We start from the raw sequence: 461,373 nt of genomic DNA, 5'->3' as shown, positions 1-461,373 counted from the left end.
TTAAGATATTTAATAATGGTAACATAGAAAGAACAAAAGACAATAATCCTTATGACACCATAACAAATGAAGATGAGTCTAAGTCTATCCAAATTGCCCGTACAAATGTGACAGAATCAAATCCAACAGGAGATTCGCAAATAGGAAATATAAATACAATTCCATTAGAAGTACCTGGAATGGATGGTGAACTGGGAGGAACACAGTTTACATCTTTTCAAATTCAAAATTATGCTGTAGCAACTCAAGTGTTTGAATTTGCATCACTTAATACAAATGTTGAATTTAGGCAAGAACAATTTTCTTTTTCCGATGGAGGCTCTACTAATATGATTACTACAAATGGTATGAAAAATTTAGTTTTGGGAGTTGGTGATATTTTTGGAAAAGATTATACTTTTTCAGCGGGTCATAATATAGGAAATTCTACTAAAATAGAGATGTCGCATTCTCACCCTGATGCAAATCCATTTTGGCCTTCAGGATTTAATAATCAAGGAAAAGATAGTAATCCTACTTTTACCCCTGGTCTACCTTGGTATGACAGAAAATCAGCAACCGCTACAAATAATTATGTTTTTAGTAAATATTTGCATAATTTAAATGGTGGTGGTTATATCAAGTATAATACACAAGGAGCAACATATACAAAAACAAAGAAATGAGATTTTTAAACCTTATATTAATATTTTTATTGATATCCTGCAAGGGACAGAACATAGAAAAGAAACAGGATAATTTAAAAAGAATTACCCAATCCTACATCGATTTTAAAAAAAGTATTGGAAAATTTGATACAGAAAATGATGTTATTTTGATAGGAGCAAATTCTATTGATAAGAATACTTATTGGCTAGATATTGTATTTGATAACAGCCATACTTTATATGGTATGGATTATAAAGATCTATATCAAATAGATGGACTAAAGGTTATAATATTTAAAGATTTGGATAAGAGTCAATTGTTGGAAAATCTTTTCGAAAAAATTCCTTATGAGAACCTTAATAAAGCAAAATATAGTATGACTTATGATGTAGTTCCTTTTCATACAGAACTTAATAATAAAAATGAAGTTTTATCAATAAAATCAAAGTACCCAATAAAAGATATACTCCCATTTTTAAGAAAAAATAAAGTGAAATTTTCAAAGGATTATATAGATTAATCCTCCTGCTGGCGCGAGCGTCTCGCTCGTGTCCATTAATAAAAAAAAACACCACTACAACGGCAGTGGTGTTTGCTCTTTCATCATCAAAAACCATTATATTTACCAGCATAAGGATCATTTGGGAAATGCAAGGATCAGTTTCGGAAGAAACAGCACAGGCGCTCTTGAAATCACAGATGCTAATGATTATTACCCATTTGGGATGAATCACTTGAGAACCGGAAATTCTTTCTTTGGAAAGGGTGTTTATCAAAACTACAAGTACAACGGCAAAGAACTTCAAGAGACCGGAATGTATGATTACGGAGCGAGATTTTATATGCCGGATATTGGAAGATGGGGCGTCGTAGATCCTTTGGCGGAAAAACACAGAAGGCACAGTCCCTATAATTATGCAGTTAACAATCCTATAATGTTTATTGACCCTGATGGTAGAGATATTAGATTTGGTGATAATATTTATTCGTATGAAAAAAATCGAGATTACAGTAAAATTAAAAACGAATTTGATAGAAACACTTACGAAGCATTAGATTATTTATATTCTACCGGTGCACTTAATGTTACTATTGGTGAAGGTAAAGGAGCTAAAACTGTTAATATTATGGATGAAATGATTAATGATAAGAAGAATACTTTTACAATTTCAGAACAAGCAAAAAGCGGTGAAAAAAATGAATATGATCCAAATACAAAGTCAGTCAAGTTCAATCCAAAAGAAGCTGTAAGGTTTAGAAAAGATGGTACAAAATCAACATTAGAAACAGGAAATGTCGGATATAACAGTCCGTCTTCTAGACTTGGTCATGAAATTATTCATGGATATAATCATCTTTTTGATTCAAAATATGGTGAAAGAAGAAGAAATGATTATTCTACAAAATCTGAAAAATCAATATTTACACCAGATGGAGCAAACCTTAGGTTTAAAAATGAAGAAGAAGAATTCACAACTACAAACTTAGGCAATCAAATGAACCAAAAATTAAATGAAGATAAAAGAACTAATTATGGCATAATACCTTATCCTGTAGGGAGTGTGACATCTGTAAAAGAAATTAAACCACCAACAACACCAACACCATGATAAAAATAAGATATTTTTTACTAATACTTTTAATTGTTACATCATGTGCAAATCAAAAAGTTGTTATGTATTATTATAATGGATTGAATATAAATAATAATAGTACTTGGGGATCTTCTCTGCAAATTTTCTTTATGGAGAATCGCGATATGATGAGAATGCCAGTAAGAGATAAAAATTTGAAAAATGAAATTTCAATAATTAAAGGAAAAATCATCTCCAAAAATAGTATTATTGTTCCTGATGATGGTAATTATACATTTGCATTTATAAGTAAAAAAGACACATTATTTGCAGATGATCAACTTGAATTTTGGAGGTATAAAGATAAAGGGATTTCATATAAGTTGAATGATTCTTCAAAAAACATCATACTGAAGCATTATAAGCTGAATCCTAACCAACAATAATATATCTTAGCAATCAATACAAGTACAATGGAAAGGAATTACAGGAGACAGAGATGTATGATTATGGAGCGAGATTTTACATGCCGGATATTGGAAGATGGGGTGTTGTTGATCCATTGGCGGAGAAGATGAGTCGTCATAGTCCATATAATTATGCTTTTAATAATCCAATAAGGTTTATTGATCCTGATGGACGGCAGGCGGAAGATAAGATTAAGATATTTAATAATGGTAACATAGAAAGAACAAAAGACAATAATCCTTATGACACCATAACAAATGAAGATGAGTCTAAGTCTATCCAAATTGCCCGTACAAATGTGACAGAAAAGAATCCTACAGGAGATTCACAGATAGGAGAAGCTAATAATATTAATATGAACACTCCAGGACAAATAGGTGAAACAGGAAGTGATAAATATACTTATTTACAAAATACAAAATGATAATGCAGCTAAACAATTTTTTGAATTTGCGGCTGAAAATACTGGAGTAGAATTTACAAGAGATACTTTTTCTTTTTCAGATGGTTTCTCTTCTAATATTATAGGTACAAGTTACTTGGCTAATGTTAGTGTTAGTGCTTACAAAATGATTGGAGATAGAAACTTAACTGGAGGAAGTGGATTTCATATAATTGGAAATGCAGAGTCTGTTGTTAATGATCACTCTCATCCAATGGGACAAAATCTAGCACCAGGAGGATTTGAATCTAGGTTTGATAAGAAAACTGGAGCAATTTCTTTTAGGAGGATTGTAACAGGTAGTGATGTCGAAGATGCCACTTTCTCAGCCAGAAATCCTATATATAAATCTACAAATGTCTATAGTACCTGGAAATGGCCAACACCAGGGAAGGGGTATATAAACTACAATGAAAAAACAGCGACATACACTGGTAATATTAGAAAATAAGAAAATGGAAAACAAAATAAAATTAATTTTTACAAGTATCTGTATGATGATATTATTTTCTTGTAAAAGTCAAAATAATACATCTGTAATGCAATTTATTAAAACCTATATTGATGATAGCAAAAATAATCCTGCCATTAATGATAGAGAAAATATTTTAATAGTAGGATCAAAAAAAGAAGAGAAAGATTATTGGGTTTATGTTTATTTGATAAATCCAAAGTATATGTCAGGCTTTAAATACACAAATGTTTATTTACTAGATAAATATAAGACAATAGTTGATGAATCCTTAGATAAATCCTTTTTGGAATCTATATTTAAAAAATTAAAAAAACTACCATTTCAAGACTTTAACCTGGCTAAGTATCCATATAATTATAATCCCAATATGTGGAGAATTGTTTTTAATAACGAAAATGAAGTTATACTCATATCACCTCAAGAAAAAGCAGAAACTATAAAAAATATTTTAGAAAAGAAAGGTGTTAAATTTTCAAAAGACTACGAAGAGTAAAACTATAAAACATAATATTAGAGACTACCTCAAAGGTAGTCTCTAATTATAATAAGCTATAAGAAATATAAATACCAAGGACAAAAGCTACAAGAGACGGGTTTTTATTCATTTAAGTGGAGAAATTACATACCGGATGTGGGAAGGTTCTTTAATATAGATCCACTTTCTGAAAAATATGCTTATCAATCTCATCATAATTTTGCTGAAAATAGAGTTATTGATGGTCGAGAATTAGAGGGACTGGAATGGGTTAAGAGTACCACACTAAATTATAATGGAACAAAAACATACACATTAAGTGCTACTATTAACCTTGTGAATAGATCGCAAAATTTAACTCCAGAAGGTGTAGAGGCATTTAAAACGAATTTTGTTTCTCATATGAAAGAATCATTTGGTGGGACTATGAATAATGGAGATAAAATAGAGGTAGGGAATATAATTTTACAGATAAAGGACCTTATACAATTGCATTAACAGATCGAATTTCGACTGAACAGTCAAGCACTGAACTCGATAATGGTTCCGAAATTAAAGGTTACACTTTCGGAGAAAATGGAAATAGTCAAGCTAATTATTATGGAAACTGTTGTATCTGGAAAAATGACACCTGCATATGCTACTCATGAAGTTGGGCATTCTTTGGGATTAAAACATAAAGACGACGAAAATAATACTATTAATAGATCTGAAATAAAGACATCTAATTTAATGTCAAGACCACAATGGGAAATATCCAAGCAGACAATATCAGAACAAAAACAAATAATAATTCAAAATATTCCAGATGAAAAAAATAAGAATTAGCATTTTTATTACGCTTTTACTATTGTTATTTAACTGTAGTACTAATAACGTAAGATATACATATATTCCCGAAAATAAAAAGTCTTCTACATTTTTGGGAGAAAAAATATTATTATATCTATGTAATGAAAAAGGAATAAAAAAAGATATTACCCTAATTACAAATGATGGAATTTTAATTTATTCAAATCATGGTGAATTGAAAAAAAAATCTCAATATATAGAATTAAATTTTCCTCAAAATACAGAATATATTATTATCAAATATAATGGAAAAAGAAATCGTTTAAAAGTTAATACAAGTTACAAATATTTATATTTTGAGTTTGTTGGGGAAAATCTTATAGAGATTGTTTATTCAGATGAAAAACCAGCCTTCACTTAAAGCATAAAAAAACAAGCTGGTGCGAGCTAGAAGCTCGCACCATATAAACAATCAGCCCTTATAATAAGTAAGGGCTGATTAATGTAGATGTATTACTGACACAAGCGAAACGTATGTGGCAGCAACAAGTTAGAGTGTAAGGGTATCGTTTTATAAAGGGGCTGGTGGAACTGCTGTAATTGACCGTACAACGAATTATTATCCTTTTGGACTGGAGTTTAATGAGAGTATAGTCCCGGTAAATTCAATTAGCCAAAATTATAGACTTTCCACACAGGGACAGGAAAAACAGGAAGATACCAAGTGGAGCTCTTTTAAATGGCGAAATTATGACCCAACCTTTGCAAGGTTCTTTAATGTAGATCCATTGGCAGAGAGTTACCCCACATGGTCAAACTATGCTTTTAGTGGAAACAGAGTTGTAGATGCAAGAGAACTTGAAGGATTAGAGCCATATGTGCTTTTTAAAACCAGAGAGAGCAGCTGCAAATTTTGGACAACAATATAATGGAAAATCTATAATTAATAAACGAGAATATGCAGCATTGATTTATTCATTTAAAGTTGATGGAAAAGGGTATTATGCATATAATAAACCTGTACAAGGAGAGAGTCACGGTGTACCAGAGGGAGTTAGTTACAAAGCTCCAAGAGGATCCAAAGCAGTAGGTTGGATCCATAGTCATGGAAATGATGATTATGGTAGCACAGGAAATTATAATGATCAGCATTTTTCTAGTGATGATAAAGGATATTCAAAAGCTCTAAAATTGGATGGTTTTCTTGTTACACCTGAGGGTTCCCTAAAGCAATATAATTTAAACTCTGATACAGAAAAAACATTAAGAACAGATATGCCAAGTGATCTGAATAATGAAACTCCGCGAAAAAATACTATAGACCCAATATTAGATCCGACTCCTTCTTTGGGAGACTATAGACCAAAACCTAAACCGTTTTCTAATTTTGTGCCTATTCCAAATAATCCCACTAAACCTACTTTAGATGGGGGATTAAAATCTATAGAAGATAAAAAGAGAAGAGAAGAATTCAAGCCTAGTATTAACGACTATAAAGATTATTGATTATGAAAGATTATATGTTTTTAGCCTTTGCTGTTCTTATTTCTTGTAATAAGAATGATAATAGAGGTGGTAATACAAAAAGTAAAGAAACTGATATTAAAAAGGAAGTGATCTCCATTGCAGAAAAAAAAATGGATAGAAGTCTACGGAAAATCAGTTGAAAAACAAAAACCTTTTGCTGTCGAAAAAAAAAAATGACAGTATTTGGATAGTTCACGGAACATTTCCTAAGCCAACAATAGGAGGAGTTGCTTATGCAGAAGTCAATATAAAAACAAAAAAAGTGGTTAAATACACTCATGGGGAATAACTCTATTATCAACCTGTACCTTGGGCTATTATACCCCCGTAAGTTGGCGCGAACTTTTAGCTCATACAATATAAACAATCAGCCCTTATAATAAGTAAGGGCTGGATTAAATGTAGATGTATTATTGACACGAGCGAAAAGCCTGCGGTAACAACGAGTTAGGAAATGCAAGGCTGTTTTTTTACAAAGGAGCTAATGGAGTTGCTGAAATTGATCGCGTAACCCATTATTACCCTTTCGGCCTAGAGTTTAATGAAAATATAGTTTCTGTAAATTCAATAACAAAGAACTACAGGTATTCTACTCAAGGACAGGAAAAGCAGGAGGTTACCAAGTGGAGTTCTTTTAAATGGCGAAATTATGACCCTTCGTTTGCAAGGTTCTTTAATGTTGATCCTCTGGCTGAGAAATATCCAACATGGTCTACTTACGTTTTTAGTGGGAACAGGGTGGTTGATGCAAGAGAGTTAGAAGGATTAGAACCTGTGGATTTTAGAAAAAATGATGGATTTAAAAATTTGGTTGTTGTAGCACAGGGATGGTCGGGAGATACTAAAAAAGGATATACACAGGCTCAAAATCGTGGAGATGGCTCTGTTGATAAAAATGGTTTGGGAGCATTAAACCAATTGAATAGTAAAAATACACGAGTAGTAATTTTTGACTCGTCACGAAATGAAAATACAAAGAATGACATAAATGCAACTATTTCAAGTTTTAATAAAAATCATCCTGATGGTACAGTTGCAGCAGTTGGACATAGTTTAGGGGGTGATAATCTTGTAGAAAAAGTTAATGAAAATAAAGATTTAAAGGTTGATTTACTTGTTACATTAGATATAATGGATGTCTATTCCGATACAAAAATCCCCTCTAATGTATCAAAGGCAGTGAATTACTATCAGACAAAAGATATGTATGGAGGTGAAGAAGTAAAGAGAACAAGCGATAATAAGACTACTAAAGTGGTGAATGTTCTTGCTCCAAACTCTGATCATAAAAGTATTGACAATGATTTACATAAAAAAGTTACTGAGGTTGTAAAAAGAGAATTAATACCTGAAAAAAAATGAAACGAATCCCACAAATAATTTTTATTATCTCTACTCTGTTTATAGTAGATTTTCTATTTTTCCCTTATTTTGATGTTTTAGAATTAATTCCTTTGGTAATAATCTTACTGGCAATTAATTTTTATTTGATTTACAGATACAATAATAATAAAGTTATAAGTTATATTCTGAATGGATTACTACTTATTCTTCTAATAATTTGCTTTGCATTTGGAGCAATATTAAGGCAGGATTGGAACTTTATAGGATAAAAACAATGAAATTACCTCGCTCCCCCCGCTCCCGCACGATTGTATCGTGTGGTGGATAACATAAAAACCCTTGCGAAATGCAGGGGTTTTGTATTAACAATAATTTTTCAATAAATTTTTTTGAAGAATATAAAATGAATAACTGATTAAGCAGTATTCTTTCCCACAGCTGGTGTAATCGTCTTGTTCGTACCATGTAACAACCAGCCCTTACAAAAAGTAAGGGCTGGTTAAATTTTAAAATCGAAATATTTATAAGGAGTTCTGTATCTATAGTTTTTTAACATGAAAAATAAGCGTAGATTTATGATTGGCACAAGCGTGACGCTTGCGCCAGCGAGGGGGGAAAAGAAGTTTTTGCAATTTCTACGGAATATAAAAAATCTCAAGAAGGTGTTGGAGGGTATATGGCTTGGAAAATATTAAATAATAAAAGTATGAAGATGACTGAGTTTACACATTTACATCCAGGGAGGAACACTTGTTCCATCAGGTTTTAATGGCCATTGATCACCAACAGAAGGAGATAGAGGAAATAAAATACTTTTTGAAAATGACTTTTATAAGAATAGAACTCCTGATAATTTTAATATAGTTGTACCAAATTCATAAAAAACAATAATTTATGATTCTTCCAAATTTGAAGTTAAATAGATTTATTATAGTATTTTCATTAATATTTTTTTCTTGTAATAAAGATAATACTGTTAATAATACAATAATAAATGAGGCAACACAAGTTATTAAAAATACTTCGCATTTAAAAAGTAGCAATGTAGCATATTTATATAATGATATTAGAGATAATGATTCCATAATAGGAATTACTTATGGATTACCTGTCTATGAAAAAGACAGGTATTATATGAAAAAAATTAATAATAAAGTTTTATTAATTGAAAAAAATATTTACAATCGTTTTTTCAAGAATGAAGATTTAAAATTTTGTAACGATCCTAGTTATTTTAGAAGTAAAGATTACTTTCCTAATATTGGAGAACCATATTTTGTTAATATTTTTATAAAAAATGGTAAAGTACGAAAAATTGAAAGGCAAAATATTCCTGAAAAGTAACAATGAATTTGATTATTAAAGCCACTAATCATGATGGCTTTAATAATTACAAGTACAATGGGAAGGAATTACAGACAGAATCTGGAATGTATGATTATGGTGCGAGGATGTATATGCCGGATATTGGTAGATGGGGAGTTGTGGTTCCGTTGGTTGAGAAGATGAGAATATACAGTCCGTATAATTATGCATTTAATAATCCAATTAGGTTTATTGATCCGGATGGAATGCAAGCAGAAGATAAGATTAAGATATTTAATAATGGTACTATAGAAAGAACAAAAGACAATAATACTGTGATACTATTACAAACGAAGATGAGTCTAAGTCTATCCAGATTGCCCGTACAAATGTGACAGAAAAGAATCCTACAGGAGATTCCCCGCTCCCGCACGATTGTATCGTGTGGTGGATAACATAAAACCCCTTGCAAGTGCAGGGGCTTTGTATTAAGGATATATTTTCAATAAATATTTTGAAAAATATAAAATGAATAACTGATTAAGCAGTATTCTTTCCCACAGCTGGTGTAATCGTCTTGTTCGTACCATATAAACAACAAACCCTTACAAAAAAGTAAGGGCTTGTTAAATTTTAAAATCGAAATATTTATAGAGAGTTCTGTATCTATAGTTTTTTAACATGAAAAATAGATGTAGATTTATGATTGGCACAAGCGTGACGCTTGCGCCAGCGAGGCGGAACGCTTGGTGTTGGATTAGGAATAGCAGCTGCACCTAAAACGATATTTAAACTTGCAACAGATAATAATGCATTTTATAACATTTATCAAGACTATAAAACATCTAATAAAGGAGTGACTAATAACCAAAAAAAATAATGAGATACAAAATTATAAGTTTTACTTTTCTTACGTTTTTAATTTCTTGTAAAGACGTAAATAATTTTTCATCTGGCAGTTATCCCTATGCAGAGACTTTTGAAATAAAATTACCAAAGGATAGAGTAATATATAAAATAGATAGTATCAAAATAAATAAAGGATTAATAGTTCCTTCATTCAAATGGGCAGGAAAGGAAACTTTATTAAGAGATAAGAACCTAAAAAATGGATACTTTGTTTTTTATATTTTCCTTAAAGAAAGAAATCAAATCATGTATTGTTATGCAAAAGATGATGGTACTGATAAAACAGTAATAGGTCTTATTAGTATTCAAAATGGATTGTCTTTAGGTAATTGGCAAGATGTTAATCGTGATTTATCGGAAGATGAAAATGAAGACATAAAAATAATTTTTAGAGAAAAAATAGTATCTAAAATTAGATAAATCCTAGATTATCATTCCTCGCTGGCGCAAGCGTCACGCTTGTGTCCAAATAAGAAATATAGATGTATGACCCCCGCTCCCGCACGATTGTATCGTGTGGTGGATAACATATAAACCCTTGCAAATGCAGGGGTTTTGTATTAACAATATATTTTCAATAAATTTTTTTGAAAAATATAAAATGAATAACTGATTAAGCAGTATTCTTTCCCACAGCTGGTGTAATCGTCTCGTTCGTACCATATAACAACAAACCCTTACAAAAAAGTAAGGGCTTGTTAAATTTTAAAATCGAAATATTTATAGAGAGTTCTGTATCTATAGTTTTTTAAGATGAAAAATAAATGTAGATTTATGATTGGCACAAGCGTGACGCTTGCGCCAGCGAGGGGAAATGCTCATCTCCTACACGGTAAAGGGTGTGGTACATAAAAGTAATCTTATATCCCACTATCTGAATAAACGCAAAAGAACACCGTATCAATTCAAAAACTCCGGCCCTTTCAGCTTCACACAATACTCACTTCCCAGATACTGAGGGTTGCCATGCTTTTCAGACCAGAATCCGTCCAGTATATCTTTGCTCAGGCAGCGGTATACGGCTACTCCTTTGTATATCTGGTGTTCATCATCTTCATAATTGAAGTTAAGCACTAGGATCTGATCTTTATAGAATCCGGTTCCGTTTTGAATGTGGTCGCCAATGATCCATTGAGCAACGATACGGTTATTTTCATCAACAGATAAGATTAATATACCGTCATAGGTAGGCTGGTCAGATTCTACCTGATTACTACCTTTAATGGAATACGTTCCCGCCAGATCATGTACCGTCATTGATTTATTTTTATGCGCTGCAAATTTAGAAAATCTTATTCTCATAACCTAGATGTATCACAACAGGCATGCTCTTGGACTTACCTCACTCATTGCATCATCAATCACTTCCAGCTCTTTCTTCCGGCTTGTCACTTTATTCATGCTTTCTTTTTCCGGAATCTAAATTAAACTCTATTTTTGTCACAAATTAATTATAGATGATTCCTTTTCTTTTGATCGCTAACCTTATTACCTTTGGAGTCTTCGGGTTTGATAAGTGGCAGGCCAAAAAACAGCAATGGCGGATTTCTGAAAATACCCTTCTGGGACTTTCACTCATAGGAGCATTGGGTGCTGCTTCCGGAATGATCCTCTTCAACCATAAAGTTTCCAAAAAATCTTTTCTTGTCAAATTTATAATCGTGGTCTTAATTGATCTTGTCCTGCTTTACAGGCTCATAAGACATTAATGCTCTCCGTTTTTTAATATCTTAACCTTTTTTTAGCAATCTGTAACAGGTGGCCGGCATTATATTTTCATTCTGTCAGGCAACACCAAAAATATAATATTATGTCAAAAAAGATTGCAATTCTGGCCACTAACGGCTTTGAGGAAAGTGAGCTTCAGTCGCCCAAAGAATACCTGGAACAACAGGGGTGGACGGCCCACATAGTAAGTCCGGAATCCGGAACCATAAAGTCCTGGGCAGAAAAAGACTGGGGAAAAGAATATCCTGTAGACAGGCCCCTGGATCAGGCTTCAGCTTCTGATTATGATGCACTCGTACTTCCGGGAGGCGTTATCAACCCGGATCAGTTAAGGACCAATGATCAGGCTTTATCATTTGTGAAAGATTTCTTTATACAGAACAAACCTGTGGCAGCGATCTGTCACGGACCTCAGCTTTTGATCAATGCAGAGGTTGTCAATGGAAGAAATATGACTTCAGTGAATTCCATCAGTAAAGACCTCATCAATGCCGGAGCCCATTGGGTAGACCGGGAAGTGGTTGTGGATAACGGATTGGTAACAAGCAGGACCCCAAAAGACCTTCCGGCTTTTAATGCCAAAATGGTAGAAGAATTCAAAGAAGGAGAACACAGCGGGCAGGGAGTATAAATAATAATAGGAAGCCTGGATGTAACCGTCCGGGCTTCTGCTTTTAAAAAATTGATAATGAATACTCTGTATTTCTGCAGGAATTTTACCGGCATAATGGTGGAAAAGGGGAGTAAAGGTGCTTTCTGTTCTACATTTAGAATGGTCTTTTAAACCGGATTGATATAAAATTCTCATTATGAAATTGTTAAATATTGCATAAACTTTTTAATTAATTCATTTAAAATCACTATTTTTGCACCCGTAAAAATCCTATATGCAAAACATTAGAAATATTGCGATTATCGCACACGTTGACCACGGTAAGACCACATTGGTTGACAAGATCATCCACGCAACCAACATTTTCAGAGAAAATCAGGAGAGTGGAGAATTAATTATGGATAACAATGATCTTGAAAGAGAAAGAGGGATCACCATCTTATCCAAGAATATTTCTGTTACTTATAAAGACACAAAAATTAACGTAATTGATACCCCTGGTCACGCCGATTTCGGAGGAGAAGTAGAAAGAGTATTGAAAATGGCTGACGGGGTGATCTTGTTGGTGGATGCGTTCGAAGGACCAATGCCACAGACAAGGTTCGTACTTCAGAAAGCTTTGGAATTAGGCCTTAGACCATTAGTGGTAATCAACAAAGTAGATAAACCAAACTGCCGTCCGGACGAAGTTCACGATCAGGTATTTGATTTATTCTTCAACCTTGAAGCTACTGAAGAACAATTGGATTTCCCAACATTCTACGGTTCTTCTAAACAAGGGTGGTTCAACACTTCATTAGAGCAGACTGAAGATATCTTACCATTATTAGATGGTATTTTGCAGTACGTTCCTGCGCCTACCGTTACGGAAGGAAACCTTCAGATGCAGATCACTTCCCTTGATTACTCTTCTTTCTTAGGAAGAATTGCGATCGGGAAAGTAACAAGAGGAGAGCTTAAAGAATCCCAGTGGATCGGTCTTGCTCAGGCAGACGGTAAAATAGTAAAAGGAAAAGTAAAGGAACTTTACGTTTTCGAAGGATTAGGAAAGAAAAAAGTAACTGAAGTACAGGCAGGAGATATCTGTGCCGTAGTAGGTTTCGATGCATTCCAGATCGGTGATTCATTCGTAGATCTTGAAAATCCTGAGCCATTGGAGAGAACGGCTATTGATGAGCCTACCCTGAACATGACTTTCTCTATCAACAACTCACCTTTCTTCGGTAAAGACGGTAAATATGTTACTTCTAACCACCTGAAGGAAAGATTGACAAAAGAATTGGAGAAAAACCTGGCATTAAGAGTTCAGCAGACTGATGATGCAAACACTTTCCTTGTATTCGGTAGAGGTATTCTTCACTTATCTGTTTTGATCGAAACCATGAGAAGAGAAGGATATGAAATGACCATCGGCCAGCCACAGGTAATCCTGAGAGAAATTGACGGAGTAAGCTGTGAGCCTTACGAATCTTTGGTAGTAGATGTACCTGAAGAATATGCTTCAAGAGTAATCGATTTGGCTACCCAGAGAAAAGGTGACCTTCACATCATGGAAACTAAAGGGGAAATGCAGCACATGGAATTCGAAATTCCTTCAAGAGGTCTGATCGGATTACGTTCCCAGATGCTGACGGCTACTGCCGGGGAAGCTATCATGGCACACCGTTTCACAGAATATAAGCCTTTCAAAGGAGCTATTCCGGGAAGAAACAACGGGGTACTGATCAGCAAAACTCAGGGACCTGCTACAGAATATTCAATCAACAAACTTCAGGACAGAGGTAAGTTCTTCGTGGATCCGGGTGAGGAGATCTATGCAGGGATGATCATCGGTGAGCAGAACAAACCGGGTGACCTTGTTGTCAACATCGTTGAAGCAAAACAGCTGAACAACATGCGTGCGGCAGGAAAAGACAAAGATACCGGTGTAGCACCGAAAATCTTATTCTCTCTTGAAGAATGTATGGAATACATCCAGGCTGATGAAGCGATTGAGGTAACTCCAAACTTCATCCGTATGAGAAAGAAAATTCTTTCAGAAGAAGACAGAAAAAGATTGGAAAGAGCAGCGAAAGCATAATCATTTACCATTACAATATAGAAAAGCCTCGAATTTTTCGGGGCTTTTTTTCTAGAGATCAGGAAAAAATGTTTATTTTTTCAAAAGATTATCCCAAATATTAAAAATATAAATTAAAGTAGTTTTGCGGCTATGAGAATGAATAAATTAAAACTTATCGTTTTACTGGGAGTTTTTGCATCGTACAGTACCTCATGTTCAGTTCAGAACAGTGCAACGAAAACCCCGCCAGCTAAGAATACAACAAAACCTAATACCAACCCTCCCAAACCGAAAGAACCGAAAGCAGTACCTAAGCCTGCTGCAGGGAATACGGCAGATGAAACCTTCAGAACCACACTTCCGGAAATCAAAAGAGAATTCCGGGGTGCCTGGATCGCCAGCGTAGCGAATATCAACTGGCCTTCAAGAAACAACCTTACCGTGGAAGAGCAGAAAGCAGAAGCCATCAGCATGCTCGATATGCTGAAAGACAATAACTTCAACGCTGCCATTTTCCAGATCAGGCCTTCAGCAGATGCGCTCTATACAAGTGATATTGAGCCATGGTCTTATTTCCTGACCGGGGAAACGGGAACAGCGCCTTATCCGAATTATGATCCCCTTCAGTTCTGGATTGCGGAAGCGCACAAAAGAGGGCTTGAACTTCATGTATGGCTCAACCCTTACCGTGCCCACCATACCAATGGAGGTGCTGTAAACAAGCTGTCTATGGCCAATAAACTTTCCGATATTGTTGTAAGGTTAAAAAACGGAATGTACTGGTTTGATCCTGCCAACCCAAAAACACAGGGGCATGTGTCTAACGTGGTAAAGGATATTGTAAAAAGGTACGATATAGATGCCATTCACTTCGATGATTATTTCTATCCTTATGCCACCTATAACAAAGGTGCCGATTTCCCGGATAACGCAACCTGGAATGCCTATGTAAGCAGTGGAGGAACCTTGTCAAGAGCAGACTGGAGAAGAGATAACGTTAATAAATTCGTAGAACGTATCTATAAGGAAATTCATGCAGAAAAAAATAATGTAAGATTCGGGATCAGCCCGTTCGGAATCTGGAAACCGGGTTATCCGGCAGGAGTTACAGGATCTTCACAATATGACGAACTGTATGCTGATGCCAAATTATGGCTGAATAAAGGATGGGTAGATTATTTCTCACCACAGCTATACTGGCCGATCGACTCTAAAGGGCAGGGCTTTGAAGCGCTGCTGAACTGGTGGCAGTCTGAAAATACAATGAACCGCCACCTATGGCCGGGACTTAATACCGTTGAAATCAGAGTATCAGACCGCCCGACGGAAATTAAAAATCAGATCGACATTTCAAGAAGGGTGCTGAAGAATGATGCCGGAGAAATTCACTGGAGTATTGCAGGGCTTACAAAAAATCCGGGAATGCTTCCTACGCTGAAAAATGGACCGTACAATGAAAAAGCATTAGTTCCTAAATCTCCATGGATCAAAGCCGTTCCGTTACAGACCCCAACTTTGTTTATTGCAGATAACGGCAGCTTTGCACAGACGAGCTGGAGTACAAAAAATGCAGCAGACGTTTTCCAGTGGGTGCTTTTCACTCAGTACAACGGAGTATGGCAGACAGAAATTCTGACACTGGATACGCTTTCAAAAGACATTCCTAAATTCAAGGACGGCAAAAAGCTGAATGCCATAGCGATCAAAGCCATCGACAGATTAGGAAATGAAAGTGATTACATAGCCAAGAAAATAAAATAAAAAGAGACTGAATATCATGAGTCTTTACAATTACAGAAGGGTTTAGCATTATGCTGAACCCTTTTTCTTTGATATCATCCATAGGAAACAACCGGCTGTTCTTTACGGAAAAGAGTAGTTTTTGAATGGAATTTATTTTAGAATAACTATAAATTATGAATTTAAAATTATGAAAATCAATACTATGTAAGGTGAACATATGAAGTTCTGTTTAAAATAATAACTTTATCGGAACCATTTTTGCATGATGAATTTCATAATCACCAAAATATAACATTATGAATACTAACAGACTTTCCGCCAATGTGGAAAAAGCACTTAGTGATCAGATGAATAAAGAAATTCATGCATCACACGTTTTTCTGTCCTATGGAATTTGGGCCGATGATAAAGGCTATCAGGGAATTGCCAACTTTCTTTACCGTCATGCCCAGGAAGAAAGAAACCATTCGATCAAATTCATGGAATACATTTTAAACAGAGGCGGAAAACCTAAAGTAGAAGCCATTCCGGCCCCTCCGGCTGATCCCGAAAACCTTACCGCCTGTTTTGATGGGGTCTTCAAACATGAGGTAGACAATACCACAGCCATTTATAAAATCGTAGACCTTGCCATGGAAGAGAAAGACTGGGCAACATGGAATTTCATGCAGTGGTTTGTACAGGAACAGATTGAAGAAGAAACACTGGCCCAGAACCTCATTGATAAATTAAAAATTGCAGGCGGTGACCGTGCTACAGATGAATCTTTATTCACCCTGGATATGGCCATGCAACAGGCTCCGAATGACGTCCCATTGGCTCAGGAAGCTACCGGGGACAACCCATAAAACCGGACGGGTAAGATCAAACCGTTTGAAAATCTGTCAGATTACTGGCAGATTTTTTTATTATGAAAATCGCCTAAAAATCACTATCTTTGCACGCTGAAAGTTCAAGGTTTTACCATCAGGATAAGAAGCTGTAAAAAACTTCAACCTCTTAAACCCTGAACTTCAACTCTAAACCTTAAACTTTGAATTTTACAATATGAAATGTGGAATCGTAGGCCTGCCGAATGTAGGTAAATCAACACTTTTTAACTGTCTGAGTAATGCAAAAGCTCAGTCGGCAAACTATCCTTTCTGTACTATTGAACCCAACCTTGGAACAGTTTCAGTACCGGATCAGAGATTGTTTGAACTGGAGAAAATCGTAAAGCCTGAGAGAGTTTTACCGGCAGTCGTTGAAATCGTTGATATTGCAGGTCTTGTAAAAGGAGCCAGCAAAGGAGAAGGATTGGGGAACCAGTTCCTGGCCAATATCCGTGAGTGTGAGGCCATCATCCACGTATTAAGATGTTTTGATAACGGAAATATCGTTCACGTAGAAGGTTCGGTAGACCCGTTAAGAGATAAAGAAATCATTGATATTGAGCTTCAGCTGAAAGACCTTGAAACTGTAGGAAAAGCAGTTGAGAAAGCTAAAAAGTTCATCAAATCCGGTAAGAAAGAAGATATCCTTACCTATGAGACCCTTCAGAATTTACAGAAATTCCTTGAAGACGGGAAAAATGCCAGAGAATTTGCCGTAGATGATTTTACAAAATCAATCATCAGCGAAGTTCAGCTATTAACGAATAAGCCGGTACTTTACGTTTGTAATGTAGATGAAAATTCTATCAAAAACGGTAACGACTGGATTGGAAAGATCGAAGAAATGGCTAAGAACGAAGGTGCTGAGATCGTTGTTCTTGCCGCTCAGATTGAAGCTGACATCAACGAACTTGAAACCTTTGAAGAAAGAGAGATCTTCCTTGAAGAACTGGGGCTTACAGAACCTGGAGTAAACCGTCTGATCAGAAAAGCCTATGACCTTCTGAAACTTCAGACCTACTTTACTGCCGGTGTGAAGGAAGTAAGAGCATGGACGATCGGGCAGGGGTGGACTGCTCCACAGGCGGCCGGTGTGATTCACACAGACTTCGAAAAGGGATTCATCCGTGCAGAAGTAATCAAGTATAACGATTATGTGACTTACGGTTCGGAAGTAAAGGTAAAAGAAGCCGGAAAACTTTCTGTAGAAGGTAAAGAATATGTAGTTCAGGATGGTGACATCATGCACTTCAGATTCAATGTATAGAAAAATATTAAAGTTAGTTTATAAAAAAGCGCTTCCATGAATTTGGGAGCGTTTTTTGCATTGATGTGCTAAACTTTAATCATGAGAATTTTATATTTCGTACTTCCGGTCTTATTCTTTTCCTGCTCGCTTTCTACAGAACAGAAATGTTTTATGAACAAAGGTGATCAGATATTTAAGGGGTATGAAGAGCAAAAGCCTTATTCCGTAAAACAGATATTGAACGAAAAACCCGATTATCTGGAAATAGTAAACCTGAAGCAGTACCGTACGTTTAAAAAAGACAGTATGCAGGCTGGTATTCACAGTTATTCTTCAGAATCTGAAAGCATATGGGCAAGGCAGGACCGGGAGTTTAAAGTACTGAAAGATGCATTTTCAGATCAGTTTATGTTCTGCTCCCAACAGCAGGTTGGCAATATTCTCTACGGATTGGGTAAGAACAGGTTAGGATTCTGGCTGCTCAAGATTGAAAATAATAAACCCGCTGCTTATTTTCTGGGCTTAAGCTTTAGCCATTATTATATGAACAGTATCCAGCAAGGCCCCATTATAAAGGATGGATTTCTTCAGTTTGAAGGAAGTCTCGTAAAAATTATAAAGGTGGCAGGGCTTCCCGGTTATGATGATTATTCGGCAATGGAAGACGGGAAACTGTTTAAAATCAATCTGAAGGATTTGATGAAAGATTCTGATAACGATGGGTATAACGATATTTTTGAGAAAAGTTTTGGCTTGAATCCCGATGATAAAGATACGGATGGCGATGGAATGAACGACTTTGAAGATTTGAACCCTATGTTTGCTTCTGAAAAGAATAAGTTTTCTCAGCTTTATGAACTGCTGCTGCCAAACTATGGCACGTCCAACCTGAAGAAATTGAACTATACCTTTGAGGTTTATGAGACGGATTGTGATTATTTTCACCAGATCAACCCAGAGCTCCGGGTTTTATTTATGCCTGAAAGCAAAAGCAAACAAACATACTATACCAGGGTCACCGATGTTACGGACGGAACCATTTCCAAAATCCGGAAAGACGATAAAGATCCGGATACAGTCTATATCTATGAATCAGGAAGCAGCTTTACCAATGATTATAAAGCAAAGTATGTAAAAGGGAAATGGATCTTGGAAAATACTGGCGGAACTGTTGTTTAGGCTTTGGCGTATACAATAACTGCTCTCTGAAATCAGAGAGCAGTTATTGTATTCCTACATGGATATCTCAAACCTGCATTTTGGCTCTATACATTCTATAGAGTACATCACACAATTATTAACAATATCTGCACATTTTATTGATCCTCCCTGATCAGTTCTGCAATCCGGTTCATAGCATGTAGGACCATGTTGAACGCATACACCGCCACTCTTGCAAAGTTTTACACCTCCTGCGATTGTTCTCAGTTGTTTTTTATTTAGTTTTTTTCCGTTCTCTGAAATTTGTTTTTTCATGTTTACTGAATTTTTAATGGTTTTAGTTTTAGGATAAATAATAACAGATAAAAAGCACCTCCTGAAGATAAGGAGGCGCTTCATCAGTTGAATTATTCAATTTCAATGCTCGGTTGGCATTGTGGTTCTGCACAGCTGAAGGAAATTTTGCTGCATACCTGTTCAGCCAGCCAGCACATTTCTTTTCCTCCGGTGATTACTCTCAGCTCTTTTTTGTTAAGCTTTTTTCCGTTGTTTACGTTTTGATTTTTCATTTTAATATAGTTTTATTGCATGTGTTAAGGTTCTATAGGCCAGTTGGGTCTGCATTCCAACTGCGCGCATGAAGGCGAGGTGATTTTACAACGGCTACTGGCCTGGCATGGCGGGTCCGGGCAAAAAGTGGGAGTGGGTTCAATGCAGTTGAGGAGTCCTCCGGTAATGAATTTTAATTCTTTTTTGTTCAGCTTTTTGCCGATTTTAGCAAGTGAATTTTTCATATTTTTGATTTTTAATGAGTTAGCTATTACGAATGTAATAAAAATAAATGAACATATATCACTTTATATAGATAAAGTAATGAATTATATTAATGAAATGCCGGCAAATTAATAGCGCAGAATAGTATAATAGATATTCTTTGTGAAAATATTGAACTACTGAATTTTCATAACTTTGTATATTTGAATTTTACAAATTATCTGTCATGGAGAAAATAGCTTATACTTCACTGGAAGATTTTTACAGAGAGATGGCGGCCAAATTGGGTAAGGATCTCGAAAGTATTTTCCCGAAAGGCCTTCATAAAGACATTGGACATTTTAATGTATTTGACATTGCCCAGACTATAGAAAAAGTAAAAACCACTGCTGAAATGCCTTATAACAGGCGGAAATATTATAAAATCAGCTTTATAAGAGGGAAAAACAGGGCTGAATATGCCGATAAAGTGATTTCTATAAAGCAGAATGCTTTATTGTTTGCAACTCCTAAAGTTCCGTATCACTGGATACCGGAAGATTCCGAACAGTCGGGAAGCTTCTGTGTGTTTACAGAAGACTTCTTTATTAAGGACAAATCCTATTACCATCTGGAAGATCTGCCGATATTCCAGCCGGGAGGGGTTCCTGTTTTTGAAATAGATGACGATCTTGCAGAAGAGATTGAAATCCTTTTCAAGAAAATAAAAAAAGAAATAGATTCAGATTATGTCTTTAAATATGACCTGATCAGGAATTATGTGCTGGAGCTGATTCATTATGGGCAAAAACTACAGCCGGCAACCAGAATATCAGCATCCAACGATGCATCCATGAGGGTTGTTTCCTTATTCATCGAACTGTTGGAAAGACAGTTTCCCATAGAATCCTGGGAACAGAAGCTGCAGCTCAGAACAGCCAAAGACTATGCAGAGCGGCTGGCAGTTCATGTGAATTACTTAAATAAAAGATTAAAAGAAAGTACCGGAAAAACAACTACAGAGCTTATCTCAGACCGCATCATCCAGGAAGCAAAAATACTTTTAAAACAGACGAAATGGAATGTATCCGAAATCTCTCATGCCTTAGGATTTGAAGAAATAGCCCACTTCTCCAACTTCTTTAAAAGAAAAACCTCCTTCACCCCTTTGGAATTCCGTTCATAATTTGAATTTTGCAAATTTTAGATTGATTCAGGCAAACAGGCCTTCACAGAAATATCCCAACTTTGTACCATCACAATAATCAAAATAAAAATGAACACAAAAACGAATATTGCCCTGGTAACAGGAGGAAGCCGCGGATTGGGTAAAAATGCTGCCCTTAAAATTGCTCAGAAAGGATTGGACGTTATCATTACCTACAGAAGTAACAGAGAAGAAGCGGACGCTGTAGTAAGTGAAATTAAAGCAATGGGACAGAATGCGGTGGCTTTTCAGCTGGATACGAAAAACAGTAAAAGCTTTGATGCCTTTGTAAAAGAAGTGACAGACCATGTGAAGGAAAATACCGGCAGTCCCAATATTGATTTTCTTATCAACAATGCCGGAACCGCTTTATATTCACCCATTACCGATGTCACCGAAGAACAGCTTGATGACATAGTAGACATCCATTTCAAAGGAGTATTTTTCCTCACCCAGAAACTGCTGCCTTACATCAATGACGGAGGTGGAATTGTAAATGTTTCTTCGGGGTTGGCAAGGTTTGCAACTCCTGGTTCATCAGTATACGGCTCTGTAAAAGCAGGGGTGGAAATGCTTACAAAATATATGGCCAAAGAATTGGGACCAAGAAAGATCAAAGCCAATGTCATTGCTCCCGGTGCGGTAGAAACGGATTTCGGAGGCGGAAGAGTGAGAGATAATGAAGAAATCAATGCAATGGTGGCCGGGGCTACAGCTTTGGGAAGAGTAGGGCTGCCGGATGATATTGGCGGGGTAGTGGCCTTCCTGTGTACAGACGATGCAGGCTGGATCAATGGTCAGAGAATTGAAGTTTCAGGAGGAATGTTTCTGTAAAGGCTGTTACCGTACATCATTCATAAAAGATAAAGAACCAACCTGTAGAAAGGTTGGTTCTTTTTATGATCATCATTCAATAATAATGGTTCCGATAGGCTCCAGAGGCTCAATGGGCTCCAGTGGCTGGCACTTCTTTTCACGGCATTCATAGCCGTAGATCCTGCACTTTCCCGAAGAATCGGTACATGTTCTGATAACCGATCCGCCACTGATGGCTTTCAGCTCCTTCTTATTCAGTTTTTTTCCTTTATTCATACGATTGATTTTGATTTATACAAGAATAGGGGGTACCTGGCATTCAGGTTCGCCACAGTATTTTCCAAACTCGGCACATTCTGTATATCCTGGTGGAATACATATTTTACGGCCTCCCTAGATGGTATTCAATTGTTTTTTGTTCAGTTTTTTCCCTTGGGGCAACATGTGATTTTTCATAATAATTATGGTTTTGGTTTTAAGTTTTTTGCTTTATGGAAAAGGGGTTTTGCATTGAGGTTCCTCACAAAATCTGCCCCGGTCCATACATTCTCCGTACCCTGCATCATAGCATATTTTAAAACCGGATCCTTTCACTAAGCTTAAGGCTGATCTGCCCAGCAGTTTCCCTTTCAAGAAAGATTTGTTTTTCATGGTTTTGATTTTTAATTAGTTAGTAAGACGAATATAAGAAAAATATAACAATAAATCACCGGTTTAAGAAAAAATAGCCAATAGTGATTCTGTATGAAGCATGCGATTTAACCACATAGCGACATAGTTTGATCAGCAACTAAGTTGCTGATCAATGGTTTTTTCGATAAAGCATTGAAGTTTATACTTTGGAGAGATTCTCAATTGCCCTTTCCAGGGTTTCCTGTTTTTTAGCAAAACATAGTCTGATCACATGTTCATTCAGTTTGTTTTTATAAAATGAAGAGAAAGGAACACTGGCTACTTTATGCTGAATGGTAAACTCTCTGGCGAAATCAAAATCATCTTTATCAGAGATCTTGGTGTATTTCACAGCCTGAAAATAAGTGCCTTCACAGTCCAGCAGCTCAAATGAAGTTCCGGAAAGCCCGTTTCTCAGAAAATCCCTTTTCTCCTGGAAGAATTGGTTCAGGTGGGTATAATGTTCTTCATTTTTCATATATTCTGCCAAAGCAAGCTGAATAGGAGTGTTGACGCAGAAAACATTGAACTGATGTACCTTCCTGAATTCATCTGTTAAATTCTTCGGAGCTGCACAATAACCGACCTTCCAGCCCGTCACGTGAAACAGTTTTCCGAAAGAGGCTACCAGAAGGCTTCTTTCTTTAAGCTCAGGATATTGGCAGATGCTGATATGTTTTTTCCCGTCAAAAACAATATTTTCATACACTTCATCACTTAGAATAAGGATGGAAGTTCCTTTAACCAGCTGAATGAGTTCCTGAATATCTTCTTCTTTAAGGATTCTTCCTGACGGGTTATTCGGATTATTAAGGATGATCATTTTGGTGTTTTCGGTGATAAGGTTTTTAACCGCCTTCCAATCGATTGTATAATCCGGGGCTTTCATCTCAAAACGTTTAACAATTCCTCCGAAAAGCTCTACAGTAGGCTCATAACAATCATAAGCAGGCTCAAAAATGATCACTTCATCCTCTTTTTTCACGAAAGCGGCAATTGCTGTAAATAAAGCCTGGGTACCTCCTGCAGTTACAGTGATTTCGGTATCGGGATGATAAACCGCCTGATGGCTGTTCTCAATTTTCCTTGCGATTTCTTCTTTTAAACCGATTATTCCTCCCAGTGGAGCATATTGATTGAACCCTTTTTTAATGAAATGATCCACATGGTTCAGCAGCTCTTCATCAGGCATGAAATCTGGGAATCCCTGAGAAAGATTAATCGCTTCATTCTCATTGGCGAGTTGGGTCATCTGGCTGAAAATAGTAGTTCCTACATTAGAAAGTTTAGATAAAGGAAGTTGTATCATAGGGAAATTTTTTGTGGTCCCAATTTAATGAATATTTAAAATAAAGTAAGGGTATTGATTAATAATTAACTTGTATTAAGGAGGATAGTTCATGATAAGTGAATACAATTGACTTAAAATTACCATATAACATAAAATTTAATCGTATTCTTTTAAATAAAAAAATACCTTTAAAAGATGTTTTTAGTATATACTTAATTCAATAGGATTATAATTTTTCTCAGCCTTAGCAGCATTCCGCCTTAGCATTTCAATATCATCTTTGTTTTCAATATACTGTTCATGCAATCTCATTTTACCAGCCAGTCTGTTTTTTAAAACTTCTGCAAATTTTTCTTTTGTCAGACTTTTAACGTTCGTAGCAATATTGGCTGATCTGCAGGTATATTTTCTTTTTCTAAAGGAATATAAAGTATAATGATAATCATCTTTAAGATCGTATACTTCAGTGATTAAGCCAGGGAGTCCGTTAAATTTATAGGGACCATATTGAAAAGGAATGTCGGAGGCAAACCAGGCTATCCATGTCCTGCCGTATTTGGTGGTTTCTGCTTTTTGACATTTGTACCCGGCCACTGTTTTGAATTCATTTTTAATTTTCCAGTTAATATTATTGGGCTCCTCATATCCGAAATAGGTGTAATTGATTTCATCCGTTACATATAACTTGGCAGATGTTGTTCCGATATATCCCCGGAAATCTGTATTGTATTTCATAGCTTCTTCAATTGTATTGAGTTTTTTTTCCACCATTAAAGAATCAGAAATATACCTGTGTAAATCCTTAAAAAAGGATGCGTTTTCATTAATAAGAAGGGCAAATGTTGTTTCTTTCCTGTAATTGCTCCCGTTAGAAAGCTTATAATCCAGTTTATAACCGGCCTCATAAACCACATCAAATTTTTTCTGAGAAAAAATGGTTGTAATCATTAACAGATAGAATAGTAATATAACCTTTTTCATTTTTTAATCCTTTTATTAAATAAAGAAACCGCCAGGCTGATGGCGGTAATCAATGGACTTTTTGTTTATTAATGGTAATAAATTTTAACAATAACCGGTCCTGAACCCGGACATGTTTCACCATTTACATCACCAAGGTAGTTTGCCAACTGGTCTAAAGACATGTTATTAGCAATTGTCTGGCTGACTTGAACAACCGTACCACATGAAGTTCTAAAAGGAAATGCACTTACGATACCGGCGATTAAGAAAGTGCCTAGTAAAATTGTTTTTTTCATATTTGTTTTTTTATAAATAGTTATTAAACCAAAAATATAAAATAATTCATCATGAGTGAGAATTATTTATTTATGTTAAATAGTTGAAATACTTTATTTTACATTAATAAATAAAATTGAGTTTAAAAAGAATATGATCTTTTATAATGTACATTAAATATAATTTTCACCATAGTTATTTAAGAGAATAAATTATATTTTATTTGAATTGTTTATCATGAAAATTGGAATCAGAATTTAATTAAACATTTGTTTGGTTTTTTCTTTTGGATCTGCTTTCAAATCCCTACATTTGTTAGGCAAACAAGCCAATTAATACCAATGATAACGAAAATTAAGAAGACTGAGTTTCCTGAAAAGTCTGTTCTGTTCACAGGAAAAAAGGATTTTGATTACATAGATAGTTTTGAAGGTGAGCTTACGGACAGCCGGAATATTGATATTACGGAAGTCGGAAAAGCATTCTTTACCAGCGGACCCCGGTGGGGAAAGAAAATGTTTGCCCTCAGAAATAAAACAGTTAAACTGTTCGGGCTGAAAACAGGTGATGACATCGGAAGTCAAAAGGATCCACAAAACTTTAAGTGCGAGGTGGGGGATCAGTTCGGGCTTTTCAAAGTGTTTAGCAAAACGGATAACGAAATCGTTATCGGGGAAGATGATAAGCACCTTGATTTCAGGGTTTCCCTTTTATTTGACAGGCAAAAGGCAGGGAAGAATGAAAATTCACTGACCATTTCCACAACGGTAAAATTTCATAACTGGCTGGGCATCCTGTACTTCCTTCCGGTACGCCCCTTTCATAAGCTGATTGTGCCTTCTATGCTGAAGAGGATAATAGGCCGGTTAGAAAGCAGTCCGGCATAAAGTCCGGGCTTTCCCTCTGACAGCAGCTGCTAAACCCAAAGGTTTTGGAAACAATTATATATATCACAACTGAATATTGATATTATTCTATAGTTCCTATTTTATGCAGGAAATCATTTTTTCTGCGGAAAGATACATCCAGAACAGAGCCGTCACTCATTACCACCTGGCCGCCTCTGCCTTTGATATACTCCTGGAGATGATCCACATTGATAAGGTGTTTATGATGGATTCTGAAAAAATTAAGGCAGGGAAGAATCCGTTCAAAATCGTGCAGGGTTTTGGATACCATTATTTTTGTTTTATTGACAAGATAAAACGTAGTATAGCTTGAATCTGCCTCGCAATGAATAATATCGGCAATATTGATTACCTTGAACCCCTGAAGGGTAGAAAGTATGATTTTGCTATCCTGCAGCGGGTTATGGACGGGCTGTACCTTCTTTATATTTTCCAGGGCTTTATTGACCGCAAAAATAAAATCGATTTTTTTGATCGGCTTTAAAAGATAATCGGTTGCCCCGTTCCTGATCGCCTGGATGGCATAGTTTTCATAAGCGGTAATAAAAATAATCTGGGAAGGAATCTCTTTAAACTTCAGCAGGAGATCGAAAGCAGTCCCTTCCTTAAGCTGTATATCTAAAAAAATGATATCCGGAGTATTTTTTAAAAGACTTTTGTAGGAATCCTCAATACCGGATGCCTGAAAGACAATTTCAAATTCAGGGAATTCCTTTTGGATCAGTAATGCAATATAATCTCTGCCATGCTTTTCATCATCAATGATGCAGGCCTGTATTTTTGTTTTCATAAGGGCTTATGTATATTTTAATCCGGGTTCCGGGATAGGTTTGTTTTTCGTTGATATTATTGATTGTCAATACTATGTTTGTTTCAAAAAGCTGTTGGAAGGTTTTGATCCTTTTATGGGATAATTTTAATCCGAAAGAGTCGGTATCCGCAACAGAGCGGTTTTTAGCCCTGATTCCCGGGCCGTTATCTTCAATCGTTATACAAAGCGTGGAATCCCTGTGATCAAAAGATACTTTGACGAATCCTTTTACAACATTCAGGTCCGGCATACCGTGTTTAATGGCGTTCTCCACGAAGGGCTGGATTAATAAGGAGGGAATAACCCACTTTTTGTCAACACTTTCAGAAATATGGATTTCATAATCAAAAAGGTCGTCCTGGCGTAGTTTTTCCATATTCATATACAGGGAAAGGTATTCTGCTTCCTCCTCTACAGGAATAAAGGTTTTTTCTGAATAATGCAGGGTCTTCCGGATCAATTGGGAAAAGCTGTCCAGATAATTTTCCGTTTCCTGATAGTCTTCTTTGAACAGCAGGTATTTGATAGAATTCAGACAATTGTAAATGAAATGCGGATTGATCTGTGCTTTGATAGCTTGCAGCTCCAGTTCTGCGATCTTCTTTTCATGATAGATTTTTTCCAGTTTTTTATTCCGCTTTTTCTGCAGCTGGTAACTGATGACAGTAATAATAGCCATGACAGTACAGATTCCCAAAGTAAGCCTGAACCACCATGTCTGCCAGAACCTGGGCCTGATTTCGAAGGCCAGTGCTGAAGAGGTATAAGATGGTTTTCCGTTGTATCCTAACCCATAGACCCTGAATACATACTTTCCGGGAGGGATAGAATTGAATATGATTTTCGGAGAACTGCTTACCTGCCAGGTATCATCAAGACCTTCCACTTTATATTGATAGCTTATCTTCCCCTGTGAAGCATAATCAGGAAAACTGAGGTTGAAAATGACATGGTGGTTGGAATGCCCGGAAAGAGGCCTGTTTGGCTGATAGTATTCATTATTTTCAATCGTTACGGAATTGATGATCACTTTTTCCGGAATGGATTTTTCCTGCGCCAGCAATTTTTTTATGGCAAAGATTCCCAGTCCTTTAGAGGTACCTATGAAAATAGTATCATTTCTGATGACACAGCCTGAAACAGCATTGGAAGGCAGCCCGTCTGTCTGTGTAAGATGGGTGATGAGGGGTTTATTGGCAGTAAGTTCAATTCTGGATATTCCGGAATTGGTGCTTGCCCAGAGGGTATTACTGTTTTCTACTTCTATTTTTTTTATCTGTTCGTTGATCAGTCCGTCTTTTTTATCAATCTTCTTTACAATACCCTTATCATTGAAAATAATGATACCATTGAGGTTGGTAGCCCCCACGTAAAGGTTGTTCCGTAATTTTTTAAGATCTGTAAAATAATATCCTTTGAGGAATAAGGTCTTTTTTCCGGTTTTGATGTTGAACTTATAGAGGTCACTGAAAGAACCTACCAACAGATCATCCTTTGTATAGGGCAGAACATTGTATACTCTTTCGTTCAGAAGGGAACTGGTTTTCCGGGTACGTAAATCATATACCAGCAAGCTGTGGGCTGTGCAGAAGAATACAGAATCACTGGTGTACGGAACGATGTTCTTTAAGCTGTAGTCCAGGGTTGTATTTTTGTTTTGGGCTATATCATGAATGATAATTTTGCTGGCCAGTCCGAAAATTGAAACATTACCATGAATATACACCGATTTGTTTTCATCTTTATCGTTCTTATCCAGGATGATAGGTTGTATTTTACTGTTTTTCCCGATAATGGCTCCTGACGATCTGTTATGGCCCAGAATAATGTTTTCGCTGTCCTTTGCAATTGCTTTGATGTATTCCGTATTGCTTTTTATCGATAAATTGATATGGTTACTGAAAAGTGCTTTGCTGATAAAAAAGATACCGCTGTTCCGGGAATTAAACCAGACATTATCAGCCTTATCCACCAGGACATTATTAATGACATGGTCACTTAGTATTTTTACAGGAGGCTCCGGATCTTTTTTCTGTTCAGAAAGAGCCTGGTTAAAGTACAGCACCCCTCCGTTCTGTATATTAAGCCATAGCTTGTTATTTTTGTCTATAACCCCATAGAAGATATACTCTTTTGTATCATAGGAATATAGTTTTTTCATCTGATATAGACCGGAACGATAATAAACCGTAATTTTCAACTTATCCTGAAATACAAAAAAATCGCCCTTTTCACAGATCATGTTGCCCTTATCTATTCTGATCTCTTTCTCCTGCCCGCTGATAAGGTTGTAGATGATGACCTTACCTGTTGCAGATTCATTTAAATATAAATTCTGAGTGCTGAAGTCGTATTGCAACGTTGAAAGCTTCCTGTTTTTGTACTCTAAAAGAACCGGGGTTTTCTTTACTTTTCCGTTTTCGTAGATAAAAATATTGCGGGGATTCTGTGTACCATACAGATAGAGCCTGTTCCCGTTGCGGGTGATTTTGGGAATAGAGCCGGAGAATTGGTTTTTCAGATGATCATTAAGATCTAAATTGATCACCCGCCCGTTTTTAAGATAAGCAAAATCATTTAAGAACGGGAGAATAAAAATTTCATTATTGGGTAACGGTTCACAGGATATAATATCAATATTTTTCAATCCCTCTGCTTTACCATACTGCTTAAAATCTTTGCCGTCAAACCTGAACAGTCCATTGTCGCTGCCTATCCAGATAAAACCGTTCTGATCCTGTCTCAAATGGTAGGTATAAGAACTGTTGAGACCATCCGCTTCACTATAATGTACCATTCCGGGGATCTGGGCTGTGCATAATGAAACTGAAAGTGACAGGGAATAAAATAAACAGAAGAATATTATTTTTTTCACGTTCAATGGAATAATCGCTTAAATTATAGAATTTGTTTGATAATACTGCAATATTGAGTGCGAAATGTTAAAAAAAACAAAGTGAAAAAATTCGCATAATTTTAGACAATTTCGTATTTTTGTATGTTTGCTGAAATCATATATGTCACAAGAAATAAATCCAACCTATTCAGAAGATAATATCAGAACCCTCGATTGGCAGGAACATATCCGTCTGCGTCCCGGCATGTACATCGGGAAGCTTGGTGACGGGTCATCTGCTGATGACGGTATTTATATTCTGCTTAAAGAAATCCTGGATAACTCCATTGATGAGTTCAGGATGAGAGCAGGTAAAAGAATCGAAATAAAACTTGACGATGGTAAAGTTACCATCCGTGATTTTGGACGTGGCATACCGCTGGGGAAAGTGGTAGATGCCGTATCCAAAATGAATACCGGAGGTAAGTACGACAGTAAAGCGTTCAAAAAATCTGTAGGATTGAATGGGGTCGGTACCAAAGCAGTGAATGCACTTTCTGATTATTTCAGGGTGCGCTCTTTCCGTGACGGGAAGATGAAAGCTGCGGAATTCTCCCGTGGCCTTATCAAAGAAAACTTTGAAGAGAAAGATACTTCTGACAGAAACGGTACGGAAATCTCCTTCATTCCGGATGGGGAAATTTTCCTGCATTTCAAATACAGAAAAGAGTATATCGAGAGAATGCTCCGCAATTACGCCTACCTGAATCCGGGACTGAAAATTCTTTTCAACGGAGAAACCTATTTTTCTGAAAACGGTCTGAAGGATCTTTTGGAAGAAGAACTGGAGAGCGATATTCTGTACCCGATCATTCACCTGAAAGATGATGATATTGAAGTAGCCATTACCCATTCTGACAAATCCCAGACGGAAACTTATTTTTCATTCGTAAACGGACAGAATACCACACAGGGAGGAACTCACCTGAATGCATTCCGTGAAGCATATGTGAAAACAGTTCGTGAATTTTTTAATAAAAGTTTCGATGCTTCCGATATCAGAAAATCGATCATCGCCGCTATTTCCATCAATGTTGAGGAACCTGTTTTTGAATCTCAGACCAAAACAAAACTGGGATCTAACGATATGGGACCTAACGGACCTACGGTAAGAACCTTTATCATCGATTTCCTGAAAAGCAAACTCGACAATTTCCTGCATAAGAATCCGGAAATTGCAGAAGCCATCCAGAGAAAGATTTTAATTTCCGAAAGAGAAAGAAAAGAACTTTCAGGAATCCAGAAACTGGCAAGGGAAAGAGCCAAGAAGGTCTCTCTTCACAACAAAAAGCTTCGTGACTGCAGACAGCATTACAATGATCAGAAAGCAGAAAGAAAGGGTGATACCCAAATCTTCATTACTGAGGGAGATTCAGCATCCGGATCCATTACAAAATCCAGGGATGTGGAAACACAGGCTGTATTTTCACTGAAAGGTAAACCGCTGAACTGCTACGGACTTACCAAGAAGGTAGTGTATGAGAATGAAGAATTCAACCTGCTTCAGGCAGCCCTGAATATTGAGGAAAGTCTGGAAGACCTGAGATACAACCAGGTGATCATTGCTACCGATGCCGATGTAGATGGGATGCACATCCGCCTGCTGATGATTACATTCTTCCTGCAGTTCTTCCCGGATCTGATCAAAAACGGACACCTTTACATCCTGCAGACTCCATTATTCAGAGTCCGAAACAAAAAGGAAACAAGATACTGCTATTCAGAAACGGAAAGAGTAAAGGCACTGAATGAGCTTGGGAAAAACCCTGAAATTACCCGATTCAAAGGACTTGGGGAGATTTCTCCGGATGAATTCAAGCATTTTATCGGTAAAGATATCCGTCTGGAGCCTGTAGTGGTTGGAAAAGATCAGACCATAGATCAGCTCCTGGAATTCTATATGGGGAAAAATACTCCGGACAGGCAGACCTTTATTCTTGAAAACCTTGTGGTGGAAGATGATAGCGATATCGATAAAAAACAAATACTGGATGAAGTAGCAACCGGATAGAAACAGAGTCGTGAAAACGACACAGATTATCAATAAAAACACATTTTGGATGAAGTAAGAAAATTTTAAAAGACTTACAACCCAAAAATCAAAAATGAGATTAAGTAACCGTAATAAAGCATCAGTCTATAACTCTTTGAGCACTTTGCTTTTGATGATGGTGGTATTTGGAATATTGGTATTTATGGCCAATAAATACAGATTCAATGCGCTAGGAAATGAAAGTTATTTATTGATTATTGTTCCCGTTTTTCTGCTGGTGATTTTTCATCTTAGCGGACGGCAGATATTCGAATATGACAGTGACGGAGAAGCTCTTAACTTTAAAAACAGGAATGTTATTCCCTTTTTAAGCAAGCCCCTTCACGATGAATTTCCGAAATATAAGCTGATAAAATATGATGTAATCAGTATGTTCTTTATCAAAAGACTGTACATTACCGTTTCAAGTAAGAATAGTGGCTCTACCATGCTGAAATATCAGATTTCTTATTTGACCAGAAAAGAAGTAAACGATTTAAAAATCTCTCTGAACAAAGTAGTAAAAGCTAATAAAGAGAAAAACGATTAAAGAAACAGATGACGACAGAAGAATATTCGCATGAGGGAGAAAGCCTGAAGAAAGTTTCCGGTCTCTATAAAGACTGGTTTCTGGATTATGCTTCCTATGTAATTTTGGATAGGGCTATCCCTTCGGTGTATGACGGATTAAAGCCCGTTCAGCGAAGAATTATGCACTCTATGCGGGAACTGGAAGACGGCCGTTATAATAAGGTGGCCAATATCGTAGGAAATACGATGAAATATCACCCGCACGGGGATGCTTCCATTACAGATGCCATGGTGCAGATCGGGCAGAAAGAACTCCTCATAGATACCCAGGGAAACTGGGGAAATATCTACACGGGAGACTCTGCTGCTGCGGCAAGATATATTGAAGCCAGGCTCACACCGTTTGCCCTGGAAGTGGTCTTCAACCCAAAAACCACGGAATGGACAAAATCCTATGACGGGAGAAATAATGAGCCGATCGACTTACCCGTAAAATTTCCTTTGCTCCTTGCACAGGGAGTGGAAGGGATTGGAGTAGGACTTTCTACCAAGATAATGCCTCACAATTTCAATGAACTGATCAATGCCTCCGTAGCTTATTTAAAGGGTAAGAAGTTTGAGCTGTTCCCGGATTTTCTGACGGCCGGTTATCTGGATGTTTCAGAATATAATGACGGGCACAGAGGCGGAAAGATAAGGGCAAGGGCCAAAATTACCCAGACTGACAAGCATACGCTGGTGATTTCAGAGCTTCCGTATTCAAAAACGACCACGGATCTTATTGATTCGATCTTAAAGGCTAATGAAAAAGGAAAGATCAAGATCAAAAAGATTGAAGATAATACCTCAGATAAGGTTGAGATCCTGATCCACATTCATAATGATGTTTCCCCGGATAAGACCATTGATGCATTGTATGCATTCACAGACTGCCAGGTGACGATTTCCCCGAACGCCTGTGTGATCGTGGGAGATAAGCCGATGTTTATGAATGTTTCCGAGATTCTGAAAATGAATACGGATCACACTGTTTCATTGCTGAAAAAAGAACTTGAGATCGAGCTTCATGAGCTTCAGGAAAGCTGGCATTTTTCCTCACTGGAAAGAATCTTCATTGAAAACAGGATCTACCATGACATTGAAGAGGTAAAAACCTGGGAAGAGGTACTGAAAACAATTGATGCAGGATTGAAACCTCATACGGGCCACCTTTTAAGAGCGGTAACGGAGGAAGATATCCTGAGGCTTACAGAGATCAGAATCAAAAGAATTTCAAGATTCGATTTAGATAAATTTAAAGAAAATATTGCTGCTCTGGAAGGCAAAATAGAACAGGTGAAACATCACCTTGCCAACCTGATTGCCTATGCGATCGATTATTATCTGAATATCCAGAAGAAATACGGAAAAGACAGACAGAGAAGAACAGAGCTGAGAATATTTGATACCATTGATGCTACAAAAGTAGCTGTAGCCAATGAAAAATTCTATGCCAATTTTGAAGAAGGTTTCATCGGAACTTCACTGAAGAAAGACCAGTATCTGTTTGACTGTTCTGATATTGACGATATCATTACGTTCAGAAAAGACGGAAGCATGAAGGTGGTAAAAGTGGAGGCCAAAACATTTATCGGAAAAGATATTCTGCACGTTGCCGTATGGAAGAAAAATGATAAAAGAACCGTGTACAATATGATCTACCGTGAGGGTAGAGAAGGACCTTATTATATGAAGCGTTTCTCTGTAACAGGAGTAACAAGAAATACAGACTATCCGCTGGCTTCAGACAAAAAAGGTTCTGAAACATTATATTTTTCGGCAAACCCTAACGGAGAAGCGGAAACCGTAACAGTGCTTTTAAAACCGAATCCGAGAATCCGGAAAAACAAAATGGAAGTGAATTTCTCTGACCTTGCCATCAAGGGAAGAGATTCCAAAGGTAACCTGGTGACCAAATATGCTGTGAAAAAAGTAGATCTGAAAGAAGAAGGTGTTTCTACACTGGCCCCGAGAAAGATCTGGTTTGATGATACGGTGAGAAGACTGAATGCCGATGCAAGAGGTACCCTGCTGGGAAGCTTCAAAGGAGATGACAGGATACTGACCATTAATACCAATGGTGAAGTAAAACTGGTGTCTTTTGATCTTGGAAACCGATTTGATGACGAATACCTGGTACTGGAAAAATGGAAACCTTCACAACCCATTACCTGTATCTACTATGACGGGGAGAAAGATATTTACTTTATCAAGAGATTCCTGCTGGAAAATACCACGAATGTACAGACCTTCATGCCGTCTGAACATCCGAAATCATTCATTGAAAATGTAATTGTTGCCAATGATGCTACAGCAGAAATCATCTTTGCAAAAGATAAAGGCAAAGAACGTGAGCCTGAAACCATCAATATCGATGAATTTATTGCAGTAAAAGGGATCAAGGCAATCGGAAACCAGTTTACGAAATTCAAAGTGAAAGCGATAAACATTACCGTTCCTGAACCTGTGGAAGAAGAACCTGAGGTATATGAAGATCCTGAACCCACCGGTGACGGGGACGAAGACGGAGGAATCATCGGAGATCTGTTCCAGGGAGACGAGTCTGAAAATTAAGAATAAAAAATTATGAGTATACCCGTTTTAGTCATTATTGCCGCAACCTGTATCTTCAGTTACAGGGGCTTCAATGATATGGCTTTATTTGAAAAATATAAATTCAATGTAGGGGCTATTGAAAACAGGAAAGAGTATATAAGGCTGATCAGTTCAGGATTCCTGCATGCCGATTTTATGCACTTGTTCTTCAATATGCTTTCCTTATATTTCTTTCAGGCTGCCGTAACGGTCTTTTTTGGTAATATAGGTTTTCTGATCATTTATTTTGGTTCTATGATCCTTGGAAATCTTTTCAGCCTGATGATCTATAAAAAGCAGCCGTGGTATTCGGCCATCGGAGCGTCAGGAGCTGTGTCGGGAATCATATTTGCTTCCATAGCCATGGCACCCAATGAGATCAGTGTCAACTTTCTGCCGGGATGGCTTTTCGGAACTTTGTATTTCGGATATTCCGTTTATATGATGCTGAATCCGAAGCAATGGGACAATCTGGGGCATGCAGCACACCTGGGAGGAGCCTTTTTCGGGCTTGTTTATTCTATTGCACTGCATCCGCAACAGGCGATGAGCAATATCCTGTTTTTAGGAGCCATGTCACTTCCGCTGATTTATCTGGCGTATCAGATTTTTGTCAGGAAAAAAATAAGATAAAAAGTTAATTTTAATTGTACAATATCAACACCAATGAACACATCAGAATTCAACAGTTTCATCGTGATACTTATCTATGGTTCATTGGTTTTGCTGTCTTTACTGAAGCTGGCAAATCCCTTAAAGGTAAACAGGAAAGCCAATTTCTGGTTCGGGATATTCCTTTTTCTGTGGTCCACTTTCTGGATGGATGAGATTCTGCTTTTAGTTACAGGATCCCCCATAGAGTTCCATTCCTTACTTCCGGTCCGGTTTATACAGTTTCTTACGCCGGTCTTCTTTTACTTCAGTGTATTGTTTTACACCAATCCTTCTTTCAGATTCAAAATAACAGACCTTAAATTTCTGCTGTTTCCTGCTGCCTTTCTGATCTGTCTTATATGTATTGCTTTAAACATCGGGACTGTTTTCGGATCATTGAGCGTTATCCTTATCCTGATCCAGGCATTGTTTTATACAGGACTGTCTTATGTTACCATCAGAAAGCACCAGCGGAAGATCCAGCAGTTTTCTTCCAATACAGAAGGGATTGACCTGAACTGGCTGGAATATATTATCCTCATCCTTCTCACCGTGAATATCATCTATGTGATCTATAATCTGTTTTATGATCCGAGATCTTTGAACTTTTTTATCAATACGGTTTTTTTGCTGGTTATCTATTGTGTAGGATATTATTCACTGAAGCAGAAAGAAATCTATCCTCTGGAAGAAAAGCAAAGGGAAGAGCTGATCTCTATCAATGAAGATTCCGATCCTGAAGAAGTGAAAAAAAAGCTTATTTCAGATGAAGAACTGGCCAAAATTAAAGCAGCACTCGAAAACCTTATGGAAACCCGGAAGCCTTATCTTGACAGCGAACTGAACCTGATCAGACTGGCCGAAATGTTATCCGTTTCCACCCATCATCTCTCATACGTCATCAATACCGGTTTTGAAAAGAACTTTTTTCAATACGTTAATGAGTTCAGAGTTGAACAGGCCAAGAAACTCCTGAAAGAAACCAACAGTAAATTATCCATTTTAGGAATTGCCTATGAATCCGGATTCAATTCCAAGACCTCATTCAATACAACCTTTAAAAAACTGACCGGGCAGACCCCTTCCGAGTTCAGGAAATAAGTCCGGGTTTATAAAGTTTTACTTTTTTACGTTTTTAAACGATTGATTTTCAGTAATATATTTTTTATTTGTTTTTAAGTTGAAAATCGGTTCGTTCAGATAATCCGGAACATTAAAACCTCTTTTCCTCAATAGCTTTGTACCGTAAAATTTAAATTTATGGATACCAAAGAATCATACGCTGTGGTCACGGGAGCAAGCCAGGGTTTGGGAAAAGCATTTGCAGAAAACCTGGCAAAGAAAAATATCAATGTGATCCTGGTAAGTCTTCCGGATCAGAATCTGAAGGAACTTTCCCGGGAACTTGAAGACCATTACCATATCAAAGCTCATTACTATGAAGTGGATCTTTCTGTGAATGAAAATGTGATGAAGCTTACGGAATGGCTAAACCGGTCTTTTGAAATTCATATCCTGATCAATAATGCAGGATTGGGAGGAACCAAGAAATTTACTGAAGCAACTTCAGATTATATCAATACCATCTTACAGGTAAATGTGACGGCTACATCACTTATTACCCATCAGCTTTTGCCCAACCTTTTAAGACAGCCCAAAGCCTTTATTTTAAATGTTTCGAGTATGGCTGCTTTTTCCCCGATAGGTTTTAAAACAGTATATCCTGCTTCCAAAACGTTTATCCATTCGTTTTCCAGAGGTCTGCACGAAGAACTGAAAGATACCAATGTCTTTGTAAGCGTTGTGAATCCCGGAGCCATGAAAACCAATACGGATGTCTGCAAAAGAATTGAAAAACAGGGATTTTGGGGAAGACTGACCCTTTTAAATCCTGATAAAGTGGCATCTTACAGCATTCATCAGCTGTTCAAAAAAGATTCCGTGATCATGGTAAACCCGGTCAGCTGGCTGGTGATGAAGATCTTACCGATATGGATCAAGCTTCCGCTGATGACACAGGCCATCAAAAGAGAAATTGAAGCATAAACAGGTATTGTTGAGGAGGATGGTTGTATATTGCTTTGGGCAAAAATGAATACTGAACTTATGAAAAAAGTGTGTGTAACCGGTGCTACCGGACTTTTGGGAACTCATGTTATCATAAAATTATTACAAGATGGTTATTCTGTTATTGCTCTGGTGCGCAAGAAAAGCGGCTGGATGGGCGAAGAAAGCGAGAATCTGAAACTGGTTGAAACTGATTTTTCATCCGATCTTTCATCATTTCTCATAGAGGTTGATCATTTCATTCATATTGCTGCGGAAACCCGTCAGGATCTGCTCAGCTATGAAGCGTATAAAAAGGTCAACTATGACCTGACAGTGCACCTGTTTAAGCAGGCAGAGGCAGCAGGCATCAGGAAGTTTCTGTTTGTAAGCACAGCCAATACCTTAGGATACGGGAATACGGCTTTCTGGGGAACTGAAGACGCGCCACAGCTTTATCCTTTCACCCATTCATTCTATGCCCAGACTAAACTGGAGACCGAAGACTATCTTCTGGAACAGGGTAAAAACATGGAGATAATTATTTTGAATCCCACTTTTATGATCGGAGCCTATGATCATAAACCCAGTTCAGGAAAAATTATATTCTGGGCCTGGAAAAAGAAGGTGATTTTCTATCCGAAAGGGGGTAAAAACTTTGTTCATGCAGAAGATGTCGCCCAGGGAATTTTACAAGCTGTATTACACGGAAAAACCGGGGAAAAATACCTTCTGGCAAATGAAAACTTAACCTATAGAGAATTTTTTAAAAAGATAAACAAAATTACAGGTCAGACTCCGGTAATGATCCCGATTCCGGATAGGGTGCTGAGCTTTTTGGGATTGTTGGGCGACGGGCTGAGAAAACTGAAGATCAGAACCAGCCTCAGCACATCAAATATGAAAGCGCTTCAGATCAATAATTATTATTCTAACCGTAAGTCTTCACAAGAACTTGGACTTCAGTATCAGCCTGTTGATAAGGCCATAGAAGACGCCATTGAATATTTTAACCAAAAAAATACGAATCCTCAAAATTAAAACATATGAAGTAAGGGTTCCTCAGGAATGACAAGAGCAGAAATTCTCAGTGCTGGGTTTTCAATAAAGATCTATTGTGCCTTGTCATTCCCTGGAATCTTAATGATGTATATGATTGATTTTTTATCTGTTGTCAGTGCTTGAAAGTTGTCAGGGCTTCTTCTAAAGTTCCCACAAAATTCACATGTTTTGTTGTATTACTTTCGAAAATAAAATCCTTTATACTCTTGCTTTCATATTTGCTGAAGTCGCCAACGATGGCCAGCCCTATACGGTAATTTGAAAATTTCTGAAGAATTTCCCCGGCAATTCCGGTTTTCAGATCAAAGAATTCAGGGGTAATGTTTTTTTCATGAAGGATAACTTTGTCAAATCCCTGATAATACACATTTCCCATAAGATCCAGCCCGTCCTGTGCAGATTGAATGATGATTTCACCGGAAACAATTTCCGCTATTTTTATAGAGTTGACCTCGTGTGATTTGATTTTCATGGTGTTTAGTGATTATTTATTTTTTTCCATAAATAAACCTGTCATTTTCAGATAGGTCTTTCAGTAATTGAGCATCAGAGAAATCCTGATAAAGCTTCAGGGTTTCCGGGCCTAATTTCTGGTTGATCTCTAAAAAGAGAAGTCCGCTGTCATTCAGGTGCTCTCTGGCATCTTCTGCAATTTTTCTGTAAAAGATCAGGGAATCGGCGGTAGGGGAGAAAAGGGCCATTTTAGGTTCAAATTCTTTCACAGAGTCCGCAATTTCAATTTCTTCTTCAATTCCTATATAGGGCGGATTTGAAATAATGATATCATATTTTTCCTGAAGTTCAAAGTGAAGATAATCTGCATGGATGAAATTAACCGACAGCTGATGATAATCTGCATTTTTTTTCGCAGTTTTCAGCGCTTTTTCAGAAAAATCTATGGATGAAACTTCGGCTTCCGGAAAATATTTTTTCAGTACCAATGGTATGACCCCGCTTCCGGTTCCGATATCAAGAATCTTTAAAACTTGAGAGCTCTGTACTTTTTTTATTTCACGGATGGCTATCTCAAGCAATTCCTCTGTTTCCGGGCGGGGGATCAGTACATTTTCATCCACAAAGAATTTCATTCCGTAAAATTCAGTTTCACCCAGAATCTGAAGGTAAGGTCTTCCTGTTTTTAATTCCGAAATGATATGGGAAAATTTCTCTTCATTCTCTGAGGAAATTTCCTGATCTGCCAGTTGGCGTTGCTGGACCGTATTTAATTCCAGGATATTTTGAGCAAACATCTGAAAGATAAACGCATTTTCTGATGCGGTATAAAGGTCTGAAAGCTGTGATGAGAAATTTGCTTTAAGTTCTGATACTGTCATTGTATTTAATAAAACATTTCTGTTTTCTTACTTTTTAATTCAATTTTATTTTCGCCGACCTGAAATTCATCCATTAAAGGAGAAGGTATTTTTTTGTTGATTTTTTCCTTCCAGCTTTTCGTTTTTACCGTATTGTTTTTATTGCAGTCTTCAGATGAATAGTCAAATACTGCATCTCCGGTAGAAAGATTATAATCCAATGACTGGAAATAATCACATGGTGCCCCAACATTTACGGAAGCACCAATCAGGTACCAATTGTTGTTCTGGAATCTGTATCTGTGGGTGTAATGCCACTTCTGCCGGCTTCCTCCGAAATGACTGACGATAATGGTTTTGTTTTTAATACTGATTCCTTCATAAGGATTTCCCATCATTCCTCCATGTTGGGTAGACAGGATAGGATTTGTTGACTGGTGCCACAGGACCCAGTTTTCACCTTCCTTTTTATAAACAGCCAGGCTCTGAGCGAATCCCAGATCCCCTTCAATAGGAGTTTCGTAGACGCAGACAGCTTCATCTTCAGGAGTATTGTCCAGATTTCCAAACTGTTTGTCTTTTAAAGTCCAGAATTCTGGAGTAAATTCCTCGAGACTTTTTGCTTTCTTCAGGGTAATTTCAGTATCAAAATTTCCACTTTTTACCGCATCCTGAAAGGCGTCTATTGTACTCTGCTTTTCTCCGGATACCTTTGGAATGTCTGTTCTGATATTCTCAGCCTCTTTTGGAAAATCAGGGAGCGTAAAGCTTTTTGGTTTGGAATCCGGGGTATAATATTTTATCTCACGATATTCGTAGTCAATCAGCTTCTTTTTGCTGCTGGCTCCTTCATCGGGGTCTTGTCTGTAATGTTTTTTTGAGATCCAGTTTCCCTGTTGATCATAAACGTATTCAAAAGTTTCAGCATATAAAGGATGGCCTGTATACTCTATGCTTTGCTCAAAAATAAGGTTGTTGTGCTCATCATACTTCCGGAGGGTTTTGGTAGATTTTTCTGTTCCAAGCATGTGATATTGCTGTTCGGTACGCTCCCGGTAATCTTCAGAATAATAGTACTCGGTTTTATTTTCCAGGGAATTATGATTGGCCAGCCAGATCTCTGAAAGCAGATAGCCGTTTTTATCATAGCTGAAGGTTACATCCCGGTTTTCAATGATGTAATCTTTACTGTCAATAGGCTTATATGTTCCATTCATCCATTGATAGCGATGAACTTTTGTCTGATATAACGGTGTTTTTTTGGTGAGAAAAGGAAACTCGAAAATATATTCTTCTTCAGGATTTGCTAACGAATCATAGCTGTAATCAATGATTTTAACCGTAGTTTTTTTACTGTCCGAAGAATGGCTGTATTTTGTATACCCCTCATAAATAAATGCTTTCCTGTCATCGATCTTATAATCTATTTCTTCCTGAAGAATATGCTCCTTATCATAGAAAAGCCAGTTGTAGCTGTATATATTTTTCTCAACGGATTCTCTCAGAACGGGAAGACCATTTCTGTAATGAAACTTTTCGATTACCGGATCTGTATTGCCATTATAATACTGCTGATACAGTTTTCGGCCATCCGGAAGGTATTCCGTATAGGATTCACGGGTATAATAAAGTCCGTCACGGTTTACAGAATTACGGTTCTTTTGCGCTGCTTTTTTAAATTTTGTAACAGAGAAAATGTTTCCCGATTCAAAGTTTACTGTATCTTCATAACAGCTGTTAAAAGTATGATTGTCCAGAAACCCATTGACCGATGTTTCTTTTTTCTGAGCACAGCCGATGATAAAACTCATCGAAAAGATAAGTTGTAAGGTTTTGGGAAATACAATATTTCGGATTTCTGGAATATTCATTTACCTCGTGAAAACAAGTTTTATATCTGTTGATCTTTCTTCATCAATTCTGTAGCCTTCATAGTTAAAGGCTTTTACATCATCCAGGGTTTTAGCATTGGTTTCTGCACAGAACCTTACAACAAGACCTCTGGCGTGCTTGGTATACACTACGATCGTTTTCAGTTTGCCTTCTTTCAGCTCATAGAAATCAAAATCAATCACCTGATGATTCAGTTTTTTACGGTCAATTACTTTTCCGTACTCATTGCTGGCAAGGTGAAGAAGAATTTCTCCTTTTTTCATCTCAGAATTCAGCTGATCCGTAATCTTTTCTCTCCAGAATTCGTAAAGGTTTTTGTACTGATCAAATTCAAAATGACGTCCCATTTCAAGCCTGTAAAGCATAACCTTGTCAGAAGGTTTCAGCAATCCGTACAATCCGGAAAGCATTCTGTAGTTTTTCTGCAGGTAATCTACTGCATCTTTATCAAGCGTTTTGGCATCCAGGCCTCTGTATACTTCACCTGCAAAGGCAAACAGCGCCGGGGCAGATTCTTTGGCCGTAGGTTTTGATTTCCATCTTTGGTTTCTTTCCCAGTTTTCATCAGCCAGTTTGGGTGATATTTCCATCAGCTCAGAAAGATATTTCGGAGATTTTTCCTTTAAATAAGATTGTATAAATGCAGCGTCTTCAATGAATTTCGGGGTGGTAGATCTCAACAGGTCTGTTGTAGTTTCTACGTTCATTAATTTCGCAGGAGATGTTATAATTTTCATACTATTAAAATACAGATTACTATTTAATTCCGATAAAATTCATAGCCATCAGAGATACAAAATCAATCATAAAATGGCAGATAATCAGAATTTTGATATTTGAATAAAGTTTATAAAATGCAGCAAAAACGGCTCCAATAAAGAAAGGAATAACTACCTGGCCTATTGTTCCGTAAGTACTGTGAAGAATTCCGAATAAAATTGCAGAGACGATGATTCCTATAATCGGACTGCTGTATATTTTTTCAATTCTCGGCTGTATATATCCCCGCATCAGAAGTTCTTCCACAGCACCTGCTGTAAAACATGTAAAAATAATTAAAAAATAGTCATTTTTAAAAACCGATGTGAGCTGAACAAGTTTATGGCTCGTCTGTTCATCTGTTAAAAGCTTGATCAGGATATTCAGAAAAGTACCTCCAGCTATGCAAATAAGGTATAAACCTATAACCGCTTTGAGATAAAACGCTATTGAATATTGTTTTTCCCTCTTTAGTAAAAAAGGTTCTTTTTCAATGAACAGATTGTACAGAAATATGACACCCAAAACCATCCAGATGATCACTCTTGTAAGCAGAAAATTGTTGGATGTAATTCCTTTTATCCCTGTAAAAGCACTGACAGCAGAGAAACCGTAAAGCATCACTGCGGCCAAAAGCGTAAACGTAAGTAAAATTCCTGTGGAATATTTCCCATTAAGCCCCATCATTCACTCGTCAACTTTGGATGATGAATTATATAATTCCTTTTCCCTGACGGATAACTTCCGGTTCTCCTGAAGTAAGATCCACAATAGTGGAAGCTACGTTATCACCATATCCTGAATCAATGACAATGTCTACCAGATGATCATATTTTTCTGCAATCAGCTCAGGGTCTGTAGAATATTCAATGATCTCATCATCATCCCTGATGGAGGTAGAAGCGATAGGGTGGCCCAGCTTTTCAACGATAAGCTGTGGAATCGGGTGATCAGGAACACGGATACCAATTGTTTTATGACCTTTGTAAGCCAGCGGCAGGCTTTTATTGGCTTCAAGGATAAAGGTAAACGGACCCGGAAGGTGGCTTTTCAGAAATCTGAAAACTGAAGTTTCAATAGGTCTTGTAAAGTCTGAAAGATGGCTCAGATCGTTACAGATGATTGAGAATTTGGCCTTTTCCAGCTTCGTTTTTTTCAGCTGGGCCAGTTTTTCCATGGCTTTTATATCAAAAATATTACAGCCCAGGGCATAGATCGTATCTGAAGGATAGATAATCAGTCCGCCGTTGTTTAATGTTTTAATGACTTCATTCACAAGATTTTCCTGTGGGTTGTCCGGATAAATTTTTAATATTTTTGCCATAAAACAAAGATACAAATAATAAAATAGTTTTCATAAAAGTCCCTTATTTAAAAGAAAAATTAGGATTTGTAAAAAATATTCGTACCTTTGCAATCCAATATCGCGGGATGGAGCAGTAGGTAGCTCGTCGGGCTCATAACCCGAAGGTCATCGGTTCGAGTCCGGTTCCCGCTACTAAGTAAGTGCTGTCGGTAAGCACTCTAAAAATACACCGCGGGATGGAGCAGTAGGTAGCTCGTCGGGCTCATAACCCGAAGGTCATCGGTTCGAGTCCGGTTCCCGCTACTAAGCAAGTGCTGTCGGTAAAGCACTCTAAAAATACACCGCGGGATGGAGCAGTAGGTAGCTCGTCGGGCTCATAACCCGAAGGTCATCGGTTCGAGTCCGGTTCCCGCTACTAAGCAAGTGCTGTCGGTAAGCACTCTAAAGATACACCGCGGGATGGAGCAGTAGGTAGCTCGTCGGGCTCATAACCCGAAGGTCATCGGTTCGAGTCCGGTTCCCGCTACTAAGCAAGTGCTGTCGGTAAAGCACTCTAAAAAATACACCGCGGGATGGAGCAGTAGGTAGCTCGTCGGGCTCATAACCCGAAGGTCATCGGTTCGAGTCCGGTTCCCGCTACTCAACGAGAGAAGTAATGTCATATTACTTCTCTTTTTTTATTTGATCAGGCACAAAAGTTGTGGATTATGCAAAAAGTTTGGTTAATCTAAAGAGAAAAAATGGATCAGGTTCAAAAACTGGGGAGTAGTACAAAACGTACACTATTTTTAGTTGAATACAATAAACTATTATAAAAAACGCAAAGAAAGATCATTTGAATGTTTGATTTTTAAGGGAGCAAAGAATGAAAAGCTTCGCCGTTGAAGGAAATGGCTCCATAAGAACCAATTTCATTGATTCCATTCTTTGCCTCCTCAGGAATACCAGATGAGGTGATAAAACTTTGCGTTAATTCAATTCATCAATACAAACAAAAGTATCTCCCCAACTTTTGTACCTGACCCTAAAAAGTCATTTTTTAATTTCCGGTACTGGTTTTCCACTGTTTATAAGCTTCTCTCATACAGTGTCCACAGGGGCGGTAATTATTTTGGAGCGCTTCTGCTTCATCCGTAAAGAAAACCCTGTTTTCCTTTTTCATTCTTTTTCCGGATTTACAATTGAGTAATCCATAGATCTTCAGTTTTTTATTTCCGCCAAAGAGAATTTCACGGTTGTGGATTTTACTTCTCAATGTAATGCCGGATATTTGTAAATGGTGTATCATATTTTAAAAATACATGAGCAGAGTATTATAATCTGACATACATCTCCCTTTTTCTTTCTGCTATTAGCTGACTGCATCGTGAAAAATAATTCCCAGGGCATAGCGGTTTCCCTTCCGTACTTCGCTTACTCCATGTTTCATGTTGACTCTGTAATAGCCTTTTGTACCTTTTTCAGGTTTAAAATTTGTAGTGAAAATAAGGGCATCCCCTTTTTTAGGTTTTAAAACAACAGCTTTTGACTGTGCTCTGGGAATCTGTTGGGTAAGTACAAATTCCCCACCTGTGAAATCCTGATCAGGCTCACTGAGCATTAAGACAATCTGAATAGGAAAATACAGATCGCCATACAGATCCTGATGTAAAGTATTGAAGCCTCCCTCGCCATATTTTAAAATAAGAACGGTTGCTTTTTGCTGACCATGGGCATTGCATTGCTGTAAAAAATCAGTGTGATCTGATGGAAAGGAAGTGTTGATATGTAAGGCCTTAAACCATGAATTGGCAATAGGAGCCAGATGCGGATAAACAGATGTTCTGATATCCCGGATCAGGTCAGGTAAAGGATAATCAAAATATTTATATTCACCTAAACCAAATCTGTGACGGGCCATGACAACAGTTTTGCGGTACCGGGAATTATCGTCATAACCGGATTTTAGTATTTCACATTCATTGTCTGACAGGATGCCGGGCAGAACAGCGTACCCGTTCTGATGCATTTCTTCTGTGATATTGTGCCAGTCTATACTTCCAATTTTTTTGATAATATCTGCCATTGTTTGTTTTTATACAGCAAAGATCTGGAGCAATTGAAAGGTATACAATCCGAAACGTGCGGTATTTCAGTATTCAGAAGGGAAAGTCAGAATATCCTGGCACTTATTATTTGGATAATGTTTCCTTTATCAAATCTGATATAATTGATAGGTGAGTCCTCTGATGGTAACGGTTTCTGCATTATTCTGGACCATTGATATAACTAAAATCTGGATGACAAGACTATACCAGTTTAAAAATACTTTTGCAGTGTTAATTAAAATAAAGATAACGATGAATTACACAATTAAAAAAGCAAGCCTTGAGGATCTTAATGAAACAGCGGAATTGTTTGATCTTTACCGTGTTTTTTACAGGCAGGAATCAGACATTGAAAAAGGAAAGGCTTTTCTGAAGGAAAGATTTCTAAACAGTGAATCTGATATTTTTCTTGCCATGGCAGATGGAAAGGCTGTTGGGTTTGTACAGCTTTACAAACTGTTTCACTATACTAAATTACAGAAGCAATGGCTGCTGAGCGACCTGTTTGTACACCCTGACTATAGGGGGAAAGGCCTTTCTGTAGCTTTGATTGACCGCAGTAAGCAGTGGTGTGAAGAAACAGGAGCCTGTGGCCTGATGCTTGAAACAGAAAAGACCAATGATATCGGAAATACATTATATCCCCGATGTGGATTTGAGTATGACGGACTGCACAATTACTACCACTGGTGGAAATAGTAAAAGAAGGTTGAAAACAGAATGTTGAGTCGAATTATTTCTACAGGCGTCACCATTTAATTCTACAGTGATTCTTTTACCGGACAAAAGCATAATTTTATTTTTGTACAGCTCTAGGGGTCATGGGTAGGACAGTTGACCCCTTAGAGTGTTGCAAAAAAATCTCCGTCTAATTTTCTACTTTTTCCCCAAGTTTTATGATTAGTACCACAAAACTGCTTTTTCTGACGGAGATTTTTTGCTTTAGATTTACCTTGTTTTACAAAATGATTGCTCACTTTTATCTTTCAATAAAAATGCTGTTTTATGGAATACTGAATCAGTTGATGATGATCTTTTTGGTAACAGGTTCAGGGTTGTGATCATTTTTAACAGACAACAGGTAGGTGCCCTTTGACAGCCCGGCAGATTTTAAATCTATACTGTAATCAGCATTATTTTTCAACTGTATTCTTTCAGATAACACCAGTTTGCCAGTAAGATCATAGATGGCCAGGTCGATGGAAGAATAATTTTTTGGAAAACTTAAAGTAATGAAATCTTTAGCAGGAACAGGATATACCGAAAACCCTTTGTCTTTAACCAATACATCCGAAACAGACAGATTACTGCTGTTCTGGGTAAAGAATTCCCATATTTTCTGGGTGTATGAAATATCATTTTGTGAAGTCAGCCATACGTGATTAGCATTATTCACTTTATAAAGTTCAATAACAGAATTGTTGCTGGGGCTGGTATATCTGTAATGGTCTACAGTAAACCCGTCATTGGCGGTATCAGGAAGAAGTGTATGTACAGGTGTGCTGTTTGATGAATTGTTGTTTTTCCAGTAGCTGATCATTTGATCTACAGAATTTCCGAAGTTATTGTTGCTGTAGCCGATCGTGGAGTCAGATGTACCATGGAAATGGGCAATAGATACGGGACGTCCGGGAGTTCCTGCGGCTACAGGCAGAATTGCGTTTCCGAAAGTTCCTGCTACGGAAGCAAAAACCTTTATTTTATTATTTAAGACCAGTGCAAGCCTTTCCGTCATAAATCCTCCCATGGAAAAACCACAGGCGAAAACTTTATCAGGATTAATGCTGTAGGTTTGCTTTACCGTATCAATCAGACTGCTGATGAACCCAACATCATCTACGTTGGCATTGGGGGTGTAAAAAGAATAGCCTGCCCCTGAATTCCAGGCTGTGCCGGATAAAGGGTCATTTAATGCCTGCGGGCAGATCACAATGATATTATTTGTTTCGGCGAGTGCTGCAAAACCGATATTTCTAAAATTATTCATGGTATCTCCCAGGCCGTGCAGTGTGATTACCAGCGAAGCCGGATTTTGAGAGTTATAATTGGAAGGAACATAAATAGAATATTCCCTGAGCCCCGAACTATGCTGCAGGGTTGCAGTCTGCCATTGTTGACTGTAAAAAATACCGGTGATCAAAAGGAATAAAAATAGAATCGATTTTTTTGTCATATCTTTTTTTTCCAAAGATATTGAGGCCGTTTGTATAGTCAATTTGACAAAAATCAAATAAAAAAATAAATGTTTTGACAAATATCAAAACATTTATTTTTTAGATCGTATCCTGCTTAACGTCTCCTGGGTAATTCCTAAAAATGAGGCAATCATACCCAATGTAAGAAGTTCTGCAGCTCTGGGATGTGATTTTATGAAGTCATCATACCGTTCTTCAGCAGATTGGAACAGCATTCTGTCAATTCTGTTCTGGGTCATAATCAAAACACTGCTCATGATCATCCTATACAGATATTGAATATCCGGGAATTGTTCAGAAAGTTCCTCAAGGTCATCATAGCTTAGTTTCCATAGAACGCAGTCATCCAGAAGTTCTATTCCGCGCTTATCCGGTTTTTGGCGGATAAAGCTGATAATGGATAACAGTAAAGTTTCTTCTCCTCTGAAGCCGTCTGTGATATCTTTTTCCTCTTTATAATAAAAGATACGGGCGGCACCTTTCTCTATAAAATAGATATGTTGGCAGGTATGGCCGGGCTTTACTAAAATAGTGTTTTTGGGAAGTTCTTCTTTCTGCAGTTTTGTAAAAATAGCCATCATCCCCTCAAGTGATAAAGAAACAGGTGGAATGTCTTTATTGTCAAGCATCGAACTGACGTAGGAATTGATTGCGGTAAAAATATGAAGCATGTTGGGATAGGATAAAAATAGCATTAAAAAAATCCCACTCTGGAAAAAGCGGGATTTATTATTTTAAAATTAAATATTATTGAGCCAGTTGAGCATAAGGAGTAAGCTTGTTGTCATCAGACATTGTCTGTCCCAAAAACTCTCTTTTCTGATCTGCCTTCATTCTTCCGGCAGCATCATTAGCGTTAAGATAAGCTTCGCCCAGTTTTGTAGCAATATCAGTCGGCTTAAAGTCAAACTTTGTATCGCCTTCTACGCCCAGATATCCGTTCTTTCTTGTAAGGTTGGTAATATAATTGTTGTAATTGATCATGGTTCCTCTCAGCATATTGTTATGATATTCCATACACTTTTTAGCTTTTTTGGAAGAATTGTTCAGGATACAGTTTTTCATATTGTTTCTGTACAGGAACCATTCAGATTCTAAGATACCATATTCTTTACCCAAAGCAATCTTTCCGTTGGTTACAATATTGTTATCACCTTCCTTTGTAGAAATTGTCTGAAGGTGCTGAATAACCAATGGAACTGTAGCTTCGATTTTTGATTTAGTATCTTTCAGTATGCTAAGGTCAGCAGCCGGAGAATTTTTTTTCTGTGCTGTAGTAACGTTAAAAATAAGCAGCAATAGTACAATCAGTAAATTATATCTTTTCATGAGAAATTTTTAAGGCACTAAAATAAATATAATTTCCCGGTTAAAACAAATTTCATTTTGATTTTATTTAATAAAATTTAACAAGTTTTAAGAATTTTTAGTTGAAATACTCTTTTTTCTATGGATAAAGCAGGATATGTTTTCAGTCTATTATATATTTAATGATATTTTAATTAATTTTATTCAATTGAATTTCAATATGTTACCTTTTTAAACTGTTTTATCACTAAAAAAATAGTTGTTTGATTCATTTTTATTTCTACATTTGTATAACTAATTTCTTAGTGATATAGGGTTTCATGGTTTTATATTACTGTAATGATAAAAGAGACGGAATATGAAAATTCAGACGTTAACGAAAGCAGAAGAGCAGGTAATGCAGTATGTATGGAAAATAGAAAAAGGATTCCTGAAGGATGTTCTTGATCTTTTCCCGGAACCTAAACCGCACACCAATACGGTTTCTACCATCCTGAAAGTATTGAAGGATAAAGAATTTGTAGACTACCGTGTGCATGGAAGACAGCATGAGTATTTTCCGTTGGTATCCAAGGAACAGTATTCTGGAAAGACGATGAAAAGTCTTGTGAAAAACTATTTTAAAGGATCTTATAAAAGTGCTGTTTCATTTCTGGTAGAAAAAAATGAAATGACAGTGGAAGACCTTGAAATGCTGTTGGACGAACTCAAAAACAAAGACTAAAGACCTATGGAAGCAATACTTTTATACTTTGGAAAAACAATTGTATGTTCAGGTGTAATGTTTCTGTACTATCAGTTGTCTTTAAAAGACAGGACATTTCATCATTACAACAGATTTTATCTGCTGGCCGCCATCGTGATATCATTACTGCTGCCTCTGATCAGAATAGATGATTTCACAATTGAAGTGAACAGTGATGTGTATATGCTTCTTGACAGGATTCAGAATTTTAATACAGACAAAAAATTAGACAATGGTAACCTTTATTTTAACATTATTTTTTCAGCTCTGGGACTGGTTTCTTTCTATTTTTTAGGAAGACTGACCTACGGGATTTTTAAAATCCGGCAATTCAAAAAACAGTTTCAGAAAGAGAGTTTTGACGGGATCAATTTTTACCGTACAGACCTGACCGAAGCCCCGTTCTCTTACTTTAAAAATCTTTTCTGGAAGAATACAATCACATTGAATTCTGAAGTAGGGAAACAGATTTTAAAGCACGAAATGGTTCATATTGAACAGAAACATTCATTTGATAAGATCTTTATCGAAATCATTACCGCTGTTTTCTGGTTCAACCCGTTTTTTCATATCATTAAAAAAGAAATTAATCTAATCCATGAATATCTGGCTGATAAAAAAGCCGTAAAACATTCGGACACCAAAGCATTTGCGCAGATGCTTTTAGCAAGCCACTTTTCCGGAACACAGTTGCCTGCTGCCAGTCCGTTTCTAAGTTCAAACCTTAAAAAAAGACTTAAGATGTTACAAAAACCAAAAACCAAGTTCGGATATGCGCGAAGAATTTTTGCATTACCGGTTTTATTCTCAGTAGCCTTTGCTTATCTGGTAAATGCTAAAAACAGGGAAATTGAAGAGACCAACCTTTCTATTGAGAAAGCCGTTTTAAAAATCAAAAAAGATACTGTAAGACCAGAACAAAACGCTCAAAGAGAAAAGATAGAAGCCGGAGAACCTTCATCTCCGGAGACAGAAGCAAAATTAGCTGCACTTGAGAAAAATATAAAAGAAAAAGAGACCGAGCTGAAGGAATTGAATCCTGAAAGCGATGCTTTTAATAAGAAAATTGATGAGATCAGCAGCTTGGCAGCAGAAATAGGATCAACTGTTGCCAACATAGAAGTTGATAAACATTTCAACTCTCCTGAATGGAAAAACCAGATGAAGGAACTTGAAAATCTGAATCCTCTTGATAAAAAACAGCTTCGCAGAATAGAAAAAGAAGCGGCAAGGGCAGGACGAGAGGCTGCAAAAATAGTGAGTAAACTGCAGGTTCCTCCTACACCTCCTGTTGCCCCTGAGGCACCCGAAGCTCCTAAAGTATTGTATTTTAACGATAATGTTGTGAATTACAAAGACCTGGGACCTAAAGAAAAAGAAGCCGTACGTAAAGCAATGAAGGAGGCTAAAAAAGCAATGCAGGAGAGCATGAAAGCGATGAAAGAAAGCCAGAAAGCCAGGATAGAAAGCGGGAAAATAAAAATTGACGTAGAAAAGATACGGAAAGATGCAGAAAAGGCAAGAATTGATGCACAGAAAATCGCTGCAGAAAGTATGAAGGGCCTTAAGGAAATTAATTTTTCCCAATTGGGAAATTCATCTAAGGTCATTGTAATGAATGCCGATTTCATTAAAAAAGACGGCAATGGAAACATTTCTATGGATGGAGTGAAAAAGTTCAATATAAGCAGCGGAGATGATTTTATGTACAAATATTACATTGACGGAAGAGAGGTTTCCAAAGATGATGTTAATCGCTTAAATCCTTCTGAAATTGCCAGGGTAATGGTCAATAATCAGAAAACAGGAGATCTGAAAAAAGGCGAAGTAAAAGTTGAAACAAAAAAATAAAGTTCCATCAGGCTTTGTCAGTATTCTATTGGCAAAGCCTTTTTTATAATAGTACCTATGAAAAGCAAAGTCCTATTTTTTATGCTTCTGGGAATACTCACCAGTGCTCAGATCAACAGGTTTTTTTATGAATACACATTTATTCCGGATTCCGGCAATAAAGAAGATGTAAAGAAAGAAATGATGCTGCTGGATATTAATAAAAACGGGTCAGATTATTACAGTCATGATAAATTTGTAGCAGATTCCATTGCAAAAGTTGAACTTGAAAAACAGCTGAAAGCAGGCGGAGGAAGTATAAGCATCAACAGAAAAGAAAAACCCGGCCAGGTTTCATATAAAGTGACCAAACAATACCCGGATTTTAAAACCTATCTTTTCAGAAGCATCTCTATGGATAAATACAAGATCAGAGAAGATAAGAAACCGGAGTGGAAAATTCTCCCGGATAAGCAGAAAATAGGAGAGTATAATGCCCAGAAAGCAGTAGCCAGTGTGGGAGGTAGAGAATGGACAGCCTGGTTTACTACCGATATTCCTCTGCAGGATGGTCCTTATATTTTCTATGGCCTTCCTGGGTTGATCGTGCAAATTGAAGATGCCACCGGATCTCACAAGATGACTTTGGCAGGCAATAAAAAAGTACAAGCTCCCGATGCCAGTGAAGACCTTCAGCTTCCCGATCATGTAAAAGTACTTGGATTAGGCGGAAAAGAGATTGAAGTGACGAAAGATCAGTTTAAAAAAGCATGGAAAGCCTACGTAAATGATCCTACCAAGAATATGAGGGAAATGATGATGAAAAACGGAGGAGACAACAATACCAAAGTCGCCTTCAAAGTGAAAACCGCAGACGGAAAGGAAATTTCTGACCCAAGCCAGGTATTCCGTGAAATGGAAAAAAGAACGAAAGAGGCCCTTCAAAAAGATAATAATCCGATAGAACCGGATCTCGTGAACTAACATTATATATTTTCTAATACCGGCAGGGTGGCATAAGTGTCATCCTGTTTTCTATTCAGGATTGGGGCCATTAAACTGATCAAGGTTTTTTTTCCTCTTTGAATCAACAATAAGTCAACAATAATCAGCGTTATATCTCATGACAGAAAAAGAAAAATGTGCAGCAGGCCTTTTATACAATGCCAACTATGATCAGGAACTTATTCAGGAGCGGATACGGTGTAAAGATCTGTGCCAGGAATATAATGGGTTGAAAAATTCTGATATAGAAAACAGATACAGACTCCTTAAAAGCATTCTGGGAAGCCTAAAAGAAAATATCTGTATAGAACCCAGTTTCTGGTGTGATTACGGATACAATATTGAAGTAGGAGAGAATTTCTATGCCAATCACAACCTGGTTATTTTGGATTGTGCCAAAGTAAAGTTCGGTGATAATGTATTTATCGGTCCAAACTGCAGTTTTTATACCGCAGGACATCCGCTGGATGCCCGCCGGAGAAATGAAGGTCTTGAGTATGCACATCCCATTACAATAGGTGATAATGTATGGTTGGGAGGCAATGTTGTAGTTCTTCCGGGTGTTTCTGTCGGGAATAACTCGGTGATAGGAGCGGGAAGTGTGGTGACGAAAGATATTCCGGAAAATGTAGTTGCAGTAGGAAATCCTTGTAAAGTAGTAAAAAATATTATAGAAAATAATTAAAAACTAAATCAGACTAACCATGAGAAAAATGATCATCCTCTTCAGCCTTATCCTGGCTGCAATGACCAATGCCCAGAATCAGAGATTCATTTACGAGTACAAATTTGTCATAGACTCTACTGCTAAAGATAAGCAGGAAAGTGAAACCATGTATCTGGATATTGTATCAAAAGGATCCAAATTTTACAGTAGAGACTATTTCGAATCCGACTCCACGATGCAGGCCATTGTAGAAAAAGATACTCAAAGCCTGAATATTAACCTTGGAAACTTTAAGTTTAAAGGTAAAATACGGTACAATATTGAAAAAATGTACCCGCAGTATGCTGTGAATTTCTTTACAGTCCTCGGTTCTGATGAATACCATATTCAGGAAGACAGAAAACAGGTCTGGAAAATTCTTCCGGAAAAAGAAAAAATAGGGGAGTTCAATACGCAGAAAGCTGTTTGTGATTTTGCCGGTAGAAAATGGACGGCATGGTTCACAGCAGATCTTCCTATTCAGGATGGGCCGTATAAATTTTACGGACTTCCGGGACTGATTGTAAAAATTGAAGACAATACCCGGTCTCACTCATTCGAATTAAAAGGGAGTAAAAAACTTCCGGCTGCGTTTGAATGGAAAAGTACGAAAGATAAAGAACGCTATAATCCTCTTATTGCCATCAACGAAGCAAAATTTAGAAAAACATTCAAAGACTACCGTCTTGATCCTATGAAAACCCAGAAACAAATGCTGGCACAGGGAGTCATTGTTGAAATGAGAGACAGCTCCGGAAATCGGGTGGATCCGGTACAGTCGCAAAGAAATCAGGAAACTCTTGCCAAGGCTAATATTAAAAGACAGAACAACATCCTTGAATTAGACCTTTTAAAATAAATACCTTATCATAATTACAAAATAAAATCCCGAAACATCATTCCGGGATTTTTTATATCTGAAGAGTCAGCTATTATGCTAATTTCTGGGAATCTGCAATAAACTGAGCCAATCCGCTGTCTGTTAATGGGTGCTTCAATAAGCTCAGGATCGGAGGAAGTGGAGACGTAATAACGTCAGCTCCGATTTTAGCACAGTCGATGATGTGCATTGAGTGACGGATAGAAGCAGCTAAAATTTCAGTTTCAAACATATAGTTATCGAAAATTAATCTGATCTCCTGGATAAGGTTTAATCCGTCAGTAGAAATATCATCCAATCTTCCTAGGAACGGAGACACATAAGTAGCTCCTGCTTTAGCGGCTAAAAGAGCCTGCCCCGGAGAGAAAATAAGAGTACAGTTGGTTTTGATCCCTTTGTCTGAAAAATATTTTAAAGCTTTGATCCCGTCTTTGATCATTGGGATCTTTACAACGATATTCGGGTGAATAGCAGCCAATTCGTCTCCTTCTTTAATCATTTCCTCATACGTGGTAGAAAGAACTTCCGCAGAAATATCCCCGTCTACAAGTTCGCAGATCGTTTTATAATGGTTCTTGATGGCTTCAGCTCCCTGAATACCTTCCTTAGCCATTAACGATGGGTTAGTAGTTACCCCGTCTAAGATTCCAAGGTCTCTTGCTTCCTTGATTTGCTCTAAATTAGCTGTGTCAATAAAAAATTTCATTTTGATAAATAGATTTATTTCCGCAAAGATAAGCGAATTAATTGAGTTCTGGAATATGAACAGGAGAGTTTTCAGAGTTTGAGCGTATAGAATATGGACACAGGTTTTAAGGCTTGTGATGGAAACTCTGAAGATTAAAAAGGGTTAAAAAATTTCGGAATCAAAAGAAACTGTAGTTTATCCGGAGTATACTCATTAGTTTTGCAAATGACAAACTGACAACCGGCATCATGAAAAATAAAAACTTCACAGCAACCCTTGAAATTATCGGAATCAATCCTTTTGTCTTTGTTCCGGAAAAAGTTTTGGATCAGATTTTTAAAGATTCAGGAAGGGACAAAAGCCCGGTTCCGGTAAGAGGTACGGTAAACGGAAAAGAATTTCAACAGAATCTGATGAAATATTTAGGGGAATGGAGACTGTATATTAATACGGTGATGTTGAAAAATTCGCCTAAAAGAATAGGGGAAGTGATTGAAGTGATGCTGGAATATGATGATTCGGACAGAAGTATTACGATCCATCCGCAGCTCGAAAAGGCTATAAGAGAAAGCAGTCTCGCTGCTGCCAGTTTCGAAAAGCTGACTCCTTCAAGAAAGCATGAGCTGATCCGCTATATCAATAATCTCAAAACAGAAGCTGCTATTGAACGGAATATTGAAAAAATAATCCGGCATCTGCACGGGGAAACAGATTTTTTTGGAAAGAAAATAGAATAAAAGTCAATAAAAAAAACCGGAAATTTTCCGGTTTTTGTTGTTATGAATTTAAAGCTTTGCTTAGTTTTACAGCATCCTCATTGGTCGGATCATACTGTATAGACTTGGCAATATGCTCTTTTGCTTTCGCAGGGTTACTTTGCTGTTCTGCAAAGGCAATATAAAAATAGGCATAAGCCAGATTCTTTTTATTTTGTTCCACTTCTTCCGGTTTTACCGTCGCAATGTATTTTTCATAAGCGATTTTTGCATTGGCATCATCTTTAGCAGACTGATAGGCATAAGCCTGGCTGTAATATGACGGAGCCCAATCCGGCAATAGTGCTGATATTTTTTTCCAGGTTTCTATGGCATTGGTCCAATCTGAAGCTTCCTGATAAGCAGCAGCGAGTTTTGCCAGTGATTCTGTGTCTTTCGGGTTAGCCTCAATTTGTTTCTTAAGACCTTCAATTGTCGGATTACCTGTTTGGGTTACAGCAGCTGTAGTAGCTGTCTTATTCACAGTGTCTGTCTGAGTTGTTTGTGCATTTACAAAACTTGCAGCTCCTACAAGTGTCAAACCTAAAAATAGATTTTTAATATTAACGTTAGCCATTTTCATATTCTTATATTTAAAAATTCTGAATTCTAAAATTCAATTATAATTCCAGAAAAACTCAAATTTTAGAGGATTTAAGTTTTTTTAGAAAATATTAACGGGATCCGTACTTTTTTTAATGTAATTTTTGATTCGTTGAAGTTTGGGGTCTATCTTTGTACTTCAACTTTTTGATCAACCCTATAATTTTATTGTATGAACATTATACTGGCCTCTACATCTACACTTTTCGGTGGAGAATATTTAGAATACCTAAGAGAAGAACTTATCCGTTTATATGCAGGAATTGACGAAATCGTTTTTATTCCTTTTGCAAGACCCGGTGGGATTTCCCACGATGATTACACGGCGAAAGCACGTTCTTTTTTTGAAACCATCAATATCAAAGTGAAAGGACTTCATGAATTTGAAAATAAAAAAGAGGCTTTAGATCAGGCAAAAGGATATTTTACCGGTGGCGGAAATACATTTTTGCTGGTTAAAACATTACACGAAGAAGGGCTGATGTCTGTTGTAAAGGAAAACGTAGAAAAAGGGAAACCTTACCTGGGATGCAGTGCAGGAAGTAATATCGGAGGACAGAACATGAAAACCACGAATGATATGCCTATCGTTTATCCTCCAAGCTTCGACTGTATGGGATTGGTTCCGTTCAATCTCAATCCGCATTATCTGGATCCTAATCCGGATCTGAAACACAATGGAGAAACCAGAGAAACCCGTATCATGGAATTCCTTACCCAGAATGACATCAAGGTTGTAGGCCTTAGAGAAGGAAACTGGATCAGGAGAATAGGGGACACCATTACCGTGGAAGGAAGTGAACTGACCAGAATCTTTGAGAAAGATAAAGAACCTTACGAAATAGAAAGCGGAAGCCCACTATCATGAGGAAAGAAGATATAGACCGTTTTATAGAGCGTAATCTTAAGAATTTCTCCGTCAACAGTACGGGTTGGGAGGGAATTATCAGACAAATGCTGTTTGAATTTGCCATAGGAGGCTGGAATCTTGAAAAAGATGTTTTTGGGAAAGAAGATTTCGGGGAGCTGTGCTGCAATATATATTCTGAAGATAAAAATCTGAATACCACGCTTCAGAAGATTACAGACAAATACTCGGAATTATCTCAGAAGACCTGTGAGATATGCGGTAGTGAAGGTAAAATGAGAACCGTAGATTCCTGGCAGACCACTTTATGCCTGAACCATTTTCTTGACCAGAAACCTGTGATGGAAATTGATGAGGAATTGAATGTAAAATATAAGAAGAAAGCCATCCTCAATATTAAAGATCTCGTTAAAGCAGAAGCAGAATGCGATCTTCAGGAGTTAAAGCTTTACACAAAGGAATCTGTAAGTGCCGGTGAGCCCTTCAGTTTTTCATGGCATGAACCGAACTATTATCTGCTTTTGAAAACTGTTCCTTTGGATTTGTTTCAGCAGGATATCCAACATGAAATTTCAGATCTTTTCCGGAACCTGAGAGACTGTGAAATATGCGGTTACAAAGCACTTCATCATAAATACTGTTTACGGTGCGGCAACGAGCCATGGGGTGCAAGCCAGTTCCATAGGGATGATTATGAAGGAGAGATAGATTACATAAAGACCTGCCAGATGGATGCTTTTATAGACGAAAGCGATTATGAAAAGTATTTTAAATACGACTGTTCATTTGAGAAAGTTCCGGATCACAGGATCCTTTTTACTTCAGATGATCTGGAAGAATATGAATAGCTTTTATTTTAACTATATTTGATCAGATTTTGAATATAATACTACGAAGAAATCGGTCACAGATTGGCTAAAGAAATCAAGACCATTAATAAAGTCAAGAACCAAACGACAAAGTAATGAAGAAAACACTTGCAGGACTCATCCTTTCCGTACAGGTTGTTTCTGCCCAGAATATCGCTCAGAAATTAGATAAGGTAACCAAAGACCTGATGGATTCTTCGGGAGCAGTTTCCTCCAGTCTGTCATTTTATGTTTCAGATGAAAATGGAAACTTTATCTATGAATACCAGGGAAGCAAAGGGCTTTCCACAGCCTCTACCCAGAAAATCTTTACCGCCGGAGCTGCCCTTGAAACTCTGGGTAAAGAGTATACCTATACCACCACATCAAGCTATTCGGGAAATATATCCGGTGGAACCTTGAACGGTAACCTTTTCATCAGTTCCAATGGAGATCCTACCCTGGGAAGCTGGCGTTACGATGCCTATAAGCCCGAAAATTTTAAAAACAAGCTGATAGAAGCAGTAAAAAAATCAGGAATTACAAAAATATCGGGAGACCTGGTGATTGATGATTCTTATTTTGACCATCAGACCATTCCCGGAGGATGGCCGTGGGACGATCTTGGTAATTATTATGGTGCAGGAGTCTGGGGAATCAACTGGAGGGAGAATCAGTTTGATATCAACATCAATGGAACTGATTTTAAAAGTTTCTCCTATCCTTTAGAAGGAGTACAATGGTTAAATGACCTGAAGACCGGTGGAAGCTCAGATCAGAGTTTGATTTTTACCGCCCCGCATTCTGAAGTTGCACTGATCAACGGAATGCTGCCGGGAGGGAAAACGGTGACGGTATCAGGTTCTACCCCCAATCCGCCATTGCAGCTGGCTGCAGAAGTAAAACAATGGCTGAAAGAATCCGGAATTGAACTTTCAGGAAAAGCAGTCACGAATTCTCAATTGGAAATAGAAGGGAAAAAAGCACTGGAAGCTCCGAAAAATAATATCATTCTGACCTATCAGTCTCCTACGCTGGATAAAATTGTCTACTGGTTTCTGAGAAAAAGTATCAACCTTTATGGGGAAACGTTAATCAAAACCTTAGGAAAAGAGAAAAAAGGAAACCCCGGCTTCAAAAGCGGCGTCTCTTATCTGAAAGAGTTCTGGAAATCAAAAGGAATCAACCCGAATATGATCAACTTTGCAGACGGAAGCGGACTTTCCCCACAGAATTATGTGTCGGCAAAAGCTGAAGTACAGGCCCTTTTATATGCTAAAAAACAGTCATGGTTTGAAGCGTACTATAATGGTTTTCCGGTGCAGGATAACGGAATGAAAATGAAGAGCGGTACCATGAGGGATACCAAATCTTTCGCAGGCTACCATACGGCAAAGGACGGTAAAAAATATGTGTTTTCGATTATTATCAACAACTATCAGGGAAGCGGCAATACAGAGCTGCAAAAGATCCTGAATGTTTTAAAATAAAATAACTTGAGGAAATCCATACTCACCAGGCTGAATAACTGGATCATTTTTGTTGTCATGACTACTTTGGTGATTGCCATCGTAGTGGCCTCCACATCGCTGATCAATTTTCTCAGAAAAGAAGAGATCAAAAGGATCAGCCTCCTTTCGAAAGCGATCAGGATACAGCAGGAAGTCAAAACCCCGGATACCGATGTCCTGGATCTGCTTCCGGATATCCTTAATATTAATAATACCATTCCGTTTATTGTAACCGATAAATACAAAAACCCGATCCTTGACCTGGGCTATTACCGTAATATTCCTGAAAGTACAATAAATAACCCTGAAAAACTTCAGGACCTTATGCGGAATATGGAAAAAAACTATGATCCCATTGAAATCAAGGTTCCCGATGGTAATAACCAGTTCGTATATTATGACAACTCACGACTGCTGAATAACCTTCGGTATTCACCTTATATTTTAGGACTTTTTATCCTGCTGTATTTTGGCTTTTCTTTCTGGTTTTTCAGAACTATAAAAAAGACGGATGAAGGATATCTCTGGGCAGGTCTGGCTAAAGAAACAGCCCACCAGATCGGTACCCCTCTTTCTTCCATGATAGGCTGGATGGAAATCATGAAACTGGATAATCCGGAATCTGAAGGAATACACGAAATTGAAAAAGACATTGAAAGGCTGCGGACTATTTCTGAAAGATTTTCAAAAATAGGTTCTGTTCCTGAGCTCAATGATATGAACTTCAATGAAACAATTCAGGAAAATTTTGACTATTTAAAGACAAGAATATCAAGGAAGATCAATTTTACCTTACATCTCCCAACCTATACGCTTCTGGTTCCGCACAATAAAATCCTGATGAGCTGGGTGATCGAAAACCTTGTTAAAAATGCTGTGGATGCCATGAAAGGTGAGGGCACCATCGTGCTGTCTGTCTTTGAAAGAAACAAGAATATTCTGGTTGAGGTAAAAGATACCGGAAGCGGAATGACAAAACAACAGGCAAGCAATGCTTTTAAACCCGGATATTCTACCAAAAAAAGAGGCTGGGGACTGGGATTGTCTTTAGCAAGAAGGGTTATTCATGAATACCATAACGGGGATATTAAGATTTCCCAGACAGAGGTAGGAAAAGGAAGTACATTCAGAATCACTATCAGAAAGGCTTAATCAGATTTGCAATTTATAAATTTGTTTATCCATAAAGGATAATAAAAAAGCGGGGAAATTGTTTCCCCGCTTTTCCGTTTATTTTATTTTTTACCGGTCAGCCACTGAGTCTGTAGCTTCAGTTCTGCCGGAGTAGGATTGGCCTTGAATACAGGCGTTTCCATTGTCATTTTATCAAGAATTGCTTTTCCTTTAAGGTTCATCTTCTCTTTTTTGCCGGCATTATCTCTTAAGATGGTTACCGTAACTTCCTGCCCGTCTTTGATGGTATGGGTATAGCTGATGAAATCCTGTATCTTTTTGATATCTACATTCTTTCCGTCCAGAGCAAGAACCTGGTCTGTGATCTTAAAGCCTATGCTTTTTGCAAAAGGAGAAAGTGCTGAATTCTCGTCAAATGCAAATGCGTTGTTCTTTTCATCAAACCCGGTTTGGTTAGGATCCTTAATAAACCAGAAGATAGGATTACTTTCCTGCTTCTGAATATCAACTCCTACCATATTCAGATATTGTGCATAAGGCGTAGGCTGGTTGCCTGCAATATATTTACTGTAGAAATCTTTTACCTGTGGATATCCGGTTACCGCTACCAGCTCGTCAATCAGTTTATCATCTTTGAAAGGCTTGTTTTCACCAAATCTTTGAGAAAGCTTTCTGATCATATCACGATAGCCCATTTCTCCGTTGGAAAGTTTTCTCAATTCGATATCAAGACACATGGCCAGAAGAGCACCCTTCTCGTAAACATTTCTGTACTGATCTTTATACGGTTCTTTCAATACATTTTTACTCATCACCGTGAACGGCATGGTATCGTCATAATTCTTTGAATTGGCAATTTTCTCACCAATTCTCTGAAGGAAATGTTCTTTATCTATAAGACCTTCCTGGATCTGGAACAGGTTGGCAAAATATTCCGTTCCGCCTTCGTACATCCACAGGTGCTGAGACATCTTTGGATTTGCATAATCAAAGTAGTGAATCTCTTCAGAATGCGTTTTCAGAGGATTTACAGTATGGAAGAACTCATGGGAAACCACATCCGTGATCGTGTTGTCAATAGCCTCCTTCGGCATACCTTCAGGAAGGACCACGCTGGTAGATTCATGGTGCTCCAATGCTCCGAATCCTTTGATTCTAGGCCCGTCACCCCCTGCCAGATAAAGCATGATGGCATACTTCTTATTGGTATTCATATCCCCCAGGAATTTCTTCTGGGCGATGACCATTTTTTCAAGATTATCTTTAAAATCTGCAGCTTTATATTTTCCTGTCGGGGAATATACGCCAAGTACAAGTTCCATTCCTCCTGCATTGAAGGTGATATAATCCGGTTTCGTGTACATCAGCGGAGAATCGGTTACTTTCGCGTAGTTAGCTAATGTAAAGGTATCTGTAGACTCAGACTTATCCTGGTCTACCAAAGCGGTTGTACCATAGAAATCAGCAGGCTTCTGGATGACCAGCTGGTAAGGAACATCCTGCATATTATCAATATAACCGATAAAACCATGGGTATTGATCATATAGACTTTTCCCTGCTCAATATCTGTTCCTGACGGAGAAAATACTGCTTTATGCTTTGACGTATCCATTTCTTCATCAAAACTGTCATTGACCAGGTAAGAAACCTTAGTCAGATTCTGGGCGTTTTTCAATGAATAGGTATTGTCATTCACTTTGGTGTAAGTAAGTTCTTTGCCTTTGTTATCATAGAATTTGATTCCTTCTATAAATCTTCCGTAGTCATCTTCGGAATAGGTACCAGGAACCGTTTTGGGAAAGTGGAATTTAATATCACCGGATTTCATTTTCGGAAACTCCATGGTAACGGCAACCTTGTCGTCTTTTACATTGACAAGATCAATCGTTGTTTTGATAGACTGTGCATTCGCCAGAAAAGCAGCGAAAAGTCCCAAGCTCATTGCAATTTTTCTCATTAGGTTTAAATCTTATAGTTAAATAGTTGCTTTTTTTTCCATTTTGTTACGAACCTGAGTATTAAACTTTTCTTAAAATTTTTGTAAAAAAAGCAAAAAGACAAATCTGTACAGAGCAGATTTGTCTTTTTTTATTTATTGAACATTCTTATAATGAATATAATAATTTGGATTCCATTCAACCGGAGTACTTTTTTTCAGTTTCACGGTCTGCCAGCTTTCAGTGGGAGTTATGGTTTGGTCTCCATTGATGATGACCGGCAGTTTCAGATTTTTTACAATATCTGTATAACGGAATTTCAGACTGTCTCCATTTTGAGTGTATTCAAGAGTCGGGATCTTTACTGTTCTCAGGTACTGGTCAAAAACACCTGAAAAGTCAATTCCCGATTTTGAAGAAATATAATTTTCAACCTGCCGGGTAGTTACGGTCTGATGGTAGAAATCTTTATTCAGCCCTCTTAAGATCTGTCTGAATTTTTCATCATTGTTGATGACCTGTCTTATGGTGTGGATCATATTGGCGCCTTTAGGATACATATCGCCGCTGCCTTCATTTCTTACCCCGTATTTTCCGATAATAGGAACGTCATTGCTTATGATATTACGGATTCCGATGGCGTAGATGTCTGCCGATTTTTTATCCAGGTACTTTTCTGTAAAAAGTACTTCGGAATAATTGGTAAAGCTTTCATGAATCCACATATCCGCCTGGTCTTTGGCGGTGATATTATTGGCAAACCACTCATGTCCGCTTTCATGAATAATGATAAAATCCCATTTCAGTCCCACTCCTGTTCCTGAGAGATCTCTTCCAAGGTAGCCGTTCATGTATTGGTTACCATATGCTACATTGCTCTGGTGTTCCATGCCCAGGTAAGGGGAGTCTACCAGTTTGTAAGAGTCTTCGTAGAATGGATAAGGGCCAAACCAGTATTCAAAAGCAGAAAGCATAGGTTTTACCTGTTCAAAATGTTTCTTTGCCTTATCTAAATTATAATCAAGCACCCAGTAATCCAGGTCCAGTTTCCCTTTTTCTCCATCGAAGGTATCTTTAAAATTCACATACTTTCCGATATTCGGGATAATGGAGTAAGCATTGATCGGATTTTTAACCTGCCACGTATAAGCCGTTTTACCTCCATCCGTTTTTTTATCAATCAGTCTTCCGTTCCCAACACCTACAAGATCATTGGGCGTGATAATTTTCATAATAATACCATTGTCCGGCTCATCGCTCCAGATGTCTTTGGTGGGAAGCCAGATCGACGCCCCAATGCCTTCATCGGCAACACTCATCCAAGGATTTCCTTTTTCATCTTCTGTGAATACCCAGCCGCCATCCCATGGTGCTTTTTTAGCAATCGTAGGATTTCCGGAATAGGTAACATCAATGGTGTACTTTTCTCCCTTTTTAAACTTTTTATGGGTAGTAATGAAAATAAAATCTCCATCCTGCTTATAATGGGCTATAGGAAAGCTTGCGGTTACCTTATCCGCTTTCATAGGCTGCTGTAAGTCAATCTGGAAAGTAGGATTGGTAACGTCCTTAATGATGTCAAAGCTTATTGTATTGATCCCTTTAATGCTTTTCTGCTTGAAATCAGGTTCCACGGAAAGGTCATATTTTTTAACATCCCAGAAATCACGGTATGCGGTATTGGAACCCTTCAGCGTGTCCTGTTTGGTAAAAACCTTGTCTTTTTCAAAAAACTGCCCGAAAACAAGTCCTGATGCAAATAAAAGTGTATATGATAGCTTTTTCATTTTTAAACTTTATTGAATAATCTTTTCAAAAATAGAAAATAAATTAATAGGCTGACGGCTGAAAAGTAAAAATTGATCCTGATTTTTTAACATCCATAAAAAAAGCGGCTATTCTGCCAGACCCGGAGAAATACAAAAATGTGAATGTTTTTTGATAAACGGCAGAGGCGCTGTCGTTGCTGCCTGCAAAAAAAATGCTAACCTCTTATGAGATCAGCATCTGTATTTAGCATTGTATTGATTCAATATTTTAAGTCTTATGATTCCTTCACAGCAGGAAGATTACCGTTGCTTTTCTGTACCCTTTTATAAGTGAAAGTACACATCATGATACTGAACTCATATAAGATAAGGAGCGGAAATGCTGCCATCAGCATACTTAAAACATCTGCCGGGGTAATAATTGCGGCTACCACCATGATCAGAACGATAGCGTGGCGGCGGTATGTTTTCATAAAGGTAGGCGTCAGAATTCCGATGCTGGTGAGGAAATAAATCAGAATAGGGAAGAGGAAGATTACTCCCATACCCAAAACTACCTGTAAAAATAATGTGGTATAGTCACTCAAATCATAAAGCGGAACAATAATGTCTGAAATCTTAAAGATCACCCCGAAGTTAACGGCAAACGGAAGAATTAAAAAATACCCGCAAAGTACTCCTGTCATAAAGAGCATCCAGACTGCATTGATGATATAGATTGAATTCTTTTTTTCTCTCGGGTGTAATGCAGGACTGATAAAACGCCATAATTCCCATACAATATAAGGAAATGCAGCGACCATCCCCCCGAAAATAGAAACAGCCATCATTACATTGAACTGCTGATATAATCTCTGTACACGGACAGGAAAGTCCTTTGGAAGGTGAATGCTGTCTTCTCCCAGGATCATTCTCGAAAAATGATTGACCAGCCTGAACGTAGGGAAATCATTTCTTGTAGGACCGAAAAAGATATGGTCCATGATCCAGTTGATATTGAAACCAACGGCAAAAGCAGCAATGATGATTGCAATAATAGAACGGATCAGGTGTCCTCTTAATTCTCCTATATGCCCAAGAAAGGACATGTCTTTACCATCACTCACGGAATAAAATTTTTAAAGCGCAAATTTATGAAATATTTAGTTAAATGACCGATGTTTGAAATTTAAAATTATTGAAGGGCATATAATGCAAAGCCAGGAGAATAAGAATATCAGCAAATGCTATAAAAATGTTTAAACAGATCACTCAAAAAATTATAAAATATAATTGACCTCTTACATCATAAAATGCTGTCTCCTGTATTGTCATGCAGACATAAGAGACAGCTTCGTTTTTTAAGGGGTAAAGTCCTTTATTTTTCCAGGATTTCCAATACTTTTTCAGCCACAGCAGCCCCGGATTGAGGGTTTTGTCCTGTGACCAGGTTTCCGTCAGCCACTGCAAAAGGAATAAAATCCTGATCAGCTTTTACATAATGAGCACCTTTGCTTTTCAGCACATCTTCAGTAAGGAAAGGAACGTGATCTGCCAGCTCTGCCGCAATTTCCTCTGAATTTGAAAAGCCTGTTAATGTTTTTCCCTTAATCAGACTTTCTCCGTTGGAAAGCTTGATGTTAAACAGACCTACAGCTCCGTGGCAGACGGATGATACAATTCCGCCGTCTTCATAAATGTCACGGGCGATTTCCTGCAGCTCTTTATTGTCCGGGAAATCCCAGATCACACCATGGCCGCCTGTATAATACATCACACCATAATCTTTAGCATTGATATCTTTGGGCTGTAAAGTATTACCCAGCTTATTCCTGAACGTTTTATCAGCATAATATTTCCAGTCTGCAGGCTGCACAAACATCTGCAGAGAAACAGGATCGAGTGGAGTATAACCTCCTTTAGGACTTACAAAATCAATTTCATACCCTTTTTCCTCCAGTTTTTCATAAAAATGAACCGCTTCACCCAGCCACAAACCTGTTGCTCTTTCCATCTCAGGATATTTCTCTACACTTGTCACTACAATTAATGCTTTCTTTTTCATTGGTATTGTTGTTTAAATTTATAGTACAAAGATTGGATTTTTAATGGAACTTCTATAAGGACATACCTCAAAAAAAAGATGTGACACAGGTCACATCTTTATGAGTACAGTCTGCTTAATGTTTCTCTTGAAACGCCCAGATAGCTTGCAATAAGCTGCTTGGGAATATGATCTGTAAAACCGGGATATTGTTTTATGAAATCCTCATAACGTTCCTTAGCCGTTTTACTCATCAAAGACAGGATTCTCTGCTGAAGGGCAACATACCCGAAGTTAGATTTTACCCTGAAAAAATGTTCCATGACCGGAACTTTCCGGCAAAGGAGGTTCAGATCCTCATATGACAGTGCATACACTTCAGAATCTTCAATACAGTCTACGGCTAATGATGAGGTTTCCTGCTTAAAAAAGCCCGCAAAATCTGAAATCCACCAGTTGGAAGCTGCAAACTGAAGAATATGCTCTTTCCCGGAACTGTCTATAATACTGCTTTTCAGAATGCCTTTTTCTATCAGAAAAATCTCATGTACAGGCTGATGCTCCTGGATCAGAAACTGTCTTTTCCTGAATTTCTTTTTCACAAAAAAGCTTTGAATGATTTCAAATTCATCATCCGTGGGATTAATAATCTCCTGAATATGTTTTTGTAAAAAATGGAACATCTAAATATTAATTAATCCCTTCATCCAGCAGTTTGTGCAGATCTATAATCCCGAAATACTTCCCGTTTTCCGTCACTACAAGCTGTCCGATATTATTTTCTTTTAAGATTTTCATAGCCTCTTTGGCCAATGCTTCCTTTTCAATAGTTCTTGGATGTGCAGACATGATGTCCTTAGCCAGTACTTTACTGATGTCTTCTCCTTTCATGAGCATTCTTCTCAGGTCTCCGTCTGTGATGACTCCGATGATCTGACTTTCATTGGTTACTACGGTAATCCCATGGCTTGATGCACTGATGGAGATAATAACGTCTCTTATGGATGAATCTTCCGCTACCTGTGGCTTCTGGGAAGAAAGGAACTGTTCTACTTTGGAAGTCAGGTTTTTTCCCAGGCTTCCTCCAGGATGGAATTTAGCAAAATCATTAGCTTTAAAATCATTAAGCTCCATCAGTGCTACTGCCAACGCATCACCCAATGCCATTTGAATAGTTGTTGAGCTGGTAGGGGCAAGTTTATTAGGACATGCTTCCACATCAACGTGAGTATCCAGGATCACTTCAGAGAATTCTGCAAGCTTGCTGGTTTTATTACCCGTCATTCCGATCAAGGCAGAAGAATAATCTTTTAAATAAGGAACCAGGTTGGCAATTTCAGGGGAATTTCCGGAATTGGAGATGCACAGCACCACATCCTGCTTCTGAATCACGCCCAGATCACCATGAATAGCTTCCGAAGCATGAAGAAACTGAGAAGGTGTACCTGTTGAATTTAATGTAGCTACAATTTTATTTCCCACATGGGCAGATTTGCCAATTCCTACGACGATAAGTTTCCCTTCTGCTGAATGAATGATCTCTACAGCGCGGGCAAAGTGATCATCAATCCTGTTTTTTAATTTTTCTAATTCTGAAATTTCAATTTCTAATGTGCTTTTAGCAATTGATATAATGTTGGTTCTATCCATTTTATGACAATAAGGTATACAAAAAAGTTTTCAAAAAACGTTATATTTTAAAAACAATATTTAATATAAATTTTATTTTTTATAAATTCGTTCGCTTTTATTTTAAGCAGAAATTTTATAACTTTGGGTTAGATGCAAATTTAGCAATAGAAAATTAGATGAGCGCAAAAAAAGCCAATTTATCAGGCGAATTGAAAAAGTATTTTGGGTTTTCTACATTTAAGGGCCAGCAGGAACAGATCATAGACAACCTATTGAATGGGAAGGATATTTTTGTTCTGATGCCTACAGGAGGTGGGAAATCACTATGTTATCAGCTTCCGGCACTTATTTCGGAAGGTACGGCAATTGTCGTTTCGCCTTTAATAGCGTTGATGAAGAACCAGGTAGATGCAGTGAACGGCCTTTCATCTGACGATGGGGTAGCGCATGTATTGAATTCATCATTGAATAAGACACAGACCAAGCAGGTATTTGACGATATCAAAAGCGGCAAGACAAAGCTTCTGTATGTAGCTCCCGAATCATTGATCAAAGATGATTACCTGGACTTTTTGAAGGAAGTAAAGATATCTTTCTTTGCTATCGATGAAGCACATTGTATTTCAGAATGGGGACATGATTTCAGACCGGAATACAGAAATCTGAAACAGATCATAGATAAGATTGCCGATGTACCGGTAATTGCATTAACGGCCACAGCAACTCCTAAAGTACAGGATGATATCCAGAAAACTTTAGGAATGACAAATGCGCTGGTCTTTAAAGAAAGTTTCAACCGTCCCAATCTATATTATGAAGTATGTCCTAAGATTAATGTAGATAAGGAAATCGTTAAGTTTATCAATCAGCATAAAGGAAAATCTGGAATTGTATACTGCCTGAGCAGAAGAAAGGTGGAAGAATTTGCACAGCTTTTGCAGGTAAACGGCATCAATGCACTTCCTTACCATGCCGGCCTTGACCAGAAAATAAGGGTAGCCAATCAGGATAAGTTTCTGATGGAAGAAGTGGATGTGATTGTTGCTACGATCGCTTTCGGGATGGGAATTGACAAACCGGATGTCCGTTTTGTGATCCATTACGATTTTCCAAAATCCCTGGAAAGCTATTACCAGGAAACGGGAAGAGCGGGAAGAGATGGTGGTGAAGGCCATTGTCTGGCTTTCTATGACCCGAAAGATATTGAAAAACTGGAAAAATTCCTGGCACAGAAACCTGTTTCCGAAAGAGAAATCGGATTGCAGCTTCTGAATGAAGTGGTAGGCTATGCTGAAACTTCAATGAGCCGCAGACAATACATTTTATATTATTTCGGAGAAAGTTTCGATCCGGTAAACGGAGACGGAGCAAAGATGTGTGACAACTCATCCAATCCGCCCAAATTGAAAGATGCAACGGCCGATCTTAAAAAAGCTTTGGAGCTGATCCGGGATACCGGGGAAAAGTTTAAATCCAAAGACCTGATTTCTGTGATTGTGGGAAAAGAAACTGCGGTTACAAAGTCTTATAAGCTTGAGCAAAGTTCACATTTCGGATTCGGGAAAGAAGAAAAAGACAATTACTGGAAAACGATTCTGAGACAGGCAACCGTTCAGAATTTTTTACAGAAAGATATTGAGACATACGGTGTTCTGAAGATTACAGAGAAAGGGAAAAATGTATTGAGCGGTAAATCCAAAGATACTTTCCTGATTGCTGAAGACAGGGAATTTGATCTTACCCAGGCGAAAGCAGACAGTGATCAGCTGCAGCAACAGGCCGGAGGAGGTCTAGACCAAAAGCTGTTTACCCTGCTAAAGGAATTAAGGAAAAAAGTAGCCAAAAAACACGGAATCCCGCCTTACACGGTGTTTATGGATCCGAGTCTTGAGGATATGACAGTGCAGTACCCGATTACAGTAGATGAAATCAACAAAATTTATGGAGTAGGAGAAGGAAAAGCCAAAAAATACGGTAAAGAATTCGCTGATTACATTAAAACCTATGTTGAGGACAATAACATAGAACGTACCCAGGACATGGTCCTGAAACAGGTGGCCAACAAATCCAGCCACAAGGTTTTCATTATCCAGAGTACCGATAAAAAAATTGATCTTGAAGATATTGCAAGAGCCAAAAATCTCTCTATGGATGAGCTTCTGAAAGAGATGGAAAGAATCGTATACCAGGGAACAAAACTGAATATCGATTATTATATTGAAGACAATTTTGATGAAGATATTGTAGACGGCTTCATGGAATTCATGAATGAATCTGAAAGTGACAGTATGAAGATTTTACTGGATGAATTTGGAGATGAACTGTCTGATGAAGAAGTAAGAATGCTGAGAATTAAATTTATCAGCGACGTAGCAAACTAGTTTATAGAGAAGAATAAAAAAATTAAAAAGAAGCTTTTTCCCTGGAAGAGCTTCTTTTTTATGAAATACATTCTTAGCAACTATATTTTCACAAAGATAAAGCTTGGCAAATCGGTTTTTCCACAAACATGTGCGTCATATGCAAAATCAGCGGGCGATAAAAGTAGGGTCTCAGCATTTTTCCAGGCTGTAAGATTACTGTTCAATTTTGAGATTGCTTCGTTCTGCTCGTAATGGCAAAAGGAATATTTGACTTATAACTAAACTTTTTAGTAACTTTAACTGATGAAAAAAATATCTGTCATATTTATTCTGCCGGACCTGGAAACCGGAGGCGCAGAAAGAATTGTTACCACTATAGCGAATCATCTTTCAAGGGATCGGTTTGAGCCCAAGATTTTGCTGTTGCGTAAACAAGGCGGATATCTTAATTTCCTGAAAAAAGATGTCGAAATCATTGATATCAATACAGACCGGATCAGACACTCTTTAAAGCCTATTTTAGGAGAAATCTACAGAAGAAAACCTGATATTGTATTTTCCGGTTTTGGGGAGGTAAATGCTTACTTGTCATTGTTTATAAAGCTTTTTCCAAGGACTAAATTCATTGCAAGGGAAACCAATGTGGTTACCCAGCACGTGACCAGAAAAGAAATCAAGTTCTTCTATAATTTCTATAATAACTACCAGAAGATCATTGCACAAAGTGACGATATGATGAAGGATCTGGTCGACAATTTCAACATTAAGAAGAAAAAAATTGTCAAGATCAATAATCCTGTAGATTTTGATTTCATTGATGATAAACTGGCCATTTCCGTTAAACCGGAATGCTACAGGTATAATTATAAAAATGTAGTGGCTATCGGTAATCTCTCAGCCAGAAAAGGCTTTGATAATCTGTTGAAGGTGTTTTCAAGGCTTAAAAATGAAAATATCCTGCTTCATATTTTAGGGGACGGAAAAGACCGGGATGTTTTATTTCAGACAAAGGAGCTTCTGGGGCTTAAAAATGTGATTTTTCACGGAAGACAGGAAAATCCTTATCAGTTTCTGAAATATGCGGATCTGTTTATACTTTCTTCACGGTATGAAGGTTTCCCGAATGTGCTTTTAGAGGCTGGAGCCTGCGGAACTTATTCGCTGGCCAATAACTGTCCGGGGGGAATCAACGAGATCATTCAGCACAATATAAATGGAGAGATCGCCAATATTGAAAACTATGAGGATTTTGCCCGTAAAATAATAGATGCCATGCACCAGAATTATAACCGGGAAGCAATAAAAAATTCCATTAAATCACGATTTTCGAAGAATATTATCCTTGATAAATATGAAAAAGTCCTATTGGATCTGATCAAATAAGATGAATAAATTTTGACGAATTAAAACGGAACAGATATATAAAGAAAATGCATTCCAATGCTATTGCGATGGTGACCGGTCAGGTTCCCCTTCGTGAAGGATGTCTGAAAATGGAATATCTGTATGATCACGCTCACTATATTCAGCCTTTTGAAGATTTTGAAATCAGAATAATAGAAGACTTTTCCTCAGCAACCCGTTTTTTTCCTTTAAATAAACAGAGAAATCTTTATAACCAGGATTATTTATCCGGACTGGACGATAGCCTGGCTGTGCTTGAAGAAAAGTACAGAGATCCGGTATTACAAAAATGTAAGGATATTATAGAGCAGTTTCAGTATATCAGGTCGGTCATTTTATAAGTCTGTTATGGTATGCTATTAGAACATATTTCTTTTTCAGGGATCATTATTGCAGGATTATGTATAGCTTTGCTGCTATCCAAAAAAAGAAATGTTTCTTCCGACCATTATCTTATCGTCTGGTTGATTGTGGCTGTTGCTAATTTACTGTACTACTTATTCCCGTTTTTATTTTCCGGAAAACTTCAGCCATTTGGGTTTGCACTTCCCGTTCTCAGCGTCGGAATGCTGTATCTTTATGTGCTTTCCCTGACATTTAATATAGAATTCCGGCTTAGTTATATTGTCAGGCATTCTCTTTTTTTTATTATGTATAGCTTGAGTTTTATTTTATTCTCAGCTTTTTACGAGAATATAGTATTTAAGGATTGTATTCCCTATTTTACTCATAAACAACCAAGAGGAGTACTGGATCTTCTTACACTTCCTATGGCAATTGTTCCGGTAGTTTATATTGTTTTTTGTTTTCTGGCTTTGAGAAAATACCAAAAAAAACTCCCACAGTATTATTCCGCTCTTGAAAAAATAAGCCTCAACTGGCTGAAATATATTCTGATCTCCCTCATTGTTTTATTCATAGGAGTTTCTTTAATCATAACACTAAGTTCAAAAATGGGAACAATTCCTTCGGATAAAATCTTTAAGATTGTGGCTGCTGTACAGAGTATCTACTTATGCTGTATTGTATTTTTCAGTTTGAGACAAAGTATTGTTTTTAATCAGCAGGCTTTTATAGAAAATCCTGCTGCAGATAAAGAGGGTGTGAAAATAAGTTCTGAGAATAGGAATCGTTCAACTGATATTTCTCAAAAATTACTGATGTTTATGGAAGCAGAACGTCCTTTTCTTGATGAAGAATTAAGCCTTCAAAAGCTGTCTCTTTTAATGAAGGTTTCCACTCATCGCCTTTCCGAAGTTATTAATCAGGATCTTGGTACCAATTTCTATAAATTTGTCAACTCATACAGAGTGGAAGAAGTAAAGAAAAAGCTTAGAACTCCTGAATTTGATAAATACTCCATTTTGGGAATAGCCTTTGAATCCGGGTTTAATTCCAAATCAACTTTCAATAAGATCTTTAAAGAAGAAACGGGCATGACGCCGTCTGAATTTAAGAAGTCCGGATCCTCAGTAAAAGAGTCCTAAACTATCGGTTAGGACGATTTAAAGCCATTTTTAAAGGAGTTTTGCCATCAAAAAAGTATGGATACAACTCTTCATTTAATGAACATTATTATTCATGTTATTACCGGAAGTATAGCGCTTATTGCAGGATTTGTGATCCTGTTCAAAACAAAGGGAACACCTTTACACAGAAAGCTCGGATATCTTTTTATGGGGTGTATGGTCATTGTCGTAACGACAGGAGCATTCGGTGTTATTGTGTTTAAAAGAAACCTGTTTCTATTGCTGATCACTATCCTGGCTGGCTATAATACCTATTCGGGTTTCAGAATTATAAAAGAAAAAACCAACCGTTTTTATGTAAAAGATTTTTTCGCAATGCTGGCTGCATTCACAATGGCTGTAGTCTTTATATACTATCTCAGGTTTATAGGCTTTTATTGGGATCCTGTAATCATTTTTTCAGGAGTCGGATATTTACTGCTGGTCATTTCATACGATATTCTCCGGTACTTTATTCCGTCGTCCCGTTATGGAAATGTCTGGAGGTATGAGCATTCGAGTAAAATGATCAGTGCGTTGGGTGCCCTTTTTTCGGCATTTACAGGAACCCTTTTACCGGATTATAAACCGTACAGCCAAATCCTACCGTCTTTATTGATGACGTTGATTATGATTCTTTTTAATATTAAAATATATAGACGTCTGAAAAAGAAAAGCCTCCAAACCCAACTTGAATAAAACCTTTTGCATATAAAAGATTTCTTATTTTAGCTATACCGTTCATGGCACCTTCGGGTTGACGTATTTTTAGTATTTTTGTGTTTCAAACGAGGATACAATGAAAACGATTCCTAAAATAGGATGCGCTTGTGAAAAGCCGGACCACAATTATACTGAATACAGGAGTTCAGAATTAGGTATAGATCATACCAACGGAAGATATGGAGAAGTAACGATTCAACAGTGCAAACTCTGCCAGAGAATATGGATTCATTATTTTGTGGAATATGAGCATTATTCCAAATCAGGAAGATGGTACAAAGGAATTGTTTCAAAAAAAGACCGTTCACAGATCACTCCGGAAAATGCAGTGGAATATCTGGAAAGCCTTGACTGGTATGTATATGGAGGATCTTTTTTTGACAGCACAGGTACATTTGGGCAGGGAAAACTGAATGTGCAATAGGGTATGCTGATGTAATAAAAAGAAATAAAATTAAATATTTGATCAATGAAGCCATTTATAATTGTTGCTGTGATGCTGAATTCCGTGGTGCTCATGGCGCAGCAGAAGACAATCTCCAGAAAGGAATTGCTGAAAACTGCACTTGATCAGAAAGTTAAATCCACAGAAATTCAGGAAATAACGATGGCTGCCGGGCAAAGGGCTCCGGAACACCTGCATCCCTGTCCCGTTTTGGGAATCATCAATTCCGGCGAAGCTGTTTTTCAGATAGAAGGGCAGCAGAAAGTGGTGCTGCATGAAGGAGAAGCCTTTTATGAACCCAAAAATGTGAAAATCCTTCATTTTGATAATGCATCAGCTGAAAAGCCACTGGTGTTTACAGCAATTTACCTGAAGGAAGGGAATGAAGAAAATATCAGGTTCATAAAATAATACTTTTCACAAAACTAAAGCATATAATTATCATTTTTAAAATTGATAAAACTCACTTTGGTGCTTGGTAATTTATATGTAAATTTGTGAGAATTAAGATAGATAATAATAAACAAATTCATACAATAACATGAGTCAATTCGATGTTACCGTAATAGGTTCCGGTCCTGGTGGTTATGTAGCTGCGATCCGTGCAGCACAGTTAGGTTTCAAAACAGCAATTATTGAAAAATATTCAACTTTAGGCGGAACTTGTCTTAACGTTGGATGTATTCCGTCAAAAGCACTTCTTGACAGCTCAGAACATTTCGAAAATGCAAAACACAATTTTGCAGGTCACGGAATCATCATCAATGAGCCGCAGGCAGATATCGCAAGAATGATCGAACGTAAAAACGAAGTGATCAAACAGAATACAGATGGAATCAGCTACCTGATGAACAAAAACCAGATCACGGTTTTTGAAGGAGTGGGAAGCTTTGAGTCTGCTACTCAGATCAAAATCACTAAAAATGACGGTTCTTCCGAAACGGTAGAATCCAAATATACAATCATTGCTACAGGTTCTAAGCCTTCTACATTACCTTTCATTACTTTGGATAAAGAAAGAGTGATTACTTCTACAGAAGCTCTGAACCTTAAAGAAATTCCTAAGCACTTAGTAGTGATCGGAGGTGGGGTAATTGGTCTGGAACTGGGGTCTGTATACTTAAGATTAGGTGCTCAGGTGACTGTAGTTGAATTTATGGATAAAATCATCCCTGGAATGGATGGAGCTTTAAGCAAAGAATTGACTAAAGTTCTTAAAAAGCAAGGAATGAAGTTCATGCTTTCTACAGCAGTTTCAGCTGTTGAGAGAAACGGAGATACTGTAAAGATCACGGCTAAAGATAAAAAAGGAGAAGAAGTAACAGTAGAAGGAGATTACTGTTTGGTTTCTGTAGGTAGAAAACCGTATACAGACGGTCTTGGCCTTGAAAAAGCAGGAGTAGAACTTGACGAAAGAGGAAGAGTGAAAGTAAACGATCACCTGCAGACTAATGTTGCCAACATCTATGCAATCGGTGACGTGATCAAAGGAGCGATGCTTGCTCATAAAGCTGAAGAAGAAGGAGTTTTTGTTGCTGAAACATTAGCAGGACAAAAACCTCACATCAATTATAACCTGATCCCTGGTGTTGTATACACCTGGCCTGAAGTTGCAGGAGTAGGTAAAACCGAAGAGCAGCTTAAAGAAGAAGGAGTAGCTTACAAAGTAGGTTCTTTCCCTATGAGAGCTTTAGGGAGAAGCCGTGCAAGTGGTGATATCGACGGTCTTGTTAAGATTATTGCAGACGAAAAAACAGATGAAGTGTTAGGAATGCACATCGTAGGAGCAAGAGCTGCCGACCTTATCGCAGAAGGAGTAATTGCTATGGAATTCCGTGCAAGTGCTGAAGATATTGCAAGAAGCTCTCACGCCCACCCAACGTATGCAGAAGCCATCAAAGAAGCTGCATTGGATGCTACGGCAAAGAGACCGATTCATATGTAATATTTGATTAAAAGATTTAATCATTTAAATAGTAAAAAATTAAAGGCTGTTTCTTATTGAAGCAGCCTTTTTTGTACTGCTTTTGGCATGAAAATGGAGATGGATTCCTCAAAAATTAAGCATGAAGAAAATTTTTATGAGTTGGATGCTTTTGGCTGGTATCAGTTCATTCGCCCAGGAAGCCGGAAAAGTAGGAGAATTGTTGAAAAATGAAGCTTCAGTCTCAGAAATGAAGACTCCAAAAGGCAATGATAAAAATAAAGCTTTTGATTCATCAGGATCGGACAGCAGACCTTTTCAGAATAACAGGGCTAAAAGTCCGGCCTACCAGTGGAACAGAAACTATGGGTACGCTGAAGTATTTCTGAGAATTCCCGAGCAGGGATTCTTTACCGTGGAAGTTGGAGATCAGACGATGGCAAACGGTGCCGGAAAATACCGTTTTTTTGACTTACCGTCAGGGAGAATGCCTGTCTCAATCTATGAAAACGGCTTTTTAATTTACAGAACAACTTTGATGCTTCGTAATAACAGCAGAATGGTGCTGGATTTCTTTACCAATGAAGGGTTATATTTACTTGATTCCTATCCTGTAAAAGGTCAATATGGCTTTAATGACTGGAATGATATCTGGAATAATCCATATGGGAATCATCCCGGAGATTGGTCCGGTTCAGGAAATGTTATGGATAACAGTTCTTTCCGCGAGTTCTTTGATATGCTTCAGAGAAATCAAAAGTTTGATGATGGTAAAATGTCCATGATCAGGCAGCAAATGCGAAGTTCTATGTTTACATCAATACAGATAAGAGATTTGGTGAAGTCGCTTAGTTTTGATAATAATAAAATAGCGATGGCCAAGTCAATGTATCGTAATTGTGCTGATAAATACAGGTATTTCGTAGTGTATGATGCTTTTGATTTTGAAAGCAGTAAAAGAGAAGTGATGGAGTATATTTCTCAGTCGGAATAGAATATCTGAGTTACAGATTCTATGTATAACACAAAAATCTGTGGAATAAGCCTGATCTGCGGGAGATTTTTTTGCACATTACATGATTTTCATATGGTCATAAAACTTAGACCGTTTCGGAGCAATATTGAACTGTATTCCAAAAGTTACTCCTTTAAAATATTTATCTCTGTGAATGGGAAAGGCATATCCGGTATTGAGAAATATTGCATTGAATAATGAGAAGCCTAATCTTGGCTCTAACGAATATGGATTGGCTGATAAACCCAACAGCAACCCGGCACGGACAAGGTTGATATTGATCTCCGGAATCAATTTATCCGTGTCATTCACATGGGTGTAAAGCAGGGAAGGTCCCAGGATAACAGAGCCATCATAGCTGTCTCCCAATCTGTATTCTAATCCTGCCTGCAGAACATTTCTTCCGGTATAGCGGTAGCCAATGTTAAGAGCTGTTTTGTCCAGAAGTTGTGCATAGGAAAGCATATGGAAAAGAAAGAATGACAGCACAAAATATTTTTTCATGGTACGGTATTTTTATTCAAATGTACAGGTTTTAAGGACTTTTTGAAAGATAAAATAATTCTTAAAAATATTAAATAGGTTAAAATCTTCAAATTTCCGTACCTTTGTAAGCTAATTTTATCATCAATGCAACTCGGAAAAACTCAGACTTTACAAATTTCAGAAAAAATTAATTCAGGATGGATCTTAACAGATGAAGAATCCGGTGAAAAAGCTTTTCTTCCAAAAATCTTCATTCGTGAAGAGCAGGAAGTGGGTGAGTACGTTGAAGTTTTTGTATATCAGGACGATGATAAGCTGAAGGCTACTACAGAAATTCCATTAGCTGAAGTAGGTGAATTCGCTGTCATGAGTTGTGTGCAGAGTCTTCCGAGCGGAGCATTTATGGACTGGGGAATCATTAAAGATCTTTTTATCCCTTACAAACAGCAGAAAGCCAAGATTATTGAAGGCAAAAGATACCTTGTTTACATTTATGTAGATGAAGATATGGGTCTGATTACAGGAACAACCAAGTTCAAGAGAAATCCTCAGTATCAGGATCTCCCTTTCAGAAAAGGGGATAAAGTAGATCTGATCATGATGAACGAAGGTGAGCTGGGCTGGAATGTGGTGATCAATAAGCAATACATCGGTTTGATTTATGCTTCTGATGTTTTCAAAAAACTGTATCCTTTATCAGAAGAAAAGGGGTATATCAAGGCAATCCGTGAAGACGGGAAAATAGATGTTTCATTACAGCCTGACGGCTTTGAAAATATTGATGAGTTTAAACAGAAGATTCTGGATAAACTGGAAGAAAACTACGGATTGCTGTATGTGTCTGATAAGTCTTCACCTGAAGAGATCAAAGATGAGCTTCAGATGAGTAAGAAAAACTTTAAAAAAGCGATTGGCGGACTGTATAAAGATAAGATCATCGATATTCTTGAAGATAAGATCAAATTACTATAACAATAAAACGGGCAGAAATTTCTGCCCGTTTTTATTATCCCTGAAGCCGGTACCTGTTGCCTTATTCATGTAAAACTTCTCATTTCAATCATTTCCCAGGATGTCTTTTCATTATGGGACAGGGTTTACTGTGCCTCCGGTAATCAGGAAATGTAATTCAAAAACATGATGCATATCATAATATTTCTGTTTAATTTTTTTGTTTAACAATTTTGTCAAAAATATTTTTTAGTATAAATTTGCACAAATTTGTTTAACAAAAATGTCAAATCAAGCAAAAAAAGACCAAACACAGGAATTGATCAAGGAGACAGCGAAGAATTTATTCTTTGTGAAAGGAAAATTTGATGCTACTACGCAGGAGATTGCAGATGAAGCAGGAGTGAACAGGACCCTTATTAATTATTATTTCCGTTCCAGAGACAAGCTGATCCAGATCATCTTTGATGAAGCGCAGAGAGTAGAACAGGAAAAATCGAAGATCATTCAGAATGCTGATCTCCCATTTAAAGAAAAGATCAGCAAGTTTATAGAAGGAAGCCTTGCCACAAGTCTTCAGTATCCGTATCTGGAGACCTATATCGTTTCACAGATCAATAAGGGAACCTGCCATCAGAGAGAAATTGAAGAAGATATCCTCAATCAGATGTATAGCGATATTGAAAAAGAAATGGAACTGGGAAATATTGAAAAAATGGCTCCCGTACAGTTTATCCTGAACATGGTTTCATTATTGGTTTTTCCGAGTGCTATAAGACCGCTGTTTATGGAGAATCTGATGATCAGTGATGAAGATTATGATAAGATTATTTCAGAAAGGAAAGAAATCATTATCAACATATTGTTTAAAAATTAAAAAAGATTAAAGTATTTCTTACAATGGTTCGTCAGTTAGAAATAAAATAATGACTGAAAATTAAATAAAAAATAAACGAAGTATAAAATTATGAAAAGAAAACGTATAACTGCTAAAAAGCTAAAAATCGGGATAGCTGCAGCATTTATGATTTTCGGTTTTTCATCGGTGTCTGCCCAGCAGCAGGTTTCCCTTCAGGAAGCAATCAAACAGGCACTTCAGAATAAAGCAGAAGCTAAAAAGGCAGCTTTACAGATAAAAAAAGCCGAATATAAGATTGATGAGGCCAGAGCAGGAGCTCTTCCACAGATCAGTGCAACAGCCGGACTTACATACAACCCTGTTATTCAGGAGTCTTTGCTTGAATTTGGCGGTGAGAGAATCAGAGCACAGCTGGGGCAGCCATGGAGCTCAAGTGCTGTTGTTCAGCTTCAGCAGGCATTATTCGATCAAAGAGTATTTACAGGACTGAAAGCTGCAAAAACTACAAGAGAATTTTATGTACTGAATGCAGACCTTACCAACGAACAGATTATTGAAAATGTGGCAACAGCCTATTATCAGGTTTTTGTACAGGAAGAGAATCTTAAAACGGTAGAAGCGAGCTATGCCAATACCGAAAAAGTAAGAAATGTTATTAAAAGTCTTGTAGATAACGGATTGGCGAAATCAATCGATTTGGACCGTACCAATGTACAGCTTACTAATATCGGGTCAAACAAGCAGCAATTGATCAATTCAGTGGAACTTTCAAAAAATGCTTTGAAATTCTATATGGGAGTTCCTATCGGGACCGATATCGAACTTGAAGAAAAGACAATTGAGCCGAAACCTGAATTGATTGCGAGCAATGTAAACCTTGAAAACCGTACGGAACTTAAGGTTTTAAACAAGAACAGAGAACTTCTTCAGTTCAATAAAAAAGCTACAGAAGCTTATCTGTATCCTACCGTTAATCTTACCGCAAGCTATGGCTGGGCCGGTATGGGGAAAAAATTTCCTTTGACGAATGGACTGAATAACGGAGTACTTTGGAGTGATTATTCAGCAATAGGTCTGAATGTGAATATTCCAATTTTTACAGGTGGTGCTACAAAAGCAAGAATTCAGCAGGCTGAAATTGATATCCAGGATATTGATCAGGATATTCAGAAAACACAGCTGAGTCTTGATCTGGACTATAAAAATGCCATTACCAATATGGAAAATGCCATTATCAATATCCAAAGCACAAAAGATAATGTAGAACTGGCTGAAAGAGTACAGAAAAATACCCAATCCAATTATCAATATGGTCTGGCAACCCTTACAGAAGTACTGGATTCTGAAAATGCTTTAACACAGGCAAAACAGAACTATTCCAATGCATTACTGGATTACAAACAGGCTGAGATCAAGCTGATAAAAGCTAAAGGTGAACTAAACACACTACAAAACTTATAATAAACGAAAATGAAAAAAACTTTAATATATATCATCGTAGCTGCTGTACTTGTAGGTTTAGCTGCTTACAAGATTGCCGGTAACAAAGAAAAGCAGACCCAGGAAGTAAAAGAAGTTGCCAAGCAGGTAGATAAGATCAACGTAAACATTGTAACGGTTACAAGAGAAAATATCGATACGGATTACTCTGCAAACGGAACTTTCCTTCCCAAGCAGGAAATGAACCAGGCTTCAGAAATCTCAGGACGTATTGTGAGCGTTTTGGTAAAAGAAGGATCCAGAGTAGGGGCAGGCCAGGTTTTGGCGACGATCAAAAGAGATGCGATCGAAGTTGACGTTACACAGGCTCAGAATAACCTTCAGAATGCGATCATTGATAACCAGCGTTATGAAAATGCATATAAAACCGGAGGTGTAACAAAACAACAGCTTGACAATTCAAGATTACAGCTTAAAAATATGCAGGCCGCCGTTAAAGCTCAGGGAGTAAAAGTAAATGATACAAGCATCCGTGCAGGAATCAGCGGTACAATCAACAAAAAGATGGTTGAGCCGGGAACTGTAGTTTCTCCCGGAACAGCGATGTTTGAGATCGTTAATATCAACAGCCTGAAACTTTCGGTATTAGTGGATGAAAGTCAGATCGGGAAAATTCAGCTGGGTCAGGAAGTTCCTATTAAAGTGAACGTTTTGCCGGAAGATTCTTTCGTAGGTAGAATTACATTCATTGCTCCTAAAAGTGATGCATCTTTGAATTTCCCTGTTGAAATCGAAGTTCAGAACAGAGGAAACTTAAAAGCGGGGATGTATGCAACGGCTAAATTCAGCACAAACCACGGTGCAGAAACACAGAATATGCTGACAGTTCCTGCTGAAGCGTTTGTAAACGGGGTAAGTTCAGGACAGTTATTCGTTGTTGAGAATGGAGTTGCAAAGCTGATCAAAGTAACTATTGGAAAAGTTTACGGAGACAAAGTACAGGTATTGAGCGGACTGAACGGTGGTGAGAAAGTAGTAACCAGCGGACAGATCAACCTGGATAACGGATCTAAAGTGAACATTATAAAGTAGAAGATTTATGAAGTTAGCAGAAATATCGATCAAAAGACCCTCGCTGGTAATCGTATTATTTACGATTCTGACGTTGGGAGGTATCCTGAGTTATACGCTCATGGGGTACGAATTGATTCCGAAGTTTGAAACCAATATGGTAACCATTTCTACGGTATATCCGGGAGCTTCACCTGCAGAGGTGGAAACCTCCGTAACCCGGAAGATTGAGGATGCCGTAGGGTCTTTGGAAAACGTAAAAAAAGTAGAATCTTCTTCCTACGAGAGTTTATCGGTTATCATGGTTCAGCTGAACGACGGAGCCGATGTAGACTATGCTTTGAATGATGCCCAGAGAAAGGTAAATGCTATTCTGGCAGACCTTCCGGATGATGTAAAAGCACCGTCACTTAACAAATTCTCCCTGGATGACCTTCCGATTATCACGATGAGTATTTCATCTGATAAACTGAACAGTAAGGATCTTTATGACCTGCTGGATAAAAAGATCGAACCCATTTTCTCCCGTGTAAACGGTGTGGCACAGGTAGATCTTGTAGGTGGACAGGAAAGAGAGATTCAGGTGAACCTGGACGAGAAAAAATTACAGGGATACGGGCTTTCAATAGGAGATGTACAACAGGCAATCCTTTCATCAAACCTTGATTTCCCAACAGGAAGTTTGAAAACCAGAACAACAAAATCTACGATCAGATTATCAGGGAAGTATAAGTCGATTGAAGAAATGAATAACCTTGTGGTTTCCAATAAAAACGGAGCACAGGTACGTTTATCTGATATTGCAACTGTTTTCGACTCTCAGAAAGATGTTGAAAAAGTAGCGAGATTCAACCAGTTTCCTACCATCCTGATGCAGGTGAAAAAGCAGTCTGATGCCAATGCGGTGGCTGTATCTGAAAGCGTTCAGAAAACCATTAAGACCGTAGAGGAAGCTTACAAAGTGCAGGGGGTAAAAGTAAAGATCGTGAACGATACAACGGAATTTACTCTTGAATCAGCCAACCACGTTATTTTCGACTTATTCCTGGCGATTATCCTCGTGGCAATTGTAATGCTGCTATTCCTTCACAGTATCAGAAACGCATTTATCGTAATGGTTTCTATCCCGGCTTCATTGGTAGCGGCATTCATTGGAATGAACCTGATGGGCTATACTCTGAACCTGATGAGTTTACTGGGACTGTCCCTTGTGGTAGGGATCCTGGTGGATGATGCGATCGTTGTACTGGAAAATATTTACCGTCACATGGAGATGGGTAAAAGCAAGATCAGAGCAGCTTATGACGGTGCCTCTGAGATCGGATTTACCGTTGCTGCGATTACCTTGGTAATTGTGGTGGTATTCTTACCGATTGCGATGAGCTCAGGGCTTGTAGCAAACATCCTGGCACAGTTCTGCGTCACGGTGGTTATTGCAACCTTATTATCGTTACTGGCTTCATTTACCATCATTCCTTGGTTATCATCAAGATTTGGGAAGCTTGAGCACCTGACCGGTAAAAACTGGTTCGAGAAATTTATCCTTTGGTTTGAAGGTTTAATTGACAGGTTTACACACTGGATTACAGATATCCTTGAATGGTGTCTTAAAACAACTTTAAGAAGAATTTCCACAGTTGTGATCACCTTTATTATCCTGATCAGTTCATTCTCTTTGGTGATCTTCGGATTCATCGGGGGTGAATTCTTCCCACCAATCGACCGTGGTCAGTTCCTTGTACAAATGGAGCTTTCAAAAGACGCAACCGTTGAAAAAACCAATCAGCTGACATTGGAAGTTGAGAAGTTTTTAAGAAATGATAAAGATGTTGTAGACCTTATTACAACAGTAGGACAGCAGTCTACAGGTTTTGGTGGAGCACAGGCAACAACCTACCAGTCTGAGGTTCAGGTAAACCTAACGGACAAATCTGAACGTTCTGAAAGTACCAACATCAAAGCGGCAAAAGTAAAAAGAGCTTTAGAAGAGAAATTTACGGGAGTAGAGTTCAAAACAGCTCCAATCGGGATCATGGGTGCTGAGAATGCACCGATCGAAATGGTAGTGACGGCTCCTGATAATGCAATTGCTGTAAAAGAAGCAACAAGAATTTTAGAATTATTGAAAAAAGTTCCTGGAGCAGTAGATGCAGAATTGTCAACAGACTCTGGTAACCCGGAAGTGCAGGTGACGATAGACAGGGATAAAATGGCTTCTTTAGGCTTAAATCTTTCAAGTGTGGGACAAACGATGCAGACTGCATTCAACGGAAACACAGACGGGAAATTCAGAGCCGGAGAATATGAATATGATATTAACATCCGTTTTGGAGATGTCAACAGACAATCTATTGATGATGTTAAAAACCTGATCTTTACAAACCCTCAGGGTCAGCAGGTTCGTCTGAGCCAGTTTGCCGAGGTGAAAATGGGTTCAGGACCAAGTTTGCTTGAGCGTAGAGATAAATCTCCTTCTGTAAAAGTAAGAGCTAAAGCGGTAGGTAGACCGGTAGGGGACGTAGCAAACGAATGGGCAGCTAAATTTATGAATGATAAAAAACCTGTGGGGGTTGACTACATCTGGAGTGGTGATATGGAAAACCAGCAGGAAGGTTTCGGTACTTTAGGGATTGCTTTATTAGCGGCTATCGTATTGGTATACCTGGTGATGGTATCGTTATATGACAGTTTCGTATATCCATTCGTAGTATTGTTCTCTATTCCGCTGGCAATGATCGGGGTAATGGTAATTCTTGCCTTAACTGCGAACTCATTGAATATCTTTACGATGCTGGGGATGATCATGTTGATTGGTCTTGTTGCGAAGAATGCGATTATGATCGTTGACTTTACCAATGCAAGAAAAGAAGCGGGAGCAAATACTCATGATGCACTGATCCAGGCCAACCACGCCCGTCTTCGTCCGATCCTGATGACAACCATTGCGATGATCTTCGGTATGTTACCGATCGCATTGGCAACAGGAGCAGGGGCAGAAATGAACAAAGGTCTTGCATGGGTAGTAATCGGTGGTTTGACATCGTCTCTATTCCTTACATTGATCATTGTACCGGTAGTATATTCATTATTTGACTCCCTTCTACGCAGAATGGGTAAAGATACCAAAGTAGACTACGAAGCTGAAATGAAGGCAGATTATGTACACAGAGAATTGAATGAAGACGGATTTACGCCTAAGCATTTAGATAAATAAAATATCATATACCTTTAATTAATCGAAAGCGCCTCAGAATTTCTGAGGCGCTTTTTATTTTCCCGCAGCTTTATTTTATGTTTGTAATCATAAACAGATTCAGAAATAACAGATATTTTTGAACCTGATAATTGTGTACTGCAATCTTCTTATCTGAGCCGTTCCATAGTACTTGGATGCGGCTTTTTCAGTGGCATATACCTGTGTTCCGGACTGGATTAAATTATGTAAGTTTGTAGATTTAAAAAAAATAAAATATGGAATTTTCACCATTCAATAACGTTGTTAAGCTTTGTCTTCAGGGGATGAGTATGGAAGAACAGGGGCATCCTGAGAAAGCATTAGAGCTGTTTCAGCAAGGTTGGCAGGAAGCGGCTGATGATCTTGAAAAATTTCTTACGGCTCATTACCTGTCCAGGCATCAGAAAACAGTTTCAGACAGATTAAAATGGCTTGAAACTACCTTAGAATTGGGACAAAAAATAAATGATGATACGGTGAAGAGTGCTTTTCCTGCTATTTATCTCAATATCGCCAAATGCTATGAAGAAATGGGTGAAAAAGAGAAGGCAAAAGAAAACTTTGAATTGGCCATGCAGTGGAAGAATCACCCCTCAGACAAAGGTCCCTTTTATCATGGTACAAAAGCAGATCTGAAAATTGGAGATTTACTGACGGCAGGAAGTAATTCCAACTATAAATCTGAATTCAGAATGAATCATATTTATTTTACAGCGTCAGTGAATGGAGCTGGTCTTGCTGCTGCATTGGCAAAAGGAACCGGACGTGAACGGGTGTACATCATTGAGCCTACAGGTACCTATGAAAATGACCCCAATCTTACAGATAAAAAATTTCCGGGAAACCCAACCCGTTCCTATCGTTCCGAATCCCCACTGAAGATCATAGGGGAAGCAACAGATTGGGTGAGGCCCAGTGCTGAAGAGCTTGAAAAGTTTCAGGAAAAATTAAAAGACAATAAAGGTGAAATCATCAATTAAGATGCATGAAACAAAACAAAAACTTCCGGTATATTTCCGGAAGTCTTTATTTTTGTGAAAAAATGAATTGCTGTACCTTTTAAAAACAATCAGTCAATATCTATTCTTTGATGATTTTAGACTGATATAGGCTGGTATCTCCATCGTATATTGAGATGATATAAATTCCTGTTTTCAGGTTTTGTATGCTGTCATTCACCTTTTTATTGATTTCTTCTACAGATCCTTTTGCAGCCGTCAGCAGCTGACCTGTCATATCATATATTTCAGCCTTTAGATTTCCTTTTGCATTTTTAATGGCAATGTTCAGTTTCTGTCCGCTTTTTAATGGATTAGGGAATACCGAAATATTATTTTTATTGGCAATGCTATTGTCTGCTGCTAAAGTACCTGCAGGATAAACCAGAATTTTTTGTCCGTTATATCCTATAGCATATACCTTCTGTGCACTGGAAGGGAAATCCACATACGTATTTGCCAGCGTTGTATCTCCTGTCCCAACAATAGAGACGCTTATCAGAGCATTAGCTATGTCATAGGTTTCAAAGGCAACAGCATTAGTCCACTGCGCATTATCTATGAGAAGGAACCGTCCATTTGTATTGCTGATGATCTGTGCCCCAACGCCTGTAATACCGGAAACCGGCAGAAGATTTTTAAAAGTACTGACGCTGTTTGCAGAGATATAATTGATCACCGGAGAAACAGGTTTGGCATATCCTTTTGAGAGAACATAACTTTTTACGTCATCTATCATACTTTGTGTAATGGTCAGCTGTTGTGAAACATAATCATCCATCGTTCCGTCCACTGGTCTCAGGAAACCTGTATTGGTAAAGAAATCGGTAAGATCTTCCTGAACGGCATCACAGGTGTTTTTCACGAAATTCATCACCAATTGCCCTTGGGAAAGCTGGGATTCATCCGTTTCAGTAACTTTTTTAACAACATAAGCAAGCCAGTGAGCATAATCTACCCCTGTCACCGGAGCCGGTGGAGTCTGGGTGTCTTCATTGGACATATCCCCATCAAAATTTAATGTTGCTGCTCCTTTCGAAGCTCCGGCCAGCTGATAATACAATTCCAGCTGCCAGAATGGAATAAGGCTTCTGAAGTTTTTATCCTTTGGATTCACAAAATTCGTTCTGAATTGATCCATCACATTTTTTCCATTGATCTGGGTCTGGATAATAAATTCCCCATATCGGTTCCCTTCAACCTGAGGGAATACTGTTTTATCTGCAATTTCACCTTCCAGCCTTGTAAAGCGGTTACTTCCATTAGGAGTATGCATATTATAATAAGCCCATAATGAATAAATATTGTTGGTAATTTCTCCTGTACCGGACCATCTTACCCCTGGTCTTACCTGGTTGATATGCCCGAATTCGTGCGCCACTCCCCAGATATCAAGACCAGTAGCGGAAGCTGTATTCTGCATTCCCCACGTCAGATCCAGATGCACTCCTAAGGTTCCGCCAAACCAGCCTCCTACAGATTCGGTGTACATAAGCTGTCTGTTTTTTACATTCTTATTGTACTTGAAGAAGCCCATAAGCTCTCTTTCAGACTTTACAATCATATCATATTTGTCAACCAGAGGCTGTGGAGAATCATAATGAAAATTGGTTACTGCAGATTTATCCATGACCAATCCCGTGTAGTATCCCTGCATATCTACTTTGGGATACACATCATTGGTAAGCATTTCAGTCCATTCGGGAGCTGCAGTTCCTTTTTTATAAATACCATTTACAATACCTGCCGTAATATTGAGAGAAATTGGAGCGGCAGCGGTATCATCAGTATAGTAGGAGATATATCCGAGTCCTCCGTTGGTAATTTTCAATAGGTTGAACCCGTTTTTCAGCTCATATGAATTTTCAGGAGATATCTGTGATGTGCCGCCTTCTGTTGCAAAATCCCTGATCTTCAGGTAAACTTTATTGCTGGCAGAACTGATATCCTTTGCAAAAATAACTACTGTGGTATTGGGTTGAAATACAATCCCTGCAGGATTTTCATAAGCATTATAATTGCCTATTTTGTATTGAGTATTGATTGATTCATTCTTTTTGTAAGCGGTAAAGTTCTGTACCCTGTACTTTTTAGTATAGGTATTGTTGAAAAGGCATTGTGCCAGCCCTTTCATAAATGGAGAGGTAATGGCATTGATATCCTGCTGGGTAACAGAAGGCTTCAGTGTACTGAACAGCGGATCACTGAAAATAGCAGAATAAGCCGAAAGGTCAGGTGTGTTAGGATCCGTCTGGAAAAACTGAAGTTCGGCACAGCTCGCAAAATTGTTCTTTCCATCCAGTACTTCAATTTTGATATGCAATGGGGTAATGGCAGAAGGGAAGTAGGCCGTTTTTGATACTCCCGTCTGTTCGAAATTGAGAGTTGAGATTTCAGTATAATTGGAATTGGATACTGTATTATAACTGATTTTTATATTTCCGAAATTTCCGTTTACATTGCCGTCCTGTCTTGGTATATATTTCAGATAGTTGATCGGCGTTTGCCCGTTGAATTCATAAATAAGGGAAACAGGAAAGGATGTCGTGCTCCAATTCGAGTGATATAAGGTATTGAGATCTCCGTCGAAAGATTTATCGATATCATATCCCGGTTGAAAACTGGAGGCTGTAGAACCTGCTGCCTGTGGTATTACAGGAATATCTCCGAAATTTGCAAATTCTCCGGTGGGAAGAGCACATTCTGCGGTAACGGGATCCATCTGTTCCGTAGAATAAAATTCCATTTCAGCACAGCTTGAAAAACTGTTTTCTGCATTCAAAACCTCTATTCTGATAACAGCAGGCTTTATAATAGCATTGGGCAGATCTATTGTCTTTGATGTGTTGTCTGCCGCCCAGTTTATTACACCTGTAGCATCTGTGAAAACACCGGGACTGGCTTGTGTGGAATATTTAATCTTTACACTTGTCCAGATTCCATTCAGGCCGGATTGTCTCGGTTTATAGACCACCTTTGATACGCTTTTTACCCGTTGAGAAAAATTAAAATTCAATTGGTCAGGTAGGGCCGTACTCAGGCTGTACTTGGAATGGTAAAGAGTATTCATGTTATTGTCTGTACACATACCTGCTTCATTTCCGGGCTGTGCAGGCTGTTGCGAGCTTACATAGGCTACGGGCATTTTGTATTGTGCGGAAAGCGTTTGCAGCACAAATAAAAATAAGATGGCACATCCTCTCTGGACGGCTGTTTTTTTAAAATTCATATAGGTGTGGTATTGATTTTTTTCAATTTAATCTATCAGCTACAGGGTTGCTTGAAATATATTTTTGCAGATATCCGGGGAAGGATTTTATACCTGATCACGGCAGTTTTCCTTTAGGAAAAACGCATGGTTTTTTGCTGCAATGTTACAGGAGAACAGTTGTAAATGCAAGGATAGTATAGAATGATTATTGAAATTTACCTATATTTTTAAATAAGAATTAATAAAAGATGATGTTTTTAATGTGTTGTAAATGATTAGGTTGTGTTTTTTTTAGTGTGGAGGAATATTGAAAATGTTTCTTTAGATGAATTATTACTGTATGGCCTTCATTTATATAGAAGATTAAATCAGGCAATGGAAGTAGGATAATAAAAAAGACTTTCAGAATACACTGAAAGTCCTCTTATTTTATAGTAAGAAAAAATTAATCTGCCATCGCTTCCCCAGACTTTCTATAGACAAAGTTTCCATAGATATGCCTTCTTGCAAAACGGCTTGGGGAATCAGCATTGATCATTTTGATATAGGTGTTTTTGGGAACACCGATGTATTCATACATCATTCCATTCAAATGCTGAACGGTCAAAATTGATTTTTCAAGATAAAAATCCTGAATATTAGACTTTGTGATGGTTTCCGTATATTCTTCTTTGTATTTTTCCTGTGTTTCAGGATTAATGCTTACCAGAAAATGATAGGCTTCAATCACAGATTTACTTTTTTCTTCCGCTTCCAGTTTTCCGGCTTCATCATTGATGAATTTATCAGGATGCGTGTCTTTCATCGCATTTCTGTAAATTGTTTTCAATTCTTTTAAAGTAACATTTTTGTCTACCCCAAGAAGCGTTCTGTGCTCACCAATTTTTTTCATATCTCTAATCCTTATTTTCGGGGTGCAAAATTAAGGAATTTAATTTGAATAATTGTAACGTATTCATTTTTAATTTGTTTGAATTAAAATTATGAGTATCTTATTTTAACAAAATAGGGAGTTTAGCTAAGTATATCTGGTAATCTGTCTTTTAATCAAATCCCGAGTACAGGTTTTGATTCAGCTTAAAATAAATCGTTTGGTTCTTAAAATCAATAACAGCATTAAACCTTTTTAAAAATTTATTCCCGAAAAATCCTGCCATTTTCTCTGTAGCGTCAATGCCTTCCGTAGAACCGGAAAGGGTAACAGGCACATTATAAAGATATTTCCCGGCAAAAGTAATGGACGGACAATTGACTACCGGCATTTCATACACAGAACCATCCGAACCCTGGGCCCTGGCTTTCCCTATTGTTTTCATGACACGGGCAAATGCGTTATTTGTGGCATATGGAGCCGCAATGGTAAGAGCGTCATCAGCACCAGTATCAAGACCGAATAACCCGGAATATTCTTTGCCGTTTACTGTGATGGAACTTTCTACAGCCGGATAATTATCAACCAGATGCAGCTTCATTTTTTCATAACCGGAAAGATCGATTGATCTGTCGTTTTCATCATAGAACCGGATTTCTTTTTTGTGATAATCAATCTCAATTACTTTTCCCTGCATCATATCAGCTCCGAAAACACCGTCAAAATTAGTTGTTTCATAAGGGATCAGAGTCAGCAGGACATCATCTTTACGGATATCACCGAACTGTATTGTATTATGGCTGCTGTATTCAACCGTATTTATCCCGTTTGACCCTTTATTGGCAGACGTACCGTCAATTTTCAGGTTGATATCTTTCTTTGAACCCGTATTAATAACTGAGCCGTCTGCGCCGGTATCAAATAAAAATTTCAGTTGATCTGAATTATTGACCTTACAGTGAATGTATACCGAATTATTTTCCAGAGAAAAAGGTATAACTGCCGGTTTGTTTTGTGCGGGTATAAAAATCATGATGAATGTCGTCAGAAAAAGATACAGGAAGTCCATAGAAGAATATTTACTCCAGCGAAAATAAATGGATTTACAGTCCCGGCAAAGAAACACTCTGCCATTAACCCATCGTTAACTTTTTCTTAACCGTTCTCACGGATCGATTTCCCCGCCACTATAATTTCTGTAATTTCAAAAAAAAAGCCCCAAACCGGGGCGGTATATAATTTTTTATTTTAATTCCTTACTGGACATCACAATTCTTCTTCAGTTTCATGAAAATTCTGTCAAAATCCTTATAAGCCGTTTCTTCCTCTTCACGTCTTTGTCTGAAGCTGCTGTTGGCACAGTTGTGGAAGCTCAGCCCGATCATATCGATCAGTGCATAATCTTCCCTTTGCGGATCATTCATTTTGGCATTGAAACGGTTCATTACGCCTTGCGGATCAGCATTGTTTTTACTTTTAAGTTCTGTAAACGCTTTCCATGAAGCAACCATTTTCTCTTTGTCGGGAGATGATATGGCATCAATAGATTCTCTGCAGGTTTCGTAAAATTTACTGTTCTTAAGGGAGGAAGGATCAGAAAAAGCAAGAATTTCCTCTTTGTTCAGTTCATATTCATTTTCGAAAGTCCGGATGGCATTTTCATGCAGCTTTTTCCAGATTGGAAGATCAATCACTTTAAGGCTGTAAAGCTCTTCTTTCTTTTCCTGGTATTGCTTTTCCAGGTTTTCCAGATGAGCGTCTTTATTTTTGCGGATATCTTCAAGGCTGGAAAGTTTAAAAATAGGATTGGTGTCAAAATGAACCCCGTTGAATTTATATAAAAGTTTATTAACGCCGTCTATTTCCTCTTTTTCATATTTGGTGGCGTCAAAATATCCTTTGTTGTCACAATTGAATGTCTGATAGCTGTACGGTGTCAGATTGGTGGTTTTTGTGGGAACCTTTTGTCCCGAAATACTAATAGATAAAGCCAGAGAGAGCCCGACCATCATTTTGTCCATGCACATAGTTGTAGAAAGAATCCGAATTTTCTAAAATTTCAGTGCAAAATTAAGGCTTTTAATTTGAAAATTAAAGAAATGTGTCAATTTTATGCAGTTATTTTTATCAATTAATGAGAATTTTGATTTTTTGCTTTAAACAGGAGGTTTATGATCAGTTTATGGCCGGTCACAATCCCTTTTCAGTTTGATAAAAACCGCATCGAAAGCCTTCAGCAGAGTGCCGTTTTCATCAGCCTTTGGTCTGAAGCTGTTACTGGCACAATTACGGAAAGCATTCATAAGATCCATAAGGGCATAATCATCTTTTCGCTGATCATTCCATTGAGCAGTAAAAACTTCCTTTGTTCCGGAATAATTCCGTTCAGATAAACCCTTCCATACTGAATACATTTTCTGCGGGTCTTTGGTAGTCATGGCATCAATATACTCTTTACAGGTATTGTAAAATATACTTTTCTGAAGCGATTGAGGATCGGAATACCCCATAAGAATTTCTTTTCTGAGCTGATATTCATTTTCCAATACCCGAACAGCCTCTGCATATTGCTTTTTCCATAAGGGCCGGTCTATTATTTTTAAAGCATTAAGTTCTCCTTTTCTCTGCTGATACTCTTTCTCAGCCTGCTGCAGAAGTTGGGCACTGTTACTACGGACTTTATCCAATTTCACAGTATTGAAAACAGTAAGAGATGAAAAAGGAGATCCGCTTAAAGAATATACAAGTTGGTAAGTGCCGTCTATTTCTTCTTTTTTATATTTCGCCGAATCAAAATATCCCTTAACATCACATCCAAAGGTCTCATAACTGTAAAGAACAAGTGGGCTTTTCTTTGCAGGCGCTTTTTGGGCAGCCATCATCATCGATAGAGCCAGAGAAAGTCCTGTAAATAATTTTTTCATATTGATTGAAGAATCTGTACTTTTTATTTCGGTAAAATTAAAACTTAAAAACTACAAATCGGGCTATGGACCTGTATTATTTACTCACTGGTTTCGGGGATTTATAAGGGGTGTCATTTGTTTTTCCTTTTGTTTTTTATATTTTGCATGCCACATCATGTGAATCCTGTATTTGTACAGGCAAACAGAAAATGTACCTATTGAATTATAGAGCAAAATATTAATAATGTACGACAAATTACAACAACTGTTTTACAGAGGAGAACTGGATCAGTGTATTTCAGAAGGAGAGCTGTATCTATTATCACATCCAGAAGATGAAGAGGTCTTATTTTTAATGGCAGTGGCTTATCATGATATTGTTTATTATGACGGGCATGAAGAGGTTTATGAAGCGATCAGGGATCACGTCATTCCTTATCTTCGCAGAATCCTGCAGTTGAATCCCAATAATCAGAAAGCTTTATACAATATTCTGAGCTATCCTTTAGACAATGAATATACCCTGATGCAGATAGGAAGAAGCAAGAAACATATCACCCGGGATAATAAAAATGAATTTATAAGCTATGCGGAACGTATGCTGGAAGATCCTGAATATGCCGGATATGGGTATGATTTTCTGGTTAAAATATATGAATCACTGGAAGAAAACCAGGCCCTTCTGAACAGCCTTGAAGCCGGCATATATTATTTCGGGAAAGATGCTGATAACCGGGAGCTGAAAGATAAGAACACCTCCTTATTCTGGATCAAAAAAATCTACCTTCTCGATCGTGAAAAAAAGGTTTCCGGAGAAGAGCTCGTTGCTGTTATTGAGCAGGGGCTTTCTACATTTGTAAGCAGGAATGAATATGATTTTATCAACCTTGCAGATATTGCCTATGAAAATAATGCTCCGGATCTTTCGCTGAAAATCATGCTGAAGGCAATTAAAGGTGAAAATTCCTCTGCATTCATCCATGAAAAACTGGTGGAATGGCATCAGCGTTTTGCAGAACTTATTCAGAATGGGTTCAGTAATCCCGACGTTTTCTACTACCAGCTGATCATTGAACGGAATTACAGTGATATCCTGAATATTGCTCCGGATTTCTATTATCATCATGCCATGGAAGTGATCAGCAGCCACCCGGAACTTTTCTCAGGATATCATTTTGCCGGAACCTATCTTTACGAAAACGGACGTTATGCTGAAGCTATTCCCTTATTGGAAAAAGCCACTGCAATATCATCAAATGCCACAGCCTGGAGACGAAAAGCAGAATCGGAATATCACCTGTATAAAACCGTTACTGCTGAAATTCCTGAGTTTTCCGATGATCCGGCAGACATCTATAACGAAGGCGTATATATGAATGAATTTATAGATGAACTGGAGGATGGGAATGACAGACTTCAATGGACCGAAGTGAGCCGCACGGTCTATGAGCAGGCTTATGAAGCCTTCCGGAAATATTTTGAGGAAGGAAAGTGGGAGAGTGATTATCACAATGATCTGCATACAAGGGCAATGTGCTGTAATAATTTAGCCATTAAATATTCATTATTGGGTGATCGTCATGCTGCTGCCACAATTGCTTCTGAAGGACTTCGGTATTCAGAATTTATAGAGCTTCATCTGGTCCTGATTGACGCTTTGCTGGATGGAGGAAACTATGGAAAAGCAGAAGAAGCACTTACTGCCTATTTCAGTCTTTATGGGGAGTGTGAAGAATATTTTTACAAAAATCTATATTACAAAGCACGGCGGATTCAGCTATATGGAATTTCGGGAGGCAATAATGTCTGCCGGGAAGCTGAGGACTTGCTTACCTATATCTACCGGCACAGCATGGAAAATCCGGAAATTGATGATTATGATTACAGGGATCTGGAAGCCGGTAAAAATATATTGGAAGGCATTCTGTTTGAAGATTTGCACACAAAAGATCCGGATACAAGAAGATCTTATTATGAACAGGTTGCGGAACGTTTTCCACAGGAGCCCAATCCTCAGTATGCCCTGATGCAGATTTACAACGAGGAGCAGAACCATGCAAAAGTGGCTTCAGCAGCCAGGAATTATCTCGTTAATAAAAAAGAATTCCTTTTAGATGCTTTTGATAAAGCCAAAACCATTTATATGATTGTAAAAAGCGATTTTCTGCAGGGAAGTTATTCCGAAGCCGCTTCTGTATTCAGTCAATACGATGCTGAATGCGGGGAAGCGATGGATCCGGAAGATTATGTATTGTGGTTAAGCTATGGAATCAGGTCTTATGAAAAGCTGAAGAATAAAGATCAGACATTATTGCTGGCAGACCGGTTTACAGGCATCTACAATAATGAAGAATGGGGCTATGATGATCTCACGGAAAGTGTTGAACTGGCAAAAGCAGTGGTGCTCTATCAGTCAGGGAATTTAAAAGAAGCCCATGCGATATTGGATCAGGTGCGTTCGGTTTCAGATTATGATCCTGTTGCTGATGAATATAAAGCTTCATGGAAGAAACCGGGACTGTTTTCCAAATTCGGTTTTTAACAATTAAAGGATAAAAGTATGGCACACCGTATTTACGTATATAATGTGGATTCAAAAACAGGAGAACAATATTCCCACTATCTGGGTGAATGGAATTATGAGATCCCGGAATTGTTGCTTCCGCTATTTTCCTGTGATCCGAGATCGAAAGGAAAACTACTGTACTTTGACAAGATCAATGGGGTAGAGAGGCTGAAATCATTCTATCAGTTGCTGGGTGAGCACTATCAGCTGCTTTACAAAAAGGCATATTACGAGCCTGTCAACAAAATGTTTGAGATACTGGATGCTCTTCCTTATGACACTTTTGTGATAGATGCCTGGGATGTCTTCAATATGAATGAAGAGAAACACAGTGATCAGGCTAAAGACTGGGTGCTTGAGATCAAGGAAAAAAGCAGGCTGTATGATCAAGCGATGTCTAAACAGAATCTGGGCTGGCTGGAAAAAGAAATATTTGCCAGAAGTGGCTATGAATCCTTCCTGGATATGCTGCAGACAGACTGGGTAGAATATGGTCTCGGCTATTGGAATGATGAGCTGTATAAAAACCCTGCAGAAACTTTTGAAGAAAACAGCCTTTGGGGATTAAAAGATAAAAAAGGAAATATTGTAACACCGGCCGTCTATGACGAAATATTTGCTTTTAATGAAGAAGGAATTGCCGTCGCTCAGAAAAACGGACAGTTCGGGTATCTGCGTAATGATGGAAAAGTACTTGTAGCGTGCGCCTATGATGAAGCGTTTGATTCTCTTTTTATAGAAAACAGGAGCTATGGAATCATAGAAAAAGACAGCAAAAGCGGGCTAATTGATATTGACACCGGAAAAACTGTTATTCCCTGTGAATATGATGAGCTGGAGCTGTTGTGGTACAACGGGCTTTTCAATGCTAAAAAAGAAGGTAAATATATGGTCATTGATATAGCCGGTAAACAGGTTATTAGCAATGAATCGGAAGGGCCGTTTGAACATGATTATTCCGGTCTTCTTTATCAGAAGAAGGCGGGGACTTCCAGGAGGGCTTATTATACATTTGACGGTGTTTTCTTGGGAGAATATCCTGAAGATGTACTGTATCCTGTTTCAGACGGATACTATTCAGCCAACCCCAATAAATTCCAGAAAAAACATAGCATCATACAGCCGGATGGAAATCTTCTGGATACCGAAATCGATAAGCTTGTGAGACTGGACGACTGGTCATCTTTTGCTTACAAAAAAGATAAGAGATGGTTTATCCTGGATACAAAACATAAAGTATACAGATTAAGTGACCATGTCATTGAGAATATAACGGTTAGTAATTTCAATTATCTGATAAAGGATGTAATGATCATTACGGATCATACCGGAACAGGTTTGTATAATGTTCTTGAAGATCAATGGCTTCTGCCTTTATCCGAAAACCACCGTAAAATTGAAATCTGCAGTCACGAAGCATTTCGTATAACAACCCGTGACGGCATGTTTTATTATGATCAGAAAACGGGAACTTCCAGTGAAGTATATGATTATATCTGTGAAGGTATAGAATACCAGGAAGAATTACTTTGTCTTTTCAAAAAAGAGGAAATGTTTATTCTGGATATCAACAGGGTGTTGCGTCCTGTACCTGATGCCAAAATGGGAGCTTTGTATAAACAGCGCTATAGCCTCCGTGGAAAAGATCTGGAATATTTCACGGGTTTTTATAATCAATGGAAAGAAAGGATAGGCTCCGGATATGAGGCTTATTTTGATAATGATACCCTAAACTCACGGGCAGCTGAATATCAGAAAGAAGGAAACATCAAAGATGCGGTAAGGCTTTATAGTATAGGGGCAGATCGTGGGGATGCAGATATGATGATGGAACTGGGATATATCTATACAGACAGTGATATTCCGGAGTTTTATGATCTTGAAAAAGGTCTTTTTATGTATGAAAAGTCGGCGCAGAAAAACCAGCCCTATGCATGGAATAATCTGGGGTACCATTATCAGGAGGGGATAGGATATCCTCAGGATATCAAAAAAGCATTAAAATGTTTCCGGAAAGCTGCAGAGCTTGGAAACGGATTGGCTTTACAGAACCTTGGAAACCTGTATTTCTATGGCGAACATCTGTTGCAAGACTATGATATTGCCCTGGAATATTATAAGCAGGCAGAAAAAAAACTGTATCCCAACTCACAGAATATGTCTGAAATCTACTACCGGAAAAACGATTATGCCAATCTGCAGCGGTATTTAAAAAGAGACCATGAAGATTCTTATTCCCATATTTATTATGGAATTTTATATGATGAAGGACTAGGCGTGAAACAAAGTTCCAAAAAAGCAATAAAACATTACGAAAAAGCCCTGGAATATTACACGTATTCCTACGCATTGGAAAGATTGCTGTATTATTATAAAGAAGATCCTGACTTTGCGGATCCTGCAAAATATAACTACTGGAAGACGTTTGGTGAGGAAAACGGTATGGATGTACAGGATTAAATTCTTTTAAGCTATTGATTTTGAATAGGATATAAGGAATTAAAAATAACTTTAAAATTGTACAGCGCCTTCATGATTTTCCTTAATTTTAAAATAATCATTTTTAATAAAAAAATAACCATATGTATTTTGACTGGATCTATCTTTTTCTCTTCCTGTGTTTTCTCCTTATAATTGGGATTTTTGGAGGGATTTCTTATGTAATCATGCGTTTTTGTAACCGATGGACCCAAAACCATAAATATGAAGTGCTGTTGAATACCATCATATTCATTGTGGCATTTCTACTGGTATCGTCTCTCAGTACTTATATCTTTGCTACAAATGTTTCTTTTGAGCGGTAATAAGTTTTGTTTGATTCAGAGAATTAATGAAAATTGAAATAACATTAGAGATTTTAAACCATTGAGTGAAAGGTTATGTTTTGCTTTAAATTCGTGATGTTTGTATCTCTTATGTTGTTTTTTAATTTTAAAATAATAGTTTTACACAAATTAACCCAATGGACTCATTAACTGCTTTAACGATATTTTTTGTGGCACTTTTTGCCGGAATTTCCTATCTGATTATGAATTTCTTTAATCGATGGACGAAAGATAGCCGATACAGGATCCTTTTTAATACATTAATATTCATTGGTTCGTTTTTGCTTATAGCAAGTGTTACCCTCTGTATTTTTATTATGAATCTCTCTTTTGAGCGATAGGAGCGGAGTTTTTTCTAAGGATAAGATAAGCAATCAATAGGTTGATGACAAGGGCCAGCCAGACATTGGTTCCATAGAAAAGTTCATAATCGTGATACTTTTCATCATAAAACAGATTTTTAATGAGCCTGAAGGTAATGGCAGTAGTGGTTACGGCATAGCTTAAGATCATATAATTCTTATGCCTGTCAACATTTCCACGTTTGACTGAAAGTACCGCAACCACAGTAAAATAGGCCCAGAGAATATCCTGTATCAGAAATCCCGTAATGCCTATAAGCCCTCCATTGGAAAATAATCCAAGAACAAAACAGGCGGGAACATTGATCATGAGAATATTATAAACATAAACTTTACCAATGATTCTGTGAAGATTTTTATTCTCTGTCAGAAACTGATTCGAAAACTGTGTTAAGCCGGCCAGAAGGCAAAGCGTTATCGAAAAAATATGGACGTAGAAAAAAGCCATCCAGTACGGATTGTTGACGACCTGTTGCTTGAAGGCCAGAAACCCGATATTTTTTTCAAAAGAAGTATACTGGGAAATCGTTTTCAGCATCAGTATACTGAAAATAACAACTGAAAACAGAGCAATTACTTTAACGATTTTTCCAGCCACAGCTTACATGATTATAAATTTACTATAATATTCCTTTGATCCTTAAATGCTGTAACAGCATAATTGTCTTCGCATCTTTAATTTCTCCGGTGTCAATCATTGAAAGTGCATCATTGAAAGATAATTCCAGTACCTCAATATTTTCTCCTTCCTCTTCAAGGCCGCCGCCATCCGTAATTTTCATATCATTGGAATATTCTGCGATGAAAAAATGAAGGATTTCCGTTACAGAACCGGGAGACATATACGCTTCAAATATCTTTTCTACCTTAGAGATCTTGTAGCCGGTTTCTTCTTCAGTTTCTCTTCTGATACAGTCTTCAGGGTTATCCTGATCCAAAAGTCCCGCACAGGCTTCAATCAGCATCCCGGTTTCATTTCCGTTGATGTAGGTAGGAAGTCTGAATTGTCTGGTCAGAATAATCGTCCTGGAAACGGTATTGTAAAGCAATATCACCGCTCCGTTACCCCGGTCATAGGCTTCTCTGCTTTGGGTCTCTGTGGTTCCGTCTTTTTTGTGAACCGTAAAAGTAACTTTGTTTAAGGTATACCAGTTGTCTGATAAGATCTCTATTTTTATAATATCAATGTCGGGATTCTGCATAGTGTTGTTTGAATTCTTTATTTTTTATAGTTATTGATCCTTTAACAGATCTTTTAAAGCATTTTTCAGATCCGGGAATTTAAAATGAAATCCCGCATCCTGAATTTTCTGTGAAGAGGCCCGTGAACCTTCCAATATAGCATTGGCAAGCTCGCCAAACAGTATTTTTAGAATAAAGGCAGGAACATTGGGCATCAATAAAGGTTTATTCAGAACCTCTGCTACTTTCTTTGTAAAGTCAGCATTGGTGACATGCTGAGGTGAAACAGCATTGTAAGCACCATGAATATTGACATTCTTTAAAGCAAATTCATATATAGAGCAGATATCTTCAATATGAATCCATGGCATGTACTGTTTACCGTTTCCTAATGGAGATCCTATATAATATTGAATAGGAGGGATCATTTTCTTTAATGCTCCGTCTTTTTCAGAAAGAACAACCGCAGTTCTTATCTTAACCACTCTTTCTGCAAGGTTGTGTTCCTTGAAATGATCAGCAGCCCTTTCCCAGAGCACCACCACTTCACTCAGAAAATCATGGCCGGGGAGATCATTTTCAGAATATATTTTTTCCGTAGTTTCCGTTCCATAAAAATTAATTCCTGAAGCCGAAATAAAAGATTTAAGTTTGATCTCTTTCCTGCTCAGTGCATTTTGTAATAATGCTGCAGAATCTGTTCTGCTGGAAATCAATTCTTTCTTTCGTTTTGCTGTCCATCGTTTTTCAGAAATATTGGCACCGGCAAGATGAATAATGTGAGAAACATTTTCCAAAGCAGATTCCTCAATGGTTCCTTTTTTTATATCCCATTCATATTCATTGGCATATTTCTTTTTCCGGGTCAGAAACCTCAGTTCATATTCATTTTCAATTTTCCCGGCCAGCTTCCTGGCGATCATGCCATTGGCACCGGTAATCAGAACAATTTCTTTCATAATAATAGTTTTAATGTGATCCGGAAGATTATGACTGATTTTTTACAATCAGCACAAAGTCATCTTCAAGGAGTTTATAGCCATAATCATAAATAAACCTGTATTCAGAACCATTTTTATAAACTTTAAGACTGGTAAAATAATCGAAATCAAAACCTAAGCTTTCCAGTTTAGAACGGCTTGCTTTAGTTTTGCCTTCAATGTTGGTTTCTACAAGGATTCTGTAGTTTTTGCGAAGTTTGTTGTTGATATTCCGCATCAGGTTCGTAGAATCCTTATTCTGTTTATTGTTGTAGGCGTTCCGGCAGGCATCATTGCAAAACTTTTTATCAGACCTTCCGATGATTTTTTCGCCACATTCCAGACAGTTCATTTTTATTTATTTGGTGTGATGGGTATGTCTTTTCTTTAACAGTCTTTTAAACCTGCTGTGGGAAGGATAACTTCTGTTAGGCGTAATATTGTTGAAAAACAATGCTACAAGCAGCAGGATAATACACCCCGAAAGAACCGGAGAGATAACGTACCAATACCCTAATTCCGGAATTTTTCCCGTCGAACTTACTGCAATCAATGCTGTAGCACCTCCCGGAGGATGCAGGGTTTTTGTATACTGCATCAGCACAATGGAAAAGGCAACAGCCAATGGTGCCGAGAGCCAGATAATATCAGGGACAATCTTATAAACGGTAACCCCTACCAAAGCTGAAAGAACATGGCCTCCCACCAGATTTCTGGGTTGTGCCAGAGGACTCTGGATCGCTCCGTAGATCAATACACTCGAGGCACCGAAAGAACCGATCAGAAATATATTTTCAGTCTCTGTCAGAGAATGGGACTGGATGAATGCTATGATTCCGATCCCGAAAAATGCTCCTAAAAAAGACCAGAAATGCTCTTTGTAATCAACCAGCGTTTCCTTATAGATCACATATTTTGAGACTCTGAATGTTCTTTTTATTGTCTTCTTCATTTAATCTTCTTTACTTTTTATAATTTGAATTAGGTTTTCTATGAAAGGTTGGGTATATCTCCCGTTTTCATCATAATCAGGATCCAGAATGGTTATTTCTATGCCAAAACATCCGGGATTTTTAATCAGTGGCTCCAGCATGTCCTGGAGGTCTGTATAACTGATTCCATCTTCCATTCTGCTGTCAACGGCAGGCATCAGTTCATCTTTCAGGACATCCACATCAAGATGGATCATAAAGCCGTTCAGTTTCTTTTCATCTGTCATTTTCAGAAAATCTTCTGCTGTTTTGCTGAATCCGTTTTTCCTTAATCTTTCAATATCGAAATAATGCACCTTTGAACTGATGATCTGACTGACATATTCTTCGTCATCTGTTTCAGCATTTCCACAGCAAAAGATGTTCTCTTCCCTGAAGTAGGGCTTCAGACCCTCAATATTCGTTAATTTATCATGCCCCGTTCCTGAAATAATTGCAAGATCCATTCCTGCTGCACCTCCGGTTTCTGAGAGTTCAGGCGGAATAAAATCAGTATGCCCGTCAAGGTAAAAAAGTCCGAAATTGCCCAGCTTTTTTAAAGCAAGTGCATTGCCTATCAGAATACTGCAGTCACCGCCAAGAAAGATATTGAAGGAATTTTTATGATAATGGGTCAGAATAATCTCAGACTGTTTTTTAGCATATTCAATGATCTGATCAGCATTTCTGACTTTTGATTCTTCATCAAAATCCATTGCATATTCAGGAGCATCAATTCTGAATATGTTTTCAGGATCAATTCTTTTATGAAAACCGAACTTTCTGAGCCAGTCCGGAAGCTTTTTAACGCCGGGCTCTATCTCATGCTCTTTCTTTGTAAGTCCCAAATTGAGAGGAAACTCAAAAATATTGATGTCCCTTTTCATAAATGAATTTTCACAAAGATAAGGAATTATCCGTTTGTAAATGGATAGGTTTGAGGGTATAAACCACTTTTAGAAAGAAAAATAGGATAATTTGAATGAACTTAAAATAATCATTGAAAAAGTAATTTAGATAATATAATTGTCTGATTGATATCTATATAAAAGTAAAAAATGTCATGAAATAAGAAAATTTATAAAATAATCAACTTGATTTATCCGTTTACAAACGACTACAAATGAATTTAAATAGTTTATAACCGACTATTGTTTGGTGGCATCGGCAACTTTGCAACAGAGATTTGAGAAAACAGTGAACGTCTCTTATCTGAATTATTAATCTTTAAAATTTAAACGTTATGTCACTAAGAAACAAAGTAACATTAATTGGTTACACAGGAAAAGAAGTTGAAATGGTAAACTTCGAGAACGGAAATGTAAAAGCAAGTGTGTCGTTAGCTACCAGCGATCATTACACCAATGCCAAAGGCGAAAAAGTAGAAGAAACACAATGGCACAATCTGATTGCATTCGGACGAACAGCCGAAATTTTTGAAAGGTATGTTTCCAAAGGAAAGGAAATTGCCATTGAAGGAAAGCTTACGTACAGATCGTACGACGACAAAGACGGTACCAAAAGGTATATCACAGAAATTCGTGTAGATGAAATCCTGTTATTAGGAGGCAAATAATTCTAAAAACGCAAATGATGAAAGTGAAAGTTTTTAAAATAAGACTTCCTGAAGAATTTCTCTACAGAGACCAGAAAATGTTAGATGATTTCCTGGAAGCCAATGATATCATGAAAGTAGAAACAGCTTTCGTGAGTGAAGAACGCTATTGGTCTGTTATATTGTATTTTGATGAGTTAAAACAGGTTAAAAATACAGTGAAAGAGCCAAAGATGGTCAAATACTCTGCAGAAAACGACTCGCTGAGCTCTGACGAAGAAGAAATTCTGAACGCTTTGAAACTCTGGAGATCAGAGAAAGCAAGAGAACAAAATCTTCCGACCTACTTTATCGCAAGTAATAAAGAGCTGATGTCTGTTGCGAAGTATAAGCCTGCCAAAAAAGAAGAGCTGCTTGAAATCAAAGGATTTGGAAAACATAAAATTGAAAATTATGGTGAAGAGATCCTGGAAATTCTTGAAAGTGTATGATTTTTGAAATCAGATGAAAACAAAAGCTGAGGAAATTTTTTCCTCAGCTTTTGAATTTCCTGTATAAAATACATTGAGCAATTCCTGTATGGATATATTTTGTTATATGTTGTTTAGCCGGGGGAAACTAACTTTTATAATCAGTTCTAAATAATCTTACTGAAGGATAGTTTATATACTGCTCTGGCCGGATGAGTTGCCTTGCAATGACTTTCCAGTTCAAACATATAAGGCAAATCGAATCCGGTTCTTTTTTTCAACTTATTTTATACTATGTAAAGTCCCTGCAATTCCTTATTTTTGCAGGACTTATCCGGTGAAATAATCTAAATCTTAATTTTTAAATTATAAAATAGAGAAAAAGTCTTAGATGTTTAAGGCTTTATCAAAAATATGGATGAGCCACAACAAGTTTAATTAATATCATTGATCCATTATAAAATGAAGCCAAGTTTAGCAAAAGGAACGAGAGATTTTACAGCACAGGAAGTTTCCAGAAGAAAATACATTATCAATATTCTTCAGAATAATTTTGAATTATTCGGATTTCAGCCATTGGAAACACCAAGCTTTGAAAATCTTTCCACGTTGACAGGAAAATACGGAGAAGAAGGTGACCGCTTGATTTTTAAAATATTAAACTCAGGAGATTATACTTCAAAAGTAAATCAGGAAGATTGGGACCATAAAAGTCATCAGAAGCTTACTTCACAGATTTCAGATAAAGCCCTTCGTTATGACCTTACTGTACCTTTTGCAAGATTTGTAGCTATGAATCATGGAAAACTGACGTTTCCGTTCAAACGCTTCCAGATTCAGCCGGTATGGAGAGCAGACCGCCCTCAGAAGGGGAGATACAGAGAATTTTATCAGTGTGATGCAGATGTTGTGGGAAGTGAAAGCTTATTGCAGGAAGTGGACCTCGTTCAGCTGTATTTAAAATCATTTGCCGATCTGAAAGTGCCTGTTACCATCCATATGAACAACAGAAAGATCCTTTCCGGATTAGCTGAATATGCAGGCATCACAGATAAACTTATTGATTTCACTGTTGCTTTGGATAAACTGGATAAGATTGGAAAAGAAGGCGTTGTAAAAGAATTGCTGGAAAGAGAAATCTCTCAGGAATCTATTGATAAACTGGACTTCCTGTTCAGCCAGTCGGACGATGCTTTGGAAAACCTTCTGCAGTTAAAAGAAAAATTTGCAGGAAATGAGACCGGACTGAAAGGAGTAGAAGAGCTGGAATTTGTTCTTACACAATCCTTGAATCTTGGTGTTGATATTCAGAATCTTGTGTTCAATATTACTTTAGCAAGAGGCCTGGATTATTATACAGGAGCTATTTTTGAAGTAAAAGCAGATGAAGTAGCCATGGGATCTATCGGCGGCGGCGGAAGATATGATAACCTTACAGAAGTATTCGGAGTAAAAAATATTCCGGGAATTGGGATTTCATTCGGATTAGACAGAATTTATCTGGTGATGGAAGAATTAAATCTTTTCCCTGAAGAAGCATCTTCTAAAATAGAATATCTTTTTGCCAATTTCGGAGGTGAAGAAACTACAGAAGCTTTAAAGCTGATCATGCAGCTGCGGGCAAAAGGAATTTCAGCAGAATTATATCCTGAGAATGCCAAAATCAATAAACAGTTTACCTACGCAGAAAAGAAAGGGATCAAAAACCTTGTTTTCTTAGGCGAAGAAGAAATTAAAAATAATACAGTTACCTTTAAAAACCTTGAAGCCGGAGAACAGAAGACGGTTTCTTTGGAAGATTTTTTAGGATAACAGAATAAACTAATACCATTTCGTCATGGAAAAGTGTGTCGGTTGTTCAACGCTGCTGAAGAATGCTACCGGCTTTTTTTCTACGGGAGAAGAACTTGCTAATAAAACTTATATATGCGACCCCTGTAGTGAAAAAGCCCGAACTGCTTTCAGAAATATGAATCTGGGCAATGTTGTTTATTTTAAGAGCTATACTTCTTTTCAGATACAGGAACTTCTGGCAAAAGACGTATTATTTCAGAACTTTATACATCATCTTGTCAAAACATATGACATTGCTTTTTCCAGCACTTCGTCAGTGATGAAATTATTCTTGGCACTTATTGAGAATGAATGGACAGAGCATGCCTCTAATGTTTTTTATGGCAATATATTCGGTATTTTGCTTGCTACCAACAAAAGGCTGATGTTTATAAGAGACAAATCGAATATAACGCTTCCTGAAATCATTGATTACCGGGATATTGTTTCCGTAGATTTTGTTGCATCTGAAGACCGGATAGACATTGGCACCCCAGATATTATACTGAGTTTTTCAGGTATATTGAAACAACCGGGACTATTATCCGGAAAAATAAAGAGGCAGGTAGAATTGATAAAAGGGAAACCGAAGCCTCAAACCGAGTCTTCCCCAAATTCCAATGAACTATCAGTTTTTGATGTCCTGGAAAGGCTTGGAGGTTTCAGACAAAAAGGAATCATCACTGATGAAGAATTTGCTGAACAAAAGAAAAAATTACTTGAACGCTTGTAAACTGTAAAAAAGATGAGTATAAGTTGTGTCATATGTAACGGCGATATTTCATTTTGGAGCAGGGGAACGCTTCAGGATAATACAGATATCTGTGGCGATTGCAAATCTGAAATGAACAAAATATACAGTGGTTTTTCTTCAAACTGTAATGAGTTTAGCCTTTATCAGGTGAGAACATTATTAAAAAAAGAGGTAGGGTTTAGAGAATTCATGGCTCATCTCTTTAAAGTCAATCCAAGCCTTTCTGATTATTCGGAAATGGCATTACGAAAGATTTTCCGGACGATCTATGAAGATGAGCTGATTCACGGGATATTTGCAAAGCATTATAAGAGAGGATATGGAACCTTTGTTGCAACCGATAAAAGGCTGATCTTCATTGATGCCGGCGACTATCTGAGTTTTGCATTTAAAGAAACCATACCTCTTGAAAATGTTACTTCAATTGATTTTTTACCTTCGGATAATACAATAGTCATTATTACACCCCAAAAAGATATTAAATTGGAGCCTGAAAACCAGGAACAAGGAGCTGCATTTTGTGAAGCAGTAAGCCATTTAATGGCGAATCAGGGTGAAACGGCACCTCACGAGCAGTCTGTTACAACCATTTTAGATCTTATAGAACGGCTCGGAACATTAAAACAAAACGGAATTCTGACCGAGCAGGAATTTTCACAGGAAAAGATAAAACTGTTTAATAAGCTATAAAAAATCAAACCATCCGTCCATGCAAAATATAAAATATCAGATCAGATACCTCAACCCGGATCTATTGTCATGGCCTGCAGAAGAAATAGACCAGCTTCCTGATATTTTGATGGAGGATGAAAACCTTCTCCATATTATAGACGGGATATATGATGAGATGGCAGTACTTCTTCTTTCTACAGATAGCAGGATGATTATGAAAGGACTCGGAATTGATTTTATAGAAGTTATTCCTCATGAAAAAATGATCCTTATCCAATATCTGAAATCCCAGGAAATCCTTGAATTGTGTACTGAAGAAAAGATTTTTCATTTGCGGGAAACAAGCCCGGAGCTTGCTCAGCAGTTTTGTACAACGGTAAGTACATTTCTTAGTGGAGATAATCCAACAGAAAAAAATTCTGATACCGGGATTTTTGAACTTTTAGAACAACTTGGAAAACTCAGAGAAAGTGGAATTCTTACCAATGAAGAGTTTACAGAACAGAAAAAGAAACTCCTGGAGAAGCTGTAAATATACCCACAAATAAAATAGATGATTACTGTATTTATAGTACTGAAGTCAATGGCATGAAATTCAGATTTTTCAGAGAGCAACAAGTAAAAGAGACTGTATTTTCGTTAAATTTCTATAGACATTACCTATATATTTTAAGATTGAGATAGCAAAAGGAAATCCGTTTTGACAAATCCGAAGATTTAAATATTTTTAGGACGGAAAATCGGATCAGAATTTGTAATTTGGATGATAACAAAAACAGGAAAGAATTACCAGCCTGTTTTCATTAAAAACTCTTAAACATAAAAACCAGATGAATATGATTTGCGCATTATGTGGAACACCGCTGACGGCTACAGATATGCTTGTAGGGAAAAATAAACTTGCAGATGGCGGTTATCTGTGTGCTGAATGCTTTACAAAAGCCGTTCGTGTCAATCCTGATCTTCTCAATAATCTTGATCAGTTTTACTTTGCAGAAATTACAGGAATGCTTCTTAAAAGTAAAATTGATGCCAGCCAGGATCCAGGGGAATCCCAATATGCCGGGGGAAGTACGTATGCTTATGATGCACCCACCAGGCTCGACGAAATTAAAGATCAGATTGTAGCGCTCAATGCAAGACTCAGTGTTTTAGCGAATGAAGAAGTCAACGAGTTGGCCCATATTCTGGACAGAGATGAAAAGCTGTTAGCCATAGCTGAAGGAATTGATCTTCAGAGTAAGCGGGAAGGAATTATTTTTTCGACCCAAAAAAGAGTGGCTTTCATCGATAAGAAATTCTTAGGTGGAGTGGTAAAGAATGAGTTTCCTCTTCATAGTATTTCTTCCATTGATCATGCTGAAAATCTTTTGTATTCAATTCTGAAGGTGAATACCAGTGCAGGTACAGCAGAATTTAAATTACATAATAAAAACGACGGCAGATCATTCACGGGTATTAACAGAAACTTCAGGTATTCTGAACCTGTAAAACAGGATTCCAGACCCTTACAGGCTTTTTCTCAGTCTATTCCCGATTTTGCTCAGGAAAATGTATACAGCACCAATCATCAGCAATCTTCCGGAACTGTTTTTGAGCAGTTGGAAAAACTGGGTAAACTGAAAGAAATGGGTGTGCTGACAGAAGCTGAATTTGCAGAACAAAAGAAAAAGTTGTTGGATAAACTCTGATTATCTGTACTAAAATCATGGAAAAGCCGGGACAGACTTTGTATTCTGACCTTACTTGAAAATTTGTAAACATAAAAAATTAAAATGAACACAGATTGTGCTCTATGTGGATTGCCATTAACTTCAATGGATACCCTCCTGGGAGAAAACAAACTCTCTGACGGAGGTGTTTTGTGTAATAAATGTCTGAATAAAGCAACCAATATCAATAAAGATCTTGTGTCTGACCTCGCCAGCTACAGTTTGGTGCAGATCAGGGATATTGTCCTGAGAGAAAGTGTAGAGAATGCTGAAGAACAGATTGAAGTTGAGATTCCGGCTCCTCAGGCTCAGATAATCACAGAGACTTCTCATTCATTCCAGTTTAGCTTTACTACAGGAGGAACATCACCTGCCAGCAGACTTGATGAAATCAAAGATCAGATTGTAGCATTGAATGCCAGACTCAGTATTTTTGTCAACAGTGAGGTAAAGGAACTGGTCAATGTTCTCGATAAAAATGAGAAGATCATTGCCATTGCAGAAGGAAAATACCTGTATAATAATCTTGAAGGGATTTTAGTTTCAACAGAAAGCAGAGTGGTTTTTGTTGATAAAAAGTTCTTTGGTGGTGTATTTGAAAATGAGTTTCCTCATGATAAAATCTCATCAATGCAGCATAGCTCCGGGTTGATGTCGTCCGAGCTGAAAATCTTTACAGACAGTATTAAAGCAGAATTCAAGCTTTATAACAGAAATGCAGCGAAAACATTTTATGACGCGATTCATGGTTATGTATATAAATCAGGAAACCAATCGGCAAAACAACAACAACAACAACAACAACAACCTGTAAAGCAATCTGAAAGATCTCAGCCGGGGCCGGTGAAAAAAGAAGATCCTGCAGTCATATTTGATAAGCTTGAAAAATTAGGTAAGCTTAGAGAAAATGGTATATTAACGGAAGAAGAATTTGCAGAACAGAAAAAGAAGCTGTTGGATAAATTATAAAATAAAAGAGATGAGTAATAATTGTTCATTGTGTAATGCAGAGTTAACCTCTATGGATACGCTTCTGGGAGCAAACAAGCTTTCGGATGGCGGTATTTTATGCAATAAATGTTTAGATAAAATAAGTAACCTCAATCAGGAGCTGTTGTACAATCTGAATACGTTCAGCATTGGTGATATCAACAGTATGTTACAGAAAGGGAGAACAGAATCCCTCGTGCCAATCGCACAGACAGAACAGAACCTTCCTTCACTTACAGAGCCTGAGCCACAGGATATATCAGGTGAAGTATACAAACGCAGAAAGAGAAAGATAAAATATGAGCTGGAAAAACTGAATGCCAATCTTTCCGTCTTTACCAAAGGGGAGATCAAGGAGCTTCCTTATCTGATTTCAGAAGACGAAAAAATCATTGCGATAACAGATGCCCAATTCATTAATACACTGGATGCAGGGGTTTTGGTTGCCACAGCTTCAAGGCTGCTTTCCGTATCAAAATCAATGTTTGGAGCTGCAAAGATCAATATATATCCCAATGAGACCATCAGATCTGTAAGCTTTGTAACGGATCCCAGGTCACCCATTATCAAATTACATTTAGAGGAAAGAGTAGTGGAATTTGAGTGCTATATGGATAAAGAAGATGCGGAAAAGTTCTACGATAAAATCAGAACGATCTATAATCCTCCTGTAGAACAGCCCCAAAAACAAATTGGCAGTACTGAAGCAAAAAGCAAATCTTCTGAAACCATTTTTGAGCAGCTTGAAAAACTGGGCAAACTGAGAGAAAACGGAATTCTGACAGATGCAGAATTTGCAGAGCAGAAAAAGAAGCTTCTGGAGCAGTTGGGATAATATTTGAAGGATTGATCATGCAAAATAAAGTGTCTGCAGGAATAGTGGAAAACTGGCTCAAAGGCTGGTCCTTATCAAGAGAACTGCCTTTTCCTACACAGTATAAGTCCGGATTTAAGGTGATCGTTGGATATGAAAATCAAAAGGAAAGATATGTGTTCCCTGAACTTAACGAAGATTTCTTTCAGCTTGCCGATTCCATTGATGAACCGTGGGTCTATCTGAAAGTATGTACTTCTCCGGATCAATTCATGGAAAAGATCCCGGAAAGATGGAAACTTCAGCCCCAGGGCTATATGATGACCTGCTTTCACCCAATGAACTTTCCGGAAGTTACACTGGCTGACGGATATCAGGTGGAATATGGGCAGTATAACTCGACCTTTATGGTAAGAATTGTTGCTGAAAACGGAGAGCAGGCTTCAATAGGCTATGTTGCACTGATCGATGATCTGGCAGTTTATGACAGAATTGTTACAGAGAAAAATCATCAGAGAAAAGGGCTCGCTTCCTTTTTGCTTAAAGAACTTGAAAAAATAGCTGTATCAAAAGGATTTACCAAGAATTTTTTAGTGGCCACAGAAGAAGGAAAATTACTTTATGAAAATTTAGGCTGGAGCGTCTACAGCCTGCATACTTCCGTGGTCATTCCTGGGCAGGACTAAGATTTTTATCAGATTCAATTATTTTCTTGTCAGGAAATAGTAATTTTGGCCCTTAAACTATTACTATGGAAAGATCAAGACTTGATGAAATAAAAGACGAACTCGAAAAACTGGATATCAATCCTACCATTTTTGCCAGAAAAGAGATTCGTGAACTTCCTGATATCCTTTCCGCTGATGAAAAGATTGTCTATCTGGTTGAAGGCAGGAATAAAACCGACAATCATCATATTATTTTAGTGGCAACAGACCGAAGACTGATTTTCGTAGATAAAGAATTCATGTACGGACTGAAAGTAGAGGACTTTTCTTACGATAAAGTAAGTTCAATACAATATGAAACCTCACTGTTACTGGCTTCTATAGATATTCATACGTCTGATAATATTGTAGAAATTGATGGTGTAGGGAAGTATTACGCTGAATTATTCTGCGAAAAGGTAAGGGATTTCATGGCCCGTCCCAAAGAATATATTCAGGCCAGGTCTGAACCTACCGTTTTAGATCAGCTGGAGCAGCTGGGACGATTGAAAGAGAATGGTGTTTTAAGCGAAAAAGAATTTAATGATCAGAAGAAAAAGCTGCTTGACCAATAGATAAAAGTCTGATCAGTTTTAGTAATATAACAGATTTGATTTCATGTATTCAGTATTTTTTCTGAAGCAGATCACAATTCTGATAAAAAAATAAACCTCATGGAAAATTACTTAGAAATAAACAAAAACTCATGGAATGCCAAAGTAGAACCGCATCTGAAGTCGGATTTCTATTTTGTAGATGAATTTTTAAAAGGAAGAAGCTCACTGAATTCTATAGAACTGGAGCTTCTGGGAGATATACAAGGAAAAACGATTCTGCATCTGCAGTGTCATTTCGGGCAGGATTCCATTTCATTATCGAGAATGGGAGCAAAAGTTACCGGAATTGATCTTTCAGATAAAGCTATCGAAACTGCAATAGATCTGGCACAGCAATGCGGTACCGATACAGAATTTATCTGTTCTGATGTATACAACCTGCCCAATATCCTGGATCAGAAATTTGACATCGTCTATACAAGCTATGGCACCATAGGCTGGCTTCCGGATCTTGAAAAATGGGCGGGTGTAATCAGCCATTTCCTGAAGCCGGGCGGTCAGTTTATCATGGCAGAATTTCATCCGGTGGTCTGGATGTTTGATGATGACTTTACAAAAGTAGCTTACAATTACTTCAATGAAAAACCGATTGTAGAAACCTATGAGGGAACCTATGCGGACCAGTCTGCCCCTATTGTACAGGAATACGTCATGTGGAATCATTCCCTGGCCGAAGTTCTGGACAACCTGGTTAAAAAAGATATGCAGCTGGAAACCTTCCGTGAGTTGGATTGGTCACCTTATCCGTGTTTCAGGCATGTGGAGGAATTTGAAAAAGGAAAATGGAGAATTCCACAGTTTGGAAATAAAATCCCGATCGTATTTGCTTTAGTGGCACAGAAGAAATAGGCTGCTTAGAGTCTATAGGATATTCAATTTTTATCGTAGATTAAAAAAGTCATCGCAATTATTACGATGACTTTTTTTTCAATATATGAATGTTAAAAAAAACTATCTGTTTTTTAGCTTAAAGAATCTTCAGCCTTTGTCTTCACTTCGTCCACTTTATTCTGAACCTGGGAAGCTACATCATTGGCTTTGTTCTTAAGATCATTTCCCCATTTATTAAAGTTGTCTTTTGCTGTATTGATTTTATCTTTCACAGCCTGCTGATCTTCAGGGCTTGAATTTTTATATTTCCAATAAGCTAAAGCACCTAAACCTAATAACGCTAATAAGCCTTTTGTTTTGTTTCCCATGATTTCTATTTTTTTAAGGTGTTAATATTAAAATTTGTTATTAATACTTATGTAAAATACGTGCCAAAAAATTAAATCGAGTTATAAAAAAATGTTAAATTTAAGAAAAGACTTCAAAATTTTTCCCGTCAAAACTGGCGAAAACCATAGTAGGATAGGAGTCCTGATGGCACACATTTCCTTCTTTATCTATAGCGATGGCTCCGGCAAACCCGTCAATAGTTTTGAGTTCGTCAAACGTTTTATTAAATGCATTTTCAAGACTCATTCCGTCTGTTACCCTTGTCACAATTTTGGCAGCAGTGGCATTGCTTACAATATCTTCTCCCACACCTGTACAGCTCACTGCACAGAAAGCATTGGCATAATTTCCCGCCACTGTGGCAGAATCTGAGATCCTTCCCGGAATTTCAAAACCTTTTCCGCCAGTAGAAGTGGCAACAGCCAGTTTTCCTTCTTTATCTATAGCTACACAGCCTACAGTTCCTTTTCCTCCGGTAGCCAGTCTGGCTTCATATTCTTTTCTTCGCTGTGGAATTTCCGTAGAAAAATTTTCAAATCCATGTTCTGTAGCATATATTTTGGCACCTTGCCCACCTAAAACCCTGTCATCTTCATCAATCAGATTTTTGGCAACAAAAACGGGATTCTTTACGTCCTGAATATTGATAACGCCGCTTAACCTCTGAGTTTCCCCGTTCATAATGGCTGCACTCATACGGATGATCCCGTCACTCTGAATCTGAGATCCGATCCCGGCATTGTACAGCGGATCATCTTCCAGTAGAGAAACAGCATAAGCAACGGTATCGAACGCAGAATGGGTTTGAAGGTATTCGAAAGCCTTTCGGGCAATTTCTTTTAACGAATTCTGTTTGGCTGTTTTTACTTCATGGCTTTGGTCACTCTCTGAGAAAAAACCACCGTGGATGATAACTTTCATAAATATAAATGATAATTGATAGACAATGTTTGATAGTCTTTACGAAGGTAATTGATAAATTTTAATTAATTCCAATATTTTGAAATTTCATATCAAGAATAGAGAATTTTAAACAAAAAAAAAACGGAACCTGGGTTCCGTTTATATTTATATAAAGTAAATGATTTTTACTATTTATCCTGAGGAATAGGATTAAACTGCGAATTCTCAATCGTCAGTGTTTTTGTTGTAAGATCATAATGATCATTCATAGACATTACATGAACCGTTAAATTATCAATAGAGATCGGTTCACCAAGATTGATATTGGTAAGGTTGGTATCTTTGATGAATCTTCCATCCACAAGAATAACAAGTCCTGATCCTACCGCCGTCATTACATCATTATGAATGAAAAGTCCCGTGTCTTCTCCAAGACCGATTCCCAGGGTTCTGGGATTATTCACCACAGCCTGGAAAAGACGCCCGATACGGCCTCTCTGCACAAAATGGGTATCAATGATCACATTGTCTATAAGACCTAATCCCTGTGTAGTTTTAATTTCTCCTTTTAAAAGAGCTTCTGAGCTGCTTCCCTGATAGATCATATTTTCTGAAGCGGCGGCAGCACCTGCGGAAGTTCCTGAGTAAATAAAATCCTGCTCCTGATATTTCAGTAAAATAGTGTCGTGAAACCTTGTTCCGCCAAGAATAGAAGTCAGTCTCAGCTGATCCCCTCCTGTAAACATCATGACGTCTGCAGCATTGGCCCTGGCTACCATAGCATCAGAGTTGGCTTCTTCCCGGTTATGGATATCAAGTACATTAACATTTTTTGCTCCTAAGAACTCAAATGCTTTTTTGTATTCTGAACCTACGATCTGAGGAATCTGGGAGGCTGTTGTTACGATTTCAATGACAGAATTTTCCTTGTGTTTTGATTCGTTGATAATCTTCCGTAAGATTCCACGTTCAAAAAAGTTAAGATTCTTTTCTATATTCTGATCATAATCGGTTTCTGCAAAACTTCCTTTGTTTACAGCCCCTCCGATAACTATTAATTTTCCAACAGGTTTAGTCATGGTACAAAATTAAAAAATAAAATAACATGATTTGGCGAAATTCATGCCATCTTTCGCTGATTTTTAATGATTTAGAAATGTTAATAAAAATTAATATTTTTTTAATAAATCTTTAAATGAGGTATGGTTTTGTTTAGGGTTTTACATTATCTTTGGTTATAAAAGGAGTTATTGTTAACTGTTAAAATGCCAATAGACTATGAAAATCGAAAAGATTCAGGCACTACGTGGTCCTAATATATGGAGTATCAGAAGAAAGAAGCTGATACAGATGAGGTTGGACCTTGAAGAAATGGAAAATTATCCTACCAATAAGATCGACGGATTCAGGGAGAGGATTGAAAAATTAATGCCTTCACTGATTACCCACCGCTGCTCCGAAGGAGTGGAAGGAGGCTTTTTCCACAGGGTGGAAACAGGAACCTGGATGGGGCACGTCATTGAGCATATTGCTTTAGAGATCCAGACCCTGGCAGGGATGGATGTAGGGTTTGGAAGAACCCGTGAAACAAAAACTCCGGGAGTGTATAACGTGGTATTCAATTACCTTGAAGAAAATGCAGGAATTTATGCAGCAGAAGAAGCTGTAAAGATTGCAGAAGCGCTGGTTCAAGGAAAAGACTATGACTTGAATGCCTGCATTCATAAATTGAAAGAGATCAGGGAACGTGTCCGTCTGGGACCGTCTACAGGAAGTATTGTAGAAGAAGCGGCTTCCAGAAGAATTCCATGGATCAGGTTGGGAACCAATTCTTTGGTACAGCTTGGTTATGGAGTCAATCAACAGCGCTTTCAGGCAACCATTACAGGAAAAACAAGCTCTATTGCCGTAGATATTGCCTGTAATAAGGAATTAACGAAAAGAATGCTTCATGATGCAGCGATTCCGGTTCCCATTGGGGATCTGGTGGTGGATGAAGAGGGCTTAAATACTGTGATCAGGAAAATAGGATATCCTGTTGTTTTAAAGCCTCTGGATGGAAATCACGGGAAAGGCTCTTCCATTAATGTCAATGACTGGGAATCTGCAAAGACAGGCCTGGAACATGCCCAGAAATATTCAAGAAAAGTTATCGTTGAAAAATACATTACCGGATATGATTTCCGGGTTTTGGTGATCAATAATAAGATGGTTGCAGCAGCAAGGAGAGTTCCAGCTCATGTTGTAGGGGACGGAGAACTGAACCTTCAGCAGCTGATTGATAAAGAAAATAAAGACCCGAGAAGGGGGTACGGCCATGAAAATGTCCTGACTGAAATTGAGGTGGATAAAGATACGATGGAGCTGCTTGAAAAACTTCAGTATACCCTGGAAACAGTTCCTCAGCGAGGAGAAGTGGTTTACCTGAAATCAACAGCAAACCTTTCAACCGGCGGAACTTCAATTGATGTTACAGATATGGTACATCCGGAAAATATCACAATGGCTGAACGGATTTCCAAGATCATCGGGCTGGATGTGTGTGGTATTGATATCATGGCTGAAAATTTAACCCAACCTTTAAAGGAAAGTGGTGGCGCCATCATAGAGGTTAATGCTGCTCCGGGCTTCAGAATGCACCTGGCACCAAGTGAAGGATTGCCCAGAAATGTGGCTGCACCGGTGGTAGACATGCTTTATCCTCAGGGAAAACCTTTTACCATTCCTATTATTGCAGTAACCGGGACAAACGGAAAAACAACTACAACAAGACTTATTTCCCATATTGTAAAAAGTAATGGGTATAGAGTGGGATTCACTACCTCAGACGGAATTTATATCCAGAATACCATGCTGTCAAAAGGAGATACTACAGGACCGCTTTCTGCGGAATTTATCCTGAAAGATCCTACCGTGGAATTCGCTGTTCTTGAAACGGCAAGAGGAGGAATCTTACGTTCCGGACTTGGTTTCTCACAGTGTGATATCGGGGTCCTTACCAATATCGAGGAAGACCATCTGGGAATGAATGATATTCATAACTTAAGAGATCTTACCAAAGTGAAAAGGGTAGTATTGGATAGTGTAAAGAAAAGCGGCTGGAGCGTTCTGAATGCCGATAATGAATATTCGATGAAAATTGTAAATGATCTTGATTCGAATGTGGCGATCTTCAGTATGGATGAAAATAATCCTCATATCGTAAAATTTGCGAAAGAAGGAAAGATCACCTGTGTGTATGAGGAAGGATTCGTAACCATTAAAAAAGGCGACTGGAAGATCAGAATAGGAAAAGCCAAAGACTTTCCGATCACCATGGAAGGGAAAGCCAGATTCATGATTGAAAACGTCTTGGCAGCCAGTCTGGCAAGTTATCTTTACGGTTTTGGCATCGAAGATATCTCCAATTCCTTAAGGACGTTTATTCCGAGTGCACAGCTTACTCCGGGAAGACTGAATGTTTTCAAATTCAAAAACTTTAAGGTACTGATTGACTTTGCTCATAACCCGTCCGGTTACGAAGCGATTGAAGATTATCTGAAAAATGTTGAATCTACCAAGAAAATCGGGATTATTTCCGGTGTAGGAGACAGAAGAGACAATGATATCAAAGAATGCGGGAAAATTGCGGGGAGAATGTTCGACTATATTATTATCCGTAATGAAAAACACCTCCGTGGAAGAACGGAAGAAGAAATCAACGGACTTATTATTGACGGAATAAATGAAGCAGGCAGAGACGTTAGTTATGAGATTATCCCTAAAGAAATCGAAGCTTTGAAACATGCCATAGGAATGGCGGAAGAAGGTACTTTTATTACTGCTTTAAGTGATGTGATCTCTAATGCAATCGATCTGGTGCAGGAATATCAGGCAAGGGAATTGCTGGAAGATGATAAGAATATATAATATTTACCATTTATAAAAGAATCGGCTGAACCAAAGGTTCAGCCGATTCTTTTTGTTAAAGTTTATAGTGATTATAAAAACTAACCCTCTGCAAAAAAAGCATTCGAACTTCCGATCCAGATTGCATCCTTCTTATTGAAATCAACGTTGACCATTGCTGCTTTGGTCATTCTTCCCAAATTTTCTAATAGTACAGGGCGTTCATCGCTTTCCTTCCAGATATACAACAAACGGATCTCTGCTTTTGAAAATTCTCCGTTAATATCTTCAAAGATCGGTTCGTAGGTCACTTTTCTCTGCAGGATATAATTTTCTTTATCATCAATAGCATCCGTTATTTCTTTGGTAGGATTAAGGTTTACACCACTTCCTGCAAATGAAAATAAAGGTTTCAATACAAAATTGTCGAGGTTCTCGTTTTCCGGAAATTCATGTAAGAAATAGCTTTTCGGAACGAACTGATGCTTTAATAACGGCAAAAGGAACTTTGAAATTTTAAAGAACCAGTTGGGGTGGGTAACCCATTCTACTTCCGCTTCTTCACGGAAATCGAATTCAGTTTTAAGATCCGGGATTCTGTCAAGTTCATCAAAGATGACCCTGTTGTAGATTCTTTTGATCTGAATCAGTTGGCCATCATGTTCATAATACAGTTTTTTACCTTCTTTTTTTACTTGGGTCAGGCAAACCGTTTTTATTCCCAGTAACTGTTCTGTTAAAGCAAAATCAATCGCTGTTTTCTGTTTTTCAGGGAAAATTTCGAGGAGGACTACATTTTCAGGATTTTCATCGCCTACGATCAGTTCTTTCAGGTAGTTTTTAAACGTTTCATGAGGCATTGGATTTCTGATTTCGGAAAGGAAAGGGTAGACTTCGCAAAATGTCTCTTCGAAGACCTTCTGAAAGGCATATAGTGAAGGAAAGGCCTGCAATTCTATCAACTGAGGTTCAATGTCTCCGTTTTCACTTTTGCAGATCCCAAAATCTATGGTAAAAAAATGAGGCTGGTCCGTATCATTGGGAACCCGGCAGTTGTCGGGTATAGCTTTCTGAAGAGTTTCAGCAGGAAGTGCTTTGATCTGGCTGATAATGCTTTCGCTGGCATCAAGAAGTTTGGCCTCGAACGCTTTGGTAAGGAATAAAGGACTCTCAGAAATTCTGAAAGTAGGTTCTATACCTCCTTTTTGTTTTAAAATATCTTTCAGCTGCTGATATTTTTCCTGTGAAAACTCCTGATTGAACTGTTTTCTGTATTTTGGGATCATATTTTTTTCTTTTGTGATGTTAAAAAAATCGAACAATAATGTCCGATTTGATATTGTAAATGAGTTTAACCACAAATCAAAGATTCGACGAAGTCAAAAGTCACTAAAGCTTTTAATAAGTTCAGAAACGGCGAAAAGTAAAGGTTTTCAAAAAACTTACGTGTACTTTTCAAGCAGTCAGCAGTAACTTAAAATAACTAAAGTGCTGAAAAACTTTTATGATTTTTGTGGTTGATATTAATGTTTAAGCCAAAGACTCAACCTCTTTCAAAATGTTTTTTTTTGCGAACTGAAGGAATCTCGGAAGGATCTGGTTTCTGGTCAGGATGATTTTGTCTTCATCATCTATTCTGTCCATGGTCTCAAGATATTTTTCCATACCGAAGTTTTCGATCATCGCTTCTCTGTTTTTTTCATCTTTCAGATTTTCAATCAATGCTTCAGGGCTGGCTTCCGGGTGAAACTGGGTTCCGAATATTTCATCTGAAAAACGAACGGCCATTACAGCTCTTTCCAGATTGATATGAGGACGGAATTTTTCAATGGCCATCACAGTCATTCCCAATTCTTCAAAACGTTCCTGATCAGGCTCAATAAACTGATATGCCCTGGAATCTACTGCATAGAAAGGGTCCTGTAGGTTTTTGAACAAAAACTCTTCACGGCCTTCTTTGGTTTTATGCACAGGCATTACCCCGAAAGAATAAGATTTCCTTTTGCAGATATTACCCAGTTTCCAGTGAATGCTTGCCAGCTGGAATGAATGGCAGATAAGGAAAAGGTATTTTTTATCCTCACTGTATTTATTGTGTTCAAAAACAGAATCTAAAAAACCGGCAAACCTGTCTTCCCATGCAAGGCCTTCTCTGTGAGGATTACCCGGTCCGCCTGAAGAAATAAAAATATCAAAGTCACCGATCTCCGGCATTTCATCTTTGAATCTCACATCAAATGTTTTGATGATTACATTTTCTTCAGAGTTCTGCTGAAAAGCTTCGGAAATCTCTTTAATGTTTCTAAAACCTTGATTCACATGATTGTTGTTCATGTCCAGCAGAGCAATTCGAATATCTTTCATTACATCATATTTTTTGTAAAGTTACCAAAAATATTATGAAGCGTGCTCTCCATGTGTTATGCCATACTCAGTTTCTGAGATCATATAATCTACCACTTTTGTCAGATCACCTGTTTCCTTAAAGATTTGAAGCTGTCTGTCGGCACCGGTTCCGTTCTCCAGAATTTTCCAGGCATATTCAACCTCGTGACGGCAGCCCAGATCGTCTACCACATCATCAATAAACTCTAAAAGTTCTTTTAAAAGATGAGGATAAGGTACAGACTCTTCTTTGCCAAAGTCAATCAGATGAGCTTCAATACCGCTTTTGGAAGCACGCCATTTATTTTCATTCAACAGCAGCCTTCTATAGCTTCTGAAACTTAGATTCTGCTGATGGAGCTTATAAATTTTGGCTACCAGACTCTGCATGATTGCTGCAAGACAGACGGTTTCATCAATCCTTAACGGCATGTCGCAGATCCTGAATTCAATGGTAGGATAGAACGGGTGAACACGCAGATCCCACCAGATTTTCTTGGCATTGTCAATAGTTCCTGTTTTTACAAGAAGATCAACATAGCTGTCAAATTCCGCCAGGGAATTAAAATAACTCGGGATTCCTGTTCGTGGGAATTTCACGAAGATTTCCTGCCGGTAAGACTTAAATCCTGTATACCTTCCGATCCAGAAAGGTGAGTTGGTAGACAGCGCATACACGTGAGGGAGGAAGTACCGCATCACATTCTGAATTCTTACCCCTTCTTCACGGTTGGGAATTCCAATATGTACGTGAAGCCCGAAAATAAGGTTTTCACGGGCAACATCACCCATATCATCTACAATTTTGATGTATCTTTCCCCCTGGGTAATATTATTTTCCGACCAATGCGAAAAAGGATGTGTACCACCTCCGGAAACACGAAGTCCCTGTTCATGGGCCGTATTGATAAGATGTCTTCTTAAGTTCGTTAATTCTGCCCTGGCTTCCTGAATGTTCTGGCAGATACCCGTTTCCATCTCAATCATAGATTCATGCATCTCATGCTTTAAGTTTTCACTTAAAACCGCTTTGCCGCCTTCAATGATTTTAGAAACGTGGGAGACCAGATCCCGGCTTTCAACGTCGATGATCTGATACTCTTCTTCAATTCCAATAGTAAACTGATGCATTTTTCTTGTGTTTTTTTATTTTTCGATGGTTTATTGTATTGAATCTTTCACGAAAGTTCCCCAGGTGATATTAGGTTTCCCCGGAACATATTCTTTAGCTTTTTCAATAGCCAGTTTTGCAGCATGCTCTATGATCCATGCAAAGTTTTCTTCTCCTACAGAGTTGCGGTCTGCATCCGGAGCCGGATTACAGAAGTCGATTGCATAAGGAATACCGTCTCTTACTGCAAATTCTACGGTATTAAAATCATAGCCCAGGGCTTCGTTCATTTTGATTGTATAATCATGAATGGTCTTCAATAATTTTTCAAGTTCTTCCCCTTGGGTCTGATGGGTTGTTGCATATCTTAAATGATGAGGATTTCTGGGTTCATACGGCATAATATGAACGTATTTTCTGCCCAGGCAGTAAACCCTGTAATAATCATCAAAGATAATCTCTTCCTGTACCATCATCACAAGCTGTTCGGTTTCGCTTAATTTATTCCAGAGATCATCCGGATTCTCCACTCTGTAAACGTTTTTCCATCCGCCGCCGTCATGAGGTTTCATATAAGCCGGGAAGCCTACATAATTGAAAATGTATTCCCAGTCGTGAGGAAATTTAAGATTCCTGAATGAGGTTTCTGAAGTGCTGTCCGGTCTTTCGTGAGACGGAAGCAAAACGGTCTTGGGAAGCGGAATTCCAAGCTTAGACATCAGGGCATTGTTGAAAAACTTTTCGTCAGCACTCCACCAGAAAGGATTGTTGATCACATAAGTACCGTTAAGTGCTGCGTTTTTCAGATAAGCTCTGTAAAAGGGAACATCCTGTGAAATTCTGTCGATGATTACTGCGTATCCATAATCTGCACCCTGCTCCAGTTTATCAATCATTACCGGCTCTGCGATGATATCTCCGCCTCCCAGTTCATTTACTTTGTCTATAAATGCCCAGGGAAATGTATCTTCCATACCGAATAGAATTCCTACTTTTTTTGCCATAATTTCTGTTTTTAAATTGGTGTATATTTTTTTCTGTTTTATTTTTTATAAATGTGAATAAACCGCTTTGTGTTTTATTTTGGCCTCTCAAGGCTTCTCGAGCAGTTAGTCTCTTCAAAAAAACTTAGTATTAAAAGCTTTTATGTCTTTTGACTTCGTCCAATCTTTGATTTGTGGTTCAAAATAAGGGTTAAGTTTTTCTTTTTTAAATAAACTAAGAGAAATAAGCCCCAATGAACGTTGGAAATACCATTCTCCACAAAGGCCAGTCATGTCCGATCCATTTTCTTTCATCATACCAGAAGTCAATTCCTTTTACCCGTAAGATTTCTGCCATTTCAATGTTTTTATCTTTACAGATATCCTGATCGGAGGTGCTCAATACGATATGCATATGTTTATATTTCCAGGCTTCATCATTTCTTACAAATTCTCTCGGACAGTTGAAGTACACCAGCTCATCAGAATATCCGTTCATAAAATTCCTGATGCTGAATGCTCCTGACATGCAGATCACATGGGAAACAACGTCAGGAAACCTGAAGGCAAAATTCGCAGCATGATATCCCCCGAAACTGGCTCCGGCTACTGCAACACGATGCGTTTTGTGAAGCTTCTGAATATAAGGTACAAATTCCTGGATCAGAAACTGTACATACCGTTCATAGTTTCTTATACGCTGCTGCGGAGATATATTTTCATCATAAAAGCTCCATGCATCAATGGTCTGAATGTTGTAAAGTTTTACCTTTCCCTGTTCTACAAACCAGTTGATACTTCCGTTAAGGTGAAAATCATGGTTCTGGGTGTATTGTCCCTGAGAGGTAGGAAACATGATAATAGGATAGCCGTAATGTCCGGTTACCTCTACCTTGAGACTTGTTCCCAATATATTTGAATAATAATCTGTATGTTCTATGTGAGGCATTTAAATTTTTTTTACTTTAATAATTGTGTTGATGTTAACTGCTTAGTTTGCTGCTTTTGGGAGGTAAGATATTCAGCATTTCAGTCTGGATCTTTTCAGCGGCACTGTCCAGTTTTTCCTGTACAATAGCATCATCATTGGATCTGTAAACAATCCCGACGTGATAATCTATAGGAAGAAATTTTACCACCTCTTCAGATTCAAAACTGCTGTAATCCGGTTCTTTTTCCTTGATCAGGGCAACAATTAACCCTGCATAATATCCTGTAGGAGGTGAAACACTGTAGTTGTTTCCTCTCAATAGAGCGTCTTCAATTCTGGCCCATTCTCTCCAGATATTGATGCCGCTTGAGGCCTCCACCAGATCGGGAATATGAGCCCCGCCAACCCGTGAGGAAGTTTCGAGGAAATACCATTTTCCGTCTTCTTTTCCACGGATAAATTCTGTATGGGTAGCTCCGTTGAGTAATCCGAAGCTTGAAAGTACTTTGGCATTGATCTCTTCCAGTGCTTTGAATTCTTCAGAATATCTTCCCAGTGTTTTAGACCGGAAAACACCACCTTCATGAGAAACCTGCATGGGAGGTGCCAGATATCTGGAAGCGGAAGTAAATACAATTTCTTTATGGAAGGTAAGGCTGTCTACATGGTAAACATCCCCCTGTTTAAAGCTTTCCAGTAAAAACAGATGACGTTCTTCGCCAAGAATATCCAGCGCTTCATGAAGCTGTTCTTTGGAAGTGATTTTTTTAATTCCTGATGCTGAAGCTTCCGATCGGGGTTTCAGTACCCATGGAGCCGGTACCCGTTCTGCAAAGCTGTTCACCTCATCATCATTGAATACTGCTGTAAATTCCGGCACATTGATCCCTGAATCTTTGGCTTTCTGACGCATAGCCAGTTTATCTCTGAAATAGCGGTGGGTAGTCTGGCCCATTCCCGGAATACGAAATGTTTCCCTGATCAGTGCCGCTTTTTCTACATCATAATCATCGAGCGCCACTACGGCGTCCACTTTTCTGCTTTTCATGAGATGTGAAAATCCCTGGATCAGGTGTTCCAGGTTCCATACGGACGGTTTGAGTTCCGGCATATAAAATACCTCGTCAATGGCATGCCAGGGCCAGTTTTTTTCTTTAAGGTTTTCTGATGTTACCAAAATGATGTTATTCCCCAGCTGCTTCATTTCGTCCATAAAGTCATAGCCCTTGTAGTAGCAGGAAATACATACAATTGTTTTCTTCTCCATATAATGTTTTTTATAATTTAGTGAATTTTCAAAAATAAAAGCAAATATTTATTGTTTTATTAATGGTAAAAAATGAAATATCATGCGTTTTTGAAAATTCACTAATCAAGTATACAGAGATTTTTTGTAAAAAACTAATTTTTAGTGATAATTTTCGATTAAATCCACGAGTAATTGAACTCCATATCCGGTTGCTGCTTTTTCTTTGGCGTATCCTACATTTCCGAAAGCCACTCCGGCTATATCAAGATGTGCCCATTTAGGGTGGTTTTCAATGAATTGCTCCAGGAATTTGGCCGCAATGATACAATCTCCGATGGGCTTCATTGATATGTTTTTCATATCGGCAACGTCAGACCGTATATCTTCTTTCCAGATATCCCATAACGGAAGATTCCAAAGCCTTTGATTGGTATGGTCGCCGGTTTTTATCAGTATATTTTTCAGTTCTTCATTATTGGAGAACATTGCCCCGCAGGTATCCCCGAACATGCGGACCGAGCTTCCCGTCAGAGTAGCCAGGTCAATAAGGTAATCTGTTTTGTAATTTCTGGAAAGATAGGAAAGCCCGTCGGCAAGAATCAGTCTGCCTTCAGCGTCGGTGTCAAGTACTTCAATGGTTTTTCCGTTATAGGCGGTAATAACGTCACTTGGAAGCAGCGCTTTTTCAGAAACAGCATTATCGGTAATCGGAAGAATGGCAACAATATTCACCGGAAGTTTCATTTCTGCAGCATAAATAAGGGTTCCAAGTACTGCTGTAGCTCCACCCATGTCTGACTTCATATAATGCAGATTGGCAGAATTCTTTATTGAAATTCCTCCGGTATCAAATAACACACATTTTCCTACCAGACCGTAGGTTTTGGCATTTTTAACGGTTGTTTTATATTCCAAGATCGTAAAAGCTGCATCATAAGCACTTCCCTGGTTAACGGCAAGATACGCTCCAAGGCCAAGCTCCTCACATTTCTTTCTGTTGAATACAGTATATTTTAACTCATATTTTTTTGCTAAATTTTTAAGATATAAATTAAAAATATCAGGTTTCTTCAGATTGGCAGGTTTATTCAGCCATTCCTGGCAGACGATCTGCCCACCGCTTAAAGCTTCAGCTTTCTGAATGATATGATCCAGTTTTTTCTGGCTTAAATTTTCAAAATGAAGTTCGAACCTTGTGTTCCAGAAAGCATGATTTTTTTCAAAAGGGTAGTGGTAAGTTCCGATAAGCAAACCTTTCACAAATTCTTCAAATTGTTTTTCATTCATGAAATCTGCCAGTAGCAGTGTGGGTACCGCCTGTAGTTTTTCTTTCTGAGTCTGTGAGAATTTTACTGCAACCTGCTGTATTTCAAAATTCTGTAAGGCTGACTTTCCGAGTCCGATAAAATAAGTAATCCCTTCTTCGTGGGCATTGACAAAAACTTCATGTTTTTTTCCTGTGAAAAAAGCAGCGATATTTTTGTTGAAGTTTTTACTTGTCCTGGACCATTCTTCTTCAGTGAATACGTGAAAAACCTGGGTGTAGTTTTTATTTTTTTTATTGATTAATTTCATAAGATTTAATTCTTAATGCTTTGTTGCTGGGGTTTTACTTCAAGAGGATTTTCTGTATTGTCGTAATACAGCCATTCAATGGCCCTCGGGAATTCCTGAGACCAATAGAATTCATTATGGGTGCCTTCCGGGTTGATATTGGTCCTGAACTCGAAATCAAAAAGGTTTTTCTTTTCCCATCTTTTCAGATATTCTTCAAAAACGTGAATTCTTTTGACCATTTTAGATCCTTCCTGGCCGCCGCCATACAGGTAAATTTTTGTTTTGAAAGGAACTCTGAAATTCATCATCGGGAAATTATTGTTCGGTTCTACCCATAGAGACGGTGAGAAGATCAGTAATTTGGAATAGACTTCAGGGTAAAGGAAACCGCTGTAGATGCTGATGAGAGCGCCCAGTGAGCTTCCCCCGATCCCCGTATTGTCACGGTCCTTTTTGGTACGGTAGTTTTCATCCACAAAAGGTTTCAGGGTGTCTGTAATAAAACGGATATACTTTTTGCCCTCAGAACCATTGGCTACATTATCATTGTCGAAAATATACTCTTTGATCCTGTCTTCACTTCCATGTTCTATCGCAATGATAATGATGTCTCCACGGCCGTATTCTGCAAGGATAGACAGCTTTTTATCAATCTCCCAGTTGCCGAAACCACTGCCTTCATTGAAAAGGTTCTGGGCGTCCTGGAGGTATAAAACCGGGTAGCTTTTTTCTGAAGTGTGATAATCGTGGGGAAGCAGTGCCCATACTTTCCGGTAGCGGTCAAGCTGAGGGATGTAAAATTTTTCGGAAATAACCTCTGCTATGGGGAAATATTCCTCTTTGAACGGCCCCCAGTTTAATCTCCATTTTTCTATACTGTCTGAAACCGTTCCTGCAGTTTTTTTTACCTTTCTGTTGGGGGTGATATTTCCATATTGATCCAGCTCCACGTTTTCCCAGCCGCCTTTTGTGAATTTATATTCAATATTGTCCGGGAGCGCCTGATCATCAATTTCTATAAAATAATTACCAGGGTCTTTTGGTTGAAGTTGGTAATTGTAGTCTTTGGGGTTCCAGCTGTTGAAATTTCCGGTGATAAATACCGGTCTGTCGTCCTTTTCTTCCGTATAAAGTTCAAACCTCATCATAGTGTTTAATAAATATTACGCTGCTAAATTTATAAAAAAGATTGTTTTGAAATCATAAAAATGTCACCTAAAAAATGATATATTTGATAGATAGACGAAAGAAGAAAACTAACTTGATAATTATTTGATGAATAATTAATCGCTGATGTCAGTATTTTTCGTAGTTTCAGGGAAAATATAAATACAAACTGATCTTGATGAATTCTGTTAAAACCTATACGCTTTTCACTGATCATGATGTGTATCTTTTTAAAGAGGGTAGGCATTATAAGCTGTATGGGAAATTTGGAGCACATTCTGCAGAGAAAGATGGCGTGAAAGGAATTTATTTTTCAGTCTGGGCACCCCATGCCAAAAAGGTTTCCGTCATAGGGAATTTCAACAACTGGAATCATAAAGATCATATCCTTTTTCCAAGATGGGATGAATCCGGGATCTGGGAAGGCTTCATTGAAGGGCTTACCTGGGGTACTTTATATAAATATGCCATTGAAACTGCAAGAGGTGAGATTCTTGAAAAAAGTGATCCGTACGCACTGAGCTGGGAGCAGAATAAACAAGCCGCCTCGCTGGTCTCTACAACCTGGTATGAGTGGAACGACAAAGAATGGATGGATAACCGCTGGAAAAACAACAGCCTTCAGGCGCCCCTCTCTGTCTATGAAATGCATCTGGGTTCGTGGGTAAGAGAAGGTAATGCTCCTGACCGATTTCTGAATTACCGTGATATAGCGGGAAAACTGATACCTTATATCATGGAAATGGGCTTTACCCATGTAGAATTCATGCCTGTCATGGAATATCCTTATGATCCAAGCTGGGGATATCAGATTACCGGATTTTATGCCGCAACATCACGGTTTGGCTCACCGCAGGATCTGATGTACCTTATTGATGAACTTCATAAAAACGGGATAGGAGTGATCCTGGATTGGGTTCCTTCCCATTTTCCGGGAGATGCTAATGGACTTCACCGTTTTGACGGATCATACCTTTATGAGCATGAAGATCCCCGGAAAGGCTTTCATCCGGACTGGAAATCATATATTTTCAATTATGGAAGAAATGAAGTGAAATCTTTCCTGATTTCCAATGCTATGTTCTGGCTGGACCGTTATCATGCTGACGGCCTCCGGGTAGATGCGGTAACCTCTATGCTGCATCTGGACTATTCAAGAAATGAAGGGGAGTGGGAACCTAATATATATGGCGGAAATGTAAACCTGGAAGCCAAAACTTTTCTGCAGGAATTCAATACCGCTGTTTATAAGGAGTTTGGGGACAATATTATAACCATTGCGGAAGAAAGTTCAGATTTTCCTATGCTTACCAAACCTGTTCATGAGGGCGGAGTAGGCTTTGGAATGAAATGGATGATGGGCTGGATGCATGATACCCTTGATTATTTTAAAGAAGATTTTGTCAATAGAAAATTTCATCATCATAAGCTTACGTTTGCTTCCATGTATATGTATAATGAAAATTATATGATGCCTTTGTCCCATGATGAAGTCGTACATGGAAAAGCGAGCCTGATCTATAAAATGAAAGGCGATGAATGGCAGAAATTTGCCAACCTTCGTACCTTGTATGTATATATGTATACCCATCCGGGAGCTAAACTGCTTTTTATGGGAGATGAATTCGGGCAGACCGGGGAATGGAATTTTAAACAAAGTCTTGACTGGCACTTACTGAAATATCCAGTCCATAAAGGATTGCAGCAGCTTGTAAAGGATTTGAACCACTTTTACAGAGAAGAACCTGCCTTTTATGAAAACCAGTTTGATAAAAGCGGATTCGAGTGGGTGGAAGCAGATGACCTGGAAAACTCAGTATATGTATACCTGAGGAAAGGAAAAAAAAGAGATGATATTCTGATGGTTGTCCTGAATCTGGCACCTAATGTACTGGATTATAAGATCGGAATTCCGGCAGGAACCCATTGGGAGGTTATTTTCAATTCAGATGATGTGCAGTACAGCGGTAGTGGCGTTACCTCTGAAATACTGGAAGAAAGACACGAAGAATGGAGGGGGCATCATAAATCAATGACGGTGAAACTTCCGCCTCTGGCAGGGATTATTTTGAGACAGAAGAAAGATAAAAAGTATAAATTACACAGAATAAAATTTAAGTCATAGCATACATGCTCTGAATAAAATAATGAAACCAGAAGAGAAATTATGACGATATATCATTTAAGTACAGAATGTTATCCTATTGCAAAAGTAGGAGGGCTGGCAGATGTAGTCGGGGCGCTGCCCAAATATCAGAACAAAATAAAAGGAATAAATGCCAAGGTAGTTATGCCCTGGTACAATAAATCCTTTGTTTATGATCATGAATTTGATCTGGTTTTTGACGGATTCATTCATCAGGGCCCAAATATGCTTCAGGTTCAGGTCATGAAAGAAAAATCAGATGTTCTGGGCTTTGAACTGTATATGGTAAAGATTCCCGGGTTGCTGGACAGGGAGAATCCTTACGGCTATCAGGATGAAAGTTTCCAGTTTCTGGCCTTTCAGCATGGCATTCTGCACTGGATGTGCGCTATGGAGATTCGCCCGGATGTTCTGCACTGTCACGATTATCATACCGGATTGGTACCTTTTATGGTAGAACACTGCCCTGAATTTGAATTCCTGAAAGGTGTGAAGACAGTAGGAACCATTCACAACGGAGAATATCAGGGAATGATGAGCTGGAATATGGCGAATTATATGCCTTCTTTCGACGCTTATAAGTGGGGACTGATGGACTGGAACGGGTTGATGAATCCGCTGGCCAGCATGATCAAATGTTCCCATGCTTTTACCACCGTTTCTGAGGGCTATCTGGAAGAACTTTTTATAAGTTTCCGTGGGCTTGAAAGTCTGGTGCGTCAGGAATTCGGGAAAGCGTACGGAATTATCAACGGAATTGATACTGAAGTCTGGAATCCGGAAACCGATCCGATGCTGGATTTCAACTTTACAATTAAAAATGCCGTTGCCCAGAAGAGAAAGAACAAAGAAAAACTCTGTAAAGAATATGGTCTGAAACCAGAATTGCCTTTATTCGCCTTCATTGGAAGGTTTGCGACGGAAAAAGGAGCGGATCTGCTTCCGGATGTCGTATGGCGAAGTATCAAACAAAGCTACGGCGCTCTGAATATTATGATTCTGGGATCAGGAAATACGTATATTGAGAACAAACTGAAAGAGTATGAGTATACCTACACCAATTTTGCACTGGATCTGGGCTATAAAGAACATCTTTCCCACAAGATCTATGCCTCGGCAGACTTTCTTCTGATGCCGTCCAGAGTAGAACCGTGCGGACTCAACCAAATGTACTCGATGAGATACGGGACAGTTCCCATAGTGAGATATACCGGCGGACTCAGAGATACGGTAGAAGATATTTCGACCGGAGGGGCCGGGGTCAACTTTACCTATGCAGGAGTGGATGATGTTGTACATGCGATGAACAGGGCATTGGGAATCTATAACCAGAAAGGAGTAATGGAAGATCTTATCCACGCAAACATGAATTTTGATTTTGCATGGGAGAAATCTGCAGAAAAATACATAGCTTTATATAATAGCTGATATGGCAAAGATTGCATATCTTTTGATGTTGATGATTGGTCTTGTTTCCTGTAAAATAAAAACGAACAATATTGCAGATGGAATAAAGGAAAATAAAACCGTTAAGGATGCCTCTTATTACACGATTTTGCATTATGGTTATCCAAACACCAACAGGCTTGTACTGATGGAAATGGTTTCTGAAAAATGGAAAATAAAACATGTGGAAGCTACAGGATGTGTCACTGATGTGCAATCGATGAACGCTATAGATCGTAAAAATAAAAAAACATATGCTGCTATCGAAAAGAGATATGGTAAAGACTGGAAGATAAAGTATGAGAAAGACCTTGAGGACGCAGCAGTGAAACAGACCGACATTATGGATGTTTTAATTGTCAACAGGCCTTTTAGAGATCAGATAAAAAAATGTAATATTGAAATTGACGGAGTAGATAAGGATGTCACTCAGCTCGGCAATTCAGAGACCTATGAAGTGATCGTGTACAGCTATGATCAGAACAATAAAAAAATAAACTGCTGTACCCTTCATATAGACACCAAAAATAGAAAAGTAAATTTAATAAAATAAAAAAACGCAAGATATTTATGAATAGAAACGTAATCTCTATTGTATTGGGAGGTGGCAGAGGAACAAGATTATTCCCGTTAACGTATTCCAGGTCAAAGCCGGCTGTACCTATCGCAGGAAAATACAGACTGGTAGATATTCCTATTTCAAACTGCCTGAACTCAGGATTGAACAAGATCCTGGTTTTAACGCAGTTTAACTCCGCATCCCTGAATTCTCATATCAAGAATTCCTATCACTTTGATATTTTCAGCAAAGGCTTTGTTGATATTCTGGCTGCAGAGCAAAATGTAGAAAACGACAGCTGGTATCAGGGGACTGCAGATGCCGTGCGCCAATCGATGAAGCATCTTGAAAAATACGATTATGACTATATCTTAATTCTTTCCGGAGACCAGCTTTATCAGATGGATTTCAGGGAAATGCTTGATTTTCACATCGAAAACGGAGGAGATCTTACCATCGCAACCATTCCCGTAAATGCCAAAGATGCCACCGGCTTTGGAATCCTGAAATCCGATGATGAAGGAAACATTACGTCTTTCTATGAAAAACCGGATTATGATATGCTGGATGGCCTGCAATCTGAAGTTTCAGACGAAAATAAACGTAAAGGAAAAGAATATCTGGCTTCTATGGGAATCTATATCTTCACAAAGACGATCCTTAAAAAGATGTTTGATGAGGGAGCCGGAGACGATTTTGGAAAAGATATCATTCCGAGCTCGATCGGGAAGTACAATATTTTAAGTTATCAGTATGAAGGCTATTGGACGGATATCGGGACGATAGAATCTTTCTACGAAGCGAATCTTGACCTTTGCCTGGATCTTCCGCAATTCAACCTGTTCTCTTCTTCACCTATCTATACAAGAGCAAGGATGCTGCCTCCGTCCAAAATCAACGGTTCTTATGTAAGCAAAGCCGTTTTCGGAGATGGATGTATCATCATGGCAGATAAAATTGAAAATTCGGTAATCGGAAACAGAACAAGAATTGATAAAGGAAGTACCATTGTCAATTCCTATGTAATGGGAGCCGACTTTTATCAGAATACCACAGAAATCGTCATGAATGACAGAGGAGGTCGTCCCAATATGGGCATCGGAAAATACTGTTACATCGAAAAAGCGATCCTTGATAAGAACTGCTATATCGGAGATAACGTGAAAATTATAGGCGGTAAACATATTCCGGATGGTGACTACGGAACCTATTCTGTTCAGGATGGAATTGTAGTGGTGAAAAAAGGAGCTGTACTGGCACCGGGAACGCATATCGGATAGCAGGAAGGAAGCTGGAAGTTACTGAAGGCCAGAGTAGCATCAGAAGTCTTATTAGGTTATGTAAATTTAGGTTTATTGAGTAAGATGAAATGTTTTAAATTATAAAACTTCCAGTGATAGTACCCTCCAGTTTCCCTCATCCCGCTTCCAGCCTTTAACATGGTTAATTATTGTTAAACATACAACAAGAGTGATCAGCATATTGGTCACTTTTTTTATTTGTATTACTTTTGTGCGATGCGGATTTTTAAAATATTAACGGTAATTATTATTCTGTTGGGAGGAGCTTATGCTGCTTCCATGTATTATCTTGTAGATGAAAGCAAGAACTTTACGATCGAAAAAGAGATCGATTATCCTGTGGATAAAGTTTTTGCCCAGTTTAATAACCTGCAGAATTTTACAAGATGGAATAACTTTTTTACCAGTTCGCAGTCTATAGATATCGATTACTACACACCTTATGAAGGACAGGGGAGTTCGATCAGCTATGTAGATCCTAAAAATGATACCGACGGGGAAATGTTCATCAGGTATGAGAACCCCAATAAAACGTTGAAATACCAGCTTTTTGAGGATGAAAATGAAAATCCGACCCTGGTAGATGTTAAATTTAAACCGCTTTCTGCAGAAAAAACCAAAATAACGTGGTATGTACATACTCCGAAACTTTCGGTGTGGAGAAGAGTTGAAAATTTCTGGACAGAAGACCGTTTTGCCGAAAACATCAACAAAAGTATGGTCAATCTTAAAAATTCACTGGGAAATAAGGTGGAAAAAGACAATCAGATGGCAGCCATCAAATATGACAGCCTGATGGTAGAAAATGAAGAAGACAAGCTCCTGCTGGGAATCAATGTAAGCACTTCCAATAAGAAAGATGCTCTTTATAAAAATATTGTGATGAACTATAACAAGGTGTATAATTTTGTCACGATGGACCTTGGAAAAAGAGATGATGAATTCGGATATCCGATCCTGATGACAGATGCAGACAATTACAAAGACAAAGAGGTTTCTTACTTCCTCGGAATTCCGCTTTCCAAGAAAATCGGGGTGTCTGATAATAATTTTAATTTCAGGTCCGTCAATCCGTCTCAAAACTACGTGATGTACTACAAAGGAAGCTATGAAGGCAGAATTAAGGCCATTCAGCAGCTGATTCAGAAAGCCAAAAAAGACGAGATGCGCTTCGGAGACATCCGTCAGACCTTTATAGAACGTCCGATGGAAGGGCAGGCGGTGAACATGAAGCTCTCATTATCAGTGTATAAGTGATTTTTTTTCAGGAATTTTTTTCTTAATTTTTTTTAACGGTTTCAGACTGTTCTAACTCGGTTTTTTTTATTAAATTTGAAGATTAATTCTACAAATAAATTTTAATAAATAGATAAACTGTAATAATGGACAGATTTTCATTCCTAAACGCAGCTCATTCTCAGTTAATTGAGGATTTATACCAACAGTACTTAAAATTCCCGGATTCTTTAGAACCATCATGGAAAGCTTTCTTTCAAGGCTTCGATTTTGCTTTGGAGAACTACGGAGATGACGATAACATTCAATTTATTCAGGCTTCGGCCAGCGCTGCTCCGGCAGTACAACAGATTTCTCAGGCAGTATCAAACGGAGAGGTTCCTGAGCATATCAAAAAAGAATTTAAGGTAGTAAACCTTATTGAAGCTTACAGAACAAGAGGGCACCTGTTTACCAAAACAAACCCGGTTAGAGAAAGAAGACACTATACCCCTACTTTAGACATCGAGAACTTCGGTCTTTCTAAAGAAGATTTAAATACAAAATTCAACTGTGCGGTTGAAACAGGAATGAAAGAGCCTGCTACTTTGGCAGATTTGATCAAGCACCTTGAAAACATCTACTGTGATTCTATCGGGGTAGAATATATGCACATCAACAACGTTGAGGAAAAAGATTTTATCAAAAGATGGCTTCAGGTAAACGAAAACCACCCAAGCCTTTCTGCGAATGAAAAAACAGAGATCTTATTAAAATTAAACCAGGCTGTAGCCTTTGAAAACTATCTTCATACCAAATTTGTAGGGCAGAAAAGATTCTCATTAGAAGGAGGGGAAACATTAATCCCGGCTTTAGACCAGCTGATCTCAAGATCTTCTCAGTTAGGAGTAGATGAAGTAGTATTGGGGATGGCTCACAGAGGTAGACTTAATGTACTGACTAATATTTTCGGTAAATCATACAAGCAGATCTTCTCAGAATTTGAAGGGAAAGAATTTGAAGAAGATGTATTCTCAGGTGACGTTAAATATCACTTAGGATCATCTAAAAAGATTAAAACAGCTTCAGGAGAAGAAGTTTGCATTAACCTTACTCCAAACCCGTCTCACCTTGAGACCGTTGCTGCTTTGGTAGAAGGTATCTGCCGTGCAAAAGTAGACGATAAATACAAAGATTACTCTAAAGTATTGCCTATCATCATCCATGGTGACGGTGCTATTGCAGGACAGGGTATTGCTTATGAAGTCGCTCAGATGATGACTCTTGAAGGGTACAGAACAGGAGGTACGGTGCATATCGTTGTCAACAACCAGGTTTCGTTTACCACCAATTATATGGATGCCAGATCTTCAACATACTGTACAGACATTGCAAAAGTTACAGAATCTCCTGTAATGCACGTAAATGCTGACGATGCTGAAGCGGTAGTTCATGCGATCCACTTTGCGGCTGACTTCAGAGCGAAGTTTGGAAAAGACGTTTACATCGACCTTTTAGGATACAGAAAATACGGTCACAACGAAGGGGATGAGCCGAGATTTACTCAGCCTAACCTGTACAAAACCATTTCAAAACACCCGAATCCAAGAGAAATTTATAAAGATAAATTACTGAAGGACAGCGTTACTTCCAATGATGTCATTGCAAAAATGGAAACGGAATTCAAAGCACTTTTAGATAAAGACTTTGATGCGTCTAAAGAAATTGAGAAAAACGTAATGGATGTGTTCATGGCTGAAGATTGGGTAAACTATCCGATTGGTAAGAGAGGAGCAGTTCAGTTACCGGTAGATACAAAATATGATCTGGCTAAACTGAAGGAGCTGGCAATTAAAATGTCAACACTTCCTGCCGATAAAAAGTTCATCAACAAGATTACAAGACTTTTCGATAACCGTATCAAAGCTATTGAAGCCAATTCATTAGACTGGGCGTTAGGAGAATGGCTGGCCTATGCTACGCTTCTTGTAGAAGGACACAACGTAAGAATTTCCGGAGAAGATGTGGAAAGAGGTACTTTCTCTCACAGACATGCGGTAGTAAAAACAGAAGATACAGAAGAAGAGTATATCCCGTTAAGACATGTTTCAGAAAACAGATTTGATGTATACAACTCTCACCTTTCAGAATATGGGGTGCTAGGTTTTGACTACGGATATGCAATGGCTTCTCCAAATACATTAACGATCTGGGAAGCTCAGTTCGGAGATTTCGTAAACGGTGCACAGATCATCGTTGACCAGTACTTAGCTGCTGCAGAAGAAAAATGGAAAATTCAGGACGGATTGGTAATGCTGTTGCCTCACGGTTCAGAAGGACAGGGTGCTGAGCACTCTTCAGCAAGACTGGAGAGATTTTTAACACTTTGTGCGAATGAAAACATGGTGGTAGCCAATATTACTTCACCTGCCAACTACTTCCACTTATTGAGAAGACAGTTGAAGTGGGCGTTCAGAAAACCATTGATCGTAATGAGCCCTAAATCTCTGTTGAGACACCCTAAAGTAGTTTCTCCGCTTGAAGATTTCGCTACAGGTTCATTCCAGCCAATCCTGGACGATCCTACTGCAGATCCTAAAAAAGTAGAAAAATTAGTTCTTTGTTCAGGTAAACTTTACTTTGAATTATTGGCGAAGAAAGAAGAACTTAACTGTGAAAATATTGCATTGGTAAGATTCGAACAGTTATATCCGCTTCAGACAGATGCTGTTGAAGCCATCTTCAACAAATATGAAAACAGAAAACAATTGGTTTGGGCTCAGGAAGAACCTGAAAACATGGGAGCCTGGTCTTATATCCTGAGAAACTTCAGAGATACAGGAATCCAGGTGGTAGCTCCGGTACCAAGCGGTGCACCAGCTCCGGGTAGCCACAAAATGTTTGAGAAAAACCAGAATGCAGTGATCAACAGAGTATTCGACAGAGATGATGCTCCTGCAAAAAGACCAGTAACAGCTTAATTAAAATAATAATCAATTAAAAAATAAAAAATACTCGATATGTCAGTTTTAGAAATGAAAGTTCCTTCACCGGGCGAATCAATTACAGAAGTTGAAATTGCAACTTGGCTTGTAAAAGATGGTGATTATGTAGAAAAAGATCAACCTATCGCTGAAGTAGACTCAGACAAAGCAACTCTTGAATTGCCGGCAGAACAAAGTGGTGTGATCACTTTGAAAGCAGAAGAAGGTGATGTGGTACAGGTAGGTCAGGTAGTTTGTTTAATTGATATGGATGCTGCAAAACCAGAAGGTGCTGCACCTGCTGCTGAAGCTCCAAAACAGGAAGAGGCTCCGAAAGCTGCTGAACCTGCTAAACAGGAAGCTCCAAAACCAGCTGCTCCGGCTGCTGCTCCACAAACTTATGCTACAGGAGCTCCGTCTCCGGCTGCTAAGAAAATCCTTGACGAAAAAGGAATGGATGCTGCTCAGGTTTCAGGAACAGGAAGAGACGGAAGAATCACTAAAACTGATGCTGAATTGGCTGCAGTTCCTGCATTAGGAGGAAATCCGCTTACAGCAACAGGTTCAAGATCTACAACAACAACCAAGCTTTCAGTTTTAAGAAGAAAAATCGCTCAGAGATTAGTTTCTGTGAAGAATGAAACAGCGATGTTAACAACTTTCAACGAAGTTGACATGTCTGAAATCTTCAGATTAAGAAAGCAATATAAAGAGGAATTTGCTCAGAAACACGGAGTAGGACTTGGTTTCATGTCTTTCTTTACGAAAGCGGTAACAAGAGCATTACAAATGTATCCGGATGTAAATGCATCCATCGACGGAGACTTCAAAGTAAACTATGACTTCTGCGATATTTCAATTGCAGTTTCCGGTCCTAAAGGATTAATGGTGCCTGTATTGAGAAATGCAGAAAACATGTCTTTCAGTGCTATTGAAGCCAACATCAAGGATCTTGCTACAAAAGTAAGAGACGGTAAAATTACTGTTGACGAAATGACGGGTGGTACTTTCACGATTACAAACGGTGGTACTTTCGGATCTATGATGTCTACACCAATTATCAACCCTCCGCAATCTGCAATCCTTGGAATGCACAATATTATCCAGAGACCGGTTGCTGTTGACGGACAGGTTGTAATCAGACCAATGATGTACGTTGCCATGTCTTATGACCACAGAATTATCGACGGAAAAGAGTCTGTAGGATTCCTTGTAGCGGTAAAAGAAGGTATCGACAATCCTGTTGAAATTTTAATGGGAGGTGACGAAAGAAAAGGCCTTGGATTATAATTTTAATAAAATTATAATATAAATATACAATCTCGCCTTAAAAAAGGCGAGATTTTTGTATCTATTAAGAAAATACTACAATGATGTTTTCAAAAATGACTTCCAATATCAAAGTTTCAGTAATACCTGAATATGATAGTAAAAACAGTTATCCATCCGAAAACCGTTATGTTTTTAAATACAATATAACCATAGAAAATGACGGAAGTTTTCCTATTAAAGTCTTGAAAAGAAAATGGCTCATCTTCGATGTAGGATTCGGATATACAGAGATTATAGGTGACGGCGTAATAGGCCTGACCCCTGAAATAGGAACCGGCGAAAATTTCGCTTATTTCTCTAATGTAATGCTCCGTTCCGGTGTAGGAAACATGAGCGGAAAATACCTGGTTAAAAACCTTGAAACACAGGAAACCTTCGAGATTGATATCCCGAAATTCAACCTGCTGTCTGAAGTTTTAAGTAACTGAGAATTATTCCTTAATTAATTTATGTCTGCTAATACCACTTTGAGATTTTACTTCCATAAAGTAGCCCCCTTTTAGCAGGTTAGAGACATTAATTTTAGCATCTGAATAATGATCCTGAAGAATTAATTTTCCTTCTGCATTATATATTTTTATCCATTCAACCCGGTCTGCATTTTTAAGATAAACGAAACCTTCTTTTACAGGGGTAGGATAAATGCTTACCTTTTGGCTGTTCTGACCGCCCTGAAATTCTTTTGTCCCCAGTGTCTCATATTGATAAACAGCCTGTTCTCCAAAAACATCCGTAAGCGTAAGGGTTTTTACTCCCCCGCTATAGGTAATCTCATACGTGTAATCAAAATAATTCTTGGAAAAATAGCCGATATACTGATTGTAAAAAGCAACGTTTTCAGGAAGTGTGCAGTTATTCATATTCCCCATACCTTTACTCCAGAAACTGAAACTGTTGGCCGTTATTCCGGAATCATATATAATAGCCCAGATGGTATTCCCACAGATAATATTTTTCATCTCCGTAATAGAACCGGGAGGTGGCGGGCTGTTGAAATGCGGAGAAAAAGTCAAAACAGGAGTTCCTATTTCGCTGTTTTGTGGAAGATGATAGGTGATGTTATTTCTGATCACTTTTTTCAGATACCAGTCTGTATTATGAAGAGGAGTCTGTGCATGCACAGAAATACCGGCGATTGCGGTAATGCATAGTAAAAGTTTTTTCATGGTTTTTGTTTTAAAGTTACAGCTTTTTGATGTATTTCTTTAAAACAGAGTCATTTATTTCTTCATTTCTGGTGATGAAAAGTTTCTCAAAAGCCAGTAAAGATATTTTTGCGCAGACTTCTGCATCAGCACCCGCCCTGTGATGGTTGAACTGGATCTGATGGTAGTCAGCCAATGGCTTTAATCCATATTTGGGCAGATAGTTCCATGATTTTTTTGCGAGCTGTATACTGCACAGATAGTTGATATTAGGAGCAAACATTCCGTAATGCTCAAAGCAGCCTCTCAGAACGGAAGCATCAAATCCTGCATTGTGGGCAATCATTAAGCTGCCATACATCATATCCTGGGCTTCATACCAGATCTCGTCGAAAGTGGGAGCGTCCTGCACATCTTCAGGCTGTATTCCATGTACCGCAATATTAAATTTACTGAAGTAAGGGAAGCTTGGCGGTTTGATCAGCCATGTTTTAGTCTCTACAATTTTAGAATCCTGTACTACACAAATTCCCATCTCACACGCAGAACTTTTCTCGTGAGTTGCCGTTTCAAAATCTATTGCGCAGAAATCCATTGTTTAACGTTTGAAATTTGAAATTTGAGATTTGAAATTGAAGTTATCTATTTGCTTCCACCTAAAAAGTGTTTAAATATCAGCCATTTTGATTGATAGTAATCTTTTTTCTGGTGTTTCTGTCGAAGTTTCCATGTTCCCGGAGCCTGTCCGTAAAAGCCGAAATGAGCTCTTACGACTGCCCAGAGGTGGGGCAAACCTAGTTTTATCCCGAAATAAATTCCGGCTGCACCATCAAGGCAGAGTCTGATAGCGATCACCCAGATTACTTTAGGAAAAGGAAGGTTCTTAAGCACCATCGAAAGATTATTGCGGATGTTTAAATAGGTTTTCTGTGCACTTTGCTTGTTCAGTGTTCCACCACCTACATGATAAACCTTTGATTTTCCGGTGTAAAAAACTTTTTTTCCTGAATTGATGAGCCTCCAGCATAGATCGATTTCTTCCTGATGGGCAAAAAACCTTGCATCAAAACCCTTCTGTTCCCAGAAATCTTTAGAACGGATAAAAAGACAGCATCCTGATGCCCAGAATATTTCTGCTTCGTCATCATATTGTCCCTTGTCTTCCTCCAGATGATCAAAAATCCTTCCCCTGCAGTATGGATAACCCAGATTATCAATCAGTCCTCCGGCAGCGCCGGCAAATTCAAAATAGTTTTTATTGGTATAAGATAAAACTTTAGGCTGAATTGCTGAAATTGACTTATCCTTCCCGAAAAGCTCCAATATAGGATCTGTCCAGTTGGCAGTAACTTCTACATCAGAATTGAGAAGGCAGTAATATTCGTGGGGAATTTCTTTCAGCCCTTCATTATATCCGCCTGCAAATCCGTAATTGTCATTATTTCTTATCACTTTTACAGTCGGAAAATTAGCATTCAGGAATGCTACTGAATCATCCGTAGAAAGATTGTCGATAACATAAATATCCGCATTTTGAGAAAATTGAACTACACCCGGAAGAAATTTCTCAAGCCAGTTTTTCCCATTCCAGTTTAAGATGGCAATGGCCAGTTTTTTCTGCATGTAAATCTATTTTTTGTCAGAATCAAAATTTTTGATCGAATCCTGATATTTCCATTTTCTGTGTGACCAAAGATAATTGTCAGGGTGCTTGTGTAATGTGTTTTCCAACAGCTTATGGAATTTTCTTACCACTTCATTTTCCACAAACTTTTCACCGTCAGGATATATTCTGTGATAGTTGACCTGATAATAACCCCGTTTTACTTTTTTCATTTCGCAATAGATGAAAACAAGGTCCATTCTTGTGGCCAGTTTATCATACCCTATAAAAGCCGGTGTCCGCTGATTCAAGAACTCTAATCCGTAGGTGACATGAGCAAAATGAGGGGTCTGGTCTGCTACAAACATATAGGCAGAGTCACCATTGTTTTTAGAACGGAAAATATTCAGAATTACTTCATTGGCTTCCAGTGCTTCATTCCCAAACTTATTTCTGACCTTTTTCATCTGGTTTTCCCAGAAATCATTATTAACCTTTCTGTAGACAGGATGACAGTGAGCCTGAGGAATAATTCTTGCCAGCGCATTGATCCATTCCCAGTTGAAAACGTGTCCCGCAAGTAAGATGATGTTTTTTCCTTCCTCTTTCGCTTCGTGAAACAGGTGTTGGTTGATGTGCTGCATTCTCACTCTGGATTCTGTCTCAGAAATACTGAAAGACTTGATGGTTTCAACCAGATAATCGGAAAAATTGAGATAGAATTTTTTTCTGATTTCTTTGATTTCTTCCTCAGACTTACCAGGAAAGGAATTTTTCAGGTTTTGAGTGATGACCTCTTTTCTGTACCCTACAAAATAATAGTTTAAGAAAAAGATAACATCCGAAAAAATGTATAATATTTTCAGCGGAAGCTTGGAGATCAGATATAATATTTTGATTAGAAAATTCATAAAACACGCAAATTTAGTGATAATAAAATTATGGTTCTATTTTTGCAGAGGGATAAATATTATTTTTTTACTTTTATGTTATGAAAAAATTAACAATTATAGCTTTTCTTGGATTGGGTGTATTAGGTTTTTCACAAACTACCAATATACCACAGGAAACAAAAATGCCGGATAATACGCTGCTGGTAAAAACTGATCAGACAGAGCTTGAAGCGAAGAAAAAGTCTGCGGAAGAAAAGGCAAAACTTCCAAAGCCTTACGATCCTAAAGCAGATGCTCAGAAAGATATCAGTAAAGTAATTGCCCAGGCTAAGAAAGAAGGCAAAAATATCATGATACAGGCTGGTGGAAACTGGTGTATCTGGTGTCTGCGTTTCAATAATTTTGTACAGACGACTCCTGAACTGAAGGAACTGGTAGACAAAAACTATGTATACTACCACATGAACTATTCTCCGGATAATAAAAATGAAAAGGCTTTTTCCAAATATGTTGATATTAAAGAGAAGCAGGGGTATCCGTTTTTCATTGTTTTAGACAAAAACGGAAAAGTTCTTCATATCCTGAAAGACAGTTCAGTGCTTGAAGAAGGCAAAGGATACGGGTTGCAAAAAGTAAAAGATTTCTTTACCACCTGGTCTCCTAAAGGATAAAAATAAAAGGTTGTTTCCCATAGAAGCAACCTTTTTTATTGTCTTTAAAAATCTGCAGAAGCTATAAAAGTTTTTTGATCCAGCTTAGTTTTTTCTCAGAATACGGTGGATATTTAATATTGGGTTCGCCCCAGGTTACCCGTTCGAGAACAGCTTTCTGATGGGTAAAAGCTTCAAAACCAAATTTTCCGTGATAACTGCCAATGCCGGAATTTCCCACACCACCAAACGGAAGATGATCATTGCTCAGATGCATCACCGTATCATTGATGCAGCCACCCCCGAAAGAAAGTTTTCGGGTAAATGCTTCTTTTTCTTCTGAATTATGGGTGAAGAGATAAGCCGCAAGCGGTTTTTCAAGCTCTAAAATATCGTTTAATGCAGCATTATAATTTTTAAAACCAATGACAGGCAGGAGAGGTCCAAAAATTTCTTCCTGCATGATCTCATCTTGCCATCCGATATAATGAAGAATCGTAGGCTCAATGTAAAGCTGCTGCACATTGAAATTCCCTCCGAAATAGAGTTTTTCCTTATCAATCAGCCGGGTAAGTCTCTCAAAATTTTTAAGATTGATGATTCTTGTATACTGTTCTGAATCCGGTGTGTACTGAAATTCTTTAATGTATTTCCTCAGCATTTCCAGAAACTGTTCCTGAACGGTTTCTTCCACCAATAGGTAATCAGGCGCCACACAGGTTTGTCCTGCATTCAGGAACTTGCCCCACACTATTCTTTTGGCTGCAATGTCCAGATTGGCATCTTTGGTAACAATAGCGGGAGATTTTCCACCCAGCTCAAGGACAACAGGGGTAAGATGCTCTGCAGCTGCTTTGTAAACTATTTTTCCTACCCTTGTACTGCCGGTAAAGAATATTTTGTCAAATTTCAGTTTTAAAAGTTTTGTGGTTTCTTCAACACCACCTTCATATACGTACAGATATTCCGCCGGGAAGTTTTCATTGATGATCTGAGCCATAGCCTTCATGGTATTTTCCGCAATTTCACTGGGTTTCAGAATACAGCAGTTGCCTGCAGCCATGGCAGCAATAACAGGAGATAATGACAGCTGATAAGGATAGTTCCAGGCTCCGATAACCAGGATACAGCCCAACGGATCAGCATAAATCCTGCTGTTTCCGAGCTGATTGGCAAGATTGGTGCTTACTTTTTCAGGTCTGGTAAGTGATTTTAAGTTTTTCAGATAATAATCAATATCCTTCAGTACAAAAGAAAGCTCTGTAGTGAATGTATCAAACCTGGATTTGCCAAAATCTTTGTAGATGGCTTCATACAGCATATTTTCATTGGATACAATCAGATTTTTCAATTTTTCAAGATACATTTTCCGGAATGCCGGACTTTTGGTCTGATGTGTTGCAAAAAAATCTCTCTGGCTCTGTAAAATTCTTTCAATTTCCATATGAAGGCTTTTCTGTTAAACGTAAGTGACTACTATGATATTGTAACGGAAAACAAGCAACAATAAGCCGGCCAAAGTGGTTGGTGGCCGTTTAAAGAAGGCAAGAGTATTTAAGTAAAAAACCGGAATGGATGGATTAAATTATCAGTTAAATTGACCTCGCTCATTATTGAATTCTTCAGTAACTTCGTTCTTCCAGCTTTCTACCTTCTTTCTTTCTTTCTTTCTTTCTTTCTTTCATCGCTACATAATATTCCTCACCGCTATTTTTACCGGATGATAGAGGAGTAATAGAAGCGCAGTTAAGAATGCCAGCCAGAATAAACCTGTGAAAATTTCCATATTGGAAAGCAGGATGGCCTGCGCTGTTATCTTGGTTTTAAAAGCTCCGGCTGTCAATGACAGAGATTCATTCACCGGCAGCTTTGAAAGATGAGCCCCGAAAAGCTGATTCCACTGGTTATAGAAAACAGGATTCGTATCTGTAAGGTTAAAGCTCAGCGTGTCCGAATGTTTTAAGGTTAAAAAGAGCATCAGGTTCTGCATTAAGGCATATCCGATTGCAGTGGTCCAGAAACGGGTAGTTGTTCCTAAAGCTGTGGCGTTCGCAACATATTCTTCGGGCATTCCTGAAATTAAGAAAAAAACCAGCGGAGTAAATAATAATCCCTGCGCTACCCCCTGAAGGAATAAAGGCGGGCATATGGTAGAAAGAGTAGTGTCCGGATAAAATGTATAGGTAAACCAGGCACAGTCTACGGCCAGCAACAGAAATCCCGTAAAGAAAACAATTCTTGAAGAAATACCTTTTACCAGACAGATCCCTGACAGAAATACTCCCAGCAGCGTTCCGCCAACATTCCAGTACTGGATATTCACAATATAATCCCATGGCCACTTCCATACCGTTGCCATAATGCTGTATACATTATTCAGCCCGGACCTTATCAGATAGAAAATAAAGAAAAGGATCATTCCTGCAATTACATTTTTTGAACTGAAAACTTCAAAATGGAACAAAGGTCGTTTTGAATTTCGCTGTTTAAGCATAAACAGGCCTCCGGAGATCAGGAATATAAACAGACACATGATAATGGTATCTGACTCAAACCACATAAGTCTTTTGCCGTAAATAACTGCATATCCACCTGCCTGTAAACAGACCCAAAGGAGGAACCAGCTGGTAATATCCAATTGATATAAAGGTTTTTTAGGGAAGAACCTGTTTTTATTAAAGATCGTAATCCCGATGATCAGTACAAATACATGAAAGTAAATCATCATCAGGACCATATGTCGGAAATCATAATTTTCTATGCTTGATTTTAATAAAGAAGTTGTCACGGTACCCCCTGTCAGCATTATGGCATACATTAAAAGATAAGAAAAAACTTTAGCGTGTTTTGTTTTCAGTTCGGCGACAATCAGCGGAAGGAAAATAGCTCCCTCAAGCAGTCCGAAAATCCCTTCCAGAAACCGGATCACTAAAATCACATGGTAGTCATTGGTGACCGATAATACGTAGAGAATGATCACTGAAACAGAGGACATCAGCAGGACATAATATTTCACACTGAAATAGGCCATAAACCGCTGTAAGACTAAAAGGGTAACCACAAATGTCCCATACATCAAAATCATTAAGTATTGGATGTCGTCTGAATCTACATCCATAAAAGAAGATGTGAAGGCACTGTTGGAATGTAACAGTGACAACAGCATCAGATGGGGAAACAATGCCAGGGTAAGAAGCGGCAGTTTCAGCCATTGTGGTACCCATTGATGATAAACTGTATTGTGTTGCATGTTCTTTAAAAGGTGGAAAAGGATTGTCATCTGATAAACCCGATGGGGTGGACTGTTTTCCTTAGTTATGATGATTATAGAAGCCTTTTCGGCTTAAAAAATGCGAAAAGACAAAAGGGCAAAGGTGTAAAAAAAGAGTAAAAAGATAAAATGGCAAATATGCTTTAAGAAAAAATTTGCAGATTCGCTATTTTGCGGTTTTTGCCTTTTCGCTAAAAAATAATTTAATTCTAAAAATTTGAAAAGAAATGGATTGAATAACAGTATGTTCTAATACTTTAAAATCCTCGCTCACTCCAACTCATATCTTCTTCGCACTCACCATCACATTCATTCCGGAAAGCAGTTTTTCATTGTTTTTATTATGGTCAAGAATGATCTTTACGGGAAATCTCTGCTCAATTTTCACGAAGTTTCCTGTAGCATTATCCGGTTTTACCAATGAGAACTGAGACCCTGAAGCTGGAGAAACAGAAAGGATTTTTCCCTTGAATTCAATATCCGGATAAGCATCTGCAGTAATGATGACTTCCTGCTTCTGATCGATTTGTCCAAGCTGTGTTTCTTTATAATTGGCAATGATCCATTTTTCTTTGCTGACCATCTGCACCAATGCCTGTCCTTCTTTGATCAGCTGCCCTTCCTGAATGGTCTTTTTACCTACCCATCCATCATAAGGAGCCGTAATGACGGTATAGGAAAGGAAAAGGCGGGCATTATTCAGGTTCGCTGAACTTTGCTGAATCTGGCTTTTCACAGGAGCAACTTTTGTCTGTTGCTCACTGGCACCTGCTTTTACTGCATTTTTCTGCTGTTCCAATGCCAAAAGATTGGCTTTTGACTGTTCATAAGATGCCTTTACATTTTCAAATTCCTGTTCTGTAGCAGCATCTTCTGCCAGGAGGTTTTTATATCTTTTAAAATCCTGTTCTGTTTTCCAGATATCGATTTTCGCTGAAGCTATTTTGGCATCAATGATTTTGGTGTCACTTTCTTTGGTGCTTACACCGCTTTCAATAGAGGTGATGGTGGCTGCATTGGCATGAAGGCCGGCTTCTGCCATCTGTACCTGGTTCACAAACTCCCTGTTGTCGATGACGATCAAAGTATCCCCTTTGTGAACAAACTGATTTTCGTTAAACTTTATCGTCCTGATAAAACCTGAAACTTTGCTGGATACAGGAGTAATATATTGTTCGATCTGAGCGTCATTCGTCGTGACATTTTTTCTCGAGAAAAGATAAAAGCTGACCATCCCCGTGATTCCGCTGATGATAAGTACCCAGGCCAGTACCGTGATGCTTTTGTTGATTCTTTTTTCCTTTTGTGTCAGTTGTTTCTTTGCCATAGTTTTTATAAGTTTCCAATCGTATATTGGAGTTGATAATATTTAAGTTGTCTGTTAATTTTTACGGAGATAAGATTGGATTCTGCTTCCAGATAAGTATTGTCTGCATCGATCAGTTCTGTGATCAGGCTGAGTTTATTGGCATATTTCGTTTTTACAATACGATAGTTCTCTTTGGCCTGGTTAATCGCTTCTTCAGCAATTTTTACTTTCTCACCGGTTTCTTCAAACTTTTTGTAAGCTTCATAGACGTTATGTCTGATTTTTTCTTCATTTTCCTCAATCTGAAGTTGAGCCAGATTTATATTTTCCCTGGCTTCCTGCATTCTGTACTTGTTTTTATACAGGTTTTCAATAGGGTAGGTCAGATTCATTCCGATCATTCCCAGACGGTAGGCATAGGGTTCTGGAGGGAAGAACATCATATTCGGATACTTCAGGAAATACTCGCCGCCTGCTGTAATTTTAGGCAGATAATCGGCTTTTGTGATTTTCTGATCCAGTTCTTTTAAAGAAAGGTTTTTATGGGTAATTTCAACAGATTCATTTTTACGTAAAGCAGTTTCCGTTAATTCATCAATATAGGGTATTGCTGTCTGATCAGAAATAAGGTCTTCCGTATTGACGTGCATTTCCTGGTTTTCAGGGAGTGAAAGAATGGTTTTCAGCTTGTGTTCTGCAATCTGTATGTCATTATCGAGTTCCGTCCAGCTCATCGTATGGTTGGAAAGCTGTAAGGAGGTTCTCAACACTTCATTTACTGTAACTATACCATTGGCTTTAAGGGTTTTCACCTGTCTGATGTTTACAGAGTCCTCTTTCATCTTATCATTGATAAGGTTTTGCTGTTCTTTTAAATGATGGATCTGTAAAAATGCAGTAATGATCTCCATCTTAAGCTGTCTTTCATCCAGATGCGTTTTCAGTGCCGAAATTTCGGTATCAATGGCTGCCTTTTTTTCTGTGTTTCTGATTTTTCCACCCATATACAAAGGAATGGAAGCTGATAGGGTAAAATCATACATACCGTTGATGGCATCGTATTTTGTGGCTTTATTGAAAACTCCGTCCTGATGTTGATACAGGTTGGTCACCTGCGTATAGCTGGTATGAAATTCAATGTCCGGAAGTTTTTCCATTTTGAGATCTTTCTCTTTGGTAGCGGACATTTCCTGTTTCAGATGGCTGATCTGTATATTTTTGTTGTTCTTTAAGCCGATCTCTATTGCCTGTTCCAGGCTTAGATGCCGGTAATCTGTCATTTGTGCGTGAAAGAAACTGCTCAATACTAAGCACAACGCAATGCACTGATACCGGCATGCGTTCAATATCATATTCATAAATTAATTAAAGGATTTTTGCTAAAATGATTTTGATGCAGCAAAGTTACGGCGATGACCCGGAGACTCTATTTGTGAAAAGAGAAAAAGATTTGTTCATTTACGCCATTTAAAAAAATCTTCCTATCTTTATTCTATGAATGACAGCCATTTTGAAGCCGTAGAAGATGAAGATGCAGAGTTTTATGTATATCATGTGCTTACAGGAAATATTACGACGGATATACATTACCACAGTTCTGCACAATTGGTGTATGCAGAAGGAGGTATTGTACATGTTTTTACGGATCTGAAGCACTGGTATCTTCCGGCAAGATGCTTTATGTGGATTCCTGCAGGAACACCGCATTATCTGTTTTCTACCAGTCCGAAAGTTGATCTGTACAACTTTTATTTTAAAAAAGAAAAAGACGAAAGTGGCTTTTTTGATGAAATTAATATTTATTCAGTGAATGAACTGCTAAGGGAAATGATTTTATATACAAAAGACTGGGATGGGAAAATCACAAAAAATGACGGTTCAAAATATTATTTCCTCAAAGCGCTGAAAGGTATTCTGCTGGAAAAAAGAGATAAGAAACTGGCTTTTCCTGTTCAGCATCCGTTTCCGAAAGATGAAACTTTACTGAAGATTGCAAGGTACATCCATGCCAACCTTGAAAAGCCCCTTACCATAGAATCTACCGCCAAAGAATTCGGCATGAGCACGAGAACCTTATCGAGGAAATTTAAAGAGATTTTAGGCATGAATTACGTTCGTTTTCTGCGTGCTTTAAGAATTACCAGATCTTTGGAGCTGATGCTGGAAGGGAAGTACAATATGTATGAAATTGCGATGATGGTGGGCTATAACAGTTTGTCTTCCTTCAGCAATATTTTCAAAAAAGTAATTGGGGTAGCTCCTACGGAATATCAGCAGAAACTGAGGGGTGACAGGTAGTTTTGGGAGTCTGGGAGTTTTAGAGTGGGAGAGTTATTGAGGTATGTGAGATTCAGGGGGCAGGGTTATGGATGACAGGGAAATGATATGATGTTAAAAAGGACTGCAGAATTGTAAAATTCCGGGGAGCATTCATTAAATTGTCTCATATTCCTGTTTTTACTGTGCACAAAAAAACCACTTCAAATAAATGAAGTGGTCTTGTATGGTGAGAAATTCTCAGTCGCTTATTAAGCTTCTTCTGTTTTAGCTTCTTCTTTCTTAGCAGGAGCAGCTTCAACCGGAGCGTCAGAAACGATGTCGAATTCGTAGTTGTACTCAACATTTCTGTGAAGTCTGATAAGAGCAGCAAATTTACCAGTTCTCTTGATAGTGTTACCAGGAATTTTGATATATTTCTTCTCTACAGAAACACCAGCTTTTTCTAAAGCAGCAGATAGATCAGCATTGTTGATAGATCCGAATAATTTATCACCAGCACCTACTTTTGCAGGAATAGTGATAGAAGTTTTCTTCAATTGCTCCACTACAGCGTTAGCAGCAGCGATCAATTTAGCTTCTTCTTCTTTTCTTGCTTCTAGTGTAGCTTCTAAAGCAGCTTTGTTTTTAGGAGTAGCTAAAAGCGCAAATCCTTGAGGGATAAGAAAGTTTCTAGCATAACCTGGCTTTACGTTTACTGTATCAAACTCAAGTCCTAAGTTTTCTACGTCTTTTTTTAGGATAATTTCCATTGTTGTTGTCCTTTTTTAGATTTTAGTGTATAGTCTAAAATCAAGTTAGAATTAATGATGTATTCAGCAACAAAAGAAGAGATTGCTCTCTTCTTTTATTTATTTTTTGTCTTATTTTAATAAGTCAGCTACGTATGGTAGTAATGCAAGGTGTCTTGCTCTTTTGATAGCAGCAGAAACTTTTCTTTGGTATTTTAAAGAAGTTCCGGTGTATCTTCTTGGTAAAATTTTACCTTGCTCGTTCACGAATTGTAATAAGAAATCAGCATCTTTGTAATCAACGTGCTTAATTCCGTATTTTTTGAATCTACAATATTTCTTTTCAGATTTTGTATTGATATCAAGCGGAGTAAGGAATTTTACTTCTGATTCTCCTCCTGCTGAGGCTTGTTTAGCCATTTCATCTATTGCCATGTCTTGTCTTTTTTAAAAAATAGGGTTAATAATTAAGCTTTAGCCGCTTTTACTTTAGCTCTTCTAGTTACAGCGTACTCTACAGCATGCTTGTCAAGTTTTGTAGTAAGGTAACGGATTACTCTCTCGTCACGCTTGAATGCCAATTCTAAGTCAGCTACTACAGAACCTTCTCCTTTAAATTCGATTAAAGTATAGAACCCGTTCTTTTTCAATTGGATCGGATAAGCTAATTTTTTTAATCCCCAGTTTTCTTTAGCAACGATTTCGCAGTTCTTTTCTTTGATAAGATCTACATACTTGTTCACTGCTTCCTCTACCTGTGACTCAGATAGAACGGGAGTTAAAATGAAAACAGTTTCGTAATTGTTCATAATGTTAAATAAATTTGTTAATTATTTCGAGGTGCAAAAGTAGAAAATATATTTTGTATATGCAAGAGTAGTGGTGAAATAGTTGAGTATTGAATGGGAATATATTTCAGAAAATCTTATTCCGGAATCCAGAAAATACAATACAACAAGTCTGTAATTTAAGAAATGTCGCTATTGGAGCTTTTAAAAATTGAATATAATGCCAAAAAAGACCTGTCAAAAAACAGGTCTTTTTTTACTTCTATTTTTGTGTACTATTATTTCTTAATCACTTTTGCAGATTGTGATCCGTTTTCGGTTTTTACAGTAACAATATATGTTCCCGAAGTTAGTTTAGATAAATCTACATTATATTTCGCCTGATTAACTTCAGAGCTTAATACATTTCTGCCTGTAGCGTCAAATACGCTTACTGATTGTATTTTTTCCTGCGAATCAATATTTAAAATTTGAGTTACAGGATTCGGATATACCCTGAATGAAGCATTTTTCTTAGTAACTTCATGTGTTGCCAGAGAAGAAGCGAGAACATTTACCGTATAATCTTCTGCCTGACCATACGCCCCACCTATACAGGGAGCTGTGAGGCTGGGATCATCATCAATGGTTCCGTATAGTTTTTTTACCCTCATTCTGGTATTCCCCGGTAATGCATTGGCGGGAACTGTTATAGAATGTACTGCCTGGATAGCGTCTGTACCATTAGAGTTTTGGATGGTCTGGGTTACCTCATATACTTCACCGGCATCATCTAAAGTTCCGTTTTGATTCCAGTCTATAAATACAACAAAACTGTTTTCCCAGTTACCGCCTGTATTTCCTTTCAATGTAATATCGTAGGATTGTCCCTGAGTGACGGTAGCCGTTTGGCTCAGGAAATATTCGTGGGAAGTTCCGGTACCAAGAGCATTGCTTGTTACGTTGTTGATTCCAGCAAAGTTTACCAATGTAATAGGCTCATCGGCAGGATCACCGAATATGTCAATAAAACTTAAAGGTCCGCAGTAGGTTATCGGGGGTTCTACATAAGTATAGTCTACTTTGATATTGTCAACAATCAGCATGAATTTATCATTACTGTTATTTACAAAAGCAATTCTTACATTTTGTCCGATATAAGGGGTAAGACTTAAGGCACGGCTTGTCCACCAGGAGTTTTCACCTGCTGTATTGTAAAGCTCTACTGTGAAATCTGCCACGGTATTTCCCCCGGTAGGAGAAAGCATGATTTTGTAGCCATCCGGATAATCGGGGTCCTGCGCTTTTACATCCCAATATAATGTAGGAGAAGCTCCTGATATGGCTATCTGTGGTGATATCAGCCAGTCATTTGAAGTTCCTGCCGGCGTGTACCATGATGTACTCATGGCTGCATAATTACCTGCAGGGCCTCCAAAGCCACCATCCGTACCATCCCGGTCAATACGGTTCCATCCATTGGTAATAAAATCTACACCGGAAGCGGGGGTTAATCCGTCAGCGTCAATTGTCGTCCAGGCTGCAATACCGGGGCCGTTTCCATCAAAATCTTCTTGAAATATTTGGCTGTAACCCAATACAGGAAGAGCAACGAATGTTGCCAGTAGTAAAATTTTTCGCATAACAGTAATATTTTTTTTTGGTTGTAATCCAAATGTAATTAAAATTATGCTAAAAACCAAATAGTTAACGTTTTGTATTTAATGAATTGTGATTGTTTTTATTAATTTTTTTAATCTTTTCTTATTTCTGTTAAGAAATTTATTTTTAAAACATCGTACAATGAATGCCTGCTTACAAGAATAGACGCAATGGAAGAAACCATGCCGGCAAGCATCAGATGAAATATCAGTGAATGTCTGTCTGTCATTTCCAGAACGATAATGGCTGAAGTAAACGGTGCTCTGGTAATTCCTGTCAGGAATGCTACCATTCCGCCGAGAACCACCACATTGGTTTCATTAGGCGTAAGATGAATCGCTCCTGAAATTACAGAGCCAATGCTGGCACCCGCAGTCAGGGCCGGGGCAAAAATACCGCCTGCTCCTCCTGAAGTAAAAGAAAGGGCAGGACCAAGCATCCTCAAAACAGGAACATACCAATCTTCATGCTTATCTTTGGTAAAAAGGACTCTTTCCATGATCTCTTTTCCGGAGCCGAGAATTTCCCTGTTGATGAAATAGGCTATTGAAGCAATAATCAGGGCACAGACAATCAGAAATATGATGTTGGCCTGATCTGTTTTCAGGGTTTTCTTTTTCCATCCGTTGATCCTGAGCATAATAACAGACAACTGGCTTGCAAGGATACCGGCAACAGCAGCTACAAGGATAATCGGAAACATGACCATTAAGGAAACATCATTCGTTTTGGGATATCCTAAATACAGATAAGACCCGGCTAAGGTCTGAGCCGTTAAACCTGCAATAATAACAGCTGTAAACAGGGCTGTCTTGAAATAATTGATATGTGTCTTCGAAAGCTCTTCCACGGCAAAAACAATTCCTCCCAACGGCGTATTGAAAGCTGCTGCAAGACCGGCTGCAGCTCCTGTCATGATCATGTTTTTCTTGGAGATCTTAGGCCACCATTCCGGAAGATATTCATTAACTTTTCTGAATACAGACCCTGCGATCTGAATCGTAGGACCCTCACGGCCCACAGCACCACCGCCAATGACCAGAATAACCGAAGAAAGGATTTTGAAGAAAATAATCTTAATGCTTAAAAGGCTTCTGATCTTTTTATGCTCTTTCGGATTAGCGAGCTCTACAGCGGCCATCACCTGTGGGATACCGCTTCCTTTGGCATTGGGAGCAAATTCCTTTACCAGCCACCAGGATAATACAAAACCTACAGGCGCAATGATGAAGATCATCCAGGCATGCCAGTCAAAAATAAAATTCATGAGATTCTCGCCCCATGCAAACACCTGAGCATAGAGTACCGCAAAAAATCCGGTGATCACAGACCCGATCCAGAAAGGAATAGCCTGAAGCAGGTTGTGTTTCAGCTGTTCATTCCGAATGTTGTCAAAAGAATTTTTAAGGGAATCCCTTATGAAGGTAAAGATTTTCAGCATTTGTTTTGTTTATGGGATGAATTTACGGTAAAATTCCGGGAAGTTAATTATATGTTCTCCATAAAATCTGCAGTTATCAATGCATTTTCGATGTTTAAAACTTTCGGTAATCCGAAGCTTAATAGATTGTTTTTTACTTCAATTTTAAAATCTTCATCGGGAATGGCCTTGATGACTTCCTTTCTGTGCGGGTTTAAAAATGTCATGGTTTTATAAGGATCGCTCCCCAGAACATAAAAGTCTTTAAAGTCCTGATTTTCTTTGAAATTGACATTGAAGCGACTGAAGATTCCTGCGATTTTATCCGCAAAATTTTTCTTATTGACCGAAATGAATCCAAAATCATCATCCAGCTTCTTTAATCCCCAGATTTCCAAGGTGTCTTTATGGTCTGTCATACGGGCTCCTCTCGCTGATGTACCGATTACATTCATGATGAAAAGGTAGAATTGGTTGGTTTTTTCCTTATTGGTAATGTAGTAGCAGATTTCCGGTGTTTTTAATAGATTGGGATCATCCGTTTTAAACTGATGATAAGGAGAATCTTTAATATCTATTACTGAAATGTTATAGTGCTCAAATAACTGGTCATAAACATTCATAATCAATTCCTCATCTTTCCTGGAAAAGCCAAATAATTTAGAGACAAGTAGTTTTCTGAAATCTAATTCCATTGGTGAAACGTTTCTTTAAAGATAAAACTATTTGATGAAATTACATGCTTTAAAAGCCTTTACTGGAAATCCAAGTGTTTTTTCTAACTGCAGCCGGTTATTGTTTTTGAATCTCTAAATATTCTGCACAGTCAGAGTATGAGCTTACTGATCATGGGAAATCATTAAAACCGTTAATCATGGAATTGATGGCATGGGGTGAGTTACATAGAGAGAAAATCACCGGAAAATAGGAGTTTATGAATCGTTAATGCAGAATAATTGTTGTAAGATTTATTTTTTTATTCTGATAAATCATCTATCAAAAAAAGCTTTCCGACCGGAAAGCTTTTTTGATATTGTTTAAAGGCCCAGAAGGGCGAATACTATGCCGTACAGCAGCAGGAGAATTCCCATAAAAATGAAATTCACATTTCTGAGTTTATACTTTTCATTGCTCTGGAGAACGATAGCTTCTATAAAAATAAAGAGAAACCACAGTACATGGAAAATCAACATATATAAAGCAAAACCAAATGCTCCCCAGCCGCTGGCTTTACTCATTATAATGAAGAATACAATAGTTCCCGAAACAATTACTGCAAGCCGTATTATAATATGCTTCCAGATATTCTGTTGAGAAGGCTGCCTGCTTTTTTCCTCATCCTGTCTGATCTCAAAAAGCTCTCTAAGTTCAGGACTCATTCTTTCTGCTTGTTGTATAATTTAACAAAAAACTGCAGAATACCCACAAAACAAAGAAGATTGATAACCCCAAAGGCCGTGTACAACTCCATAGAATAGGTTCCGGTAAAGCCCAGAATAAGCTGGATAAGATCAACAAGGATAATAATGCTCAGTGAAATTACTGCCAGTAAAGTTGCGCCTTTCATATATTCTGTCTGTTGTTTTGATTGAGTGATGGTTTGAACTTCTGTTTTTTTAGATTTCTCCTGAAAAAGTATTATATTTCTGTATTCAGATCCCAGTTTTCAAGGTAATCGTGAACATGTTTCAGCATCATTCCTCCTAAAGAACCGTCTACAACTCTGTGATCATAAGAGTGGGACATAAACATTAAGTTTCTGATAGCAATCACGTCTCCATCTGCTGTTTCAAGAACTGCAGGTTTCTTAACGATAGCTCCAATAGCTAAAATAGCAACCTGAGGCTGAGGAATGATCGGAGTTCCCATAAGGTTTCCGAAACTTCCCACATTAGAGATCGTATAAGTTGCTCCCTGAGTATCTTCCGGTCTTAATTTCTTGTTTCTTGCTCTGTAAGCTAAATCGTTGATGGCTTTTGCAAGACCTGAAAGAGACAGCTGATCAGCATTTTTGATAACAGGAACAATAAGGTTTCCGTCTGGCAGAGCAGTGGCCATACCAATATTGATGTTTTTCTTTTTAATGATATTTTCACCATTTACAGAAACATTGATCATTGGGAAATCCTGGATCGCTTTTACTACAGCTTTTACAAAAATAGGCATGAAAGTAAGTTTTTCACCTTCACGTTTTTCGAAGACTGCCTTGTTTTTGTTTCTCCATTTTACAACGTTGGTAACGTCTGTTTCGATGAAAGAGGTTACGTGTGGAGCAATTTGTTTTGCTTTCACCATATTTTCAGCGATGATCTTTCTCATTCTGTCCATTGGAATGATCTCATCACCTGCACTTACCGGGATCGTAGCTGCCGGAGCAGATACTGCCGGTTGTGGAGTAGAGGCTGCCTGTACCGGAGCTGCTTGTGGAGTCGGCTGCGTTCCTCTGTTGGCTACATACGCCAGAATATCTTCTTTGGTAATTCTTCCTTCCAAACCGCTTCCTTTGATAGATTTCAGTTCAGCTTCAGAAATATTTTCCTGTTGTGCAATTGATTTTACAAGTGGAGACAGATACAGATCCCCTGAGAATTCAACGTTTGCAGCAATTGTCTGCTGTAAAGGCTGCTCAATCGTTTTTAATGTTTCAGCATCCGGAGCTGCAGCAGGTGTTTCTGCCTGTACTTCCTCAGAAGCAGTACCTTCGCCTTCAATTTCTAAAATCGCAATGGCTTCGCCTACTTTTGCAACTTCATCTTTTTGCTTTAAAATTTTTACAATTTTCCCCGAAACCGGTGTCGGTACGTCTGAATCTACTTTATCTGTTGCAATTTCTACTACGGAGTCATCCTCTTTTACGTTATCACCTTCATTGAATAACCAAGTGATAATAGTCGCTTCCATAACACCTTCTCCCATGGAAGGAAGCAATAGTTTGTATTCTGCCATTTTTGATTTTTAGATTTTGACAAATATATAAAAAAAATCGGTTTTTTTATGAAATATATAATTTTAGCTGAATTCAATATAGATATTTTCGCCTACATTCAACCCAAACAGGCTTTTAGCACCGTTTTTCTTGCTCCCTTTATAGATGGTAAGCTCCAATAGCTGACTGTCATTGAAAATTGCTGCAGACTGACCATGGAATTCCGTCTCCCTTTCCCAATCCGAAACCACTTCCGTATGGCTTGAAAAGATCCTGGAAAGACTCAGGTTCCTGAATTTTATCGTGAAACTGTTGTATCCTTTGCTGATATTTTCAAAAAAATCTTTATTGATATTTGAGATTATATTTCCGAAATTATCAATGTAAGTAACTTCACCAATGATCATTCCCTCAGATTCGTTATATACCGCTCTCGGGAACATCAGCTGCTTGGCCGTATCTATTTTTCTTCCGATCACTTCCGGGAGCCCGCCATTCGCAAGATGCACCGCTGCCGGAACAAAAATATCCGTAGAAGTAAAGTTGATGACGTCATCAAAACGGTTATTCAGTGTGAGCTCATAGATCGCTTCAGGTTTAATATCGAAAAAGATAAGGCTCAGAAGCCCGTTGTCTGCCGCCAGGAAGTAGGAACCGTCTGCTTTGTAAAGAATGTTTTTTCTTGATTTGTTGTAAAAACTGTCTACCGAAAGGATATGAATGCTGCCTTTCGGGAAATATTTGTATGCATTTCTTACGATATACGAAGTCTGTATAAGGTTGAATGCCTGGATATCGTGGGTTATATCAATAATATTAACCTCAGGATTTAGAGACAGGATTTTGCCCTTTACAGCAGCAACTCTGTAATCTAAATTTCCGAAATCCGAAGTAAGGGTAATAATTGACATGAGCAATGTATAGAATAGTGTAGTATTGCAAAGTTATTTAAAATAAAAAGAATGCCCGAAAGATTGTTGAAAAGAATTTGATATAAATTTGAAAAAAAGCTTTAATTTTAAAATCTAAAAATAAAAATACTGCATGTTTGAATTGACATATGATTTGGAAGATATTGATGCGAAAATCTTCTATGGAGTTAATAACCAATATTTCAACTTAATAAAATCAACCTTTCCCACTCTTAAAATTACAGGAAGAGATCATTTCATCTTTGCGATGGGAAATCAGGAAGCCCTGGATATACTGAAGCAGAAACTGGATGATATCTTAAAATTTATCTCTAAAAACAACTCGATAGAGCTGAAAGATGTAGAAAATATTCTGAATATTAAGGACGAAAATGAGAAACAGCTGATCTTCGACCAGGATATTATTGTAAAAGGAGTCAACGGAAAAATCATTAAAGCCAAAACCACCAATCTTAAAAAACTGGTAAAGGAAACGGAGAAAAAAGATATGGTTTTTGCCATTGGCCCTGCGGGAACGGGTAAAACTTACACCAGTGTTGCTTTGGCAGCAAGAGCTTTGAGAGATAAGGAGGTGAAAAGAATCATTCTTACAAGGCCTGCAGTGGAAGCAGGGGAAAGTCTTGGGTTTTTACCGGGAGATCTTAAAGAAAAGCTGGATCCGTATTTACAACCATTATACGATGCCCTTCGTGATATGATTCCTCATGAGAAGCTGGAAGGCTTTACGGAGAAGAAGGTTATTGAAGTGGCACCTTTGGCATTTATGAGAGGGCGTACCCTGGATGATGCTTTTGTAATTCTTGATGAAGCACAGAATACTACTCATGCCCAGATGAAAATGTTCCTGACAAGAATGGGGATGAATGCAAAGTTTATCATTACAGGTGACCCGAGCCAGATTGACCTTCCGAAAAATCAGCAGTCCGGACTGAAAGAGGCTATGAGGATTTTAAATGGAGTGAAGGAGATCGGGTTTGTACATCTTACAGAGGAGGATGTTGTGAGACACCCTGTTGTAAGAAAGATTATTCTTGCTTATAATGATGAAGAAAAGAGATTGAGAAACGAGTAATCCATAACACGTAAAAGTTTCTGTTAACCTTTTATTAACCTTGAATTTTAAGACAAAATTTGGTGTTTTAAAAAAAATAATTAGTTTTGCAGTCCTTAAACTTAGAACTAATAACAATGAAAAAACTTTTACTTACTGCAGCGATCGCTGTACTTGGGATTTCTGCAAACGCTCAGGAATTTAAATTTGGACCTAAAGCAGGTTATTCTTTATCAATGCTTAAAGCAACTGGTGAGGGTCATACTTACAATTTTGATGCAAAATCTACTTTTTATGTGGGGGCAATGGCTGAATATAAATTCAACGATAAGTTTGCTGTACAGGGAGAAGTATTATACTCTCCAATAGGAGGTAAACAAGAAGAAACTGTTTCTTATAGTATGATGGGAGCTACTGTTACAGGTACTGAAAAATCTGACTGGAAAATAGGAACTGTACAGATCCCTGTGAGTGCGAAATATTATGCTACAGAAAACTTAGCATTTGCAGCTGGTCTTAATGTGGGAATTATTACTTCTGCAAAAATAAAAGTAACAGCTGATTTAACAGGATCAGCAGGAGGGCAGACCGTTTCTGATTCTACAAGCGAAACAGAGGATGTGAAAGATCACATGAATAAACTGAATTTAGCTCCGTTTGTGGGTGCTGAATATACCCTTGAGAACGGATTGTTCTTTGATGCAAGATATAATTTAGGCGTTTCTAACCTGATGAAAAAACAGGATGGTGAAAACGGAACCCTTAAAAACAGCTTCATTCAGGTAGGGGTAGGTTTCAAATTCGGAGGAAACTAAAATTCTGAAAATATTGTAAAATACAAGAACAGGACAGTTTTTTGTCCTGTTTTTTATTAAGGATTGCCGGTCTGGAAATAATCGGCGCCGCAATCCTTTACATAAGATTATAACTAATAACTATGAAAAAACTTTTACTTATTACAGCGACCGCTGTATTGGGAATTTCTGCAAATGCCCAGGAATTCAGATTCGGACCTAAAGCAGGTTTTGCAATGTCTACCATCAAAATGGATAATAAACAGGATGATTTGGAAGCAAGAAAAATGAGTCCCAAGTATACGTTCTATATCGGTGGTATGGCAGAATACAAATTCAATGATCAATTTGCCCTTCAGGGGGAGGTTTTATATTCACCACTGGGAGCCAGAGAAAAGATAGATGGAGTGAATGCCGGAGGGATATTCGTTGGCGAACAGACCAAGGTGACGTTTGGGACACTTTTGGTGCCGGTTTCCGCAAAATATTTTATTACGGAAGGATTTTCCGTTGCTGCGGGTCTTAATGTAGGGATCATTCTTACTGCCAAGCAGAAAACCGTATTGGGATCAGATTTTTTTGATGTGGAAGTTGAAGGAGAGGACACAAAGGATGGCGATATCAAAAAAGATATCAAGTCACTGAATCTTGCTCCTTTCCTGGGGGTAGAATATGCTCTTGAGAATGGCCTTTTCTTTGATGCAAGATACAGTCTGGGAGTATCCAACCTTTCTAATGATAACAGTGGAGGGACGATAAAGAATAGTTTTGCTCAGGTTGGAGTAGGTTTCAAATTCGGAGGAAACTGATTCTGAAAATAATATTGAAAATAGAAAAAAGGCAGGACAATTTGTTCTGTTTTTTTTATTGTCAGGAAACAGATTCCTGTATTTTACTTTTACGATGAAAAATAATTAGTACCTTTGCCCCGTAATTTAAAGCTACTAAAAAAATGAAAAAACTATTATTACTAGGTGCTTTTGCACTTTTAGGAGGTGCTGCCCAGGCACAGGAAGGTTTTAAAATTGGTGGACATATCGGTGTTCCGGTATCTGATGCAAGCAATGTATCTTCATTTACATTAGGAGTGGATGCTGCTTATATGTGGAATATCGCTAAAGGTCTTGACCTTGGGGTAACAACCGGATATTCTCACTTTTTCGGGAAAGATCACTTTGATGATTTCGGATTTATTCCTGTAGCTGTTTCCGGTAAATATAAGTTTAAGGGAGCTCCTATCTTTGTAGGATTAGACCTTGGATATGGTATTTCTACCAAAGACGGAGTAGACGGAGGATTCTATGCACAGCCTAAATTCGGATATCAGATGTCTAAAGGAGAGTTGTATATAGGATATCAGTCTGTCAGCAACAGACGTGACTATGGCTGGTACAGAGACAGCTGGAACGTAGGAGCTGTCAACTTAGGATATAACTTCTTTATCAAATAAGAATAGTTGAAAAATAACAGGACTCCGGCCGAAGGCCGGAGTTTTTTGTTGATATAAGGAAAGAAAAGCAGGGATATTTTTTCACAAAACTTTTCTATTTACCTCAATTAAAGCTATTCGGAAGCGAAAAAACCGTCTGAATTATAAACGATTGTTTAAATTTTAAGACTTAATAACTTAAAAATTAACAATTTAAGTTGGGTTATTTTAGTATTTGCCGGGGATTTGACCGGATTTTTAGAAAAAACAAAAATTTGAAAAACCAAGTATATCGCGCTCTCATTAATGATTTGTAATTTTTTTATTCATAATATTGTGAAAAACTCAAAGACTTCTCTTTAATATGAATTATTTTTACAAAGCCAATAATTTTAACAATGATATTAATCACATTAACAAATTTTAATATTCGTGAGGACGACTGTAAATTTGCCTCCAGAAAGTATTAAAATTTTTTAAAATGAAAAAAATATTATTAGCGGGTGCTGTTGCACTTTTTGGATTATCAAACGCTCAGATTGCTAAAGGAACTACATATTTATCAGGATCTGTTGGGTATTCTCAAGTAGAATCTAACAACGGTAACGATAAAAAAGAAAACTTCAACGTATTACCTAGAGTTGGTTATTTCGTTAACACAAACCTAGCAATTGGTTTAGGTCTTGGATACGAAACTGAAAAAACAACTAAAACTACTACAACTACATTAGGTAACACAACAATCGTAACTGAGAATGTAAACAAAACTCCTGCATTCGTAGTTGAGCCTTTCGTAAGAAAATACTGGACTTTATCTGACAAATTATATTTCTTCGGACAATTAGCTGTTCCAATGAAATTTGGTAAAACTGAAGATGAGAACAGTACTGTAGCTACTTCAGGTAACTCTGTAGTTACTAACTCTACTTCTACTGAAGCTAAATACACTAAAATCGGTGTTACTGTGAAGCCAGGTTTAGATTATTTCCTAAACAAAAACTGGACTATCGAAGCTACTATCGGTGAATTCGGTTATAGCAACTTCAAACCAAAAGATGGTGATGCTACAAACAACTATAACTTCGGTTTGAACTTAGCTTCTGTAACTTTCGGAGTTAAATATGTATTTGCAAAATAATAAACAAAGCATATAACAATAGAACCCTGAGATTTTCTCAGGGTTTTTTTGTATTTTTGGAAACATTTTTTTTAAATAATAACCATGAAAAAATTACTATTAACGGGTGCAATAGCCCTTTTTGGATTATCAAACGCTCAGATTGCTAAAGGAACGACATACTTATCAGGATCTGTTGGCTATTCTCGAGAAGAGAGTGATATCAAAGATTATAAACAAGAAAACTTTAATGTATTGCCTAGAATTGGATATTTCGTGAACACAAACCTAGCAATTGGATTAGGCCTTGGATACGAAACTGAAAAAACAACTACTGAAACTTCAGACTCACATACATTGACCAATAAATTAAATAAAAAACATGCATTTGTAGTTGAACCTTTTGTAAGAAAGTACTGGACTTTATCTGATAAGTTATATATATTCGGACAATTAGCGGTTCCAATGAGATTTGGAAAAACTAAAGATAGGACAAGTTATGCACGTATTTCTGGATATACTTATACTACCTCTGAAACTATTGAATCTAAATACACTGAAATTGGCGTTACTGTAAAGCCGGGCTTAGATTATTTCCTAAACAAAAACTGGACTATCGAAGTTACTATCGGTGAATTCGGTTATAACAATTTCAAGCGAGACGATAGTGATCGTATAGTTCACGCCGGCGACTTCAAACAAAAAGACGGTTATACTAAAAGCAACTATAACTTCGGTTTGAACTTAGCTTCTGTAACTTTCGGAGTTAAATATGTATTTGCAAAATAATAAACAAAGCATATAACAATAGAACCCTGAGAAAATCTCAGGGTTTTTTTGTATTTTTGGAAACATTTTTTTTATATAATAACCATGAAAAAACTATTATTAGCAGGCGCTGTGGCGCTTTTCGGGCTTTCTAATGCCCAAATGACTAAAGGAGACTGGGTGATCAGCGGAAACACAGGAATGGGCTTCAACAACACTACAACGACAGTAAAAGTAGGCAGTAATTCTGTTGACGGACCAAAAGTAAATACTTTTTCAGTTACTCCTTCCGTAGGATACTTTGTTATTGATAAATTAGCAGTGGGTATCGACCTGGGATATATTAGTACGACCACTAAATATCAGGGAGTAAAAGTGGCCAATTCCACATTCTCTGTAATGCCTACAGCTACTTATTATTTTACTAATTCCAGTAAGCTTGTACCGTTCTTAGGTGCAGGGATCGGATATGCTTCCGATAAGACTAAGTATACTTTTAACGGTAACATCAATAATGAAGGGTTTGATCCTTTATTAGCGCAGAATACAGAGACCACTACAGATGGTCTGGCGTGGAAAGTAAAAGGGGGAGTGACGTATATGGCTACTTCGTCTTTAGGGATCAATTTAGGGGTTTCTTATGACCAGTTTTCAAATAAACAGACGATCATGAATACAGATGTGAAGACGAACGTTAAGACTTTCGGAGTTAACGTTGGTTTCTCTTATTTCATTAAAGGGAAATCCCAGAAATCTGATAAGTAATCAGTTTATTGAAAGATAAAAAAACAAAATCCGGCTCAGAATTGAGCCGGATTTTATATTTTGATATGATCTCTTTTTGAATTATTTTCCGAACATTCCACCCATTCCAGGCATATTCGGCATCTTGCTCATCATCTGCATCATCTGCTTCCCTTGAGGTCCCTGCATCATTTTCATCATTTTACCCATCTGATCGAATTGTTTCATCAGTTGGTTGACATCTTCAATCTTTCTCCCTGCACCTCTTGCAATTCTGTTTTTTCTCTGTGTATTGATGATAGAAGGCTTTCTTCTTTCTTCAGGCGTCATCGAGTAAATAATAGCTTCAATATGCTTGAAAGCATCATCACTGATTTCTACATCTTTGATGGCTTTTCCAACCCCCGGAATCATTCCCATAAGATCTTTCATGTTACCCATCTTTTTGATCTGGTTGATCTGCTTTAGGAAATCATCAAAACCGAATTCGTTTTTAGCGATTTTCTTGTGAAGTTTTTTAGCTTCTTCTTCGTCAAACTGCTCCTGAGCTCTTTCTACTAAGGAAACAACGTCTCCCATTCCCAGGATCCTGTCTGCCATCCTTTCAGGATAGAAAAGATCCAGTGCTTCCATTTTTTCTCCTGTAGAGATGAATTTGATCGGCTTTTCAACTACAGAACGGATCGTTAATGCAGCACCCCCTCTTGTATCACCATCCAACTTGGTTAAAACAACCCCGTCAAAATTCAAGGCATCGTTGAATGCTTTAGCGGTATTCACAGCATCCTGACCTGTCATGGAGTCTACTACGAAAAGGGTTTCCTGAGGCTTGATGAAGTAATGTACAGATTTGATCTCGTTCATCATCTGCTCATCGATTGCCAAACGCCCTGCGGTATCCACAATGACAACATCGTGACCGTTTGCTTTTGCAAAATTGATTGCATTTTCAGCAATAGTAGAAGGGTTGGTTGCGCCTTCTTCAGTATAGACAGGAACTTTGATCTGTCCTCCCAATACTTTCAGCTGGTCGATTGCAGCAGGACGGTAAACATCACACGCTACCAGTAATGGCTTTTTATTTCTTTTGGTCTGTAAATAATTGGCAAGCTTTCCGGAGAAAGTCGTTTTACCCGAACCCTGAAGACCGGCGATAAGAATTACAGAGGGTTTTCCTGAAAGATTAATTCCTTCCTGAGAACCTCCCATCAGATTCACTAATTCATCGTGAACAATTTTCGTCATCAGCTGTCCCGGAGTAAGGGAAGTAAGAACGTTTTCGCCTAATGCCTTATCCTGAACTCTTTTGGTAAGATCCTTAGCAACTTTATAGTTAACGTCTGCATCTACCAATGCTCTACGGATCTCCTTTACGGTTTCCGCTACATTGATTTCGGTAATTTTTCCACGTCCGGAAATATTATGTAATGCCTTGTCTAATTTATCCTGTAAACTATTAAACATATTTATTGTAAATTATAGGTTTGCAAAAATAAGGAATTTTTAAGAAACATGGGAATTATAGTCTTAATATTATAAGGATTTGATTAAAGTTGGAAGAGAGGGGTGTCTTTTGAGGCTGATAAAAGGAAATAAGATTCCTGATAGACTATTTTTTAAAATAAGAATTGTAGATCATATTTAATAAAACGTGTTGAATGGCGGTTTTGCAGAACCGTAACTTTTATCATCCGGCTTCCAGCCTCCTTCCTTTATATAATAATTCTTTTGTTTCAAAAATTATAATCCTATTTTTGCAGCATGAATTTTCTTGATGTTTTTATTATTATAACATTGGCTGTTGTTCTGAATACGGCGGTGTATATAATTTTTAAAAAGTTTTTATACAAAAGGCAGGATGCAGCTCTTAAATTTCTCACCTTTAATATTCCTAAAGATATTATATGGCTGCTGATTTCATTACTGATTATTGACAAAACAAAAGAAAATTTTCTGTTTTTGCTTGCATGCTTTGTGGTAGCGTCTTTCCTTATATATTTATCTATAATAAAACTCATTAATAAATCTTGATTTTTTTGATGATAAAAATCAATTTTTAATATTGGTAAAGTTTAATAAAATCGATATATTTGCACACGATTAAAAAAGAGATATGAACAGAAAAATTTCTTCGTTATTTTTCGCATTTTTGTTTGTGTTTATTAGCAGTTTAGCTGCTGCACAGCACGAAACTGAAGGGGAAAAAGTAGCTGAAAAAGTAGAGCATAAAGAAGCGGAAGGCGACTTTAATGCGACTAAAGTGATCATGGAGCACATCGGTGATTCTAATGAATGGCATTTATGGACTTCAAAAGATGACAGTGGTGAGGAGCACCACGTTTCTATCCCTTTGCCTGTTATTATTAAGGATAACCAGGGGTGGCATACTTTCCTTTCAAGCAGCATTGCTCACGGGCATGAACACGATGGGTATACTTTAGAACACGGACAGGTAGTTTCTACTAAAGGTGTTGAAAAAGCAACTTTATTTTCAATCATCAGCGGAAAGCAAAAATCAAACGAAGTGTTTTTTGACCTTTCAATAACGAAAAACGCAGCTTCAATGTTCTTGTCAGTAATTTTTATGGCAGTAGTGTTCATAGGAATGGCAAGAAATTACAAAAAATCACAACTTCCAAAAGGAATTGGAAAAGTAATGGAGCCGGTAATCGTATTCATCAGAGACGAAGTGGCTATCCCGAACATCGGATCAGTAAAGTATAAAAGATATATGCCTTATTTATTGACGGCGTTCTTCTTTATCTGGATCAATAACCTTTTCGGATTAATTCCTTTCTTTCCGTTCGGAGCTAACCTTACAGGTAACATCGCAATCACTTGCGTATTGGCAATCATTACATTATTAATTACATTATTCAGTGCGAATAAAGATTACTGGAAACACATCTTTATGCCGCCGGTTCCGATCTTATTGTACCCAATCATGGTTCCAATCGAGATTATCGGGATCTTTACAAAGCCTTTCGCTTTAATGATGCGACTTTTCGCTAACATCACTGCGGGACACATTATGATTCTGGCAATCATTTCATTGATCTTCATCTTCAAGTCTCCATTGTTAGGATTTGCATCTGTACCATTAGCATTATTCGTTTCAGTACTTGAGTTATTGGTAGCAGCACTGCAGGCTTATATCTTTACTGTATTATCCGCACTGTTTATCGGAATTGCAGTTGCAGAACACGACCATGAGCACGGTCACGAAGAACACGCTCACTAATTAAAAGAAAAAAATAATTTTTTAACTAATATAATTTATTTATCATGGATTTATCAACAGGAGTAGGTTTAGTTTACGTAGGTATCGGTTTAGCAGTACTAGGTGTAGGTCTAGGTATCGGTAAAATCGGTGGTCACGCTATGGACGCTATCGCTAGACAGCCAGAGCAAGCTGGTAAGATTCAGGGAGCAATGCTTATCGCTGCTGGTCTTATCGAAGGTGCTGGTCTTATCGCGATCATCTTTGGTGCTTTCATCAAGTAATCTATCCTCAAAAAAACATTCTTAGCAGTGAAGCGGTTGGCTGCTGCTAAGAATTTTAAAAACAATCCATAAATAACATTTTAAAAAAAGAATTTACAGATATGGGAATTATTGAACCTGGAATTGGACTTTTGTTTTGGATGACCCTTACGTTTGTTATCCTATTGTTTCTTCTAGCTAAATTCGCTTGGAAACCAATCGTAAATGCTGTTAATGAAAGAGAAACTTCTATCGTTGATGCATTGAACCAAGCTAAATTGGCTAAAAAAGAGATGGAAGATCTTAAAGCTGACAACGAAAGAATCATTCGTGAAGCTAAAATCGAAAGAGACGCTATCCTTAAAGAAGCCAGAGAAATTAAAGACAGAATCGTGGGTGAAGCTAAAGATGTTGCTAAAGCAGAAGGAGACAAACTTATCGAAGCTGCTAAACAAACGATCAACGCTGAGAAAAATGCTGCCATGGCAGACATCAAAACTCAGATCGGCGCTTTATCTGTAAACATTGCAGAATCTATCTTGAAACAAAAGTTAGATAACACGGAAGCTCAAAACGAATTAGTTCAAAATTATATCAACAAATCTAACCTTAACTAAGAATGCTTACATCTAAAGTAGCGAAAAGATACGCACAGGGCTTACTTGATTTCACCAATGAATCAGGTCAGACAGCTGCCGTATTTTCTGAAATGAAAGATGTAGTGAAGATCATGGCTGAATCTAAGGATTTGAACAAATTCTTCCTTACACCTTACATTGATGCAAAAAAGAAAATAGAGGTAGCAAACGAAATTTTCAAAGGTTTATCAGCATCTTCCCAGAATTTGATCAGATTGGTTATTAAACACGGACGTGAGAACCAATTGAAAAATATCGCTCAGGAATTCATCAACAAAGTTGAAGATATCAACGGAGTACAGAGAGTAACGCTTACTACAGCTACTCAGCTTTCCAAAGAGAATATTGATCAGATTCTAAGATCTACCAACCTGGTGAATGCCAACTCAAACTTCGATTTGAAACTGATCATCAACCAGGACATTTTAGGTGGATATATCCTGAGAGTAGGAGACCAGCAGGTAGACGCATCTGTGAAGACCAAATTGAACCAAGTTAAAAAAGATTTCCAATTAAATTAAGAAAAACAACCATACAATGGCAGAAATAAATCCGGCAGAAGTATCTGCGATCTTAAAACAGCAATTGGCCAACTTCGATACTCAATCCAACGTTGAGGAAGTAGGTACAGTTTTAACCATCGGTGATGGTATTGCTCGTGTATACGGGTTAGAAAACGTACAATACGGAGAGTTGGTGAAATTTTCTAGTGATGTAGAAGGTATTGTACTTAACCTTGAAGAAGACAACGTAGGTGTTGCTCTACTTGGTGAAAGTAAATTAGTAAAAGAAGGTGATACAGTAAGAAGAACTAACAGAATCTCTTCAATCAAAGTAGGAGAAGGTATGCTAGGAAGAGTAGTAGATACTCTTGGTAACCCTATCGACGGTAAAGGTCCTATTACTGGGGATTTATATGAAATGCCACTAGAAAGAAAAGCTCCTGGAGTAATCTACAGACAACCGGTAACTGAACCATTACAGTCAGGTATCGTTGCGATCGACTCTATGATCCCTGTAGGTAGAGGTCAGAGAGAGCTTATCATCGGTGACAGACAGACAGGTAAAACTACTGTTGCGATCGATACGATCATCAACCAAAAAGAATTCTTTGATGCTGGTAAACCAGTATATTGTATATATGTTGCTATCGGTCAGAAAGCTTCTACTGTAGCACAAATCGTTAAAACCCTTTCTGATAAAGGAGCTTTAGCATATACTGTAATCGTTGCGGCTAACGCTTCAGATCCGGTTCCAATGCAGGTATACTCTGCGATGGCAGGTGCTGCTATCGGTGAGTTCTTCAGAGATACAGGTAGACCGGCGCTTATCGTTTATGATGATTTATCTAAACAGGCTGTTGCTTACCGTGAGCTTTCCCTACTATTAAGAAGACCACCGGGCCGTGAAGCTTATCCTGGAGACGTTTTCTATCTTCACTCAAGACTATTGGAAAGAGCTGCTAAAGTAATCGCTGATGACGAAATTGCGAAGCAGATGAATGACTTACCGGAGTCTCTTAAGCCAATCGTGAAAGGAGGGGGTTCATTAACTGCTCTTCCAATCATCGAAACTCAGGCAGGTGACGTTTCTGCATATATCCCAACTAACGTAATCTCTATTACAGACGGACAGATCTTCCTGGAGTCTGATCTATTCAACTCAGGGGTTCGTCCTGCGATCAACGTAGGGATCTCTGTATCAAGGGTAGGAGGTAACGCTCAGATCAAATCAATGAAAAAAGTATCTGGTACATTGAAACTTGACCAGGCTCAATATAAAGAATTGGAAGCGTTCGCTAAGTTCGGATCTGACCTTGATGCTTCTACTTTAGCTGTAATCTCTAAAGGAGAAAGAAACGTGGAGCTTCTTAAGCAGCCGGTTAACTCTCCGCTTCCGGTTGATAGCCAGGTTGCTATGATCTATGCCGGTACTGAGAACTTATTGAGAAACGTTCCATTGAACAAGATTAAAGAATTCCAACACGAGTATATCGAGTTCCTGAGATCTAAGCACCCAGACACTATGGCTGCTATCAAAGCTGGAAAAATCGATAACGATATTACAGGTGTTCTTAAGCAGGCAGCTAACGATTTAGCTTCTAAATACAACTAAAAAAATTCAATGTTTAAGGTTTAAAATGTAAGTTTTAAGCCTTAAACTTTAGACCTTAAACTTTGAACCCAAATTAATGGCAAACTTAAAAGAAATACGAGGCAGAATCACGTCAATTTCATCTACGATGCAGATTACCCGTGCTATGAAAATGGTTTCCGCTGCGAAACTTAAAAAAGCACAGGATGCAATTGTAATGTTAAGACCTTATTCTGAAAAATTACAGGAGCTTATCCAGAATGTAAATTCTAGCTCTGATCCTGACCAGATTTCTGTATATGCTCAGAAAAGAGAGGTTAAAAGAATACTTTTCATCGCTGTTACTTCAAACAGAGGTCTTGCGGGAGCTTTTAACTCTTCAATCGTAAAAGAGCTTAACCTTCAGTTTCAGGACAAATCTCGATATGAGATTGAAGTTCTTCCTGTAGGTAAAAAAGTATATGATGCTGTAAGAAGAAATCGTTCAGTATATGCTAATGGAAGTTCTGTATATGATAACCTGAACTTTGATACAGTGGCTCATATCACAGAAGGAGTAATGACCAGCTTCAAAGAAGGTAAATTTGACGAAGTTTACGTTATCTATAACAAATTCGTTAATGCTGCTACTCAGGAAGTCACTACAGAGCAACTTCTTCCGATCTCAATGCCTGAAACTACAGAACCACAGGTTGAAACAGATTATATTTTCGAACCTAACAGAGCTGAGATCCTGGATAATCTGATTCCTAAATCAATCAAAACTCAGGTTTTCAAAGCCATCCTTGATTCAGTAGCATCTGAGCACGGAGCGAGAATGACTGCAATGCACAAAGCAACAGATAACGCTCAGGCTTTAAAGAATGATCTTGTGATCTTCTACAACAAAGCAAGACAGGCTGCAATTACCAACGAAATCCTGGAAATTGTTTCCGGAGCAGAAGCTTTAAAAAATTCGTAAAGAATTATTTTACATACCATCAGAAGCATCGATATTATCGGTGCTTTTTTTGTTTCAGAAAGCCGGAAACTCAAAATGAGTACCCAAAAATCCTGTTTTGACATGAAAAAGATATAAGTACTTCGATTATTTTTATTAGTGGAAAATAAAGGGGTTTTATAATGTCATTTTTTCCTTTCTAAAAATCCTGCACTGAAATAATTTTATCTTTCTCACATTATTTTTATTTTGTATATCTTTGTACCTAATAAAATATATACAACTTCTAAATGGACTCGGACATAGTCAGGCTTTTGCTGGCCTTATTTCTTGTTTTACTAAATGGCTTCTTCGTAGCCGCAGAATTTTCAATTGTTAAAGTTCGTTATTCTCAGATCCAACTAAAAGCCGCAGAAGGTAATTCTATGGCAAAGCAGGCAGAACACATCATCAAACATCTTGATGAATACCTTTCTGCAACCCAGTTAGGAATTACATTGGCATCCCTTGCCCTGGGTTGGGTAGGAGAAAGCGCCTTGCATCATATTGTGGAAAATATCTTTACTTCCTTGAGTATTGATCTGACCCAGACTACCATTACTACAATTTCAGTAGCGACCAGCTTCGTACTGATCACCGTTATGCATATTGTGTTTGGTGAGCTTATCCCGAAATCAATTGCCATCAGAAAGTCAGAATCCACAACTATGGCCACTGCAGTACCTCTGAGAGTTTTTTATACGGTATTCAAACCGTTTATATGGTTGATGAATCTCATGTCCAATGGCTTTTTAAGATTAATCAAGATTCATCCTGCCTCAGAACAGGAAATTCACTCTACAGAAGAACTTCAGCTTTTGGTAAAGCAGAGTGCAGATAGCGGTGAGATCGAAGAAGAAAACTACGAAATCATTAAAAATGCATTTGACTTTACGGATCACTCTGCCAAGCAGATCATGGTTCCGAGACAAAATATTACTTCCATTGACTTTGAAGAAGACGTCAATGATATTATCAATAAGATTATGGATAGCGGCTATTCCCGTATCCCGGTCTATATTGACTCTATTGACAACGTTATCGGGATTTTCTATACCAAGGAGATCATAAGAGAATTTGTTAAAAGAAAAGGACAGCTGGATCATGACGACCTTAAAGAACTGATGCGTGATGCCTTTTTCGTGGTGGAAAGCAAGAAAGTATCAGACCTATTGAAAACTTTCCAGCTTAAAAAACAGCATATAGCGATCGTTATTGATGAATTCGGAGGAACTGAGGGGATCATTACCCTTGAGGACATTCTGGAAGAGTTGGTAGGAGAAATTCAGGATGAAGAAGATGAAGAAGAAAAAATCGTTGATAAAATTGCTGATAATACCTACTGGGTACAGGCAACACAGCCTCTGGACGAAATCAATGAATTTTTACCTAAAAAACTCCCTCTTTCCGAAGAGAGTGAATACAACTCATTGGCAGGATTTATTCTGTACGAACTGGAGGAAATTCCGGAAGAAAACCAGGAGTTTGACCTGGATAATTATCATTTCAAAATTCTGAAGATGAATAATAAGAGCGTGGAGCTTGTCGAGCTGGTATATGATGAGCCCAATGCTATTGATAACTTGGCAGATAAAATTGGTGAAGTTTAAAACATAAGAATGAATTTTTATAATACAATAAAAGACTACGAAAACCCGAAACGTCAATACGAGGAAGAAGTTCTTGTTCTTGATGATACGGATGAAGTTTATAAACTGGTGCTTCATAATGATGACGTTCATACATTTGATTATGTGATCGACTGTCTGATCGAAATATGCAAACACACACTCGAGCAGGCCGAGCAATGTACCATTCTTGTCCACTATAAAGGTAAATGTACTGTAAAAACCGGCTCAATGGATATTTTGAAACCCATGCACGAAAAATTATTATCACGCGAATTAACAAGCGAAATCGTATAAAATATAGAGGTTGGCCAAAAGGTCAGCCTCTTTTAAATTTTGTCCACTTTACCTGTACCTCCTGCAGCTGTTATTGCGTACTGTTCCAACGCAGAGTTCACAAGGTTTGACGGGAGGTTAAAAATTACCTTTCCAGAGGCGTTACGACTTAACAGAAACTTTTTATTCTTTACATTGTTGTATGAAATATCCTTCCGGACAAAACATCCATACAACTTATACCTTCTTTGCGCACTCTTAACGTTTTGAAAATTGTATTGCAGCTTTAAACAAATCGTTTTATTATTTTATAAGACATTGATCATGTTTTTTAAGCTTTTTTGTTAAAAAGATCTAAAACTTAAAAATATTTGTTATTTTTAAAACAAAACCACAAAAAAAACATTATATGACATTAAAAATTACTTCGCTGATTTTGGGCAGCGTTCTGTGCTGTAGCAACTTATTGGCTCAGGAATCAACTTTTGAAGCACCTGCAAACCGGTGGATTAAAGAGAATTCCAGAAACCTGGGAATTCAGAATTTCAGTAAGCTTAATTTATATTCTGTACGTAAAGGGCATACCGGAGAAACACTCCGGTATCAGCAGTTTATCAAGGAGGTTCCTGTTTTTCAGTCCGAAGTTCTAGTCCATTTCAATAAAGAAGGTAAAATAAGTTATACCTCTTCCGAAAGCTTAAAGAAAAACCTGAAAGAAATAGATATTACACCCGCTATTTCTGCAGTCGACGCTTTTCAAAAGGCATATGTTGCTTCTAAATCCCAGGGGGAAATTACTTATCAGGAAAATAAACTGTTCGTTTACATTACAGACGGGGGAAATACAAAGCTTGTATACAGAGTGGTCATCAACTCTTATGATAATTCCGGAAGCTGGGAGACAATTGTTGACGCCAAAACAGGAGAAATCATCAGTGTTAAAGACATTGCCGTATATCACAGGCATAAAGATGAAACCTCGGAATCTCCCAAAAAGAAAACAAAACAATCCAATAAAACAGTCAGTTTTAAAGCTTCAGGTTCCGGCTATGTATATGACCCGGATCCGCTGTCAAGAACCGGATCAACATATGGAGGCAGCTATGTGGACGGTAATGATGCCACGAATGCCAGTTTAGACAATGCAAGAAGCCTGGTAACATTATCAGATATAGAATTTGCCAATAATGTCTACAAACTGAAAAATTCTTATGTAGAAATCAGAAATATCACCGGACCCAATACCGGTTTATTTACCCAGGACACCAACCAGTTTTTGTTTAACAGAAGTGAGTTGGGATTTGAGGCTGTAAATGCTTTCTGGCATATAGATAAGAGTTTAAGGTACATCAACGAGACATTAGGAATCATCTGTAAGCCGGCTACAAATGGTGGGGTTGTTCTTTATGATCCCCATGCGCTGAACGGGCAAGACAACTCAAGATATAGCACTGCAGGTACTCTGGAATTTGGGCAGGGAGGAGTAGACGATGCTGAAGATGCTGATGTGATCCTGCATGAATTAGGACACGGAATTCATCACTGGCTATCCGGTGGAGTTTCCAATGCTGACGGGCTGAGTGAAGGTTCCGGTGATTATTGGGCACAATCCTACAGCAGAAGCCTGAACCAATGGGCTTCGTCTACTCCTCAGTATAACTGGGTGTTCAGCTGGGATGGGCATAACACGATATGGGACGGCAGAATTACCAATACAACCATGACATACCCCGGCTCCGGATCGTTCTATGATAAAGCTCAAATCTGGTCTACCTGTCTGATGAGAATTTATGACAGAATCGGGAAAGAAAAAACAGACCGGGCATTTTTGGAAGGTCTGGATTTAACAACTTCATCAACCAACCAGCAGGATGCTGCTATTGCCGTAAGACAGGCGGCTATTGATATGCTCGGGCAGTTTGGCTTTACATGTAATGATATCAACATCATGACTGAAGAGTTTACCACTTCAGGTTATATACTTCCGGAATATGCCTGTCAGGCCCTAAGCACAAAAGAAATTAAAAAAGAACAGCCGGTTTCCATTTATCCAAATCCGGTTTCCGACTTCTTAAACATATCGCTGAAAGGAAATAAAGAAGAAAAAGTGGAAATTTACAATATGGAAGGAAGAAAAGTGATTGATGCAGCAGTAGGAAACGGAAGAAACCAGATCAATGTATCAGGGCTTCAGCCGGGCAGTTATATCATCACCATAAAAAACCTGGAAATATCTGCGAAATTCATTAAGAAATAATCATTAAAAACTTTAAACCCGGTGTTTCAACATCGGGTTTTTTTGTAGAATTAAGCGTTAAAATACCGTTTACAGATATAAATGACAAACAACGATACCATTGCGGAGAATTTTTTAATTTTTAAGTCCTGTAATCTTTTAATTTCTCAATATTCTTACATTGTTATATCTTATCTAAAATAGTATATTTGTACCAACTATAAAGAAACAAAAAAACAATGCTTGTAATAGGAATTGCCGGTGGAACAGGATCCGGCAAAACTACAGTTGTTGATAAGATACTTCAGCAGCTTGATATCGAAGGAATGAACATCCTTTCTCAGGATAATTATTATCATGACAATCAGGGTCTTACACTGACGGAAAGAGAGGCTTTAAACTATGACCATCCCAAGTCTATAGATTTTGAATTACTGATAAAACATGTGAAGGCTTTAAAGAATAATCAGCCGATTGAGCAGCCGATTTACAGCTTTGTCACTCATTCCAGAACAGGAGATCATGTCACTGTAGAACCTAAGAACGTATTGGTGGTAGAAGGAATTCTGGTACTTACCAATAAAGAATTGCTGAAAGAATTTGACCTGAAAGTATTCGTACATGCAGATTCAGATGAAAGGCTGATCAGGAGGATCAGAAGAGATACACAGGAAAGAGGAAGAGATCTGGGTGAAGTGCTGCACCGTTACCAGACTACCCTGAAGCCAATGCACCAGGAATTCATTGAGCCGTCTAAAAATGAAGCGGATCTTATCATCCCGAATATGAAGCAGAATTCCGTAGCAATTGATTTTTTAACTACTGTTATTAAAAACTCGTTGAGAAAACATTAAGAAAATGGAAGAAAACAAACTTATCAAAGACATTCAGCCGAAATCTGAAACATTCAAACTTATCCAGAAATATGTTTTGAATAAGTATACCATTACGATCTGTCTGTTCCTGGTATGGATGATTTTCTTCGACAAAACCTCGTTTCTGGTTATCAACGAACTGAATGGGGAGATCCACAAATATGAAGAGCAGCTTGAGTATTATAAAAAAGAATACCAGAAAAATGATGCTTTTTATAAAAAACTGATGAACAACAAGTCAGAAAAAGAAAAATACGCAAGAGAAAATTATTTTATGAAAAAGCCGAATGAAGAAATCTTCATCCTGGTGGTTGACAGTACAAAAGTCGCTAAGAAATAATACAACTGAATAGAATACGTCAATGGTGAATAGTAAGCTCCTTTGCTGTAAATTCACCGGTAAAGTAAATTCACTATTGGCCATTCATAAACAAAATAAAACTGATGTCAAATACAGATACATTTTCAAACTGGGAAAATTTAGTAAAAAAGCAGCTTAAAACGGACGATATTTATCCGGTTTTACAAAAAGAAAACCTTGAAGGAATCGAAGTAAAGCCTTTTTATACAGAAGTTCACAAGCCTTTGGCCAATCTGCCGAGAGTGGAAGAAAGCACCCATTTGGTTTCCAGGTATCATGAAAGCCTGGAAGATGAAGTATTTGCATTTTTGCTTGATCAGAATGTGGAAAACCTGAGCAGGAAAACCATTTTTGTTAATAATAAAGAGCTTGCAGGCCACATCAGCCCGCAGGAAGAAGATCAGTATTTCTCCCTGATTGATGTTTTTAATGAAAAAGAGGCTGTTATTGATGATCAGCTGGCAAAAGAATTATTGGCAAAAGAATTCAGAAGAAGTATCTGTGTAGACGTTTCCCTTCACCAGAATGCCGGGGCAGCAATTGATCAGCAGCTTGGTATTGCTCTGGCAAAAACCAAAGAACTGGCAGAAGTATATGGAGCGGAAATCTTAAATAAACTGATCTTTAGAATGGCTGTTGGAGGAAATTATTTCTTTGAAATGGCTAAACTGAGAGCATTCAAAATGGTTTTCAACCAGCTTTCCAAAGAATATGGACTGGATGAAGTTCCTTATATCTTTGCAGAGACTTCCCTTAGAAATAAAGCTGTTTCTGATAATGAAAATAACCTGATCCGTTCCACACTGGAGCTTGCTTCTGCCATGATAGGAGGAGCAGATGCTGTCTTTTCCAGTAACTATCTTGTAGACAGAAGTACGGATAACTCTGAAGAGATTTCTTTCAAACAACAGATCGTTCTGGCGTATGAAAGCATTATTAATGTATTCGAAGACGCTGCCAACGGAAGCTATTATGTGGAAGATATCACGCAGCAGATTGCCGATAAGTCCTGGGCTTTATTCGTTGAAACGGAAGAGGCAGGAGGCTATCTTGAACTGTTGAAACAGGGAGTGATCCAGAAAAAGATCTATGATCACGCCATTGAAGAGCAGCAGTGGATAGAAGAAGGAAAAATTAAACTGATCGGAGTTAATTTATACCCTAAATTAGACGTTAAAAAGTCAATTGCAGACCTGTACAACGAAAAAGAAATAAAAGCCGTACGCTGGGCAGAAATGTTTGAATAATGAAAGAAAAACTGATCGACTTATTTGAATATACTTATCATTTCAATAATGAGATGATCAAAATTATTTCAAAAAATAAGGATGTTCTTGATGAAAGGACCGTCAGTTTGATCAATCATACCCTCAATGCACAGCAGATCTGGAATGCAAGAATATCAGGGGAAGAAACCTTTGAAGTCTGGCAGATCAATCCGTTTGAATCCTTGGAAGAGATCAATCATCGGAATTTCCTGAAAAGTATTGATATTGTTCAAAGCTCTGACCTTGATAAACGGGTAGAATACCAGAATTCAAGAGGAACAAAGTTTGAGAACAGTATTTTTGATATGCTTTTTCATGCCGTTAATCATTCTACCTATCACAGAGGACAGATCAACTCTTTGCTTAAGCAAAATAATATACAGCCTGTATTGACGGACTATATTTTTTATAAGAGATAGCCTGTTGATTACTGATCCTTCAAAAAAAATTAAAACTGTTCAACCTGAAATCAGGAATGCCGGTTATCCGGAAAATAAACGGAAATATTGAGTAAACATAGTAATCTGTGTCATCTGTGGTTAAAATATTAAATAAAGAAGTTCAAAACTATATCAATGCAAATCTTCATACGGATTTACATTCATTACTCTTAAAAAAATCCCCCTTTCCCGAAGTTTCTATGCAGGAAATTGTCCAGCAGATCAAAGGAAGACAGGTGGCAGAGAAGAAATTTCCTTTTTTATTGAAAGAAGGAATTGTTTTTCCTCCGCAATTGAGCCTTGAGCAGTCTTCATCAGAGAAAGCGGCACTTTATAAATCAGAAATCTTAACAGGAAAGACGTTTATAGATCTTACCTGTGGTTTTGGGATTGATGCTTATTATCTGTCACGTAATTTTGAAGAGATCACTTTGGTAGAGCAGAATACAGAGCTTTTAGAAATTGTAGGACATAACTGGAACGTTCTCGGCAGAAAAGCAAGGCTGATCAACAGGAAACTGGAAGATTTTTTAAATGAAAACCGGGAGAAGTTCGATACCGTTTATCTGGATCCGGCCAGAAGAGATCAGAATAAAAACAAAGTCTTTCTTTTAGAAGATCTGTCACCGGATATTCTTGCCATTCAGGAAACATTGCTGTCAGTGTCAGATCAGGTGGTGATCAAGCTTTCTCCTCTGATTGATATTAAATATCTGGTTTCGGTTCTACCTCAGATATACAGGATCGATATTGTTGCCCTTAAAAATGATGTCAAGGAAATTGTAATCTTTTTATCCAAAGAAAAAAAAGAAGAGATCATCTGCCATTGTGTGAACCTGGAGAGCGGAGAATCAGCCTTTACTTACCGTTTTGGGGAAGAAGAAAATGCTGAAGCAGAGTATTCTGAGCCTGAAAAGTTCATTTATATCCCTGATAATACTATTTTGAAGGCAGGAATCTTCAATCTGATTTCAAAACAGTTCGGATTGAAAAAACTTCACCCAAATACCCATCTGTATACTTCTCCGGAAAAACTGGAAAACTTTCCCGGAAGAATTTTTGAAATGGATGTGGTTGATTCTAAAAGTATTAAAAAGAAGGAACAATTCAATATTATTTCAAAAAACTATCCTTTAAAACCGGAAGAAATCAAAAAGAAATACGGACTGAAGGATGGGGGAGATCAGTACCTTATTTTTACACAATCCAAAAAAGGAAAAATTATATTAAAATCAGTATAAAAATGTTGCCGAAAAAAGCAGGATTTCTTACTTTTGGGCAATTAAAAATTTAAGCATGAAATCGCTGACTGTTTAGATAATCAGAATAGACTGAAGGTGCGGTTTCATAGGGTCTTTATTAAAAATAAATTTTACATATGAAAAAATTAGTTATATGTTTAGCGATTGCAACCGTAGCGGTAAGCTGTAAAAAAGTTCCGCAAGGTGGAAACAAAGCTACTTTGAAACTTGAAGAAGGAGTAGAGAGGTATTCTGATGACCATCAGGGAGGGGAAGCTCACGGTGGACATGAAGCTGCTGCTGAACACAAAGAAGAAACTGCAAAGCCTGAAGCTGCAGCTCCTAAAACCGACAGTACTGCTGCTACAAAGCCTGCTGAAAAAGCAGAAGAAGCTCCGAAAGCTGAACACTAATTATCAGTATAAGATATAGAATGCCCTGTTTTTCACAGGGCATTTTTATTTGAAAAAAATGGCAGAAAGGTCTTATGAACGGAAAATAATGGGTTTCTTCAGAAAATCCTGGCTTTTTGCTTGGCCCAGCGGTCCATTTTTTTTAATTTTAACAAAATAAAATTTTACAATGCAAGAGACATTAAATTACATTAACGAAAACAAGCAGCGTTTCGTGGATGAATTATTTGAGTTATTGAGAATCCCTTCTATTTCCGCAGATCCGGCATATAAAGAGGACGTATTGAAGTGTGCGGCTGTATGTGCGGAACACCTTAAAAATGCAGGAGCAGACAATGTGGAAATATGTGAAACAAAAGGGTATCCTATCGTTTTTGGAGAAAAAATAATAGATACAAACCTGCCGACCGTATTGGTATACGGACACTATGATGTTCAGCCTGCCGATCCGTTGGAACTGTGGAGAAAACCTCCTTTTGAACCCTATATTGAGAAAACTGAGCTTCACCCTGAAGGAGCTATTTTTGCCAGAGGGTCAGCAGATGACAAAGGGCAGTTCTTTATGCACTTAAAAGCTTTCGAAGCAATGATGAGAACCAATACTCTTCCTTGTAACGTAAAATTTATCCTTGAAGGAGAAGAAGAAGTAGGATCTGTAAGCCTGGGCGACTTTGTGAATGAAAACAAAGAAAAACTATCCTGCGACTGTATTCTGATTTCAGACACTCATATCTACAGCAATGAGCAGCCGACTGTTACAACAGGATTAAGAGGGCTAAGCTATGTGGAAGTAGAGGTTGAAGGACCCAACAGAGACCTGCATTCAGGACTTTACGGAGGAGCAGTTCCTAACCCGATTCACGTCCTTTCAAGAATGATTGCTGACCTGATTGATGAAAATGGACATATTACAATTGACGGGTTCTACGATAATGTTGAAGTTGTTTCAGATGCCGACAGAGCCGAAATGAATAAACTGAAGGATAATCCTGAAGAATATAAAAAATCGATCGGCCTGAGTAATATCGAAGGCGAAAAAGGATATACAACCCTTGAAAGAGCCTCTATCCGTCCTACTTTAGACTGTAACGGAATCTGGGGAGGGTACACAGGAGAAGGAGCTAAAACTGTAATTCCTTCAAAAGCTTTCGCTAAAATCTCAATGCGTCTGGTTCCTTATCAGACTCCGGAAGAGATCACTGAGAAATTCACTGCATATTTCAAGAAAATTGCTCCGGATACGGTAAAAGTAAAAGTAACCCCTCACCACGGAGGTATGCCTTACGTTTTACAGAGCGATACCAAAGAGTTTTTAGCAGCTAAAAAAGCCATGGAAACAGCATTTGGTAAAGAAGTACTGCCATACAGAAGCGGTGGAAGTATTCCGATTACAGCTATGTTTGAGAAGGTGTTGGGAGCTAAATCAGTATTGATGGGCTTCGGATTGGATTCTGATGCCATCCACTCTCCTAATGAACACTATGGATTATTTAATTTCTATAAGGGAATTGAAAGTATTCCGTTATTTTTTGAAAACTATTCAAAGTAATTATTGAATTTTTATAATATACTGTACAAGGCGTTTCTTAATGAGACGCCTTGTTTTTTATTACTGATTGTGAAATGAAAAATAAATCTGTACTTAAATCCTTTTTAATGGGGAGTTCATAGAGTTTTTATTTTCGCTGAATACCGGTTTTTTTGTTTGCGGGGAGTATAATTGTGGATGAATAAAATTAAATCCTCTGAAAACAAGGGTTTTGTTTGGAATATGTTAAAATTTATTTCACTATTCATGGAAAGTTTATATTTTTAATACAAAACTTGACTTAACCATGAAAAAATACTACTCAATTGCATTTTTGCTGTTTTCAGTGCTTTTCTTCGCGCAACAGCCCATATCTTTTGAATCTGATGAAGGTTTTACAACAGGTAATATCAACGGCCAGGGAGCGTGGATCAGTACGCCTACGGGAGGAATGCCTCAAAATGTAGAGCTTCAGACCATCAGTTCCGAAAAATCCAGTCATGGCAGTATTTCTTTGAAAATTGTCAGAGAACCTGTTTACGGAACCCAGTCAGAGCCCATTATCGGAGGTTTTTACAATCTTCAGGATCAGCTGTCTTCTACCGGTTTTTCAGTTTCTTTTGATATCAGTATCTCACAGCTCAATGGTTCGGATTTTGGTTTCCAGGCAGTAAATAGCATTAGTGAGCAGTGCATTGCCAGAGTAGATTTTGAGAAAACGGGAGTATTAAAAATCCTGAACACAATTTCAGGAGTACAGAATATGGTCTCCACTTCCGGAAACTGGTCCTCCAATAACTGGTACAGGTTTAAAGCGGTAGGAACTGCTGCAGGGATCAGCTATTACCTTAATGGGATATTGATTTACACGGGGCCTGCAGTACCTCAGTTAACAATTGATCAGCTCCGTTTTGTACATAATAATACCTCGGGAACAGCTTATATTGATAATATTCTGGTCGACAGCGGATTTTCTATGGCAGTTAAAGATGCTGAGACAGGAAATAAAGTAACATTATACCCCAATCCGGTTATAGATTTTATAAAAGTAACTACCACGGATATCATAGAAAAGATTGAAATTTATGATGCTGCAGGAATGAAAATGGATGTTAGGGTAAATAAAGGGATGGTTGATGTAAGGAGCTTTGTATCAGGTGTTTATTTTATGAAAATTAAGTCAGGGAAGAGAATAATTACTGAAAAATTTATAAAAAGATAAGAATTGTCAGAAACTAAACTATGTTGAGTATGTTTATAAAATTATCTTAAAATTGTATTTTAATTTAAATTTTACTGTTTAATATTGTTATTTTATTATGTTAAATTTGTAAGCTTATTCGTTATTTCATTGAATTTTATTCATTTTATTTATGTTTTTATTTTTTTATTTAGACTATATGTTCTATTTTTGAAAAAAATATTAAAACTGTAATAACATGAAGAAAAAACTATTTTTTGCTTTAGCGTTAGTGTCAACAATTTCAATTTCTGCTCAGGTTTTGGAAGCAGATAATTACAACTCTTATACTGCAGGAAATGTGGGAACCAATGTTACAGGAACTGCTGCTGGACAGGGAGGAATGTACCTTGTAGGAGGAGCAACTTCAGATTATCAGATTGTAACGGCTACAGGCGCAAACGCGGCTCATGGAAACTATCTGCAGGTTATAGGTGGAAATACTGCTACCAATGCAGCGGTAAGAACGGTAGTTAAAAATGGTTTGGCAACAGCTTGGGCCGGCAGAACAGCAGGGAATAACATCATTAAAGCCGTGGCTGAGATTTATACAGGAACTTCCACAAACCAACATGGTTCAGGAGTGTCTGTCAGTGGAGCTGATGATGGCATTGTGGGTATTGTATATAACTCACAGTCAAAAACGATTAACGGACTTGCTTATTTAACTTTTGCTGCTAACCCAAACAATAACGGATACTACTTTATAACAGGTCTGACTCAGAATACATATCCTGCAAATACCTGGATTAGCCTTGGTTTCAGTTATAATAAAACAACTGGGCAGATTACCTACAATATCGGAGGAGTGACTACAAACCTGGCAGTTAACCAGGCAACTATACCTGCAGGGATTGATCCTGTATCATTTGAAGTGACCAGTAGCCCTGTACAGGAAAATGGAACCGGAGTACCTGTAAATACAGGACCAACTACTTTTGGTATTGACAATTATAGAGTAGAAGCGGCTAATAATGCAACATTAGGAACAGCTGAAACAAAAAATTCAAAATCTTCAACCATTATCGCGATCGGTCCTAACCCTACTGTAGATTACCTTAATCTTATTACAGATCTGAAAATCAACAAAGCGGAAGTTTATGATATGAGCGGAAGAAAGATAGACGTTAATCTTGAAGGAAACAGAATCAACGTTAAAAACCTTAATGCAGGAAGCTATATCATCAGCATCGAAACGAAAGACGGTAAAACTACCGAGAAATTCATTAAAAAATAATTCCTGATAAATCTTAGGATAGATAAAACGCTCCAATTGGGGCGTTTTTGTTATTTTAGAGCATTAAATTTCAGATGCTATGTCAGAGAATAAAACGGCTTATATAACAGGAGGAACCAAAGGAATTGGTTTCGGGATTGCTAAAATTTTACTTGAAAACGGTATTTCAGTAGCATTTTCAGGAAGGAAAAGAGAAGATGTGATGAAGGCAGAACAGGAGCTTCAGCAATATTCCGAAAATGTGCTGGGAATTGTTTCTGATGTCAGAAATCTTGAAAGCGAGCAGGAAGCGGTACAATATATCCTGGAAAAGTTCGGAAGGCTGGATTATGTAATCGCCAATGCCGGACTGGGAATATTTAAACCTGTTGATGAGCTTACTGCTGAAGAGTGGAATGATATGATTGAAACCAATCTTACGGGCGTTTTTTATACCCTTAAAGCCTCTGTGGAAGAACTGAAAAAGACGGAAGGATATTATATCACCATTTCAAGCCTGGCAGGGGCCAATTTCTTTGAAAACGGAACAGGCTACAATGCCTCAAAATTCGGGGTGGTGGGATTTACACAGGCAGCTATGATTGATCTGAGAAAATATAACATTAAATCCACAGTGATCATGCCGGGATCAGTGGCTACTCATTTTAATGGAAATGTTCCTTCTGAAAAAGACAGCTGGAAGATACAGCCTGAAGATATGGGGAATCTGGTGCTGGATATTTTAAAGATGAATCCAAGGGTTTTACCTAGTAAAATAGAGTTTAGGGCAACACAGCCAGCCAGATAAGTACATTTAATGTATTGAATAATAATTTAATAAGTATTATGCATGCATAATATATTTTTTATTTATATTAGCAAAAATTAATTCACACAAAATCTCTGCATAAACAGCTTTGATTTTGCGTCCGAAAAGAGAAAAATAAAATAGTACACCTGAAACCTTAAGGTTACCTATAACCAATAAAAAAATTAAGAACAACATATGAAAATATTAGTTTGCATTAGTAGTGTTCCGGATACTACTTCCAAAATTAACTTTACAGCAGATAAATCTGCTTTCGACAAGAACGGAATTCAGTGGGTAATCAATCCTCTTGATGAATTCGCATTGACAAAAGCGGTTAAACTTCAGGAATCTCAGGGGGCAACTGTAACTGTAATCAACGTAGGAGATGCAGCTACAGAACCTGTAATCAGAAAAGCTCTGGCAATCGGTGCAAACGATGCTGTAAGAGTAAACCTTGATCCTAAAGACAGCTATTCTACAGCAAAAGAAATCGCTGCTGTTGCACAAAACGGCGGGTACGACCTTATCCTTTGCGGTAAAGAATCTATTGATTATAACGGTGGATCAGTTCCGGGAATGGTAGCCCAGCTGCTGAACCAGCCTTTCGTAAACGCTTCTGTAGGATTAGACGTAAACGGAAGCGAAGCTACTGCAGTAAGAGAAATTGAAGGCGGAAAAGAAACTATTTCTGTAAAATTACCGGCAATTATCGCAGGTCAGAAAGGATTGGTAGATGAAAAAGACCTTATCATCCCGAATATGAGAGGAATTATGTCTGCAAGAACAAAACCTTTGCAGGTAGTAGAACCTACTTCTTCTGAAGTAAAAGTTCAGGGAGTATCTTATGACAGCGTTCCGCCAAGAGCTGCTGTGAAAATGGTTTCTCCTGATAACCTGGATGAACTGGTAAGATTACTTCACGAAGAAGCAAAAGTAATCTAATCTTTTAATTCTTTAATTTTTAATCTTTAAATTTAAAAAAATGGCAGTATTCGTATACGCAGAAAATATAAACGGAGTTTACAAAAAAGCGGCTTTCGAAGCAGTTTCTTATGCTAAAGCGGTTGCAGATAAAGCAGGAGATACCGTAACGGCAATCTCTGTAAACCCGACAGATTCTTCAGATTTATTATACAAATATGGAGCATCCAATGTAATCAACATCAAAGACGAAGGTCTTAAAAGCTTCTCGGCAAAAGCATATGCTCAGGCTGTCAATGAAGTCGCAGACGGAAATATCATCGTTTTCCCTCATACTACAGACGCTTCTTCAATTGCTCCGATGCTTGCGGTAATGAAGAATTATTCTTTAATTACCAATGCGCTGGAAGCTCCGGAAAGCCTTTCTCCTTTCCAGGTAAAGAGAAAAGCATTCTCAGGAAAAGGTTTCATGCATGCAAAAGCTGAAGGGAATGGAGTAATCGTTACCGTTTCTCAAAATGCTTTCGGTGTTAAAGAAAATGCAGTATCAGGTTCAGAAGAAGTTAAAAACCTTTCTGTAGCCAATGAAGATACCAAAGTGATCTCTCATGAGCAGAGTTCAGGTAAACTAGACCTTAAAGAAGCGGAAATCGTTGTTTCTGCAGGAAGAGGTATGAAAGGACCTGAGAACTGGGGAATGGTTGAGGATCTTGCCAATGTATTAGGAGCTGCTACAGCATGTTCAAAACCGGTTTCTGACATCGGATGGAGACCTCACACAGAACACGTAGGACAGACTGGTAAGGCTATTGCACCGAACCTTTATATTGCCATAGGTATTTCAGGAGCAATTCAGCACCTTGCGGGAGTAAACTCTTCAAAAACAATCGTAGTGATCAATAACGACGCTGAAGCACCGTTCTTCAAGTCTGCAGACTACGGAGTAGTAGGAGATGCTTTCCAGATTATTCCTGCACTGACAGAAAAAATCAAAGCTATTAAAGGATAAAAAAAAGTGAATTGTGAATAGCAATCTGCTGCGTCTGGCAATTTTTAATCATTGACCTGCAGGCAAATTCACCATTGACGATTTGACCATCATAGACAATACCATAAAAGCTCGGCTTTCCGGGCTTTTATTTTTGCGTAAAAAAGTGAAATCACAACAAAAAATTAATCTATATTTGTAGCTATGGATTATAAACAGCTAATTATTCGCGGAATATCGTACAGCCAGACCCAATCGGGGGCGTACGCATTGTTACTGGAGCATGAAGAAACACACATAAAATTACCTGTTGTTATAGGAAACTTCGAAGCTCAATCAATCTCTCTCGGACTGGAGAAAGATATTCATCCGCCGCGTCCTCTTACCCATGACCTGTTCACAAAATTTATAGTCTCAGCCAATTATGAGTTGGTTTCTGTAATCATTTATCAGATTGTAGACGGTGTATTCTTTTCAAATATCAACTTTAAAAATAAAGTGACGGAAGAAGAACTGATCCTTGATGCACGAACTTCCGATGCCGTTGCGATGGCTGTAAGATTTGATGCCCCTATCTTTACTACCCAGCAGGTTCTGAATGAAGCGGGAATCTTATTGGAACTCGAAGATGTTTCAAAAGAAGAGCAGAGCTTTTCAGAAACTGTACAGACAGAAGAAAACCTGAAATCTCTTTCTATGGAAGAACTTCAGAAACTATTAGATGATGCCGTGAAAGAAGAAGATTACGATACCGCCCTTGAAATCCAGGAAGAAATCAAGAGGAGGAAAAAGAAAATTGACTAAAGAGATACTTTTTATATAAACTATGAATTTAAAATTACGACTGACCATCCTCAGTTTTCTCCAGTTTTTTGTCTGGGGAGCATGGCTGATTACGATGGCAAACTTCTGGTTTGGTACAAAACATTGGGACGGAACTCAGTTTGGAGCTGTTTTCGGAACAATGGGAATCGCTTCCATATTTATGCCAACCATTACTGGAATCATTGCTGACCGCTGGATCAATGCGGAACGTATCTTCTCAGTACTGCATATTCTTTACGGGGTTATTCTTTTCATATTACCTCATTCCGCAGATCCGAATTCTTTCTTTTCGGTGATGCTCGTGGCCATGTGTTTCTACATGCCTACTATCGCACTTGCAAACTCAATTTCTTATACAATCCTGAAAAACAATAATCTGGATGTAGTAAAAGACTTCCCACCCATTCGTGTTTGGGGTACTATTGGCTTTATTGTGGCCATGTGGATCACCAATCTGAGTGGAAATAAAGATACGGAAGGACAATTCTATATTGGAGGGGCTGTAGCCATTTTCTTAGGTATTTATGCCCTTACATTACCAAAATGTCCTCCACAAAAGCTGATCGATAAAAATTCGCCTCTGTCTGAGCAGTTAGGATTAAATGCATTCAAGCTTTTCGGAAACTATAAAATGGCGTTGTTCTTTTTATTTTCAATGCTTTTGGGAGCTGCACTTCAGCTTACCAATGCCTATGGAGATGTTTTCTTAAGTGAATTTGCCCATTTCCCCAAATATGCTGATTCATTTGTAGTAAAAAGATCTACGATCATCATGTCAATTTCTCAGGTTTCAGAAACCCTGTTTATTTTAGCGATTCCTTTCTTCCTGAAGAAATTCGGAATCAAAAAGGTAATGCTGATCTCTATGCTGGCATGGGTTTTAAGATTCGGATTCTTTGCTTACGGTGTTCCGGATGGATTTGGACTTTCATTAATCATCCTGTCATGTATTGTATACGGAATGGCTTTCGATTTCTTTAATATCTCAGGATCACTTTTCGTAGAAACGACTACCGATAAAAAAATCCGTTCTTCAGCCCAGGGATTGTTTATGATGATGACCAATGGTTTCGGAGCCGTTTTTGGAAGCTATATCGCAGGATGGGCTATTGATAAGTTCTTTACGCACAAATTTACGACGGCTTCAGATTTATCTGCCTATTTGCAGACAACACCTGATAATCCTACTTTTCTCGGGATTCTGAAAAAGAGCTTCAATGCTGTTGTTAATACAGACGGAACCCTTTCTTCTGTAGTAATGGTAAAAGACTGGCAGCAGATATGGCTTTCTTTCGCAATCTATGCGCTGGTGCTGGCGATATTCTTCGGACTATTGTTTAAGCATAAACATAATCCTGAAGATGTTTCATCAGTAAAACATTAATTTAAAATCACGATTCTTAAAAATATTAAATTGCACTTTTGAAAAAAAGTGCAATTTTTTTTGTTTCCAGGCAACCTTTTGAAAAAGGTAACGTCTTATAGATAGAAACTCATCCATGAAGAAACTCGAAGAGAATTTTTTACTGGCAAAAAAGCAGGACCGGAAAGGGCAAAAAGCTCTTTACGATATGTTTTCGGCAAAAATGCTGGCCATTGCGAATTCTTATGTCAACAATCTTCATGATGCAGAAGATATCCTGCTGAATGCATTTATGAAATGCTTCACTAAGCTGGACGGGTGCCGGGATTGGAAAAGTTTTCCGTTCTGGCTCAGAAAAATTGTCGTAAATGACTCCATTAGCTTCATCAGGAAAAATAAAAATATACTCTATGCAGATATGGAAATGGTAGATGATTATAGTGAGAATGAAAATGAGGACTATCCGGAAGAAATCAATATTGAAGAAATCTTTACTCAGATGCCGGTAGGATACAGACTTATTTTTAACCTGTATGTCTTTGAAGAAAAAAAACACAGTGAGATTGCTGAAATTCTGAACATCTCCGAAGGAACCAGCAAAAGCCAGCTAAGCAAAGCAAAAAAATGGCTTGCTGAATTTTTAAAAGCAAAAGAAAATGAAAAAAGAACTCCTGAAACAATTAAAATCTGACTACGAAGCGCTTGAAATAAAGCCTTCTTCAGATCTTTGGGACAGAATAGAGCAGGGAAGCCCGGAAAGCCCTGTTGTACGCTCTGGAAAACGTTTTCAGTGGTTGAGGTATGTTGCGGTGCTGATCTTGCTGTTTTCGGTAAGTATGCTGCTCTATTTCAATAAAACCGGTCAGGAAAGTAAAACAGATAAGATAGTTCAAAGAAATCCTGTAAAGAAGAGCGTTGAAACGGACGGAAATTCTTTGCCGGTACCAACAATACAGATTAAAGAAGTTAAAAAGTCACAGGATAATAATTTCACAAGAACCGTTGCCTCTAAGCCCTCAGAATCTGGATATATCTGGAAAAAGAAAGAACCGGAATTGATTGAAAAAGAGGATGTAATTCTTAAGCATCAAGAAATAAATGCTCCTGTGCCGGAAAGAAATTTAAATACCCTTCCGGATCAAAAAAATATAGCTAAAACTGATTATATCAAAGCCGATGAATTGCTGCTCGGAAGAGAATTTGACAAGAAGAGGGAAGAAAACAGGACGGATATCAGAAAATTCGGAGCCCTGGATATGACAAAGATTAAGATCAAAAGTCCGAACAGCCTTAAGATATTGGGAGTAATCGTCTATTCCGACTCTCTCGAAAGTAAATAACAAACATTTTTTTTGATCAAGAAAAACTGCCCAAAACAGGGCAGAGAACCAATATGTCTGAAAATAAATCAATGATATGAAAACAAAATTAATCTATATAGCGGCTGTCATGGCATTTAGCTATAGCTTCGCTCAGGAATCTCCGGAAAATAATCTGAGCCTGTATTCTAAAAAAATTGACAGTATCGTCATGGCGGAAAAAGATAAAATGAATATCGAGCTGGACAAAATAGATAAGAATTTCAGAGAAAACAAGATTTCACCTGACGAAAAACAGAAACAGCGTACTGCCGTTGCTTCAAAATATGAGCAGATCATCAATGAAAAAGTAGAAGCTGAAAAGCAGGACCTTGAATCGGTAACCAAAGAGCTGGTGAAAGATGCTGTATTTAAGTCCCGGGACTCTGCAAAATCGGCAAAGAATCAGTTCTGGTTTGGATTGAATGGATTGAATATGAAGCTCAATGAGCAGAAGAAAAATAATAATCCTAAAAACTATCTGGAAACTTTTGAGGTGACTATCGGTATGGGAGGAGCGGGCCTTACGTCCAAAAATGAACCCTTTGGTTTTTATAACAGAGGTTCTGATATGAGAAATACCATCATAGATTCCTGGCAGTTGGCATTATTGTACGGAAACCAGATCGGAGGATATACAAGTCCGTTTTTTTACCGTTTCGGATTGGGGATGAGGTCAGATCTCTATACTCCAAAGTACGGATTGTCTTTCAGACAGGAAAGTAATATGCTGTTTATACAGGAGTTTACCAGGGGAAACCTTAAAAAGAGTACACTGTACAATACTTACCTGACCATTCCCGCAGATTTGAAATTTGTTTTAAATCCTAAATATAAAGACTTTGAAGGCGTTAAATACCTGGACAGCAGAAAACACCAGTTGTGTCTCGTTTTAGGGGTATATGGAGCGGTAAGGGTGGGAACCGTCAATTATTCAAAATACTCCAATGAAAATTCCGGAAGAATCGTTGAAAGGGAAAAAGTAACCCATGGGGTGAATGATTTTATTGTCGGCGGGAAATTTGGAATCAGCTATTACGGTTTTAATCTCTTCATCCAGAAAGACTTTACCCCGGCGTTTAATAACAATGCTTTGCTGAAGAAAAAATATGGACTTCAGATTGGGATAGAAATCGCAAACGTTAATTTTTAATTTGACAATAAATAAGTATTGTTTTTGATTATTAGATAATTTTATTTGATTTTTTTTATAACTAACGAACGTTTGTATAGCAAAAACCTAATTTTAAGACACACTCTTTAAAAGTGTGTTTTTTTTTGTATTTTGGCACTTTAGTAAATATGAAAAATATTCAGTTATTAGGATTGTTATTCGTGATCGTAGGGAGTTTTTTACCTTTGGTGAATGTTCCTATTATAGGGAACTGGAACTACTGGAAACTCGATCACTATCTGGCTATTGCGTGTTGGATCTTTGCTGCCTGCGCTGTTTTCGGAATTGTAAATAGCAGTACAAAAATCGTAAGGTTTTTCGGAATCCTGCTGATTCTGTTATTTGCATTTACCCTTGTAGCAGTGAAGATGCAGTCTTTGCAGTATTTCAGCTTTTTACCTTTCAAATCCTGGAGAGAAACGTTTGCCGGAGTGGTTAAACTGAGATGGGGATGGATCGTAGAATTTTTAGGAGCATTCATGATGGTTTTTGCCGGGAGCAATAAAACAGTAAACAAACGGACACAGATATGAATATGAAGCATTTAAAAATACTAGCGGCAGGAGTGTTGTTTTTGATGACCGCTGTACAGGTTCAGGCTCAGAAAACAGAAGAGAAAAAGCCGGATAATCCTGCTAAATGTGCCCATATCAGAGAAGGAAAATTTTTACGGGCCAACTATCCGGAAGCTATATGGCACATGATCATTAAAGACAATGTGCAGACCGAATATTTCAACAACGGAAAAGATTATATAAAATCTACATTGGTTTTTGTGGACGACTGCAATTACAAAGCAATCGTGTTGGAAAAGTCTGATAAGAATGATCCTGCACAGATAGGAGATGTCTTCAATAATAAAGTCGTAGCAACTCAGGACAACCTCATTAAGGTCAGTTCCAAGATTGAAGGATCTGAGTTTGACATGGTCTACATAAAAGTAAAATAAATTTAAATATACAATGGAACAGCCGTTCCGTTTAAGCTAAAAATAAAAATTATATACATGAAAGAAGTATTCATTGTTTCCGCAGTAAGAACCCCTATGGGAAGTTTTATGGGAAGTCTGTCAACAGTTCCGGCTACAAAATTGGGAGCTACTGCTGTAAAGGGAGCATTAGATAAAATCGGTTTAGATCCTGCGAATGTTCAGGAGATTTATATGGGTAATGTTTTACAGGCAGGAGAAGGGCAGGCGCCGGCTCGCCAGGTAGCTTTGGGAGCAGGTCTTTCAATCAATACCCCTTCTACTACGGTCAATAAAGTTTGTGCTTCAGGAATGAAGGCTGTAACGATGGCTGCTCAGGCAATCAAAGCCGGAGATGCAGAGGTAATTGTTGCAGGAGGTATGGAAAATATGTCTTTGGTACCCCACTATTACAACGCAAGAGTGGCTACAAAGCTAGGAGATATCAAAATGCAGGACGGAATGGTACTTGACGGTCTTACAGACGTATACAACAAAGTACACATGGGTGTTTGTGCAGAGAAATGTGCTGCTGACTATAATATTACAAGAGAAGACCAGGATAACTTCGCTGTAGAATCTTACAAAAGATCTGCAAAAGCATGGAGTGAAGGAAAATTCAATGAAGAAATTGTACCGGTTTCTATTCCTCAGAGAAAAGGGGAGCCTGTAATCTTTGCTGAAGATGAAGAGTACAAAGCAGTAAACTTCGACAGAATTTCAACCCTTCCTACCGTATTCAAAAAAGAAGAAGGAACAGTAACGGCTGCCAATGCATCTACTTTGAACGACGGAGCTTCTGCATTGATCCTTGTTTCCAAAGAAAAAATGGAGGAATTAGGTCTTAAGCCTTTGGCAAAAATCGTTTCTTATGCAGATGCAGCACAGGAGCCTGAAAACTTTACAACGGCACCGGCAAAGGCATTGCCAATTGCTCTTAAAAAAGCTGGTTTAGAACTGTCAGATATCGATTTCTTTGAATTCAACGAAGCGTTCTCGGTAGTAGGATTGGCCAACAATCAGATCTTGGGACTAGACGCTTCCAAAGTAAACGTAAACGGAGGAGCGGTAGCTTTAGGACACCCACTGGGAAGTTCAGGTTCAAGAATTATTGTTACCCTGATCAACGTATTGAAACAAAACAACGCAAAATATGGTGCTGCTGCGATCTGCAACGGTGGTGGAGGTGCCTCTGCGATTGTGATTGAAAATATCTAATATTCTGTTTCAGAATATATTGCCATTAAGGAATCGATAATTTTTTTAAAAACTTATCCATTTCTTAATGGTTTTTTTATTTTTGTGCTACTAATATATATTTGAAATGTCTGAAACTGAGAATCGACAGCCTAAAAACATAAAGAATAATCCGAAGATTATGAAAGCCTGGGCTGTATATGACTGGGCAAACTCCGTGTATTCCCTGGTCATTACCTCCACCATTTTCCCTATTTATTATTCCATTCTTACCACAGCGTATGAAAAGAAAGAATATGTAGCAGAAACCAAAACATGGATTGATGTTCCGGTAAGGCATATGATCAGAATTTTTGGGGAAGAATACCAGCCGGATGCCGTGTATGGATATTCACTGACGATATCATTCTTTATCGTAGTATTATTATCCCCGTTTTTATCTTCCCTGGCAGATACCATCGGAAACAAAAAATCATTCCTGCAGTTCTTCTGTTACCTGGGAGCTACATCCTGTATGGGATTGGCAATGTTTACAGGAATGCATAATGTATTTCTGGGGCTTCTCTTCAGTATTACAGCCAGTGTCGGGTTCTGGGGAAGTTTGGTGTTTTACAACTCATTCCTTCCGGATATTGCCACTCCGGACCGTCAGGATGCCCTTTCTGCGAGAGGATATGTCTACGGATATATCGGTTCTGTAGTATTGGTGGTCATCTGTTTAGTCCTGATCCAGGTTTTTGCCAAAGGAGCGGCACAGCAGCTTTTATTCACAAGAATCAGTTTCCTGTTAACAGGAGCTTGGTGGTTCGGATTCTCTCAATATACGTTTAAACACCTTCCTCAGTTTGGGGATGTGAAAGACAAACTTCCTAAAGATCTTGTACTTCTGAATTACAAGAATATCTTCAAAAAACATGAAGAGCAGGGAGGTTTCTTCGAAGTATTGAAAGACAATATGAGCTTCTATAAAGATATTGCAAAAGAAAGCTTCCATGAGCTGTTCAAAGTGGGAGGTGAGCTCTTTAAAGACAGAAATCTTAAATTTTTCCTGTCGAGTTTCTTTTTCTACAGTGTAGGGATGCAGACGATATTTCTGATGGCAACCCTGTTTGGCAAAAGTGAGATCAACCTTGCTCAGGATAAGCTGATCGGGACCCTTTTGGTGATCCAGATAGAAGCCATCATCGGAGCTGTTATTTTCTCCAGATTATCGAAAAGGATAGGAAACAGAAACGTGATCTCAATTGCCATTATACTATGGATTGTAGCCTGTGTATGGGCTTATTTCTTAAATAAAGAAAATCCGACCGTAGAATATCAGTTCTATGGGGTAGCTGCCGTTGTAGGTTTGGTAATGGGAGGCCTTCAGGCAATGTCGAGATCCACTTACTCAAAGCTGCTTCCGGAAAACTCTATGGAAAATACAACCTATTTCAGCTTCTATGATGTACTGGAAAAGATCGCCATCATTATCGGTACATTTATCTTTGCAACGCTGATTGAGCATTTCAATAATATGCGGATTGCAGCATTGTCAATGACAGTATTCTTCGGGGCGGGATTGATACTCATCAGATTCCTGAAAGTAAAAATGCGAAAAGACAGAGAAACTTTATAAAAATGAAAGACGTTATTTTTTAACGTCTTTTTTATTTTCTAAGAATTAAAATCAAATATTCAATAGGTTAGCTTTATCTGTTATAAGGCCTATGGTGGTTTTGGTTAAATAGTAGCTATTTTTCACTATGTTTTGATTTTTTTTGTTTATTTGTGAAAAATAAAACCTAATTATTAAGACTATGAAAAAAATTCTATTGCTTTGCTTTCTGCAATGCTGTATTCTCTGTTTTTCTCAAAAATTGAGACCGGTAGCTCAAAAAGTATCAGACTACCATGCCGGAAAAACTGAAATAAAAAAATATGATTTGTTTGAAGTCAGTCAGGCTCCTGATAAATTAGCAGAATACAGACGGGCTGCAACAGATATTACTGTTATTTCTCTTAAGTCTGCCGAACTGAAAAGACTGATCAGTGAAAAACCTGAATTTATTGAAATTTCATTTCCTTTTAACGGAAACCAGCAGATCACTGTTGAAATGTATAAGAATCAGATTTTCACCAGCAATTTCAAGGTAGTAACCAATAAAGGAAAAACAGTAAATTATACTCCGGGAGTGTATTATCAGGGAATTGTAAAAGGAAACAGCAGCTCTGTGGTGGCTTTCAGTTTCTTTGATAATGATGTGGCAGGAGTGGCTTCTACCCCAGAACTGGGAAATATCGTACTTGGAAAAGCCAAAAATGCTAATGACTTTGTAAGCTATTCAGATTCAAAGCTGACCGGAACAAACCCTTTTATCTGCGGCATTGATGAACTGAAAGAAAATCAGGGAGAGAAAATTTCCTATGATCCCGGATTAGCCCAGAAAAAGACTTTAACACAAAACTGTGTGAGAATTTATTATGAAATCTGCTATAAGCCCTATCAGAATAATGGTTCCAATACCACAACAGTTACAAACTGGATTACAGCGATTCACAATAACATCGCTACCCTTTATACGAACGACGACATAAGAACCGCTCTGAATGAAGTTTATATCTGGACCACAGCAGATCCTTATACCGGAAATCCGAGCAGTAATTTGGCCAAATTTTCAGCTAACAGACAGGTTTTTAACGGAGACCTTGCTCATTTGATCAATGCTCCGAGTACAACAAGCGTGGCCTACCTGAATTCACTGTGTAAAACGTATGCACACGCTTATTCTGGAATCAATCAGACATATAACAACGTACCGGTATATTCATGGACCATTCAGGCAATGACCCACGAAATGGGACATAGTTTGGGATCTCCGCATACTCATGCCTGTGCCTGGAACGGAAACAATACCCCGATTGACTGGTGTGGGCCCACAGCAATGCCATCGATCATAACAAACGAAGGATTGATCTGTACGAGCAATGTACTGCCGCCTTCAGGTACCATTATGAGCTACTGCCATCTGATGTCCGGGATCGGAATCAACTTCAGTAACGGTTTTGGAGACCAGCCTGCTGCCCTGATCAGAAATACAATTGATTCCAAGCCTTGTCTGGGAACGAATTGTACCACTTCCTGCGTACCTAGTATCTCTTCTGTTGCCGCTACTTCTACCACGCAGAATTCAGCCAGTATACTGATCACAGATGCTATATCTTCTTCATGGAAATATAAAGTGACCCAATTGGACGGAACAGCGGTGACCGCAGGAAATACAAACACTGCAAATTTCAATATTGCCAACCTTCAGCCGGGAACTTATTATAAAATAGAAGCGGTGGGGCCATGTGCCAACGAAACATATTATCAGAAATCGGGATTATTCCTGACAGATGCAGCCTGGTGCGAGGGAGTCCAGTTCCTTGATACAGGAGGTGCCAATGCAAACTACGGAAATAATCAGGAAATTGTAAAAACATTCTATCCGGCCTCCGGTTCATCCATGACCATGACGTTTACAGAATTCGGGACAGAGCAGGATTATGACTTTATGTATGTGTATAACGGACCTTCCACAGCTTCACCATTATTTCCCAATGGGAATAAATTGTCAGGAACTACAATCCCCGGGCCGTTTACCTCTACAGATCCTTCAGGGGCCATTACCGTAAAATTTGTGTCAGATCCGGAAGTAAATGGCATCGGGTGGAAAGCAGGTTTCTCCTGTGCTGTTTTAGGAGTTGAAGATGTAAATGTGAAAAATAATACAGTAGGTATCTATCCGAATCCTGCCGGAAATACACTCACTATTTCGTCAAAAGAAGCATTAAAGGCATACAGAATTTATGATGAATCGGGAAGAATGGTAATCTCAGACATCTCTTTAAAAGGAAATAAGCAGGAGATCAGTCTTTCAGCAATCCAGACCGGAAACTATGTAATAACGATTGAAACGGAGAAGCAGACCGTCAACAAGAAACTGATCAAACAGTAAATCCGAATAATAATGATTAAAAAGCCTGAAATTCTCAGGCTTTTTTGTTATTTTAGAGCAGTAATCAGTGCTGTAAAATAAAAAAGCTGATATTCGGCCTGAGTTTTGCTTATATTCAGCGGAATAATTTTTAACTTTGCAAAAAGATTTATTGTCAATATGACCAACCCTTTATTTTATGCAAAAATAATCCTGTTTGGAGAATATGGAATGATTGAAGATTCCCAGGGGCTTGTAGTACCTTACAGCTTCTATAAGGGAACTTTAAAATTTTCAGATCTGAGCTCTGAATTTGAGCTGAATTCCAACAGACATCTGCAGAAATATTCAGATTTTCTTATGACGCTTGATCTTTCCGACGATTTTAAACTGGATATTGAAAGCTTCAAAAATGATATTTCAAACGGACTTTTCTTTGATTCCAACATTCCCCAGGGATATGGAGTAGGAAGTTCCGGAGCTCTGGTAGCCGCTATTTTTGAAAAATATTCTATCAGCAAACTGAATCCTGAAAATATTTCAAAAGATAACCTTAAGAAATTAAAAGCTGTTTTCGGTGAAATGGAGAGTTATTTCCATGGTAAAAGTTCAGGGATGGATCCTTTGATCTGCTATATGAACCTCCCGATTCTTATCGAAAATAAAGAAAATTTAGACAGGGTTTCTATTCCTGACGGAGAAGAGGGAAAAGGAGCCATATTCCTGATCGATTCCGGAATTACCGGAGAAACGGGGCCTATGATCCAGATCTTCTTTGAAAAAATGAAGACCGAAGGTTTCCGCAAAACCCTTAAAGAAGAGTTTATTCGCTATAACAATGCATGTATTGATGCATTCCTTAAAAAAGATATGAATCCGTTTTTCAGAAACCTGAAAAAGCTTTCCCATTGGGCCTATGAACATTTCCGCCCTATGATTCCTGAAAGCATTTTCAAGATCTGGAAAAAAGGTCTTGATTCCAATGCATATTACCTGAAACTTTGCGGAAGCGGAGGGGGTGGATATATTCTGGGATTTACCAAAGACTACGAAAAAGCTGAAAAAATGCTTGACGGTTTCCAAAAAGAGGTGATTTACAGATTTTAAACAGATTGGAATGAATTCTGAAAAGGAAACTTTCCAATCTAAAAACTATATTTCAAAATCTCTATTTTACAGATTTTCACAATTCGTGGGCTTTCTGCTCGGAGCACGTTTTTTTGTAGCCGCTCTGTTGACATTTGCCCTGTACGTTTCCACATTTTTCCTTTTTAATCAGGATGAATCTTTCAGAAACTTTGTATTCGATTTCAAGGTTCACGGGATTATTTTCTGTACGGTTCTTACCATTCTGGCCGGTGGGATTATCAACCAGTTCTATGATCTGGAAAAAGACCATATCGTAAAACCTTTCCGGACAAGAGTTCAGAGCTTCATCAAGCAGAAATATTTTTTATACGCTTACCTGGGATTAAGTGCTATTTCTCTTGGGGTAGCATGGGCAATTTCCCATAATGTTTTTGTTTTTTTTGTAGTGTATCAGTTCTTTATGTGGTTTTACAGCCATAAGCTGAGCAGGATTCTGATTTTAAACAATCTTACCTTTGTAAGCCTTACCCTATATCCGTTCTTCGGAATGATGGTGTACTACGAGACCTTTTCCAAAAAAGTATTCCTGATGGCGGTTTTCCTTTTCCTGATCCTTTTATGCATCGATATCGTAAAAGATACCCTTACCAGAAGTGTTGACAAAGCATTCGGATATACTACCATTCCCAATTATTTTAAAAGCAGGAATACGAAAATCATTCTGATCTCTCTTTTGCTGGTTACCATGGCCGTTTCGATGAAAATCATTACCAAAACAGGAGTTTCCGGATTCATGGCCTATTACTTTGCAGGTGGGCTGTTTGTTATGATCCTTTGTATTTATCTTTTTCTGAATGCTTCCAGAAAGAGCAACTTCCTTACTCTGAATCTATTACGGTTCTGGGTTTTTGTAGGAATCATTGCAATGCTTTTAAACGGAATAGAGCATAAATTATAAAAAAAATTCTTTAAATAAACTGAGGTTATTATTACCTTTGCATAACTAAATTTAATAAATAGGAATGCCCATTTTTAATGATACCAAAGTTGCATTTGCAGACAAGTCTGATGCACAATTGAGAAAGGCTTACTGGATGTTTAAAATGATTGAACAGCCTGCTCTTACCAGCCTTGGAACCTCTGTTCTTAATTTCACTGTACACAACAATTTTCCGTTCGTTACAGGAATTGTGAAAAAAACTTTATTTGAGCAGTTCTGCGGTGGTGAAACCCGTGAAGAAAGTATGAAAGTCGTAAAACAGCTTTTCAAAAGAGGAGTTGGAAGTATTTTCGATTATTCCATTGAAGGGAAAGAAGATGAGGAAACATTTGATGCAGTATGTAAGGAGATCAAGGATATCGTGAGGTTCTCAGTAGGAAATCCGGCGATTCCTTTTATTGTATTTAAGCCTACCGCTTTCGGAAGAATAGATCTGTATGAAGCTGTTGGAAAAGGAGCAGAGCTTACGACAAGCCAGAAAGAAGAATGGGAAAGGGTAGTAAGAAGATTTGATGAGGTGTGCAGCCTTTGCCATGAAAATGATAAAAAAGTAATGGTAGATGCTGAAGAAACCTGGATGCAGGATGCGGCAGATCACCTTTGTGAAGAGATGATGGAGAAATACAACCAGCAGAAACCTATTGTTTGGAATACCATCCAGATGTACAGAACCAAAAGGCTGGAATATATGGAAGCCCATCTTCAGAGAGCAAGAGAAAAAAATTATTTCATCGGATATAAGATCGTTCGTGGTGCTTATATGGAGAAAGAAAGAGCCAGAGCAGCAGAAAAAGGATATGAAGATCCGATTCAGCCTACTAAAGAAGCATCTGACAGAAACTATAATGCTGGGATTGACTTTGTAATGAACCATCTGGATAAAGTATCTGCTTTCTTTGGAACTCATAATGAAATTTCTTCAGAGCTGATCATGGATAAAATGAAGGCCAAATCTCTGGAAAATGATAATCCGCACGTGTATTTCGGGCAGCTTTACGGGATGAGTGATAATATCACCTTCTATTTGTCAGATAAAGGCTATAATGTGGCTAAATATCTTCCATACGGACCTGTAAAGGATGTGGTGCCATATCTTACAAGAAGAGCCCAGGAAAATACCTCTGTAGCCGGACAGACCGGAAGAGAGCTTGGATTGATCAAGAAAGAACTGGAAAGAAGAAAAAAACAATAAATATTGTTATAAAAAATGATCAGACCCGCAGAATTTGCGGGTCTTTTTTGTTGGAGTTAATGGGATGAAATGTAATGTTTATTATGGGTGGAGCAATTTTTACTTTTTTAATCGATATTATCAATGATATGTTTAATTGCTAGTATTGTTAGTTATTTGATAAAATAAATTAATTTTTATTGTTAATTTGGTTTTAATTTTTTATATTTGATTAAACAATAAAAAACTAAAGACATGAAAAAAACTTTACTTCTCGCTGCCTGTATGGCAGCTAATTTCTTCCTCTCACAAACCTACATGAATGGAGGTTTAAGTACAGGAGCTACTTCTAAAAGCGGTGCAGCTGCACCTGCCGGCTACACCTGGTCTGAATTACAGAATAACACTGGAAATACTACGGAAACAAACACAAGCTTAGGATTGGGAGGAACCTTTATTTCAACTGCATCCAGCCTTTTCCTTGCTGATGATTTTACAATCCCGGCAGGTAGTAACTGGCAGATCACTTCGATTGATTTTTTTGCGTATCAGACAGGTTATACAGGAACCACGGCACCATTTAATACGGCAAGGGTAAATATATACAGTTCAGACCCGTCTGTGGCTGGCGCGGTAAGCGTTTTTGGTGATGATACCACCAACCGGTTCAGCGCAGGGGCGGATGGAGGTATGTACAGAATTGGAAACTCCAGTGTTCCTACTCCGGTTACCAGCCCTCTCACCAACAGGAAAGTATGGAAAATAACGGCTAATACACCTGTTACATTAGGTCCGGGAACATATTGGGTGAAATATCAGCTTCAAAATGTAGTGCAGGCAAGCGGAGGATTTTTTCCTCCTGTCACAATTGCTGATACACGTGGATTATCTTCTTTTAATGCGAAACAGTTTAATGCAGTAGCAGGAACATGGATTTCCATTATAGATGACGGACTGCCTGCTACGGCCCCGGATTATCCATTAGATATGCCCTTTGTGATTACTTATACTTCAGTTTCTTTAGGAACAAAAGAAACTATGCAGTATGACAACAGAGTACAGGTATATCCGAATCCGGTAAAAGATCATTTTAAGATCAATAATCCTGAGAGAATGAAAATAAGTAATGTAGATATTATAGATGTTTCCGGTAAAGTGATCAGAACGATGCAAGGTTCGCAAGAATACAGTGTATCAGATTTACCAACGGGAAATTATATGCTCAAGATATATAATGATGGCGGACCGGCCAAAGTTACAAAATTAATAAAGCAATAGCTTTAGTTTTCTTCTTCAAATATTTTTTAGCCTGACCAAATCTTCTCTGGTCAGGTTTTTTATGGTTCAAAACTTTCGAATTTTCCGTTTTCATAGAACAGAACGATACGCTTTATCTTACCGGATTGATTTCCAAGTGCTTGCATAAGTATATTTTCATGAGCATCTGCTAATCGCTGAGAATCGGATATTTGCTCCGGAGCTTTACCCTGGGACGGTATAAACGATTCTCCGGAACCTGTCTGAGGGACTTCAATCTCTGTTTCATCAGCTCCGAATTCCTGGTCCTCATTGATCATCGTAAACAGATCTGGCAGAGGAGTAGGCTGGGTCTTTTCTTCTTCTGCTGATTTCCCCGGCATTTCAGTTTCCGGTAATTCCTGTTTCAGCATTTCCCCTTCGCCGGTAACCAGCCAGTCCCAAAGAAGCTCAGGGAAACGGGATTTTATTTTTATGATAAATTCCAGAGAAGGCTTATTTCTTCCCGAAGTAATATGCGAAATGGAAGAACGCTGCACATCTATTTCATCCGCAAATTCTGAAGGCGTAAGATTGGAATACTCTATAACTTTTGAAATTCTTTCGTTTAAACTCATCAAAATAAGTTTTTAATTACGTTACAAATGTAAAACAATAAATTTACAAATGCAAAATACAAATGTAAATAAATGAAATATAATTGTGTATACAAATGTAAAGTCATATTAAAACATTATAAAACAGAATTTTACAGATAAATTACAAATGTTTCATATTGTTCAATTGAATAAACAACAGATTCTTCCCTTAAATTTCCAGGATAATACTCAGGGATTATTTCTTATTAAATTTTGATGATCAATGTAGAATATGACTCTTAAAGGGCCATATTTTCATGGTAAACCTTCTTTTTCTGCAGTTTACATTGGTAATTTTCATAAAGCATTCAAAAAAGAAAATAAAAAGGGCAAATATTTTATAAAATACTTGTATAAAAGCTATTATAGTGGTTTATAAAGTTAAATTACAGATGTAAATCATACGTTTTAAGGCGCTTTATAAACCATTTTGTACATGATCTGATTTAATTTGATGTAAGCTAACCTTTACACTTTAAAGAATGATTATTAAACTTGTTTTAAAGCCAAATTTAGCAAGTTTCAGTGATTTACATTTGTTTAAAATCATAAATAACCAAAGTTTTCCTCATTCCATATGTTTAATAAAATAATGCCTAAATGTCCTGAATTACGCATTTTAATACTTCAAGTAATCTTATAAATATGATTGAATTAAATTTCGTAATTTATTGATTACAAATTATATAGATATTGTAAATTAAATTATTCGCAATTCACAATTTTATCCACAGACATTTTGGCAAACTGTAGTGTTTAACAATGTTACACTTGTTAATTGCTGTTTTTATTTTTAAAATCAAGTATTTAACTTATGTAAACGAATAAAATTTTGTTGTAAATTCTAAAATTTGCCCGTTTTTCACACTGTTTACATATGTTAATTTCGTTTTTCTGCCTTAAAATGGTTACATTTGATTCCTGTAAATTATTTCTACCAATGAACTTTGAACAGATCTATTCTCCAAACCCTGATTTCTCAAATCGTTATATTTCCCCTGAAAAATTATTTTCTTATCTACAGGCCAATCTCAGCGATTATATTCAGGAGATCGGAACTTCCTATTTAAACAAACCGATTTATCAGTTAAGTATCGGAACCGGAAATATCAATGTGCTGGCATGGTCACAAATGCACGGAAATGAATCCAATGCCACCCACGCCATGCTTGATCTTTTGACAAGTCTTGATAAAGCTCCTGAAATGAAAGAAGATTTGTTCAGTAAAATAAAACTGGACTTTATCTTTATGCTGAATCCGGACGGGTCTGAAAGATGGACAAGGCTCAATGCAGCAGATATTGACCTGAACAGAGATTTTCATAATGAGGCGAGTAAGGAAATTAAATATCTTAAAAAAGCAGCTTCCTCAAAGAAATATGATTATGCGTTAAATCTTCATGAGCAGAGAACCATTTTTACAACAGACGGCGTTCACCCGGCCACCCTTTCCTTTCTGGCGCCTTCCGAAAATGTAGAACGTACCGTTACTGAAAACCGTAAAAAGTGTATGGCAGTGATCGGAAGCGTTTACCATCACCTTAAAGAAATGATCCCTGATCAGATCGGAAGATATTCTGATGAATTTTATCCCACTTCTACCGGAGACAACTTCATCAAAGCCGGTATGCCTACTATCTTATTTGAAGGCGGACATTTTGTGGATGACTATACCCGAAAAGGAACCAGAAAATATTATACGATTGCCCTTTATTATGCACTGAAAGCAATCAGCGAACTGAATTCCGATAGTACAGGATGGGAAACTTACCTTGAAATTCCGGAAAACAAAGAAACGCATTATGATATTGTTTACAGAAATGTAAGACTCAACACAGAGCATGAGTGTATTTTAGATATTGCCGTTCAGTACAGGGAAATGAAAGAAGAAGGTAAGGACGAGATTTCCTTTATTCCTTTTGTAATGGAAGCCGGAGATGTAAGAAGAAAAAAAGGCTGGCTGGAGATAGACTGTACCGGAAAGAAATTTATCTCTGCTACCAGATATCCGAAACTGGATGCTGTAGCAGATTTTAAAATAGAAGACTAAATAGTATCGGCAATCCAAAGGATTGCCGATACATTTTTTATCAGAGATTGCTCTTCAATATATTGTTGTTGAGATATCATTCAATAGGAGCGGACTTCAGTCCTCCATCATAATTATACAATACCAAGCCAGGTTTTAGCCCCTAAAACCTAAAAAACAAAACTCCGGAAAAATCCAGAGTTTCTATTATTTTTTGTCATTCCATAGGAACTTCAATAATGGTAAAGTAGGAATTTGAGAATCTTTTAATTCACCACTTTAATTCCGTTCGCTACAAACCTGATCTCTTCCTTGGGCTGCGTGATGGCATCAATCTCAGACTGAGGCTTTTTAGCATCTTCCGCATAATGTTTCTGCTCATTGACAGAAATAACTTTTCTTTCCGCATTGCCTTCCAGTACAACATTCTTACCTTTTAAAGCTGTAGGTACAAAAAAAGCATAGTCTTTCATTTTTACAAAAAACTTAGAGTTGTCTTCGGTCTGAATGGTAAGCCAGCATCCTTTTTTATCACAGACATCTGTTACTTTTCCTTTAACCGCAATATTTTCAACTTTTTTGTTATCTTTTTTAAGCTGCCTGTTCAGTTTATCTACCGTGATGGCTTTAGATTCAACGGATGATGAGACTTCACCTCCATAAGTATCACCCAGTGCAGCATTTCCGGGTGGCGGACCACTTTGCTGTGCAAATGCTAGACTTGAAGCAGTAACAGCTGCGGCGAATAATATTGTTTTAAATTTCATTGTTAATATTTTTCCAAAAATACTAATTAATCCTGAATCATAACAGAATAAGAGATGACAAAAATCAAGTGATTGTGCAAAATTTTAATAAAATTCAAAATCAAAGCCAGATTTGTTTATATTTGAACCCTATACTTGACTATGCAGAAAAAACTGAAACTATGGGATGCCATCATGCTCGTGATGGGATCTATGATCGGAAGCGGGATCTTTATTGTAAGTGCTGATATGATGCGGAATCTGGGATCCGGATTCTGGTTAATTGTAGTTTGGATCATCACGGGGATCATGACTGTAGCTGCAGCAATCAGTTATGGTGAGCTTTCCGCACTGTTTCCGAAAGCCGGAGGTCAATATACTTATCTGAAGGAAATTTTCGGTAAGAAGATGGGCTTTCTTTATGGATGGGGACTGTTTACGGTGATACAGACCGGAACAATTGCGGCAGTAGCAATGGCTTTTGGTAAATTTACAGCCTATCTGATACCTTCTCTCAATGATGCGGCACCTATTTTTCAAAGCGGGGAATTTAAGATCACCTGGATTCAGGTGCTGGCAATAGCAGTTATTCTTTTGCTTACCTATATCAATACAAGGGGAGTTCAAAGTGGAAAAATTCTTCAGAACATATTTACAGGATCTAAGATCATAGCATTATTGGGACTGATTGCATTAGGTTTTATATTGGTTGATTTCTCTCATCTGTCTGAAAATTTCAGCTTGGGAACAGATTCCTTTAATAACCTTAAGAAAGATCTGAGTGGTAATTTCCTTAAAGAAGGCTGGGAGCCGATTGGAGGAATGACTTTGTTGGGAGGAATTGCTGCTGCGATGGTGGGCTCGGTTTTCAGTTCGGTAGCATGGGAGAGTGTAACGTTCGTTTCAGGAGAAATAGATAATCCGAAACGGAATGTAGTAAAATCTATGATTTACGGTACGTCTGCCGTAATGCTTCTTTATATTGCGGTCAATTTTGTCTATCTGAATGCACTGGACAGAGACGGAATTGCATTTGCCACCAATGACAGGGTTGCTGTAGCGGCTTCACAGAATATTTTCGGAAGCGCAGGTACCATTATTATCGCATTACTGGTAATGGTCTCTACATTCGGATGTGATAACGGACTGATTTTAGCCGGAGCGAGAGTTTTTCAGACCATGGCCAAAGACGGAATGTTCTTTACATCTGCCATAAAAAATAATAAGAATGAGGTTCCGGAAAATGCTTTGTGGATGCAGGGGGTATGGGCTTCAGTATTATGCCTGAGCGGTCAGTACGGCAACCTGCTGGATATGATTTCTTTTGTCATCGTATTATTTTATATGATAACGGTTTTTGGAGTTATTTACCTGAGAATTAAACAGCCGGCACTGGAAAGACCTTATAAAACATGGCTTTATCCGGTGACACCCATTATTTATCTGCTGATCGGAACATGTTTCTGTATCCTGCTTTTAATTTATAAGCAGCAATATACATGGCCGGGCTTTGTAATGGTGCTCCTGGGACTTCCGGTATATTATTTTATCAACCGGAAAAAGGCAGACCGCTAAACCTGCCGGAAAAATTTAAGAGATATAATAGTTCAGGGCTTTCAATTCAGTTGGAGGCCCTGAATTTTGAATAATATTTTAATATAAATATGGCAATTATTTAGTGAAAATGTGTATTTTGGTATTTCGTTTTTAACGACAGACCATGAAGTAAAAAATTAAGAAGTTATGGATACACCAAATTACAGAATGCCTTTCGTTCCGTCTACTTTAATGACCGAAGGCGGAAGTATCGATACCTGCGATATGGGGGAAAGTATTGCTCACAATATCATGCTGCTGATCACCACTAAAAAAGGAGAGAACAGGTATGACGAAAACTATGGAAACGACGTCTGGAACCTGGAATTTGATAATGGAGTGACCAGTGCCATCTGGGAAAGCGTTTTTATCAAAAGTCTCAAAAGACAGATCCAGGAGTATGAACCCCGCATTGTACAGCCGCAGATTGATGCTCATATCCAATTTGTAGAGCACAGCTACGATACCAAAGAACACACAGAAATCAAAAAGAAAGTAAGAATTGCCATCAATGCCAAGATGGAGGAAACAGGAGAACGTTTCAGCTTTTCAACAGAGCTGTTCCTGAGTCCGATGTCTATTGATTAATATTTTTAACAGCGAAAAAAAATTATGAATTTAGATCAGAATATTTATTCCAAAGAATCTGTAAAAGCAAGAATGCTTCAGAATGCAACTAAAGTATGGGGACTGAAAAGCCCACAATCTTTAGATCCTTTTGTAAAGCTATTGATTGACGCATTCAGTACAGAAGTTTTCAAAGCGAATAATGAGATACAGACGGTGAATGCCCGCATTCTGGAAAAACTGGCGAAACTGCTTACACCGTCTATTTATACCCATCCTATCCCGGCTCATGCTGTTGCTTTTACACAGCCTTATGAGTCTTCAGAAGTTTTATTGGAGCATACGGAGTTTTTTTTCCGTAAGCAGATGACCTCTACCGTAAAGTCAGAGTCAGACAAACAGCTTAATATTCCTTTTACCCCGGTAGGGAATGTGAGAATCAATAAAGCCCATACCTCCATCATGTTTGTAGGAAATACCTGTTACAGCATTGATGACAGGTTCAACAAAATTCCTATTGCAAGATTTCCGGGAAGGCCGGAAGATTACAGAAAGATTACCATAGGAGTGGACGTGAGCAAATATGTAAGTGAAAACTTTCCTAAGTACATGAGCGTATTCTGCTCGAACCCGGCTTTCGAACATCTTGACTTTGTTTATAAACTACTGCCTTATATTACTGTTTCCAGCAACGGAAATCCTTTGTTTGTAAGAGAAGGCCTGAGTTATCTTACGGAAAATCATACGGATGGCTATGAGCAGATGTTCAAAGAACAGTCGATCAGAAATAAAGTGATTGAAGATATTAAAAGTATCTACCGTCATAAATTTATTGAAATCACAGGCCTGTCTCAGAGCTTGTTCTCAGAACCCGGTCAGCTTCCGCAAAACCTTGAATTTCTGGCAGGAAAAGAAGAAATCCGTAAGTATATAGAAAACAAAAGGTATTTATGGCTCACTTTCGAATTTCCGCCACAGTTTTCCGCGGAGATTCTCGATAATTTCTCGTTTGTACTGAATGCATTCCCTATTTATAACCGGGGATGGAAGAAAACGGAATACAGCCTTGATATTATGGGAAATAATATTCCTTTGGTAACAGATGAGGGCGAGCATTTCCTTTATGTAGATGAGGTTCAGGATGGTGATGGAAGAAAGTACAAAGAAATTCCTTTCACTCCCGCAGACGATCTGAAAAAAGGACTATATACCGTAAGAAAAGGAGGAATGGAGCGTTTCACCAACAGAAATGCAGTAGATATGATTGCAAATGTTCTGGAGCTTACAAGAGATGAGATTGCAGCATTTTCCCTTCTCAACAGGGATAATGTAAAAGGTGTTCTCAGTGAAATGTCTGATAAGATGAAATCTATGGTGCAGAAAGTAAACAATGCCAAAAGAAATATCAGACAGGAACTTAATTATGTTATCATGGAACCTGTGGAGAAAACAGACCATACCTATGCCGCTTTCTGGGTTACCCACTGTACGCTGGCCAATCATATGCGTCCCGGTACAGAACTTTCAAACCAGCTGAAATCACAGACGGTTGTACTGCTTACTGAAACATTGGGCGGTTCAGAAGAGCAGAAAGGTACAGACAGTATTCAGGCTTATAAATACGCCCTTACGACCAGAGATAAAATTATTTCCCTTGAAGACGTCAAAAACTATTGCAGAATGGTGCTGAAAGATGAATTGAGAGAGGTAAGGGTAAGAAGAGGAACCATGATTAGCAATAAACCTAAAGAAGGTTTCGTGAGAACCGTAGAGGTAGAAATTGTTCCGCAAAACTATTCTTTTTATGGAAGGGCCTATTGGGAAAATATGGCCAATATTCTCAGAAACCAGATCATTGCAAAAGCAATAGACGGAATTGAATATCTTGTGAAAATAACCAATGAAGATATTGAGTTCCAGGATATGTAAAACTCCTTTGAAACTGATCATTCGTTACAATATAAATGCCGTATTTTCTGCGGCATTTTTAATTATCATAACCTGAAAAACATACAACTTTATTTAAATGAAGAAAATCTCATTGTTAATCATTCTTTTTATTTCTTGTATTCAATTAAAGAGTCAGAGTATAAAGGATTTAAAAAATAAGATCCACGAAATTATATCTGCCAAAAATGCTACCGTTGGAGTATCACTGAAAGGAATAGAAGATCAGGATACCTTAAGCATCAATGGAAATAAGAAAACCCCTTTGATGAGTGTTTTTAAATTTCATATTGCTTTAGCCGTTTTAAACCAGGTTGATAAAGGAAAGCTGAAACTGGATCAGAAGTTCTTCATTAAAAAAGAAGAGCTTCTTCCTGACACCTGGAGCCCGATCAGAGATCAGTATCCAAAGGGAAATATGAATCTTACCTTAGATCAGTTACTGAGGTATACCGTTTCGCATAGTGATAACAATGGATGTGATATCCTGTTGAACATCATTGGCGGAACCGCGGCAGTGCAGAAATTTATCAACCGGCAGGGCATTAAAGACTTTACCATTCAAGTGAACGAGCAGCAAATGTCATCTTTTGACAAATTCTATCTGAATACAACAACGCCTCTTGCCACCACAGAACTTTTGGAAAAATTCTATAATGGAAAAGTATTGAAAAAAGAAACCACAAAATACCTGTACCAAATCATGGTAGAAACCTCTAGAGGATTAACCTGGATGAAGGCAGGTCTTCCGGAAGGAACTGAGCTTGCACATCGTACGGGAATTTCAGACAGGAATGAAGATAATGTTAGAGCCGCAATGAATGACGTAGGGATTGTGAAGCTTCCTGACGGGAAACATTATATCTTATCAGTATACCTGAAAAACATTAACGAAGAAATGGCTGATACGGAAAAGATCATTGCAGACATCAGCCGTGCGGTCTGGGAGTATTATGTGAATAAACCCGAATTGAAATTGTAAGTTTCACATCCTGTTTTACCTCCGGTATTCAGTATTATGGATAAATATCTTTAAAAGCCGGTGCAATCCCTGGCTGAAAAATTCAATAGAAACGGGCTTTAGCCCGTTTTTTTAATAACAATACATCCATAGGCTTCAGCCAAAACCTATAATTAAGCATTGTTGCAAATACACAATCGTAACCGTTAGAAACAAAGCTTTATTATAAAAATTTTAACCCTTTGAAATTCGAAAAAATTCCATAAAAATCCGTAATTTTGCACGTTGTGATTTTCAGACAAAGTCACTCCGAATTATGAGCAAATCAACAGAATATATAGAAGTTTACGGAGCACGTGAACATAACCTGAAGAACATTAACGTTAAGATCCCCCGCAACGAACTTGTTGTGATTACCGGGCTTTCCGGAAGTGGGAAATCATCACTCGCTTTTGATACAATTTTTGCAGAAGGACAGCGCCGTTATATCGAAACATTTTCAGCATATGCACGCCAGTTCCTGGGAGGATTGGAACGTCCGGATGTAGATAAGATCGAGGGGCTTTCCCCGGTTATCGCCATTGAACAGAAAACGACCAATAAGAACCCCCGTTCCACTGTAGGTACGGTTACAGAATTATATGACTTTTTACGTCTTTTATATGCAAGAGTGTCAGATGCGTACTCGTTGTCTACAGGCCAGAAGTTGGTAAGTTATACCGAAGATCAGATTCTGGAAACCATCAAGCAAAACTATAAAAAAGAAAAGATCATGCTGCTGGCCCCTGTGGTACGTTCCAGAAAAGGGCATTACCATGAACTTTTTGTGCAGATGGCCAAAAAAGGGTACGGACAGGCAAGAATTGACGGCGAATTGCAGGACATTGAATATGATCTGAAACTTGACCGTTATAAAACCCACGATATCGACATTGTGATCGATCGCTGGATTATCGGGGAAAGCGCTTCAGAAGGCAGAATGGAAAAATCCCTGCGTACAGCGATGGAAATGGGCGAGGGAATTATCGGAATTCAGAAGCTGGGGAGTACAGATATCGAATATTTCTCAAAAAATCTGATGGATGCTGAAACCGGGCATTCATTAGCATTGCCTGAACCTAATACTTTTTCGTTCAACTCACCCAAGGGAAGCTGCCCGAATTGTAAAGGACTGGGAACGATCAAAAAGATCAATACGGATTACTTTATAGACAACCCGAAACTGTCAATCAATCAGGGAGGTTTACTCCCCCTGGAAGACATAAAATCCAATAAATGGATCCTGTCACAAATCAAGAACATTCTTGAAATCTTTGGTTTGGGGCTGACAACTCCGCTTCAGGATATTCCGGAAGAAGCATTGGATTATATTTATAACGGTTGCCATAAAGAATTTAATAAAGACCTGAAATATGCAGGGATTACCAAGAAAATAAAGATCAGCTTTGACGGATTAATCACTTTCATGGAGGAAATCATTGATGAAAGAGAATCTTATGAAGCGATCTTACTGGAAAGACACTTTACTACAGAAGAGACTTGTCCGGAATGTAACGGGACCCGTCTTCAGTCTTCAAGCCTTAGCTTTAAAATTGATGGAAAAAATATTGCTGAGGTAAACGGATTGAGCTTAGCCGATTTAAAAGAATGGCTGACGGATGTGAAAGATAAATTCTCAGAAAAAAATAAAATCATAGCTCATGAAATTCTGAAAGAGATCGAAACCAGGCTTCAGTTCTTACTGGATGTGGGATTAGATTATCTGAGCTTAAGCAGAAGCTCCAGAACCCTTTCAGGAGGAGAGTCCCAAAGGATTCGTCTGGCAACGCAGATCGGTTCTCAGTTGGTGAATGTATTATACATCCTTGATGAGCCAAGTATCGGGCTTCACCAGAGAGATAATGAAAGACTGATCCATTCCCTGAAAAACCTGAGAGATATCGGAAATTCCGTATTGGTGGTGGAGCATGATAAAGATATGATCCTGGAAGCCGATGAGGTATTGGATATTGGCCCGAGAGCCGGAAAATTCGGTGGAGAAATCCTTTGGCAGGGGAAACCGAAAGATCTCCTGAAAGCTGATACCATCACCGCTCAGTATATCAACGGAAAAAGAAAAATAGAAATTCCTGCAGAAAGAAGACCAGGAAGCGGAAAAAATATCATATTAAAAGGCGCTACAGGAAATAACCTTAAAAATGTAACCCTGGATATTCCGCTTGGAAAACTGGTGGTGGTAACAGGAATTTCAGGAAGTGGAAAATCTTCACTGATCAACGGGACTTTGTATCCTATTCTTAACAAACATTTCTACAGAGCGGTTCAGGAACCTTTGCCATACAAAAAGATTGAAGGCCTTGAAAACATCGATAAGATTGTAGATGTAGACCAGACTCCGATCGGAAGAACACCACGTTCCAATCCGGCTACCTATACCGGAATGTTTACAGATATCAGAAACCTTTTCGCAGAACTGCCGGAAAGTAAGATCCGTGGATACAAACCGGGAAGATTCTCTTTCAATGTAAAAGGCGGAAGATGCGAAACCTGCCAGGGAGGCGGGTTGAAGGTCATTGAAATGAATTTCCTTCCGGATGTATACGTTCACTGTGAAACCTGCAACGGAAAACGTTTCAACAGAGAAACCCTGGAGGTTCGTTACAAAGGAAAATCAATCTCTGATGTTCTGGATATGACCATTGATGAAGCAGTAGATTTCTTCCAGCCGATTCCTAAGATTTTTGCGAAAGTGAAAACACTACAGGATGTAGGATTGGGATATATTACCCTGGGACAGCAGTCAACAACCCTTTCAGGAGGAGAAGCACAGCGTATCAAGCTTGCAACCGAGCTTGCGAAAAGACAAACCGGAAATACCCTTTATATCCTTGATGAGCCTACAACAGGACTTCATTTTGAAGATGTGAAAATCCTGATGGATGCCATTAATCAATTGGTTGAACTCGGAAACTCATTCATTATCATCGAACATAATATGGACGTAATCAAATTAGCCGACCATATTATCGACGTAGGTCCGGAAGGAGGGAAGCACGGCGGCCAGATTGTAGCCCAGGGAACTCCTGAAGAAATTGTGAAATCTAAGAAAAGCTTGACAGGGAAGTTCTTGAAAAGAGAATTGGAATAATAGCTTTATATGAAAACACTGGTGCAAAAGAACGGAAGAAACTCAACCTATTTTGAAATTAAGGAAGATGGTGTCTTTGTAAAGAACAATTTTACCAAAGAACTTCATGAATATAAGGTTCATTTTGAAGATATTTATGATGACGAGACAGTATTCCGAAAATCAAAAGATTGGGTACTTTTGGCCATTGCTATATCCGCAGTCTTCAATTCTATATTGCTAACCATAGTTATCAATGAAAGTTATAAGCTCTCAACATCATCGGGAATGATTGTTTTTGTACTCGCTATGATACCATCTCTTATTATAACTGCATTATGTAACAATGAATTCAAAGTTGCAAGCTCTAAAAGTCTTGCTGCTGCAAAACCAATTATTTTCTCTTATTTTAAAAAAGAAATGGAGGAGGTTGATTCTTTTATTGCCGAAATCAGAAAATGCAAAAGAGATTATTATCTGAAAGAATATTATAAGGTTGATAATCTGATTCCTATACCAACACAAATAGCAAGGATTCACTGGCTGTATGAAAGTAAATATATTTCTGAAAGTGATGCCCAGTTTATTATTGATGAACTTGAAACCAAAAGAATTATAAAAGGACAGTAATAGATCTGAATAGATCATCATTTATACAAAAGAATTTGCGAAAGCAGATTCTTTTTTTATTTTTATGAAAACATCAGTAATGAAGCCCAAGGAAATTTTAGAATTAGAAAAAATTTACAATATCCAGATAGAAGAGACACACAGCAAAGAAGAAATTGTAAGCTTTGATAAAAGGAATGTATATCTTGTCAATAAAGGAAAAGTAGTTGGTCTTAATCTTTCCGGTAATAAAATTAGCTCGATAAAAGGATTGACCAATTTTAAGAGCCTTTTATATTTAAATCTCTATAAGAATTCCATTGAACTTGTAGAAAATTTAGAAAACCAATTACAGCTGGAAGTCTTATATCTAGGCGAAAACAGGATTGTGAAAATTAAAGATTTGAATAATACAGCGCTAAGAGTAATAGATCTGCACAATAATAAAATCACTAAAACAAAAGGACTGGAAAAGCTTAAGAATCTGGAAGAAATATATTTGATGCAGAATCAACTCAAAGAGATTGATCATATTCAAAATAATAATCAATTAAAAACCTTAGATCTTTCTTTTAATCATTTAATGGAAATAGATTTTTCCTTATTCAAAAATATGGATTTGAAAAAACTTAATATCAGAAATAATTGGATTAATAGAATGAAAAATATTCCTGACGGAAAAGGAATAGAATATATCAACTTGAAACATAATCAAATAGAAGATCTGAGTAGCATTCAATCAATTATGGAAAACTATGCTTTATATTTTATAAATGTAGAGGGAAATCCATTTCTGGAAGCAACAGATTTGCATATTTACGGTTATGGATATGAGAATCATTTGAAGGAAATGAGAGGATTATTTAATCTCTAATATTAAATTTTCAATTATTTTTAAATTTTATAGCACTGATAATCAATTATTTAAATTCCAATGTTAACTCAATGTTAACTCAATGTGAAATTAATATGAATTATTTTTAATAACTTTGGGTAAGAGATACAAAATAAGTTAAGTATAATTCTTAAAACCAGTTAGTTATGAAAAATAAAATTCAAATATTGTTGGCTTCATTTTTCGTTTGCGGATTTGCAGCTGTACTGAACACTGTTAAAGCACAAACTACAGATCATAATACCATCCAGGAAATTCAACTGAACAGGAACGAAACTTTTAATGATATAAGAAACAGATTGGCCGCCAATTTTGATCTTACCAATCCTGACTATAAACAGGGAACTGTCAATTCGGTAGTAAAATTTGATATTGCAAAAAACGGAAAGATCGTAAATGTACACTCAAATGGAGACTGTAAAACGGTAAGTAAAGAAATTGAAAGCGTTTTAAGCGAGCTGGATTATAGAGTAGACCGTAAAAGTCTGACAGATAATATGGTAGCCTATACATATGTAATGCCCGTAACCGTCGAAATTCATAACAGATAGTATCCAATACGGAATGGTGGTGAAATTTTCATAGATATTTTATCAAAAAAGTGTGAATAATGAAAACATAAATCATTAAATTGTAAGAAAGCTTAGTGGTATTCGTTTTAATTTTATCACACCATAAATTAAAACTATATGAAAAATTTAAAGAAGCTGACTAAAGTAGATTTGAAGTCAGTGTACGGAGGGCAGCCTAAACAGTATTGTACGTATTGCGAATGGGCAAATAAAGTATTTTGCAGCGAAGTTCCAATCGTTCAATGTCCATAAAAAGATAAACCGCTTCCAGGAAGCGGTTTTTTATTGTTGGATAACCTGAGTAAAATCAGTCAGACTTGTTTTAAGATCCTTTGAGTTTGCTATTTTTTGATCAAAGCTGATATTGTCTATTCTCCATCCTTTGTTTTCCATATTCACAAGATGTATCCTGTCTTTCCACAATATTTTGGATGAAGCTGCCGGATTATCTGTAACATCTGAGTGTTCAAAATCTATAACTGCGTCTGCTGTATTACCTTTTATATCGATCGATTGTAGGGTGTAGCTGCTGTAACCTTCATACAAACTTGAAAAAATAGCCCCTTCAAATAATAATGGTTTTTCATCCGGATGATCGCTGTTTTTCACTTTTTCTATATCGGCTTTGGAGGTATTTATAGCGGTTTCCAGTAGTTTTTTCAGTTCCGGAGAAAATAAATCATCCGGTATAGGCTGATTGTAGACTGCTTCATTGGATGAACCATATTGATCATACAGGCGGTTAATTTTTTCAGTGATGGCTTTTCTGTCCGCAGATACCGGCTCTGTTTTGCTGCAGGCTGTAAGGCAGAGTATGAGGCTTAAATAAAGAAATAGGGATTTTATCATTCTTACAATATTCTTCAGACTTATTTCCAAAACCTATACCAAAGAATCGTAAAACAAAAAAATTATAATAATAAGCAACCGTTGATTTTGCTGATTTGTCTCTGTAATCTGTCATAAACACATTTTACATAAATCCATTCATACAATAGTAAAAAATCAATACATTTGAGGAGATAAAAAAATGGTGGATCCTATTCTTAACGTTGCTGTTCGTTCCCTTTGCGTTTACCTGTTTATGGTGATTGCCATCCGGTTATTCGGCAAAAATCAGCTTTCCCAGCTTAATGCAGGAGATGTAGTGCTCTTGCTTCTGATCTCTAATGCGGTTCAAAATGCTATGGTAGGACCGGATACCTCTTTGCAGGGAGGAATTGTTGCGGCATTGGTTTTGTTTGTAGCTAATTTCCTTTTGAAGAGATTCATGTTTTCCAGCCGTTCCTTTGAGAGATTTATGGAAGATGAACCGGTAGTGCTTATCCGGGATGGCGTTGCAGACCAGTCGGCACTGAACCGGGTAAAGATTACACAGGGAGAATTGGAGGAAGCAATAAGGGAACATGGGATTGAGGATATAAAGAATGTGAAAATATCCGTTCTGGAGGTTGACGGCAATATCAGTGTCGTTTCTGAAGATGAAAAGAGCAAACAGACCCATTATTCAAGAATTAAAAGAAAAAACAAAAGAAAATACCATTAAATTGATGAATTACGAATTAAGAGAAATGCTTCCCAGTGATGAAGCCAGAGTGCTGGAGATTTTCAAACAGGGAGTGGATAGCGGGATCGCTACTTTAGAAACAGAAGTTCCTACCGCAGAGGCCTGGAGTATGGAATATTTCAATGACTGCCGCTGGGTACTGGAAAATGAAAATAATACCGTCGTAGGATGGTGTGCCTTAAAACCGGTAAGCAAAAGAGAATCTTTTAAAGGAGTAGCTGAAGTAAGCATTTATTTTGATAACGAATATCAGGGAAAGGGACTCGGTTCCATATTACTGAAAAAAATAATCCTGGACAGTGAAGATCATGGATTCTGGACCTTACAGACCAATCTGTTTTCTGAAAACGAAATGGCCATCAAATCGCATCAGAAAAATGGATTTAGAATGGTAGGCATTCGAAAGAAAATAGGAAACCTGAATGGGCAATGGAAAGATCTCGTTCTGATGGAAAAGAGAAGTGAAAGAATATAATCAGACCTTAGGATTTGAAAACAGGCTTTAAATGATCAATACTCTTTGGCATCAAGCTTGATTTACTGAATAACTAAGTTTGAAAAAGTGAAATAATGAAAAATATGTTTAAAATTACAGGAGCTCTTATCGTGATGTTTATGCTGTCATCATGTATTGTTCATGATCATGGAAGAGGACCTAAGAGAATTCCGCCGGGTCAGGCTAAAAAAATATATGGTGGAAGCGCAAAAGATTATGCTCCGGGTCAGGTGAAAAAAAGGCATCGTTACTAGCAGGATAAGAATTTAAAGTTGCATTTACCCACGCAATGTTTATTTTAATATTTTTTTGGCATTATCATTGATATATTTCGCTATCGAAATTGAAAAAGTGAGAATAATGAAAAGTATGTTTAAAATTTTGGGAGCTGGGGTGGTAATGCTGATGCTTTCTTCTTGTGTTGTTCATGAGCCTTATGGAAGAAGAATGCCGCCGGGACACGCCAAAAAGTATTACGGAGGAAGTGCAAGATATTATGCACCGGGCCATGTAAAAACAGTATACATCTATGAAGATCGGGGCCATCATCACAAAGGCCGTGGTCACAGACATCACAGATAAAACAAAAGCACTGAACTCTCAGTGCTTTTTTGTTTATATATTACAGCTTCGATTTTTTCGGATTCAAAAGTGTATCAAAGATCAGGACTTCCTGCCCGAACCTGGTTTCAATGCGCTCGGCTATATTTTTAAGCTCGCTTTCAAGAAAATCATGTCTCAGTTCATCATTATCAAAGACCAGCAGGAGATTATAATTTTTTCCTTCATCAATATAATCACTGTGAACTTCAGATAAAATATATTTGTTGACATCCATTAGATTTTCAGTCATTAAAATCAGGGTTTCATCAATATAATTTTCCCATTCTTCCAGATTATTTTTCGTGCAGTGGAAAGTTATACTCAATACGCTCATATTTTATGAATTTTTAAGATTTTGTGGATAAATTCTAGCGCAAAAATCGGCATTTTTTTCGTAAATTAGCCCGTTAATAAAAATTCAAAATAAATAATTTTCAGACTTTCAGCTAAGGGTCTGACTATCATTATAATAAAATTTGTTTATGCAAAAAGAAGGAGAAAGACTGATTCCTATCAACATTGTTGATGAAATGAAGTCGTCTTATATCGATTATTCGATGTCGGTTATCGTTTCAAGAGCGTTACCGGATGTAAGAGACGGCTTGAAACCCGTTCATAGAAGAGTGCTTTATGGTATGTATGGATTAGGGGTTTTTTCTAATAGAAAATATTTAAAATCTGCTAGAATTGTTGGGGATGTTTTGGGTAAATACCACCCGCACGGAGATTCCTCTGTATATGATGCAATGGTAAGAATGGCCCAGGACTGGAGCTTGCGTTATCCGCAGGTAGACGGACAGGGTAACTTCGGATCTATGGACGGTGACCCACCGGCAGCAATGCGTTATACCGAGGCAAGATTGAAAAAAATCTCTGATGAGGTTCTTTCAGACTTAGACAAAGAAACAGTTGATTTCCAGAATAACTTCGACGACAGTTTGCAGGAGCCAACAGTAATGCCTACTAAAATTCCTAACCTTTTGGTAAACGGAGCTTCAGGTATTGCAGTAGGGATGGCAACCAATATGGCGCCACATAACCTTTCAGAATCTGTAGATGCCATCTGTGCTTATATTGATAATAAAGATGTTACCATCGATGAATTGATGCAGCACATCGTTGCACCGGATTTCCCTACAGGAGGGATCATTTATGGATATGACGGTGTAAGGGATGCTTTCCACACAGGTAGAGGAAGAGTAGTTCTGAGAGCGAAAGTAAACTTTGAAGAGATTGGAAACAGAAACGCTATTATCGTTACCGAAGTTCCTTATCAGGTAAACAAAGCTGAGATGATCGCCAGAACGGCAGAGCTTGTAAAAGATGAAAAGATTCCAGGTATTCACGAGATCAGAGATGAATCGGACAGAAAAGGATTGCGTGTTGTTTATGAATTGAAAAATGACGCCATACCTAATGTTGTTCTGAATCTTTTATATAAATATACAGCACTTCAGACCTCTTTCAGTGTCAACAATATTGCATTGGTACACGGAAGACCGGAGCAGCTGAACCTTAAAGATATCATCCACCACTTTGTAGAGCACAGACATGAGGTAATTGTAAGAAGAACCCAGTTTGAGCTTAAAAAAGCAAAAGAAAGAGCGCATATCCTGGAAGGATTCATGAAGGTGATCGGAACTCAGGATGCTTTAGACAGAGCCATTTCCATTATCCGTCACAGTGCTAACCCTCAGGCTGCGAAAGAAGGACTTATCGAAGCATTCGAGCTGTCTGACATTCAGGCACAGGCTATTCTTGATCTCAGACTGGCACGTCTTACCGGAATGGAGCTTGATAAGATCCGTGATGAGTACGATGCCATCATGAAAGAAATTGCTAATTTGGAAGATATCCTGGCCAATGAGCCTAGAAGATTCCAGATCATCAAGGAAGAGCTTATTGAGATAAAAGAAAAATACGGTGACGAAAGAAGAACTGAAATCGATTACTCAGGAGGAGAAATGTCTATTGAAGATATTATTCCGAACGAATCTGTAGTTCTTACCATTTCTCACGCAGGATATATCAAGAGAACATCCCTTTCGGAATACAAAATCCAGAGTAGAGGAGGTGTAGGAAACAAAGCTGCAACAACAAGGGATTCTGACTTCCTTGAGTACATCGTTTCTGCAACCAACCACCAGTATATGCTGTTCTTTACAGAAAAAGGAAGATGTTACTGGTTAAGAGTATTTGAAATTCCTGAGGGATCCAAAACGGCAAAAGGTAGAGCTGTACAGAACCTTATCAATATTGAGCCGGATGATAAAATCAAAGCATACATCAGAACCAATAACCTGAAAGATTCAGAATATGTAAATCAGATGAGCGTTGTGATGGTAACCAAAAACGGTACAATCAAGAAAACTTCACTGGAAGCATACTCCAGACCGAGAGTAAACGGGGTGAATGCTATTGAGATCAGAGATAATGACCAGTTGTTGGGAGCTTACCTTACCAACGGGACCTCTCAGATTATGATTGCTACTAAAAACGGTAAATGTATCCGTTTCCCTGAAGAAAAAGTAAGAGAAGTAGGTAGAGGATCTATCGGGGTGCGTGGTATAGCTATGGAAGATAATGATGAAGTTATTGGTATGATTGTTGTGAATGACGTAGAGAACGAAACAGTACTTGTAGTATCTGAAAAAGGATATGGAAAGAGAACTGCAGTAGAAGACTACAGAATTACCAACAGAGGAGGAAAAGGAGTTATTACCCTCAATATTACAGAAAAAACAGGAAATCTGATCGCTATTCAGAATGTAACAGATGAAGACGGATTGATGATCATCAATAAGTCCGGTGTTGCCATCAGAATGGGAATGGACGAAATGAGAGTAATGGGTAGAAATACACAAGGGGTAAAACTGATCAACCTTAAGAAAAATGACGAAATTGCAGCCATTGCAAAAGTAGAAATGGATAAAGATGTAGAGGAGGATTCCGAAGAACTTGAAGATGCTGAAGGCACTGAAGGTGTAATTCAGGAAGGAACAGGAACACTATTTGATAACCTTGAAGACGATAATGCAGCCCCTCAGGGTGAGGAAACTGAGAACTCTGATTCTGAAGAATAAATGTACAATTAATATAAAATAGTTATTATGAAGAAACTGATTTTAGGAATGGCTATCGTGGCATCTGCTTTTGTTTTCGGACAGAAAGATAAAGATGCAAATGCTTTGAATGCGCAGCTTCAGGCAGCAAACAAAACAGCTATGGATGCTTATAATGCAAAAAATTATGCAGCAGCAGCTCCTAAGTTTATAGAGGTTTATGACCTATTGAAATCTACCGGTCAGGATAATAAAATATATATGTATTATGCAGGACTTAGCCACGCATTGGCTAACAACAGTGATGCATCTATCAAAATATATACAGACCTGGTTAATTCCGGATTTACAGGAGTAGAAACTACTTATACAGCAAAAGAAAAGAAAACAGGTCAGGTGGTGAATCTTGATAAAGCTACATGGGAGCTTATGAAGAAAAACCCGGACTATACCGATTTCAAAACAGAGCAGACAAAAAGTGTAGAGCCTGAGTTATATGAGACTTTGTCTTCATTGCTTCTGAATGCTAAGAAGTCAACTGAAGCGCTTACAATCATTGAAAAAGGATTGGCAAAATATCCAAACAATGCTAAGCTTAAAGAAGCTCAGACTACAGCATATCTTCAGTCTGGAAATACGGATAAATTCGTTTCAGGTCTGAAAGAACAGTTGGCGAAGAACCCTAATGATGCTACAAACTGGTACAACTTAGGGGTAATGCAGGCTAAAACTCCAGCGACGGTAAACGATGCTTTGGCTTCATTCAAAAAAGCAATCGAGCTTAAGCCGGATTTTGCTGATGCACACCAGAACCTTGTATATACTACTATTGGTGATGATGCTGCTATCGTTGGGCAGATTAATGCTTTGAGAAAAGATAAGCCGGACGAAGCTTCCAAACTGATCGATGAGAGAAGAGAAAGGTTCAACAAAGCTTTGCCATATGCTGAAGGTTGGTACAAGGCGGCACCAAAAAGCCTTGATGCGGTTACTGCATTGAAAGAAATTTATATCGTAACCAAAAACATGGATAAAGTTAAAGAAATGAAAGCGAAAGAAGCTGAATTGACAGCCGCTGGAGCAAAATAATCATTTTGATAATCCAAATATAAAGACCGGAACAGAAATGTTCCGGTTTTTTGTTTTAAAATTAGTATGATGACAAAGGCGCTTACCCCTACAAGCCTAACAGGTTTCAAAAACCTGTTAGGTTAAGCCGGGAGTGACTGAATAGGCTGTTTCTGCTGAAAATATTTACACCGGAATTCTTCATTCAAAATTTCTCTCTTTTATAGAGGTGAACCTTAAATTTCACCCTCGGAAATTCTCTGTAATTCCGTATCTTTGAGAAAAATTTTTATAAGATGATCGAGTGGAAAACCGCTAAGGAATACGAAGATATTACCTATAAAAAATCTAACGGAGTAGCAAGAATTGCTTTCAACAGACCGGAAGTGCGTAACGCTTTCAGACCAAAAACAACTTCAGAATTATACGATGCCTTTTATGACGCCTATGAAGACCCTTCCATAGGAGTGGTATTGCTTTCAGGAGAAGGACCAAGCCCTAAAGACGGTGGCTGGGCTTTCTGTAGTGGAGGAGACCAGAAAGCAAGAGGGCATCAGGGATATGTAGGAGAAGACGGAAGACACCGTTTGAATATCCTTGAAGTACAGCGTCTGATCCGTTTCATGCCGAAAGTAGTGATTGCTGTGGTTCCGGGATGGGCCGTTGGTGGCGGACACTCTCTTCACGTAGTGTGTGACCTTACTTTAGCAAGTAAAGAACATGCGATCTTCAAGCAAACTGATGCTGATGTGACAAGTTTTGACGGTGGGTACGGATCTGCTTACCTTGCTAAAATGGTAGGACAGAAAAAAGCCCGTGAGATCTTCTTTTTAGGAAGAAACTATTCCGCTCAGGAAGCTTATGAAATGGGTATGGTAAACAAAGTTGTTCCTCATGCGGAACTGGAAGATACAGCTTACGAATGGGCTCAGGAAATCCTTGCAAAATCACCGACTTCTATCAGAATGCTGAAGTTCGCCATGAACCTTACAGACGATGGAATGGTTGGTCAGCAGGTATTTGCAGGAGAAGCAACCCGTCTGGCATATATGACCGAGGAAGCTAAAGAAGGAAGAAATGCATTCCTGGAAAAAAGAAAACCGAACTTCGGAGACGATCAATGGATTTCATAACATTGGTAATGAGTAATAAGTAATGAGCAGTTCATTACTTATTACCCATTGCTTATTACTTATAAATTATGACTGATTGGATAAAAGCCGCAAGGCTCAGAACTTTACCGCTGTCTTTAAGCGGGATTATTATGGGAGCTTTCATTGCGAAATGGAGGCTGTACAGGGAAGGCGGAACATGGGACTGGAAGATTTTTGCACTCGCACTTTTGGTAACGCTTTTGTATCAGATTTTATCAAACTATGCCAATGATTATGGCGATGGGGTAAAAGGAACCGATGCAAAGAGAATCAATGAAGCAGAAGCAAGAGCGGTAGCATCAGGCAAAATTACGGCGAAGCAGATGAAGAATGCAGTGATTCTTTTTTCAGCATTGTCTTTCATCGCTACCATTGCGCTATTGTATGTTGCTTTCATTCCGGATTATATGAATGAGTTTTACATTTTCATCGGATTGGGAGTTGCCAGTATTTTAGCAGCAATCGGGTATACAGTAGGGAAGAAGCCTTACGGTTATATGGGATTGGGAGATATTTTTGTCTTTATTTTCTTCGGATTGGTTTCAGTATGCGGAAGCTATTTCCTGTTTACAAAAACATTCAGCTGGGATATGCTATTACCGGGAACTGCTGTAGGAATGATGAGTATGGCGGTTTTGAACCTGAATAATATGAGAGATATTGAAAGTGATAAATTATCAGGAAAGAACAGCTTTGCATTAAGAATCGGATTCAAAAATGCGATGATCTATGAAATGATCCTGTTGCAGCTTCCATTGGTACTGATCCTTATCTTTTTAGGAGTAAACGGATTTATACAACAGCAAAACTACTATGTTTTTATGGTAATGATCCTGCTGTTCCCGTTAGCAAAACTGAGAAGGAATATCATGTCGGTAAAAGAGCCGAAAGAATTAGATCAATATTTAAAGCAGGTTGGGATTATGACGTTTGTAATGGCGATTCTTACCGCAGCCGGACTTAATTTATTTAACTAAATCTAAAATATTATATCATGGATTCTAATGTGTATGTGGAAGCTCAGATGCTTATCAGAAAACCGGTTGAAGATGTTTTTGAAGCATTCATCAACCCCGAAGTCACTACTCATTTCTGGTTTACAAAATCTACCGGAAAATTGGAAGAAGGAACAGAGGTAACTTGGGAATGGGAAATGTACGGTGTAAAAAACGTAGTGAAAGTTCACCAGATTATTCCGAACCAACTGATCAGGACAGAATGGGGCGAGCCTTCTGTAAACGTAGACTATGAATTCAAAACGATGGAGAACGGGACTCTGGTTGTCATTAAAAGCTACGGATTCAGTCAGACGGGCGAAGACCTCCTGAAGGAAATTAATGACAATACAGGTGGTTTTACGACGGTTTTAGACGGTTGTAAGGCGTATCTGGAACATGGGATCAATCTGAGACTTATTGAAGATAAATTCCCGTCGAAATAATAGATTATCAATCAATAACGCTTTTGCGTTTTTAAAAACACGGATGGCACAAATGCTTTCACGAACGCCGCTCATCGTAATGGCCTGTTGGTGAAATTATTTGAGTCATTTGTGTTTAATCATAATTGAAATTAAATTTACAATGAAAATACAATTCTTAGGGCAAAATTGTTTCCTGTTCACGTACAAGGACAAAACAATTTTAAGTGACCCTTTCTACAATTACAAAAAAGCGGAATCAGGTTTTGATATTACCGCTCAGAAAATCGATTACATCCTGTTGACCCATGCCCATGGAGATCATATTGCAGATGTAGCGGAGGTATTACAGCATTACCCGGAAGCAACCGTAATCGGAGTACCGGAAGTATGCGGATATTTTACACAGGCAAAAAATACAGATGATGTGAACTTGGGAGGATCGGCAAAAATCGACGATCTTAAAATTTCCATGGTTCCGGCTCATCATACAAGTTCTTTCCCGGATGGAAGCTACGGAGGCGTTCCTGTAGGGTATATTTTCAGACTTCCTGAAGGTAAGAATATCTATCTGGCAGGAGATACGGGAGTAATGGCAGATATGGAGCTGTTTCCAAGGTTATACGGGAATATTGACCTTTCTATCCTTCCTATCGGGAGCCATTACACAATGTGCCCGAGAAAAGCGTCTTTTGCAGCTGCAGAATTATTAAAAACACCTAAGGTAATCGGATGTCATTTCGATACTTTCCCTGCCATTGAGATCAATCATGAAAGTGCATTAAAGCATTTTGCAGATAAAAATGTAGAACTTGTTTTACCAAAACTAGGGGAGACCTTCGATTTTTAATCGATTATAAGACTGAGGTAATCTGAAAATTAGAAAATGAATATGATGCGTAAGGTATTAAAAACAAAAAAAGATAATTATCAAATTACCTCTCTTCTCACTTTAAACCAAAAAAAAATGGCAAGCTACCTAAATCACACCGCTACGACCGATTACCTTTGCTGCGTTCCCACCCTGGAGGATTCTCAGGAGCTGGTTGTTTAGGACTTGCCGTTGCAAAGGTAGGAAATATTTGTTAACTTCAAAACTTTATTAAAGAAAATTAGTCGAAAAAATGCAGTGGTAGAGCTAAACAGCTGACATTTAGAGGAATAATTTTTCAACTTTTTTCTAAAAAATTAAATATGACGAAAAGTCCATCAACACTAGGAATTATACTTTTTATTGCTACAATGATCGTTTTCTTTGTAGTATACACTTTTTTCTCAGGGATCAACTATTTTGATATCTCTCTGAAAGCCAATGCATTTGTTTTGCCCGTTTTATATGCCGGAGCCGCTTTCTGGTCCGTAAAATCATACTGGAACAACCATAGAGTAGTAAGTTTCAAAGAAGCTTTCAAAAGAGCATTTATTCCGATGTTCATCGGGGGAATTCTTTCCATTTTCAGTATTTATGCCTTTTTAAACTTTGCAGATACTGATGCCAAAAAACTGCTGAACTACCAGTATGTTCAAAGACAAAAATCAGAATTGGATACAGAGTATACTAGTGCGAGAAAGATCCTGAAGCATCAGAAAGATATTGATGAGCTGGATCAGAAGTATAAAGAAAGGCTTCAAAGCTTTACTCCAGAGGCTGTAAAAGGAAAAGATATGCTTACCGCAAGTCATTTTTCAGGATATTTTGCAGCAATTCTTATATTTTACGTAGTTTTGTCGGTGTTTTTCGGAGCGTTTTTCAGAACAAGAACCATTCATCAGCCCGAAGAAACAAATCAAGCCTAATTTTTATTAAAATTAAATGAATTTATCTATAGTTATTCCGTTACTGAACGAAGAAGATTCTCTGGAAGAACTTTTTTCAAGAATTGACAACGTTTGCAAAATCAGCAATTTATCTTATGAAATCTGGTTTGTAGACGATGGAAGTACGGATTTGTCGTGGAGCATTATTGAGAACTTAAAAGTACAGCATCCTCAGGTCCATGCCATTAAGTTTTCCAGAAATTACGGAAAATCACAGGCGCTTCATGCAGCCTTTTCAAGAACAAACGGAGATGTGGTAATCACCATGGATGCCGATTTACAGGATTTCCCTGAAGAAATTCCGGAGCTGTACAATATGGTGATCAATGAAAATTACGATATTGTTTCCGGATGGAAGAAGAAGCGTTTTGATAATGTAATGACCAAAAATATTCCGTCAAAGCTATTCAATGCAGCAGCAAGAAAAGTTTCGGGGGTGTATCTTCATGACTTCAACTGCGGGTTGAAAGCGTACAAAAAACAGGTGGTGAAATCTGTGGATGTATATGGCGATATGCACCGTTATATTCCTGTATTGGCGGCCAACGCAGGTTTCAGAAGAATCACAGAGAAAGAAGTACAGCACCAGGCAAGACCTTACGGAACTTCAAAATTCGGAACGGAGAGATTTATCAGAGGCTTTCTGGATCTGGTAACCCTTTGGTTTGTAAGCCGTTTTGGAGGAAGGCCGATGCATTTCTTCGGAGCTGTGGGAACTTTAATGTTTATTTTCGGTTTCCTTTCAGCGCTTTGGCTGGGAATTTCAAAGCTGATTGATGTTGCGAGAGGAATCTACGGACACTTAATCACCAATAACCCATGGTTTTTCATTGCCCTGACGATGATGATTCTGGGAACACTTCTGTTTGTGGCAGGATTCCTGGGAGAAATGATCATCAGAACCAACCGTGAGCATAAGAATTATAATATTGATGAAGTGATATAAAAAAAGATTGATTTTTCATTTGAAACATTTTGAAAACCGGTCTTTTTCACAATATGCTTCATCGCATAATACATACCTTAGAAAGTCTTGCTTTCTAAGGTATTTTTTTATTTTAATATTCATTACAAGCTGGGCTTACCGTTGTTTTTTATCTTTGCAAAAAACAATAACTCCTGTTTATGGTATTCAAATTCAGATATTTTTTCCTTTGTTTTGCTTTGCTAAACGTCTTTTCCTGTTCATCCCGTAAACTTGTAGGTTCCTGGGAGTTCATAGATATTTACGATGGAGAAATCCGTCAGACCGACACATTGAAAACCAGGACAGGCAATTCCAGATACGGAGCAGGAATTCTTACTTTTTATCAGGATAAAACCTTTACTTCAATAGGGAATAGCGGGACGTACCAGGCAGAAAATGCCCTGCTGAAAATGAAATATAGCGATGCAGAAGATACGGTCTCAATGAAAATATCCCATCTCAGTAAAGATGAGCTGCTTTTATTTTCAATTACCGGAAGCCCTAAAACCTGGTTTTATAAAAAAGTGAAAGAAAAGTAAAACAGTCTTTTTCCGTAAACTCAAAAATTGAAAATTATCAGGTATTTTATTGTCAAATGACAAAGTTTTTTACAAATTTTAATCCTATTTTTGTTAAACAATAGTATTGAAAGTTTCTATGGCGGGAATACAAACCGTTTCAGAAATTTCAGTACCGGATCATTATGATTGAAATAGAATATTTAAAATTAAATATGAAAAAAGTATTGTACACATTGATGCTGGCAGCGGTAGTTTCCTGCGGAAAAGTTTCTCCCAAAGGAAATATTGAAAAGAAAGATGTGGATGTTTCAGAATTTGTAAATCTCGATCTGAGCGGTAAATTCAGGGTATTTTATGCCAGAGGACCAAAAAACTTTGTGGAAATAGAAACTTACCCGAATGTTGCCGGTAACCTTGATGTGGATGTAAAAGACAAAACACTTTTCATTAAAGAAAAAAGAGGAACAAAAGGGGTAGATTTTTACAATGTAACGATCTATTCAAAATATAACCTTGAAAAAGTGGCGGTCTCGGATTCTGTAGAAATGAATATTTCAAGCGAAATTAAAACCGATAATTTCAGACTTAATCTGAAAAATTATGCTACCTTCATGGGATCTGTCAATACCAGAAGAGCAGAAGTGGAAATGCAGAACAGAAGCCGCGCCAACTTCCTGGGACTGACAAAAGATGCCGTGATAAAAATTTCAGACACAGCAAGTTTAATTGCTCCTTACTGGAAAATCACCAACCTGAATATCGATTCCAAAAACGGAAACTATGCAGAGGTTAATGTAAAAGACTCTTTGAAAGGAAATATTCAGAATACGGCAAAATTTATCTATTACAACGATCCCATCAGGGCGTTTAAAGTAGAGAAGACAACAAAGGTGGAAAACAAAAAACTGGAGTAGAAGAGGTTGGAAGAAGAGAAAAAACAGTACGAGATTGAATCATTGATTATGATTGATTATAAAGATCATGTGAGGCTTCGTCCTCATATGTACTTTCAGGATTGTTTTGAAAAGAATAATTTAAATTCAATTGTAATAGGAGCATTATGTCATGCAATTGATGAATATCTAGATTATCATTGCGATACTATTTTCATTAAAGTAAAAGAAAATTTCTTCGAGATAAGCTACAACGCAGGAATGTCACTTGAATCAGTGAATGATATTACTAAAGCAGAATGTATCATGACTAAAATAGGAGCCTGTAGCAATGAAAAAAAACATTTAGAAGTTGGTGCAGAGTTTTGCCGTATAGGCATGGCATCAATTAATGCAGCAGCTAAAAAATGTGAATTAAGTACAGTATGGAAGAATCAAAAAGGAAATTTTATTTTTGATCATGCAGATATTATTTCTAGAAATATTTCTTTTATTGAAAGCCCCGGAGAGTTTACCATCATAAAATATGAAATGGATAAAGAAATCTTTGGAGATTTATCATTCGAAATGAATGACCTGCAGTTAGAATTAAATAAATTGAAAGAAAAACTGCCTAATTTAAAAACGGAACTTTATAAACTATAAAAAGAACAACATACAAATATGGATACAGTTGAAAAAGCGAAACTTTGGTTAAGTGAGACGTTCGATGAAGAAACGAGAAATGCAGTACAGCTATTAATTGACAGCAATTCTCCGGATCTGGAAGATTCTTTCTACAGAGAACTGGAATTCGGAACAGGAGGAATGCGTGGGATAATGGGTGTAGGAACCAACCGCTTGAATAAATATACATTGGGACAGGCCACCCAGGGGCTTGCGAACTATATGTTGCAGCAGTTCAAAGGAGAAGAAATCAAAGTGGCCATTGCTTATGATGTCCGCAATAACTCAAAAGAATTCGGAAAACTTGTAGCAGATGTTTTAACCGCTAACGGAATTAAAGTATTGCTTTTCAAAGATCACAGACCGACTCCGGAATTGTCTTTCACAGTTCGTGATAAGAAATGTAACGGGGGAATTGTATTGACAGCTTCTCATAACCCACCTGAATATAATGGTTACAAAGTATACTGGAATGACGGAGCTCAGATTGTTCCGCCCAACGATGAAGCAATCATCAATGAAGTATATTCCGTAAAATTCGATGAGATCAGATTCGATGGAAATGATGACCTGATCGAATGGATCGGGGAAGAGCAGGATGATGTTTATATTGATGCTTGTATCGAAAACTCTACTTACCAGAATGTGGGTAAAGAAAACCTGAATATTGTATTTACTTCCATCCACGGAACTACTTATACCACCATTCCAAAAGCATTGGCGAAAGCAGGGTTCAGGAAAGTTGACCTTGTTAAAGAACAAATGATCCCAAGCGGAAATTTCCCGACTGTAGACTCTCCGAACCCGGAAGAGCCGGCAGCACTGGAAATGGCCATGGATCTTGCAAGAATCACCAATGCAGACATCGTAATCGGAACCGATCCGGATGGAGACCGACTGGGAATTGCTGTAAGAAATCTTGACGGTGAAATGCAGCTGCTGAACGGTAACCAGACCAATACGATCCTTACGTATTACATTCTGAACGAATGGAGAAAACAGGAAAGAATTACAGGAAAAGAATTCATTGGTTCTACCATCGTAACTTCCGATATTTTCTATGATATTGCTCAGAAATTCGGTGTAGAATGTAAAGTGGGTCTTACAGGATTCAAATGGATTGGAAAAATGATCCGTGAAGCAGAAGGAACACAGAAATTTGTTTGTGGTGGCGAAGAGAGTTTCGGTTTCATGACCGGAGATTTCGTACGTGATAAAGACTCTTGCGGAAGTATTCTTTTGGCATGTGAAATTGCAGCGTGGTGCAAAGCCAATGGAAGAACGATGTATCAATACATGATAGAAATTTATCAGGATCTTGGAATGTATTATGAAGGACTGATCAATATCGTAAGAAAAGGAAAAGAAGGTGCTGAAGAAATTCAGAATATGATGAAAGATTTCCGTGAAAATCCTCCAAAAGAATTGGCAGGTTCATTAGTGGAAGAAGTGAAGGATTTTAAAGAACAGACAAGCCTTACCGTTTCTTCGAATGAGAAAAAAGTAATGAATGATATTCCAAAATCCAATGTACTGATCTATTATACACAGGATGGAACAAAAGTTTGTGTACGACCTTCAGGTACAGAGCCGAAGATAAAATTCTACGTTTCTGTAAAAGATTCAATCACCTCAGAAGCGGATTTCAGAGATAAACTAAAATCACTGGAAGCTAAAATTGCAGCTGTTAAAACAGATTTAAAGCTGGATTAATTTCTGAAAAAAAGCAGATGATAAAAAGTAACAGCAGTCTGTCTGCTGTCTGCAGCCGGTACCACCAAAAAACTAAAGAACTAATATCCGTCTGCGATATCCACATCCCTGTGGGTCAGCAGGAAAGAAAATCAATTTGAGTAGAATATATTAGTAAATTTTTAAATAAAAAATAAAGTGAAAGTTTCAAAATTAGCAGCGAACCTGATCGGTTCTGAAATTGTAAAAATTGGTAACGAAGTAAATGATCTAAAAGCAAAGGGAGCAGAAATTGCCAATCTTACTATTGGTGACCTGAATTCTAATATCTATCCTATTCCGGCATTGCTGAAGGAGGAGATTCAGAAAGCCTATCAGAATAATCTGACGAACTACCCACCTGCGAACGGACTTTTATCTTTAAGAAAAGAAGTTTCCAGAGACTTAAAAAACAGATGGAACCTGGATTACTCTCCAAACGATATTTTGATCACAGCAGGATCAAGACCACTGATCTATGCAGTATACAAAACAATTGTAGATGAAGGCGATAAAGTGGTATATCCTACACCATCATGGAACAACAATCATTATGCTTACCTTACTTCAGCCAATGCAGTAGAAGTAAAGACAAAACCTGAAACCAACTTCCTTCCAACAGCAGAAGATTTAAAACCGCATCTGGATGGAGCCGTTTTATTAGCACTTTGCTCACCGCTGAACCCTACAGGAACAATGTTTACTAGAGAGCAGCTTTCAGAAATCTGTGAACTGGTAATTGCAGAAAACAAAAAGAGAGGTGCAGATGAAAAACCTTTGTACTTAATGTATGACCAGATCTATTCTAACCTTACTTTCGGTGCAGAACACGTAGATCCGGTTTCTCTTTTCCCTGAAATGAAAGAATATACGGTATATATTGACGGGATCTCAAAATGTCTTGCTGCTACAGGTGTACGTGTAGGATGGGGATTCGGGCCTGCTCATATCATTGATAAAATGAAAGCGCTTCTTACGCATGTGGGAGCATGGGCACCGAAACCGGAACAGGAAGCCACCGCAAAATTCTATGAAAACCCTGAAAATGTAAATGTTTTCGTAGAGGATTTCAAAGGAAAACTGGAGGAAAGTTTAAAAATTCTTCACGGAGGAATTCAGGATTTAAAAGGAAAAGGATTAGCTGTTGACAGTATTGAGCCAATGGGAGCTCTTTATCTTACCATCAAATTAGACTATATCGGGAAAACAAAACCTGACGGAGCAGTTATTGAAAACTCTTCAGATCTGGTATTTTATCTGATCAATGAGGCAGGAGTGGCTCTGGTACCATTCTCAGCGTTCGGAGAAGAAAAATCTGAACCTTGGTTCCGTGCTTCTGTAGGTGGACTGGCAACTGATGAGATCAAAGTAATGCTTCCAAAACTGGAAAATGCTTTGAGTAGCCTGAAATAATTGTAAATAAACAGAGATGCTTCGGCTTCGCTCAATATGACATCGTCACAATACACAAATAGTATCAGGACTGTCACGCTGAGTAAAGTCGAAGCATTTTTTATATAAACTAATTATTACATGAAACTTACCCGGAAATACTTTCTTGAGACAAAATATTTATTTTTTTCAACATTGACCATCATAACAATAGTGATTGTAAGTGTTTGGCTTTCTGGAAAAGCAGACCACCGTTCACTATTTCAGAATTCCATTGTATCAACCTCTGTTTTGGCAGGAAGTTTTTTACTGTTTATAACTACCGGGTTGTATTTTGGTTTAAAACTAAAAGACAATGTCGGAAATATTTTAAACAGAGAACGGTTACAAAGATACGCTGATAAAACCCCGAAATTTAACGGGTTCGATTTTGATCCTCCTGCTGTAGGAGACGGAATAGGAGGCGTTATTCTTTCTATTCTTTTATGGATTGTCTTTTCCATTTTGCTTATTTTTCTCTCTTATTTCTTTGGACTTTTCTTTTGGTCAGCTGTATTATTGCTCGGAGCTATTTTATATTGGCTATTTTTCAGAGCATTGCGTTTGGTTTTTAAAAATTCACGAAAATGTAAAGGAAATCTTTTAAAAAGTTTTGGTTTCGGACTCTTTTACTCCTTTATATACATTTCCTGGATCTATGGGATTATTTTTGTGATTCAATATTTGAACTGATCATGTATTATTTGAAACTTAAGTGGACTCAAGTGTTTAAAATAAAAGCTTTTGTGACTTTTGTGGTTTATAATTTCAGGCAATTTTAAAAAAGTCTAAACAGTTCTTGACAAAAAAAATTAAATAAACCTTAAAAATAACACAAACATTTTGTACTACGGGTAACAAGGAATTACCTTTGGGTTTTTACACACCCAAATATAATAGAGTTGAAAACAACAACGATGAAAACGCTGAGATTTCTGCTGCTGCCGGTATCTGTATTGGTATGTTCACAGGAAGTCGATACTTTGAAAGTCAGTGAATTATCAAAAAAATCCGTGTTGCCTGAAACACAGACTTATACTTTAAAGGATGGCTCGGTCAGGACCTATCCCAAACCAAAACTCCTGGATTTTGTGACCAAATTGCCCCGAAACTTTATCAATACCAATAAAGACTTTGTCGCAAAAGATCATGCTTATTATTTGGGAGGTGCGGTAGCCGGTACACTGATCCTTCTTCCTTTTGATCAGAAACTGATTGACAACTCAAGAGAACTGGGCGAAAGATGGGGAATGGATAAGGATAATAATTATACCAAAGTGGGGGGTGTCTTTAAAATTCCTAAAGATATCGGTTCTGCAATCTACCTGATTGGAAATGGCTCTACGTTGGTACTGCTTGGGATTGGTTTCGGAACCTATGGTCTGATCAAAAATGACTATAGGGCACAGGCTACTGCAAGCGGATTGATGGAGAGTTTAATTCTTTCCGGAGTATTTACCCAAACCATTAAAAGAATTACCGGAAGGGAAAGCCCGTTCATTGCTGAAGAATATGGTCATAAAGGCGGTGCATGGAATCCTTTTCCGAGCTTTTCGGCATTCAGCAAAAATACTTCGAATTATGATGCGATGCCATCGGGCCATTTAACGACGTTTATGGCTGGTATTACGGTAATTGCGGACAATTATCCGGATGCACGATGGATCAAGCCGGTAGGATATACCTTGGCAGGGGCTTTATGTTTTCAGATGATGCAGAGTAAAGTTCACTGGGCCTCAGATTATCCGTTAGCATTGTTAATGGGTTATTTTATCGGGAAGACCATCTCAAAAAGCAGATATACTTCTTCAGAAGGCACTATAGGAAAAACCAAATACAAATTTGACCTGATGGCATCCCGCCAGTGGGAATACAATATGGTAGGAGTAAAACTATCATTTTAATTTATTGACTCATTTAAAAATCTATACCCAATTCTCACATTTTCATTTGAAGATGTGGGAATTTTTCTTTTTTAAGACCGGAAATGATGTGAGATAAAGTCTCAGTTTCAATAAAATGTTAAATATTAAACCTGTAAAGGTTTTTATCCTGAAAATACGATAAATACAAATTCGTTAACGCTTAAAGACCAATATACTTTCGCTGAACGAGTGCCTTTTGCGATCCTAAAATATTCACAGCTCAAAAAGATATTCTTTGCGAACTTTGTGATTAAAAAACTTATTCCGGGTTCACGTTAAAATAGTTTTCACTACATTTGGTCTGAATAAGCAGTATCACCTGTCTGAAGATGATAATGCCCTAGAAAGACTTAATAAATTTTTTACTGAATGAAAATAATTGCTGTCATCCCCGCACGCTATGAAGCAAGCCGCTTTCCGGGAAAACTGATGCAGATCCTAGGAGAAAAAACCGTTATTACCACCACTTATCAGAATGTTGTAGAGACAGGACTCTTTGATGAAGTTTTTGTGGCTACAGACTCAGAAATCATCCTTGATGAAATTGTAAAAAACGGCGGAAAAGCAGTAATGACCGGACAGCATGAGACAGGAAGCGACCGTATTGCAGAAGCGGTACAGAATATTGACTGTGATATTGTGATCAACGTGCAGGGAGATGAACCTTTCCTTAAGCTGGAACCTTTGCAGCAGCTGATTGAGGTTTTCAGACATGATACCAGGCAGGAAATTTCATTGGCATCCCTAAAGATCAGGCTATCTGAAAAAGAGGAAATTGAAAATCCGAATAATGTAAAAGTGATTACCGACAACAATGGATTTGCCCTATATTTCAGCCGTTCTGTTATTCCTTTTCACAGGGAAGTTTCCTATGATATCAGCTATTTCAAACATATCGGAGTGTATGCTTTCAGAAAAGAAGCTTTATTACAGTTTTCAAAATTAGAGATGAAACCTTTGGAAATTTCAGAAAAAATCGAATGCATCCGTTATCTTGAATATGGAATGAAGATTAAAATGATTGAAACCAATTTCATCGGAGTAGGGATTGATACTCCGGAAGACCTTGAAAAAGCTAGGAAATTAATTTAAAAACAGTTTAAAGCGGTTTTTGAAATGAGAAGAACAGGCAAAATTGATCCTGCCGGACTTCTCGGCAATCTCCGTCTTTTGCATTTTATCTCAAATCCCCTTATATTTGAATTTATAAATAAAATTAATGAAGAAGTTATTATTAGTATTCGGACTGATATTTTCACACCTTACATTTGCACAGACGGCAAAGGAAATTATTGATAAAAATATTGAATTATCCGGTGGCCTGACCAACTGGAAACTTTTAAATTCAGTATTGCTTCAGGGAAAAGTGGTGTTGGGAATTAAAGATGAATATCCGATAAAAATTTATCAGCAGCGTCCGAATCTTACCAAAACACTCATTACTACAGGCGGAAAAGAAACTGCCATTGAAGGTTTTGACGGAACTAAAGGGTATGCCATGAATTATGCTGCCAACAAACTGCAGGAATATCCTGAATACGTTCCTGAAAGTTTTGATAATGATTTCATTGATTGGGAAAACAAAGGTTTTGATGCAAAATATCTTGGAAAAGAAAAAGTAGGTGAGATCTACTGTCACAAAGTAGAACTGACTAAAAATGTCAATAAGAACATTTATTATTTCGATACCAAAACATATATGCTTCTGAAGGAAATCAAAAAAGATGAAACATTGGTCTATTCCGATTATAAAAAAGTAGGAAACCTTGTAATGCCTTTCAGAATTGAATCCTCAAGCCCTAAGAAGGACGGAGACTATGTGATGTTACTCAATAAAGTGGATGTCAATAAAGTATTTCCTGCCAATATTTTTAAGTTTTAATTCAACGGCGGCACAGGCTGCATCAAATTAATAAAAAATGAAAAAGATTTTTTTACTGCTGCTTTCCTTTATGGCATTTTTACAAAGCTGCACCAATCAAAAAAGTGAAATTTCTAAAGCCAAAACCAAAGAACTTATGGGAAAAACAATATATGATTTTACAGTAGAAAGCCTTGAAGGTAAGGAAATCAATTTTGCTGATTTCAAAGGGAAAAAGATCCTGATCGTCAATACCGCTTCAGAATGTGGATTTACTCCTCAGTATGCTGATCTTGAAAAAGTGTATGAGCAGTACAAAGATAAATTGGTAGTGGTGGGCTTCCCTGCAAATAATTTCGGAGGACAGGAACCGGGAACCAATACTGAAATCGGAGCGTTTTGCCAGAAAAACTATGGCGTAACCTTTCCATTGGCTGCAAAGGTTTCTGTAAAAGGAGATGATATGGCACCGATTTTCAAATACCTGACAGAACAGGAACTGAACGGAGTAAAAAATACAACCATTCTATGGAACTTTACCAAGTTCTTACTGGATGAAAACGGAAAACTGATCGATACTTTTGTAAGTACAACAAAGCCTACTGATGAGGCCATTACAAAATATCTGAAATAATATAACGATACAATTGGTATACTTAAAGTGGATTCCCGGAATCCACTTTTTTATTTTTAAAGATATAAAGCTTCAACTCTAATCGTTACTTTTTTCAGCAAAACAAAATATATTTCCGAGCTTAATACTGGAGTAGCCGTTGCTTTTTATTTTGGAAGAATTGATCATTGCCTTGGCAAGAATATCTGTGGGTAAAGGTTTCTGACTTTCCAGAAGACCTAATTTATTGGCAAATCTGATGATACGGCTGCCCAGAACCTCTCCGGTTCTTTCAGAATTTTTCCGCTCAAGCATTCCGGGTTTGAAAATCGTGATTTTATTAAAATGCAATTGTTTTACGGCTTCTTCCAGCTCACCTTTCATTCTGGAATAAAAAATCCTGGAATCCGGGCTTGCCCCATAGGCTGAGACCAGAATATAATCTTCCACATCATTTTCTCTGGCTGCTTTTGCAAACTCATACTGATAATCAAAATCTACCTTGCGCTGGGCTTCCTTACTTCCGGCATCCTTTAAGGTGGTTCCCAGACATGAAAACGCCACGTCTCCCTTCACCATTCCTTTCCACTCTTCAGGTTTTTCAAAGTTGACAACGTGTACATGAAGCCTGTCATTCTGAATATCAACAGGTTTTCTCACAAAAATATCCACTTCCTCAAAATCTTTGTCATTGAGCAGCTGATTCACTAAATCCTTTCCTGTAGCGCCTGTAGCACCGATTACCAAAGCTTTCATAATAATAGGGTTTGATGAGATGATGATTTCTTTCTTAAATTTACTAAATTTGATTTAAAGTTTAAACATTTTATGGGATTAAAACAACCATATAAAATCCGGGTTTCTTTTGATGATATTGGACACGGAGAAACAGCTGCAGAAGAATTTTTTTATAATAATGAACATTTCAACGGTTATCTTGTCTTTGATTATCATCCTAACGGAACGATTATGTATGAAGAAGAAATCAGGAATGGGGTTGTTATGGGATGGGTGAACGAATACTATGACAACGGAATCATGAAAAGGGAAAAAATATGCGTGTATAGCATACAGAACTCTATTATGTTCAGAACGTTTGACGAAGATGGAAAAGAAACGGATTTTGGTTTGTTAATCTCCCCTGAAACCTATGAACAATATCTTTCAGAATACCATCTTTTAGATTGAAATACACTCATTACCTTACTCAAAAAAACTATGGACGCTAACGAAATATTAGATTATTGTCTCGCCAAAAAAGGAGTTACGGAAAGTTTCCCTTTTGATAATGAAACACTTGTACTGAAGGTAGATACTAAGATGTTTCTGCTGATGGCTCTTGAGAAGCAGCCCTTATCCATCAATGTAAAAACAGATCCCGAATGGAGTGCAGAGCTTCGTGAGCAATATCCTCAGATCACAGGAGCTTACCATATGAATAAAACCCATTGGAATTCTGTAATGACCGACGGCCTGAAAAGAGAGCTGATTTTTAAACTTATTGATCAGTCATATGATCTGGTTTTTAAATCTTTGACTAAAAAAGCGCAGAATGCAGTGAACGGTTCTCTATAAATGCTTTAAGGTACGGAATTTGTTATCCATTATCAGTGAAATATCTAACCCAATAAATATAATACAAATGCGAAATCACCTTTTATTATTCATGGCAGCAGGTACACTGATGGTATCAAGCTGTACCCAACCGGAAAAGAAAAATCAGCCGGCACCAGAATCCGGCGCTACTACAACTGCAACAGAAAACACAACTTCAGAAAAAGTGCCTGAAAATCTTAAACTGGAATTTTCAGGAACAGACAATTTTACCATTAAAAATGCCAAACTGAAGGTAAGCCTGTACGGCGTTGATGAACATTTAGCTGATGCTCCTGCAACTTTAATTGCCGAACATGAATACGAGAAGAAATCAATTCCTTTTACCATTGATTTTCCAATGCCTGCGGATGCTGCAAGCAAAATTACCCCTAAACCTATGGGACCGGCGAAGTATTATGTTGCACTGACCTGGGATTCAGACGGTAACGGAAAGGCTGGAGAAAAAGGAGATATCTTTATTGATCACGATAAAGCATTTCCTAATGTGAAACTGACTGATGAAACTCAGAAGATCTATTTAAAAGTATTGAAATAAACTGAAAAGGGCTATTCAGTGATGAATAGCCCTTTTTATATCTTAAAAATTAAATTCTTCTGTCAACCGTTTATCTTCATCCAGTCTTTCAATCAGTTTTTCAAGACCTTCAAATTTAATTTCATCATGAAGGAAATCTCTGAACCTCACGGTTATTTTTTCATCGTAAATATCATCATCAAAATTCAGGATATACACTTCCACCGTTAGCTTTTCTCCATTTACGGTAGGGTTGGTACCTATGCTCAGCATTCCTTTGTATTGCTGGCCTTTTACCAATACTTCTACAATATAAGCGCCTTTTTTAGGTAAAAGCTTAATCGGTTCCGTATCAATATTGGCAGTAGGGTACCCAATGGTTCTGCCTATTTTTTTTCCGTGAACTACAGTGCCTGATACTGAGTAGGGATACCCCAGCATTTCGTTGGCATCTTGAATATTCCCGGTTAAAAGGGCATTGCGAACTTTGGTTGAACTGATATTGTTTTCATGGATATTGATCGCTTCCATTTGTTCTACTTCAAAGTCCAGCTCTTTGGACAGTTTCTGAAGAAGCTCAAAATTTCCGCTTTTATTTTTTCCGAAAGAGTGATCGTATCCTATAATAAGATACTTTACGTTAAGTTTTTCAATTAGAATCTGACGTACAAACTCTTCTCCGGTAAGATTTCTGAACTCTTCATCAAATTCTTTAAGAAAAAGATTATCAATACCATATTTCTGGATTAATTGCTTCTTTTCTTCAATCGTATTCAGAAGTTTCAGGTCTTCATTAGGATTAAAAACAAATCTTGGGTGCGGCCAGAAAGTAAGAATCGCAGTTTCCAGATTATTTTCTGTACCTACATTAATCAATTCATCAATAATACTTTTATGCCCGAGATGTACTCCGTCAAACATACCTAAAGACAGTGCTAGAGGCTTTTGGGAGGAATAATCTGTAAAATTCTTGAAAACTTTCAAAACGGAAAAATTTTGATTGCAAATATAAAGCCTTTATTTTGATTCTGACGATTGATAGATCAGCGAATTTGAAAAAATGAAAATGAAAAAATCTGAAAAAATATCAGAAGAAATAATAAAATATAGTCTTAAATCGCATAAATATTATAAAAACCGTATTTGATTCTGCTCTCTATTCCGTAAATCCTAATGCCTGCTGTCTTTACAAAAAGCATGATAAAAATCTTTTTTTTACCAATTGCGGGTTTATGAAGAATCACTATATTTGCACCAAGAAAAAATTTAGCAATGGCAAACCAAATTAAAGGTAAAATTTCTCAAATTATTGGTCCGGTAATCGACGTTGTCTTCACAGATGTGGAAGCAGTTCCTGCAATCTATGACGCGTTAGAAATTACAAAAGAAAACGGTGAAAAAGTAGTTTTAGAGGTAGAACAACATATTGGCGAAGATACAGTAAGATGTATTGCAATGGACGCTACTGACGGTCTTAAGAGAGGTCAAGATGTAATCGGATACGGAAATCCTATTACTATGCCAATCGGTGAGGCAGTAAACGGAAGACTATTCAACGTTGTTGGTGATGCTATCGACGGACTTCAAGATATTTCTAAGGATGGTGGTCTTCCAATTCACAGACCAGCTCCAAAATTTGATCAATTATCAACTTCAGCAGAAGTTTTATTTACAGGTATTAAAGTAATCGACCTGGTTGAGCCTTACGCAAAAGGAGGTAAAATCGGTTTGTTCGGTGGTGCCGGTGTAGGTAAAACAGTATTGATCCAGGAGTTGATTAACAATATTGCAAAAGGACACGGAGGTCTTTCTGTATTCGCCGGAGTAGGTGAAAGAACGAGAGAAGGAAATGACCTTTTGAGAGAGATGCTTGAATCAGGAATTATCAAGTATGGTGATGATTTCATGCACTCTATGGAAAACGGAGGTTGGGATCTTTCTAAAGTAGATTTAGAAGCTATGAAAGATTCTAAAGCTGCATTCGTTTTCGGACAGATGAACGAGCCGCCAGGTGCGAGAGCGAGAGTAGCCCTTTCCGGTCTTACATTAGCTGAGTACTACAGAGACGGTGGAGAAAGCGGACAAGGTAGAGACGTACTTTTCTTCGTAGACAACATCTTCCGTTTTACACAGGCTGGTTCTGAGGTATCTGCACTTCTTGGTCGTATGCCATCTGCGGTAGGTTACCAACCGACTCTTGCTTCTGAAATGGGGGCGATGCAGGAAAGAATTACTTCAACTAAAAACGGTTCCATTACTTCAGTACAGGCAGTATATGTACCTGCGGATGACTTAACTGACCCGGCTCCTGCGACTACGTTTGCTCACTTGGATGCAACTACGGTACTTGACAGAAAGATTGCTTCATTAGGTATCTATCCAGCGGTAGATCCATTGGCTTCTACTTCAAGAATCCTTGCTCCTGAAGTTATCGGTCACGATCACTACAACTGTGCTCAAAGAGTAAAAGAAATCCTTCAAAGATACAAAGCACTTCAGGATATCATCGCAATCCTTGGTATGGAAGAACTTTCTGAAGAAGATAAAGCGGTTGTTTACCGTGCAAGAAAAGTACAGAGATTCTTATCTCAGCCTTTCCACGTAGCAGAGCAGTTTACAGGTATCCCGGGATCTTTGGTAGACATCAAAGATACAATCAAAGGATTCAACATGATTATGGATGGTGAATTAGATCACTTACCGGAAGCAGCTTTCAACCTGAAAGGAACTATCGAAGAAGCTATCGAAGCTGGACAAAAAATGTTAGCTGAAAACGCATAAATTATTAACAATTTGAGATTTGAAATTTGAAATTCGATGAGTAATTTCAAATTTCAAACATCAAATTTCAAATTTGTTTCTATGAATATAAAAATATTAACACCAGAATATGTAGTTTTTGAAGGAGAAGTAAACTCTGTATTACTGCCTGGAAAAAATGGTGAATTTCACATCATGAAAAACCACGCAGGAATTGTTTCTTCTTTAGTTGGTGGGAAAGTGAAGCTGTTTACAAACTCTGTAGATGAAGCTTACGCTAAAAACCTTACCAAAGAAAATGATAAAGACTCTGTTTTTTCTTATTCTATTAAAAGCGGTGTTGTAGAATTTAATCATAATAAAGGAATTATCCTTTGTGAATAATTAAATGAAAAGCTAAATATATTTTCAAGAAAGTGTAACTTTGTGTTACACTTTTTTTATTTATGTAAAAGTCTGGTTCTATGAAGAAAAGTATAATCATATTCTTTACAGTGCTGGGCATCTTCCTCCATGCCCAGAACATTAAAACGAAAAGAGGAATCATCAATCTGGACGGAATTCCGGTAGCGAAAATTTCGAATAAATCCAACGAGTATACTTTCATGGACCTGAAAGAAACTCCGCTGTACACGATAAAATTTATTGATAAAAGTATTGTGGATTCTGTCAGGGACAGCTACATCCAGATCAATAGAGTATATAACAGGGAAAAAACGATCGAAGTAGACTATTCTTCACCTTCTGCATTCTCCGGAGAAGAAAAATCTGCAGTGTATACTTCGGTGAAAGATTTTAAGATCATTGACAATAAAGGGATCAATGTAAAAACGCTGGATGAGCTGTTCTCCAATGTTCCTAAAAGAAAGCTGGATACTAAAACCAAGGATGCCTATACCATCAGAAAAAAGATTGATAAAATGAATCTTGAAGTCAATAAAGTAGGTGAGATCTTAAGCAATGGTGTTCCTGTAGGCTACTTTACCAATCTTCCGGTAAGTTTTGGTTCGGAAGATACAATAATGGATAAAACTCCTATTGATATTGAGATCTATGATGCGAAAAGCAAACTTATCGGACGGTATATTACCACGACCAAACAGTTGAAAACGGCAGGAGGAAAGTCTTTTACCATTTATAAGGAAATGTCCGGAAGAGCATCTATTCTCAAGTTTCCCACTTATAAAGCTCTTGCAGAACGTATGGCAATCATGGATCCGAACTTTATTAAAGTTCAGGAAAAGGTATCGGTAGGACCGGTTACGAAAGATACGCCTAATTAATCTTTATCGTTCCAGGTGTTGCCAAGACCTAAAAAGGACAGCCCGATCTGAATACTCAGAAATAGTCTGTGTCATCAGTAAAATCAAGAGAAAAAATTATCCAACAGGAAAAATCTACTATTGCAAAATCCCTGCGAAAAAATCCGAAAATTTTATAAACTCAAAATAACCCCGTTTTCTCTCAATTGCTGCATCGGTTTTGAGAACCAGAACAGTTCGAAATCCTCAAAATTCTCCTCGAATTGATTCTTAAGTTGTTGAATAGTAGGTTTTTTCTGATTTTGTATAGCATTTTCATCCAGAATTTCCATCAGCCATTTCGCCTTGTCTTCTTCCAGCTCAACCTTCACAATATTGGTTTTTAAGTGGAATGTGAGAAGCGTATACGCACCGGAATATTTCTTTTTATTTTTTATGCGATTCTCAGCGATTACATTTTTGGTTAAAAAGATCACTTTTGAGTTAAGCTTAAGATTAAACTGGCCGTCGTCCAAAAGACAGTCATGAATATAGTCCGGATGAATTTTTGTTCTTGGAATTTTAAAATCAAACCATTCCTGAAGAGGCAGTTCAAAATTAATTCCGTGCATATAATTGAAAAGAGATTTTTTTAATCCGAAACTGAATTTATTATGATCAATTCCGGTACTATCTTTAAAATCTACATCGTTGTTGGCAAACTGTATTTCCTGTTTTATCGGGATCACTCCAAAATCTTCAGGGCTCATTCCAACCGGTGAATGGGCGGTCATGGCAAACTGGTGCCAGAATCCACTTTGAAGAATTCCCATTTCAAACATCTGACGGACCATTTCCAAAGAGTCTACGGTTTCCTGAACGGTTTGGGTAGGGTAGCCATACATCAGATAGGCGTGCACCATGATCCCTGCTTCCGTGAAATTTCTTGTCACATTGGCAACCTGTTCAACAGATACTCCTTTGTCAATCAGTTTCAGCAAACGGTCGCTGGCCACTTCCAATCCTCCGGAAACGGCAACACACCCGGAAAGCTTCAGAAGATAACACAGATCCCGGGTAAAGCTTTTTTCAAAGCGGATATTCGTCCACCAGGTAACAACGAGATTTCTTCTAAGGATTTCTAATGCAACTTCCCGCATCAGGGCAGGAGGAGCTGCTTCATCTACAAAGTGAAACCCGGTTTCGCCTGTTGTCCGGATCAGTTCTTCAATCCGGTCTACCAGTATTTTTGCGGAAATAGGTTCATAGATTTTGATATAGTCTAAAGAAATATCGCAGAAGGTACATTTTCCCCAGTAGCAGCCGTGGGCCATAGTCAGCTTATTCCATCGTCCGTCACTCCATAGGCTGTGCATGGGATTGGCGATTTCAATTACAGAAATATATTCGTCAAGTTTCAGATCCGTATAATCAGGAGTTCCTATTTCAGCTTGTTTATAATCATGCCTTTTGGAATTATTTTTATAAACTACTTCCTGATCTTCAAGTAAAAAAGTTCTTTTATATTGCGGTTCTCCGGTTTGCGCGGAATGACAAATATTTTCACAGAGAAGCTCAATAGGAAGCTCGCCGTCATCCAGGGTAATAAAATCAAAAAATTCAAATACCCGCTGATCTTTAACTTCTCTAAGTTCGGTATTCGGAAAGCCTCCGCCCATAGCAATCCTGATGTGCGGATAATGCTTTTTGATAAACCATGCAGATCTGAAACCGGAATATAAATTTCCCGGAAACGGAATGGAAAAGCAGATGAGCCTGGGCTGTACCTGTTCTATTTTTTCACGGAGAATTTTTAAAGTAAATTCATCGATAAAAGTAGGTTCACCGGATAATTTTAAATATAATTCGTCAAAAGAATTGGCACTTTTTCCAAGACGCTCTGCATACCTGCTGAAACCGAAATCAGCATCAATATTTTCAACAATATAATCTGAAATATCTTCTAAATAAAGGGTTGCCAGATGTTTTGCCTTATCCTGAAGTCCCATATTCCCGAAAGCAAATTCCATATCATCCAATTGGTTGAAACGGGAGGCTTCCGGAAGAAAATTCATACTGCAGATCTGTCTGGCCAGAGTAGGAATTTTCCCCTGTAAAAAAGGAATAACCTGATCAATTGTTTTAAGATATTCTTCCCGCAGTGCAAAAATCCGCCGGGAATTTTCAGATGCATTCTGAAGATCAGTTTTTTTGCCGAAAACCTTCTCTAATCCACTTTTTGAAAATAATTCCAGAATGACATCAATACCCAGATCTACCTGATAAGCGGAAATATTTTTGGTATTCAGGAATCCTTTAATATAGGCCGTTGCAGGATAAGGAGTATTGAGCTGGGTAAAAGGCGGAGTAATAAGAAGCAGGTCTTTCAACAGAAATTTTTTGCAAAGTTATTCTAAAGTTTTTTCAGAAAAAAATTTTTTGTTCTGATTATAAACAGGATTGAAATATTGGTGGGAACTCTTTCTTTTCACAATAAATCACTTATTCTCCACTACTTAAGCGTGAACCGTACTTTTTCTGTCTGAAATTACATTCAGGATAACTCCCAGCAAAATAAGGGTAATTCCAATGAATAAATTGGTGGTAAACTTTTCATGAAACATAAATACACTTACCATCACAGCAACTACAGGTTCCAGTGCCCCTAAAATAGCAACCGGAGTTGAGCCGATACTTTTAATAGCATACACCAGACACAAGCTGGAAATAACGGTTGTAAGAAATGCAAAAGTGAGGAAATTAATAAAAAGGGTTGTTGATGGAATTACGAATGATTCATGTCCTATCACTGACTTGGTCATGAAAAATAAAGAGGTAAAAAGCATCGAGTAGAAGGTAAGCTTAAACCCTGAAACTTTTAATTTTGATTTATTGACAATGACCATATAAAGGGCATAAAACAATGAACTGAGCATAACGATACCTAACCCAGCAAAATTAATTTCAAAACCGCTTTCTTTGAGGCATAATACAATAACTCCTGCAAAGGCAAGAAATAATGAAACAATAGACAGTTTGGTAAGTCTTTCCTTGTAAAAGAAAAACATGATCAACGCTACAATTACGGGATAAATGAACAAAACCGTAGAGGCAATTCCCGGGGTGAGAAAATCATATCCTATAAACAGAAATTCAGAGGAAAGGGCATAGCATATTCCCAGAATAGCCAGTATCAGCGCTTCTTTTTTATTAATCTTAAAATTTTGCATGGAATACATAAGATATCCGCCCACCATGATAGCTGAAAAGAAGAACCTGTAAAACAGGGTGATATCCATTGAAAAATGAGCCTGCTTGATCGGCAGGATAAAAATCGGAATCAGTCCATATGAAACAGCCGACAAAACGCCCAATATATAGCCTCTGAGTTTCATTTGTTGTATATAGTTTTTAATAGTTTTTTCAACAAAAAAACCACTGAATGAATCAGTGGTTTTTTTTATTTTTTCAAGATTAAATCGGTTTAAAACTTAATCCCTGTTCCTGCAGTATCAGTTGTTCCTGCTCTTTATAGTAACCACCTACTAATTTATCATGAATTGCTTCAAATGCTGCGAGAGTTTCATTGATCTCAGCATCTGTGTGGGAAGCGGTAGGAATTAATCTTAAAAGAATCATTCCTTTCGGAATTACCGGATATACCACCACCGAAGTAAAGATTCCGTAATTCTCTCTCAGGTCTTTTACCAATAGAGTAGCCTCTACAGGAGTTCCCTGCATCATGACCGGAGTTACACAGGTATTGGTATCACCAATGTTGAATCCTCTGTCTCTTAATCCGTTCTGCAGTTTATAAACATTCTCCCAAAGTTTAGCTTTGATCTCTGGTCTTGTTCTCAGCAATTCCAGTCTCTTTAATCCTCCGATTACCATTGGCATCGTCAGAGATTTTGCGAAGATCTGCGATCTAAGATTGAACTTCAGGTATCTGATGATCTCTTTGTCACCCGCAAGGAATGCTCCGAAACCGGCCATAGATTTGGCAAAAGTGGAGAAATATACATCGATCTGATCCTGGCATCCCTGCTCTTCACCAGCTCCGGCACCTGTTTTACCAAGCGTCCCGAAACCGTGGGCATCATCTACCAAAAGTCTGAAGTTATATTTTGATTTAAGGTCACAGATCTCTTTCAGTTTTCCCTGCTGTCCTCTCATTCCGAAAACACCTTCTGTGATCACAAGGATACCTCCGCCGTTTTCTTCAGCCACTTTAGTCGCTCTCTGAAGGTTTTTCTCAAGGCTTGCCATATCATTATGCTTATAGGTAAACCTTTTTCCTGAATGAAGTCTTACCCCATCTACGATGCAGGCATGGGAATCCATATCATAAACAATAACGTCATTTCTGCTTACAAGGGCATCAATAGTAGAAACCATTCCCTGGTAACCGAAATTCAGTAAATATGCTGATTCTTTTTGTACAAAGTCTGCCAATTCTCTTTCCAGCTGAAGGTGCTGATCTGTTTCACCAGACATTGCTCTTGCTCCCATTGGGTAGAACATTCCGTATTCTGCAGCCGCTTGCGCATCCGCTTGCTTTACTTCAGGATGATTACACAATCCCAAATAGTCATTGGCACTCCAGAAAATTACTTCTCTACCCTGGAACTGCATCCTCGGGCCGATAGGTCCCTCTAATCTCGGGAAAATAAAATAGCCTTCACCATAATCTGCAAATTGTCCAAGAGGTCCTGGATTTTCTTTTATTCTTTCAAAAATATCCAACATTGTATCGTAATTTTTAAGTAAAAAAGCCTTTCTTGTAGAACACGCAAAAGGCTTTATTTATATCGTGATTTTATTTTGTTCTTATTTGATAAACTCCGTTTTGAAAACTTCGTCGTAGTTGTGAACACAGTTGTTGACAAACCCCTGTTCAGCCATCCACTTATCACTGTACACTTTGGTAATGTATCTTGAGCCGTGGTCAGGATAAATTAAAACGATTACATCATTTTCAGTCAGCTCATGAGACTGTGCATATTGTATCAGCCCCTGAGTTACTGCTCCGGTGGTGTAACCTCCCATGATGGCTTCTTTCAAAGCAATCTCACGGGTCCTGTAGGCGGACATTTCATCATTTACCCTTACAAACTCATCTACTTTGTCGAAAAGAAGGGCAGAAGGGATAAGATTTTTTCCCATTCCTTCAATTTGATAAGGATGTACATCTTCTTTATGGATTTCTCCTGTCTCGTGATAGCTTTTCAGTATCGATCCGTCTGCATCCACCCCGATAATTTTAATATCCGGATTCTTTTCCTTTAAAAACTTCGCTGAACCTGATAAAGTACCTCCGGTTCCCGTACATGCAAAAAGGTGAGTGATCTTACCTTCCGTCTGTTCCCAGATCTCAGGACCTGTGGTTTGATAGTGGGCATCAATATTCAGCTCATTAAAATATTGATTGATGTAAATGGAATTTGGAGTTTCCTGGGCAATTCTTTTAGCCACTTCATAGTATGATCTTGGATCATCCGCTGCTACGTTGGCAGGACAGATATAAACCGTTGCACCCAATGCTTTCAGATAAGCGATTTTTTCAGGCTTGGTTTTATCGCTTACCGCAAGAATACATTTATATCCTTTGATGATACATACCATCGCAATAGAAAACCCAGTATTTCCGGAAGTAGTTTCTACAACTACAGAATCTTCTTTAAGTAAACCTTTCTTCTCTGCGTTTTCAATAATATGAAGTGCGATTCTATCTTTGGTGGAATGTCCAGGATTATATGATTCTAACTTGGCATAAACGGTTGCTGGAATATCTTTTGTAACAGTATTTAGCTTCACCATAGGAGTATGTCCTATCAGGCCAAGGATATTATCGTAAACATTACTCATTATTTGTTATTTTCAATAAAAATCTGACTGCAAAAATACAAAAAAATAAATAATTACTAAACTTTTGTTTGATTTCTAGGCGTGTTTCAGTAAAAATCTATTTTGGCATTTATAGTTTTATCACGACTATCGTCGCAAATACTATTCCAAAATTTTTAAATTTTGTTAAAACCCGCATAAAATAATATAAAAGCCTTATTTTCGCATAATTGATTTAATACTATGAAAAATTGGACTTTTAGGCAATGGAACACCGTTTTAGGATGGGTGATTTTCGTCATTGCGTTTTTCACGTACTTGTCCACCATAGAACCCAATTTCAGTTTTTGGGATTGTGGCGAGTACATTTCTTCTGCAGTAAAACTTGAAGTAACGCACGCTCCCGGAGCGGCTTTATTCCAGATAGTGGGTGCCGTGGCAGCCATTTTTGCATTAGGGAAAGGCGAAAATTACTCCATCGTAATTAATGCGATGTCTGCATTGTTCAGTGCGCTGACGATTTTATTTTTATTCTGGACGATCACGCACTTTGTGAGACGACTCTTAAACAAAGATTTCGAAGAAATTACCAAACACCAGGAAATTTCTATTTTATTTGCAGGAGCAATAGGCGCACTTTGCTTCACATTCTCAGATACATTCTGGTTTTCTGCAGTAGAAGGAGAGGTGTATTCAATGGCATCAATGTTTATCGCTCTTTTGGTCTGGTTGATCACAAAATGGGAAAATGAGTACAAAGCGGCAGACAGTGAAAGATGGATTATCCTTATTTTCTTTATTTTAGGACTGTCTGTGGGAGTACACATGATGTGTATGCTGGCAACACCTGCGGTATGTCTGGTATATTACGCAAGAAACTACAAGTTTACCTGGAAAAACTTTATCTGGGCCAACCTTATAACACTGGGCATCCTGATCGTAGTTTTCAAGATTATTTTCCCATTGATCATGACGATGTTCGGAAGACTGGAGATTTTCTTTGTAAACGGTCTTGGGCTTCCTTTCCACTCAGGAACTATTGCAGCATTTATCCTGATGGCTGCGATCTGTTATTTCATCATCAAATATGCCAGAAAAACGAAAAGAAACCTGTATCAGACCATCGCTTTATCTGTGGTATACATGATCATCGGTTTCTCCTGCTGGATGGTGATCCCGATCAGAGCGAATGCTAACCCGCCAATGAACCTTAATGATCCTGATACTGCAATCGGTATGCTGGATTACTATAACAGGGAACAGTATGGTGACTGGCCAACGATCTACGGGCAGAATTACACCGCTTTCCTTGATGCCAACGGAATTGAAAAGAACGAAGACGGAAGCTTTAAAACAAAAAAGACCGGGGAAATCTACGAAAAAGATGAAAAAACCGGAACTTACAGAAAAACCGGAGACCGTTTCAACTATGTTTTCAACAAATCTCAGGTAAGCTTAATGCCAAGAATGTTCAACGAGGACAAAGATGTAATGGCCAACTATATTTCAATGTATGGAGCTCCTGATTTTACCTTTAATTATGCTAATGAAGATGTGGCAGACAATCCACAGGCTAAGCAGATTTTTGATGAATTGAGAACGAAATATGAAGATAAGTCGATTACTGCTTCAGATTACCTGAAAGTGAAGCCTTATAACCTGATCAATGTTCAGAAGCCTTCATTGCTACAGAATATGGATTATTTCATTTCTTTCCAGAACGGATATTATTTTGTAAGATACCTGATGTGGAACTTTGTGGGAAGACAGAATGACCTTGAAGGTAATATGGAAAGCACCAAAGGAAACTGGATTTCCGGAATTCCTTTCATCGATAATGTTATTGTAGGAAACCAGGATAAAATGCCTGCTAAATTTAAAAATGAAAGTACGGTTACATTCTTCTTCCTTCCGTTAATTTTAGGACTCATCGGATTCTTTTTCCAGCTGAATAGGGATTTCGGAAGATTCTATGCTTTGCTATCCTTATTTATTATTACCAGTGTCGGAATTATTTTCTATACGGGAGTAAAACCTTTCGAACCAAGAGAGAGAGATTATGCAATGGTAGGATCTTTCTATGCTTTTTCTATCTGGATCGGATTGGGCGCCGGAGCTATTCTGTGGTTCTTACAGTCTAAAATTAAATCCAACGGTGCCAATATTGCACTAGGAGTTGTTTTGTTGGGCGTACCTTTTATGATGGGCTTCCAGAACTATAATGTTCACGACAGAAGTAACAGATATACAGCATATGATTATGCATATTCCGTATTAAAATCATTACCGAAAAACGATATCCTGTTCGTTTATGGTGATAACGATACCTATCCGGTTTGGGCTATCCAGGAAACGGAAAGATTCAGAGATGACGTAAAAGTGGTGAACTTTACCCTTGCTTCCACGCCCTGGAACCTTGACCAGGTGAAAAGAAGAACGTACAACGCAATGGGAATTCCTAGTCAGTTAACCCATGATGATTACAGAGACGGGGTAAACGACCAGATCTATATGATGAAGAAAGAAGACTGGGAAGGGGTATTCTCTATGCTGAAAGAGCAGGGAGCTCCTGAAACTGAATTCCAGGCGTTCAGAAAATATCTTACTCAGGATTCTTTAACACTGAAAGAGGCGATTAATTTCATCAAATTCAAATCTCCTGAAAAAGATGAGCTCCTGAAAATGTACTTCGGAGAAGAGAAATATGAGAAATACAATATTCTTCCGGTAAACAAATTCATTCTTCCCGTTAATAAGGAAAATGCACTGAAAGCTGGAATCATCAACCAGGCAGATCTTCCTAACGTAGCCAATCAGATCATGATTACCTATAAAGGAAACACGCTTTATAAAAATAACCTGATCCTTATGGACCTGTTGGCGAACTTCGACTGGAAGCGTCCGATCAACTTCTCATCAGGAGGAATTTATGACAGCGAAAACATTTTCTATCTGAATGACTATCTTCAGTTTGACGGCTTCAGTTACAGGCTGATCCCGATCCAGACTCCTCCTACGGCTGATGGAGATATGGGAAGAGTAGATGCCGACAACCTTTATAATGTAGTGAAAAACTTCAGATGGGGGAACTTTAAAGATCTTAATGCTCACTTTGATGAAACGGCTACATCCAATATTATCAGCTACAGAATGTCAGCAAGCAGAGCTGCAGCAGCCCTTGCATTGAGCGGACAGAAAGCAAAGGCATTGGAAATCCTTGATCTTGCCGCTAAGGAAATTCCTGCGGAAAAATACAATGATCCACGTTCATTAAGCTCTATTGTATCAGGATACATTATTGCAGGACAGGAGCAGAAAGGTCTTCAGCTGGCAGAAGTACTGAAGAAAGGAATCTTTGAAGAATATGATTATTATCAAAGCCTTTCCAAGGCAGACCAAAGCTATCTGAGAAGACAAATGAGAACGAAGCCGATGGAATATTCTCTTGTAGTAGCCGCTGTTACCGATGCTTATACAAAGATAGGCCAGAAAGAAAAAGGATATGCTTACCTGGTAAAATCCATTGAGCCGATCGATAAAAAGTTCAATGCTTTTGTAAAAGATCTTCAGCAGATGGGTAAAGAGAAAGCAATGAAAGAATCTGAAGAAGTTCAAAAGATCACACCATTCTATCAGTATCTATTTGATGTCATGGAACCTTTTGATTCTACGTATTCGAAAGAAAAAGAAGATCAGATTACTTCTGCGATTATCAAAGCAACACAATAAAATATTTTTAAAAACGGAACTTCGGTTCCGTTTTTTTATTATTGGGAATCCTGAATTTTAAGGTTATATTTGTGAAACTAAAAATACATAATGGCTGAAGCACAAAATAGCAAATTCCCAATTTATGCCGTCATCATTACGGTTCTTTTTAAACTTCTTTTTTTATTGACGCATTATATCCAGGAAGATGCTTTTATTACCTGGAGAGTTGCCCAGAACTTATTGGATTACGGAGTGATCGGTTTCAACGGAGATACCAAAATCTCTGCATCCACCACTCATCTGTACGTTTTTGTGTCCTATATTTTCAACCTTATTTTGGGTAAAGAAAACTTTATAGAGCCGCTTCTGATATTTAATTCCATATTATTCACGACAGGAACACTGTTTCTCTCTCATCTGGTTCTTAAAAATCCCTGGCATAAAGCTATTTTTATCTTTCTGATCGGTATTCTACCTCCATCCATTAAAATTTCAATCCTTGGTATGGAATACGGACTTCTGTTTTTCCTGGAAATGGTCTTGCTGTATTATGGATTTTATAAAGGAAAAAAATGGGTTCTTATCTTACTGCCCGTTTTCATTATGTTTACAAGAATCGATACCGTTATATTTTTAGGAATTGTGTTCCTTGTAGATGTATTCTGGAATAAAAAAATCAGATGGAGTTATGTTTTTGGCGGAATTCTGGGCGTTTTATCAACATTAGCATTCAACTGGTTCTATTTCGGTGAAGTGGTGAATAATACCATTACTGCAAAAAAACTGCTTTATGAAGACCATTTTACCTTTCAGCAGCATATCGGTTATTTCCTTAAAAGCTTTGGAAACTTCTGGGGAATGCTCAAATTTCCCGGGGATTTTAATCCGCTTACCATAGTAGTCCTGATTTTTGAGCTTCTTTGTTTCATTTACCTGATCAGACAGAGGGGGACAAGAAACTTCTTTCTCTGGATCATCTTTATTTTCGGATGGGCAAAACAGATCATTTTTATCTCTCAGAAAAGTCTGTTCGACTGGTATTACTGGGTACCACAGCTTTTACTTTTTGTTCCGGTTCTTATTTTCGTTCTGGAGCAGAAAGAGAAAAGAAATTTGTGGCTTTCTCTGCTTGTTGTATTCTATATCCTTCCGATGCTGGCTTTTCAGACCGTGCATTCCATTGCTACAGGAAACGGAGAATGGAATTACAGAAGAACCATCGGCTTATTTTTACATCAGTATGAAAAAGATAAAAAACAGTGGATTTTATTGGAGCCGGCCGGATATGTACCTTACTTTTCAGGGTTGAAAACGATAGATGAAGTAGGACTGGTAGACAAACAAATTCAGGAAGAAATCAAAAAAGATAAAGCCAACTACTGGATCAATACGGTAAAAACCAGAAAACCCAAATACCTGCTTTCTTATCAGAATTTAGAAGAAGGGAAAAATGCGGAATACTATAAAACCCATTACAGGCTTCTGAAGGAATTCAGGGTAAAAGATCACCTGAACAGCAATAATAAGATCCTTGAAAGAATCTATCATCTGAAACCTTCAGGAACAGATTATAATTTGTACATTCGGGTTGATTAAAGATTAAATAAAGAGAATTTAAAAACAGAAACAGTGAGCTCAGCAAATGCTCATCATTCACTGCAGCCTGACAACTAAAATCGATTACCTTACTATGAAATACTGTGCTTTTCTCCGTGGCGTCAACGTAAAAGGAACCAATATGAAAATGGCGGATGTCTGCCTGGTTTTCCAAGAGGCCGGAATGACAGAGGTAAGTTCTGTTCTTGCCTCCGGAAATATTGTTTTTTCTTCAGATAAAAAGGTTGAAGATTTGAAAGTATTGCTGGAAAAAGCAATGTCAGAACATTTTTCTTATGAAGCATTTTTGTTCATCAGATCTCAGGAAGAAACGGAGGTACTCTGGAACAGTATTCCCTTTGAAAAAAATGACGGGTTGCATATCTATGGTTTTGTAGGAATGGCGGGAGTGGAAAAGGTCTTGATGGAAGAATTTCAAAAAGCAACCCAGGCGGAAAATGAAAAAGCTGAAATTGTCAATGATATATTTTACTGGCAGGTTCCGAAAGGTAATACCTTGGATTCTACTTTTGGGAAGGTTTTAGGGAAGAAAAGCCTTAAGGATCAAATGACCAGCAGGAATATCAATACGTTTGAGAAAGTGTTGAAAAAGATGGAGTAATTTTTATCTACAGTACAAAAATATAATAGGAACGGGCTTTAGCCCGTTTTTTTATAAATCCAAATACCATTGGCTTTAGCCAAAATCTGAGCTGTCTCCTATATTATGTTTAGGTTCTTGTACAATAACAAACCGGACGTTGAAAAGCATGAGGTGAAATGATTTCAACTTTTGTTCTTATTAAGTATTATGCTCTCGCAGATCTTGCTGATCACGCAGATTCTATTAAAACCATCCTTAATCTTTGTCATTCAATCAGAAATCCGGCTTCAGTTGAATGTGATGTTAAGGATCTTTAGAATGATAAACCGGGTGCTGAGACACAAAAACATTTTAGCATTGAATTTTCTTTGGAAATTTAATTAAAACTTAATCAATAAAATGTAGCCTAATCAAAATATAGCAATTATCTTCTCTAAAACTCTAAAACTCTAAAACTCTAAAACTCTAAAACTCTAAAACTCTAAAACTCTAAAACTCTAAAACTCTAAAACTCTAAAACTTTAACCCTCTAACCCCAAAACCGCACTTCTCCTCAAATAATTTCCAAGTCTGAAACTTTCTCAGTATTTTTACTGAACTTTTTAATACCAACAAAATGATTCAGTATTTAGATAACATTCAGCACAAAGATTCAAAGAACTTTTTCCTTATTGCCGGCCCATGTATTATTGAGGGGGAAGATATGGCACTTAGGATTGCTGAAAAAGTAATCAACATTACAGACAAATATAATATTCCTTATATTTTTAAAGGGAGTTTCAAGAAGGCGAACAGAAGCCGTGTAGATTCTTTTACGACGATTGGAGAAGAGAAATCACTCGAAATCCTTAAAAAAGTTGGAGAGACATTCAACATTCCTACCACAACGGATATCCATGAGAACGAGCATGCAGCATTAGCAGCACAATATGTGGATGTATTGCAGATTCCTGCATTCCTGGTACGTCAGACCGATCTTTTGGTTGCTGCAGCAAAAACAGGAAAATGTGTTTCTTTGAAAAAAGGGCAGTTCCTTTCACCGGAATCGATGAAATTTGCTGTTCAGAAGATTACAGATTCCGATAACCAGAAGGTAGCGATCATTGAAAGAGGAAATTCTTTCGGATATACAGATCTGATCGTGGATTACAGGGGAATTCCTACCATGAGGGAATATGCTCCGGTAATTTTAGATGTTACGCATTCCCTGCAGCAGCCTAATCAGAGTTCAGGAGTGACAGGAGGAAGACCGGATCTTATTGAAACCATAGCTAAAGCAGGAATTGCAGTAGGAGCAGATGGAATTTTCATTGAAACACATCCTACACCGGAAACAGCATTATCTGATGGAGCCAATATGTTAAGACTGGATTTATTAGAAGATTTATTACAAAAATTAACAAGAATTAGAGAATCGATTTTGTAATTGTTAAAAAAACATTAATTTTAGAAATTCTAAAATATTTCTTTTGAAAAAACTAGTTTTACCGCTAAGCCTTATGGTCCCTGTACTGATTTTCTCGCAACACAGAAAAAAGGATACAACGACCGTTAAAGTGACCGATATAGAGGAAGTAGTCTTCCAGAAAAAAGCAGTAGGAAGTACCAAAGACATTACCAATGTCCGGATTTCAGCAAAAGATGCGAAAGCTGCTGCTACCATAAGTGGAGGAATTGAAGGATTGCTCAAAACACTTCCTTCCGTAAACTCCAATACTGAGCTGTCTTCCCAATATATGGTTCGTGGTGGTAACTATGATGAAAACCTTATCTACATCAATGATATTGAAATCTACAGACCTTTCCTGATCAGAAATTCTCAGCAGGAAGGCATGAGTATCATCAATCCGGATATGGTTTCTACAGTGAATTTCTCAGCAGGAGGATTTGAAGCCAAATATGGTGATAAAATGTCTTCTGCTTTAAATATCTATTACCGTGAACCTGAAAAATTTGAAGTTTCAGGAGAAGCGAGTCTGATAGGAGGAAGGCTTACCACAGGTCTGGCTTCAAAAAACAAGAAATTTACCGCTTTATTTTCAGGAAGATACAGAAATACCAACCTTGTTCTTAATACTTTAAAGGAAGATACGGATTTTAACCCTACCTATTGGGATTTCCAGTCTTACCTTAATTACCATGTCAACGATAAACTTTCCATGTCGTTCATCGGATATTATTCCAAGAATGATTATGAAATGATTCCAAGGCAGAAAAGTGTAACGTTCGGAAGCCTTCAGCAGCCTATTACGGTAAATATAGGATATGGAGGTAAAGAAAATGACCAGTATAAAAATATGATGGGAACATTTTCTGTAAATTATAAACCGGCGGATAACTGGAAGTTTACCTTGGATGCTTTTGCCTACCAGAACAGGGAAAAAGAATATTATAGCATACAATCGGCATATGAGCTGCAGACCTTTGATCCTAAAACGCAGGAACCTGTTGCAACCTATGACCTGGGCGGGCAGATAGATCATGCAAGAAACGATTTATTTGTAAGAACTTACGGAACCCAGTTCAGAGCAAAATTTTCTCCCAACGTCAATACGGATTTTGAAGTAGGTTTTAAATATGAAAAAGAAAACCTGAAAGATAATACCAACGAATGGAGATTGGTAGATTCTGCAGGGTACAGTATTCCAAGACCTGATATCGATCCGAGAACAGGGGCAACGGGAGACCTTAAACTGGCCTATTATATTGCGGGACAGAATAATATTGAACCTTCAAGATTATCAGCATATGCCCAGTATTCACAGAAATTCTACTGGGGAGCCAGCAAAGTATTTGTGAATGCCGGAGTGCGAGTGGCCAACTGGAGTTTCAATAAAGAAACCATATTCTCACCCAGGGCCCAGTTTGCCATCAAACCGGATTGGGATAATGATATGTTGTTCAAACTTTCGGCAGGGATCTATTATCAGTCTCCTTTCTATAAAGAGATTAAAGACCTTGACGGAAATTTCAACTCCAATATAAAATCACAGCGTTCCATTCAGGTCATTCTTGCGAATGATTATGAATTCCAGATGTATGACAGACCGTTTAAGCTGACTACGGAACTTTATTATAAGAAAATGGATAACCTGATTCCGTATTATATGGATAATGTGAGGATCCGTTATTCCGGAGCCAATAATGCCAAAGGATATTCATATGGTATCGATACAAGATTATTCGGTGAATTTGTTCCGGGAGTAGATTCGTGGCTTTCTGCGAGTTATGCGAGAGTGTACGAAAATATTGGCGGAAGGGGAGATATTCCGAGGCCTACTGACCAGAGGTTCAGATTTGCCATGTTCTATCAGGATTATATGCCGCAGTTTCCGTCTATGAGGGTAAACCTTACTTTGGTGTATGCGATGGGTCTGCCAACAGGCGCACCTGTAATGTTCGACAGCAACGGGCAGCCTGATTTTAATTCTGCTTACAAGTTCCAGAAAACACTTCCGGCTTATAAAAGGGTAGATATCGGATTAACCAAAGTATTTATTGATCCTAAAGATAAAAAGAGCAGGTCTGGATTCTGGGGGAATTTCCAGGAGCTGACATTAGGTGTTCAGGTTTTCAATGCATTTAATATCAACAATACAGTTGCGAATCAATGGATCACAGATTATAACTCTTCCAATACCAATCTTTATCCGGTTCCGGTACGTCTTACAGGGCGTTTCTTTAATGTGAAACTGGAGTTTAAGCTGTAAAACCTGCTTAATCAGCGAGAATAATTAAAAATAAAAAATCCTCTGAATTATTTCAGAGGATTTTTATTTACCTTAATTTTATAACAATAATTCCGAATTTTATAACAACGGTTTCACGGATATTTTTATCTTTGCTCTATCAATGAAAAAGATTCTTGCCATACTATTTTCTATTTTCTACTTCGGATTCTCTTCCGGAGCGGCATTTAGCGTTCATTATTGTATGCAGGAATTTGTTTCTGTAAGCCAGAAAACAGATGATATCTGTGGAAAATGTGGGGTAAAAGATAAAAAAAGCTGCTGCAAAACAGAGATCAAAGTTGTAAAGGTGGATGATTCCCAGAAATCTGATCTTCTTAAAATTGATTTTTTAAGTTCTGTATCAGAAATTCCGGTGAAGCATCAGTTCGCCGTTATCGACAAATCGTTTTCAGCCACAAAGTTCACACAAATTCAGATCAATGCACCGCCGGAGTACAGGCCGGTGCCTATCTATATCAATCATTGTAATTTTAGAATCTAGAATCCGTCAGTCGTTTTCGGTGTGAGATAACATCGTTACCAATGACATGTCTTAACGCATTACCTGTGCGTTACCTTTATTCTTTATAAAAAATTAATTCTAAAATTTAAAACAATGAAAAAGTATATCATTACAGCAGCGCTGTCTTTATTCTCTATTATTTCACTTTCAGCACAGTCTAAAAAAGACGCCCAGGTTTCAAAACTGTATCAGAACTATATTGCGATCAAATCGGCTTTAGCTTCAGATGATGCAGACCAGACTTCGAAAGCTGCTACGGAATTCATTAAAACAGCTTCTACAATCGATTATAAATTGGTTTCAGAAGGAAACCTTAATATTCTGAGAAAAGATGCTTCTGCCATTTCCGAAGCGAGAAATGTGGCTGCTCAAAGAGAAACTTTCTTCAATCTTTCAGACAATATGATTGCTCTGACCAAAGAGTTCAAGCTTTCTGAAAAACCGGTTTATGTTCAATATTGTCCAATGGCTGACGGGAATTGGCTAAGTGATGAAAAACAGATCATGAACCCATATTACGGAAAGGCTATGCTTTCATGCGGAAGTGTAAAGTCGGAAATTAAATAAGTATCGTATCAATCTTTAAAACAATAAGTTGTGGAGTTTAATTTGTTTTAAACTTTAAGCTCTGCAACTTCTAAAAGTTCGGAATATTATGAAAAAAATAATGATGTTTCTGGTACTTTTGTTCTCTGTTTTTACCTTCGCACAAACCACAAAGACCTATTATACCTGCCCGATGCACCCTGAAGTAGTTTCTTCAAAACCTGGAGAATGCCCGAAGTGTAACATGACATTGGTAAAGAAAACGGCTGTAACAAAGTCTGTGGTAAAACCAACACCTGCAACAGAGAAGAAAACAAAACCGGTAGAAGCAAAAATAAATACCTCCAAAACTGACAGTAAAAAAGCAGAGAGAGCTGGAGAACCTAAGAAAGTAAATACAGCAGCTCAATCGGAATCAGCTTATACCTGTCCTATGCACCCTGAAGTAATTTCGGATAAACCCGGAAAATGTCCTAAATGCGGAATGGAGCTGGTAGAAAAAGAAAACCATCAGCATACTGCAGTTGAAAATTCAAAAGGAGAAAAGTCTGTTTTAAAAAGAAATTCAGAAAACGGAAAAGTTACTTTTGGAGGGAAAACAGTTCGTTATGATCTGTATGTAAAAGACACCATTGTCAATTTTACAGGAAAAAACAGAAGAGCAATTGCGATCAACGGTAAGCTTCAGGCTCCTACACTGTATTTTACAGAAGGCGACACGGCTGAAATTTATCTGCACAATATGCTTAAAGAAAATACAGGTCTTCACTGGCATGGGGTAATTCTTCCCAATGAACATGACGGTGTTCCATACCTTACCACAAAACCTGTAAAACCGGGGGAAACGCACCTGTATAAATTTAAAATCTCTCAAAACGGAACCTATTGGTACCATTCTCATGAAGCGCTGCAGGAACAGATCGGGATGAACGGGATCCTGGTATTTAAAAAGAGAGAAGGTGAGCCAAAAACCGGATATAATGCAGAAATACCGGTATTATTGGGAGACTGGAGTGATGAAGATCCTATGCAGATTGCCCGCAGGCTTCACATGGCCAATACAGACTGGTATGCTGTGAAAAAAAATGCAGTGCAGAGTTACTGGGAAGCGATTAAATCCGGAAACTTCGGAACCAAAGCCCTGAATGAATGGAAAAGAATGGAAGCCATGGATGTAAGTGATGTATATTACGATAAATTCCTGATCAATGGCGCTCCTAGCTCGGATTATTCAAATCTGAAGGCTGGGGATAAAGTAAGACTGAGGGTTGCCAATGGCGGTTCATCCACTTATTTCTGGCTGAATTATGGCGGCGGAAAAATAAAAGTAGTTGGTAATGACGGAAATGATGTGGTTCCTGTAGAAGTAGACCGGTTGATTGTAGGGGTTTCTGAAACCTATGATATTGAAGTTACGATTCCTGAAAATAAAAGTTTTGAATTCAGAGCAACTTCGGAAGACAGAATAGGGCATGCGTCCCTTTGGCTGGGTTCAGGTGATAAAGTAGAAGCTCCCAATCTGCCAAGGCTTATGCTTTTTGAAGGGATGAAAATGATGAACGGAATGATGGAGATGAGCGGAAATATGAAGCCGATGAATATGACGATGGGGAACCAGATGATGGATATGAACGAAGTTATGTATCCTGAACTTCCGGAAAGCCAGAGAAAGCAGACCATGAAGCATATGAATGAAATGATGGGAATAAAAACGAAGGAAGAGAAAAAGACTGAAGATCATTCTCAGCATGCCGGAATGGATATGAAGGAGGAGAAAACGATCAAAAGGTTATCTTACAATATTTTAAAATCACCTGAAAAGACAATTCTCCCAACAGACAGTGTTAGAAATATGAAATTTACGCTGGAAGGAAATATGAATCATTATTTGTGGACCTTAGATAACAAAACCGTTACAGAAACAGATAAAATTCTGATTAAAAAGGGTGAAATTCTAAGGATCAAACTGTACAACAACTCTATGATGCGTCACCCGATGCACCTTCACGGGCATGATTTCAGACTGATCAATTCAAAAGGAGAATACTCACCACTGAAAAATGTGGTGGATATCATGCCGATGGAAACGGTTACAATTGAATTTGCAGCCAATCAGGACGGAGACTGGTTCTTCCACTGTCATATCCTGTATCATATGATGGCGGGAATGGGCAGAATCTTCAGCTATGAGAATTCTAAACCGAACCCACAGCTTCCGAACAGAAAACTGGCCTGGAAAAACTTCCTGAAAGACAATAAAATGGTAAGCTCCATGGCTATGCTGGATGTAGCAAGCAACAAAATACATGCAGAAACCATGACGATGTTCGGACCAAGATGGGCGAACCTGAATGAGTTTCATTCCAACTGGAACTTCGATCATTTCGAAGGAAGTGCAAAAGTAGGGCGGTTCTTAGGAAAATTCCAATGGGCATTGCCTTATGCAGGAGTAAGGGTTCAAAAGAATCATGAGATCATGGAAAGACAGATGGCGGAAGATATGGGCAGGGATTTTCATGGCAAGAAGACCTGGTTCGGGCAGCAGAAAGCTTCCAAAAATAAACTGGCTTTCATGGTGGGGATGCAGTACGTTCTGCCCATGCTCATTACTGCGGATGCAAGTATTGATCAGAATGGTAAAGTTTTACTGGAGCTGAGCAGGGAAGACATTCCGCTTTCCAGAAGACTGAGAGGAAATTTCACGGTCAATTCTGACGGGGAATTTTCAACAGGAATAAGATATATTGTTCAGAAATGGTTATCTCTTTCCGGAAACTATGATAATGAAATGGGCTGGGGTGCCGGTGTAACCTTAACGTATTAATTTTTAAGCATATTATAAAAAACAATGAAAAATATAATAACCGTATTGTTGGCAGGAGCTGCATTATACTCCTGTAATAAACCCGAAAATAAAGTCTCTGAAAAGAAAACAGCAGAGCAGGAAATCAAAACTGTAGACACAACTGAGCTTGCTCAAGCTTCAAACCAAGAGGTAAAAGAAAGCCCGGAAGACAATAAAAAAGAAACAGTTGAGCTTTCAGCTTTTCCTGTTCAGCAGATTATTAACGGCTATCTTCCTCTGAAAAATGCTCTTGCACAGGACGATTCTAAAAAAGCTTCCGATGCTGCTAAAAGCCTGTTTTCTGTATTAAAGAAAATAGATATCAGTAAGACCGTTGCCAAAAGCAATTCTGAACTGCGTGATATTCTGGAAAGTGCATCAGAAAACGCAGAGCATATTGGGGATAATGCTGATGATATAGTACACCAGAGAGAACATTTGCTTTCGTTGAGTAATGATATTACAGATCTGATAGGAGAAGTGGGAACCGGTGGCTTAAAATTATATCAGGATTTCTGCCCTATGTATAATAATGGAAAAGGAGGAACCTGGATCAGTGAGACAAAGGAAATCGTAAATCCTTATCAAGGAGCAAAAATGCTCAGCTGTGGATCTGTAAAAAAGGTTCTGTAGAAAGATGAGCCGTTCTTTCACAAGGATATTTTCAGCTGGTATTCTTATCTTTTTAATCATGCAGTTGATTCAGCCTGTCCGTAACATTGATTATGGACAGGTACCTACCTCTGATATTTCAAAAGTATATCAGATCCCTGAAAATGTACAGTCAATTTTAAGAACTTCATGCTACGATTGTCATAGTAATTCAACAGATTATCCTGTTTACGGATACATTCAGCCCTTCAGTTTTTTTCTTGAAAATCACATCAGGGAAGGCAAAAAAGAACTGAACTTTAATGAGTGGGCGCACTACAGCCAAAGGAAACAGTCTAATAAATTGGATGCTGTTGGGAATCAGATAAAGCAAAGAAAAATGCCGCTTTCTTCATACCTTTATCTTCATCACGATGCGAAGCTGTCTGATGAAAAGATCAAAGAAATTGTTGACTGGATAGAATCTGTCCGTACAGAAAACCAGTAGAAGAATAAATACAAAAACCATCTCATTCCTGAGATGGTTTTGATTTTTTAATAAGGTATTTTTATGGAGTAACTTTGGCTGCTTTTGCTTTTTCAGCTGGTTTGTAAGTTACTTTTGTAATATCTACGGTCATTTCCTTCAGACGCTTCGCTACGTTTTCAGGCATATCTTTCTGGTATCTTCCGCCAATAACTTCAGAAAGGAACTTCTCTGTTTCAGCATACATGGCCATATTGTTGACCGGTTTACGGAATCCGTGGCCTTCATCATCCGCCAGAATATAATTCACTTTTTTACCTTTGTCACGCAATGCAATGACAATCTGATCTGCTTCAGCCTGTTTTACCCTTGGGTCATTGGCTCCCTGAACAATCAATAACGGTTTGTTGATTTTATCCACACTAAACAACGGGCTTGCTTCCTGCATTCTTTTTTTACCCTCTTCAGTTCTCGGATCACCTACCATACCATAGAGGAAGGCCCGGCCTGATTCCCAGTAAGCAGGTACAGAATCCAGCAGGGTGAAAAGATTGCTTGGTCCCACAATATCTACTCCTGCAGCATATACATCCGGTGTAAATGCCAAACCTGCCAGTGTTGCATATCCGCCATAGCTTCCGCCCATAATGGCAACTTTATTTTTATCTGCAATTCCCTGATCGATCAGGTACTTTACGCCCCAGGTAATATCATCCTGCATCAGTTTTCCCCACTGAAGGTCTCCTCCGTTCTGGAATTTTTTACCATAGCCGCCGCTTGCCCTGAAGTTAGGCTGCAGTACAGCATATCCTCTGTTGGCTAAAAACTGTACGGTTGAATTGTATCCCCAATAATCTCTGGGACCTTTCGGGCCTCCGTGCACCAGAACCACGACAGCCACATTTTTCCCATTCGATCCGGCCGGTAGAGTCAGGTAAGCGGGAATTTCAAGTCCGTCGCTGCTTTTATAGGAAACAGGAGTCATGGCTGCCAGATACTTTTCAACTTTTTTCAATTCTGCTCTCGGTGTATACTGGAAGACCAGCTGTCTGGTTTTAGCATCAAAAAAATACGCTTCTGAAGCATATTTATCGCCCCATACTGAGATCAGAAATTTAGAATAATCCTTTGTTGAGCTGGCAAAATTAACCTCTCTTCCCGGAAATTTGCCCTGAAGGAATTTATAGTTATCCTCCCAGGTTTTATCTTTCCAGTAATATTCTGTTTTATCTCCCGTGTAAGAAGTAGAAATGATCTTTCTCGTATTTCGGTCCATAGAAAGGCCTCCGAAATCTACTTTTCCTTTAGGGTCTGCTTCAACTTTTGAGATTTGCTTTGTTTTCGGATCCATCAGGAATAGAGCAGACTTATCCAGGTCTCCTTTATTGGTAACCAGGTAAAATTTGGAATTATCTTCATTCCAGTTTGAGATGTAGGCATTTTCCGTCACCAGGGTTTCATAGATAGGGGTCAGCTTATCTCCATCCTTGTAAAGGAATTGTGTAGTTCCCTTATCATCGGTTTTGGACAATACTCTCAGTTTTTCATCCCAGTCGAAGTCATACCCTGTAACACGGTCTGTATTTTCATAGATCTTTTTCATTTCTCCTGTTGAAATCTTCAAAGAATACAGGTCATGCCAGGCTTTATCCCTGTTATTTAAACCTACCATCAGCAAATCGGGATCTTTTCTGCTTACCATATAGATCTGGGCAGCAACTTCTTTGAGAGGGGTGATATTCCTTGACGCCGGAACTCCGCTTGTTGCTTTAGCCATAGGATCTACAGCGAAAATATTCATGTTTTCATCCCCGTTATTATCTTTTACATAGAGAATATATTTCCCGTCTTCTGACCAGAAATACCCATTCAAAGGACGTTTACTATCAGTGAGCGGACGGGCTTTATCAAAAGGATCATCAATCTTTTTTACCCATATATTCATGATTCCTCCGTACTCTTTTGTAAATGAAATCCATTTTCCATCAGGACTAAGCTGCCCTCCTGAGATCTCAGGGTTGCCGAAGAACAGTCCTCTGTCCAGTAACGGAACCTCCTGTGCCTGCGCTGTATTGATTCCTATCATCAGGAGCAGCGCATAAAAGATTTTTTTCATGTTTTTAATTTTTAGTTGTTATTAATATTTCGGATATTTTTTATACTAAAGATAGTTCTTCCTGATCTTATAAAAGTATTGAGACCATCATTTTATAATGTTAAAATATAACTCTCCGAAACCTTTTTAAAACCATATTTACTGAAAAAATGATGTGCTCCATGATTATTGACTCCACTTTCCAGCAGAATGAAACTGATGTTCCAGTTCTTGGATTCCAGAATGGCTTTTTCTAAAAGCTGGCTGCCCAGAGACTGTCCTCTTACCGACTGGTCCAGAAGCATATCCTCTAAAATGGCATATTTTTTAAAAGGGCCGTTGATCACATTAAAAACCATCATTCCCACAATTTCGCCATGTTCATTTTCCGCAATTAAAATATTGAGTTTGGAACTTCCGTCGGAATTGAAATCTGTGAGCAGCTGCTCCGTAAGGATCACTTCCAGATCGGGATTCCAGTGATGAGAGTCCAGTGCTCTGCCGGACATCATTTCACCATGGGAAATATAGGAGTCTGTTTTATGGGTAATAAAGAAATCTACGAGTTCCTTAATGCGGGCTTTATCGGTGAGCCATTTTGTTGTATATTTCATGAGATATGGTGTAAAGTGTTATTTTAAAATTTTAATTTCTTCAATCAGTTTATTCTGCTTATTGATAAAATCGTTCAGGCTATCGGTTTTTAAAGGATTGGCATTTTGATATTTTTCAATTTCAGGAAGGGTTTTTCTGATTTTGAAAGCATTGTAATAGCTATAGATATATTGTCTGTTTTGATTGATCTTATGTTTAAGATCTTTAATTTTCTGAATTTTCAGAGAATACTTATCTGAGCTGATCTTTAAAATATTAATGATTTCCTTTCTTAAAACTGAATCATTGATGCCTTTTGCTTCATTGTATGCTATTGAATAGTAATCTTCTGAATTGGAAATAACATTGCTATAGATATCCTGGATTTTATGAGCATCTGTCTGCATGGAAGAAATTTTTTCATCAAGTTTTTTCAATCCATCATCACCTTTAATTTTTTCATCATAAATACCGTTTAATATATCCTGAGCCGTACTTAACCTTTTGATCGGGATACTGGATTCTGTATTTTCAGCCGCCTTTCCCACAAGATCATCATCCTTAGGCTTATTTTCTGCGCAGGAAGCTACAGATAAAATCAATGCGGATGCGAAAATTGTTTTTTTCATAAGTGTTTGGTTTAAAATTGCTTTTTGTGTTTTGGGATCAGCAGATCTCCCTGGCTTATCGTATAATTTAAATCCGGATAAACAAAATCCAACGAACGGTTTTCCCGTCCCCGGAGCTGAAAGAATTCTGATTCCTGTTCCTTATCAGCTAATTTAAATAATTCCCCGGTAGAAAAACAGGGGAGTGTATCGCTGAACCGGATATAAGTTTTTGACTTTCTGAAGGTAATGCCCAGCCATTTATTGTCATCAGCCTTTATTTTGGGATCAGGTAAAGAATTCAGGACTATTTTATGCTGAAATTTTTTGTTGGTTTCCAGTGAAAATAAGACAACAGAATTGTGATGCAGCATTATTTCAGATTCTTCCTCTGTAGTTTTATTTTTAATAACAAGTTTTCTCAGCTGAAAATCTGCAAGTTCATCCGGCTTTTCATAACAGCTGAAAAGAGCTATAAAGGAATGGTCTTCCAGATCTAAAGCCTGATCAGAATGAAAACCCATTTTAGAGTACACTGCATCATAAACTTCAATCAGTGCGTTATTGAAATCCTGGGAAGGAATATCCTTCTTTTCATCGGAAAGAGCCTTGTTAATCTGATCAACAAGGCTTTGATGAATTCCTGAAAAAGCAGTGGCAGGAATCGTATATCGGGTAGTGGTTCTTACCACCGGAATATGCTGTCCATCCCATTTTACGAGGTGGTTTCCAAGTCTGCCTTTGCCGGTAGTTTCAAATTCAGCAGAATGAAACAATTCATGGAACAGGTTTCTTTCTAAGGGAAGAACTATTGGGTGAAATGCTGTGCTGGTCATGTTTTCAGATAATTAAAAAATTGGCTTTTCGTAATCTCCTGAATTCATGCTGAAATGTACTTTCCCGTATTCCACACTATTTTCAGTGCTGTTTTCTTCATAGTAAGAACTTCGCAGCTGCTCACGAAGCTCAGGAGTCATTTCTTCAAGCTGAATATACCGGCCGTTTTCTTTGATATAAGTCTGGCCTTCTGTATGCATGGCTTCAAGATTAGAGCATCGGACTACATATCCCATTCTGACAGGAATCTGATCTACTCCCAGAATAGATGGCCTGATTTCATGAGTATATAATCTATTGGTAGAAAGTGGAATCAGGAATGCGGAATCAGGATACAGGGTAACACTGAACTCTTTTTCAAGGGAGTCATCCTCAACTGTTTTCTTTAATTTAAAGTGAAGCCTTGTCAGTGCACTGGTCTGTTTATAGCATATATCGAATCTGTCTGTATCTGACGGTTTCAGCAGTTCCGTATTGCTGTCGTCATAGAACGTACAAAATGCGATGAGCCCTTCTTTGGGCATATCTTTGGTTTTATCAGAATGTGCTTTGATCTTTGCTTTTACCTCCTTTGGAGATTCGTCTGTTTTCTTTCTGTTCTCATAGATCTGTACCAGCGCATGGTTCATGTCTGTGCTGTATTCAAAAGTATCCTTTACACAGTCATTGAGCAGATGAACGATCTGCGTATCTACATCCCTGAAGTTATCAGTAGGTCCCGTGAGATTACTTGAGCATCTCAAAAGATGATAATGAAAAGCTTCCTGACCTGCTTCTGTGGTCTCTCTGGTAATTTTACTCAGATAAATTCCTTTTCTGAATGCTTTACTTTCTTTATTGGATTCTGTGAGTTCCTGAAAGTCATGTTCAGATTTAATTTTCTCAAAGTTGTGGTCACCGGTAAACAGTTTTCTGTAATAGACTCCTGCATTGCTGACGATCACCGGAACTTCTCCCAGACTTACAATTTTTGAATTTTGCAGATGATCATCATAATGTACAGACAATTCTTTTATGATGTGTACCTTTTGAGTATTGCTTTTAAATAAGCTCAGATCTCCGCAAACGTAAACTTTTTTATCGGTGCCGGTGCCCAGATCATCCGGATTGCCGGTTACTGATCCGCAAAAATGATCCGTGAGATATTGAAGTTCTGCATGGGGATCTGGGGCGTTCTGCAAAACAAGAAGAACGTTTTTATCTTTTGAGATTTTATTTTCTGTAGGTAGTGTTGTCATGTTTATTTTTCAAATAGAGTGTTAATGGTATTAGTTAAAATTATTTTAAAATGGGTTACCAATTGTTTTAAAACCGGATAATTATCAAAGGTAAGGAAAGAAATATAATATTCCGGGCTTCTGTTGTGGTTCAGGTGGGAAGGCTATACAAAATAAAAAAACGGAGCCTGAAAACAGACCCCGCCTATACAATTGTTGCGCTAAAATTATTTACCCAGATAAGATTTAAGGATCTTACTTCTGGTGTTGTGTTTTAGTCTCTTAATCGCTTTTTCTTTGATCTGACGAACTCTCTCTCTTGTAAGATCGAAAGTCTCACCAATTTCTTCTAAAGTCATTGGGTGTTTTCCGTTCAGTCCGAAGTATAGTCTTACCAGGTCAGCTTCTCTTGGAGTAAGCGTGTTCAATGCTCTTTCGATCTCGATCTGTAGAGATTCAAGCATCAGATCTTTATCAGGACTTGGTGATTCTCCTGAACGTAATACATCATAAAGATTGGAATCTTCACCTTCTACTAAAGGCGCATCCATAGACAGGTGTCTTCCGGAGTTTTTCATTGATTCCTTAATATCTTCCTCGCTCATGTCAAGAACTTCAGCCAATTCTTCCGGAGAAGGTGGTCTTTCATTTTCCTGCTCAAGGTGAGCGTATGCTTTATTGATTTTATTGATGGAACCAATTTTGTTCAGCGGAAGCCTTACAATTCTTGATTGTTCAGCCAATGCCTGTAAAATTGATTGACGGATCCACCATACTGCATAAGAGATAAATTTGAAACCTCTAGTTTCATCGTACCTTTTTGCTGCTTTCATCAAGCCTAAGTTACCTTCATTGATCAAATCGGGTAAAGAAAGACCTTGATTTTGGTATTGCTTAGATACAGAAACTACGAAACGAAGGTTGGCTTTGATCAGTTTCTCAAGTGCGGCTCTGTCGCCAGCACGTATTCTTTGTGCCAATTCTACTTCCTCGTCCGCAGTGATCAGTTCTACTTTACCAATTTCCTGCAAATACTTGTCTAATGAAGCAGTTTCCCTGTTGGTAACCTGCTTAGTGATTTTTAATTGTCTCATTTATTTTTATCCTCAAAAAAGAGTTACTATATAATATACGTTTGAAAACATAAAAAGGTTACACAAGTTTTATTTTTTTGTAAAATTTATGATTGGGACTGGAATAAAGAAGGGGACCGGAAAAGCATACAGCGTAAAAAGAATGGAAATTAATACCTGTGTTATTATAATTTTTAAAAAAACCAACCTCCATCATTCACCTTCGCCGGAGAGTGTCATAGATTTGACAGATGGTCATTCTAAATTCCAACAAAAAAACGGAACCGAAGTTCCGTTTTATACATTTAAAGTTGTGATATCAACCGTAGGCTGGTACCTAAAATAAATCATTCAGTACTTTTGCCAGTCTCAATCCTCCGTACAACAATTGTCTTTCCAGAGTTTCGTTGAATTTATATTGGTAGTCATATGATAACTTGGAGCCGTCAGGAGTCTGTGCATAGATCCTGTTGGCAATTTTATGAGAATCATACAGCCAGTCTTCCAGGGTTCCGGACTGAATCTGTGCTACTTCTTCCTTAGATTTGATATCTAAAAGTTTTGAGTATTCTGTATAGCTGTATTTTTGAGAATCTACTAATTTCCCGTCCCACACTGAGTGTAAATTGGTTTTATCCCCGAAGTAGGTAACATTGATCTTGTTTCCGCCCAAATCCTCTGCTCTTCCTACGTGAAGGGGCTGTGCCAGGTCTCCCATGATATGGATCAGGAATATCAAAGCAATTTTTCTGTCTTTTGCAGAAGTTTTTTCATCTTTGATCTGGCTGGACAGGGTGTTGACCTGAGTATAAAGACTTGGCCCCGCCTGCATTTTCAGATTCTGATCAAAAGCTTTGAAATCTGCCTGAGGATCAATATTTACATAATGCCATGAAGAAGCCTGCTTCCATACGCCGGTGGTGTCGGATTTGATGAAATCCGGCCAGTTGGCCCAGTAAGCCAGACGTTCTTTACCCATTATTTTTTTGATTCCTCTTCTTGCCTTTCCGGAAAGGTGGTTCTCTGCGATGTCTGCAATCACTCTGTGACCCGTCAGTCCCCATGCATAAGAATAAAGTGAAGAGGAAATGAATGCTAAAATCAGAATTTTAGAATAAATACTTTTCATTTTAAATAACAATTTTCAGTCTGCAAAGATACGGCCCGCTTTCCGAATGAGCATACATTATCCGGAATTTATTCCATAAAGATGATGTTAATAAAATTTAATTCAGATAAAAAGGGGAATTGTATTAGGTTTGGGGCTGAAATGCGGGGGAAGATTGTGGGAATAAGGGATAGAAAGGAAATATAATCAGAGAATACTATAAAAAGTAGTGGCTATGCACTTCCGATAGTAAACTTTGAATTTTGGAATCTTTCTTCATAAAATCCTGATACTGAACCTGGAACTTTCAACTCCACATCTTGAAGAAAATTATTTATTACCGTATTTTTACGGAAATTACTTAAAATTATTCCTTTTAATGTCAATAAATTAGTATTTTTAGGATAAAATTATTAGTAAAATATTTTTTCAAACTTACGAGATATATTATCTTTACAAGTCATAATCAGAGGAAACACTATGTATGAGAATAATATTGTAGATATGCATTACAATAAGCTGCAGACAGACTTTAAGGCTGAAGCTGTGGCTGTTAATCTTTTGAAATACCACCGGACGGTAAGCAATATATTTATTGACAGGGTGGGAGTGAACGACCGTGCTTACCTGAAGGATATCAAAAGTATTTCAAGCAGCTATTTAGGATTTGACGAGGAAGTATTTACCATAGAAAGCTACAGGGAGGGGATTTATGACTACCTTCCGGAAGGGCTTTTCCATCCGCCTTCTCTTGGAGCATCAAGAAAGAATGTGGATACAGTGGTAAGGGAGATCCGGAAACAGAAAAAGGTAGAAGAAGATGCCCGTAAGTTTTTCCGTCCTTTTGAGCTGGAAGTTTTTTTTACGGAAATCAGTGCTTTACTGAAAGAATCTGAATTTGATATTACAAGCAATACGGATGCATTGCTGGATACAGTGAGTGAGCTATGGCCGCTGGTCAGAATGCTGGATAAGCAGAGTGCTTACATCTTTATGCATATCTTACCGTTTTTCCATCAGATCAGAGGAGACAAAAGATGGTTTGAAAGATGTATGACTGCGTTTCTGCAGGTACCGGTAGAAGTTACTTTTTCTCCGAATGTTATTGATGAAATTGAAAAGAACGACGATTCTATGCTACTGGGTAATTCAAGGCTGGGCGTTACCTATATTCCAAGCGGAAGACATATGGACGGGCAGCGGAACTGGGTAGTGAATATAGGACCTATCCCTTATGAGGAAATGAAAAAATACATTCCGGGAAGTCCGTTCAGAAAAGTTCTTCAGGCTTTGTATGACTATTTCCTTCCTGTGACTGTAGATGTGGAAGAAAATTTTGTTACAGAAAAGGTAGAATATTCATTCAGCCTTGAGGATGACGACAGAAACGCAAGCCGCCTTGGATACTCTACATTCCTCTAAATTATTTTATTATATTTACAACTACCAACACAATATAAATTCGAAAAGAAACAAATGGAAATTTCTTCAGTAAAAGGTATTTTTTTAAGGTATATCTTAATGCCTTTGATCGCAATTATTATGATGTTTATACTCGGTATAATCAGGCGGAATAAACCTGCGATAAAGATTAAAGTAATTATTGTATACGTTCTTCTGTGCAGTTTGTGTCTGGCCCTGCCTGGTGTTTTTGGGTTTGCCGGAAATCTTTTTAATCCGGAGTGGTATCTCGTAGCACAGGTGATCTATCTTATTTTGGGGATTATCCATGTCAATTTATTACACAAATATTTCAAAAAGCATTTCGATTCTCTGGCGATGAGCATTTTGTTCGAGTCTATTCTTTCAGTAACGTGTATCGTTTTGGGAGGTTACCTGTTTACCCTTCTTTTCAACTGGATGAGTAAAGGGCTGGGAAATCCGGTAATGGCAGCGACAAGTATGCTGATCTTTGTGGTTCCTATGGTATTTTATTACTGTTATATTCAGTTTATCAGTATTCCTTTTGATATTTATAAAACATGGAGATATTCTCCTGAGCAGAAGCTTCCTGATTTTGAAGGAGCAGACTTTGACAGACTGATGGTTTTGAACGTTGAGCTGAGCAAAAAGCTTGAAGATGCCAACCGTTTCAGAATTAAAGCAAAAACACTTCCAACGGGCGTTACTTTCGGAGACTGGTTCTACAGAGTGGTGGATGATTACAACCACAAGAATCCGGGATCTGTTATTCATCTTTCCGATGAAGGCAATGAACCGTATTACTGGATCTTTTATACTAAAAAATCGTTTTTCAGTTTTAGAAAATATATAGATTTCGACCAGGACATCACTACAAACAGCATTTCTGAAAATGAAGTGGTGATTTGTAAAAGGGTCATTCAGCATGAAGAGGAGGGAGTCGCAAGAAAAGCATAATCACAAAAACTTTAAAAGTATTTTAACATGATACAACCTATTAAACATTTTGCAATCAACTGGGTGGACGGGATGAAAGTTTCCCAAAGACACCTTAATGATCAGGATAATTTCTTAATTGATACCATCAGAGATTCCAATTCACTTGGGATTACTACATATAACTACGGGCTTCTGCCAATCTCTACTGAATTTACAGACCGAACGATTTTTGATGTTCATAACACCGCAACCAATGATGTACAGCTTGTTATCAAGCGTTGCAGTGCCGTGACCATGGCAGGATACCGTATTGAACTGACGGACAGAAGGATCAGCGTAAAGTCTTTGGCGAAATCCATGAACGAAGAGCAGGCAGACGGAGAATATTATATTTTAATCTCTGTAAATCCTTTTGACAAGGTTCCTTTCGGAGATATTGACCCGGAAGAAATTCCGCCACGCCATCCAAGCGCACAGCCGAATCACCATATTGAACTGTTACCTGTAACTTCTCTGAACAGCAGCTATTCCGGAGGAAATTATCTGATTATCGGAAAGGTAGATTTAAAAGCAAATATTGCCCAGGTAGATTCAAACTTTATTCCGCCCTGTACTTCTATACAGAGTCATCCGGCACTGGTAGATTATTACAGCAGTTTTGCTAAGTCTATAGGGAATCTTCAGCAGTATGCGTTCAAAATCATTCAGAAATCATCACATAAGAATCAGAACACAGCTCTTGCACAGAATGTTAAGTTCTTATGTACTACCATGGTCAATACGTTTGGAGATATGTATTTCCAGTTCAGAAACATCACGCCATGGCAGCCACCTGTATTTTTGATCGAATCTTTTGCAAGACTGGCACTTCATTTATACAATTCCACTCAGCTTCTTGTTCCTGCCGAACTGGAAGAAATGCTGAACTACAGCCTTGAGTGGAGTGAGATTGCTCCTCATACTTTACTGAACCAGCTTTCTATTGTAGCGGAAACCAATTATGACCATCACAACTGCGGAGAACCATTGGTTTATATTCAGCAGATGCTGAGAAGCCTTGAAACTATTTTCGCTAAACTGAGTGAACTTGATTATATCGGTCAGAGAAAAGAAAATATCATTGTTAATGAGCAGGAAGTTTCTACCAACACGAATCCTAGAAGAGGATGGAGTGTATTGGATTAATACAAACTGCTTTTACAAGACAGGTCCCGGATGAAAATTCGGGATTTTTTATGAGTAATAGCATGGAAAATTAACATTAGATTTGTTCCACAGATTTCATACTATGGATTTAAATACAATAAGACAGGACACGATCGGGTGTTCTGATAAAATATTCTTAAACAGCGCAGGTTCATCCCTGATGCCTAAAATTGTGGTGGAAACCATTACCAATTATTTATACCATGAGCAGCAGATCGGTGGTTATATGGCAGCCGGGAGAAATGCTGAATCAATCGGTCAGTTTTATGAAGAAGCGGCAAAGCTCATCAATACCCGTCCTTCCAATATTGCTTTTGTCAACAGTTCAACGGACGGTTATGCCAAAGCACTGTCCAGCATTCCATTTGAAAAAGGCGACTGTATCATTACTACCAATAATGATTACATCTCCAACCAGATTGCTTTTATTTCTTTACAAAAGCGGTTTCAGATTAAGATTATCAGAGCTGCGGATTTGCCTGATCATGAGCTGGATCTGGAGGATTTTGAAAAACTGATCAGAAAGCATCAGCCTAAATTAATTGCCGTGACCCATATTCCTACCAATTCAGGTTTGGTACAAAATGTAGAAGCGGTCGGTAGGCTATGCAGGCAATATGACATTCTTTATCTTGTAGATGCCTGCCAGTCTGTAGGCCAGAGGGTAGTAGATGTGGAGAAAATCAATTGTGATTTTTTAACGGCAACAGGAAGAAAGTTTATGAGAGGGCCAAGAGGAACCGGTTTTTTATATGTTTCTGACAGGATTTTACATGCTGAAATGGCACCTCTGTTTTTAGACAGTAACGGAGCACAATGGACAGAATTTGACCATTACCAGCTAAACGGAACAGCCAGACGTTTCGAACTCTTTGAAAGGTCTAACGCTTTGCTGATGGGATTTAAAGAAGCCTTACGATATGCGAATACCATTGGAATGGCTGCCATTGAAAATTATAACCGGGAACTGTCCGGAAAGCTCCGGGTAAACCTTCAGAACAGCGGTTACAGGATTCTTGACCAGGGAAATCAGCTAAGCAGCATTGTTACGTTCTGTCAGAAGGATAATAAAATTGATAAAATTCAGAAGGTCCTGAATGAAAACAGTGTATTTTTTACGGTAAGCAATAAAACGAATGCATTGATAGATTTTACGTTTAAAAATGTGGATCATGCTATTCGCCTGTCACCTCATTATTTCAATACTGCGGAAGAGATTGAAGTGGTATCCGGTCTTTTAGCACGATAGACATCCATTGATCATTTAAATTTTTCAGCCCCGGCATTCGCCGGGGCTGAAAAATTTATTTTTTGTTAAGAAGTTCAAGAGTATGTTCTACATGGCCTCCACCTTTCCATTCATCATGTCCGGGAATAACCAGGCTTGCTTTTGAATATTTGGATTTCAGTTTATTGATGGTCTTGGGCCATTGCTCTACATTGGCTTCCTTAATATATCCAAGATCGGTTGCAGCTTTACTTTTTACAAGGCATCCGCCATCCAGGACGTTATATTTGGGAAACCATACCACTACATTATCAGCAGTATGCCCTTCTCCAAGAAAATCAACCACAAATTCCTCACCTCCTATGCGATAAGGCTTTCCGGTCTTAATGATCTCTGTGGATGTTGCTTTTCCGTCTTTTTTCAGGAATTCATTGGTTTTGGCAGTAGCGTAGGTTTTAATTCCTTTGTTGTTAAAAAAGCTCAGATCTCCGGCACGGTCATCATGGGAGTGAGTGGCAAACACAGCTATTACGGGTAAATTGTGGCGTTTTTGGATGGTATCCATTAGGCTTTGGTACTGTACCTTTTCCCACGGAACATCAAATAAGACAACTCCTTTTTGGGTAACAAGATATACTGAGTTGGCAGAATATTCTTTACCTCCGAATACACCAAAAGTTTTGTAAATATGTAAATTCTTTTTAATCGGTGGTTCGATGACAAAATCTTTTACCTGGGCACTGAATAATGGACTTAGCATCATTGAAACCATAAAGAACTGAATTCTTTTTTTCATAATTTAAAGCAGTAATTAAAGTTAGGACTTGCTGGGATATGGAATCTCCATAGTAGATTTTGCAAACCTAGTAAAATTAATGCCCGGAGTTATTTTTAGAAAGAAGTTTAACCGTTTTTTAACAGTTGCTGGACGGGAGGGTTTCGTCAGCCGTCACTGTACAAATAGAAGAATATCGTGCATAAGTGGCAAAAAAAAGCTGCCTCACATCAGGCAGCACTTATTTTAATTATTTTTTTACCAGTATTTTTTCTGTGGCTTTCTTGCTGAGGACTTCCTTTTTTCCACTGATCTCAATGGTCATCGATTTATCAAAGCTTTCTATTTTGACAATTTTTACTTTGGTGTTCAGCAGAAGTTGCCTGTCATTCAGGTAGGTTAAAAAAGCATCATCAGACAAGGTGACCGAAGCAAAAACTACCGTTTCCCCAATTTCACAGTTGCTTAGCTTCTGGAGATCCTGAGCAATGATATTTCCGTCTTTGTCAGGAATAGGTTCTCCATGCGGATCGAATTTCGGGTAATCCAGAATTTCATCCATTTTATCAAAAAATATCTGAGAATGTACATGTTCCAGCTGTTCTGCAATTTCATGGACGTTTTCCCATCCGAAATTCATTTTTTTCACCAGAAACATTTCGGTAAGTCTGTGTTTGCGAACCACAAGAGCAGCTTCACGTCTTCCGCTTCCGGTAACGATCAGAGGTTTGTAGGTTTCATAAATGACCCATTTTTTTTCTGCAAATTTCTTCATCATATTATTAACGCTCGGCATTTTTACGTTTAAAAATTTGCTGAGTTCATTAATCGTCACCTTTCCTTCATTGTCAACTAAATGAAACAAAGCTTTCAGGTAATTTTCTTCTGTTAGGGTTGTTTTCAAAATGTTAGATGATTTTCAATACAAATCTAACAAAATAAAATGGAAAGATTACTCTTGTTATTTTAACTTTTTTTAATTTTACTCTATGAAATTTTCATTCAAAAACGATTATTCTGAGGGATGTCACCCGAATATCTTACAAGCACTTTTACAATATAATCTTGATCAGCAGGCCGGCTATGGTGAAGATGAATATTCATTGAAAGCCAAGGCATTAATTAAGGAAAAAATGAACAGCAAACATGCTGATATCTATTTCGTTTCCGGTGGAACCCAGGCGAATCTGATTGTGATCTCTGCTATTTTAAAACCTTATCAATGTGTGATTTCTGCTGCTTCAGGGCATATTCTGAATAATGAAACCGGAGCGATAGAAGCAACCGGCCACAAAGTGCTGAGTATTCAGACAGAAGATGGGAAGCTGAGCCCTTCAGATATTATTCCGGTACTGGAAGGTCATAGAAATGTTCCTCACCAGGTAATGCCTAAGCTGGTTTATATTTCAAACTCTACGGAATTGGGAACCATATATCAAAAGAAAGAACTGGAAGAACTTTCAGCGTTCTGTAAGGAAAATCATCTGTATCTGTTTATGGACGGGGCAAGGCTTGGGCATGGTCTTAGTTCTGAGATCAGTGATCTTGATCTGGAAAATATCGCTGCTCTGACAGATGTGTTTTATCTGGGCGGTACTAAGAACGGAGCATTGATAGGAGAGGCCATCGTGATTAATAATCCTGTGCTTCAGGAAGACTTTGCATTTAATATCAAACAGAAAGGTGCTTTGCTGGCCAAAGGAAGACTGTTGGGAATACAGTTTCTGGAACTCATGAAAGACAACCTGTATTTTGATCTGGCCAAACATGCCAACCAGCAGGCGATGAAGATCAAAAAAGCAATGCAGGAAAAAGGAGTAGAATTCCTTTCAGATACCTATACGAACCAGATTTTTCCTATTTTACATCATGATCTGATCCAGGTATTATCTGAAGATTTTGAGTTTTATGTGTGGAAGAAAGTAGATGAAAATTCCTCTGCGATTCGTCTTATTACCTCCTGGAATACAGCTGATGAAGCTGTAAATCGTTTTATTGAAATTATTCAGGCAGAACTCTAGGTGAGCTTAAACCATTAAGGCATCACTGATTAAAAAACAGGTAAGATCTGCATATAAAGTTACTACAGAACTTAAACCTATAAAAAATGCTGTTTCCGGACTTCAGGAACAGCATTTTTATTGTAATATTTTGAAGAATATTTATTTTACTGCTTTAGCTACAACCTTGCAGTCGGCTGCGGTCAGCTGTTGTCCGTCTTTATAGCTGATCTTTTTTTCGTCAGCATATTTAGACTGTCCGTCTTCTTCTTTGTGATCGCCAATTCCCTCTGTCAGGACATTGTCTTTTTGAAGGAAATAAATATCTCTTTTGCTTTTCTTGCCTTCTGAGGTAAACTCATATGTCAGTTTCAGGGTATCTCCGGATTTAAAACCGGTTACATCTCCCTTAGAACTGTCTTTTTCGCTGTTTTTATAAGATAATTTTCCGGTAATTGTCCCCAGGTTGTCGTCAATAGAAGCGAAAACACTGTCTTTTCCGGTTGCCCCTACATAGCAATATGATTTTGGTCCTAATGTGTCTACTACCGGTTCATTAACAGCGATTGTGTCAGTATCAGCTTTTGGAGCTACAGTTTCTGTTTTCTTATTACAGTTGATTAAGAAAGCCGAAACAGCTCCCAGTAAGATTAATTTTTTCATATCCTTAATTATAATCAAATTTCTATTTGCTAAATTAATAATAGTATTTGTATATAAAAAATAGGATATCAGGTTAAAAAGGTTTTATTTGAGGATTTAGTTTTGAAATTTATATTTTGAAAGAAAAGTATAATTTTATATTCTGCTTTTACACGGCAAAAGTCACAAAAGTTTTTGAACAATTAAGTATTTTTAGTGACAAGCAAACCGTTGAAAAGCGCACAGAAGTCTCATGAAAATCTTTGATTTTCATCTTAAGTGTACTGAACTTATGGAGGATCATTTTTAAACTTCTCAAGTGAACTAAAGTGTTTTTTTAAAATCAAAAGTTTTGAACACTTAAGTATTTTTAGTGACAAGCAAACCGTTGAAAAGCGCACAGAAGTCTCATGAAAATCTTTGATTTTCATCTTAAGTGTACTGAACTTATGTAGGATCATTTTTAAACTTCTCAAGTGAACTAAATTGTTTTTTAAAAATCACAAAAGGTCTGAACACTTAAGTTATTTAAAGTGACAAGCTTTGCGTATAGAAAGTACACCTAAGTTTTGAAAATCTCTGATTTTCTTATTGTATAGTACTCCTATTACACTTTTTGTCATTCCGTTAGGAATCTTGATTTGAATATTAAAATATAGCTTAACCACAAAAGTCACAAAAGTTTTTTGAACACTTAAGTATTTTTAGTGACAAGCAAACCGTTGAAAAGCGCACAGAAGTCTCATGAAAATCTCTGATTTTCATTTTCACCCTAACACTCTCAAACCCTCAAACCTTCAAACTCCCCCTAAACCCTCTCGCTGCATAATAAGAATCTGCACCATTATGATAATAGAAAACGGTATTGTAACGTCTGTCACAGAAAACAGCGCCACCCAGTTCTCTGATAGAAACAGGTGTTTTTACCCAGCTTGAAGTTTTCTGATCGAATTTTCCCAATTCCTGAAGCTGGCGGTATTGTTCTTCGGTTAGGATCTCAATTCCCATTTCTGAAGCTTTGTCAATAGCGTTGCTTTCCGGTTTGTTGGCTTTTCTTGATTCCCAGGCGGGATAGTCGTAACAAAGGCTTCTGCGTTTCGGACTTTCCGGGGAGCAGTCGAAAAAGAGGTATTCATCTGTTTTTTGATTGTAATCTACCACATCAGGTTCACCCTCAGTTTCTTCCATTTCGTTTAAAGACCATAACTTTTCAGGACTGGCTTTCAGTTTGGCCTGTATTTTCTCCCACTTCAGGCCCTTATGGCGGTTCATGTTTTTTTCAAAACGGGTTTGGAGTACTTTTAAAAGATTTTCGCTTTGTTCCGGGGTTAATGATTTCTTTTTCATATCAAATTTTTAAGTGGTTGATTTTAGGATAAAGTTACTACTATTGAATGGAAATTTTTCTGTCAGCAGGTCTGAAATACCATGAAATAATGACCAGAGCAAGCAGTAAAACAGCAGGAAAGGTTCTTCCGGCAGTATCACCAACAATAAGATGAGATATAACAGCTCCGGACATTACGAAGAAAAATCCAGCGTAAGCCCATTCTTTTAACAGTAATTGTTTCGGGATGAGAATGGCAATAACGCCCAGCAGTTTCCATACGCCGATGATGGTCATAAGATATGCCGGATAGCCAAGATTGGTAAAATTGGCAAGCTCATCTTTATTTTTCATAAGCTGAACGATGGCTGTAGAGACCATGCCTAGTGCCATCCAGAGGGTAAAGATCCAATAGATGATCTTTGTTCTTTTTTCTGATCGGTTAGATGTTTCCATATTATTAAGTTTTGTGGTTAGTCGTTAAGGCCTTTTCCTTCCAGGATTTGTGGAATGCATTTGTCAATTCTTGCTTCCCGGGTTCTGGACTGTTTGGCGGAGGAAAAGTGGAGTAGGTAAGCCCTTTGTCTGCCCGGTGTAAGGGATTCAAAAGCTTCTTTTAATACTGCATCATCATTCAGTTTGTTTTGAAATTCTTCAGCCATTTCAAAATCCCTGGTTTTCTTCATTTCAACTTTAGCCCCGGATTCTTCAATTTCTACAGCTTCAAACATATAAGCCTGAAGTTCTTTTTCAAGATCATTGATCTGGTGAAGGTCTGTAAAACGGATCTGTCTTGCCGCCTGCACATTTTCAGACTGCTGAATTAGAATCTGGTCCGGATCTTTCATCAAAGCCCCTTTAAAAAAGAGCAGGGCACAATATTCTTTAAATCCGTGAATCAGGAAAATATTTTTCCCTTCATAGGTATAACACGGGCAGCCCCATTTTAAATCTTCTACCAGTCCGGTACTTAGGGCAATGGTTCTTAATTTTTCGAATTCTTCTTTCCATTGGGTAGCTTTATCGAAGAAAAAATCAACTTTTGGATTCATGTGTTTTGAGTTTTAGGATTCCAGGGTTGGAGAGTATTAGAGTTATAGAGTTATAGAGTTATAGAGTTATAGAGTGGGAGAGTAAGAGCGTTTGGAGTTGAAGGTTCAATGTTCAAGATTGTTATCCATTCGCAAAACATTGACGATTCACTTGCGAAGCAAAATTGACTATTGACAGTCATAGATCAAACTTTGACCTCATTGTCCATTGTCTCTTATCTTTTTGTTTATTATCTGACAAATCCTTACTTAAATAATTCCTGTAAACGGTTATGCGCCATATTAATTCCCTGTGCGAATGGCATTTTCAGGTGCTGATCTCTGAAGTCTACAGATTTATAGATGGTTTGAATGGTGATTTTGCTGGTCGTATCGGTTAGTTTTTCAAATTCTAAAAACTCGATCTGAGGCGGAAAAGGCGTGTTTTCCATCTGAAAGGTTCTTATAATTTTCTCATTCTGAACGATATCATGAATGGTTCCATTGGCACTGAACATGACTTCTCCCTGAGGATTTGAAGTTTCAAAACGGTAACTCCCATGGGGCCTGTTTTCAAATTTGGTCACTTTGGTTCCCATCCATTGTTCGAAAAGTTCAGCTTCTGTATAGGCTTTGAAAAGCAGTTCTACCGGAAGATCAAATTCTCTGATGATGAAGATTTCCTGTTTTCCGTCTTCTGCGTGAATTTTTGTTTTAAGTTCCATATTTAGGGTTTGAGGGTTTGAGGGTTTTGGTGTTTGAGAGTAGGAGAGTAAGAGTTGTTGTGGTGTGAGTACTCATTGCCATTACTTATTACTTATATTTTGATAGGCTTTCATCACACTTTCCAGCTTATTGAATTTCTCATCCCACATTTTGCGGAACGGCTCTATAAAATCGGCTATTTCTTTCATTTTATTGGGATTGAGGTGGTAAATAATTTCACGGCCGTTCTGTTCAGATCTCAAAAGTTCACATTCTGTAAGGATCTGAAGATGTTTGGAAACGGTAGGTCTTGCGGTATCGAAATTGGAAGCAATGGCTCCTGCAGTCATAGATTGCGCAGCCACCAGCATCAGTATGGATCTTCTGGTAGGGTCTGCAATCGCCTGAAAAACATCTCTTCTTAAATTCATTGTGTAGCTATTTGACTACAAATATATATGTAGTTATTTAGCTACGCAAGTTTTTGGGAAGAAATATACAATAAAGTGAAGTTTTTTAATAAAAATTTATTCGTTCCTTAGTCTTAGTTTTTTGAGTATTTCATTAATATGATTAGGATATTTATCTTCAAAATATTCATATTCTGCATGAATATATCTTACCGGAAAATATTCAACATTATTTTTTATTATTTTAATTTCCTCAGTTTTAAATTCTTCCGCCTGAAAACTTTTAATATTATTTTTGTAGTCCATTTAATATCTAAGGAATATGCATTTCTAAAGAAAGATGAAATATATGTATATTCAACATCCATTGGTGGACGCAGTTTCACTATTCCATCAGGAATTAAATCAATTTTATTATTGAATTGAGCACCATACCATGTATCAAGCTCTAAGCAAGAAGAGCCATTAACATCGATCCTTACTCTATCTTGAAATATTCTTCAGTTTGTACAATCATCCTTAAGGAAAGCCACCAAAGATAAATACCGTAATAGTTTATTTCTAATGGCGAAATTAATCCATGAGATATTTTGTTCCTAAAATTTACACTATTACCGTCTACTAAAAAGCTGTTTAACTCTAATAATAAGTTTTTTTCACAAATACCATCAAGCATCTTCCCGTTTTCCTCCGTATTTAATACACCGCCTAAGGTATTGTCGTTCTGGATATCATCTGAAAGTCTGATAGTATTTCTATTATTTGCTTCTATAATGTACTTCAAACTATTTTCAATTTGAGGGATAAGGAGATGTGATGCAAGTATAAAATTATTTTGAAATCCAGTGTAAATTCCTTCAATAAATAAATATTCTCTATCTTTTGGAATGAATGGACTGTTACATTCACTAATCATTTCTGCCACCCAATCTCTGGACACCTGTTCATCCAAATCCATTATAAATTTAATCTCTTGGATTAATGAAATTGTAATATTTCTATAATGTTCTCTTTCTTGGTTTAAATTAAACTCTCCTGTATTTGAAATACCACTAACAGTTCCTTTATTTGTAATGTGGACACTTTTCGGAAAATATCGTTGATAAAAATTATTGTTTTCTTGTTTTTTAATAAAAGTAGGATTAAAAATAGGATACCATAATAGAAAATTGAAACCACTATAAAAGTCGTCAATATTTTGTTCTTTTATTAGCTGAGGAATATTTAATTTTGATTTGCCAGTAGTGCCAATTATTGATATAATTTCTGCTTCTATTTTTTGTTCCTTTTTTATCTTTTTTTCAAGTCTAGTTTTAAAACTTTTATCTACAACAATTCCTTTTATTTGTTTTAGAGCATCAAGATAAGTTGATAATATGTTTGGGTTATATGTATTTTCGTCTTTTTGAGACTTATAATAATCTGCCTCTTCTTCTAAACATAATGCTGTCTCTATTTTGAGTTGATTATGATTAAAGTACCCTAACTTATTTAATCCCTGAATATAATTAAGAGCATCGTCATACTGATTTGCTTTTAAACTTTCTTTTAATTTAATTATAAAATAATTTTTAAGCTTTTCTGAAGAAACTTCTAGAATTAGAAGATTGATGGAAGCACTTAAAAGTTTTAATTGATAATATGATGATTCTAATCTAAAAATTATTTGTAGTATTTTCTCTTCTAATCGTGTAAGATCTTGTTTAAAAATAGATTTTACTTTTCGTATTAATTCTAGGGAACGAATTAGATAATCTAATTCATCAGTCCTTTCATATATTCTTATATAAGAGTCTACAGCATTTTTTATACAGTTTAATTTGTCCTTGTCCCCGAGAATAAATTTTATATCATTAATCCTAGCTGATATCTCAATATTGTCAATAAGTATTTCAGGTAAAATGAACTTAGGGTCTTTTAAAAGATTTTCAAAGCTGTCCTCTGTAAGGTTGCAGTTAATGAGCTGATATAAGCTATTTATTTGTTTATCTGTAGAATTGTTTTTCCAAAGGTTAAATAATTCAAATCTTAGTTCTTTTGAATACTTGTTGTTCAGGATTTCTTTTGATAATTCTTTCATTTCAAAATATGATAGCTGTAAAATATAAACTAAGGTATAAACATGTATGAATATTGGGTTTATAGTTCTATCATTTGTTCGTTTATTTCACTAACAAATTTAGTTGTTGCAGTAATCAGCTCTTGAATTTCCTTCTTTCCTATATTATGTTCAGTTGATGCTTTTGTTTCCTTATCAATCTTCGTTTTTCCATTTCGATGAACTATATCATGTCTTATTTCAATTGCTTTATAAATAGTTGCTTTATCACTTGGGAATTTGATTGTAAAGGTATCCTTAAACATTTGATTAACTGTAGAAAGATTATGATATATTATTCCTAAAATTTCATCAGTAACAATCTCTTCAATTTTATTATATTTCATAAAAATTTCAGACAGTTCGAATTTTTGTGAATTGTCTTTGCCTTTAAATTTTGGATAAGTTTCCACAAATTTTTTTAAATATAAAGTATTTTGAAAGATAGTATTTATAAAAATATCAGCTAAATAAGTTTCTAGAGAGGTAATAACATTTGCATATAATAGATATGCTACCAAATTGTCTCCGGAAGAATCTTCATTCAACTTATTAGTAACCTCCAGTATTTTATTGATATTATCTTTAAAAGCTATGAAAATACTATTACGATCTAACTCAATATTTAAATTAGGAAATGATGATTGAATTTGTTGAAGATTTCCAGATTTTCTTCTTAGTTCGACTAATTCTGGTCTGTTTAAGGCAAAAGTAGAAATAGTGATTTTCCCTTTCTCTGTTTTTCCTTCTAATAATCCAGAATTAATATCTAAAGTAAGATGCTCTTGCGGTTCTTCTATTGAAGGATTTATAAGCAATGGCATATTGTTTTCATCAAGAGGAAACTTATCCATTTTAACTATATTACAAACCTGGCAACATAATATTAAATTATTCCATTTGAAAGCTTCTTGGGAATATTTATTTTTTGGGTAAAAATTATCAATTTGTGGTAAACTGGTTATATTTAAATCTCCTTCACAATATCCGCATTTATTATTGAATTCTTTAATTAAATCTGGACGAATTCTTTCAAAGTATTTATAATAATTATCTTTATTAAAATTAAAATCTTTAAAATAGTCAGGTTCTTTTCGAGCAATAAATTTCATATATTAGTTTTAATCATGGTTTAGTTATTATCTATTCGTATTGTTCTCTCATTATATCTTCGTAAAAGCTTTCAATTCCATCCACATAATCAGTATATTTAGCAAAAACATCAGCTGTGTATAGAAATAGTGTCATGCTTTTCTCAAGTAATTCAGCAACATCAATTAAATTTATTCGGTCATTATTTTTAAATGATGGATTTTGTTTTTTATCAATTGGATATCTAAAAGCATCAGAATTTTTGTCTAAAATATGAAGAGTATTATTTAATTTTTCAACCTCGTCACATAGCTGTTTGAAAGATTTTTTATCTTCATCCTCAACATCAATATTATGTTTGCTTTTTAAATTTTCAATAGTTTTTTCAACATGCATTTTAAAAGCATTGAATAGTTTTTCAAGGTCATGTGTTCCTGCATTGGTATAATCATCTTTTTCTGAATACTTTGAAAAATATCTAATGTTTGCTTTTAGTCCTAGCTCTAAGCAATGTCTAGCAATGAATAGCATTGGATATGCAATATGATCAACATGAGATTTGGTATTTACAACATTATTTAGTAAAATATCAAAACTTCGTTTATAACTCCCAAGGTAACTAGTAAAGCTTAGATATTGATCTATAAATGCATTGAATTGATGTTCAGTTCTATTATTTCTTTCTATCTGTGTCATATTATAATATTTACTTCTGTTGTAACAACTTCTCCAACTTCTCAATCATCTCCTTTTGCTGCTGAAGCATACGCTCATAAAGCTCTACCATCTTATCAATAGGATTGAAAGTAGGTTGATAGCTGTACAAAGAATTACCTGTAGCATTATCATTGTTATTGACGGTATTTGAAATAATATTCACCGCCTGTTCCTCATCAAAATTCTCAATCGCCTCCGCAGGCACTTTCAAAATCTTCGCTACCTGCGCCAGAATATCAGATTCTACGGTTTCTTTCTGTTCTAAAAGAGAAACTTTCTTCTGGTTCCAGTCGTCACCCAGTTCAAAAGCTAAGGCTTCCTGTTTGATGCCCAGCATTTCACGGAAACGTTTTATATTTCTACCCTGATGTATTTTTTTATTTTGCATATCTGTGTAACTCATAATAACAAATATAAAGTTTTTAGCCTTGAAAAAGAAGCCTGTTTCTAAAATAAATTATCTTCTAAAATAGCTGCTTTTTAGCATAAAATATCCTCTTTATAACTGGTTTAGCCTGCCGGATATTTCTTGCTTGATGAAAAACAACAAAATGAAAGAAATAGTTATCCGGGGCAAATATAAAATAGTGTCCATCAGGAACCTTACGGTTTCCCATAAAGTGTTTGGAAGAGCATACAGAAGGCTGGTTTTCTTCCCGGAAATCCGGTTGGCAGGGAAGTGGCTGCTGGATAGTGGTTTTGAACCGGGAGATAAAGTGCTGGTGACGGTTCGGAGGAATCAGATTATTTTAGAAAAGGAAATGAATTATGAATAGGGTAAAGAAAACAGTTGTTTCTTTTTAATCGCTCGCTGATTTCGGAGATTACGCAGATCATAAAAGATGAAGGTTTTGTAATCTATACGATTGGTGAAAAATATTTACTAATGTACGAACAAGATATTTTGTAAAATTCTGAGGTAAAAAATAGAAGTTTCCTGTATATCTTGAAATCAGCAAACTCTTTCATTGATGTATTCATGGCAAAAAATCTGCGAAATCAGCCTGATCTGCGGGAGATTTATTTTAACGCAAAGTTTATAAGTAAGGCTTTCATATTTTAGGGAGCTAAGAGTGGGCAAGTTCTTGCCTGATGAAGGAGAAGGTAAAGTTTCGGCGGCCGGAGGCCGCCGAAACTCCCTATTATGTGCTATGAGTATTTTGTTTTTGTTTTATTCAAAGATTTTAAATACAGATAAAATTTAAATCAATTTGCATCTGGCATTCGCTTAAAAAATATTTTTGGATATTCCTTAATAATCTATACTTAATATTCTCCTAATGGTTAAAAACGTATTGATAAAAGCAGTAATCATGAAATTACCTTATCTTTGAAGCCCCAATATTTTTTCAACATCAATCAATTATCACCGATGAAATTTGTACTGGACTTTCTATTTCGTGTTTTACAGCTTTTTACAGAACCGTATTTTTTAGTATTTCTTGCAGTAGTCAGCATTGCGCTATTGAAAAGAAAAAATAAAAGGAAGCATCTGAGAACAGGAATTTTGATATCAGCAATTCTCATGGTTATCCTTATAGGGAACGGTTTTCTGGGAAAACTGATCGCCGGATATCTGCAGAAAAATTATATCAGTACTTCTGAGGTGAAGAATACAGCTGTTCAGAATCCTGTTATTGTAGTATTGGGCGGTGGAGTTGTGGACATTGACAATACAGAGAAATTACACACCATGTCGTATTCCAGGATGGTCACTGCTTATCAATTGTATCATGAATACAGGAAAAATAACCAACCCTGTAAAATAGTAATTTCCGGAAAAGGAAGAGGACATAAAAGTGAAGCGGAATTATTCAGTGAGGATTTTAAAAAGATGGGCGTGCCGGATTCTGATATGATCAGGGAAGATCAGAGCATGAATACGTATCAGAATGCAAAATACTCCAGCGGGATATTAAATAAGATGGCTCCTTCCCATATATATCTGGTTACTTCCGGGTTTCATATGAAGAGATCTGTAGCGCTGTTTCAGACATTTGGGGTGAAACCAATTCCAAAGGCATCTGATTTTATAGATACTGAAATCACTGTATTTCCCAATAGCTATAATGCTGCATTTACATTCGTTATGCTGAAAGAGGTCGTAGGAATATGGCAGGTACAGTTATATAACAGCCTGGGAATGAATAAATAATATTTTTACAGTTTGCTGTGTAACCTATTATAAAAATGAAACACCTAAAATTTAATCTAAGTGTTCCATTTTTTTGAAAACCCTGCAAAAAAATAATGAAAAGGCTTTAAAGTTCAAAAAGTTGATAAAAGCCCAAAAAAGCTATGTTTTTTCATTCTCAACCTATGCTATCTTGTTGAAAACAAAGTGGTTTTAACGGCAAAAATGAATTTTAAACAAATTTCAGAATTTTTACATCTTAAAGACATTAAATTTATGTCCGTCCGGATCTGCAAAGACAAAGCCATAATAGTTGTTGCCAAAACTTTCGGGTTCTGAAACTATGGTTCCGCCTGCATTTTTAACTTCTTCAGCCCATTGATCTACCTGTTCGCTATTTTCTGCAGAAACGGTAAATATAATTTCGTTGGAGGTTTGGGAATCACCGAAAGAAACACCTTTTACATTGGTTTCCAGGATATTTTTCAGAAAGAAATGAATCACAAAATTATTCTCTCCGAAAAAGAAACTTACTAATTCATTAGAAGTGTGGGGATTATTGGGAGTACATCCTATCGCTTCATAAAACTTTTGGGTGCGTTCCAGGTTGGCAACTGCCAGATTGGCCCAGATCATTTTTGGTTTCATATAATTCTATTTTTTGGTTAGGGTAAAATTAGTTCCTTTTAAAAAGATAAAGATTGCCATGTGACAAGATTTTGTATTTTTAATAGGCAGAAAGAAATGAATGGAAAAATACTTGAGATATTAGGGCTTTTAAAAAACTATTATCAGGTAATTTAACATAATATATTGAAGTGATATTGATATGATGAAATTAAGAGATGAGATAGAAGCTGATTTTGAAACGGCAGAAAAACGGTATCCGGAAGTTTTAAAACTTATTTTAGACTATACAGACTGGTGTGATGCGCATGGAGATGAGGATTCTGTTGAATATAAAAAACTGGAAGCAAGGCTTCATACAATAACCGGGAAAGAGATGTCTCAGTTTGATCTTTGGGAATGGTGGGAAGGTGATGGAGCGGAAAATCTGGCATTTAGCATCAGCCTGCCTGAACCGGAAATCGTAAAAGATCTCAAAAGAGATGAAGTGGCTGAAATTGTGCGGCGACTGAAGACTTTTGAAATCCCCGATGCTGAAGATAAAACCTTTAAGTCACTGTTTTACAATTATTTATGCTTTGGGAGTGGTTTTTATCCCAAATTTCTGAAAGTGAATGGATTAGCTTATAAAATCGAGTTATTTCAGCGTCATAAAGATAAAAACGGAAACTATTTTGAATTCAGTCAGGAAGAAATTACAGATCAGCTGTGGAATGGGAAATAATTCACTAAAAGGATATTAGAAAAAACAGTAAAATGAACGAACAGATTATAAAGAAAATCAATATTTTAGGAGGAAATGCAGAAGCCGTAAGTGCTGATAAAAGCTTTGCAGAAAACTGGCAGGGCATCCGTTTTGATCATCATCTTTATGATAAAGATTGGGATGTATACGGGATTGACGCATTTTACGAATTGCACAAAGATGTATATTATAATGATGCAGGAAAGTTTTATGAAAATTTGCTGGAGCATTATTTTTCTGATCATGAGCTGCCATACGGGCAATATTTTTTCAGAAACTGGATTTTCACGCCGTTTAAAGAAAATACAGACGATTATGAAGAGCTTGACGGGCTTGTAGAAGAAAATGAAATCCGTGAAGTTGTAGAAGGTACTGAGATGGAATTTATCTGTTTATTTTATTCCTATGGCTATCCGGATCATTTCTTTGTTTGCCGGTCAGATCCTGATCCGTCTAATCCAACCGTTTACAGTACGGATCATGAAGTGTATTTTCAGGAGATTGAAAATGAAGGAAGCCTTGAGAATTTTTTAGACCGGTTCATGACCAAAGAAGAGTTCCAGGAAGTCGTTAAAACATATCTGGAAGAAAAATATAGAAAATAACGGATTCTGAGCGATTAGGTATACTCCATAATGGGCGTATTATTTTTCCTATAATTTATATTATGTTAAATTGTAAATGATCGTAAATTTTGCTCATTTATATCTGCTGCATAAATAATTTAAGATACCCTGAATAAACGATATCCAAAGTATCTTAATTATAACCTTAAATATGTTTGAGTCTTAATAAGCTTAATTAATCTTAATATAGTAAAAAACTGAAATATTTTTCGGTCTTGTTTCGCTGCTTATTCTTGGAGTTCCAAAACCTGCGTCAAATTTACCGGCTGAATTTTGAGGGCTGGCACCGGTTACATTCATTCTTTGTTTGGGTGTATTTGGTGATTCTTTGCCAATATTTTCAGCTAAATTGTCGCTGTTTATATGCCTATGTCCTTGAAAGGCATCAGGTTGAAAACTTCCAACAATACGATTATCAGGATCACCCTTATGAACAGTAATATTTGGAACAGGTTGGAACGGGTCAAATATATTAAGTCCTCTGAGAAACATACCTCGCAGATCAGGAACTTGGGTTTGTGATGTTAAAGTCTGAAACTTTGAATTGGGCACAGGTCTTCCGTCAGCAGGTGCCCATTTACTTTTATTGGATGTCCAGATACCACCTGGACTTTTTTCATTATTTTTTGTTACTGTATTGAATTGTTCAAAATTCAGGAAAGACGAAATAATTGTTCCTAATGGCAATTCTTTATTAGATGTAAAGTTATCCTGTGCTGATGCCTTGCTTGATATTCCACCTCTATCAGTCTGAATTGTCAAAATTAAATCTTTTTCTAATGGCCTTTTGCACGTTATTAATGTTGTAAATCCGCTTAAATGATCCCCAACTTTCAAACCGCCACTTATAATATTTCCTTCTGGAACTACGTTAAATTCTGTAACTTTTGGCATTGGGTCTGTTGGAGAAGAAGGCCGGTAATATATAGTAAAAACTACCGCATCTTCAGTTTCAATATTAGTTCCTTGAACAAATCCGGAAACCCCTTTTCTATCATTAATATCAACACATTTAATATATGCTTCGTAAAGGTTGGTATTAGGTATAGATTGTAATAATACCTGAACATAGTTGGTTTCAACTTTCAGTTCGGAGACAGAAAGTAATTTGGTTCTTAGTTCAGTAAATTTTTCTTCACTATCATTTGCCCCGATGGAAAACGGAATACCTTCAATAGGAATTGACAACGACCCACCCCACTTGCCACTTCTCATATCTGATTTAAATGTTTCTGATAAATAGTAGGTTCGCAAGTCTTTCCCAAAGGATTCTGTCTTAGTCATTTTTGTAAATGAGTAAAGTCCGTCTTGAAGAAGTCTGTTACAATCTTGTGAAAATACATTAAGGCTTACCATCATAAGCAAGCTCAAAATTGTTTTTTTAGTCTTAATCATTTTTTTAAGTTTAATAGGTTGGGTTATTTACGTTATCATGTTGTTAAAGGTAAAATCAAAAACTATAATGTGAAATAACCCTTTTGTGGTATATTATGACTTCTATTAATTCTTATATAAAATGATTGACCTTGATCCACTGTTTGCGGGAAATAAAGCTTTTTACTAGGTTTAAATCTGAAATTGATTTTAAACTTATACTATTGACATCTGTCTCCATACGGCTATAATTACTCATATATCATTATTCCTTAGGATTATAGAATTAATAGTCTTTATAAATTAAAATCAATATAACATATTTAGTATTTGTATAATATTTTATAATTTGGTTAACAATAATTTGGTTAAATTTTAATAAATCAATAGATTTGCATTAAAATTACACAATGGAAAAATATTATTTCTATCCCAACCCCGGGATGCGTCTGGACAAATCTGTCTCCCGAAACCCCTGAAGTATGCTCTTATCTATGTCTTGCTGAGAATAACGGCAACAGGATAATTCACATGTACCTGTCTCATATACAGGTTCTACAAACACAAATTAAAAATCTCCTTAAATAAAAAATTATGAAAAAAAGAATTTCGGCCTTTGGTTTCTTAATCTCTGCTATGAGTTTTGCTCAGGTTGGTATTAACACCACTAATCCCCAAACTGTACTTCATGTAGACGGGGCTAAAGATAATGCTGCAACAGGTGCTCCTACGGCAGCACAGCAGCTGAATGATTTTGTTGTCACGTCAACTGGAAATGTAGGGATTGGGACTATTGCTCCCCAAAAGAAATTGGATATTAATGCCAACAATGCGAGTTTGAGAATCACCAACCTTCCCGAGCAAATTTCTAATGATCAGGATTTCCTGACAATTAATAACGTGAATGGTGATGTGGTAGCGGCAAGATATGTTTATACAGCAAGTATTACAATACAGGCCGGAACCAGCGGTACTGTTACCGTCCCTTCCAGCGCAACGATCCCTAATGGAATGTTGGTAATTAAATCGAATAACACCTGCGGGATCAATATGATCACGAATTTTATTTATTCAGACATTTCGCTGGGGTATGCCACAGCTATTGCAGGAAGTGTTGTAGGCACCTCCTCTATTGCACCTATTCCTGGTGGCGGAGGCGGTTCCGGAGTGTGGTCGGTTAAGTTCGCGGGAGTAGCTACCTGTGGTACGGGCAATAGCACTCAGTTTGATTATACAGTATCCAAACCTACGGCAAGCAGCTATCTGATTGTCAATAATGGAAATGTAGACCGGACTTATTCATTAACTCTTTTCCGTCTCTAATCTCCTGATGTTTAAAGGATCATTTTTTACAATGACCGATTAAAAAATTAAATTATGAAGAAATTATTTATAATATTTTACGGATTTCTCTTTACTGCCGGCTATGCCCAGTTGGGGATTAATACAACGAGGGTGCAGGGAGTATTTCATGTTGATGCCGGGAAAGATAATCCTGCTTCAGGAAATCCTTCAGCGGCCCAGCAGCTCAACGACTTTGTGGCAACATCGGCGGGGAATGTGGGAATCGGGAAAACGAATCCCCAGAGAAAATTGGATGTAGAAGCTGACAACCAGCCTTTGAGCATTCAGAATTTACTGCATCAGGTACCTGCGGATCATAATATCCTTGTCCGGGATGAAATCACCGGAGATGTTCTTTCGGCTAAATACAGCTACACTGTAACCAGTGCCGGTATACCTGCCGGGGGCACCGGTACAGTGACGATACCTTCTAACATTAATATTCCATCCGGAATGCTCATCATCAGAGCAGGTAATTCATGTGGAAGAACGATGATTTCCACCTATATTTACTCCAATATGTCATTAGGACACCAAAGTTCGGTCGCAAGAGATAAAGTAGGAGTTGTCACCAGTTCTTCAGGAGGAGCCGGTGCATCGGTAAGCTGGGGGGTGAAATTTCCCAATGTAACCGGTTGTGCAGATGGAGGAAATGGAACCCAGTTTGACTATACCCTGGTAAAGACCGCTGCTGATACTTATACGATTACCAATAACGGAAATGTTGGCAAAGCATACATTATTACAGTATTCAGGCTATAAAACCTTTCTGTTAAAAAACAAAAATAAATGCCGGGACTTTCATTTCCGGCATTTTTCATAGGAGTTGTAATCAATTATCACTCCACAAAAAAACCGCTCTGAAAAGAGCGGTATACTTTTTTAACTTTAATGGGTCTGCCGACTAGCAAGTAGTACCACACTCCAGTAATCTGATGTGGATCACACCGTTGATTACACACTGTGTCTGGCAAAGAGCGTTTCCTACAACGGTACCTACACCGCCAACTACTCCACCTACTGTAGAACCTACACCGCCAACTACACCGCCAACGATTGTTCCTACACCACCTAATACACCGCCAACTACTCCACCTAGTCCTCCGATCAATCCTCCGATTGGATCAAGAAGTCCTTCACCTGAAATAGTTTTTAGCTCGTTTCTGTCTAATTTTTTTAAGTTTTTCATAACTATAATTTTATATGATTATTACATCACGAATATATGAATAATTATAATAACTACATATTATTTCGAATAAAATAATTAAATATTTTTATAATTTAATATTTCATTAATATAAAGGTATTTTTATGAAAATATCATTATTGTGTATATCTGTTTGATTTTCTAAATGTTAAAAAACATAACTCAATTTGCCAAAATTGGAGTTAATATTTTACACCAAATATTGTTTTTTTATGATTAATCTTCAATGTCTTAAAAAAATGATCTTAAAGGGTATAAAAAGCCTTCTCTCCCACAAAAATTTACCCCGGAAAATTCGTCAAATCCTAAAAATTTTAAAATATCGGGTCAATTTTCCATTGATTAAGATAAAACCTGCTCTGATCATTGATCACGAAAATCAAATTTTGTATTTTTGCTGACATACTTTTATCAATGTCAATTTTTTCAAATAATATACGCTTCCTGAGAGCAAGGAGAAAGCTCTCCCAACAAAATGTAGCTGATGAACTTACCATTTCCCGTGTACGGTATTCTAAATATGAGAACGGAATATCTGAGCCACCCATCGAGCTTCTGATCAGGATCTCCAAATATTTCCATGTAAGTATTGATCTTCTGCTGTCGGTAGATATTGAGAAATATCCGATGGATGAAATGCTGAAACTTCCGGACAACAGAATTGTTCTTCCGGTTGCGGTAGACCATCATGGAAATGACACCATCGAAATTATTCCTCAGAAAGCATCGATGGGGTATCTTGAAGGTTATAGTGATGTAGAATATATTGAGGGCCTTCAGAGAATTGCCCTTCCTTTCCTTACCAATGGGAAATACAGAGCTTTCCCGGCAGACGGAGATTCTATGCCGCCGTTCAGAAACGGTTCTTATATTGTAGGAAAATATGTAGAGGGAATCAATGAACTGAAACCCGGCAAAACCTATGTATTTGTTACTTTAAATGATGGGATCACCTATAAACGTTTTAAGGAACGGAAAGATCATGCTATCTGTGTAAGTGCGGATAACTCCTTCTATGAGCCTTATGACATCCCGTTCGAAGAAGTAGTGGAAATCTGGCAGTATGCTTCAGGAATTTTCCCGGAAGACTTTGAACCGGGAGATTATGAAAGCTATAATTTTAAAGAAATGTTCCGGGAATTGAGACAGGACATCAAAGATCTGGACCGTAAGGTTTCAGGCCGCAGAAAGAAGTCTTAGCTATCCGGATCTATAATATATTACAAGGACTGGTAAATATTACCAGTCTCTTTTATTTTTTCAGCTGAATCCATACAGGAGCATGATCACTGCTCTTTTCCCATCCCCGTACATGCACATCTACTCCACCTGATTCCAATCCCGGACTGAGATAAGGGCTCAATAAAATATGATCAAGCCTCATTCCTGCATTACGGTCATAAGCTTTATATAAATAATCCCAGAATGTGTAGATCTTTTCTTCCGGATAAAGTGTCCGGATAGAATCCAGCCAGCCTTTTTTCTGCAGTTCCTTGAAGGCTTTCCGTACTTCAGTTCGGTACAGGGCATCATTCTCCCATCGCTCAGGCTTATAGACATCCGCAGGTTCCGGAATGATATTGAAATCGCCAATAAGAATAGCCGGAAGCTCCATCGTGATCAACTGATGGGCACGCCTTTTCAATCTTTTGATCCATGAGAGTTTATAATCAAACTTTGGTCCCGGATAAGGGTTGCCGTTGGGAAGGTACAGACAGCAGATCACCATTTGATCAATAATTGCTTCGATATACCGACTCTGAAGATCTTCGGGATCACCGGGAAGTGACCGCTGTACTTCGGTAATTTCCATATTTTTTGAGAGAATGGCTACTCCGTTCCAGCTTTTCTGTCCATGCCAGATGGCCTGATAACCGGCAGCATTGATTTCTTTTAAAGGAAAACGTTCCTGTGGAGCTTTCAGTTCCTGAAGACACACGATATCCGGAGCAGCTTCTTTAAGCCATTGCAGTAAAACCGGAAGACGGCCGTTGATTCCATTGACATTATAAGTGGCTATTTTCATGGTAAAATAAATGGGTTCTGGTATGGAATTCCGGCAATAATTATTCCATATTATCTGTGGAATTATAACTGCTAATCAGATGAATGATATGATGTATTGAATTCTTTCTGTTATAATGGAATGATGAACGTACAGGAAATAAAAAGAGCTGTCCCTTCCATTTAATTTTACAAATGCAGGAGACAGCCTTTCAGCAAATGAACCCGGATGACTGATGAATATCGGATTGTGTGTTTTTTTAAGGTCTGACGATTATTTTGAAAAAAGTCCATTTCCGGATTTGCCGAAAATGGACCCACCACTTCACCATCATCCATATCACAACTAAACTATGAATAGGGAAGCAATAGCCTGTGCATCACTTCCACTTAAAATTTCATCATAAGCTGCAGAACCTGCTGCTGTTCCAAATAAAGTTCCTGTATTATACCCTGCCTGATTCACATTGTCCTCTCCGGCATACACAGGATTGGTTGCTGACGGCATATTTCCTCCGTTGGCCAGCTCAATCCATCCTTTATTGGCTCTCATTCTTCTTACCTGTGAAGCATGTCTGGCTTCAACAGAATGAATCTGAAGGGCTGCCTGAAGTACAACTTTATTCGACATTACATTTCCTGCCTGTCCTTTGTAAGCCCGTACCCCGGTGTCTTCAAAGGCCTGTGCGAGAGTGAGAAACTGACTATAATCTGTAAAAGGAGTAAAACTGCCATTGGCGGTAAAGTCGAAAGTAGGTTTATTTCCCGGAGTGGTTCCTAAAGAAGTCAGTGTACTTTTCAGAAAGCTGACATGGGCTGATTCATGTTTAGAGATCTGCATGAAGACAGTTCTGTCACCATTGGGAATAAGTCCCGGTGTGGATAATCCTATGGCATAATATTCATTTTCCAGATATTCCAGAACCAGTGCCAGCTGTAAAGCATCTGTAAGTGTGCTTTTTAAGGCAGCACCTGTGGTTGCTGTTATCGTGGTTTCTGCTTTGGCTGGAGTTGCCATCAATGTTCCTAATCCAAGCGGTACTGCTGCAACTGCTGCTTTTTTTCCGAATAATGAGATATTCGTAAGGGTTTCAAGTCTTGATGCTTCCGTTGTGAAGAATTTATCATGGGAAAGCTTATCCAGTAATCGAAGAATATTCATAATGTGAGTTTTAAAGGTGAGTGATTAGTTGATACCTCTTTCTTTCCAGGTAAAAGGTGTTTTGATGAATGCTCCGGCAGCCATTACGATATCTTTCGGTTCTTTTGCAAGGTCAAGCCCATTAGCATCTATTACATCATCTCCTGAAAAATCTGCAGATCCGGGATTGATCAGGTTCCTGATTGCGGAAGCATGTCTGGCTTCCACCGAAACTATTTTACCGGCAATCACCAGATAAGTAGGATTGGAAATGTATTTTCCGGCACCATTATAAGCTGCCACTCCTGTATCTTCTAATGCCTTTGCAGTAGCCAGTACTGAATTCCGGTCATTAAAATTCACATTCGGGTACTGAAATTCCAGCTTGGGAAGGACATGGTCTGTAGCGCCGCTGATGGCTACTTTAAAGAAATCCCTGTGTATTACTTCATGATGATAAAGGTCTGTAAAAACTTCCTTTTCAATGCTGGAAATCCCTGTGTAGAAGTTATTGACTACTTTCGTATAAAAGTCCGCTTCCAGTTGTTCGAGTGCATAGGCGTAATTTAGAATACCCACATCTCCCGTACCAAGGTCATACTTTGATTCTTCCATTATCTGAAAGTCATCATTGTCATCACAGCCTATTATGGTAAGGCCTGCGATAGCCAACCCTACGCCGCTTAATTTTAGAAAATTTCTTCTGCTGGTATCAAGGGTTGCTCCCGCGTTAGATACCTGAACTGTTCTTTTCATATGATTATTTTTTTAGTGTTCGGATCAATAGGAAATAAGGTAAACAGCATATTTCAGTATGCTGTTTACCCTGATCAATTATTAAGGCATTAAAACCGTATCGATGACATGGATGACTCCATTAGACTGGTTTACGTCTGCAATAGTTACTCTGGCACTGTTTCCTTTAGCATCTTTTATGTAAAGGTCTTTACCTTTAGTCCAGAAAGTAAGTTCTTCACCCTGTACTGTTTTCATCATGCTTTTTCCGTTTCCAGCCTTTACAGCAGCCCAGATTTCTTTGGCGCTGTATCTTCCGGGAAGAACATGGTACGTTAATATGCTGGTAAGTGTTGCCTTATTTTCAGGTTTTACAAGGTTTTCAACTGTTCCTTTGGGAAGCTTTGCAAAAGCTGCGTCGGTAGGTGCCAATACGGTAAAAGGTCCTGCTCCCTGTAATGTTTCTACCAATCCTGCCGCTTTTACTGCCGCCACAAGTGTTTTATGGTCTTTGGAATTTACGGCGTTCTCAATAATATTTTTGGACGGATACATTGGAGCTCCTCCTACCATTACTGTTTTTTCTTTCATCGTCTGTGCAGTTACCTTCCCATTGAAAGCAAATGATAAGGCTACCATTGCTAAGACTGTGATTTTTGATTGTGTGTTCATTGTGCTGATTTTTTTAATTAATTATATTTAATTGTGCTTTTAATGTCATTTACGAGATAGGTTTTATTTTGGATTAAAAAAAACAAGAAATTATTATATCTGTTTGATTTTCAATTAATTATTTTTTATCCGGAACAAATTCAAGACATATGGAATTCATGCAGAACCGTTTTCCTGTGGGTTTCGGGCCATCATCAAAAACATGACCCAAATGGGAATCGCATCTTCCGCACAGCACTTCAGTGCGCTCCATGTGATAAGAGTTGTCTTTCCGGTATTTTACACTGTTTTTACGAACAGGCTGATAAAATGAGGGCCATCCGCAGGTAGTGGCAAATTTGGAGGTAGAAAAAAAAAGAGTATTCCCGCAGACAGCACAATAATAAGTTCCTTTCTCATCAAATTCATTATACTTTCCTGTAAAAGCCGTTTCCGTAGCTCCTTCCCTGGCCACTTGGTAGAGTTCCGGCTTTAGAATTCTTTTCCATTCGGTGTTGCTTACTTTCAGGTGATTTTCTGCAGTACGGGAGTAGTAAGGATTTTCAGTTTTAAAAAGCCGTGCCTGGGCATTCAATGCGCCTATTGATAAAGCAATATAAGAAGTGAATATGGCCTTAGAAATGAAATTTTTCATATTGGATTTTTTTTAATTATTTCCCTAAAAACATGTACGAAATAAAAGATGTTCCGGATTTTGATGGGTATATGATTTATTTTATTACATTTGAACTGAAAAATAAAAGCTATTAAAACAACCTATTCGGAAGACGAACTTATCGTTTTGCTAAAAGAAAAAAACGAAACTGGTTTTCATTATCTGTATGACCACTATTCCGGTGCGTTGTACGGAATCATTCTCCGGATCGTCCAGTCTAAAGAATATACTGAAGAAGTTATTCAGGATGTTTTTGTTAAAATATGGAATTCTATTCATCAGTATGATGCTTCAAAAGGAAGATTCTATACATGGATGATCAATATTGCAAGAAATACGGCTATTGATTATTTAAAATCCAAAAGCTTTCAGAATACCCTTAAAAACCAATCACTTCCGGATTTCGTATATAATACTGCAGAACTTTCAACGGTTAATAATACATCTGATTATATCGGGTTTAATAATGTGCTTGAAAGTCTGGAAGAAGATAAACAGGAGCTCCTGAATCTTGCTTATTATCAGGGATATACCCAGAATGAAATATCCGAAAAACTGAAGATACCGCTGGGAACGGTAAAAACGAAAATGCGGAATGCACTGATGAAATTAAAAGATTTGCTAAAAGACTATCAATAAATTGAACACTAAAGAATACATATCATCCGGAATTATAGAATCTTATATTCTTGGCCATGCTTCTCCCGAGGAGGCAGGGATTTTGGAGTGTGTGATGAAAAACAATGCTGAGGTAAAAGCAGCTTTTGAGGAGGCACAGAAAACTCTGGAAGACCTTGCTACAGCACAGGCTGTAACCCCTCCGGGAGATTTGAAATCCAAGATATGGAACAGAATTCAGCAGGAACAGGTTGTTGAAGAAGTTCCTCCTGCTCTTTCAGCAGATATTTCTGAACCCAAACAACAGGAGAAAGTACAGAGGAACACCTCCTGGAAAACGTATGCAATTGCTGCATCTGTACTGTTTCTCGTAAGTGTTGCCGGCAACTTGTACTGGATGAATATCCAATCTGACAGTCAGAAAGAAATGGCTGTAATGATGGCAGATAAAAAGAAACAGGACCAGGCTATGGAAAAAATGAACCGGAAGATCGATATGTTTTCCAATCCTGATATGCAGATGGTGATACTGAAGGGCGTGGAAAAACATACAGAAGCTAAAGCCATGGTTTTCTGGGACAAAAAAACAAAAGAGGTTTATCTGAATGCAGAAAAGCTTCCCAAAGCTCCTGAGGGAATGCAGTATCAGCTATGGGCTATTGAAGACGGCCAGCCTGTAAGTGCAGGAATGTATACTGAAGATAAAGACAGCAGGACTGCTCTGGCTAATATCCCGAAAGCGCAGGCCTTTGCCATCACCCTCGAAAAAGAAGGCGGAAGCAAAGTTCCAACTATGGAAAATATGTTTGTAATGGGAGAAATTTAAAATCTTCCATGAATCAAAAAAGCAAGGCGGGCACGATCCACCTTGCAGGTTCCAGGTAAAATCAGATATGGTCAATAAAATATCCATACAGGATAAACTTATGATCCGTTTCTTATCCTATTTTAATTTTCTTCCGGCAAACGGTCCTTATCGCCCTTTTTTCTATTGAAACGGTAGGTGGCGGTCAGGTTGATTATCCTTCCTACTCCATATGCTGTGGACTGTAACTGATAATCCGGTGTATTAAGCTCCTGTCTTTCAATCAGAGAATTGAATATATTGTTAAAAGCAATACTGAGGGTCATTTTCTCTTTAAACAGGTCTTTGCTCACAGCTATATTCAGTTTATATACCGGTCTATTCACAGACTGTATATCCCGGAAGCCGCTTCTGTAAGTAAATACAGATTCTATTGCGAGATTTTTGGGCAGCTTCATCCGGGAATTGAGCTGTGCTGTCCACATTTCATCTTTCGAACCATACTCTTTCCCTTCAAACTGTCCTTGCTGGCTGAAGCCGTAATAATTGAAATTGAGTGCCAGATTCCACCAGCTGAACGGTTTATAAGTAGAAGACACTTCCAGTCCATATCTTTCTTCATGATCCAGGTTGACCGGAGTACGAAGGAAGTTTCCGTCCTCCGTCTGCTGCAGGACATACTGGAAGTAATTGGCGGTGTTTTTGTAATAAACGGAAGGAGTAATCGTAAATTTATTGATTTTACTGAGCACTGAAAATTCTAATGAATGGGTATAAGTGGGATTCAGGTCCGGATTTCCAATGGTAAGGTTCCGCAGGTCTGAAAGTCCTCCGAAAGGGTTCAGCTGCCAGAACCCGGGTCTGTCTATTCTACGGCTGTAGCTGAGCTGTAAAGTCGTATTTTCCTTTAATGCATATCCTAAATGAGCCGTAGGAAAAAAATCTATATACTGCTTATTATTGGTAAAAATCCCAGCCCGGTCATAGATTCTGATCATGGAAAGTTCTGAACGTAACCCTAATAAATAACGCCATTTATTAATTTTATTTCCCCATTGCATATAAGCTCCCAGTAAATTCTCACTGTAATTTAATTTATTATTATACTGCTGTAATAAAACTTCGTCTGATACAGTCTGATAATCACTTTTTATAGCCCGGAAATCTCCTCTCATTCCTATTTCAAGCTTACTGTCGTTTTTTTCCTGTATATAATCACTCTGAACGAAAATATCATTGCTGCTTTCTATATTTCGGGTAACCAGCTCAGGTGATGAAACCCGGGAAGGAAATAATCTGTACTGACTGATATCCTGGTTTTCATCATCATTCCAGAAATCATAGCGCAGGCTTGTGGTCCAGCTTTTTCCTTTCTGTTCGAAGTTTTTCACATAATTCAGTTCCAGCTGGTTGTACTTTTTAGGTTCTCTGTAATGCTCATAACGGTGGATCAGGCTGTCCTGTACATTCGACTGGTTAAAGTAGTTATATACATAATCAATATGATTGTTGATGATCAGGGTGCTGTGATAGAAACTTCCGGTCAGTGTATTTTTATCATTGATGTAATAATCTCCGCCCACATAGAAATTATAAGCCTGGTCACGTCTGTCGGTCATATTGTTCTGGAGGAGCAGATTTTTCACCCCATTCTTCAGTGTGGTCTGGTTTCTGTCTTCTTTAATGTGAAGATTTCTGAAACGGGTTCCTATATTACCGAACAGGTTGAATTTTTCTTTTTTATAGCTGAAATTTATATTTCCGTTATAGTTGGCAGGATCTCCTACTCCGGCCTGTACAGAACTGTTTAAGCCTGATAAGGTGTTTTTCTTCAATACAATATTGATGATTCCTGCATTGCCCTGGGCCTGATATTTTGCCGAAGGATTGGTAATCACTTCCACCTTTTCTATCTGGCTGGCCGGGATTTGTTCCAGACCGTTATTCAGGGAGATCACAGAAGGTTTACCATCAATCAGTATATTTACTCCTGAATTTCCTCTGAGGCTGACAGCACCATTGACGTCTACGCTTACTGATGGAACATTGTTTAATACATCATTGGCACTTCCTCCCTTAGCCATAAGGTCTTTGCCGGCATAGAATACCTTTTTATCGAGATTCAGGGAGAGACTGGACTTTTCTCCTGAAACTGTTACCGTTTCGAGGAGCTGGTAATTTTCATTTAAAAATAAATCTCCAAGATCGAGATCATCTGTTACCGATCGGTTTGCCAGTATAACAGGGTTGAAAGTACTGAAATCTATGGAGATATTCCATTCACCTGTTTCTGTCTGTACTTCAAATTCTCCTTTTTTATTGGTTTTGCTCTCTTGTTTTTTATCCGGATTCTGTGTTGAAGACAGGCTTATTATGGCATTTTCCAGCGGTAACTGAGTTTGCTGGTTCAATACCCTGCCTTTAATGGTGACTGTTTTAATGGTCTGGGCAGTTACTGTATTCTGCAGGATACAAAACATCAGGACAATCATTATTGTAATCTTTGTAGCTTTCATATTTAAGAATTTCATGCTGCGAAGATGTGCTATTGTTGTTTCCAAAATTATTGCTGATGCCGGATAGCTTCCATTGGCGTGCTGATGGTTTCTGTAACGGTGTAAAGCTGTTTCGTCTTCAGTTTTGAGGTATTGGTATTCAGATTCAGAGTATTCATCTTTACTGGTGAATATTATTTCAATGAAATGGTATATTTGATGCGAAATGTCGATTTTAGAAAAAGCAATACGTTACAGTACGGTTTACCGTGTTTCCAGTCATATCCTTTTTTGGCTGGTGGTGTTTATTGTTCCTCAGTACCAGGAAGGAACAAGCTTGCGGGATATGCTCATTGAGAATACATTTTATCTGTCTTTCTATATGATGGCTTCCTATTTTGTGGCATATATCATTATTCCAAAGTTGCTCAGGGGTGATAATTATATTGTTGTCATCCTCTGGTTTATCATCGGGAGTTATGCAATCAGTGCTTTTTCAAGGATTATGGTGGTGCATGTTATGGAGCCGCTTATAAGAAAACCACCATTTGAGCAGGAATCTATTCTGGAAATCCTTACAGATATCAGAAAGCTGGTGGTCATTTATTTTCTTCAGAACTTCTCGCTGGCCTGGATCTTCGGGTTCATTAAACTGGTGAAAGATCAGTATGTAGTAAAGCAGCGAACATTGTGGCTGGAGAAAGAAAAGACCAAAGCCGAGCTTGCCACTCTGAAGGCCCAGCTCAATCCTCATTTTTTATTCAATACCCTGAATAATATCTATGCCCTGTCATTGGCCAATTCGCCTGTAACATCCCCTTCTATAGCCGGTTTGTCAGAAATTTTAGACCATGTATTATATCGGTGTAACGGCAGTTTTGTTCCGGTTTCCACAGAAATTAAGCTGCTGGAAAATTATATTGAGCTTGAAAAGTTAAGGTATGATGAACGTCTGATAATCAATTTTAAACATACTATTGATGAAGATCTGGATATTGTACCTCTCATTCTGCTCTCTATCGTAGAAAATGCATTCAAGCATGGTGCCGGTGAAGATATCGGGAATCCGGTTATTAATATAGAGCTTCTGCTGAATAAAGGAAACTTTCATTTCAGGGTTTGCAATACATTTACCGCTAAAGAACATAATGATTCAGGTGATAAAATCGGTCTGGATAATATTTATAAACAGCTGGAGCTTGTTTATCCCGGGAACCATGAATTTAAAACCTTTATTTATGAAAGTACTTTTGTAACTTTACTGTCAATAACGGACCTTAGAATCAATAAAACTTAGAGGATGAAAATAAAATGTCTTTTAGTGGATGATGAACCTTTGGCTATTCAGTTGTTGAAGGGACACCTTGAAAAACTGGATATGTTTGAAGTGACCGCTACCTGCAATAATGCCATCAAAGCACTGGAAGTACTGAGAACAGAACCCATAGATCTTGTTTTCTTGGATATTAAAATGCCCAAAATCTCCGGAATTGATTTTTTAAAAACACTCAAAAAACCGCCGGCGGTGGTTATTACCACGGCTTACCGTGAATATGCCTTGGAAGGATACGATCTTGATATTGTAGATTATCTTTTAAAGCCTATTACATTTGACCGTTTTTTCAAAGCTATAGACCGTTATCTGAGAACCGTTCAGGTATTACAGCCAGTACAACCGGCAGCTTCCGTTGCAGAACAGTATATTTATATCAAATCCGGTGGGAAATTCCATAAACTCTGTATTGATGATATCTTATATGTGGAAAGTTTCAAAGATTATATAACCATTCACTGTGCCCAGCAAAAAATAGTCACCAAACACAAGATTAGTGATATGGAACAGGAGTTGAAACCTTATCATTTTTTACGTATTCACAGATCTTTTATTATCAATCAAAAGAAAATAACCGCTTTTACAGTGAATGATATAGAAATCGGAAAGCAGGAACTTCCGATTGGAACCAATTACAAAGAATATGTCTTTCAGACACTGAAAAGCAATACGCTGTGAGCTTTCAGAAAAAAACAAGACGGAAAAAAATATCCGCCTTGTCTCAAACCTGTTAAAAATGTAAAATATGTGTATGAAAAAAAATGTGTTTTTATTATCTATGAATAGCTTTCATTATTATATGTCTCTGGCATTAAACTTATTTTAAATATTTTGGGGAAAAGGGTCTTCAAAACTCTGTTTTTTATCAAACAGCTCTTTTTCCCGGTCATTGATTAGACAACCCTGAAGATCGGCTACGATCTGATCTTTATCCAGATTCTGCCCGATAAAGACAAGCTCGTTGATCCTGTCTCCCCACTTCCTATCCCATCTGTTTTCTATCAGTTTCTGATTTTCTATAAATGAAACATACCGTATCCTATGGCTCATTGGCATACTGCACCACCACACTCCTGCTTTTTCCAAACGGAAAGATCCTCCGGCCTGAGAAAAATTCAGGGCATCATCCGGTCTTGAAGCCAGCCAGAATAAGCCTTTCGCTCTGATGATTCCTTCAGGATACCGGTCATTAAGGTATTCCCATAATCTCATAGGATGAAAAGGTCTCTGATCTCTGAACACCAGTGAGCCGATTCCATATTCTTCTGTTTCAGGAGTATGGTGCCCGGCCTGAAGCTCTTTTTGCCAACCGGCAGAAGCCTGGGCTTTATCAAAATCAAAAAGTTTTGTATTTAAGATCTTTTGCAGGTCAACCTTTCCAAACTCTGACTGAAGGATGACAGCATCAGGATTCAGTTTTTTGACAGCAGCTTTTAAAAAGCCCAGTGTTTCAGCATCAATCAGATCAGTTTTGTTGAGGATGATAACATTGGCAAACTCAATCTGGTCAGTCAGAAGGTTCACAATGGTCCGGTAATCCCCTTCCATATCGGTAAGATGACGGTCTGCAAGCAATTCATTCGAGCCAAAATCCTTCATAAAATTAAGACAGTCCACCACCGTTACCATGGTATCTATATAGCTGAAACGGGAAAGATCAATTCCGCTTTCCTCATCAATATAGGTAAAGGTTTGGGCTACAGGAACAGGTTCGCTGATCCCGGTACTTTCTATCAGCAGATAATCGAAACGGTTTTCAAGTGCCAGGCGTTCCACTTCTGTCATGAGATCTTCCCTGAGGGTACAGCAGATGCAGCCATTACTCATTTCCACCAGTTTTTCTTCCGTTCTTGAAAGTGTATTCTGATTTTCTATAAGACGTGCATCAATATTGATTTCGCTCATATCATTCACTATAACGGCTACTTTCAGGCCTTGTTTATTGTGAAGGATATAATTCAGCAGCGTGGTTTTACCGGCTCCCAGAAAGCCACTGAGTACGGTTACAGGCAGTTTTTGAGTCATAGATTTAATGTTGATGATTTTTAAAATTGAGGATATGTCCTGTAATGAGTCCTGCAGCTCCCACATAGATCAGAGGAAGATGGATTTCAAAGATCAGATCTGTCATGACAGAAATGGAGATCAGGAGAATAGATAGCCAAAATAACAGCTTCAGTTGCCGGTTTGCTGTTTTTTTAGTGACGTTGAAAACGACAATGGCTCCAATGATCAGAAAGCCTAAGTCAATATAAGGATTGTGTGATATCCCGAGAGGAACAATCAGCAGTAATGGAAATACAATGCAATGAATCAGGCATAAAACAGCAGCGGAGATTCCTACAGCATCAAGAATTTTTGATTTCATAAACGCAGGGATTTAATTTTCTTATTGTAACTTTGTTGCAAAAGTAAAAATAAAAAATCAAATAACGCAACTTTGTTGCATTAAAAATATGAAACAAGTCAGAAATACCCATGCAAAAACAGAAATTTTAAACCTGATCAATGACTCGGACGTAGCACTTACCCACTCTGATATTCAGAAGAAGTTAGGAGATCTTTGCAACAGAGTGACTATTTACCGGGTCTTGGAAAGGCTTGAAAATGAAGGGGCTATTCATAAAATAGTCAATGTGGACGGTGTGGTGAACTTTGCGAAATGCAGCGGAAAATGTACCCATGAAGAACATTTTCACAATCATGTTCATTTCAACTGTAAAAAATGTCATTCTGTAACATGTATTGAAAATGCGATCCCGGAAATCAGTTTGCCGGAGCACTTTATTGCTGAAGAATATAATTTTATCATCAGCGGTATCTGCCCGAAATGCAGTAATGCTTAGGCCTTAGTCAGCCAAAAGGTGTATTTTTTTGATGAATGATGATGGATAATGCACTTGTTGACCATAAAAAAAACTCCTTACAGATATAAGGAGGTTTTATTTTTTTTATATCTGACTATAAAGGCGAGATATATACTTCTATTTTGGTTCCGTCATAGTTGAAGGTTCCATCCTCATTTTTCTTTCCTAAAACCCATTTCATATCCACAGGCACAGACCATGCAGATCCCAGAGAGAATCCGTTGACAGAACGGATATCATTCATATGCCCTGTTGTAATGGCTGAATGGAAAAATGTTTTATCAACAAGTCTGTAGAAGCCGATAGCTTTTCCTTTAGGGATAATGGAATATCCGTCCCATTTATCGCCTCCGAAATAATTAAACTTGTTTAACCATCCCTGGCCTACAGACACTGCAAGATCTGAAGGGCTTATTTTTGCACCATACATATAAAGTGCATACGCTACCACATCATGACATACTCCGCTGTTGTATTTTGAAATGTTTTCTGATCCTGCAAGCAGTGCATTGGCTACAGGTTTCCTTTCTGATGAATCTAACTGAGCCTTCCTGGCTCCTTCTGGTGTAATGAATGACATATTAATAATTTTTTGGTGTACGTAAAGATAGCGCTTTTAAATTAAATGCTTCAGGAACCGCTTTTTCATCCTATAAAAGGCAGAAACTTAAAGGTTAATGAGTTTCGCTGCGGTTCAGAGAATCCATTTTCCGTTTAATCCTGATCCAGTTGATGCTGTCTAAGGTGTGAAGTTCCTTATCAAAATCCTGCTTCCAGTTCTTTCCCAGTTTCTTTTCAAGACTTTTGAAATACAGCTTGTTTGAAGCCTGATATTGCTTCTTCAGATTTTTGATGCTGTCTGTAATGACACATCCGGCTTCAATACGTTCGTAGCATAAATTCCACTTTTTGACCAGGCTGTCAATGGCATCGTATGCTCCTACGGGAGGAAGTTCACCATACCGGAAATCCTTCCAGCAAAGAGAATCTGTAGTTTTTACAGACTTTTGAGAAGTTCTGGTTACAGGGGCAGGATCAGGTTTACAGGAAACAAAAACAAACCATAAACCGATACAAGAGCTGTTCACAAGCTTAAAAGATACCGGAAACCGGAGCATTTCTTTGATGTTTTGGATATTGAGTTTTTTCATGTTAATACTTTAATAAGTGAAAGAAGATATTCGGTCTGACCAGGTTAAATCGGTGATCGTTCACTGATAAATTCCAAAAGGCGTTTTCTGGTGATGATCTGATTCCCCTGATAAAACTCATCAGCATCCAGCCGGGCCAGAGAGGCTGTGGACTGTTTAGAGAGCCATTCTACAAATGACTTTCTGCTTTTAAATACCAGAGGAAATGAAAAATCGATCCCGTCATATAATTCGCCATAAAGGAAATGCTGTTCTTCATTGTAGCTCATAGCCATTCCGCAATAATCACGATGGCGGTAACCCAGAAAGAAACCTTTTTCCAGCTTATCGGCTACCTGTTCTGCTATTTCGGTACCCAACACTTCCGTATCTGACTTCAGAACATATAAAAAGTCTTCAGAATTTGTCATGCGATGTGATTTGAATTTGTATTTTCTAAATGTAATAAAAAATTAATACCGGATAACATTTAAAATGATATTACTGGTCTTCAAAACTACAGGAAAATAACAGGTATTCCGGGATTATCGTTATTCAGAATGGGTATAAATTCCATCCAAATCATGCTATTCCGTTGGGTAAAGCAAATAAAAATATTATTTTCGCCCAAAAAAAGACAAAGACCAATTATGCCGACTGATGCTTCACACAAGCTGATACCGATGACTACTTTCGTTATTGAATATTATTCGAACGAAGGATATGCCGATCTTCAAATATTGAGTTTGATGAAGAACTATGCGAATTTTCTGAAACAGTCCCTTAGTCTGGGAATGTTTGTTCCTGTAGATGAAAACGGAACCGTATTGAAAGAGCCCAAGAATTACATCTCATGGAAGTCGCTTGAACATAATGACGGAACAAGTGCTACTACAGCCGGTTTTGAAGAATATGCAGAATATCAGAAAGCGGAAAAGCACTGCATGTTTGAAGGCTTTAAAGTAGATTATAATGGTTATTCAAAGGTGAGGATTGTCGCTTCGTATGATCCTTCCATAGAATTGTCTTTCAATAAAAATGATCTGCTGCCGGCCGGGTTTGACGACGTGGAATCGCTTACTGTTTTTGATGATATTTATCTGACATCAAATGCCTTACAATTGATCGGTATTAAAGTGAAATGATCAACTGATCGTCAATACAAATAAAAATGCCTTTATCAGTTTTGATAAAGGCATTTTACATTAATAATTTTATCTGATACATTCTCCGTTACGGCAGGAATAACCGGCAGGACACTGGCCATTGATACAAGGTCCCGCAACATCAGGATAACATCTCTCATCTGCTCTGCAATGTGAATGCGGAGGGCATAAAGAAATAAGGTTTCCCAGGCAGACTCCTACAGGAAGGGGCAGGTTCAGTTCTATCCCCAGCTCTCCTGCAATGTTTTTCAATGATTTTCTGTTTAATTTTTTCATGGTTTTTGATTTAAAGTGTTACGGGTAAAAGTAAGCACTTTTCATTGGATCTGATTCAGTATTTATACGCTAAATACGAAGAATTTGTGAATCAGATAAAATCCTTATTTCTTAATAGCTCTTCCAGTTCCGTGATCAGTGCAAGCTGTGCAGTGTTGATCTTTTTCCTGGCTTCTCCGGAAATAAACCATTCCCATTGGTCCACTTCAGGAACTTCCATTATCTTCCCGGATTTGGGAGGCCACTCCATAGAAAAAGTATTGCTGTGAAGCCCTGCAGTTTCAAGATCCCTTTCCAGAGCCCATGCATATACCGTTTTTCCTCCTTTCTGTCTGACAGGCTGCAATTCGGTGAACGCTCCTTCGGTTAAAGCAGTTCCGGTTTCTTCCTGAAATTCTGTGAGGGCACGCTCTAAGGGATCCTCATCAGGAAGTATTTCTCCTTTCGGAATAGACCATGCGCCTTCATCTTTATTTTTCCAGAATGGTCCTCCGGGATGCACCAGAAAATAATACAGATCATTATTTTCTTTCTTAAACAGTAAAATACCGGCACTTGTTTTCATAGGATTAAAGTTAGACATTTTTTCCATTAAGAAATTGAAGGTAAAATCAAGATTTTCAAATGCAGTTAAACTATATTTTTAAACCATTAAGAAGAGTTAAGGTATTAAGGTAAGTTAAGATGAAAATCAAAGATTTTTTAAGTTGTAATTCTTAAAGCGAAGCTCTGTATCTTCTTAACCACTTCTTAATGGTTTAAAAGAAGAAAATCAGAGATTTTCAAACCTTAAGTGTACTTTCTATACGCAAAGCTTGTCACTTCAAATAACTTAAGTGTTCAAACACTTTTGTGATTTTTAAAAAACACTTTAGTTCACTTAAGAAGTTTAAAAATGATCCTGCATAAGTTCAGTACACTTAAGATGAAAATCAAAGATTTTCATGAGACTTCTGTGGACTTATCAGCGGTTTGCTTGTCACTTAAAATACTTAAGTGTTCAAAAACTTTTGTGACTTTTGTGGTTAAACCATTTATAAAAACAGCGATTTGACAATAGTAACCATACTCATCAGGATCACCACTACTCCAACTACTACAAACATCTTCCTGGTAGGAAGTTTTGAGGTAAGCATTGCAGAAAACGGAGCCGTGAAAACACCTCCCAGCAGAAGACCTAATACAATATTCCAATGGTGGATTCCGATGGTGAAGATAAAAGTGACGGCACTGGTGACGGTCAGTAAAAATTTAGCCACTGTTGAGCTGCCTACCACATAGCGGGGAATCCTTCCCTCTTTGATCAGTGTTCCCGTTACTAATGGTCCCCAGCCGCCACCTGCAAAAGAGTCTATGAAGCCTCCAATGAATCCCAATACTCTCAGATTGGTTCTACGTTTGTTTTTTACAGGATTCCGTTTTTTGTCTTTGAATGCGTTTTTAAGGATATTGAGCCCAAGATACAGGGTATAACATGCAATAATAGGTTTTACGATATGGGCATAATGTTCTCCGTAATGCGATAATGTTAAGGCTCCGATAACAGAACCAACGATAGCCAGCGGAAAGAGGACCCAAACCATTTTTTTATTAACATTTCCCAGTTTATAATGACTGAATCCTCCGGCTGCAGTGGTAAACGATTCTGCAGAATGAATGCTTGCACTCACAACCGGAGGCGGCACATTCAGCAAGAGCAGGATGGTTGTACAGATGACGCCGTAGCCCATTCCCATTGATCCGGCTACAATTTCTGCCATAAAACCGGCAAACAGCATCCAGTAGAAAATATGGCCGTCTTTACTCAGAAACTGCTGAATATCACCGGAAAGATCGAACTGGTACACCACAAACCCGAATATCCCGAAGAAAAGCATCAATCCTATGATTGCCAGGTAGATATTGGCTCTTCTCTGGGCTGTTTTAGTAATATTGATCAGCTTTTCAATCTCAAAATCCGGTTTTGAGGAAGAAGTTCCGTCAGACAGATATTGTGTAGTGATTTTATTCAGTTCCCTGACCTTATAATCAAAGTCTCCTTTCAGCTGATGGCGGATGTTCTGCATATTGTCCAGAACAAGATCCATCTCGTCCGGAATGGCTTCTGTGAATGTTTCTCTTAATCGCTTGGCAATGGTAGGAGATTTTCCGTTGGTAGAAATAGCAATTTTAAGGCTTCCTTTTTTTACAATAGAACCTAAATAGAAATCACATAAATCGGGTTTATCTGCAATATTTACCAGGATATTCCTTTGCTGTGCTTTTGTCCGGATCTCTGCTGCCAATGCAATATCATTAACGGCTATAATAGCCAGATCGGTATCATTAAAGTCATGATCATCATAAGCTCTTTCGTGAAGGGTAATATCCGGAAATTGATTCTGTATCTCCCTGATTTCAGAAATAATTTCCCTGGCTACCAGTTTTATGGAAGTTTCCGGAGAATTGCCAAGTACGGATTCTAATTTTTCAAGGGCTACTTTACCCCCTCCGATAATAAGCAGAGAAAGGTTTTCCAGTTTTAAGAATACGGGATATAATGAATTACTCATTCCGGTCATAATTTTAAGTCATAGGTAAAAGCGAGATAATATAAACCTCCGATTTCAGGTCCTGCGGCATACTGGAAGTAACGCCTGTTGAGAAGATTGGTTGCTCCGGCCTTTATATTGGCATGGATCTCCGGAAGTTTCCAGGTAGCCTGGGCATCAATGGTGTAATAAGCCGGAATTGCTCCCGAAGCTAAAGGACTTTCCCACATAAAACCGCTCTGCCACCTTGCCACTACTGTGAATCCTATATTTTTGACAATCTCTCTGTTTCCCACACTTACATTTACCATCCACTTTGGAGTATTGAATGCCGTAATGAACAGGTCTGAAGTATTGTTGGAAGCAAGATCATTATAAGATACATTGGTATTGATATTGTAGTTTCCTGTCACATTATACCGTATGCCCAATGACGTTCCGTAGCTTTTGTAGGTGCTGTTGCTGTTGGTATATACCCTGTAGCGGTCCTGCTTACTTCTGTCAAGCATAGCAAGAATAGCTGTACTGCTTCCTACCTGACTGTTTTTGGGTACAGCAACTTCTACCTGCCCGAGGAATCCTTCATAGATATTGTAGTAGAAATCCCAGTCCAGTACCAGTTTATTGTTAAAGAAAACAGATTTATATCCTATTTCAAATGAATTGATCTTTTCCGGCTGTAATTTTTGAAGGCTGGCGACGGCTAAAAGCTGTTTATTGTCCTGGGCAGCCTGGCTCTGGCTTTTTCCTCCGTCCATATCAGCATTCACGGCAGCGGTAAACCTGTCAATGGATGCTAAGGTGTATGAATTTTCCAGATACCCTAATCCGTCGTTTACTTTTGAAAGCCCGCCTACTCTTCTTACATTTCCGTTATTCACAAATGAAAGGGCTTCAAACAATGAAGGGAAACGGTACCCGTTTTGAAATGAGGCTCTGAAATTATGCTGATTTACAGGAGAATATACAATGCTTATCCTCGGATTCAGCTTGGCTTCAAATTCCGGATTTCTGTCGATACGCAAAGCAGCGTTTAATTTTAATTTATCATCAAAGAAAAGCTTAGTAATCTGTGCAAAAGCTCCATATTTCTCGTAAATCACATCCTTGCCAAATGTTCCGTTGGCTAAAGGAATATTTCTTTCATTGACCGGTCTGTTGAAATCAACAAAATTATTTCCGTCAGGAGTAATGCTGTACAAACGGTAATCTATTCCGGCAAGGAGGTTGAATATTTTTACAAATCTGCTGAAGTCATACGTTAATTCAGTCTGGTAAAAACGGGATTTCTGTTCAAGTTTAGCTCCTCCTGTTGCGGGAGCTCCTGCAACTCCTGCATTGGCAGAGTCCCAGTTATTGATTCCGGTAATGGTATTTTTCAGTTGCTCAAAGGCAGCTGTTCCGGGTACTACCCTGTTTTTATCGGCTTCCCTGCGGGCAATAATAAAAGCGTCATTAAGGTTTACTCCTGCATTGATGCTGTTTTGTAATGTGGCCTGGAATATATTTCTCCAGTTGGCATTGGAAAGATTCGTCAGATCCAGATTGTCTGCCAACGGCTTTAGATTGTAGGAATCTCCTGTATTTTCAATAGAAACATATGCTCTGAAAGTAAGTTCCTTCCCTGTAAGCTCTACCTTATGGTTTTGCACCGTAGCGTTTTGCAAACGGATTTTATTTCCCCTCTGAAATGTCCCGTCCAATAATCCGTAACGGTAAACGTAGGAGGCTTTCCACTGATCGCCGAAACGATAGTATAATCCTGCGTCAAACTTAATATTTTTAACTTCCGGACTTACAAGATCTTTTTCCAGGTAACCGGTCCTGGAAACATTGAATGTGGTTGCCTTCCCGTTATAGTCTACTTTTACGGCAACCCTGTTGTTTCTTTCATCTCCGTATTTATTCCATAGATCCTCTGCCGGATTATTCTGTAATGAAAAATTCGGATTGGCAGTAACAAGTGAATTGGGGTTCTGATCGGTAAGATTATTGGAAAGCCAGTCTGTCCCATTGAAGTAAGACGCATTGATCTTTACAGCCCAGTTTTTATGAATAACCTTGGCAAACCTGAGGGCACTTTCTCCCAATGAACTTATTCTATGGTTGATATTATCCACATGATTGACTCCTCCCCGGAAATAAACACTTAATCCCTGAGAAGTAAACGGATCTTTGGTCTGAAGACTTGCCAGTCCGTTGATGGCATTCATTCCATAGAGTGCAGAAGCGGCACCCGGAGTGACTTCCATCGACTGAATATCGAGTTCCGTAGGTCCTATGGCATTTCCCAATGGAACTCCCAGCGTTGCAGACTGTACATCTACCCCATCTACCAGCTGCATAAACCTGAAATTATTAGGCGAATTGAATCCTCTGGAATTCGGGATCTTTAAAGTAAGGCTGGAAGTGAGCAGCTGTAATCCTTTTACATTTTCCAGGGTTTCGTAAAAGGAAGCAGCCGGGCTTTCCCTGATCGTTCTGATATCAATCTTTTCAATGGCTATGGGAGACCTCAGTATTTTTTCAGGAGTTCTGGATGCTGAAATGACCACTGCATCAATAATGGTATTCTGAGGATTCAGCCCAACAGATATTTTACTGGAAGGAGAAAGAACTTCAACGGTTTGTGGAGTATAGCCGTCTTTATTGATCACAAGCCGGAACGGAATGGTTACTCTTGTTCTTATTTTAAAATTTCCAAGCGGGTCTGTAAATGAGGTATCTTCAGTATTTTCGATCTGTACTTTTACAGAATCCAGGCCTTTCCGGGTCCCTGTATTTTTGATGATTCCGCTTAATTCTATAAGCTGCTGCTGGGCTTCTGCAAGATTAAAAAATAGAAAGGTAAAGGCAATAATGCCTGTTTTTGGTAAAAGTTTTCCCTGTTTTTTGTTTTTCATTTATCTTCATTTTAAGGTTGAGAATGAAGCTGTCTGAACTTTTACAATTATTTTTTTACCACAAAGACAAAGTTTTTTTAAACACTTAAGTATTGTAAGTGATACGTTCTGTGGAAATGAAGTACACTTAAGTTTCATGAAAATCAAAGATTTTCATCTTCTATGGACTTTATATACAGTATTATTTTAAACTTACTTAAGTGAACTAAATTGTTTTAAAAAAAATTGTGACTTTTGCGGTTTGAATTGAAAAGTTGAAACAGCCTGAAGTATTGTTATCTGAGAATCAACAACACATGCACATTCGTCTGCCTGAAAGAAGAGTTTGAGTAGTTTTATTTTTGTCCGGATGATGAAAATGAACCATATATTTAATTTAAAGTTTGCAGATAACGGTATGAAAAATCACCAAATGTTTCCTCTGTCAGTCTTTTCTCTACATACATTCCGAAAAGCTCATCCAGAGTGGTAAGAATCTCTTCTTCGCCAAGATTTTCTTTATATTTTGTATTAAGACGCATTCCTAATCTGTCGCCACCGATGTGCAGGTTGTATTTTCCATACGCAGTTCCCACAAATCCGATTTCAGCATTGGGAGATCTTCCGCAGCCATTAGGACAGCCGGTCATACGGATGGTAATATCTTCCTGTATAAGTCCGTATTTTTCCAGGATAGGCTCTATTCTGGTAACCAGTGAAGGCAGATAGCGCTGTGCTTCGGCCAGGGCCAGTGAGCACGTGTTTAAGGCAACACAGGCCACAGAATTTTTGCGCAATGCACTTGCTTTTTCAGTATAAACAGAAATTCCGTATTCCTGTAAAAGGGCTTCAATTTCAGGTTTATTTTCTTCACTGATATCTGCCAGAATAAGATTCTGATTACAGGTGAAACGAAAATTGGCTTTACCGGTTTGGGCAATCTTGAGCAAGCCTGCTTTCAAAGGATATTCCTGAGTATTGAGGACTCTTCCGTGCTCTACAAAGAGAGTATAAAACCATTTCCCTTCATGATTCCTGATCCATCCGTAACGGTCTTTTCTCTGTTCAAACTTAAATGCCCTGGCCGGCTCAAAGCTGAATCCGGTTCTTTTCTCCACTTCAGCCCTGTACTGGTTGATACCAAGTTTATCAATGGTATATTTTAATCTTGATAATTTACGGTCACTTCTGTTTCCGAAATCCCTTTGTACTGTGATGATCTCATAGACTGCCTTCAATACTTTTTCTTCTGTATCTACAAACCCGAGTACCGAAGCCAGACGGGCATAGGTGGCTTCATTTCCGTGAGTAGCCCCCAATCCGCCTCCTGCTGCAATATTGTAGCCTATGATCTCATTATTTTCTATGATGGCGATCAGAGCGATATCATTGATGAAGACGTCCACATCATTATTGGGAGGAACAGCGATCCCGATTTTCAGTTTTCTCGGGAGGTATCTGTCCTGATACAAAGGGTCTTCTTCAGCTTTTCTGTCAATAATCTTTTCATCATCTATCCAGATATCGTAATAAGACTGGGTTTTGGGAAGACACATTTCACTGATCTTGCCTGCCAGCTCATACGCCTGCTGATGTAATGGTGATTCGGAGGGATTGGCGGTACAGGTCACGTTTCTGTTGACATCTCCACAAGCCGCAATTGAATCAAGATGCTGAAGATTAAAACTCTGAATGGTAGGTTTTAGATGAGATTTTAAGATCCCATGCAGCTGAATGGTCTGTCTGGTGGTAATCTTTATAGTTCCCGTAGAATGATCTTCTGCGGTTTCATTCAGACCTATCCACTGTCCGGGAGTCAGAAAGCCGCCTGGAAGTCTTAATCTGATCATGTAAGAATACAGCCATTCCAGTTTTTTGGAGACACGCTCTTCCCTTCGGTCCCTGTCGTCCTGCTGGTACATTCCGTGAAATTTGATCAGGGTCTGGTCATCTTCCCTGATGGCGCCTGTAAAGTTATCTGAAAGGCTTTCTTTTAAACTTCCCCTGAGCCCGTTACTGCTGGTTTTGATCCTTTCTACCGGGGAAAGGTTATCTTTATTGCTCATAAATTGTTTTCTTTTTTTAAATTTTTACAAATCTGACATTGTTTAATACACATCTTTTGCATATCTGCCGCTGAGTTCCAGGTCTTCCAGATAATGAACTGCTTCTTCTTTACTGCGTTTTCCTTCCTTCTGAATAATATTAAGGAGGGTCTGTTCCACATCACGGCTCATTGGCTCTTTAGCTCCGCATACATACAGTGTGGCTCCTCCTTCAAGCCAGTGAAAAATTTCCTGGGCTTTTTGTTCCAACCTGTGCTGAACATATATTTTTTCTCCGGTATCCCTGGAAAAAGCAAGGTCCAGATGGGCCAGACTGCCGGTTTTAAGAAAATCCTGAAGCTCCGTCTGATAAAGGAAATCTGAGACGAAATTCCGGTCTCCGAAGAAAAGCCAGTTTCTGCCTTCTGCTCCTGTGGCATCACGTTCCCAGAGAAATGACCTGAAAGGAGCGATCCCTGTTCCGGGGCCGATCATAATAATATCTTTATCTGGTTCCGGCAATGTAAAATGTGCTGCTTCCTGAATGTAAAACTCTATCTCTTCCCCCTCTTTGAATTCACTCAGAAGACCACTGCACAATCCGTTATGCTTCTGATGGTCAATAAAGAATTCCGATTTAGCCACCGTAATATGAATTTCTGTATCTCCGTGAGCTTCCGGTGAAGAAGATATGGAATATAGCCGGGGAGCCTGACCCGTCAGAATCTGAAGGACTTCTTCAAATTCTTCAGCATTTTTCACCGGATAAATTCTCAGAAGATCAAGCAGGCTTAAACGGACTTCCGGGATAGAATGTCCTGTTATTTTAGCGTATTGTGCCACTACGGATTTTAGCAGATAGCTGATGTTGAGGTACTTGCTTAAAAGTTCTTCTACATTGCCCGTAATTTTGGCCGTTTCAATCTGTTTTTTCGGATCAATGCCTGTCAGTGAAATAATTTCATCTACTACAGCTTTTGAATTGAAGGGGATAATTCCTAAAGACGCACCGGGTTGGTAGACCAGACTGTCTTCCGTTTCAATTTCTATGTGATAGGTTTCTTTTTCAGAAGTAATATCGTTCAGGTTGATGATCGCCGAAACTTTTCCGAGGTACTTTTTTCTGCCTTTTGAAGCTTTTGGAGCAACATTATTTTTAGAACTGTTCTCAGTATTTTTATGAACAGCTTCAAATACATGTTCTATCCAGTGGGAAGCCTCTTCCTCATAATCGATATCACATCTTTTCAATGGAATGATACGCCGGGCTCCTAATATTTCAAAACGGTAATCAACTTCTTCTCCTGTCTTACAAAACTGAGGATAGCTGCTGTCCCCCAATGCCAGAACCCCGAATTTCAGATTGCTGAGACTGAGCTCATTCTCATGGATATAATCATAGAATTTTTTAGCTAAAATCGGCGGTTCTCCTTCTCCCTGAGTACTGATAATAACAAAGAAATATTCTTCTTTAGCCAGATCTTTAGGCTTGTATTGGGAAAGATCAGCCAGTTTTACCTGAATTCCTTTTTTCTTTATAATCCCTGCCAGACCGGTTGCCAGTTTTTTGCTGTTTCCGGTTTCCGTACCGTAGGCCAGGGTTATTTTTTTTACGGCATTCTGTACAGGAATATCCTGTTGCTGAGGCGGAAGCGTTGCCGTTAAAGTTCCGCCGGCAAGACCTGCCAGATATCCGCTGGCCCAGATCGCTTCATCACGGGAAAGATCGCCGGATATTTGTTTCAATACATTTAATTTAGTTTCAGACAGCATATTCAAAGAAATTTTGAGTTGTTGGGATCAGACTTCCGTTTTCCACCGATTTAAAATAAAGGCCTTCCTGCTCTGCATTTTCCAGCCACGAAAATTCTTCATGCAGATTCACCACCCTGCCAATCACAACCAATGAGGGGGAAGCAAAGTTTTTGTTGCCAAAACGGGTATTGAAATCATCAAAAGAAGCGGTATACACTTTCTGATAAGGAGTGGTTGCCTGTTCGATCACTGCGATTTTTTTGTCGCCAGAAATTCCAAGTTCATTGAACTTCTCTACGAGAGCCGTAAGATTTCCTTTCGACATATAGAAAACAAGGGTGTCACCGGTTGCAGCAAGCTCTTTCCAGTAATCTTCATCAAGGATTTCCGATTTATAATAGGTCAGGAACCGTACCGAAGTTGAATATCCTCTTGCTGTTAAAGGCATCGCTGCAAAGGCTGCTGCCCCTAAAGCTGCTGTAATTCCCGGGATGATCTCATAAGGAATATGATTATGCTTTAAAGCCTGCAGTTCATCCAGAATATTGGAGAATATGGAAACATCACCTCCTTTGAGTCTTACGATAGTTTTGTTCTGACGGGCATACTCCACCATTAAAGTATTGATATGAGATTGGGGAGTAGATGCATTTTTGCTGCATTCTTTGCCTACGTAGATCACTTCTGTATTGTCATTGGCGTAAGTTTCCAGGATCTCAGGACTTACGAGACGGTCACATAAGATGACATCTGCTTCAGAGATGGCTTTTACTGCTTTTACGGTGATCAGTTCAGGGTTGCCGGGCCCTGCACCGATAAGGTAAACCTTTGGTGATTTTATATTTGTTTTCATTGAAGTCGGTGTTAGTTAAGGATTTAGAAGAGTCCTTCTACAGAAAGATACCTTTCGCCGGTATCATAATTGATGGTAAGGATTTTAGCGTTAGTTGGTATTTCAGGTAAATGTTTTGCGATGGCTGCCAAAGCTGCCCCTGTAGAAACTCCTACAAAAAGGCCTTCTTTTTTTGCAGCATCGATGGCATATTTATAGGCTTCGTCCTTTCCTACTGTGATGACTCCGTCTAAAAGGGTAATGTCCAGTATAGAAGGCACAAATCCGGCTCCCAGTCCCTGTAGCGGGTGTGGTGCAGGGCTTCCTCCGCTCAGTACGGGAGATAGCTCCGGCTCTACGGCAAATACTTTTACGTTGGGATATTTTTCTTTTACTGTTTTTGCAATTCCTGTGATATGGCCTCCGGTTCCTACCCCGGTAATGATATAATCCAGTCCGTCAGGGAAATCATTTAAAATTTCACGGGCAGTGGTTTCCGTATGCACTTTAACGTTGGCAGGGTTGTCAAACTGTTTCGGAATCCATGAATTGGGAGTTTCTGCAGCGAGTTCATTGGCCTTTTCAATAGCTCCTTTCATTCCTTTTTCTCTTGGAGTAAGGACAAATTCAGCTCCGTATGCTTCCATGATCTTGCGGCGTTCGATACTCATGCTTTCCGGCATTACCAGGATAAGTTTGTACCCTTTCACTGCAGCAACCAATGCCAGTCCTATTCCTGTATTTCCGCTGGTAGGTTCTATGATGGTACTGTCTTTATTTAAAAGTCCTTTTGCTTCTGCATCTTCAATCATTGCCAGTGCAATTCTGTCTTTAATGCTTCCGCCGGGATTGTTTTTTTCCAGCTTGATCCAGATTTCATGATCTGAACTGAACAAGGTATTGATCTTTACAATGGGAGTATTTCCTATTGTTTCTAATGCATTCTGAAATTTCATATCAATATAATTTTTATTTTTTTACTGTTTTAAATAACAAAGGTTAAAGATTCCGGTAAGGAACTGTTATCCTTTATTTTTATTTCACTTTTATGATAGACCAGAGAGTTGGGCGGAACATCCTGGGTGATCCATACATTCCCTCCGATGACACTTTCTCTGCCGATCGTAGTGTTTCCACCTAAAATGGTTGCTCCTGAATAAATGATGACATGGTCTTCAATATTGGGATGCCTTTTCTGGTTGGCCTTTTCCTTAGACACATTTAAAGCTCCCAGGGTCACCCCCTGATAAATTTTAACATGGTTTCCGATCACGGTTGTTTCCCCGATGACGATTCCTGTTCCGTGATCAATGAAGAATGATTCTCCGATTACGGCTCCGGGATGGATGTCTATACCGGTTTTGCTGTGAGCATATTCCGAAATGACACGGGGCAGTATTCTGACCTTCTGCTCCCACAACTGGTGCGAAATCCGGTAAACATAGGTTGCAAAAAATCCGGGATAGGCAAGATATACTTCTTCCAGAGATTCTGCTGCCGGATCAAATTCCAGAATTGATTGGGCATCCAGCACCAACTGATCATACACGGCCGGTAAGGCTTTGAAAAACCGGTTCACCTGTTCTTCCGTATCTTCTTTATTTTCTGCTACAGCACCGATAAGGGTGGAAAATGTTTGCTGAAGGTTTTCAAAACTTTTCTTCAGGTGATCTTCCGTATTGTCATTCTGTGGAAGAAAAAGAACTTCATACAGATCTTTTACCCATTTTTTAGTCTTTACTTTATCAAAGAACCCGTGGGTATTAGTGCTTTTGCTTTGATGAATTTTTTCAATTAAATTATCGGAAATTGCCATTGTTTCTATTGAATTATACAGGCTGCAACAGTTGAATTAGAAGTTTCATCCACCAAAATTGCAGATCCTGTTGTTTTATTATTGATAAAACTGTCATAGACCAAAGGCTGTGCCGTTCGCAACGTAACTTTTACAATTTCATTAAGTTTGATTTCACTCTCTATCGGTTCACGGTTAAGCGTGTTGACATTGATCTTGTAATCTACTTCTTTCACAATGGCTTTTACGAGTCTGCTGTTTTGCTGCAGCAGGTATTTGTTACCGGGCTGAAGTGGTTTCTGATCAAGCCAGCACAGAAGAACCTCCAGCTCTTTTTCTACTGCCGGAAGCTCTTCTCCGGTCGCAAAAAGATCTCCCCTGCTGATATCCAGATCGTGAGCAATATGAATGACAGCCGGTTGACCTTCGAATGCTTCCTCCTTTTCTACCCCGTGGATTTCAATTTTGGAAATCTCACTGGTTAAGCCCGCCGGAAGAATCTGAATCTCATCTCCTTTTTTGAATGTACCACTCAGAATCTGCCCTGCATATCCTCTGTAATCATGCAGGTCTTCTGTCTGAGGGCGGATGACATACTGAACCTGAAAACGGCTTCCGTTATTTTTTTCTTCGTGTAAAGTGACCTGCTCCAGATATTCCAGAAGAGATTTCCCCTGATACCATTCTGTTCTGGATGAGGGGGTAACGATATTATCTCCTTTCAGTGCAGAGATCGGGAAATAGCTTACATCATTCAGCCCAAGGTTTTCCGCTATTTTGGAATAGTCAGACTTTATGGTTTCAAAGACTTCTTCCGAATAGTCTACCATATCCATTTTGTTGATGGCTACGGCTACTTTTTTCAGTTTTAATAATGAAGCGATGATAGAATGTCTTCTGGTCTGCTCAATCACTCCTTTCCGTGCATCGACAAGAATGACCATCAGTTCGGAATTGGATGCTCCGGTAATCATATTCCGGGTATACTGTACATGGCCCGGAGCATCGGCAATAATAAACTTTCTTTTTGGTGTTGAGAAGTACCGGTAAGCAACGTCTATGGTTATTCCCTGTTCTCTCTCAGCCCGCAGTCCGTCTGTTAAAAGAGCGAGGTCTACGCCATCTTCATTTTTGTTTTTAGAATGTTTTTCAAGGACTTCCAGTTGATCCTGTAAAATACTTTTGCTATCGTAAAGCAGTCTTCCGATAAGGGTACTTTTACCGTCATCTACACTTCCTGCTGTTATAAATCTTAATATATCCATCCGTTTTTAATTATAAGTAATGAGTAATAGGCAATGAGTAATATTTTACTGTTTAATAAGTAAATGCGGTATATCCGATTACTCATTGCTGATTGCTTATCTAAAAATAGCCTCCTTTTTTCCTGTCTTCCATGGCAGCTTCCGTTACCCTGTCATCAATACGGGTTTCACCTCTTTCGGAGATTCTGGTGGCAACAATTTCTTCGATTACGGCATCTATTGTAGCTGCACTGGATTCTACCGCTGCGGTGCAGGTCATATCTCCCACGGTTCTGTAGCGTATTTTTTTGGTGGTGACAATATCTTCCGGTTCCAAAAGCACGTAAGGCGAATTGGCCAGCCATTGTCCGTTAAGGTCTACCACTTCCCTTTCATGCGAGAAGTAAATGGAGGGCAATGCAATCTTTTCTTTGCGGATGTAATTCCAGATATCAAGCTCCGTCCAGTTACTGATCGGGAATATCCTTACATTTTCTCCTTTATGGATTTTTCCGTTGAAAATATTCCAAAGTTCCGGGCGCTGAAGTTTAGGGTCCCATTGTCCGAATTCATCACGCACGGAGAATATTCTTTCTTTGGCACGGGCTTTCTCCTCGTCTCTTCTGGCTCCTCCGATGCAGGCATCAAATTCAAATTCTTCTATGGTGTCCAGTAAAGTATAGGTCTGAAGCCAGTTTCTGCTGGGAAATTTTCCTTTGGCTTCGGTTAATTTTTTGCTTTTTATGGTATCCTCAACTTTTCTTGCAACGAGATTCACATTGAGCTGATCAACCAGCTGATCACGGAATTCCAATACTTCAGGGAAATTGTGCCCAGTATCTACATGTACAAATGTAAAAGGGATTTTCCCATGAAGAAATGCTTTTCTTGCCAGGTGAGCGAGTACAATACTGTCTTTTCCTCCACTGAATAGTAAGGCAGGGCGCTCAAACTGTCCCGCAACTTCCCTTAAAATATAAATGGATTCTGACTCCAACTGATCTAGGTAGTTTAATTGTTGTATTGACATTGTTTCTTTTTTTATTGATGAATATGTAGACCGCATTCCTTTTTGTTGGCATCTTCCCACCACCAGCGGCCGGCTCTGAAATCTTCCCCTTCTTTGATCGCTCTGGTACATGGAGCGCATCCTATGCTGACAAAACCTTTTTTGTGAAGATGGTTGTAAGGCAGGTTATTTGACTTTACATAATCGGTTACCTGCTCAGAAGTCCAGTGAAGGAGCGGATGAAATTTGATGATTTTATTGTCAGGATCCCACTCCAGCTGTGGCATATTCTGCCTGTTGGGAGAGTGTTCCGCTCTTAAACCGGTGATCCATACCTGATATCCTTCCAATGCTTTTTTCAGCGGATGTACCTTACGGATGGTGCAGCATGCTTTCCTCTGCTCTACAGACTGGTAAAATGAATCAGGTCCGTTTTCTGTGACAAATTTTTTCAATTCTTCCGTATCCGGGTAATATGCTTTGATCTCTTTTTTGAAAAAGGCTCTGGTGTTGGCCCATGTTTCGTAGGTCTGTTCAAAAAGACGGCCTGTATCAAGAGTAAAAATATCAATATCCAGGTTTTTGATCAGATGAGTGATCACCTGATCTTCATAGCTGAAACTGGTGGAAAAGATCACCTTACCCGGGAATCTACTGGCTAATACCTCTAATCCATTGTCCTGAAAATCGCTTTCTGAAGCATCTTCCAGAAGTTTTTCAAATTCATTTTTCAGATTGTTTTCCATATCCTATTGAAATTTAAGTCTTGCAAATATATACAAAATTCTATAACTCCTATCAAAATAGTAGAATTTAAATGAAAAAAAATTAATCTTTATTGATAAACTTAGTTAGAGTGGCCTCCATCATGCTTTTTCTGGTCTTTTCACGAACGATCATTAATTCTTTTCTCAGGTAACAGACTGCTTCATCCACGCAGTCGTCACAAGCTTCATAGAAATTTAAAGATACACATGGGGTAAGAGCAATGGGACCGTCAAAAATACGGTAGATATCAGCTAATGAAACCTCATCAGGAGACTTCAGCAGGTAATACCCTCCTACTTTACCCTGCTTACTGTTGACGAGTTTAGCTCTTTTAAGTTCCAGGAGGATCTGCTCTAAAAATTTTTTAGGAATGTTCTCATCCTGTGCAATAACAGAAGTGGGCAGAAAGCCTTGATGATAATTTCTTGCTAATCTGACCATTGCTTTTAACGCATATTTGCACCGTTTCGACATCATAATTCCTGCAAGTTATGATAATTTATCTGATAAATGAAATGTTTTCCGATAAGAGGGTAATTATATTCTCCATAATTTTTTAAACGGAATTTAAATTTCTATATTCCATTTTTTTGAACCATTAAGGAGGAATAAGGAGATAAGAATATTAAGGTGAGCTTCGCTTTAAGAGTTGCGACTTAAAAATCTTTGATTTTTACCTTAACTTACCTTAAAGCCTTCATTATTCTTAATGGGTTAAAATATTTTGAACCACAAAAGGCACAAAAGTTTTTTAAGAACACTTAAGTATTTTTAAGTTATAAGCAAACTGTTGATAAGTACACTTAAGATGAAAACCTCTGATTTTCATCTTAAGTGTACTGAACTTATGCAGGATCATTTTTAAACTTCTTAAGTGCACTAAAGTGTTTTTTAAAATCACAAAAGTCCTGAACATCTAAGGTATTTAAAGTGAAAAGCTTGCGCGTAGAAGTACACGTAAGTTTGAAATTTCTGATTTTTTAATTGTATATTACTTCTGTTGTACTTTTTGTCATTCCGTTAGGAATCTAAATTCGGCTATTAAAATATAGTTTAACCACAAAGGCACAAAGTTTTTTGAACACTTAAGTATTTTTAAGTTATAAGTAAACCGTTGATAAGTGCACAGAAGTTTTATGAAAAACTGTAATTTTCTTATGATTGAACCATTAAGGGGGAGTTAAGAAGATAAGAATATTAAGGTGAGCTTCGCTTTAAGAGTTGCGACTTAAAAATCTTTGATTTTTACCTTAACTTATCTTAAAACCTTCATTATTCTTAATGGTTTAAAATATTTTGAACCACAAAAGGCACAAAGTTTTTGAACACTTAAGTATTTTTAAGTATAAGCAAACTGTTGATAAGTACATTTAAGTTTTATGAAAAAGTTTGATTTTCTTATGATTGAACCAGTAAGGAGGAATTAAGAAGAGCTCAATACAAAATAAGCCAGTTCACGATCATCTCTTACCAGATTGTCTTCTCTCACGAATCCATTTTTTAAAAGGATTTTTTGAGACCCGATATTATCCGGATCTGTAACGGCGACAATATCTTTGTTGGTGTTTAATGATCGGCAATATTCCATTAAAGCTTTGCATACCTCTGTACCAAGGCCTTTTCCCCAGTAGTTTTCGCTTAATGTATAGCCTATTTCAATCTGTTCCGGACGGTCAAGAAAAACTCTTGCCAGGCACATTCCTATGAAATCATTGTTTGCGGTATTGAATACTCCCCACCGGCTGAATGGTCCTTCCTCATAATCCGATAAAGCTTTTTCAAACATTTCTCTGTACTCTTCAGGAGTTTTATAAGGAAGATAACGGGTTATGTTTTTGTTTTCAAAAAGTGATGAGAATAAGGAAAATTCTTCGGGAGTGAATTTGCGGATGATAATTTTGTCGTTCCTGTAATGCATAGAGAGAATGAAATCTAAAGATAATAAACTAAAAATAATAAATAAAGATAGGTAAACTAAACTGAAAAATTAACCATTGATTCAGATAATCTTCTAATTTTAAAGAATAAATGATGATGAACAGTACAAAATCGTAACTTTAAACCTTTAATAAAAAAAGTAATCATACTATGTTTTCAGCATCAACCTATCTTGACAGAAGATCCGTATTACAAGGCAATGTGAACGGCGGAATCTTACTGTTTTTAGGAAATATAGAGAATCCTGTTAATTTTGAACACAATCCTTATTATTTCCGCCAGGACAGTACTTTCTTATATTATTTCGGGATCCAGGAGCCCCGTATTGCCGCTATTATTGATATTGATGAGAATAAGACAATTGTTTTCGGGGACGAACTAAGCATTGATGATATTGTATGGATGGGCAGGCAGGAAACATTGAAAGAGAAATGCCTGAAATCCGGAGTACAGGAAACCTCACCCTATGCAGAGCTTTCCCAGTATCTGAAAAATGCACAGGATTCCGGAAGAAAAGTACATTACCTTCCCCCCTATCAGTCTTCCAATAAGATTTTATTATCTGATCTTTCAGGACTTAAAATCGCAGCGCTGCAACCTTCTGTGGAAATGATCAAAGCGATTGTCAAGCAGCGTTCCGTTAAAGAACCTCAGGAGATTGCACAGATAGAACAGGCGGTGAATGTATCCAACGAAATGCATTTGCTGGCAATGCGCATGGCAAGACCTGGTATTAAAGAATATGAAGTGGCCAACGCTATCCAGTATCTTGCGGCCAATAAAGAATGCCAGATGTCTTATCCGCCGATTGTAACGATAAACGGAGGAATTCTTCACAATCATTACCGCCTTAACACACTGAAAGAAGGCGATCTGTTCCTGAATGATTCCGGAGCAGAAACCGCCATGGGATATGCGGGTGACCTCACCAGGACCTTCCCGGTAAGCAAGAATTTTACAACAAAGCAAAAAGAAATGTATGAAGTGGTTCTGAATGCTTTTCACAATGCCCAGCGTCTGCTGAAACCGGGAATACGTTTTAAAGATATTCACCTTAAAGCTTCCCAGCATCTGGTAGAAGGGCTTATTGACCTCGGACTGATGAAAGGAAATGCTGAAGAAGCTGTAAAAAACCATGCCCATACCTTATTTTTCCAGTGCGGATTAGGGCATATGATGGGGCTTGATGTGCATGATATGGAAGATCTTGGCGAGCAGTATATCGGTTACACGGAGGAAGAACCAAAGGATACCAAAACATTTGGACTTAAATCTTTACGTTTAGGCAAAGCTCTTGAATCCGGGTTTGTAGTAACGGTTGAGCCGGGTATTTATATGATTCCTGATCTGATCGATATGTGGCAGGCTGAAAATAAAAATGCTGACTTTATAAATTATGATAAAGTAAATGAATACAGGGATTTCGGTGGAATTCGCGTAGAAGATGATTTCCTGATTACGGATGACAGCTACAGACTTCTCGGGAACGGACTGATCAATACTGTTGAAGAAATTGAAAATTACAGAGCTGAACATCTGGCTTAACTCAAATAGTATATATGAAGAACATAAAAAAACTAACAGCCATTGCATTGTACTTTCTGTGCCTGTCTCCATGGGCAGCACAGAAGATCCAATGGACCTCTGATGGCAATGCCTATTACTCATTCACCAAAAACGGTGTTGAAATTGTGGATGTACTGGATCCCGGTAAAAACCAGATTTTTTTAAGTACTGATGAACTGATCCCCGCCGGAAGCGCTCATCCGTTAAAGGTACAAAGCTTTCAGGTAGCTCCCGATGGGAAAAGCTTGCTGCTTTTTGCCAATACTCAGAAAGTATGGCGTGACAACACCCGCGGAGACTACTGGATTTTTGATAAAAACACTAAGAAACTGTCTCAGCTTGGGAAAAGTTTACCTGCAGCTTCACTGATGTTTACAAAGTTCTCTCCGGACAGCAAAAAGGTGGCTTACGTATCAAAGCATAATATTTATATTGAAGATCTTACCAGCAACCAGATTACCCCGGTTACCTCTGATGGAACAGACAGAATGATCAATGGTACTTTTGACTGGGCTTATGAAGAAGAATTCGGCACTCAGGATGGTTTCAGGTGGTCTCCCGACGGAAGCAAAATTGCCTATTGGAAGCTGGATGCCCGTAGCACAAAGAATTTTCTGATGATCAATAATACGGATAGTCTGTATTCGTTTACCATTCCTGTAGAATATCCGAAGGTAGGTGAAAATCCGTCGGGATGCAGTATATGGTTTTATGATCTGGCAGCCAAGTCATCAAAGAAAGCAGACATTGCGGGTGATGAAGTGCAAAACTATATTCCCAGAATGGAATGGGTGCTGGATTCCCGATCCGTTATTCTGCAGCAATTGAACAGGAAACAGAATCAGAGTAAAATTATCATTGCCGATGCTTTCTCCGGGAAGAGTAAAACCATTCATACAGAAACCGATGCCGCCTGGATTGATATAAAATCCCGATGGAACAGTAATGATCCGAGTGGATGGGACTGGATTGACAATGGAAAAGAATTCTTATGGCTTTCTGAAAAAGACGGATGGAGGCATATTTATAAAATAGATATGAATGGCAAGGAAACACTGATCACCAAAGATGCTTTCGATGTCATAAAACCTGAATTTTTTGATATCCCGAATAAACAGATTTACTTTTTAGCTTCCCCGGATAATGCCGCTCAGAAATATTTATATAAAGTGAGTATGAAAGGAGGAAAAGCTCAGAGATTAACTCCTGAAGCTTATCCAGGCTCTAACCAGTATACAATATCACCCAATGGTAAAATCGCAGTGTTTAATAACAGCAGTGTGAATGCACTTTCAGCAGGAGCCATTGTATCTCTTCCTGACCATAAGGAACTTGTTGCCCCGAAAAGAACAATTAAAGCTGATCCTTCGAAACCTAAAGCAGAGTTTTTCCAGATCACAACACAGGATGGGGTTACATTAGACGGATGGGTGGTAAAACCTAAAAACTTTGATCCCGGCAAAAAATATCCTGTTGTCTTCACTGTATACGGCGAACCGGGATCACAAACCGTAACCGACAGCTTCTATACAGGCTGGAATTATTTATATACAGGTGATATGGCCGAAGACGGATATCTGTATGTCTCTCTGGAAAACAGGGGAACTCCTGCTCCCAAAGGACGTGAATGGAGAAAATCTGTTTACCGTAAAATAGGACAGCTTAATATCCGGGATCAGGCAATGGGAGCCAAAGCTTTATTTGCAAAATGGCCGTACGCAGATACATCCAGAGTTGCTGTATGGGGCTGGAGTGGCGGAGGATCTTCCACCCTTAATCTTTTAGGACAATATCCTGATATTTACCAGACCGGTATTGCTATTGCTCCGGTGGCCAATCAACTGTTCTATGACAATATCTATCAGGAAAGGTATATGGGACTTCCATAGGAAAACAGGGAAGATTTTGTCAACGGTTCTCCTCTTGCCTATGCTAAAAATGTGAAAGGAAATCTTTTGCTGGTACATGGTACGGGAGATGATAACGTACATTATCAGAATACGGAAGTATACATTAATGAGCTGGTAAAATACAACAAACAGTTCCAGCTGATGTCTTATCCTAACCGGACGCATTCTATTGATGAAGGGGAAGGAACATCGCTGCATCTGGCTACCATGTTCACAAAATATTTAAAAGAACACTGTCCTCCGGGAGGAAGATAAAAATAAACAACCTAAAGTCTCGCAGTAATGTGAGGCTTTTTTATTGGATCTTAAAATTTTTACATTATAAAATAAATCTGATGTTAATAAAAACTCCCCGGATTGCTCCGGGGAATAGAAAGTGTCAAAACCTATATTTTTATAGTGGTGTGAATGATGTTGTGATAAAAATAACAATGGATATGCCAAATACATCACTTATAATTGAAATCTTACTTTTTGTGGTATCTTTTATGTTTCCTTCTCCTGTTTCTTCCTTTTTTTAATAAAAATATCATTAATTTTGATTGAATAACTGTTAAAATTATTCATTTTGAAACTGCCACGCTCCTATTATGCCGATCAGGATGTTCTTTTCCTGGCTCAGGACCTTTTGGGAAAAATTCTTTTTACAGAAATTAATGGTAACATTACCGCCGGGATTATTGTAGAAACAGAAGCCTATTTTGGAGTACAGGATAAGGCTTCGCATGCGTATGGAGGCAGACGGACGGACCGTACGGAAACATTATACAGTCATGGCGGAGTATCTTATGTTTATTTATGCTATGGGATTCATCATCTTTTTAATGTGGTAACTTCGGTGAAAGATGAGCCTCATGCCGTACTGATCAGAGCTGTAGAGCCTTTGATCGGTAAAGAAACAATGCAGCTCAGACGCAGTATGCCGGCTTCCAGAGCTGCTATTTCTTCAGGCCCGGGTTCCGCAGCAAAAGCTTTGGGAATCGATAGAAACTTTAATAAAAAAGATCTGACAGGAAATGAAATCTGGATAGAAGACCACGGAATTCGGTATGATCCTGATGAAATTATAGCAGGCCCCCGTATAGGGGTTGCTTATGCACAGGAAGACGCTCTCCTGCCCTGGCGTTTCTTTGTGAAGGGTAATAAATATGTGAGTAAACCCAATAAAGCCTGAACAATGCTTTCTGAATTAAAAAATAAAAATGGCTTAAGAGCAGATACTCATTAAGCCAGATCATATTCAAAATGAGAATATTCAACCAACTACATTTATATTTCTAATTATTACTGTAGTTTTTAATAATTGCCCACCAGTTCTGCTTTTGTTTCAACAGTATGTTGTGATGTACCCGATCCTTTCTGCCCATGATGGTTTACAGATGATGTTGGGGCAGCACTTTTGTTGTCTTTACAGCTGATAGCCACATTCTCCGCCATCCATAATAAAAAGAATATCACTGCATTTTTCAAAATTCTATTTCTTTCCATGACAGCTGATGATGATTTATATTTCAAATGTGGGGAAATAGCCGGAAATCCTGAAAAAAGAGCTACCAATGAAGATCTGTGATCTATGAACTGATTGGTAAGGATTTTTTGAATTGGCTTTTAAAATCATGATAGCAATGGATGATTATAATAAAAACTGCTTCCTTTAACAGAAGCAGTTACACAATAAAAGTCGTACAAAATTATTGATATGAAAAAAATAAAAAAAATATTAGTGGATGTCCCAGAAAACCCTGGTAGTCAGTTTGTCTCCTCCGATCGCTGTGGATGCTTTGGCATAATTACTCCCGTTAGTTGTTGCCTCTAAGGTTGGATACTGAAGTCTCACAGGGACTTTTCCGTCAGCATTGGCAATGGCTGTAGGAGGCGCCTGTAAAGCCGGATAATCTAACCTGCGGTAAAAGTTCCAGGAAACCACAGGATGGTTATACATGGCAACCCAGGCCTGCTCCCCGATTGATTTCTTCCAGTTGGCAGCATTATAGGGATTCATGGTAAGATAATTCTGGGCTTCCTGAGCTGTAAGTCCCCATTCCCTGAAGGAAGCCTGAACGGCATTCTGATATAAGGTTTCAGGATTTCCGCCAATTCCAAACCTGGCAGCTGCTTCAGCCAGATAAAAAGCCACTTCAGTATGTGTGATAAGATTTCCGGGAGTCGTTGGGGTATAAGCAAAAATCCCTGCAGCAGAGAAGTCTGAAAAGTTTCCGCCGGCCCCAATCACCTGTCCGATGTATTCCCCGTTTACGTCCTGAAAATATTCAGCCACCCTGGGATCTGTGGTCGTATTAAGAAAATCCACAAAAGGTTTTCCCCCGAAAAAATCCTCCCGTCCCGTAACCACAAGGTTTTCAAATATCGGGTTCAGGTTGAATATTTCAGGGAGATATCTGAAAACCCCATTCTGAGACTCATCGGTGATTATTCCACCGGTAATGGCTGCATTAATTGTAGATTGCGCCAGTGTAGGATTGATATCAGAAACTGCAATTCCCAGCTTCAGGAGAAGCGAGTTGCCGAATTTTTCCCATTTTGCTACATCGCCTCCATAGATAATATCCCCGGCTCCAAAAGCACCTTTCCCTTCCTCCAGGTTGCTAATATCTGTTTTCAGACGGCTGATAAGATGTTCATAGATCTTGGCATCATCATCGTACACAGGCAGCGGATACTGTTCCTGGTTGAGAGCCTGACTGTAGGGAATATCACCAAATGTATCTACCAGCGTCTGAAAAGTATATACTGAAAGGATATCTATGATGGCAAGCTGATTTTTTTTCTTAGCAGGCCATGCACTCAATTCCGAAGGAACCGGCTGATACTGTTCTATCAGTTCTTTGGCTTTATTAAGATTATTAAGGACATTTACATAATTATCAGCCCATACGGTATTCGATACGTTTCTTTCCGTAAAGTTATAATTGCTTTCACTTACATAGGTTGTTTCCTGCCAGTACTGCATGATAAGGCGAAAGTTGTTTTCGTTCACACTGGGCGTGCTCATATAATCACTCAGCTCTTTCTCGGCATAGGTGACCAGAGGTTCCGGGCTCATAGAATAGGCAACATGCGGATCCGTATTCACATCGTCTGTTGTACATCCTGCCATGAATACCGTTAAAAAAGAGCCTAATATAAATGTATTTTTCATTGTAATAGTTTTTAAAAATTAACTTTCAGATTGAATGCAAAATTCCTTGTGGAAGGCATTACGCCGGACTGATATCCCTGAATGCTTCCCGAAGAGATTCCAGCCTCCGGATCAGAATAAGGAAGGTTTTTATGGATTATCCACAGGTTACTTCCTGTGAAGCCAACCGTAAGCCCCTGAATTCCTGAATTTTTTAAGAAATTTTTGTTGAAAGTATAAGAAACAGAGACCTGGCGAAGCTTTATAAAACTTGCATCGTAGATAAATGCTGCGGTCGGGGGATCTGTTCCCAAATACTGGCTGGATATGGAACGGTCAAGACGGATCGTGTTGGGAATATAATGTCCGGGATTATTGGGATACTGCATCACTCCGGGTAAAATGACCCCTCCGCCATTGGCCAGGGTATTTCTGACGGGGTTTCCAAGATCATTCAATCCTACCGTTTCAGGATAAAGGCCGGTACCTGTTCCATAGTACTGATCCAGGGAAAATATCTTTCCTCCTTTCTTCCAGTCGATCTGGAAACTGAGATTGAAGTTTTTATAGGTAAAAGAATTGTTCAGCCCGGCAATGAAATCCGGTTGAAAGCTTCCGAAGTTATGATTGGAATCATCCGTATGAAGATATGCCCCGTTTCTGCCCACGATCTTGTTTCCATTAGGATCATAGACATAATCTGATCCCCAGATGCTTCCATAATCTTCGTTGAGTGATGCATTGATGCTGATTCCGCCCTGTAATGCACCAATGGTTATATTTTCAATTCCTTCCCGTAAAGCAGTTACTCTGGTTTTCGGATTAGACCAGTTGAGAAGCAGGTCCCAGCTGAAATCTTTGAATTTCAATGGAGTAAGATTCAGTGATAATTCGACGCCTTTGGTGGTCAGTTCTCCTGTATTCTGAATTTTGGCCCCGGAACCTGTTGACAGGGAAACCGGCAGAGGGAGTATCTGGTCAAATGCGATATTTCTGAACCAGGAAAGATCGATCCCGACCCTGTTTTTGAAAAACTGCATATTGGTTCCAATCTCAAAATTTTTCAGTTTTTGGGGAAGAAGATCGGCATTTCTCAATGTCGTATTGTAGGAATACACAGGAATGTTTCCGAAAGAAGTCTGTACAATAAACCTGTTTCTCAGCTGGTCCGCTGCCGTGTCTGAACCTACTTCTGCATAAGCTGCCCGTAATTTTCCAAAACTCAGCCATTGCTGTTTCAGTAAATTGGAAAATACTACGCTCGCAGAAACAGAGGGATAATAATAGGCATTATTTGCCTTTGGTAATGCTGTAGATTGATCTCTTCTGAAAGTTCCTTCCAGATAATAGGTGTTCTGATAGCCTAAAGAAGCCTGGATAAAAGCCCCGTAAATATATTTTGATGTATCTGTAATGATAGGTCTTGCCGGACTTGCTACAGAATTGGATATCGTGTAAAGCCCCGGAATATAAAGCCCTCCTGTTGTAGTCTGTGCATTGGAGTAACTTGACTGTGCATTGATATTAGCTCCTGCCAGTGCCTGAATACTGAGGTCTTCAGTAATATTGTCTTTATAGGTGACAATGAGGTCATAATTGGTTTCCGTAAAGCGGAGATTGGTTACAGCATACCCTGAAGGCTGTTCTATGATATTGGAACTGAAAAAAGCAGGAACAGACCCCACAGCCCGTCTTTCTTCTAAGATCATGCTATAACCGTCAATACCTACCCTTCCCAGAATATTAATTTTCTTTGAAAGATCATAGCTGAGGCTGAAGTTGCCTGCAAAACGTTCCCTTTTGTCATTCTGATAATTTTCATAGCGTGTAAAATAAGGATTATCCCAATAGGCAGGAGAAAGGTTGACCGGAGATTTGATATTCCATGTATAATTTTTACTGAAGGTATCATACAGGTATTTCTGATACTGAAGATCTACATTGGTTGGCCACCATTGGCGGAAATTTCCCATGATGTTATCTCCGTATCCTGTAGTATTTCTTCCTTTGGTGCTCTGGACAATATAATTGGCAAAAATAGTGGCTGTAAGGTTATCTGTAATTTTATAAGAAGCATTCCCTCCGAAATTATTTTTGCTCAGAGACGAATTGGGCATGATATCCGTTGCATAGGTGTTGGAGTAGCTTAATCTGAAGGTTGTACGGTCATTTCCGCCGTTCAATGCAATATTATTGGTGCGGTTAAAGGCTTTTTCAAAAAAAGTGATAGGACCGTTTTTTGCCATGACCCAAGGCGTCTTTTTTCCGAAGTTCTGAGAGTCCGGGATGAATGCATCATACTGCCAGACCATAAGATTGGAATCATAAGGGGCTCCATAGGAAGCATCCTGAAACGTATGAACAAAAGGAGCATTATTGTACTCCTGAAATACGTTCCCGGCATATCCCTGTCCATATTGGGTCTGATATTCAGGAAATGTAGACCGGTCAATGGTGGAAACTGAGATACTTCCGCTATATTCCAGACCGATACCCTGCGTATTTTTCTTTCCCTTTTTGGTGGTGATGATAATGGCTCCGTTTTGAGCTCTTGAACCGTATAAAGCTGTTGCAGCGGCACCTTTCAGTACATTTACCGTTTCAATATCATTCGGGTTGATGTCAGAAACGGGACTTCCGTAATCATAGCCTGAAAATCCGTTCAGCTGACTTGTGGTATTGATATTCCGGTTGATAATGGGAACACCGTCTACTATAAAAAGAGCCTGATTATCTCCCAGAATAGATTTGTATCCTCTGGAAACAGCATCTACGGAACCTCCGAAATTAGTAGACTGTCTGATCTCAAGTCCTGCTACTTTTCCGGAAAGGTTATTCAGGAAATTAGTTGTAGGAGTCCGGTTGATGTCCTCGCCTTTCACCTCCTGTGTAGAATAGCCCAATGATCTTTTCTCTCTTTTAATTCCAAGTGCGGTAACTACAATCCCTTCTATATTCTGTGTTTTAAGGGTGTCCTGCTTTGCCTGGCTGAAATAGGTTTCGCTTCCTATAAAAAAAGCGACTCCCGCACTTAAAAGCTTTAACTGATATTTCATAATTATTGATTTTCTTGTTGTATGATCAAAATTCAATAATTGGTGAAGATTATCACGAAAGGTATATATCAACGGCGGAATAGCGTCTACTAAAATATGAGTAATAAGCAATCAGTGATGAGCAATGCGTTAACAATCAAAAGTAGAACATACCTATTCTTATTCTAATGAGAAATTGCTCTTTTTATTATCGCAAGATTGCAACCGGAGGAGGAAAATTTCCTTTCACAGGAGTAGTGTCAAAATTTCGATTTGACGGGGTGGTAAAAAACGTTGACTTCATCTATAGTTTTTAATAATGATATTTATTGTAATGTATATCAGTATTTTACAAAATAACAGTTAAAGTTCCAGAGAAGGTTTGTAAGTCCTCCCTATCGGAAGTTTTTTTCCATTGATTTGAATCAGGCTTGCCGATTTCATCTCAATTTTTGACAGGGAAATAATATAAGACTTATGGATACGGGTAAACAGTTTAGGGTTTAAACTTTCTTCTATTTTGCTGATGGGCATTTTAAAGGTTAGGGTTTCTGTTTTTGTATGAATATTAATGTACTCTCTTAAACTTTCGATATAGAAAATATCCTGCAGAATGATCTTGATCTGCTTTTTCCCGCTGCTGATAAAGATATATTCCCGGTCAGCTACTTCCAGCAATGCATCTTCTGCATCCATTAAATATTTGAATTTACCTATTGCAGCGGTAAACCGGTCATAGGGAATAGGTTTCATCAGATAATCTGTTATATCCAGCTCATAACCCTCTACAGCATACTGGTGATAAGCAGTGGTTACAATAACGAATGGAGGATTCTTTAATTTCCTTAAAAAATCAAATCCTTTTACAACGGGAAGATGAAGGTCCAGAAACATCAGATCTACCTCATGCCTGTTCAGGAGGCTGCTGGCATATACTGCATCTGCACATTTGCCTACAAGATTCAGTTCCGGATCTCTGGATATGAAATTTTCCAGAATTTCTGCGGCAATGGGTTCGTCTTCTACAATAAGACAATTGTATTTTTTAGCGGCTGGGTGTTCCATGGAAATCTATGATTAGTTTTACAATATAACGATCGCTTTGATCTTCAACAGAAAGCAGATGCTTAGGATAAAGAAGCTCAAGCTGTCTGCGGATATTCTTCAGTCCTATTCTGGTGGAATGTTCATTGGCTTTTTCCTCTTTTGAATTTTCAATGAAATAGGTAAGAATACCGTTTCTAAGCTGGATATCAATATGAATAAATGTTTCTCCCAGACTCTCAGAAACCCCATGTTTAAAGGCGTTTTCTACAAACTGTATCAATATGAGAGGTGAAATATCCTGTGAAGGATTATCCAGATCTATCGTAAGGTTTACGGTAAGATGATGGTGCCTGATTTTCTGGATCTGTATAAAATCTTTAATATTCTCAATATCTTTTTCTATAGAAATCCTTTTTTCTGCGGCTTCATAGATATTATACCGCATTATTTTTGAAAGCTGGAGGATGACATCGGGAGTTTCATCGGCTTTTTTTAAGGCCATACCGTAAATATTATTCAGGGTATTGAAAAGAAAGTGCGGATTGATCTGCGCTTTCAGCATCGTCAGCTCCTGATCCAGTTTTTCAGATTTCAGCTGTGATATCTGATCTTTCAAAAGGTTTTTCTGTCTGGTAATCTCTACCCCAAATACAAGCCCCACCATAAAAATAAGATCCATAAAAGAGTTGAATGCCACGAAACCATTGATAAATCCGGAAGGCTGTTTACCATCCAATGTTTCAATAGCTTCATAGATATAGGGGTAAATAATATAGTGGGTAAAAAGACGATGCCCCAGAACGGCAATTATGACAATCAGAACATAGAGAAGATATTTAAAAAAAATCCTGAGATGTACTTTCTCATATACATACAATAGAGAATAGGCAAGCGGCATTTTGATCAGAAAATAGCCAAGCTCCAGAATCAGCGTGTTCTGAAGCCGTATTTGCCATTTGAAATCCGGGAACTGATATCGGGACCAGTAAAAGTCGAGATAGGCTTCCAGCAGATAATACAATATCCAGAAAAGCAAATGAACCTGTAACTTGGATGTTCTTTCAGATTTCAAGTCTATAATAATTAAAAATACAAAGTAATATCACTCAGTCAAATATAAAAATATAAAGGCTACAAAAATCCATCAGAGGTCTATAAACTACACGTTTTGTATCAAGCTTTAACTTTTATGGTAAACCAGTATCTTTTTAAACCATTAAGAAGAGTGAAGGTTTAAGATAAATTAAGGATAAAATCAAAGATTTTTTAAGTCGCAACTCTTAAAGCAAAGCTCACCTTAATATTCTTATCTTCTTATTCTTCCTTAATGGTTCAATCATAAGAAAATCAAAGGTTTTCATAAAACTTAAGTTCACTTATCAACGGTTTACTTATAACTTAAAATACTTAAGTGTTCAAAAAACTTTTGTGCCTTTGTGGTTTTTAATAACCCACACATTATAATTTAACGTTGAAAAATTTTCAAACGGATTTCCGGGAACACAAGATTCAGAAAACAGAAGATCAGCAGAAAATTGAATTCAACACCATTCCTGCCCCCGCCTACCACAAACCAGCCATTTTCCCAATGAACATAATAAACCCCGAAAACCAATATCAGGATATTACACACAGCAACAGGCTTAATGAACCGGTCCCACCAGAGAGCCGGCGCAGAAATAAGATGGGTCAGCTTAACTGCCCATGCCAGATAAAGCCCCATAGGACTGAATCCTATCGTATCCAGATACCGGAGTCCGAAATTGTTGACATCCCCACTTACAATGGAGACTACACTATGCATCAGCAATATAACTGATAGCGCAAAACGGAGGAAGAAGTTCTTTTTCATAGACCAAAATTATAGAGAAGGATGGTCCGCTGAATTTTTCTGTATATTAATGACTTTTAAGTGTATATCAATGTTGATTAAAGTCTGAATGTAACAAGGGGAATTTGTGGAAATATTTTTAAATATTAAGAATATATTGTTCTAATATTAATTTTTATATTTTATTTCAACATATAGTGATATTTTAAATATAATTGTTATTTTTATATCGATTAAAAAACTATCAGGAATTATAAATAAGAAGTGATATGATTTCCCTCAGAGTATCCTTTTTATCCAGAATAATGACTTAGTAAAGGTGGTTCTAAATACACAAATCGCAATCAGAAAAAAGAGTGGTATGCCATCATACCACTCTTTGTATTTGTATTGTATAAGAGTTTTTCAGTTCAGATTTTTATTTAAAAACTCTTCGAGTTCTTTACCATGAAGGTTCTTGGCTAAAATGGTTCCCTGTCCGTCTATAATGACATTAAAAGGAAGTTCATCCACTTCATATGTTTTTGCTACCGGGCTTTTCCAGAATTTCAGATCACTGATCTGGATCCAGTTGATTTTGAAACGGTCAATGGCTTTCTCCCAGCTCTCTTTATTTTTATCTAAAGAAACTCCCAGGATTTCAAACCGGTTGTTTTTTACCTGTTCTGCATATGTTTCATACAGGGTTTTCAGTTCAGGCTGCTCCTCAACGCATGGAGCACACCATGTAGCCCAGAAATCAATTAACACCAGCTTTCCTTTCAGTGCAGAAAGAGCAAATGAGCTTCCGTCTGCTTTAGCCATCGTGATTTCGGGAGCCTTCTTCCCTATCTCTATAACTTTCTGGGCAGAAACCCAACCTGATACCATCATCAGAAATAATACTGTACTGCGGATTTTCATATTAATCATTTGTAGGATAATCTTTATCTAACCAGTCTGTTTTGATATTTTTCGGAAGGTTCAGAAGTTTCGCATTTTTAAAGCCCATCTCCATCAGTAAATTAAAAGCCGGACGGATATTAGGGCATTTTACGAAAGGACAGCATCCGCAGTAGATAACCACTTCCCTGTCTTTTGGAATATCTTTCAGGTAATTTCTTAATTTTTCCAGATTTTCAGGTTCACGGGTGGGGCCGATGTCTACAGAACCTTTGATAATAGCTTCAGGCCCTACCGAAATAATGACCAGATCTTTCGTTTTCTTTTTCTCAATTCTCGATGCCAGCAAGGCGGGATCCATCAGCTGGCTTTCTTTCCATGGATCCTGTTTTTGCTGTGCCTGGCTGAATACAGAGCAGACAAAGCACGCAATAATAAGCAAATACTTCATACTTCTATTTTTCACAAAGATAAAAATGTTTTGTTGAGCTTTCTGTAACTGATGACAGGAAATTATCCTTTAGAAAGATTTTTCAGGATCAGAATATTTTAGGAGTTATAAGAATAACATTAAATGTGCCTGGTTCATACCCCAGAATAAGGACTTACTTTTTTTTGCAATAAATCCACTTTTTGTATTTTCGTAGATAAGAACTGCCTGTTGATGGCCTTTTCTGAATTATTTAACCTTATTTCATCTTTATGAAAATCCGTTTTCCCAACCATTGGCTGGAATTTATAAAAGTTTTTACCAAAGAATCTGATGAAGAGATCGTTGCTGGTGTGGTGCGTGTATTCCGGAACCGGGAAGAGGTCCGGGAACGGTATGATACGTATCAGTTTGAAGAATTTCTTCCCGGTTATATTCCCGTAGCTGATGATTCCGGCGGACAGGTCGCTGTCATATCAGAAAAAGAAAATGATCCCAAAGTTTATCTAAGTTCGTATGGGGTTTTACAGAAAGAATTACTGAAGGTTCTGGACCGGGATCTTTTGCATTGGATGCAGCGCAGGTTTCCTTTTGATCAGGCACAGGCCACTTTACCACCCGGAGAACATAATAAAAAAGCCATAGGCAATGATATTCTGTTTCAGAGAATCTCATCTTATCCTGAGATTTTAAAATTTCTTGAAAAGGCTATAATAACAGAAGGACTTTCCCTACCTGAAAACTATGCTGTGCCAGAACAGATCTATTATTTTCAGGATGGTTATCATTACAATTCGGTTGAAAATAAAGACCTTACCGGAAATGCTCCGGGTGACTTCAAACCTGATTGGATTGTATTGGCTACCAATTATTTTGCTGATCCTTTTTTTGTTGATTTAAATGAACATGCTGCCGGGTTTCCGGTATATTTTGCCTATCACGGACAGGGATATTGGGAACCATTGAAAATTGCCGATTCTTTAGAAGACTTTCAGAAAATAATAGATGATGTGCATGCTGTGAGATGGGATAAAAAAGCTTTATCAGACTATTTCAAACCTTATAAAGACTCTGGAAATCCTTTCTGGAAAGAAGTTTATGAAGCGATCGAAAACCAGGAAGAAATGTCAGAAGAAGCTGTTGAAGAAAAGATAAATGACCTGTCAGACTGGAGAGAAGCCAACTTATACATTACAGATATCGGTCCGAATAAAATGAAAATTATTGCTTTGCTTAAAAAAGAGCATCATCTTTCTGGAGCTGAGGCACTGAAACTGAGTAAAAGTAACCGGATTCTCTTTAGGAACGGATATTACAAATGGCTTCAAAAGGATTATGAGCAGCTGATAGATTTAGGAGCCCAGGCTGAATTTGATTTTACAGCATAAAAGTTTTGCAGAGACTGTCTTCTGATCAGAAATTTTATTTTTTTAAACTTCCTTACCGCATTGGTGTACAAATATTTTATACTTTTAGATCAAGTATTATTCAACAAAAACACCTCATAAAAATGGAAGAAAAATTCCAGCCTGATGCCATCATCATAGGAACCGGACTCGCAGGACTTACAGCCGCTATGGAAATTACCAATGCCGGGAAAAAGGTTCTTATATTGGATCAGGAAACAGAAGAGAATATCGGTGGACAGGCATTCTGGTCATTCGGAGGGCTTTTTCTGATCAATTCTCCACAACAGCGGAGAATGGGCATCAAAGACTCTTATGAGCTCGCCCTGCAGGATTGGAAAGGAACTGCCGGCTTTGACCGTAAAGAAGATTACTGGCCCCGTCAATGGGCCGAAGCCTATCTGAAGTTTGCTGCCGGTGAGAAATACAGCTATATCTCCCGGCTTGGGATAAAGCTGATGTTTATGGTTGGCTGGGCAGAGCGCGGAGACGGATCTGCAACAGGCCACGGAAACTCAGTTCCCCGTTTTCATGTCAGCTGGGGTACCGGAACCGGTGTTGTAAAACCTTTTGTGGAAAAAGCGTATCAGGCTAAAGAAAAAGGACTTTTACAGATGAAATTCAGGCATAGAGTCACTGAGCTGATGGTAGAAAACGGAAAGGTCAGAGGCTTAAAAGGAGATATCCTTGAGAATGATAATAAAGAAAGAGGTGCTGAAACCAACAGAAATGTAATTTCATCATTTGAATATACTGCTGAAAATATTATTATTGCTTCCGGAGGCATTGGCGCCAATCATGAGCTTGTACGTAAAAACTGGCCCGAAAGACTTGGAAAAGCCCCTGAGAACATGGTGTGCGGAGTACCGGCTTATGTGGATGGAAAAATGATTGGTATTGCAGAAACCGCCGGTGCTGATATTATCAACCGTGACAGAATGTGGCATTATACCGAAGGTCTGCAAAACTGGAACCCCATCTGGCCCAATCACGGAATCCGGATCTTGCCCGGACCCTCTTCCCTATGGTTTGATGCGAAAGGAAAACGGCTTCCTGCCCCGTTTCTGCCGGGATTTGATACACTGGGAACTTTAAAATATATACAGGAAACAGGCTATTCTTATTCCTGGTTTATCCTTACCCAGAAAATTATTAAAAAAGAATTTGCCCTTTCAGGTTCAGAACAGAATCCTGATATTACCAATAAGGACTATTCTCTCTTCCTTAAAAGAATCTTTGGCAAAAAAGCACCGGGACCCGTAGAAGCGTTTAAGGAGCATGGGAAAGATTTCATTGTATCAGACAATCTGGAAGATCTGGTGGCTAGGATGAATCAACTGTCAGGAGATCATCTTTTAAACTATGAAAAAATAAAAGCACAGATTGAAGCCAGAGACCGGGAACTGGACAATAAGTTTTCTAAGGATACCCAGGTGAACTATATCCGGAATACCCGCAATTATCTCGGAGATAAACTTGGCCGTGTGGCTGCTCCCCACAAAATTCTGGATCCGGAAAATGGTCCTTTGATTGCGGTACGTCTTAATATTCTGACCCGTAAAACACTGGGCGGCATTAAAACTAATCTTAACGGACAGGTTCTGAGGGCTGATGACAGTATCATTGGAGGATTGTATGCGGCAGGAGAAGCGGCAGGTTTTGGCGGCGGCGGGATGCATGGCTACCGGGCGCTGGAAGGAACCTTCCTGGGCGGATGTATCTTTTCAGGAATGAAAGCCGGGAAATATATTGCCGGACTGAAATAAACTTAATAATAAACATACTCCTATGAGTCATTATTTTAATGATAAAGTCATTTGGATCACAGGTGCTTCTTCAGGAATAGGTGAAGCTCTGGTAAAAGAACTGGCATCAAAATCTACGGCCAAAATCATTCTTTCATCAAGGAAAAAAGAACAGCTCTTTACTGTAGCAGAAAAAGCAGGACTTCCCGGTAACAGGTTTGCCGTACTTCCCCTGGATCTTGCCGATTATAAGAATATGCCGGATATAGCTGCAAAAGCAATAGAAAAATTCGGTAAAATTGATCTTCTTATAAACAATGCGGGATTATCGCAACGTTCTTTAGCGATAGAAACGGATATAGAAGTGGATAAACATTTAATAGAAGTGGATTATATCGGAACCGTAGCTCTTACCAAAGCCGTTCTTCCCTATATGATTAAAAATGGCAGCGGGCAGATTGCTGTTGTTTCCAGCCTGATGGGAATATTCGGGGCACCTATGAGAAGCGGATATGCCGGTGCAAAGCATGCCCTGCATGGTTTTTTTGATGCCTTACGGGCAGAGCTGTATGATCATAATATTCAGATTACCATGATCTGCCCCGGATTTATACAAACCGATATTTCTATACACGCCGTCACCGGAGACGGATCACAGCAGGGAACAATGGATAATGCCACACAACAGGGAATGCCTGTAGGTGTTTTTGCAGGAAAAATGCTTCATGCCATTGAAAAGCAGAAAAGACAAAAGGCAATAGGCGGTAAAGAAATATTGGGTGCCTGGCTGAAAAGATTTTTTCCGGGATTACTGGCCAAAGTTATCCGTAAGGCAAAGGTTGTATGATGTAATGAATGATAATCATTTTTATTAAAAAGTTTTCACAATACCTATCCCTACTGTTTTGTTCTGATAGAATGGCATAACCATCGTGGATGTCAGCGCATTTTTAGGCTTGTTTTTTCCAAGCAGCAGGGTATCAATTCTTGGAAACAGCCAGTAAGCAAGCTCTGTGGAAAGAATTCCGAAACCGGCACCTGCTACTACGTCTCCAAGCCAGTGCTTATCATTCAGCATCCGGTATACCGCTGTAAAAATAGCCAGCGGATATCCCGAAAGACTCAGCCAGAAATGAGTGTCTTTATATTCCCTGAACATAAACTGGGCGGAAGAAAAAGCTGTGGCAGAATGTCCTGATGGAAAAGACAGGGTGTTTGACCCATCCGGTCTCTCTTCTTTTACAATATATTTCAAAGGCATTGTAAATGCGGCAACAATCAACTGGGAAGAAGCATAGATAATGGTACGGTCTCTTAAATTGTGCTTTCCTTTGATTCCGATGGCATTGAATCCGTATACCATTGCTGCCGGTGCATATTGGGTATAATTGTCCAGCTTTATGCGGGCAGGCTGATGTTCGTTGATTTCAGTCCTGGTAGAGCTGTTAAGGTTCTTCAGATTATCCATTGCTAACCCTGCTACTCCATAGCCTATCAATGCTGCAGGAATGATCAGGGTTTTATAATTCAGCTTATTTTTTTGAATACCGGCTGCTGGTATACTATCCTGTAAAGGTTCGTGAACAGCAACAGTATCTTTCGTGTTCTGGGCGCTGATCCGGCCTAAAGCTGCGCTTACCGTTATGATACAGATCAATGTTTTTTGAAAATACTTTTTCATCCTAATCACATGTATTAATTTACTTATTCTGTTAAAATTTATAGCTGTAACCCAGCCGTACGACCTGCGTTTCATAGTAATCATTGCTCGTATACGCAAATCCCATCCCCTGAACAGATTTCTTCACAACCATTGTATTCAGCAGATCCGAAGCATTGAAAAACAACTCTCCTTTTCCTTTCTGGATCGATTTTTTTACCCCTGCATCCATTGAAAATCTTGACTGTATCCTACCCTGCGGAATAATGTCCGGCGCCAGATATACAAGGGTACACTGTGCATCCCAGCCTTTTGCAAAATGAAAAACATGATTCATTTTGATATTTCCGGAAATTGCAGTCTGTTTCTCTGCTGAGAAAATATTGGGTTTCGGATACAGGTTCTGGACAGAAAATGCACTGATCTGATTCCGGTAGAGGTTTCCGTTCACATTAAAGGAATAAACTCCGGATATTTTCTGGTTCCAGATAGCTTCCAGCCCTGTATTGTAACTCCTTCCCGCATTCTGGAACAGAGCATAGATAAGGTTGCTTCCTGGAACGGTACTCGAAATTCTGGTGATCGTTCCGTTGGCAAAACGATGGTATAACGCAGAATACAGATATCCGTTGTCCCAGGTATGCTTATAACCCAGTTCAATGGAATTGGTAAATTGTGGACGTAAGGCCGGATTTCCTACTTTGATGATCTCTGCGTCATCATATTTCGGAAAGATCCGGATATCAACCTCATTGGGACGGTCTACCCTTCTGTTGTAAAATACGGAGAACTTATTGCGGTCATCCAGTTTATAGGCCAACCTGAAGTTCGGGAATGGCTGTGTATAATTGTATCCGTCACTTTTATATGTAGGATAATTGGGATTCACATCATATTCAATTCTTACATATTCCAGCCTGAGCCCCAGCTCTGCTTCCCATTTTTCATTTTCAAATACATAGTTTCCATAGACGGCAGGAATAAATTCTTTATAATCTGCTTTCCCTCCTGCAGAAACATCCAGAACGGAATTCGCTCCCGGGATAAAATTCATATTGGTAGGAATGCTTCTGCTTCTGAGCTTTATTCCGGTCTCTATTCTCCCGTATCTTAACGGTTTTATGTAATCTACATTGAAATCATAGACCTGTTCGTCCGATAATAGCTTAAACGCATCCGTTCCCGTAGAAGCCGGAAGATAATTATCATAAAAATATTTTTCGTCCTCTCTGTGAAAAGTATAGTTGAACCCAACATTCAATACATGGCCTGCCTCTTTGAATTTATGCTGATAGGAAGCTGTTCCCATCACAGTAGTCTTCAGTTCATCTTCAAGGAACTGCCACAGACGCAGACGTTGGGAAAGGTCACCGTTAAAGAATGGCTGGTCTCCACGGTCAATGATTTTTTCACTTCCATACATCCCCGAAACCATTAATGTATTTTGTGAATCCATATTCCAGTCGATTCCGGCTTTGGTGGTAAAGAAATTGGTATTTCTGTTTCTTTTTAATTGGGAATTGATCACTGTACCGTCATCATAGGTACGGGTTACAAATTCATTTTTATTAAGCGTTTCCGTATACAGATTATCTGCCTGTAAAAAGAGATTGACTTTATTTTTTCTATAACTGACAGATACTGTAGGATTGATTTTCGGGGTCTGTGTATACTGTGGTCTTATGTCCGGAAGATTTTCTTTTCTTATCCAAAGTGAGCCCAAACCTGTTGTGAATCCTGCTTTTCCGTTCCATCCGCTCTGCCTGTTCTTTTTCATAATGATATTGATGATCCCCGCATTTCCGTTGGCATCATATTTTGCCGAAGGATTATTGATGATTTCAATCTTATCAATGGCAGATGCAGGAATGTTATCCAATCCGGTCTGGCTTCCGAAGCCTGTAAGGGCAGTCTGTTTGCCGTCAATCAGTACCGTTACCTTATCATTTCCTCTCAGCTGTACTTTTCCGTCCTGTACTGTAATTCCGGGAAGATTCTGCATATTTTGCAGCACAGATCCTCCGCTTTGGCTGATGTTGTCTGCTACAGAATATGTTTTTTTATCAAGCCGGCTGTCGATTTCATTCTTTTTGGATGCCGTAATGGTGACTGTTTCTATTTTGGTTTCTCTGTCTTCCTTTGGGGTCAGCTCTATGGCAGGAATTTCCAGAAATTCAGAAAGACTTCCTATAAAAACGGGTTGCAGCTGTGTATTGTAACCGGCAATGGATGTTTCCAGAATATAATGATCAGGTTTTATGCCCGAAAGAGAAAACCTACCCTCTTCATTGGTAATGGTTCCGGCCGTAAAGGTGCTGTCTTTTTCTTTTTTTAAAATAATATTCACATATGGCAAAGCGGCTTTATCTTTATTGATAATTTTTCCCGAAGCCGTTACGGAATTGGTCTGCGCGGAAATCACAGTGGAAATCATCATACATGTTGGGAAAAACAGCAGTTTTGTTTTATTCATTCTGGTTAATCTTTTATTATTGAGATAGAAATTATTCTTTGGAAGCATTGTTATGCCTTTTCTGCGAAATAAAAATCATGAGGATCATAAGGAAAACAGAAATCAGTGAAGCATTGAGTGTACCGAGATCCAGCCCACCCTTCGATAATGGTTTCGTCAAAAGATCTCCGAAGGTAGCTCCAAATGGTCTGGTAAAAACAAATGCAATCCAAAAGAGCAGGACATGATTGATTTTCGTAAAATAATGAAGGGCAATGACGATCAATATGATCAGCCCGGTAATCAGGGCACCTGTCATATAACCCAATCCCAGATTATCACTCAGGAAATCCCCAAAAGCTGTTCCCAGGCTATTGGAAAACAGGATCGCCGTCCAGTAATAGAGTTCTTTATTTCGCTCAAAAACCGGATACACTTCAAGGTTTCCATACTTCTTATACCACAGGAACAGTGAAATCAAGAGCCCTGAAAGCAGGATCAGGCTTCCCACAAGATAACCGGTTTTTAAGGTCCTGTCAATAAAATCCGATATTTCCGTTCCCAAAGTCGTTGTTCCTGTAATCACCAGCCAGTATATCGCCGGTATGTATTTTTTTACATTGAGCTGTACAGCTGCTATGATGACGAAAAATGCAAGAGTAACCAGAATACCCACCACATACCCTAAATTGAGGGTCATGGAAATAAAATCCCCGAGCGTTTCACCTAATGTCGTCGCTACAATTTTCATGAGCCAGAAAAGTATGGTGACGGCTGCTACTTTATTTGCTGTTCTCATCCTGTTGGTCTTTTCTTATTACTTTTTCTATTTTTTTTATCTCTCCGGATAATACTGATGCTTTTGAAAAACTGCGCAGTCTTTTCCAGTCTCGTAAACTCCTGATTATACTTTAAATCTGGTCAGCACATTATTCTTATAACAATAAAACTCATGAGTAATCGCTTTCCCGAAAGCATACACTTTCTCTATACGAACTTCATCATAATGCTCCATCAGAGTATGGTATTTTTCCTTAAGGTTTTCTGACAGATCCTCAGGCTGAATACTCTTTTCAAATTCAAATCCTTTACTCGCCTTATATTCAAGTACCATTTTGGTATCTCTCCAGGACATGGAATACACATTTTTCTGTCGGGTAGATAAATGGTTCACTACAATCTGATCCTGTTCAATGATTTTCCCGGAAGTTCCTGTGAATAAGATAATCCCGGATACCACCATCGCCCCGTATCCTATTTTCTTAAAGAGGTTTTCACTGAGATACGGAAGGATATATTTTACGGTATACGAAGACATGATTGCCGCCACCGCAATAACTATTCCCAGCCACAGCGCTGTATTTGAATACAATCCCAATGAAATGTAAATGATCAGCTTGATAAGGTGGAGACATACTTCATTGGCTGCCCGGGTTGCTACAATTTCTTCCTTTTTAAGCCCGAATTTTAAATAAAAACGGTTAAAAAGAAGTCCGACCGCCCCGGTAATTCCTGAAATGAACCCTGCAGAAAAGCCGATAAGTGCCAATACTGATTTTGGATATTCTTTTCCTGTTTCTTCAGTCTTATTTTTAGAAGCAAAAAGTTGCGGAAGATTGGCAATCAGGAAGAAAGCTACAATAAGCTGTAGATAATTCGGGTTGACATATTTGATAAGACAGGCACCTGCTAATACAGCCGGAATAGAAAACGGAACAAACCACAAAAATATTTTCCAGTTGATATGCTTTTTAAATACCGCAATCCGGGATGCAGAGCTTGTAAATGTCCCTATCGTAAGAGAGAAAGGTACTAATGATGCGGGAAGCAGCAAATTAAGAACCGGAATCAGGATAAGGCTTGCGCCACCGCCAGAGATAGCGCTGATCCAGAATGCCAGTACAGTTCCGGCGAATAATAGCACAATTTTTAAAATCATTTCTAAATCTATTTATACCTCAGTGTATTTTCTTTACAAAGATGTAACCTGATTTAGAAGAAATTTTGAATTGCCGGAGTCTGTATTTTTTTTAACTATAAATTAACAGTGAAGATATGGCGGCTGTTTTCAAACCTATAGCTGACGGTCCAGTGATGAAATCTGCAGATTTCCTGGATGATAGACAATCCCAATCCGCTGCCGCTGTTATCTGTTGAAAGTTTTGAGAACCTCTTGAACAGCAGATCCGGATCCAGTTTTTCTGTTCCTGAATTCGACACTTCAAAAACAGACTTCGTCAGATTTATAATAATGGATCCTCCCGGAGAAGTATGGCGGATAGCATTGATGATAAGATTGTTGATCAGGATTTCGCTCAGGATACTGTTTCCGTTTACCTGTACATCATCCGCTATATTTTGCTGGACGGCAATGTTTTTTTGTTCAAAATGCTCTTCGAGAGCGTTGGTACTTTGCCGAAGCAGATGGTCCAGCGCTATCGTTTCAGAATTATCAAACTGATGGTTATCAATTTTAGCCAGCAGCAAAAGATTTTTATTGATCCGGGAACTTCTGATGAGTGCTTTATTGATGTCTTCTGCAATTCCGTACTGTTTTTCGGTCAGATCCTGGTCCTGGAGCAAAAGATCAAGTTTATTTTTGATGATGGCAAGCGGTGTCTGAAGCTCATGAGATGCATTTTCCGTAAATTCTTTCTGGGTTTTATAGGTAGAAACGTTGCGTTCTATCAGTTTGTAAAGTGATTGATTGAGTTCTTCAAATTCTACTGTATCCGAGGTGGGAAATTCAATATTGGACTGGCTGTTGAGATTAAATGTTTTCAAGCGGTCCAGCGTATCCCTGAACGGTTTCCAGACAGAAGATGAAAGTTTTCTGTTCAGGTACAAAAGACCAAGAACAATAACCACAAAGAAAAATATAGTGATCATGGCAATGACTGCTATGGTTTCGTGAGACTCTTCAATGTTGGTCTGTATTGTAAAAAGATATGGTTTGCCCTGAACGTATACTACCTTTTTCAGGCATCTGTAGCGCTCCTTTTTTTGTTCGGATATAAAAGGTAAGTGTTTTTCGTAGGTATAGGCAGTATCATTTTTAATCTGATCAGCAGTAATTCTTTCAATATTTGTTTCGGGCTGAATGTGATTCCATAATTCAAGGCTTTTATCCAATGCTTCGTCCGAAAGCTTCAGTTGATTGAATTCATAAGCCGTTTTCTCTACAATGATCTGGTTATGTTCATCCAGTTCACTTTGCCAGATCGTATCTACTACAAAATAATACACGGGAATACTGATCATCAGCACAATAAGTACGTAGATCAGAAAGGGCTTGGTGGTTTTTGTTAATAGAGGCTTCAATATAATGATGAATTATGGGTTATGAATTGTCTTAATTATCCTGGCTTTCCCACTTATACCCTGTCCCATATACTGTTTTAAGATAGTGCCCGCATCCTGCATCATATAGTTTTTTCTTAAGGTTTTTCACATGGGCATATACAAAGTCGTGATTGTCAAGCATATCGGCGAAGTCTCCGGAAAGATGTTCTGCCAGAGTACTTTTAGAAATAACTTTATTTTTGTTCCCGATGAAATAGATAAGAAGATCAAATTCTTTCTTCGTTAATGAAATCATTTCCTCATGTACAGTTACTGTTTTGGCCAGCAGGTCAATCTGTAATTCATTCTGGCTTATTACATTGGAGCTGCTGAACTGTTTTCTCCGGATGATGGAATATACCCTTGCCATAAGCTCAGAAAGATGAAAAGGTTTGGTAAGATAGTCATCCGCTCCCAGTTTCAGGCCTTCAATTTTATCATCAAGGGCATTTTTGGCAGAAATAATAATAACGCCATCCTGTTTATGAAGTTTTTTCAATTCTTCCAGAATGGTAAGCCCGCTGCCTCCGGGAAGCATGATATCCAATAGAATACAGTCGTAGTCGAAGGTTTCTATTTTACCCATAGCTTCACCGAAGGTGCCGGCTGTCTCACAGAGATAATTTTCTCCGGAAAGGTATTCTGAGATACTCCTGGCCAGCTCCGTCTCGTCTTCAATGATTAAAATTTTCATGCAATAAAGCTATGATTAAATTTTGAAGAAATTCTGAACTTGAATATAAACTGTCTTAAAAAAGCTTACTCAGGATCGTACAAAATAAATTTACGGATAACCATCTTATTCAAAACAATATATGCTTCCTTTGCAATCAGAAGACCTGTTCTATTCTGTAGGGATTTGTGCCTTTTCATAAATCAGGCCTTCTGCTTTCAGCTCCTGCCAGAAATCGTAAGGAATTTTGGCCTGTAATGCTTCTACATTATCTTTCACCTGTTCCGGCCGGCTGGCTCCGGGGATAATGGAAACAAATTCATCGGAAGCAAGAACAAAATGGAGGGCAGCATCAATCAGACTGATATTGTATTCCTCTGCAATGGCAGACATTCTGGCTCTTTTTTCATGCATTCCTTTCGGGATGATCTCCTTATAATTATAACGTTCCCTTCCTCCTAGATATCCGGAATTGTAGCCTGCTCCTGACACCAGTTTTACGCCTGCTTTTTTTACAGCCGGAAGAAGCCGGTCTACAGCATCTTCATGCTCCAGAATGGAATATTGGGTAGCAGAAAGACAGATATCGGGATCTGCAGATTCAATACAGTCTAAAATAGGTTCTATCTTATTGACGCCCATTCCCCATGCTTTGATGATTCCCTGATCACGCAGCTCGGAAAGTATTTTAAAAGCACCTTTCCTCGCCTGCTCAAGAAAATACGGATAACGGTCTCCTACCTGATCTTCAGAGAGATCGTGAACATATACTATATCTATGTGCTCAAGTCCTGTCCTTTCCAGACTGTCATCAATAGATCTTTTAACAGCATCGGCCGTATAATCATGCCGGAAATCAAAATTCAATGGATTTTTCCACATGGTGGGTGGCACTTCAGATTCAGGAACTTCATGAAACAGTCTTCCTGCTTTGGTTGAAAAAATGAACTGGCTTCTGTCTTTCTCCTTCAGGAAGTTTCCGAATCTTCTTTCACTCTTTGTAAGGCCATACCAGGGAGAAGTATCATAATACCTGATTCCGGCATCCCATGCTGCCTGCAGAATTTCAAAGGATTGTTCGTCTGTTATATTTTCAAAAGCTGTTCCTATGGCTACTCCACCAATTCCCAATCGGTGAAGATCTGTTAAAACCTCTGTTTTCATATCAAAAATATTTAAGTGTTGGATTAATACTACAGGCAGCAAACATCATGCAGACCCGGATAAAAAATAAAAAAAAAGGAGTTCAAACATTACGAAAAGCAGATTGGGCAAAGGATTTTAGAAATGTTTATTTAATGTTAAATGTTTGTTTTATAACTTCTTTGGTCCTGTTATTGAATGAAACTGAATACACCATTTCAATATTCATTCATATGAAAAAGCATATTCTGATCGTAGGAGGAGGATTTGCAGGCATCAATCTGATCAAATCCCTCAAAAACGACAACAGGTTCAAAATTACCCTGGTAGATAAAAATAATTACCATTTTTTTCCACCATTGATTTATCAGGTGGCTACGTCATTTATAGAAGCATCCAATATCAGCTACCCTTTCCGGAAACTGTTTTCAGAAAATAAAAATGTGAAATTTCATATGGGAAGCCTGATCCGGGTGCATCCTGAAAACAAAACCATTGAAACAGACACCGGTAATCTCAGCTATGATTATCTCGTTCTTGCATTGGGAACGGAATCTAATTTTTTTGGAATGGAAAATGTACAGAAACATGCCCTTCCTATGAAAAATATTGAAGAAGCACTGTACCTCAGAAACCATGTATTACTGACGCTGGAAGAAGCAGCAAGAAACAAGAACATCAATGAAGCTGAAAAACTGCAGAATATCGTGATTGCCGGTGGTGGTCCTACAGGAGTGGAACTGGCCGGAATGCTGGCTGAAATGGGGAAATATATTGCCAAAAAAGAGTATCCGGAAATAAAGTTAAATCTCTCAAGCATTTATCTGATTGATGCATTGCCCTCCCTTCTTTCTCCGATGAGTAAGCTGGCTCAGCAAACCGCTTATGATAAACTGAAAGAATTAGGAGTTAAAATTCTTTTGAATGTTTCTGTAAAAGACTATATCAACTGTAAAGTGATATTAAGCGATGGAAAAACAATCGATACGGAAACCCTGATCTGGACTTCCGGAGTAACGGGAAGAGAGATCAAAGGATTACCGGAAAAAAGCATAGGAAAAGGAAGACGGGTGCTGGTGGATGGTTACAATAAAGTTGAAGACACTGCAAATATTTACGCAATGGGAGACATCTGCCTGATGCTTTCTGAAGAAAAATATCCGAACGGGCATCCTCAGCTGGCTCAGGTGGCCATTCAGCAGGGTAAGAATCTGGCGGCTAATTTTAAACGGATAGAAGACGGTAAGGTGCTGGAGCCATTCCGGTATAATGATAAGGGAAGTATGGCAATTATTTCAAAGTTTAATGCAGTGGTGGATCTTCCGAAGACTTCCTTTAAAGGATTTACCGCATGGCTTACCTGGCTTTTTATTCATATTATTCCTCTGGTAGGATTCAGAAGTAAAGTTCAGCTGGCACTGGACTGGTTCCGGTTGTTTATTACCAATAACCCTTCCATCAGACTTATTCTGATGCCGAAAAGGAATACGGGGAACGGATAGCGTTAAAATAGTATCTCAAATCACTCTCAAATCGATAATATTATGAAAAATCACAGAAAACCTCCCTTTTTTGGAGAAACAGTTGTCATCACCGGAGCCTCCAGCGGAATTGGTAAGGCTACCGCAGAAGCCTTTGCAGAGCAGGGAGCAGATCTCGTTCTGGCTGCACGTAATGAAGACGCTCTGAATGAAACGGCAGAACTATGCAGGAAATTTGGAGTTTCAGTTATTGCTGTTCCTACGGATATGTCTGATGCAGAAGAAGTTTCAAGGCTTGTAGCGGAGGCTCTTGAGTTTAGCGGAAAGATTGATTATTGGGTCAATAATGCCGGAGTATTGGCTTTTGGAAAATTTGAAGAAATCCCTACAGAGATTACAGAACAGATCATTAAAACCAACCTTTTAGGTTATATGCATGCCGCCCATGCAGTACTTCCTGTTTTTAAACGACAGAAAAGAGGCGTCTTGCTTAATAATATTTCTATTGGCGGCTGGATGCCTGCACCTTACGGAACCGCTTATACGGCTTCAAAATTCGGTATCCGCGGCATGGTGGAAACTTTGCAGGGAGAGGTCTCTGATTTTCCGGACATTCATATCTGTGCGCTTTATCCCGGATTTCAGAAATCTTCCGGAATAGAACATGCAGCCAACTATTCAGGCATAAAGCTGAGCACTCCTCCACCGGCATTTGATCCCCGTGAGCTGGCAGCTTCTATTGTAAAAACTGCTAAAAATCCGACAGAAGCTTCATATCCGGACTGGTCTGCCGTGGTTTTTAAAAATTTATATGAAATATTTCCAGGTATGATCCGGTATATTTCTTCTGCCGGTATGCGGCTGATCATGAAGAAGGACCGTAAAGATGAAAATACAGCAGGAAACATACTGGCTCCTTCCAGAGGCAATACGGGAATTGATGGAAAGACATTATTTTCTATCCCTTCCAACACACTCATTATGGCAGGGGCAGGAATTGTGGGAGCCATTGCTGCAGGAATGCTGTTTTCGGGGAAAAATAAAAAAGTGGAGTGAGATCATCATCCGGCAAACTGTAGATTTAAAAAGAGCATTTGTCGGGTTTTTGTAAGATATTTCATAAATTTACAGGGCTGTATCAATTTGATAACAGTTTAAAATGTTTCTCCGGTGAAAATTCACAACAAAAAAAAGTACCTAAGTTTCCTTAAATTTAAAAGAGATTTCCAGAAATACGGATTAGAAAAAGCACGCAGCTATGAGCTTATCCTGCACTGGCTGAACAACAGACTGAGCCGGAATCAGTTTCTGGTGCTTTCCGGAATTCTGGTAGGGTGTACAGCGGGTCTTGCCGGAGTCATCCTGAAAACACTGGTACACAACATCCATTATTTTATTACCAATAAAGTTCACTTTGAATACCAGATCTTATTTTATATTGTATTTCCTTTTCTGGGCATTGTACTGACGACAATGATCGTTTTAACCCTTTTCAAAGGCCAGGACAGAAAAGGGATTGGGGCTATCCTGTATGAAATTGCCCAGAATTCCAGTATTGTGGCTTCTGTTAAAATGTATTCACAGGTTATTCAGAGTGCGATTACCGTGGGATTGGGAGGTTCTGCCGGGTTAGAAAGCCCGATAGCCGTTACCGGGGCAGCCATCGGATCAAATTATGCCCAAACCTACAGGCTCAGCTACAAGGAACGTACCCTGTTGCTGGCAGCGGGGGCAACTGCCGGTATTGCTTCAGCATTCAACGCACCTATTGCAGGAATTATGTTTGCATTTGAAATCCTGCTCACCGGGGTTGTTTTTACAGATTTTATTCCTTTGGTGGTGGCGGCAGTCTGCGGGAGTCTTTTATCCCGGATTTTACTTCAGGAAGATGTTCTTTTCAGGTTTTATACCAGAGATCCCTTTAATTATAAAAACGTACCCTATTATCTTATCCTGGGATTGGTTACCGGCCTGTATGCCCGTTATTTTGTGATCATTTCCCAGAAAGTGGAGCATTTCATCAAAGGACTCCAACTTTCAAAGATGCGTAAAGCAATGTTCGGAGGCGCTGTTCTGTCATTGCTCTGTGTTCTTTTTCCTCCTTTATTCGGGGAAGGATATGAAACGGTCAAGGCTTTTACCAATGGAAATACTTATTCGATCATTGAAAACAGTTTCTTCAGGTATTTCGAAATCGGAGACTGGACGATCATTGTATTTCTGGTGCTGGTATTGCTTTTAAAAGCATTTGCAACTTCTTTTACCATATTCAGTGGCGGGAACGGGGGGAATTTTGCCCCTTCACTTTTTGCAGGAGGTACACTGGGGTATTTATTTGCGCTGGTTTGCCAGCATATAGGTTTCACGGATGTGCCTGTTACCAATCTTGTTCTTGTAGGAATGGCAGGAGCAATGAGTGGCGTTCTGTATGCTCCCCTTACTGCAATATTTCTGATTGCAGAATCCAGTTTTGGATATGACCTGTTTATCCCGCTGATGATTGTTTCTGTAATGTCCTATCTTATTGCCAAATGGTTCTCGCCTATTTCTCCGGAACTGAAATCATTGGCAGACGAAGGGAAAATTTTTACAAATAAGCATGATAAAAACCTCCTTTTTGCATTGAGAACAGAAGATTTTATTGATCAATATTCACAGACCATCAATGAGAATGCGTCTATTACAGAGCTTTTTGAGCTTGTGAAAAACGGAAACAAGAATATTTTTGCGGTAGTGGATGATCACAGAAAACTGAAAGGAGTACTTACTCTGGATGATATCAGGCCTTACCTTTTCAATAAAGAAACCGATTCTTTACAAACGGTGATCCAGGTGATGAAAGCTCCTCCAGCGATTCTCCATCGTGAAGATAAACCTCTGGAAATTCTTCAGACTTTTGATAATACCGGTGTATGGAATCTTCCGGTAGTGAGTGAAGCCAATGATTTCATAGGGTTTATTTCAAAATCTTCTATCCTCATGAGCTACAGACAACTGCTGAAAGAGTATTCTGATTAGAACTGCTGAGATTACGAATTATTAAGGCTCCATAAACTATTTAAAAAATTTATTTCTTAAATTTTAATACAAAGGCTGGATTCCTACGGAATGACAAAGGGAGTGATGATTACAAAATAGGATGATATACAAAGGGGGTATGCATTAAGAAAATCAAATATCTAAAAAATTCTGTTTGCATCTTTCTTCAGGTTTTGGCTAAAGCCGTTGGAATTCTTGTTTTTATTAAACGGGCTAAAGCCCGTTCCTGATGAATGGCAGCCATTTACAAATCATAATACTACCTGAAATAATTAATAATCCGTTCAATATTTTACTGAACGGATTTAATTATAATCTATATGAAAGTTGAAAATCAGTTGCTGGCTTTATTCAACAGATCAAGATCTTCCTGGTCCAGTACAAGTTTGGGAGCATTGAACAGTGTTTCAAGCTGTGATGCACTGGTTGCACTTACGATAGGTGCTGTGATCAACGGATTCGCTAATAACCATGCTAAAGCAACCGTGCTTTGAGGAGCTTTATGTTTCTCTCCCACCTGATCCAAAGCTTTTAAGACTTCAAGGCCTTTAGGATTCAGGTATTTTCTTACGCCTTCTCCCCTTGCGCTTTTTGTAAGGTCGGCTTCAGTGCGGTATTTACCTGTCAAAAATCCTGCAGCCAGAGACCAGTATGGGAATACACTCAGGTTAAACTGTTCTGCCAGAGGGGCATAATTTTTTTCAAAACCTTCTCTTTCCATCAGGTTGTAATGCGGCTGTAATGCTACATATTTAGGAAGACTGTACTTTTCTGATGCCTCAAATGAAGCCTTCAAACGTTCCGGAGACAGATTGGAGGCTGCAATATAGCGTACTTTTCCCGCTTTGATAATCTCATCATAGGCAGAAAGTGTTTCTTCTACCGGAGTGGTATGATCGTCAAAATGGGTATAATAAATATCAATATGATCCGTCTGAAGTCTTTGCAGTGATTCATCAACGGATTGTAAGATATGTTTCCTGCTGATATCAAATCCATGTTCTTTCGTTTCCGAACCTACTTTGGTTGCGAGTACGATATCCTTACGGTTGGCACGGCTTTTCATCCATTTTCCGATGATTTCTTCAGATTGACCGCCTTTACCGTTTACCCACCATGAATAGGTGTCTGCAGTGTCTACAAAATTGAAACCGGCTTCTGTAAACCGGTCAAGTATATCAAAAGACTGTTGTTCATCCAGAGTCCAGCCAAACACATTGCCTCCAAAATTGATGGGAGCTACGGCAAGATCTGTGTTTTTGATCTTTCTTTTTTCCATAAAAATAAATGTTACTAAGTGTTCTCTAAGTTAAGGAATATTATGTCTTAAAAGCATTTAAAAAAGCCATTCACATCATAGTTATTATAAATGAAAAAGCCGGTCCTTGCTCGCTTATTTTGAATACTGACTGATTTATATTTGTTCAATGTATGAGAGCATCTCCAGCTGATTTACAGATATCGCAGATGTTTATGGAAAGCCTGAGCAATCTGTTTATTTGCAAGGACATTATAAACCACTAATTTATGTATAAAAAACATTCATACATCCGGTGACAAAATAAAGGGCTTTACCCGGTTAATTATTACAAAAAACAGCCTTTATCCAAGGCTGTTTTTCTTATCTATACAATTAAAAATACGGTTACTTTTCAACCTGTGGTATCTCAATGGCTGAAAGTTCCAGTTGATAGTGCTGTAATTGCAGGCTGATCACCTGCCAATGGTTTCTGAAGAACGGAGATTCTTTGAAAAGATCCTGATAATAGGCTATTCCATCAAGAATATTCTTTTTGAATGCATTCCATTTTTTGGTTTGGGAGTGGGTAATCTGTACTGAATCTGTAATTTCCTTTCTCAGATAATCCACATACATTTTCAGCTCGTTGATAAACATATTCGGACGCCTGTCATCTGAAAGTATATTAGCATTACCATAGATATGCTGCACCATTCTGGAGAGGGAAACTTCTTTATCGAAAAAAGCAATATTAGGCCCGGGACATATCACAACACCCTGCTTCTCTCCTTTTATCTCAAGATTCTGCTCCATATACGCTGCATTCACAAGTCCTACACACAGGCAGGCCTTATCTGTAATTTCAGATTTTTTCCTGTCATAATTTTCTTCCGTTAAAGTTTCCCTGGAAGCATCAAGTTCTTTCAGCTTGATATCCTGGTATTTCTTAGACGCAGTGCAAATGCCTTCAGGAGAATATTCTTTGCTCAGTGCCAGGAGTTTTTTCGGGCATGAGCTTCCGTATCTTCCTTTGGCTTCTTTTTGCTGTTTCAATATTTCGTTGGACGTTCCCCGTACGGTGTTAAAAGGAACACCCAAAGGAGAAATATTACTTAAATAGAAATCCTTCTCTTTAGACTGTAAAAGAAGATTCCTGGTTTCGGTATCTACAGAAGTGGCTTCAGGAACCAGTAAAAACGGCGATCCCCATCCTACACTGTCAGCATGGTAATGCTGAAGCAGAAAATCATGTTCTTCCGATGTACCTACGCCTCCCTGAACGGTTATTTTCATCTCCAGAGGTTGAGTCAGAACAGGTTTTCCTTTCTGTTTCAGGGCTGTCATCATGAGGGTGTGGGCAGATTGTATCAGATCATTTTTCTTTTGCCTGAATTCTTCCATGATCGGGCCAAGGAGCATGCCTTCCGTAGCAAATGCATGGCCACCACAGTTCAGGCCGGATTCTATTCTGTATTCTGAAACCCACAATCCTTTTTTTGCAAGGAAATTCCCCTGGATCATGGCAGAACGGAAGTCACTTACTTTAAGGATGATCTTCTTTCTGATCGTTCCGTTTTCGTCCGGAAAAAAATCTGCAAACTCCTCCATATAGCTGTACAGGCGGGGATTCATTCCGGCAGAAAGCACCACCGATGAAGACAGTTTACTTTTTGCAAATCCGCGGAGGGAGGCATGGGCATCATTATACATTACAGGAAGCTGTTCGTTCCTGCTGTAATTGTCCTTATCCACTTTTGTCATGATATTGACGTCTATACTTCCCGGTTTCAGATTGGCTTCAATAAAATTTTTGATACCGGAGCTCCAGCTGTCTTTCTGGCTGAGAAGGTTCTGAAGACTGTTCTTCAGATCCGAAGTATTCGGAAGCATGGCTATAAAATCTTTTAAAGACTCTGTATTTCTGCTGATTTCCTGTTTGAAAGATTCAAATTTTTCGTTTACAATATCATCCACCATATCCAGATAGGCGGTGATTCTTTTAGCTCTGTAATCTTCTGTTTTGGTTGAGATTCCCAGATAATTCAGATTAAACTTTTTGTTGTAAAAGTTTTTCATTTTTTCCAGGATCTCATCATCAATAATAGAGATTACAGAAGAGATTCCATACTGTGCAACACGGATCGGGCTGTCTATGGTATACGCCAGTCCCATTACAGGAATATGGAAATTGTGCAAAGGTTTTGTTGTCATATTTTCAAAAAAAATTCTTTTCATAAGGCAACTAAAATCCTCTCAAACTATTCATGCTAAAAATATCATTTTAAAATTAATTATGCATCAAATAACATCTGTAATATTGAAAAACATGTCAAATGTCAGCTTTTTTGAAAATTTCCGGCAAATGATTATAAAAAACTGAGGATAGTAAGTCCGGCGGGCTTTTTTATTATCTTTATCCATTAGGATTTACATTTTTGAAAAAGGTGCCAATATAGGGTTGATCTATCCGATTATAGGGTTTATTGATGACCGCTGCAGAAGAAAAATTCGATTAAAATCATGATGCATAAATTATTTATTTCATTCTTCCTCTTAGGCTCACTACCCGTTTTTTCTCAAAACGCAAATGAAAGCCTGGCACAATATCTGAAAGAAGCAGACACGGTTTTGCTGACGAATCATGAAAATCTCAGACTCGATATTGAAAAGCCTGGTAAAAAGACCATAACACAGATCAGACCTTTGCTTAAAAACAACAGACCCAATGGTGATATCATCAAAAAACAGGTTATACTCTCTCCGGAACGAAGACAGGAAATGATTGATATGATTAAAAATCAGAAAAAAGACAAATTCTGGGACGGTGCCCATTGTTTTGAACCCCATCATACCGTATTTATCTGCAAAGGCAATAAATGGGAGAACATTGATCTGTGTTTTGGATGTGATCATTACAGCTTTACTCCCGGTATTCCGGTAAGTACAAAAGAATTTTTGGTTACTTATCAGGACTGGAGAGCCCTGGAAGCATTTTTCACCAGGCTGGAATTGAATTAAGAATACATTGTACCGCTATTTCGCGATCTGTATTTCTGAAAACTACCTGAAAACAGGTGCAGAAATTTCCTGCCATTTCGGTATTGCTGTATAGAAGGAATTAACAGTAATTTTAAGAATCATAAATCATTTCATTTTTTAACATTTAAAGCATAAGAGAAGCTTGTTTTAAAAGAAATTTTTTCATACAAATTTATTATTTTCATAAGGGAATTCTGTTGCTGAATTCCCTTATTTTAATGGTACTGAATGATTATTCTGCTTTGTTTTTCAACATCATCAGAAGACTGTAAGCCCCTTTCTGTACTATTTTTTTATCTTTCAAATAATCTGCTTTTATAATTTCTGTAAACTGGTCATCTGCAATTCCTGTAACCACAGGGATCAATTTGTAATTGGATTTTCCGAGGTCTTCAAATACATAATTTTTATTTTCAAAAGCAACCACGGCTTCGTTGGGTAATCCCTGGGTATAACGGCTGCTGATATTGACTTCGGCATTGATGTACATTCCTTTTATAAAGGCAGTATTCACGGAAGATAATCTGGCTACAGCGGTTGCAGAACCTCCAGTTTCAATACTTGGAGCCACACTTATAATTCTCGCACTGGATTTCACCTCAGGATCCTGATTGTTGTACACAAGGATTTCCTGCCCTGCTTTTATATCATTGACATCATTTTCAAAGACCTTGAGTTCCAGCAGTAATCCGGCCGGATTGATCAGTTCAAATAAAGTATCTGCAGGGTTGATATATTGACCGTTATTGACCAGAATTTTGCTTACAAAGCCACTGAACGGGGCATAAATATTGATCCTGCTGCGGATATTTCCGGTGGTAAGCCCTTTGGCATTGATTCCGATAATGCGGAGTTTCTCTTCAAGCCCTTTTAAGGTAGCATTTAATGTGGCATAGTCCGCCTGAGCTGCCTGCATGGTTTTGTCGCTGCTGGCTTTGCTGGTATTAAGATCTTTCTGGCGGTTAAAGTTCAACCGGGCCGCCTCAAGCTGTGCTTTCGTTACCAGATAGTCCTGCTGAAGCTGTATAAACTGAGGGTCTTCCACCACTGCCAGTACCTGCCCTTTACTGAAATGGCTGCCATTGATCACATTGATTGCCTTGATATGGCCACCCATGATGCTTGAAACAGAGCTGATATGAGAGGGTGCAATTTCCGCTTTCCCGTTCAGCCGTACCAGTTTTTCCATATTTCTGTTTTGAATGGAAGTGGTGGTTATGCCTACAGACTGTACCTGTTTTTCTGTAAGGTGAACGGTATTCTCAGTGCTTTTGCTGAATTTTGTGTTTTCATACACTGTTTTTTCTTCTTCTTTTTTGCTTGAGCATGAGGAAAGAACAAGTACTGAAACAAGGCTTAATATGGATATTTTTTTGAAATGCATTACGCTGTTATTTTGAAATTAAGAAATTAAGTTCCGCTCCGGTCTGGTTAAGCTTTTCCAGCTGATCGATGTAGTCTGCTTTTGTTTTTACGGCCTGATTGACGAGGATCACCCAGTTCAGATAATCAATTTCACCCACTTCCATTTGCTTTTGTGCTGTCTGCAGGATGATTTCAGACTTTGGAAGCTGTTTCTGTTCATAGTTTTCAATGATCCTTTGCAGGTTCATATAATTGCTGATCTGCTGTCCCAATCTGTTTTTCAGTTCAATTTCCTTACGCTGATACTGGTTTTCAGTAATGGCGATTTTTGCCTGAGCTGCTTTAGCCAAAGCCCTCTGTCCTTTTGTAAACAATGGAATTCCCACACCCACCTGAACAGAATTGAAGCGGTTATTGTTGATATTCTTCATACTCTGGTTGGTATACCCTATGAGAAGTTCAGGCAGTAATCTGCTTTTTTCAAGCTGTACTTCTGCCTCACCTACTTTGATCTGCTGCAGCAGATACTGAAGTTCCGGATGCTGTTTCACCCGATCTTCTGAAATCTGAAGTCCTACATTCATCACCGGCTTGTCAGCAACCGGCTGATAAGACTGCTCGGATTGGAGTAACAGCTGAAGCTGAAGCTTTGCAATATTCAGATCATTTTCAAGGGAATTCAGCTGTACCTTTACCTGTTCCTTCTGAATCTCAGCCGTTGATTCTTCAAGGATATTGGCTTCTCCTTTTTTCAATCTTAAAGCTGCTTTTTCGGCAAAATTGTGATACAGCGTGCTGATATATTCCAGCACCTTTTTCTTTTCCTGAAGCACCAGAATCCTGTAGAAAACCTCCGTAACTTCTTTGGTAAGCTGTGTTTTGGTAAGGTTTTGACTGATCACACTTGCCGCCCATTCTGCATCCAGCATCTGCTTTCTTTTGGAATATACCGTAGGAAAGCTGAACCTTTGGGAAATTCCGAAAGAATTGTCCGTTTCTTCTCCCTGAATCTGTCCAAACCCGCCGGTAACTTCCATCTGGGGAATATCCAGATAGCTGGCTTTCAGCTTATCCTGATATTCAGAAATTAATTTTGAATTTTTAAGGGTTCCGTTCTGCTGAAAAGCTTTTTCCAGAGCCTGCTCATAGGTAATGTTCTCCTGGGCATGAATGCCTCCGAAAGAAAGCAGGAGTAAAAGCACAGACAGTTTTTTATAGTTGATTGTTTTAGAGAATTTCATTTTGTCTTTATTAATATGTTCAAAAACGACGTAGAGAATAGGAAGTACAAATAAGGTAAGAAGAGTGGCCAGCATCAGACCGCCGATAACAACCGTTGCCAGAGGTCTCTGTACTTCTGCTCCGGCTCCGTTGCTTAAAGCCATAGGTAAAAACCCTAAAGATGCTACAAAAGCAGTCATCAGTACCGGACGAAGCCTGATTCTGGTTCCCATGAGTACAATTCTGCTGGTATTACTTACTCCGTTACTTTTCAAACGGTTAAACTCCGATATCAAAACAATTCCGTTAAGTACAGCCACCCCAAATAAGGCAATAAATCCTACGCCTGCACTGATACTGAAGGGCATTCCTCTCAGCGCAAGAAAATATACTCCGCCAATTGCGGATAAAGGAATGGCCGTATAGATCAGCAAACTATGCTTTACAGAACCGAAAGCAAAGAACAGCAACAGGAAGATCATCACCAGGGAAATAGGAACAGCAACGCCGAGCCTGGCCTTAGCTTCATTTAAATTCTCAAATGTGCCCCCGTAAGAAATGGTATATCCCGGAGAAAATTTAAGATTTTTACCGGCTTTCTGCTGAAGCTCCTCTACAATGGTCTGTACATCTCTTCCTTTTGCATTGAAACCAACGATAATTCTTCTTTTGGTATCTTCTCTCTGGATCTGATTAGGACTTTCTTTAAGTTCCACCGTGGCAAGCTGGGATAACGGAACCTGTTCTCCGGAAGCAGTAGGTACCAAAAGGTTCTGAATACTTGTAATATCCTTTTTATGCTCATTATCCATCCGGACAACGATATCAAATTTCTTTTCTCCTTCGTATAAAGCACCTGCCGTCTGGCCTGCAAAAGCCATATTGATCACCCTGTTGATCTCTGCCACGGAAATATTATAGCGTGACAGTTCAGGGCGGTTATAATCAATGACTACCTGCGGAGCTCCTTCTACAGGTTCTATATAGAGATCCTGGGCTCCTTTTACCGTATTGATGATACTTCCCAGTTTCTTGGCATACACCGTGAGACTGTCCAGGTTTTCCCCATAGATTTTACAAACCACATCCTGTCTCGCTCCGGTCATTAATTCGTTGAAACGCATCTGTACAGGAAACTGGAAACTGGTGGTCAGCCCCGGAATAACGCTCAGGGCTTTACTCATTTTTTCAGAAAGTTCCGGGAATGAGCTGGCAGATGTCCATTCTTTCTTAGGCTTTAAAACAATGATCATATCTCCGGCATCCATAGGCATAGGCTCTGTAGGGATTTCAGCACTTCCGATTTTAACAACAATTTTCTGTATCTCCGGGAACTGTTTTAAAAGAATTCCGGAAGCCTGGGTGGTCACTTTTTTCGTTTCATTGATATTGCTTCCCTGAAGGATTCTCATTTCTACAGCAAAATCACCTTCTTCCAGAGAAGGAATAAATTCCCCTCCCATTTTAGACAAAGTGAATACGGCGCCTGCAAAAAGAATCAGAACGGTAAGTATAATGGTTTTCTTGTATTTAAGGGCTTTCATAAGGAGTTTCTGATGGCCCGCTTCTACTTTGGTCATCACCCTGTCCGAAATATTGTCTTTTTCCTTTTTCTTTCTGCTCAAAACCAGGGCACTCATCATTGGAATATAGGTAAGAGAAAGAATGAAAGCGCCAATAAGGGCGAATGCTACCGTCTGGGCCATAGGCTTGAACATTTTACCTTCAATTCCCTGAAGGGTAAAGATCGGAAGGTACACGATCAGGATAATAATCTGCCCGAATACAGCACTGTTGACCATTTTAGTGGCTGAGCCCGAAACCTGCGCATCCATTTCCTTTTTGCTCAGCATATTGTCTTTTCCGAAATGCTTTTTATGGGCCAGCTGATGCAGTACGGCTTCTACAATAATGACGGCACCGTCTACAATAAGACCGAAGTCCAGTGCCCCGAGACTCATCAGGTTTCCTCCCACACCAAAGATATTCATCATGATGATCGCAAAAAGCATCGCCAGAGGAATCACGGAAGCAACCAGCAGACCTGCCCTGAAATTTCCCAGAAACAATACAAGAATAAATACTACGATCAAAGCACCTTCCATAAGGTTGGTTTTTACCGTACTGATGGTATTGTTCACCATTTTGGCCCGGTCAAGGAATGGCTCGATGACTACGCCTTCCGGTAATGATTCCTGGATCTTTTCCAGCCTTTGCTTGATATTGGCAATGACTTTATTGGCATTTTCCCCTTTTAGCATGAGCACAATGGCTCCGGAAACCTCTCCGGTATCATTATAGGTCATTGCACCGTATCTTGTGGCAAACCCTATTTTTACAGACGCCACATCTTTGATATGAACAGGGATTCCTTCCCCGGTTTCTGCAACCTGGATGTTTCCGATATCTTCTGTACTTCCCAGAAGCCCTTCACTCCGGATAAAAAGAACTGTTTCTTTCTTCTCAATATAAGCGCCTCCTGTATTCTGGTTATTTTTTTCCAAGGCGGCAAAAACATCATTGATATTGATGTTGAAGGCCTGAAGCCTGTTCGGGTTGATGGCTATTTCATATTGCTTCAGCTTCCCACCGAAACTGCTGACGTCTGCAACTCCTTTTGTACCCAGCAACTGACGTCTTACCACCCAATCCTGAATGGTTCTGAGCTCAGTTTCATCGTATACATTTTCGTACCCTTTTTTGGCTCTTACCACATACTGGAAAATCTCTCCCAAACCTGTAGAAATAGGTCCCAGCTCAGGCTTTCCGATTCCGGCAGGAATATTATCCTGCACAAGCTGTAAGCGTTCCTGAACCTGCTGACGGGCCCAGTATACATCCGTTTCATCATCAAAAACTACAGTCACCAGTGAAAGCCCGAAACGTGAAAGGCTGCGGAGTTCAGTGATTCCGCTGATATTACTGGTGGCCTGTTCAATAGGAAATGTAACAAGACGTTCTATGTCTGCAGCACCATAAGACGGAGCCGTAGTAATGATCTGAACCTGATTGTTGGTGATATCAGGCTGTGCATCAATGGGAAGTTTGGTGGTTTCATAAATCCCAAAAAGAACGAGACCTATGGTAAACAAGGCTATGATGAGTTTATTCTTTACAGAAAACTCAATAATTTTATTTAACATGAAAAATTATTAATTGCTAACCCGGAATGCTTTATACAACTGTCTAAAGTTGGAGTGAGCTACAAAAAACCAAAACATTTGGCAAAAGCCTGTATCGATTAAAAACTTCAGTGTATAGAAACTGGTTTTTAAAGCATGCTAAAGCTTTTTAAATATCCTGGCTGTTTTTGTGGCGGAATGTTAAAGGCACAACGGGTTAATTGATATGTAATAAATGGACTGTTTTACGCAAATAGTAAAACATTGATTATAAATATGATATCAGTTAAGAGTGCCGTGGAGGCTGGAATATGCTGGAAAGATAAAGGTTGGAAAAATCTTTTTCCTGATAGATACTGTTCTTTTGAGGAATAGTAATTTCTTTAGGCTTTTTTATTTCAAAACTAAGTTCCGGAAGCTGGGCATGTACCGTGAGTACAATAGGCGGATTGATGAAAGGAAGTTTCTGATCAAGATCCCAGTCCGCATCTTTTTTATGATTGTCATAGTGCTCCATAACAAATTCTGACAGGCTTCCATGATATTCCATATAATGTTCTACAAACATAGGTACTTTAAGAACTTCCCCCGCATTGGTGGTAGCCAGCACATACATCATCGAGCATAATATGGAAATCCATTTTAACATTGTCCTGCAAATATAAGTCTTAAATTTTTTCTGAAAAGCCTGCCAGTATTAATTTTTTAAGAATTTATACAGTTTAAAAAGGATTTAAATAAACAGTTTGGATTTCCAAAAGAGACTGATCTTTTAAATCATGATAGATGAAAGAAGCTGCCAGAGAATCTCCCAATACATATATTACTGCATTTTGAATATCCTTCCGGAAAGATCTCATGATCCATTCCAGAATTTTTACAGGGTCTGTGGGGGAGATCAAGAAAGTTTTTACGGGGAAGCTTTGGTCAAGGTCCGGGAAAAGATAATCTTCCTGTTCTGCATAAGCAACAGCCGTTACCTTTTTACTTACGGGCAGTGCCCTGTTGATCTCGTAGAGTTGGGATAATGCCTTTACATCACTGATCAGAATATAATGATCCGCAGCCTGGTCCGGCACCCATGATCCGCAAAGCAGCCTGAAAAACAGAGTATCTCCCTGCTGAAGATTTTCTATCCATTTTTTCTCTTCATGATCACAACATATGGTAATGGCAATATCTGCAATATGATGGACAGGCTCATAGTCCCAGAATGTATATTGCTGCACTACCGGCTGAAGATCGTAATGTGGGTCAGACTGATAAATATCTATAGCCGATCCCGTAACGGACTGAATCTGTGAAAAATCCTGACTCTGGATCCTGATGTGGTAAGTGTGGGCTGCTATTTTGTTTTTCAGCAGAATAATTCCTGTGGAAATATTCAGAGCCGGACTTGCGAGACTGTTCATTGTTCAAAAAAATAATTATACATTTGAAAATCACAGGCCCTTACAATACTGAACTGAATTCAGAGCCTGGATTTCAGCCTGCTCAGCGTTTCCTGTGAGATATTGAGATAAGAGGCCACCATTTTGTTGGAAAGCCTTCGCACGATAATAGGATTTTCATCCAAAAGCTGGCGGTATTTTTCCAGAGCGTCCTGAACCAGAAAAGACATCAGTCTTTTGGTATTGGTGACATAGGCGATCTCAAGATAAATCCTGTAAAACTTTTCCCATTGCGGGATAATATCCAGAAGATGATAAAAGTTCTTGTGGGTGATATAATACACTTCCGAATCCTCAACGGCCTGGATAAATTCTTCAGACGGTTCAGAAGTAATAAAGCTTACAAGTGCCGTGGCAAACTGATTTTCAAAAGCAAAATATCTGGTGGAATCCTGCCCTTCTTCATTGATGAAGAATATACGGAGACATCCTGACGTTACAAAAAAGGTTCTCTGGCTGGATTGTCCATTGGTCAGAAGCAGCTCGTTCTTCTTGAGTTTGATCGGTTTGAAATAAGAGAGAATGGTTTCCGTTTCTTCCTCTGTTACCGATATTTTACTTTTAATATATGAAATCAGTAATTCTTCCATTGGGTATAAGATCAGTCGTTGGCAAATGTAGCGATAAATGCTGTTATCTGCCCTTATTTTTCTATGGATTACCCCTTTTCAGAATGTTCATCTTCCGACTGGCCTGCTCTCCAGTACGAACATGCATAGATCCCATGCGGATCCCATTGCAGAGTTGTTCTGAAATAGTGACGAAGCTCATGTACCGTAGTATATTCGGCAGCAATGTATACATATTCCTTCAGTATTCCCTGAGGAAATTCTGTTTTCCGGGCCTGTTCTGCCAGGGTGCTCCCTTTTTCGGGCTGGGGATTATGAAGCCATTCTACAGAAATATCAGCAGCGGAACATACAATAAGTTCATCTTCTTTTCCATGCACTTCCAGTATTATTTTTGCTGTTACGTACGATGGCAGCTGCTCTGCAATGGCACATATTACCGGTAGTGCTGTAGCATCTCCTACGAGAAGACAGAAGTCGGCTTCCGGTACCAGAGGCCTTGCACTCTGCTTCATTCCTATTTCCAGTGTATCTCCGGGAACAGCCTGTAATGCCCATGCAGAAGCAGGACCATTATCTCCATGAGATACGAAATCCACCGTTAATTCCCTGGCTTCCAGGTCGATCTTCCGGTTTGTGTAAGTTCTTACCGATACATCATGTTCTTCAGCACTGTGAGGAATAAATATTTTATTATTGGAACCGGACCGTACATAAGCTAATAGCTCAGCCTGGTGATCATCAATGCCAAATACCGTACGGATAAGATGAGGCGTAAGAAATTTTTTGTCTTTCATTCTGAAAACAGAACGTATTTTCTGAGTTGTCATACAATGTATTTTATTTTTTATTAAACAGTAAGATAAGAAGAGAAAGTGCACAGCTGATCCCACCGAACAGATATACCGACTGATAATCAAGCCATCCGGCGATGAGCCCCGCTATAGGACCGGCAAGACCTAATGAAAGATCTACAAAGGCTACATAGGCACCCAAAGCAGTTCCCCTCATCTGCGGCTTCACTTTTTGTATGGCCAGGACTCCTAAGGCCGGGAAAACCAGTGAAAATCCTATTCCAGTCAGTCCGCACCCGATAATAGCTGCCATTTCAGAAACTGAAGTCCAGATCAGGATCTGTCCAGCTGCTTCGATGATCAGAGAGATAAAGGCAATTTTAAAACCTCCGTACCGATCAGGAAAAGAAGCAAACAGAACCCGGGTTACCACATAACAAATCCCGAAAACCATAAATGCGGGTGAAGCATCTCCCCAGTTTTTTTCTGTAAAAAACAGAGCAATAAAAGAAGCAATACATCCGAATGCCATAGAAGAGAATGCAAGGCTGAGCCCCTGTCCCGAAATAGCGCCGATCACTTTATAAAAAGGAGTCCTGATATGATCTTTATCTACCGGAATTGATGGTAGCTTTGCCGTAGAAAACCAGCTAACCAGAGGAAGTAATATAATAAGGACAAATGCCGGGAGTACTCCATATTCTTTACTCAGCCAGATACTCAGCGGCGCTCCGACGGCAATTCCCGCATACATAGCAATTCCGTTCCAAGTCATTACTTTACCTGATTTCGAAGGTCCTGCGAGGCCGATTCCCCAGGTAAGTGCTCCTGTAACAAGAAAACTTTCGCCAATCCCATGAATGATCCTTGCCAGCAGTAAAAAAGCAACTGCCCAAAAATGATCTGCCTGAAATAATACGGCCAAAACATAAGCAACTCCTGCAATAACAGCTAATACAACCCCGGCCATCTTACTCTTCCTGGCTCCCCTGGTATCTGTTATCCTTCCGGAATAGGCTCTGGTCATAAGGGTTGACAGAGATTGAAGCCCAATGACAAGACCTACGATAAGACTGCCAAATCCTAAGTGCTTCTGAACAAATTCCGGCAATACTCCCAACGCAATTCCTATGGTAAGATATACCCCGAATACTGCAATGATGATAGGAGTCGTTGCCTTATAAAAATTAAGGGTCTGCCCTTTTTCTAATGTTAGATTCATAAATTTTGTTTTAAATAATATCCGGTTGCAAATGTCTTTGTACAGACAATGCCAAACTTTGACTTAGATCAAAAAAGGAATATGACTATTCAGAATACCGGCCGGAAGATTCTATTTCATGCTGAATCGTCGTCGTCCAGAAGTCCAGCTCTGTTTCTTTTTTCCGGATGTTTTCAAGAGAAAATGCTCCCTGATGGTAAGATTCTATCAGGACCTGTCTTTGGCAGTTCGCAAGGCCCAGTTCCAGTTCAAAATAAGCCTTCTTCCATGCTGTATGATCTGAGAATTGGAGATTATTGTCATTGTTTTTTAACCGGATTTCTTCTTTTTCAAGTTTTTTAACCATTGTTTTCAGGGCAATTTCGTCTCTTTCATTATCGGTTTCATAATCATTCAGGAAAGACAGTGATTTTTTAAAGAGAAGCAGATTCAGTTCTTTTTCTTCTGCCTTATCTGATACCGAAGGTTTTATCATGCTGATAAGTCTTGGCAGCGTTAATCCCTGGATAAGTAAAGTGAAAATAATTACGACAAATGATATGAATAAAACCGTGTCCCTCTGAGCTATAACAATTCCCTGATCATCCCGGAACGGTAAAGCAAGTGCGGCAGCCAGTGAAACGACTCCTCTCATTCCGGACCATGACAGAATGATATATTCCTTTTTTGAAGAAGTCAGAAATGTTTGTTTTTTCTCTGCTGTTTTATTGGAAAACAGAGGAAATAAAGCAAGAACGCAAAGCCGTACAGCTACCAGGATAACGAATAACAAAAGTCCATAGCAAATAAGCACAGGCAAATCGGTTTCCGGTATGTTTGAAATAATGCCGGGCAGCTGCATTCCAAGAATAAGAAACACAAGACCATTCAGAACAAAAACAGCTACGTCCCAGAAATGGCTCATCTGCATTCTGCTCTCGGTTCTGAATAATGAAATGGAATTCCATGAAAGAACCATACCCAGAATAACAACTGCCAGTACTCCGGAACAATCCAGGTGCTCTGCCAGACTATAAGCAGCGAAAGGAAGCAGAGTAACGGCGAAAGTCTCAGTACTGCTGCTGCCGTTGAAGTACCTGTGCAGTTTTAAAAATGCAAAACCCATAACAAGGCCAATGATGATTCCCCCAAGGCTGCTGCTGATAAATTGAAATCCTGCCTCCCAAAAGGAAAACACCCCGCTGGTAATGGCTACTACAGCACATTTATAGGCAATCAGAGCGGAAGCATCGTTCAGCAGGCTCTCCCCTTCCAGGATCGTTGTCAGCTTCCGGGGAAGCGGAAGAGTTTTTGTAATGCTTGTTGCTGCTACAGCATCGGGAGGAGCAATAACAGCTCCCATAACAAATGCAACAGGCCAGCTGAATCCGGGAATAATGGCATGTACAATGCAGGCAATAATGGTTGTAGTGAGAAAAACAAGTCCTATGGCCAGAACTGAAATTTTCCGGATCTCCTTTTTGAAATCCGGAATGGAAGTGTTCCAGGCTGCATCGAATAATATGGGAGGCAGTACCACATAAAAAATCATTTCAGGGCTCATGTCAACAGAAGGTACCAGTTGGGTAAGACTCAGAATAAGTCCTGCGATCACGAGTAAGAGAGGAAGGGCCAGTTTTATTTTATCTTTTACAGAGATAATGATGATCAGAATAATAGATATCCAGATGATTTTTTCAAGTTCTACCATAGCTTTACATTAAAGCTGCGAAAATAAAAAGCAGGTTTATCCGGAACTTTGACTTAGATCAAAAAGGAAAGAAGATTTTACAGGACAGTAAGCTTGAGCTGGAAGAGTGAAGAAATTAAAGTTCTAAAGACAAACATCGCTTTATATTATTGAACTTCCCTCTTCCGGCCTTTATAACCTTATTTCTCAACCGCTTTAGTGCTACTCAAAATCCAGAAATCCATCTGTAAGCTGTTTCCATTGAATTTTGGCAATTCCCATGATTCCTCCCGCAGCTACCATGATATTCCTGATAACATCAAACCAGCCGGCATTGAAATTAGGAGTTTCGTTTCGCCCATGTACAGCTGCTTTCAGATGGGTTGCATTCCTTGAAATTATAAAAGTGGACGTAGCACGGGAACTGTAAAAGTGAGCAATATGGCCTTTTTTTCCATGCTGGGGATCCTTAGAAGGCCTGCAGGTCATGCTGACACTTTCAGAATAGGCATCCTGAAAAAAGCAGATATCCGTAATTTCCACCCAGTCATATCCCTTAGCTTCTGTTTCACCCGGCCCGGGAATATTGATCCGTATAAAGTCACCCTTCTGCGGTTCACGTTCTACCGGAGAACCGTTGGAGTCATAGAGCTTAAATGCTGCAAAAGCTTCTCCACAATAGGATTTCCATCGGTTGACAAGACAGAATCTTTTCTTCAGGATTTCAAATTTTAACGGAAGATGTGCCTCATCAAATTGTTTATAACTTTCAGTATCATGAAAACCGCCGGATCTTTGCTGAGGCACTCCTTTTATTGACTTTGGCTTCATGTGATGAATTTTAAAAACAAATAAATGAAAATTACTGCATCTTTTTTATGAGTATAGTCACAAGGGAAAATCCGGAATCATACATGTTTGATTTTTTATCCTGATGACACCCAAAAGAACCTACCTTTCGAAACTAAATCAATTTAAGTTGAAATATTTTTTCTAAAAATGATTTTTTTTTACTTCAGAATATTTTTTTTAAAAGAATTTTTCTGAATGGTAAAATCCGGTAAAAAGGGGCTGTATATAAGTCTAAGGCCGAATTCCGGAATATTGAAGAAAATCTAAAGGAATTAAACGATTATTATTTTTACTTAAAATAAATAATATTTTAAAAAAATGCTCATATAATGCGTTGCATAATATAATTTTTACTTATATTTGTGAATCGAAATAATTTTTTTTCATCATTTGTGTTTTTTTAAGGTCTCCATTCTTGGGGACCTTTTTATTTTTATTGATAGTTTAATTGAAAATTTACCATTTATTTGAAAATTAACAAAGTGTGAATTATTGATATTAAAATGCAAGCCAAACCTCTTTTATAAAAGGGATTTAAAGTTTTTATAATTTTATTAAATCACTTTTAGGTGTTTATTATCATCTGCTTTAGATTTGTTATTGCCGGATATTTTTAATAAAATCAGTAGGTCTGAACTGCATTACCGACTGAAAGCTCCGGGTGTATGCCTGTACGCTCTTATACCCCACTTCATATGCGGTTTCTGAAATTGTATAATTTCCCGAGCTCAGCAATTCCAGGCTTTTGATCATACGGAGCATTTGCTGGTATTTAACTAAAGTAAGCCCCGTTTCTTTCTTGAAGATCCGTTCCAGTGAACGTAAAGACAATAAGGCTATATCACTCAGTTCTTCTATTTTAATGTCCTCATGGTAGTGATGATGAAGATATTCAATTACCCCGGTTAAGCGTTTGTCTCCAGGAAGGCAGATATGAAGTCTCAGAGCGTGTTCCACAAAATGGGGAAGTTCATTAAAAAGAGCCTGCAGAAATATCATCTCATCATGATCTTCAGCGAGATATTTTGACCACTTTTCGGCATATCTGATCATTTCTTTCAGTACCGGAGGCACTGAAAACACATTTACTTCCTGATAAAAATCCCCTTTTCCAGCCATGTCGGCAAACATAATCATCAGCTTGATCTTTTCGGAATGTGAATTGGTCTTATGAATAGCACCAGGCGGAATCCAGACGGCATGGTTTTGTGGCAGAAGATAGATCCGTTCTTCAATGGTGATATACTGGAAACCGCTTTCTACATACACCAATTGTCCTTTTTTGTGCTTATGGAGTATGTCATCATGCATCCAGTTTTCTTCAAACCATACAAAATAGGGTTTCTTCAGTTCATCTACTTCAATACTGTTGTTGGCGTTCATGTCGTTTCAGGTTAAAACTTTGGCAAAATTAAACAAAATTACTGTGCTAATTTTGCACAAAAGATTTTATTATGATGAAGAATGAAGTAAAAAGAAACGCATCGTATGCTTTACTGGTCATTAATATCCTGGTGGTGATTCTGATCTCCAGCAACCTTCGCTCCCCTATTGTTGCCGTATCTCCGGTGTTGGGAGAAGTAAGGGATGCCTTGGGACTGGATAATTTTCAGGTCAGCCTGCTTACGTCTATTCCTCTTTTTATGTTTGCAGCCTGTTCTGTCCTGGTAAGCAGATTTTCGAATACGCTGGGGATCAGTAAACTTCTGATGTATTCCGTTATTATTTTAAGTTTCGGATTATTCCTTCGTATTACAGGATCTCTTTGGCTATTATTCCTGGGCTCCCTGTTTATTGGTTTGGGTATATGCATCGGAAATGTGGTGACTCCGGGATATGTTAAAAATAATTTTCCCAAACAGATAGGCCTGATGACCGGTATTTTTGCTGTATCGATGAATCTTACCGCAGCACTGGCTTCCGGTTTCAGTGTAAAAATTGGTGAATGGACAGGATTGGGATGGCGTGGCTCCCTGGGAATCTGGCTGGTGATTGCAGCTTTGGGACTACTGGTTTTGATCCTCGAACTTATATTCAATAAAAAGAATCCGGAACAGCCTAAAACTGCATTAAGCACTTCGGATTTTAATATGTTCAAATCTTCTCAGGCCTGGAATATCAGTGCTTTCATGGGCTTGCAGTCGTTATTTTATTACTGTATGGTGGCCTGGCTGCCTTCATTTCTTGCTGATTATCATATGCAGGGGGAAAGTTCAGGATGGGTGCTTTTTGTGATCCAGATTACGATGATCCCTATTACGTTTTGCTGCCCGATCATCGCCAGTAAAATGAAAGACCAGCGCATTATGATTCTTTTTATCTGTGCTTTGATGTTTGCAAGCACGATGATGTTTGTATTCCTGAAATCCCAGTGGATCTATGTGAATGCAGTGGTTATAGGAATTTCTAACGGTTTGTCTTTCAGCTTATCTATCCTGTTCTTTTCTGCCCGGACCAAAAGCAGCATCAATGCGGTAAAAATTTCCGGAATGGCGCAGTCTGTAGGGTATCTGATTGCAGCATTCGGACCTCCGCTGTTTGGGAAGCTGCATGACTGGGATGTGTCCTGGAACAGCTCATTCTATTTATTAAGTTTTGCAGTACTGCTGATGCTGTATTTCGGAATGAAGGCTGCGAGAAATAAGTATGTAGAAGATTAGCCGCCATTCTGCACATGAAAAGGATAGAATTTACTTCTATCCTTTTTTCGTTTTGGAGGTATATTTATTCTTTTCGAATGGTTTTCTGTATTCAGAGATTACAAATGAAGTTCCACTTCTTCTCCGTCTTCCAGGATGAAGCATCTGTTCTCAAGTCCATTTTCACTGATCTTTTTTCTGGTATACTCCCGGTCTTCTCTGCAGTGGCTTACTGCTTCCAAATGGGTTACCCAAACAGTGGATTCCGGAGCATATTTACAGACTTTTATAATATCATTACCCGTCATAATAATAGGATCTCCTACATCAAAAGTAGCAGCCCCTCCGGCTACAATGATGTGCTGTGGCTGATGCTTATCTATTTCAAGGGCAATTTCATCATACCAGATAGTGTCTCCTGCAATATAAACGGATTTATTTTCTTTTTTAAAAACGAATCCGTTGACGATTCCCATTTTCTCTCCGATTTCTCCGGTTCCGTGGCGGCCTTTGGTAGTTGATATTTCAATGTTGTTCCATTGCAGCCGGTCATTTACGGTCACTATATTTGTAAACCCCTGTCCCGCCAAGTGATCTGCAATAACATCGGAACAGATGACTGGAATATTTTTGTCTAAAAGTTCAACAGCATCAGCATCCCAATGGTCAGGATGAAGGTGGGTTACAGCAACAGCATCAATCCCTTTTAATTTTTGATGCAATTCTTCCCTGCTGAAAGGCAGATCTACAAGGGGGTTCAGTAATTCACTTTCTGTCATAGGTATTTTTCCCACAGACCCTTTTTCTCCAAGCATTGGATCCACAAGAATGGAAAGTTCATCAATATTCAGCACCAATGTGGCATTACGCCATAATTGTAATTTCATTTTTGAGTATTTTTGTTGAACAAAGATATTATCTGGTAAAAGTAAAACAATCGAAGGTTACCAAAATGTTAACCAATAAATATTCATTTGACTGATGAATTTTGAAGAATTTAAGAACTGCGGATTAAGACGAAGCCTGAATATCCTTTCTGGTAAATGGAAACCTTTGATCCTTCATAATCTTTTTGAAGTGGAACAGGTGCGTTTTGTAGAGCTTTGGCGGAATATGCCGCGTGTTTCTAAGAAAGTACTGGCAGAGCAGCTGAAGCAGCTGGAAGATGATCTTATTATTGACCGGATTGAAGTTTATAATTTTCCTCCGGAAGTATATTACAGGTTAACGGAAAAAGGACAAAAACTGGGGCCTATTCTCTCTGAACTTCACTCATGGGGAAATGAATTGGGATAAAACGATTTAAAAATGAAAAGGCAGGTCAGGAGGAGATTCAATACAGATTTATGACCATGAGCAATATTGAATTCGGAAGCATTTATCTTGAAAAAGTTTCTTCATGGGGGCAATTATATCCAAATTCTTTCTCATGATGTGAATCAGAATGTATTGGAGTTTAATAAAGATGAATTAAAGGAATTGATTCCTATTCTGAAGAAAGCCGAACTGGAGCTGTAAAAATACATGAACCAGCATTACACAGGAAAACCTTACAGGTTTCCGGAAACCTATAAGGTACATTAAAAAAATTAAAAATAATTATTATCTGAAGAGGAGCGGCTTATTTAAACTGATCCAGGACTTCCATAATATTCTGATACACAAAGTCCAGCTCCTCAGCCGAAATGCAGTAAGGAGGTACCAGATACAGAACGTTTCCAAGGGGACGCATGATAATTCCTCTCTGTAAAAATTCATTGTAGAGCTTTTTTCCTATTTCATTAAAATAAGAAGTTCCCTGCACTGTTTTAAAATCAAAAGCTAAAATAGTTCCGATATGGCGGGCATTTTCCACCTGAGGATGACCGGAAAGCGTTTTTACAAACACTGAATTCTGTTGAGTGATACGGTTGATATTCATTTGAGTGTCTTTTTGTAGTAATAATTCCATACTGGCTAAAGCAGCAGCACAGGCTAACGGATTTGCTGTAAAAGAATGTCCGTGAAAAAGGGTTTTATGATGATCATCAGAAAGGAATGCACTATAAATACCGTTGGAGCATGTGGTAATTCCCATGGGCATGGTTCCGCCGGTTAATCCTTTTGAAAAGCACATAATATCCGGCTGTTCAGTAAGATGATTGGCTGCAAAAAACTTCCCTGTTCTTCCAAAACCTGTAAAAACTTCATCCTGAATCATAAGGATCCCCTGTTTCCTGCATATTTTCATCAGACTGTTAAGGTCCTCTGCCCTGTACATCAGCATTCCAGCTGCCCCCTGAACTAAAGGCTCATAGATAAAGCAAGCCACTTCATCAGCCAGTGCCGTAATCTGAGTCTGTAACTGCTTCAGGTTTTCCGGATTGGGAGTGTCTATAAAGATCACTTCAAACAGCATGCTTTCAAAAGGCTGGGTCCAATAGCTTTTCCCGCTCACAGACATGGCTCCGAAAGTATCTCCGTGATAAGCATTTTTAAAAGCGAGGATTTTTGTTTTCTTTTTCCCTTGGTTATGAGCATACTGAATGCACATCTTCAATGCGACTTCCACTGCTGTAGAACCATTATCAGAATAGAATACTTTTTCCTGATCGGACGGCAACAGCTTTAAAAGCCTTTCTGAAAGCTCTACAGCGGGTTCATGAGTGAAACCTGCAAAGATAACCTGTTCCAGTGTATTCAATTGCTCAAAAACACGCTGGGCAATATACGGATGGGCATGGCCGTGCAGTGTAACCCACCATGAAGAAACTACATCCATATATTTTTTTCCTTCTTCATCGTAGAGATAAATTCCCTTTCCTTTTACAATGGGAATGGTATTATTGGCCGTCTTCATCTGAGTATAAGGATGCCAGTTGACCGCTTTGTCTCTTTTCTGCAGGCTGATTTTGTTTATTATTGTATTCATGTAAAATAGGATAATGAGTGATGAATTTTTAAATAGCGCAATGCTCGCTAAGTTTTACTTTGTGTGCTGTTGTCTTAAGTTCACAAGGGCGTTTCACTCAGCAATAAAAAGCATTATACCTTGCTGAATGGAATGCCTTTGCGAACGAATATTTTTACATTTAATCAATATTTTTCTATGAGCTATAGCGTTAAGAATAAAAGATTCAAAAGCTCAGACAATACTAATACGATGCATATTAATATACTGATGATCCAACTTCCCATAATGCTTATCTATATCTTACTATGGCGGTTTCTAACAGCATGTTTCTTTTTTCATCATCGGTTTTAGCCCAAGGGTCTGCAGCATCTGCATATCTTCAGACACTCCGGGATTGGGAGTAACCAGTAAGGTTTCCCTTTCTCCGGTAAAAATTGAATTGGCACCTGCCATAAAGCACCATGCCTGTTCTGTTTCATCCATTTCTATACGTCCGGCACTGAGTCTTACCATCGAAGACGGCATGACGATTCTTGCCGTAGCAATCATCCTTACCATTTCCCAGGTATCTACCTTTTCATTATCCGCTAACGGAGTTCCTTCTACCCTAGCCAGCGCATTGATAGGTACAGATTCCGGATGTTTAGGCATCGTAGCCAGAGTCAGCAGCATTGAAATCCTGTCCCTGTGGGTTTCTCCCAGGCCTATGATTCCTCCGGAACATACTGTGATCCCTGCTTTCCGGACATTATTGATCGTATTGATCCTGTTATCAAAGGTTCTTGTGGAAATAATCTCCTCATAATACTGCTCAGAAGTATCCAGATTGTGGTTGTAGGCATACAGTCCGGCTTCCTGAAGTCTGATCGCCTGTTCTTCCGTCAGCATTCCCAAAGTGCAGCATACTTCCAGTCCCAGCTCATTCACTCCTTTTACCATATCAATTACCCTGTCGAAATCACGGTTATTACGCACTTCACGCCATGCCGCAGCCATACAGAATCTCGATGACCCGGAATCTTTTGCTTTTTGGGCATGGGCAATCACCGTTTCAGTAGGTAATAAGGCCTGTACTTTGATGTTGGTATGATAGCGGGCAGCCTGTCCGCAATAGGAACAGTCTTCCGGACAGCCCCCTGTTTTTATTGATAACAATGTGGAGATCTGTACTTCTGAAGGATCATGCCATTCCCTGTGTACGGTGGCTGCTTTATAGATGAGTTCCATCAGGGGTAAATGATAGATTTCCTCAATTTCTTCTTTGGTCCAGTTGTTTCTGATTGTTGTTTTCTTATCCATTATCATAATTTTGTTATTGTCAGCTGCTTTGCGGCAGCTCTTATATGTTCTCTGTCAGGAGTTTCAATCTCCGGAATCCTGATTATTTCTGTTCCTTTTTCAATGAAGCTGCAGATGACCCTTTCCGTATCTTCGGGAAATTCTCCATTCAGAATCAAATAATCGAGTTTTATATTTCTCTGCTGCAGTGCCATGATTGACAACAGACTGTGATTGATGCATCCCAGGTAGTTTCTGATCACAAGTGCTGCCGGAAGATTCAATACTTCTATCAGATCGATGATAAACCTGTTGTCGGAAAGAGGAACCATCAATCCTCCTGCTCCTTCTACGATCAGAGGTTGATCTGTATCCGGTAATTGAAAACGGTCAAGATCGATATGGAGGTTTTCTGCCCGTGCAGACTGATGGGGAGAAGCAGCTAACTGCAGTCGGTAGGTTTCCGGATAACAGACCGGATGATCAGTCCATGCTTCAATTTTATGACGGTCTGTATCATGCAGGTCTCCGGATTGTACAGGCTTCCAGTATTCTGCTTTAAAATATTGAACCAGAACAGCAGAGCATATAGTCTTTCCAACTTCGGTTCCTATTCCTGTGATAAATAATTTCATATATTCGGTTTCGTGATTCCAGTTTCAGGTCTTGTTTATGTATTTCTTACTTAAATAAATTCTTTGATAATTCCTGTCAGTTTCATAATTTCCTCTTCCGTGTTGAAGCTGTGAAGACATATTCTGAGCCTTTCACTGCCTGCTTTTACGGTTGGGCTGTATACGGCGTAGGTGAGAAACCCTTCATCAGTTAAAGTATTCTGCAGCGTTTTCAGTTTTAAATTATCAGGAATTATAATAGCCTGAACAGGGCTGCCATCAGACGAGGGCGAACTTAATCCCTGATTTATGAAAGTCTTTATATTTTCCTGAAGTCTTATATTCAGATCCTGATGGGTTTCCAGAAATTCATATCCCTTTTTTATACTCATCCATTGGAAATCCTGTACAGAAGTAGTATAAATAAATGGTGAAGCAAAATTGACCAGATATTCTTTTACCGTTTTACTGCAGAGTATGGCAGCTCCGTGTGCGCCTAAAGCTTTTCCATAGGTCACCACTGCCGCAAAAACCTTATCCTGTAACTGATACTTTTCAATCAGTCCGTATCCCAAAACGCCAAAAGAATGTGCTTCATCCACGATGACTCCAGCTCCATATTGGCGGGCCATTTCAACGATTTCCAAAATGGGTGCAAAATCCCCTTCCATAGAGTAAAGGCTTTCTATCGCAATATAGCAGGGGCCGTTTTGTCTCTGCAGCACTTTTTCCAGAGCTTCCAGGTCATTATGTCTGAATTTCAGCTTTTTTGCATTTGACATTTTACATGCATCATGCACCGAACGGTGGATCTGTTCGTCTACAATAATGGTATCATGCCTGCTGAGGATCGATGAAAACAATGCAAGATTGGCATTATAACCTGATGGGAAAAGCAATGCAGCCGGAAACTGATGTTTTTCAGCAATAAATTCTTCTGTCTTCAAAGCGACTGAGCTGTTTCCACTGATGAGCCTTGAACCGGTGCTTCCCGAAAGAAGCTCAGGGTGGTCATTGACATTTTTCAGCAATATCTTTTGCAGCTCTGCATTTCGGGCCAGTCCCAGGTAATCATTAGAATAAAAGTCAATTCCTTCAGATTTGGGTTGTAAGCGCCGCAATCTTCCTTCCTCCTTTCTTTTATTGAGAGATTGCTGACAGTATAAGGTCCCGTTATGCATAATTCAATTGCGCTACTTCTTCTGCAATAGCATTGATCCATTGTTCATGCAATTCTTTTTCAATGGTAAGAATGTTTTCTGCATGGGCTTTCCAGTCAGCAGAAAAACCGTTGAGCTGATTGATCATTTCTTCCAGGTGGCCTTCTTCTTCAAGAATGATAGATTTTACCATAATTTTTGAAGATTCCTGGGTCAGGATATCCTGATATACGGGATATAATTCATCTGCACGGACTTCAATGGCATAGGTTACAAAAAGATAGGCTGCGTATTTCAGGTCTTCTTTATTAAGTTTAAACACCTTCTGAAGGTAACGGCAGGCTTTGATATCAAGGGAATGAAGGTACTGGCGTGTTGCCGTTGCTGCAAGCAGTTCTTCGTTTTCATAGGTTCTGCAAAGCTCCGGATTTATTTTTCCGATTTGTTTTTTCAGGTAATAAGCATGGCGATGCTCTTCTGCAGCATGTTTCAGTTGAATCTGAGTAACCAGAACAGGGTGTTCGCATTTTGATATTTTTCTTGCCCCGGCATTTTCCATAAAAGAAAGTGTATTCAGCCATTTGGCGTGAGTATTTTCTTCCTGTACAATTTTATTTAACAGATGATGAAACTCCATAGATTTTTATTTTGATGTCAAAAGTAGTATATTGCCGGATGGTTCAATGGTGCCAGTTTTGATATTATGGATAGTCCGGTTAGAATTCCCTATGAAAGTTTTATAAAAATTGACAGAAAAACAGAAACTCCGATCTATTTACAGATCGCCAACCAGCTGATCAATGCCATTCAAAGAGGATTTCTTCCGTTTGGGACCAAGCTGCCGGGAACAAGAACTTTCAGTGAAATGCTGGACATTCACAGGAATACTGCTGTGGCCGTATATGATGAATTGTCTGCACAGGGCTGGACAGAGTCTCTTCCGAACAGAGGTACTTTCATTATCGGTAAAGAACAGGAAAAACCCGTGGAAATTAATAATTTTGAGCAGAAAAGCCTTCAGAATTATCCTAAAACTACCGGATTTTCTTTTAAAACATCCAATATCCTGGATAATCCGTTTGAACATTCCAATTGTGATTATGTTTTTAATGACGGTGTTCCTGATATCAGGCTTACACAGATCGGACAGCATTCCAGATTTTACAGTTCTATTCTTAAGCGGAAGTCTAACCAGAAAATATCCGGCCATTATAATCATGACGGAAGCGAGTTCTTTAAAGAGCATTTGTCCCGTTATCTGAACCTGTCCCGCGGGCTTCCTATTTCTAAAAACAATCTGCTGATCACACGAAGTACAGAAATGAGCATCTATATTGTTTCCGAGATTCTTCTTTCTGCCGGAGATGTAGTATTGGTAGGTGCTTTAAGCTATTTCTCTGTCAATATGATCTTCATGAAAGCCGGAGTTCAGATGGTTTCTATTCCTATAGACGAAGACGGCATTATTGTAGAAAGTGTGCGGGAGGCCTGCAAAAAGCAGAAGATCAGAATGCTTTACCTTACCCCGCACCACCACTATCCTACTACTGTGGCCTTAAGCGCCCAGAGAAGGTTTGAGCTTCTGGAACTCGCTCAGGAATACGGTTTTATCATTCTTGAAGATGACTACGATTATGAATTCCATTATGATAAAAGCCCGATTCTTCCGCTAGCCAGTGCAGATACGAGCGGCATGGTTATCTATATCGGTTCTTTTGGTAAGTCATTGGCACCCGGATTCAGAACCGGATTTATTGTGGCTCCGGAAAATCTGATGTCTGAAATGAGAAAATACCTTGGGATCATCGACAGGCAGGGTGATATTCTGATGGAAAGAGCGCTTGGAGAAATGATTGCGGAAGGAGAAATCAACCGCTATCTGAAGAAATCTCTAAAGGTCTATCAGGAAAGACGGGATTATCTCTGTACATTGCTTCAGGACAGTCTGGATGACCTTGTTACCTTCCGGAAACCTTCAGGTGGTCTGGCAATCTGGTTAGAATGGAAAGTTCCGGTTAATCTGATGCAGCTCAGCCGGAATTGTGCCCGGGATAATCTCTTTATTCCGAAAACACTTCTGTACCAGAATAAAGGACTTACGGCCATGAGATTAGGATTTGGCGATCTGAATGCTGATGAAATGCAAAAAAGTGTTGAAGTTTTTTCAAAAAATGCAAAATTGATCAGCTGACTAACGATTTTGGGGATTTTTTTTCAGTCAATTTTAAAGTTATTTTCAGATTTTCCCTGTTTTTAAATATTACATTTTCGTTAATTCTAAAGTTTTTTATTGCTCTATTGCCAGCTTTTTGTCTCATTTTGGGACTGATAAAAAATAAGCTATAGAGCAGAATTTTATATAAAAAGAAGTACCCGTTTGTGGAATTATCCTTAGTCTACTCACATTGATTTGAAATATGTGATAAATATCATTGTTAATTTTTGGACAATTATATTCTATATTTACTCCATTATTTTTAATTGTTCTAAATAAATGAAACGACAATATGTACTTTCAGTCATCCTACTGACTGCCTTTACTGCACATACTTCTGCCCAGAGCAGGCAGGACAGTAGTATTACTGCAAAAGATATCAACGAGATTGTACTCGTATCTTCACGTTCCCCGAAGCAAATCAGCGATATTCCGGGAACAGTCTGGATCATTGGGGAAAAGGAACTCCAGACTCAAATAAAAGGCGGTGCCGGGTTGAAAGAGGTATTGGGAAATATGATTCCCGGGTTTGATTTCGGAAATCAGGGGCGAACCAACTATGCCCAGAATATGAGGGGAAGAAATGTACTGGTGATGCTCAACGGAGTTTCTCTGAACAGTACCAGAGCAGCCAGCAGACAATTTGATGCTATTGATCCTTTCAATATTGAAAGAATTGAAGTTTTATCCGGTGCTTCTGCTATTTATGGAGGAGATTCCACGGGGGGAATCATCAATATCATCACTAAAAGGCCAACTTCGGATAAGCTTGCTTTTGAAACTTCTGCAGGATTAAAAACAGGCTTCCATAAGGATGACCTTGATAAAAGAATTGCACAGTCTGTTGAAGGCGGGAATGATAAGATAAAATTCAGGTTAGGGGCTGCGTTAACTCAAAATGAAGGCGCTTTTGATGCCCATGGAGATCAGATTATTACTGATGTAAAACAGGCTGATTTTCAGTATAACAGATCAATAGACCTTCTGGGTGGAGTAAGCTTCAAACTGAGTCCCGATCAGGATTTGAATGTAGATCTTCAGTACTACAGCTCTAAGGTCAGGAATAAAAAATGGCTTTCTTTCGGTCCGGGATTTACAGGATTTACCACCAAAAACCCTGACCTGATCAATGTACTTGGAGGTGCAGATTCTGATGTAGTTCCCCGTACTGAACGTTTTATGGCTAATATTCAGTACAGTCTCCGCAATATTTTAGGAGGGCACAATCTACTCGTTCAGGCTTATGGAAGACGTGAGGAGGCAGATTTTGGGGCTTCTTTTGCAGAAGTGCCTAAACCTCCGGCAGGTGTTACCCTTCCTGTGTTTCTTTCTTCAGCAAGAGGAAATACAGATGTATACGGAGCAAAGACCGTTCTTTCCAAAAATTGGAATGCTTTCAGTTTTACTTACGGTACAGACCTTGACTTTGAAAACTTTAAAGGTGACCAGGCTATTTTTAACCCTAAAATAAGCAGTGAATCCGGAGGATTGATCAATAAGGCAGATGCTTTTGTAGGCAGATATCCGGATACAAAGATCTTTACTCTGGCAGGTTTTATTCAGGCAGACTGGAATATTACAAAGAAACTGACCCTTTCAGGAGGGGTGAGACAACAGTTCATCAATGTAAAACTGGATGATTTTGTCGGTTTTAAAGAGCAGGTCTATATGCATTTCGGCTATGGAAACTCAGCAGATGTTGTGAAAGGCGGTAAAAATAATTATGATGTAACATTGCTTAATGCGAGCTTATTATACAGATTCACACCGGCCTGGCAGACCTGGTTCAGTTTTTCACAGGGATTTGCCGTTCCTGACGCTGCAAAATCCTACGGTTTTGGAAAATATCAGCTCAGCAACAACCGCTGGAATCTTCAGAATAGCATGAATATTTCAGAACAGCCCTTAAGCGGAATCAAAACCGATCAGATTGAATTAGGATTCAGGCACAACAGAGGTCCGGAGGCAGGGTTGTACGCACAGGGATCTATTTTCTATGCATTATCCAGCAAAACCCTGAAAATTGACAATGCTGCTTTCACGATTTCTTTGCTTGATCAAAAACTTAGAAATTACGGTTTTGAAGGGGCCTTAGGGTATCGTTTCACACAAGGCCTTGAATTGGGAGGAAACGTACTCCTGATGCAATCTGAAACTGAAACCAAAGATAAAGGCTGGCAAAACCAGTCTGTCTATACCACCAACCCGTCTAAGTTTATGGTTTCCACAGGGTGGAATGCCAAAAGATTTTCACTGAGACTGCAGATGCAGAACTCTATGAATTATACTGATCTTGCAGACATGAAAATCACAGGTTATACCCTGTTCGATTTTATGGGAGACATCAGACTGAATAAAGGGACCATTAATTTCGGAGTTCAGAATATTTTCAATAGGCAGTACACTACAATCTGGGGACAGCGTTCCGTATTTTTCTATGGAGCACCCCAGAAAGCATTTGCCTATCAGGGCCGGGGAACAACGTTTTCTGTAGGCTACACGATTAATTATTAAATTCTAACAGCTAACCACAGATACATTTTAAGCCATAAGGTCACAAAGAACTGATAAATACATCTCCTTAAATTTTGACAGGACGGTTTGAAATGTATCATTAATCTTCAACTCTAACCCGACTATTAAAGAGTAAAAGAACACAAACACACCATATCTATGAACACAGTTATTACCGGGCATGCCGCAACGGAAAAGGAGACTCTTTTCCCAAATCTGGAAAATTTATTCTGTGATATCAACATTCACGAATACCGGGATGCCATGCACAAAGCACAGCAGAGTGTCATTGCATTTCTGGAAGACACTCACCAGCCTTTCAGCGGGGTTTCTCCCAAAGAGCTGAGAAAACAGTTTGAGTATATCGATCTGAATTCACCTCCTGTAAGCTATGAAGAGCTTTTCGATGAAGTAAACGGGCTGTATACACAGCACGCTATTGCTTTTCACCATCCTAAATATGTAGCCCATCTCAATTGTCCGGTAGTAATACCTGCAGTGGCGGCGGAAGCAGTGATCAGCGCTATCAATTCTTCCCTGGATACCTGGGATCAGAGTGCAGGAGGAACTCTGATGGAGCAGAAACTGATCGAATGGACCTGCAATGAAATCGGATTTGATACATTCTCAGACGGAATCTTTACCAGCGGGGGTTCCCAGAGTAATCTTATGGGAATGCTTTTGGCAAGAGACCATTTTTCTGCTAAATATTTACATCATAACATAAAAAAAGACGGTCTTCCCAAAGAAGCACACCGTTTCAGGATTTTTGTTTCCGAAGCAGCTCATTTCAGCATTCAGAAAAGTGCTTCCATGCTGGGACTTGGCGAGCAGGCCGTTATTAAGGTCAAAACAGACAGGTCTTTCAGAATGAACAGTGTACTGCTGGAAGATGCCGTAAGGAAAGAAATTGAGATCGGGAATATTCCTATTGCAGTGGTTGCTACGGCAGGAACTACAGATTTCGGAAACGTTGATCCGCTGATCAATATTTCAGGAATAGCAAAAAAATACAATCTTTGGGTCCATGTAGATGCAGCATATGGCTGTGCTTTGCTTTTAACAGAAAAATACCGCCACTTACTCAATGGAATTGAAGAAGCAGATTCTGTAACGGTAGACTATCACAAAGCATTCTTTCAGCCGGTAAGCAGCAGCGGATTCCTGGTAAAGGACAAAAACTATTTCAGACTGATCACCCATTATGCGGATTACCTGAATCCCAAAGATCATGATGAAGATGAAATTCCGAACCAGGTAAATAAATCAATACAGACGACCCGGCGTTTTGATGCTTTAAAGCTTTGGTTTACCCTTAGGATCATTGGTAAAAAAGGACTGGGAAATTATATCGACAGGATTATCATGACAGCCCGTGAAGCCGTTGATGTGCTGGAAAATGATTCTTATTTTGAATTATTGAACACTTCGGATATTTCAGCACTGGTCTTCCGTTACACGGCAGATCCTTTTAAAACATTTGACCTGAACAGGATCAATACTTACATCAAATCACAACTTTACAGACAAGGAAATGCCCTTACAGCGGGAACTAAAGTAAACGGACAGTTCTATCTGAAGTTTACCATTCTTAATCCTCTTACCACCATTGAAGACATTAAATCAGTACTTAACATTATTAAAAAATACGGAAATGAATACATTGAAGTCAACTAATATCTCTGAATACGCAGAAAAGATCAACTATACCTCACTTATCAACTGCTACCTGAAAGAATTTACCAACTGGAGCCGTTATCTTGGAATTCCAAAATATGACAAAGGCATTGCAACCTACCTGAAAGAAACCCCTACGAATCTTCATATCCGCATCGATTTTTCCACAATAGGATGTGATCTGTACATTCCTGTTGTTTATTTTTCAGAAAGCGGAAGACATCTTTTTGATTTTCCTGTTCTGATGAGAACTTTGGAGACTGATGAAGTTTCTGAACTGGATGTTTATGGATTTATGACCCTTACCGCAGAATATGCCAAAGAAATTCATCCCGGAATTGATGCTGTGAATGTTTTAGAAAGATTAAGCAACAGTATTGATAACCTTACTGAATACCTGTATCATTCCCTCCACAGTAAAAAAAAGATTAATGATCTGGAAATGTCTTTTATTGAGGCGGAACAGTCTCTTATCTTAGGCCATATCCTTCATCCGGTTCCCAAATCGAAGCAGGGATTTGTTGGTGAGGATCTTTTGAAATACTCACCGGAAACCTCTGGAAGATTCCAGCTGTTCTATTTCCTTGTCAATCCTGAGAATATGATCGAAAAAAATGCAGACGGGGAGCCTATAAGCAAAGAATTGGCGGAAAAGATCTATCCGACCCTTAATCCGGAACACAAAAGGCTTTGGGACCAGCATCCGGAATACCATATTTTACCCATGCATCCATGGGAAGCAGATTATCTCCTAGGCCAGGAAAATGTACAGATCATGGAGGAACAGGGAATCCTTTTTGCTTTGGGACATTATGGAGACTACTTCACTCCTACTTCATCGGTAAGAACGGTATACAATGAAGAAAACAAATGGATGTTTAAATTTTCCCTGCATGTAAAAATCACCAATTCCGAAAGAATCAACCTGTATCCGGAGCTTCACCGCGGCTATGACATCAGCATGCTTCTGAAAACAGATTGGGGAAAAAGTCTTCAGAAAGATTTCCCGGAAATAGATTTTATGGTAGATCCTGCCTTTATGGCCGTTACTTTCAACGGAAAAGTCATTAACGGGTTCAATATCAGTATCAGAAGAAATCCATTCCAGGGAGAACAGAAAAATAAGAACGTAACGCTTTTGGCTGCTTTATGCCAGGACGGTATTCTTGGAAAACCTTCAAGACTTCAGAATATCATTACCACCACAGCTGAAAAACTTGGCCAGTCTGTAGAAAAAATTGCTGTAGAATGGTTTAAGCAATACCTGCATCTTTGTGTGAGGCCTATTGTCAGAATTCTGAATACCTACGGGCTAGCGTGTGAATTCCATCAGCAGAATGTAATGATAGAGCTTGACAGAAACGGCTTTCCTGCAAAGATTTATTTCAGGGATAATCAGGGATTTTTCTTCAGAGAAGGAAGAAAAGATCTGGTTTCTGCTGCTCTTCCGGGGATAGCAGATGAAAGTCAGTCGATTATTGATGAAGAATCATTAGCTCCAAAATACACCTATTATCTGGTTACCAATAATATCCTGGGAGTTGTGAATGCTTTGGGCTGCAACAGATTAGCAGATGAAAAGAAACTGATTGATCTTGTATATAAAGCATTTAAAGAACTTGAAAACGAAGATGAAACCGGCCTGGTAAGCTATATTACGAATAAAAGGAACTGGTATACAAAAGGAAACCTGATCACCAGTCTTCAGAACATCAACGAAGCAGATGAATCGCTTGAATATCCTGCGGTTTTTCTGGACACACCGAACCCTCTTAATAAATATTTCTACAGCCGGCAACTGATCAAACCAGGTACAACTGGAACAGTATATTCCCGTCATTTTGAGGATAAAAATATAACCATCAGCATCAGGCCTTTTGATATAGACCGCGATTTTGAAATGGTTCACGAATGGTTCAACATGGAACATGCCAAGCCGTACTGGAAAATGGATGGCCCGAAAAGGGATCTTGAACTTTGGTTCAGAACAATTCTTCCCGGTGATGAGCAGCATAGTTTTATCGGAGAAGTAAATGGAGTTCCGCAGTTCAGTTTTGAACCTTACTGGCCGATGAGAGATATTGTGGGCGCTTATTATGACTCGCTTCCTTCAGATTACGGAACACATTTCTTTGTTGCAGAGACCCGTAAAGATAAAAAGTATTCGTTCGAATCCTTCCAGGTTGCTTTAGATTATATTTTTTCACTTCCCGAAGTCGGTAAATGTATTGGAGAAGCTTCCGTAGAAGCAGTTCCTACCGACAGACTGATTACCAGATTGGGGTATACAAGAGAAGGGGTAATCACCATGCCTCATAAGACAGCATATCTTACTTTCTGTACCCGAGAAAATTACTGGGAGAAATGCCCTGAAAGCAGACTTGAGGCGAATAATGCTTAAGCGGAAATAGCCTCCATTATCGCAAATCATCAAGATTTTCCCTAAAAATAATTAAAATCTGCGAAATCTGCCTGATCTGCGAGAGTTAAAAGTGAATATGAAATATGTTTTCAAACTCAAAGAAATTTTTCAACCTGAAAAGCAAGCAAAGAAAAAGCAGAAGCCAATCTCAAAACTTCATCACCGACGAAATCGTCTTCTTTGCCCACTTCAAATAACCGGTCGAATTGAACAAAACTTTGCGTTAAAAAATATCCAATTCTCATTTGAAAAAATAATACAAAGCTTTGACTACGTTCTGCCTGAACTGATTTAAACCTTTTTTAACATTAACTTATAAAAAATAAAATACATTGGAAAATAATAAAATATATGATATTATCGGGATCGGGATTGGTCCTTTTAATCTGGGCTTAGCAGCGCTTCTTGAGCCGGTAGAAAATATTTCAGCCCTGTTTCTTGATCAGGCGGAAGGTTTTGACTGGCATCCGGGGCTGATGCTGGATAATGCTACATTGCAGGTACCTTTTATGGCTGATCTGGTAACCATGGCTGATCCGAAAAGTAAATACAGCTTTCTCAATTTTTTAAAAGAGACTGACCGACTGTATAAATTTTACATCAGGGAAGATTTTTTTATTTTAAGAAAAGAATACAACCTGTATTGCCAGTGGACGGCGGATCAGCTTCAGAGCTGTCTGTTTGGAAAAAAAGTAGAGAGTATTGAATTTGACGAAACGGAAAAGATATTCATCATCAATGTCCTGGACCTTAAAAATAATGATGTAACAAAATATACCGCCAGGAAGATTGTATTAGGAACAGGTACCCAACCCAATCTCCCTTCTTTTATGGAAGGTAAGAATTTCCCGAATGTTATTCACACTTCCGAATACCTGAATCATAAGGAAGATATTCTGAATGCCGGTTCTGTTTCCATTATCGGTTCCGGGCAGAGTGCGGCGGAAATATTCCAGGATCTTCTTCCGGAAACTGAAGACGGTATTTTCATGAGTTGGTTTACAAGACCGGACCGTTTTTTCCCAATGGAATATTCCAAACTAACGCTTGAGCTGACTTCTCCGGAATATGTAGATCATTTTTACCATATGCCGTCTTCACAACGGAAAGCTCTTCTGGCCAAGCAACCACCACTTTATAAGGGGATCAATTTTGACCTGATCAATGATATTTTTGATACGCTCTATGGGATGAGTGTCGGTAATACTCCTTTGAATGTTGCTTTAAGGCCAAGCTGCCAGTTGGATGGTATTGCTCCTGAAGGAAACTCATATGCCCTGAATTTTACCCATGTACAGGATCATGCAACTTTCACCCACATTTCAGATTATGTTATTCTGGCTACTGGTTACAAATATAAAGAACCTCAATTCCTTTCAGGAATTGAGAACCTGATCCGGCGAACTGAGGATGGATTATTCGAGGTAAGCCGTTATTATACCATAGACCAGGCAGAAAATATTTTTGTACAGAATGCGGAGCTTCATACGCATGGCTTTGTAACACCGGATCTGGGAATGGGAGCTTACAGAAACGCCCTGATCATCAATGCAGTTGCAGGAAGGGAGGTGTATAAAGTAGAAAAAAGGATTGCTTTTCAGGAGTTTAATACCCAAAAAACATGGACCGCAAAACATTCATCCTAGAAGGTGATATGAAAAAGGTCATGTGGGAAACTTCATGGCCTGCCGTTGCTGCTATTGTTCTGTATGGAATCAACAATTTCCTGGATGCTGTTTTTGTAGGCTACCTTATCAATACGCAGGCTTTGGCTGCTGTTGGTATGGCCTATCCCCTGTCGCAGATTGTGCTGGGATTCGGAAGGCTGGCCGGAACCGGTGCCGGAGCTGCTGTAAGCATCTGGATCGGGGAAAATAATCAGGATAAGCTGTACAGACTGTTTGGAAGTTTCAATGTTCTCTGTATCTTCTTTTCATTGCTTTGCGCCGTCCCTGCTTATATATTTGCCCATGAACTAATGGCTATGATGGGAGCAAAAGGAGACCTTCAGACCATTGCAGTGGAATACTTCAGGGTAACACTCATCGGGACGGTTTTCTGGATCTACGGCCTGGCTTTGAATATGCTGGTGAGAGCTGAGGGGAAGATGAAAACGGCAGCAGTAATGATCACAGTAGGACTTATTATCGATATTATCCTGAAGCCTGTTTTTATTTCCGTATTCGGATGGGGTGTTTCCGGAGCGGCATGGGCTACCAACTGCGGAATGCTGATCTATTCTTTGCTGGGATTTTATTATTATGCCCAGGGAAAAAGTTCGTTTTCAACCCAGTGGAAATCTTTTTCCTATGATGCTGCTATTGGAAAAAGAATATTAAAACTGGGACTTCCTGAAATGGTTCTTTCTGTGATGGGGGTCATACAGAGTATTATCATATTCAATGCAATTGCAGCGTACGGAACGGAAAAAGATATTTCTTTTTTTACGGTTCTGAACAGGTTTTTCCTGTTTCTGCTTACTCCATTATTTGGTTTGATGCGGGGCTTACAGCCTGTGGTGGGAATCAATTTCGGTGCGGGCCGGTTTAGCAGGGCCGGTAAATTTCTGAGGACATATATTCTCGCTGGTATCGGTATACTTTCACCATTTTTTCTTGTGGCATTGGTTTTTCCGGAACAGTTAATCGGTCTGATGCTGCCCGGTTATTCGGCAGAATATCATCAGATTATTGATTTCAGACTGTTCTTTTCTGTACTGCCATTACTTCCGGTTACAGTGTTGGCACTCTCCTATTATCCGGCAGTAAACCAGAGTAAGAAGGCCAGCTTCCTGGTTTTTCTTCGTCAGGTTATCCTGTACATTCCGCTGATGCTGATTCTTCCGCATTATTTTGGGATCAAAAGTATTTATTGGGGAAGTGCACTGATAGAACTTATAGTAGGAACAGTGACATTATTCTTACTTAAAAACTATAAGATGAAGGCGAATGAAGTAAGGACTTTTTAGATTTAATTTTTTATTAAACAGCTTGATATAACGTTTATATCAAGCTGTTTTTCAAAATAGTGAATTCTTTTACTTCTGCCTGCTAAAAAAATTCCACATATATTCATTAAAATCAATTTCCTTTGAGGTAAGACCAATAGGAAGGCCGATATTAAAATCATCCGTCCCCGGCCAGGTATGCCCCCCGTTTTCTATGGAAATTAGCGTAATGTACTTATCCCCAGCTTTTATTTCCCTGATCTCGGCGGAAGTCTGATCATTTTTATCCTTATTAATGACAGTAGTAATTTCTTTTTCTTTTTTTGCATTACCTGCCTGCCAGAATTGATAAGTTTGCTGTGCAGATAAATAGCCTCCCTCTTTTCCATCGTAATTTACAATAGCATCAGATTTTCCATGTACCATCAGAACTCCCATTTCTTTTCTCCCCTGATGATAATAGGCCACAGAATCCGGAACTGTGGCACCTGCTGTGGCAATTGCAGAAAACCTGTGGGGAAGTTCAGCTGCAATCCGGTGACAGAAAAAACCACCTCTTGATAGTCCGGCTGCATAGACCTTTTGAGAATTAACAGCATAGTCTTTTTGGATCTGATCCAGAAGTGCTTCTACAAATCCTATATCATCTGTTCCTTTTTTATAAGACATTCCGAAACCGACATTCCAGTCCTCTTTGATTCCTTTTGGATATACTGCGATAAAGCCGTGTCTGTCTGCTGTTTTATTCATTTGGGTATAAAGCATATGTTCAGCCGGTGTCATTCCGCCACCATGGAAACTGAAAACCACGGGATATTTTTTTCCAGTTTTTGTTTCATATCCTTTTGGAGTATAAATAATATATTTTCTCTTTACATCATTATGCTGTAGGGTTTTAGTCTGTCCCGGCAAGGCATAAGAAGAACATGCTGCAAAAAACAGCAGTATACATTTTAAGGTCATAGTATATTGTTTTAGGGTTATAGTAAGGAAGTCACGGGCTGGCAGCTGTTGTTTATCCTGAAAGATTTTCCAGCTTACGGAATTTTATTGTATCTCCTTAAGAAGTCTTTCAATGGTGTTGATAAATGCCGTTGAATTTTTTATATTCTTTTTTTCATAGAACGGGCGAATCATTACCCAGACGAGCATATTGATGATTATCAATAACATGGAACTGATCAGGAGGTATTTTTCAGAAGTCAGTAATGTCTCAAAAAAGTAAAGGAAAATAGCAATTGTAACCCATGTGCTGCTGATGCATGATACAATAAGTCTTTTATTTTCACCTCTTATCCGTTCATCCCTGATCTTATTGAGAAATTCGTGGCCGTTAAGCAGATGTTCTTTCTGATGATACCTTATGGATTTCCACGAGTCATAGAGCAGAAAAGATCCGGTAAACAGCAGAATAAATTCTGACACGCTTTTGTAAATACTGTTCAGCTCATCCGTATAGATTACATAGGAAATGATAAAAAATGAAAATCCCACCATCCCTGAATACCAGCGTATCATCTGCTCTTTCTTCTGCTTTCTCAGCAGCAAAATTTCTTTTTTTACAGTTTCAATACCGGGAGCCTGATGATCTCCTGAAAGCCATATATCTTTAATATCATCAAAATTATCTTTCATATGCTTTCATTTTTTTTGATAGTATTTCTTTAATTCTGTAGATTTTCACTCTTACATTTGAGTGGCTTATTCCGATGATCTCTGCTATTTTCTCCTGTGGCAGGTCTTCCAGAAACAATCCGATGATCAGCCGGTCAATTTCAGAAAGCTCATTGATGCAGGTCCTCAGGCGGATCAGTCTCTCATCTTCATGCAGGGTTTCTGATGCTTCTATTTTCGTGAAATTATAATCTTTTACTGCAGGGCGGCGTTTTTCATTTTCAATCTGGCGGAGGCATTTATTGGTAGCAATCCTGAAAATCCATCCCGGAATATTAGTATTGTTTTTCAGGGTATTCAGATGTTCAAAAACCGTAATGAATGTTTCCTGTGTGATATCTTTAGCCTTATCAGCATCATTGAAATATCCATAACAGAGTCTGAATATTTTGGGCGAATAAAGCTGATATAAGTTCTCGAAATCCATATACCTTTAAAATACAGGAATGGCAAAAATGTTACACTCCATTTGAAAAAAGAATAATAAAACAATGAAATTTCAATTTAGATGAAATTTGTAACAAATTTAAAAACAGCTTGATATAAAATTCATATCAAGCTGTTTTTATTTATCTGAAATATTTATCAAATAAGGTTAATTGTTCGGAGAGTGACCTGCTCCAGTATTTATCATCATGAATTCCTAAGGATTCTATATAAAGATGCTGGATCTTTGATTCTGTAAGTTTTTTGTGAAAATTCCTGTTCATTCCGATCATCTGGACATCTTCCGTACCACAATCAAAGATATAATGCTGTCCCGCTTCTGCCATGAGTTTGATCTTAGAATCGGTAAGGAAAACGGGATTCATGGATAATAAAGGTCCTAATACCTTATCTACCATATACTTTGTATAACCCTGTCCAAAAGAATTGAAATCCAAAGCACCGCATGAACTTCCTACAATTCCGAAGGTTTTATTGTATACAACTCCGATGTTAGTAGCTCCGTAACCTCCCATGCTCCAGCCTAGAATTCCCCGGAATTTTTTTTCAGCTTTCACAGGATAATTTTTATCAATAAACTCTACAAGCTCCTTTCCGATGAAGGTCTGATACTGCGAATCTTTAACAGTGGGACTGTCTACATACCAGGAACTGTAATTTCCATCCGGCAAAACATATATTGTCTTATACTCCTGGGCTTTCTGCACCAGATCAGGAATATCCTGTTTAATCGTCCTGTCCGGATTGCCGCTGAACCCATGAAGAATATATACGGACGGATAAGTGGTCTCCGGCTGAATATCCGGGGTAATAATGATTGTTTTGATCTTTTTATTCATCCTGGGACTGAAGATTTCCTGATGAATAATTTTTTGTGCTGAAAGCTGAGTAAAAGCAGTCAGGACAATGACAATGTTGATTAACTTTTTCATGCTGTAATAATGTTTAACGAATGATGGAATCTGATCAAAAACACCTGTATAAATGTAGGATGTTTTATTTTAAAATCAGCCCCATTCCTGTTAATGATCTTTTAATAGAGCAAAGTTGGGGCAGAAAAAAGATAAAAGCCTCAACATATGTTGAAGCTTGTTACTTTATTTTTCTTTATATCTATGGTAAATTTAACTAAGTTCCTTTCTGATTCTGCTCAACTGTGTGGGGGTAATGCCCAGATAAGAAGCGATCTGATTTTGTTTCAGACGGTTGTATAGCGAGCGGTTTTCAAGAAGGAATACATAACGCTGCTTTGCTGTTTCATATTTCAGAGAAACTTCCAGCGGCTCTTTCTTTACCACCCAGTTCTTTTCCAGATAATGAATATGGAAAAGTGCAAGGTCAGGATGTTTCTCAAGCAGCTCCCGGTAGGCTTTTACCGGATATTGGATCACTGTGCAGTCTTCAAGTGCAATAATGCTGAATTCGCTGGGTTCATTTTTAATAATAGCCGCCGTAGAAGCCACAAAGCTGTTTTCTTCAAAGAAAATTTTATAAATGGAATCTCCTGCTTCATCTACAGTATAATATCCTACGAGCCCTGATTTTATAAAATAATAATATCTAGCCATATTTCCGGCTTCCAGAAGATGCTCATTCTTACGGTATATTTTTTCCGTACAGATTTCCAATAAAGCACCGGCTGTTTCATCAGATAACGGATAATACTGATTGATCTGTTGTAAAAATTCTGACACATTCATGGAGTATTCATTCTACAGAACATATAATTATTAAATTTTAAAAAAATCGTAATCTGTACGGTCTGTGGGATATTTTAATTGGTATTGATACCCGGATAAAATCATTAAAGCCGTTATAAAACGTAGATTCAATCCAGTATTTTCTTCATCATCAGATCTGTTTGTTCCTCTTCCCCAAGCCTGAAAATATGCTTGTCAAACTCCACAAATCCGTTCTTTTTATAAAAATTTAATGCTCTCAGATTTTCTTCCCAAACTCCCAGCCACAGATAAGATTTATTAAGATTCCCTGCTGTTTCTACGGCCTGGTCATAAAGAAGCTGTCCTACTTTTTTACCGTGGTGGCTCTTCTTTACATAAATTCTTTCTATCTCAAGACCTTCTTCATCCTGCAGTTCAGTCTGGGCTTTCCCGGAATTTACTTTCAGATACCCTACAGGTTCATCTTCTTCCCATGCAATATAAAACTGTGAATCCGGGTTATGCAGTTCTGATTTTATTTTTTCAGTGTTAAAACTTTCCTCAAGATACTTCTTCATTGCTTCTTCAGAATTGTCGGTTGAAAATGTTTCTGAAAAAGTCTGTATTCCCAGGTTCTGTATGATTTCCAGATCTTCGGATAATGCCTTATTGATGATAATTGATGCCATTCTACTGCTGATTTTTATGAAAAAAGAATTTTTTTAAATGCTTCCGCCGCCAGATGTACCTGCACACTCCAGTCATCTGCCGCTTCACTTCCTGCATCGTCAGAGATATATTTTAAACATAAAAACGGAATATTTTCCTGCTGTGCGATGAGTGCCAGCGGATAAGCTTCCATATCCACAATATTATAATCTGTTTCTGAATGGTTCATTTCAAAGCTGTCACCACTTCCGCAGATTCCCTCTTTCAACGCTTCCATTTTAAGACCATATTCCAAAACAGGAGGAACTCCGGACAGTGGGGTTTCATAAAGTTTAAAACCAAGTCCTCTTACATCCATATCCCTCTGAATAAATTTCGTACAGCATACAACTTCTCCTTTCTGAAATCCTTTGCTTCCGGCCGAACCCAAATTTACGATCAGTTTAGGCTTCCTGGTATGAATTTCTTTGGTAAGTTCAATCGCTGCATTTACCTTTCCGATGCCTGTGATCAATTTATTTTTTCCTTCAAATTCTTTTCCTGCTTCAGAATCCAGCGCGAAAACAAAAAGAGTATCTGCAACCGGATACTGAAGTTCTTTATTAATTTTTATCATTGATAGAGTAGATTTATTCAGGTATTATGCTGAATCACAAAGATACGGCAGTTTTTCTGTGTTTGGAAAAATATTAGGCTGTCTTCTCATTCTGTTTTTTCACAGTAAGAATGACAGATGCGGGATATCCGATGATAAATATTGCCAGAGGAATCTGAAATAACAAGTAATTAAATAGTTCAAACGGCACCTGTATTGTTCTGATTATCAAAGGTGAAAGCATCATAAGAAAGCTTACAATTGCCGGAGGAACACTGTTCTTCCATTTTACCAGATTCACAAGAATTCCAAGTATTCCTGAAACAGCAAAGATCTGATCTGTATTCCCAAAATCAAAAGCCGTAAATAACAACCAGACGATAAATGGAATACCAATCATAGTTCCCATTAACATTATGAATAAATACGCAAGAATTGAAATGATCTTCAGTGTCTTTGCAGTCATTTTTATAAGTTTCTATTCTTAAATATATAAATATTCTGCTGTATTCTAAAATAGAACCAAAAGTGAAACATAATATACTAAAAACCCCAAAACAGGTATATGTTTTGGGGTTTAGATTTTATCAGATACTGCATCCATCTGCATCACAGGAAGCTCCGTTGCTTCCGGAGAGATCTTTGAAAGGACTCACGGTCTCTTTATAGGTCTGCTGAAGGGCATTTTCAAATACTTCTACAGGTTGTGCCCCAGAAACTGCATATTTACCGTTAAGAACAAAGAACGGAACTCCGGAAACTCCGTTATTTCTGGCTTCCAGAATATCCTGGTTCACTTCATAGTCCAATTCATCTGAAGTTACTGCCTGTCTTGCTTCTTCTTTGTCAATTCCTAAATTATCAGCAAGGGAAATCAAAACCTCAGGATCAGCTACATTCTTACCGTCAATAAAATGAGCGATGAATAAAGCTTCTTCCATTTCATTGGATTTACTGTGTTTTTTGGCTAAATGAAGCAGCCTGTGCGCACTGAAAGTATTGGTGATTAATGCCTTCTCAAAATTGAAATCAATTCCGGCTCCTTGTCCCATTTGGGTAACCTGACTGAGCATTTGTGCTGCCTGGGATTCAGGAACGCCTTTCTTTTCTTTGAAATACTGAATGGTATTTTGAGTTTTTCCAGCGTCTAAAGTAGGATCAAGCTGAAAGCTCTTCCACTCTACTTCTACTTCATCTTTAAACGGCAGTTTTTCTAAAGCCTGTTCAAAATTGTTTTTTCCTATATAACAAAACGGACACATTACATCCGACCAGATTTCTATTTTCATTGTATGTATTTTAAATCAAATTGGTATTGCAAATTTACTACATTTTATTAATGTAACAAAATTTATTACAATTTAATTCTGATACGTCGCCCACAGTTGTTTCTTCCTTTCAAAGACTGTTCTTATCCACATCATTATCAGCGCAAGAGTCCCGAATACCAAACCAATCCAGGGAGTCAGCTCTACCCCTTTCGACACAATAATCCAGCCTCCGACTGTAGTTCCAAGAGTAACTCCAAGATTCCCGAATGACGTGGCCAGACTGTTGGCAAATTCCAGTGAATCCGGTGCTGAAGAGATCATGTATGTTGAAGCATTCAGAAAGGTGGGCGAATATAGAAACCCCCAAATTCCTATTACCATAACAGTAGCCCACAGGTTTCCATCAGAAATATATAAAAGTATGGGTATAAGTATTGTTCCTGAAAGAAAAAAGGCCGTTGTGGCTGCAATATTTTTATTGAGCATCTTTCCTGCAGCCCAATTGGCCAACACTCCTATAATTCCGAAAAGAAACATCATATAACTGATCATTGAAGTATCCATTCCTTTGGCCTTGTTCAGATAATCTGCAAAATAACTGTAAGTGGAAAACCATGCGGCAACCATGAAAAAATTAGTCAGTGTACTCAGAATAAATGGCCGTTGTTTCAGTATTTTCAACTGATTTCCATAGGATTTTTTTTCTGTAACAGGCATAGAAGGAAGAAGGGTGTAAATAGTAACTAAAGCAATTAAACTCACTGCGGTTTGTATCATAAATGAATATTCCCACGATCCAAGCCCGGCAATCCAGGTGGCAAAAGGAACGGTGGTAACCATTGCAATGGCCACTCCATTAAAAACAATGCTCATCAGCCCGTTCTTCCTGCGATCATCTGCCTGAGCTACAGCAACAGACAAAGCAGTTGCAATATAGACTGGCTGCAGAAATGCCGGAAGCACTCTTACCAGCATCAGCAGCCAGAACGGAGGTGAAAAAGATGATACAATACCTGTGAGCAGAAACATCAGGATGGAAGTAAGCATTATTTTTTTGCGGTCGATCCCTGAAGTCAATAAGGTCATAAAAGGGCCGGTAAGAGCAATAACCAGAGCAAATGCACTCAGAAGATATCCTGCTTTGTCAATGCTGATCTTATAGTGTTCTGCAATCTGAGGAAGAATTCCGATCACTCCAAATTCTGTTGTAATAACTGCTATAAACCCGAGACACCCGATATATGCATACTTTTTCATAATCTTTTCTATCTTTGATCCAGATTATGATGAGCAAAATCTGCCATTTCATGTATGGCTGTCTGAACTTCATCCAGGATTTCTCCCATATGCATAAAGCCATGCACCATATCGTTATACAAGCTTGTCTGAACGGCAATTCCCGCCTCTTTCATATTTTCAGAAAGCTGTTTTCCATCATCCAGCAATGGATCGTGTTCCGCTAAAATAACCAGCGTTGGCGGAGTTTCTTTAAAGTCTCTGATCAAAACGGGAACAGCAAGTGCATTGTCTGATTCTTCTTTGGGAAGATAAAAATTCCAGGCTTCTATACCTCCCTCTTTGGTAAGAACCGGTCCGTTCTCATAAGTTTCCCATGATTTTGAATTAAGCCGGTTGTCTGCTGCCGGATAAATCAGTACCTGGAATTTCAGGAGATGACCTGATTGTGTGGAAACTGATGTCGCTAATGCTCCTCCTGCACTATCGCCAATAATTCCTATTTTATCTTTATCAATTCCTAAATCTTCTGCATTGTCTGCTATCCAATTTACCGTATCAATACAATCCTGTAAACCTGCAGGAAAAGGATGCTCAGGAGCGAGACGGTAATCGGCAAAAATGATCACTGAACCGGTCTTATTAGCCAGCCTGCGAACCACTGCGTCATGAGTTTCATATCCTCCGGCAATAAACCATCCGCCATGAAGATAGATAATAGCTGATGATTTCTGATCGCTTTTTCCCTGAGGACGGTAGATTCTGATTGGAATCTGATGATTTACCTTTTCTATATTTAATTCTTCAATCATGGCAACTGATTCCTTTTTCCCGCTGAGCTGCAGAGACATGGCTTCAAGGTATTTGCGGCTTCCGTCTAAAGAATCCTGTGCATTGAATGGCTGTATTTTTTCTAAATGATTTAAAATCTGAGTGATTTTGGAAGTTAACTGCATTTTCATTTTTAATTTAAGTTAATACTGTTTTTGCAGTGAACGTAAGCGCTATTGTTCTTTACTGCTGCATATTTTCTGCTTCTGTGATACAAAATTAAAGATCAAGCCTTACATTTGCACTGTACACAACAGATTGTATGGTACGAACAAATTTGTAAGTAATGGGTAGAATAAAAGAAAATTCGACAAATAATATCAACAGGCAATACATACATGAGTGTGATCTCACCTATGCCGTCTGCAAGATTGGCGGCCGGTGGAAACTCCTGATTCTCGATCAGTTAAAAGACGGAAAACTTAGATTCAGTGAGCTTAAAAAATCAATTAGGGGAATCACTGAGCGGATGCTGACCCTTCAGCTGAGAGAACTTGAAAAGGAAGGTCTGATTACCCGCACTGTACATGCTCAGGTACCACCAAGAGTAGATTATGAACTCACCGAAATTACCAGAGAACTGATTCCGTTATGGGGTGAACTGAGTAAATGGGGCGGAAAGCACCGGGAAATGATTCAGGAACAAATGCCTGATGATGTCTGATGTTTTGAAACAACCCGTATTTTCGTACATCGTATATAAATTTTCCGCAGATTCAGATTACCTGTAACAGGAAGCTGAATCTGCGGAAAGTAAGTATTTACAATAACTTTTATTTATAGCTTTTTAAGAACTTTATGCTGTGACTGGTGCACAAGTCTTAATCTGTTATCAATGAACAGTCTGCGGATGAGATGTCTGTTGATATAAATCTTTTCTCCTTTTACCGCTTTATATTCGAAAAAAACAGCTCCTTCTTTTAATGCTCCCAAAAGAAACTCCTTATTTCCGATCCGGAAAGACCGGCTCCATCTTTTCTCTCGGATATCTTCTGTCAGATCTTTAGAAATTGGTTTCATTGCCTACATTTTTGGGTTGTTTTTTCTCATTTTTCTCAGGAGGTCAGAGCTGTTTTCTGCTGTATTTTCTTTTCAGTATCGCTGATCATTTGATAGGAAAACTTCTGATAAAGCTGTTCATGACCTATTTCCTCCACTTTTTCCACGATAGCCTGTTTCAGTTTTCCTGTATTTCTGTCGATATATCTTTCTTCTTTCTGAAACATTGTAAAATTGAGCAGATCAAGGTCTATTCTGTCTTTGAACTGGCCATAAGCGGCATTCAGATACCCTTCAGAAAGCGGCCTTACCGGATAAGTATTGACAAGAATATGAATGTCATCTGGATGGCCTCCAGCCTGTTCACTGATGTTCATATCCCATTCCAGGTTAGCGGTATTCAGGATGTTGGCCCCTGTTATTCTTTTGGTTTTAGGCAGCTCAATGTTGAATACCTGCCCGAAGTACATATGCAGAAATTCGCTGTTCTGGATAGTGTGTGCCAGCTTTTCTTTGTTGGTAAATAAAGAGTCATTGACGGCGATCAGTTTTCTCAGTTCATCGTTATTGGAAAGTGCTGCTGTCATTTCTGCTTTTGTCTGCTGCCATTTTGAAAGTACCAGGTCCATATTCAGTACCTGCAGGATTTCTCCTTTCTGCGATAGTTTCAGATGAAGCTCATTAAACATTCTGTTGAAGGCAGCCGTAACCTGTGCTATTTCTTTTACCAGATCATTATTAGACTGATCCAGAAACAGATCCAGTAAGATGAGACGGCATTCTATTTCGTTCTCATTACATCTGATCACGGTAAAATCATATCTCATGATCGTTCTTGAGGTCATATGATTGTCGATCAGTTTGGAATTCGTTTCGATCACCAGTTCATATTGCTCATTGAATGGCTGGCTAATGATGATTTTATGGTGCAGCATAGTTGTATGATCTTAAATGAATTCTGTGGTATAGGATGTGATATCACCGATTTCACTGTGCTCGAAATAATATTTTATCAGATCCAGTGCTTCCTCTCTGGTCACTTTAGTGACGGCAAATTTGATAATATTTTCATCAACCAGTATTTCTACTTTGATGTCTTTATTGTCAAAAACTTCGTCATTTCTCATCGCTTTTAGCTGCAAATAAGAATCACCAAAGTCCTGATTGTAAAAAGTGTTTTCATCAGTCCAGTCCAGTCTGTTGAATAATTCTACAGCTTCATCATAAGTAAGAGGAGGTTCGTTGTGACTTTTTGATTCACTGTGCAATATTTTTCTTAGCTCCATATTTATTTAATCATTTATTAAAATATAAATCAGGTTATTGGGCTTCCAGCACTTCTATTAAAGGTTGGTAATCTATTCGTTTGGCAAAATCTAAAGCACTTTGTCCGTTGTTTTTGTAGTCAGGATCTGCGCCATATTTCAGATAGATCTTAACCAGGTTGAGATCTTCCGGAGTTTTAACATAAAAGACAGCATACCATAACGGCTGTCCTCCGAAACGATCTGTAATGGTGAGATCTGCTCCATTCTCAAGCAGTAATTCTGCTATCTTTATTTTATTGCTGACACTGGTCCATGCAATGGGCTGATGCTCAGGAAGCAGATGTAAAGCTGTTCTGCCTTCAACGTTTTGCAGATTAGGATCTGCGCCGTAATCCAGCAGAAGCTGTACAGATTCTATACGCTCCATCTTAACGGCAAACATTAATGCAGTATGCAGCATTCCTTTTTCCGGTTCGTTGACGCTTTCTGGATGTTCTTCCAATATTTTTTTTAGTTCCGCTTGGTTTTCTTTTATGGCTGCTTGATGAATATTCATATTTTATAAAATTTTTATTGGTCAAAAGGATATAGCGAAACATCAGATTCATGGGAATGGGAACTGCTGGTCTCAGGTGTTTCCGGTCTGTAATATTGTGGATCATTATAATAATCAAGGAACTCCTGTTCCGTAATTCTTCCTTCTCTTAATGCTCTCACAAGATGCCTGTATTCATATCCGGGTTTATGGCCTTTGTACCAGTTTCCTCTTAATGGTTCACCTGGTCGCCAGACTATTTCTTTACCATTCGGAACAGGGTCATACACTTTTCCATTCGGCCCTTTTGCGTTATTATAAATCTGCTCATTGAGTATTGCTTCATTTCTGAAACTTGGCCTTCCATCATCATAAGCCCTTCCGGAAGGAGGTTTAAAGAACGGATTAGCTTCATTAGGGACCGGAGTTCCGGGTTTTATTCCCCATGGATTATTGCGGGTATAATAAGGTTTTCCACTCGGGCTCATGGCCATACCTTTTGGAAGTGCTCTGAAATTCAGCCCATAAAAAAGAAACATGGCATCTGAAAAACGGAGCCCGCTTATTCCCTGTTCTGCAATACGGCTTCCGAACTCATATTCCGGTAATGCTCCTTTTGCAGCGCTGTTGGCTAATGCTGTGGGATCTTCCTGACCTAAAGCATAATCGCGCCAGGCTGCCTCGCCTCCATGGGTGACCCTGCTTCCGAGTAAAACAGCACCTATGCTTCCGCCTCCTATTCCAAAGGATGCCCCTAAATTACGTAAAATACTCATTCCCGTAGGTCTCGCCAGTGCCATTGCTGCTCTGGAAAAATTGATCCCGGTGCCCAATGTACCTCCGGAAGAAGTTACCCTGCCTAAAACAGAAAGACCTCTTCCCAGCCCCAGCCTTCCCGCAAGAGTGCTGGTGGTAGCTGTTGCAGAACCTGTGATAGATCCTACTCCGATCAATTGCCCGCCTGTTCCGATAAGCGCTCCGGCCAGGAAACATTCTGTGAGTTTGGAACTGTAGCTAACGGCAGCATAGCCAAAGGCGTCCAGCCAGCTTTTGATATTAGGTGCAAACTGGATGAGTCCTCCTGCCTTACACTCCATCTGATGGGCACCTGTAATGGTTTTTGTTCCTGTAGAAATAAAATCAGATTTACTTCCCAGCCATTTTCTTGCAGGTCCCATTTTATGGCCGCATAATAATCCGCCTACGACGGCTCCGATGACGCCTCCTACAAGACCGGCTACGGCTCCCAGGAGCACAAGTCCCATACCGCCTGTTGCTACTGTAAGCACACCTACCGCTACTGCTACAACAACTGCCAGGGCAGCAACGATTGCCAGTAAGAGCATATATTTTTTACAGCCAAAATCAATCCAGCTTACAGTACTTGTATCTTCTACGGTGATGTATACTTTACCATCACTCGTTTTATTGCTTTTTCTGGTGCCTTGAAAAGGAGTCGGCATTGCTCCTTCAGAGCATATCCAAAAATCTTTTTCATTAATAATTTCAACGCCCATAGCCTTTAATTTACAAATACATCACCACCGTCTAATTTGGTTTCTCCTCCTATATGATTTTTAGGAGAATTGATCTCTATTGCCTGTCCTCCTTTTACACCCACTCCGTCAGAGCCATCCAAATTGATCACTTTTCCATTGATAAGGATAGTTCCGTCTGATTTCATTGTCAGCGAACTTTTACCGGTTTTAAGGGTAATATTGGTATTGCACGTTAAAGATATATTTCCTGCATTGTCCATTTTCAGGAGACTTTCACTTCCTTTTCCTACATTAATCGTTTTAGAAACAGCTGCATTGGTTGCGGCATTACCTGCTCCGTCAAAATGCATGTTGGCTCCTCCCTGATCCTGAAGGTTCATAGATCCTGCACCGTTGTCATATTTCAGTTCGGCTCCGCTTCTTCCACTGAAACTCATGATGTTGTTTCCTGCTCCTCCGCCAGCTCCGATATTGCCATGGAATAATCCTCCCATTACAAAAGGACGGTCCGGATGCTGGTGAACGAAATTGACGACGACCTGGTCTCCAACTTCCGGTACAGACATAAAACCACGGTTTTTACTTACTTTATCACTGCTTCCTGCATCAGGAGACATCACTCTGATAAATTCCGTAGTACTTTGCCCGTTCTGCCAGTCAAACTGTACCTGTACTCTGCCCTGGTTCAGCGGATCGGTATTCGAAATCACTTTGCCAAACTGAGGTTCTGCTTTGGGAGTCTCAAATTCCGGACGGGGAATAAAACCGGTATCTGCAGCAATAGCTTCAAAGTTCCCGGTATAATATCCTCTGGCATCTACTTCATGGCTCACTGCTGTGATCATAAGCTTCGTAAAATATGAGGTCTGGTTGGTTTCAGATTTCCGCATCTCAAGATCTGCAATACAGCCGGGATATAAAAAAGGAATGGAGGTATTGCCTGAAGTGATGAATACATTCACGGCCTTACTTCCAGCCGTACCTTTCTGTGAGGCATCAATATCCATAAAGCTGGAAGCCTTGATGGGAGCTACTCTTAAAGAAGGGGTTTTAAAAGTTTTCTGTGAGATCTCGTAGGCTCTTTTTGCAATATCCGACTGATGGTTTATTTTGGAATCTCCTGTAGTCAGTTTTTCATTCTTACTGCTGTTATAGCCATAAAAAGTAGGATTTACATGCTGGGCTTTCATATTGATCCGGATATCCTGGACACTGCTGCCATAAACCAGCTGAACAGGTTTTTCCTGTGGTGGCAGCTTCCCGAAATGCAGGATTTCGCCATCATAATAAAACTGCTCTCCGTAAGCTTCTGCAATTCTTGCAAGATAATTGTAATGGGTTTCTTCATATTGTGAACTGTAAGAAACGTTCCCATGCTGAGCATCTACCCTGAAATCAAATTTATTACCGCCCAGGCCTTCCTTGATTACCTGGTCTGCAATGCTGTTCAGACTTATTTCCTGCCCGCCTCCAAAACTCTGGATATGAGGGGCTGCATCCAACAGGACCGTAGGACTGTAGCCGGTAAGCACAATATTTCCAAGGCTGCCTTTTTCCTGGCTGAAGCCTACTTCTGTAATTACTCCTACAAAGTTTCTTTCAGGGCTGTCTTCCACATCTTTATATTTAAAAACTACAGTAATTCTCTTTCCGAGAAAGTTTTGTGCTTCTTCAAGATTATGGTTTTCTGCATTTCCCAATGTATCATAAGCCAGTATAAGACTGAAATTATGATGTTTTATGGTACTCTGAGTAAGACTGAAATGTTTAAAATGCGGAATCAGTTTCCCTTCTACTACTATTTCGAGTTTTACGACTCTGTTGATCCCCAGAATCTGACTGGTTGGAATGGATGAAGCATTATGTATTTTTGAAGTTGGCTGATTAGACCATAGCTTACCATCCGTCGTCATCGGGGTATTTCGCTGCATACTCTGGTTCATGAACTTCATTGAAGAGTTCTGGGCCGCTTCTGCATAGCTCTTAGCCTGATTAATTTTCTGATCGGCTTTATTGATTGTTTTTGAAACAGCTGCATCCTTCAGATCCTCTGTATCCGGAACTTTGGGTGCTTGCGGTTTTGCAGGTTTATTATCCTTAAACATAACCTTTTTCTTTTAGTACTTTTAAATTGACTTTTCTAATCTGATAATAGATTCCGTTTAAAATTTACATTTCCTGCGAAATGAAAATTCCCTTTGCTGCAATTGCTTGAATGGATATAAAAGACAATTAAAACAAGTAAAGTACAGAGTATTTGTTCCTTTCTAAAATACATGAACAGAACAGGATATATAACATTTTCTCCGTTCTGATATATTTTTTTATTGGAAAAGGATGAACAGTGAGGTTACATTCCGTTAAAAGATGGCTTGCATGATCATTTATTATTTAAAATATATCGGTTTATAACAGATTTTTAATCATGATCTAAGCCCGTCATAAGATTGTATTCCCCAAAGAAGTTCTATTTATGTCGCTTTCGGATTTGCTTTCATAATTCGTAAATTTTAAATATTAATACTTATTGGTTGGTGATTGTAATGTATCAAATTTATACAGAACAATTGTACCGGCAAAATATTTATATTGAATTTTTAATTTTTGTAGTAATTCTACGATCGTAGATTTAAAAACAAACATAACCAGCATATTTACAGTCTGTTAAAAAAAACAAAAATAACGGTTGTTTTTCTGATCTTCCTTTCTGTTTATATCTTTTTCATCCTTTAATAATGGATTAAGATTAAGAGTTTTTACCCGAAAATATTGTAACTCTTTTATGAAATATCAGAAACACAGAAAACACGACCAGAACTAAAAGTAATGGTATGAAAATGAAAAAAATGTTTTGGATTTTCAGTCTAAGACCGGAAACAGATTGCTATTAAGATGGATTGACTTTTCTGCAAAAAAGGATATGGGCAATCAAAGCCAGAACGCCAAATAAAGTTCCTACAACACACACACCACCCCATTGTGCTTGCTGCCATGCAATAGAAGCTAACCATGTGCCCAAAGATCCGCCGATGAAATAGGAAACCATATAGACTGTATTCAGCCTGTTGACCGCATTTGATTTAATCAGGAAATAGTTGGTCTGATTCATAATGTGGCTGGACTGTACTCCCAGATCCACAAGAACAACCCCTACAATCAGTCCCCAATAGGTTTCGCCTGCAAAATAAGTGAAACCCCAGCTGCCTATGATGATAAGCAGAGAATACAGGATAATCCGGTTGATACCCATATACTTCTGGAGCTTTCCAACTTTTGCCGCAGCTAAAGCACCTACAGCCCCTGCCAGTCCGAAACTCCCTACTACAGAAGATCCGGCATTAAAAGGTGGTTTTTCCATATGGAAAACTAAAGTGGTAAACAATGCACACATTGATCCGAAAGCCATTGCTCCACGGAATGAGGCCAGCTGAAGTATAGGCTGGGTCCTTGCAAGATGAGCTACAGAACGCATAAGTTCTTTGTATGTTCCTTTAAAGTTGGGATGCAGCTCAGGAAGCATTTTATAAACTGCCAGCCATACCAGAACCATTAATCCGGCTGCAATACCAAACATCGCTCTCCATCCCCAGACTTCCCCTACAATTCCACCTATAAAACGGGAAAGCAGGATCCCTAAAAGGAGACCGGACATTACAAGTCCTATGTTTGCTGATTTCTCTTTGTCTGAAGAAAGCTCGGCAGCAATGGGAACAAACAGCTGCGGAATGACGGAAGTGGCACCAATCAGCAGACTGGCTGCATACAGCATCCATAGTTGTGTAGCAAAAGTCATCCAAAGCAGTGACCCGAAAACGAGAAAAAGATCCATCAGGATTAGTTTTTTCCGGAAAAATTTGTCCCCAAGCGGTACAATCAGTAATAGTCCCAATGCATAACCAATCTGAGTAAGTACAGAAATTCTGCTGGCTGCACTTTCAGAAACCTGAAGCTCTTCAGATATAAGAGCCAGTAAAGGCTGGTTATAATAATTGTTGGCTACCACCAATCCGGAAATAATGGCCATCAGCCATATCACTGCCCGGGAAATACTGTTGGAAGAAGTCTCCTGCATGCTACAAATAAATTTTAATGAATAAAAAGCTATTTCAGATGATCAAAACGATATCTTTAATCTATAATGCCGATCAGAAACAGGCTGCTTTTTAAGAACTCAAAGGTAGTTATTTTAATACAACAAATTATCCTGAAGCCAAAAGAATAAAGCTGAAATTTTATGCTTACCCAACAACTGAGGCTGTTTTTATAAACAGGTTTAAGAGTGTTTGAAAGTGAACCCAATATTTATTTAATTTTATTGGAATAAAAAATTCCCACCCCGGAATCCTTTAATCTAATCGTTAAGCTGTTGTTTTGTGGATAATTTTCTCAAGATTACCTTTAAATAAGCTATTTTTAAAAGTTTCTGAACGGTTTTCTTTACATTTGTGATACACACTTAATATTATGAATGAAAAAGATTCTAAAGAGCAGATTCTCAGACGGTCTGTGGAAGCAAAAGAAATTTATCTTCCGCACATTTCAGCAGATCCTGTTATTTTCGGTTTTCATCAGAATGAACTGAAAGTTTTACTGGCCAGGATGAACTACAGGAAACAATGGATGCTCCCCGGCGGCTATGTAAAAAAAGATGAAGATCTGGATGATGCGGTACTTCGGATCCTTGAATCCAGAGCAGGAGTTACCAATGTTTTTCTGGAAGAGTTTGGAGTCTTTGGCAAGAAAAACAGAAGCGAATATTATTTCGAAGATTTTGATGACAGCCTTTTTCAGAAACAAAGGTTTATTTCTGTAGGCTACTATGCCTTATACAATTCATCAGAACTTAGTCCGGTTGCTGATGAAATGAGTGAAACCTGTGAGTGGATCTACCTGAAACAGCTGCCGGAGATCAACCTCGCTATGGATCACCGGGAGATTATAGAAAAAGCCTTACAGACCTTAAGAGAAAAGATTTCCCACAAGCCTATAGGATACAATCTGCTCCCTGAGAAATTTACGCTTCCGGAATTACAAAAGCTTTATGAAGCCATATTAGGAAAACCCCTTAACCGTGGTAATTTTTACAGGAAAATCAAAAACCTGGGAATCTTAAAGAAACTGCAAGAGCAAAGGCGTGGTGGTGCCCACAAAGCTCCGGACCTTTATTCCTTTGATGATCATCAGTACAGAAAAGCTCTGGAAAACGGATTGCGCAACTGGTAGAACTTACCGTAACATTGTTTTTGTTGATCATTCAGATTGATGAAAAGCTTTTGGGATTTTGAAAATAATGAAGAAATTTGCAGCATGAAAATCATTCCACTCAAAGAAGGCAATTTCTCCGCAAGCAAAACCAAAGATTTTACGCTTTTAACAGCAGAAAACTTGGATACGGTGCAGGGCATTAAAATGTCTGTACAGCCATTTCTTATTATTACTGAAAACGATCATATCCTTCTGGATGCCGGGATCGGATGGAAAAATGAAGCAGGGATTCCCGTGATTTTCACATTGCTTGAAGAACATAATATTCACCCCGGGCAGATTACTAAACTGCTCTTCTCCCACTTACACAAAGATCATATAGAAGGTGCTGTAACCCTTACTGACAATGGTTTTCAGGCAACATTCCCAAATGCAGAAATTTATATTCAGAAGCGTGAGCTTGATTTTGCCATGGAAAACAGAGGTAACCCTTCTTTTGATTTTGATATTCTGGAAAAGCTGGTTCAGCTTCCCCATATCATCTGGATGAATGACGATAAAGGCAAGATCACCCATGAGATTTCTTACGAAGTAGCGGGCGGTCATACTCCTTTTATGCAGGTTTTCTGGATCAATGAGAATGAAGAAACCGTTTTCTATGGTGCAGACGATCTTCCACAGGCTTCCTACCTGAAGTATCATTTAGCCTATAAAAGTGATTACGATGGCAGAAAAGCTATGGAACTGAGGCTTCGGTGGGAAAAAGAGGCAAGGGAAAACCATTGGAAAATTCTCCTTTATCATGATCTGGATAAAGCGGTACTGGAATTTTAAATCTAAGAAAAAATGGTTTAAATTTCATTAAACCATTTATAGATATCAAATTCAGAGGGGATGTTGAGCTTTTTTCTGATCCGGTTTTTCCGGTTCTGTATCGCTTTTGGCGTAACAAAGATACAGGTTGCTATTTCCTTGGTGGTCATATTGAGCTTAAGGTAAATGCAAAAGATCAGTTCAGAATTTTTAAGCCCAGGCTGTATCGCAGACAACTTGTCGAAAAAATCAGGATACACCAATCTGAATTTATTCAGCAAACGAGGAGAATTTGCTTTGGCAAGTGCTATGATTTCGTCTTGTACAAGAATCTTCTGATTCAAATCCTCTAAGTTGGGTTCAGGTTTTTTATTTTTCATAATACTTTCTCATCTACTCATTTCAGATGCAACGTCTTTGTGCATCAGTACAAATTCTTTTTCTCTTATCAAACGTTTGATAATGTAACAGATAATAAAATAATTTCTATGTATTCAAAATTTTATTAACTTTCTTCAATATTTATCAATAATACACAATATATACACTGTATTTATTGAATGATTATGTTAAAATATTCATAGGTGAATATTATCCCGTTTTTACACAGAGCAAAGAAAGAAAAAATGATTAAAATTTTCTGAAAACCGTATACCACATAGGTACCACGTTATGTTTTTCAGTAAAATATGATAACTGCTTTTATCAACCACTTTCCAATTGGTTTATCTCTGTTTTTAAATGGAAGGTAAATCTAAGGGGTTCCCGCGATTAGTTTTTATGATCTTAATCAATACTTCGAGATTTTGTAGTTCCGCTATTTTCTGAAAATATTAAAAAATGTGGTACATAAAAGATACCACATTATGGAAAAAAAAGATAAAATTTTCGTTATTTTATTGATCTTAATTATAATTATTCAACTATTGAAAAAAATTCGTGTTTAAAGAGATTTTTGAAAATTTACTAAAATAAATCACAAATATGATCATTGAACAGTTATTAATTTCATTTGGAGCTGAAACGAAAAATTATAAAGCAGGAGATATCATTTTTCGTGAAGAAGAGTTTCCTTTATACTATTACCAGATCAAAACCGGGAAAATCAAGCTCAATAATTATACTGAAGACGGTAAAGAATTTATTCAGAATATATTCTCAGACGGGCACAGTTTCGGCGAATCTCTTCTTTTCGTAGACCGGCCTTACCCTATGAATGCGGTGGCAATGGAGGAATCTGTGATCTTCAGAATGCCAAGGCAGAATTTTTTAAATCTGATCAGAGATAATCCGGAAATCTCCCTGAATATTTACCAGTGTCTTGCAGAAAGGATGTATTATAAATATATCATGTTTTATAACCTGTCCTTTCAGAACCCCGTTTCAAAGCTGAAACTGCTGATGGATTATCTGAAAAGCTATCATGAAGATAAGGCTCCCTATTCTTTCCAGGTCCCCCTTACCCGCCAACAGCTTGCTTCCCTTACAGGTCTGTGTGTAGAAACGGTAATCCGCACCATCAAGCAGATGGAGAAAGAGAAAATTGTGAAGATTGAGAAGAGGAAAATTTATTATTAAAAGCCCGCAGAAATAATTCTTTAAACTCTTATATCTATTCTAGAGATCCAGCTGCCTCTGGAACTCCTCCAGATACTTCGCAATGTGAATTCCGTCTGCGAGGCCATGATGAGCTTCAACAGAAACGGGAAGAAACTTTTTACCGTCACGGATATTGAACCTGCCAAAAGCAATTTTTGGTACTGATTCCGTTGTATTAAAATCAGTGGGATGTACAATCGCACTGAAAGAATTCCACGGGATGGTGGTATGTCTTACATGATCTTTTCCTAATCTTTCATTGCTGAGTCTAAGCCCTGTAGATTCATGTACACCTTTTATTTCTTTCTGAAGCGCCGCATTGAACACTTCAAAATCTTCCGAAAAATGGGTAAACGAGAATCCAAAAGTCCCATCTGGTCTTCCAATGGTGCTTCCTGCATGTACAATATCAAACTGAACAACCTGCCCGTCTATGATTCTGAGTTTTAACTCATCAACCGTATTGACAGCAACCATAGATTTATGATAGTAATAGGCAAAGAAAGAATATCCTTTTTCTTTAGCAGTATCATACGCTTTGGTACAGTCTACTTCCGTTGTAAAACCAAAATAAGGACTTGCCATCTTAGAGAAAAATTCAAAATGCTCCTTTCTGTTCCATTGCTCAAGGTCTACGATCTTCATTGCTTTTTATTTGCTGCAAATTTCAGCATTTTTTACCGGTTTTTAATGCTTTTACAAATGAAATTTCAAGAATCAGACCGTACATTTTGCTGATAAAGCACAATTATTGTATTGTATATACCTCTGAGATTAACATAGAGCAGAGCCTGAACATTCCGGGTTTTGCACTTAAAAATAGATGTATTCAAAAAAAACTGTTGTTATGGAAATACAAAATAGTAAAGGTAATCAATGGTCAGCAAGAAAGATTGATCATTCTTATATTGTAAGTATTGACAATCATGCGAATATCGTAGAAACTTTAACGGATTTCGTCAGGAATCAGAATATCCGGGCCGGAGAAGTGACAGGAATAGGAGCTGTAAGCGAGGCTACACTCCGTTTTTTTAATCCTGCAACAAAAAATTATGTTGATAAAACCTTCAAAGAACAGATGGAAGTAACCAATATCTCCGGAAATGTTTCTGAAATTGAAGGAAAGCTTACCCTTCATCTGCATATTACATTAGGAAGAGAAGATTATACCGCTTTGGCAGGTCATCTTCTGGAAGCGAAGATCCGGGGAGCAGCAGAATTTATTTTTTATCCGCTGAACACCAGAGTTGTAAAACTGAAAAATGAAGAAACCGGAATCAATCTCTATGATTTTGAAAAATAAAAAGGTTAGAGAACGTAAAGGCTTGATTAATCTTTACGTTTTCCAACCCTTTTTATCATTGTGTTTTTTCTGTTCGGTTAAACTTCGGTAGTTGTCACCCCGAATTTCTTTTTGAAAGAAGAATAAAAATGGGACAGATTCTCAAATCCCAGATCAAGGTAAATATCCGAAGGTTTTTTATCCTTATTTTTAATTAAATAATAGGCTTCTTTTAACCGTCTTTCTTTCAGCCACTGTCTGGGACTCCTATGGAAAACCTTTTCAAAATCCCTTTTGAAGCCTGAAAGGCTGCGTCCCGTAAGCTGGGCAAAAGCATTCACAGAGACATTGAACATAAAATTCTTATTCATAAACTCTTCAATATCAATCTTATGAGGTTCAGAAAAATCAAAAATAAGATTTTTAAGATCGGGATTACTCAGTAAAAGCAGCTCTATCGCTTCCTTTATTTTTAAGGCAGCCAGTCTTGGAGGTACCGTTTCTGTCTTATTGATATAAGGCAATAATGAGGCAAAATAACTCCTGAAAAAATCATCCGGTTCAAAAAACAGCCGTTGATTTTCCGGGAAAGGAGCGTCTGTTTTTACCCTGTTTTCAGCAGCGTACTGCCTGAGCGTTTCATCATCAAGAGTAATCGCAATAAACTCATACTTCTGATGGGCCGAAGGATGCTTTACTGTTCTGATCAATTGATTTTTCCTAACCAGAACCACAGTATTCTCCCTGATGATCGTTGTACCCTGTTCATGAAAAGCATGGGTTTCCCCAGACAGCTGAAATCCCAGAAAATGATCCGGAATAAATTCCTCATGGCCTCTGTAAGATTCAAAGGCACAGGAATAAACCAATTGGTTGAAGATGATTTCAGAAGTATTTTCCATAATGCAAATATCTGAAATTTAAGCTATAACAGCAGATCCGGCTTCAGCAATTTCCTTATCCTGCTCAGGCGTTCCACCGGATGACCCAATCGCTCCAATGATTCTTCCCTCAGCATCTTTAATCACAACTCCGCCTGCAATCGTTAAAAGCCCGTCATTGGAATTCAGCATTCCGTACCCATGGATACCCGCTCCTGAAATAATACTGCCCATAATATCACTGTTTACTCCGAACATCACTGCTGTTTTTGCCTTTTTGACGGCAAAATCAATCACTCCATAAACACTGTCCAGTCGGGCAAAAGCCTGCAGATATCCTCCCGTATCTACAACAGCAATGCTTACAGGAATTTTCAGGGAAAGTGCCTTTTCTTTGGCGGCCTGTAATGCTTTTTCCGCCAGGTTATAATTCATTTCCATGCGGTTAGCTTTTTATTGTCCACGCTTCAGTTTGCAGCTGTTTTACAAAGTCTTCCGTTTCTTTAGGGTGTACATTTCTGAAGTTGCTGTTATCATCCAGCGCTACATTCACGATCACTTCTGCCATAGATTTCGGATCCAGCTGATGGGCCAGAGATTCCGCTGCACCGTCAAAAGCAGACTCAGGCGTGAAATTCACTTCAGGATTATACCAGCGGAAGATAGAATCCACTCCCCTGTCATTAAAACCTGTTCCAAATACTCCCGGATTGCAGGTGGCAATTTTGATATTAAATGGAGCAAGCTCAGTTTTCAGACCTTCAGCAATAGATTCCAAAGCATGTTTAGAAGCACAGTAAGCTGCAACATAAGGCACCGTCCATAAACCGCCCATAGATGAAGTGAAAACGATTTTCCCGCTTTTCTTTTCAACGAATTTCCTGATAAATCCCTGGGCCAGTTCCAGTGCACCAAACACATTCACTTCAAACATAGAACGGATGATATCAACCGGCTGCTCGGCAATAGGTCCGCCCTCCATGATTCCTGCGTTGCTGATCAGAATATCAATATCATATTTTTTTAAAATATAGGCAATATCTGCCGGGTTGGTCACATCCAGCTTATCAACTGTAAGCTCCACTCCCAGTTCCTGAGCTTCACGTATTAAATCACTCATCTGAGGATATACCTGTGTGGTGGCGATCACCTTATGTCCTTTTCCGGCAAGATCGAAAGCAGCAATTTTTCCGAATCCGCTTGCTGCACCTGTAATTAGAATTGTTTTACTCATTGTATTTTTTTTAAATGATGATACAAATTTCAAGGATTCAGAACTCATGGGTATTGGTGTGCAGTCCAAATATATATTGTCATAAAGTCCATTTTTTTAATATAAATAGCACTGTCATTCAATAGGAACAGATTTGGAACCGTTTAATCAGAACAATCATTCCAACGGCTTCAGCCAAACTTTATTAAGAGCCACATGGATAAAAAGTGATACTGTCTGTTGAATCAAATAAAAGCAAACCCTACCACATTATAAGAGATTAGCTCAAGGTTATAGAAATAAAATCATTCCTTTATCGTAAATTGGTTAAGTTTTTGAAGCGTATTCCATAAAACCAATCACATCATTGAAATTAATCACATTTACCAAAAAAGGAATTTATTGTACTCAGGGAAAATTTTATATTGATCCCTGGAGGCCTGTTGATATGGCTGTTATTACCCACGGTCATGCCGATCATGCACGCTGGGGTATGAAGAAATATCTTTGTCATCATTTTACAAAACCTATTCTGTACCAGAGAATTGGTATAGATATCGAGTGCCAGAGTGTAGAATATGGCGAAAAAATCAATATCAACGGGGTACAGCTTTCTTTCCATCCGGCCGGACACATCATCGGTTCTGCCCAGATAAGACTGGAATATAAAGGGTATGTAAGCGTAATTTCCGGTGATTACAAAATTCAGGATGATGGGTTAAGTACTCCCTTTGAGCTTGTAAAATGTAATGAATTTGTGACAGAAAGTACCTTTGGACTGCCCATTTATAACTGGCTGGAAATTGATGATTTGAATAAAAAACTTCAGAGCTGGGTACTGAAGAACCAGGAAAACAATAAAACATCCGTATTCATCGGCTATTCTTTAGGCAAAGCACAGCGGATTATGAAAGCAATGGAAGGATTGGGCAAAATATATGTACATTATTCAATAGGAAAGCTGAATGAAGCTTTTGAAGCCGTGGGAATTGATCTTCCTGAATATACGATTGCAGATTTCAGGGAACGCCCGAAAGAAATGGAACATCAGATCGTCATTGTTCCTCCTGCATTACTGGACAGCAATATTATAAAAAAGATTCCTGATCCGGCAACGGCAATATGCTCAGGCTGGATGCAGGTACGTGGGGCCAGAAGATGGCGGAGCGCAGATGCAGGGTTTGCCATGAGTGATCATGCGGACTGGAAAGGATTGCTGCAGACTGTAAAAGCTACGGAAGCAGAAATCGTACATGTTACCCATGGGCAGACAGAAGTATTTTCAAAATACCTGAATGAGACAGGAATCCGGGCAGATGTTGTAGAAACACTGTTTGGGGATGACGAAGAAGATAATGAAAAAGAAACCACTGAAAACCGGGAATTATGAGACATTTTGCAGACCTTATCAATGCCCTGGAAACAACCAATAAGACCAATGCCAAAATTGATGCGATCATCGATTATCTCGAGCGGACCCCTGATGATGATAAAGTATGGTTTATTGCCTTATTTACAGGAAAAAGACCCAAAAGAAACGTCAACACCAACTATATGAAAGAGTGGGCTCTGGAAATTACAGGCCTTCCGTTATGGCTGTTTCAGGAGAGCTATTCTTCCGTAGGGGATCTTGGGGAAACACTTTCTCTGATCCTTCCGCCTCCACAGCATAAAATTGACCGAACTCTATCACAGTGGATGAATGATATTGTTGGCTTGAAAGATAAAACAGATGCCGAAAAAAAGGCTTTTGTACTGGATTCATGGAATGGCCTGGATTACACCGAACGTTTGATTTTCAATAAATTAATTGGCGGAAGTTTCCGTATTGGCGTTTCAGATAAGACCCTGATCAATGCATTGACCCGATTTTCAGAGCAGGAGTCCAGCACTTTGATGCACAGCCTGATGGGAAAATGGCAGCCTGGTGAAGTTTCTTTTACAGAATTGATCTCAGCAGAAAATATCAACCCTGACAATTCAAAACCCTACCCTTTCTGCCTGGCCTATCCTTTGGAAAAAGAGCCTGAAGAGCTTGGGGAAACTGATGATTGGCTGGCAGAATATAAATGGGATGGAATACGGGGGCAGATTATCCGGAGAAATGATGAGGTCTTCATATGGTCCAGAGGAGAAGAACTTATCACAGAACAATTTCCGGAGATCACGGAAACAGTACAGGCCATGAAAGGCAACTTTGTGATCGATGGAGAAATACTTGCAGTAATAGAGGGCAAGGTTTTAAACTTCAATGAATTACAGAAAAGATTAAACAGAAAAACTTTAACAAAGAAAATGCTTGCCGAAATTCCGATTAAGGTATTTGCCTATGACCTCCTGGAGCTTGAAAATAACGACCTTAGAGACAAACCCGTTTCGGGAAGAAGAGCAATGCTGGAAGAATTATTACTGAATGAATCTCCCGGGAATATCCAGCTTTCCGGAAGTATAGATTTTGAACATTGGGATGAGCTGAAAATTGCCCGGGAAAACTCAAGATCCGTCAACAGCGAAGGACTGATGCTGAAGCAGAAGAATTCACCCTATCATGCCGGCCGTAAAAAAGGCGACTGGTGGAAATGGAAAATCAATCCGTTTACCATTGATGCTGTTCTGATCTATGCCCAGAAAGGCAGCGGCAGAAGGAGCGCCTATTATACAGACTATACTTTTGCCGTAAAAAACGGAGATGCATTGGTAACCATTGCAAAAGCCTATTCGGGATTAACGGATAAAGAAATCATGGAAGTAAGCCGGTTTGTGAACAAAAATGCCATTGAAAAATTCGGGCCTGTACGAACGGTAAAAGCGGAACTCGTTTTTGAAATCGCTTTTGAAGGAATAGGCTTCAGTAACCGTCATAAAAGCGGTGTAGCACTGCGGTTTCCGAGAATTGTAAGGTGGCGGAAAGACAAAACCGTAGATGAAATTGATCATCTGGAAGAAATAAAAAAATTAATACAGTAGATTTTAAGGTAATTTTTTGCCCGCAAAGGTATTTCGTTTAACTCCTGTAAATATTACTTTGCCACACAAAAACATAAAAGCAATATAAACCCTCAGCGCCTTTTACGTTAAAACTAAATTAAAATAACATTGTCAGCTTTCGAACATACCGACGGATTTAAAATCATTCAGCAATGGATGACAGATAAAGGCATATCCCCTTTCAAATTTCAGACGGATACCTGGCGGAAATTCGGGAACGGATACAGTGGTATGGTCGTAGCTCCTACAGGTTTCGGGAAAACATTTTCTGTATTTCTTGCATTGGTTTCTGATTTCCTCAATCATCCCGCACAATATAAAAAAGGATTGAAAATGCTATGGATCACGCCTCTCAGATCTTTGTCTAAAGATATTGCCAAGGCCATGCAGGAAGCGATTGATGAGATCGGGCTCGACTGGGCTGTCGGCGTAAGAAACGGTGATACAGATCCTAAAGTAAGGCAGCAGCAGGTGAAAAAAATGCCTGACATCCTTGTGGTAACCCCTGAAAGTGTACATCTGCTCCTTGCTCAGAAAAATCATGAAAGTTTTTTCCGGGACATGAAATGCGTTGTGGTTGATGAATGGCATGAGCTGCTCGGATCCAAACGTGGTGTTATGGTCGAGTTAGGCATTTCGCAGCTCAGGAAATATGTTCCCAAACTGAAAATATGGGGCATCACTGCCACCATCGGAAATCTGGATGAGGCGATGGAGGTACTCATTCCGTATGATATTAAAAAAACGAAAATTGCAGCTAAGGAACATAAGAAAATAGATATTATCCCGGTCTTCCCCAATGAAATTGAAATTCTTCCCTGGGCAGGGCATCTGGGGCACAAACTGGCAGATAAAGTCGTTCCGATCATTCTTGAGTCCAGATCAACCATTGTTTTTACCAACACCAGAAGCCAGAGTGAAATGTGGTATCAGCTTTTATTGGATGCTTATCCTGATTTTGCAGGACAGATTGCCATTCACCACAGTTCTATTGACGCCCATTTGCGCATCTGGATCGAAGAAAATTTAAGCTCGGGAAAGCTAAAAGCAGTGGTTTCAACTTCATCTTTAGATCTGGGCATTGATTTTAAACCTGTTGATACGGTCATCCAGATTGGCTCGGCAAAAGGTGTTGCAAGATTTCTGCAAAGGGCGGGTCGAAGCGGGCACTCCCCTTTTGAGACCTCAAGGATTTACTGTGTTCCTACCCATTCCTTAGAGCTGATCGAGGTTTCAGCATTAAAGGAAGCCGTAAAACAGAAGGTCGTTGAACCCAGGGAACCGCAGGTCTTATGTTTCGATGTATTGGTTCAGTTTCTGATGACACTCGCCGTTGGAAATGGTTTTTATCCTGAAGAAACCTTTGAAAGGATAAAAAAAGTATTTGCTTTTCAGGGAATGATGGATGCAGAATGGAGAAGTATTCTTGAATTTCTCACCATTGGCGGCAGCGTTTTAAAAAATTATGAAGAATTCCATAAAATTGTGATCATGGAAGACGGACTGTATAAGGTTACTTCCAGAAAGATTGCCATGCTTCACCGGATGAATATGGGGGTTATTGTAAGTGATGCCATGCTGAAGGTAAAATTTATTTCCGGAGGCTATGTAGGAATGATTGAAGAATATTTTATCTCAAAACTGAAAAAAGAAGAAAAATTTATTCTTGCCGGACGTACCCTTGAAGTGGCGATGATCAAAGATATGACGGTGTATGTAAGGGCAGCAAAAGGTAAAGCCCTCGTACCAAGCTATCTGGGAGGAAGACTGCCTTTAAGCTCAGACCTTGGCCACTATTTAAGAGAAAAACTCTCCCATGCCCTGAACCCGAAGGCTTCCGAAAAAGAGCTGAAGTTTCTGCATCCTCTGCTGATCAATCAGGAAACGAATTCCCATATCCCGCAGGAGAATGAATTTCTGGTAGAAATGATCAGAAACCGTGAAGGATATCACCTGTTCATGTATCCTTTTGAGGGCAGACTGGTGCACGAAGTAATGGCTGCTTTAATTGCTTACCGCATTTCAAAGCTGGCCCCTATTTCTTTTTCAATGGCGATGAATGATTACGGATTTGAACTTTTCAGTGATAAAGAAATTCCGCTCAATGAAGAGAATCTGCAGCAGGTCTTAAGCCGTGATAACCTTATGAATGACGTCATCGCCAGTATCAATTCTGCAGAAATGGCAAGAAGGAAATTCCGTGATATTGCAGTGATTTCAGGAATGGTCATTCAAAATTACGCAGGCAAGCAAAGGTCCAATAAATCTTTACAAAGCTCAGCCGGGCTTATTTTCAAGGTATTGGAAGATTATGACCCTGATCATTTTCTGATCAGACAGGCTTATACCGAGGTTTTCAATATGCAGCTGCAGGAACAGCGGCTTGTAGAAGCTTTTAAAAGAATTGAAAAATCTGATATTATATTGAAGCATTCACGTTCTTTCACCCCTTTAAGCTTTCCTATCAAAGTAGACAGCCTCCGGCAAACCCTTTCCAGTGAAGGACTTGATGCGAGAATTAAAAGAATGCTTAAATTATCGGGCATACAGTAAGTGATGAGCGTTAATAGCGACTTTCCTATATCTTTTAATCTTTGCCAAAATCTGTTTTTAACTGTTAAATTCCTTTGAAAAGTTTAATAATCGCCGTACCTTAGAGTATCTTCTTTGAAGAGTAAATAACATTCACACGATGGCAAAATTATTCTTGGTCCGTCACGGGCAGTCACTCTGGAATCTGGAAAACCGGTTTACAGGATGGCAGGATATCGATATTACAGAAGTTGGAATTGAAGAAGCCAGAAAGGCAGGGATCGCTTTAAAAAAAGAAAGAATAGACATTGCTTTTACTTCCGCACTGATCCGGGCACAGCATACCCTCAATCTTATTCTTGAAGAAACGGGAAATACCCATATTCCGGTAGTAACAGATAAAGCACTGAACGAAAGGTCTTATGGTAATCTTGAAGGGCTCAATAAAGCGGAAACAGCGCTGAAATATGGAGACGAACAGGTTCACACCTGGCGCAGGTCATACGATGTAGTGCCTCCGGGAGGTGAAAGTCTTAAAGATACCTATAACCGGGTCATTCCCTATTTTGAAGCCCAGATTGTACCTCCGCTGAGACAGGGTAAAAATGTATTGGTTGTTGCTCACGGGAACAGCCTCCGTGCACTGATCATGTATCTGGAGCACCTTTCTCCCGAAGAAATTTTAGAAAGAGAAATAGCAACCGGTGTTCCTCTGACCTATTTTTTTGATGAAAATTTTCATGTAAGCAGAGTAGAAAACGAATGATCTGTAAAAATATAATTATAAAAAATCTAACTTTGAACCGTATTGATCATTCAAATAATAATTCCCATTCCCCAAAGTGTTGATAACAGCAAAAAAAATCTCCATTCAAAACGAAACATTTATTCTTACCAATCAGCGGGCCCTGTTTTGGGAAAGAGAGAAAGCATTGATTCTCTCCGACCTTCATATAGGAAAGACCGCTCATTTCCGCAAAAACGGGATTGCATTGGCCAACCAGATTATGAAAAACGATCTGCAAAGATTGTCGGCACTGATAGAATATTTCAGGCCTGAAAAATTTATTGTGGTAGGCGATCTGCTTCATGCAGGTGACAATTCCGATGTGGATGAGTTCTGTATATGGAAAAATCAATATCCTGAAATTCAGTTTTATCTTATTGAAGGAAATCATGACCGGATCTCAAAGGCTCTGGAAAATAAACTATGCTTCCATCATAAAGCTGAATGGCTTATAATGAATCCTGTCACATTTATTCATGATTTTGATACGGCCAGATCCGGATTTCAGATTACCGGACATATTCATCCGGGAATTGTTCTGCATTCTGCTGTAAAAAGGATCAGGCTTCCGTGCTTTGCCATCAGTGATAATCAGTTACTTCTTCCCGCTTTCAGTGAGTTTACCGGATTGGATACCAAAAATCTGCCTGCGAAAAGTAAGTTTTTTGTTTTTACAGATTCGGAGATTTATGAAATCTGACGGATGTGCTATGAAAGTTACCCATGTCAAGGTTCCAAATCCTGACATGGGTAATGAAAACTATATATTTTTCCTGCTTAAACGGATGCTGTAAACCGTAATCAGGACCGTAATCAATAGGAACAAAGCACCTATCCATGGTGTACTTGCCAGTCCTAAAGATGATGTCACAATCATTCCTCCTGCATAAGACCCGATTGCAATACCGATATTAAATGCAGCAATATTAATCCCGGAAGCGACATCCTCAGTTCCCGGAAGTTCTTTTTCCGCGATCTGTACTACCAATAGCTGAAGCCCGGGAACAGAAGCAAATGACAAGGCTCCTAAAAAGAAAAGAGTAATGATACTTAAAACCGGACTACTTACTGTAAAATAAAAGGCAAGCAGTACCAATCCCTGTGCTGCAAACATCCACAGAAGGGCTTTCAAAGGATTTTTATTGGCTACCTTTCCTCCAATCAGATTTCCTATGGCAATGGCAATCCCATAGATTAGAAGAATGAAAGTCACAGTTGACTCCTGAAAACCTGTAATTTTCTGTAATATGGGTGACAGATAGGTAAACACTACAAATGTACCCCCATACCCCATTGCTGTCATTAGAAAAGCAAAAATCAAGCGTCTGTTTCCCAGTACTTTAAATTGGCTTCTTACAGAAGCGGTCTTTCCATTTTTCAGGTTGTTGGGAACCAATAATACACTTGAAATCAGTCCGATAATCCCAAGAATAGAAACTCCTATAAAAGTTGCTCTCCATCCGAAATGCTGTCCTATAAACGTACCCAGCGGAACCCCCGTTACAATGGCTAGTGTAAGCCCGGCAAACATAATTGATATTGCAGTAGCTCTTTTCTCCTGAGGAACCAGAGAAGCCGCAATGGTAGAACCGATGGAAAAATAAACCCCATGGGCAAATCCGGTAAGTATTCTCGCTAAAACCAAAGTTATGAAACCGGGAGCTACAGACGCCAGTCCGTTTCCGATGACAAACAGCAACATAATAGATACCAATAGCGTCTTACGTGGGATTTTTCCTGTTAATGCCGTTAATATCGGTGCTCCGATAGCAACTCCTATTGCATAAAGACTGACCAGTAAACCTGCCGAAGGAATACTGATGCCGAGATCAGAAGCTACTGTAGGTAACAGCCCTACGATTACAAATTCTGTAGTTCCTATTCCGAAAGCACTTATCGTTAATGCCCAAAGTGCTGCAGGAAGACCTTTTTTAGCAGTCTGTGCAGCAGTATTGATCTGTATTTCTTTTTGAAAATTCATTGTCCGTAAATTTTTGATATTGACAAAGCAAATTTCCGACGAATAATTGTATTATAAAAATTATTTAAATTACACTAAACTATCATAATTCTGATAGTTTTATTTTAAAATTAAAATTTGTTCCTTTGTAAAGTAATCAGCAGTTTTAATGAAAAAATCAGAAACAACCCGTCTTACCATTCTCCAGAAAGCGTTCGAACTGATCTATGTAAAAGGTTTTCAGACTACAAGCATTGATGAGATTATCGCAACGACTCAGGTAACAAAAGGGGCTTTTTACTATCATTTCAAGACCAAAGATGAAATGGGACTGGCCATTATCAACGAGCTGATGAAGCCTAACTTCAGACGTAATTTTATTGAATCCCTTCAAAACAACAGTAATCCGCTGGAGACTATTTATGAGATCATCTACAGTCTCCTGATGGAAAATGACTTTCTGAAAGTTGAATACGGCTGTCCTACTTCTAATTTTGTGCAGCAGATGGCACCATGGCATACCGCTTTCACACAGGCTTTACACGAACTTTCAAAGGAATGGGAACAAGCCTTCACAGACAGTATTGAAAAAGGCAAAGAAGCAGGAATTATTAAGAAAGATGTCAATGCCAGGGAAGTGAGCGTTTTTGTTATTTCCGGATATTGGGGAGTCAGAAATCTGGGGAAAGTTGAGAATTCGAAAGAAGTATATCTTATTTATTTAAAAGGACTTAAGTCTTATCTCAACGCACTTCAATAATTTTTTTATCTAAAAACATACTAACTAGTATGTTTTTATTATACCTTTGCTGTATTCTAAAAAGAAATCTATGTATCAAACCCTTACATTTTTACATTCGCAAACCCGATGGTTGGTTTTGATAAGTTTAATTTATGCCATTTTCCGTGCTTTTAAAGGATATTTCTCGGACCGGAAATTTACGGGAACCGATCATACTGTAAGGCACTGGACAGCAACAATTGCCCATATCCAACTCATCATAGGAATGATTTTCTACCTCAAAAGTCCGGTGATTCAATACTTCTGGAAGAATTTTAATGAAGCCAGAGAGTCTTTTGAACATTTGTTTTTCGGATTGATTCATATAATTCTGATGATCACTGCTATTATCATCATTACTATAGGTTCAGCACTGGCTAAAAGAAAGCTTTCAGATCAGGAAAAATTCAAAACAATGGGGATATGGTTTTCCCTTGCGCTGATCATTATTTTCATTGCCGTTCCCTGGCCCTTTTCTCCTTTTGCCAACAGACCTTATTTCAGATAATTATGATAGATTTATTTAAAACAAAAACCGGCAGGCTGAGAATCCTGGCAATTCTGGAAGGCATTTCATTATTGAGTTTAGTATGCATTGCCGTTCCGATGAAGTACTGGATGGGAAATCCTTTATTCGTAAGATTAATTGGCCCTGTGCATGGGACCTTATTCCTGCTTTTCCTGTTCAATACCCTGAGCGTCGGCGTAGAGCAGAACTGGAAATTCAAAGAAATAACCTGGAAAGTGATTCTTGCCTGCTTTATTCCTTTCGGAACATTTTATATAGACAGAAAAATTCTCAGTAAACTATGAAAATCATACTCATCATCTGTGCATCAGCGATTATTCTTTATGCCGTTTACAGGATTTACCGGATTCAGACTTTGGATGATGGATTGCCGGCACTGGTCAGAAAAGGAGCGGTCATTCTTGATGTAAGAACAGAAAAAGAGTATGAAACCGGACATACCGAAGGTTCTGTCAATATATCATTAGGAACAATCCGAGAACGCTATGTTGAATTAGATCCCCAAAAAACGTACATTACCGTATGCTCACACGGACTTCGAAGCGTAAAGGCAGAAAGCATCCTGAAAGAAAAAGGCTTTAAAAAGGTCTATAACGGAGGTGCCTGGAGCGATCTACAGAAAACACTCAGACAATAAACTATCAACTTCCTCCAGGTCAATTCCGGAGGAAGTTTACTTTAAATGTCTTTATCCAGCCACACCACTTTCTGCTCAGAAGAATGTTCCTGTCCTATGATATCTCTGTATAAATCAGGTCTCCGTGCCTGCATATACCGGTACCCTCCTGCCTCAACAAGTTTTTCAGGGGTAATCAGAGCCGTTTCAAAACTATCATCAAATGATCTGCATTCGGCAATGATATCTCCGAAAGGATCTATAATCATAGAAGAGCCGTTTTTCAGCTGATCATCATCCATCCCTATAGGATTTGAAAATACAATATAAGCTCCATTATCGTAAGCTCTCGCCGGAAGCCACTTCATCAGCCAGTCCCGGCCCTTCATACCGTTAAATTCCAGACGTAAGGAAGTAGGATCTTTCTTTCTGTTGTTCCAGAGCGCAGGGTCTACAAAACCTGCACCAGGTCTTGTGGAAGGTGTACACATGGTAACATGAGGCATAAAGATAATATCTGCTCCCAGAAGCTTTGTTGCCCTTACATTTTCGATGATATTGTTGTCATAACAGATCAGAATCCCGCACTTCCAGCCTGAAATATCAAATACACAATATTGATTCCCCGGCGTAAGATGTGGGTTGATGAATGGATGAAGCTTCCTGTATTTAGCTTTCAGTCCGGTTTTATCAACACATACGTAAGCCTTGAAGAGTTTATTGTCCTCATCCTTTTCAAAAAGTCCGGCCAGTATGGTGATATTGTGCCGTCCGGCAATTTCCTGTAATTTTCTGATACTTTTCCCTTGCGGAATAATTTCAGCAATATCAAGAAGCTGTTCCTCAGACAGTTTTCTGGCAAAAGTATATCCGGTAATGGAACATTCGTGAAAAACAATCACATCCGAACCCTGGGAAGCAGCCTGTCCTGATAATTTTTCTATAACGGAAAGATTATAATCCTTATCTCCGCTTTTATTTTCAAATTGTGCTGTGGAAATGGTAATATTCATTGTTTTTTTCAGCAAAACTATACGAAAGCATAGCTGAAAAATTGTATAAATCCGACATGCTGATTACAGCTCAATGAAATTAACGGCCATTTTATTTTCTGTTTTTAGGTACTGACCGGGGGTAAGTCCTATATTATTTTTAAATTCCCGGATCAGGTGAGACTGGTCTGCATAGCCTGCATGATAAGAAAGTTCCGTCATGTTTCCTTTATCTTTACCTTTATTCATAAGACTTAGAAAATAGTGGAGACGGATAATATTGCTGTATTTTTTAGGAGATATACCCATGTAATTTTCAAATTTCCGCTCCAGGTGCCGTTCAGTATATCCGGTGAATCTTTCCAGCTCTTTTGAAGAAACGCTTCCCCTGTTCTGAAGAATATACTGCTGTACAGCTGTGATGAAATGATACTCTGAACCTGTTTCCTTTTTTAAAAATTCAGTAAAGAAAATATTGAGCTGATCAATGATTGTTAAAGGGTTTACACTATTCAAAATACTTTCCTGAAAAGGGTCTAGCTTATTCCTGAATACATCTTCAACAGCAATCACCTGATTTCTCACTTCTTTCGCCGGAGCCTGTAAAAGAATATTTAAAAAGTAAGGCTGAAATACAACTGCAATCAACGAGAAACTACCTTTCGAACAAAAATCTTTATATGAATGTAATGCTCCGTAAAAAAAGCTGAAGGAATACGGCCATCCGAAGTACTGGAATACAGATCCATACCACCGGACAGAATAAGCCCGGTACTGCCATCGGTGAACAGCCTCAGGTTTTTACCGGCCTTTTCAGGATTTTCTAAAAAGATATAGTGCCTGATGAAAGGTGCCAGATGTTTGGGTGGCGAAATCTGCATATTCAAATGTACACAAAATTATTTTCTGCTCAATCAGCGAGCGATACAATGCAAGAATATAAAATCTTGTGATAACTTTTTTAATAAAACAAGCCGGAGGTACCACATTTTATTCTCTTTTGGTCAGGTATTTGAAGGTTCAATTACCAATCACTAAAATATAATAATATGTCAACACAAAATTTAACCCACCTTGAAGCAATTAAAAAGATCAAAGAACTGTCGGAAAGCGCAAGAATATGTATGTTCTGTACGGAGCTGGATACGGTTCCTGTCAATTCCCGGCCAATGACCCTTCAGGAAACCGATGACAGCGGAAATCTGTGGTTTATCAGCAGCGGAACCAGCAATAAGAATTTTGAAATAAAAGAAGACCGCCGGGTACAGTTGTTTTTTATGAATAACAGTGACTCACAATATCTTTCAGTATATGGAGAAGCCTCTGTTTATAAAGATAAGGCTACCATAGAAGAAAAATGGTCTCCTCTGGCCAATGCCTGGTTTGATGGGAAAGATGATCCCAACGTAACCATTATCCGTGTTGAGCCTAAAGAAACCTATTATTGGGACACAAAAGCCGGAAAGCTGGTGAGTCTTTTCAAATTTGTTACGGCCGCCATTACAGGAAACAAAACAGATAACTCTGATGGTGTAGAAGGAAATGCTACCGTATAATTTTCAGATATATTCTGATATTTTTATTTTCCTCGCTGATTCTGCAGATTGAACAGACTTTTAAGCGCTACCTGTAGAACAGAAAATAGTAAAATATACCTATTTGCCACTGTTGCACATTTTTTTATTTGTGAATCAGTGGCAATATATTTTCCCGCAATAAATCGATTGCAGAATTTATTCATAAGCCTCTGCAAACTCTGCGAGAGATAAAATTCCATTTGAAAACTATGCAGCATATAATCCAAAAAAAGACGGCCCAATTTCCTGAGCCGCCTTCACAAGACTAATCATACCATTATTTTTTCACATCTTCCATAGATGCTCCGAAATTAATATGAAGTACATTTCCATTGGGCGTAATCAAAGCCGGTACGGATTTTACTCCCGCCTGTTCTGCTTCCTGAATTTTATTTCTGTCATTCCCCAAATGAACAATTTCTACATTTTCTGTGCCTATAAGGCTGATGATATCGTGTTCTGCACTGATGCAGACAGGACAGCCTGCATGATAAAAGATTGGCTTTTTCATAAATTTAAAGAGTAAGTTTTTTAATGATATTTTTTAATTCTTCCGCTTCTTTTTCGTGAAGAGGCTGTAAAGGGCTTCTTAAATTCCCTCCTTCTTCACCAAGAATATTAAGCCCGGCTTTAACTGCTCTCGGAAGTCCTTTATTGACAATGAACTTCAGAAGGTCAAACTGCTGGTAAAAAAGGGACTTCGCCTTTTCAAGATCACCTTCCTCAATGGCATTGTACAACCCAATATTAAGCTCAGGAATAAGATTCGGAGCAGCAGTACACCATCCTCTGGCTCCTGCACAGAAAGCGCCTAATGCCAAAGGATTTGAGCCATTGAAAAAGGCTACTTCCTCACCCAGTTCTCTCCTTAGATAATGCATTCTCTGGATATCCCCGGAGCTTTCCTTGATCATCGTTACATTAGGAATCTCCAGTAATCTTTTTAAAAGCGCCGGAGACATATCTACTCCACTGGTTGCCGGGTTATTGTAAGCCATAATCGGAATGGAGATTTTACGGGCTACAGCGTCATAATGGGCAACAATCTCGTCATCGGTAAGCTTCCAGTAGCTCATAGGAATGATCATTACAGCATCTGCTCCTGCCTTTTCTGCAAACCTGGCATGGTGTATTGTCTTTTCCGTAGTAAGGTTGGAAACGCCTACCAAGGTAGGAACCCTGCCTTTTACCTGTTGTATGGTAGCTTCTGTAACCGCTTCCTTTTCATCATCAGAGAGATAAGGCATTACTCCGGTACTTCCCAATGGTGCTATTCCGTGGTTTCCGGATGTGATAAGCCTTTCTACAAGGTGTTTGAAAAGAGAAATATCTATTTTTTCATTTTCATCAAAAGGAGTGATGGGATAAGCAATAACCCCTTTAAACGGGACATTTTTCATGTTTGTCTTTGTTTAAAAATTTTACAATCTTAAAGGTCCCTGCCTTCTTCTTCTCTTAAAGCCACTCCTAAATTCTGCAGCTGAGGAGCATTTTCGCAGGCAATATATTTGGCAGGCTCTGTATCACTTAAATTCTGATGTTTGTGCCATGCCCATGATGGAATATAAACGGCGTCTCCGGCTTCCCAGTGCACTCTTTCATCTTCTACTTCCGTCCAGCCTTTGCCTTCAATCACAAACAGTACGGTTTCATAGGTATGACGGTGTCTGTTGGTCTGCTGGCCCGGTAATAATCCGCCGATGGTCATACTGACGTTCTTACTGGGAAGATCCACAAAGAATACAGGATGTTTTCTTTCCGTTGAGAACTGGCTGTGCTCACCTGCATTTTCAACGTTTTTATGAATTAAATGGCTTGGCTTCACATACTTTGGTCTTGCAAATGTTTCGTGAAAGTCTTTTGAACTGAATTGTTTCTTGTCCATGATTTTTAAAATTTATTTGTTCTGTGCTTTATTGCATGACAAAATTATTTTATATTTGGACTATTCAAATGATTCAGTTTTTACATAAATAGATAGTCCAGATGCTCAGACCTTGGAAATTAGAATTTGAGATTGATAAAAATCTTGATAAAGCCGTTTATTTGCAGATTGCAGATACCCTTATTGCTGATATACGATCAGGCAGACTGAAAGCCGGAGATGCCCTACCCGGAAGCCGCAACCTGGCATCCACATTAAAAATCAACAGGAATACCGTTGTAGAAGCTTATCAGGTTCTGATCAATGAAGAATGGGTCATTTCAAAAGAAAGAAAAGGTATTTTTGTCTCTGATCAATTACCTTCCCTGCATGAAAAAAGAACAGAAAGGATACAGAATATTCCGGATCCGTCGGTTAGTTCCAATGGTATCATGATCAATTTTGATGACGGCCATCCTGACAGTAAAATAGCGCCTGTTACGGAACTGGCCAGAGCATACCGGCAGATTTTCAGCATCAAAGCCAAATGGCAGATGATGGGCTATGGCAACGAACATGGCGAAACGGAATTCCGTAAAATGATTTCCCAGATGCTCAATCATCAACGGGGAATGCAGATCCATGAAAATGAACTTTCGATTACCAGAGGAAGCCAGATGGGGATGTTTCTTACCGCACAAACTTTACTTACATCAGGAGATCATATTATTGTAGAAAATCCGGGATACCAGCCCGCCTGGCAGGCTTTTGAATATGCAGGGGCCAAGCTGCTGCCGGTAGACGTTGATGAAGAAGGAATCTGCATTGATTCTGTAGAAAAGCTTCTGGCGGAATATAAAAGTATAAAAGCAATATACATTACCCCTCACAGACAATATCCTACTACCGTTACCTTAAGCCTGGCCCGGAGATTAAAGTTGATTGAGCTTTCCAACCGCCATGATATCACCATCATTGAAGATGATTATGATAATGAATTTCATTTCGGATACCGCCCTATCCTTCCTTTGTCAAGTTTTACGGAGCTTAAAAATTATGTTTATATAGGAACGTTGAGTAAAGTTGTAGCGCCTGCTTTAAGAATCGGCTATCTGGCAACCAAAAACCAGGATTTACTGGAAAAGATCGGAAGCCTGAGAAAGATTATTGACGTACATGGTGATGTGATTATGGAACAGGCCGTGCTTCAGCTGATCAGGGAAGGCGCTGTAAAGAAGCACATTAAAAAAGCAACCGTGCATTATAAGAACAAAAGAGATTTTGTGTTTTCTCTTTTAAAAAAGCATATGAGCGATATTGCAGATTTTATCTTACCGGAAGGAGGACTTGCTTTTTGGATTGTACCCAAAAAGGACTTGGATTGGGATGGGGTCACGGCTTTACTATTGGAGAGAAATATTAAAATCATTCATCCGAAACAGTACAGCCGGGATCGTATCAATGGTTTCAGGCTAAGTTATGGAGCGCTTTCTGAAGAACAGCTTGAACAGAGTATTCCTGTTATTTCTGAAGTGATAACAAAATTATCGGAATCGCTTTAATATTGAAGATTACAATAATCTGAAAATTTACGACTTATTCTTTTCCTTACATTGAATGTTTACAAATGATCTGCGTGGTTTGCGAGAAAATTATAAATGCCACTGATTTACGAATAAAAAGTATTCAGGAACTGGTCGCAAAAAAGTCTTCCTGAAGGTTTGTGCCTTACATTTATCGCCCGCTGATTTTGCAGATAACGCAGATGTTTGCGGAAATAGAATTTATTGATCTGTGAGAGGATTTAATTACTAAAGATGCACGAACTTCTTTATTCGTGCATCTGTAAAATTATATCACATAGATAAAGCTTTGTATCCTTGAGAATCTACTCCACTTCAAAAATCGCCTGAATTTCAACTGAAGAATTCACGGGAATAGACGATGCTCCCAATGTGGCTCTTGCATGTTTTCCTTTTTCTCCAAAAACTTCAACCGTAAGGTCCGAAGCGATATTCATAAGATCTGCATGTTTGGTATAATCATCTTTTGTATTGAAGATTCCTGTAAGCTGTACACACTGTTTTACCCTGCCCAGGTCCCCTCCTACAGCTTCTTTGAGTACAGACAATACGTTAAGCATCGTTACTTGGGTCGCATCTTTTACCTGCTGTTCATTAACTTCGACCCCGAGTTTTCCCGGATTGAAAATTTTTCCGTCTTTCAAAGCTACCTGGTTGATGAACACAAGATTTCCTGAACGCACAAATGGCTGGTAATTTCCGGCAGGTTTAGGAACCTGTGGAAGTATAATATTCTTCTGTTTCAGGGCCTCATTGAAGTTCTGTTGGTTATCAACCATTACAGTTTCTTTTTTAGGGCGGGTATCTTTTAGGGCCAAAGCTACTTTTGCAAAGTTTTTCCCTTGAAGTTCAGCAATATTCCTTTCTCCTTTTGTAGGTCTTTCAACGTCTTTTAAAGAAGTCATACTGGTTACTCCCAAAACGGTATTTCCCTGTGGGATGGCTTTATTGAGTTCTTCAGTTCCACGGATTCCGTTGGATACCAATATCATCCCGTGTACGGCAAGACTGTTCCAGAATGCCTGAAGGGCCAGTTCTTTTCCTGCTCCGCTTCCTGCAGACATAAAAACAGTGGCCGGAACTCCTTCCAGTGCATGATTGGTCCATAACTGAACGGTTTTAGATAAGAATTCACTCATTCCCGTACTGATATTTCCGAAATAAACAGGCGAACCGAAAGCAATACCGTCATAGGCTGTAAGTTCTTCCACAGTTGCTATGGGAATGCCTTTCAGGTTTGGGTGTTGTGATGCTTTGACGAGTTTGATGCAAGACTCAGCCTTATTTTCGCTTTCTATTCCTTTGGCTATTTCTTTGGCCAGTTCGTAGGTACCGCCATTATCCGAATGGATCAGAACCAATATTTTTGCTTTATTTTGTGCCATGATGCTCGTGGTGTTTAATAATAAAATTAAAATAAAAAAATTACATAGTTTTCTCATTCCGAATAAGATATATTGATGTTGTTAACTTCTTTTTTAATCCAGGATTTCTGTTTTATCTGCATTAAGAATATTGACTGTACAAAATTACTATTGGCGTTTTTATTAAATTTGCCAAAATATACATTTAAAACGACAGCATGAAATGTGGACTGATTGAAAAAACAGAAAGCCAGTTTGTAGATACCATTGAAAAAGAGGCGTATGTCTGGTGCGAAAACAACTGGAAGCATGATGATTACGAACATGTTCATTACCGGGCACAGCTTACCTATGTGGAAGAAGGATATCAGTATTTTCATATTGACCAGAAGATCTATATTGTCCCACAGCATCATGTGATCTGGGTGCCTTCGGAAAAAGCCCATAAAATAACTTCAGAGGCCCGCACTGTAAACCTGATGGTATTTCTGTTTAAGACAGTTTTTGAAGAAGAGTTTTATCAGAATGTTCATGTATTTGCCGTTCCTCCTGTCCTTAAAGAAATGCTGCTTTATGCTTCGAAATGGAACCAATCTTTGACGGAAAATGAAGAGCAGGATATTTTTTTCAAAGCGATTTTAAAAAGTCTTCCCAACTTCTGTAAGGAAAGCAATAAACTGGAGATTCCCGTTCCTGCTGATGCCAGACTGATTCCGGTATGCAATGAGATCAGTTCCCATTTTAAATACAATCTTGATATTGATTCTTTAGCCGGTAAAGCCCAGATGTCTGTAAGGAGCCTGCAGAGGATTTTTAAAAATGAAACCGGTATTACTTTACAGAAATATCTTCAGCTGACAAGAATTTTAAAGAGCATTGAACTGATTGATACTAAAAAATATACCCTAAGCGAAATAGCGTACCAGGTAGGTTATCAAAGTCTGTCGGCCTTTACCTCATCCTATTTTGCCGTGATGAAAACAAAACCGAAATTAAATAAAAATCAAGGGGTTTCATCATGAGCCATATCAACAGGTTTTGATTCCGGAGAGCCTTTTTCACGGAACCAAATGGATAAAATAACAAGCGAAGCTACTGCTAAAAATTCACTTTGCCAGTTCTGAAAAGATTCAAACCAGAACCTCGATTCGGAAATATATTGTAAGGCAGTTACCGGCGGTTCTTTTTTCATGATCTGATCAGCATTGAAATCTTTTAAACTTCCATAAAAATGGAATATAAAACTGATCAGAAAAAGGACGGCAAAAGCCAGTGATAAGGAATGTTTATAAATCTTCAGCCATATTCCTCCTTTTTTTACAGGCAACGGAGCATTGGGATGTGCAACAGGTTCCCTGTCTACGTCTTCTTTTCCCTCCATGGACTTTGATTCACTGGAGCCTTTCTGCCTTAATGATATGGTTAACAGAACATACAGCATCATCTGGAGAAATTCGCTTTCCCAGTTTTCGAAAGTTGCCTGTATAAAATGTCCGCTATGAAGGTATTCATTAATTTTTAAAGCGGGCTGACCGTTTTCCAGCAGTTCTTTATTTTCTGTTGCCCATCCTGTAAAAAACTGGCCTGCAAGAGAAAATAGCATAAGGGTGATCAATACCAGACTTAAACTATTCCGGTAAAAAAAACTTGAACTGGACATATCTCTAAGTTAAATTTTTAAGTTTACCATTTTTACTGTTTCTGATAAGGAAAGACTTTTTGTAACCGCTTGGTGGTTGGCCCGGTAAGCACTTTTCCATTAACATTGAATCTGGAACCGTGGCATGGGCAGTCCCAGCTCAGTTCTGCACTGTTCCAGTGAACTTCGCAGCCTGCATGGGGACAGGTACTTTTTAAAAGATGCAAAGTTCCGTCAGATTCCTTGTAAAGGGCATAAGACTCCGATTCATAGCGGATGACTTTTGCTTCTCCCTCCTTAATTTCTGAAAAAGAATCAATCTTATCTGCAAAAATTTTATCTTTTATAAAATCCATTGCAACGGCTGTATTTTCTTTCACAAAATCTGAAAATCCGGCAATTGGTTTTATTCTTAAAGGATTGAAGAGCTCTTCATATTTACTTTTTCCTGATACAATCAGGTCATGCAGGATTTGCGAAGAAAGTGTCCCGAATATCATCCCGTTTCCTCTGAAGCCTGTAGCTACAAAAATTCTTTTTTTAGTCCCCGGTAGTTTCCCGATATAAGGAAGACCGTCAACAGGTTCATAATACTGACTGGACCAGCTGTAGTAAACCGTTTCAACATTGAAATATTCCCGGACATAATTTTCAAGTCTGGAAAAGCATTCTCCGGTATCATCGGCATGACCTGTTTTATGATCCTCACCTCCTGCAATCAGCAGATTTTCACCTTCATATTCCTGGATCCGGTAATAATGATAAGGCTCACAAAGATCATAGCCCAATTCCCATGGATATTGATCATCTTTGAGGGTAAAAGCCATCGCATAACTGCGGTAAGGTGCATTGGTAAAATGAAGCAGATTGATCCCCGGTGGGATATGAGTTGCATACACAACGTTTTGAGCCTTTATTTCTCCTTTTGATATTTTTACTACAACAAAATCTTCCTGTTCATCATGCTCTTCACACAAGCAACCTTCCTGAATAAAGCCTCCAAGCCGTATGAAAGCTTCACACAGTCCCTTGATATATTTTACAGGATGAAAATGACCTTGCCCGGGAATGAGAACGGCTTCCCTGAAAGGTATGGGAAAGGGAATTTCATTAACGTAGGTCATTTCGTGGCCTACTTTGGCAGCGCCCTCCACAATGTTTTTCAATTGCTCTTCCTGTTTTTCATCCAGGGCGAAAAGGTAAGCTGACTTCCTCGTAAAATCACAGTTTATTTCATACTGCTGAATATTGTTTTCAATCATTTCAATAGCTTCCTTACCGGACCCTGCATACAGTTTGGCATGATCTAATCCAAAATCCTGAATGGCCTGGGTAAAAGTAGTATCAAAGAAATCGTTCAGATGGGCGGTTGTTCCGCCGGTTGTACCAAATCCGATATTGGCAGCCTCGAGAATGATACAGCTTTTTCCGGATTCCTGTAGTTTCAAAGCAGTGGAAACACCGGTAATTCCACCTCCTATTATGGCAACGTCAAATACCTGGCTGAGATCATTTTCTGCTGAAAACTTCCTGATCTCATCCTGCCATATACTTTTTCTTGCACCGTCTCTGTACATTATCAGTATATTTTGAGGTTAAACTTATCTGATATTCAGGGTATCGCTTTCAGGCAGACCTGTTTTACCTGTAGTGGCTGCATTGCTCTTCTGGTCTCTTTTTTTAGATTCATCTTCATCAAGGTTACATCTGCATGAAGAAAAAGCAAAAACGCTGAGAACTCCTAAAATAAGTGCTGTCGCTTTCATATTATTTTTTTTAGTGGGTTAATGATTTATCCGTTAACGATCAGTCCGCCATTAGGATGGAGGACCTGTCCTGTAATCTGGGAAGCCTCTGAACCGGCCAGAAAAAGGAAGCTGAAAGCTATTTCTTCAGGCGTCGCATTTCTTTCAAAAGGAGGTTTGTGCGGATCTTCCTCTTCTTCATCAAATGTTTCTTCGGTAAGAGGTGTTGCTACAGGTCCGGGAGCTACCGCATTGATCCGGATTCCTTTAGGTTTGGCCTGTAAAGCAAGAGATCTGGTGAAAGAAACAATAGCTCCTTTCGTTGCAGAATAGTCCAGCAGCTCAGGATGGCCCTGATAGGCAGAAACAGAAGTGGTATTGATCACACTGCTCCCCTCTTTGAGATAAGGGAAAACCACTTTGGTAAGAAGGATCATTCCCACAATATTGGAATCAAAGGTTTTCCGGATATTCTTTTCTTCAAGTTCTTCAATACTTTCTGCGGGAAACTGTACGCCGGCATTGTTGATCAGGACGTCAATTTTTCCAAAGGCTGCAATGGTTTTCCGGGCAGCTTCCTCACAGAATTCATAATCATCAATATCCCCCTGAAGAATGATACATTTTCTCCCAAGCTGTTCAATCTCTGATTTTGTTTTTTCAGCATCCTGATCACTTGAATGATAAATAATAGCAATATCGGCTCCTTCCAAAGCAAAAAGAAGGGCTACGGCTTTGCCTATTCCGCTGTCAGCACCTGTGATGAGAACAGATTTATCTTCTAATTTTCCCATATTCCAATCTTTTATTTTTCTGTAACCGGTTTCTGCATTTCAGCCATCCGGTGGGCGGCCATACTATCGCTTGACAGATTGGCCATTGCTACGGAAAGCTTGTTTTTCAAACCTGATACTATTTTGTCATCATCGTTCATCAGTGCATTATAGCCGTCAACAGCCACTTCTTCCGGAGATGCCAGCGTATCTCTGTCTTCAAGAATCTTACTCCGGTTCATATCTGCCTTATTGAAGAAATCGGTATCTGTAGGTCCCGGCAAAAGAGCCGTTACGGTAATTCCCGAGTCTTTTAATTCTTCCCTGATGGCTTCGGACCACGATAATACAAATGCTTTGGTACCATGGTATACCGAATGCCAGGGACCCGGAACTTTACTGGCTACGGAAGCCAGATTTAAAATTTTACCGGATCCCTTAGGTAAACGGTCCTTTAAAAACAATTTGGTCAGTATGATGACTGCGATGATATTTAACTGAACGATATCTACCTCTCTGTGGATGTCTGTTTCCTGGAATTTTCCAAAGACGCCCTGTCCGGCATCATTTACTAATATCTCAGGACTTATTCCATTCATTTTCAATTCAGAATAAAGGGAGTAGACTTCTTCCTGCAGAAAGAGGTTCTTTGAAATACTGATCACATTCACTCCGTACCCTTTGAATTCTTCTGCTTTTCTATTCAGCTCTTCATGATCTCTGGCAACGATAACAAGGTCATAGCCGTTTTTGGCAAACTGCCTGGCGAGTTCATAACCTATTCCGCTGGTGGCCCCTGTGATGAGGGCATATTGATTTTTGCGTTCCATGGTTTTTTATTTTAAGATTAAAAGCCTGTTCAGCTCACTTTTAAAGCACCCCAAAATGAACTCTGTATAATATAGCTGGGCATTCAGGGCCTGGGTTTTGGGGTGCAGTTCAAGTTTTTTGGTCAGGACAATCTCACCTTTATAAGAGAATGAGAAATACGCAAAGATTTTATATCCGGAATTCCGGATTGGTGTACAGTACCCTGTTGTGGCTATAGACCAATCGGACTCGAAGAGTTTTGCTACATTCAACGCCATTGTTTCTGCAATATTTTCTGAAACACAGTCGCATTCTTCAGCTTCCTGTCTGTTGACTTTCAGGAGCCTTACTTTTTCAGGTAAGGTATAGCACGTCATTCCGCCTTTATAGAACATTGAAGCATTAGGCATCTGAGAAAAGGCCAGCTGTAAACATCCTGAAGTAACACTTTCTGCGATTGAAATGGTTTCATCTGTGGTCATCAGGGACTGGCTTATATATTCAAGTAGATTCTTTTGAAATTCCATCGTATTATATTTTGAGGGATTGTTTTGTATTATTTTATTAAAAACGGATTATTTCCAAGGATCAAGAACAACTTTTACACATCCGTCCTCTTTTTTATCAAAAATTTCATATCCTTTATCCACGGCATCAAGAGGCAGACGATGGGTAATAACATCATCAAGCGTTACCTGCCCGCTTTCCACATATCCCATAAGACGGTCTATGATAGGATGCACGTTGCACTGCCCGGCTTTAATGGTGATTCCTTTATCAAAAATCTGCCCGAGTCTGAAGTTGTCATAATTCACCGGGTAAACTCCCAGCACAGAAACTGTACCTCCCCGCCGTACGGCACTCATACAGGCTTCAAGAACCTTAATGGAACCTTTTTCGAAATTTAAAACTGCTTTGGCCCGATCGATAAAGTTTCTTTCAGGCTCAAATCCTACAGCTTCAATACATGCGTCTGTTCCCCGGCCATCTGTCATATCTCTGATCTTAGCTACCGTGCTTTCTGCATCTTCCCAAAGAATAGTTTCGCATCCTGTAAGTTTTTTAATACGGTCAAGCCTATACTGAAGGGTATCAATCACTATAACTTTTTTTGCGTTGTGAAGTACGGCACTTTTAACAGCCATTGTCCCTACAGGTCCTGCCCCAAATACGGCAACAGTCTCCCCTCCCTTTAATCCGGCCCACATGATCCCGGTATATCCGGTCGGGAAAATATCCGTAAGGAATAACACCTGTTCATCGGTAAGGCTTTCTGGGACTTTTCTAGGGCCAAAATGGGCATAGGGAACTCTTACATACTGTGCCTGGCCCCCGTCATATCCTCCATAAAGGTCTGTATAGCCAAACAAAGCGCCCCCTTTTTCGGTAAAGATGCCACCTTCAGGTCCATAATGATCGGGATTGCTGTGTTCACAGGCTGTAGGCAGATCATGCCGGCAAAAGAAGCAGTTTCCACAGGCTATAGGAAATGGTACTACTACCCTGTCACCAGGTTTTAATCCGATGATATTCTTTCCTGTTTCCTCAACAATTCCCATAAACTCATGCCCCATCACCATAGGACGGGTTTGCGGGATGCCTCCGGAGTACATATGCAGATCGCTGCCACATATGGCAGTAGAAGTTACTTTGAGGATAATATCATGATCATCCAGAATTTTGGGATCTTCAACGGTATCACAGGTGATTTTTCCCGGTGAATGAAAAACGGCTGCTTTCATAATCTAAATATTTAAGGTGACTGGTGTGGTGTGAAGGGTGTTTTATTTTATGATCAGGCGTTTCTTTCCATTTCAAGATCCCAGACTCTGTGTTGGGCAATAGCATTAACGAATTTATCCATCGGAGTTTTGTCTTCCCAGGTAATGATTGCCGGGTCTTCATGTTTTTTCTGGGCAACGTTACTGTTATGGTAAAGAGCTTCTGTATCATTTCCGAAATAAATGGCCTTACAATGCTTATAAGCTTCATTGATAAAGTGCAATACAAGGTGTTTATTTTCAGGAATCAGGAGTTCTTTTACCGAATCTTCTCCAGAACAGATGAAAAGGGCATCAAAACATACACTGGCAGTACTTGTCAAAGAATGTTTAGGGATAAGTTCAGATCCGTCATTGGTCCTGATGTTCGCAAGACTTGGCGCAATCAGTTCTATTCTTGCTCCTTCTTTTTCCAGCTGGGTTTTAAGGTCATTAACGGCTTTACCATCAGCACCATTGGCAAGAATAAATCCTATTTTTCTGCTTTTAATAGTATTTTTAACCGTACCGGCCATGCTCAATGCTTCGGAGATTTTTGTATGGGGCTCTTTTTCTTCACTCTGAAGTTCTACAATATTGCTGTCAGCAGGCAGACTCTGGTTGGGCCATTCCAGTTTTTTTACTTCTACTCCCAGCTTTTCGGCTACTCTCCAGGCCAGTGTCATATCAATATAAGCAAGCTGCCCTACCAGTCTTTCTCTTACTTCGGGAAGTGTTACTTTTGACAGCTCAAAGATCAGCGCTTTCTGCAGGTGCATTTTCTCAGGGGTCGACTGGCTGTTGTAAAATAGCTTCGCCTGTGAATAATGGTCTACAAAGCTTTTGCTTCTTTCCCTTACTTTAGCTCCTGAAACCCTTTCCTCCTGGGAAACAAAGCCACCTTCGGACATCATTGCCTGGAAAGGGCATCCGCCACCGGTGGAATTGGGTTCATAGCTGCTTTTTCCTTTCACGATCTGCTGTCTCATGTGCCCCTCTCTCTGATTATTGTGAACGGTATTGATTGATCTATTGATCGGAATTTCATGAAAATTGGGAGAGCCCAGGCGTGACAGCTGGGTGTCGGTATATGAAAATAATCTTCCCTGCAGCAGTGGATCGTTGGTAAAATCGATTCCCGGAATAATATGACCGGGGTGAAAAGCAACCTGTTCGGTTTCTGCAAAGAAATTATCAGGATTTTTGTTCAGGGTTAATGTTCCGAAGATTTCTACGGGAACTTCTTCTTCCGGGACTAATTTGGTGGGATCCAGAAGGTCAAAATCGAACCGGTGCTCATCTTCTTCAGGGATCAGCTGTACTCCAAAATCCCATTCAGGATAGTCTCCGTTTTCAATGGCTTCCCATAAGTCTCTTTTATGGAAATCCGGATCAACTCCTGAAATGGTCTGAGCTTCATTCCATGCTACAGAATGCACTCCAAGTCTGGGTTTAAAATGAAATTTCACGAAATGTACCTTTCCTTCTTCATTAATAAATTTGAAAGAATGCACTCCGAAGCCTTCCATCATTCTGAGGCTTCTCGGGATCGCCCTGTCACTCATAAGCCACATGATCATATGCATGCTTTCAGGCATCAGGGAAATAAAATCCCAGAAGGTATCATGGGCGGAAGCGGCTTGTGGGATTTCGTTATCCGGCTCAGGTTTTACGGCATGTATCAGATCAGGAAATTTAATAGCATCCTGGATAAAAAATACAGGCATATTATTGGCTACAAGGTCATAATTTCCTTCTTCGGTGTAGAATTTAATAGCAAATCCCCGCACATCTCTTGCCAGGTCAGTACTTCCTTTGCTTCCGGCAACGGTTGAAAATCTTACAAAAACAGGGGTTTCTTTTCCTAATTCGGTTAAAAACTTTGCTTTGGTATATTCAGCAAGGCTTTTAGTAAGCTTAAAAACACCGTGGGCTCCCGAGCCTCGGGCATGTACTACTCTTTCAGGGATACGTTCATGATCAAAATGGGTGATTTTTTCTCTCAGAATGAAGTCTTCCAATAATGAAGGGCCTCTTTCACCGGCTTTCAGAGAGTCCTGATTATTATTGATCTTCAGTCCCTGGTTAGTTGTCAGTTTTTCATTTTCATTCGACGTGGTGTGTAAACTTAACTGTTCTGTTTTTGGGTTGTTTGGTTCGTTGGTTTTCATATTCATAATCTTTTAAGGTTGGTGTATTTTTGAAACAGTTAAATAAGGGGTACAAGCTTAATCAGACCTTTTCTCAAGGACATCAAGCAGCCTGTTGATATATTCTTCTTCCTTCAGTACTTTATAATAGGCGGTCTTGGCATACAAAGTGAATGAAGGTGATTCTATTCTTATTTCAGCATCCGTATCGGCGATATCCACTGTGTTTTTGGTATGAAACTCACGGATATGCAGAAGGTATTCTTCTATATAATTGTCTATTACTTTTCTAAGGACCTCACATTTCGCATTGTTTTTTATCTTTTCCAAAGACTTGATCAGAAAAGCAGTAACTCCATAGGAATTAATGACATGCGGAAATAAAGATTCATTTTCTATGGCATTATTTCTATCATTCAGTCCGGAATGCAGGAAAGTGTCGTTTTCAAAAATCATATTTCAAATGGTTATTAATTGTTGGATGCTTTTAAATATTGCTCAAAATAATGGAGGTCTTCTTTATCTTTAATGGAGAGGTAGAACATGATCTGTTCCGGTTCTTTTAATCCGATACTGTTGAAACCGTCAAAATGTGCAATCAGTGCCTGAATATTTTCAATATCTATATCTTTTAAAATAACAAATAAGAGAAAAACATTATCTTTTATTTCTTTGGCATAGACTGCTGCTCCGTCTTCAAACCATTTCCCATTATTGGAAATTTTGATGAAGTCTTTATGTTTCAGTGTTTTTATAATCTGCTGACAGTCCATATATTCCGATTTCATAGTTAAAATAAGCCATATAGCATAAGCTACATGGCTTATAATGTTGCTTTAGTCTTCCTGTTCTGCATCAAAATTGATGGATGTTTCTGCAATCTCCGTAAGTTCGGCATCAGTATCTTCTTCCTCCTGAAGGGTTCTTTCAAGAAGGTCTGCGGCTTTATCGTGTCCCATGGTGATGGCCAGCTGGGCCAGTCCTCCATAAGTGGCGATTTCGTAATGCTCTACTTTCTGTGCCGCAATAATCAATGCAACATCTCTTGTTGAGGAACCATCTTCAGTAGATTTGATGACTTCTTCTCCTTCTTCGATTATTCCTTTTATAGCTTTGCATTCTTTTTTTTCTGGTTCTTCATCAATCAGTTTGAAAACTTTTTCAAGACGTTTCACATGCTTTTGGGTTTGAAGATGGTGGTCTTCGAAAGCATCTTTAAGATCTTCTGAAGTAGCCGCATCCTGCATTTTCACCAATGCTTCAAGGATGGCATTTTCAGCATAGTAAATGTCTTTAAGGGCGCTCACAAAAAATTGGTGAAGCGGAGAATTTTTCATTTCATCCTCCTTGATGGTTTTCTTGTCTGCGGTTCCTTTTTTGGCAGAAACTGCAGTATTTGTTTCTAGAATTTTATTTGGCATGGTGTGAAAGGTGTTTTAAATTGAAAAGATTACCTCTTTATGTCTGATAAAGAGGCAATCTGGAAAAAGAATTATGAATTACGTCTGCCTCCGAATCCGGATCTTCCGGAAGATCGTCCGCCGCCGTGAGATGCCTGTCCTCCCATTCTGGCTATTCTTGTACGGTCTGCTTTGCTCATCGCAGCAAAACCTCTTCTTGAAGAGCCGGAATTTGAGTTTGAGTTTGAACTACGTCCTGAGCCATTATTACTTCCTGATCTGGAGCCTCCTCTTCCTGAGTTTGAACCTGACCTTGAGCCGGAACCCGAGCCTGAAGAACGTCCGCCACCATGAGAAGCCTGACCTCCCATCCTGGCTATTCTTGTACGCTCAGCTTTACTCATAGAAGCAAAACCTCTCCTTGAGGTACCATCTCCTGATGATGACCTGCCTCTGCCGCCGGATCTGGAACCAGAACCAGAACTCGAACGCCCACGGGAGCCACCGGAATTACCTCTTGATCCGCCTCTTCCGGAAGTAAATCTTCCCTGGCTGTCTCTTTGCTGGTTTCCGTTTCCTCCTCGGGATCCTCTTCCACCGCTACGGCCTCTTTGATCATCTTCGTCATCGTCATCTTCGTCGTCATAATCATCATCGTAATCATCGTCATCATAATCGTCGTCGTCGTAATCCTCATCATAATCATCTTCGTCGTCATATTCATCGAAGTAATCTTCATATTCTGAAAAATCATCGTCGTAATCTTCATCTTGCGATGCATCGTTATAACCATGGTCATAACCTAATTGATAAACTTCTTCAAGGTTTTCAGGAGAATGTCCTCTTGAGCTACGATTTCTTGAATTTCTAGTGTTCATAACTGAATTTTTTATATTAATATTTAAATGATCATTACTGTCCGTGACTAGTATTAGACGGCAATGGTTAGGTGTCGGTAATTTTTAAATTGAATAGTAAAAGCAAAATGCTTTTATGTTCCTCTACTAAGAATAAGAAGTATACTGTAATTTATATCTCAAAGATACGTTTGAATAACTCACTTTTTTATGACCTGAGTCATGTTACTCAATATTAATATAAAATTTTTCTCTTTTTTAATCCTTAACTGCTCTTATTTTTATCCTTTTATTTAACCGATGAAAGAATTTTGAGAGGTAAGGCTGTGTAACAGTTTCATTTTATAAAAAAATGATCTTCTTTTTTAAAGATATTTTTTTTAGACTGACATGATGAATCTTCTGCCCGGCGGGAGCAGAAGATTTTCATCGATATTCATGCCGCTTATCGTTTTCATAATTTTATTTTGTATTTACTGAAGAAACCTAAATTAAACAATGAGGCCTTTTTTAATACAGAATTTTACGATTTTCAATTTTAAGGATTTTATCTTTCTCCATATGCTTTATAGTTCTTATAGCCGTTTCCACGCAGAGGCCTGTAAGACTTGCCATCTGCTGCCTGGTCAATGGAACCATGAAAGAATAAGGGGTTACATCGTCCTGAAAACTCTTAAGATAATCCATCAGCCCTTTCAGCCGGATAGCCGGATTCTGTGAAGAAATATTCAGCATCATAATGAATTTGTAATAAAGGCGTTGAGAAAGAAAGCTGCTGACTTCCATGCACAACTTAGGGGAATGGCTGAGTAAATTAAAAAAAATGGATTTATGAAGGCGCAGAACACTGCATTCAGTAAGTGCTTCTGCATTCATGGGGTAAGGTTTGTCTATAAAAAGTATAGCTTCCCCGCAACTTTGTCCTTCTGTGAGTATGTTTTGTATAAATTCTTTACCCTCCTCATTATAATTATTGAGTTTCACCTCTCCTTTAATAATCTGATAATAATAATTCGGGGTATCTCCTTCGCAGAAAATATTTTCTGCAGGCTTATAGTCTCTTACTTCCGCTCCCGCTGAATGTAAAATGTTTTCGTCGATAACCATAATAGCTGTTTTTTGGTGTTGTTTTCTTCTTCTTTTCTTCTTAGTAAAAATATCATTGGGAACTGATATAAAATGAATGCAAAAATCGAACCTTAGTGATTATTTTAATTGTTAAATAAAGTTAAATATGTTATTTAATTTTAACCTTTTTTACTTTATATATTAATATTTTACATTAAAATATTTTAATTTTTACATTATTGATACCACATTTTCTTCTTTATATTACAAAAGTATATGCAGATAAAAAAACCGTTCTTATCAATAGAACGGTTTTTTTATATCTAAGGCCGGGTTTTGTTTATTTAGGATCGTTTCTTCTTCGGAGTCTTAGCGGTATCCTTATTTTTTCCTGAAGAAGTACTGTCTGTACGCATGGTATCGGACGGAAGAGGTGCCGGTACCGGGGTAATGGCGGTGGCCGTGTCTGTCCTCATAGTATCTGTGATGATACTGTCTGTAATGACGGTCCTTTCTGTTCTTTCTTTTTTACAACTCAGGACTACGAGTCCTAGAATTGCAGCTGAGATGATGAATTTCATAATCGTATATTTTGTGGTGTGATTCATCAAAAGTAGTCCATTATCAGACTACCTGCTTATGACTTGAGTCATAATGCTTTATTTTTAATTATTTCGCAAACTTCTTTGTCCCTGCCACACATAATATAACCCCTACCGTCACAGCCAGCATTCCTATGCTTACCTGCTCATGCAGAAGATATGCAGCCAATGCCAATCCAAAGAACGGCTGAAGCAGCTGAAGCTGCCCTACGGAAGTGATTCCGCCCTGCGCCAGCCCTTTGTACCAGAATATAAACCCGATAAACATACTGAATAAAGAAATATATCCTAACCCGAACCATCCTTTAAAACTTACGGTTTCCAGATTTCCGGGAAAACTTACCAATAATAACAGCAGCATTACAGGCAGGGAAATCACAAGTGCCCATGAAATCACCTGCCATCCGCCCAGTGTTTTAGAAAGCTTGGCCCCTTCTGCATAGCCCATTCCGCATAATATAACTGCCAGAAGCATCAGAAGATCCCCTACAGGAGATGCAGAAATTCCCTGTGAAAATGCATACCCGATCACCAGAAGACTGCCGATCACCGAAAAGAACCAAAATATAGGATGAGGCCTTTCACCTCCCCTGAATACTCCGAAAATGGCAGTAGCTAAAGGAAGCATTCCAAGAAATACTATAGAATGAGCCGAAGTAAGGTACTGCAAAGCGATAGAAGACAGCAACGGAAATCCTATGACACAGCCTATCGATACCAATATCAGTGAAAACAGCTGGTTTTTGGCAGGACGTTTCTCTTTGTAGATCAGCAAAACGGATAATGCAAGCACACCGGCAATCACTGCACGGGCAATCGTTACAAACAGAGGATCCATTTCCATCACTGCCAGCTTGGTAGCCGGCATAGAACCGCTAAAAAGCAGCACTCCTATGAATCCGTTGATCCAGCCATTGACAGCCTGATCTTTTGAAATTGTATCTGTTATCATTTTTTAAGCTTTAATTGAATGGTTCAAAATTAGAAAGGAAAAACAAATAAACACAGTATCAGTTTTGTATATTTGCATGAGCACAGTTTAATTTTATGAGTAAAGAATTTTTATATACCGAAATTGCAGACGGAATTGCAGACCAGATCAGAAACGGCGTTTTGAAGGCCGGCGACAAGCTCCCCTCCGTAAGAATGCTATGCCAGGAACACCAGGTAAGTATGAATACAGCCAAACGGGTCTTCCTGGAACTGGAATCCCTGTCTTTAGTAGAGTCTAAACCCCAGTCAGGGTATTTCGTGAGCAAGCTGATGTCTGTAAAGCTGCCTTTGCCGGAGGTAAGCCGCCCATCTCTGATTGCCAATAACGACGAGCCGGATGAGCTGATCAGTAAAGTATATGAAAATATGGGAAAGAAGGATCTCACTTTTTTTTCAATCGGAATTCCCTCCGGGGATCTGCTTCCCCAGGCCAAACTCAAAAAAGAAATCGTGAACGCCATCCGGGAGCTGAAAGAAGGTGGAACTGAATATGAAGAGCTTCAGGGCAATCTCAAGCTCAGAAGGATGATCGCCGTACGCTCTCTTCAATGGGGAGGAAATCTCAAAGAGCAGGATTTGGTTACTACCAACGGAGGAATGAACGCACTGTCTTTCTGCCTAATGGCACTGGGAAAGCCAGGCGATACCATTGCTATAGAAAGTCCATGCTATCCCGGAATCCTGCAGCTGGCTAACGGATTAGGATTAAAGGTTCTGGAGCTTCCTACCCATCCTACTACAGGAATAGAAATTGAAGCTTTGAAAAAACTGATTCCTAAAATCGACCTGTGTCTTTTAATTCCCAATTTCAATTCTCCTCTTGGAAGCTGTATGCCTGATGCCAACAAAAAAGAAATCGTTACCATATTATCGGAAAACAATATTCCGTTGATTGAAGATGATGTATATGGTGATCTTTATTTCGGATCATCCCGGCCCAAATGCTGCAAATCTTTTGACAAGGACGGAAATGTGCTTTACTGCAGCTCTATATCCAAAACACTGGCCCCCGGTTACCGTGTGGGCTGGATTGCTCCGGGAAAGTATAAAGATAAGATTATGAAACTTAAGCTCCTTCATTCCACATCCTCTATTTCTATTGTCAATGAAGCCGTGGCCAATTTTCTGAAATCCGGGAAGTATGAAAAACACCTTCAGCAACTTCGCAAAACACTCCAGAGTAATTATCAGAACTATGTACAAACCATTGCGGAATCATTTCCTCCCGGCACCAAAACCAGCCGCCCGCAGGGCGGACTTTCGCTTTGGGTGGAATTCGATAAAAAGATCAGGACTACAGAGCTTTATGACCTGGCCATCAAGCAGAATATAAGTATAGCTCCCGGAAGAATGTTTACCTTCCAGAAACAGTTTGAAAACTGTATGCGGCTGTGTATAGGCCTGCCATGGTCAGAAGAAACCCAGGCAAAACTGAGACAGGTGGGACAGCTTGCCGGAAAGATTTATAGAACATCATAGGTGGTTTCAAGAAAATAAGATGCGAGCCTGAAGATAGAAGTTATTAAAGACAGAAGAGAATCCTCAGTGTATCAATATAACTTTAAATCTTAATATTAGGAAAAAGAAATAGGCCGGAAGATGAAAAATTACAGAGACAAAAACTACTATTTTTTACCATAGTAACTTCCAGTCCCCCTTCTTCCATCTTCCAGCCTTATATTATATTCAGTACTATCTACTTATTGTCCGGAACGAAATTTTTCCTTGCCAGCTCTTTTCTTACACGGCTTAAACTTTCGGGAGTAATTCCCAGATAAGAAGCAATCATCCATTGCGGAACTCTCAGCAGCAGATCCGGGTACATTTTAATGAATTTCATATACCTTTCCTCTGCGGTTTCTCCCAATAAGGAATTGATCCTGTTCTGAAGACTTCTGATGTGCTTCTGAAGCAGGAAATCACTTCTTTCTATACTGTTCGGAAACTGCTCTACCAGCTTGTTGAAGAAATCAGGGTGCAGAAACAGAACTTCTGAATCCTCAACGGCTTCTATATAGTAAATCGATTTCTCATTGAAGTAAAGGCTGCTACGGTCAGAGATCAGCCAGCTCTCAGGAGCAAACTGTATGATATGCTCTTTCCCGTTCTTGTCTATCGAATACATTTTTAAAAGCCCTTTTTCTACAAAGAATATATGCCTGCAGATTTCACCATACTGTAAAAGAAACTGATTTTTAGGAATCTTTTTTACTTCATAATGCAAGCTGCATGTGTTGACATTCTGAAGCGGAACGTTTAAAACTTTGGCTAAATAATTATTGATATTCTTCATGATACGATCTGGCTTAAAGAAATGTCCTGATGTGAAGCGCTGTTGACGGGCTTTCCGTTCTCTATAACAATCAATTGCGGGCTTTCATGTCTGATCCCGAAATCTTCAGCAATTTTATTGGAAATAGGTCTGTAAGCCAACAGATCAAGGTAGTACAATGCTACAGGCTGTTCTGAATGCTCCACTTCCTTTTCAAAATTCTTCAATACCGTTCTGCTGATAAAGCAACTTGTAGAATGCTTAAATACGGCTATTTTATGATGGTGCGAATCTTCAATGGCTCTGGCTAGATCTTCTTCAGATTCTATTTTTTTCCAAAACGGTTTTTGATCAGGGGATTCACTTTTTCCACCGAATATTTTATCAAAAAAACTCATACACTAAACTGTTTTAAATGATGATCAAGATGTTTATATTCTAAAAATTCCCAGTCTTTTTCAGTCATGTTTCCGAATAATCTGTGGCGGTTAGGCAGTTTTCCGTTATGACAGGCAGCCCTAAACTCCTCCAGCGTCTTCAGCAGATTGGTTTTTGATTCATCAAAATCACACTCAAAATTAACGATTAGTTTTTGAAAAGTAGGCATGTTTCTCGGAATTCCGTTATTGAAGACATACATTTCCAGTTTTGTAACGATTCCTATGGTCTCCAGAAAGAAATTAATCTCCGGAAGTTCAATCTTCTGTAAGGCGACCTGCAACACCAGATCACAATGCTTAAACATCTGGCATACGTTCATTTTCCCCCATTTTGCGGGAGAATTTTCGTTCAGTCTGGAAATCCTGTCTGTGATTTCCTTGTAATGTATAGAATTATTAAGGCTTTTCTTTACCAACCTTTTTCTTTCTTCAGATTCTCAATATGGGCGAAATGGTGATTACAATGCCAGGCATACAAAGCAAGACTTTCTCTGAGGTTATAGTTTCTGTTATGCTCAGGATGGTGAAACGTCCTTTCAAATTGTTTATTCGTAAGGCTTTTAAGAAGGGTAACCCATCTCTGGTGAGTTCCTTTCAGCATTCTCATGGCTGGTTTTACAGGCATATGAAAACTGTCCTGGAGTTCTGCCCATTGGGCTTCGTCATAGGGCTTAATTGTGGGATTATCTTCCGTAAGAGCAAGTTTAAAACGGATAAAGCTGTTGATATGGCTGTCCGAAAGATGATTAACAAGCTGTCTTACCGTCCATCCTCCTTCTCTGTATGGGGTATCCAGCTGATCATCTGTAAAATGTTCAATGAGATTTTTTAGTCTTCCTGGAAAATCTTTGATCACTTTGATATAAGCATCCAATGTGGTATCACAAATATTTTCCGGAGCTTCAAAGGGCCCTATTGGAAACTTTTTTTTCTCTAAATCACTCATCGTTCAGATTTTTATTTTTTTATTATTGCCGATTTGTCCGATTATTCATTTTTCCCGGACAATGTATCAAAAATACGGTTGGTGTAAATTTATCAAAAATTCAAGAATTTAAAATGAAGAAAGTATTAATTGTATTTATTATTATCTTTTTATGAAATAATGAAGGCTCCAATTCTATGAAAATGAAGCCTTTATTAATACAATTTATCTGTTAATAACCATGCAGATTAATATCTTCTGTTCTCTGTAAGGTTACTTTTCTGCCCATTTTCTTCTGAATCACTCTGAAATGCTGTAATTCATCATCTGTAAGAATGGTAATGGCTGTCCCCTTTTCGTTAGCACGGCCTGTTCTTCCGATCCTGTGAATATAGTCCAGTGGTGAGCGTGGCAGTTCATAATTGATCACACACGGTAAAGACTCGATATGAATTCCACGTCCGATCAGGTCTGTAGCCACCAGAATCTGGGCTCCTTTTCCTTTAAATTCCTCTAAATTATTTCTTCGGGCTCCCTGGGACTTCTGACTGTGTATAGCTACCGCCTTGATTTTATTCTTTTTAAGCTTTTCCACCAGGTTATCTGCAGATCTTGTGGAAGAAACAAAAATCAGGGCTTTTTCAATATTCTGTTCTTTGATCAGGTATCGCAAGAAAGGACCTTTTTTCTCAGGAGAAACATGATAGGCCAGCTGTTCGATATGATCAATTTCAACTTCTTCTTTTTTGATCTCAACAATGACAGGATCAATAGAAAGACGTTCTTTCATTTCGGAAACTTTATCATTTAAAGTCGCTGAAAATAGCGTAGTCTGCTTTACCACAGGCATCATGGCAAAAAGTTTGTTCATTTCTTCGCCGAAACCCAACTGAAACATTTTGTCAGCTTCATCAATAACCAGATGCTGAATGCCTGAAATACTCAGTGCATTATGATCAATCAGATCCAGTAAACGGCCAGGAGTCGCTATAAGCACCTCTACTCCAAACATACCCTTCATCTGCGGATTGATAGAAACACCGCCATAAACAGCCATAGTACGGACTTCCCGCTTCAGGTTTTCAGTAAAGGCTCTGAAAACTTCATCGATCTGAATTGCCAGTTCACGGGTAGGAACCAATATCAGTACCTGAACATTTCTGCCTTTTTTTACCTCAGTATTTTGGAGTTTTTCTAAAATCGGCATCACAAAACAGGCTGTTTTTCCGGAACCCGTCTTTGCTATTCCCATCAGATCCTTTCCCTGCAAAATAACCGGAACCGCCTGCTCCTGAATGGGAAAAGGCTTTAAATATCCCAACTTTTTAACAGAACGAATAATATTGGGTGATAATCCTAAAGACTCAAATGACATAAAAATTATTTATTTACGGCAAAGATACGCTATTGAGATTTGGTGTAAAAGGCTTAAATACGAAGGAAAGAAGCAGCAAGCTGCTTTTACTGATACAATGAATGTTATTCCCGTAAATACCATTAAAATAAGGATCATTATTTACTTTCCGCGACCGGTCTGCTCACTTTTTTCTTGCCGATTTGTCCGATAATTCCGGTTTGGACAAATTTTTGCGGTTTAGTTTCGTAAATTGATCAAAAATTCGAGAAATCAAAATATGAAAAAAGCGTTAATAGTAGTCGATGTACAGAATGATTTTTGTGAAGGCGGAGCCCTTGCAGTACCGGGAGCGAATGAAATTATTCCATACATCAATGTCCTGATGGAGGAAAATGCGTATGATCAGGTAGTTCTTACACAAGACTGGCATCCTGCCGGACACAAAAGTTTCGCAAGCAATAACGGGAGAAACGTCGGAGAAAGTATTATCCTTAATGGTGTTCCCCAGTTTATGTGGCCGGATCACTGCATCCAGGGAACTTTCGGGGCAGAATTCCATAAGGATCTGAATCAGGATAAAGTAACTCACATTATACAAAAAGGAAAAAATATTGAAATCGACAGCTACAGCGGTTTCCAGGATAATAACCATTTTATGAAAACAGGTCTGGATGATTTCCTGAAGTACCACGATATTCAGTTGGTTGAGATCGTAGGATTGGCAATGGATTATTGCGTGAAATTTACGGCTTTGGATGCTGTTGCCAACGGATATGTTACCTGCCTGCACTTCAACGGAACCCGTGCGGTAAATGTGAAACCGGACAATGGTCGGGATGCAATCTATGAAATGATTGAAAAAGGAGTAACCGTACTTGGATAAAATAGTATTATATAATACATCAAAAATAAAAAGCGCAGATAAATTTCTGCGCTTTTATTTTTTCAACTTAAAATGATGATCAAAGAGATCTGAATTTAGAATTCATCACTCATTGGTATCTTAAAGCATTTTAAGGTTATTCACTTCCAGTTCCGTAAGGATTCTCCAGTGTCCTCTCTTGATGTTTTTCTTCGTTAATCCGGCAAACATTACCCTGTCTAAAGATTCCACTTCATAGCCTAGTCTTTGGAATATTCTTCTGATCACACGGTTCCATCCGATATGGATTTCAATGCCGATCTCATTCTTTGGTTTTCCTTCGATATAAGAAATCTGGTCAACAACAGCTACCCCTTCATCAAGTCTGATTCCTTCGGCAATAAGACGCAGATCTTCGCCGGTAAGCTTTTTATCCAAAGTCACATGATAAATCTTTTTGGCATCAAAGGAAGGATGCGTCAGTTTTTTTGTCATGTGTCCGTCATTGGTTAATAAGATCACACCTGTAGTAGAACGGTCTAATCTTCCCACCGGGAAAAGTCTGTATGGAGAAGCATTCGCTACAAGATCCATTACCGTTTTTCTTGCTTTATCGTCTTTGGTTGTGGAAATATAACCTTTTGGCTTATTCAGAAGTACGTAAACAGGTTTTTCAGGAGTAATGCTTTGTCCGTCAAATACTACTCTATCTGTTTTCTGTACCTGATATCCCATCTCAGTTACTACTTTTCCGTTCACTTCCACAAGTCCCTGGGTGATCAGCTCATCAGCTTCTCTTCTGCTGCAGATACCGGAATTGGCAATATACTTATTAAGACGGATGCTGTCTTTATGAACGTCTTTCTCAATTTTACTCAGTCTTCTCTTCTGTACAAAAGATTTTGCCCTGTCGTCTCTTTCCTCACCATTGGATGGTCTTCTTCCGTATTTCAGGCTGCCTCTTTCGTACTTATCTCTTGTATCGAAACTTCTTCCGCCTCTTTTAGGTTTCCCGAAAGATTTTTTCTCATAGCTCTCACTTTTATTCGTGATGTATGGTCTTTTTTCAGATTTTGAACCAAAATCTTCATTGGAGCTGTCGAAGCTGTCTGTATTTCTTTTGAAAGGTTTCTTTTCAAATTTGGAGTTGGATCCCGTATGCTCGGGTCCTTTTCTTCCACCGTCTTTAGAGAAAGGTTTCTTAAAAGGTTTTGATCCTGAAGAATTTCCAGATCTGGAAGCACGAGAATCATCAGAACTTTTCTTGGTTGAAATTCTTGGTCTCTTTGGTCTGTCTGAATTATTATTATCTCTGCTCATTCTAAAAATTTCTGCAAAGATAGTAATTTAGTTACGAGTTAAAAATTAAGAATCATAACTTTGCACTATAGTTTACTTTTTTAACACGACATATTATTGAAGATGATAACAGTATTAAACGATAATTTCTCACAGCTCAACGAGTTTCTTCACGATAAAAAATTCAGCAAAATTTTTATTTTGGTGGATGAAAACACGCATGAATACTGCCTTCCTGTTCTTTTAGGGAATATGGAAACAGACCTCGGATTCGAAATCCTGGAAATTGAGGCCGGCGAAGAAATGAAAAATATTCAGACCGCCAATCAACTTTGGGAAATTCTTACGGAAATGCAGGCAGACAGAAAAGCACTGGTCATCAACCTTGGCGGCGGTGTGATTACGGATATGGGAGGTTTTGTAGCGTCTACCTATAAAAGAGGAATAAAGTTTATCAATATCCCTACCACTCTGTTATCAATGTGTGATGCTTCCATAGGAGGTAAAACAGGAATTGACCTGATGCATTATAAAAATATGGTAGGAACTTTTGCATTCCCGGAACAGATCTTTATCAATCCTAAATTTTTAGAAACCTTACCATTTAAGGAATTAAGAAGCGGATTTGCCGAAATGCTGAAACACGGATTAATTGCTGATAAAAACCATTGGGACCAGTTGATCCAGATCCATAAACTTGAAGTGGAAACGGTAATTCCTCACATCCAGACCTCAATGAACATCAAACAGGATGTGGTGGAGAAAGATTTCCATGAAAGCAATATCAGGAAAACGCTGAACTTTGGTCATACCATAGGCCATGCAGTGGAAAGCTTATGCCTGCAGCAGGAAAATCCAATCCTTCATGGAGAGGCCGTTGCGATGGGAATGATTACAGAAGCTCACCTTGCTTACCTTGAGAATCTTATTTCTGAGGAAGATGCAAAAATGATTATTGAAAATATTCAGAGATACTATCCTTATCTGGACATCAGCGATTTCAAAGATGAAGATATTACAGCCTTATTATTGAATGATAAGAAAAATGCCGACAGCAAGATCAATTTTTCTCTTCTTACCGAAGTGGGATCATGCAATTATGATCACCAGTGCAGTCAGAAAAACATCCTTGAAGCGATCAGCTTTTACAGAAAACTGAATGATGCATAGGATTTTTTGGTTCAATTAATTATTCAAAACCTGTTTTTTGACAAAATTGTCAATTTAGATCATTTCTAAACAAATGTTTGATTAAAATCATAATGAATTAACAATCAATACACTATATATAAAACCATTTGTTATTCAAATGGTTTTTTTATTGATTTTAATCATAAAAAATATTTTTGGCAAGCAATTTGAAAGATACTCTGCGTTCAACTGAAAAAGTGAACAGGTAGTAAAATTTAAAATTAAGAAAGAGTAAAAAATTAAAAATTTAAAGTTATGAAAAAGTTAATTTTAGGATTAGCAGTAACTGCAGGAACATTAGCGTTCGCACAACAGACGCCTTCTTCTAATCCGGTAACATTTGGTGTAAAAGGAGGAATGAACGTATCTTCACTTTCAAAAGACAGTGGTTTAGATGACCAGAAATCTAAGATAGGATTCAATGCAGGGGTATTTGCCAACATTCCAGTGGCGACTTCATTCAGCATCCAGCCAGAGGTATTATACTCTCAGTATGGTAACAAATCAGACTATACTTTAGCAGGAACAAAATATTCAGCTTCTACGAAGTTAGATTACATTACTGTACCGGTAATGTTCCAGTATAATGCACTTCCTAACCTTTATTTAGAAGCAGGACCGGAGTTCGGTTTCATGGTTAGTGCTAAAAACAAATTCAAAAACGAATCTACAGGACAGTCTTCAACAACTGATAACTACAAAGATAATCTAAGTACATTCAACTTTGGTATCGGTATCGGTGCAGGATATTATTTCACACCTAACCTAGGACTTACTGCAAGATATGTTGCTGGTTTAACTGATATCGCTAAGAACAGACCTAACGGATCTGATGCTATCAGAAACAACGTATTCCAGGTAGGATTAGCTTATAAATTTAAATAAGCACCCCACATTCTTTAACAAATTTTTATATTCAATAAGAGGTCAGGCTAATTTTTTAGTCTGATCTTTTTTATGGCCAATTGTTAAACATTACTAAGTTTTGACCAATTCCTGTTAAAAACCGTTAATCGCCCTCTGGTAAAGGGTTTCATGGCATATGCTTTGTTGCATAGCGAGAGATTAAACAATTTAAAATAAAACTAATCTATGAAAAAGATTCTTTTTGGCCTGGCGCTTACTGCAGGTACATTGGCTTTCGCACAAAGCACTTCTACAACTTCCACAACGGCTCCATCAAAATCTCCTGTCAGATTCGGACTAAAAGCCGGACTTAACGTTTCCACGCTTTCCAACATGGATATGAATGCAAAAGCAGGATTTTATGGTGGTGTATTTGCAAACATTCCTGTCGCTAA

Annotated in this window: 445 protein-coding genes, 5 tRNA genes, 1 other RNA gene and 5 pseudogenes (2 of these 456 cut by a window edge); 240 read left to right on the top strand and 216 right to left on the bottom strand. The window is 38.4% G+C overall.

Annotation, left to right across the window (positions count from 1 at the left end; genetic code table 11):
• The 17 genes and pseudogenes from BBI00_RS23715 to BBI00_RS07610 all read left to right on the top strand — a co-directional run.
• On the top strand, positions 1–665 hold the 3' portion of the coding sequence (locus BBI00_RS23715; RefSeq protein WP_065398216.1) for a DUF6266 family protein. The gene continues 1,372 nt to the left of window position 1, outside the view; 665 of the gene's 2,037 nt are visible here — the last part of the coding sequence; the start codon falls outside the window, past its left edge; it ends in the stop codon at positions 663–665.
• Positions 662–1,168, top strand: a complete 507-nt coding sequence (locus tag BBI00_RS07680; RefSeq protein WP_123902235.1) for a hypothetical protein — start codon at positions 662–664, stop codon at positions 1,166–1,168. The genes BBI00_RS23715 and BBI00_RS07680 overlap by 4 nt, the downstream gene beginning before the upstream one ends.
• A 121-nt stretch (positions 1,169–1,289) precedes the next feature.
• Positions 1,290–2,258: an RHS repeat-associated core domain-containing protein gene (locus tag BBI00_RS23530; RefSeq protein WP_123902234.1), complete on the top strand. Its 969-nt coding sequence runs from the start codon at positions 1,290–1,292 to the stop codon at positions 2,256–2,258.
• Entirely contained in the window at positions 2,255–2,668 is a 414-nt protein-coding gene (locus BBI00_RS07670; protein WP_065398213.1) for a hypothetical protein, read from the top strand. The genes BBI00_RS23530 and BBI00_RS07670 overlap by 4 nt, the downstream gene beginning before the upstream one ends.
• 14 nt (positions 2,669–2,682) lie before the next feature.
• A pseudogene (locus BBI00_RS23755) lies at positions 2,683–2,862 on the top strand (RHS repeat domain-containing protein); the annotation flags it as partial.
• A 205-nt stretch (positions 2,863–3,067) separates the two neighbouring features.
• Positions 3,068–3,583 (top strand): JAB-like toxin 1 domain-containing protein, encoded by a 516-nt coding sequence (locus tag BBI00_RS07660; protein ID WP_083988450.1) that lies wholly within the window; start codon positions 3,068–3,070, stop codon positions 3,581–3,583.
• A complete protein-coding gene (locus tag BBI00_RS07655) occupies positions 3,543–4,100 on the top strand; it encodes a hypothetical protein (RefSeq protein ID WP_165602501.1) in 558 nt (185 codons plus the stop codon). Before BBI00_RS07660 ends, BBI00_RS07655 begins: the two co-directional genes overlap by 41 nt.
• A gap of 45 nt (positions 4,101–4,145) precedes the next feature.
• Entirely contained in the window at positions 4,146–4,580 is a 435-nt protein-coding gene (locus BBI00_RS07650; protein ID WP_317040176.1) for an RHS repeat-associated core domain-containing protein, read from the top strand.
• Positions 4,581–4,682: 102 nt separating this feature from the next.
• A complete protein-coding gene (locus BBI00_RS07645; RefSeq protein WP_165602500.1) occupies positions 4,683–4,910 on the top strand; it encodes a hypothetical protein in 228 nt (75 codons plus the stop codon).
• On the top strand, positions 4,891–5,295 hold the full coding sequence (locus BBI00_RS07640) for a hypothetical protein (protein WP_065398207.1): 405 nt from the start codon (positions 4,891–4,893) through the stop codon (positions 5,293–5,295). The genes BBI00_RS07645 and BBI00_RS07640 overlap by 20 nt, the downstream gene beginning before the upstream one ends.
• Before the next feature lie 178 nt (positions 5,296–5,473).
• On the top strand, positions 5,474–5,803 hold the full coding sequence (locus BBI00_RS23750) for an RHS repeat-associated core domain-containing protein (protein ID WP_083988449.1): 330 nt from the start codon (positions 5,474–5,476) through the stop codon (positions 5,801–5,803).
• Complete coding sequence (locus BBI00_RS07635; RefSeq protein ID WP_065398206.1) at positions 5,751–6,380, top strand: DUF4329 domain-containing protein; 630 nt, start codon at positions 5,751–5,753, stop codon at positions 6,378–6,380. The genes BBI00_RS23750 and BBI00_RS07635 overlap by 53 nt, the downstream gene beginning before the upstream one ends.
• A 157-nt stretch (positions 6,381–6,537) precedes the next feature.
• Positions 6,538–6,690, top strand: a complete 153-nt coding sequence (locus tag BBI00_RS23745; RefSeq protein WP_083988448.1) for an NTF2 fold immunity protein — start codon at positions 6,538–6,540, stop codon at positions 6,688–6,690.
• Between the two features lie 173 nt (positions 6,691–6,863).
• Positions 6,864–7,763, top strand: a complete 900-nt coding sequence (locus BBI00_RS07630; RefSeq protein ID WP_123902230.1) for an RHS repeat-associated core domain-containing protein — start codon at positions 6,864–6,866, stop codon at positions 7,761–7,763.
• Between the two features lie 876 nt (positions 7,764–8,639).
• Positions 8,640–9,089, top strand: coding sequence for a hypothetical protein (locus tag BBI00_RS07620; protein WP_065398203.1), 450 nt, complete (start codon positions 8,640–8,642; stop codon positions 9,087–9,089).
• A gap of 41 nt (positions 9,090–9,130) precedes the next feature.
• Positions 9,131–9,319, top strand: a pseudogene (locus tag BBI00_RS23740) (RHS repeat domain-containing protein); the annotation flags it as partial.
• A gap of 610 nt (positions 9,320–9,929) precedes the next feature.
• Entirely contained in the window at positions 9,930–10,379 is a 450-nt protein-coding gene (locus tag BBI00_RS07610; RefSeq protein WP_065398201.1) for a hypothetical protein, read from the top strand.
• Between the two features lie 480 nt (positions 10,380–10,859).
• Here the strand turns inward: BBI00_RS07610 and BBI00_RS07605 are convergent, their stop codons facing one another.
• Entirely contained in the window at positions 10,860–11,216 is a 357-nt protein-coding gene (locus BBI00_RS07605) for a hypothetical protein (RefSeq protein ID WP_065398200.1), read from the bottom strand.
• A 200-nt stretch (positions 11,217–11,416) separates the two neighbouring features.
• On the opposite strand from BBI00_RS07605, the gene BBI00_RS07600 reads away from it, so the two are divergent.
• The 7 genes from BBI00_RS07600 (at position 11,417) to BBI00_RS07570 (ending at position 19,405) form a co-directional block, all read left to right on the top strand.
• Positions 11,417–11,668 (top strand): DUF1294 domain-containing protein, encoded by a 252-nt coding sequence (locus BBI00_RS07600; protein ID WP_065398199.1) that lies wholly within the window; start codon positions 11,417–11,419, stop codon positions 11,666–11,668.
• Between the two features lie 101 nt (positions 11,669–11,769).
• Entirely contained in the window at positions 11,770–12,318 is a 549-nt protein-coding gene (locus tag BBI00_RS07595) for a type 1 glutamine amidotransferase domain-containing protein (RefSeq protein WP_065398198.1), read from the top strand.
• Positions 12,319–12,574: 256 nt separating this feature from the next.
• Positions 12,575–14,380, top strand: coding sequence for a translational GTPase TypA (gene typA, locus BBI00_RS07590; protein ID WP_065398197.1), 1,806 nt, complete (start codon positions 12,575–12,577; stop codon positions 14,378–14,380).
• A gap of 132 nt (positions 14,381–14,512) precedes the next feature.
• Positions 14,513–16,123, top strand: coding sequence for a glycoside hydrolase family 10 protein (locus tag BBI00_RS07585; RefSeq protein ID WP_065398196.1), 1,611 nt, complete (start codon positions 14,513–14,515; stop codon positions 16,121–16,123).
• A 278-nt stretch (positions 16,124–16,401) separates the two neighbouring features.
• Positions 16,402–16,953: a ferritin gene (locus tag BBI00_RS07580; RefSeq protein ID WP_065398195.1), complete on the top strand. Its 552-nt coding sequence runs from the start codon at positions 16,402–16,404 to the stop codon at positions 16,951–16,953.
• A 199-nt stretch (positions 16,954–17,152) separates the two neighbouring features.
• Positions 17,153–18,244, top strand: a complete 1,092-nt coding sequence (gene ychF / locus BBI00_RS07575) for a redox-regulated ATPase YchF (protein ID WP_065398194.1) — start codon at positions 17,153–17,155, stop codon at positions 18,242–18,244.
• A gap of 81 nt (positions 18,245–18,325) precedes the next feature.
• Positions 18,326–19,405 carry a hypothetical protein gene (locus tag BBI00_RS07570; protein ID WP_065398193.1) on the top strand — a complete coding sequence of 360 codons (1,080 nt, stop codon included), beginning with the start codon at positions 18,326–18,328 and terminating at the stop codon, positions 19,403–19,405.
• A 54-nt stretch (positions 19,406–19,459) separates the two neighbouring features.
• Here the strand turns inward: BBI00_RS07570 and BBI00_RS23525 are convergent, their stop codons facing one another.
• The 3 genes from BBI00_RS23525 to BBI00_RS23050 form a co-directional block, all read right to left on the bottom strand.
• Positions 19,460–19,702: a hypothetical protein gene (locus BBI00_RS23525; RefSeq protein ID WP_123842464.1), complete on the bottom strand. Its 243-nt coding sequence runs from the start codon at positions 19,700–19,702 to the stop codon at positions 19,460–19,462.
• 92 nt (positions 19,703–19,794) lie between these two features.
• The gene (locus BBI00_RS23265) at positions 19,795–19,956 is read right to left on the bottom strand and encodes a hypothetical protein (RefSeq protein ID WP_165602499.1); all 162 of its coding nucleotides are present in this window, start codon (positions 19,954–19,956) and stop codon (positions 19,795–19,797) included.
• A 24-nt stretch (positions 19,957–19,980) separates the two neighbouring features.
• The gene (locus BBI00_RS23050; protein WP_123842463.1) at positions 19,981–20,181 is read right to left on the bottom strand and encodes a hypothetical protein; all 201 of its coding nucleotides are present in this window, start codon (positions 20,179–20,181) and stop codon (positions 19,981–19,983) included.
• A 206-nt stretch (positions 20,182–20,387) separates the two neighbouring features.
• On the opposite strand from BBI00_RS23050, the gene BBI00_RS07555 reads away from it, so the two are divergent.
• Both BBI00_RS07555 and BBI00_RS07550 read left to right on the top strand, forming a co-directional pair.
• Positions 20,388–21,326, top strand: a complete 939-nt coding sequence (locus tag BBI00_RS07555) for a helix-turn-helix domain-containing protein (protein WP_065398190.1) — start codon at positions 20,388–20,390, stop codon at positions 21,324–21,326.
• Between the two features lie 90 nt (positions 21,327–21,416).
• Positions 21,417–22,181 (top strand): SDR family NAD(P)-dependent oxidoreductase, encoded by a 765-nt coding sequence (locus tag BBI00_RS07550; protein WP_065398189.1) that lies wholly within the window; start codon positions 21,417–21,419, stop codon positions 22,179–22,181.
• Positions 22,182–22,253: 72 nt separating this feature from the next.
• Here the strand turns inward: BBI00_RS07550 and BBI00_RS07545 are convergent, their stop codons facing one another.
• From BBI00_RS07545 to BBI00_RS07530, 5 genes are all read right to left on the bottom strand, one after another.
• A complete protein-coding gene (locus BBI00_RS07545; RefSeq protein ID WP_065398188.1) occupies positions 22,254–22,439 on the bottom strand; it encodes a bacteriocin in 186 nt (61 codons plus the stop codon).
• Positions 22,440–22,652: 213 nt separating this feature from the next.
• Complete coding sequence (locus tag BBI00_RS23260) at positions 22,653–22,814, bottom strand: hypothetical protein (RefSeq protein ID WP_165602498.1); 162 nt, start codon at positions 22,812–22,814, stop codon at positions 22,653–22,655.
• A 181-nt stretch (positions 22,815–22,995) separates the two neighbouring features.
• Positions 22,996–24,144 (bottom strand): methionine aminotransferase, encoded by a 1,149-nt coding sequence (locus tag BBI00_RS07540; RefSeq protein ID WP_065398187.1) that lies wholly within the window; start codon positions 24,142–24,144, stop codon positions 22,996–22,998.
• A 183-nt stretch (positions 24,145–24,327) separates the two neighbouring features.
• Positions 24,328–25,107, bottom strand: a complete 780-nt coding sequence (locus BBI00_RS07535) for a GLPGLI family protein (protein WP_083988446.1) — start codon at positions 25,105–25,107, stop codon at positions 24,328–24,330.
• 68 nt (positions 25,108–25,175) lie between these two features.
• Complete coding sequence (locus tag BBI00_RS07530; RefSeq protein WP_065398185.1) at positions 25,176–25,385, bottom strand: hypothetical protein; 210 nt, start codon at positions 25,383–25,385, stop codon at positions 25,176–25,178.
• A 321-nt stretch (positions 25,386–25,706) separates the two neighbouring features.
• Here BBI00_RS07530 and BBI00_RS07525 point away from each other — a divergent pair, with 321 nt between their 5' ends.
• Positions 25,707–26,252 carry a DUF2867 domain-containing protein gene (locus BBI00_RS07525; protein ID WP_065398184.1) on the top strand — a complete coding sequence of 182 codons (546 nt, stop codon included), beginning with the start codon at positions 25,707–25,709 and terminating at the stop codon, positions 26,250–26,252.
• Between the two features lie 82 nt (positions 26,253–26,334).
• On the opposite strand, the gene BBI00_RS07520 is transcribed toward BBI00_RS07525, so the two are convergent.
• Together BBI00_RS07520 and BBI00_RS07515 are read right to left on the bottom strand one after the other, a co-directional pair.
• The gene (locus BBI00_RS07520) at positions 26,335–27,063 is read right to left on the bottom strand and encodes a LytR/AlgR family response regulator transcription factor (RefSeq protein WP_065398183.1); all 729 of its coding nucleotides are present in this window, start codon (positions 27,061–27,063) and stop codon (positions 26,335–26,337) included.
• A complete protein-coding gene (locus BBI00_RS07515) occupies positions 27,032–29,881 on the bottom strand; it encodes a sensor histidine kinase (RefSeq protein WP_065398182.1) in 2,850 nt (949 codons plus the stop codon). Before BBI00_RS07515 ends, BBI00_RS07520 begins: the two co-directional genes overlap by 32 nt.
• Before the next feature lie 220 nt (positions 29,882–30,101).
• Between BBI00_RS07515 and BBI00_RS07510 the strand changes: the two genes are divergently transcribed.
• The 7 genes from BBI00_RS07510 to BBI00_RS07480 all read left to right on the top strand — a co-directional run bounded on the left by BBI00_RS07510 (position 30,102) and on the right by BBI00_RS07480 (position 38,918).
• Entirely contained in the window at positions 30,102–31,991 is a 1,890-nt protein-coding gene (locus BBI00_RS07510; RefSeq protein WP_065398181.1) for a DNA topoisomerase IV subunit B, read from the top strand.
• Positions 31,992–32,085: 94 nt separating this feature from the next.
• Entirely contained in the window at positions 32,086–32,562 is a 477-nt protein-coding gene (locus BBI00_RS07505) for a hypothetical protein (RefSeq protein ID WP_065398180.1), read from the top strand.
• 8 nt (positions 32,563–32,570) lie between these two features.
• On the top strand, positions 32,571–35,156 hold the full coding sequence (locus BBI00_RS07500; RefSeq protein ID WP_065398179.1) for a DNA gyrase/topoisomerase IV subunit A: 2,586 nt from the start codon (positions 32,571–32,573) through the stop codon (positions 35,154–35,156).
• A 12-nt stretch (positions 35,157–35,168) separates the two neighbouring features.
• Complete coding sequence (locus tag BBI00_RS07495; RefSeq protein ID WP_065398178.1) at positions 35,169–35,810, top strand: rhomboid family intramembrane serine protease; 642 nt, start codon at positions 35,169–35,171, stop codon at positions 35,808–35,810.
• Between the two features lie 33 nt (positions 35,811–35,843).
• The gene (locus BBI00_RS07490; protein WP_065398177.1) at positions 35,844–36,932 is read left to right on the top strand and encodes a helix-turn-helix domain-containing protein; all 1,089 of its coding nucleotides are present in this window, start codon (positions 35,844–35,846) and stop codon (positions 36,930–36,932) included.
• 159 nt (positions 36,933–37,091) lie between these two features.
• Positions 37,092–37,877 carry an SDR family NAD(P)-dependent oxidoreductase gene (locus BBI00_RS07485; RefSeq protein ID WP_065398176.1) on the top strand — a complete coding sequence of 262 codons (786 nt, stop codon included), beginning with the start codon at positions 37,092–37,094 and terminating at the stop codon, positions 37,875–37,877.
• 60 nt (positions 37,878–37,937) lie between these two features.
• Positions 37,938–38,918 carry an NAD-dependent epimerase/dehydratase family protein gene (locus BBI00_RS07480; protein ID WP_065399659.1) on the top strand — a complete coding sequence of 327 codons (981 nt, stop codon included), beginning with the start codon at positions 37,938–37,940 and terminating at the stop codon, positions 38,916–38,918.
• 133 nt (positions 38,919–39,051) lie between these two features.
• Here BBI00_RS07480 and BBI00_RS07475 read toward each other — a convergent pair whose 3' ends face one another.
• From BBI00_RS07475 to BBI00_RS07450, 6 genes are read right to left on the bottom strand one after another with little or no spacing between them, the layout of a single operon-like run.
• The gene (locus tag BBI00_RS07475; protein WP_065398175.1) at positions 39,052–39,411 is read right to left on the bottom strand and encodes a DUF4180 domain-containing protein; all 360 of its coding nucleotides are present in this window, start codon (positions 39,409–39,411) and stop codon (positions 39,052–39,054) included.
• A gap of 16 nt (positions 39,412–39,427) precedes the next feature.
• Positions 39,428–40,273, bottom strand: coding sequence for a peptide chain release factor N(5)-glutamine methyltransferase (prmC, locus tag BBI00_RS07470; RefSeq protein ID WP_065398174.1), 846 nt, complete (start codon positions 40,271–40,273; stop codon positions 39,428–39,430).
• A 5-nt stretch (positions 40,274–40,278) separates the two neighbouring features.
• Entirely contained in the window at positions 40,279–42,123 is a 1,845-nt protein-coding gene (locus BBI00_RS07465) for a hypothetical protein (protein WP_065398173.1), read from the bottom strand.
• On the bottom strand, positions 42,124–42,882 hold the full coding sequence (gene yaaA, locus BBI00_RS07460) for a peroxide stress protein YaaA (protein ID WP_065398172.1): 759 nt from the start codon (positions 42,880–42,882) through the stop codon (positions 42,124–42,126).
• Between the two features lie 19 nt (positions 42,883–42,901).
• Positions 42,902–43,591, bottom strand: a complete 690-nt coding sequence (locus tag BBI00_RS07455; RefSeq protein ID WP_065398171.1) for a CPBP family intramembrane glutamic endopeptidase — start codon at positions 43,589–43,591, stop codon at positions 42,902–42,904.
• A gap of 25 nt (positions 43,592–43,616) precedes the next feature.
• On the bottom strand, positions 43,617–44,228 hold the full coding sequence (locus BBI00_RS07450; protein ID WP_065398170.1) for an L-threonylcarbamoyladenylate synthase: 612 nt from the start codon (positions 44,226–44,228) through the stop codon (positions 43,617–43,619).
• 101 nt (positions 44,229–44,329) lie between these two features.
• Between BBI00_RS07450 and BBI00_RS07445 the strand changes: the two genes are divergently transcribed.
• The 5 genes from BBI00_RS07445 to BBI00_RS07425 all read left to right on the top strand — a co-directional run bounded on the left by BBI00_RS07445 (position 44,330) and on the right by BBI00_RS07425 (position 44,849).
• Positions 44,330–44,402, top strand: a tRNA-Met gene (locus tag BBI00_RS07445).
• Positions 44,403–44,440: 38 nt separating this feature from the next.
• Positions 44,441–44,513: transfer RNA gene (locus BBI00_RS07440), tRNA-Met, on the top strand.
• A 39-nt stretch (positions 44,514–44,552) separates the two neighbouring features.
• Positions 44,553–44,625: transfer RNA gene (locus BBI00_RS07435), tRNA-Met, on the top strand.
• A 38-nt stretch (positions 44,626–44,663) separates the two neighbouring features.
• Positions 44,664–44,736, top strand: a tRNA-Met gene (locus tag BBI00_RS07430).
• A gap of 40 nt (positions 44,737–44,776) precedes the next feature.
• Positions 44,777–44,849 (top strand) — tRNA-Met (locus BBI00_RS07425).
• Between the two features lie 400 nt (positions 44,850–45,249).
• On the opposite strand, the gene BBI00_RS07420 is transcribed toward BBI00_RS07425, so the two are convergent.
• Complete coding sequence (locus BBI00_RS07420; RefSeq protein ID WP_065398169.1) at positions 45,250–45,498, bottom strand: Ada metal-binding domain-containing protein; 249 nt, start codon at positions 45,496–45,498, stop codon at positions 45,250–45,252.
• A gap of 63 nt (positions 45,499–45,561) precedes the next feature.
• Positions 45,562–46,275 carry a 2OG-Fe(II) oxygenase gene (locus tag BBI00_RS07415; protein ID WP_065398168.1) on the bottom strand — a complete coding sequence of 238 codons (714 nt, stop codon included), beginning with the start codon at positions 46,273–46,275 and terminating at the stop codon, positions 45,562–45,564.
• A gap of 274 nt (positions 46,276–46,549) precedes the next feature.
• Here BBI00_RS07415 and BBI00_RS07410 point away from each other — a divergent pair, with 274 nt between their 5' ends.
• Positions 46,550–46,996, top strand: a complete 447-nt coding sequence (locus tag BBI00_RS07410; RefSeq protein ID WP_065399658.1) for a GNAT family N-acetyltransferase — start codon at positions 46,550–46,552, stop codon at positions 46,994–46,996.
• A gap of 319 nt (positions 46,997–47,315) precedes the next feature.
• Here the strand turns inward: BBI00_RS07410 and BBI00_RS07405 are convergent, their stop codons facing one another.
• The 3 genes from BBI00_RS07405 to BBI00_RS07395 form a co-directional block, all read right to left on the bottom strand.
• Positions 47,316–48,470, bottom strand: coding sequence for a T9SS type A sorting domain-containing protein (locus BBI00_RS07405; RefSeq protein ID WP_123902229.1), 1,155 nt, complete (start codon positions 48,468–48,470; stop codon positions 47,316–47,318).
• Between the two features lie 93 nt (positions 48,471–48,563).
• Complete coding sequence (locus BBI00_RS07400) at positions 48,564–49,163, bottom strand: Crp/Fnr family transcriptional regulator (RefSeq protein ID WP_123842443.1); 600 nt, start codon at positions 49,161–49,163, stop codon at positions 48,564–48,566.
• Between the two features lie 76 nt (positions 49,164–49,239).
• The gene (locus BBI00_RS07395) at positions 49,240–49,821 is read right to left on the bottom strand and encodes a hypothetical protein (protein WP_065398166.1); all 582 of its coding nucleotides are present in this window, start codon (positions 49,819–49,821) and stop codon (positions 49,240–49,242) included.
• Between the two features lie 337 nt (positions 49,822–50,158).
• Here BBI00_RS07395 and BBI00_RS07390 point away from each other — a divergent pair, with 337 nt between their 5' ends.
• From BBI00_RS07390 to BBI00_RS07370, 5 genes are all read left to right on the top strand, one after another.
• Positions 50,159–50,524: a BlaI/MecI/CopY family transcriptional regulator gene (locus BBI00_RS07390; protein ID WP_065398165.1), complete on the top strand. Its 366-nt coding sequence runs from the start codon at positions 50,159–50,161 to the stop codon at positions 50,522–50,524.
• A 6-nt stretch (positions 50,525–50,530) separates the two neighbouring features.
• The gene (locus tag BBI00_RS07385) at positions 50,531–52,396 is read left to right on the top strand and encodes a M56 family metallopeptidase (protein WP_065398164.1); all 1,866 of its coding nucleotides are present in this window, start codon (positions 50,531–50,533) and stop codon (positions 52,394–52,396) included.
• Positions 52,397–52,453: 57 nt separating this feature from the next.
• Positions 52,454–53,359, top strand: coding sequence for a GLPGLI family protein (locus BBI00_RS07380; RefSeq protein WP_065398163.1), 906 nt, complete (start codon positions 52,454–52,456; stop codon positions 53,357–53,359).
• 139 nt (positions 53,360–53,498) lie between these two features.
• A complete protein-coding gene (locus tag BBI00_RS07375) occupies positions 53,499–54,065 on the top strand; it encodes a sugar O-acetyltransferase (RefSeq protein ID WP_065398162.1) in 567 nt (188 codons plus the stop codon).
• A 19-nt stretch (positions 54,066–54,084) separates the two neighbouring features.
• Positions 54,085–54,945, top strand: coding sequence for a GLPGLI family protein (locus tag BBI00_RS07370; protein WP_065398161.1), 861 nt, complete (start codon positions 54,085–54,087; stop codon positions 54,943–54,945).
• A gap of 73 nt (positions 54,946–55,018) precedes the next feature.
• On the opposite strand, the gene fsa is transcribed toward BBI00_RS07370, so the two are convergent.
• Positions 55,019–55,672, bottom strand: coding sequence for a fructose-6-phosphate aldolase (gene fsa, locus BBI00_RS07365; RefSeq protein WP_047094862.1), 654 nt, complete (start codon positions 55,670–55,672; stop codon positions 55,019–55,021).
• A 230-nt stretch (positions 55,673–55,902) separates the two neighbouring features.
• Here fsa and BBI00_RS07360 point away from each other — a divergent pair, with 230 nt between their 5' ends.
• Complete coding sequence (locus BBI00_RS07360; protein ID WP_065398160.1) at positions 55,903–56,391, top strand: YdeI/OmpD-associated family protein; 489 nt, start codon at positions 55,903–55,905, stop codon at positions 56,389–56,391.
• 40 nt (positions 56,392–56,431) lie between these two features.
• Here BBI00_RS07360 and BBI00_RS07355 read toward each other — a convergent pair whose 3' ends face one another.
• A complete protein-coding gene (locus BBI00_RS07355) occupies positions 56,432–56,992 on the bottom strand; it encodes a tetratricopeptide repeat protein (protein WP_065398159.1) in 561 nt (186 codons plus the stop codon).
• Between the two features lie 192 nt (positions 56,993–57,184).
• On the opposite strand from BBI00_RS07355, the gene pepE reads away from it, so the two are divergent.
• The 4 genes from pepE to BBI00_RS07335 all read left to right on the top strand — a co-directional run bounded on the left by pepE (position 57,185) and on the right by BBI00_RS07335 (position 61,391).
• Positions 57,185–57,880 (top strand): dipeptidase PepE, encoded by a 696-nt coding sequence (gene pepE, locus BBI00_RS07350; protein WP_065398158.1) that lies wholly within the window; start codon positions 57,185–57,187, stop codon positions 57,878–57,880.
• On the top strand, positions 57,877–58,728 hold the full coding sequence (locus tag BBI00_RS07345; protein WP_065398157.1) for a hypothetical protein: 852 nt from the start codon (positions 57,877–57,879) through the stop codon (positions 58,726–58,728). Before pepE ends, BBI00_RS07345 begins: the two co-directional genes overlap by 4 nt.
• A 116-nt stretch (positions 58,729–58,844) precedes the next feature.
• On the top strand, positions 58,845–60,218 hold the full coding sequence (dacB, locus tag BBI00_RS07340) for a D-alanyl-D-alanine carboxypeptidase/D-alanyl-D-alanine endopeptidase (RefSeq protein WP_065398156.1): 1,374 nt from the start codon (positions 58,845–58,847) through the stop codon (positions 60,216–60,218).
• Positions 60,219–60,224: 6 nt separating this feature from the next.
• Positions 60,225–61,391, top strand: coding sequence for a sensor histidine kinase (locus tag BBI00_RS07335; RefSeq protein WP_065398155.1), 1,167 nt, complete (start codon positions 60,225–60,227; stop codon positions 61,389–61,391).
• A gap of 83 nt (positions 61,392–61,474) precedes the next feature.
• On the opposite strand, the gene BBI00_RS07330 is transcribed toward BBI00_RS07335, so the two are convergent.
• The 6 genes from BBI00_RS07330 to BBI00_RS07305 form a co-directional block, all read right to left on the bottom strand.
• Positions 61,475–63,331: a M61 family metallopeptidase gene (locus BBI00_RS07330; protein WP_065398154.1), complete on the bottom strand. Its 1,857-nt coding sequence runs from the start codon at positions 63,329–63,331 to the stop codon at positions 61,475–61,477.
• Positions 63,332–63,466: 135 nt separating this feature from the next.
• Positions 63,467–65,098: a M1 family metallopeptidase gene (locus BBI00_RS07325; RefSeq protein WP_065398153.1), complete on the bottom strand. Its 1,632-nt coding sequence runs from the start codon at positions 65,096–65,098 to the stop codon at positions 63,467–63,469.
• A 257-nt stretch (positions 65,099–65,355) separates the two neighbouring features.
• Positions 65,356–66,186 carry a twin-arginine translocase subunit TatC gene (gene tatC / locus BBI00_RS07320; protein ID WP_185116316.1) on the bottom strand — a complete coding sequence of 277 codons (831 nt, stop codon included), beginning with the start codon at positions 66,184–66,186 and terminating at the stop codon, positions 65,356–65,358.
• Between the two features lie 251 nt (positions 66,187–66,437).
• Positions 66,438–67,124: a type 1 glutamine amidotransferase domain-containing protein gene (locus BBI00_RS07315; protein ID WP_065398151.1), complete on the bottom strand. Its 687-nt coding sequence runs from the start codon at positions 67,122–67,124 to the stop codon at positions 66,438–66,440.
• 98 nt (positions 67,125–67,222) lie between these two features.
• Positions 67,223–67,786 (bottom strand): Crp/Fnr family transcriptional regulator, encoded by a 564-nt coding sequence (locus tag BBI00_RS07310; RefSeq protein WP_065398150.1) that lies wholly within the window; start codon positions 67,784–67,786, stop codon positions 67,223–67,225.
• A gap of 7 nt (positions 67,787–67,793) precedes the next feature.
• Complete coding sequence (locus BBI00_RS07305) at positions 67,794–68,753, bottom strand: KpsF/GutQ family sugar-phosphate isomerase (protein ID WP_065398149.1); 960 nt, start codon at positions 68,751–68,753, stop codon at positions 67,794–67,796.
• Positions 68,754–68,911: 158 nt separating this feature from the next.
• Between BBI00_RS07305 and recQ the strand changes: the two genes are divergently transcribed.
• The 9 genes from recQ (at position 68,912) to BBI00_RS07260 (ending at position 78,096) form a co-directional block, all read left to right on the top strand.
• Positions 68,912–71,116 (top strand): DNA helicase RecQ, encoded by a 2,205-nt coding sequence (recQ, locus tag BBI00_RS07300; protein WP_065398148.1) that lies wholly within the window; start codon positions 68,912–68,914, stop codon positions 71,114–71,116.
• Positions 71,117–71,401: 285 nt separating this feature from the next.
• A complete protein-coding gene (locus BBI00_RS07295; protein WP_065398147.1) occupies positions 71,402–72,481 on the top strand; it encodes a glycosyltransferase in 1,080 nt (359 codons plus the stop codon).
• 47 nt (positions 72,482–72,528) lie between these two features.
• Positions 72,529–72,843 carry a DUF2489 domain-containing protein gene (locus tag BBI00_RS07290; RefSeq protein ID WP_065398146.1) on the top strand — a complete coding sequence of 105 codons (315 nt, stop codon included), beginning with the start codon at positions 72,529–72,531 and terminating at the stop codon, positions 72,841–72,843.
• 12 nt (positions 72,844–72,855) lie between these two features.
• Positions 72,856–73,989, top strand: coding sequence for a helix-turn-helix domain-containing protein (locus BBI00_RS07285; protein WP_065398145.1), 1,134 nt, complete (start codon positions 72,856–72,858; stop codon positions 73,987–73,989).
• Positions 73,990–74,046: 57 nt separating this feature from the next.
• Entirely contained in the window at positions 74,047–74,709 is a 663-nt protein-coding gene (locus BBI00_RS07280; protein WP_065398144.1) for a DUF2306 domain-containing protein, read from the top strand.
• Positions 74,710–74,809: 100 nt separating this feature from the next.
• Complete coding sequence (locus BBI00_RS07275) at positions 74,810–75,157, top strand: hypothetical protein (RefSeq protein ID WP_065398143.1); 348 nt, start codon at positions 74,810–74,812, stop codon at positions 75,155–75,157.
• A gap of 45 nt (positions 75,158–75,202) precedes the next feature.
• Positions 75,203–75,589 (top strand): cupin domain-containing protein, encoded by a 387-nt coding sequence (locus tag BBI00_RS07270; RefSeq protein WP_065398142.1) that lies wholly within the window; start codon positions 75,203–75,205, stop codon positions 75,587–75,589.
• 130 nt (positions 75,590–75,719) lie between these two features.
• Positions 75,720–77,123, top strand: coding sequence for a dihydrolipoyl dehydrogenase (gene lpdA / locus BBI00_RS07265; RefSeq protein ID WP_065398141.1), 1,404 nt, complete (start codon positions 75,720–75,722; stop codon positions 77,121–77,123).
• A 121-nt stretch (positions 77,124–77,244) separates the two neighbouring features.
• Positions 77,245–78,096 carry a DUF4476 domain-containing protein gene (locus BBI00_RS07260; protein ID WP_065398140.1) on the top strand — a complete coding sequence of 284 codons (852 nt, stop codon included), beginning with the start codon at positions 77,245–77,247 and terminating at the stop codon, positions 78,094–78,096.
• 78 nt (positions 78,097–78,174) lie between these two features.
• On the opposite strand, the gene BBI00_RS07255 is transcribed toward BBI00_RS07260, so the two are convergent.
• Positions 78,175–78,621, bottom strand: coding sequence for a hypothetical protein (locus BBI00_RS07255; protein ID WP_065398139.1), 447 nt, complete (start codon positions 78,619–78,621; stop codon positions 78,175–78,177).
• A 126-nt stretch (positions 78,622–78,747) separates the two neighbouring features.
• Here BBI00_RS07255 and BBI00_RS07250 point away from each other — a divergent pair, with 126 nt between their 5' ends.
• The 7 genes and pseudogenes from BBI00_RS07250 to arr all read left to right on the top strand — a co-directional run bounded on the left by BBI00_RS07250 (position 78,748) and on the right by arr (position 87,139).
• Complete coding sequence (locus tag BBI00_RS07250) at positions 78,748–79,575, top strand: CvfB family protein (protein WP_065398138.1); 828 nt, start codon at positions 78,748–78,750, stop codon at positions 79,573–79,575.
• 262 nt (positions 79,576–79,837) lie between these two features.
• Positions 79,838–80,431, top strand: a complete 594-nt coding sequence (locus BBI00_RS07245; protein ID WP_065398137.1) for a TetR/AcrR family transcriptional regulator — start codon at positions 79,838–79,840, stop codon at positions 80,429–80,431.
• Between the two features lie 90 nt (positions 80,432–80,521).
• Positions 80,522–81,874 carry a TolC family protein gene (locus BBI00_RS07240; RefSeq protein WP_065398136.1) on the top strand — a complete coding sequence of 451 codons (1,353 nt, stop codon included), beginning with the start codon at positions 80,522–80,524 and terminating at the stop codon, positions 81,872–81,874.
• A 9-nt stretch (positions 81,875–81,883) separates the two neighbouring features.
• On the top strand, positions 81,884–82,945 hold the full coding sequence (locus BBI00_RS07235) for an efflux RND transporter periplasmic adaptor subunit (protein ID WP_065398135.1): 1,062 nt from the start codon (positions 81,884–81,886) through the stop codon (positions 82,943–82,945).
• Between the two features lie 7 nt (positions 82,946–82,952).
• Positions 82,953–86,138: an efflux RND transporter permease subunit gene (locus tag BBI00_RS07230; protein WP_065398134.1), complete on the top strand. Its 3,186-nt coding sequence runs from the start codon at positions 82,953–82,955 to the stop codon at positions 86,136–86,138.
• 257 nt (positions 86,139–86,395) lie between these two features.
• Positions 86,396–86,734: pseudogene (locus BBI00_RS23735) on the top strand (tetratricopeptide repeat protein); the annotation flags it as partial.
• Positions 86,732–87,139, top strand: coding sequence for an NAD(+)--rifampin ADP-ribosyltransferase (gene arr / locus BBI00_RS23730; RefSeq protein ID WP_065399656.1), 408 nt, complete (start codon positions 86,732–86,734; stop codon positions 87,137–87,139). The pseudogene BBI00_RS23735 and the gene arr, both read left to right, overlap by 3 nt.
• A 100-nt stretch (positions 87,140–87,239) precedes the next feature.
• Here arr and BBI00_RS07220 read toward each other — a convergent pair whose 3' ends face one another.
• The 5 genes from BBI00_RS07220 to BBI00_RS07200 all read right to left on the bottom strand — a co-directional run bounded on the left by BBI00_RS07220 (position 87,240) and on the right by BBI00_RS07200 (position 94,163).
• Positions 87,240–90,386: a M60 family metallopeptidase gene (locus BBI00_RS07220; protein WP_065398133.1), complete on the bottom strand. Its 3,147-nt coding sequence runs from the start codon at positions 90,384–90,386 to the stop codon at positions 87,240–87,242.
• 427 nt (positions 90,387–90,813) lie between these two features.
• Positions 90,814–91,260, bottom strand: a complete 447-nt coding sequence (locus tag BBI00_RS07215; protein ID WP_065398132.1) for a KTSC domain-containing protein — start codon at positions 91,258–91,260, stop codon at positions 90,814–90,816.
• A gap of 151 nt (positions 91,261–91,411) precedes the next feature.
• A complete protein-coding gene (locus BBI00_RS07210) occupies positions 91,412–92,308 on the bottom strand; it encodes an aspartyl protease family protein (RefSeq protein WP_065398131.1) in 897 nt (298 codons plus the stop codon).
• A gap of 187 nt (positions 92,309–92,495) precedes the next feature.
• The gene (locus BBI00_RS07205; RefSeq protein ID WP_065398130.1) at positions 92,496–93,260 is read right to left on the bottom strand and encodes a hypothetical protein; all 765 of its coding nucleotides are present in this window, start codon (positions 93,258–93,260) and stop codon (positions 92,496–92,498) included.
• Between the two features lie 159 nt (positions 93,261–93,419).
• On the bottom strand, positions 93,420–94,163 hold the full coding sequence (locus BBI00_RS07200; protein ID WP_065398129.1) for a hypothetical protein: 744 nt from the start codon (positions 94,161–94,163) through the stop codon (positions 93,420–93,422).
• Positions 94,164–94,389: 226 nt separating this feature from the next.
• Here BBI00_RS07200 and BBI00_RS07195 point away from each other — a divergent pair, with 226 nt between their 5' ends.
• Complete coding sequence (locus tag BBI00_RS07195) at positions 94,390–96,687, top strand: tetratricopeptide repeat protein (RefSeq protein ID WP_065398128.1); 2,298 nt, start codon at positions 94,390–94,392, stop codon at positions 96,685–96,687.
• Positions 96,688–96,705: 18 nt separating this feature from the next.
• On the top strand, positions 96,706–99,171 hold the full coding sequence (locus tag BBI00_RS07190; protein WP_065398127.1) for an SEL1-like repeat protein: 2,466 nt from the start codon (positions 96,706–96,708) through the stop codon (positions 99,169–99,171).
• Between the two features lie 680 nt (positions 99,172–99,851).
• Here BBI00_RS07190 and BBI00_RS07180 read toward each other — a convergent pair.
• The 6 genes from BBI00_RS07180 to BBI00_RS07155 are packed head-to-tail and all read right to left on the bottom strand — an operon-like array spanning position 99,852 to position 103,918.
• The gene (locus BBI00_RS07180; RefSeq protein ID WP_065398125.1) at positions 99,852–100,496 is read right to left on the bottom strand and encodes a DUF2306 domain-containing protein; all 645 of its coding nucleotides are present in this window, start codon (positions 100,494–100,496) and stop codon (positions 99,852–99,854) included.
• A gap of 22 nt (positions 100,497–100,518) precedes the next feature.
• The gene (nudK, locus tag BBI00_RS07175; RefSeq protein ID WP_065398124.1) at positions 100,519–101,100 is read right to left on the bottom strand and encodes a GDP-mannose pyrophosphatase NudK; all 582 of its coding nucleotides are present in this window, start codon (positions 101,098–101,100) and stop codon (positions 100,519–100,521) included.
• Between the two features lie 30 nt (positions 101,101–101,130).
• Positions 101,131–102,039, bottom strand: a complete 909-nt coding sequence (locus tag BBI00_RS07170) for a TIGR01777 family oxidoreductase (protein WP_065398123.1) — start codon at positions 102,037–102,039, stop codon at positions 101,131–101,133.
• Between the two features lie 28 nt (positions 102,040–102,067).
• Positions 102,068–102,412, bottom strand: a complete 345-nt coding sequence (locus BBI00_RS07165; RefSeq protein WP_065398122.1) for a two-component system response regulator BaeR — start codon at positions 102,410–102,412, stop codon at positions 102,068–102,070.
• Between the two features lie 6 nt (positions 102,413–102,418).
• Positions 102,419–103,012, bottom strand: coding sequence for an HPP family protein (locus BBI00_RS07160; RefSeq protein ID WP_065398121.1), 594 nt, complete (start codon positions 103,010–103,012; stop codon positions 102,419–102,421).
• Positions 103,013–103,918, bottom strand: coding sequence for an arginase family protein (locus BBI00_RS07155; RefSeq protein ID WP_065398120.1), 906 nt, complete (start codon positions 103,916–103,918; stop codon positions 103,013–103,015). It lies immediately after the preceding gene.
• 356 nt (positions 103,919–104,274) lie between these two features.
• Between BBI00_RS07155 and BBI00_RS07150 the strand changes: the two genes are divergently transcribed.
• The 12 genes from BBI00_RS07150 to BBI00_RS07095 all read left to right on the top strand — a co-directional run bounded on the left by BBI00_RS07150 (position 104,275) and on the right by BBI00_RS07095 (position 114,004).
• Positions 104,275–104,607: a single-stranded DNA-binding protein gene (locus tag BBI00_RS07150; RefSeq protein ID WP_065398119.1), complete on the top strand. Its 333-nt coding sequence runs from the start codon at positions 104,275–104,277 to the stop codon at positions 104,605–104,607.
• 14 nt (positions 104,608–104,621) lie between these two features.
• Positions 104,622–105,077 (top strand): HRDC domain-containing protein, encoded by a 456-nt coding sequence (locus BBI00_RS07145; RefSeq protein ID WP_228394732.1) that lies wholly within the window; start codon positions 104,622–104,624, stop codon positions 105,075–105,077.
• Between the two features lie 441 nt (positions 105,078–105,518).
• Entirely contained in the window at positions 105,519–106,868 is a 1,350-nt protein-coding gene (hisS, locus tag BBI00_RS07140; RefSeq protein ID WP_065398118.1) for a histidine--tRNA ligase, read from the top strand.
• Positions 106,869–106,893: 25 nt separating this feature from the next.
• Entirely contained in the window at positions 106,894–107,622 is a 729-nt protein-coding gene (locus tag BBI00_RS07135) for an SHOCT domain-containing protein (protein ID WP_065398117.1), read from the top strand.
• Between the two features lie 12 nt (positions 107,623–107,634).
• Complete coding sequence (locus BBI00_RS07130; RefSeq protein WP_083988443.1) at positions 107,635–108,333, top strand: PH domain-containing protein; 699 nt, start codon at positions 107,635–107,637, stop codon at positions 108,331–108,333.
• A 19-nt stretch (positions 108,334–108,352) separates the two neighbouring features.
• Positions 108,353–108,847, top strand: a complete 495-nt coding sequence (locus BBI00_RS07125) for an SHOCT domain-containing protein (RefSeq protein WP_065398115.1) — start codon at positions 108,353–108,355, stop codon at positions 108,845–108,847.
• Positions 108,848–109,145: 298 nt separating this feature from the next.
• Positions 109,146–110,006 carry a PH domain-containing protein gene (locus BBI00_RS07120; protein ID WP_065398114.1) on the top strand — a complete coding sequence of 287 codons (861 nt, stop codon included), beginning with the start codon at positions 109,146–109,148 and terminating at the stop codon, positions 110,004–110,006.
• An 84-nt stretch (positions 110,007–110,090) separates the two neighbouring features.
• Positions 110,091–110,996 (top strand): PH domain-containing protein, encoded by a 906-nt coding sequence (locus BBI00_RS07115; RefSeq protein WP_083988533.1) that lies wholly within the window; start codon positions 110,091–110,093, stop codon positions 110,994–110,996.
• A gap of 10 nt (positions 110,997–111,006) precedes the next feature.
• On the top strand, positions 111,007–111,852 hold the full coding sequence (locus tag BBI00_RS07110; protein ID WP_123902228.1) for a PH domain-containing protein: 846 nt from the start codon (positions 111,007–111,009) through the stop codon (positions 111,850–111,852).
• Between the two features lie 17 nt (positions 111,853–111,869).
• The gene (locus BBI00_RS07105) at positions 111,870–112,517 is read left to right on the top strand and encodes a GNAT family N-acetyltransferase (protein ID WP_065398111.1); all 648 of its coding nucleotides are present in this window, start codon (positions 111,870–111,872) and stop codon (positions 112,515–112,517) included.
• Between the two features lie 65 nt (positions 112,518–112,582).
• Complete coding sequence (locus BBI00_RS07100) at positions 112,583–113,113, top strand: PH domain-containing protein (protein WP_065398110.1); 531 nt, start codon at positions 112,583–112,585, stop codon at positions 113,111–113,113.
• A gap of 99 nt (positions 113,114–113,212) precedes the next feature.
• Entirely contained in the window at positions 113,213–114,004 is a 792-nt protein-coding gene (locus BBI00_RS07095) for a class I SAM-dependent methyltransferase (protein WP_065398109.1), read from the top strand.
• A gap of 113 nt (positions 114,005–114,117) precedes the next feature.
• On the opposite strand, the gene BBI00_RS07090 is transcribed toward BBI00_RS07095, so the two are convergent.
• The 3 genes from BBI00_RS07090 to BBI00_RS07080 all read right to left on the bottom strand — a co-directional run bounded on the left by BBI00_RS07090 (position 114,118) and on the right by BBI00_RS07080 (position 116,358).
• Entirely contained in the window at positions 114,118–114,354 is a 237-nt protein-coding gene (locus BBI00_RS07090; RefSeq protein WP_065398108.1) for a YtxH domain-containing protein, read from the bottom strand.
• Positions 114,355–114,454: 100 nt separating this feature from the next.
• On the bottom strand, positions 114,455–115,297 hold the full coding sequence (locus BBI00_RS07085; protein WP_065398107.1) for an isoaspartyl peptidase/L-asparaginase: 843 nt from the start codon (positions 115,295–115,297) through the stop codon (positions 114,455–114,457).
• Positions 115,298–115,467: 170 nt separating this feature from the next.
• On the bottom strand, positions 115,468–116,358 hold the full coding sequence (locus BBI00_RS07080) for a cyanophycinase (protein WP_065398106.1): 891 nt from the start codon (positions 116,356–116,358) through the stop codon (positions 115,468–115,470).
• A 199-nt stretch (positions 116,359–116,557) separates the two neighbouring features.
• On the opposite strand from BBI00_RS07080, the gene cphA reads away from it, so the two are divergent.
• On the top strand, positions 116,558–119,188 hold the full coding sequence (cphA, locus tag BBI00_RS07075; protein ID WP_065398105.1) for a cyanophycin synthetase: 2,631 nt from the start codon (positions 116,558–116,560) through the stop codon (positions 119,186–119,188).
• An 80-nt stretch (positions 119,189–119,268) separates the two neighbouring features.
• Here the strand turns inward: cphA and BBI00_RS07070 are convergent, their stop codons facing one another.
• From BBI00_RS07070 to BBI00_RS07035, 8 genes are all read right to left on the bottom strand, one after another.
• Positions 119,269–120,453, bottom strand: a complete 1,185-nt coding sequence (locus BBI00_RS07070) for a hypothetical protein (RefSeq protein WP_065399654.1) — start codon at positions 120,451–120,453, stop codon at positions 119,269–119,271.
• 244 nt (positions 120,454–120,697) lie between these two features.
• Positions 120,698–121,531 carry a type 1 glutamine amidotransferase gene (locus tag BBI00_RS07065; RefSeq protein ID WP_065398104.1) on the bottom strand — a complete coding sequence of 278 codons (834 nt, stop codon included), beginning with the start codon at positions 121,529–121,531 and terminating at the stop codon, positions 120,698–120,700.
• A gap of 33 nt (positions 121,532–121,564) precedes the next feature.
• Positions 121,565–122,683 carry a carboxylate-amine ligase gene (locus BBI00_RS07060; protein WP_065398103.1) on the bottom strand — a complete coding sequence of 373 codons (1,119 nt, stop codon included), beginning with the start codon at positions 122,681–122,683 and terminating at the stop codon, positions 121,565–121,567.
• Positions 122,684–122,713: 30 nt separating this feature from the next.
• A complete protein-coding gene (locus BBI00_RS07055) occupies positions 122,714–123,667 on the bottom strand; it encodes an ATP-grasp domain-containing protein (protein ID WP_065398102.1) in 954 nt (317 codons plus the stop codon).
• A 214-nt stretch (positions 123,668–123,881) separates the two neighbouring features.
• The gene (locus tag BBI00_RS07050; protein ID WP_065398101.1) at positions 123,882–124,595 is read right to left on the bottom strand and encodes an alpha/beta hydrolase-fold protein; all 714 of its coding nucleotides are present in this window, start codon (positions 124,593–124,595) and stop codon (positions 123,882–123,884) included.
• 34 nt (positions 124,596–124,629) lie between these two features.
• Complete coding sequence (locus BBI00_RS07045; RefSeq protein WP_065398100.1) at positions 124,630–125,844, bottom strand: ATP-grasp domain-containing protein; 1,215 nt, start codon at positions 125,842–125,844, stop codon at positions 124,630–124,632.
• Positions 125,845–125,985: 141 nt separating this feature from the next.
• A complete protein-coding gene (locus tag BBI00_RS07040; protein ID WP_065398099.1) occupies positions 125,986–127,401 on the bottom strand; it encodes a leucyl aminopeptidase family protein in 1,416 nt (471 codons plus the stop codon).
• A gap of 5 nt (positions 127,402–127,406) precedes the next feature.
• Positions 127,407–128,528, bottom strand: a complete 1,122-nt coding sequence (locus tag BBI00_RS07035) for an alpha/beta hydrolase-fold protein (RefSeq protein WP_065399653.1) — start codon at positions 128,526–128,528, stop codon at positions 127,407–127,409.
• A 200-nt stretch (positions 128,529–128,728) separates the two neighbouring features.
• On the opposite strand from BBI00_RS07035, the gene glgB reads away from it, so the two are divergent.
• From glgB to apaG, 8 genes are all read left to right on the top strand, one after another.
• Positions 128,729–130,675 carry a 1,4-alpha-glucan branching protein GlgB gene (gene glgB, locus BBI00_RS07030; RefSeq protein ID WP_065398098.1) on the top strand — a complete coding sequence of 649 codons (1,947 nt, stop codon included), beginning with the start codon at positions 128,729–128,731 and terminating at the stop codon, positions 130,673–130,675.
• A gap of 42 nt (positions 130,676–130,717) precedes the next feature.
• Positions 130,718–132,124: a glycogen synthase gene (locus BBI00_RS07025; RefSeq protein ID WP_065398097.1), complete on the top strand. Its 1,407-nt coding sequence runs from the start codon at positions 130,718–130,720 to the stop codon at positions 132,122–132,124.
• A gap of 1 nt (position 132,125) precedes the next feature.
• Entirely contained in the window at positions 132,126–132,695 is a 570-nt protein-coding gene (locus tag BBI00_RS07020; protein ID WP_065398096.1) for an FEKKY domain-containing protein, read from the top strand.
• 17 nt (positions 132,696–132,712) lie between these two features.
• Positions 132,713–133,981, top strand: coding sequence for a glucose-1-phosphate adenylyltransferase (locus tag BBI00_RS07015; RefSeq protein ID WP_065398095.1), 1,269 nt, complete (start codon positions 132,713–132,715; stop codon positions 133,979–133,981).
• A 237-nt stretch (positions 133,982–134,218) separates the two neighbouring features.
• Positions 134,219–135,259 carry an SRPBCC domain-containing protein gene (locus BBI00_RS07010; protein ID WP_065398094.1) on the top strand — a complete coding sequence of 347 codons (1,041 nt, stop codon included), beginning with the start codon at positions 134,219–134,221 and terminating at the stop codon, positions 135,257–135,259.
• A 125-nt stretch (positions 135,260–135,384) separates the two neighbouring features.
• On the top strand, positions 135,385–138,198 hold the full coding sequence (locus BBI00_RS07005; protein ID WP_065398093.1) for a 2-oxoglutarate dehydrogenase E1 component: 2,814 nt from the start codon (positions 135,385–135,387) through the stop codon (positions 138,196–138,198).
• Positions 138,199–138,237: 39 nt separating this feature from the next.
• Complete coding sequence (odhB, locus tag BBI00_RS07000; RefSeq protein ID WP_065398092.1) at positions 138,238–139,491, top strand: 2-oxoglutarate dehydrogenase complex dihydrolipoyllysine-residue succinyltransferase; 1,254 nt, start codon at positions 138,238–138,240, stop codon at positions 139,489–139,491.
• Positions 139,492–139,571: 80 nt separating this feature from the next.
• Positions 139,572–139,961 carry a Co2+/Mg2+ efflux protein ApaG gene (gene apaG / locus BBI00_RS06995; protein WP_065398091.1) on the top strand — a complete coding sequence of 130 codons (390 nt, stop codon included), beginning with the start codon at positions 139,572–139,574 and terminating at the stop codon, positions 139,959–139,961.
• Between the two features lie 3 nt (positions 139,962–139,964).
• Here apaG and BBI00_RS06990 read toward each other — a convergent pair whose 3' ends face one another.
• Genes BBI00_RS06990 through BBI00_RS06975 form a run of 4 tightly spaced genes read right to left on the bottom strand, consistent with a single transcriptional unit; the run spans position 139,965 to position 143,192 of the window.
• Positions 139,965–140,699: a T9SS type A sorting domain-containing protein gene (locus BBI00_RS06990; RefSeq protein WP_065398090.1), complete on the bottom strand. Its 735-nt coding sequence runs from the start codon at positions 140,697–140,699 to the stop codon at positions 139,965–139,967.
• Between the two features lie 16 nt (positions 140,700–140,715).
• A complete protein-coding gene (locus tag BBI00_RS06985) occupies positions 140,716–141,273 on the bottom strand; it encodes a 3'-5' exonuclease (RefSeq protein WP_065398089.1) in 558 nt (185 codons plus the stop codon).
• A 47-nt stretch (positions 141,274–141,320) separates the two neighbouring features.
• Positions 141,321–142,301, bottom strand: a complete 981-nt coding sequence (locus tag BBI00_RS06980) for a glycosyltransferase family 2 protein (protein ID WP_065398088.1) — start codon at positions 142,299–142,301, stop codon at positions 141,321–141,323.
• Between the two features lie 6 nt (positions 142,302–142,307).
• Positions 142,308–143,192, bottom strand: coding sequence for a lysophospholipid acyltransferase family protein (locus tag BBI00_RS06975; protein WP_065398087.1), 885 nt, complete (start codon positions 143,190–143,192; stop codon positions 142,308–142,310).
• An 80-nt stretch (positions 143,193–143,272) separates the two neighbouring features.
• Between BBI00_RS06975 and BBI00_RS06970 the strand changes: the two genes are divergently transcribed.
• Complete coding sequence (locus BBI00_RS06970; protein ID WP_065398086.1) at positions 143,273–143,845, top strand: thioredoxin family protein; 573 nt, start codon at positions 143,273–143,275, stop codon at positions 143,843–143,845.
• Between the two features lie 61 nt (positions 143,846–143,906).
• Here the strand turns inward: BBI00_RS06970 and BBI00_RS06965 are convergent, their stop codons facing one another.
• The 4 genes from BBI00_RS06965 to BBI00_RS06950 all read right to left on the bottom strand — a co-directional run bounded on the left by BBI00_RS06965 (position 143,907) and on the right by BBI00_RS06950 (position 149,762).
• On the bottom strand, positions 143,907–145,268 hold the full coding sequence (locus BBI00_RS06965) for an aldehyde dehydrogenase (protein ID WP_065398085.1): 1,362 nt from the start codon (positions 145,266–145,268) through the stop codon (positions 143,907–143,909).
• A 243-nt stretch (positions 145,269–145,511) separates the two neighbouring features.
• Complete coding sequence (locus tag BBI00_RS06960; RefSeq protein ID WP_065398084.1) at positions 145,512–147,074, bottom strand: MFS transporter; 1,563 nt, start codon at positions 147,072–147,074, stop codon at positions 145,512–145,514.
• Between the two features lie 301 nt (positions 147,075–147,375).
• Positions 147,376–148,422, bottom strand: coding sequence for an HlyD family secretion protein (locus BBI00_RS06955; protein ID WP_065398083.1), 1,047 nt, complete (start codon positions 148,420–148,422; stop codon positions 147,376–147,378).
• Positions 148,423–148,427: 5 nt separating this feature from the next.
• Complete coding sequence (locus tag BBI00_RS06950; RefSeq protein WP_228394731.1) at positions 148,428–149,762, bottom strand: TolC family protein; 1,335 nt, start codon at positions 149,760–149,762, stop codon at positions 148,428–148,430.
• A gap of 136 nt (positions 149,763–149,898) precedes the next feature.
• Between BBI00_RS06950 and BBI00_RS06945 the strand changes: the two genes are divergently transcribed.
• Positions 149,899–150,702 carry a helix-turn-helix domain-containing protein gene (locus tag BBI00_RS06945; RefSeq protein WP_065398081.1) on the top strand — a complete coding sequence of 268 codons (804 nt, stop codon included), beginning with the start codon at positions 149,899–149,901 and terminating at the stop codon, positions 150,700–150,702.
• A gap of 230 nt (positions 150,703–150,932) precedes the next feature.
• On the opposite strand, the gene rplI is transcribed toward BBI00_RS06945, so the two are convergent.
• From rplI to BBI00_RS06915, 6 genes are all read right to left on the bottom strand, one after another.
• Complete coding sequence (gene rplI, locus BBI00_RS06940; RefSeq protein ID WP_065398080.1) at positions 150,933–151,433, bottom strand: 50S ribosomal protein L9; 501 nt, start codon at positions 151,431–151,433, stop codon at positions 150,933–150,935.
• A 111-nt stretch (positions 151,434–151,544) separates the two neighbouring features.
• Positions 151,545–151,847 (bottom strand): 30S ribosomal protein S18, encoded by a 303-nt coding sequence (gene rpsR / locus BBI00_RS06935; RefSeq protein WP_002979091.1) that lies wholly within the window; start codon positions 151,845–151,847, stop codon positions 151,545–151,547.
• Positions 151,848–151,879: 32 nt separating this feature from the next.
• A complete protein-coding gene (rpsF, locus tag BBI00_RS06930) occupies positions 151,880–152,221 on the bottom strand; it encodes a 30S ribosomal protein S6 (protein ID WP_047095723.1) in 342 nt (113 codons plus the stop codon).
• Positions 152,222–152,478: 257 nt separating this feature from the next.
• Positions 152,479–153,822: a T9SS-dependent choice-of-anchor J family protein gene (locus BBI00_RS06925; RefSeq protein ID WP_065398079.1), complete on the bottom strand. Its 1,344-nt coding sequence runs from the start codon at positions 153,820–153,822 to the stop codon at positions 152,479–152,481.
• A 110-nt stretch (positions 153,823–153,932) separates the two neighbouring features.
• Positions 153,933–155,282 carry a chloride channel protein gene (locus tag BBI00_RS06920; protein WP_065398078.1) on the bottom strand — a complete coding sequence of 450 codons (1,350 nt, stop codon included), beginning with the start codon at positions 155,280–155,282 and terminating at the stop codon, positions 153,933–153,935.
• A 47-nt stretch (positions 155,283–155,329) separates the two neighbouring features.
• On the bottom strand, positions 155,330–155,956 hold the full coding sequence (locus BBI00_RS06915) for a hypothetical protein (protein WP_065398077.1): 627 nt from the start codon (positions 155,954–155,956) through the stop codon (positions 155,330–155,332).
• A gap of 110 nt (positions 155,957–156,066) precedes the next feature.
• On the opposite strand from BBI00_RS06915, the gene BBI00_RS22915 reads away from it, so the two are divergent.
• A complete protein-coding gene (locus tag BBI00_RS22915) occupies positions 156,067–156,189 on the top strand; it encodes a winged helix-turn-helix transcriptional regulator (RefSeq protein ID WP_083988532.1) in 123 nt (40 codons plus the stop codon).
• Between the two features lie 109 nt (positions 156,190–156,298).
• Here the strand turns inward: BBI00_RS22915 and BBI00_RS06910 are convergent, their stop codons facing one another.
• The 4 genes from BBI00_RS06910 to BBI00_RS06895 form a co-directional block, all read right to left on the bottom strand.
• The gene (locus tag BBI00_RS06910; protein ID WP_065398076.1) at positions 156,299–156,640 is read right to left on the bottom strand and encodes a hypothetical protein; all 342 of its coding nucleotides are present in this window, start codon (positions 156,638–156,640) and stop codon (positions 156,299–156,301) included.
• Entirely contained in the window at positions 156,637–156,828 is a 192-nt protein-coding gene (locus BBI00_RS06905; protein WP_065398075.1) for a hypothetical protein, read from the bottom strand. The genes BBI00_RS06910 and BBI00_RS06905 overlap by 4 nt, the downstream gene beginning before the upstream one ends.
• A gap of 71 nt (positions 156,829–156,899) precedes the next feature.
• Complete coding sequence (locus BBI00_RS06900; protein WP_065398074.1) at positions 156,900–158,207, bottom strand: dihydrolipoamide acetyltransferase family protein; 1,308 nt, start codon at positions 158,205–158,207, stop codon at positions 156,900–156,902.
• A gap of 63 nt (positions 158,208–158,270) precedes the next feature.
• Complete coding sequence (locus BBI00_RS06895) at positions 158,271–159,098, bottom strand: SAM hydrolase/SAM-dependent halogenase family protein (RefSeq protein WP_065398073.1); 828 nt, start codon at positions 159,096–159,098, stop codon at positions 158,271–158,273.
• A gap of 133 nt (positions 159,099–159,231) precedes the next feature.
• On the opposite strand from BBI00_RS06895, the gene BBI00_RS06890 reads away from it, so the two are divergent.
• From BBI00_RS06890 to BBI00_RS06860, 7 genes are all read left to right on the top strand, one after another.
• Positions 159,232–160,191, top strand: a complete 960-nt coding sequence (locus BBI00_RS06890; RefSeq protein ID WP_065398072.1) for a PhoH family protein — start codon at positions 159,232–159,234, stop codon at positions 160,189–160,191.
• A gap of 116 nt (positions 160,192–160,307) precedes the next feature.
• Complete coding sequence (locus tag BBI00_RS06885) at positions 160,308–160,985, top strand: porin family protein (RefSeq protein WP_065398071.1); 678 nt, start codon at positions 160,308–160,310, stop codon at positions 160,983–160,985.
• Between the two features lie 122 nt (positions 160,986–161,107).
• The gene (locus BBI00_RS06880; protein ID WP_065398070.1) at positions 161,108–161,773 is read left to right on the top strand and encodes a porin family protein; all 666 of its coding nucleotides are present in this window, start codon (positions 161,108–161,110) and stop codon (positions 161,771–161,773) included.
• A 143-nt stretch (positions 161,774–161,916) separates the two neighbouring features.
• Positions 161,917–162,414 carry a hypothetical protein gene (locus tag BBI00_RS06875; RefSeq protein ID WP_065398069.1) on the top strand — a complete coding sequence of 166 codons (498 nt, stop codon included), beginning with the start codon at positions 161,917–161,919 and terminating at the stop codon, positions 162,412–162,414.
• A gap of 460 nt (positions 162,415–162,874) precedes the next feature.
• Positions 162,875–163,531, top strand: coding sequence for an outer membrane beta-barrel protein (locus BBI00_RS06870; protein WP_065398068.1), 657 nt, complete (start codon positions 162,875–162,877; stop codon positions 163,529–163,531).
• An 84-nt stretch (positions 163,532–163,615) separates the two neighbouring features.
• The gene (locus BBI00_RS06865) at positions 163,616–164,299 is read left to right on the top strand and encodes an outer membrane beta-barrel protein (protein ID WP_065398067.1); all 684 of its coding nucleotides are present in this window, start codon (positions 163,616–163,618) and stop codon (positions 164,297–164,299) included.
• An 84-nt stretch (positions 164,300–164,383) separates the two neighbouring features.
• The gene (locus tag BBI00_RS06860; RefSeq protein ID WP_065398066.1) at positions 164,384–165,043 is read left to right on the top strand and encodes an OmpW family outer membrane protein; all 660 of its coding nucleotides are present in this window, start codon (positions 164,384–164,386) and stop codon (positions 165,041–165,043) included.
• A gap of 81 nt (positions 165,044–165,124) precedes the next feature.
• On the opposite strand, the gene ffh is transcribed toward BBI00_RS06860, so the two are convergent.
• Entirely contained in the window at positions 165,125–166,486 is a 1,362-nt protein-coding gene (gene ffh / locus BBI00_RS06855) for a signal recognition particle protein (RefSeq protein WP_065398065.1), read from the bottom strand.
• Positions 166,487–167,135: 649 nt separating this feature from the next.
• On the opposite strand from ffh, the gene atpB reads away from it, so the two are divergent.
• The 35 genes from atpB to BBI00_RS06675 all read left to right on the top strand — a co-directional run bounded on the left by atpB (position 167,136) and on the right by BBI00_RS06675 (position 203,039).
• Positions 167,136–168,263 (top strand): F0F1 ATP synthase subunit A, encoded by a 1,128-nt coding sequence (atpB, locus tag BBI00_RS06845; protein WP_065398063.1) that lies wholly within the window; start codon positions 167,136–167,138, stop codon positions 168,261–168,263.
• 44 nt (positions 168,264–168,307) lie between these two features.
• Positions 168,308–168,526, top strand: coding sequence for an ATP synthase F0 subunit C (locus tag BBI00_RS06840; protein WP_065398062.1), 219 nt, complete (start codon positions 168,308–168,310; stop codon positions 168,524–168,526).
• Positions 168,527–168,627: 101 nt separating this feature from the next.
• Complete coding sequence (locus BBI00_RS06835) at positions 168,628–169,122, top strand: F0F1 ATP synthase subunit B (RefSeq protein ID WP_045497327.1); 495 nt, start codon at positions 168,628–168,630, stop codon at positions 169,120–169,122.
• Positions 169,123–169,124: 2 nt separating this feature from the next.
• The gene (gene atpH / locus BBI00_RS06830) at positions 169,125–169,664 is read left to right on the top strand and encodes an ATP synthase F1 subunit delta (protein ID WP_065398061.1); all 540 of its coding nucleotides are present in this window, start codon (positions 169,125–169,127) and stop codon (positions 169,662–169,664) included.
• 16 nt (positions 169,665–169,680) lie between these two features.
• Entirely contained in the window at positions 169,681–171,258 is a 1,578-nt protein-coding gene (gene atpA / locus BBI00_RS06825; protein ID WP_065398060.1) for a F0F1 ATP synthase subunit alpha, read from the top strand.
• 76 nt (positions 171,259–171,334) lie between these two features.
• On the top strand, positions 171,335–172,198 hold the full coding sequence (gene atpG, locus BBI00_RS06820; RefSeq protein ID WP_065398059.1) for an ATP synthase F1 subunit gamma: 864 nt from the start codon (positions 171,335–171,337) through the stop codon (positions 172,196–172,198).
• A gap of 269 nt (positions 172,199–172,467) precedes the next feature.
• Positions 172,468–173,826: a hemolysin family protein gene (locus BBI00_RS06815; protein WP_065398058.1), complete on the top strand. Its 1,359-nt coding sequence runs from the start codon at positions 172,468–172,470 to the stop codon at positions 173,824–173,826.
• Between the two features lie 9 nt (positions 173,827–173,835).
• Positions 173,836–174,141, top strand: coding sequence for an ATP-dependent Clp protease adaptor ClpS (locus tag BBI00_RS06810; RefSeq protein WP_065398057.1), 306 nt, complete (start codon positions 173,836–173,838; stop codon positions 174,139–174,141).
• A gap of 388 nt (positions 174,142–174,529) precedes the next feature.
• Positions 174,530–176,377 carry a T9SS type A sorting domain-containing protein gene (locus tag BBI00_RS06805; protein WP_065398056.1) on the top strand — a complete coding sequence of 616 codons (1,848 nt, stop codon included), beginning with the start codon at positions 174,530–174,532 and terminating at the stop codon, positions 176,375–176,377.
• Between the two features lie 218 nt (positions 176,378–176,595).
• Positions 176,596–177,210 (top strand): uridine kinase, encoded by a 615-nt coding sequence (gene udk, locus BBI00_RS06800; RefSeq protein ID WP_065398055.1) that lies wholly within the window; start codon positions 176,596–176,598, stop codon positions 177,208–177,210.
• A gap of 4 nt (positions 177,211–177,214) precedes the next feature.
• Positions 177,215–177,571, top strand: coding sequence for an FtsB family cell division protein (locus BBI00_RS06795; RefSeq protein ID WP_065398054.1), 357 nt, complete (start codon positions 177,215–177,217; stop codon positions 177,569–177,571).
• 104 nt (positions 177,572–177,675) lie between these two features.
• Positions 177,676–178,839 carry a methylmalonyl-CoA mutase family protein gene (locus tag BBI00_RS06790; RefSeq protein ID WP_065398053.1) on the top strand — a complete coding sequence of 388 codons (1,164 nt, stop codon included), beginning with the start codon at positions 177,676–177,678 and terminating at the stop codon, positions 178,837–178,839.
• Complete coding sequence (locus BBI00_RS06785) at positions 178,839–179,279, top strand: DinB family protein (RefSeq protein ID WP_065398052.1); 441 nt, start codon at positions 178,839–178,841, stop codon at positions 179,277–179,279. The genes BBI00_RS06790 and BBI00_RS06785 overlap by 1 nt, the downstream gene beginning before the upstream one ends.
• A 221-nt stretch (positions 179,280–179,500) precedes the next feature.
• Positions 179,501–180,541 carry a THUMP-like domain-containing protein gene (locus BBI00_RS06780; protein WP_083988441.1) on the top strand — a complete coding sequence of 347 codons (1,041 nt, stop codon included), beginning with the start codon at positions 179,501–179,503 and terminating at the stop codon, positions 180,539–180,541.
• Positions 180,542–180,678: 137 nt separating this feature from the next.
• Positions 180,679–180,954: a hypothetical protein gene (locus BBI00_RS06775; RefSeq protein WP_065398050.1), complete on the top strand. Its 276-nt coding sequence runs from the start codon at positions 180,679–180,681 to the stop codon at positions 180,952–180,954.
• Positions 180,955–181,123: 169 nt separating this feature from the next.
• On the top strand, positions 181,124–182,503 hold the full coding sequence (locus BBI00_RS06770) for a dipeptidase (RefSeq protein ID WP_065398049.1): 1,380 nt from the start codon (positions 181,124–181,126) through the stop codon (positions 182,501–182,503).
• A gap of 286 nt (positions 182,504–182,789) precedes the next feature.
• Positions 182,790–183,704, top strand: a complete 915-nt coding sequence (locus tag BBI00_RS06765; RefSeq protein WP_065398048.1) for a T9SS type A sorting domain-containing protein — start codon at positions 182,790–182,792, stop codon at positions 183,702–183,704.
• Positions 183,705–183,921: 217 nt separating this feature from the next.
• A complete protein-coding gene (locus tag BBI00_RS06760; protein WP_065398047.1) occupies positions 183,922–184,959 on the top strand; it encodes a T9SS type A sorting domain-containing protein in 1,038 nt (345 codons plus the stop codon).
• A 79-nt stretch (positions 184,960–185,038) separates the two neighbouring features.
• Positions 185,039–185,746 carry an SDR family oxidoreductase gene (locus BBI00_RS06755; RefSeq protein WP_065398046.1) on the top strand — a complete coding sequence of 236 codons (708 nt, stop codon included), beginning with the start codon at positions 185,039–185,041 and terminating at the stop codon, positions 185,744–185,746.
• A 198-nt stretch (positions 185,747–185,944) separates the two neighbouring features.
• Positions 185,945–186,691: an electron transfer flavoprotein subunit beta/FixA family protein gene (locus BBI00_RS06750; protein ID WP_065398045.1), complete on the top strand. Its 747-nt coding sequence runs from the start codon at positions 185,945–185,947 to the stop codon at positions 186,689–186,691.
• Between the two features lie 40 nt (positions 186,692–186,731).
• Positions 186,732–187,679 carry an electron transfer flavoprotein subunit alpha/FixB family protein gene (locus tag BBI00_RS06745; protein WP_065398044.1) on the top strand — a complete coding sequence of 316 codons (948 nt, stop codon included), beginning with the start codon at positions 186,732–186,734 and terminating at the stop codon, positions 187,677–187,679.
• A 183-nt stretch (positions 187,680–187,862) separates the two neighbouring features.
• On the top strand, positions 187,863–188,462 hold the full coding sequence (locus BBI00_RS06740) for a bifunctional nuclease family protein (RefSeq protein WP_065398043.1): 600 nt from the start codon (positions 187,863–187,865) through the stop codon (positions 188,460–188,462).
• A 22-nt stretch (positions 188,463–188,484) separates the two neighbouring features.
• Entirely contained in the window at positions 188,485–189,867 is a 1,383-nt protein-coding gene (locus BBI00_RS06735) for a nucleoside permease (protein WP_065398042.1), read from the top strand.
• A gap of 115 nt (positions 189,868–189,982) precedes the next feature.
• Positions 189,983–190,537 carry an RNA polymerase sigma factor gene (locus BBI00_RS06730; RefSeq protein WP_065398041.1) on the top strand — a complete coding sequence of 185 codons (555 nt, stop codon included), beginning with the start codon at positions 189,983–189,985 and terminating at the stop codon, positions 190,535–190,537.
• The gene (locus BBI00_RS06725) at positions 190,503–191,186 is read left to right on the top strand and encodes a hypothetical protein (RefSeq protein WP_065398040.1); all 684 of its coding nucleotides are present in this window, start codon (positions 190,503–190,505) and stop codon (positions 191,184–191,186) included. Before BBI00_RS06730 ends, BBI00_RS06725 begins: the two co-directional genes overlap by 35 nt.
• Before the next feature lie 76 nt (positions 191,187–191,262).
• Positions 191,263–192,357 (top strand): hypothetical protein, encoded by a 1,095-nt coding sequence (locus BBI00_RS06720; protein WP_065398039.1) that lies wholly within the window; start codon positions 191,263–191,265, stop codon positions 192,355–192,357.
• Positions 192,358–192,506: 149 nt separating this feature from the next.
• Positions 192,507–192,911: a hypothetical protein gene (locus BBI00_RS06715; RefSeq protein WP_065398038.1), complete on the top strand. Its 405-nt coding sequence runs from the start codon at positions 192,507–192,509 to the stop codon at positions 192,909–192,911.
• A 2-nt stretch (positions 192,912–192,913) separates the two neighbouring features.
• The gene (locus BBI00_RS06710; RefSeq protein ID WP_123902226.1) at positions 192,914–193,327 is read left to right on the top strand and encodes a hypothetical protein; all 414 of its coding nucleotides are present in this window, start codon (positions 192,914–192,916) and stop codon (positions 193,325–193,327) included.
• A 57-nt stretch (positions 193,328–193,384) separates the two neighbouring features.
• Positions 193,385–194,563 carry an acetyl-CoA C-acyltransferase gene (locus BBI00_RS06705; protein WP_065398036.1) on the top strand — a complete coding sequence of 393 codons (1,179 nt, stop codon included), beginning with the start codon at positions 193,385–193,387 and terminating at the stop codon, positions 194,561–194,563.
• Between the two features lie 106 nt (positions 194,564–194,669).
• A complete protein-coding gene (locus BBI00_RS06700) occupies positions 194,670–196,160 on the top strand; it encodes an MFS transporter (protein ID WP_065398035.1) in 1,491 nt (496 codons plus the stop codon).
• A 181-nt stretch (positions 196,161–196,341) separates the two neighbouring features.
• Positions 196,342–198,522 (top strand): M12 family metallo-peptidase, encoded by a 2,181-nt coding sequence (locus tag BBI00_RS06695; RefSeq protein WP_065398034.1) that lies wholly within the window; start codon positions 196,342–196,344, stop codon positions 198,520–198,522.
• Positions 198,523–198,681: 159 nt separating this feature from the next.
• The gene (locus tag BBI00_RS06690) at positions 198,682–199,608 is read left to right on the top strand and encodes a mevalonate kinase family protein (protein ID WP_065398033.1); all 927 of its coding nucleotides are present in this window, start codon (positions 198,682–198,684) and stop codon (positions 199,606–199,608) included.
• A 10-nt stretch (positions 199,609–199,618) separates the two neighbouring features.
• Positions 199,619–200,548: a UbiA family prenyltransferase gene (locus tag BBI00_RS06685; protein WP_065398032.1), complete on the top strand. Its 930-nt coding sequence runs from the start codon at positions 199,619–199,621 to the stop codon at positions 200,546–200,548.
• 64 nt (positions 200,549–200,612) lie between these two features.
• Positions 200,613–201,782: a proline dehydrogenase family protein gene (locus BBI00_RS06680; protein ID WP_065398031.1), complete on the top strand. Its 1,170-nt coding sequence runs from the start codon at positions 200,613–200,615 to the stop codon at positions 201,780–201,782.
• Positions 201,783–202,016: 234 nt separating this feature from the next.
• Positions 202,017–203,039 (top strand): T9SS type A sorting domain-containing protein, encoded by a 1,023-nt coding sequence (locus tag BBI00_RS06675; RefSeq protein WP_065398030.1) that lies wholly within the window; start codon positions 202,017–202,019, stop codon positions 203,037–203,039.
• Between the two features lie 59 nt (positions 203,040–203,098).
• Here the strand turns inward: BBI00_RS06675 and BBI00_RS06670 are convergent, their stop codons facing one another.
• Positions 203,099–203,635 (bottom strand): helix-turn-helix domain-containing protein, encoded by a 537-nt coding sequence (locus BBI00_RS06670; protein ID WP_065398029.1) that lies wholly within the window; start codon positions 203,633–203,635, stop codon positions 203,099–203,101.
• 961 nt (positions 203,636–204,596) lie between these two features.
• On the opposite strand from BBI00_RS06670, the gene BBI00_RS06665 reads away from it, so the two are divergent.
• A complete protein-coding gene (locus BBI00_RS06665; RefSeq protein ID WP_065398028.1) occupies positions 204,597–205,706 on the top strand; it encodes a M14 family zinc carboxypeptidase in 1,110 nt (369 codons plus the stop codon).
• Between the two features lie 245 nt (positions 205,707–205,951).
• On the opposite strand, the gene BBI00_RS06660 is transcribed toward BBI00_RS06665, so the two are convergent.
• Positions 205,952–206,452 (bottom strand): DUF4920 domain-containing protein, encoded by a 501-nt coding sequence (locus tag BBI00_RS06660; protein ID WP_065398027.1) that lies wholly within the window; start codon positions 206,450–206,452, stop codon positions 205,952–205,954.
• Positions 206,453–206,593: 141 nt separating this feature from the next.
• Between BBI00_RS06660 and BBI00_RS06655 the strand changes: the two genes are divergently transcribed.
• The 9 genes from BBI00_RS06655 (at position 206,594) to BBI00_RS23775 (ending at position 216,957) form a co-directional block, all read left to right on the top strand.
• Positions 206,594–208,006 (top strand): APC family permease, encoded by a 1,413-nt coding sequence (locus BBI00_RS06655; RefSeq protein WP_065398026.1) that lies wholly within the window; start codon positions 206,594–206,596, stop codon positions 208,004–208,006.
• A 168-nt stretch (positions 208,007–208,174) separates the two neighbouring features.
• Positions 208,175–208,615, top strand: a complete 441-nt coding sequence (locus tag BBI00_RS06650) for a GPW/gp25 family protein (protein ID WP_065398025.1) — start codon at positions 208,175–208,177, stop codon at positions 208,613–208,615.
• A 24-nt stretch (positions 208,616–208,639) separates the two neighbouring features.
• Positions 208,640–210,523: a type VI secretion system baseplate subunit TssF gene (locus BBI00_RS06645; protein WP_065398024.1), complete on the top strand. Its 1,884-nt coding sequence runs from the start codon at positions 208,640–208,642 to the stop codon at positions 210,521–210,523.
• A 97-nt stretch (positions 210,524–210,620) separates the two neighbouring features.
• Positions 210,621–211,523 (top strand): class A beta-lactamase, subclass A2, encoded by a 903-nt coding sequence (gene bla / locus BBI00_RS06640; protein ID WP_065398023.1) that lies wholly within the window; start codon positions 210,621–210,623, stop codon positions 211,521–211,523.
• Between the two features lie 295 nt (positions 211,524–211,818).
• Positions 211,819–214,650: an excinuclease ABC subunit UvrA gene (uvrA, locus tag BBI00_RS06635; RefSeq protein ID WP_065398022.1), complete on the top strand. Its 2,832-nt coding sequence runs from the start codon at positions 211,819–211,821 to the stop codon at positions 214,648–214,650.
• Positions 214,651–214,659: 9 nt separating this feature from the next.
• Positions 214,660–215,259, top strand: a complete 600-nt coding sequence (locus BBI00_RS06630) for a hypothetical protein (RefSeq protein WP_065398021.1) — start codon at positions 214,660–214,662, stop codon at positions 215,257–215,259.
• A 79-nt stretch (positions 215,260–215,338) separates the two neighbouring features.
• On the top strand, positions 215,339–216,112 hold the full coding sequence (locus BBI00_RS06625) for a leucine-rich repeat domain-containing protein (RefSeq protein ID WP_165602497.1): 774 nt from the start codon (positions 215,339–215,341) through the stop codon (positions 216,110–216,112).
• Positions 216,113–216,279: 167 nt separating this feature from the next.
• Positions 216,280–216,684, top strand: a complete 405-nt coding sequence (locus BBI00_RS06620) for a hypothetical protein (RefSeq protein WP_065398019.1) — start codon at positions 216,280–216,282, stop codon at positions 216,682–216,684.
• Between the two features lie 138 nt (positions 216,685–216,822).
• Positions 216,823–216,957 carry a bacteriocin-like protein gene (locus BBI00_RS23775; RefSeq protein ID WP_083988440.1) on the top strand — a complete coding sequence of 45 codons (135 nt, stop codon included), beginning with the start codon at positions 216,823–216,825 and terminating at the stop codon, positions 216,955–216,957.
• 30 nt (positions 216,958–216,987) lie between these two features.
• On the opposite strand, the gene BBI00_RS06615 is transcribed toward BBI00_RS23775, so the two are convergent.
• Positions 216,988–217,554, bottom strand: coding sequence for a hypothetical protein (locus tag BBI00_RS06615; RefSeq protein WP_065398018.1), 567 nt, complete (start codon positions 217,552–217,554; stop codon positions 216,988–216,990).
• A gap of 184 nt (positions 217,555–217,738) precedes the next feature.
• Between BBI00_RS06615 and BBI00_RS06610 the strand changes: the two genes are divergently transcribed.
• The 4 genes from BBI00_RS06610 (at position 217,739) to BBI00_RS06595 (ending at position 219,350) form a co-directional block, all read left to right on the top strand.
• Entirely contained in the window at positions 217,739–218,251 is a 513-nt protein-coding gene (locus BBI00_RS06610) for a DUF421 domain-containing protein (protein WP_083988531.1), read from the top strand.
• A 4-nt stretch (positions 218,252–218,255) separates the two neighbouring features.
• The gene (locus BBI00_RS06605; protein WP_083988530.1) at positions 218,256–218,747 is read left to right on the top strand and encodes a GNAT family N-acetyltransferase; all 492 of its coding nucleotides are present in this window, start codon (positions 218,256–218,258) and stop codon (positions 218,745–218,747) included.
• Between the two features lie 104 nt (positions 218,748–218,851).
• Positions 218,852–219,022 (top strand): quinol oxidase subunit 4, encoded by a 171-nt coding sequence (locus BBI00_RS06600; protein ID WP_317225899.1) that lies wholly within the window; start codon positions 218,852–218,854, stop codon positions 219,020–219,022.
• 115 nt (positions 219,023–219,137) lie between these two features.
• On the top strand, positions 219,138–219,350 hold the full coding sequence (locus BBI00_RS06595) for a hypothetical protein (protein WP_228394730.1): 213 nt from the start codon (positions 219,138–219,140) through the stop codon (positions 219,348–219,350).
• 40 nt (positions 219,351–219,390) lie between these two features.
• Here BBI00_RS06595 and BBI00_RS06590 read toward each other — a convergent pair whose 3' ends face one another.
• Positions 219,391–219,705 (bottom strand): DUF4286 family protein, encoded by a 315-nt coding sequence (locus BBI00_RS06590; protein WP_065398014.1) that lies wholly within the window; start codon positions 219,703–219,705, stop codon positions 219,391–219,393.
• 148 nt (positions 219,706–219,853) lie between these two features.
• Here BBI00_RS06590 and gyrA point away from each other — a divergent pair, with 148 nt between their 5' ends.
• The 6 genes from gyrA to BBI00_RS06560 all read left to right on the top strand — a co-directional run bounded on the left by gyrA (position 219,854) and on the right by BBI00_RS06560 (position 226,925).
• On the top strand, positions 219,854–222,454 hold the full coding sequence (gene gyrA, locus BBI00_RS06585) for a DNA gyrase subunit A (protein ID WP_065398013.1): 2,601 nt from the start codon (positions 219,854–219,856) through the stop codon (positions 222,452–222,454).
• A 27-nt stretch (positions 222,455–222,481) separates the two neighbouring features.
• The gene (locus BBI00_RS06580) at positions 222,482–223,522 is read left to right on the top strand and encodes a tetratricopeptide repeat protein (RefSeq protein WP_065398012.1); all 1,041 of its coding nucleotides are present in this window, start codon (positions 222,482–222,484) and stop codon (positions 223,520–223,522) included.
• A 275-nt stretch (positions 223,523–223,797) separates the two neighbouring features.
• Positions 223,798–224,634: a 1,4-dihydroxy-2-naphthoyl-CoA synthase gene (locus tag BBI00_RS06575; protein ID WP_065398011.1), complete on the top strand. Its 837-nt coding sequence runs from the start codon at positions 223,798–223,800 to the stop codon at positions 224,632–224,634.
• 68 nt (positions 224,635–224,702) lie between these two features.
• Positions 224,703–225,632: a 1,4-dihydroxy-2-naphthoate octaprenyltransferase gene (gene menA / locus BBI00_RS06570; protein WP_065398010.1), complete on the top strand. Its 930-nt coding sequence runs from the start codon at positions 224,703–224,705 to the stop codon at positions 225,630–225,632.
• A 17-nt stretch (positions 225,633–225,649) separates the two neighbouring features.
• The gene (locus BBI00_RS06565) at positions 225,650–226,096 is read left to right on the top strand and encodes an SRPBCC family protein (RefSeq protein WP_065398009.1); all 447 of its coding nucleotides are present in this window, start codon (positions 225,650–225,652) and stop codon (positions 226,094–226,096) included.
• A gap of 142 nt (positions 226,097–226,238) precedes the next feature.
• The gene (locus tag BBI00_RS06560; protein ID WP_065398008.1) at positions 226,239–226,925 is read left to right on the top strand and encodes a metal-dependent hydrolase; all 687 of its coding nucleotides are present in this window, start codon (positions 226,239–226,241) and stop codon (positions 226,923–226,925) included.
• Positions 226,926–227,040: 115 nt separating this feature from the next.
• Here the strand turns inward: BBI00_RS06560 and ffs are convergent.
• An RNA gene (gene ffs, locus BBI00_RS06555) (signal recognition particle sRNA small type) lies at positions 227,041–227,138 on the bottom strand.
• Between the two features lie 131 nt (positions 227,139–227,269).
• Here ffs and BBI00_RS06550 point away from each other — a divergent pair.
• From BBI00_RS06550 to BBI00_RS06520, 7 genes are all read left to right on the top strand, one after another.
• Entirely contained in the window at positions 227,270–227,872 is a 603-nt protein-coding gene (locus tag BBI00_RS06550; RefSeq protein WP_065398007.1) for a DUF4199 domain-containing protein, read from the top strand.
• A 16-nt stretch (positions 227,873–227,888) separates the two neighbouring features.
• Complete coding sequence (locus BBI00_RS06545) at positions 227,889–228,839, top strand: glycosyltransferase family 2 protein (protein ID WP_065398006.1); 951 nt, start codon at positions 227,889–227,891, stop codon at positions 228,837–228,839.
• Between the two features lie 179 nt (positions 228,840–229,018).
• Positions 229,019–229,399 carry a hypothetical protein gene (locus BBI00_RS06540; RefSeq protein WP_065398005.1) on the top strand — a complete coding sequence of 127 codons (381 nt, stop codon included), beginning with the start codon at positions 229,019–229,021 and terminating at the stop codon, positions 229,397–229,399.
• A 194-nt stretch (positions 229,400–229,593) separates the two neighbouring features.
• Positions 229,594–230,295 carry a GIN domain-containing protein gene (locus tag BBI00_RS06535; RefSeq protein WP_065399651.1) on the top strand — a complete coding sequence of 234 codons (702 nt, stop codon included), beginning with the start codon at positions 229,594–229,596 and terminating at the stop codon, positions 230,293–230,295.
• Between the two features lie 6 nt (positions 230,296–230,301).
• Positions 230,302–230,919, top strand: coding sequence for a hypothetical protein (locus tag BBI00_RS06530; protein ID WP_065398004.1), 618 nt, complete (start codon positions 230,302–230,304; stop codon positions 230,917–230,919).
• A gap of 18 nt (positions 230,920–230,937) precedes the next feature.
• A complete protein-coding gene (locus BBI00_RS06525; protein WP_065398003.1) occupies positions 230,938–232,653 on the top strand; it encodes a phospho-sugar mutase in 1,716 nt (571 codons plus the stop codon).
• Positions 232,654–232,830: 177 nt separating this feature from the next.
• The gene (locus BBI00_RS06520) at positions 232,831–234,084 is read left to right on the top strand and encodes a pyridoxal phosphate-dependent aminotransferase (RefSeq protein WP_065398002.1); all 1,254 of its coding nucleotides are present in this window, start codon (positions 232,831–232,833) and stop codon (positions 234,082–234,084) included.
• A gap of 242 nt (positions 234,085–234,326) precedes the next feature.
• Here the strand turns inward: BBI00_RS06520 and BBI00_RS23045 are convergent, their stop codons facing one another.
• Complete coding sequence (locus BBI00_RS23045) at positions 234,327–234,566, bottom strand: hypothetical protein (protein WP_123842342.1); 240 nt, start codon at positions 234,564–234,566, stop codon at positions 234,327–234,329.
• A 453-nt stretch (positions 234,567–235,019) separates the two neighbouring features.
• Between BBI00_RS23045 and BBI00_RS06510 the strand changes: the two genes are divergently transcribed.
• From BBI00_RS06510 to BBI00_RS06495, 4 genes are all read left to right on the top strand, one after another.
• On the top strand, positions 235,020–236,006 hold the full coding sequence (locus BBI00_RS06510) for a phosphatase PAP2 family protein (RefSeq protein ID WP_065398000.1): 987 nt from the start codon (positions 235,020–235,022) through the stop codon (positions 236,004–236,006).
• 390 nt (positions 236,007–236,396) lie between these two features.
• Complete coding sequence (gene kdsB / locus BBI00_RS06505; protein WP_065397999.1) at positions 236,397–237,119, top strand: 3-deoxy-manno-octulosonate cytidylyltransferase; 723 nt, start codon at positions 236,397–236,399, stop codon at positions 237,117–237,119.
• Between the two features lie 127 nt (positions 237,120–237,246).
• Positions 237,247–237,909, top strand: a complete 663-nt coding sequence (locus tag BBI00_RS06500; protein ID WP_065397998.1) for a histidine kinase — start codon at positions 237,247–237,249, stop codon at positions 237,907–237,909.
• 37 nt (positions 237,910–237,946) lie between these two features.
• Complete coding sequence (locus tag BBI00_RS06495; protein ID WP_065397997.1) at positions 237,947–238,522, top strand: glutathione peroxidase; 576 nt, start codon at positions 237,947–237,949, stop codon at positions 238,520–238,522.
• A gap of 78 nt (positions 238,523–238,600) precedes the next feature.
• Here the strand turns inward: BBI00_RS06495 and BBI00_RS06490 are convergent, their stop codons facing one another.
• The gene (locus BBI00_RS06490) at positions 238,601–239,257 is read right to left on the bottom strand and encodes an NAD(P)H-binding protein (protein ID WP_065397996.1); all 657 of its coding nucleotides are present in this window, start codon (positions 239,255–239,257) and stop codon (positions 238,601–238,603) included.
• Between the two features lie 72 nt (positions 239,258–239,329).
• Here BBI00_RS06490 and BBI00_RS06485 point away from each other — a divergent pair, with 72 nt between their 5' ends.
• The 3 genes from BBI00_RS06485 to BBI00_RS06475 all read left to right on the top strand — a co-directional run bounded on the left by BBI00_RS06485 (position 239,330) and on the right by BBI00_RS06475 (position 240,653).
• Positions 239,330–239,689, top strand: coding sequence for a toxin-antitoxin system YwqK family antitoxin (locus BBI00_RS06485; protein ID WP_065397995.1), 360 nt, complete (start codon positions 239,330–239,332; stop codon positions 239,687–239,689).
• A 30-nt stretch (positions 239,690–239,719) separates the two neighbouring features.
• Positions 239,720–240,076: an MmcQ/YjbR family DNA-binding protein gene (locus tag BBI00_RS06480; RefSeq protein ID WP_065397994.1), complete on the top strand. Its 357-nt coding sequence runs from the start codon at positions 239,720–239,722 to the stop codon at positions 240,074–240,076.
• Positions 240,077–240,143: 67 nt separating this feature from the next.
• Positions 240,144–240,653, top strand: a complete 510-nt coding sequence (locus tag BBI00_RS06475) for a hypothetical protein (protein WP_228394729.1) — start codon at positions 240,144–240,146, stop codon at positions 240,651–240,653.
• Positions 240,654–240,695: 42 nt separating this feature from the next.
• Here BBI00_RS06475 and BBI00_RS06470 read toward each other — a convergent pair whose 3' ends face one another.
• A complete protein-coding gene (locus BBI00_RS06470) occupies positions 240,696–241,616 on the bottom strand; it encodes a bifunctional riboflavin kinase/FAD synthetase (protein ID WP_065397993.1) in 921 nt (306 codons plus the stop codon).
• A gap of 288 nt (positions 241,617–241,904) precedes the next feature.
• Between BBI00_RS06470 and atpD the strand changes: the two genes are divergently transcribed.
• From atpD to BBI00_RS06455, 3 genes are all read left to right on the top strand, one after another.
• Entirely contained in the window at positions 241,905–243,413 is a 1,509-nt protein-coding gene (atpD, locus tag BBI00_RS06465; RefSeq protein WP_065397992.1) for a F0F1 ATP synthase subunit beta, read from the top strand.
• 81 nt (positions 243,414–243,494) lie between these two features.
• Positions 243,495–243,776, top strand: coding sequence for a FoF1 ATP synthase subunit delta/epsilon (locus BBI00_RS06460; RefSeq protein WP_065399649.1), 282 nt, complete (start codon positions 243,495–243,497; stop codon positions 243,774–243,776).
• A gap of 80 nt (positions 243,777–243,856) precedes the next feature.
• Entirely contained in the window at positions 243,857–244,675 is an 819-nt protein-coding gene (locus tag BBI00_RS06455) for a hypothetical protein (protein WP_065397991.1), read from the top strand.
• Between the two features lie 152 nt (positions 244,676–244,827).
• Here BBI00_RS06455 and BBI00_RS06450 read toward each other — a convergent pair whose 3' ends face one another.
• The 4 genes from BBI00_RS06450 to BBI00_RS06435 form a co-directional block, all read right to left on the bottom strand.
• On the bottom strand, positions 244,828–247,023 hold the full coding sequence (locus BBI00_RS06450; protein WP_065397990.1) for a B12-binding domain-containing radical SAM protein: 2,196 nt from the start codon (positions 247,021–247,023) through the stop codon (positions 244,828–244,830).
• Between the two features lie 126 nt (positions 247,024–247,149).
• Positions 247,150–248,028 (bottom strand): DMT family transporter, encoded by an 879-nt coding sequence (locus tag BBI00_RS06445; protein WP_065397989.1) that lies wholly within the window; start codon positions 248,026–248,028, stop codon positions 247,150–247,152.
• A 79-nt stretch (positions 248,029–248,107) separates the two neighbouring features.
• Complete coding sequence (locus BBI00_RS06440; RefSeq protein WP_174715432.1) at positions 248,108–249,379, bottom strand: aminotransferase class I/II-fold pyridoxal phosphate-dependent enzyme; 1,272 nt, start codon at positions 249,377–249,379, stop codon at positions 248,108–248,110.
• Between the two features lie 84 nt (positions 249,380–249,463).
• The gene (locus BBI00_RS06435; protein WP_065397987.1) at positions 249,464–250,501 is read right to left on the bottom strand and encodes a PLP-dependent cysteine synthase family protein; all 1,038 of its coding nucleotides are present in this window, start codon (positions 250,499–250,501) and stop codon (positions 249,464–249,466) included.
• 222 nt (positions 250,502–250,723) lie between these two features.
• Between BBI00_RS06435 and BBI00_RS06430 the strand changes: the two genes are divergently transcribed.
• The 10 genes from BBI00_RS06430 (at position 250,724) to BBI00_RS06385 (ending at position 265,135) form a co-directional block, all read left to right on the top strand.
• Positions 250,724–254,209, top strand: coding sequence for a glycosyltransferase family 117 protein (locus BBI00_RS06430; RefSeq protein WP_065397986.1), 3,486 nt, complete (start codon positions 250,724–250,726; stop codon positions 254,207–254,209).
• Positions 254,210–254,299: 90 nt separating this feature from the next.
• Entirely contained in the window at positions 254,300–255,787 is a 1,488-nt protein-coding gene (locus tag BBI00_RS06425; RefSeq protein WP_065397985.1) for an LTA synthase family protein, read from the top strand.
• Positions 255,788–255,833: 46 nt separating this feature from the next.
• Positions 255,834–256,409 carry a DUF1697 domain-containing protein gene (locus BBI00_RS06420; protein ID WP_228394728.1) on the top strand — a complete coding sequence of 192 codons (576 nt, stop codon included), beginning with the start codon at positions 255,834–255,836 and terminating at the stop codon, positions 256,407–256,409.
• A gap of 598 nt (positions 256,410–257,007) precedes the next feature.
• Positions 257,008–257,817 carry a 3-deoxy-8-phosphooctulonate synthase gene (kdsA, locus tag BBI00_RS06415; RefSeq protein ID WP_065397984.1) on the top strand — a complete coding sequence of 270 codons (810 nt, stop codon included), beginning with the start codon at positions 257,008–257,010 and terminating at the stop codon, positions 257,815–257,817.
• A 43-nt stretch (positions 257,818–257,860) separates the two neighbouring features.
• The gene (locus tag BBI00_RS06410; RefSeq protein WP_065397983.1) at positions 257,861–260,101 is read left to right on the top strand and encodes a TonB-dependent receptor plug domain-containing protein; all 2,241 of its coding nucleotides are present in this window, start codon (positions 257,861–257,863) and stop codon (positions 260,099–260,101) included.
• A gap of 142 nt (positions 260,102–260,243) precedes the next feature.
• Positions 260,244–260,624 (top strand): HYC_CC_PP family protein, encoded by a 381-nt coding sequence (locus tag BBI00_RS06405; RefSeq protein ID WP_065397982.1) that lies wholly within the window; start codon positions 260,244–260,246, stop codon positions 260,622–260,624.
• Positions 260,625–260,738: 114 nt separating this feature from the next.
• On the top strand, positions 260,739–261,212 hold the full coding sequence (locus BBI00_RS06400; protein WP_065397981.1) for a DUF3347 domain-containing protein: 474 nt from the start codon (positions 260,739–260,741) through the stop codon (positions 261,210–261,212).
• 88 nt (positions 261,213–261,300) lie between these two features.
• Complete coding sequence (locus BBI00_RS06395) at positions 261,301–264,015, top strand: multicopper oxidase domain-containing protein (RefSeq protein ID WP_228394727.1); 2,715 nt, start codon at positions 261,301–261,303, stop codon at positions 264,013–264,015.
• 24 nt (positions 264,016–264,039) lie between these two features.
• The gene (locus BBI00_RS06390; RefSeq protein ID WP_065397980.1) at positions 264,040–264,669 is read left to right on the top strand and encodes a DUF3347 domain-containing protein; all 630 of its coding nucleotides are present in this window, start codon (positions 264,040–264,042) and stop codon (positions 264,667–264,669) included.
• A gap of 4 nt (positions 264,670–264,673) precedes the next feature.
• Positions 264,674–265,135 (top strand): heme-binding domain-containing protein, encoded by a 462-nt coding sequence (locus tag BBI00_RS06385; RefSeq protein WP_065397979.1) that lies wholly within the window; start codon positions 264,674–264,676, stop codon positions 265,133–265,135.
• A gap of 61 nt (positions 265,136–265,196) precedes the next feature.
• Here BBI00_RS06385 and BBI00_RS06380 read toward each other — a convergent pair whose 3' ends face one another.
• From BBI00_RS06380 to BBI00_RS06345, 7 genes are all read right to left on the bottom strand, one after another.
• Positions 265,197–267,230 carry a S9 family peptidase gene (locus BBI00_RS06380; RefSeq protein ID WP_065397978.1) on the bottom strand — a complete coding sequence of 678 codons (2,034 nt, stop codon included), beginning with the start codon at positions 267,228–267,230 and terminating at the stop codon, positions 265,197–265,199.
• Between the two features lie 92 nt (positions 267,231–267,322).
• On the bottom strand, positions 267,323–267,823 hold the full coding sequence (locus BBI00_RS06375; protein ID WP_065397977.1) for a GNAT family N-acetyltransferase: 501 nt from the start codon (positions 267,821–267,823) through the stop codon (positions 267,323–267,325).
• Between the two features lie 18 nt (positions 267,824–267,841).
• Positions 267,842–268,432: a hypothetical protein gene (locus tag BBI00_RS06370; RefSeq protein WP_065397976.1), complete on the bottom strand. Its 591-nt coding sequence runs from the start codon at positions 268,430–268,432 to the stop codon at positions 267,842–267,844.
• Positions 268,433–268,443: 11 nt separating this feature from the next.
• Entirely contained in the window at positions 268,444–269,247 is an 804-nt protein-coding gene (locus tag BBI00_RS06365; protein WP_065397975.1) for an alpha-ketoglutarate-dependent dioxygenase AlkB, read from the bottom strand.
• A gap of 12 nt (positions 269,248–269,259) precedes the next feature.
• A complete protein-coding gene (locus tag BBI00_RS06360; RefSeq protein ID WP_065397974.1) occupies positions 269,260–270,486 on the bottom strand; it encodes a hypothetical protein in 1,227 nt (408 codons plus the stop codon).
• Positions 270,487–270,692: 206 nt separating this feature from the next.
• Positions 270,693–271,559: a sigma-70 family RNA polymerase sigma factor gene (locus BBI00_RS06355; RefSeq protein ID WP_002979276.1), complete on the bottom strand. Its 867-nt coding sequence runs from the start codon at positions 271,557–271,559 to the stop codon at positions 270,693–270,695.
• Positions 271,560–271,875: 316 nt separating this feature from the next.
• Positions 271,876–272,667: a S1/P1 nuclease gene (locus tag BBI00_RS06345; RefSeq protein WP_065397972.1), complete on the bottom strand. Its 792-nt coding sequence runs from the start codon at positions 272,665–272,667 to the stop codon at positions 271,876–271,878.
• 483 nt (positions 272,668–273,150) lie between these two features.
• Between BBI00_RS06345 and BBI00_RS06340 the strand changes: the two genes are divergently transcribed.
• From BBI00_RS06340 to BBI00_RS06325, 4 genes are all read left to right on the top strand, one after another.
• A complete protein-coding gene (locus tag BBI00_RS06340; protein WP_228394726.1) occupies positions 273,151–274,068 on the top strand; it encodes a type VI secretion system baseplate subunit TssG in 918 nt (305 codons plus the stop codon).
• A 54-nt stretch (positions 274,069–274,122) separates the two neighbouring features.
• Positions 274,123–275,025, top strand: coding sequence for a TssN family type VI secretion system protein (locus tag BBI00_RS06335; protein WP_065397970.1), 903 nt, complete (start codon positions 274,123–274,125; stop codon positions 275,023–275,025).
• A gap of 27 nt (positions 275,026–275,052) precedes the next feature.
• Positions 275,053–276,192, top strand: coding sequence for a hypothetical protein (locus BBI00_RS06330; RefSeq protein ID WP_065397969.1), 1,140 nt, complete (start codon positions 275,053–275,055; stop codon positions 276,190–276,192).
• A 103-nt stretch (positions 276,193–276,295) separates the two neighbouring features.
• Positions 276,296–277,462 (top strand): aminotransferase class V-fold PLP-dependent enzyme, encoded by a 1,167-nt coding sequence (locus BBI00_RS06325; RefSeq protein ID WP_065397968.1) that lies wholly within the window; start codon positions 276,296–276,298, stop codon positions 277,460–277,462.
• Between the two features lie 55 nt (positions 277,463–277,517).
• On the opposite strand, the gene blaIND is transcribed toward BBI00_RS06325, so the two are convergent.
• Entirely contained in the window at positions 277,518–278,237 is a 720-nt protein-coding gene (blaIND, locus tag BBI00_RS06320; protein ID WP_065397967.1) for an IND family subclass B1 metallo-beta-lactamase, read from the bottom strand.
• Positions 278,238–278,466: 229 nt separating this feature from the next.
• A complete protein-coding gene (locus BBI00_RS06315) occupies positions 278,467–279,120 on the bottom strand; it encodes a metal-dependent transcriptional regulator (RefSeq protein WP_065397966.1) in 654 nt (217 codons plus the stop codon).
• An 85-nt stretch (positions 279,121–279,205) separates the two neighbouring features.
• Here BBI00_RS06315 and BBI00_RS06310 point away from each other — a divergent pair, with 85 nt between their 5' ends.
• Positions 279,206–280,237 carry a threonine aldolase family protein gene (locus BBI00_RS06310; protein WP_065397965.1) on the top strand — a complete coding sequence of 344 codons (1,032 nt, stop codon included), beginning with the start codon at positions 279,206–279,208 and terminating at the stop codon, positions 280,235–280,237.
• A 141-nt stretch (positions 280,238–280,378) separates the two neighbouring features.
• Here BBI00_RS06310 and BBI00_RS06305 read toward each other — a convergent pair whose 3' ends face one another.
• The 10 genes from BBI00_RS06305 to BBI00_RS06255 form a co-directional block, all read right to left on the bottom strand.
• Positions 280,379–280,879, bottom strand: a complete 501-nt coding sequence (locus BBI00_RS06305; RefSeq protein WP_065397964.1) for a hypothetical protein — start codon at positions 280,877–280,879, stop codon at positions 280,379–280,381.
• 768 nt (positions 280,880–281,647) lie between these two features.
• Complete coding sequence (locus tag BBI00_RS06300; protein WP_065397963.1) at positions 281,648–282,205, bottom strand: DUF4256 domain-containing protein; 558 nt, start codon at positions 282,203–282,205, stop codon at positions 281,648–281,650.
• A gap of 40 nt (positions 282,206–282,245) precedes the next feature.
• Entirely contained in the window at positions 282,246–282,641 is a 396-nt protein-coding gene (locus tag BBI00_RS06295; RefSeq protein WP_065397962.1) for a DoxX family protein, read from the bottom strand.
• A gap of 17 nt (positions 282,642–282,658) precedes the next feature.
• Positions 282,659–283,237: a YdeI/OmpD-associated family protein gene (locus BBI00_RS06290; RefSeq protein WP_065397961.1), complete on the bottom strand. Its 579-nt coding sequence runs from the start codon at positions 283,235–283,237 to the stop codon at positions 282,659–282,661.
• 245 nt (positions 283,238–283,482) lie between these two features.
• Entirely contained in the window at positions 283,483–283,941 is a 459-nt protein-coding gene (locus BBI00_RS06285) for an SRPBCC family protein (RefSeq protein WP_065397960.1), read from the bottom strand.
• Positions 283,942–284,022: 81 nt separating this feature from the next.
• Positions 284,023–284,352 carry an ArsR/SmtB family transcription factor gene (locus BBI00_RS06280; protein ID WP_065397959.1) on the bottom strand — a complete coding sequence of 110 codons (330 nt, stop codon included), beginning with the start codon at positions 284,350–284,352 and terminating at the stop codon, positions 284,023–284,025.
• A 457-nt stretch (positions 284,353–284,809) separates the two neighbouring features.
• The gene (locus tag BBI00_RS06270) at positions 284,810–286,411 is read right to left on the bottom strand and encodes a DUF4209 domain-containing protein (protein WP_065397957.1); all 1,602 of its coding nucleotides are present in this window, start codon (positions 286,409–286,411) and stop codon (positions 284,810–284,812) included.
• Between the two features lie 59 nt (positions 286,412–286,470).
• Positions 286,471–287,541 carry an HNH endonuclease family protein gene (locus tag BBI00_RS06265; RefSeq protein ID WP_065397956.1) on the bottom strand — a complete coding sequence of 357 codons (1,071 nt, stop codon included), beginning with the start codon at positions 287,539–287,541 and terminating at the stop codon, positions 286,471–286,473.
• 31 nt (positions 287,542–287,572) lie between these two features.
• Complete coding sequence (locus BBI00_RS23505) at positions 287,573–288,217, bottom strand: hypothetical protein (RefSeq protein WP_185116315.1); 645 nt, start codon at positions 288,215–288,217, stop codon at positions 287,573–287,575.
• A gap of 10 nt (positions 288,218–288,227) precedes the next feature.
• Positions 288,228–288,641, bottom strand: a complete 414-nt coding sequence (locus tag BBI00_RS06255) for a helix-turn-helix transcriptional regulator (protein ID WP_065397955.1) — start codon at positions 288,639–288,641, stop codon at positions 288,228–288,230.
• Between the two features lie 148 nt (positions 288,642–288,789).
• Here BBI00_RS06255 and BBI00_RS06250 point away from each other — a divergent pair, with 148 nt between their 5' ends.
• A complete protein-coding gene (locus BBI00_RS06250) occupies positions 288,790–289,014 on the top strand; it encodes a SymE family type I addiction module toxin (protein ID WP_165602496.1) in 225 nt (74 codons plus the stop codon).
• 596 nt (positions 289,015–289,610) lie between these two features.
• Entirely contained in the window at positions 289,611–290,393 is a 783-nt protein-coding gene (locus tag BBI00_RS06245) for a YdcF family protein (RefSeq protein WP_065397953.1), read from the top strand.
• Positions 290,394–290,624: 231 nt separating this feature from the next.
• Here BBI00_RS06245 and BBI00_RS06240 read toward each other — a convergent pair whose 3' ends face one another.
• Complete coding sequence (locus BBI00_RS06240; RefSeq protein WP_065397952.1) at positions 290,625–291,020, bottom strand: VOC family protein; 396 nt, start codon at positions 291,018–291,020, stop codon at positions 290,625–290,627.
• A gap of 181 nt (positions 291,021–291,201) precedes the next feature.
• Between BBI00_RS06240 and BBI00_RS06235 the strand changes: the two genes are divergently transcribed.
• On the top strand, positions 291,202–291,723 hold the full coding sequence (locus tag BBI00_RS06235) for a hypothetical protein (RefSeq protein ID WP_228394725.1): 522 nt from the start codon (positions 291,202–291,204) through the stop codon (positions 291,721–291,723).
• A gap of 32 nt (positions 291,724–291,755) precedes the next feature.
• Entirely contained in the window at positions 291,756–292,349 is a 594-nt protein-coding gene (locus BBI00_RS06230) for a hypothetical protein (protein ID WP_065397951.1), read from the top strand.
• Positions 292,350–292,541: 192 nt separating this feature from the next.
• Here BBI00_RS06230 and BBI00_RS06225 read toward each other — a convergent pair whose 3' ends face one another.
• Positions 292,542–293,765, bottom strand: a complete 1,224-nt coding sequence (locus BBI00_RS06225) for a hypothetical protein (RefSeq protein ID WP_123902225.1) — start codon at positions 293,763–293,765, stop codon at positions 292,542–292,544.
• Between the two features lie 573 nt (positions 293,766–294,338).
• On the opposite strand from BBI00_RS06225, the gene BBI00_RS06220 reads away from it, so the two are divergent.
• Positions 294,339–295,067 carry a hypothetical protein gene (locus BBI00_RS06220; RefSeq protein ID WP_065397949.1) on the top strand — a complete coding sequence of 243 codons (729 nt, stop codon included), beginning with the start codon at positions 294,339–294,341 and terminating at the stop codon, positions 295,065–295,067.
• Positions 295,068–295,121: 54 nt separating this feature from the next.
• Positions 295,122–295,850 (top strand): hypothetical protein, encoded by a 729-nt coding sequence (locus BBI00_RS06215; RefSeq protein ID WP_065397948.1) that lies wholly within the window; start codon positions 295,122–295,124, stop codon positions 295,848–295,850.
• A 142-nt stretch (positions 295,851–295,992) separates the two neighbouring features.
• On the opposite strand, the gene BBI00_RS23255 is transcribed toward BBI00_RS06215, so the two are convergent.
• Complete coding sequence (locus tag BBI00_RS23255; RefSeq protein ID WP_065397947.1) at positions 295,993–296,277, bottom strand: bacteriocin-like protein; 285 nt, start codon at positions 296,275–296,277, stop codon at positions 295,993–295,995.
• 435 nt (positions 296,278–296,712) lie between these two features.
• On the opposite strand from BBI00_RS23255, the gene BBI00_RS06200 reads away from it, so the two are divergent.
• Positions 296,713–297,498: an XRE family transcriptional regulator gene (locus BBI00_RS06200; protein WP_065397945.1), complete on the top strand. Its 786-nt coding sequence runs from the start codon at positions 296,713–296,715 to the stop codon at positions 297,496–297,498.
• 52 nt (positions 297,499–297,550) lie between these two features.
• Here the strand turns inward: BBI00_RS06200 and xth are convergent, their stop codons facing one another.
• From xth to msrB, 5 genes are all read right to left on the bottom strand, one after another.
• Entirely contained in the window at positions 297,551–298,324 is a 774-nt protein-coding gene (xth, locus tag BBI00_RS06195; protein WP_065397944.1) for an exodeoxyribonuclease III, read from the bottom strand.
• Positions 298,325–298,648: 324 nt separating this feature from the next.
• On the bottom strand, positions 298,649–299,464 hold the full coding sequence (locus tag BBI00_RS06190; RefSeq protein WP_065397943.1) for a ferritin-like domain-containing protein: 816 nt from the start codon (positions 299,462–299,464) through the stop codon (positions 298,649–298,651).
• A gap of 24 nt (positions 299,465–299,488) precedes the next feature.
• Positions 299,489–300,199: a ferritin-like domain-containing protein gene (locus BBI00_RS06185; protein WP_065397942.1), complete on the bottom strand. Its 711-nt coding sequence runs from the start codon at positions 300,197–300,199 to the stop codon at positions 299,489–299,491.
• A gap of 81 nt (positions 300,200–300,280) precedes the next feature.
• The gene (locus tag BBI00_RS06180; RefSeq protein ID WP_065397941.1) at positions 300,281–300,850 is read right to left on the bottom strand and encodes a fasciclin domain-containing protein; all 570 of its coding nucleotides are present in this window, start codon (positions 300,848–300,850) and stop codon (positions 300,281–300,283) included.
• Positions 300,851–300,968: 118 nt separating this feature from the next.
• A complete protein-coding gene (msrB, locus tag BBI00_RS06175) occupies positions 300,969–301,484 on the bottom strand; it encodes a peptide-methionine (R)-S-oxide reductase MsrB (protein WP_065397940.1) in 516 nt (171 codons plus the stop codon).
• A 147-nt stretch (positions 301,485–301,631) separates the two neighbouring features.
• On the opposite strand from msrB, the gene BBI00_RS06170 reads away from it, so the two are divergent.
• Complete coding sequence (locus tag BBI00_RS06170) at positions 301,632–302,144, top strand: RNA polymerase sigma factor (protein WP_228394724.1); 513 nt, start codon at positions 301,632–301,634, stop codon at positions 302,142–302,144.
• Between the two features lies 1 nt (position 302,145).
• Positions 302,146–302,949, top strand: a complete 804-nt coding sequence (locus BBI00_RS06165; protein WP_065397938.1) for an anti-sigma factor — start codon at positions 302,146–302,148, stop codon at positions 302,947–302,949.
• A 122-nt stretch (positions 302,950–303,071) separates the two neighbouring features.
• On the opposite strand, the gene BBI00_RS06160 is transcribed toward BBI00_RS06165, so the two are convergent.
• Positions 303,072–305,444 (bottom strand): TonB-dependent receptor domain-containing protein, encoded by a 2,373-nt coding sequence (locus BBI00_RS06160; protein WP_065399644.1) that lies wholly within the window; start codon positions 305,442–305,444, stop codon positions 303,072–303,074.
• A 205-nt stretch (positions 305,445–305,649) separates the two neighbouring features.
• Between BBI00_RS06160 and BBI00_RS06155 the strand changes: the two genes are divergently transcribed.
• Positions 305,650–306,720, top strand: a complete 1,071-nt coding sequence (locus BBI00_RS06155; RefSeq protein WP_065397937.1) for a sensor histidine kinase — start codon at positions 305,650–305,652, stop codon at positions 306,718–306,720.
• Between the two features lie 3 nt (positions 306,721–306,723).
• Positions 306,724–307,434 carry a LytR/AlgR family response regulator transcription factor gene (locus BBI00_RS06150; protein ID WP_065397936.1) on the top strand — a complete coding sequence of 237 codons (711 nt, stop codon included), beginning with the start codon at positions 306,724–306,726 and terminating at the stop codon, positions 307,432–307,434.
• Positions 307,435–307,578: 144 nt separating this feature from the next.
• Here BBI00_RS06150 and BBI00_RS06145 read toward each other — a convergent pair whose 3' ends face one another.
• Together BBI00_RS06145 and BBI00_RS06140 are read right to left on the bottom strand one after the other, a co-directional pair.
• Positions 307,579–308,781, bottom strand: a complete 1,203-nt coding sequence (locus BBI00_RS06145) for a GTP-binding protein (protein WP_065397935.1) — start codon at positions 308,779–308,781, stop codon at positions 307,579–307,581.
• A 4-nt stretch (positions 308,782–308,785) separates the two neighbouring features.
• Positions 308,786–309,124: a MerC domain-containing protein gene (locus BBI00_RS06140; RefSeq protein WP_065397934.1), complete on the bottom strand. Its 339-nt coding sequence runs from the start codon at positions 309,122–309,124 to the stop codon at positions 308,786–308,788.
• Positions 309,125–309,212: 88 nt separating this feature from the next.
• Here BBI00_RS06140 and BBI00_RS06135 point away from each other — a divergent pair, with 88 nt between their 5' ends.
• Positions 309,213–309,602, top strand: coding sequence for a Fur family transcriptional regulator (locus BBI00_RS06135; protein WP_065397933.1), 390 nt, complete (start codon positions 309,213–309,215; stop codon positions 309,600–309,602).
• A 115-nt stretch (positions 309,603–309,717) separates the two neighbouring features.
• Here the strand turns inward: BBI00_RS06135 and BBI00_RS06130 are convergent, their stop codons facing one another.
• The 3 genes from BBI00_RS06130 to BBI00_RS06120 all read right to left on the bottom strand — a co-directional run bounded on the left by BBI00_RS06130 (position 309,718) and on the right by BBI00_RS06120 (position 311,184).
• Positions 309,718–310,203, bottom strand: a complete 486-nt coding sequence (locus BBI00_RS06130) for a hypothetical protein (protein ID WP_065397932.1) — start codon at positions 310,201–310,203, stop codon at positions 309,718–309,720.
• A gap of 94 nt (positions 310,204–310,297) precedes the next feature.
• A complete protein-coding gene (locus BBI00_RS06125) occupies positions 310,298–310,774 on the bottom strand; it encodes an FEKKY domain-containing protein (protein WP_065397931.1) in 477 nt (158 codons plus the stop codon).
• 44 nt (positions 310,775–310,818) lie between these two features.
• The gene (locus BBI00_RS06120) at positions 310,819–311,184 is read right to left on the bottom strand and encodes a hypothetical protein (protein ID WP_065397930.1); all 366 of its coding nucleotides are present in this window, start codon (positions 311,182–311,184) and stop codon (positions 310,819–310,821) included.
• A 219-nt stretch (positions 311,185–311,403) separates the two neighbouring features.
• Between BBI00_RS06120 and BBI00_RS06115 the strand changes: the two genes are divergently transcribed.
• A complete protein-coding gene (locus tag BBI00_RS06115; RefSeq protein WP_065397929.1) occupies positions 311,404–311,898 on the top strand; it encodes a hypothetical protein in 495 nt (164 codons plus the stop codon).
• A gap of 69 nt (positions 311,899–311,967) precedes the next feature.
• Here BBI00_RS06115 and BBI00_RS06110 read toward each other — a convergent pair whose 3' ends face one another.
• The 14 genes and pseudogenes from BBI00_RS06110 to BBI00_RS06045 all read right to left on the bottom strand — a co-directional run bounded on the left by BBI00_RS06110 (position 311,968) and on the right by BBI00_RS06045 (position 328,974).
• Positions 311,968–312,195: a hypothetical protein gene (locus BBI00_RS06110; protein ID WP_065397928.1), complete on the bottom strand. Its 228-nt coding sequence runs from the start codon at positions 312,193–312,195 to the stop codon at positions 311,968–311,970.
• A 91-nt stretch (positions 312,196–312,286) separates the two neighbouring features.
• On the bottom strand, positions 312,287–312,760 hold the full coding sequence (locus BBI00_RS06105) for an NUDIX domain-containing protein (RefSeq protein ID WP_065399643.1): 474 nt from the start codon (positions 312,758–312,760) through the stop codon (positions 312,287–312,289).
• A 469-nt stretch (positions 312,761–313,229) separates the two neighbouring features.
• Positions 313,230–314,747: a TSUP family transporter gene (locus BBI00_RS06100; RefSeq protein ID WP_065399642.1), complete on the bottom strand. Its 1,518-nt coding sequence runs from the start codon at positions 314,745–314,747 to the stop codon at positions 313,230–313,232.
• 5 nt (positions 314,748–314,752) lie between these two features.
• Complete coding sequence (locus tag BBI00_RS06095) at positions 314,753–317,629, bottom strand: TonB-dependent receptor (RefSeq protein ID WP_065397927.1); 2,877 nt, start codon at positions 317,627–317,629, stop codon at positions 314,753–314,755.
• A gap of 371 nt (positions 317,630–318,000) precedes the next feature.
• Positions 318,001–319,683, bottom strand: a pseudogene (gene cysI, locus BBI00_RS06090) (assimilatory sulfite reductase (NADPH) hemoprotein subunit); the annotation flags it as partial.
• 33 nt (positions 319,684–319,716) lie between these two features.
• A complete protein-coding gene (locus BBI00_RS06085) occupies positions 319,717–321,399 on the bottom strand; it encodes a diflavin oxidoreductase (protein ID WP_228394723.1) in 1,683 nt (560 codons plus the stop codon).
• A gap of 16 nt (positions 321,400–321,415) precedes the next feature.
• Positions 321,416–322,261, bottom strand: coding sequence for a uroporphyrinogen-III C-methyltransferase (gene cobA, locus BBI00_RS06080; RefSeq protein ID WP_065397924.1), 846 nt, complete (start codon positions 322,259–322,261; stop codon positions 321,416–321,418).
• A 23-nt stretch (positions 322,262–322,284) separates the two neighbouring features.
• Entirely contained in the window at positions 322,285–323,196 is a 912-nt protein-coding gene (cysK, locus tag BBI00_RS06075; protein ID WP_065397923.1) for a cysteine synthase A, read from the bottom strand.
• 29 nt (positions 323,197–323,225) lie between these two features.
• Complete coding sequence (gene epsC, locus BBI00_RS06070; protein ID WP_065397922.1) at positions 323,226–324,056, bottom strand: serine O-acetyltransferase EpsC; 831 nt, start codon at positions 324,054–324,056, stop codon at positions 323,226–323,228.
• 5 nt (positions 324,057–324,061) lie between these two features.
• Positions 324,062–325,300 (bottom strand): sulfate adenylyltransferase subunit 1, encoded by a 1,239-nt coding sequence (locus BBI00_RS06065; RefSeq protein ID WP_065397921.1) that lies wholly within the window; start codon positions 325,298–325,300, stop codon positions 324,062–324,064.
• 100 nt (positions 325,301–325,400) lie between these two features.
• Positions 325,401–326,309, bottom strand: coding sequence for a sulfate adenylyltransferase subunit CysD (gene cysD, locus BBI00_RS06060; RefSeq protein WP_065397920.1), 909 nt, complete (start codon positions 326,307–326,309; stop codon positions 325,401–325,403).
• 11 nt (positions 326,310–326,320) lie between these two features.
• Positions 326,321–327,034, bottom strand: coding sequence for a phosphoadenylyl-sulfate reductase (locus tag BBI00_RS06055; protein WP_083988436.1), 714 nt, complete (start codon positions 327,032–327,034; stop codon positions 326,321–326,323).
• 82 nt (positions 327,035–327,116) lie between these two features.
• Positions 327,117–327,533, bottom strand: a complete 417-nt coding sequence (locus BBI00_RS06050) for an RrF2 family transcriptional regulator (RefSeq protein WP_065397919.1) — start codon at positions 327,531–327,533, stop codon at positions 327,117–327,119.
• Positions 327,534–328,479: 946 nt separating this feature from the next.
• Positions 328,480–328,974: a GNAT family N-acetyltransferase gene (locus BBI00_RS06045; RefSeq protein ID WP_065397918.1), complete on the bottom strand. Its 495-nt coding sequence runs from the start codon at positions 328,972–328,974 to the stop codon at positions 328,480–328,482.
• A 170-nt stretch (positions 328,975–329,144) separates the two neighbouring features.
• Here BBI00_RS06045 and BBI00_RS06040 point away from each other — a divergent pair, with 170 nt between their 5' ends.
• The 3 genes and pseudogenes from BBI00_RS06040 (at position 329,145) to BBI00_RS06030 (ending at position 333,644) form a co-directional block, all read left to right on the top strand.
• Positions 329,145–330,539: an aminopeptidase P family protein gene (locus BBI00_RS06040; RefSeq protein ID WP_065397917.1), complete on the top strand. Its 1,395-nt coding sequence runs from the start codon at positions 329,145–329,147 to the stop codon at positions 330,537–330,539.
• A gap of 14 nt (positions 330,540–330,553) precedes the next feature.
• Positions 330,554–332,725, top strand: a pseudogene (locus tag BBI00_RS06035) (DPP IV N-terminal domain-containing protein).
• Between the two features lie 313 nt (positions 332,726–333,038).
• Positions 333,039–333,644 carry a DNA-3-methyladenine glycosylase gene (locus BBI00_RS06030; protein ID WP_065397916.1) on the top strand — a complete coding sequence of 202 codons (606 nt, stop codon included), beginning with the start codon at positions 333,039–333,041 and terminating at the stop codon, positions 333,642–333,644.
• Between the two features lie 122 nt (positions 333,645–333,766).
• Here the strand turns inward: BBI00_RS06030 and BBI00_RS06025 are convergent, their stop codons facing one another.
• The 8 genes from BBI00_RS06025 to BBI00_RS05990 form a co-directional block, all read right to left on the bottom strand.
• Positions 333,767–333,958 (bottom strand): hypothetical protein, encoded by a 192-nt coding sequence (locus BBI00_RS06025; protein ID WP_065397915.1) that lies wholly within the window; start codon positions 333,956–333,958, stop codon positions 333,767–333,769.
• 232 nt (positions 333,959–334,190) lie between these two features.
• Positions 334,191–335,630, bottom strand: coding sequence for a SusD/RagB family nutrient-binding outer membrane lipoprotein (locus BBI00_RS06020; RefSeq protein ID WP_065397914.1), 1,440 nt, complete (start codon positions 335,628–335,630; stop codon positions 334,191–334,193).
• An 11-nt stretch (positions 335,631–335,641) separates the two neighbouring features.
• Positions 335,642–338,665 carry a SusC/RagA family TonB-linked outer membrane protein gene (locus BBI00_RS06015; RefSeq protein WP_065397913.1) on the bottom strand — a complete coding sequence of 1,008 codons (3,024 nt, stop codon included), beginning with the start codon at positions 338,663–338,665 and terminating at the stop codon, positions 335,642–335,644.
• Positions 338,666–339,007: 342 nt separating this feature from the next.
• Complete coding sequence (locus tag BBI00_RS06010; protein ID WP_065397912.1) at positions 339,008–339,709, bottom strand: LytR/AlgR family response regulator transcription factor; 702 nt, start codon at positions 339,707–339,709, stop codon at positions 339,008–339,010.
• Positions 339,690–340,763, bottom strand: coding sequence for a sensor histidine kinase (locus tag BBI00_RS06005; protein ID WP_065397911.1), 1,074 nt, complete (start codon positions 340,761–340,763; stop codon positions 339,690–339,692). Before BBI00_RS06005 ends, BBI00_RS06010 begins: the two co-directional genes overlap by 20 nt.
• A 393-nt stretch (positions 340,764–341,156) precedes the next feature.
• On the bottom strand, positions 341,157–341,543 hold the full coding sequence (locus tag BBI00_RS06000; RefSeq protein WP_065397910.1) for a DoxX family protein: 387 nt from the start codon (positions 341,541–341,543) through the stop codon (positions 341,157–341,159).
• Positions 341,544–341,927: 384 nt separating this feature from the next.
• On the bottom strand, positions 341,928–342,425 hold the full coding sequence (locus BBI00_RS05995; protein ID WP_065399640.1) for a TlpA family protein disulfide reductase: 498 nt from the start codon (positions 342,423–342,425) through the stop codon (positions 341,928–341,930).
• Between the two features lies 1 nt (position 342,426).
• Complete coding sequence (locus tag BBI00_RS05990) at positions 342,427–342,855, bottom strand: rhodanese-like domain-containing protein (RefSeq protein WP_065397909.1); 429 nt, start codon at positions 342,853–342,855, stop codon at positions 342,427–342,429.
• Positions 342,856–343,106: 251 nt separating this feature from the next.
• On the opposite strand from BBI00_RS05990, the gene BBI00_RS05985 reads away from it, so the two are divergent.
• The 3 genes from BBI00_RS05985 to BBI00_RS05975 all read left to right on the top strand — a co-directional run bounded on the left by BBI00_RS05985 (position 343,107) and on the right by BBI00_RS05975 (position 346,832).
• Positions 343,107–344,222, top strand: a complete 1,116-nt coding sequence (locus tag BBI00_RS05985; protein ID WP_065397908.1) for an SMI1/KNR4 family protein — start codon at positions 343,107–343,109, stop codon at positions 344,220–344,222.
• A 122-nt stretch (positions 344,223–344,344) separates the two neighbouring features.
• Positions 344,345–346,006 (top strand): FAD-binding dehydrogenase, encoded by a 1,662-nt coding sequence (locus BBI00_RS05980; protein ID WP_065397907.1) that lies wholly within the window; start codon positions 344,345–344,347, stop codon positions 346,004–346,006.
• A gap of 22 nt (positions 346,007–346,028) precedes the next feature.
• The gene (locus BBI00_RS05975; RefSeq protein ID WP_065397906.1) at positions 346,029–346,832 is read left to right on the top strand and encodes an SDR family oxidoreductase; all 804 of its coding nucleotides are present in this window, start codon (positions 346,029–346,031) and stop codon (positions 346,830–346,832) included.
• 24 nt (positions 346,833–346,856) lie between these two features.
• On the opposite strand, the gene BBI00_RS05970 is transcribed toward BBI00_RS05975, so the two are convergent.
• From BBI00_RS05970 to BBI00_RS05940, 7 genes are all read right to left on the bottom strand, one after another.
• A complete protein-coding gene (locus BBI00_RS05970) occupies positions 346,857–347,666 on the bottom strand; it encodes a phosphatase PAP2 family protein (protein ID WP_065397905.1) in 810 nt (269 codons plus the stop codon).
• A gap of 31 nt (positions 347,667–347,697) precedes the next feature.
• Positions 347,698–350,118, bottom strand: coding sequence for a TonB-dependent receptor domain-containing protein (locus tag BBI00_RS05965; RefSeq protein WP_065399639.1), 2,421 nt, complete (start codon positions 350,116–350,118; stop codon positions 347,698–347,700).
• A gap of 31 nt (positions 350,119–350,149) precedes the next feature.
• Positions 350,150–350,896 carry a COG4705 family protein gene (locus tag BBI00_RS05960; RefSeq protein WP_065397904.1) on the bottom strand — a complete coding sequence of 249 codons (747 nt, stop codon included), beginning with the start codon at positions 350,894–350,896 and terminating at the stop codon, positions 350,150–350,152.
• Between the two features lie 105 nt (positions 350,897–351,001).
• Positions 351,002–352,036: a sulfite exporter TauE/SafE family protein gene (locus BBI00_RS05955; protein WP_065397903.1), complete on the bottom strand. Its 1,035-nt coding sequence runs from the start codon at positions 352,034–352,036 to the stop codon at positions 351,002–351,004.
• A gap of 95 nt (positions 352,037–352,131) precedes the next feature.
• A complete protein-coding gene (locus BBI00_RS05950; protein WP_065397902.1) occupies positions 352,132–353,418 on the bottom strand; it encodes a sensor histidine kinase in 1,287 nt (428 codons plus the stop codon).
• Between the two features lie 31 nt (positions 353,419–353,449).
• Positions 353,450–354,133 (bottom strand): response regulator transcription factor, encoded by a 684-nt coding sequence (locus BBI00_RS05945; RefSeq protein WP_065397901.1) that lies wholly within the window; start codon positions 354,131–354,133, stop codon positions 353,450–353,452.
• Positions 354,134–354,283: 150 nt separating this feature from the next.
• The gene (locus tag BBI00_RS05940) at positions 354,284–355,276 is read right to left on the bottom strand and encodes an aldo/keto reductase (RefSeq protein ID WP_065399638.1); all 993 of its coding nucleotides are present in this window, start codon (positions 355,274–355,276) and stop codon (positions 354,284–354,286) included.
• Positions 355,277–355,488: 212 nt separating this feature from the next.
• Here BBI00_RS05940 and BBI00_RS05935 point away from each other — a divergent pair, with 212 nt between their 5' ends.
• From BBI00_RS05935 to BBI00_RS05925, 3 genes are all read left to right on the top strand, one after another.
• Positions 355,489–356,757 (top strand): NAD(P)/FAD-dependent oxidoreductase, encoded by a 1,269-nt coding sequence (locus tag BBI00_RS05935; RefSeq protein WP_065399637.1) that lies wholly within the window; start codon positions 355,489–355,491, stop codon positions 356,755–356,757.
• 42 nt (positions 356,758–356,799) lie between these two features.
• Complete coding sequence (locus BBI00_RS05930) at positions 356,800–357,792, top strand: SDR family oxidoreductase (RefSeq protein WP_065397900.1); 993 nt, start codon at positions 356,800–356,802, stop codon at positions 357,790–357,792.
• A gap of 114 nt (positions 357,793–357,906) precedes the next feature.
• Complete coding sequence (locus tag BBI00_RS05925) at positions 357,907–359,754, top strand: chloride channel protein (RefSeq protein ID WP_065397899.1); 1,848 nt, start codon at positions 357,907–357,909, stop codon at positions 359,752–359,754.
• A 355-nt stretch (positions 359,755–360,109) separates the two neighbouring features.
• Here BBI00_RS05925 and BBI00_RS05920 read toward each other — a convergent pair whose 3' ends face one another.
• Complete coding sequence (locus tag BBI00_RS05920) at positions 360,110–361,054, bottom strand: aldo/keto reductase (RefSeq protein WP_065397898.1); 945 nt, start codon at positions 361,052–361,054, stop codon at positions 360,110–360,112.
• 366 nt (positions 361,055–361,420) lie between these two features.
• Entirely contained in the window at positions 361,421–363,226 is a 1,806-nt protein-coding gene (locus BBI00_RS05915; protein ID WP_065399636.1) for a hypothetical protein, read from the bottom strand.
• Between the two features lie 309 nt (positions 363,227–363,535).
• Between BBI00_RS05915 and BBI00_RS05910 the strand changes: the two genes are divergently transcribed.
• Positions 363,536–364,033 (top strand): hypothetical protein, encoded by a 498-nt coding sequence (locus BBI00_RS05910; protein WP_065397897.1) that lies wholly within the window; start codon positions 363,536–363,538, stop codon positions 364,031–364,033.
• Positions 364,034–364,286: 253 nt separating this feature from the next.
• On the opposite strand, the gene BBI00_RS05905 is transcribed toward BBI00_RS05910, so the two are convergent.
• The 10 genes from BBI00_RS05905 to BBI00_RS05860 form a co-directional block, all read right to left on the bottom strand.
• Positions 364,287–365,438, bottom strand: coding sequence for an efflux RND transporter periplasmic adaptor subunit (locus BBI00_RS05905; RefSeq protein WP_065397896.1), 1,152 nt, complete (start codon positions 365,436–365,438; stop codon positions 364,287–364,289).
• A 7-nt stretch (positions 365,439–365,445) separates the two neighbouring features.
• Positions 365,446–369,783, bottom strand: a complete 4,338-nt coding sequence (locus tag BBI00_RS05900; protein ID WP_065397895.1) for a CusA/CzcA family heavy metal efflux RND transporter — start codon at positions 369,781–369,783, stop codon at positions 365,446–365,448.
• Between the two features lie 265 nt (positions 369,784–370,048).
• Complete coding sequence (locus BBI00_RS05895) at positions 370,049–370,411, bottom strand: hypothetical protein (RefSeq protein WP_065397894.1); 363 nt, start codon at positions 370,409–370,411, stop codon at positions 370,049–370,051.
• A gap of 73 nt (positions 370,412–370,484) precedes the next feature.
• A complete protein-coding gene (locus BBI00_RS05890; RefSeq protein ID WP_065397893.1) occupies positions 370,485–371,174 on the bottom strand; it encodes an SIP domain-containing protein in 690 nt (229 codons plus the stop codon).
• Positions 371,175–371,233: 59 nt separating this feature from the next.
• Entirely contained in the window at positions 371,234–371,803 is a 570-nt protein-coding gene (locus BBI00_RS05885) for a Crp/Fnr family transcriptional regulator (protein ID WP_065397892.1), read from the bottom strand.
• Positions 371,804–371,871: 68 nt separating this feature from the next.
• Positions 371,872–372,612 carry a siderophore-interacting protein gene (locus BBI00_RS05880; RefSeq protein WP_065397891.1) on the bottom strand — a complete coding sequence of 247 codons (741 nt, stop codon included), beginning with the start codon at positions 372,610–372,612 and terminating at the stop codon, positions 371,872–371,874.
• 10 nt (positions 372,613–372,622) lie between these two features.
• The gene (locus BBI00_RS05875; protein WP_065397890.1) at positions 372,623–373,798 is read right to left on the bottom strand and encodes an MFS transporter; all 1,176 of its coding nucleotides are present in this window, start codon (positions 373,796–373,798) and stop codon (positions 372,623–372,625) included.
• Between the two features lie 85 nt (positions 373,799–373,883).
• On the bottom strand, positions 373,884–375,488 hold the full coding sequence (locus BBI00_RS05870; protein ID WP_065397889.1) for a Na+/H+ antiporter: 1,605 nt from the start codon (positions 375,486–375,488) through the stop codon (positions 373,884–373,886).
• A 201-nt stretch (positions 375,489–375,689) separates the two neighbouring features.
• Entirely contained in the window at positions 375,690–376,298 is a 609-nt protein-coding gene (locus BBI00_RS05865; protein WP_065397888.1) for a hypothetical protein, read from the bottom strand.
• A 618-nt stretch (positions 376,299–376,916) separates the two neighbouring features.
• Positions 376,917–377,702 (bottom strand): helix-turn-helix domain-containing protein, encoded by a 786-nt coding sequence (locus BBI00_RS05860; protein WP_065397887.1) that lies wholly within the window; start codon positions 377,700–377,702, stop codon positions 376,917–376,919.
• A gap of 71 nt (positions 377,703–377,773) precedes the next feature.
• On the opposite strand from BBI00_RS05860, the gene BBI00_RS05855 reads away from it, so the two are divergent.
• Positions 377,774–378,979, top strand: a complete 1,206-nt coding sequence (locus BBI00_RS05855) for a CynX/NimT family MFS transporter (RefSeq protein WP_228394722.1) — start codon at positions 377,774–377,776, stop codon at positions 378,977–378,979.
• Positions 378,980–379,077: 98 nt separating this feature from the next.
• Here the strand turns inward: BBI00_RS05855 and BBI00_RS05850 are convergent, their stop codons facing one another.
• A complete protein-coding gene (locus tag BBI00_RS05850; RefSeq protein WP_065397885.1) occupies positions 379,078–379,845 on the bottom strand; it encodes an MBL fold metallo-hydrolase in 768 nt (255 codons plus the stop codon).
• Positions 379,846–379,939: 94 nt separating this feature from the next.
• On the opposite strand from BBI00_RS05850, the gene BBI00_RS05845 reads away from it, so the two are divergent.
• Together BBI00_RS05845 and BBI00_RS23640 are read left to right on the top strand one after the other, a co-directional pair.
• Positions 379,940–380,254 carry a winged helix-turn-helix transcriptional regulator gene (locus BBI00_RS05845; RefSeq protein WP_065397884.1) on the top strand — a complete coding sequence of 105 codons (315 nt, stop codon included), beginning with the start codon at positions 379,940–379,942 and terminating at the stop codon, positions 380,252–380,254.
• Positions 380,255–380,341: 87 nt separating this feature from the next.
• Positions 380,342–380,476 (top strand): hypothetical protein, encoded by a 135-nt coding sequence (locus tag BBI00_RS23640; RefSeq protein ID WP_262487236.1) that lies wholly within the window; start codon positions 380,342–380,344, stop codon positions 380,474–380,476.
• Positions 380,477–380,579: 103 nt separating this feature from the next.
• Here BBI00_RS23640 and bioA read toward each other — a convergent pair whose 3' ends face one another.
• From bioA to BBI00_RS05820, 5 genes are all read right to left on the bottom strand, one after another.
• Positions 380,580–381,869: an adenosylmethionine--8-amino-7-oxononanoate transaminase gene (bioA, locus tag BBI00_RS05840; protein WP_065397883.1), complete on the bottom strand. Its 1,290-nt coding sequence runs from the start codon at positions 381,867–381,869 to the stop codon at positions 380,580–380,582.
• A 297-nt stretch (positions 381,870–382,166) separates the two neighbouring features.
• Entirely contained in the window at positions 382,167–383,150 is a 984-nt protein-coding gene (gene bioB, locus BBI00_RS05835; RefSeq protein ID WP_065397882.1) for a biotin synthase BioB, read from the bottom strand.
• A gap of 2 nt (positions 383,151–383,152) precedes the next feature.
• On the bottom strand, positions 383,153–383,764 hold the full coding sequence (gene bioD, locus BBI00_RS05830) for a dethiobiotin synthase (RefSeq protein WP_065397881.1): 612 nt from the start codon (positions 383,762–383,764) through the stop codon (positions 383,153–383,155).
• A 50-nt stretch (positions 383,765–383,814) separates the two neighbouring features.
• Positions 383,815–384,924: an aminotransferase class I/II-fold pyridoxal phosphate-dependent enzyme gene (locus tag BBI00_RS05825; RefSeq protein WP_065397880.1), complete on the bottom strand. Its 1,110-nt coding sequence runs from the start codon at positions 384,922–384,924 to the stop codon at positions 383,815–383,817.
• On the bottom strand, positions 384,917–385,540 hold the full coding sequence (locus tag BBI00_RS05820; protein ID WP_065397879.1) for a hypothetical protein: 624 nt from the start codon (positions 385,538–385,540) through the stop codon (positions 384,917–384,919). Before BBI00_RS05820 ends, BBI00_RS05825 begins: the two co-directional genes overlap by 8 nt.
• 66 nt (positions 385,541–385,606) lie before the next feature.
• Between BBI00_RS05820 and BBI00_RS05815 the strand changes: the two genes are divergently transcribed.
• The 6 genes from BBI00_RS05815 to BBI00_RS05790 all read left to right on the top strand — a co-directional run bounded on the left by BBI00_RS05815 (position 385,607) and on the right by BBI00_RS05790 (position 396,699).
• A complete protein-coding gene (locus tag BBI00_RS05815; RefSeq protein ID WP_065397878.1) occupies positions 385,607–387,094 on the top strand; it encodes an aminotransferase-like domain-containing protein in 1,488 nt (495 codons plus the stop codon).
• A gap of 303 nt (positions 387,095–387,397) precedes the next feature.
• Entirely contained in the window at positions 387,398–389,632 is a 2,235-nt protein-coding gene (locus BBI00_RS05810) for a TonB-dependent receptor (protein ID WP_065397877.1), read from the top strand.
• 159 nt (positions 389,633–389,791) lie between these two features.
• On the top strand, positions 389,792–391,309 hold the full coding sequence (locus tag BBI00_RS05805) for a pyridoxal phosphate-dependent decarboxylase family protein (protein WP_065397876.1): 1,518 nt from the start codon (positions 389,792–389,794) through the stop codon (positions 391,307–391,309).
• Positions 391,287–393,710 carry a GNAT family N-acetyltransferase gene (locus BBI00_RS05800; protein WP_065399635.1) on the top strand — a complete coding sequence of 808 codons (2,424 nt, stop codon included), beginning with the start codon at positions 391,287–391,289 and terminating at the stop codon, positions 393,708–393,710. The genes BBI00_RS05805 and BBI00_RS05800 overlap by 23 nt, the downstream gene beginning before the upstream one ends.
• 353 nt (positions 393,711–394,063) lie before the next feature.
• Positions 394,064–395,377: a lysine N(6)-hydroxylase/L-ornithine N(5)-oxygenase family protein gene (locus BBI00_RS05795; protein WP_065397875.1), complete on the top strand. Its 1,314-nt coding sequence runs from the start codon at positions 394,064–394,066 to the stop codon at positions 395,375–395,377.
• On the top strand, positions 395,353–396,699 hold the full coding sequence (locus BBI00_RS05790; RefSeq protein WP_065397874.1) for an MATE family efflux transporter: 1,347 nt from the start codon (positions 395,353–395,355) through the stop codon (positions 396,697–396,699). Before BBI00_RS05795 ends, BBI00_RS05790 begins: the two co-directional genes overlap by 25 nt.
• Before the next feature lie 69 nt (positions 396,700–396,768).
• Here BBI00_RS05790 and BBI00_RS05785 read toward each other — a convergent pair whose 3' ends face one another.
• The 11 genes from BBI00_RS05785 to BBI00_RS05730 all read right to left on the bottom strand — a co-directional run bounded on the left by BBI00_RS05785 (position 396,769) and on the right by BBI00_RS05730 (position 405,193).
• On the bottom strand, positions 396,769–397,641 hold the full coding sequence (locus BBI00_RS05785; protein WP_065397873.1) for an extracellular catalytic domain type 1 short-chain-length polyhydroxyalkanoate depolymerase: 873 nt from the start codon (positions 397,639–397,641) through the stop codon (positions 396,769–396,771).
• Between the two features lie 84 nt (positions 397,642–397,725).
• Positions 397,726–398,313: a hypothetical protein gene (locus BBI00_RS05780; RefSeq protein WP_065397872.1), complete on the bottom strand. Its 588-nt coding sequence runs from the start codon at positions 398,311–398,313 to the stop codon at positions 397,726–397,728.
• The gene (locus BBI00_RS05775) at positions 398,303–398,779 is read right to left on the bottom strand and encodes an RNA polymerase sigma factor (RefSeq protein WP_065397871.1); all 477 of its coding nucleotides are present in this window, start codon (positions 398,777–398,779) and stop codon (positions 398,303–398,305) included. Before BBI00_RS05775 ends, BBI00_RS05780 begins: the two co-directional genes overlap by 11 nt.
• A 142-nt stretch (positions 398,780–398,921) precedes the next feature.
• Positions 398,922–399,731 (bottom strand): alpha/beta hydrolase, encoded by an 810-nt coding sequence (locus BBI00_RS05770; RefSeq protein ID WP_065397870.1) that lies wholly within the window; start codon positions 399,729–399,731, stop codon positions 398,922–398,924.
• Between the two features lie 192 nt (positions 399,732–399,923).
• A complete protein-coding gene (locus BBI00_RS05760; RefSeq protein WP_065397868.1) occupies positions 399,924–400,499 on the bottom strand; it encodes a Crp/Fnr family transcriptional regulator in 576 nt (191 codons plus the stop codon).
• A 128-nt stretch (positions 400,500–400,627) separates the two neighbouring features.
• Positions 400,628–401,149: a GNAT family N-acetyltransferase gene (locus tag BBI00_RS05755; protein ID WP_065397867.1), complete on the bottom strand. Its 522-nt coding sequence runs from the start codon at positions 401,147–401,149 to the stop codon at positions 400,628–400,630.
• A gap of 14 nt (positions 401,150–401,163) precedes the next feature.
• Positions 401,164–401,745, bottom strand: a complete 582-nt coding sequence (locus BBI00_RS05750; RefSeq protein ID WP_065397866.1) for a 5'-methylthioadenosine/S-adenosylhomocysteine nucleosidase family protein — start codon at positions 401,743–401,745, stop codon at positions 401,164–401,166.
• 73 nt (positions 401,746–401,818) lie between these two features.
• Entirely contained in the window at positions 401,819–402,190 is a 372-nt protein-coding gene (locus BBI00_RS05745) for a hypothetical protein (RefSeq protein WP_228394721.1), read from the bottom strand.
• Positions 402,191–402,311: 121 nt separating this feature from the next.
• The gene (locus tag BBI00_RS05740) at positions 402,312–403,013 is read right to left on the bottom strand and encodes a DsbA family oxidoreductase (protein WP_065397865.1); all 702 of its coding nucleotides are present in this window, start codon (positions 403,011–403,013) and stop codon (positions 402,312–402,314) included.
• 72 nt (positions 403,014–403,085) lie between these two features.
• On the bottom strand, positions 403,086–404,252 hold the full coding sequence (locus BBI00_RS05735; protein ID WP_065397864.1) for an MFS transporter: 1,167 nt from the start codon (positions 404,250–404,252) through the stop codon (positions 403,086–403,088).
• An 8-nt stretch (positions 404,253–404,260) separates the two neighbouring features.
• On the bottom strand, positions 404,261–405,193 hold the full coding sequence (locus BBI00_RS05730; RefSeq protein WP_228394720.1) for an alpha/beta hydrolase: 933 nt from the start codon (positions 405,191–405,193) through the stop codon (positions 404,261–404,263).
• Positions 405,194–405,348: 155 nt separating this feature from the next.
• Between BBI00_RS05730 and BBI00_RS05725 the strand changes: the two genes are divergently transcribed.
• Positions 405,349–405,726 (top strand): winged helix-turn-helix transcriptional regulator, encoded by a 378-nt coding sequence (locus BBI00_RS05725; protein WP_065397863.1) that lies wholly within the window; start codon positions 405,349–405,351, stop codon positions 405,724–405,726.
• Positions 405,727–405,839: 113 nt separating this feature from the next.
• Here the strand turns inward: BBI00_RS05725 and BBI00_RS05720 are convergent, their stop codons facing one another.
• The 7 genes from BBI00_RS05720 to BBI00_RS05690 all read right to left on the bottom strand — a co-directional run bounded on the left by BBI00_RS05720 (position 405,840) and on the right by BBI00_RS05690 (position 413,435).
• Positions 405,840–406,082 (bottom strand): hypothetical protein, encoded by a 243-nt coding sequence (locus tag BBI00_RS05720; RefSeq protein WP_065397862.1) that lies wholly within the window; start codon positions 406,080–406,082, stop codon positions 405,840–405,842.
• A 35-nt stretch (positions 406,083–406,117) separates the two neighbouring features.
• Positions 406,118–406,996 (bottom strand): hypothetical protein, encoded by an 879-nt coding sequence (locus tag BBI00_RS05715; protein ID WP_065397861.1) that lies wholly within the window; start codon positions 406,994–406,996, stop codon positions 406,118–406,120.
• A 12-nt stretch (positions 406,997–407,008) separates the two neighbouring features.
• On the bottom strand, positions 407,009–407,347 hold the full coding sequence (locus BBI00_RS05710) for a hypothetical protein (RefSeq protein ID WP_065397860.1): 339 nt from the start codon (positions 407,345–407,347) through the stop codon (positions 407,009–407,011).
• A gap of 34 nt (positions 407,348–407,381) precedes the next feature.
• The gene (locus tag BBI00_RS05705) at positions 407,382–407,885 is read right to left on the bottom strand and encodes an ankyrin repeat domain-containing protein (protein WP_065397859.1); all 504 of its coding nucleotides are present in this window, start codon (positions 407,883–407,885) and stop codon (positions 407,382–407,384) included.
• 14 nt (positions 407,886–407,899) lie between these two features.
• Positions 407,900–409,381, bottom strand: coding sequence for an HNH/ENDO VII family nuclease (locus tag BBI00_RS05700; protein WP_065397858.1), 1,482 nt, complete (start codon positions 409,379–409,381; stop codon positions 407,900–407,902).
• Between the two features lie 5 nt (positions 409,382–409,386).
• Positions 409,387–411,468 (bottom strand): type VI secretion system Vgr family protein, encoded by a 2,082-nt coding sequence (locus BBI00_RS05695; protein WP_083988432.1) that lies wholly within the window; start codon positions 411,466–411,468, stop codon positions 409,387–409,389.
• Between the two features lie 782 nt (positions 411,469–412,250).
• Positions 412,251–413,435 carry an MFS transporter gene (locus BBI00_RS05690; protein ID WP_065397857.1) on the bottom strand — a complete coding sequence of 395 codons (1,185 nt, stop codon included), beginning with the start codon at positions 413,433–413,435 and terminating at the stop codon, positions 412,251–412,253.
• 392 nt (positions 413,436–413,827) lie between these two features.
• Between BBI00_RS05690 and BBI00_RS05685 the strand changes: the two genes are divergently transcribed.
• Together BBI00_RS05685 and BBI00_RS05680 are read left to right on the top strand one after the other, a co-directional pair.
• Positions 413,828–414,586, top strand: coding sequence for an NUDIX hydrolase (locus tag BBI00_RS05685; protein ID WP_065397856.1), 759 nt, complete (start codon positions 413,828–413,830; stop codon positions 414,584–414,586).
• Between the two features lie 84 nt (positions 414,587–414,670).
• Positions 414,671–415,402 carry an MBL fold metallo-hydrolase gene (locus BBI00_RS05680; RefSeq protein WP_065399631.1) on the top strand — a complete coding sequence of 244 codons (732 nt, stop codon included), beginning with the start codon at positions 414,671–414,673 and terminating at the stop codon, positions 415,400–415,402.
• A 17-nt stretch (positions 415,403–415,419) separates the two neighbouring features.
• On the opposite strand, the gene BBI00_RS05675 is transcribed toward BBI00_RS05680, so the two are convergent.
• Entirely contained in the window at positions 415,420–415,761 is a 342-nt protein-coding gene (locus BBI00_RS05675; RefSeq protein ID WP_065397855.1) for a helix-turn-helix transcriptional regulator, read from the bottom strand.
• A gap of 604 nt (positions 415,762–416,365) precedes the next feature.
• On the opposite strand from BBI00_RS05675, the gene BBI00_RS05670 reads away from it, so the two are divergent.
• Complete coding sequence (locus BBI00_RS05670) at positions 416,366–416,959, top strand: Crp/Fnr family transcriptional regulator (RefSeq protein ID WP_065397854.1); 594 nt, start codon at positions 416,366–416,368, stop codon at positions 416,957–416,959.
• Positions 416,960–416,998: 39 nt separating this feature from the next.
• On the opposite strand, the gene BBI00_RS05665 is transcribed toward BBI00_RS05670, so the two are convergent.
• Positions 416,999–417,625, bottom strand: a complete 627-nt coding sequence (locus tag BBI00_RS05665; RefSeq protein ID WP_065397853.1) for a chloramphenicol acetyltransferase — start codon at positions 417,623–417,625, stop codon at positions 416,999–417,001.
• 202 nt (positions 417,626–417,827) lie between these two features.
• On the opposite strand from BBI00_RS05665, the gene BBI00_RS05660 reads away from it, so the two are divergent.
• Positions 417,828–418,283, top strand: a complete 456-nt coding sequence (locus tag BBI00_RS05660) for a PPC domain-containing DNA-binding protein (RefSeq protein ID WP_065399630.1) — start codon at positions 417,828–417,830, stop codon at positions 418,281–418,283.
• 77 nt (positions 418,284–418,360) lie between these two features.
• Here BBI00_RS05660 and BBI00_RS05655 read toward each other — a convergent pair whose 3' ends face one another.
• Genes BBI00_RS05655 through BBI00_RS05645 form a run of 3 tightly spaced genes read right to left on the bottom strand, consistent with a single transcriptional unit; the run spans position 418,361 to position 420,377 of the window.
• The gene (locus BBI00_RS05655; protein ID WP_065397852.1) at positions 418,361–419,164 is read right to left on the bottom strand and encodes a helix-turn-helix domain-containing protein; all 804 of its coding nucleotides are present in this window, start codon (positions 419,162–419,164) and stop codon (positions 418,361–418,363) included.
• Positions 419,165–419,182: 18 nt separating this feature from the next.
• On the bottom strand, positions 419,183–419,584 hold the full coding sequence (locus BBI00_RS05650) for a GlcG/HbpS family heme-binding protein (protein WP_065397851.1): 402 nt from the start codon (positions 419,582–419,584) through the stop codon (positions 419,183–419,185).
• A 4-nt stretch (positions 419,585–419,588) separates the two neighbouring features.
• On the bottom strand, positions 419,589–420,377 hold the full coding sequence (locus BBI00_RS05645; protein ID WP_065399629.1) for an SDR family oxidoreductase: 789 nt from the start codon (positions 420,375–420,377) through the stop codon (positions 419,589–419,591).
• A gap of 346 nt (positions 420,378–420,723) precedes the next feature.
• Here BBI00_RS05645 and BBI00_RS05640 point away from each other — a divergent pair, with 346 nt between their 5' ends.
• The 5 genes from BBI00_RS05640 to pdeM all read left to right on the top strand — a co-directional run bounded on the left by BBI00_RS05640 (position 420,724) and on the right by pdeM (position 427,363).
• Complete coding sequence (locus tag BBI00_RS05640) at positions 420,724–421,746, top strand: ligase-associated DNA damage response exonuclease (protein ID WP_065397850.1); 1,023 nt, start codon at positions 420,724–420,726, stop codon at positions 421,744–421,746.
• Positions 421,743–423,323, top strand: a complete 1,581-nt coding sequence (locus tag BBI00_RS05635; RefSeq protein ID WP_065397849.1) for an ATP-dependent DNA ligase — start codon at positions 421,743–421,745, stop codon at positions 423,321–423,323. Before BBI00_RS05640 ends, BBI00_RS05635 begins: the two co-directional genes overlap by 4 nt.
• 129 nt (positions 423,324–423,452) lie before the next feature.
• Positions 423,453–425,897: a ligase-associated DNA damage response DEXH box helicase gene (locus tag BBI00_RS05630; protein WP_083988431.1), complete on the top strand. Its 2,445-nt coding sequence runs from the start codon at positions 423,453–423,455 to the stop codon at positions 425,895–425,897.
• 139 nt (positions 425,898–426,036) lie between these two features.
• The gene (locus BBI00_RS05625; protein ID WP_065397848.1) at positions 426,037–426,642 is read left to right on the top strand and encodes a 2,3-bisphosphoglycerate-dependent phosphoglycerate mutase; all 606 of its coding nucleotides are present in this window, start codon (positions 426,037–426,039) and stop codon (positions 426,640–426,642) included.
• A gap of 79 nt (positions 426,643–426,721) precedes the next feature.
• Positions 426,722–427,363, top strand: a complete 642-nt coding sequence (gene pdeM / locus BBI00_RS05620; protein WP_165602495.1) for a ligase-associated DNA damage response endonuclease PdeM — start codon at positions 426,722–426,724, stop codon at positions 427,361–427,363.
• Positions 427,364–427,423: 60 nt separating this feature from the next.
• Here the strand turns inward: pdeM and BBI00_RS05615 are convergent, their stop codons facing one another.
• Positions 427,424–428,644, bottom strand: a complete 1,221-nt coding sequence (locus BBI00_RS05615; protein WP_065397846.1) for an MFS transporter — start codon at positions 428,642–428,644, stop codon at positions 427,424–427,426.
• Between the two features lie 148 nt (positions 428,645–428,792).
• Between BBI00_RS05615 and BBI00_RS05610 the strand changes: the two genes are divergently transcribed.
• The 4 genes from BBI00_RS05610 to BBI00_RS05595 all read left to right on the top strand — a co-directional run bounded on the left by BBI00_RS05610 (position 428,793) and on the right by BBI00_RS05595 (position 430,570).
• Positions 428,793–429,383: a TetR/AcrR family transcriptional regulator gene (locus BBI00_RS05610; protein ID WP_065397845.1), complete on the top strand. Its 591-nt coding sequence runs from the start codon at positions 428,793–428,795 to the stop codon at positions 429,381–429,383.
• Positions 429,384–429,453: 70 nt separating this feature from the next.
• Positions 429,454–429,912: a hypothetical protein gene (locus BBI00_RS05605; RefSeq protein WP_065397844.1), complete on the top strand. Its 459-nt coding sequence runs from the start codon at positions 429,454–429,456 to the stop codon at positions 429,910–429,912.
• Between the two features lie 2 nt (positions 429,913–429,914).
• A complete protein-coding gene (locus BBI00_RS05600; protein WP_065397843.1) occupies positions 429,915–430,217 on the top strand; it encodes a DUF3817 domain-containing protein in 303 nt (100 codons plus the stop codon).
• Positions 430,214–430,570 (top strand): rhodanese-like domain-containing protein, encoded by a 357-nt coding sequence (locus BBI00_RS05595; protein ID WP_065397842.1) that lies wholly within the window; start codon positions 430,214–430,216, stop codon positions 430,568–430,570. The genes BBI00_RS05600 and BBI00_RS05595 overlap by 4 nt, the downstream gene beginning before the upstream one ends.
• A 41-nt stretch (positions 430,571–430,611) precedes the next feature.
• On the opposite strand, the gene BBI00_RS05590 is transcribed toward BBI00_RS05595, so the two are convergent.
• The 3 genes from BBI00_RS05590 to BBI00_RS05580 form a co-directional block, all read right to left on the bottom strand.
• Complete coding sequence (locus BBI00_RS05590) at positions 430,612–431,562, bottom strand: nitrilase family protein (RefSeq protein ID WP_065397841.1); 951 nt, start codon at positions 431,560–431,562, stop codon at positions 430,612–430,614.
• A 63-nt stretch (positions 431,563–431,625) separates the two neighbouring features.
• Positions 431,626–432,114, bottom strand: coding sequence for a helix-turn-helix domain-containing protein (locus tag BBI00_RS05585; protein ID WP_394363635.1), 489 nt, complete (start codon positions 432,112–432,114; stop codon positions 431,626–431,628).
• A gap of 71 nt (positions 432,115–432,185) precedes the next feature.
• A complete protein-coding gene (locus tag BBI00_RS05580) occupies positions 432,186–432,422 on the bottom strand; it encodes a DUF6597 domain-containing transcriptional factor (RefSeq protein WP_065397839.1) in 237 nt (78 codons plus the stop codon).
• 168 nt (positions 432,423–432,590) lie between these two features.
• Between BBI00_RS05580 and BBI00_RS05575 the strand changes: the two genes are divergently transcribed.
• Complete coding sequence (locus tag BBI00_RS05575; RefSeq protein WP_065397838.1) at positions 432,591–433,097, top strand: pyridoxamine 5'-phosphate oxidase family protein; 507 nt, start codon at positions 432,591–432,593, stop codon at positions 433,095–433,097.
• A 298-nt stretch (positions 433,098–433,395) separates the two neighbouring features.
• Here the strand turns inward: BBI00_RS05575 and BBI00_RS05565 are convergent, their stop codons facing one another.
• Genes BBI00_RS05565 through BBI00_RS05555 form a run of 3 tightly spaced genes read right to left on the bottom strand, consistent with a single transcriptional unit; the run spans position 433,396 to position 435,003 of the window.
• Positions 433,396–433,629 carry a thioredoxin domain-containing protein gene (locus BBI00_RS05565; RefSeq protein ID WP_065397836.1) on the bottom strand — a complete coding sequence of 78 codons (234 nt, stop codon included), beginning with the start codon at positions 433,627–433,629 and terminating at the stop codon, positions 433,396–433,398.
• A 4-nt stretch (positions 433,630–433,633) separates the two neighbouring features.
• Complete coding sequence (locus BBI00_RS05560; protein ID WP_065397835.1) at positions 433,634–434,518, bottom strand: dihydrodipicolinate synthase family protein; 885 nt, start codon at positions 434,516–434,518, stop codon at positions 433,634–433,636.
• Positions 434,519–434,547: 29 nt separating this feature from the next.
• Complete coding sequence (locus BBI00_RS05555) at positions 434,548–435,003, bottom strand: cupin domain-containing protein (RefSeq protein ID WP_065397834.1); 456 nt, start codon at positions 435,001–435,003, stop codon at positions 434,548–434,550.
• A 101-nt stretch (positions 435,004–435,104) separates the two neighbouring features.
• On the opposite strand from BBI00_RS05555, the gene pdxR reads away from it, so the two are divergent.
• Positions 435,105–436,544, top strand: a complete 1,440-nt coding sequence (gene pdxR / locus BBI00_RS05550) for a MocR-like pyridoxine biosynthesis transcription factor PdxR (protein ID WP_065397833.1) — start codon at positions 435,105–435,107, stop codon at positions 436,542–436,544.
• A 326-nt stretch (positions 436,545–436,870) separates the two neighbouring features.
• Here the strand turns inward: pdxR and BBI00_RS05545 are convergent, their stop codons facing one another.
• A complete protein-coding gene (locus BBI00_RS05545; protein ID WP_065397832.1) occupies positions 436,871–438,007 on the bottom strand; it encodes an Atu1372/SO_1960 family protein in 1,137 nt (378 codons plus the stop codon).
• A gap of 140 nt (positions 438,008–438,147) precedes the next feature.
• Between BBI00_RS05545 and BBI00_RS05540 the strand changes: the two genes are divergently transcribed.
• Entirely contained in the window at positions 438,148–438,951 is an 804-nt protein-coding gene (locus tag BBI00_RS05540; protein ID WP_065397831.1) for a helix-turn-helix domain-containing protein, read from the top strand.
• On the opposite strand, the gene BBI00_RS05535 is transcribed toward BBI00_RS05540, so the two are convergent.
• The 15 genes from BBI00_RS05535 to BBI00_RS05470 all read right to left on the bottom strand — a co-directional run bounded on the left by BBI00_RS05535 (position 438,933) and on the right by BBI00_RS05470 (position 451,685).
• Positions 438,933–439,589 (bottom strand): DUF6766 family protein, encoded by a 657-nt coding sequence (locus tag BBI00_RS05535; protein WP_065397830.1) that lies wholly within the window; start codon positions 439,587–439,589, stop codon positions 438,933–438,935. The genes BBI00_RS05540 and BBI00_RS05535 overlap by 19 nt on opposite strands.
• 32 nt (positions 439,590–439,621) lie before the next feature.
• On the bottom strand, positions 439,622–441,145 hold the full coding sequence (locus BBI00_RS05530) for an FAD-dependent oxidoreductase (protein WP_065397829.1): 1,524 nt from the start codon (positions 441,143–441,145) through the stop codon (positions 439,622–439,624).
• A gap of 24 nt (positions 441,146–441,169) precedes the next feature.
• On the bottom strand, positions 441,170–441,334 hold the full coding sequence (locus tag BBI00_RS23250; protein WP_165602494.1) for a hypothetical protein: 165 nt from the start codon (positions 441,332–441,334) through the stop codon (positions 441,170–441,172).
• Between the two features lie 26 nt (positions 441,335–441,360).
• The gene (locus BBI00_RS05525) at positions 441,361–442,107 is read right to left on the bottom strand and encodes an SDR family oxidoreductase (protein WP_065397828.1); all 747 of its coding nucleotides are present in this window, start codon (positions 442,105–442,107) and stop codon (positions 441,361–441,363) included.
• 11 nt (positions 442,108–442,118) lie between these two features.
• A complete protein-coding gene (locus tag BBI00_RS05520; protein WP_065397827.1) occupies positions 442,119–442,916 on the bottom strand; it encodes an SDR family NAD(P)-dependent oxidoreductase in 798 nt (265 codons plus the stop codon).
• 6 nt (positions 442,917–442,922) lie between these two features.
• On the bottom strand, positions 442,923–443,423 hold the full coding sequence (locus tag BBI00_RS05515) for a CinA family protein (RefSeq protein WP_065397826.1): 501 nt from the start codon (positions 443,421–443,423) through the stop codon (positions 442,923–442,925).
• A gap of 48 nt (positions 443,424–443,471) precedes the next feature.
• Complete coding sequence (locus BBI00_RS05510; protein WP_065397825.1) at positions 443,472–444,638, bottom strand: zinc-dependent alcohol dehydrogenase; 1,167 nt, start codon at positions 444,636–444,638, stop codon at positions 443,472–443,474.
• A 53-nt stretch (positions 444,639–444,691) separates the two neighbouring features.
• Positions 444,692–446,833: a catalase gene (locus BBI00_RS05505; RefSeq protein WP_065397824.1), complete on the bottom strand. Its 2,142-nt coding sequence runs from the start codon at positions 446,831–446,833 to the stop codon at positions 444,692–444,694.
• Between the two features lie 51 nt (positions 446,834–446,884).
• Positions 446,885–447,262, bottom strand: a complete 378-nt coding sequence (locus tag BBI00_RS05500) for a hypothetical protein (RefSeq protein ID WP_065397823.1) — start codon at positions 447,260–447,262, stop codon at positions 446,885–446,887.
• A 14-nt stretch (positions 447,263–447,276) separates the two neighbouring features.
• The gene (locus tag BBI00_RS05495; protein ID WP_123842193.1) at positions 447,277–447,579 is read right to left on the bottom strand and encodes a hypothetical protein; all 303 of its coding nucleotides are present in this window, start codon (positions 447,577–447,579) and stop codon (positions 447,277–447,279) included.
• A gap of 63 nt (positions 447,580–447,642) precedes the next feature.
• Complete coding sequence (locus BBI00_RS05490) at positions 447,643–448,227, bottom strand: YciE/YciF ferroxidase family protein (RefSeq protein ID WP_065397821.1); 585 nt, start codon at positions 448,225–448,227, stop codon at positions 447,643–447,645.
• Between the two features lie 71 nt (positions 448,228–448,298).
• The gene (locus tag BBI00_RS05485; RefSeq protein WP_065397820.1) at positions 448,299–449,084 is read right to left on the bottom strand and encodes a KGG domain-containing protein; all 786 of its coding nucleotides are present in this window, start codon (positions 449,082–449,084) and stop codon (positions 448,299–448,301) included.
• Between the two features lie 489 nt (positions 449,085–449,573).
• The gene (locus tag BBI00_RS05480; protein ID WP_065397819.1) at positions 449,574–450,170 is read right to left on the bottom strand and encodes a Crp/Fnr family transcriptional regulator; all 597 of its coding nucleotides are present in this window, start codon (positions 450,168–450,170) and stop codon (positions 449,574–449,576) included.
• A gap of 305 nt (positions 450,171–450,475) precedes the next feature.
• Entirely contained in the window at positions 450,476–450,712 is a 237-nt protein-coding gene (locus BBI00_RS05475; protein WP_065397818.1) for a hypothetical protein, read from the bottom strand.
• A gap of 88 nt (positions 450,713–450,800) precedes the next feature.
• Positions 450,801–451,685: a DMT family transporter gene (locus BBI00_RS05470; RefSeq protein WP_065397817.1), complete on the bottom strand. Its 885-nt coding sequence runs from the start codon at positions 451,683–451,685 to the stop codon at positions 450,801–450,803.
• Positions 451,686–451,780: 95 nt separating this feature from the next.
• Between BBI00_RS05470 and BBI00_RS05465 the strand changes: the two genes are divergently transcribed.
• A complete protein-coding gene (locus BBI00_RS05465; protein ID WP_065397816.1) occupies positions 451,781–453,205 on the top strand; it encodes an aminotransferase-like domain-containing protein in 1,425 nt (474 codons plus the stop codon).
• A 217-nt stretch (positions 453,206–453,422) separates the two neighbouring features.
• Here BBI00_RS05465 and BBI00_RS05460 read toward each other — a convergent pair whose 3' ends face one another.
• The 5 genes from BBI00_RS05460 to BBI00_RS05440 form a co-directional block, all read right to left on the bottom strand.
• On the bottom strand, positions 453,423–454,019 hold the full coding sequence (locus BBI00_RS05460) for a Crp/Fnr family transcriptional regulator (protein WP_047099259.1): 597 nt from the start codon (positions 454,017–454,019) through the stop codon (positions 453,423–453,425).
• Positions 454,016–454,396, bottom strand: coding sequence for a bacillithiol system redox-active protein YtxJ (gene ytxJ, locus BBI00_RS05455; RefSeq protein ID WP_065397815.1), 381 nt, complete (start codon positions 454,394–454,396; stop codon positions 454,016–454,018). Before ytxJ ends, BBI00_RS05460 begins: the two co-directional genes overlap by 4 nt.
• A complete protein-coding gene (locus tag BBI00_RS05450; RefSeq protein WP_228394719.1) occupies positions 454,393–454,854 on the bottom strand; it encodes a DUF1569 domain-containing protein in 462 nt (153 codons plus the stop codon). Before BBI00_RS05450 ends, ytxJ begins: the two co-directional genes overlap by 4 nt.
• A complete protein-coding gene (locus BBI00_RS05445) occupies positions 454,848–455,384 on the bottom strand; it encodes a YfiT family bacillithiol transferase (RefSeq protein ID WP_065397814.1) in 537 nt (178 codons plus the stop codon). Before BBI00_RS05445 ends, BBI00_RS05450 begins: the two co-directional genes overlap by 7 nt.
• Before the next feature lie 211 nt (positions 455,385–455,595).
• Positions 455,596–456,738 carry a DEAD/DEAH box helicase gene (locus tag BBI00_RS05440; protein WP_065397813.1) on the bottom strand — a complete coding sequence of 381 codons (1,143 nt, stop codon included), beginning with the start codon at positions 456,736–456,738 and terminating at the stop codon, positions 455,596–455,598.
• A gap of 259 nt (positions 456,739–456,997) precedes the next feature.
• On the opposite strand from BBI00_RS05440, the gene pncA reads away from it, so the two are divergent.
• Positions 456,998–457,603 carry a bifunctional nicotinamidase/pyrazinamidase gene (gene pncA / locus BBI00_RS05435; protein ID WP_065399626.1) on the top strand — a complete coding sequence of 202 codons (606 nt, stop codon included), beginning with the start codon at positions 456,998–457,000 and terminating at the stop codon, positions 457,601–457,603.
• A 120-nt stretch (positions 457,604–457,723) separates the two neighbouring features.
• Here pncA and BBI00_RS05430 read toward each other — a convergent pair whose 3' ends face one another.
• Positions 457,724–458,902, bottom strand: coding sequence for a pseudouridine synthase (locus tag BBI00_RS05430; protein ID WP_123842186.1), 1,179 nt, complete (start codon positions 458,900–458,902; stop codon positions 457,724–457,726).
• 102 nt (positions 458,903–459,004) lie between these two features.
• Here BBI00_RS05430 and aroB point away from each other — a divergent pair, with 102 nt between their 5' ends.
• From aroB to BBI00_RS05415, 3 genes are all read left to right on the top strand, one after another.
• Positions 459,005–460,051 carry a 3-dehydroquinate synthase gene (gene aroB, locus BBI00_RS05425; RefSeq protein WP_065397812.1) on the top strand — a complete coding sequence of 349 codons (1,047 nt, stop codon included), beginning with the start codon at positions 459,005–459,007 and terminating at the stop codon, positions 460,049–460,051.
• Positions 460,052–460,327: 276 nt separating this feature from the next.
• The gene (locus BBI00_RS05420; RefSeq protein WP_065397811.1) at positions 460,328–460,957 is read left to right on the top strand and encodes a porin family protein; all 630 of its coding nucleotides are present in this window, start codon (positions 460,328–460,330) and stop codon (positions 460,955–460,957) included.
• A gap of 207 nt (positions 460,958–461,164) precedes the next feature.
• Positions 461,165–461,373 carry the 5' end (the start) of a porin family protein gene (locus BBI00_RS05415; RefSeq protein WP_065397810.1) on the top strand. Its footprint extends 403 nt past the window's final position, so only the first 209 of its 612 coding nucleotides appear in the window; it begins with the start codon at positions 461,165–461,167; its stop codon lies off the right edge, out of view.

This window comes from Chryseobacterium arthrosphaerae (genome assembly GCF_001684965.1).
GTDB lineage: Bacteria > Bacteroidota > Bacteroidia > Flavobacteriales > Weeksellaceae > Chryseobacterium > Chryseobacterium arthrosphaerae.
The sequence above is the reverse complement of the archived record's forward strand: the minus strand, read 5'-3'. Positions and strand labels throughout refer to the sequence as shown.

What these genes read in the sequence shown, in the direction of transcription:
- BBI00_RS07680 (WP_123902235.1), top strand. Translation starts at nt 662, where the DNA reads ATGAGATTTTTAAACCTTATATTAATATTTTTATTGATATCCTGCAAG.
- BBI00_RS07670 (WP_065398213.1), top strand. Translation starts at nt 2,255, where the DNA reads ATGATAAAAATAAGATATTTTTTACTAATACTTTTAATTGTTACATCA.
- BBI00_RS07655 (WP_165602501.1), top strand. Translation starts at nt 3,543, where the DNA reads ATGAAAAAACAGCGACATACACTGGTAATATTAGAAAATAAGAAAATG.
- BBI00_RS07645 (WP_165602500.1), top strand. Translation starts at nt 4,683, where the DNA reads ATGGAAACTGTTGTATCTGGAAAAATGACACCTGCATATGCTACTCAT.
- BBI00_RS07640 (WP_065398207.1), top strand. Translation starts at nt 4,891, where the DNA reads ATGAAAAAAATAAGAATTAGCATTTTTATTACGCTTTTACTATTGTTA.
- BBI00_RS07635 (WP_065398206.1), top strand. Translation starts at nt 5,751, where the DNA reads ATGTGCTTTTTAAAACCAGAGAGAGCAGCTGCAAATTTTGGACAACAA.
- BBI00_RS07620 (WP_065398203.1), top strand. Translation starts at nt 8,640, where the DNA reads ATGATTCTTCCAAATTTGAAGTTAAATAGATTTATTATAGTATTTTCA.
- BBI00_RS07610 (WP_065398201.1), top strand. Translation starts at nt 9,930, where the DNA reads ATGAGATACAAAATTATAAGTTTTACTTTTCTTACGTTTTTAATTTCT.
- BBI00_RS07605 (WP_065398200.1), bottom strand. Translation starts at nt 11,216, where the DNA reads ATGACGGTACATGATCTGGCGGGAACGTATTCCATTAAAGGTAGTAAT.
- BBI00_RS07600 (WP_065398199.1), top strand. Translation starts at nt 11,417, where the DNA reads ATGATTCCTTTTCTTTTGATCGCTAACCTTATTACCTTTGGAGTCTTC.
- BBI00_RS07595 (WP_065398198.1), top strand. Translation starts at nt 11,770, where the DNA reads ATGTCAAAAAAGATTGCAATTCTGGCCACTAACGGCTTTGAGGAAAGT.
- typA (WP_065398197.1), top strand. Translation starts at nt 12,575, where the DNA reads ATGCAAAACATTAGAAATATTGCGATTATCGCACACGTTGACCACGGT.
- BBI00_RS07585 (WP_065398196.1), top strand. Translation starts at nt 14,513, where the DNA reads ATGAGAATGAATAAATTAAAACTTATCGTTTTACTGGGAGTTTTTGCA.
- BBI00_RS07580 (WP_065398195.1), top strand. Translation starts at nt 16,402, where the DNA reads ATGAATACTAACAGACTTTCCGCCAATGTGGAAAAAGCACTTAGTGAT.
- ychF (WP_065398194.1), top strand. Translation starts at nt 17,153, where the DNA reads ATGAAATGTGGAATCGTAGGCCTGCCGAATGTAGGTAAATCAACACTT.
- BBI00_RS07570 (WP_065398193.1), top strand. Translation starts at nt 18,326, where the DNA reads ATGAGAATTTTATATTTCGTACTTCCGGTCTTATTCTTTTCCTGCTCG.
- BBI00_RS23525 (WP_123842464.1), bottom strand. Translation starts at nt 19,702, where the DNA reads ATGAAAAAACAAATTTCAGAGAACGGAAAAAAACTAAATAAAAAACAA.
- BBI00_RS23265 (WP_165602499.1), bottom strand. Translation starts at nt 19,956, where the DNA reads ATGAAAAATCAAAACGTAAACAACGGAAAAAAGCTTAACAAAAAAGAG.
- BBI00_RS23050 (WP_123842463.1), bottom strand. Translation starts at nt 20,181, where the DNA reads ATGAAAAATTCACTTGCTAAAATCGGCAAAAAGCTGAACAAAAAAGAA.
- BBI00_RS07555 (WP_065398190.1), top strand. Translation starts at nt 20,388, where the DNA reads ATGGAGAAAATAGCTTATACTTCACTGGAAGATTTTTACAGAGAGATG.
- BBI00_RS07550 (WP_065398189.1), top strand. Translation starts at nt 21,417, where the DNA reads ATGAACACAAAAACGAATATTGCCCTGGTAACAGGAGGAAGCCGCGGA.
- BBI00_RS07545 (WP_065398188.1), bottom strand. Translation starts at nt 22,439, where the DNA reads ATGAATAAAGGAAAAAAACTGAATAAGAAGGAGCTGAAAGCCATCAGT.
- BBI00_RS23260 (WP_165602498.1), bottom strand. Translation starts at nt 22,814, where the DNA reads ATGAAAAACAAATCTTTCTTGAAAGGGAAACTGCTGGGCAGATCAGCC.
- BBI00_RS07540 (WP_065398187.1), bottom strand. Translation starts at nt 24,144, where the DNA reads ATGATACAACTTCCTTTATCTAAACTTTCTAATGTAGGAACTACTATT.
- BBI00_RS07535 (WP_083988446.1), bottom strand. Translation starts at nt 25,107, where the DNA reads ATGAAAAAGGTTATATTACTATTCTATCTGTTAATGATTACAACCATT.
- BBI00_RS07530 (WP_065398185.1), bottom strand. Translation starts at nt 25,385, where the DNA reads ATGAAAAAAACAATTTTACTAGGCACTTTCTTAATCGCCGGTATCGTA.
- BBI00_RS07525 (WP_065398184.1), top strand. Translation starts at nt 25,707, where the DNA reads ATGATAACGAAAATTAAGAAGACTGAGTTTCCTGAAAAGTCTGTTCTG.
- BBI00_RS07520 (WP_065398183.1), bottom strand. Translation starts at nt 27,063, where the DNA reads ATGAAAACAAAAATACAGGCCTGCATCATTGATGATGAAAAGCATGGC.
- BBI00_RS07515 (WP_065398182.1), bottom strand. Translation starts at nt 29,881, where the DNA reads ATGGTACATTATAGTGAAGCGGATGGTCTCAACAGTTCTTATACCTAC.
- BBI00_RS07510 (WP_065398181.1), top strand. Translation starts at nt 30,102, where the DNA reads ATGTCACAAGAAATAAATCCAACCTATTCAGAAGATAATATCAGAACC.
- BBI00_RS07505 (WP_065398180.1), top strand. Translation starts at nt 32,086, where the DNA reads ATGAGATTAAGTAACCGTAATAAAGCATCAGTCTATAACTCTTTGAGC.
- BBI00_RS07500 (WP_065398179.1), top strand. Translation starts at nt 32,571, where the DNA reads ATGACGACAGAAGAATATTCGCATGAGGGAGAAAGCCTGAAGAAAGTT.
- BBI00_RS07495 (WP_065398178.1), top strand. Translation starts at nt 35,169, where the DNA reads ATGAGTATACCCGTTTTAGTCATTATTGCCGCAACCTGTATCTTCAGT.
- BBI00_RS07490 (WP_065398177.1), top strand. Translation starts at nt 35,844, where the DNA reads ATGAACACATCAGAATTCAACAGTTTCATCGTGATACTTATCTATGGT.
- BBI00_RS07485 (WP_065398176.1), top strand. Translation starts at nt 37,092, where the DNA reads ATGGATACCAAAGAATCATACGCTGTGGTCACGGGAGCAAGCCAGGGT.
- BBI00_RS07480 (WP_065399659.1), top strand. Translation starts at nt 37,938, where the DNA reads ATGAAAAAAGTGTGTGTAACCGGTGCTACCGGACTTTTGGGAACTCAT.
- BBI00_RS07475 (WP_065398175.1), bottom strand. Translation starts at nt 39,411, where the DNA reads ATGAAAATCAAATCACACGAGGTCAACTCTATAAAAATAGCGGAAATT.
- prmC (WP_065398174.1), bottom strand. Translation starts at nt 40,273, where the DNA reads ATGACAGTATCAGAACTTAAAGCAAATTTCTCATCACAGCTTTCAGAC.
- BBI00_RS07465 (WP_065398173.1), bottom strand. Translation starts at nt 42,123, where the DNA reads ATGAATATTCCAGAAATCCGAAATATTGTATTTCCCAAAACCTTACAA.
- yaaA (WP_065398172.1), bottom strand. Translation starts at nt 42,882, where the DNA reads ATGAAAATTATAACATCTCCTGCGAAATTAATGAACGTAGAAACTACA.
- BBI00_RS07455 (WP_065398171.1), bottom strand. Translation starts at nt 43,591, where the DNA reads ATGATGGGGCTTAATGGGAAATATTCCACAGGAATTTTACTTACGTTT.
- BBI00_RS07450 (WP_065398170.1), bottom strand. Translation starts at nt 44,228, where the DNA reads ATGGCAAAAATATTAAAAATTTATCCGGACAACCCACAGGAAAATCTT.
- BBI00_RS07420 (WP_065398169.1), bottom strand. Translation starts at nt 45,498, where the DNA reads ATGATACACCATTTACAAATATCCGGCATTACATTGAGAAGTAAAATC.
- BBI00_RS07415 (WP_065398168.1), bottom strand. Translation starts at nt 46,275, where the DNA reads ATGGCAGATATTATCAAAAAAATTGGAAGTATAGACTGGCACAATATC.
- BBI00_RS07410 (WP_065399658.1), top strand. Translation starts at nt 46,550, where the DNA reads ATGAATTACACAATTAAAAAAGCAAGCCTTGAGGATCTTAATGAAACA.
- BBI00_RS07405 (WP_123902229.1), bottom strand. Translation starts at nt 48,470, where the DNA reads ATGACAAAAAAATCGATTCTATTTTTATTCCTTTTGATCACCGGTATT.
- BBI00_RS07400 (WP_123842443.1), bottom strand. Translation starts at nt 49,163, where the DNA reads ATGCTTCATATTTTTACCGCAATCAATTCCTACGTCAGTTCGATGCTT.
- BBI00_RS07395 (WP_065398166.1), bottom strand. Translation starts at nt 49,821, where the DNA reads ATGAAAAGATATAATTTACTGATTGTACTATTGCTGCTTATTTTTAAC.
- BBI00_RS07390 (WP_065398165.1), top strand. Translation starts at nt 50,159, where the DNA reads ATGAAAATTCAGACGTTAACGAAAGCAGAAGAGCAGGTAATGCAGTAT.
- BBI00_RS07385 (WP_065398164.1), top strand. Translation starts at nt 50,531, where the DNA reads ATGGAAGCAATACTTTTATACTTTGGAAAAACAATTGTATGTTCAGGT.
- BBI00_RS07380 (WP_065398163.1), top strand. Translation starts at nt 52,454, where the DNA reads ATGAAAAGCAAAGTCCTATTTTTTATGCTTCTGGGAATACTCACCAGT.
- BBI00_RS07375 (WP_065398162.1), top strand. Translation starts at nt 53,499, where the DNA reads ATGACAGAAAAAGAAAAATGTGCAGCAGGCCTTTTATACAATGCCAAC.
- BBI00_RS07370 (WP_065398161.1), top strand. Translation starts at nt 54,085, where the DNA reads ATGAGAAAAATGATCATCCTCTTCAGCCTTATCCTGGCTGCAATGACC.
- fsa (WP_047094862.1), bottom strand. Translation starts at nt 55,672, where the DNA reads ATGAAATTTTTTATTGACACAGCTAATTTAGAGCAAATCAAGGAAGCA.
- BBI00_RS07360 (WP_065398160.1), top strand. Translation starts at nt 55,903, where the DNA reads ATGAAAAATAAAAACTTCACAGCAACCCTTGAAATTATCGGAATCAAT.
- BBI00_RS07355 (WP_065398159.1), bottom strand. Translation starts at nt 56,992, where the DNA reads ATGAAAATGGCTAACGTTAATATTAAAAATCTATTTTTAGGTTTGACA.
- pepE (WP_065398158.1), top strand. Translation starts at nt 57,185, where the DNA reads ATGAACATTATACTGGCCTCTACATCTACACTTTTCGGTGGAGAATAT.
- BBI00_RS07345 (WP_065398157.1), top strand. Translation starts at nt 57,877, where the DNA reads ATGAGGAAAGAAGATATAGACCGTTTTATAGAGCGTAATCTTAAGAAT.
- dacB (WP_065398156.1), top strand. Translation starts at nt 58,845, where the DNA reads ATGAAGAAAACACTTGCAGGACTCATCCTTTCCGTACAGGTTGTTTCT.
- BBI00_RS07330 (WP_065398154.1), bottom strand. Translation starts at nt 63,331, where the DNA reads ATGAGAAAAATTGCAATGAGCTTGGGACTTTTCGCTGCTTTTCTGGCG.
- BBI00_RS07325 (WP_065398153.1), bottom strand. Translation starts at nt 65,098, where the DNA reads ATGAAAAAGCTATCATATACACTTTTATTTGCATCAGGACTTGTTTTC.
- BBI00_RS07315 (WP_065398151.1), bottom strand. Translation starts at nt 67,124, where the DNA reads ATGAAAAAGAAAGCATTAATTGTAGTGACAAGTGTAGAGAAATATCCT.
- BBI00_RS07310 (WP_065398150.1), bottom strand. Translation starts at nt 67,786, where the DNA reads ATGTTCCATTTTTTACAAAAACATATTCAGGAGATTATTAATCCCACG.
- BBI00_RS07305 (WP_065398149.1), bottom strand. Translation starts at nt 68,753, where the DNA reads ATGGATAGAACCAACATTATATCAATTGCTAAAAGCACATTAGAAATT.
- recQ (WP_065398148.1), top strand. Translation starts at nt 68,912, where the DNA reads ATGAGCGCAAAAAAAGCCAATTTATCAGGCGAATTGAAAAAGTATTTT.
- BBI00_RS07295 (WP_065398147.1), top strand. Translation starts at nt 71,402, where the DNA reads ATGAAAAAAATATCTGTCATATTTATTCTGCCGGACCTGGAAACCGGA.
- BBI00_RS07290 (WP_065398146.1), top strand. Translation starts at nt 72,529, where the DNA reads ATGCATTCCAATGCTATTGCGATGGTGACCGGTCAGGTTCCCCTTCGT.
- BBI00_RS07285 (WP_065398145.1), top strand. Translation starts at nt 72,856, where the DNA reads ATGCTATTAGAACATATTTCTTTTTCAGGGATCATTATTGCAGGATTA.
- BBI00_RS07280 (WP_065398144.1), top strand. Translation starts at nt 74,047, where the DNA reads ATGGATACAACTCTTCATTTAATGAACATTATTATTCATGTTATTACC.
- BBI00_RS07275 (WP_065398143.1), top strand. Translation starts at nt 74,810, where the DNA reads ATGAAAACGATTCCTAAAATAGGATGCGCTTGTGAAAAGCCGGACCAC.
- BBI00_RS07270 (WP_065398142.1), top strand. Translation starts at nt 75,203, where the DNA reads ATGAAGCCATTTATAATTGTTGCTGTGATGCTGAATTCCGTGGTGCTC.
- lpdA (WP_065398141.1), top strand. Translation starts at nt 75,720, where the DNA reads ATGAGTCAATTCGATGTTACCGTAATAGGTTCCGGTCCTGGTGGTTAT.
- BBI00_RS07260 (WP_065398140.1), top strand. Translation starts at nt 77,245, where the DNA reads ATGAAGAAAATTTTTATGAGTTGGATGCTTTTGGCTGGTATCAGTTCA.
- BBI00_RS07255 (WP_065398139.1), bottom strand. Translation starts at nt 78,621, where the DNA reads ATGAAAAAATATTTTGTGCTGTCATTCTTTCTTTTCCATATGCTTTCC.
- BBI00_RS07250 (WP_065398138.1), top strand. Translation starts at nt 78,748, where the DNA reads ATGCAACTCGGAAAAACTCAGACTTTACAAATTTCAGAAAAAATTAAT.
- BBI00_RS07245 (WP_065398137.1), top strand. Translation starts at nt 79,838, where the DNA reads ATGTCAAATCAAGCAAAAAAAGACCAAACACAGGAATTGATCAAGGAG.
- BBI00_RS07240 (WP_065398136.1), top strand. Translation starts at nt 80,522, where the DNA reads ATGAAAAGAAAACGTATAACTGCTAAAAAGCTAAAAATCGGGATAGCT.
- BBI00_RS07235 (WP_065398135.1), top strand. Translation starts at nt 81,884, where the DNA reads ATGAAAAAAACTTTAATATATATCATCGTAGCTGCTGTACTTGTAGGT.
- BBI00_RS07230 (WP_065398134.1), top strand. Translation starts at nt 82,953, where the DNA reads ATGAAGTTAGCAGAAATATCGATCAAAAGACCCTCGCTGGTAATCGTA.
- arr (WP_065399656.1), top strand. Translation starts at nt 86,732, where the DNA reads ATGCAGTGGAAGAATCACCCCTCAGACAAAGGTCCCTTTTATCATGGT.
- BBI00_RS07220 (WP_065398133.1), bottom strand. Translation starts at nt 90,386, where the DNA reads ATGAATTTTAAAAAAACAGCCGTCCAGAGAGGATGTGCCATCTTATTT.
- BBI00_RS07215 (WP_065398132.1), bottom strand. Translation starts at nt 91,260, where the DNA reads ATGAAAAAAATTGGTGAGCACAGAACGCTTCTTGGGGTAGACAAAAAT.
- BBI00_RS07210 (WP_065398131.1), bottom strand. Translation starts at nt 92,308, where the DNA reads ATGGACTTCCTGTATCTTTTTCTGACGACATTCATCATGATTTTTATA.
- BBI00_RS07205 (WP_065398130.1), bottom strand. Translation starts at nt 93,260, where the DNA reads ATGGACAAAATGATGGTCGGGCTCTCTCTGGCTTTATCTATTAGTATT.
- BBI00_RS07200 (WP_065398129.1), bottom strand. Translation starts at nt 94,163, where the DNA reads ATGAAAAAATTATTTACAGGACTTTCTCTGGCTCTATCGATGATGATG.
- BBI00_RS07195 (WP_065398128.1), top strand. Translation starts at nt 94,390, where the DNA reads ATGTACGACAAATTACAACAACTGTTTTACAGAGGAGAACTGGATCAG.
- BBI00_RS07190 (WP_065398127.1), top strand. Translation starts at nt 96,706, where the DNA reads ATGGCACACCGTATTTACGTATATAATGTGGATTCAAAAACAGGAGAA.
- nudK (WP_065398124.1), bottom strand. Translation starts at nt 101,100, where the DNA reads ATGCAGAATCCCGACATTGATATTATAAAAATAGAGATCTTATCAGAC.
- BBI00_RS07170 (WP_065398123.1), bottom strand. Translation starts at nt 102,039, where the DNA reads ATGAAAGAAATTGTTCTGATTACCGGTGCCAATGGCATGATCGCCAGG.
- BBI00_RS07165 (WP_065398122.1), bottom strand. Translation starts at nt 102,412, where the DNA reads ATGAACTGTCTGGAATGTGGCGAAAAAATCATCGGAAGGTCTGATAAA.
- BBI00_RS07160 (WP_065398121.1), bottom strand. Translation starts at nt 103,012, where the DNA reads ATGAAGAAGACAATAAAAAGAACATTCAGAGTCTCAAAATATGTGATC.
- BBI00_RS07155 (WP_065398120.1), bottom strand. Translation starts at nt 103,918, where the DNA reads ATGAAAAGGGACATCAATATTTTTGAGTTTCCTCTCAATTTGGGACTT.
- BBI00_RS07150 (WP_065398119.1), top strand. Translation starts at nt 104,275, where the DNA reads ATGTCACTAAGAAACAAAGTAACATTAATTGGTTACACAGGAAAAGAA.
- BBI00_RS07145 (WP_228394732.1), top strand. Translation starts at nt 104,622, where the DNA reads ATGATGAAAGTGAAAGTTTTTAAAATAAGACTTCCTGAAGAATTTCTC.
- hisS (WP_065398118.1), top strand. Translation starts at nt 105,519, where the DNA reads ATGAAGCCAAGTTTAGCAAAAGGAACGAGAGATTTTACAGCACAGGAA.
- BBI00_RS07135 (WP_065398117.1), top strand. Translation starts at nt 106,894, where the DNA reads ATGGAAAAGTGTGTCGGTTGTTCAACGCTGCTGAAGAATGCTACCGGC.
- BBI00_RS07130 (WP_083988443.1), top strand. Translation starts at nt 107,635, where the DNA reads ATGAGTATAAGTTGTGTCATATGTAACGGCGATATTTCATTTTGGAGC.
- BBI00_RS07125 (WP_065398115.1), top strand. Translation starts at nt 108,353, where the DNA reads ATGCAAAATATAAAATATCAGATCAGATACCTCAACCCGGATCTATTG.
- BBI00_RS07120 (WP_065398114.1), top strand. Translation starts at nt 109,146, where the DNA reads ATGAATATGATTTGCGCATTATGTGGAACACCGCTGACGGCTACAGAT.
- BBI00_RS07115 (WP_083988533.1), top strand. Translation starts at nt 110,091, where the DNA reads ATGAACACAGATTGTGCTCTATGTGGATTGCCATTAACTTCAATGGAT.
- BBI00_RS07110 (WP_123902228.1), top strand. Translation starts at nt 111,007, where the DNA reads ATGAGTAATAATTGTTCATTGTGTAATGCAGAGTTAACCTCTATGGAT.
- BBI00_RS07105 (WP_065398111.1), top strand. Translation starts at nt 111,870, where the DNA reads ATGCAAAATAAAGTGTCTGCAGGAATAGTGGAAAACTGGCTCAAAGGC.
- BBI00_RS07100 (WP_065398110.1), top strand. Translation starts at nt 112,583, where the DNA reads ATGGAAAGATCAAGACTTGATGAAATAAAAGACGAACTCGAAAAACTG.
- BBI00_RS07095 (WP_065398109.1), top strand. Translation starts at nt 113,213, where the DNA reads ATGGAAAATTACTTAGAAATAAACAAAAACTCATGGAATGCCAAAGTA.
- BBI00_RS07090 (WP_065398108.1), bottom strand. Translation starts at nt 114,354, where the DNA reads ATGGGAAACAAAACAAAAGGCTTATTAGCGTTATTAGGTTTAGGTGCT.
- BBI00_RS07085 (WP_065398107.1), bottom strand. Translation starts at nt 115,297, where the DNA reads ATGAAAGTTATCATCCACGGTGGTTTTTTCTCAGAGAGTGACCAAAGC.
- BBI00_RS07080 (WP_065398106.1), bottom strand. Translation starts at nt 116,358, where the DNA reads ATGACTAAACCTGTTGGAAAATTAATAGTTATCGGAGGGGCTGTAAAC.
- cphA (WP_065398105.1), top strand. Translation starts at nt 116,558, where the DNA reads ATGAAAATCGAAAAGATTCAGGCACTACGTGGTCCTAATATATGGAGT.
- BBI00_RS07070 (WP_065399654.1), bottom strand. Translation starts at nt 120,453, where the DNA reads ATGATCCCAAAATACAGAAAACAGTTCAATCAGGAGTTTTCACAGGAA.
- BBI00_RS07065 (WP_065398104.1), bottom strand. Translation starts at nt 121,531, where the DNA reads ATGAAAGATATTCGAATTGCTCTGCTGGACATGAACAACAATCATGTG.
- BBI00_RS07060 (WP_065398103.1), bottom strand. Translation starts at nt 122,683, where the DNA reads ATGCATCAGTTTACTATTGGAATTGAAGAAGAGTATCAGATCATCGAC.
- BBI00_RS07055 (WP_065398102.1), bottom strand. Translation starts at nt 123,667, where the DNA reads ATGGCAAAAAAAGTAGGAATTCTATTCGGTATGGAAGATACATTTCCC.
- BBI00_RS07050 (WP_065398101.1), bottom strand. Translation starts at nt 124,595, where the DNA reads ATGCCTCACATAGAACATACAGATTATTATTCAAATATATTGGGAACA.
- BBI00_RS07045 (WP_065398100.1), bottom strand. Translation starts at nt 125,844, where the DNA reads ATGGAGAAGAAAACAATTGTATGTATTTCCTGCTACTACAAGGGCTAT.
- BBI00_RS07040 (WP_065398099.1), bottom strand. Translation starts at nt 127,401, where the DNA reads ATGAAATTAATCAATAAAAAAAATAAAAACTACACCCAGGTTTTTCAC.
- BBI00_RS07035 (WP_065399653.1), bottom strand. Translation starts at nt 128,528, where the DNA reads ATGAGGTTTGAACTTTATACGGAAGAAAAGGACGACAGACCGGTATTT.
- glgB (WP_065398098.1), top strand. Translation starts at nt 128,729, where the DNA reads ATGAATTCTGTTAAAACCTATACGCTTTTCACTGATCATGATGTGTAT.
- BBI00_RS07025 (WP_065398097.1), top strand. Translation starts at nt 130,718, where the DNA reads ATGACGATATATCATTTAAGTACAGAATGTTATCCTATTGCAAAAGTA.
- BBI00_RS07020 (WP_065398096.1), top strand. Translation starts at nt 132,126, where the DNA reads ATGGCAAAGATTGCATATCTTTTGATGTTGATGATTGGTCTTGTTTCC.
- BBI00_RS07015 (WP_065398095.1), top strand. Translation starts at nt 132,713, where the DNA reads ATGAATAGAAACGTAATCTCTATTGTATTGGGAGGTGGCAGAGGAACA.
- BBI00_RS07010 (WP_065398094.1), top strand. Translation starts at nt 134,219, where the DNA reads ATGCGGATTTTTAAAATATTAACGGTAATTATTATTCTGTTGGGAGGA.
- BBI00_RS07005 (WP_065398093.1), top strand. Translation starts at nt 135,385, where the DNA reads ATGGACAGATTTTCATTCCTAAACGCAGCTCATTCTCAGTTAATTGAG.
- odhB (WP_065398092.1), top strand. Translation starts at nt 138,238, where the DNA reads ATGTCAGTTTTAGAAATGAAAGTTCCTTCACCGGGCGAATCAATTACA.
- apaG (WP_065398091.1), top strand. Translation starts at nt 139,572, where the DNA reads ATGATGTTTTCAAAAATGACTTCCAATATCAAAGTTTCAGTAATACCT.
- BBI00_RS06990 (WP_065398090.1), bottom strand. Translation starts at nt 140,699, where the DNA reads ATGAAAAAACTTTTACTATGCATTACCGCAATCGCCGGTATTTCTGTG.
- BBI00_RS06985 (WP_065398089.1), bottom strand. Translation starts at nt 141,273, where the DNA reads ATGGATTTCTGCGCAATAGATTTTGAAACGGCAACTCACGAGAAAAGT.
- BBI00_RS06980 (WP_065398088.1), bottom strand. Translation starts at nt 142,301, where the DNA reads ATGCAGAAAAAACTGGCCATTGCCATCTTAAACTGGAATGGGAAAAAC.
- BBI00_RS06975 (WP_065398087.1), bottom strand. Translation starts at nt 143,192, where the DNA reads ATGAATTTTCTAATCAAAATATTATATCTGATCTCCAAGCTTCCGCTG.
- BBI00_RS06970 (WP_065398086.1), top strand. Translation starts at nt 143,273, where the DNA reads ATGAAAAAATTAACAATTATAGCTTTTCTTGGATTGGGTGTATTAGGT.
- BBI00_RS06965 (WP_065398085.1), bottom strand. Translation starts at nt 145,268, where the DNA reads ATGGAAATTGAAAGAATTTTACAGAGCCAGAGAGATTTTTTTGCAACA.
- BBI00_RS06960 (WP_065398084.1), bottom strand. Translation starts at nt 147,074, where the DNA reads ATGCAACACAATACAGTTTATCATCAATGGGTACCACAATGGCTGAAA.
- BBI00_RS06955 (WP_065398083.1), bottom strand. Translation starts at nt 148,422, where the DNA reads ATGGCAAAGAAACAACTGACACAAAAGGAAAAAAGAATCAACAAAAGC.
- BBI00_RS06950 (WP_228394731.1), bottom strand. Translation starts at nt 149,762, where the DNA reads ATGAATATGATATTGAACGCATGCCGGTATCAGTGCATTGCGTTGTGC.
- BBI00_RS06945 (WP_065398081.1), top strand. Translation starts at nt 149,899, where the DNA reads ATGAATGACAGCCATTTTGAAGCCGTAGAAGATGAAGATGCAGAGTTT.
- rplI (WP_065398080.1), bottom strand. Translation starts at nt 151,433, where the DNA reads ATGGAAATTATCCTAAAAAAAGACGTAGAAAACTTAGGACTTGAGTTT.
- rpsR (WP_002979091.1), bottom strand. Translation starts at nt 151,847, where the DNA reads ATGGCAATAGATGAAATGGCTAAACAAGCCTCAGCAGGAGGAGAATCA.
- rpsF (WP_047095723.1), bottom strand. Translation starts at nt 152,221, where the DNA reads ATGAACAATTACGAAACTGTTTTCATTTTAACTCCCGTTCTATCTGAG.
- BBI00_RS06925 (WP_065398079.1), bottom strand. Translation starts at nt 153,822, where the DNA reads ATGCGAAAAATTTTACTACTGGCAACATTCGTTGCTCTTCCTGTATTG.
- BBI00_RS06920 (WP_065398078.1), bottom strand. Translation starts at nt 155,282, where the DNA reads ATGCTGAAAATCTTTACCTTCATAAGGGATTCCCTTAAAAATTCTTTT.
- BBI00_RS06915 (WP_065398077.1), bottom strand. Translation starts at nt 155,956, where the DNA reads ATGGAATTAGATTTCAGAAAACTACTTGTCTCTAAATTATTTGGCTTT.
- BBI00_RS06910 (WP_065398076.1), bottom strand. Translation starts at nt 156,640, where the DNA reads ATGAGTCCTGAACTTAGAGAGCTTTTTGAGATCAGACAGGATGAGGAA.
- BBI00_RS06905 (WP_065398075.1), bottom strand. Translation starts at nt 156,828, where the DNA reads ATGAAAGGCGCAACTTTACTGGCAGTAATTTCACTGAGCATTATTATC.
- BBI00_RS06900 (WP_065398074.1), bottom strand. Translation starts at nt 158,207, where the DNA reads ATGGCAGAATACAAACTATTGCTTCCTTCCATGGGAGAAGGTGTTATG.
- BBI00_RS06895 (WP_065398073.1), bottom strand. Translation starts at nt 159,098, where the DNA reads ATGTCAATTATTACCCTTACTTCGGATTTCGGAAATTTAGATTACAGA.
- BBI00_RS06890 (WP_065398072.1), top strand. Translation starts at nt 159,232, where the DNA reads ATGTTTGAATTGACATATGATTTGGAAGATATTGATGCGAAAATCTTC.
- BBI00_RS06885 (WP_065398071.1), top strand. Translation starts at nt 160,308, where the DNA reads ATGAAAAAACTTTTACTTACTGCAGCGATCGCTGTACTTGGGATTTCT.
- BBI00_RS06880 (WP_065398070.1), top strand. Translation starts at nt 161,108, where the DNA reads ATGAAAAAACTTTTACTTATTACAGCGACCGCTGTATTGGGAATTTCT.
- BBI00_RS06875 (WP_065398069.1), top strand. Translation starts at nt 161,917, where the DNA reads ATGAAAAAACTATTATTACTAGGTGCTTTTGCACTTTTAGGAGGTGCT.
- BBI00_RS06870 (WP_065398068.1), top strand. Translation starts at nt 162,875, where the DNA reads ATGAAAAAAATATTATTAGCGGGTGCTGTTGCACTTTTTGGATTATCA.
- BBI00_RS06865 (WP_065398067.1), top strand. Translation starts at nt 163,616, where the DNA reads ATGAAAAAATTACTATTAACGGGTGCAATAGCCCTTTTTGGATTATCA.
- BBI00_RS06860 (WP_065398066.1), top strand. Translation starts at nt 164,384, where the DNA reads ATGAAAAAACTATTATTAGCAGGCGCTGTGGCGCTTTTCGGGCTTTCT.
- ffh (WP_065398065.1), bottom strand. Translation starts at nt 166,486, where the DNA reads ATGTTTAATAGTTTACAGGATAAATTAGACAAGGCATTACATAATATT.
- atpB (WP_065398063.1), top strand. Translation starts at nt 167,136, where the DNA reads ATGAACAGAAAAATTTCTTCGTTATTTTTCGCATTTTTGTTTGTGTTT.
- BBI00_RS06840 (WP_065398062.1), top strand. Translation starts at nt 168,308, where the DNA reads ATGGATTTATCAACAGGAGTAGGTTTAGTTTACGTAGGTATCGGTTTA.
- BBI00_RS06835 (WP_045497327.1), top strand. Translation starts at nt 168,628, where the DNA reads ATGGGAATTATTGAACCTGGAATTGGACTTTTGTTTTGGATGACCCTT.
- atpH (WP_065398061.1), top strand. Translation starts at nt 169,125, where the DNA reads ATGCTTACATCTAAAGTAGCGAAAAGATACGCACAGGGCTTACTTGAT.
- atpA (WP_065398060.1), top strand. Translation starts at nt 169,681, where the DNA reads ATGGCAGAAATAAATCCGGCAGAAGTATCTGCGATCTTAAAACAGCAA.
- atpG (WP_065398059.1), top strand. Translation starts at nt 171,335, where the DNA reads ATGGCAAACTTAAAAGAAATACGAGGCAGAATCACGTCAATTTCATCT.
- BBI00_RS06815 (WP_065398058.1), top strand. Translation starts at nt 172,468, where the DNA reads ATGGACTCGGACATAGTCAGGCTTTTGCTGGCCTTATTTCTTGTTTTA.
- BBI00_RS06810 (WP_065398057.1), top strand. Translation starts at nt 173,836, where the DNA reads ATGAATTTTTATAATACAATAAAAGACTACGAAAACCCGAAACGTCAA.
- BBI00_RS06805 (WP_065398056.1), top strand. Translation starts at nt 174,530, where the DNA reads ATGACATTAAAAATTACTTCGCTGATTTTGGGCAGCGTTCTGTGCTGT.
- udk (WP_065398055.1), top strand. Translation starts at nt 176,596, where the DNA reads ATGCTTGTAATAGGAATTGCCGGTGGAACAGGATCCGGCAAAACTACA.
- BBI00_RS06795 (WP_065398054.1), top strand. Translation starts at nt 177,215, where the DNA reads ATGGAAGAAAACAAACTTATCAAAGACATTCAGCCGAAATCTGAAACA.
- BBI00_RS06790 (WP_065398053.1), top strand. Translation starts at nt 177,676, where the DNA reads ATGTCAAATACAGATACATTTTCAAACTGGGAAAATTTAGTAAAAAAG.
- BBI00_RS06785 (WP_065398052.1), top strand. Translation starts at nt 178,839, where the DNA reads ATGAAAGAAAAACTGATCGACTTATTTGAATATACTTATCATTTCAAT.
- BBI00_RS06780 (WP_083988441.1), top strand. Translation starts at nt 179,501, where the DNA reads ATGCAGGAAATTGTCCAGCAGATCAAAGGAAGACAGGTGGCAGAGAAG.
- BBI00_RS06775 (WP_065398050.1), top strand. Translation starts at nt 180,679, where the DNA reads ATGAAAAAATTAGTTATATGTTTAGCGATTGCAACCGTAGCGGTAAGC.
- BBI00_RS06770 (WP_065398049.1), top strand. Translation starts at nt 181,124, where the DNA reads ATGCAAGAGACATTAAATTACATTAACGAAAACAAGCAGCGTTTCGTG.
- BBI00_RS06765 (WP_065398048.1), top strand. Translation starts at nt 182,790, where the DNA reads ATGAAAAAATACTACTCAATTGCATTTTTGCTGTTTTCAGTGCTTTTC.
- BBI00_RS06760 (WP_065398047.1), top strand. Translation starts at nt 183,922, where the DNA reads ATGAAGAAAAAACTATTTTTTGCTTTAGCGTTAGTGTCAACAATTTCA.
- BBI00_RS06755 (WP_065398046.1), top strand. Translation starts at nt 185,039, where the DNA reads ATGTCAGAGAATAAAACGGCTTATATAACAGGAGGAACCAAAGGAATT.
- BBI00_RS06750 (WP_065398045.1), top strand. Translation starts at nt 185,945, where the DNA reads ATGAAAATATTAGTTTGCATTAGTAGTGTTCCGGATACTACTTCCAAA.
- BBI00_RS06745 (WP_065398044.1), top strand. Translation starts at nt 186,732, where the DNA reads ATGGCAGTATTCGTATACGCAGAAAATATAAACGGAGTTTACAAAAAA.
- BBI00_RS06740 (WP_065398043.1), top strand. Translation starts at nt 187,863, where the DNA reads ATGGATTATAAACAGCTAATTATTCGCGGAATATCGTACAGCCAGACC.
- BBI00_RS06735 (WP_065398042.1), top strand. Translation starts at nt 188,485, where the DNA reads ATGAATTTAAAATTACGACTGACCATCCTCAGTTTTCTCCAGTTTTTT.
- BBI00_RS06730 (WP_065398041.1), top strand. Translation starts at nt 189,983, where the DNA reads ATGAAGAAACTCGAAGAGAATTTTTTACTGGCAAAAAAGCAGGACCGG.
- BBI00_RS06725 (WP_065398040.1), top strand. Translation starts at nt 190,503, where the DNA reads ATGAAAAAAGAACTCCTGAAACAATTAAAATCTGACTACGAAGCGCTT.
- BBI00_RS06720 (WP_065398039.1), top strand. Translation starts at nt 191,263, where the DNA reads ATGAAAACAAAATTAATCTATATAGCGGCTGTCATGGCATTTAGCTAT.
- BBI00_RS06715 (WP_065398038.1), top strand. Translation starts at nt 192,507, where the DNA reads ATGAAAAATATTCAGTTATTAGGATTGTTATTCGTGATCGTAGGGAGT.
- BBI00_RS06710 (WP_123902226.1), top strand. Translation starts at nt 192,914, where the DNA reads ATGAAGCATTTAAAAATACTAGCGGCAGGAGTGTTGTTTTTGATGACC.
- BBI00_RS06705 (WP_065398036.1), top strand. Translation starts at nt 193,385, where the DNA reads ATGAAAGAAGTATTCATTGTTTCCGCAGTAAGAACCCCTATGGGAAGT.
- BBI00_RS06700 (WP_065398035.1), top strand. Translation starts at nt 194,670, where the DNA reads ATGTCTGAAACTGAGAATCGACAGCCTAAAAACATAAAGAATAATCCG.
- BBI00_RS06695 (WP_065398034.1), top strand. Translation starts at nt 196,342, where the DNA reads ATGAAAAAAATTCTATTGCTTTGCTTTCTGCAATGCTGTATTCTCTGT.
- BBI00_RS06690 (WP_065398033.1), top strand. Translation starts at nt 198,682, where the DNA reads ATGACCAACCCTTTATTTTATGCAAAAATAATCCTGTTTGGAGAATAT.
- BBI00_RS06685 (WP_065398032.1), top strand. Translation starts at nt 199,619, where the DNA reads ATGAATTCTGAAAAGGAAACTTTCCAATCTAAAAACTATATTTCAAAA.
- BBI00_RS06680 (WP_065398031.1), top strand. Translation starts at nt 200,613, where the DNA reads ATGCCCATTTTTAATGATACCAAAGTTGCATTTGCAGACAAGTCTGAT.
- BBI00_RS06675 (WP_065398030.1), top strand. Translation starts at nt 202,017, where the DNA reads ATGAAAAAAACTTTACTTCTCGCTGCCTGTATGGCAGCTAATTTCTTC.
- BBI00_RS06670 (WP_065398029.1), bottom strand. Translation starts at nt 203,635, where the DNA reads ATGAGTTTAAACGAAAGAATTTCAAAAGTTATAGAGTATTCCAATCTT.
- BBI00_RS06665 (WP_065398028.1), top strand. Translation starts at nt 204,597, where the DNA reads ATGAACTTTGAACAGATCTATTCTCCAAACCCTGATTTCTCAAATCGT.
- BBI00_RS06660 (WP_065398027.1), bottom strand. Translation starts at nt 206,452, where the DNA reads ATGAAATTTAAAACAATATTATTCGCCGCAGCTGTTACTGCTTCAAGT.
- BBI00_RS06655 (WP_065398026.1), top strand. Translation starts at nt 206,594, where the DNA reads ATGCAGAAAAAACTGAAACTATGGGATGCCATCATGCTCGTGATGGGA.
- BBI00_RS06650 (WP_065398025.1), top strand. Translation starts at nt 208,175, where the DNA reads ATGGATACACCAAATTACAGAATGCCTTTCGTTCCGTCTACTTTAATG.
- BBI00_RS06645 (WP_065398024.1), top strand. Translation starts at nt 208,640, where the DNA reads ATGAATTTAGATCAGAATATTTATTCCAAAGAATCTGTAAAAGCAAGA.
- bla (WP_065398023.1), top strand. Translation starts at nt 210,621, where the DNA reads ATGAAGAAAATCTCATTGTTAATCATTCTTTTTATTTCTTGTATTCAA.
- uvrA (WP_065398022.1), top strand. Translation starts at nt 211,819, where the DNA reads ATGAGCAAATCAACAGAATATATAGAAGTTTACGGAGCACGTGAACAT.
- BBI00_RS06630 (WP_065398021.1), top strand. Translation starts at nt 214,660, where the DNA reads ATGAAAACACTGGTGCAAAAGAACGGAAGAAACTCAACCTATTTTGAA.
- BBI00_RS06625 (WP_165602497.1), top strand. Translation starts at nt 215,339, where the DNA reads ATGAAGCCCAAGGAAATTTTAGAATTAGAAAAAATTTACAATATCCAG.
- BBI00_RS06620 (WP_065398019.1), top strand. Translation starts at nt 216,280, where the DNA reads ATGAAAAATAAAATTCAAATATTGTTGGCTTCATTTTTCGTTTGCGGA.
- BBI00_RS23775 (WP_083988440.1), top strand. Translation starts at nt 216,823, where the DNA reads ATGAAAAATTTAAAGAAGCTGACTAAAGTAGATTTGAAGTCAGTGTAC.
- BBI00_RS06615 (WP_065398018.1), bottom strand. Translation starts at nt 217,554, where the DNA reads ATGATAAAATCCCTATTTCTTTATTTAAGCCTCATACTCTGCCTTACA.
- BBI00_RS06605 (WP_083988530.1), top strand. Translation starts at nt 218,256, where the DNA reads ATGAATTACGAATTAAGAGAAATGCTTCCCAGTGATGAAGCCAGAGTG.
- BBI00_RS06600 (WP_317225899.1), top strand. Translation starts at nt 218,852, where the DNA reads ATGTTTAAAATTACAGGAGCTCTTATCGTGATGTTTATGCTGTCATCA.
- BBI00_RS06595 (WP_228394730.1), top strand. Translation starts at nt 219,138, where the DNA reads ATGTTTAAAATTTTGGGAGCTGGGGTGGTAATGCTGATGCTTTCTTCT.
- BBI00_RS06590 (WP_065398014.1), bottom strand. Translation starts at nt 219,705, where the DNA reads ATGAGCGTATTGAGTATAACTTTCCACTGCACGAAAAATAATCTGGAA.
- gyrA (WP_065398013.1), top strand. Translation starts at nt 219,854, where the DNA reads ATGCAAAAAGAAGGAGAAAGACTGATTCCTATCAACATTGTTGATGAA.
- BBI00_RS06580 (WP_065398012.1), top strand. Translation starts at nt 222,482, where the DNA reads ATGAAGAAACTGATTTTAGGAATGGCTATCGTGGCATCTGCTTTTGTT.
- BBI00_RS06575 (WP_065398011.1), top strand. Translation starts at nt 223,798, where the DNA reads ATGATCGAGTGGAAAACCGCTAAGGAATACGAAGATATTACCTATAAA.
- menA (WP_065398010.1), top strand. Translation starts at nt 224,703, where the DNA reads ATGACTGATTGGATAAAAGCCGCAAGGCTCAGAACTTTACCGCTGTCT.
- BBI00_RS06565 (WP_065398009.1), top strand. Translation starts at nt 225,650, where the DNA reads ATGGATTCTAATGTGTATGTGGAAGCTCAGATGCTTATCAGAAAACCG.
- BBI00_RS06560 (WP_065398008.1), top strand. Translation starts at nt 226,239, where the DNA reads ATGAAAATACAATTCTTAGGGCAAAATTGTTTCCTGTTCACGTACAAG.
- BBI00_RS06550 (WP_065398007.1), top strand. Translation starts at nt 227,270, where the DNA reads ATGACGAAAAGTCCATCAACACTAGGAATTATACTTTTTATTGCTACA.
- BBI00_RS06545 (WP_065398006.1), top strand. Translation starts at nt 227,889, where the DNA reads ATGAATTTATCTATAGTTATTCCGTTACTGAACGAAGAAGATTCTCTG.
- BBI00_RS06540 (WP_065398005.1), top strand. Translation starts at nt 229,019, where the DNA reads ATGGTATTCAAATTCAGATATTTTTTCCTTTGTTTTGCTTTGCTAAAC.
- BBI00_RS06535 (WP_065399651.1), top strand. Translation starts at nt 229,594, where the DNA reads ATGAAAAAAGTATTGTACACATTGATGCTGGCAGCGGTAGTTTCCTGC.
- BBI00_RS06525 (WP_065398003.1), top strand. Translation starts at nt 230,938, where the DNA reads ATGGATACAGTTGAAAAAGCGAAACTTTGGTTAAGTGAGACGTTCGAT.
- BBI00_RS23045 (WP_123842342.1), bottom strand. Translation starts at nt 234,566, where the DNA reads ATGGAAAAGACAATCCATAAAAGAATAGAAAGAATAACGCCTCCTATT.
- BBI00_RS06510 (WP_065398000.1), top strand. Translation starts at nt 235,020, where the DNA reads ATGAAAACGCTGAGATTTCTGCTGCTGCCGGTATCTGTATTGGTATGT.
- kdsB (WP_065397999.1), top strand. Translation starts at nt 236,397, where the DNA reads ATGAAAATAATTGCTGTCATCCCCGCACGCTATGAAGCAAGCCGCTTT.
- BBI00_RS06500 (WP_065397998.1), top strand. Translation starts at nt 237,247, where the DNA reads ATGAAGAAGTTATTATTAGTATTCGGACTGATATTTTCACACCTTACA.
- BBI00_RS06495 (WP_065397997.1), top strand. Translation starts at nt 237,947, where the DNA reads ATGAAAAAGATTTTTTTACTGCTGCTTTCCTTTATGGCATTTTTACAA.
- BBI00_RS06490 (WP_065397996.1), bottom strand. Translation starts at nt 239,257, where the DNA reads ATGAAAGCTTTGGTAATCGGTGCTACAGGCGCTACAGGAAAGGATTTA.
- BBI00_RS06485 (WP_065397995.1), top strand. Translation starts at nt 239,330, where the DNA reads ATGGGATTAAAACAACCATATAAAATCCGGGTTTCTTTTGATGATATT.
- BBI00_RS06480 (WP_065397994.1), top strand. Translation starts at nt 239,720, where the DNA reads ATGGACGCTAACGAAATATTAGATTATTGTCTCGCCAAAAAAGGAGTT.
- BBI00_RS06475 (WP_228394729.1), top strand. Translation starts at nt 240,144, where the DNA reads ATGCGAAATCACCTTTTATTATTCATGGCAGCAGGTACACTGATGGTA.
- atpD (WP_065397992.1), top strand. Translation starts at nt 241,905, where the DNA reads ATGGCAAACCAAATTAAAGGTAAAATTTCTCAAATTATTGGTCCGGTA.
- BBI00_RS06460 (WP_065399649.1), top strand. Translation starts at nt 243,495, where the DNA reads ATGAATATAAAAATATTAACACCAGAATATGTAGTTTTTGAAGGAGAA.
- BBI00_RS06455 (WP_065397991.1), top strand. Translation starts at nt 243,857, where the DNA reads ATGAAGAAAAGTATAATCATATTCTTTACAGTGCTGGGCATCTTCCTC.
- BBI00_RS06445 (WP_065397989.1), bottom strand. Translation starts at nt 248,028, where the DNA reads ATGAAACTCAGAGGCTATATATTGGGCGTTTTGTCGGCTGTTTCATAT.
- BBI00_RS06435 (WP_065397987.1), bottom strand. Translation starts at nt 250,501, where the DNA reads ATGAGTAATGTTTACGATAATATCCTTGGCCTGATAGGACATACTCCT.
- BBI00_RS06430 (WP_065397986.1), top strand. Translation starts at nt 250,724, where the DNA reads ATGAAAAATTGGACTTTTAGGCAATGGAACACCGTTTTAGGATGGGTG.
- BBI00_RS06425 (WP_065397985.1), top strand. Translation starts at nt 254,300, where the DNA reads ATGGCTGAAGCACAAAATAGCAAATTCCCAATTTATGCCGTCATCATT.
- BBI00_RS06420 (WP_228394728.1), top strand. Translation starts at nt 255,834, where the DNA reads ATGCTCATCATTCACTGCAGCCTGACAACTAAAATCGATTACCTTACT.
- kdsA (WP_065397984.1), top strand. Translation starts at nt 257,008, where the DNA reads ATGATTCAGTATTTAGATAACATTCAGCACAAAGATTCAAAGAACTTT.
- BBI00_RS06405 (WP_065397982.1), top strand. Translation starts at nt 260,244, where the DNA reads ATGAAAAAGATTCTTGCCATACTATTTTCTATTTTCTACTTCGGATTC.
- BBI00_RS06400 (WP_065397981.1), top strand. Translation starts at nt 260,739, where the DNA reads ATGAAAAAGTATATCATTACAGCAGCGCTGTCTTTATTCTCTATTATT.
- BBI00_RS06395 (WP_228394727.1), top strand. Translation starts at nt 261,301, where the DNA reads ATGAAAAAAATAATGATGTTTCTGGTACTTTTGTTCTCTGTTTTTACC.
- BBI00_RS06390 (WP_065397980.1), top strand. Translation starts at nt 264,040, where the DNA reads ATGAAAAATATAATAACCGTATTGTTGGCAGGAGCTGCATTATACTCC.
- BBI00_RS06385 (WP_065397979.1), top strand. Translation starts at nt 264,674, where the DNA reads ATGAGCCGTTCTTTCACAAGGATATTTTCAGCTGGTATTCTTATCTTT.
- BBI00_RS06380 (WP_065397978.1), bottom strand. Translation starts at nt 267,230, where the DNA reads ATGAAAAAAATCTTTTATGCGCTGCTCCTGATGATAGGAATCAATACA.
- BBI00_RS06375 (WP_065397977.1), bottom strand. Translation starts at nt 267,823, where the DNA reads ATGAAATATACAACAAAATGGCTCACCGATAAAGCCCGCATTAAGGAA.
- BBI00_RS06370 (WP_065397976.1), bottom strand. Translation starts at nt 268,432, where the DNA reads ATGAAAAAAACAATTTTCGCATCCGCATTGATTTTATCTGTAGCTTCC.
- BBI00_RS06365 (WP_065397975.1), bottom strand. Translation starts at nt 269,247, where the DNA reads ATGACCAGCACAGCATTTCACCCAATAGTTCTTCCCTTAGAAAGAAAC.
- BBI00_RS06360 (WP_065397974.1), bottom strand. Translation starts at nt 270,486, where the DNA reads ATGACAACACTACCTACAGAAAATAAAATCTCAAAAGATAAAAACGTT.
- BBI00_RS06355 (WP_002979276.1), bottom strand. Translation starts at nt 271,559, where the DNA reads ATGAGACAATTAAAAATCACTAAGCAGGTTACCAACAGGGAAACTGCT.
- BBI00_RS06345 (WP_065397972.1), bottom strand. Translation starts at nt 272,667, where the DNA reads ATGAAAAGTATTTATTCTAAAATTCTGATTTTAGCATTCATTTCCTCT.
- BBI00_RS06340 (WP_228394726.1), top strand. Translation starts at nt 273,151, where the DNA reads ATGCATTACAATAAGCTGCAGACAGACTTTAAGGCTGAAGCTGTGGCT.
- BBI00_RS06335 (WP_065397970.1), top strand. Translation starts at nt 274,123, where the DNA reads ATGGAAATTTCTTCAGTAAAAGGTATTTTTTTAAGGTATATCTTAATG.
- BBI00_RS06330 (WP_065397969.1), top strand. Translation starts at nt 275,053, where the DNA reads ATGATACAACCTATTAAACATTTTGCAATCAACTGGGTGGACGGGATG.
- BBI00_RS06325 (WP_065397968.1), top strand. Translation starts at nt 276,296, where the DNA reads ATGGATTTAAATACAATAAGACAGGACACGATCGGGTGTTCTGATAAA.
- blaIND (WP_065397967.1), bottom strand. Translation starts at nt 278,237, where the DNA reads ATGAAAAAAAGAATTCAGTTCTTTATGGTTTCAATGATGCTAAGTCCA.
- BBI00_RS06310 (WP_065397965.1), top strand. Translation starts at nt 279,206, where the DNA reads ATGAAATTTTCATTCAAAAACGATTATTCTGAGGGATGTCACCCGAAT.
- BBI00_RS06305 (WP_065397964.1), bottom strand. Translation starts at nt 280,879, where the DNA reads ATGAAAAAATTAATCTTACTGGGAGCTGTTTCGGCTTTCTTAATCAAC.
- BBI00_RS06300 (WP_065397963.1), bottom strand. Translation starts at nt 282,205, where the DNA reads ATGAAAAAGAAATCATTAACCCCGGAACAAAGCGAAAATCTTTTAAAA.
- BBI00_RS06295 (WP_065397962.1), bottom strand. Translation starts at nt 282,641, where the DNA reads ATGGAAACATCTAACCGATCAGAAAAAAGAACAAAGATCATCTATTGG.
- BBI00_RS06290 (WP_065397961.1), bottom strand. Translation starts at nt 283,237, where the DNA reads ATGAATCCAAAAGTTGATTTTTTCTTCGATAAAGCTACCCAATGGAAA.
- BBI00_RS06285 (WP_065397960.1), bottom strand. Translation starts at nt 283,941, where the DNA reads ATGGAACTTAAAACAAAAATTCACGCAGAAGACGGAAAACAGGAAATC.
- BBI00_RS06280 (WP_065397959.1), bottom strand. Translation starts at nt 284,352, where the DNA reads ATGAATTTAAGAAGAGATGTTTTTCAGGCGATTGCAGACCCTACCAGA.
- BBI00_RS06270 (WP_065397957.1), bottom strand. Translation starts at nt 286,411, where the DNA reads ATGAAAGAATTATCAAAAGAAATCCTGAACAACAAGTATTCAAAAGAA.
- BBI00_RS06265 (WP_065397956.1), bottom strand. Translation starts at nt 287,541, where the DNA reads ATGAAATTTATTGCTCGAAAAGAACCTGACTATTTTAAAGATTTTAAT.
- BBI00_RS23505 (WP_185116315.1), bottom strand. Translation starts at nt 288,217, where the DNA reads ATGACACAGATAGAAAGAAATAATAGAACTGAACATCAATTCAATGCA.
- BBI00_RS06255 (WP_065397955.1), bottom strand. Translation starts at nt 288,641, where the DNA reads ATGAGTTACACAGATATGCAAAATAAAAAAATACATCAGGGTAGAAAT.
- BBI00_RS06250 (WP_165602496.1), top strand. Translation starts at nt 288,790, where the DNA reads ATGAAAGAAATAGTTATCCGGGGCAAATATAAAATAGTGTCCATCAGG.
- BBI00_RS06245 (WP_065397953.1), top strand. Translation starts at nt 289,611, where the DNA reads ATGAAATTTGTACTGGACTTTCTATTTCGTGTTTTACAGCTTTTTACA.
- BBI00_RS06240 (WP_065397952.1), bottom strand. Translation starts at nt 291,020, where the DNA reads ATGAAACCAAAAATGATCTGGGCCAATCTGGCAGTTGCCAACCTGGAA.
- BBI00_RS06235 (WP_228394725.1), top strand. Translation starts at nt 291,202, where the DNA reads ATGATGAAATTAAGAGATGAGATAGAAGCTGATTTTGAAACGGCAGAA.
- BBI00_RS06230 (WP_065397951.1), top strand. Translation starts at nt 291,756, where the DNA reads ATGAACGAACAGATTATAAAGAAAATCAATATTTTAGGAGGAAATGCA.
- BBI00_RS06225 (WP_123902225.1), bottom strand. Translation starts at nt 293,765, where the DNA reads ATGATTAAGACTAAAAAAACAATTTTGAGCTTGCTTATGATGGTAAGC.
- BBI00_RS06220 (WP_065397949.1), top strand. Translation starts at nt 294,339, where the DNA reads ATGAAAAAAAGAATTTCGGCCTTTGGTTTCTTAATCTCTGCTATGAGT.
- BBI00_RS06215 (WP_065397948.1), top strand. Translation starts at nt 295,122, where the DNA reads ATGAAGAAATTATTTATAATATTTTACGGATTTCTCTTTACTGCCGGC.
- BBI00_RS23255 (WP_065397947.1), bottom strand. Translation starts at nt 296,277, where the DNA reads ATGAAAAACTTAAAAAAATTAGACAGAAACGAGCTAAAAACTATTTCA.
- BBI00_RS06200 (WP_065397945.1), top strand. Translation starts at nt 296,713, where the DNA reads ATGTCAATTTTTTCAAATAATATACGCTTCCTGAGAGCAAGGAGAAAG.
- xth (WP_065397944.1), bottom strand. Translation starts at nt 298,324, where the DNA reads ATGAAAATAGCCACTTATAATGTCAATGGAATCAACGGCCGTCTTCCG.
- BBI00_RS06190 (WP_065397943.1), bottom strand. Translation starts at nt 299,464, where the DNA reads ATGAATATTCTTCGATTACTGGATAAGCTTTCCCATGATAAATTCTTC.
- BBI00_RS06185 (WP_065397942.1), bottom strand. Translation starts at nt 300,199, where the DNA reads ATGAAAAGAACAGTTCAGGTATCTAACGCGGGAGCAACCCTTGATACC.
- BBI00_RS06180 (WP_065397941.1), bottom strand. Translation starts at nt 300,850, where the DNA reads ATGAACACACAATCAAAAATCACAGTCTTAGCAATGGTAGCCTTATCA.
- msrB (WP_065397940.1), bottom strand. Translation starts at nt 301,484, where the DNA reads ATGAAAAATTTCATTTCTAAGGCCATATTCACTTCTTATATTGCTTTA.
- BBI00_RS06160 (WP_065399644.1), bottom strand. Translation starts at nt 305,444, where the DNA reads ATGAAAGCTACAAAGATTACAATAATGATTGTCCTGATGTTTTGTATC.
- BBI00_RS06155 (WP_065397937.1), top strand. Translation starts at nt 305,650, where the DNA reads ATGTCGATTTTAGAAAAAGCAATACGTTACAGTACGGTTTACCGTGTT.
- BBI00_RS06150 (WP_065397936.1), top strand. Translation starts at nt 306,724, where the DNA reads ATGAAAATAAAATGTCTTTTAGTGGATGATGAACCTTTGGCTATTCAG.
- BBI00_RS06145 (WP_065397935.1), bottom strand. Translation starts at nt 308,781, where the DNA reads ATGACTCAAAAACTGCCTGTAACCGTACTCAGTGGCTTTCTGGGAGCC.
- BBI00_RS06140 (WP_065397934.1), bottom strand. Translation starts at nt 309,124, where the DNA reads ATGAAATCAAAAATTCTTGATGCTGTAGGAATCTCCGCTGCTGTTTTA.
- BBI00_RS06135 (WP_065397933.1), top strand. Translation starts at nt 309,213, where the DNA reads ATGAAACAAGTCAGAAATACCCATGCAAAAACAGAAATTTTAAACCTG.
- BBI00_RS06130 (WP_065397932.1), bottom strand. Translation starts at nt 310,203, where the DNA reads ATGTCATTCATTACACCAGAAGGAGCCAGGAAGGCTCAGTTAGATTCA.
- BBI00_RS06125 (WP_065397931.1), bottom strand. Translation starts at nt 310,774, where the DNA reads ATGAAAAAACTCAATATCCAAAACATCAAAGAAATGCTCCGGTTTCCG.
- BBI00_RS06120 (WP_065397930.1), bottom strand. Translation starts at nt 311,184, where the DNA reads ATGACAAATTCTGAAGACTTTTTATATGTTCTGAAGTCAGATACGGAA.
- BBI00_RS06115 (WP_065397929.1), top strand. Translation starts at nt 311,404, where the DNA reads ATGCCGACTGATGCTTCACACAAGCTGATACCGATGACTACTTTCGTT.
- BBI00_RS06110 (WP_065397928.1), bottom strand. Translation starts at nt 312,195, where the DNA reads ATGAAAAAATTAAACAGAAAATCATTGAAAAACATTGCAGGAGAGCTG.
- BBI00_RS06105 (WP_065399643.1), bottom strand. Translation starts at nt 312,760, where the DNA reads ATGAAAACAAGTGCCGGTATTTTACTGTTTAAGAAAGAAAATAATGAT.
- BBI00_RS06100 (WP_065399642.1), bottom strand. Translation starts at nt 314,747, where the DNA reads ATGAGTAATTCATTATATCCCGTATTCTTAAAACTGGAAAACCTTTCT.
- BBI00_RS06095 (WP_065397927.1), bottom strand. Translation starts at nt 317,629, where the DNA reads ATGAAAAACAAAAAACAGGGAAAACTTTTACCAAAAACAGGCATTATT.
- cobA (WP_065397924.1), bottom strand. Translation starts at nt 322,261, where the DNA reads ATGAAAACAAATATAAAATCACCAAAGGTTTACCTTATCGGTGCAGGG.
- cysK (WP_065397923.1), bottom strand. Translation starts at nt 323,196, where the DNA reads ATGAAATTTCAGAATGCATTAGAAACAATAGGAAATACTCCCATTGTA.
- epsC (WP_065397922.1), bottom strand. Translation starts at nt 324,056, where the DNA reads ATGGCAATTTCCGATAATTTAATTGAAAAAATTCATCAAAGCAAAAGC.
- BBI00_RS06065 (WP_065397921.1), bottom strand. Translation starts at nt 325,300, where the DNA reads ATGGATATATTAAGATTTATAACAGCAGGAAGTGTAGATGACGGTAAA.
- cysD (WP_065397920.1), bottom strand. Translation starts at nt 326,309, where the DNA reads ATGTCAATACAACAATTAAACTACCTAGATCAGTTGGAGTCAGAATCC.
- BBI00_RS06055 (WP_083988436.1), bottom strand. Translation starts at nt 327,034, where the DNA reads ATGGAAAACAATCTGAAAAATGAATTTGAAAAACTTCTGGAAGATGCT.
- BBI00_RS06050 (WP_065397919.1), bottom strand. Translation starts at nt 327,533, where the DNA reads ATGATGTCGAAACGGTGCAAATATGCGTTAAAAGCAATGGTCAGATTA.
- BBI00_RS06045 (WP_065397918.1), bottom strand. Translation starts at nt 328,974, where the DNA reads ATGCATTACAGGAACGACAAAATTATCATCCGCAAATTCACTCCCGAA.
- BBI00_RS06040 (WP_065397917.1), top strand. Translation starts at nt 329,145, where the DNA reads ATGTTTTCAGCATCAACCTATCTTGACAGAAGATCCGTATTACAAGGC.
- BBI00_RS06025 (WP_065397915.1), bottom strand. Translation starts at nt 333,958, where the DNA reads ATGGAAAGAAATAGAATTTTGAAAAATGCAGTGATATTCTTTTTATTA.
- BBI00_RS06020 (WP_065397914.1), bottom strand. Translation starts at nt 335,630, where the DNA reads ATGAAAAATACATTTATATTAGGCTCTTTTTTAACGGTATTCATGGCA.
- BBI00_RS06015 (WP_065397913.1), bottom strand. Translation starts at nt 338,665, where the DNA reads ATGAAATATCAGTTAAAGCTTTTAAGTGCGGGAGTCGCTTTTTTTATA.
- BBI00_RS06010 (WP_065397912.1), bottom strand. Translation starts at nt 339,709, where the DNA reads ATGGAACACCCAGCCGCTAAAAAATACAATTGTCTTATTGTAGAAGAC.
- BBI00_RS06000 (WP_065397910.1), bottom strand. Translation starts at nt 341,543, where the DNA reads ATGAAAAAGAACTTCTTCCTCCGTTTTGCGCTATCAGTTATATTGCTG.
- BBI00_RS05995 (WP_065399640.1), bottom strand. Translation starts at nt 342,425, where the DNA reads ATGAAAATCCGCAGTACAGTATTATTTCTGATGATGGTATCAGGTTGG.
- BBI00_RS05990 (WP_065397909.1), bottom strand. Translation starts at nt 342,855, where the DNA reads ATGAAGTATTTGCTTATTATTGCGTGCTTTGTCTGCTCTGTATTCAGC.
- BBI00_RS05985 (WP_065397908.1), top strand. Translation starts at nt 343,107, where the DNA reads ATGAAAATCCGTTTTCCCAACCATTGGCTGGAATTTATAAAAGTTTTT.
- BBI00_RS05980 (WP_065397907.1), top strand. Translation starts at nt 344,345, where the DNA reads ATGGAAGAAAAATTCCAGCCTGATGCCATCATCATAGGAACCGGACTC.
- BBI00_RS05975 (WP_065397906.1), top strand. Translation starts at nt 346,029, where the DNA reads ATGAGTCATTATTTTAATGATAAAGTCATTTGGATCACAGGTGCTTCT.
- BBI00_RS05970 (WP_065397905.1), bottom strand. Translation starts at nt 347,666, where the DNA reads ATGAAAAAGTATTTTCAAAAAACATTGATCTGTATCATAACGGTAAGC.
- BBI00_RS05965 (WP_065399639.1), bottom strand. Translation starts at nt 350,118, where the DNA reads ATGAATAAAACAAAACTGCTGTTTTTCCCAACATGTATGATGATTTCC.
- BBI00_RS05960 (WP_065397904.1), bottom strand. Translation starts at nt 350,896, where the DNA reads ATGAGAACAGCAAATAAAGTAGCAGCCGTCACCATACTTTTCTGGCTC.
- BBI00_RS05955 (WP_065397903.1), bottom strand. Translation starts at nt 352,036, where the DNA reads ATGATTTTAAAAATTGTGCTATTATTCGCCGGAACTGTACTGGCATTC.
- BBI00_RS05945 (WP_065397901.1), bottom strand. Translation starts at nt 354,133, where the DNA reads ATGAAAATTTTAATCATTGAAGACGAGACGGAGCTGGCCAGGAGTATC.
- BBI00_RS05940 (WP_065399638.1), bottom strand. Translation starts at nt 355,276, where the DNA reads ATGAAAACAGAGGTTTTAACAGATCTTCACCGATTGGGAATTGGTGGA.
- BBI00_RS05935 (WP_065399637.1), top strand. Translation starts at nt 355,489, where the DNA reads ATGAAAAAGCATATTCTGATCGTAGGAGGAGGATTTGCAGGCATCAAT.
- BBI00_RS05930 (WP_065397900.1), top strand. Translation starts at nt 356,800, where the DNA reads ATGAAAAATCACAGAAAACCTCCCTTTTTTGGAGAAACAGTTGTCATC.
- BBI00_RS05920 (WP_065397898.1), bottom strand. Translation starts at nt 361,054, where the DNA reads ATGGAAAAAAGAAAGATCAAAAACACAGATCTTGCCGTAGCTCCCATC.
- BBI00_RS05915 (WP_065399636.1), bottom strand. Translation starts at nt 363,226, where the DNA reads ATGACAACAAAACCTTTGCACAATTTCCATATTCCTGTAATGGGACTG.
- BBI00_RS05910 (WP_065397897.1), top strand. Translation starts at nt 363,536, where the DNA reads ATGATGCATAAATTATTTATTTCATTCTTCCTCTTAGGCTCACTACCC.
- BBI00_RS05905 (WP_065397896.1), bottom strand. Translation starts at nt 365,438, where the DNA reads ATGCATTTCAAAAAAATATCCATATTAAGCCTTGTTTCAGTACTTGTT.
- BBI00_RS05900 (WP_065397895.1), bottom strand. Translation starts at nt 369,783, where the DNA reads ATGTTAAATAAAATTATTGAGTTTTCTGTAAAGAATAAACTCATCATA.
- BBI00_RS05895 (WP_065397894.1), bottom strand. Translation starts at nt 370,411, where the DNA reads ATGTTAAAATGGATTTCCATATTATGCTCGATGATGTATGTGCTGGCT.
- BBI00_RS05890 (WP_065397893.1), bottom strand. Translation starts at nt 371,174, where the DNA reads ATGAACAGTCTCGCAAGTCCGGCTCTGAATATTTCCACAGGAATTATT.
- BBI00_RS05885 (WP_065397892.1), bottom strand. Translation starts at nt 371,803, where the DNA reads ATGGAAGAATTACTGATTTCATATATTAAAAGTAAAATATCGGTAACA.
- BBI00_RS05880 (WP_065397891.1), bottom strand. Translation starts at nt 372,612, where the DNA reads ATGACAACTCAGAAAATACGTTCTGTTTTCAGAATGAAAGACAAAAAA.
- BBI00_RS05875 (WP_065397890.1), bottom strand. Translation starts at nt 373,798, where the DNA reads ATGAATCTAACATTAGAAAAAGGGCAGACCCTTAATTTTTATAAGGCA.
- BBI00_RS05870 (WP_065397889.1), bottom strand. Translation starts at nt 375,488, where the DNA reads ATGGTAGAACTTGAAAAAATCATCTGGATATCTATTATTCTGATCATC.
- BBI00_RS05865 (WP_065397888.1), bottom strand. Translation starts at nt 376,298, where the DNA reads ATGAAGCCAAAGTCAATAAAAGGAGTGCCTCAGCAAAGATCCGGCGGT.
- BBI00_RS05860 (WP_065397887.1), bottom strand. Translation starts at nt 377,702, where the DNA reads ATGAACGCCAACAACAGTATTGAAGTAGATGAACTGAAGAAACCCTAT.
- BBI00_RS05855 (WP_228394722.1), top strand. Translation starts at nt 377,774, where the DNA reads ATGATGAAGAATGAAGTAAAAAGAAACGCATCGTATGCTTTACTGGTC.
- BBI00_RS05850 (WP_065397885.1), bottom strand. Translation starts at nt 379,845, where the DNA reads ATGAAATTACAATTATGGCGTAATGCCACATTGGTGCTGAATATTGAT.
- BBI00_RS05845 (WP_065397884.1), top strand. Translation starts at nt 379,940, where the DNA reads ATGAATTTTGAAGAATTTAAGAACTGCGGATTAAGACGAAGCCTGAAT.
- bioA (WP_065397883.1), bottom strand. Translation starts at nt 381,869, where the DNA reads ATGAATACAATAATAAACAAAATCAGCCTGCAGAAAAGAGACAAAGCG.
- bioB (WP_065397882.1), bottom strand. Translation starts at nt 383,150, where the DNA reads ATGGATAAGAAAACAACAATCAGAAACAACTGGACCAAAGAAGAAATT.
- bioD (WP_065397881.1), bottom strand. Translation starts at nt 383,764, where the DNA reads ATGAAATTATTTATCACAGGAATAGGAACCGAAGTTGGAAAGACTATA.
- BBI00_RS05825 (WP_065397880.1), bottom strand. Translation starts at nt 384,924, where the DNA reads ATGCATAACGGGACCTTATACTGTCAGCAATCTCTCAATAAAAGAAAG.
- BBI00_RS05820 (WP_065397879.1), bottom strand. Translation starts at nt 385,540, where the DNA reads ATGGAGTTTCATCATCTGTTAAATAAAATTGTACAGGAAGAAAATACT.
- BBI00_RS05815 (WP_065397878.1), top strand. Translation starts at nt 385,607, where the DNA reads ATGGATAGTCCGGTTAGAATTCCCTATGAAAGTTTTATAAAAATTGAC.
- BBI00_RS05810 (WP_065397877.1), top strand. Translation starts at nt 387,398, where the DNA reads ATGAAACGACAATATGTACTTTCAGTCATCCTACTGACTGCCTTTACT.
- BBI00_RS05805 (WP_065397876.1), top strand. Translation starts at nt 389,792, where the DNA reads ATGAACACAGTTATTACCGGGCATGCCGCAACGGAAAAGGAGACTCTT.
- BBI00_RS05800 (WP_065399635.1), top strand. Translation starts at nt 391,287, where the DNA reads ATGAATACATTGAAGTCAACTAATATCTCTGAATACGCAGAAAAGATC.
- BBI00_RS05790 (WP_065397874.1), top strand. Translation starts at nt 395,353, where the DNA reads ATGGACCGCAAAACATTCATCCTAGAAGGTGATATGAAAAAGGTCATG.
- BBI00_RS05785 (WP_065397873.1), bottom strand. Translation starts at nt 397,641, where the DNA reads ATGACCTTAAAATGTATACTGCTGTTTTTTGCAGCATGTTCTTCTTAT.
- BBI00_RS05780 (WP_065397872.1), bottom strand. Translation starts at nt 398,313, where the DNA reads ATGAAAGATAATTTTGATGATATTAAAGATATATGGCTTTCAGGAGAT.
- BBI00_RS05775 (WP_065397871.1), bottom strand. Translation starts at nt 398,779, where the DNA reads ATGGATTTCGAGAACTTATATCAGCTTTATTCGCCCAAAATATTCAGA.
- BBI00_RS05770 (WP_065397870.1), bottom strand. Translation starts at nt 399,731, where the DNA reads ATGAAAAAGTTAATCAACATTGTCATTGTCCTGACTGCTTTTACTCAG.
- BBI00_RS05760 (WP_065397868.1), bottom strand. Translation starts at nt 400,499, where the DNA reads ATGAATGTGTCAGAATTTTTACAACAGATCAATCAGTATTATCCGTTA.
- BBI00_RS05755 (WP_065397867.1), bottom strand. Translation starts at nt 401,149, where the DNA reads ATGGCATCAATTATCATCAATAAGGCATTATCCGAAGATCTGGAAATC.
- BBI00_RS05750 (WP_065397866.1), bottom strand. Translation starts at nt 401,745, where the DNA reads ATGATAAAAATTAATAAAGAACTTCAGTATCCGGTTGCAGATACTCTT.
- BBI00_RS05745 (WP_228394721.1), bottom strand. Translation starts at nt 402,190, where the DNA reads ATGACTGCAAAGACACTGAAGATCATTTCAATTCTTGCGTATTTATTC.
- BBI00_RS05740 (WP_065397865.1), bottom strand. Translation starts at nt 403,013, where the DNA reads ATGAAAATAGAAATCTGGTCGGATGTAATGTGTCCGTTTTGTTATATA.
- BBI00_RS05735 (WP_065397864.1), bottom strand. Translation starts at nt 404,252, where the DNA reads ATGAAAAAGTATGCATATATCGGGTGTCTCGGGTTTATAGCAGTTATT.
- BBI00_RS05730 (WP_228394720.1), bottom strand. Translation starts at nt 405,193, where the DNA reads ATGAAAATGCAGTTAACTTCCAAAATCACTCAGATTTTAAATCATTTA.
- BBI00_RS05725 (WP_065397863.1), top strand. Translation starts at nt 405,349, where the DNA reads ATGGGTAGAATAAAAGAAAATTCGACAAATAATATCAACAGGCAATAC.
- BBI00_RS05720 (WP_065397862.1), bottom strand. Translation starts at nt 406,082, where the DNA reads ATGAAACCAATTTCTAAAGATCTGACAGAAGATATCCGAGAGAAAAGA.
- BBI00_RS05715 (WP_065397861.1), bottom strand. Translation starts at nt 406,996, where the DNA reads ATGCTGCACCATAAAATCATCATTAGCCAGCCATTCAATGAGCAATAT.
- BBI00_RS05710 (WP_065397860.1), bottom strand. Translation starts at nt 407,347, where the DNA reads ATGGAGCTAAGAAAAATATTGCACAGTGAATCAAAAAGTCACAACGAA.
- BBI00_RS05705 (WP_065397859.1), bottom strand. Translation starts at nt 407,885, where the DNA reads ATGAATATTCATCAAGCAGCCATAAAAGAAAACCAAGCGGAACTAAAA.
- BBI00_RS05700 (WP_065397858.1), bottom strand. Translation starts at nt 409,381, where the DNA reads ATGGGCGTTGAAATTATTAATGAAAAAGATTTTTGGATATGCTCTGAA.
- BBI00_RS05695 (WP_083988432.1), bottom strand. Translation starts at nt 411,468, where the DNA reads ATGTTTAAGGATAATAAACCTGCAAAACCGCAAGCACCCAAAGTTCCG.
- BBI00_RS05690 (WP_065397857.1), bottom strand. Translation starts at nt 413,435, where the DNA reads ATGCAGGAGACTTCTTCCAACAGTATTTCCCGGGCAGTGATATGGCTG.
- BBI00_RS05685 (WP_065397856.1), top strand. Translation starts at nt 413,828, where the DNA reads ATGAATGAAAAAGATTCTAAAGAGCAGATTCTCAGACGGTCTGTGGAA.
- BBI00_RS05680 (WP_065399631.1), top strand. Translation starts at nt 414,671, where the DNA reads ATGAAAATCATTCCACTCAAAGAAGGCAATTTCTCCGCAAGCAAAACC.
- BBI00_RS05675 (WP_065397855.1), bottom strand. Translation starts at nt 415,761, where the DNA reads ATGAAAAATAAAAAACCTGAACCCAACTTAGAGGATTTGAATCAGAAG.
- BBI00_RS05670 (WP_065397854.1), top strand. Translation starts at nt 416,366, where the DNA reads ATGATCATTGAACAGTTATTAATTTCATTTGGAGCTGAAACGAAAAAT.
- BBI00_RS05665 (WP_065397853.1), bottom strand. Translation starts at nt 417,625, where the DNA reads ATGAAGATCGTAGACCTTGAGCAATGGAACAGAAAGGAGCATTTTGAA.
- BBI00_RS05660 (WP_065399630.1), top strand. Translation starts at nt 417,828, where the DNA reads ATGGAAATACAAAATAGTAAAGGTAATCAATGGTCAGCAAGAAAGATT.
- BBI00_RS05655 (WP_065397852.1), bottom strand. Translation starts at nt 419,164, where the DNA reads ATGGAAAATACTTCTGAAATCATCTTCAACCAATTGGTTTATTCCTGT.
- BBI00_RS05650 (WP_065397851.1), bottom strand. Translation starts at nt 419,584, where the DNA reads ATGGAAATGAATTATAACCTGGCGGAAAAAGCATTACAGGCCGCCAAA.
- BBI00_RS05645 (WP_065399629.1), bottom strand. Translation starts at nt 420,377, where the DNA reads ATGAGTAAAACAATTCTAATTACAGGTGCAGCAAGCGGATTCGGAAAA.
- BBI00_RS05635 (WP_065397849.1), top strand. Translation starts at nt 421,743, where the DNA reads ATGAGACATTTTGCAGACCTTATCAATGCCCTGGAAACAACCAATAAG.
- BBI00_RS05625 (WP_065397848.1), top strand. Translation starts at nt 426,037, where the DNA reads ATGGCAAAATTATTCTTGGTCCGTCACGGGCAGTCACTCTGGAATCTG.
- BBI00_RS05615 (WP_065397846.1), bottom strand. Translation starts at nt 428,644, where the DNA reads ATGAATTTTCAAAAAGAAATACAGATCAATACTGCTGCACAGACTGCT.
- BBI00_RS05610 (WP_065397845.1), top strand. Translation starts at nt 428,793, where the DNA reads ATGAAAAAATCAGAAACAACCCGTCTTACCATTCTCCAGAAAGCGTTC.
- BBI00_RS05605 (WP_065397844.1), top strand. Translation starts at nt 429,454, where the DNA reads ATGTATCAAACCCTTACATTTTTACATTCGCAAACCCGATGGTTGGTT.
- BBI00_RS05600 (WP_065397843.1), top strand. Translation starts at nt 429,915, where the DNA reads ATGATAGATTTATTTAAAACAAAAACCGGCAGGCTGAGAATCCTGGCA.
- BBI00_RS05595 (WP_065397842.1), top strand. Translation starts at nt 430,214, where the DNA reads ATGAAAATCATACTCATCATCTGTGCATCAGCGATTATTCTTTATGCC.
- BBI00_RS05590 (WP_065397841.1), bottom strand. Translation starts at nt 431,562, where the DNA reads ATGAATATTACCATTTCCACAGCACAATTTGAAAATAAAAGCGGAGAT.
- BBI00_RS05580 (WP_065397839.1), bottom strand. Translation starts at nt 432,422, where the DNA reads ATGCAGATTTCGCCACCCAAACATCTGGCACCTTTCATCAGGCACTAT.
- BBI00_RS05575 (WP_065397838.1), top strand. Translation starts at nt 432,591, where the DNA reads ATGTCAACACAAAATTTAACCCACCTTGAAGCAATTAAAAAGATCAAA.
- BBI00_RS05565 (WP_065397836.1), bottom strand. Translation starts at nt 433,629, where the DNA reads ATGAAAAAGCCAATCTTTTATCATGCAGGCTGTCCTGTCTGCATCAGT.
- BBI00_RS05560 (WP_065397835.1), bottom strand. Translation starts at nt 434,518, where the DNA reads ATGAAAAATGTCCCGTTTAAAGGGGTTATTGCTTATCCCATCACTCCT.
- BBI00_RS05555 (WP_065397834.1), bottom strand. Translation starts at nt 435,003, where the DNA reads ATGGACAAGAAACAATTCAGTTCAAAAGACTTTCACGAAACATTTGCA.
- pdxR (WP_065397833.1), top strand. Translation starts at nt 435,105, where the DNA reads ATGCTCAGACCTTGGAAATTAGAATTTGAGATTGATAAAAATCTTGAT.
- BBI00_RS05545 (WP_065397832.1), bottom strand. Translation starts at nt 438,007, where the DNA reads ATGAGAAAACTATGTAATTTTTTTATTTTAATTTTATTATTAAACACC.
- BBI00_RS05540 (WP_065397831.1), top strand. Translation starts at nt 438,148, where the DNA reads ATGAAATGTGGACTGATTGAAAAAACAGAAAGCCAGTTTGTAGATACC.
- BBI00_RS05535 (WP_065397830.1), bottom strand. Translation starts at nt 439,589, where the DNA reads ATGTCCAGTTCAAGTTTTTTTTACCGGAATAGTTTAAGTCTGGTATTG.
- BBI00_RS05530 (WP_065397829.1), bottom strand. Translation starts at nt 441,145, where the DNA reads ATGTACAGAGACGGTGCAAGAAAAAGTATATGGCAGGATGAGATCAGG.
- BBI00_RS23250 (WP_165602494.1), bottom strand. Translation starts at nt 441,334, where the DNA reads ATGAAAGCGACAGCACTTATTTTAGGAGTTCTCAGCGTTTTTGCTTTT.
- BBI00_RS05525 (WP_065397828.1), bottom strand. Translation starts at nt 442,107, where the DNA reads ATGGGAAAATTAGAAGATAAATCTGTTCTCATCACAGGTGCTGACAGC.
- BBI00_RS05520 (WP_065397827.1), bottom strand. Translation starts at nt 442,916, where the DNA reads ATGGAACGCAAAAATCAATATGCCCTCATCACAGGGGCCACCAGCGGA.
- BBI00_RS05515 (WP_065397826.1), bottom strand. Translation starts at nt 443,423, where the DNA reads ATGGAATTTCAAAAGAATCTACTTGAATATATAAGCCAGTCCCTGATG.
- BBI00_RS05510 (WP_065397825.1), bottom strand. Translation starts at nt 444,638, where the DNA reads ATGAAAGCAGCCGTTTTTCATTCACCGGGAAAAATCACCTGTGATACC.
- BBI00_RS05505 (WP_065397824.1), bottom strand. Translation starts at nt 446,833, where the DNA reads ATGAATATGAAAACCAACGAACCAAACAACCCAAAAACAGAACAGTTA.
- BBI00_RS05500 (WP_065397823.1), bottom strand. Translation starts at nt 447,262, where the DNA reads ATGATTTTTGAAAACGACACTTTCCTGCATTCCGGACTGAATGATAGA.
- BBI00_RS05495 (WP_123842193.1), bottom strand. Translation starts at nt 447,579, where the DNA reads ATGGACTGTCAGCAGATTATAAAAACACTGAAACATAAAGACTTCATC.
- BBI00_RS05490 (WP_065397821.1), bottom strand. Translation starts at nt 448,227, where the DNA reads ATGCCAAATAAAATTCTAGAAACAAATACTGCAGTTTCTGCCAAAAAA.
- BBI00_RS05485 (WP_065397820.1), bottom strand. Translation starts at nt 449,084, where the DNA reads ATGAACACTAGAAATTCAAGAAATCGTAGCTCAAGAGGACATTCTCCT.
- BBI00_RS05480 (WP_065397819.1), bottom strand. Translation starts at nt 450,170, where the DNA reads ATGGTTATCGACGAAAACATTTTACATTCAGCGGGAGCGGAAGTAAGA.
- BBI00_RS05475 (WP_065397818.1), bottom strand. Translation starts at nt 450,712, where the DNA reads ATGAAATTCATCATCTCAGCTGCAATTCTAGGACTCGTAGTCCTGAGT.
- BBI00_RS05470 (WP_065397817.1), bottom strand. Translation starts at nt 451,685, where the DNA reads ATGATAACAGATACAATTTCAAAAGATCAGGCTGTCAATGGCTGGATC.
- BBI00_RS05465 (WP_065397816.1), top strand. Translation starts at nt 451,781, where the DNA reads ATGAGTAAAGAATTTTTATATACCGAAATTGCAGACGGAATTGCAGAC.
- BBI00_RS05460 (WP_047099259.1), bottom strand. Translation starts at nt 454,019, where the DNA reads ATGAAGAATATCAATAATTATTTAGCCAAAGTTTTAAACGTTCCGCTT.
- ytxJ (WP_065397815.1), bottom strand. Translation starts at nt 454,396, where the DNA reads ATGAGTTTTTTTGATAAAATATTCGGTGGAAAAAGTGAATCCCCTGAT.
- BBI00_RS05445 (WP_065397814.1), bottom strand. Translation starts at nt 455,384, where the DNA reads ATGAGTGATTTAGAGAAAAAAAAGTTTCCAATAGGGCCCTTTGAAGCT.
- BBI00_RS05440 (WP_065397813.1), bottom strand. Translation starts at nt 456,738, where the DNA reads ATGTCATTTGAGTCTTTAGGATTATCACCCAATATTATTCGTTCTGTT.
- pncA (WP_065399626.1), top strand. Translation starts at nt 456,998, where the DNA reads ATGAAAAAAGCGTTAATAGTAGTCGATGTACAGAATGATTTTTGTGAA.
- BBI00_RS05430 (WP_123842186.1), bottom strand. Translation starts at nt 458,902, where the DNA reads ATGAGCAGAGATAATAATAATTCAGACAGACCAAAGAGACCAAGAATT.
- aroB (WP_065397812.1), top strand. Translation starts at nt 459,005, where the DNA reads ATGATAACAGTATTAAACGATAATTTCTCACAGCTCAACGAGTTTCTT.
- BBI00_RS05420 (WP_065397811.1), top strand. Translation starts at nt 460,328, where the DNA reads ATGAAAAAGTTAATTTTAGGATTAGCAGTAACTGCAGGAACATTAGCG.